The organism is Rhodococcus cerastii, from assembly GCF_033042195.1.
Classification (GTDB): Bacteria; Actinomycetota; Actinomycetes; order Mycobacteriales; family Mycobacteriaceae; genus Rhodococcoides.
Window position 1 is genome coordinate 115,344 of record NZ_JAWLKF010000003.1, and the last position, 410,621, is coordinate 525,964.

General features: G+C 65.3%; 368 protein-coding genes, 9 tRNA genes, 1 rRNA gene, 1 other RNA gene, 2 pseudogenes and 1 riboswitch (1 of these 382 only partly in view). Of the genes and pseudogenes, 155 read left to right on the forward strand and 226 right to left on the reverse strand.

All coding sequences use genetic code 11. The annotated features are described in order from the left end of the window. Positions 1-1,346, forward strand: the 3' portion of a protein-coding gene (treZ, locus tag R3P93_RS07405) for a malto-oligosyltrehalose trehalohydrolase (RefSeq protein ID WP_149406344.1). The gene continues 400 nt to the left of window position 1, outside the view; the window shows 1,346 of its 1,746 coding nt (coding positions 401-1,746); its start codon lies beyond the left edge, outside the window; its stop codon occupies positions 1,344-1,346. Here treZ and R3P93_RS07410 read toward each other — a convergent pair. Next, on the reverse strand, positions 1,319-2,875 hold the full coding sequence (locus R3P93_RS07410; RefSeq protein ID WP_394855263.1) for an MFS transporter: 1,557 nt from the start codon (positions 2,873-2,875) through the stop codon (positions 1,319-1,321). The genes treZ and R3P93_RS07410 overlap by 28 nt on opposite strands. A gap of 125 nt (positions 2,876-3,000) precedes the next feature. Here R3P93_RS07410 and R3P93_RS07415 point away from each other — a divergent pair, with 125 nt between their 5' ends. Further along, positions 3,001-3,525, forward strand: a complete 525-nt coding sequence (locus tag R3P93_RS07415) for a TetR/AcrR family transcriptional regulator (RefSeq protein ID WP_068051915.1) — start codon at positions 3,001-3,003, stop codon at positions 3,523-3,525. A gap of 27 nt (positions 3,526-3,552) precedes the next feature. Here the strand turns inward: R3P93_RS07415 and ilvA are convergent, their stop codons facing one another. Together ilvA and R3P93_RS07425 are read right to left on the reverse strand one after the other, a co-directional pair. After that, positions 3,553-4,908 (reverse strand): threonine ammonia-lyase IlvA, encoded by a 1,356-nt coding sequence (gene ilvA / locus R3P93_RS07420; protein ID WP_094688484.1) that lies wholly within the window; start codon positions 4,906-4,908, stop codon positions 3,553-3,555. Between the two features lie 70 nt (positions 4,909-4,978). Continuing rightward, positions 4,979-5,413 carry a nitroreductase family deazaflavin-dependent oxidoreductase gene (locus R3P93_RS07425; protein WP_068051906.1) on the reverse strand — a complete coding sequence of 145 codons (435 nt, stop codon included), beginning with the start codon at positions 5,411-5,413 and terminating at the stop codon, positions 4,979-4,981. Positions 5,414-5,570: 157 nt separating this feature from the next. Between R3P93_RS07425 and R3P93_RS07430 the strand changes: the two genes are divergently transcribed. Further along, positions 5,571-5,840 carry a hypothetical protein gene (locus tag R3P93_RS07430; RefSeq protein WP_094640117.1) on the forward strand — a complete coding sequence of 90 codons (270 nt, stop codon included), beginning with the start codon at positions 5,571-5,573 and terminating at the stop codon, positions 5,838-5,840. On the opposite strand, the gene dnaE is transcribed toward R3P93_RS07430, so the two are convergent. From dnaE to lspA, 4 genes are all read right to left on the reverse strand, one after another. After that, entirely contained in the window at positions 5,811-9,347 is a 3,537-nt protein-coding gene (gene dnaE, locus R3P93_RS07435; protein WP_094688482.1) for a DNA polymerase III subunit alpha, read from the reverse strand. The genes R3P93_RS07430 and dnaE overlap by 30 nt on opposite strands. Positions 9,348-9,493: 146 nt before the next feature. Next, positions 9,494-10,150 carry a hypothetical protein gene (locus R3P93_RS07440; protein ID WP_149406346.1) on the reverse strand — a complete coding sequence of 219 codons (657 nt, stop codon included), beginning with the start codon at positions 10,148-10,150 and terminating at the stop codon, positions 9,494-9,496. Next, the gene (locus tag R3P93_RS07445) at positions 10,150-11,076 is read right to left on the reverse strand and encodes an RluA family pseudouridine synthase (RefSeq protein WP_094640119.1); all 927 of its coding nucleotides are present in this window, start codon (positions 11,074-11,076) and stop codon (positions 10,150-10,152) included. Before R3P93_RS07445 ends, R3P93_RS07440 begins: the two co-directional genes overlap by 1 nt. After that, complete coding sequence (lspA, locus tag R3P93_RS07450) at positions 11,073-11,705, reverse strand: signal peptidase II (protein WP_068051928.1); 633 nt, start codon at positions 11,703-11,705, stop codon at positions 11,073-11,075. Before lspA ends, R3P93_RS07445 begins: the two co-directional genes overlap by 4 nt. 89 nt (positions 11,706-11,794) lie before the next feature. Here lspA and R3P93_RS07455 point away from each other — a divergent pair, with 89 nt between their 5' ends. Then, positions 11,795-12,772: a hypothetical protein gene (locus R3P93_RS07455; protein ID WP_262498364.1), complete on the forward strand. Its 978-nt coding sequence runs from the start codon at positions 11,795-11,797 to the stop codon at positions 12,770-12,772. Beyond that, positions 12,769-13,512, forward strand: coding sequence for a hypothetical protein (locus tag R3P93_RS07460; protein ID WP_068051932.1), 744 nt, complete (start codon positions 12,769-12,771; stop codon positions 13,510-13,512). Before R3P93_RS07455 ends, R3P93_RS07460 begins: the two co-directional genes overlap by 4 nt. 94 nt (positions 13,513-13,606) lie before the next feature. Here R3P93_RS07460 and R3P93_RS07465 read toward each other — a convergent pair whose 3' ends face one another. The 24 genes from R3P93_RS07465 to R3P93_RS07580 form a co-directional block, all read right to left on the reverse strand. Further along, on the reverse strand, positions 13,607-14,092 hold the full coding sequence (locus R3P93_RS07465; RefSeq protein WP_176460298.1) for a hypothetical protein: 486 nt from the start codon (positions 14,090-14,092) through the stop codon (positions 13,607-13,609). Positions 14,093-14,289: 197 nt separating this feature from the next. Beyond that, positions 14,290-15,648, reverse strand: a complete 1,359-nt coding sequence (locus tag R3P93_RS07470; RefSeq protein ID WP_068051935.1) for a DNA polymerase IV — start codon at positions 15,646-15,648, stop codon at positions 14,290-14,292. A 103-nt stretch (positions 15,649-15,751) separates the two neighbouring features. Next, entirely contained in the window at positions 15,752-18,889 is a 3,138-nt protein-coding gene (ileS, locus tag R3P93_RS07475) for an isoleucine--tRNA ligase (RefSeq protein WP_317532710.1), read from the reverse strand. A 284-nt stretch (positions 18,890-19,173) separates the two neighbouring features. Then, a complete protein-coding gene (locus R3P93_RS07480; protein ID WP_176460265.1) occupies positions 19,174-19,350 on the reverse strand; it encodes a hypothetical protein in 177 nt (58 codons plus the stop codon). Positions 19,351-19,429: 79 nt separating this feature from the next. Beyond that, positions 19,430-20,281 carry a DivIVA-like cell division protein Wag31 gene (gene wag31 / locus R3P93_RS07485; RefSeq protein WP_094640120.1) on the reverse strand — a complete coding sequence of 284 codons (852 nt, stop codon included), beginning with the start codon at positions 20,279-20,281 and terminating at the stop codon, positions 19,430-19,432. A 160-nt stretch (positions 20,282-20,441) separates the two neighbouring features. Then, a complete protein-coding gene (locus tag R3P93_RS07490; RefSeq protein WP_068051947.1) occupies positions 20,442-20,729 on the reverse strand; it encodes a YggT family protein in 288 nt (95 codons plus the stop codon). 82 nt (positions 20,730-20,811) lie between these two features. Beyond that, complete coding sequence (locus tag R3P93_RS07495) at positions 20,812-21,456, reverse strand: cell division protein SepF (RefSeq protein ID WP_068051950.1); 645 nt, start codon at positions 21,454-21,456, stop codon at positions 20,812-20,814. Between the two features lie 83 nt (positions 21,457-21,539). Next, positions 21,540-22,295, reverse strand: coding sequence for a YggS family pyridoxal phosphate-dependent enzyme (locus R3P93_RS07500; RefSeq protein ID WP_068051992.1), 756 nt, complete (start codon positions 22,293-22,295; stop codon positions 21,540-21,542). A 19-nt stretch (positions 22,296-22,314) separates the two neighbouring features. Continuing rightward, positions 22,315-23,082 (reverse strand): peptidoglycan editing factor PgeF, encoded by a 768-nt coding sequence (pgeF, locus tag R3P93_RS07505; RefSeq protein WP_068051953.1) that lies wholly within the window; start codon positions 23,080-23,082, stop codon positions 22,315-22,317. Beyond that, the gene (ftsZ, locus tag R3P93_RS07510) at positions 23,079-24,374 is read right to left on the reverse strand and encodes a cell division protein FtsZ (protein ID WP_068051956.1); all 1,296 of its coding nucleotides are present in this window, start codon (positions 24,372-24,374) and stop codon (positions 23,079-23,081) included. The genes pgeF and ftsZ overlap by 4 nt, the downstream gene beginning before the upstream one ends. Before the next feature lie 171 nt (positions 24,375-24,545). After that, positions 24,546-25,340: a cell division protein FtsQ/DivIB gene (locus tag R3P93_RS07515; RefSeq protein ID WP_317532711.1), complete on the reverse strand. Its 795-nt coding sequence runs from the start codon at positions 25,338-25,340 to the stop codon at positions 24,546-24,548. Beyond that, a complete protein-coding gene (gene murC / locus R3P93_RS07520; RefSeq protein WP_094669869.1) occupies positions 25,337-26,842 on the reverse strand; it encodes a UDP-N-acetylmuramate--L-alanine ligase in 1,506 nt (501 codons plus the stop codon). Before murC ends, R3P93_RS07515 begins: the two co-directional genes overlap by 4 nt. A gap of 63 nt (positions 26,843-26,905) precedes the next feature. Then, on the reverse strand, positions 26,906-28,048 hold the full coding sequence (murG, locus tag R3P93_RS07525; RefSeq protein WP_217901112.1) for an undecaprenyldiphospho-muramoylpentapeptide beta-N-acetylglucosaminyltransferase: 1,143 nt from the start codon (positions 28,046-28,048) through the stop codon (positions 26,906-26,908). After that, positions 28,045-29,643: a putative lipid II flippase FtsW gene (gene ftsW, locus R3P93_RS07530; RefSeq protein WP_068051961.1), complete on the reverse strand. Its 1,599-nt coding sequence runs from the start codon at positions 29,641-29,643 to the stop codon at positions 28,045-28,047. The genes murG and ftsW overlap by 4 nt, the downstream gene beginning before the upstream one ends. Continuing rightward, positions 29,640-31,112, reverse strand: a complete 1,473-nt coding sequence (murD, locus tag R3P93_RS07535; protein WP_149406119.1) for a UDP-N-acetylmuramoyl-L-alanine--D-glutamate ligase — start codon at positions 31,110-31,112, stop codon at positions 29,640-29,642. The genes ftsW and murD overlap by 4 nt, the downstream gene beginning before the upstream one ends. Positions 31,113-31,115: 3 nt before the next feature. Further along, positions 31,116-32,201, reverse strand: a complete 1,086-nt coding sequence (mraY, locus tag R3P93_RS07540; RefSeq protein ID WP_032394385.1) for a phospho-N-acetylmuramoyl-pentapeptide-transferase — start codon at positions 32,199-32,201, stop codon at positions 31,116-31,118. Beyond that, positions 32,198-33,706, reverse strand: a complete 1,509-nt coding sequence (locus R3P93_RS07545; protein ID WP_149406120.1) for a UDP-N-acetylmuramoyl-tripeptide--D-alanyl-D-alanine ligase — start codon at positions 33,704-33,706, stop codon at positions 32,198-32,200. Before R3P93_RS07545 ends, mraY begins: the two co-directional genes overlap by 4 nt. After that, on the reverse strand, positions 33,703-35,304 hold the full coding sequence (locus R3P93_RS07550) for a UDP-N-acetylmuramoyl-L-alanyl-D-glutamate--2,6-diaminopimelate ligase (RefSeq protein WP_094688474.1): 1,602 nt from the start codon (positions 35,302-35,304) through the stop codon (positions 33,703-33,705). The genes R3P93_RS07545 and R3P93_RS07550 overlap by 4 nt, the downstream gene beginning before the upstream one ends. A gap of 159 nt (positions 35,305-35,463) precedes the next feature. After that, positions 35,464-37,320 (reverse strand): peptidoglycan D,D-transpeptidase FtsI family protein, encoded by a 1,857-nt coding sequence (locus tag R3P93_RS07555; RefSeq protein WP_068051974.1) that lies wholly within the window; start codon positions 37,318-37,320, stop codon positions 35,464-35,466. After that, positions 37,317-38,144 (reverse strand): hypothetical protein, encoded by an 828-nt coding sequence (locus R3P93_RS07560; RefSeq protein WP_262498365.1) that lies wholly within the window; start codon positions 38,142-38,144, stop codon positions 37,317-37,319. The genes R3P93_RS07555 and R3P93_RS07560 overlap by 4 nt, the downstream gene beginning before the upstream one ends. Continuing rightward, complete coding sequence (rsmH, locus tag R3P93_RS07565) at positions 38,141-39,172, reverse strand: 16S rRNA (cytosine(1402)-N(4))-methyltransferase RsmH (RefSeq protein ID WP_262498366.1); 1,032 nt, start codon at positions 39,170-39,172, stop codon at positions 38,141-38,143. Before rsmH ends, R3P93_RS07560 begins: the two co-directional genes overlap by 4 nt. A 220-nt stretch (positions 39,173-39,392) precedes the next feature. Then, positions 39,393-39,824, reverse strand: a complete 432-nt coding sequence (gene mraZ, locus R3P93_RS07570) for a division/cell wall cluster transcriptional repressor MraZ (RefSeq protein ID WP_027497352.1) — start codon at positions 39,822-39,824, stop codon at positions 39,393-39,395. A 510-nt stretch (positions 39,825-40,334) separates the two neighbouring features. Next, entirely contained in the window at positions 40,335-40,772 is a 438-nt protein-coding gene (locus R3P93_RS07575) for a DUF3040 domain-containing protein (RefSeq protein WP_068051986.1), read from the reverse strand. Between the two features lie 227 nt (positions 40,773-40,999). Then, the gene (locus R3P93_RS07580) at positions 41,000-41,455 is read right to left on the reverse strand and encodes an SAV_6107 family HEPN domain-containing protein (protein ID WP_068051989.1); all 456 of its coding nucleotides are present in this window, start codon (positions 41,453-41,455) and stop codon (positions 41,000-41,002) included. A 196-nt stretch (positions 41,456-41,651) separates the two neighbouring features. Between R3P93_RS07580 and R3P93_RS07585 the strand changes: the two genes are divergently transcribed. The 5 genes from R3P93_RS07585 to R3P93_RS07605 are packed head-to-tail and all read left to right on the forward strand — an operon-like array spanning position 41,652 to position 46,669. Further along, positions 41,652-42,269, forward strand: a complete 618-nt coding sequence (locus tag R3P93_RS07585) for a GNAT family N-acetyltransferase (protein ID WP_149406121.1) — start codon at positions 41,652-41,654, stop codon at positions 42,267-42,269. Positions 42,270-42,273: 4 nt separating this feature from the next. Continuing rightward, positions 42,274-43,881 (forward strand): phytoene desaturase family protein, encoded by a 1,608-nt coding sequence (locus R3P93_RS07590; RefSeq protein ID WP_149406122.1) that lies wholly within the window; start codon positions 42,274-42,276, stop codon positions 43,879-43,881. Beyond that, positions 43,878-44,720, forward strand: a complete 843-nt coding sequence (locus tag R3P93_RS07595; protein ID WP_094640127.1) for a carotenoid biosynthesis protein — start codon at positions 43,878-43,880, stop codon at positions 44,718-44,720. Before R3P93_RS07590 ends, R3P93_RS07595 begins: the two co-directional genes overlap by 4 nt. 27 nt (positions 44,721-44,747) lie before the next feature. Further along, complete coding sequence (locus tag R3P93_RS07600; protein ID WP_188078656.1) at positions 44,748-45,503, forward strand: LppM family (lipo)protein; 756 nt, start codon at positions 44,748-44,750, stop codon at positions 45,501-45,503. Then, positions 45,500-46,669 (forward strand): glycosyltransferase, encoded by a 1,170-nt coding sequence (locus R3P93_RS07605; RefSeq protein ID WP_262498367.1) that lies wholly within the window; start codon positions 45,500-45,502, stop codon positions 46,667-46,669. The genes R3P93_RS07600 and R3P93_RS07605 overlap by 4 nt, the downstream gene beginning before the upstream one ends. Positions 46,670-46,675: 6 nt before the next feature. Here the strand turns inward: R3P93_RS07605 and metF are convergent, their stop codons facing one another. Beyond that, positions 46,676-47,602: a methylenetetrahydrofolate reductase [NAD(P)H] gene (gene metF, locus R3P93_RS07610; protein WP_068052013.1), complete on the reverse strand. Its 927-nt coding sequence runs from the start codon at positions 47,600-47,602 to the stop codon at positions 46,676-46,678. Between the two features lie 249 nt (positions 47,603-47,851). On the opposite strand from metF, the gene R3P93_RS07615 reads away from it, so the two are divergent. The 4 genes from R3P93_RS07615 to R3P93_RS07630 all read left to right on the forward strand — a co-directional run bounded on the left by R3P93_RS07615 (position 47,852) and on the right by R3P93_RS07630 (position 53,283). Then, positions 47,852-48,910 carry a polyprenyl synthetase family protein gene (locus tag R3P93_RS07615; RefSeq protein WP_068052016.1) on the forward strand — a complete coding sequence of 353 codons (1,059 nt, stop codon included), beginning with the start codon at positions 47,852-47,854 and terminating at the stop codon, positions 48,908-48,910. Positions 48,911-48,921: 11 nt separating this feature from the next. Then, complete coding sequence (gene crtI, locus R3P93_RS07620; protein ID WP_188078657.1) at positions 48,922-50,505, forward strand: phytoene desaturase family protein; 1,584 nt, start codon at positions 48,922-48,924, stop codon at positions 50,503-50,505. A 157-nt stretch (positions 50,506-50,662) separates the two neighbouring features. After that, positions 50,663-52,306, forward strand: coding sequence for an alpha-(1->6)-mannopyranosyltransferase A (locus R3P93_RS07625; RefSeq protein ID WP_094640129.1), 1,644 nt, complete (start codon positions 50,663-50,665; stop codon positions 52,304-52,306). 11 nt (positions 52,307-52,317) lie between these two features. Further along, positions 52,318-53,283, forward strand: coding sequence for a phytoene/squalene synthase family protein (locus R3P93_RS07630; protein WP_149406351.1), 966 nt, complete (start codon positions 52,318-52,320; stop codon positions 53,281-53,283). Here R3P93_RS07630 and R3P93_RS07635 read toward each other — a convergent pair. After that, a complete protein-coding gene (locus R3P93_RS07635; RefSeq protein WP_068052028.1) occupies positions 53,280-53,651 on the reverse strand; it encodes an Rv2175c family DNA-binding protein in 372 nt (123 codons plus the stop codon). The genes R3P93_RS07630 and R3P93_RS07635 overlap by 4 nt on opposite strands. A 185-nt stretch (positions 53,652-53,836) precedes the next feature. On the opposite strand from R3P93_RS07635, the gene pknB reads away from it, so the two are divergent. After that, positions 53,837-55,819: a Stk1 family PASTA domain-containing Ser/Thr kinase gene (gene pknB / locus R3P93_RS07640; RefSeq protein ID WP_149406352.1), complete on the forward strand. Its 1,983-nt coding sequence runs from the start codon at positions 53,837-53,839 to the stop codon at positions 55,817-55,819. On the opposite strand, the gene R3P93_RS07645 is transcribed toward pknB, so the two are convergent. Together R3P93_RS07645 and R3P93_RS07650 are read right to left on the reverse strand one after the other, a co-directional pair. After that, positions 55,820-57,205 (reverse strand): class II 3-deoxy-7-phosphoheptulonate synthase, encoded by a 1,386-nt coding sequence (locus R3P93_RS07645; protein WP_032394396.1) that lies wholly within the window; start codon positions 57,203-57,205, stop codon positions 55,820-55,822. Positions 57,206-57,250: 45 nt separating this feature from the next. Beyond that, on the reverse strand, positions 57,251-57,742 hold the full coding sequence (locus R3P93_RS07650) for a polyadenylate-specific 3'-exoribonuclease AS (RefSeq protein WP_094688468.1): 492 nt from the start codon (positions 57,740-57,742) through the stop codon (positions 57,251-57,253). An 80-nt stretch (positions 57,743-57,822) separates the two neighbouring features. Between R3P93_RS07650 and R3P93_RS07655 the strand changes: the two genes are divergently transcribed. Further along, positions 57,823-59,115 carry a glycosyltransferase 87 family protein gene (locus R3P93_RS07655; RefSeq protein WP_394855264.1) on the forward strand — a complete coding sequence of 431 codons (1,293 nt, stop codon included), beginning with the start codon at positions 57,823-57,825 and terminating at the stop codon, positions 59,113-59,115. Between the two features lie 22 nt (positions 59,116-59,137). On the opposite strand, the gene R3P93_RS07660 is transcribed toward R3P93_RS07655, so the two are convergent. The 6 genes from R3P93_RS07660 to R3P93_RS07685 form a co-directional block, all read right to left on the reverse strand. Continuing rightward, entirely contained in the window at positions 59,138-59,866 is a 729-nt protein-coding gene (locus tag R3P93_RS07660) for a lysophospholipid acyltransferase family protein (protein ID WP_149406353.1), read from the reverse strand. Between the two features lie 179 nt (positions 59,867-60,045). Next, on the reverse strand, positions 60,046-61,020 hold the full coding sequence (locus R3P93_RS07665) for an ROK family protein (protein ID WP_037192841.1): 975 nt from the start codon (positions 61,018-61,020) through the stop codon (positions 60,046-60,048). A 55-nt stretch (positions 61,021-61,075) separates the two neighbouring features. After that, entirely contained in the window at positions 61,076-61,549 is a 474-nt protein-coding gene (locus R3P93_RS07670; RefSeq protein WP_094669861.1) for a hypothetical protein, read from the reverse strand. A gap of 31 nt (positions 61,550-61,580) precedes the next feature. Next, on the reverse strand, positions 61,581-62,807 hold the full coding sequence (locus R3P93_RS07675) for an ArsA family ATPase (RefSeq protein WP_317532712.1): 1,227 nt from the start codon (positions 62,805-62,807) through the stop codon (positions 61,581-61,583). A 29-nt stretch (positions 62,808-62,836) separates the two neighbouring features. Continuing rightward, the gene (locus tag R3P93_RS07680; protein WP_068052039.1) at positions 62,837-63,271 is read right to left on the reverse strand and encodes an SRPBCC family protein; all 435 of its coding nucleotides are present in this window, start codon (positions 63,269-63,271) and stop codon (positions 62,837-62,839) included. Between the two features lie 133 nt (positions 63,272-63,404). After that, positions 63,405-63,797 carry a polyketide cyclase / dehydrase and lipid transport gene (locus R3P93_RS07685; protein WP_317532713.1) on the reverse strand — a complete coding sequence of 131 codons (393 nt, stop codon included), beginning with the start codon at positions 63,795-63,797 and terminating at the stop codon, positions 63,405-63,407. A gap of 136 nt (positions 63,798-63,933) precedes the next feature. On the opposite strand from R3P93_RS07685, the gene R3P93_RS07690 reads away from it, so the two are divergent. Next, a complete protein-coding gene (locus R3P93_RS07690) occupies positions 63,934-65,739 on the forward strand; it encodes an AMP-dependent synthetase/ligase (RefSeq protein WP_317532714.1) in 1,806 nt (601 codons plus the stop codon). Between the two features lie 10 nt (positions 65,740-65,749). On the opposite strand, the gene R3P93_RS07695 is transcribed toward R3P93_RS07690, so the two are convergent. From R3P93_RS07695 to R3P93_RS07715, 5 genes are all read right to left on the reverse strand, one after another. Beyond that, positions 65,750-66,874, reverse strand: coding sequence for a glycosyltransferase family 4 protein (locus tag R3P93_RS07695; protein ID WP_317532715.1), 1,125 nt, complete (start codon positions 66,872-66,874; stop codon positions 65,750-65,752). 23 nt (positions 66,875-66,897) lie between these two features. Further along, positions 66,898-68,250, reverse strand: a complete 1,353-nt coding sequence (locus tag R3P93_RS07700; RefSeq protein ID WP_317532716.1) for a hypothetical protein — start codon at positions 68,248-68,250, stop codon at positions 66,898-66,900. Between the two features lie 31 nt (positions 68,251-68,281). After that, positions 68,282-69,343: a C40 family peptidase gene (locus R3P93_RS07705; RefSeq protein ID WP_394855265.1), complete on the reverse strand. Its 1,062-nt coding sequence runs from the start codon at positions 69,341-69,343 to the stop codon at positions 68,282-68,284. 308 nt (positions 69,344-69,651) lie between these two features. Continuing rightward, entirely contained in the window at positions 69,652-70,206 is a 555-nt protein-coding gene (locus R3P93_RS07710) for a C40 family peptidase (protein ID WP_068052083.1), read from the reverse strand. Between the two features lie 16 nt (positions 70,207-70,222). Beyond that, a riboswitch (cyclic di-AMP (ydaO/yuaA leader) is annotated at positions 70,223-70,386 on the reverse strand. Positions 70,387-70,501: 115 nt separating this feature from the next. Then, positions 70,502-70,783, reverse strand: coding sequence for a hypothetical protein (locus R3P93_RS07715; protein ID WP_317532717.1), 282 nt, complete (start codon positions 70,781-70,783; stop codon positions 70,502-70,504). Positions 70,784-70,930: 147 nt separating this feature from the next. Between R3P93_RS07715 and R3P93_RS07720 the strand changes: the two genes are divergently transcribed. After that, positions 70,931-72,730 (forward strand): DEDD exonuclease domain-containing protein, encoded by a 1,800-nt coding sequence (locus R3P93_RS07720; protein WP_317532718.1) that lies wholly within the window; start codon positions 70,931-70,933, stop codon positions 72,728-72,730. Between the two features lie 54 nt (positions 72,731-72,784). After that, positions 72,785-73,060: an Lrp/AsnC family transcriptional regulator gene (locus tag R3P93_RS07725; protein WP_068052089.1), complete on the forward strand. Its 276-nt coding sequence runs from the start codon at positions 72,785-72,787 to the stop codon at positions 73,058-73,060. A gap of 12 nt (positions 73,061-73,072) precedes the next feature. Here R3P93_RS07725 and trpD read toward each other — a convergent pair whose 3' ends face one another. Together trpD and R3P93_RS07735 are read right to left on the reverse strand one after the other, a co-directional pair. Further along, positions 73,073-74,134, reverse strand: coding sequence for an anthranilate phosphoribosyltransferase (gene trpD, locus R3P93_RS07730; RefSeq protein ID WP_094640136.1), 1,062 nt, complete (start codon positions 74,132-74,134; stop codon positions 73,073-73,075). A 51-nt stretch (positions 74,135-74,185) separates the two neighbouring features. Then, positions 74,186-74,662, reverse strand: coding sequence for a hypothetical protein (locus R3P93_RS07735; protein ID WP_068052095.1), 477 nt, complete (start codon positions 74,660-74,662; stop codon positions 74,186-74,188). A gap of 151 nt (positions 74,663-74,813) precedes the next feature. Here R3P93_RS07735 and ctaE point away from each other — a divergent pair, with 151 nt between their 5' ends. The 5 genes from ctaE to R3P93_RS07760 all read left to right on the forward strand — a co-directional run bounded on the left by ctaE (position 74,814) and on the right by R3P93_RS07760 (position 79,876). Beyond that, the gene (gene ctaE / locus R3P93_RS07740) at positions 74,814-75,425 is read left to right on the forward strand and encodes an aa3-type cytochrome oxidase subunit III (protein WP_037192869.1); all 612 of its coding nucleotides are present in this window, start codon (positions 74,814-74,816) and stop codon (positions 75,423-75,425) included. A gap of 83 nt (positions 75,426-75,508) precedes the next feature. Next, positions 75,509-76,357 carry a cytochrome bc1 complex diheme cytochrome c subunit gene (gene qcrC / locus R3P93_RS07745; protein ID WP_094640137.1) on the forward strand — a complete coding sequence of 283 codons (849 nt, stop codon included), beginning with the start codon at positions 75,509-75,511 and terminating at the stop codon, positions 76,355-76,357. Continuing rightward, positions 76,354-77,565 carry a cytochrome bc1 complex Rieske iron-sulfur subunit gene (gene qcrA, locus R3P93_RS07750; RefSeq protein ID WP_256980917.1) on the forward strand — a complete coding sequence of 404 codons (1,212 nt, stop codon included), beginning with the start codon at positions 76,354-76,356 and terminating at the stop codon, positions 77,563-77,565. The genes qcrC and qcrA overlap by 4 nt, the downstream gene beginning before the upstream one ends. Further along, positions 77,562-79,358 (forward strand): cytochrome bc1 complex cytochrome b subunit, encoded by a 1,797-nt coding sequence (gene qcrB, locus R3P93_RS07755; protein WP_317532719.1) that lies wholly within the window; start codon positions 77,562-77,564, stop codon positions 79,356-79,358. The genes qcrA and qcrB overlap by 4 nt, the downstream gene beginning before the upstream one ends. 242 nt (positions 79,359-79,600) lie before the next feature. Further along, entirely contained in the window at positions 79,601-79,876 is a 276-nt protein-coding gene (locus R3P93_RS07760) for a helix-turn-helix domain-containing protein (RefSeq protein ID WP_068052101.1), read from the forward strand. Positions 79,877-80,051: 175 nt separating this feature from the next. On the opposite strand, the gene R3P93_RS07765 is transcribed toward R3P93_RS07760, so the two are convergent. Both R3P93_RS07765 and ctaC read right to left on the reverse strand, forming a co-directional pair. After that, positions 80,052-80,468 carry a cytochrome c oxidase subunit 4 gene (locus R3P93_RS07765; RefSeq protein WP_068052104.1) on the reverse strand — a complete coding sequence of 139 codons (417 nt, stop codon included), beginning with the start codon at positions 80,466-80,468 and terminating at the stop codon, positions 80,052-80,054. Between the two features lie 18 nt (positions 80,469-80,486). Further along, complete coding sequence (ctaC, locus tag R3P93_RS07770) at positions 80,487-81,566, reverse strand: aa3-type cytochrome oxidase subunit II (protein ID WP_068052110.1); 1,080 nt, start codon at positions 81,564-81,566, stop codon at positions 80,487-80,489. 222 nt (positions 81,567-81,788) lie between these two features. On the opposite strand from ctaC, the gene asnB reads away from it, so the two are divergent. Further along, positions 81,789-83,717 (forward strand): asparagine synthase (glutamine-hydrolyzing), encoded by a 1,929-nt coding sequence (gene asnB, locus R3P93_RS07775; RefSeq protein ID WP_094669854.1) that lies wholly within the window; start codon positions 81,789-81,791, stop codon positions 83,715-83,717. 90 nt (positions 83,718-83,807) lie between these two features. Here the strand turns inward: asnB and R3P93_RS07780 are convergent, their stop codons facing one another. The 3 genes from R3P93_RS07780 to R3P93_RS07790 form a co-directional block, all read right to left on the reverse strand. Then, complete coding sequence (locus R3P93_RS07780; protein WP_094688459.1) at positions 83,808-84,782, reverse strand: carbohydrate kinase family protein; 975 nt, start codon at positions 84,780-84,782, stop codon at positions 83,808-83,810. Positions 84,783-84,886: 104 nt separating this feature from the next. Next, entirely contained in the window at positions 84,887-85,252 is a 366-nt protein-coding gene (locus tag R3P93_RS07785; protein ID WP_068052114.1) for a HesB/IscA family protein, read from the reverse strand. Between the two features lie 64 nt (positions 85,253-85,316). Beyond that, entirely contained in the window at positions 85,317-86,390 is a 1,074-nt protein-coding gene (locus tag R3P93_RS07790; RefSeq protein ID WP_094640141.1) for a glycerate kinase family protein, read from the reverse strand. A 100-nt stretch (positions 86,391-86,490) separates the two neighbouring features. Between R3P93_RS07790 and R3P93_RS07795 the strand changes: the two genes are divergently transcribed. The 4 genes from R3P93_RS07795 to R3P93_RS07810 are packed head-to-tail and all read left to right on the forward strand — an operon-like array spanning position 86,491 to position 89,604. Continuing rightward, positions 86,491-87,150 (forward strand): DUF3043 domain-containing protein, encoded by a 660-nt coding sequence (locus tag R3P93_RS07795; protein WP_317532720.1) that lies wholly within the window; start codon positions 86,491-86,493, stop codon positions 87,148-87,150. A gap of 5 nt (positions 87,151-87,155) precedes the next feature. After that, positions 87,156-87,725 (forward strand): bifunctional adenosylcobinamide kinase/adenosylcobinamide-phosphate guanylyltransferase, encoded by a 570-nt coding sequence (gene cobU, locus R3P93_RS07800; protein ID WP_317532721.1) that lies wholly within the window; start codon positions 87,156-87,158, stop codon positions 87,723-87,725. Then, positions 87,722-88,840: a nicotinate-nucleotide--dimethylbenzimidazole phosphoribosyltransferase gene (cobT, locus tag R3P93_RS07805; protein ID WP_317532722.1), complete on the forward strand. Its 1,119-nt coding sequence runs from the start codon at positions 87,722-87,724 to the stop codon at positions 88,838-88,840. The genes cobU and cobT overlap by 4 nt, the downstream gene beginning before the upstream one ends. Before the next feature lie 2 nt (positions 88,841-88,842). Then, entirely contained in the window at positions 88,843-89,604 is a 762-nt protein-coding gene (locus R3P93_RS07810; protein WP_094669850.1) for an adenosylcobinamide-GDP ribazoletransferase, read from the forward strand. Here the strand turns inward: R3P93_RS07810 and R3P93_RS07815 are convergent. Both R3P93_RS07815 and gcvT read right to left on the reverse strand, forming a co-directional pair. Further along, positions 89,601-90,704 carry a branched-chain amino acid aminotransferase gene (locus tag R3P93_RS07815; protein WP_094669889.1) on the reverse strand — a complete coding sequence of 368 codons (1,104 nt, stop codon included), beginning with the start codon at positions 90,702-90,704 and terminating at the stop codon, positions 89,601-89,603. The genes R3P93_RS07810 and R3P93_RS07815 overlap by 4 nt on opposite strands. A 41-nt stretch (positions 90,705-90,745) precedes the next feature. Continuing rightward, entirely contained in the window at positions 90,746-91,846 is a 1,101-nt protein-coding gene (gene gcvT, locus R3P93_RS07820) for a glycine cleavage system aminomethyltransferase GcvT (protein ID WP_094640403.1), read from the reverse strand. 117 nt (positions 91,847-91,963) lie between these two features. Here gcvT and R3P93_RS07825 point away from each other — a divergent pair, with 117 nt between their 5' ends. Then, a complete protein-coding gene (locus R3P93_RS07825) occupies positions 91,964-93,487 on the forward strand; it encodes a leucyl aminopeptidase (RefSeq protein WP_317532723.1) in 1,524 nt (507 codons plus the stop codon). 48 nt (positions 93,488-93,535) lie between these two features. On the opposite strand, the gene R3P93_RS07830 is transcribed toward R3P93_RS07825, so the two are convergent. Next, positions 93,536-93,877, reverse strand: a complete 342-nt coding sequence (locus R3P93_RS07830) for an oxidoreductase (RefSeq protein ID WP_094688555.1) — start codon at positions 93,875-93,877, stop codon at positions 93,536-93,538. 377 nt (positions 93,878-94,254) lie between these two features. On the opposite strand from R3P93_RS07830, the gene sucB reads away from it, so the two are divergent. From sucB to R3P93_RS07855, 5 genes are all read left to right on the forward strand, one after another. Beyond that, complete coding sequence (gene sucB / locus R3P93_RS07835) at positions 94,255-96,042, forward strand: 2-oxoglutarate dehydrogenase, E2 component, dihydrolipoamide succinyltransferase (protein ID WP_094640146.1); 1,788 nt, start codon at positions 94,255-94,257, stop codon at positions 96,040-96,042. A 149-nt stretch (positions 96,043-96,191) separates the two neighbouring features. After that, complete coding sequence (locus R3P93_RS07840; protein WP_317532724.1) at positions 96,192-97,082, forward strand: TIGR01777 family oxidoreductase; 891 nt, start codon at positions 96,192-96,194, stop codon at positions 97,080-97,082. A gap of 21 nt (positions 97,083-97,103) precedes the next feature. Continuing rightward, entirely contained in the window at positions 97,104-97,883 is a 780-nt protein-coding gene (gene lipB, locus R3P93_RS07845; RefSeq protein ID WP_243595044.1) for a lipoyl(octanoyl) transferase LipB, read from the forward strand. A 10-nt stretch (positions 97,884-97,893) separates the two neighbouring features. Next, the gene (gene lipA, locus R3P93_RS07850) at positions 97,894-98,907 is read left to right on the forward strand and encodes a lipoyl synthase (protein WP_176459221.1); all 1,014 of its coding nucleotides are present in this window, start codon (positions 97,894-97,896) and stop codon (positions 98,905-98,907) included. A 62-nt stretch (positions 98,908-98,969) separates the two neighbouring features. Continuing rightward, on the forward strand, positions 98,970-99,725 hold the full coding sequence (locus R3P93_RS07855) for a DUF4191 domain-containing protein (RefSeq protein WP_243595045.1): 756 nt from the start codon (positions 98,970-98,972) through the stop codon (positions 99,723-99,725). 40 nt (positions 99,726-99,765) lie between these two features. On the opposite strand, the gene R3P93_RS07860 is transcribed toward R3P93_RS07855, so the two are convergent. Beyond that, positions 99,766-100,230: an RDD family protein gene (locus R3P93_RS07860; RefSeq protein WP_243595046.1), complete on the reverse strand. Its 465-nt coding sequence runs from the start codon at positions 100,228-100,230 to the stop codon at positions 99,766-99,768. 167 nt (positions 100,231-100,397) lie between these two features. Here R3P93_RS07860 and glnA (R3P93_RS07865) point away from each other — a divergent pair, with 167 nt between their 5' ends. The 6 genes from glnA (R3P93_RS07865) (at position 100,398) to R3P93_RS07890 (ending at position 106,696) form a co-directional block, all read left to right on the forward strand. After that, positions 100,398-101,834 carry a type I glutamate--ammonia ligase gene (glnA, locus tag R3P93_RS07865; protein WP_032368128.1) on the forward strand — a complete coding sequence of 479 codons (1,437 nt, stop codon included), beginning with the start codon at positions 100,398-100,400 and terminating at the stop codon, positions 101,832-101,834. A gap of 188 nt (positions 101,835-102,022) precedes the next feature. Continuing rightward, positions 102,023-102,673, forward strand: a complete 651-nt coding sequence (locus tag R3P93_RS07870; protein WP_243609935.1) for an ABC transporter permease — start codon at positions 102,023-102,025, stop codon at positions 102,671-102,673. After that, positions 102,666-103,889, forward strand: coding sequence for an ABC transporter ATP-binding protein (locus R3P93_RS07875; protein WP_317532725.1), 1,224 nt, complete (start codon positions 102,666-102,668; stop codon positions 103,887-103,889). Before R3P93_RS07870 ends, R3P93_RS07875 begins: the two co-directional genes overlap by 8 nt. Continuing rightward, positions 103,886-104,695 carry an ABC transporter permease gene (locus R3P93_RS07880; RefSeq protein WP_394855266.1) on the forward strand — a complete coding sequence of 270 codons (810 nt, stop codon included), beginning with the start codon at positions 103,886-103,888 and terminating at the stop codon, positions 104,693-104,695. The genes R3P93_RS07875 and R3P93_RS07880 overlap by 4 nt, the downstream gene beginning before the upstream one ends. Then, complete coding sequence (locus R3P93_RS07885) at positions 104,695-105,678, forward strand: glycine betaine ABC transporter substrate-binding protein (protein ID WP_243609933.1); 984 nt, start codon at positions 104,695-104,697, stop codon at positions 105,676-105,678. Before R3P93_RS07880 ends, R3P93_RS07885 begins: the two co-directional genes overlap by 1 nt. A gap of 79 nt (positions 105,679-105,757) precedes the next feature. Beyond that, the gene (locus R3P93_RS07890; protein ID WP_243609932.1) at positions 105,758-106,696 is read left to right on the forward strand and encodes a glycine betaine ABC transporter substrate-binding protein; all 939 of its coding nucleotides are present in this window, start codon (positions 105,758-105,760) and stop codon (positions 106,694-106,696) included. On the opposite strand, the gene R3P93_RS07895 is transcribed toward R3P93_RS07890, so the two are convergent. The 3 genes from R3P93_RS07895 to R3P93_RS07905 form a co-directional block, all read right to left on the reverse strand. Further along, complete coding sequence (locus R3P93_RS07895) at positions 106,693-109,740, reverse strand: bifunctional [glutamine synthetase] adenylyltransferase/[glutamine synthetase]-adenylyl-L-tyrosine phosphorylase (protein WP_317532726.1); 3,048 nt, start codon at positions 109,738-109,740, stop codon at positions 106,693-106,695. The genes R3P93_RS07890 and R3P93_RS07895 overlap by 4 nt on opposite strands. Before the next feature lie 129 nt (positions 109,741-109,869). Next, positions 109,870-111,210 (reverse strand): type I glutamate--ammonia ligase, encoded by a 1,341-nt coding sequence (glnA, locus tag R3P93_RS07900; protein ID WP_243595052.1) that lies wholly within the window; start codon positions 111,208-111,210, stop codon positions 109,870-109,872. 102 nt (positions 111,211-111,312) lie between these two features. Then, a complete protein-coding gene (locus R3P93_RS07905; protein ID WP_317532727.1) occupies positions 111,313-112,872 on the reverse strand; it encodes an alpha/beta hydrolase in 1,560 nt (519 codons plus the stop codon). An 82-nt stretch (positions 112,873-112,954) separates the two neighbouring features. Between R3P93_RS07905 and R3P93_RS07910 the strand changes: the two genes are divergently transcribed. From R3P93_RS07910 to pip, 4 genes are all read left to right on the forward strand, one after another. Further along, the gene (locus tag R3P93_RS07910; RefSeq protein ID WP_317532728.1) at positions 112,955-114,685 is read left to right on the forward strand and encodes an NAD+ synthase; all 1,731 of its coding nucleotides are present in this window, start codon (positions 112,955-112,957) and stop codon (positions 114,683-114,685) included. A 118-nt stretch (positions 114,686-114,803) separates the two neighbouring features. Next, the gene (gene panB / locus R3P93_RS07915; RefSeq protein WP_243595055.1) at positions 114,804-115,655 is read left to right on the forward strand and encodes a 3-methyl-2-oxobutanoate hydroxymethyltransferase; all 852 of its coding nucleotides are present in this window, start codon (positions 114,804-114,806) and stop codon (positions 115,653-115,655) included. 42 nt (positions 115,656-115,697) lie between these two features. Then, the gene (locus R3P93_RS07920; RefSeq protein WP_317532729.1) at positions 115,698-116,144 is read left to right on the forward strand and encodes a hypothetical protein; all 447 of its coding nucleotides are present in this window, start codon (positions 115,698-115,700) and stop codon (positions 116,142-116,144) included. Continuing rightward, positions 116,145-117,101, forward strand: coding sequence for a prolyl aminopeptidase (gene pip / locus R3P93_RS07925; protein WP_317532730.1), 957 nt, complete (start codon positions 116,145-116,147; stop codon positions 117,099-117,101). It abuts the gene before it with no gap. Here the strand turns inward: pip and R3P93_RS07930 are convergent. The 3 genes from R3P93_RS07930 to rnpB all read right to left on the reverse strand — a co-directional run bounded on the left by R3P93_RS07930 (position 117,091) and on the right by rnpB (position 119,207). Continuing rightward, positions 117,091-118,521, reverse strand: coding sequence for an RNB domain-containing ribonuclease (locus tag R3P93_RS07930; protein WP_317532731.1), 1,431 nt, complete (start codon positions 118,519-118,521; stop codon positions 117,091-117,093). The genes pip and R3P93_RS07930 overlap by 11 nt on opposite strands. A gap of 2 nt (positions 118,522-118,523) precedes the next feature. Beyond that, a complete protein-coding gene (locus R3P93_RS07935) occupies positions 118,524-118,706 on the reverse strand; it encodes a hypothetical protein (RefSeq protein ID WP_045194843.1) in 183 nt (60 codons plus the stop codon). A 60-nt stretch (positions 118,707-118,766) separates the two neighbouring features. Then, an RNA gene (gene rnpB / locus R3P93_RS07940) (RNase P RNA component class A) lies at positions 118,767-119,207 on the reverse strand. 63 nt (positions 119,208-119,270) lie between these two features. On the opposite strand from rnpB, the gene R3P93_RS07945 reads away from it, so the two are divergent. Beyond that, positions 119,271-119,795, forward strand: a complete 525-nt coding sequence (locus R3P93_RS07945; RefSeq protein WP_317532732.1) for a DUF1697 domain-containing protein — start codon at positions 119,271-119,273, stop codon at positions 119,793-119,795. After that, complete coding sequence (locus tag R3P93_RS07950) at positions 119,792-121,042, forward strand: SLC13 family permease (RefSeq protein ID WP_317532733.1); 1,251 nt, start codon at positions 119,792-119,794, stop codon at positions 121,040-121,042. The genes R3P93_RS07945 and R3P93_RS07950 overlap by 4 nt, the downstream gene beginning before the upstream one ends. Before the next feature lie 53 nt (positions 121,043-121,095). Here the strand turns inward: R3P93_RS07950 and R3P93_RS07955 are convergent, their stop codons facing one another. The 6 genes from R3P93_RS07955 to cobC form a co-directional block, all read right to left on the reverse strand. Further along, positions 121,096-121,632 carry a Uma2 family endonuclease gene (locus R3P93_RS07955; RefSeq protein ID WP_317532734.1) on the reverse strand — a complete coding sequence of 179 codons (537 nt, stop codon included), beginning with the start codon at positions 121,630-121,632 and terminating at the stop codon, positions 121,096-121,098. Between the two features lie 77 nt (positions 121,633-121,709). Continuing rightward, positions 121,710-122,309 carry a hypothetical protein gene (locus R3P93_RS07960; protein ID WP_317532735.1) on the reverse strand — a complete coding sequence of 200 codons (600 nt, stop codon included), beginning with the start codon at positions 122,307-122,309 and terminating at the stop codon, positions 121,710-121,712. 33 nt (positions 122,310-122,342) lie between these two features. Further along, complete coding sequence (locus tag R3P93_RS07965) at positions 122,343-123,461, reverse strand: bifunctional RNase H/acid phosphatase (protein WP_317532736.1); 1,119 nt, start codon at positions 123,459-123,461, stop codon at positions 122,343-122,345. After that, positions 123,458-124,195, reverse strand: coding sequence for a zinc ribbon domain-containing protein (locus R3P93_RS07970; RefSeq protein WP_317532737.1), 738 nt, complete (start codon positions 124,193-124,195; stop codon positions 123,458-123,460). Before R3P93_RS07970 ends, R3P93_RS07965 begins: the two co-directional genes overlap by 4 nt. A 106-nt stretch (positions 124,196-124,301) precedes the next feature. Beyond that, the gene (locus R3P93_RS07975; protein ID WP_317532738.1) at positions 124,302-125,423 is read right to left on the reverse strand and encodes a Nif3-like dinuclear metal center hexameric protein; all 1,122 of its coding nucleotides are present in this window, start codon (positions 125,421-125,423) and stop codon (positions 124,302-124,304) included. A 14-nt stretch (positions 125,424-125,437) separates the two neighbouring features. After that, positions 125,438-126,475: an Rv2231c family pyridoxal phosphate-dependent protein CobC gene (cobC, locus tag R3P93_RS07980; RefSeq protein WP_317532739.1), complete on the reverse strand. Its 1,038-nt coding sequence runs from the start codon at positions 126,473-126,475 to the stop codon at positions 125,438-125,440. Between the two features lie 55 nt (positions 126,476-126,530). Here cobC and R3P93_RS07985 point away from each other — a divergent pair, with 55 nt between their 5' ends. From R3P93_RS07985 to R3P93_RS07995, 3 genes are read left to right on the forward strand one after another with little or no spacing between them, the layout of a single operon-like run. Beyond that, positions 126,531-127,223, forward strand: coding sequence for an HAD-IA family hydrolase (locus tag R3P93_RS07985; RefSeq protein WP_068052192.1), 693 nt, complete (start codon positions 126,531-126,533; stop codon positions 127,221-127,223). Beyond that, positions 127,220-127,693 (forward strand): low molecular weight protein-tyrosine-phosphatase, encoded by a 474-nt coding sequence (locus R3P93_RS07990; RefSeq protein WP_317532740.1) that lies wholly within the window; start codon positions 127,220-127,222, stop codon positions 127,691-127,693. Before R3P93_RS07985 ends, R3P93_RS07990 begins: the two co-directional genes overlap by 4 nt. Before the next feature lie 18 nt (positions 127,694-127,711). Continuing rightward, positions 127,712-128,635, forward strand: coding sequence for an SURF1 family cytochrome oxidase biogenesis protein (locus R3P93_RS07995; RefSeq protein WP_068052193.1), 924 nt, complete (start codon positions 127,712-127,714; stop codon positions 128,633-128,635). Here R3P93_RS07995 and R3P93_RS08000 read toward each other — a convergent pair. Beyond that, positions 128,576-129,544, reverse strand: coding sequence for a cobalamin biosynthesis protein (locus tag R3P93_RS08000; protein ID WP_317532741.1), 969 nt, complete (start codon positions 129,542-129,544; stop codon positions 128,576-128,578). The two genes, R3P93_RS07995 and R3P93_RS08000, sit on opposite strands and share 60 nt — an antisense overlap. 364 nt (positions 129,545-129,908) lie before the next feature. Beyond that, positions 129,909-130,627 (reverse strand): annotated as a pseudogene (locus R3P93_RS08005) (LysR family transcriptional regulator). A gap of 112 nt (positions 130,628-130,739) precedes the next feature. Between R3P93_RS08005 and R3P93_RS08010 the strand changes: the two are divergent. Continuing rightward, on the forward strand, positions 130,740-132,233 hold the full coding sequence (locus R3P93_RS08010) for a CoA-acylating methylmalonate-semialdehyde dehydrogenase (RefSeq protein ID WP_068052203.1): 1,494 nt from the start codon (positions 130,740-130,742) through the stop codon (positions 132,231-132,233). 92 nt (positions 132,234-132,325) lie between these two features. Then, entirely contained in the window at positions 132,326-133,492 is a 1,167-nt protein-coding gene (locus R3P93_RS08015; protein ID WP_317532742.1) for an iron-containing alcohol dehydrogenase, read from the forward strand. Between the two features lie 6 nt (positions 133,493-133,498). On the opposite strand, the gene R3P93_RS08020 is transcribed toward R3P93_RS08015, so the two are convergent. Beyond that, positions 133,499-134,899, reverse strand: coding sequence for an amino acid permease (locus tag R3P93_RS08020; RefSeq protein ID WP_317532743.1), 1,401 nt, complete (start codon positions 134,897-134,899; stop codon positions 133,499-133,501). 104 nt (positions 134,900-135,003) lie between these two features. Here R3P93_RS08020 and R3P93_RS08025 point away from each other — a divergent pair, with 104 nt between their 5' ends. Beyond that, positions 135,004-135,945 (forward strand): NAD(P)/FAD-dependent oxidoreductase, encoded by a 942-nt coding sequence (locus R3P93_RS08025; RefSeq protein ID WP_317532744.1) that lies wholly within the window; start codon positions 135,004-135,006, stop codon positions 135,943-135,945. Positions 135,946-136,228: 283 nt separating this feature from the next. Next, positions 136,229-137,584 (forward strand): MFS transporter, encoded by a 1,356-nt coding sequence (locus R3P93_RS08030; RefSeq protein ID WP_094640410.1) that lies wholly within the window; start codon positions 136,229-136,231, stop codon positions 137,582-137,584. Here R3P93_RS08030 and R3P93_RS08035 read toward each other — a convergent pair. The 4 genes from R3P93_RS08035 to R3P93_RS08050 all read right to left on the reverse strand — a co-directional run bounded on the left by R3P93_RS08035 (position 137,565) and on the right by R3P93_RS08050 (position 139,467). Further along, positions 137,565-138,239 (reverse strand): nitroreductase, encoded by a 675-nt coding sequence (locus R3P93_RS08035; protein ID WP_317532745.1) that lies wholly within the window; start codon positions 138,237-138,239, stop codon positions 137,565-137,567. The genes R3P93_RS08030 and R3P93_RS08035 overlap by 20 nt on opposite strands. A gap of 152 nt (positions 138,240-138,391) precedes the next feature. Further along, a tRNA-Val gene (locus R3P93_RS08040) sits at positions 138,392-138,463 on the reverse strand. Between the two features lie 87 nt (positions 138,464-138,550). After that, positions 138,551-139,012, reverse strand: a complete 462-nt coding sequence (locus R3P93_RS08045; RefSeq protein WP_094640166.1) for a peroxiredoxin — start codon at positions 139,010-139,012, stop codon at positions 138,551-138,553. 32 nt (positions 139,013-139,044) lie between these two features. Beyond that, on the reverse strand, positions 139,045-139,467 hold the full coding sequence (locus R3P93_RS08050; RefSeq protein ID WP_032379129.1) for a DUF3052 domain-containing protein: 423 nt from the start codon (positions 139,465-139,467) through the stop codon (positions 139,045-139,047). A 258-nt stretch (positions 139,468-139,725) separates the two neighbouring features. Between R3P93_RS08050 and aceE the strand changes: the two genes are divergently transcribed. The 6 genes from aceE to R3P93_RS08080 all read left to right on the forward strand — a co-directional run bounded on the left by aceE (position 139,726) and on the right by R3P93_RS08080 (position 148,302). After that, positions 139,726-142,545 carry a pyruvate dehydrogenase (acetyl-transferring), homodimeric type gene (aceE, locus tag R3P93_RS08055; protein WP_094640411.1) on the forward strand — a complete coding sequence of 940 codons (2,820 nt, stop codon included), beginning with the start codon at positions 139,726-139,728 and terminating at the stop codon, positions 142,543-142,545. Positions 142,546-142,632: 87 nt separating this feature from the next. Then, the gene (locus tag R3P93_RS08060; protein WP_317532746.1) at positions 142,633-144,012 is read left to right on the forward strand and encodes a PucR family transcriptional regulator; all 1,380 of its coding nucleotides are present in this window, start codon (positions 142,633-142,635) and stop codon (positions 144,010-144,012) included. Positions 144,013-144,140: 128 nt separating this feature from the next. Then, positions 144,141-145,049, forward strand: coding sequence for an ACP S-malonyltransferase (locus R3P93_RS08065; protein ID WP_317532747.1), 909 nt, complete (start codon positions 144,141-144,143; stop codon positions 145,047-145,049). 88 nt (positions 145,050-145,137) lie between these two features. After that, positions 145,138-145,482 (forward strand): meromycolate extension acyl carrier protein AcpM, encoded by a 345-nt coding sequence (acpM, locus tag R3P93_RS08070; protein WP_045199610.1) that lies wholly within the window; start codon positions 145,138-145,140, stop codon positions 145,480-145,482. 8 nt (positions 145,483-145,490) lie between these two features. Beyond that, positions 145,491-146,741, forward strand: coding sequence for a KasA/KasB family beta-ketoacyl-ACP synthase (locus tag R3P93_RS08075; RefSeq protein ID WP_068052249.1), 1,251 nt, complete (start codon positions 145,491-145,493; stop codon positions 146,739-146,741). Positions 146,742-146,868: 127 nt separating this feature from the next. After that, a complete protein-coding gene (locus R3P93_RS08080; protein WP_094640168.1) occupies positions 146,869-148,302 on the forward strand; it encodes an acyl-CoA carboxylase subunit beta in 1,434 nt (477 codons plus the stop codon). 144 nt (positions 148,303-148,446) lie between these two features. On the opposite strand, the gene R3P93_RS08085 is transcribed toward R3P93_RS08080, so the two are convergent. The 3 genes from R3P93_RS08085 to R3P93_RS08095 form a co-directional block, all read right to left on the reverse strand. Then, a complete protein-coding gene (locus R3P93_RS08085; protein WP_317532869.1) occupies positions 148,447-148,893 on the reverse strand; it encodes a cold-shock protein in 447 nt (148 codons plus the stop codon). Between the two features lie 84 nt (positions 148,894-148,977). Beyond that, entirely contained in the window at positions 148,978-149,490 is a 513-nt protein-coding gene (locus R3P93_RS08090; protein WP_068052258.1) for a DUF3145 domain-containing protein, read from the reverse strand. A 144-nt stretch (positions 149,491-149,634) separates the two neighbouring features. Next, positions 149,635-150,438, reverse strand: coding sequence for a serine hydrolase domain-containing protein (locus tag R3P93_RS08095; protein ID WP_317532748.1), 804 nt, complete (start codon positions 150,436-150,438; stop codon positions 149,635-149,637). Between the two features lie 85 nt (positions 150,439-150,523). On the opposite strand from R3P93_RS08095, the gene R3P93_RS08100 reads away from it, so the two are divergent. The 4 genes from R3P93_RS08100 to R3P93_RS08115 all read left to right on the forward strand — a co-directional run bounded on the left by R3P93_RS08100 (position 150,524) and on the right by R3P93_RS08115 (position 154,850). Further along, on the forward strand, positions 150,524-152,659 hold the full coding sequence (locus R3P93_RS08100; RefSeq protein WP_317532749.1) for a molybdopterin-dependent oxidoreductase: 2,136 nt from the start codon (positions 150,524-150,526) through the stop codon (positions 152,657-152,659). Positions 152,660-152,728: 69 nt separating this feature from the next. Further along, positions 152,729-152,802 (forward strand) — tRNA-Ile (locus R3P93_RS08105). Between the two features lie 429 nt (positions 152,803-153,231). Beyond that, on the forward strand, positions 153,232-153,795 hold the full coding sequence (locus R3P93_RS08110) for a gamma carbonic anhydrase family protein (protein ID WP_217901114.1): 564 nt from the start codon (positions 153,232-153,234) through the stop codon (positions 153,793-153,795). 131 nt (positions 153,796-153,926) lie between these two features. Continuing rightward, the gene (locus R3P93_RS08115) at positions 153,927-154,850 is read left to right on the forward strand and encodes a sensor domain-containing diguanylate cyclase (protein WP_094640172.1); all 924 of its coding nucleotides are present in this window, start codon (positions 153,927-153,929) and stop codon (positions 154,848-154,850) included. 109 nt (positions 154,851-154,959) lie between these two features. On the opposite strand, the gene R3P93_RS08120 is transcribed toward R3P93_RS08115, so the two are convergent. The 4 genes from R3P93_RS08120 to R3P93_RS08135 all read right to left on the reverse strand — a co-directional run bounded on the left by R3P93_RS08120 (position 154,960) and on the right by R3P93_RS08135 (position 158,250). Further along, positions 154,960-155,529, reverse strand: a complete 570-nt coding sequence (locus tag R3P93_RS08120; RefSeq protein WP_317532750.1) for a hypothetical protein — start codon at positions 155,527-155,529, stop codon at positions 154,960-154,962. An 11-nt stretch (positions 155,530-155,540) separates the two neighbouring features. Next, on the reverse strand, positions 155,541-155,891 hold the full coding sequence (locus R3P93_RS08125; RefSeq protein WP_094670118.1) for a hypothetical protein: 351 nt from the start codon (positions 155,889-155,891) through the stop codon (positions 155,541-155,543). Beyond that, a complete protein-coding gene (locus tag R3P93_RS08130; protein WP_094640175.1) occupies positions 155,888-157,678 on the reverse strand; it encodes a TIGR03767 family metallophosphoesterase in 1,791 nt (596 codons plus the stop codon). The genes R3P93_RS08125 and R3P93_RS08130 overlap by 4 nt, the downstream gene beginning before the upstream one ends. 104 nt (positions 157,679-157,782) lie before the next feature. Further along, complete coding sequence (locus R3P93_RS08135) at positions 157,783-158,250, reverse strand: universal stress protein (protein WP_068052281.1); 468 nt, start codon at positions 158,248-158,250, stop codon at positions 157,783-157,785. 116 nt (positions 158,251-158,366) lie between these two features. Between R3P93_RS08135 and R3P93_RS08140 the strand changes: the two genes are divergently transcribed. Continuing rightward, positions 158,367-159,089: a GAF and ANTAR domain-containing protein gene (locus R3P93_RS08140; protein ID WP_068052282.1), complete on the forward strand. Its 723-nt coding sequence runs from the start codon at positions 158,367-158,369 to the stop codon at positions 159,087-159,089. A 10-nt stretch (positions 159,090-159,099) separates the two neighbouring features. On the opposite strand, the gene R3P93_RS08145 is transcribed toward R3P93_RS08140, so the two are convergent. The 3 genes from R3P93_RS08145 to R3P93_RS08155 form a co-directional block, all read right to left on the reverse strand. Continuing rightward, on the reverse strand, positions 159,100-160,566 hold the full coding sequence (locus tag R3P93_RS08145) for a DHA2 family efflux MFS transporter permease subunit (RefSeq protein WP_068052284.1): 1,467 nt from the start codon (positions 160,564-160,566) through the stop codon (positions 159,100-159,102). Between the two features lie 52 nt (positions 160,567-160,618). Continuing rightward, a complete protein-coding gene (locus tag R3P93_RS08150; RefSeq protein ID WP_156516304.1) occupies positions 160,619-160,771 on the reverse strand; it encodes a hypothetical protein in 153 nt (50 codons plus the stop codon). A 74-nt stretch (positions 160,772-160,845) separates the two neighbouring features. After that, positions 160,846-161,313 carry an NUDIX domain-containing protein gene (locus tag R3P93_RS08155; protein WP_094688420.1) on the reverse strand — a complete coding sequence of 156 codons (468 nt, stop codon included), beginning with the start codon at positions 161,311-161,313 and terminating at the stop codon, positions 160,846-160,848. 82 nt (positions 161,314-161,395) lie between these two features. On the opposite strand from R3P93_RS08155, the gene R3P93_RS08160 reads away from it, so the two are divergent. Beyond that, positions 161,396-162,037, forward strand: a complete 642-nt coding sequence (locus tag R3P93_RS08160; protein ID WP_068052291.1) for a ScbR family autoregulator-binding transcription factor — start codon at positions 161,396-161,398, stop codon at positions 162,035-162,037. On the opposite strand, the gene R3P93_RS08165 is transcribed toward R3P93_RS08160, so the two are convergent. Then, entirely contained in the window at positions 162,015-162,929 is a 915-nt protein-coding gene (locus tag R3P93_RS08165) for an AfsA-related hotdog domain-containing protein (protein WP_094640179.1), read from the reverse strand. The genes R3P93_RS08160 and R3P93_RS08165 overlap by 23 nt on opposite strands. Positions 162,930-163,200: 271 nt before the next feature. After that, positions 163,201-163,273: transfer RNA gene (locus R3P93_RS08170), tRNA-Asn, on the reverse strand. A gap of 138 nt (positions 163,274-163,411) precedes the next feature. Here R3P93_RS08170 and R3P93_RS08175 point away from each other — a divergent pair. Then, positions 163,412-163,657, forward strand: coding sequence for a hypothetical protein (locus tag R3P93_RS08175; RefSeq protein ID WP_068052299.1), 246 nt, complete (start codon positions 163,412-163,414; stop codon positions 163,655-163,657). On the opposite strand, the gene dnaG is transcribed toward R3P93_RS08175, so the two are convergent. Genes dnaG through R3P93_RS08210 form a run of 7 tightly spaced genes read right to left on the reverse strand, consistent with a single transcriptional unit; the run spans position 163,654 to position 171,154 of the window. Further along, positions 163,654-165,570, reverse strand: a complete 1,917-nt coding sequence (gene dnaG / locus R3P93_RS08180; RefSeq protein WP_317532751.1) for a DNA primase — start codon at positions 165,568-165,570, stop codon at positions 163,654-163,656. The genes R3P93_RS08175 and dnaG overlap by 4 nt on opposite strands. A gap of 53 nt (positions 165,571-165,623) precedes the next feature. Next, on the reverse strand, positions 165,624-166,898 hold the full coding sequence (locus R3P93_RS08185) for a deoxyguanosinetriphosphate triphosphohydrolase (RefSeq protein ID WP_068052304.1): 1,275 nt from the start codon (positions 166,896-166,898) through the stop codon (positions 165,624-165,626). Then, positions 166,899-167,615, reverse strand: a complete 717-nt coding sequence (locus R3P93_RS08190) for a YdcF family protein (protein ID WP_317532752.1) — start codon at positions 167,613-167,615, stop codon at positions 166,899-166,901. Between the two features lie 57 nt (positions 167,616-167,672). Beyond that, complete coding sequence (locus R3P93_RS08195; protein WP_317532753.1) at positions 167,673-168,281, reverse strand: response regulator transcription factor; 609 nt, start codon at positions 168,279-168,281, stop codon at positions 167,673-167,675. After that, positions 168,278-169,393 (reverse strand): sensor histidine kinase, encoded by a 1,116-nt coding sequence (locus tag R3P93_RS08200; RefSeq protein WP_317532754.1) that lies wholly within the window; start codon positions 169,391-169,393, stop codon positions 168,278-168,280. Before R3P93_RS08200 ends, R3P93_RS08195 begins: the two co-directional genes overlap by 4 nt. A 46-nt stretch (positions 169,394-169,439) precedes the next feature. Beyond that, entirely contained in the window at positions 169,440-170,243 is an 804-nt protein-coding gene (locus R3P93_RS08205; RefSeq protein WP_317532755.1) for an ABC transporter permease, read from the reverse strand. Then, entirely contained in the window at positions 170,240-171,154 is a 915-nt protein-coding gene (locus R3P93_RS08210; protein ID WP_317532756.1) for an ABC transporter ATP-binding protein, read from the reverse strand. Before R3P93_RS08210 ends, R3P93_RS08205 begins: the two co-directional genes overlap by 4 nt. Positions 171,155-171,282: 128 nt before the next feature. Here R3P93_RS08210 and R3P93_RS08215 point away from each other — a divergent pair, with 128 nt between their 5' ends. Continuing rightward, positions 171,283-173,316 (forward strand): TPM domain-containing protein, encoded by a 2,034-nt coding sequence (locus tag R3P93_RS08215; RefSeq protein ID WP_317532757.1) that lies wholly within the window; start codon positions 171,283-171,285, stop codon positions 173,314-173,316. A 69-nt stretch (positions 173,317-173,385) separates the two neighbouring features. Here the strand turns inward: R3P93_RS08215 and R3P93_RS08220 are convergent, their stop codons facing one another. Further along, positions 173,386-174,771, reverse strand: a complete 1,386-nt coding sequence (locus R3P93_RS08220) for a glycine--tRNA ligase (protein WP_121869514.1) — start codon at positions 174,769-174,771, stop codon at positions 173,386-173,388. Positions 174,772-175,037: 266 nt separating this feature from the next. Between R3P93_RS08220 and R3P93_RS08225 the strand changes: the two genes are divergently transcribed. Both R3P93_RS08225 and R3P93_RS08230 read left to right on the forward strand, forming a co-directional pair. Then, positions 175,038-175,418 carry an ArsR/SmtB family transcription factor gene (locus tag R3P93_RS08225; protein WP_394855270.1) on the forward strand — a complete coding sequence of 127 codons (381 nt, stop codon included), beginning with the start codon at positions 175,038-175,040 and terminating at the stop codon, positions 175,416-175,418. Then, positions 175,415-175,855, forward strand: a complete 441-nt coding sequence (locus tag R3P93_RS08230) for a Fur family transcriptional regulator (protein ID WP_243594009.1) — start codon at positions 175,415-175,417, stop codon at positions 175,853-175,855. The genes R3P93_RS08225 and R3P93_RS08230 overlap by 4 nt, the downstream gene beginning before the upstream one ends. A 6-nt stretch (positions 175,856-175,861) precedes the next feature. Here R3P93_RS08230 and R3P93_RS08235 read toward each other — a convergent pair whose 3' ends face one another. From R3P93_RS08235 to recO, 4 genes are read right to left on the reverse strand one after another with little or no spacing between them, the layout of a single operon-like run. Continuing rightward, a complete protein-coding gene (locus tag R3P93_RS08235) occupies positions 175,862-176,854 on the reverse strand; it encodes an iron-siderophore ABC transporter substrate-binding protein (protein ID WP_317532758.1) in 993 nt (330 codons plus the stop codon). Between the two features lie 49 nt (positions 176,855-176,903). After that, positions 176,904-177,323 (reverse strand): hypothetical protein, encoded by a 420-nt coding sequence (locus R3P93_RS08240; RefSeq protein WP_317532759.1) that lies wholly within the window; start codon positions 177,321-177,323, stop codon positions 176,904-176,906. Next, entirely contained in the window at positions 177,316-178,134 is an 819-nt protein-coding gene (locus R3P93_RS08245; protein ID WP_094635534.1) for an isoprenyl transferase, read from the reverse strand. The genes R3P93_RS08240 and R3P93_RS08245 overlap by 8 nt, the downstream gene beginning before the upstream one ends. Next, positions 178,091-178,924, reverse strand: coding sequence for a DNA repair protein RecO (gene recO / locus R3P93_RS08250; protein ID WP_243594012.1), 834 nt, complete (start codon positions 178,922-178,924; stop codon positions 178,091-178,093). The genes R3P93_RS08245 and recO overlap by 44 nt, the downstream gene beginning before the upstream one ends. A gap of 72 nt (positions 178,925-178,996) precedes the next feature. Here recO and R3P93_RS08255 point away from each other — a divergent pair, with 72 nt between their 5' ends. Next, on the forward strand, positions 178,997-180,418 hold the full coding sequence (locus tag R3P93_RS08255; protein WP_317532760.1) for an amidase: 1,422 nt from the start codon (positions 178,997-178,999) through the stop codon (positions 180,416-180,418). Between the two features lie 42 nt (positions 180,419-180,460). On the opposite strand, the gene era is transcribed toward R3P93_RS08255, so the two are convergent. The 8 genes from era to hrcA form a co-directional block, all read right to left on the reverse strand. Continuing rightward, complete coding sequence (gene era / locus R3P93_RS08260) at positions 180,461-181,375, reverse strand: GTPase Era (RefSeq protein ID WP_317532761.1); 915 nt, start codon at positions 181,373-181,375, stop codon at positions 180,461-180,463. 15 nt (positions 181,376-181,390) lie between these two features. Next, the gene (locus tag R3P93_RS08265; protein ID WP_243594015.1) at positions 181,391-182,713 is read right to left on the reverse strand and encodes a hemolysin family protein; all 1,323 of its coding nucleotides are present in this window, start codon (positions 182,711-182,713) and stop codon (positions 181,391-181,393) included. 40 nt (positions 182,714-182,753) lie between these two features. Next, complete coding sequence (ybeY, locus tag R3P93_RS08270) at positions 182,754-183,296, reverse strand: rRNA maturation RNase YbeY (RefSeq protein WP_243594016.1); 543 nt, start codon at positions 183,294-183,296, stop codon at positions 182,754-182,756. A 53-nt stretch (positions 183,297-183,349) separates the two neighbouring features. Then, the gene (locus tag R3P93_RS08275; RefSeq protein WP_317532762.1) at positions 183,350-184,393 is read right to left on the reverse strand and encodes a PhoH family protein; all 1,044 of its coding nucleotides are present in this window, start codon (positions 184,391-184,393) and stop codon (positions 183,350-183,352) included. Between the two features lie 93 nt (positions 184,394-184,486). After that, positions 184,487-185,242, reverse strand: coding sequence for an alpha/beta hydrolase family protein (locus tag R3P93_RS08280; protein WP_317532763.1), 756 nt, complete (start codon positions 185,240-185,242; stop codon positions 184,487-184,489). Further along, the gene (locus tag R3P93_RS08285; RefSeq protein WP_317532764.1) at positions 185,239-186,012 is read right to left on the reverse strand and encodes a 16S rRNA (uracil(1498)-N(3))-methyltransferase; all 774 of its coding nucleotides are present in this window, start codon (positions 186,010-186,012) and stop codon (positions 185,239-185,241) included. The genes R3P93_RS08280 and R3P93_RS08285 overlap by 4 nt, the downstream gene beginning before the upstream one ends. A gap of 3 nt (positions 186,013-186,015) precedes the next feature. Beyond that, entirely contained in the window at positions 186,016-187,173 is a 1,158-nt protein-coding gene (dnaJ, locus tag R3P93_RS08290; RefSeq protein ID WP_317532765.1) for a molecular chaperone DnaJ, read from the reverse strand. A gap of 97 nt (positions 187,174-187,270) precedes the next feature. Continuing rightward, positions 187,271-188,314: a heat-inducible transcriptional repressor HrcA gene (gene hrcA / locus R3P93_RS08295; RefSeq protein WP_243594020.1), complete on the reverse strand. Its 1,044-nt coding sequence runs from the start codon at positions 188,312-188,314 to the stop codon at positions 187,271-187,273. Between the two features lie 133 nt (positions 188,315-188,447). Here hrcA and R3P93_RS08300 point away from each other — a divergent pair, with 133 nt between their 5' ends. Then, entirely contained in the window at positions 188,448-188,753 is a 306-nt protein-coding gene (locus tag R3P93_RS08300; RefSeq protein WP_317532766.1) for a type II toxin-antitoxin system VapB family antitoxin, read from the forward strand. A 10-nt stretch (positions 188,754-188,763) separates the two neighbouring features. On the opposite strand, the gene hemW is transcribed toward R3P93_RS08300, so the two are convergent. Next, positions 188,764-189,975, reverse strand: coding sequence for a radical SAM family heme chaperone HemW (gene hemW / locus R3P93_RS08305; RefSeq protein WP_317532767.1), 1,212 nt, complete (start codon positions 189,973-189,975; stop codon positions 188,764-188,766). Between the two features lie 336 nt (positions 189,976-190,311). Here hemW and R3P93_RS08310 point away from each other — a divergent pair, with 336 nt between their 5' ends. The 5 genes from R3P93_RS08310 to R3P93_RS08330 are packed head-to-tail and all read left to right on the forward strand — an operon-like array spanning position 190,312 to position 195,815. After that, positions 190,312-192,030, forward strand: coding sequence for a nitrite/sulfite reductase (locus R3P93_RS08310; RefSeq protein ID WP_094640415.1), 1,719 nt, complete (start codon positions 190,312-190,314; stop codon positions 192,028-192,030). Then, entirely contained in the window at positions 192,027-192,737 is a 711-nt protein-coding gene (locus tag R3P93_RS08315; RefSeq protein ID WP_094640414.1) for a phosphoadenylyl-sulfate reductase, read from the forward strand. The genes R3P93_RS08310 and R3P93_RS08315 overlap by 4 nt, the downstream gene beginning before the upstream one ends. Next, positions 192,734-193,678, forward strand: a complete 945-nt coding sequence (gene cysD, locus R3P93_RS08320; RefSeq protein WP_068052360.1) for a sulfate adenylyltransferase subunit CysD — start codon at positions 192,734-192,736, stop codon at positions 193,676-193,678. The genes R3P93_RS08315 and cysD overlap by 4 nt, the downstream gene beginning before the upstream one ends. Continuing rightward, a complete protein-coding gene (locus R3P93_RS08325; RefSeq protein WP_317532768.1) occupies positions 193,678-194,982 on the forward strand; it encodes a sulfate adenylyltransferase subunit 1 in 1,305 nt (434 codons plus the stop codon). Before cysD ends, R3P93_RS08325 begins: the two co-directional genes overlap by 1 nt. Then, positions 194,979-195,815 (forward strand): sirohydrochlorin chelatase, encoded by an 837-nt coding sequence (locus R3P93_RS08330; RefSeq protein ID WP_317532769.1) that lies wholly within the window; start codon positions 194,979-194,981, stop codon positions 195,813-195,815. The genes R3P93_RS08325 and R3P93_RS08330 overlap by 4 nt, the downstream gene beginning before the upstream one ends. Here the strand turns inward: R3P93_RS08330 and R3P93_RS08335 are convergent. The 6 genes from R3P93_RS08335 to R3P93_RS08360 all read right to left on the reverse strand — a co-directional run bounded on the left by R3P93_RS08335 (position 195,775) and on the right by R3P93_RS08360 (position 200,193). Continuing rightward, positions 195,775-196,830 carry a sulfate/molybdate ABC transporter ATP-binding protein gene (locus tag R3P93_RS08335; protein ID WP_317532770.1) on the reverse strand — a complete coding sequence of 352 codons (1,056 nt, stop codon included), beginning with the start codon at positions 196,828-196,830 and terminating at the stop codon, positions 195,775-195,777. The two genes, R3P93_RS08330 and R3P93_RS08335, sit on opposite strands and share 41 nt — an antisense overlap. Continuing rightward, positions 196,830-197,630: a sulfate ABC transporter permease subunit CysW gene (cysW, locus tag R3P93_RS08340; protein ID WP_317532771.1), complete on the reverse strand. Its 801-nt coding sequence runs from the start codon at positions 197,628-197,630 to the stop codon at positions 196,830-196,832. Before cysW ends, R3P93_RS08335 begins: the two co-directional genes overlap by 1 nt. Further along, on the reverse strand, positions 197,627-198,520 hold the full coding sequence (cysT, locus tag R3P93_RS08345) for a sulfate ABC transporter permease subunit CysT (protein WP_373557644.1): 894 nt from the start codon (positions 198,518-198,520) through the stop codon (positions 197,627-197,629). Before cysT ends, cysW begins: the two co-directional genes overlap by 4 nt. A gap of 5 nt (positions 198,521-198,525) precedes the next feature. Beyond that, positions 198,526-199,548, reverse strand: coding sequence for a sulfate ABC transporter substrate-binding protein (locus R3P93_RS08350; RefSeq protein ID WP_094640416.1), 1,023 nt, complete (start codon positions 199,546-199,548; stop codon positions 198,526-198,528). A 203-nt stretch (positions 199,549-199,751) separates the two neighbouring features. Further along, positions 199,752-199,841 carry an Ms4533A family Cys-rich leader peptide gene (locus R3P93_RS08355; RefSeq protein WP_310180897.1) on the reverse strand — a complete coding sequence of 30 codons (90 nt, stop codon included), beginning with the start codon at positions 199,839-199,841 and terminating at the stop codon, positions 199,752-199,754. Between the two features lie 118 nt (positions 199,842-199,959). Next, entirely contained in the window at positions 199,960-200,193 is a 234-nt protein-coding gene (locus tag R3P93_RS08360; RefSeq protein ID WP_068052375.1) for a hypothetical protein, read from the reverse strand. Positions 200,194-200,340: 147 nt separating this feature from the next. On the opposite strand from R3P93_RS08360, the gene R3P93_RS08365 reads away from it, so the two are divergent. Further along, positions 200,341-202,332: a glycoside hydrolase family 15 protein gene (locus R3P93_RS08365; RefSeq protein WP_394855271.1), complete on the forward strand. Its 1,992-nt coding sequence runs from the start codon at positions 200,341-200,343 to the stop codon at positions 202,330-202,332. A 10-nt stretch (positions 202,333-202,342) separates the two neighbouring features. On the opposite strand, the gene R3P93_RS08370 is transcribed toward R3P93_RS08365, so the two are convergent. Both R3P93_RS08370 and lepA read right to left on the reverse strand, forming a co-directional pair. Continuing rightward, entirely contained in the window at positions 202,343-203,350 is a 1,008-nt protein-coding gene (locus R3P93_RS08370; protein ID WP_094640200.1) for a nitronate monooxygenase, read from the reverse strand. 126 nt (positions 203,351-203,476) lie between these two features. Beyond that, a complete protein-coding gene (lepA, locus tag R3P93_RS08375; RefSeq protein WP_045194648.1) occupies positions 203,477-205,324 on the reverse strand; it encodes a translation elongation factor 4 in 1,848 nt (615 codons plus the stop codon). 150 nt (positions 205,325-205,474) lie between these two features. On the opposite strand from lepA, the gene R3P93_RS08380 reads away from it, so the two are divergent. Next, positions 205,475-206,044: a type II toxin-antitoxin system PemK/MazF family toxin gene (locus R3P93_RS08380; RefSeq protein ID WP_094640417.1), complete on the forward strand. Its 570-nt coding sequence runs from the start codon at positions 205,475-205,477 to the stop codon at positions 206,042-206,044. A 48-nt stretch (positions 206,045-206,092) separates the two neighbouring features. Here the strand turns inward: R3P93_RS08380 and R3P93_RS08385 are convergent, their stop codons facing one another. From R3P93_RS08385 to R3P93_RS08395, 3 genes are read right to left on the reverse strand one after another with little or no spacing between them, the layout of a single operon-like run. Next, positions 206,093-206,923: a transglutaminase family protein gene (locus R3P93_RS08385; protein ID WP_094671346.1), complete on the reverse strand. Its 831-nt coding sequence runs from the start codon at positions 206,921-206,923 to the stop codon at positions 206,093-206,095. An 8-nt stretch (positions 206,924-206,931) separates the two neighbouring features. Continuing rightward, complete coding sequence (locus tag R3P93_RS08390; protein ID WP_032394562.1) at positions 206,932-207,906, reverse strand: alpha-E domain-containing protein; 975 nt, start codon at positions 207,904-207,906, stop codon at positions 206,932-206,934. Beyond that, entirely contained in the window at positions 207,907-209,466 is a 1,560-nt protein-coding gene (locus R3P93_RS08395) for a circularly permuted type 2 ATP-grasp protein (RefSeq protein ID WP_255183248.1), read from the reverse strand. Between the two features lie 355 nt (positions 209,467-209,821). On the opposite strand from R3P93_RS08395, the gene rpsT reads away from it, so the two are divergent. Beyond that, positions 209,822-210,082 carry a 30S ribosomal protein S20 gene (rpsT, locus tag R3P93_RS08400; protein ID WP_027497522.1) on the forward strand — a complete coding sequence of 87 codons (261 nt, stop codon included), beginning with the start codon at positions 209,822-209,824 and terminating at the stop codon, positions 210,080-210,082. 74 nt (positions 210,083-210,156) lie between these two features. Here rpsT and holA read toward each other — a convergent pair whose 3' ends face one another. From holA to R3P93_RS08455, 11 genes are all read right to left on the reverse strand, one after another. Then, the gene (gene holA, locus R3P93_RS08405; RefSeq protein ID WP_217901116.1) at positions 210,157-211,131 is read right to left on the reverse strand and encodes a DNA polymerase III subunit delta; all 975 of its coding nucleotides are present in this window, start codon (positions 211,129-211,131) and stop codon (positions 210,157-210,159) included. Between the two features lie 50 nt (positions 211,132-211,181). Beyond that, complete coding sequence (locus tag R3P93_RS08410; RefSeq protein WP_317532773.1) at positions 211,182-212,774, reverse strand: ComEC/Rec2 family competence protein; 1,593 nt, start codon at positions 212,772-212,774, stop codon at positions 211,182-211,184. Next, entirely contained in the window at positions 212,771-213,655 is an 885-nt protein-coding gene (locus tag R3P93_RS08415) for a helix-hairpin-helix domain-containing protein (protein ID WP_317532774.1), read from the reverse strand. Before R3P93_RS08415 ends, R3P93_RS08410 begins: the two co-directional genes overlap by 4 nt. 108 nt (positions 213,656-213,763) lie before the next feature. Then, positions 213,764-214,612: a DegV family protein gene (locus R3P93_RS08420; RefSeq protein WP_094640205.1), complete on the reverse strand. Its 849-nt coding sequence runs from the start codon at positions 214,610-214,612 to the stop codon at positions 213,764-213,766. Further along, complete coding sequence (gene octT, locus R3P93_RS08425; RefSeq protein WP_068052408.1) at positions 214,609-215,358, reverse strand: diglucosylglycerate octanoyltransferase; 750 nt, start codon at positions 215,356-215,358, stop codon at positions 214,609-214,611. The genes R3P93_RS08420 and octT overlap by 4 nt, the downstream gene beginning before the upstream one ends. Beyond that, entirely contained in the window at positions 215,345-215,998 is a 654-nt protein-coding gene (locus tag R3P93_RS08430) for a histidine phosphatase family protein (RefSeq protein WP_317532775.1), read from the reverse strand. The genes octT and R3P93_RS08430 overlap by 14 nt, the downstream gene beginning before the upstream one ends. Then, a complete protein-coding gene (rsfS, locus tag R3P93_RS08435; RefSeq protein ID WP_032394567.1) occupies positions 215,995-216,384 on the reverse strand; it encodes a ribosome silencing factor in 390 nt (129 codons plus the stop codon). Before rsfS ends, R3P93_RS08430 begins: the two co-directional genes overlap by 4 nt. Next, complete coding sequence (gene nadD, locus R3P93_RS08440; protein WP_394855272.1) at positions 216,381-217,094, reverse strand: nicotinate-nucleotide adenylyltransferase; 714 nt, start codon at positions 217,092-217,094, stop codon at positions 216,381-216,383. The genes rsfS and nadD overlap by 4 nt, the downstream gene beginning before the upstream one ends. A 107-nt stretch (positions 217,095-217,201) precedes the next feature. Beyond that, positions 217,202-218,617 (reverse strand): vWA domain-containing protein, encoded by a 1,416-nt coding sequence (locus tag R3P93_RS08445; RefSeq protein ID WP_317532776.1) that lies wholly within the window; start codon positions 218,615-218,617, stop codon positions 217,202-217,204. A gap of 1 nt (position 218,618) precedes the next feature. Next, positions 218,619-219,500, reverse strand: a complete 882-nt coding sequence (locus tag R3P93_RS08450) for an AAA family ATPase (protein ID WP_269593789.1) — start codon at positions 219,498-219,500, stop codon at positions 218,619-218,621. A 45-nt stretch (positions 219,501-219,545) separates the two neighbouring features. Further along, positions 219,546-220,823, reverse strand: coding sequence for a glutamate-5-semialdehyde dehydrogenase (locus tag R3P93_RS08455; protein WP_317532777.1), 1,278 nt, complete (start codon positions 220,821-220,823; stop codon positions 219,546-219,548). A 113-nt stretch (positions 220,824-220,936) separates the two neighbouring features. Between R3P93_RS08455 and R3P93_RS08460 the strand changes: the two genes are divergently transcribed. Further along, entirely contained in the window at positions 220,937-222,055 is a 1,119-nt protein-coding gene (locus R3P93_RS08460; protein ID WP_188078662.1) for an NADH:flavin oxidoreductase/NADH oxidase, read from the forward strand. A gap of 4 nt (positions 222,056-222,059) precedes the next feature. Here R3P93_RS08460 and R3P93_RS08465 read toward each other — a convergent pair whose 3' ends face one another. The 9 genes from R3P93_RS08465 to R3P93_RS08505 all read right to left on the reverse strand — a co-directional run bounded on the left by R3P93_RS08465 (position 222,060) and on the right by R3P93_RS08505 (position 234,889). Beyond that, positions 222,060-223,016 carry a D-2-hydroxyacid dehydrogenase gene (locus tag R3P93_RS08465; protein ID WP_394855267.1) on the reverse strand — a complete coding sequence of 319 codons (957 nt, stop codon included), beginning with the start codon at positions 223,014-223,016 and terminating at the stop codon, positions 222,060-222,062. Next, entirely contained in the window at positions 223,016-224,446 is a 1,431-nt protein-coding gene (locus R3P93_RS08470) for an MFS transporter (RefSeq protein WP_231911481.1), read from the reverse strand. The genes R3P93_RS08465 and R3P93_RS08470 overlap by 1 nt, the downstream gene beginning before the upstream one ends. A gap of 114 nt (positions 224,447-224,560) precedes the next feature. Next, positions 224,561-225,757 carry a M20 family metallopeptidase gene (locus R3P93_RS08475; RefSeq protein WP_317532778.1) on the reverse strand — a complete coding sequence of 399 codons (1,197 nt, stop codon included), beginning with the start codon at positions 225,755-225,757 and terminating at the stop codon, positions 224,561-224,563. Next, positions 225,754-227,112, reverse strand: a complete 1,359-nt coding sequence (locus R3P93_RS08480) for an aminotransferase-like domain-containing protein (RefSeq protein WP_317532779.1) — start codon at positions 227,110-227,112, stop codon at positions 225,754-225,756. Before R3P93_RS08480 ends, R3P93_RS08475 begins: the two co-directional genes overlap by 4 nt. Before the next feature lie 2 nt (positions 227,113-227,114). Continuing rightward, positions 227,115-228,293, reverse strand: a complete 1,179-nt coding sequence (locus tag R3P93_RS08485; RefSeq protein ID WP_188078679.1) for a M24 family metallopeptidase — start codon at positions 228,291-228,293, stop codon at positions 227,115-227,117. A gap of 223 nt (positions 228,294-228,516) precedes the next feature. After that, a complete protein-coding gene (locus R3P93_RS08490) occupies positions 228,517-229,230 on the reverse strand; it encodes a GntR family transcriptional regulator (protein WP_230596661.1) in 714 nt (237 codons plus the stop codon). Between the two features lie 15 nt (positions 229,231-229,245). Next, positions 229,246-230,718 (reverse strand): NAD-dependent succinate-semialdehyde dehydrogenase, encoded by a 1,473-nt coding sequence (locus R3P93_RS08495; protein ID WP_317532780.1) that lies wholly within the window; start codon positions 230,716-230,718, stop codon positions 229,246-229,248. Further along, positions 230,715-233,570 carry an FAD-binding and (Fe-S)-binding domain-containing protein gene (locus tag R3P93_RS08500; RefSeq protein WP_317532872.1) on the reverse strand — a complete coding sequence of 952 codons (2,856 nt, stop codon included), beginning with the start codon at positions 233,568-233,570 and terminating at the stop codon, positions 230,715-230,717. The genes R3P93_RS08495 and R3P93_RS08500 overlap by 4 nt, the downstream gene beginning before the upstream one ends. Before the next feature lie 53 nt (positions 233,571-233,623). Continuing rightward, positions 233,624-234,889: an aspartate aminotransferase family protein gene (locus R3P93_RS08505; RefSeq protein WP_317532781.1), complete on the reverse strand. Its 1,266-nt coding sequence runs from the start codon at positions 234,887-234,889 to the stop codon at positions 233,624-233,626. A gap of 94 nt (positions 234,890-234,983) precedes the next feature. Between R3P93_RS08505 and R3P93_RS08510 the strand changes: the two genes are divergently transcribed. Genes R3P93_RS08510 through R3P93_RS08520 form a run of 3 tightly spaced genes read left to right on the forward strand, consistent with a single transcriptional unit; the run spans position 234,984 to position 236,725 of the window. Then, complete coding sequence (locus R3P93_RS08510; protein WP_317532782.1) at positions 234,984-235,856, forward strand: ribokinase; 873 nt, start codon at positions 234,984-234,986, stop codon at positions 235,854-235,856. After that, positions 235,853-236,311: a helix-turn-helix transcriptional regulator gene (locus R3P93_RS08515; protein ID WP_317532783.1), complete on the forward strand. Its 459-nt coding sequence runs from the start codon at positions 235,853-235,855 to the stop codon at positions 236,309-236,311. Before R3P93_RS08510 ends, R3P93_RS08515 begins: the two co-directional genes overlap by 4 nt. A 9-nt stretch (positions 236,312-236,320) precedes the next feature. Then, complete coding sequence (locus R3P93_RS08520; protein ID WP_068052456.1) at positions 236,321-236,725, forward strand: VOC family protein; 405 nt, start codon at positions 236,321-236,323, stop codon at positions 236,723-236,725. A 22-nt stretch (positions 236,726-236,747) separates the two neighbouring features. Here the strand turns inward: R3P93_RS08520 and crcB (R3P93_RS08525) are convergent, their stop codons facing one another. Beyond that, complete coding sequence (gene crcB / locus R3P93_RS08525) at positions 236,748-237,122, reverse strand: fluoride efflux transporter CrcB (protein ID WP_317532784.1); 375 nt, start codon at positions 237,120-237,122, stop codon at positions 236,748-236,750. Next, entirely contained in the window at positions 237,119-237,538 is a 420-nt protein-coding gene (gene crcB, locus R3P93_RS08530; RefSeq protein WP_394855273.1) for a fluoride efflux transporter CrcB, read from the reverse strand. Before crcB (R3P93_RS08530) ends, crcB (R3P93_RS08525) begins: the two co-directional genes overlap by 4 nt. A 107-nt stretch (positions 237,539-237,645) precedes the next feature. Here crcB (R3P93_RS08530) and R3P93_RS08535 point away from each other — a divergent pair, with 107 nt between their 5' ends. From R3P93_RS08535 to R3P93_RS08555, 5 genes and pseudogenes are all read left to right on the forward strand, one after another. Beyond that, on the forward strand, positions 237,646-239,763 hold the full coding sequence (locus R3P93_RS08535; protein WP_317532786.1) for a RecQ family ATP-dependent DNA helicase: 2,118 nt from the start codon (positions 237,646-237,648) through the stop codon (positions 239,761-239,763). Positions 239,764-239,939: 176 nt separating this feature from the next. After that, positions 239,940-240,440 (forward strand): annotated as a pseudogene (ectA, locus tag R3P93_RS08540) (diaminobutyrate acetyltransferase); the annotation flags it as partial. A gap of 48 nt (positions 240,441-240,488) precedes the next feature. Continuing rightward, positions 240,489-241,766 (forward strand): diaminobutyrate--2-oxoglutarate transaminase, encoded by a 1,278-nt coding sequence (ectB, locus tag R3P93_RS08545; RefSeq protein WP_317532873.1) that lies wholly within the window; start codon positions 240,489-240,491, stop codon positions 241,764-241,766. Positions 241,767-241,806: 40 nt separating this feature from the next. Further along, positions 241,807-242,205: an ectoine synthase gene (locus R3P93_RS08550; RefSeq protein WP_317532787.1), complete on the forward strand. Its 399-nt coding sequence runs from the start codon at positions 241,807-241,809 to the stop codon at positions 242,203-242,205. A 118-nt stretch (positions 242,206-242,323) separates the two neighbouring features. Next, positions 242,324-243,175 (forward strand): Sir2 family NAD-dependent protein deacetylase, encoded by an 852-nt coding sequence (locus tag R3P93_RS08555; protein ID WP_094640217.1) that lies wholly within the window; start codon positions 242,324-242,326, stop codon positions 243,173-243,175. Here R3P93_RS08555 and proB read toward each other — a convergent pair. From proB to R3P93_RS08615, 12 genes are all read right to left on the reverse strand, one after another. Next, a complete protein-coding gene (proB, locus tag R3P93_RS08560; protein WP_188078663.1) occupies positions 243,148-244,287 on the reverse strand; it encodes a glutamate 5-kinase in 1,140 nt (379 codons plus the stop codon). The two genes, R3P93_RS08555 and proB, sit on opposite strands and share 28 nt — an antisense overlap. 2 nt (positions 244,288-244,289) lie before the next feature. Further along, on the reverse strand, positions 244,290-245,741 hold the full coding sequence (gene obgE / locus R3P93_RS08565) for a GTPase ObgE (protein WP_149406232.1): 1,452 nt from the start codon (positions 245,739-245,741) through the stop codon (positions 244,290-244,292). A 175-nt stretch (positions 245,742-245,916) separates the two neighbouring features. Further along, a complete protein-coding gene (gene rpmA / locus R3P93_RS08570; protein WP_317532788.1) occupies positions 245,917-246,180 on the reverse strand; it encodes a 50S ribosomal protein L27 in 264 nt (87 codons plus the stop codon). Between the two features lie 60 nt (positions 246,181-246,240). Beyond that, on the reverse strand, positions 246,241-246,552 hold the full coding sequence (gene rplU / locus R3P93_RS08575; protein WP_032394581.1) for a 50S ribosomal protein L21: 312 nt from the start codon (positions 246,550-246,552) through the stop codon (positions 246,241-246,243). Between the two features lie 235 nt (positions 246,553-246,787). After that, positions 246,788-250,216: a translation initiation factor IF-2 N-terminal domain-containing protein gene (locus R3P93_RS08580; RefSeq protein WP_317532789.1), complete on the reverse strand. Its 3,429-nt coding sequence runs from the start codon at positions 250,214-250,216 to the stop codon at positions 246,788-246,790. Between the two features lie 505 nt (positions 250,217-250,721). Then, on the reverse strand, positions 250,722-251,135 hold the full coding sequence (gene ndk, locus R3P93_RS08585) for a nucleoside-diphosphate kinase (protein WP_032394582.1): 414 nt from the start codon (positions 251,133-251,135) through the stop codon (positions 250,722-250,724). A 69-nt stretch (positions 251,136-251,204) separates the two neighbouring features. Beyond that, the gene (locus tag R3P93_RS08590) at positions 251,205-251,594 is read right to left on the reverse strand and encodes a DUF4233 domain-containing protein (RefSeq protein ID WP_094670662.1); all 390 of its coding nucleotides are present in this window, start codon (positions 251,592-251,594) and stop codon (positions 251,205-251,207) included. Next, positions 251,591-253,021: a bifunctional tetrahydrofolate synthase/dihydrofolate synthase gene (gene folC, locus R3P93_RS08595; protein WP_149406234.1), complete on the reverse strand. Its 1,431-nt coding sequence runs from the start codon at positions 253,019-253,021 to the stop codon at positions 251,591-251,593. Before folC ends, R3P93_RS08590 begins: the two co-directional genes overlap by 4 nt. Continuing rightward, positions 253,022-255,697 carry a valine--tRNA ligase gene (locus R3P93_RS08600; protein ID WP_317532790.1) on the reverse strand — a complete coding sequence of 892 codons (2,676 nt, stop codon included), beginning with the start codon at positions 255,695-255,697 and terminating at the stop codon, positions 253,022-253,024. A 9-nt stretch (positions 255,698-255,706) separates the two neighbouring features. After that, the gene (locus tag R3P93_RS08605; protein WP_317532791.1) at positions 255,707-257,698 is read right to left on the reverse strand and encodes a prolyl oligopeptidase family serine peptidase; all 1,992 of its coding nucleotides are present in this window, start codon (positions 257,696-257,698) and stop codon (positions 255,707-255,709) included. Between the two features lie 28 nt (positions 257,699-257,726). Beyond that, on the reverse strand, positions 257,727-258,512 hold the full coding sequence (locus R3P93_RS08610; protein ID WP_037193137.1) for a SigB/SigF/SigG family RNA polymerase sigma factor: 786 nt from the start codon (positions 258,510-258,512) through the stop codon (positions 257,727-257,729). Then, positions 258,512-258,943, reverse strand: coding sequence for an ATP-binding protein (locus R3P93_RS08615; RefSeq protein ID WP_149406237.1), 432 nt, complete (start codon positions 258,941-258,943; stop codon positions 258,512-258,514). Before R3P93_RS08615 ends, R3P93_RS08610 begins: the two co-directional genes overlap by 1 nt. A 149-nt stretch (positions 258,944-259,092) precedes the next feature. Here R3P93_RS08615 and malQ point away from each other — a divergent pair, with 149 nt between their 5' ends. Both malQ and fdhD read left to right on the forward strand, forming a co-directional pair. Continuing rightward, a complete protein-coding gene (gene malQ, locus R3P93_RS08620; protein ID WP_317532874.1) occupies positions 259,093-261,300 on the forward strand; it encodes a 4-alpha-glucanotransferase in 2,208 nt (735 codons plus the stop codon). Positions 261,301-261,334: 34 nt separating this feature from the next. Then, the gene (fdhD, locus tag R3P93_RS08625) at positions 261,335-262,174 is read left to right on the forward strand and encodes a formate dehydrogenase accessory sulfurtransferase FdhD (protein ID WP_149406238.1); all 840 of its coding nucleotides are present in this window, start codon (positions 261,335-261,337) and stop codon (positions 262,172-262,174) included. Here the strand turns inward: fdhD and R3P93_RS08630 are convergent. Both R3P93_RS08630 and R3P93_RS08635 read right to left on the reverse strand, forming a co-directional pair. Continuing rightward, a complete protein-coding gene (locus R3P93_RS08630) occupies positions 262,157-262,840 on the reverse strand; it encodes a CoA transferase subunit B (protein ID WP_317532792.1) in 684 nt (227 codons plus the stop codon). The two genes, fdhD and R3P93_RS08630, sit on opposite strands and share 18 nt — an antisense overlap. After that, positions 262,837-263,586: a CoA transferase subunit A gene (locus R3P93_RS08635; RefSeq protein ID WP_317532793.1), complete on the reverse strand. Its 750-nt coding sequence runs from the start codon at positions 263,584-263,586 to the stop codon at positions 262,837-262,839. The genes R3P93_RS08630 and R3P93_RS08635 overlap by 4 nt, the downstream gene beginning before the upstream one ends. A 109-nt stretch (positions 263,587-263,695) precedes the next feature. Here R3P93_RS08635 and pcaH point away from each other — a divergent pair, with 109 nt between their 5' ends. Genes pcaH through R3P93_RS08665 form a run of 6 tightly spaced genes read left to right on the forward strand, consistent with a single transcriptional unit; the run spans position 263,696 to position 269,604 of the window. Continuing rightward, complete coding sequence (pcaH, locus tag R3P93_RS08640) at positions 263,696-264,412, forward strand: protocatechuate 3,4-dioxygenase subunit beta (RefSeq protein ID WP_068052499.1); 717 nt, start codon at positions 263,696-263,698, stop codon at positions 264,410-264,412. After that, positions 264,405-265,043, forward strand: a complete 639-nt coding sequence (gene pcaG, locus R3P93_RS08645) for a protocatechuate 3,4-dioxygenase subunit alpha (protein WP_317532794.1) — start codon at positions 264,405-264,407, stop codon at positions 265,041-265,043. The genes pcaH and pcaG overlap by 8 nt, the downstream gene beginning before the upstream one ends. Before the next feature lie 23 nt (positions 265,044-265,066). Then, on the forward strand, positions 265,067-266,416 hold the full coding sequence (pcaB, locus tag R3P93_RS08650; protein WP_149406241.1) for a 3-carboxy-cis,cis-muconate cycloisomerase: 1,350 nt from the start codon (positions 265,067-265,069) through the stop codon (positions 266,414-266,416). Further along, on the forward strand, positions 266,413-267,582 hold the full coding sequence (gene pcaDC / locus R3P93_RS08655; RefSeq protein ID WP_317532795.1) for a bifunctional 3-oxoadipate enol-lactonase/4-carboxymuconolactone decarboxylase PcaDC: 1,170 nt from the start codon (positions 266,413-266,415) through the stop codon (positions 267,580-267,582). The genes pcaB and pcaDC overlap by 4 nt, the downstream gene beginning before the upstream one ends. Further along, positions 267,579-268,400 carry an IclR family transcriptional regulator gene (locus R3P93_RS08660; RefSeq protein WP_317532796.1) on the forward strand — a complete coding sequence of 274 codons (822 nt, stop codon included), beginning with the start codon at positions 267,579-267,581 and terminating at the stop codon, positions 268,398-268,400. The genes pcaDC and R3P93_RS08660 overlap by 4 nt, the downstream gene beginning before the upstream one ends. Beyond that, entirely contained in the window at positions 268,393-269,604 is a 1,212-nt protein-coding gene (locus R3P93_RS08665) for an acetyl-CoA C-acetyltransferase (RefSeq protein ID WP_317532797.1), read from the forward strand. The genes R3P93_RS08660 and R3P93_RS08665 overlap by 8 nt, the downstream gene beginning before the upstream one ends. Before the next feature lie 7 nt (positions 269,605-269,611). On the opposite strand, the gene R3P93_RS08670 is transcribed toward R3P93_RS08665, so the two are convergent. Together R3P93_RS08670 and R3P93_RS08675 are read right to left on the reverse strand one after the other, a co-directional pair. Then, on the reverse strand, positions 269,612-271,501 hold the full coding sequence (locus R3P93_RS08670; protein ID WP_317532798.1) for a sugar phosphate isomerase/epimerase and 4-hydroxyphenylpyruvate domain-containing protein: 1,890 nt from the start codon (positions 271,499-271,501) through the stop codon (positions 269,612-269,614). After that, positions 271,498-272,385, reverse strand: coding sequence for a shikimate dehydrogenase (locus R3P93_RS08675; RefSeq protein ID WP_317532799.1), 888 nt, complete (start codon positions 272,383-272,385; stop codon positions 271,498-271,500). Before R3P93_RS08675 ends, R3P93_RS08670 begins: the two co-directional genes overlap by 4 nt. Positions 272,386-272,494: 109 nt before the next feature. On the opposite strand from R3P93_RS08675, the gene R3P93_RS08680 reads away from it, so the two are divergent. The 3 genes from R3P93_RS08680 (at position 272,495) to R3P93_RS08690 (ending at position 275,530) form a co-directional block, all read left to right on the forward strand. Continuing rightward, positions 272,495-273,172: a TetR/AcrR family transcriptional regulator gene (locus R3P93_RS08680; RefSeq protein ID WP_068052526.1), complete on the forward strand. Its 678-nt coding sequence runs from the start codon at positions 272,495-272,497 to the stop codon at positions 273,170-273,172. A gap of 178 nt (positions 273,173-273,350) precedes the next feature. Further along, positions 273,351-274,709 (forward strand): MFS transporter, encoded by a 1,359-nt coding sequence (locus R3P93_RS08685; RefSeq protein WP_149406248.1) that lies wholly within the window; start codon positions 273,351-273,353, stop codon positions 274,707-274,709. Between the two features lie 8 nt (positions 274,710-274,717). Then, on the forward strand, positions 274,718-275,530 hold the full coding sequence (locus tag R3P93_RS08690) for an N-acyl homoserine lactonase family protein (RefSeq protein WP_317532800.1): 813 nt from the start codon (positions 274,718-274,720) through the stop codon (positions 275,528-275,530). Between the two features lie 79 nt (positions 275,531-275,609). Here the strand turns inward: R3P93_RS08690 and clpX are convergent, their stop codons facing one another. The 5 genes from clpX to R3P93_RS08715 form a co-directional block, all read right to left on the reverse strand. After that, positions 275,610-276,890, reverse strand: a complete 1,281-nt coding sequence (gene clpX, locus R3P93_RS08695; protein WP_032394600.1) for an ATP-dependent Clp protease ATP-binding subunit ClpX — start codon at positions 276,888-276,890, stop codon at positions 275,610-275,612. Positions 276,891-277,187: 297 nt separating this feature from the next. Then, the gene (locus R3P93_RS08700; protein ID WP_008715342.1) at positions 277,188-277,829 is read right to left on the reverse strand and encodes an ATP-dependent Clp protease proteolytic subunit; all 642 of its coding nucleotides are present in this window, start codon (positions 277,827-277,829) and stop codon (positions 277,188-277,190) included. A gap of 47 nt (positions 277,830-277,876) precedes the next feature. After that, positions 277,877-278,527 (reverse strand): ATP-dependent Clp protease proteolytic subunit, encoded by a 651-nt coding sequence (locus tag R3P93_RS08705; RefSeq protein ID WP_082898933.1) that lies wholly within the window; start codon positions 278,525-278,527, stop codon positions 277,877-277,879. Positions 278,528-278,610: 83 nt separating this feature from the next. Continuing rightward, positions 278,611-279,990, reverse strand: coding sequence for a trigger factor (gene tig, locus R3P93_RS08710; protein ID WP_149406249.1), 1,380 nt, complete (start codon positions 279,988-279,990; stop codon positions 278,611-278,613). A gap of 112 nt (positions 279,991-280,102) precedes the next feature. After that, a tRNA-Pro gene (locus R3P93_RS08715) sits at positions 280,103-280,176 on the reverse strand. Positions 280,177-280,346: 170 nt separating this feature from the next. Between R3P93_RS08715 and R3P93_RS08720 the strand changes: the two genes are divergently transcribed. Together R3P93_RS08720 and R3P93_RS08725 are read left to right on the forward strand one after the other, a co-directional pair. Next, a tRNA-Gly gene (locus R3P93_RS08720) sits at positions 280,347-280,420 on the forward strand. Positions 280,421-280,528: 108 nt separating this feature from the next. Continuing rightward, on the forward strand, positions 280,529-281,302 hold the full coding sequence (locus tag R3P93_RS08725) for a DUF1542 domain-containing protein (RefSeq protein ID WP_149406250.1): 774 nt from the start codon (positions 280,529-280,531) through the stop codon (positions 281,300-281,302). On the opposite strand, the gene R3P93_RS08730 is transcribed toward R3P93_RS08725, so the two are convergent. Together R3P93_RS08730 and R3P93_RS08735 are read right to left on the reverse strand one after the other, a co-directional pair. Beyond that, complete coding sequence (locus R3P93_RS08730; RefSeq protein ID WP_317532801.1) at positions 281,299-282,093, reverse strand: Fpg/Nei family DNA glycosylase; 795 nt, start codon at positions 282,091-282,093, stop codon at positions 281,299-281,301. The genes R3P93_RS08725 and R3P93_RS08730 overlap by 4 nt on opposite strands. Beyond that, positions 282,094-282,573, reverse strand: coding sequence for a ribose-5-phosphate isomerase (locus tag R3P93_RS08735; protein WP_068052539.1), 480 nt, complete (start codon positions 282,571-282,573; stop codon positions 282,094-282,096). Positions 282,574-282,589: 16 nt separating this feature from the next. Here R3P93_RS08735 and R3P93_RS08740 point away from each other — a divergent pair, with 16 nt between their 5' ends. Beyond that, on the forward strand, positions 282,590-283,252 hold the full coding sequence (locus tag R3P93_RS08740; RefSeq protein WP_149406252.1) for a DUF429 domain-containing protein: 663 nt from the start codon (positions 282,590-282,592) through the stop codon (positions 283,250-283,252). Between the two features lie 61 nt (positions 283,253-283,313). Here R3P93_RS08740 and R3P93_RS08745 read toward each other — a convergent pair whose 3' ends face one another. After that, positions 283,314-283,931, reverse strand: a complete 618-nt coding sequence (locus R3P93_RS08745; protein ID WP_068052542.1) for a mycothiol-dependent nitroreductase Rv2466c family protein — start codon at positions 283,929-283,931, stop codon at positions 283,314-283,316. 158 nt (positions 283,932-284,089) lie between these two features. Between R3P93_RS08745 and pepN the strand changes: the two genes are divergently transcribed. Further along, complete coding sequence (pepN, locus tag R3P93_RS08750; RefSeq protein ID WP_149406253.1) at positions 284,090-286,663, forward strand: aminopeptidase N; 2,574 nt, start codon at positions 284,090-284,092, stop codon at positions 286,661-286,663. 89 nt (positions 286,664-286,752) lie between these two features. Here pepN and R3P93_RS08755 read toward each other — a convergent pair whose 3' ends face one another. From R3P93_RS08755 to R3P93_RS08765, 3 genes are all read right to left on the reverse strand, one after another. After that, positions 286,753-287,229, reverse strand: coding sequence for a DUF5130 family protein (locus tag R3P93_RS08755; RefSeq protein ID WP_149406254.1), 477 nt, complete (start codon positions 287,227-287,229; stop codon positions 286,753-286,755). Continuing rightward, positions 287,216-287,467: an aa3-type cytochrome oxidase subunit CtaJ gene (ctaJ, locus tag R3P93_RS08760; RefSeq protein WP_068052560.1), complete on the reverse strand. Its 252-nt coding sequence runs from the start codon at positions 287,465-287,467 to the stop codon at positions 287,216-287,218. The genes R3P93_RS08755 and ctaJ overlap by 14 nt, the downstream gene beginning before the upstream one ends. Positions 287,468-287,548: 81 nt before the next feature. Further along, complete coding sequence (locus tag R3P93_RS08765) at positions 287,549-288,211, reverse strand: HNH endonuclease (RefSeq protein ID WP_176460278.1); 663 nt, start codon at positions 288,209-288,211, stop codon at positions 287,549-287,551. 231 nt (positions 288,212-288,442) lie between these two features. Here R3P93_RS08765 and R3P93_RS08770 point away from each other — a divergent pair, with 231 nt between their 5' ends. Next, positions 288,443-289,402 (forward strand): mechanosensitive ion channel family protein, encoded by a 960-nt coding sequence (locus R3P93_RS08770; RefSeq protein WP_317532875.1) that lies wholly within the window; start codon positions 288,443-288,445, stop codon positions 289,400-289,402. Between the two features lie 50 nt (positions 289,403-289,452). After that, entirely contained in the window at positions 289,453-289,848 is a 396-nt protein-coding gene (locus R3P93_RS08775; protein WP_317532802.1) for a globin, read from the forward strand. 21 nt (positions 289,849-289,869) lie between these two features. Here R3P93_RS08775 and R3P93_RS08780 read toward each other — a convergent pair whose 3' ends face one another. Further along, positions 289,870-290,337 carry a cupin domain-containing protein gene (locus tag R3P93_RS08780; RefSeq protein WP_149406255.1) on the reverse strand — a complete coding sequence of 156 codons (468 nt, stop codon included), beginning with the start codon at positions 290,335-290,337 and terminating at the stop codon, positions 289,870-289,872. A gap of 211 nt (positions 290,338-290,548) precedes the next feature. On the opposite strand from R3P93_RS08780, the gene R3P93_RS08785 reads away from it, so the two are divergent. After that, a complete protein-coding gene (locus R3P93_RS08785; protein ID WP_317532803.1) occupies positions 290,549-292,132 on the forward strand; it encodes a glycoside hydrolase family 13 protein in 1,584 nt (527 codons plus the stop codon). On the opposite strand, the gene R3P93_RS08790 is transcribed toward R3P93_RS08785, so the two are convergent. The 8 genes from R3P93_RS08790 to R3P93_RS08825 all read right to left on the reverse strand — a co-directional run bounded on the left by R3P93_RS08790 (position 292,129) and on the right by R3P93_RS08825 (position 303,544). Next, the gene (locus R3P93_RS08790) at positions 292,129-292,818 is read right to left on the reverse strand and encodes a hypothetical protein (protein WP_037193180.1); all 690 of its coding nucleotides are present in this window, start codon (positions 292,816-292,818) and stop codon (positions 292,129-292,131) included. The genes R3P93_RS08785 and R3P93_RS08790 overlap by 4 nt on opposite strands. Then, positions 292,811-293,275 (reverse strand): acyl-CoA thioesterase, encoded by a 465-nt coding sequence (locus R3P93_RS08795; protein ID WP_317532804.1) that lies wholly within the window; start codon positions 293,273-293,275, stop codon positions 292,811-292,813. The genes R3P93_RS08790 and R3P93_RS08795 overlap by 8 nt, the downstream gene beginning before the upstream one ends. 64 nt (positions 293,276-293,339) lie before the next feature. After that, the gene (locus tag R3P93_RS08800; RefSeq protein ID WP_317532805.1) at positions 293,340-298,178 is read right to left on the reverse strand and encodes an NAD-glutamate dehydrogenase; all 4,839 of its coding nucleotides are present in this window, start codon (positions 298,176-298,178) and stop codon (positions 293,340-293,342) included. A gap of 127 nt (positions 298,179-298,305) precedes the next feature. Further along, positions 298,306-298,716 (reverse strand): acyl-CoA thioesterase, encoded by a 411-nt coding sequence (locus R3P93_RS08805; protein ID WP_149406259.1) that lies wholly within the window; start codon positions 298,714-298,716, stop codon positions 298,306-298,308. Position 298,717: 1 nt separating this feature from the next. Further along, positions 298,718-300,397 carry an energy-dependent translational throttle protein EttA gene (ettA, locus tag R3P93_RS08810; RefSeq protein WP_032402531.1) on the reverse strand — a complete coding sequence of 560 codons (1,680 nt, stop codon included), beginning with the start codon at positions 300,395-300,397 and terminating at the stop codon, positions 298,718-298,720. A 115-nt stretch (positions 300,398-300,512) separates the two neighbouring features. After that, the gene (locus tag R3P93_RS08815) at positions 300,513-300,986 is read right to left on the reverse strand and encodes a single-stranded DNA-binding protein (RefSeq protein WP_269593755.1); all 474 of its coding nucleotides are present in this window, start codon (positions 300,984-300,986) and stop codon (positions 300,513-300,515) included. Between the two features lie 166 nt (positions 300,987-301,152). After that, on the reverse strand, positions 301,153-301,785 hold the full coding sequence (locus R3P93_RS08820) for an IMPACT family protein (protein ID WP_317532806.1): 633 nt from the start codon (positions 301,783-301,785) through the stop codon (positions 301,153-301,155). 10 nt (positions 301,786-301,795) lie between these two features. Then, complete coding sequence (locus R3P93_RS08825) at positions 301,796-303,544, reverse strand: ABC transporter ATP-binding protein (protein ID WP_317532807.1); 1,749 nt, start codon at positions 303,542-303,544, stop codon at positions 301,796-301,798. A gap of 130 nt (positions 303,545-303,674) precedes the next feature. On the opposite strand from R3P93_RS08825, the gene R3P93_RS08830 reads away from it, so the two are divergent. Then, positions 303,675-304,100 (forward strand): MarR family winged helix-turn-helix transcriptional regulator, encoded by a 426-nt coding sequence (locus tag R3P93_RS08830; RefSeq protein WP_317532808.1) that lies wholly within the window; start codon positions 303,675-303,677, stop codon positions 304,098-304,100. Positions 304,101-304,112: 12 nt separating this feature from the next. Here the strand turns inward: R3P93_RS08830 and R3P93_RS08835 are convergent, their stop codons facing one another. Both R3P93_RS08835 and R3P93_RS08840 read right to left on the reverse strand, forming a co-directional pair. Then, positions 304,113-306,026, reverse strand: a complete 1,914-nt coding sequence (locus R3P93_RS08835; protein WP_317532876.1) for a cytochrome c oxidase assembly protein — start codon at positions 306,024-306,026, stop codon at positions 304,113-304,115. Between the two features lie 209 nt (positions 306,027-306,235). Then, the gene (locus R3P93_RS08840; RefSeq protein WP_317532809.1) at positions 306,236-307,393 is read right to left on the reverse strand and encodes an XdhC family protein; all 1,158 of its coding nucleotides are present in this window, start codon (positions 307,391-307,393) and stop codon (positions 306,236-306,238) included. A gap of 146 nt (positions 307,394-307,539) precedes the next feature. Between R3P93_RS08840 and R3P93_RS08845 the strand changes: the two genes are divergently transcribed. The 3 genes from R3P93_RS08845 to R3P93_RS08855 all read left to right on the forward strand — a co-directional run bounded on the left by R3P93_RS08845 (position 307,540) and on the right by R3P93_RS08855 (position 309,269). After that, positions 307,540-307,615, forward strand: a tRNA-Arg gene (locus R3P93_RS08845). A gap of 354 nt (positions 307,616-307,969) precedes the next feature. After that, positions 307,970-308,302: a hypothetical protein gene (locus R3P93_RS08850; RefSeq protein WP_317532810.1), complete on the forward strand. Its 333-nt coding sequence runs from the start codon at positions 307,970-307,972 to the stop codon at positions 308,300-308,302. A gap of 532 nt (positions 308,303-308,834) precedes the next feature. Further along, positions 308,835-309,269, forward strand: a complete 435-nt coding sequence (locus R3P93_RS08855; RefSeq protein WP_317532811.1) for a hypothetical protein — start codon at positions 308,835-308,837, stop codon at positions 309,267-309,269. A 1-nt stretch (position 309,270) separates the two neighbouring features. On the opposite strand, the gene R3P93_RS08860 is transcribed toward R3P93_RS08855, so the two are convergent. The 9 genes from R3P93_RS08860 to R3P93_RS08900 form a co-directional block, all read right to left on the reverse strand. After that, a complete protein-coding gene (locus R3P93_RS08860) occupies positions 309,271-309,747 on the reverse strand; it encodes an HNH endonuclease (protein WP_317532812.1) in 477 nt (158 codons plus the stop codon). 582 nt (positions 309,748-310,329) lie between these two features. After that, positions 310,330-311,694, reverse strand: a complete 1,365-nt coding sequence (locus tag R3P93_RS08865) for a phage major capsid protein (protein ID WP_317532813.1) — start codon at positions 311,692-311,694, stop codon at positions 310,330-310,332. A gap of 82 nt (positions 311,695-311,776) precedes the next feature. Further along, complete coding sequence (locus R3P93_RS08870) at positions 311,777-312,436, reverse strand: HK97 family phage prohead protease (RefSeq protein ID WP_052061324.1); 660 nt, start codon at positions 312,434-312,436, stop codon at positions 311,777-311,779. Positions 312,437-312,629: 193 nt separating this feature from the next. After that, the gene (locus tag R3P93_RS08875) at positions 312,630-312,881 is read right to left on the reverse strand and encodes a hypothetical protein (RefSeq protein WP_155288589.1); all 252 of its coding nucleotides are present in this window, start codon (positions 312,879-312,881) and stop codon (positions 312,630-312,632) included. A 208-nt stretch (positions 312,882-313,089) separates the two neighbouring features. Then, positions 313,090-313,314, reverse strand: coding sequence for a hypothetical protein (locus R3P93_RS08880; RefSeq protein ID WP_155288588.1), 225 nt, complete (start codon positions 313,312-313,314; stop codon positions 313,090-313,092). Between the two features lie 174 nt (positions 313,315-313,488). Continuing rightward, entirely contained in the window at positions 313,489-315,492 is a 2,004-nt protein-coding gene (locus tag R3P93_RS08885) for a bifunctional DNA primase/polymerase (RefSeq protein WP_317532814.1), read from the reverse strand. Continuing rightward, positions 315,489-315,650 carry a hypothetical protein gene (locus tag R3P93_RS08890; protein ID WP_283348230.1) on the reverse strand — a complete coding sequence of 54 codons (162 nt, stop codon included), beginning with the start codon at positions 315,648-315,650 and terminating at the stop codon, positions 315,489-315,491. Before R3P93_RS08890 ends, R3P93_RS08885 begins: the two co-directional genes overlap by 4 nt. Further along, positions 315,647-315,829: a helix-turn-helix domain-containing protein gene (locus R3P93_RS08895; RefSeq protein WP_032399516.1), complete on the reverse strand. Its 183-nt coding sequence runs from the start codon at positions 315,827-315,829 to the stop codon at positions 315,647-315,649. The genes R3P93_RS08890 and R3P93_RS08895 overlap by 4 nt, the downstream gene beginning before the upstream one ends. Before the next feature lie 305 nt (positions 315,830-316,134). Beyond that, complete coding sequence (locus tag R3P93_RS08900; RefSeq protein ID WP_317532815.1) at positions 316,135-317,241, reverse strand: tyrosine-type recombinase/integrase; 1,107 nt, start codon at positions 317,239-317,241, stop codon at positions 316,135-316,137. 244 nt (positions 317,242-317,485) lie between these two features. Here R3P93_RS08900 and R3P93_RS08905 point away from each other — a divergent pair, with 244 nt between their 5' ends. Further along, complete coding sequence (locus R3P93_RS08905) at positions 317,486-318,628, forward strand: N(5)-(carboxyethyl)ornithine synthase (protein WP_317532816.1); 1,143 nt, start codon at positions 317,486-317,488, stop codon at positions 318,626-318,628. Positions 318,629-318,642: 14 nt separating this feature from the next. Beyond that, positions 318,643-319,752: a class I SAM-dependent methyltransferase gene (locus tag R3P93_RS08910; RefSeq protein ID WP_317532817.1), complete on the forward strand. Its 1,110-nt coding sequence runs from the start codon at positions 318,643-318,645 to the stop codon at positions 319,750-319,752. Between the two features lie 63 nt (positions 319,753-319,815). Here the strand turns inward: R3P93_RS08910 and R3P93_RS08915 are convergent, their stop codons facing one another. The 3 genes from R3P93_RS08915 to R3P93_RS08925 all read right to left on the reverse strand — a co-directional run bounded on the left by R3P93_RS08915 (position 319,816) and on the right by R3P93_RS08925 (position 322,433). Beyond that, on the reverse strand, positions 319,816-320,049 hold the full coding sequence (locus R3P93_RS08915; protein ID WP_032394788.1) for a hypothetical protein: 234 nt from the start codon (positions 320,047-320,049) through the stop codon (positions 319,816-319,818). Between the two features lie 23 nt (positions 320,050-320,072). Then, complete coding sequence (locus tag R3P93_RS08920; protein WP_317532818.1) at positions 320,073-321,257, reverse strand: fatty acid desaturase family protein; 1,185 nt, start codon at positions 321,255-321,257, stop codon at positions 320,073-320,075. Between the two features lie 63 nt (positions 321,258-321,320). Further along, complete coding sequence (locus tag R3P93_RS08925) at positions 321,321-322,433, reverse strand: ferredoxin reductase (protein WP_317532819.1); 1,113 nt, start codon at positions 322,431-322,433, stop codon at positions 321,321-321,323. A gap of 171 nt (positions 322,434-322,604) precedes the next feature. On the opposite strand from R3P93_RS08925, the gene R3P93_RS08930 reads away from it, so the two are divergent. Then, the gene (locus R3P93_RS08930) at positions 322,605-323,255 is read left to right on the forward strand and encodes a TetR family transcriptional regulator (protein ID WP_188078668.1); all 651 of its coding nucleotides are present in this window, start codon (positions 322,605-322,607) and stop codon (positions 323,253-323,255) included. A 29-nt stretch (positions 323,256-323,284) separates the two neighbouring features. Continuing rightward, entirely contained in the window at positions 323,285-324,109 is an 825-nt protein-coding gene (locus R3P93_RS08935; RefSeq protein ID WP_317532877.1) for an alpha/beta fold hydrolase, read from the forward strand. Here the strand turns inward: R3P93_RS08935 and R3P93_RS08940 are convergent. Next, positions 324,106-325,428, reverse strand: a complete 1,323-nt coding sequence (locus R3P93_RS08940) for an MFS transporter (protein ID WP_317532820.1) — start codon at positions 325,426-325,428, stop codon at positions 324,106-324,108. The two genes, R3P93_RS08935 and R3P93_RS08940, sit on opposite strands and share 4 nt — an antisense overlap. Before the next feature lie 83 nt (positions 325,429-325,511). Here R3P93_RS08940 and R3P93_RS08945 point away from each other — a divergent pair, with 83 nt between their 5' ends. The 3 genes from R3P93_RS08945 to cmrA are packed head-to-tail and all read left to right on the forward strand — an operon-like array spanning position 325,512 to position 328,908. Beyond that, positions 325,512-326,039 carry a PadR family transcriptional regulator gene (locus R3P93_RS08945; RefSeq protein ID WP_149406287.1) on the forward strand — a complete coding sequence of 176 codons (528 nt, stop codon included), beginning with the start codon at positions 325,512-325,514 and terminating at the stop codon, positions 326,037-326,039. Beyond that, positions 326,036-328,081, forward strand: a complete 2,046-nt coding sequence (locus tag R3P93_RS08950; protein WP_317532821.1) for an NADPH-dependent 2,4-dienoyl-CoA reductase — start codon at positions 326,036-326,038, stop codon at positions 328,079-328,081. Before R3P93_RS08945 ends, R3P93_RS08950 begins: the two co-directional genes overlap by 4 nt. A gap of 23 nt (positions 328,082-328,104) precedes the next feature. Next, positions 328,105-328,908 carry a mycolate reductase gene (gene cmrA / locus R3P93_RS08955; RefSeq protein ID WP_068050011.1) on the forward strand — a complete coding sequence of 268 codons (804 nt, stop codon included), beginning with the start codon at positions 328,105-328,107 and terminating at the stop codon, positions 328,906-328,908. A gap of 47 nt (positions 328,909-328,955) precedes the next feature. Here cmrA and R3P93_RS08960 read toward each other — a convergent pair whose 3' ends face one another. Next, positions 328,956-330,680, reverse strand: a complete 1,725-nt coding sequence (locus R3P93_RS08960; RefSeq protein WP_317532822.1) for a helicase HerA-like domain-containing protein — start codon at positions 330,678-330,680, stop codon at positions 328,956-328,958. 94 nt (positions 330,681-330,774) lie between these two features. Here R3P93_RS08960 and orn point away from each other — a divergent pair, with 94 nt between their 5' ends. From orn to R3P93_RS08975, 3 genes are all read left to right on the forward strand, one after another. Next, the gene (gene orn / locus R3P93_RS08965; protein ID WP_283347845.1) at positions 330,775-331,386 is read left to right on the forward strand and encodes an oligoribonuclease; all 612 of its coding nucleotides are present in this window, start codon (positions 330,775-330,777) and stop codon (positions 331,384-331,386) included. Positions 331,387-331,464: 78 nt separating this feature from the next. Then, positions 331,465-331,540: transfer RNA gene (locus R3P93_RS08970), tRNA-His, on the forward strand. Between the two features lie 324 nt (positions 331,541-331,864). Beyond that, positions 331,865-332,614 (forward strand): M23 family metallopeptidase, encoded by a 750-nt coding sequence (locus R3P93_RS08975; RefSeq protein ID WP_317532823.1) that lies wholly within the window; start codon positions 331,865-331,867, stop codon positions 332,612-332,614. Between the two features lie 20 nt (positions 332,615-332,634). Here R3P93_RS08975 and R3P93_RS08980 read toward each other — a convergent pair whose 3' ends face one another. Beyond that, complete coding sequence (locus R3P93_RS08980; RefSeq protein WP_149406292.1) at positions 332,635-333,828, reverse strand: L,D-transpeptidase; 1,194 nt, start codon at positions 333,826-333,828, stop codon at positions 332,635-332,637. A gap of 259 nt (positions 333,829-334,087) precedes the next feature. Here R3P93_RS08980 and R3P93_RS08985 point away from each other — a divergent pair, with 259 nt between their 5' ends. Next, positions 334,088-338,221 (forward strand): bifunctional nitrate reductase/sulfite reductase flavoprotein subunit alpha, encoded by a 4,134-nt coding sequence (locus tag R3P93_RS08985; RefSeq protein WP_317532824.1) that lies wholly within the window; start codon positions 334,088-334,090, stop codon positions 338,219-338,221. Here R3P93_RS08985 and R3P93_RS08990 read toward each other — a convergent pair. Both R3P93_RS08990 and R3P93_RS08995 read right to left on the reverse strand, forming a co-directional pair. Further along, positions 338,215-339,135 carry an alpha/beta hydrolase gene (locus R3P93_RS08990; protein WP_149406294.1) on the reverse strand — a complete coding sequence of 307 codons (921 nt, stop codon included), beginning with the start codon at positions 339,133-339,135 and terminating at the stop codon, positions 338,215-338,217. The genes R3P93_RS08985 and R3P93_RS08990 overlap by 7 nt on opposite strands. 43 nt (positions 339,136-339,178) lie before the next feature. Then, positions 339,179-340,297 (reverse strand): endo-1,4-beta-xylanase, encoded by a 1,119-nt coding sequence (locus R3P93_RS08995; RefSeq protein WP_317532825.1) that lies wholly within the window; start codon positions 340,295-340,297, stop codon positions 339,179-339,181. Positions 340,298-340,464: 167 nt separating this feature from the next. Between R3P93_RS08995 and R3P93_RS09000 the strand changes: the two genes are divergently transcribed. The 13 genes from R3P93_RS09000 (at position 340,465) to R3P93_RS09060 (ending at position 354,897) form a co-directional block, all read left to right on the forward strand. After that, positions 340,465-341,172, forward strand: coding sequence for a GAF domain-containing protein (locus R3P93_RS09000; protein WP_317532826.1), 708 nt, complete (start codon positions 340,465-340,467; stop codon positions 341,170-341,172). Positions 341,173-341,323: 151 nt separating this feature from the next. After that, the gene (locus tag R3P93_RS09005) at positions 341,324-342,802 is read left to right on the forward strand and encodes a sugar transferase (RefSeq protein WP_283347849.1); all 1,479 of its coding nucleotides are present in this window, start codon (positions 341,324-341,326) and stop codon (positions 342,800-342,802) included. 40 nt (positions 342,803-342,842) lie between these two features. Continuing rightward, entirely contained in the window at positions 342,843-344,216 is a 1,374-nt protein-coding gene (locus R3P93_RS09010; protein WP_317532827.1) for an O-antigen ligase family protein, read from the forward strand. Next, positions 344,126-345,178 carry a glycosyltransferase family 4 protein gene (locus R3P93_RS09015; RefSeq protein WP_317532828.1) on the forward strand — a complete coding sequence of 351 codons (1,053 nt, stop codon included), beginning with the start codon at positions 344,126-344,128 and terminating at the stop codon, positions 345,176-345,178. Before R3P93_RS09010 ends, R3P93_RS09015 begins: the two co-directional genes overlap by 91 nt. Next, complete coding sequence (locus R3P93_RS09020) at positions 345,178-346,704, forward strand: flippase (protein ID WP_317532829.1); 1,527 nt, start codon at positions 345,178-345,180, stop codon at positions 346,702-346,704. Before R3P93_RS09015 ends, R3P93_RS09020 begins: the two co-directional genes overlap by 1 nt. Positions 346,705-346,944: 240 nt before the next feature. Then, entirely contained in the window at positions 346,945-348,210 is a 1,266-nt protein-coding gene (locus R3P93_RS09025; RefSeq protein WP_317532830.1) for a YveK family protein, read from the forward strand. Next, entirely contained in the window at positions 348,200-349,309 is a 1,110-nt protein-coding gene (locus tag R3P93_RS09030; RefSeq protein WP_269595842.1) for a glycosyltransferase, read from the forward strand. The genes R3P93_RS09025 and R3P93_RS09030 overlap by 11 nt, the downstream gene beginning before the upstream one ends. Next, a complete protein-coding gene (locus R3P93_RS09035) occupies positions 349,296-350,558 on the forward strand; it encodes a hypothetical protein (RefSeq protein WP_317532831.1) in 1,263 nt (420 codons plus the stop codon). The genes R3P93_RS09030 and R3P93_RS09035 overlap by 14 nt, the downstream gene beginning before the upstream one ends. Before the next feature lie 20 nt (positions 350,559-350,578). Further along, the gene (locus R3P93_RS09040; protein ID WP_317532832.1) at positions 350,579-351,664 is read left to right on the forward strand and encodes a glycosyltransferase family 4 protein; all 1,086 of its coding nucleotides are present in this window, start codon (positions 350,579-350,581) and stop codon (positions 351,662-351,664) included. Positions 351,665-351,824: 160 nt separating this feature from the next. Beyond that, entirely contained in the window at positions 351,825-352,355 is a 531-nt protein-coding gene (locus R3P93_RS09045) for a giguanylate cyclase (protein ID WP_317532878.1), read from the forward strand. 5 nt (positions 352,356-352,360) lie between these two features. Next, positions 352,361-353,290, forward strand: coding sequence for an aldo/keto reductase (locus R3P93_RS09050; protein ID WP_317532833.1), 930 nt, complete (start codon positions 352,361-352,363; stop codon positions 353,288-353,290). A 193-nt stretch (positions 353,291-353,483) separates the two neighbouring features. Then, positions 353,484-353,846 (forward strand): STAS domain-containing protein, encoded by a 363-nt coding sequence (locus R3P93_RS09055; protein ID WP_317532834.1) that lies wholly within the window; start codon positions 353,484-353,486, stop codon positions 353,844-353,846. Between the two features lie 154 nt (positions 353,847-354,000). Then, complete coding sequence (locus R3P93_RS09060; RefSeq protein WP_317532835.1) at positions 354,001-354,897, forward strand: SDR family oxidoreductase; 897 nt, start codon at positions 354,001-354,003, stop codon at positions 354,895-354,897. On the opposite strand, the gene R3P93_RS09065 is transcribed toward R3P93_RS09060, so the two are convergent. Beyond that, on the reverse strand, positions 354,890-356,509 hold the full coding sequence (locus tag R3P93_RS09065; RefSeq protein ID WP_317532836.1) for an MFS transporter: 1,620 nt from the start codon (positions 356,507-356,509) through the stop codon (positions 354,890-354,892). The genes R3P93_RS09060 and R3P93_RS09065 overlap by 8 nt on opposite strands. Before the next feature lie 98 nt (positions 356,510-356,607). Next, on the reverse strand, positions 356,608-357,195 hold the full coding sequence (locus R3P93_RS09070; protein ID WP_283347862.1) for a TetR/AcrR family transcriptional regulator: 588 nt from the start codon (positions 357,193-357,195) through the stop codon (positions 356,608-356,610). A gap of 118 nt (positions 357,196-357,313) precedes the next feature. On the opposite strand from R3P93_RS09070, the gene R3P93_RS09075 reads away from it, so the two are divergent. Genes R3P93_RS09075 through R3P93_RS09085 form a run of 3 tightly spaced genes read left to right on the forward strand, consistent with a single transcriptional unit; the run spans position 357,314 to position 360,503 of the window. After that, the gene (locus R3P93_RS09075) at positions 357,314-359,002 is read left to right on the forward strand and encodes a nitroreductase family deazaflavin-dependent oxidoreductase (protein ID WP_317532837.1); all 1,689 of its coding nucleotides are present in this window, start codon (positions 357,314-357,316) and stop codon (positions 359,000-359,002) included. Positions 359,003-359,043: 41 nt separating this feature from the next. Further along, positions 359,044-359,994: an ABC transporter substrate-binding protein gene (locus R3P93_RS09080; RefSeq protein WP_317532838.1), complete on the forward strand. Its 951-nt coding sequence runs from the start codon at positions 359,044-359,046 to the stop codon at positions 359,992-359,994. A 20-nt stretch (positions 359,995-360,014) separates the two neighbouring features. Further along, positions 360,015-360,503, forward strand: coding sequence for an SRPBCC domain-containing protein (locus R3P93_RS09085; RefSeq protein WP_317532839.1), 489 nt, complete (start codon positions 360,015-360,017; stop codon positions 360,501-360,503). A gap of 1 nt (position 360,504) precedes the next feature. Here the strand turns inward: R3P93_RS09085 and R3P93_RS09090 are convergent, their stop codons facing one another. After that, positions 360,505-360,786, reverse strand: a complete 282-nt coding sequence (locus tag R3P93_RS09090) for a Rho termination factor N-terminal domain-containing protein (protein ID WP_149406310.1) — start codon at positions 360,784-360,786, stop codon at positions 360,505-360,507. A 116-nt stretch (positions 360,787-360,902) separates the two neighbouring features. Between R3P93_RS09090 and R3P93_RS09095 the strand changes: the two genes are divergently transcribed. Both R3P93_RS09095 and R3P93_RS09100 read left to right on the forward strand, forming a co-directional pair. Continuing rightward, positions 360,903-362,021, forward strand: a complete 1,119-nt coding sequence (locus R3P93_RS09095) for a hypothetical protein (RefSeq protein WP_317532840.1) — start codon at positions 360,903-360,905, stop codon at positions 362,019-362,021. Between the two features lie 59 nt (positions 362,022-362,080). Beyond that, the gene (locus R3P93_RS09100; protein ID WP_317532841.1) at positions 362,081-362,788 is read left to right on the forward strand and encodes an enoyl-CoA hydratase-related protein; all 708 of its coding nucleotides are present in this window, start codon (positions 362,081-362,083) and stop codon (positions 362,786-362,788) included. Between the two features lie 9 nt (positions 362,789-362,797). Here R3P93_RS09100 and R3P93_RS09105 read toward each other — a convergent pair whose 3' ends face one another. From R3P93_RS09105 to R3P93_RS09130, 6 genes are all read right to left on the reverse strand, one after another. Further along, a complete protein-coding gene (locus R3P93_RS09105; protein WP_317532842.1) occupies positions 362,798-363,694 on the reverse strand; it encodes a universal stress protein in 897 nt (298 codons plus the stop codon). A 114-nt stretch (positions 363,695-363,808) separates the two neighbouring features. Next, positions 363,809-364,837: an LLM class flavin-dependent oxidoreductase gene (locus tag R3P93_RS09110; protein WP_317532843.1), complete on the reverse strand. Its 1,029-nt coding sequence runs from the start codon at positions 364,835-364,837 to the stop codon at positions 363,809-363,811. An 82-nt stretch (positions 364,838-364,919) separates the two neighbouring features. After that, positions 364,920-365,090, reverse strand: a complete 171-nt coding sequence (locus R3P93_RS09115; RefSeq protein WP_156516187.1) for a KOW domain-containing RNA-binding protein — start codon at positions 365,088-365,090, stop codon at positions 364,920-364,922. Between the two features lie 340 nt (positions 365,091-365,430). Continuing rightward, positions 365,431-366,612, reverse strand: coding sequence for a lipase family protein (locus R3P93_RS09120; RefSeq protein ID WP_317532844.1), 1,182 nt, complete (start codon positions 366,610-366,612; stop codon positions 365,431-365,433). A 134-nt stretch (positions 366,613-366,746) separates the two neighbouring features. After that, positions 366,747-366,820, reverse strand: a tRNA-Lys gene (locus R3P93_RS09125). 92 nt (positions 366,821-366,912) lie between these two features. Continuing rightward, positions 366,913-367,134: a DUF3618 domain-containing protein gene (locus tag R3P93_RS09130; protein ID WP_032375974.1), complete on the reverse strand. Its 222-nt coding sequence runs from the start codon at positions 367,132-367,134 to the stop codon at positions 366,913-366,915. Between the two features lie 77 nt (positions 367,135-367,211). Here R3P93_RS09130 and bcp point away from each other — a divergent pair, with 77 nt between their 5' ends. Further along, complete coding sequence (bcp, locus tag R3P93_RS09135; RefSeq protein WP_317532845.1) at positions 367,212-367,685, forward strand: thioredoxin-dependent thiol peroxidase; 474 nt, start codon at positions 367,212-367,214, stop codon at positions 367,683-367,685. Here the strand turns inward: bcp and R3P93_RS09140 are convergent. Then, the gene (locus tag R3P93_RS09140; protein ID WP_317532846.1) at positions 367,674-369,038 is read right to left on the reverse strand and encodes a dipeptidase; all 1,365 of its coding nucleotides are present in this window, start codon (positions 369,036-369,038) and stop codon (positions 367,674-367,676) included. The genes bcp and R3P93_RS09140 overlap by 12 nt on opposite strands. 74 nt (positions 369,039-369,112) lie before the next feature. Next, positions 369,113-370,450, reverse strand: coding sequence for a hypothetical protein (locus R3P93_RS09145; RefSeq protein ID WP_317532847.1), 1,338 nt, complete (start codon positions 370,448-370,450; stop codon positions 369,113-369,115). Positions 370,451-370,866: 416 nt separating this feature from the next. Here R3P93_RS09145 and R3P93_RS09150 point away from each other — a divergent pair, with 416 nt between their 5' ends. Further along, entirely contained in the window at positions 370,867-371,508 is a 642-nt protein-coding gene (locus tag R3P93_RS09150) for a TetR/AcrR family transcriptional regulator (protein WP_149406378.1), read from the forward strand. Between the two features lie 77 nt (positions 371,509-371,585). On the opposite strand, the gene acpS is transcribed toward R3P93_RS09150, so the two are convergent. Both acpS and R3P93_RS09160 read right to left on the reverse strand, forming a co-directional pair. Continuing rightward, complete coding sequence (acpS, locus tag R3P93_RS09155) at positions 371,586-371,978, reverse strand: holo-ACP synthase AcpS (protein WP_008715184.1); 393 nt, start codon at positions 371,976-371,978, stop codon at positions 371,586-371,588. Further along, the gene (locus R3P93_RS09160) at positions 371,978-381,277 is read right to left on the reverse strand and encodes a polyketide synthase (protein WP_317532848.1); all 9,300 of its coding nucleotides are present in this window, start codon (positions 381,275-381,277) and stop codon (positions 371,978-371,980) included. The genes acpS and R3P93_RS09160 overlap by 1 nt, the downstream gene beginning before the upstream one ends. A gap of 436 nt (positions 381,278-381,713) precedes the next feature. Between R3P93_RS09160 and R3P93_RS09165 the strand changes: the two genes are divergently transcribed. Beyond that, entirely contained in the window at positions 381,714-382,445 is a 732-nt protein-coding gene (locus R3P93_RS09165) for a hypothetical protein (protein WP_317532849.1), read from the forward strand. Here the strand turns inward: R3P93_RS09165 and R3P93_RS09170 are convergent. Next, entirely contained in the window at positions 382,412-383,203 is a 792-nt protein-coding gene (locus R3P93_RS09170) for a TetR/AcrR family transcriptional regulator (RefSeq protein WP_317532850.1), read from the reverse strand. The two genes, R3P93_RS09165 and R3P93_RS09170, sit on opposite strands and share 34 nt — an antisense overlap. A 164-nt stretch (positions 383,204-383,367) precedes the next feature. Here R3P93_RS09170 and R3P93_RS09175 point away from each other — a divergent pair. The 4 genes from R3P93_RS09175 to R3P93_RS09190 all read left to right on the forward strand — a co-directional run bounded on the left by R3P93_RS09175 (position 383,368) and on the right by R3P93_RS09190 (position 385,012). Next, positions 383,368-383,452 (forward strand) — tRNA-Leu (locus R3P93_RS09175). A 62-nt stretch (positions 383,453-383,514) separates the two neighbouring features. After that, complete coding sequence (locus R3P93_RS09180; RefSeq protein WP_317532851.1) at positions 383,515-384,171, forward strand: maleylpyruvate isomerase family mycothiol-dependent enzyme; 657 nt, start codon at positions 383,515-383,517, stop codon at positions 384,169-384,171. Between the two features lie 89 nt (positions 384,172-384,260). Beyond that, on the forward strand, positions 384,261-384,662 hold the full coding sequence (locus R3P93_RS09185) for a transcriptional regulator (protein ID WP_317532852.1): 402 nt from the start codon (positions 384,261-384,263) through the stop codon (positions 384,660-384,662). Then, positions 384,659-385,012 (forward strand): DUF3817 domain-containing protein, encoded by a 354-nt coding sequence (locus R3P93_RS09190; RefSeq protein WP_068050412.1) that lies wholly within the window; start codon positions 384,659-384,661, stop codon positions 385,010-385,012. Before R3P93_RS09185 ends, R3P93_RS09190 begins: the two co-directional genes overlap by 4 nt. 2 nt (positions 385,013-385,014) lie before the next feature. On the opposite strand, the gene R3P93_RS09195 is transcribed toward R3P93_RS09190, so the two are convergent. From R3P93_RS09195 to clpS, 8 genes are all read right to left on the reverse strand, one after another. Further along, positions 385,015-385,818, reverse strand: coding sequence for an esterase/lipase family protein (locus tag R3P93_RS09195; protein WP_317532853.1), 804 nt, complete (start codon positions 385,816-385,818; stop codon positions 385,015-385,017). 9 nt (positions 385,819-385,827) lie between these two features. Next, positions 385,828-386,442, reverse strand: a complete 615-nt coding sequence (gene rdgB, locus R3P93_RS09200; RefSeq protein WP_317532854.1) for an RdgB/HAM1 family non-canonical purine NTP pyrophosphatase — start codon at positions 386,440-386,442, stop codon at positions 385,828-385,830. After that, positions 386,435-387,220, reverse strand: a complete 786-nt coding sequence (gene rph, locus R3P93_RS09205; protein WP_068050410.1) for a ribonuclease PH — start codon at positions 387,218-387,220, stop codon at positions 386,435-386,437. The genes rdgB and rph overlap by 8 nt, the downstream gene beginning before the upstream one ends. 21 nt (positions 387,221-387,241) lie before the next feature. After that, a complete protein-coding gene (locus R3P93_RS09210) occupies positions 387,242-388,000 on the reverse strand; it encodes a cyclic nucleotide-degrading phosphodiesterase (RefSeq protein WP_188078671.1) in 759 nt (252 codons plus the stop codon). Positions 388,001-388,112: 112 nt separating this feature from the next. Next, on the reverse strand, positions 388,113-388,742 hold the full coding sequence (locus R3P93_RS09215) for a rhomboid family intramembrane serine protease (protein WP_317532855.1): 630 nt from the start codon (positions 388,740-388,742) through the stop codon (positions 388,113-388,115). Between the two features lie 59 nt (positions 388,743-388,801). Further along, entirely contained in the window at positions 388,802-389,887 is a 1,086-nt protein-coding gene (locus tag R3P93_RS09220) for a P1 family peptidase (protein WP_269595869.1), read from the reverse strand. A gap of 9 nt (positions 389,888-389,896) precedes the next feature. After that, entirely contained in the window at positions 389,897-390,466 is a 570-nt protein-coding gene (aosR, locus tag R3P93_RS09225; protein WP_068050408.1) for an oxidative stress transcriptional regulator AosR, read from the reverse strand. 44 nt (positions 390,467-390,510) lie between these two features. After that, a complete protein-coding gene (gene clpS / locus R3P93_RS09230; protein WP_269595871.1) occupies positions 390,511-390,870 on the reverse strand; it encodes an ATP-dependent Clp protease adapter ClpS in 360 nt (119 codons plus the stop codon). Between the two features lie 58 nt (positions 390,871-390,928). On the opposite strand from clpS, the gene R3P93_RS09235 reads away from it, so the two are divergent. Together R3P93_RS09235 and R3P93_RS09240 are read left to right on the forward strand one after the other, a co-directional pair. Then, entirely contained in the window at positions 390,929-392,278 is a 1,350-nt protein-coding gene (locus tag R3P93_RS09235; protein WP_094688347.1) for a nicotinate phosphoribosyltransferase, read from the forward strand. A gap of 50 nt (positions 392,279-392,328) precedes the next feature. Further along, positions 392,329-394,377 carry an ATP-dependent DNA helicase gene (locus R3P93_RS09240; protein WP_317532856.1) on the forward strand — a complete coding sequence of 683 codons (2,049 nt, stop codon included), beginning with the start codon at positions 392,329-392,331 and terminating at the stop codon, positions 394,375-394,377. Between the two features lie 7 nt (positions 394,378-394,384). Here R3P93_RS09240 and glgP read toward each other — a convergent pair whose 3' ends face one another. Next, complete coding sequence (gene glgP / locus R3P93_RS09245; protein ID WP_317532857.1) at positions 394,385-396,907, reverse strand: alpha-glucan family phosphorylase; 2,523 nt, start codon at positions 396,905-396,907, stop codon at positions 394,385-394,387. 205 nt (positions 396,908-397,112) lie between these two features. Here glgP and R3P93_RS09250 point away from each other — a divergent pair, with 205 nt between their 5' ends. The 3 genes from R3P93_RS09250 to R3P93_RS09260 are packed head-to-tail and all read left to right on the forward strand — an operon-like array spanning position 397,113 to position 402,781. Further along, positions 397,113-399,119 carry an alpha-1,4-glucan--maltose-1-phosphate maltosyltransferase gene (locus R3P93_RS09250; RefSeq protein ID WP_149406329.1) on the forward strand — a complete coding sequence of 669 codons (2,007 nt, stop codon included), beginning with the start codon at positions 397,113-397,115 and terminating at the stop codon, positions 399,117-399,119. Positions 399,120-399,130: 11 nt separating this feature from the next. Then, a complete protein-coding gene (gene glgB, locus R3P93_RS09255) occupies positions 399,131-401,332 on the forward strand; it encodes a 1,4-alpha-glucan branching protein GlgB (RefSeq protein ID WP_317532858.1) in 2,202 nt (733 codons plus the stop codon). After that, positions 401,333-402,781 carry a neutral zinc metallopeptidase gene (locus R3P93_RS09260; protein ID WP_317532859.1) on the forward strand — a complete coding sequence of 483 codons (1,449 nt, stop codon included), beginning with the start codon at positions 401,333-401,335 and terminating at the stop codon, positions 402,779-402,781. A gap of 9 nt (positions 402,782-402,790) precedes the next feature. Here R3P93_RS09260 and R3P93_RS09265 read toward each other — a convergent pair whose 3' ends face one another. The 3 genes from R3P93_RS09265 to R3P93_RS09275 form a co-directional block, all read right to left on the reverse strand. Continuing rightward, positions 402,791-403,678, reverse strand: coding sequence for a tetratricopeptide repeat protein (locus R3P93_RS09265; protein ID WP_068050416.1), 888 nt, complete (start codon positions 403,676-403,678; stop codon positions 402,791-402,793). 114 nt (positions 403,679-403,792) lie between these two features. Beyond that, on the reverse strand, positions 403,793-404,164 hold the full coding sequence (locus R3P93_RS09270; RefSeq protein WP_176460304.1) for a DUF3817 domain-containing protein: 372 nt from the start codon (positions 404,162-404,164) through the stop codon (positions 403,793-403,795). A 69-nt stretch (positions 404,165-404,233) separates the two neighbouring features. Then, a complete protein-coding gene (locus R3P93_RS09275) occupies positions 404,234-405,424 on the reverse strand; it encodes an acetyl-CoA C-acetyltransferase (protein ID WP_317532860.1) in 1,191 nt (396 codons plus the stop codon). A gap of 105 nt (positions 405,425-405,529) precedes the next feature. Between R3P93_RS09275 and mce the strand changes: the two genes are divergently transcribed. Further along, positions 405,530-406,012 (forward strand): methylmalonyl-CoA epimerase, encoded by a 483-nt coding sequence (mce, locus tag R3P93_RS09280; protein WP_394855268.1) that lies wholly within the window; start codon positions 405,530-405,532, stop codon positions 406,010-406,012. A gap of 59 nt (positions 406,013-406,071) precedes the next feature. Beyond that, positions 406,072-407,022, forward strand: coding sequence for a coiled-coil domain-containing protein (locus R3P93_RS09285; RefSeq protein WP_317532862.1), 951 nt, complete (start codon positions 406,072-406,074; stop codon positions 407,020-407,022). Between the two features lie 30 nt (positions 407,023-407,052). Here R3P93_RS09285 and R3P93_RS09290 read toward each other — a convergent pair whose 3' ends face one another. Together R3P93_RS09290 and nucS are read right to left on the reverse strand one after the other, a co-directional pair. Continuing rightward, complete coding sequence (locus tag R3P93_RS09290; RefSeq protein ID WP_149406336.1) at positions 407,053-407,370, reverse strand: ATP/GTP-binding protein; 318 nt, start codon at positions 407,368-407,370, stop codon at positions 407,053-407,055. Between the two features lie 41 nt (positions 407,371-407,411). Next, on the reverse strand, positions 407,412-408,083 hold the full coding sequence (gene nucS / locus R3P93_RS09295; RefSeq protein WP_094640377.1) for an endonuclease NucS: 672 nt from the start codon (positions 408,081-408,083) through the stop codon (positions 407,412-407,414). Positions 408,084-408,125: 42 nt separating this feature from the next. Here nucS and R3P93_RS09300 point away from each other — a divergent pair, with 42 nt between their 5' ends. Next, positions 408,126-409,715: an adenylate/guanylate cyclase domain-containing protein gene (locus R3P93_RS09300; RefSeq protein WP_094640449.1), complete on the forward strand. Its 1,590-nt coding sequence runs from the start codon at positions 408,126-408,128 to the stop codon at positions 409,713-409,715. A gap of 621 nt (positions 409,716-410,336) precedes the next feature. On the opposite strand, the gene rrf is transcribed toward R3P93_RS09300, so the two are convergent. Then, positions 410,337-410,453: ribosomal RNA gene (gene rrf, locus R3P93_RS09305) — 5S ribosomal RNA — on the reverse strand. Positions 410,454-410,621: the final 168 nt, after the last annotated feature.

The window sequence follows — 410,621 nt, forward strand, 5'->3', positions numbered from 1 at the left end:
TCATCGAGATCATGCCGGTCAACGGGTTCAACGGCGTGCACAACTGGGGCTACGACGGTGTTCTCTGGTACACCGTGCACGAGGCGTACGGCGGCCCGGAAGGCTTGCAGCGGTTGGTCGATGCGTGCCACGGCCACGGCATCGGCGTCGTTCTGGACGTGGTCTACAACCACCTCGGCCCGTCCGGCAACTACCTCGACCGCTTCGGCCCGTACATGACCGAGGGTGCCAACAGTTGGGGCCAGGCGATCAACTACGCCGAGGCCGACTCGGGCGAGGTGCGGCGCTACGCCCTCGACAACGCGCTGCGATGGTTCTCCGAGTTCCACATCGACGCGCTGCGACTCGACGCGGTGCACGCGATCGTCGACCACACTGCGATGCACCTCCTCGAACAGCTCTCGATCGAAACCCGAAGCCTCTCGGCTCATCTGGGTCGGCCATTGACCCTGATCGCCGAGAGCGACCTCAACGATCCGATGCTGATCACTGCTCGATCGGGTGGCGGTTACGGACTCGACGCCCAGTGGGACGACGACATCCACCACGCGATCCATGCCGCGGTCTCCGGTGAGCGGCAGGGTTACTACGGTGATTTCGGTTCACTGCAGGGGCTTGCGAACACGCTGCGGCAGGGCTTCTTTCACGCCGGAACGTACTCGAGTTTCCGCGGTCGCGTCCACGGTCGCCCACTGGACACCCGGCGTATCCCGGCCAGTTCCCTGGTGACCTACACGACCACACACGATCAGGTGGGCAACCGTGCGATCGGCGACCGACCGGGCTTCTACCTCTCCCCCGGCCAGCTCGCGATCAAGGCCGCCCTGGTGCTGACCTCCCCCTACACTCCGATGCTGTTCATGGGCGAGGAATGGGGAGCGTCTACGCCGTTCCAGTTCTTCACCTCGCACCCCGAGCCCGAGCTGGGCAAGGCCACCGCAGAGGGGCGCAAGGCGGAGTTCGCCGAGCACGGTTGGGACAAGAGCGATATCCCCGATCCGCAGGATCCCGAGACGTTCACGCGGTCGAAGCTGAACTGGTCGGAGTTGGGCGACGGCGATCATGGGCGACTGTTGGCCGTCTACCGCGATCTGTTGCGGCTGCGTCGTGACCGGACCGAACTGACCGATCCGTGGCTCGACCACGTGAAGGTGGAGTACGACGAGGACGCGCAATGGATCGTCGTACGCCGAGGCCGCATCAGCGTGGTGTGCAACCTGTCCGAATCCGCAGTGACGGTGCCGGTCGGCGGCTCCGCACTGCTCGAGTGGGAGCCGACGACCTCGGACGAGACCGGCTCTGCCACCACGGTTCCCGGTCACTCCGTCGTCGTGTTGGAGTCCTGACGCTTACGTAGATTGACCAGGACGAACACGGCGGTGATCGCCAGCACCACCGCGGTGGCGACGGCCGCGACATGCATGCCCGACACGAACGCAGCATGCGCGGAATCGAGCAGAACCGTCGCCACCGAGTCCGGCAACTCACGAGCCACCGCATCCGCGCCGCCGAGTGTCTCCCCTGCCCTGGCTCCGAGCTCGGGGGTCAACTGGGTGACGTCGATTCCGCGACGGAAGATGGCCATGACCACGGTGCCGAGTACGGCGACACCCAACGCGATACCCAGCTCGTACGCGGTCTCCGACACCGCCGAGGCCGCTCCCGCTCGTTCGGGTTCGACGGAGCTGACGACCAACTCGGAGGTCAGCGTGAGCGCCACACCGACCCCGGCTCCCACCAGGACGAACCCTGCGATGAACAACGCCGGTCCGCTGTCGGTCGCGAGTCCGACCAGGATGCCTGCGCCCACGGCGGCGACGATCATCGCGACGCCGAGAACCGTTCCCGCGCTGAAGTATCGAACCAGGACCGCGACCAGCAGTGAGGTGACGATACTGGCGGCGGTGCCGGGCAGCAGCAACAATCCGGCTTCGAGTGGGCTGTTGCCGAGCACGAGCTGCAGGTACTGCGAGCCGAAGAACAACACCCCGGCGAGGGCGAACACCGACAGGAAGTTCGTGGCCACGCCCGTCGAGAACGCCCGGTTGGCGAACAGTCGTAGGTCGATCATCGGGGCGGCAAGCGTCCGCTGACGACGGACGAACACGTACCCGGCGATGACGCCGACCACCGCGGAGAGCAGGTAGACCACGTCGAATCCGTGTGCCGCAGTCTCTTTCACCGCGAACACCACGGGGACGATGGCAAGCATCGACAGTGCCGAGCTCGTCAGGTCGAAGCGCCCCGGGTTCGGATCCTTGGACTCGGGGATGACCAGGGGCCCGAGCGCGATCAGCACGATCATCACGGGGATGTTGATGAGGAACACCGATCCCCACCAGTAATGCTCGAGCAGCCAGCCGCCCACGAGCGGGCCTGCGGCGGCACCGCCGCCTGCCATCGCGCCCCACACGCCGATCGCGGCGACGCGTTGACGCGGGTTCAGGAAGATGGTCCTGATCAGGCCCAGAGTCGCGGGCATCAGAGTTGCGCCGGAGATGCCCTGCAGCACTCGGGCGGCGATGAGCATCTCGGCGCTGGTCGACACGGCGGCGACGAGCGAGGCGAGACCGAAGCCCGCTGCTCCGATCAGCAGCAGTCGACGACGACCGATTCGGTCACCGAGCGTGCCCATGGTGATGAGCAGGCCGGCCAGGACGAACGAGTAGACGTCGATGATCCACAGCAGCTGGTTGCTGGTGGGTGCCAGATCCGCGCTGACGAACGGCAGGGCCAGATCGAGGACGGTGCCGTCCACAGCGATGAGCAGCACCGCGAAGGCAAGCACCACCAACCCGAGCCAATCTCGGGGGCCGGCCCGATGCTCGGACGCTCCGTCGACCTCGTGCACCGAACCGGTGCGCACGTCACTCACCACGATCTCCTACGTTCTGCGCTCGGCCACCGGGTAGGTCGGCCGAAGCGACGACAGGTACCGACCGTCCAGCCGGTACAGTGATCGAGAGTACCGCGAACCGTCCAGCCGGTAAAGTGAGTTTCATGTCATCGGACACCCGCGACCGAATACTCGACGCACTCGAATCGATGCTGATCGAACACGGCATGACCAAGGTGACCCTCGACAGCGTCGCCGCCGCCGCAGGCGTTTCCAAGGGCGGCTTGCTCTATCACTTCAAGACCAAGGACGCCCTGGTTGCCGCCATGGTGAGGCGACTCGGTGCCCAGGCCGATCAGCAGCGCGCCGATGCTGCAGCAGGGGGCACCTCGGTGTCCGAGTGGTATCTGCAACCACCCGACTCCATCTCCGAGAAGGAGATCGCACTGTATCGATCGACCCTGGCCGCGTTACGGAGCGTCGACGGTAATTCCGGCGAGGTGCAGGACGCCGTCACGGAGATGATGCGGTTGTGGGACGAGGGGCTACGCGCCGAAATCGACGACCCCGTTCAGGCCGAGATCATCCGACTCGTCGGCGACGGCATCTACCTGGGCGCCCTCCTCGATCTCCCGGGCGTGGACCCCGAACTGCACCGACAGGTGGTCGATCGCCTCCTCGGCCGGTAACGCCGTAGGTAGGTGCGGTGGGCCGACTCAGGTCAGGTAGCGGTACACCGGAGAGCCCGGCTCCAGCTGCTCGACGTGCAGGTGCGAATTCCGCATACGTTCGAGCAGCGGGCTCAATCCGGTCGCCGACCCGAGTTCGACGCCCACCAGAGCCGCTCCGGTCTCGCGGTTGTTGCGCTTGACGTACTCGAACAACGTGATGTCGTCCTCGGGGCCGAGCACCTCGTCGAGGAATCGGCGCAGCGCCCCGGGTTCCTGCGGGAAATCGACCAGGAAGTAGTGCTTGAGCCCCAGGTGGACCAGAGAGCGCTCGAGAATTTCTCCGTAACGGGAGACGTCGTTGTTACCACCCGAGACCAGGCACACGACGGTACTGCCGGGGGCGATGTCGAGGTGCTCGAGCGCAGCCACCGCGAGTGCGCCCGCGGGCTCGGCGATGACGCCCTCGTTCTGATAGAGCGCCAGCATCGCCGTGCAGATCGCGCCCTCGTCGATCTGTGTGATCAGGAACGCGCCCGGGCCCGCACTTTCGAATACCGGCGCAGTGAGCAGCGGCAACGAGGCATGCGAGACCACACTCGCTCCCAGCGACCGCAGCGCGGCGTACGGCACGTCTCCGATCCGGCGGACGGCAGCTCCGTCGACGAACGGATCGATGTCGGCGAGTGTCACCGGACCACCGGCGATCAGTGCGGCGGTCATCGACGCGGCTCCGGACGGCTCGACGCCGACCAGTGAGGTCTGCGGTGCTCGCTCACGCAGGTAGCTCGAGATGCCCGCGATGCATCCGCCGCCGCCGACCGGCATCACGACGACATCCGGTGCGCCGCCGAGCTGGTCGACGATCTCGGCGGCGATGGTGCCCTGGCCGGCCACGGTTCGGGGGTCGTCGAACGGCGGCACCATCGTGGCACCGGTACGAGCGACATCCTCGGCAGCCGCGGCAGCCGCCGCGTCGAACGTGTCGCCGATGACGATGAGATCGACGAATTCCCCTCCGTGCACCCGGATGCGGTCACGCTTCTGCTTGGGGGTGTTGGCCGGGACGTAGATCCTCCCCCGCACCTGCATCGTGCGGCATGCGAATGCGACGCCCTGTGCGTGGTTCCCGGCGCTCGCCGTCACCACGCCCACGGCGCGCTCGGCATCCGTCAGCTGATCCATCAGGTTGTATGCGCCGCGAATCTTGTACGACCGCACGATCTGCAGGTCCTCGCGCTTGAGGTAGACCTTTGCGCCCGTCTCCGCAGACAGCCGCTCGCACAACTGCAGGGGTGTCGCGGCCACCACCGAAGAAATTCGCACCGCAGCGGCATCGATGTCGGCAGCGGTGACGGCTACCGACGATGAGTGCTGGGAGGCGAGTTCAGGGGATGAAGACACCAGGACATGCTGCCACCAGCGTGGAACGGTTGCCCATCCGGGACCGTTCCACGACCGGTGCAGACACTCCTCAGGCGCGCGAGAGAACCAGAACCGGTATCTCGCGGTCGGTCTTCTTCTGGTACTCGGCGTAGTCGGGGTACGCGGCAACCGAGCGTTCCCACCACACGGCCTTCTCGTCGCCGGTCACTTCACGTGCGATGTAGTCGTGCTTCTCGGGACCGTCCTGTAGCTCGACCAGTGGCTCGGCCTTGACGTTGTGGTACCAGACGGGGTGTTTCGGCGCGCCGCCGAGGGAGGCGACGATGGCGTACTCGCCGTCGTGTTCGACCCTCATCAACGGCGACTTGCGGAGCTTGCCGCTCTTGTTGCCCTTCGTGGTCAGCAGCACGACCGGCATACCGTTCATCATCGTGCCTTCGGTTCCGCCGGAGTTCTCGTAAAGCTCGGCCTGCTCGCGGGCCCAGTCGGATGAACTCGGTTCGTATTCTCCTGTCAATGGCATGGCTCTCAGTCAACACCCACCGACGTTGCGACGCCAGGAGATCGGCAACAATGCCAGGCCGGAGCCCAAGTTCGGTGGACCGAATCTTTTGTTGGGTATAGTCTGAACTTCCCGCAGCGGAGACCCGAATCTGCCGGTGGCACCAGAGGAGAACGCGATGACCTACACGAGCACCCAGGTGACCCGTCGACCCGCTCCTACCCTGCGCACCGCGGACGTGGCAGGCATCGCATGGCCGGTCTACAAGCTCGAAGCCCTCGCACTCGGACTTCTCGTGTTCGCCGCGACCCTCGTCATCGCCGGCTCGCTGCAGGCAGCCGTGCTGGCCGGCGCAGCGGTCGCCGTAGTCGCCTGGTGGACGCTGCGGCTGACCGAGTTGGGTTCGACCGGGCCGGCCTCAGCCCGTCAGGCAGCCCGGCCCCAGTAGCGCCTTCAGGTCGCCCATCAACGCCGAGGTCGGCGTCACCCTCAGGCTGTCGTCCAGCTTCATCGTGGTGATCTTGTCGCCGCTGACCAACCGCAGATGGACGTCCGAGGTCCCTGGGTGACTGATCAACACCCGCTTGAGCGCGCCGACCTTGTCGGCGGTGCACAGTCGCGTCGGTAGACTCACCGCGAGCGGCTTGTCGATACCGATGGCCGAAAGATCCGGCACCGCAAGGTCGTTCGCGATCAAGGAAACTCGGTCGTCACGCACCGAAACCCGACCCTTGACCAGCACCACCGAGTCCTCGGTGACATCGGCACCGAACACCGAGTACGCCTGTGGGAAGAACAGCACCTCGATACCACCGGCCAGATCCTCGAGCTGAGCCGACGCCCACGTCAGACCGTTCTTGTTGATCCGACGGTTCACCGAGGCCAGAATGCCGCCCACAGTCACCTGGGTGCCGTCCTTGATGTCACCCTCGAGGATGGTCGGGATGTTGCAGTCGGACTTCGCCGCCAACATGTGCTCGACGCCCAGGAGCGGGTGGCCCGAGACGTAGAGACCGAGCATCTCGCGCTCGAGGGCGAGCCGATGCTTGGATTCCCACTCCTCGTCCGGCACTCGGACGTTGAACACCGCGGAGATGGACTCGTCGGCATCCTCGCCGCCGAACAGATCGAACTGACCTATCGCCTCGGCCTTCTTGGTGCCCATCACCGCGTCGATCGCGTCGGCATGGATGAGCATCAGACCTTTGCGCGGATGGTCGAGCGAGTCGAAAGCACCTGCCTTGATGAGGGATTCGGTGACCTTCTTGCTGCAGGCAATTGCGTCGATCTTGCCGAGGTAGTCGGAGAAGTCGGTGTACTTCGACTTCTCCGATCGCGCCCTGATGATCGACGCGACCACATTGGTACCGACGTTGCGGACAGCGCCGAGACCGAACCGGATGTCCTTGCCCACCGACGCGAAGTTGAGTTCGGACTCGTTGACGTCCGGCGGCAACACCGTGATTCCGAGCTTGCGGCAATCGGCCAGATAGATCGCAGCCTTGTCCTTGTCGTCGCCGACACTGGTGAGCAGGCCGGCCATGTACTCGGCCGGGTAGTTGGCCTTGAGGTACGCCGTCCAGTACGACACCAGGCCGTAGCCCGCGGAGTGAGACTTGTTGAACGCGTAGCCCGCGAAGGGCAGCACGGTGTCCCACAGCGCCTTGATGGCCGCCTCGGAGAAGTCGTTGTCCAACATGCCCTGCCGGAACCCGGCGTACGCCTTCTCGAGCTCGGAGAGCTTCTTCTTACCCATGGCACGACGCAGCAGGTCGGCTTGGCCCAGGGTGTAGCCGGCCACCTTCTGCGCGAGCTGCATGATCTGCTCCTGGTAGACCACCAGGCCGTACGTCTCACCGAGAATCACCTTGAGCGGCTCTTCGAGCTCCGGGTGAATCGGCTTGACCTCTTGCCTACCGTTCTTTCGGTCGGCGTAATCGTTGTGCGAGTTCATGCCCATCGGACCGGGCCGGTACAGCGCCAGGACGGCGACGATGTCCTCGAAACCGGTGGGCTGCATGCGTCGGAGCAGATCGCGCATGGCACTGCCGTCGAGCTGGAAGACGCCGAGAGTGTCTCCGCGAGAGAGCAAGTCGAAGGTCGCCGGGTCGTCGAGCGGGAGAGCGTCGAGGTCGATGTCGATGCCGCGGTTGGCCTTGATGTTGTCGATGGCGTCACCGATGACGGTGAGGTTTCGCAGGCCCAGGAAGTCCATCTTGAGCAGGCCGATGGCCTCGCACGACGGGTAGTCCCAGCCGGTGATGATCGCGCCGTCCTGCGCGCGCTTCCACACCGGAATGGCGTCGGTCAGCGGCTCCGAGGACATGATCACCGCGCAGGCGTGCACGCCTGCGTTGCGAATCAGGCCCTCGAGTCCCTTGGCCGTCTTGTAGATGGTCGCGACATCGGGGTTGGAGTCGATCAGCGCTCGAACCTCGACGGCTTCCTTGTAGCGCTCGTGCGACGGATCGGTGATGCCCGCCACCGAGATGTCCTTGGCCATGATGGGCGGCGGCAGCGCCTTGGTGATCTGATCGGCGATCCCGAAACCGGGCTGGCCGAACTGCACTCGGGCCGAGTCCTTGATCGCGGCCTTGGTCTTGATGGTGCCGAACGTGATCACCTGGGCGACGCGATCGCTACCCCACTTCTCGGTGGCGTAGCGGACCATCTCACCGCGGCGGCGATCGTCGAAGTCGATATCGATATCGGGCATCGACACACGCTCGGGGTTGAGGAATCGCTCGAAGAGCAGACCGTGCGGCAGTGGGTCGATGTTGGTGATGCCCATGGCGTAGGCGACCAACGATCCGGCGGCGGAACCTCGGCCCGGCCCGACGCGGATGCCGACGGCTTTGGCGTGGTTGATCAGGTCGCCGACCACGAGGAAGTAGGCCGGAAAGCCCATCTCGAGGATGACCTTGATCTCGTACTCGGCGCGCGCCAGGTAGTCCTCGGCGGGGCCGTCGGGGAACCGTCGCTCGAGTCCGGTCATGACCTCGTGGCGCAACCAGGTGCCCTGGGTGTGGCCCTCGGGCACGGGGAAGATCGGCATGCGGTCGCGGTGCGCCCACACCTCGTCGTACGGCTGCACTCGCTCAGCGATGAGCAGGGTGCTGTCGCAGGCACCGGGCACCTGATCGTCCCAGAGCTCGCGCATCTCGGCGGCGGACTTGAGGTAGTAGCCGTCACCGTCGAACTTGAAGCGAGTGGGATCGCTGAGCGTCTTACCGGTCTGGATGCACAGCAGCGCCTCGTGGTTCTCGGCGGCATCCTTGGTGACGTAGTGGCAGTCGTTGGTGGCCAGCGGCGGAATCGAGAGCTTCTTGCCGATGTCGAGCAGGCCTTCGCGGACACGCCGCTCGATGGACAGGCCGTGATCCATCAGTTCGAGGAAGAAGTTCTCCGGACCCCAGATCTCGCGCCATTTGGCAGCGGCCTCCAGCGCCTCACGATCCTGGCCGAGTCGCAACCGAGTCTGCACCTCACCCGACGGGCAGCCGGTGGTGGCGATGATGCCCTCGGCGTGCTGGGCGATGATCTCCTCGTCCATCCGGGCCCACTTGCCCAGCTGACCCTCGATGGAGGCGAGCGAGGACAGCTTGAACAGGTTGCGGACTCCGGTCGCGTTCTCGGCGACCATCGTCATGTGCGTGTACGCACCGCTACCGGAGACGTCGTCGGACTTCTGGCTGCGGTCGCCCCACAGCACACGCTTCTTGTTGAATCGGGACTCGGGCGCGATGTAGGCCTCGATGCCGATGATCGGCTTGATCCCGGCCTTCTTTGCCTCGTTGTAGAACTCGCTGGCCCCGTACATGTTGCCGTGGTCGGTCATGCCGACTGCCGTCATCTCCAACCGTGCTGCCTCGGCGAACATCGCGCCGATCTTGGCGGCACCGTCGAGCATCGAATATTCGGTGTGGTTGTGCAGATGAACGAACGAATCGGCCACGAAGGTTCTCTCCTGAAGGTCGTGCGTCGGCGTGAATACGAGCCGCGAACGTACTCACTGTAAGCGGTCGAACCGACAGAATTTTCACGCTGCCGGTGTGTCCTGGGAGGACGTGACAGGTGTGACGGATGCGACGAGAAATCGCCTCATCGGGTCGGCACGGGACCGTCGTCCGGGAGCGGACCGACGACGTCGACGTGCTCCGGCAGGAGCGGCTCGACTGCGAACTTGCCGGACACCGCATCCGACGGAAGCGCCTGCACCGCTCGCACATCGGCGCGGCCGGCCAGCTCGCTCAACTCGGCTGGGGTCGCGCGCACCACCAACGTCACCACACACGCACACCCGTCGAGCAGACGTTGCTGCGAGACTGCGGCGATCTGCGCCTGCCGGTCTCCCGCCCCGAACGATTCGGTCGCCAGGCTCGCTGCCCGCGCGGTCGAATTCAGTACCGAGCGTTCGCTGCCCGGCACGCCGACGGTCAGGATCGGGGTTTGCACACGATCGAGCGGAACACGCACGAGCACCTGCGAGATACGAATCCCGTCGGCGACGGCATAGGCCTGTTGGGCGGTGAGTTCGCGATCGAACGACACCGATCCCCACCGAGGTTCGGTGTTGTCGCTGCGCAGGCTCGCCTCGGCGCGGGCCAGGTAGTCGACCACCTGCTCGCCGCTGTCCGGGCCGAGCCGGTCGGTGCCCACGCCCAGCTGTCGTACCGGGTTGAGGTGCCCGATCACCGCGAGCGCCACGAACACGAGTGCCGCGGCAACGACACCGCCCAGCACTCCCCTGGTGCGCATCACGCCTTCCGAAGCACCTCGAGTGCGTGCTCGAGGTCGGCCGGATACTTGCTCTCGATCTCCACCCAGCGGCCGTCGGACGGATGCGCGAAGCCGAGCGACCGCGCATGCAGCCACTGCCGCTCCAGGCCCAACCGTTCGGCCAGCCGCGGATCGGCACCGTAGGTCAGATCGCCGCAGCACGGATGACGCAGAGCCGAGAAGTGCACCCGAATCTGGTGCGTGCGACCGGTTTCCAAGTGCACGTCCAGCAGGCTCGCGGCCTGGAACGCCTCGACCGTGTCGTAGTGGGTGACGCTGGGCTTGCCGTCGGCACGGACGGCGAACTTCCAGTCGTTGCTGCCGTGTCGACCGATCGGGGCATCGATCGTTCCACTGCTCGGATCCGGATGCCCCTGCACCAGTGCGTGGTAGCGCTTGTCGATCGTGCGCGCCTTGAACGCCCGCTTGAGCACGGTGTACGCCCGCTCGGACGTGGCGACCACCATGACCCCGGACGTGCCGACGTCGAGGCGGTGCACGATGCCCTGACGCTCGTGCGCACCGGAGGTCGAAATTCGGAAACCGGCGGCCGCGAGACCGCCGATGACGGTGGGTCCGGTCCAGCCGACGCTGGCATGCGCGGCGACCCCGACGGGCTTGTCCACGGCCACGATGTCGTCGTCGGCGTAGAGGATGTCCATCCCCTCGACCGGCTCCGCCTCGATCGTCAACTCACGGGCCGGCTCGGGCAGCGTCACTTCGAGCCACGACCCAGCGGCCAGCCGGTCGGACTTGCCGACGGCACCGGCATCGACCAGAACCGAGCCCTCCTCGGCCAGCGCCGCGGCGACGGTACGCGAGAGCCCGAGCAACCGAGCGAGACCGGCGTCCACCCTCATTCCGTCCAGACCGTCGGGCACCGGCATCGAGCGCGATTCCCTCACTTGTCGGCCTCGGCTGCGGCATCGGAGTTCGCCTTGGTCACCCGTTCACCGTTCGGCTCGAACCCGAACAGGCTCAGGACGACGAGGAGGATCGCACCACAGACGATGGACGAATCGGCAACGTTGAACACCGGCCACCAGCCCACCGACACGAAGTCGACGACGTGTCCCTGGAACGGACCCGGGGCACGGAAGAATCGGTCGATCAGGTTGCCGAGCGCGCCGCCGAGAACCAGACCCAATCCCAGTGCCCACCACGGCGATCGCAGCGTCCGACCGATCTTGATCACTCCGATGACGACCGCGACTGCCACGACCGTGAGCAACCAGGTCATGCCGGTGGCCATCGAGAACGCCGCACCGGGATTACGCACCAGCCGCAACGTCACGACGTCTCCGACGATCGAAATCGGGTTGCCGGGCTTGACGTAGTGCACCACCACGATCTTGGTCACGAGGTCGAACAGCAGAATCACGGCCGCGATCGCGACCAGCAACCGCGTCTTGAGCGGCTTCGGAACTCGACTCGCGGCGCTGTCGGTATCGGTCACCTGCGAGTCCGCGGTCTCGTTCGGTGCCGGAACACTACTCGTCTCGGCTGGCGGATCGTCGGCGCGGTCTTCACTCACCTGTCCATCATGGCGTATGGACGGCGGCGGGTCCTCATCCGTGCCGCGCACCACCGGTCGCCACGGGCGGTGTCAGTAGCCTGGTGGCCGTGAAGTCGACCGATCGTTTCCGCACCGTCCGCTCCAGCACCGTCCGCTCCGGTTTCCTCGCTGCCTGCTGTGCACTGGTTCTCGTCGCCGGATGTTCGAGCGCCGACACCGACACCGATCCCGCTCCCGAGCAGGCGGCGTCCTCGAACGAGGTGACGATCGCCGTGACGCCGACGACCACCACCGTGGTCGACCCCGGCACCGAGCCGCGACGCGTACTGGCCTTCGAAACCTCCGACGCGAACGAGCAGAACGTGGACCTCACCACCACCTCCACCGTCTCGCAGCAGATCAGCGACGGGGCTCCACAGGACTTCTCCAGCCCCGAACTGACCGTGCCCCTGTCCGCATCGACGTCCGATACCGTCCCGGACGACGACGCCTCGACCGGCGCTACCCGGTCCGTCGAGCTGACCATCGGAGCTGCGACGTCGCCCGACGAGGGCCTGACCGACGCACTCTCCGCATCCGAGGGCTCGTCGGCACGGCTGGCGACCACCGACTCGGGAGCGATCACCGCACTGCACATCACCCCCGCCGACGCCGCGCTCGACACCGCCCGCGCGGCGATCGAACGCTCGTTGAACGCCGCGGTGTACCGCTCCGTCGACTTCCCCGAAGCAGAGGTGGGAGTGGGCGCGACATGGACCGTCGATCAACAGGTACTGAGCGGCATCACGTTGAACCAGCGCACCACGGTCACGCTGCGCGCACTCGACGGTGACCGAGCGACCCTGGACGTCGCGATCACCCAGACGCCCGAATCGACCACCTGGAACCTGCCCGACGACGCAGGGACGCTCAATATCGAGACGTACACGTTCACCGGCTCGGGAACGCTCGAGATCGATCTGACCCGACCACTTCCCGTCGGCGGATCGATCACCGCAGGTGGCGAGCAGATGTACACCGACCCCGAAAGCACAACCGTGCTGCGTCAGACCGTCGGAGATTCGATCACCTGGGCCGCCCGATGACCGGGCGGACCGCGACGCAGCTGCTGGCGGCGCTGTCTGTCCTCGGCGTCGCCGCGTCCGGGTGCAGCGCAGACGAGCCGGCCCCGACCCCTGCACCCGCGCCCAGCTCCGTCCCCGCACCCGATCCCTTGCTCGGTGCCCCCATCACCGACTCCGGCGTCCTCGCCGCAGCGATGTTGGGTCTCGGCGACCTCCCGGACGGCTTCTCCTCGATTCCCGACCCCGTTCAGGATCTCGGTCTCGATCCGGCTCCCGAGTACGACTCCCCCGACGAGTCCGGTACCGATCCTGCCGAGTGCGCTGCGGTACTGGCACCGATCTCGGAGCAGCGGGGCGGTGCGGCGTCGAACGCAGTCGTCCGCTTCTCGGGACCGAACTTCTCCTCGATCGACGAGGACGCGGCGAGTTACCCCGATACGGGCACGGCCGAGGCCTTCACGGCGATCCAGCAGGCGTGGGTGGGGTGCACGACGTTCAGCGGCACGGATGCGGACGGGGTGAGCGTCGACTACGCGTTGGCGGGCCGGGAGCAGTCGACGGTCGGTGACGCGTCGGCCTCGGTACGCCTGACCACCAGCAGTGAAGGGTTCACCTTGGTCTCCGATGTGGTGGTGGCCGTGGTCGACTCGACCGTCGTCCAGATCGTCGTCTCGGATCAGGCCGGCCTGGAACCGGAGACCGTCACCGCTGTCGCCGAGGCTGCCGTCGAACGCATTCGATCGGTGACACCGAGCATGTGAATCGAGCCGGGCCCACGAAAAACTGCCGGTGACACGTCCCCGAGGGGACATGTCACCGGCAGTGTTCTTGTCGGTCAGAGACGATCGGCAGGACTCAGGGTGCGGGGCACGCCGGGCTGGTCAGCTGCGCGAGCGAGACGATGCCGCACGCGTTGTCCTTGGAGAGCTTCCAGACGCCGTCCTCGGGGACGAACTGGAAGGTGCCGGGGTTGGCCTGGCCGTTGAGCGTGATCGTGATGCCCGCGTTGAGGACGCCGGTGCCGAGATCGTCGATGCTGGTGATCTCGATCTGCGCGTTGTTGGCGACGGCAGCGGCGGCGACCTGGTTGATCAGTTCGGGATCCTCGGATGCACCCTGGATCAGGGCGGCCTTCTCCTCGACCGGAACGTTGGGGTCGAGCCCGCGTACGAGCTGAGCGTTGAGGTCCTCCACGGTCGGCACCGGCGGGTACGCACCGGCGTCGGGAGCGGCAGCGGCAGAAGTTGTGACCGCCGTCGTCGTCGCGGTGGGCTCTTCGTCGCCTCCGGAGCTGCAGGCGGTCATGGTGAGCGCTCCGGCGATGGCGATGCCGGCAACCATTGCCCGTCGGGTGTTGCGAAGCTTCAAGTGCTTGTCCTTTTCACTCTGAGTCACGTCTCGATCGTTCTGTGACTCGTCGGTCGTCTGGAATGGGGTCGTCTCGGACCTGGTCCACTATGTCAGCTCGACACGCCCGAGTCACAACGCGATCGGCATACCTGTGAAACCTCACAGAGTTTCCTCAGCGACGCCACAGCTCACTTCAGGCTGTCGAGAACGTCGGCAACGACCAGGTTGTCGTCCGATTCGGCGAAGGTGCGCGCGATTCCCGGCCCGCTGGTTCGCGTCTCGAATCGCACGGTCACCACCGAGTGACCGGCCCCCTGCACCCAGCCGTGACCGAAGTCGGGATGCCGGACGTCCATGCCCGGTTGCCACCGCGGACCGTCCGGGACGACGACATCCGCGGCGGCCTCGATCGGTGCGGGCGACTCCTCGGTCGCATCCGCGGCAGGCTCGTACTCCAGCTCGGGAAACAGCGAACCCTGTCGCACGGCCGACAGCCCGGCCAGCCCGACGCCGACGAGCCTGATCGGACCGACGTCGACCGGATCGACGGCAAGTCGCTGTGCCGTGGCCACGATGGTCTGCTTGTCCACCGTCGCGTACGGCAACGTTGCCGATCGGGTGATGATGCTCATGTCGGACTTGCGCAGTTTCAGTACCACCGTCCTGGCACCCCGACCGTCCTTCAGCAACCGGCGATGCGTCGAATCGACGATGGACTCGATGGCCGGGCGGAGCTGAGCGAGAGAGATCAGGTCCTGTGCGAACGTCGTCTCGGCGCTGACCTGTTTGGCCTCGGCCCGCTCGGCCACGACGCGATTGTCGATTCCGCGTGCGAGCTGATGCAGGCTCGGCCCCATCGTGGCCCCGAGAATCGACGCCACCTCGGACTCCGGGGTGGCCACGAACTTGCCGATGGTGTCGATCCCCAAGCGTCGCAAGCGCTCTCCGGCCACCGGTCCGATCCCCCACAATTTCCGAACCGGCAGAGCCGCCATCAACTCGGCCTGGATTCCCGGAGCGACGACGGTGATGCCGTCGGGTTTGGCCAGTCCCGACGCGATCTTGGCAATCTGTTTTCCGGATCCGGCACCGATCGAGGCGACCAGTCCGGTCTCGGCGAGTATCAGTGCGCGCAGGCCCGCGCAGAACTGCTCGACCTCGTGAACCGTCGCACCGGCGAGTTCGAGCGGCTCACCGAACGCCTCGTCGATCGAGAGTTGTTCGAGAACGGGCATGGGTCCGCGTAGTGCCTCGAAAGCGCGTCGGCTGAGCTCGGAGTAGAGAACGAACCGCGGTGGCAACACCACGGCCCCGGCTCCGACGAGTCGGCGAGCCTGATGCATCGGCATGGCCGAACGCGCCCCGAAGGCACGCGCCTGGTAGCTGCAACCGGCCACCACTCCCCGCCCACCCGCCCCGCCGACGAGGACCGGGCGGCCCCGCAACGTGGGGCGAGTGAGCTGTTCGGCGGATGCGAAGAACGCGTCCATGTCCAGGTGCAGCACCCATCGGCGACTCCGCAGAGTGTCGTCGGCGATGTTCGACATGGTCAGCCGAGATCGACGGTGAAGCCGAGCGTCTGCGCCGCACGGTCGGGTGTCGTACCCGACCACTGCTCGGTGGGCACGACGACCGATCCGTCGACGTCGATCATGACGACTTGGTGATCGCTGCCCGCACTCCCTCACCGAGATCGCTGCCGTCGTCCCCGACGCGTCCGTCGACGAGCGAGAGTGCGAGCACCTCACCGGCGATGAGATCGCGGTGCGTGTCGAGCCACGCCTGCCGATGTTCGGGGACCTCGATGACGATGTCGATGCGGTCCGAGACCTCGAAGCCGTGATTGCGACGCGCGTCCTGCAGTTCGCGGATGCGGTCCTTGGCCCAGCCCTCGGCTTCGAGCTCCTCGGTGACGGCGGAATCGAGCACGACCAGTCCGGCGTTTCCGGGCAACGGCGCCGTCGATTCGGGCTCGGCGGCAACGAGCCTGCGAGTGAATTCCTCCGGCAGCAGCGCAATTCCTGCTGCGCTCACCACACCGTCCGCGTCCTCGGACCAATCGCCTGCCTTCACGGCCTTGATGACGGTCTGGACGTCCTTGCCGATCCGCGGGCCCGCAGCACGCGCGTTGACGACGAGCTCGAACTTTCCGTGTACCGCAACGTCTTCGGTCAGATCGACCTTCTTGACGTTGACCTCGTCGGCGATGATGTCGACGAACGGACGCAGCCGCTCCGCATCGGCGGCCGCGACGGTCACCTCGGGCAGCGGCAACCGCACGCGCAGGTTCTGTGCCTTGCGCAGACCCAGAACGGTCGAGCACACGGTGCGGACCTCGTCCATGCTCTCGACGAGTTCGGGATCCGACGGCAGTTCGTCGGCCTCGGGCCAGTCGGTCAGGTGCACCGAGCGGCCACCGGTCAAGCCCCGCCACACCACTTCGCTGATCAGGGGCAGCAGCGGGGCGGCGATGCGCGTGAGCACCTCGAGCACGGTGTGCAGGGTGTCGATCGCGTCGGCGTCCTCGCTCCAGAACCGCGAACGCGACCGTCGCACATACCAATTGGTCAACGCATCGCAGAACGTGCGCAGCTCGTCGCAGGCACCGGCGATGTCGTTGCCCTCGAGCGCATCGGTGATCGCGTCGCGGGTGGCCGACAGCTTGGCCAGAACGTAACGATCGAGCACGTGCGGCGAATCGGTTCGCCACTGCCCGGGCTTCGAGGCGTAGAGCTGAAGGAAGCTCCACGCATTCCAGATCGGCAGTAACGCCTGGCGGACGCCCTCGCGGATGCCCTGCTCGGTGACGATGAGGTTGCCGCCGCGCAGGATCGGTGAGGACATCAGGAACCACCGCATGGCGTCGGAGCCGTCGCGGTCGAAGACCTCCTTGACGTCCGGGTAGTTGCCCTTGGACTTGCTCATCTTCAGGCCGTCGTCACCGAGCACGATGCCGTGTGCAGCAACAGTTTTGAACGCCGGTCGATCGAAGAGGGCCGTGGCCAGCACATGCAACGTGTAGAACCAGCCGCGTGTCTGCCCGTTGTACTCGACGATGAAATCGCCCGGGTTGTGCGTGGAGAACCACTCCTCGTTCTCGAACGGGAAGTGCACCTGCGCATACGGCATCGAGCCGGACTCGAACCAGCAGTCCAACACCTCGGGAACGCGGCGCATCGTGGACTCACCCGTCGGGTCGTCCGGGTTGGGACGCGTCAGATCGTCGATGTAGGGCCGGTGCAGATCGGTCGGCCGCACACCGAAGTCACGCTCGAGCTCGTCCAGGCTGCCGTACACATCCAGCCGTGGGTACGCCGGGTCGTCGGAAGTCCACGCCGGAATCGGACTGCCCCAGTACCGGTTTCGGCTGATGTTCCAGTCGCGTGCACCTTCGAGCCACTTGCCGAACTGGCCGTCCTTGATGTGCTCGGGAACCCAGGTGATCTCCTGGTTCAGCTCGACCATCCGATCACGGAACTTGGTGACTGCGACGAACCACGACGGCACCGCCATGTAGATCAGTGGCTGACCACTGCGCCAGCTGTGTGGGTACGAGTGCTCGATGGTCTCGTGCCGCAGCAACCGACCCGACGCCTTGAGGTCCTTGATGATCACCGGATTGGCGTCGAACACCATCAGGCCCTCGTACGGCGGCACCAGCGAGGTGAACTTGCCGCCTGCGTCGAGCGGTTGCACCACCTCGATGCCGTTCGCGGTGGCGACGTCCATGTCCTCCTCGCCGAAAGCCGGTGCGAGGTGGACGATTCCGGTGCCCGAATCGGTGGTGACGTAGTCGGCTTGCAGCACGCGGTGCGAGTTCTCGTGGCCGAGGAAGAAATCGTACGGCGGTGCGTAAGCAAGTCCGACCAACTCGGTACCGGTGTGCTCCGAGAGCACCTCCGGCTCCTCCCCCAGTTCCTTCGCGTAGTGCGAAAGACGCGCAGCGGCAAGCACGTAACGCTCACCGTCGGTGCCTCGCACCTGCACGTACTGCACCTCGGGATGCACCGCGATCGCCAGGTTCGACGGCAGGGTCCACGGCGTGGTGGTCCAGATCAACGCGTTCGCGCCGTCCAGGGGCGAGCCGGGAGCCGTCAACGGCATCGTGACGGTGACCGCGGGATCCTGACGCATCTTGTACGCGTCGTCGAGGCGGGTCTCCTGATTGGACAGGGGCGTCTGCTCGTACCAGCTGTACGGCAGAACTCGGTAGCCCTGGTAGATCAGGCCCTTGTCGTGCAGCGTCTTGAACGCCCACATGACGGACTCCATGAAGTCGACGTCGAGGGTCTTGTAGTCGTTGTCGAAGTCGACCCACCTCGCCTGCCGAGTGACGTAGTCCCGCCACTCGTCGGTGTACTGGAGTACCGACTGCTTGCAGTAGGCGTTGAACTTCGCCAGACCCATCTCGTCGATCTCGGACTTGTCCTTGATACCGAGCTGCTTCTCCGCTTCCAACTCTGCGGGCAGACCGTGGCAGTCCCAGCCGAAGCGGCGCTCGACCTTCTTGCCCCGCATCGTCTGGAATCGCGGGACGAGGTCCTTGACGTAGCCGGTGAGGAGGTGGCCGTAGTGCGGCAGACCGTTCGCGAAGGGAGGGCCGTCGTAGAAGACGAATTCCTCGGCACCCGCTCGATTGTCGATGCTGGCTCGGAAGGTGCCGTCCTCGGCCCACTCGTGCAGCACGATGCGTTCGAGATCGGGGAACGGGACACTGCCCGATCGGCCCTCGGCCAGATCGACCAGCGGGTAGGACGCATTCTTCGGACGTGCGCTCGCATCTGCCATATCTGTCTCCTCCGTGCCGGACGCGTACTGGACGCGACACCTGTTGGCACGGGGACGACATTCGACGATCGGGACGTCGGATACCGCGGTACCACCCCGCTTGCTCGGCTCCGACGACACTGTCGCCGGAGCAAGCCTCTCCACGTGAGCTGTGACGGGCTCACCCGTTCGGTTCTACTGGACGTCGATTCGAGGTGGTTGCCCATCGAACCGAGTCGTTCTTCCGAAAGCTCCCCGGTGATAGCCGGATCGACGCCTGAAACAACTGGGGAAATCAGCACATATTACTTGTCGGGTTCCGGCGGTGGTCGTTTGCCCGTCAGTGCACCGACAAGTAGCAGAACTGCTCCCACGATACACACGACGATGCAGGCCCACGCCCACACGACCGACCCCGTCATCAACGCAAGAATTAGAAAGCCGAAGCCGATAGCCGCTGCGCCGAGAGTCAGGACCAGCACGTGATTCCTCGCTCACCGTTCGACGCGACGTCAGGGTGCGATGCTGCCGTGTTCGGCAGCATCGACACGAACTCCTGCGTCAGTTGCCCTTGGCGTACGACTGGCTGTACCCCGACGACTGGCTGTCCTGGTTGAAGTTGTCCTGCCCGTTGTCCACCGGCAGCGCCGAGGAACGGTTCTCGAGCTCTTCGAGCTGCGATTCCAGGTAGGACTTGAGCCGCACGCGGTACTCGCGCTCGAACGTCTTGAGCTGCTCGATGCGACCTTCGAGGACCGAACGCTGCTGGTTGATCGTCGCCATGATCTCGGTGTGCTTGCGCTCGGCATCGGCCTGCAGTGCGTCGGCCTTCTCCTTGGCCTGACGCAGCTGGGTCTCGGAGCGCGTCTGTGCGTCGGACAGCAGCGACTCGGACTTCTGCCGAGCCTCGGACATCATCGACTCCGAACGCGTGCGGGCATCCGAGACCAAACGCTCGGCGTTGGTGCGCGCGTTGCCGAGCAGCTGCTCGGACTCCGACTTGGCATCACCGGTGAGACGATCGGCCATCTCCTGAGCGAGGCCCAGAATCTTGGCGGCCTGCATGTTGGAGTCGCCGCTCTGCTGCGGGGCCGCCGCAACGGGTGCGACCGGAGCGGGCTGGGCCGCGACGGGCGGTGGCTTGGGGGGATCCACCGGGCGCTGTGGCTCGGCCTTCGGTGCCGCGACCTGAGCCGCCTGCGGGCTCTGCCGCGAAGCGTTCTTGGCGTCCGCAAGCTCCTGGTCGAGCTCACCGACCCGCTGGCGGAGGTCGGCGTTCTCTTCGATCAGTCGCGACAACTCTTGCTCGACGAGGTCGAGAAAAGCGTCGACCTCGTCTTCGTTGTAACCACGCTTACCGATGGGCGGCTTGCTGAACGCGACATTGTGCACATCAGCTGGAGTCAGCGGCATGGAAGGATCCCTTCACGCGTCTTGGGGCGGTAGAGCAAGCATTCAGTTATATGCCATTCCGCGCGAGTGCAGAACAATCAAACTGTAACTGGCGTCCATTCTGTCACACAGGACACGCAGCATGCGCTGGGTCCCGCGTTCTAACATTTCGTCTGCGATCTCAGGCCGCGAGACCGCTGGTCACATTCCACGCGATGAAGACGACGAACAGCAGGACCATGATGGACAGGTCCAGTCGCACTCCGCCGAGGTTGAGCGGCGGAATTATCCTGCGGAGGAACTTCACCGGCGGGTCGGTGACCGTGAAGATCGCCTCGAGCACGATGACGACCAACCCGGTCGGTTGCCAATCTCTCGCGAAAGTTCTGATGAACTCGACGATGATTCGACCGATGAGAAGGAGCCAAAAAAGAAACAATACGATGTTGATCACCGTGAACACGATCACGGCTATACTCTGCCTGAATTCGACGGGCTGAGCAAAGCGCGCTGGTCACAGCCCTGCACTACCGCCCCGAACAGCGAATCTCTCACTGCTGACTGTAGAAGCCGGTCTCGGCGATCCGCCTGCGCTCCTGCGGCGAGACGTCGACGTCGGCCGGCGAGAGCAGGAATACCTTGGTCGCCACCTTGTCGAAGGAACCGCGCAGCGCGAAGGCGAGCCCGGCCGCGAAATCGACCAGGCGCTTGGCGTCGGCGTTGCTCATCTCGACCAGGTCCATGATGACCGGAGTGCCGTCGCGGAAACGCTCACCGATGGTGCGCGCCTCGCTGTAGTCACGCGGTCGCAGCGTGGTGATCTTCGAGAGCGGGCCGCCGTCGTCCGCGATAGGGCTGCGTCGCGTCTCCGCACGCACGTCCATCCGAGTGTCCATGGCCAACGCTCCCCTGGTTGCTGCACCTCGCGTGGTCGGTGCCGCGCCACGTCCTCGTCCGCCGATCGGGGCCAGCGTCGCCGGACGCGGGGCCTCGTAGTCGTCGTAGTCGTCCTCGACCTGCGCGTGCCGAGATCCACCGAACGACGGCTTCACGAATTCACGCTCATCCATGTCGTCGTAGGTGTCACGACCACCACGGGAACTGCGTCGCGTGTCCGGATCGTCGAGGTAGTCGTCCTCGTAGTCGGCGAGCGGAACCATGCCGAAGTACGCCTTGAACTTGTGCAGGGTGCTCATCGTTCTGCCTTCCGTGGCGGTGTGTTTACTGTCCATCTCCAGGTTCGCAAGTGTCTGTTGTGACTGATGTGATCCATGGACTGTTATTGCGAGGTTATCGGCCGCGCGCCGAGTATTGCGGTACCGACACGCACGCACGTCGATCCGTGCCGCACAGCAGCTTCCAGGTCTCCGGTCATGCCTGCGGACAGCTCGAGCGCTTCGGGATGATCGGCCGTCAGCCGACGGTGCAGGCTCTCGAGATCGGCGAATGCGGCGTCCGGATCGGCACCGAGCGGTGGCACCGCCATCAACCCCGCCAAACGCAACCCGGACGCGTTCGACACCGCGTCGGCAAGCTCGTGGAGTTCGTCGCGTTCGACGCCGCCGCGGTGCACATCCCCGTCGAGACTGACCTGAACGATCACGTCGAGTTCGGTCCGACGCACACCCTCGTCCAATGCCGCCGTCGTCGCCTTGGACAGTGCGGCCACCAACCGCGCACTGTCGACGGAATGAATGGCGTGCGCCCACGCGGCAACCGACTTCGCCTTGTTTCGCTGCAGGTGTCCGATCATGTGCCAGCGAGGCGGATCGCCGACGAAATCTTCGGCCGTCTCGGCGACCTTGGGCGACGCGTCCTGCTCTCGGGACTCGCCGAAGTCGCGGCACCCCAGTTCGTAGAGAACCCGCACGTCCGAGGCGGGGAAGAACTTGGTCACCGGCAGCAGAGCCACGTCGGCGGGCGACCGGCCCGCATCGACACAGGCGCGGTGCAACCGCTCGCGCACCGACGTCAACGCCGTCTCGATCTCCTGCGCCCGGTCGGTGCCCGACGCGCTGCCGGTGGGTTCGCTCATGACAACCTCTTCTGCCGGTTCACCGGTCTGCCGTTTCGGCCCGATCACCTGGGGATGTGCTGTCCATCCAGACGACACTGGCGATTCGGCCGGTCGATCCTTCACGACGGTGACTGAACAAGGCCCGGTCCTCGATGGTGCACCGCGGATCCTGAGCGACACCGGACACTCCCGCGGCGAGCAGCTGAGCGCGGATACCGGCGGGAATGTCCAGCCCCGGCGTGTTGCGGACCGTGGTCGTCGCGCTGCCGGGGAGATGCTTGTCGACGTCCGCTCGCATGGAGGCGGGCACCTCGTACTGTCGGCCGCTCGCCGCCGGACCGAGAAATGCGCCGATCCGCGCCGGAACCGCCCCGAGCTCGACCATGGCGGCCAACACCCGGGGAACGATGCCGATGCGGGCACCGACCCGTCCTGCATGCACCGCTGCGATCACGCCTGCCTCCTCGTCGGAGAGCAGGACCGGCACGCAATCGGCAGTCAACACCACCAGACCGAGATCACGTTGCGTCGTCACCAACGCATCGGTCATCGGCACCGGCTCGGACACCGGACCGTCCACCACGGTGACGGTGCGTCCGTGGACCTGCTCCATGAACACGAGCCGTTCGAGTCCCATACCCAGTCGATCGCCGAGGCGTCGACGGTTGGCTTCCACCGAAGCGGGGTCGTCACCTACGTGATCGCCCAGATTGAACGTGTCGAACGGCGGTGCCGAGACGCCGCCCGCCCGCGTCGTCGAGACGCGTCGGACACGAAACGGACCGGCGGAAGCGGTGTCACTCACCGCCGCATGAAGGACGGCACATCGACTTCGTCTTCGCCCTCGTCCTCGGCGATCGGAACGCGACGGCCGGAACCGACGGACTCGCGGCCCTGTCCGGACGAGTCCCGGCCCTGGCCGGACGAGTCGCGACCGTAACCCGCTGCGGATTCGCGGCTCGACGATTCGCGGTTGGACGAGCTCGACGAGTTCAGCGGCGGCAGACTGCTACCACTCGGTGCGCCGACCGGGTCGCGGAACACAGCACCGTCGGAACTGTCGGTCGATTTGGAGGACACCTCGCCCGAGCGAGCCGATCCGATGGGGCCGCGGGTGGAGGTGGCAGCTTCGACCGGACGCCGCGTCGGGGTTCCGCCGTCGAAGCCTGCGGCGATGACGGTCACGCGGACCTCGTCGCCGAGCGAGTCGTCGATGACGGTGCCGAAGATGATGTTGGCGTCGATGTGTGCGGCTTCCTGCACCAGCGAGGCGGCCTCGTTGATCTCGAACAGACCGAGATCGGATCCACCGGCGATGGAGAGCAGCACTCCGCGTGCACCTTCCATCGAGGCTTCGAGCAGCGGCGAGTTGATCGCCGATTCGGCCGCCTTGATCGCGCGACCCTCACCGCGTGAGGATCCGATACCCATCAGTGCACTGCCTGCGCCGGACATGACGCCCTTGACGTCGGCGAAGTCGACATTGATCAGTCCGGGAGTGGTGATCAGGTCGGTGATGCCCTGGACACCGTTGAGCAGTACTTCGTCGGCGCTGCGGAACGCGTCCATGAGGCTGACGGCCGCGTCGCCGAGCTGGAGCAGTCGGTCGTTCGGGATGACGATGAGCGTGTCGCAGGACTCGCGGAGCTGCTGGATGCCGGTGTCGGCCTGTCCACCGCGCCGCTTGCCCTCGAAAGAGAACGGCCGGGTGACGACACCGACGGTCAGTGCGCCGAGCTTGCGAGCGATGTTGGCGACGACAGGAGCGCCACCGGTACCGGTGCCGCCGCCCTCGCCTGCGGTGACGAACACCATGTCGGCACCCTTGAGCACCTCTTCGATCTCGTCCTTGTGATCGTCTGCTGCGCGGCGGCCGACCTCGGGATCGGCACCTGCGCCGAGTCCGCGGGTCAGTTCGCGGCCGACGTCGAGCTTGACGTCTGCGTCACTCATCAGCAAGGCCTGAGCGTCGGTGTTGACCGCGATGAACTCGACTCCCTTGAGTCCCTGTTCGATCATGCGGTTGACCGCGTTCACGCCGCCGCCGCCGATGCCGACGACCTTGATTACGGCGAGGTAGTTGTGCGGGGGCGTCATGGGCTCTCGCCTTCCGTGGATTGTTGCCTGAAATGTGGAAAACCCTCAACCTAAACCACAGGCTTAGAGTTATGTCAAGTACTGAACTGGTCGAAACGCTATTCATCGCCGACGACTATCGCCATTAGGCGCGCCGACGCCACGCGAGAAATTCCGGTCCGCGCGTCGAAACTATTTGGTGGTGGGCAGATCCGGACTCGACACGTCGAAGATCTGACCGGGTTGGGACAGCAATGCGATCGCGACCGCGCCCTTGCGCTCGGAGTCGTCCTTGCTGCCCCACACGACGGTGCGCCCGTCGAGCAGCAGAATCGAGATGTCGGACAGCGTGCTCGTCCGCAGCTCGGCGGCCTGATCGCGCAGCAGCGGTGGCAACGTATCGAGAACCGCCAGTGCATCTTTCGTCACCGGATCACCGAACACCGGATTGTCGGTCACCAGACGTACTACCCCTGGCGGTGGCGGCGCGATCGCGAAATCGACGCCGGTGGAGTCCAGGAGATGGGTGCCGTCCGGAGAATCGAAGAACGCCACCGGAACTCGCTCCTCGACCGTCACCTGCACGGTGGACGGATACTGGCGTTGCACGCGGACCGTCGCCAGCGCCGGGATCGTCGCCACCCGCTGCGCAGCGGCCGCTGTGTCGACCCGAACCAGCGGAAGGCCGACGGGTACGTCCAGCCGATCGAGGATCTCCTGCTCGGACACCGACGATGCCCCCGCGACCGCGATGGTGCGAACGGACAACAGCGGCGTGAAGTACACCAGCGCAGCCGATCCCACCACGACGACCACCACGGCGAGCGCAATCAGCGCGGCTTTGCGACGCGACCGCTTCACTCGGGCGCGCTCTTCTTCCCGTGCCTGAGCACGAGCTTGCTTGTCGGTGACCGCGGACGGCGAATCACCCTCTCGTGCAGCTGTTCCCGACCTCGAAGAACGGACTCGATCGGAGCGGCGGGTCACGTCGACGGCCGATCCTTCGGTACTCCGCGGCCGGTCGCAGCACCGAAATCGGTCTTCGAGCGAAGCGCATCGAGAATCGGCCCGCCGAGCATCGTCACGTCGCCGGCTCCCATGGTGATGACGACATCGCCGGGCACACTCAGGTGGGCGACCTGCTTGGCCACCAACGACAGATCCGGCTGATAGTTCACCGGCTTGGTCACCGAAGCGGCAACCAGCGCCCCCGTCACACCGGGCAACGGCTCCTCGCGCGCGCCGTAGACGTCGAGCACGACGATCTCGTCGGCCAACGACAACGCGGCACCGAACTCCTCGGCGAACGTCGCGGTCCGCGAGTACAGGTGCGGCTGGAACACCACCACCACCCGTCCCTGCTCGCCACCCGAACGATCCTGGCCTGCTACGAGGGCCTGCGCGGCAGTCAGCACCGCACGCACCTCGGTCGGGTGGTGCGCGTAGTCGTCGAACACGCGGACGCCGTGCTCACGCCCGGTGAACTGAAAGCGTCGATGCACGCCGCCGAAACCGGTGAGTCCGGCCAGCAATTCCTCGACACCGGCACCGACCTGGCGCGCCGCGACGAACGCCGCCAGCGCGTTGAGTGCAGTGTGCCGGCCGGGGACGCCGAGCCGTACGGTGCGCGCCGCGTCCTCACCTGCGATCTGCAACTGCGCGACGCCACCGATGTCCTCGGGCTCCCACGCCAGCAACCGAACGGCCATGTCGACCGGCCCGGCGTCGACGTCCGAGGACCCGTATCCCAGCACTTTCACTCCGGGAAGGTTCCGCTCGACCACGCGTCGAGCCAGCGCCGCCGAACCCGGGTCGTCCATGCAGGCCACGAGCACACCGCCGGGACCGAGGAGCGCAGCGAAGTCGTCGAACACCTGAACGTAGGCGTCGGTGGTGCCGAAGTAGTCCAGATGATCGGCTTCGATGTTGGTCACGATGATGACGTTGGCCGTGTACTGCAGCAGCGAGCCGTCGCTCTCGTCCGCCTCGGCCACGAACACGTCGCCGCTGCCGTGATGGGCGTTGGTCCCGGCTTCGTTGAGCTCTCCTCCGACGGCGAACGACGGATCGAACCCGCAGTGCTGCAGGGCGACGACCAGCATCGAGGTCGTGGACGTCTTTCCGTGCGTACCCGAGACCAACAGCGTGCGGTATCCCTGCATGAGAGAAGACAGCACGGCCGGTCGCAGCACCACCGGGATTCCACGTTCGCGGGCTTCGACGAGTTCGGGATTGGTCTGAGGAATCGCGGCGTGGGTCGTCACCACCACGGTGGGTCCGCCGTCGATCATGTCCAGGGCGCTGGCGTCGTGACCGATGCGGACCTGGGCGCCGCGTGCGCGCAGTGCGAGCACGCCGCGCGATTCCTTGGCATCCGAACCCGACACCTGTCCCCCGCGAGCGAGCAGGATCCGCGCGATGCCGGACATTCCGGCACCACCGATGCCCACCATGTGTACTCGTTCGAGCTCTGCCGGCAGATCCGACATCGCACCCTCAGTTGTCACGCGGACGTCTCCCTCGTTCTCTTCTCATGCGCGACGCCGCCCAGCTCAGCGCCGCGCCGCGTGCGCGGTATCGAGCACGATCTGCGCGACGGCAGCTGCTGCGTCCTTGTGCCCGGCACCGGCGGCGGCACGAGACATGGTGGCGATTCGTTCGGTGTCGGCCAGCAGCGCGACCACTGTCTCGCTCACGTACTGCTCGGTCAGTGTCGCATCGGCTACCAGGATGCCACCTCCGGCGTCGACCACGGGACGGGCGTTGAGTTCCTGCTCGCCGTTGCCGTGCGGCAGGGGCACGTAGACGGCGGGCAGACCGGTCGCGGAAACCTCGGCGACCGTCATGGCACCGGAGCGACAGATCGCGAGGTCCGCGGCCGCGTACGCCAGATCCATCCGGTCGATGTAGGCGCGCGCGACGTACGGCGCGGCCGGATTGCGCTGCTCGACATCGAGCGAGTTCTTCGGACCGTGGGCGTGCAGAACCGAGATTCCCGCATCGGCGAGAGCCGCCGAGGCTCCGGACACCGCGTCGTTGAGCGATCGGGCCCCCTGTGAGCCGCCGAACACCAGCAGCACCGGGCCGTTCTCGGGCAGGCCGAAGTGCGCGCGAGCCTCCGCGCGGACGGCAGCCCGGTCGAGTCCGGTGATGGTGGGACGCACGGGAATTCCGATCACGTCGGCGTCGGCAGCACCGCGCGCGGCGATCCCCGAGCCCGCGACCGCGGCGAGTACCCGCTCGGCCGAGCGGGCACCGACCTTGTTGGCGATACCCGCTCGTGCGTTGGCCTCGTGGATGACCACGGGAATTCGGCCACCACGGCCGAACAGTCGACCGCGGGCCGCGAGATAGGCCGGTAACGCGACATAGCCGCCGAATCCGACGAGCACGTCCGCCTCGACGGCCGCGAAGATCTCTCGGGTGCGGCGCACCGATCGCACGACGCGCAGCGGCAACTTGAGCAGGTCGACGGTGGGCTTACGAGGCAGCGGAACGGGCGGAATGAGCTCGAGTGCGTACCCGCGAGCCGGGACGAGAGTCGTCTCGAGGCCCCGGCTGCTGCCGAGAGCGGTGACGGTGACGGTGGGGTCGAGGACACGCAAGGCGTCGGCCACAGCGAGCGCAGGCTCGATGTGCCCGGCCGTTCCGCCCCCGGCAACCACTACGGAAATCGGTCGAGATGTCTGCTTCACCGTCGATATCCTCGCTCACCCGAGCGGACGGGAGGGCGACCGGGTTGTGGTTCCGGCCGCGGACGGTATGCCGATCGCGATCCTGCGGCGGGCTCTCGCCGGACCGGATCGCTTCGACGGGGGTTGCCGCGGGCGTTACCGCGGGGAGCGTCGCTCCGGTACGCAGCCGATGTGGGCGACATCGCGTCGGTCCGGGAACTGGAGACGCGCGTGCGGGCACGGCCGGGCTCGGCAGCCCGCGCTGTCCGTGCGTCACTGCCCTTGCCCTTACGGGACTCTAGGCGTTTGCGATCCTGCGCCGCCAGTGTGGGGCGAGTGGACTTCGAGCGCGCCATCGCGGCTCGCTTGGGCGAGAACACGGCGGGCAGCGGCAGCTTCAGAGCTCGCGCGATTCGGCCCTCCTGCCCTGCGTGCAGGGCCGCGATCGCCTCGGGTTCGTGGCGGGCGGCGCTCGCGATGATGCCGAACATCAGCAGCGTGATCGCGGTCGAGGTGCCACCGTAGGACACCAGGGGCAGCTGCAGACCGGTCACCGGCAGCAACCCGACGACGTAGCCGATGTTGATCATGGCCTGGCCGAACACCCAGCACGTGGCACCTGCGGTCAACAGCCGCAGGAACGGATCGACCGAACGCATGGCGATGCGCAGGCCGGTGTAGACGAAGAGGCCGAACAATCCGATGACTGCGAGGCAGCCGATCATTCCGAGTTCCTCGCCGATGATGGCGAAGATGAAGTCGTTGTGCGCGTTGGGCAGGTAGCTCCACTTCGCGCGGCTCTGCCCGAGCCCGCGACCGAACATTCCGCCGTCGGCGAGAGAGTATTTCGCCTGGGTGGACTGATATGACAGGCCCTGGGTGTCCTCACCCGGGTTGAGCCAGGCCTTGACGCGATTGGATCGGTAACCGGCGGTGAACGCGAGCACGGTCGCCAACGCCAGACCGGTCATCAGCACCGCACCGAACAGCCGAGCGTTCAGGCCCGCGAACCACAGCAGCGCCACCAGGATGATGCCCAGGGCGATGGCGGTACTGAGGTTCGGCTGCAGCACGACGAGCAGACACATCAGCAGACCTGCAGGCAACAGCGGCACCAGCAGCGATTTGATGTTGCCGTGCTCGCTGCGCCGCGAGGCCAACAGGTGTGCGCCCCACAGAACCAGCGCGACCTTGGCCAGCTCGGACGGCTGGAAGGACACGACGCCGAAGTCGAACCAGCGGCGCGCACCTTGGCGTTCGGCACCGATTCCGGGAATGAGCACCAACATCAACATGGTGATCGAAACCAGGAACAGCGGAAACGACAGCTTCCTGAGGTAGCGAACCGGCAGCCGGAGAGCGACGTAGAACGCCACGACTCCCAGCGCGACACCGATCAGCTGCTGGGTGAAGAGCGCGTACCCGGACTCATCGGCTGCGAAGGACTCGGCGGACGACGCCGACAGCACCATCACCAGGCCCAACACCGTGAGCAGTACCGCGATCGTGACGACGAGGTGGAAGGACGCGAGCGGTCGGCCGAACCACAGGCCGATTCGGGTGCGTGGAGCGGCGGTGCGGCGAGGTGGACGCGGCGGATGACCGGCGGCAGTCACGATCGCGACGATCCGATGTCGGTGGCCTCGAGGCGCTGGACCGACTCGGCGAAGCTGCGGCCGCGGTGGCCGTAGTCGGCGAACATGTCCAGTGACGCGGCGGCCGGGGCCAGCAGGACCGTATCCCCCGGCGCGGCGAGTTCGGCCGCATGGGCCACGACCGCCCGCATCACCGCATCAGCATCTTCAGCACCATGAGTCACACCAGCATCGTCTCCCGAAGGGAGCCTGACGACCGGAACATCGGGCGCGTGTCGCGCCAAAGCCTCTGCGATCTGCATCCCATCGCGCCCGAGAACGACCGCAGCCACGAGACGATCGGCGATCTCGACCACCAGATCGTCGATCACCGCACCCTTCAGCAACCCACCCGCGATCCACACGACGCGATCGTGCGCCGAGATCGAGGAGCGAGCGGCGTGCGGGTTGGTCGCCTTCGAGTCGTCGATGAACGTCACCCCGCCGAGCTCGCGCACCACCGCCGCACGATGCGGACCCACCCGATAGGTCTGCAGCCCCACCCGAACAGCGTCGGCCTCCACCCCGATCGAACGAGCCAGCGCGCCTGCCGCGAGCGCATCGAGAATGCCGGACGGGCCGCTCGGCTCCACGTCCTCCGCAGCGAGAAACTCGACGTTCGCACCGAAGGCGTCGTCCACGAGCATCCCTGCCCGCACTCCCAGCTCACCCGAGGCCGGCTCACCCAACCGAAACCCGACGACGGTGGCTGCGGGCGATCCGGCAGCGAGACTCGCCGCCCTCGAGTCGTCGAGACCGACCACCGCGACATCGCCACTCAACGCACGAGCCTTGGCCTGGACATATCCGTCCATACCGCCGTGCCAGTCGAGATGGTCCTCGGCGATGTTGAGCACCACCCCCGCCGCCGGACGCACCGACGGAGCCCAGAACAACTGGAACGACGACAACTCCACGGCGAGCACACTCGGATGCGGGGTACCGCGCAACGCGTCGGCGATGGGGAGTCCGATGTTGCCGCAGGCCATCGATGCGATGCCTGCCGCGTCGAGTATCGACGCCAGCATCGAGGTAGTGGTCGTCTTTCCGTTGGTGCCGGTGACCACCAGCCAGCGAGTTCGGGGTCCGTACAACTCGGCCCGGTCCACGTGCCAGGACAACTCGACATCGCCCCACACCGGAATGCCCTGCTCGGTGGCCGCGGCCAGCACCGGAGAGTCGGGACGAAAGCCGGGACTGGTGACGACGAGCGAAAACGCAGCGAGCGCCGCCGGATCGTCGAGCAGGTCGTCCTGCAGCACCACGGCAGCCCCGGATTCCGACGCCTCGTCCAGCGCGGCACGATTCGAGTCGGTGACGGTGACGACGGCACCGAGATCGAGCAACGGTTGCACGACGGCCAGTCCCGAGATGCGGGCACCGGTCACCAGCACCGAACTGCCGCGCAACCAGGTCAGGTCGGTCCGAGCGTCGTGCGGAGATTCGTCCATGCCCTATCCGCCGACAGCAGCGAGATACTCGCTGTAGAACAGGGCGAGTCCGACGGCCGACGCGATGGCGGCCAACAACCAGAACCGGATGATCACCGTCGTCTCGGCCCATCCGGCCAACTCGAAGTGATGATGGAACGGTGCCATGCGGAACACGCGTCGGCGACTGGATCGGAACACCGCGACCTGGATGACGACCGATGCGGCCTCGGCGACGAACAGCGCACCGATGACCACCATGATCAGTTCGGTCTTGGTCACCACCGACAGGCCCGCGATCAGACCGCCGAGGGCCAGGGATCCGGTGTCGCCCATGAAGATCTTGGCAGGCGCGGCGTTCCACCACAGGAAGCCGATGCAGGCTCCCGCTGCGGAGGCGCAGACCAGTGCCAGGTCGAGGGGATCTCGAACGTCGTAGCAGCCGGGGGCGGGCCCGGCGGGCCCGGCGCACGCCTGGCGGTACTGCCAGAAGGTGATGACGGTGTAGGCACCGAGCACCAATGTCATCGACCCGGCTGCGAGGCCGTCCAGGCCGTCGGTGAGGTTGACCGAGTTGGACCATGCGATCACGAGCAGGCAGACGAAGAACACGAAGACCACCGCGGACATCGACCAGGTGGCGATGTCGCGTACGTACGACAGTTGGGTGCTGCCAGGAGTGAGCCCACTCTCGCTGCGGAACTGCAACACCAGGATCGCGAACAGCACGGCTGCCGTTATCTGACCGACGTACTTACCGGTGGCGTTCAGACCCAGGTTGCGCTGCTTGCGGATCTTGATGAAATCGTCGAGAAAGCCGACGAGACCGAGCACCGTGGTCAGACCGAGAACGAGCAGGGCCGAGGCCGAAGGGCCGTCTGCGTCGTAGCCGATACCGATCAGGTGCGAGCCCCAGTAGCCGGCCCAGATGCCGACCAGAATTGCGACGCCACCCATTGTCGGTGTGCCCCGCTTGGACTGGTGACTCGCCGGGCCCTCCACTCGAATCTCCTGGCCGAAGCCCTGTTTCGAGAAGGTCTTGATCAGCACCGGGGTCAGGAGGATCGCGACCGCGAGCGCGATGCCTCCGGCGAAGAGGATCTGCCTCACTGCTCACCCTCCGCGGTGGCGCTCGACGCATCGGCCAGCAGGGCGTCTGCGACGGTCCACATCGCCCCGGACTGCGAGGCTTTCACCAGCACGATGTCGCCGGGACGCACTTCCTCGTGCAGTACTGCGATCGCCGTTTCACGGTCGGGCACCAGCATCGATTCCTCGCCCCACGAACCCTCCATGACGGCACCCTGGTGCAACGCCCGGGTGGGACGGCCGGAGTCGACGATGATCAGACGGTCGACATCGAGGCGGACGGCGAGGCGGCCGATCGCGTCGTGCTCGACCACCGAGTCCGAACCCAGCTCGCCCATCTCTCCCAGCACCGCCCAGCTGCGGCGCTTCGGCCCGTCGTCGCGACGCGACATCGACACCAGTGCTTTGAGTGCGGCGCGCATCGAATCGGGGTTGGCGTTGTACGAGTCGTTGACGACGGTGACGCCGTCGGCGCGGGTGCGCACGTCCATCCGCCTGATCGACGTCGGTGCGGCGGCCCCGAGCGCCTGGGCAACCTGCGTCAGCGTTGCTCCGCACTCGAGGGCGACGGCCGCTGCCGCGAGGGCGTTGCCGACCTGATGCTCACCGTGCACCGCCAGGGTGATCGGTACCGAACCCGCTGCGCATTCGAGCGTGAACGATGCCCGGGCGTCGGTGTCGACCTGCACGTCGAGGGCTCTGATGTCGGCATCTGCGTTGCGCCCGACCGTGACGACGGCAGCCGTTGTACGCGTGACCATTTCGGCGACGAGGCGATCGTCGATGTTGAGGATCGCCACTCCCCCGTCGGCGGCACTCGGCAGCGCCTCGACCAGCTCGCCCTTCGCCAGTGCGATGGCCGCGCGCGAGCCGAACTCGCCCAGGTGCGCGGTTCCGACATTAAGGACCACCCCGATCCGGGGCGGTGCGAGCGTGGCGAGTTCGGCGATGTGGCCGATTCCTCGGGCGGACAACTCCAGACAGAGGAAATCGGTCTCGGCATCCGCTCGCAGCGCCGTCCACGGATGTCCCAACTCGTTGTTGAACGATCCGGGCGGTGCCACCACCGAGCCCAGAGGCTCGAGGACCGCAGAGATCAGGTCCTTGGTGGAGGTCTTCCCGGAGGATCCCGTCACACCGACGACGGTCAGGCCGTGCGCGGCCGTCAACTCGAGCACCGAGGCCCGGGCCAGAGCGCCGAGCGCGGACAGCACTGCCGAACCGGAGCCGTCCGGGTCGTTCTCGAGTGCCATCGCGCGGCTCTCGTGCGGGACCGGACTGACGACCACGGCCTGTACGCCCACCGGACGCGCGGCCAGTACCAGCGCCGCACCTGCGGCAACCGCGGCGGCGGCATGGTCGTGACCGTCCACCTTCGCACCGGGTAGGGCGAGGAAGATGCTGCCGGGGGTGACCTTGCGGGAGTCGAACTCCACCGGTCCTGGCACCACGACCGACGGATCCGGCACATCGTGCACCGTGCCTCCGACGATCTCGGCGATGCGGTCGATCGAGAGGGGGATCACCGTACGCCCGCGCTCGTGCCGACCCGACGCGCATCGATGGCCGAGGCGAGTATCACTCGATCGTCGAACGGATGCTTCACACCCGCTACCTCTTGTCCGGTCTCGTGCCCTTTACCTGCGATCAACACAACATCCCCTTCGCGTGCCCAGGCCACGGCCTGTTCGATCGCCGCCGCGCGGCCTGCCACGTTTCGTACTTCACCGCGGGCCTCGTCCGGCACCGACAATGCGCCGTCCTCGACGGCCTGCCGAATGATGGCCGGATCCTCGCTGCGCGGGTTGTCGTCGGTCACCACCAGGAGCTCTGCGCCGCGCGCTCCGGCGGCACCCATCAGGGGACGCTTCGCGGTGTCGCGGTCGCCACCTGCTCCGAGCACCACCGCGATTCGTCCACGCGAGGATTCGCGCAACGTCGCCAGCACGGCCTCGACGGCGGCAGGCTTGTGCGCGTAATCGACCACCGCCAGGAAGTTCTGTCCACGGTCGATCCGCTGTACGCGGCCCGGCACGTCGACCGTCGCGACCCCGGTCACGGCCTTGCGCACGTCGGCCCCGGCCGCCGCGCAGGTCGCCAACGCCAGCACGGTGTTCGCGACGTTGTAGCGACCCGGCAACCGAACCGAGACCGGCAGCGACGCACCCTGCGGATCGGCGACGGTGAACGACTGGGTGCCGTCGTCGTGCTTGGCCCAATCCGAGACCGTCCACTGCGAATCGGCACCGGTCGACGCCGTCACCACGGCCGACCCGGCCGATCGAGCGATGTCCGCCATCCGCACGCCCCACGCGTCGTCGACACAGACGACGGCGGTGTCGGCACGAACCGCCGAGTCGGCCGCGAACAACCGACTCTTGGCCGAGAAGTAGTCCTCGAGAGAGTCGTGAAAATCGAGGTGATCCTGGGAGAGATTGGTGAACGCACCGATCGCGAAGCAGGTGCCGTCGACCCGGCCGAGGGACAACGCGTGGGAGGACACCTCCATCACCACAGTGTCGACACCCTCTTCGAGCATGACGGCGAAGAGCGCGTGCAGTTGCGGGGCCTCGGGCGTGGTGAGCGCGCTCGGTACATGCCGGCCCAGAACACGTGTCTCGATGGTGCCGATCAGACCGCATCGACGACCTGCAGCAGTCAGGCCGGCTTCGAGCAGATACGACGTCGTCGTCTTCCCCGAGGTACCGGTGATACCGATGACGGTCATCTTCGACGACGGGTTGCCGTACACGAGAGCGGAGACAGCACCCAACACCTGGCGCGGACGCTCGTGCACCAGAACCGGAACCTGTCGACCCGTGCCTGCGAGCGCTCTCCGCACGATCTCGAGTCCGGCCGGATCGGTGAACACCGCCACGGCACCCCGCTCGACTGCGTCGGCGACGAACTCGGCACCGTGTCGAGACGATCCGGGCAGTGCGGCGAAGAGATCGCCGGAAAGAACGGACTGTGCACGCAGATCGATACCGGTCACGCTCACACCGGCGGGATCGGCCTCGCCGATCGTTGCACCGACCGCGGACGCCACCTCCCGTACTTCGGTGTGCGGTGGATGCGCCGGACGTGAACCCGGAGCCGGGTGTGAATCCGATGACACAGTCACTCCTGCTCCCTTCCTCTCTACTGCCGGCCACGCGCCTGCCGCGGCTCGATCACGCCGCGGCGGCAGACGAACGAAGACGCCCGAGCCGATGTGTCAGATTACCGGCGTCCGGGATCGTGATGTCGCCGCCCCGACTACGAGGACCGGCGGGTCGGGATCTCAGTCCGCCTGCAGAACCAGCTTGGGTCCGGGGTCCGCGGACATCGGCACGCTGTCGCGCTGCAGCATCCAGCTGGCGATGTTGTGGAACAGCGGTGCTGCCGACTGGCCGCCCGAACCGTCGGCGCTGCGGGTCGGGGCGTCGAGCATGATCCCGATCACGTAGCGGGGATCGTCGGCAGGCGCGATGCCGGCGAACGTGATCCAGTAGTTCGAGTTCGAGTAGCACTTGCACTCGGGATCGACCTGCTGAGCCGTACCTGTCTTGCCGCTGATCTGGTATCCCTCGACCCCCGCGGCCACGCCGGTACCGCGCTGGTTCCCGGTGTCGTCCTGGGTGACGGATCGGAACATGTTGCGGACGGTCTTCGCGGTGTCGGGACTGACCACGTACACCCCGTCGGGCTGCTGGGTCTCGGTTCGCTGACCGTTGGCGTCCACTGTCGCTTCGACGATCCGCGGCGGGATGCGAACCCCGTCGTTGGCGATGGCCTGATACATCCCGGTCATCTGCAACAACGTCATGGACAAGCCCTGACCGATGGGGAGGTTGGCGAACGTTCCACCCGACCACTGATCACGGCTCGGAACATTTCCCGCGCTCTCGCCGGGCAGACCGACGTCGCTGCGTTGGCCGAGACCGAACTTGGTGAGCATGTCCGCGTAGCGATCCTCACCGACGCGCTGCGCCAGCATGAGGGTGCCGACGTTGGAGGACTTACCGAACACCCCGGTCGTCGTGTACGGCACGACGCCGTGGTCCCATGCGTCCTTGACCGACACGCCGGACATGAAAATGCTGCCCGGTACCTGCAACACCTCGTCGGGTGTGGTGAGTCCGTACTCGATGGCTGCGGCCGCGGTGATGATCTTGTTCACCGAACCGGGCTCGAACGGCGTGGTGACGGGCAGATTGCCCATTTCCTTGGTGCGCTCGTTGTTGCCGACTCCGATACCGGGGTTGAAGGTGTTGTCGTTCGACATGGCGAGCACCTCGCCGGTGTGCGAATCCTGAACGTACGCCGAGGCGTTCTTCGCTCCCGACAGGTCCTTCGCCAACTGCACCTGCTGTTGCACGTAGTACTGCAGATCTGCGTCGATGGTCAGTTCGACACTCGAACCGTTGACCGCCGGCTGCTTGTCCCGCCAGCTTCCTGGAATGACGGCACCGTCGGATCCGCGGTCGTAGGTCTGCGAACCGTCGGTTCCGGCCAGAGTCGCGTCGAGCGAATCCTCCAGACCGAGCAGACCGTGTCCGTCCCATCCGGTGGCACCGACGATGTTCCCGGCCAGCGATCCGCCCGGGTACTCACGGATGTCCTGACGCTCGAGTCCGACCTGCTTGAAATCCTTGCTGATCTTCGACGCCACGGTGGCGTCCACTCCGCGGGCGAGGTAGGTGAATTCGTCGTTGCTCTTCAGCTTCGCGAGCAGGTCCTTCTCGCTGATCACATCGCCGAGATCGCTGTGGATGCGGGCCGCGATGTCCTCGAGGTACTGCTCGGTCTCCGGCTCGGTGGGGTCCTTCGCCCTCGCCTCGTCGAGTTCCTTGCGAACCCGAACCGGTTGGAACGTCAGCGCTTTGGCCTCCATCGTGAAGGCGATCGGATTGCCGTTGCGGTCCAGGATGGATCCACGCATCGCCGGATCGACGAGAGTTGTGGTGCGTTGCGACGCCGACTCGGCCGACAACCTCGGCGCATCGAATCCCTGAATCCACAGCAACTGTGCCGCCGCGACGGCGAGCGCCACATACATCAGAACGCGACCGGTGCCGTGACGGAACCGAAAGGTGGATGAGTCGAGACGCTTTCGGCTCGGGGGCCGACGGCGTGGAGCAGGCGACGGCCTGGTCACTGCCCGCCACCCGATGCTTCGCCGGTGGACTCGGGGGCTTCGACCGCAGGTGTTTCGAGCGAGGGGATGCTCATGGGAACCAATTGTTCAGCAAGCGCGGTGTTTCCAGCTCCATTGCTTGTACTCGGCGTGGCGGCGCGGGTGTCGATCGTGCCCGAGGTTCGGTTGGGCTGAGACGCGCTTCGCGGCGTCTGCTGCTGCGATGACTGCGTGCTCGGATTCGCGACGGTGCCCTCGCCTGCGGCCGCGGCCGGTACCGGATCGAGCGGCGCCACCGGCGCACCGTCGGCCGGAGCCGGAGTACCGACGACCTGGACACCGCCGTCCGGAGCGACGATCAGACGCGCGGAGTTCTTCGCCGGGACCATCCCGAGCTCGGCGGCCTTGCGCGCCAACTCCGGAGCCGATTCCGCCAACTCCACATCACGCTGCAACGACGCCCGCTGCTGAGCGAGTTCGGCGTTGACGGCCTTGGCGGCGCTGAGATCGTAGGAGTCTCCTGCGGACCGAGTGGTCAGGAGCAACGTCAGACCGAGACCGATGGCGAGCAGGCCGATGATCAAGGCGACGAACGGAATTCGCGCGGCGATAGCGCTTCCGTTGAGCGAAGGCCGTGCACCGGCCCCGGAACCACGCGCAGAATCCGAGGTGTGGATCGACGCACGCTGCTGCCTGCGCTCGTATGCGCGAAGTGCAGCGCCGGATCGTCCACCACCCTTGCTCGTACGCTCGGGTCGCGAGAGTGGAGCCTGCGGAGCGACCCTGTTCCTCGGTGCTGGAACCCGATTGCGTTGTGTTCCAACGGTTGTGCCTGGAACCGTCATTCCGCTCTCCTTGCAATCCGTTCGGCGGCGCGCAATCTCACCGGAGCCGAACGTGGGTTGTCGTCTATTTCTGAATCCGAGGCACGCTCGGCACCTCTGGTCAGGAGCCGGAACTCCGGACCCATTCCTGGAAGCTCGACCGGCAGCCCCTCGGGACTGCGGGACTTGATCCGAGGTGCCAACTCCTGCTTGACAACTCGGTCTTCGAGCGATTGATACGACATGAAGACGACCCGGCCGCCGACAGCCAATGCGTCGAGCCCGGCAGGTACCGCCGCCTTCAACGAATCCAGTTCACCGTTGACCTCGATGCGAAGTGCCTGGAAGGTGCGCTTGGCAGGGTGTCCGCCGGTGCGCCGGGTCGCGGCCGGAATTGCGGCATAGAGCAATTCGACCAACGGGCCACTCGTGGTGAACGGCGTGTGTTCTCGGCGTCGCAGTACAGCGGAAGCGATCTTGCCGGCGAACCGTTCCTCGCCGTACGTGCTGAGGACCCGTGCGATGTCGCCGTGCGAGTACGTGTTGAGGACGTCTGCGGCGGTGATTCCCACGGTCGGATTCATTCGCATGTCCAGCGGGGCGTCCACGGAGTAGGCGAATCCGCGATCGGACTCGTCCAACTGCATGGACGACACTCCGAGGTCGAACAGAATCGCGTGAACGGACCCGACAGCAGGCAGACCGGCCTCGTCGAGCGCTTCGGCGATGCCGTCGTAGGTCTTGTGCGCCAACGTGATTCGATCGGCAAAGGGAGCCAAACGGGCTCCGGCCAGCTCGAGCGCATCGGGATCCCGGTCGAGTCCGATGAGGTGCAGGTGCGGGTAGGTCCGCAGGAAATGCTCGGCGTGACCACCGAGGCCGAGTGTTGCGTCGATCATGACGCGAGTACCGCCGGTGGAGCCGAGTGCGGGTCCGAGCAGTTCGTCGGCTCGTTCGAGTCGAACCGGAACGTGGAGCGGGCCTGCGGATCGACGGTGGGGTCGGTCGGCGGACGACTCGATGTCGTCCGGTCCGGTGCCCTCCGTCATGGTTCCTCCCGGTCGCGCGTACGTACTTCTCGCCCGGGTCCGGGCCGTGCGGGTCGCCCACCGAAGCCGACGCGAATGCATCGAGGTCCCTGTCCGATAGGGAACCTGGCGTTGGGGAAGAACGTCAGGGTCCTGATCTGCGAAACCTGGCGTTGGGGAAGAACGTCAGGGTTCTGATCGGGCAGAGGCCTCGCTGCACTCGCAGGCGACCTGGTTCGGGCTACAAGATCCCTCCGAGGGACTCGTCGAAAGCGTCGGAGAAATCCTGTTCGTTCTCGGCGGAGTAGCGCGCCCACGCTTCGTCGTTCCAGATCTCGATGAAGTCCATCGAACCGATCACCACGCAGTTTCGTTCGAGCCCCGCGTACCGGCGATGCTCGGGACTGATGGTGATTCGACCCTGTCCGTCCGGCCGCTGTTCGTCGGTTCCCGAGAAGAACTGGCGAACGTAAGCACGGGCTTTGGGGTTGGCACGAGAAGCCGCCGTCAATTTCCGAGAGCGCTCCGCGAAGTCGGCCGCGGTGTAGACAGCGAGGCTGAAATCCTGCCCCTTGCTCACCATGACCCCTCCTGCAAGCGCGTCCCGAAACTTGGCCGGCAACGTGAGTCGACCCTTGTCGTCGAGCTTCGGCGTGTAGGTACCGAGAAACACTCGCCACCTCCAGCCTCGACTCTCCGCTGCGGACCACTTTACCCCACTCTCCCCCACTTCGAACCATCCGCCGCCGGAAAACTTTGGCCAAAGTGACATTCATGCAGCTCAGCGTGCACAAGATCGGCTGCTTCGGCAGCGATGCCGCGGGTGATATCGCCGGTTCGATTCGGGAGCGACGGCCCTTGGGTCCACCACTGCAGCCGTCTGAGCAGCACCTCGACGTCGGGTGTGGCGGTTGGACGCAGATCTCAGCCCTTCAGTGGGGCCTTGGTGGGGAGAAGTGGGGAATGTGGGTGAAAGTGGGGAGTGTCGGGGAGGGATCCCAGAACTCCCGTGCGCGGGAGTGTTCGAGCCGGCCCTCGACGCGGAGCGGAGGGCTGCAGGCAATTCTGCGGCGTCTGTTCGCGGGCAGAAAACGACAACAGCACCTCACCCGAGGGTGAGATGCTGTTCTACGTCGACGCGTGAAGTTGTCGAGACGAGCCGGTTCGATGTAACCCGGTCGATTCAGTCCTGCTCGAACCTCTTACGGAACCGATCTTCCATGCGAGAGGTGAAGCTGCCGCCCTTGCGACCACCCTTCGATTTCTGTCCGGTAGAACGCCCGGACGTCTCGGCAGCATCGTTGGCTGTGCTGCCTTCGTCCTGCGACGCTGCGGCTCCCTTGCTGGAACCGCCGAACAGGAACAGTGCCCCGGCACCGAACATCAACAAAAAGCCGATGAGACTGACGACGAGAAAAGCCAAACTGTTCGTCGACAATGCAACACCGGCGACGAGCAACACGAGTCCCACTACGAACAGCGCGGCAGCCTGAAAGCGCCTCCTGCTCGACGCCGCGCGTACGCGACCGCCCCTCACATGAGACGCGAATTTGGGATCCTCGGCGTAGAGAGCGCTCTCGATCTGATCGAGCATGCGCTGCTCGTGCTCGGAGAGTGGCACGGTACCTCCCCCTGCACAGATATTGAAGGTCATTTCGGTTACGAAACGACGGGAAGCTGACCTTGGCGGCTACCTGTTGTCGATGATACGAGCTGAATCGGCCGCTTACCACCTACTCGGTCGATGTGTTCCTGAGAAACACCGAAGTTTTCGAGACGCACGTCCCGAAAACTCCGTGCGAACACCGCATGACGTGGCGATTGTCGGCTGACGTCCAGCTGTGTGAGCTACGCCGACAAGGGTGCGGTCATCGGGTCGACGGACGCGAAACGCCCCTGCCCGCCGAGTCGATCCTCGACGGAGTTCAGAAAACGACCGACGTGCCGCTGGAAATCGTCGGCATCGAGATCGTCGATCGTGCTCGACGCACCGGCCTCGACTGCAGCCCGGGTGGCCGAGAAGGACGCGAAGTAGTCGGCCCAGACTGCGAGTTCCGGTGCCGCCTTCGCCATCAACACCCACGCGCTGCGTGAACGAGGACGCGCTCCGATCGAGTTCGGCAACGACGCGAGCACCGCTGCCGCGCCTTTCAGTGCGGCGGCGTAGCTGCCGAGAAATCGATCTCCGGCATTGCTCTCCCCGATGGACTCGGACAGCAGAGCATCCGCTCGACCCAACAGAACCTGAGCCTGACGCGACACCGGCGACCGCACTCCGGCATCGAATGCCTTCGTGATCGTCATACTCGAACACCTCCAGTTCGAATCTCCGGCGCGCACCTGGCGCGGCCGGAACCGTGGCGAAGCCTTACAGTCGAACTCCGGAGACTCCGACTCGAGGATCCGAGCCGGAACCACCGGCGCACTCGGCCCCGATTGTCGAACACCCGTTCGACACATTCAATATAGCTGTGCCCACCGACAAGTTTCCGAAGAAAGGTTGAGAACAGTCGTCACCGATGCGCAGACAACGCCGTACCTGGTCGATCTGACGCCCCCGGAATTCCGCCAGCGGCTGTTCGAGGCACTGTCCATCTACGTCGAGGCCATGGGCTATCCGCGTGGAACCGAACAGAGCAGAGCACCGATGTGGAGCGAACATCTGCACCGGCCGGGCTGGCGAGCAGTCGGTGCACTGCTCCCGAACACCGACCCGACACAACCTGATTCCCTGGTCGCCGTGGCATACGGCTACAACGGTGCCGCGCACCAGTGGTGGCATCAACAGGTTCGCGACGGTTTGCGACGCACGGGGCATTCCCCACAGAACGTCGAGGCCACGCTCGACGACTACTTCGAGCTCACCGAGTTGCACGTCCTGCCGAGCGCTCAGGGGCACGGCCTCGGCGGACGGCTGTGCAGCCGTCTGCTCGACGGCGTTTCCGCGCAGAACGTGATGTTGTCCACACCCGAGGTACCGGAGGAGGACAATCGAGCCTGGCGGCTGTACCGGCGGCTCGGCTTCGCGGACGTACTACGCGAATTCACGTTCGCCGGTGACCGACGCCCCTTCGCAGTCCTGGGCCGCCGGTTGCCTCTCGATGGGCCAGTAGCCTGAGGGTGTGATCGATGCTGTGGTGGTGGGCTCCGGCCACAATGCCCTGACCTCTGCCTGTTACCTGACCGACGCCGGCATGTCGGTCGAGGTTCTCGAGCGCGACTCCGTTGCCGGTGGCGCGGTGTCGACGGTGGAACGCTTTCCCGGCCACCGTGTGGACCGTGGTTCGTCGGCGCACATCATGATTCGTCACACCGGCATCATCGAGGAGCTCGGACTCGCCGACTTCGGTCTGCGCTACATCGACTGCGATCCCTGGGCGTTCGCGCCTGGGGCCGTCGGCACCGACGAACGCGGCATCGTCTTCCACCGCGATCTCGACCGAACCTGCGACTCCATCGCTGCTGCCTGCGGCACAGCCGACGCACGCGCCTACCGCACCTTCGTCTCCGTCTGGGGTCCCCGCAGCGAACGCACCATGCGTGCGTTCGGCGGACCACCAACCGGGGCGAAACTGCTCCGATCCTTCTGGGGCCTCGGCGCGCCCGACGGCGGCAGCATGCTCTCGCGGGAATTCCTGGCCACCGGCGATTCCCTGCTGGACGAGATGTTCTCGAGCGAACGACTCAAGGCCGCACTCGCGTGGTTCGGCGCACAGTCGGGTCCGCCGATGTCCGAGCCGGGTACCGCACCGATGGTCGGCTTCGCTGCCCTCATGCACACCCTTCCGCCGGGCCGCGCCGTCGGCGGTAGCGGCGCGCTGACCGAGGCGATGATCGCTCGGCTACAGCGCGACGGCGCCGAACTGACGCTCGGCGACGCCGTGACCTCGCTCGTACGCCGCCCACACGGCTGGACCACCAGGACCGCGTCGGGACGGGAGATCGACAGCGGCATCGTCGTGGCCGGTTGCCACATCGTGACCACCCTCGACCTGCTGGCAGCCGGCGGCCACGATTCGGCGCAGCTCGCGCGGTGGCGCAGCACCATTCGGGTGGGGCCCGGGATCGGTACCGCGGTCAGACTGGCCACCGACGCCCTTCCGGCGTTCCCGAGCGCGGACCGGATCGCGGACGGCACCCACGGTCTGGCGCTGCTGGTACGCGACCGCAGCCAACTGCGGTTGGCACACGGGCACGCGCTGGCAGGCGATCTGCCGCCCACCCCGGCTGTGCTGGGGATGTCCTTCAGCGCGCTCGATCCCACCATCGCACCGCCGGGACAGCACCAGATCTCTCTGTGGTCGCAGTGGCATCCCCACACCCTCGCCGACGGCAGACAGTGGCGATCGGATGTTCCCGGCGAGCGCTCGTTGGCCGAGTTCGAGGCGGATCGGATCGTGGCCGAACTGGACCGATACGCACCCGGTTTCGCAGGATCGGTGCTGGATCGGTTCGTTCAGTCGCCACCCGACATCGAGCGGGAGCTCGGTCTGGTCGGAGGCAACATCATGCATCTGGACATGTCGCTGGACCAGATGATGATGTGGCGACCGCATCCTCAACTGGCCGGACATCGGGTCCCCGGTGCAGACGGGCTCTATCTCACCGGCGCATCGACCCATCCCGGCGGAGGGGTGACAGCGGCCAGTGGTCGTTCGGCGGCGCGGATCGCGATCGCCGACGCCCGCGCCGCCCGCCGTCGCACGTTCTTCGGAAGGAAACGGGTATGAAGGTTGCGCCGATCGTCGTGGCTGCCGCTGCCGTGGGCTGCCAGATCCTCTACCCCTTGGTGTCGGGATCGACCAGAGACGTGGTGACGGTGGCGGTGGTGGCCCTGCTCGCGCTCGCGTCGATCCTGCACGCGGCACTCAATCGCGGCATCGTATGGGCCACCATTCTCGTCGTCGTGACCGCAGGTACCGGGTTCGCGTCCGAACTCGTCGGTACGGCCACCGGCATCCCGTTCGGCGAATACTTCTACGCGCAGAATCGCTTGGGCCCGAGCCTGTTCGAGGTGCCTGTCGTGGTTCCCCTGGCGTGGACGGCCGGGTTCTATCCGATCTGGTGTGCCGTGACCTTCGTCGTTCGCCGTCTCGATACGACGCAGGTACGCGCCACCGCACTCCGAATCGTGGCGGTCGCGGTGGGGATGGTCGGTTGGGACCTGTATCTCGATCCGCAGATGGTCACCGACGGACAGTGGACCTGGACTGCCGGTTCCGCCGGGCTGCCCGGGGTGCCGTCGATTCCGCTCACCAACTACCTCGGCTGGCTGGTGGTGGCCACCCTGATGGCCGCGGTGATGGAATCGCTCGACCGCGCCGTCGGTCGCCCACAGCCATCCGACGACGCGGTGCCCATCGGGTTGTTCCTGTGGACGTGGCTGGGGTCGGCGCTCGCGCACGCGGTGTTCCTCGACGGTCCGGAACTCCGATACTCGGCGGTGTACGGGTTCGTCGTCATGGGCCTCGTCGGCATCCCCCTGGTGTGGATTGCCCGTCGCGACCGACCACTCGGGGCCGGACCGCGTGCGGCCGTCGATCGCTCCGGTACCGACACGCCTCGCTGACAACCCCTGCCGACTGACATCACCTCGATGTCCTGGCACGATGTCGCTGTGCAGTCGACATCGCGAACATCTCATCGAACCCACCGCCGCCGCGTTCTCTCGGTGGTCGCGCTGGCGCTGCTGGTCGCGCCGATGCTGGCCGGTTGCCTGCGTGTGCAGGTCACGATGGGCGTGTCGGCGAACGACCGCGTCGCGGGTCAGATCGTGGCTGCCAGCGTGCCGACATCGGACTCCGACACCGGCCCGGAACTGGTGGTGCCCTCCTCGATCGAGGACAAGGTTCGCGTCGAGCCGTACAACCAGGACGGATACGTCGGGTCGCAGGCCATCTTCGACGATCTGTCGTTCGGCGACGTGCAGACCCTCTGCTCGATCTTCCAGAACGCGGCCGGATCGTTCCAGCTGACGCTGCAGCGCTCGGGTGACACCGTCACTCTGGCAGGCAACGCCGATCTTTCCTCCGTTCCGGTGCAGGGCTCGGACGTACAGTTCACCATCGCGTTCCCGGCCCGCATCGGCACCACCAACGGCACCCGCGAGAGCGACAACTCGATCTCGTGGAAGTTGCCTGCAGGCGAGGTCACCTCGCTGCGCGCCGAGGTCAACTATCCCGATCCCAACACCCGCAGCTTCGCCGGCTGGGCCGGCATCGTGGGCGGCGTGACCGTCGGCGTCGCGGCCATCGTCGGGGCCATGGCCTGGGTGTCGCGAAACCCACCGCTGCGGGGCCGCGGGTCGCCTAACACCGACTCCGGAAGCTCCGCCGACAGAACGTCTGTGTGAGAGCCCGCCTGCTCGCGCGCACGACGGCGACGGCAAGCGTCCTCGCCACAGCGTCGGCCGCATTGTCGGTGTTCAACTCTCGGTTCATGCCGAGCCTGCGCTCCCCGGACCACGACGTCACCGAGCGCGTCGTCGTCTGCATTCCCGCCCGCAACGAGGTTGCGACGCTGCCTGCGCTGATCGGCGACCTCACGCGGCAACGATCGTGCACAAACTTGCGCGTGATCGTCCTCGACGACGATTCGACCGACGGAACGGCGTCCGCTGCCCGTGCGGCTGCGGACGGTGACCCGAGGATTCGCGTCGTGACCTCCGGTGTCGCTCCCCCGGCCGGCTGGACCGGCAAGGCCGCAGCGTGCGCCGAGCTCGCCAGACTGGCCGACGAGGACGACCCGATGACGTCGCTGATCCTGTTCGTCGATGCCGATGTGCGACTCGAACCGGAGGCGGTGGCGGCAGCGGCCCGGGTACTGCGACGGCGCGGTGCCTCCCTGCTGTGCCCATGGCCGGAGCAACTTGCCGAGAGCACCGTCGAGCGACTCGTCCAGCCGCTGCTCGCCTGGTCGTGGATGTCCACGCTTCCGGTACCTCTGGGCAACGCCACTCTCGCACCGTCGATGGCGGTCGCCTGCGGGCAGTTCATGGCCTTCGACGCCGCCGCCTATCGCGCCATCGGGGGCCACAGCCGCGTGGCGGCGAGCGCAACCGAGGACCTGGATCTGGCACGCGCTCTGCGTCGACGAGGATTCTCGACGGCGGTGGCGTCGGGTGCGGGGTTCGTCCGATGCCGGATGTACCGATCGGCCGCGGAGTTGCGGTCCGGCTACAGCCGGTGGTTGTGGAGCGAGTTCGGTGGACCGGCCGGTTCGGCTGCGGCGGCCCTGGCACTGACGGCAGTGTACGTACTGCCCCCGATCACCGCGCTCACGTCCTCGGGTGTCACACGTCGCCTCGGCCTCGCCGGGTATCTCGCCGGAACGGTGTCTCGGATGTCCACCCGGCGGAGCGAGGTGGGATTGCGGTTCGGGGTGGTCGACGCAGTCGATGCTGCGCTGCACCCGGTGTCGATTCTCGCGTTCGTCGGCCTCGTCGCGGAATCCCACGTGCGCAGGCGTCGTGGCTCGCTGTCGTGGAAGTCGCGTCCGATGCCGCGCCGCGAGCCCTGACCGGTCTCACACTCGTGCGGCCGCGAGCCCCAGATTGCTCAACACCTCACGCGTCGCGCGCGCGAAGTTCAGGGTGATGAAGTGCAATCCGGGCGCGCCCTCGGAGATCAGGCGCTCACCGATGTTCGTGGCGAGTTCGATGCCCACCTCTCGGACGGCGGCGCGGTCCTCCTCCGGACCGGATCCTGCTGCGCGAGTGAACTTCTCGTCCAGGTGCGACGGAAGCGTTGTGCCCGAGAGCTCGAGCATCCGGCGAACCGAACGAAGTGAGGTGATGGGCATGATCTCGGGAATGATCGGCTTGGCACCCTGCTCGGCGTCGAACGCACTCACGCGGTCCCGCAGGCGCAGGTAGTCGTCCACATCGAAGAACATCTGAGTGATCGAGTACTCGGCACCCGCCCGCAACTTGCCGACCAGGCACCGGGTGTCCTGCTCGAGGTCGGCGGCGCGGTGGTGACCTTCGGGGAACGACGCCACGCCGACGTGGAAGTCGCCGAGATCACGTACCAACCGGACCAGCTCCTCGGCGTACTCGACTCCGTCCGGATGCTTCTCCCAGTCGCCGAGTGGATCTCCGGGGGGATCTCCTCGCAGTACGAGAATGTTGGTGATGCCGCGGTCCGCGTACGACCCGACCATCGATCGCAGCTCGTCCACACTGTGCGAGACGGCAGTGAGATGCGCCACAGGGAGGAGGGTGGTCTCCTCGGCGATCTGCCCGGTGACGCGCACCGTTCGATCGCGGGTCGAGCCGCCTGCGCCGTAGGTCATCGACACGAATGCGGGCTGAAGTTGTTCGAACTCACGAACCGCTCGCCACAGCCTGGCTTCGGCCGCCGCGTCTCGTGGAGGCGAGAACTCCACCGAGAACGGGATCCTGGCCTCGGGTTCTGTCCGTAGCCGGTCGACGATGGACGGTGTTCTCGTCACGAATCCTCGACTCGACCGCCCCCTGACGGATTCTTCGCTCACCCGAAGATCATAGGTTGCGCCCCACCGACGCCCGTGAGGCCTCCCGGACGAGAGATGTTCGCTGCACGTCGGCCCAGGGTGTGCGCGGCTATTACTGTGGGAACCGGAAATCCACGCAATTCACAGCAACCTTGGAGGATCGTCCTGTCCGGAGACTTTTCTTCACCCGTAGCCGACGCCCCCGTCGCCGCGAACGACCCGAAGGCGATGCGTTCGGCAGTCGACGCGACTCTCGCCGAGTTCTTCGCCTCGCGCCGAGGTGTCGTGGACACCGTCGGCGGCGGCTACCCCGATGCCGTGGCCGATCTCGAGGCGTTCGTGCTTCGCGGCGGCAAACGCATGCGCCCCGCGTTCGCCTGGACTGCGTGGCTCGGTGCAGGCGGAGAATCCACCGGTGCCCGCGCCGAGGCAGTGCTGCGGGCGTGTTCGGCGCTCGAACTGATCCAGGCCTGCGCTCTGATCCACGACGACATCATCGACTCGTCCAGCACGCGACGCGGTTTCCCGACCGTGCACGTCGGCTTCGCCCAACGGCACCGGGACGCGGGCTGGACCGGCTGTGCGGACCATTTCGGTGAATCGGCAGCGATACTCGTCGGCGATCTCGCTCTGTGCTGGGCCGACGATCTACTGCGCGAGTCGGGTATCGACGCCGATGCCGCGCGGCGAGTCCAGCCGGTGTGGTCGGCGATGCGCACGGAGGTTCTCGGCGGTCAGTTGCTCGACATCGAAGCCGAGGCAGGCACCGACGAGAGCGTTGCGGCGGCAATGCGCGTCAACCGCTACAAGACCGCCGCGTACACAGTCGAGCGGCCGCTTCATCTCGGGGCGGTCCTCGCCGATGCCGACGAGAACCTGATCTCGGCCTACCGCAACTTCGGTGCGGACATCGGAATCGCGTTCCAGCTGCGCGACGACCTCCTCGGAGTATTCGGCGATCCCGAGGTGACCGGCAAACCGTCCGGCGACGACATCACCGAGGGCAAACGCACCGTCCTGATCGCGCTGGCACTGCAGAAGGCGGACGAGACGAGGCCGGATCACGCAGCCACGATCAGGGCCAGCCTCGGGACCGAACTCGACGCCGACGAAGTGGCCGACATCCGGTCCATTCTCGTCGAACTCGGCGCAGTGGACGCGGTCGAGAAACAGATCGACGACCTCGGGACCCGGGCCGTCGCAGCCCTCGACAACAGTTCGATCGAACCGGTCGCTGCCGCGCACCTGCGCGCCATGGCAACCGCCGCCATCCAACGGCAGTACTGAAAGAGAGCGCCATGTCTTCGATCCGCACGGTCTCCGGCACCACCGACTCCGTCGTCGTCGTGGGAGCCGGATTGTCAGGCCTCGCCGCCGGTCTGCACCTACTGGGAGCGGGCAGAAAAGTCACGCTCGTCGAGCGTGACGAGACCGTGGGCGGCCGCGTCGGGGTGTACCCGGTGTCGGACACCGACGGATCGCACCTCTACGACATCGACAACGGTGCAAGCGTGTTGACGATGCCGAACCTGGTGCTCGAGGCACTCGCCGCCGTGGGCGCCGACTTCGAGTCGACCACGCCGCCGATTCGGCTGACGGCCCTGTCGCCGTCCTATCACACGCGCTACGCCGACGGCACGTCCATCGACGTCTACTCCGATCCCGAGGCCATGGCGGCCGAGGTGGAACGCACCTGCGGCCCCGCCGAGGCGCAGGGATACCGCGAACTGCGACGCTGGCTCGCCGACATCTTCGACGCCGAGTTCGACCGCTTCATCGACTCGAACTTCGATTCACCGCTCGACCTCGTGGGATCGAAAGCTGCGATCTCCGACACCGCGACACTCACGAAACTGGGCGGCTTCGGCCGCCTCGGGCCCCGCGTCGACAAGTTCCTGAAGGACACCCGCCTACGCCGCGTCTTCACGTTCCAGGCGCTCTACGCAGGCATGGCACCCCAGAAGGCCCTGGCGGTCTACGGAGCCATCGCGCACATGGACACCTCCCTCGGAGTGTTCTTCCCCGAGGGAGGGATGGCGGCCATCGCCAAGGCCATGGCCGACGCGTTCGTCACCGCAGGCGGCACGCTCGAACTCGGCACCGAGATCGTCGACATCACCGTCGACCGGGGTCGGGCCGACTCCGTGATCACCGCAGCCGGTGGTCGAATCGCCTGCGACGCACTCGTTCTCACCGCAGACCTGCCCGTCGTCGATCGACTCCTCGACAGGGCGTCGGTGTCGAAGAAGGGCCGACGGAACGGATACGGCGTGGTCTCACCGTCGGCGGTCGTCGCGCACGGAACCGTTCCCGTCGAGCTGACGGAGACGTGGCCCGCTCGCGCTCACCACACCATCGACTTCGGCGACGAATGGGCCGAGACCTTCCGCCGCATCACCGCGCGATCGGGCAAGGGATCGTTGATGGCCGATCCGTCCCTGCTGATCACCCGACCGTCGGTGAGCGATCCCGATCTCGAAGTGGTGCGCGGCGGAGTACGCAGCGAACCGGTGTCGATCCTCGCACCGTGCCCCAATCTCGACAGCGCTCCACTGCCGTGGGGCGAGCTGGCGCAGCCGTATCTGAACGAGATCCTGACGACTCTGGAGGCTCGCGGATACAAGGGTCTGCTCGACGGATTCACGCTCGACCACATCGACACACCCGAGACCTGGGCGCAGAAGGGCATGATCGAGGGTTCTCCGTTCTCGTCCGCCCACGTGTTCAGGCAGACCGGACCGTTCCGACGCAAGAACATGGTCGCCGGGCTCGACAACGTGGTTCTCGCCGGCTCGGGCACGACTCCTGGAGTGGGCGTCCCCACGGTTCTGGTGTCGGGAAAGCTCGCCGCGCAGCGGGTGACAGGGCGCACGGGCCGGTAGGTTCGTTCGATTCACTGCGTCGACCAACTAAGCTGAGCGCGATCGTTTGCCGGTCGCGCTCATTGCTGCGACCATGATCGTTCGGTGATCGGCGAGAACCATCGGCCGACGTACACATCTCGACCCACAACTCGTTGCAGAGGAGGAGCAGGCGGCAATGTCTTCGATCTCGTCGCACTCCACCTCCGAGGATCGATCGTCGGACGGCGGCACCCCACCCTCGGCTGCGCGACGACCGTCCAGACTGACCGCAACCGGCAATTTCCTGCGCAGTCCCGAGGGCAAGGCAGCGATACTCGGTGTGGTCGGTGCCGTCTGCATCGTGTTCGGCGGGTTCGGCGCGGGCAGTGTGCGCCGACGCGATCCGTTGCTCGAGGAGATGCACCTGTCGTGGCTGCGATTCGGTCACGGATTCGTACTCTCCACCATCATCGTCTGGGTCGGCGTACTGCTGATGATCACCGCGTGGGTTCGGCTCGGGCGCGCAACCCTGCACGGCCGCACCACGGTGGGCGAACTGCGCTGGATCGTCCCGGCATGGACCGCTCCGCTACTGCTGTCGGTGCCGATGTTCAGCCGCGATGCGTACTCCTACCTGGCCCAGGGCGCTCTGCTCCGCGACGGATTCGACCCGTATGCCGTTGGCCCCGTTGCCAATCCAGGAGTTCTGCTGGACAACGTCAGCAACGTCTGGACCACCACCACCGCCCCGTACGGCCCGCTGTTCCTGCTGCTCGGTCGCGGAATCACCAGCCTGACCGGCGACAACGTCATCGCCGGGACCATGCTGCTGCGCCTGACGATGCTGCCCGGCCTGGCACTGATGATGTGGGCGGTTCCGCGGCTGGCGAAACACCTCGGCGGCCGCGCGACCACCGCGGTGTGGCTCGCCGTCCTCAACCCTCTCGTCCTGATCCACCTGATCGGCGGAGTGCACAACGAGTTGCTCATGGTGGGCCTGATGACCGCAGGGATCGTGCTGACGCTCGAACACCGACACGTGGGCGGCATCGCACTGGTCGCGATCGCGGTGGCGATCAAGGCCACAGCAGGCCTGGCGCTGCCCTTCCTGGTGTGGATCTGGATGCTCCATCTGCGAGAGAAGGCGCGGGCCGAGGGGCGAACCCCGATGCCGCCCGCCCTGGCGTTCGTCAAGACCGCGGGCATCGGAGCCGCCGTCTTCGTTGCTGTGTTCGCCGTGGCGTCGGTGATCGCCGGAGTCGGAATCGGTTGGCTGACCGCGCTTTCCGGATCGGCCAAGATCATCAACTGGCTCTCGCTTCCCACGATCCTGGCTCACCTGGTGACCGTCAGCACGTCGTGGTTCCTCGATCTACGCCTCGGACCCGTTCTCGACGTCACCCGCCTGCTGTGCGCCATCGCGCTGGTCGTCGTGCTAGCGGTCGCCTGGTGGTTGGGCCGCAGATCCGAACGCGACGCGGTCAAGGGCATTCTGATCGCCCTGGTCGCCACCGTCGTCCTCTCCCCCGCGGCCCTGCCCTGGTACTACTCGTGGCCACTGGCTGTCGCCGCAGGCTTCGCACTCTCGCGCACCACCCTGATGATCCTGACGGGTCTGTCGACGTGGCTCATGCTCGTCTTCCAACCCGACGGATCGATCGGCCTCTACACCCTCGGACACGTCGCACTGGCGGTCTTCGCCGCGGTCGTCGCAGCTCTGTCTCTGACGCGCGTCGATCCGCTGCGTCTACGATCGGACCGATCCAGGCAACACCGTGCCGTGCCGAACGCACCCAAGACCCCAGCAACGGAACCGACCGGAGACGAATCCACGTCATGAAGGCTCGCGTGATGAAAGAACTGGACGGGATCGATCCGGAGCTGCACGAGGCATACCGCATCTGTCGCGAACTCAACGCCCAGCACGGCAAGACGTATTTCCTCGCCACTCGCCTGCTCCCCACCGACAAGCGCGCAGGCGTGCATGCGTTGTACGGGTTCGCCCGGATGGTCGACGACATCGTGGACCTCGAGGGCACCGACATCTCCGTGGGATCTGACGAACTCAATGCCAGACGCATCGTCGAACTGGACGTGATCGAGTCCCGGGTGCGCGACGCCTTGGCCGGAAAACCGTTGTCCGAGAGCGTGTCCGATCGAGTGTTGAGCGCGTTGTGCGACACCGTGGGGCGCTACGACATTCCGCACGACTATTTCTACGCGTTCATGCACTCGATGCGGATGGACATTCCGGGGAGTCCGATGTTCGTCTCGCGCTACCGGACGATGGAGCAGCTGCGCGAGTACATGTACGGCTCCGCTGCGGTCATCGGACTGCAGATGTTGCCGATCCTGGGAACCGTCGTCGAGCGGTCGGAGGCCGAGCCTCCCGCCGCAGCCCTCGGCGAGGCGTTCCAGCTCACCAACTTCATCCGAGACATGGGTGAGGACCTCGATCGCGACCGCATCTACCTGCCCACCGACGAACTCGCGGCGTTCGGTGTCGACGAAGAACTGCTCCGGTGGTGCCGCACCACGGGAAATGTCGACGCCAGGGTCTCCAGGGCCCTCGCGCACCTGATCGCCGTCACCCGCTCGATCTACCGCACGTCCGACGCGGGTATCGAGATGCTGGATCCGCGAGTGCGACCGTCGATGCGCACGGCATCGATCCTGTACGGCCGCATACTCGCAGAGGTCGAGTCACAGGGCTACCGCGTGCTCTCGCAACGGGCGACGGTGCCGCAGTGGACCCGAGCACGCATCGCGCTTCCGCAGTTCGCCGTCACCGGCTTCAAGCGCGCAACGATTCGCTAGAAGGCCATTGCCTGAGCTCGCCTGATCACTTCGCGCATCAGGTCGCCGTGCAGAGCAGCGACGGGTGCACCGGGCAAGCTCTCGTCCTCGGTGAACAGCCACCGCAGGATTTCCTCGTCCTCGTAGCCGCCGTCGTGCAGCACGGCCAGCAGACCCGGCAGCCCCTTGACGATGGTGCCCTTGTCGGTGTCGAGGAACTGCTCGGGAACACCGGGCACGCGCGAGCGCTTCAGCGCCAGCAGCTGCCGATCTCGAATCAGCTGCTCGACGCGGGTCTTGGGAACGTCGAGAATCTTCGCGACGTCGGCGAACTGCAGCACGGACACCGACGGATCGAGCACGTCGTCGGCATAGGGAATGGCACTCACGCAGGTAACGTTAACGGGTCCGGCATCCAGACATCAAAAGCGTGACAGTCGGCCCAGCAGGACGAACACACGAGCCACGATCGTCGGTCGGCATCTCCTGCACCGATACGATCGACTTCAGCATCCGGCGTCGAACGCCGGAAGACCAGTGGACGACGAGGGGAGGTTCGGTGATACCGGGTTCGATGCTCGATCGTCGATACCGAATAGACGCACCGATCGCGCGCGGCGGTATGTCGACGGTCTACCGCGGACTCGACACCAGGCTCGACCGCCCCGTGGCGGTGAAGATCATGGACCCGAAGTTCGCCGAGGACCCACAGTTCGTCCAGCGCTTCGAGTTCGAGGCACGGGCCGTGGCCAGGCTCAGTCACCCGGGCCTCGTCGCCGTCTACGACCACGGTCGAGACGGCGAACACGCCTTCCTCGTCATGGAACTCGTCGAGGGCGGAACTCTGCGTGAGCTGCTGCGCGAGCGTGGACCGATGCCTCCGCATGCTGCAGCGGCCGTCATCCGGCCGGTCCTCGACGCACTCGCCGTAGCCCACCGAGCCGGTCTGGTGCACCGCGACATCAAGCCCGAGAACATCCTGATCAGCGACGACGGTGACGTGAAGATCGCGGACTTCGGACTCGTCCGAGCCATAGCGGCCTCCACCGTGACGTCGAGCAGTGTGATTCTGGGCACCGCCGCGTACCTGTCTCCCGAGCAGGTCACCACCGGTTCCGCGTCCGCGAGCAGCGATGTCTACGGCGTCGGTGTCGTGTTGTTCGAGCTGCTGACCGGACGCACGCCGTTCACCGGCGACACCTCGCTGTCCATCGCCTACCAGCGCATCGACAACGACGTACCGCTCCCCTCCACCCTCATCGCAGGCGTCCCCCCGCAGTTCGACGAGGTGGTCCAGCGTGCCACCGTCCGCGCCCCGGAACACCGGTACCGCAATGCCGACGACATGGCCCGGGCCCTGCGCGCGGCCGCGTCGGCGCTGGCGCTGCCCGAGTACCGAGTGCCGGCACCCAAGCGCTCGGCCGAGCACCTGAGCTCGGCCGCAGCCGGAGCACCGACGACGGTCGCGGGCAACCGTCCGCCGTCCGCTCGCACCCAGGTCGTGGACACTTTGCCGCCGCCACCTCCGCAACACGGGGTGCAGCACACCAGGGTGGTCACCTCGCCCACAGCGCGGGGCATCGACCACGGCCAGGACATCGCCGAGGTGCCGCCCGCCGGACCACCCCCGACCGGCAGGCGGCACTACGAGTTCCCCGATTTCGACGCCGACCGCCAGCGCTCGCGCCGAGCGATCGTCATCTGGCTCCTCGTCGTCGCCCTGCTCGCGGTGTTGGTCGGCTTCGGCGGATGGTGGATGGGCTCGGGTCGCTACACCGCAGTCCCGATGGTGGACGGGCTCGACACCACCGGTGCCACCAGTGCCGTGGAAGCCGCCGGTCTCGAAGCCGCGGTGCGCGGAACCTACTCCGACTCGGTGGACACCGACCTTCTCATCGGCACCGACCCCACCGGCGGATCGCGAATCGCCAAGGGCGACACGGTGTCTCTGTTGGTGTCACTGGGACGCCCCACCGTTCCCTCGATCGACACGAGCGCATCCGTCGACGACATGGAGCAGCAACTGCGAGACCGAACGTTCACGCCCGTCGACGGCGGCGAGGCCTTCAGCACGTCCGCTCCGATCGGCGGCGTCGCAGCCCTGGACCCGCCGCCCGGCACCGTACTGACCACGGGAAGCTCGGTCACGGTGCTGCGCAGCAAGGGGGCACCGCCGGTCGAGGTACCCGACGTACGCGGGCAGAGCGTCGACCAGGCCAGGACAACGCTGGAATCGGTGGGCATCACCGTCGGCGAGGTTCGGGAGACCTTCGACGAGGACACCGACGGCGGCAGGGCGATAGGGACGACGCCGGAGGCCGGGCAGACGGTGCGATCCGGGACCACCGCTGCGCTCGAGGTGTCCAACGCCGTCACCGTGCCGTCGCTGCTGGGTCGCTCGGTCGGCTCGGCCCGGACCGCTGTCGAGACGTTGGGCCTGACGATCGACGTCCGTCAGGTGGTGGACACCGACGGGTCGCTGATCATCACCCAGAGCCCCGGAGCCGGTTCTCGGGTGGAACCGGGCTCCGAGGTCATGGTCGTCTCGCTACCCTGATCAGTCGCGGAGCATCTCGGCGACCAGGAATGCCAGTTCGATGCTCTGCTGCGTGTTCAGACGCGGGTCGCAGGCGGTCTCGTACCGGCCGGCGAGGTCCAGGTCCGAGATGTCCTGGGCACCGCCGAGGCACTCGGTGACGTTGTCGCCGGTCAGTTCGACGTGAATTCCGCCCGGATGCGTTCCGAGGCCGTTGTGCACCTCGAAGAATCCCTGGACCTCGTCGACGATGCGGTCGAAGTGGCGCGTCTTGTAGCCGGTCGAGGCCTCGTGAGTGTTGCCGTGCATCGGATCGCACTGCCAGATGACCTGGTGGCCGGTGGCCTGAACCTTCTCGATGATAGCGGGCAGGATGTCGCGAACCTTGCCGTTGCCCATGCGTGAGATCAGCGTCAGACGTCCCGGCTTGTTGGTCGGGTCGAGGCGCTCGACGTACTCGACGGCCATCTCGGGCGTGGTCGTGGGCCCGATCTTGAGACCGATCGGGTTGGAGATCAACTCGGCCAGCGCGATGTGCGCCCCGTCGAGCTGGCGGGTGCGGTCGCCGATCCACAGGAAGTGCGCGGACAGGTCGTACAGCTTGGGGTGATCGTCGGTGTTGTCCAGGCGCAGCATCGCACGCTCGTAGTCGAGAACGAGCGCTTCGTGGCTGGCGAAGATCTGCGCGGTGTGCAGGTTCGGGTCGGAGACGCCGCAGGCATCCATGAAGCGCAGGCCGCGATCGATCTCCCCCGCGAGCGCCTCGTAGCGCGCACCGGCGGGCGACTGGGCGACGAACTCGCGGTTCCAGTCGTGCACCTTGTGCAGATCCGCCATCCCTGCACCGGTGAGTGCGCGGACCAGGTTCATCGCCGCGCTGGCATTGGCGTACGCGCGCACCAGTCGTGACGGATCGTGGCCGCGGACGCTCTCGTCGGCGACGAGCGAGTTGATCATGTCGCCGCGGTAGGACTGCAGACCGAGCGCGTCGATGTTCGACGACCGCGGCTTGGCGTACTGACCGGCGATACGGGCGACCTTGACCACCGGCATGCTCGCGCCGTAGGTGAGCACCACAGCCATCTGCAGCAGCGTGCGGATGTTGCCCTTGATGTGCGGCTCGGTGTTGTCGACGAACGTCTCGGCGCAATCGCCACCCTGCAGCAGGAAGGCCTCGCCTCGGGCGACGGCCGCGAGCTTGTCCGACAACGCCTCCACCTCACCGGCGACGGTGATCGGTGGCACGCTCTCGAGCACCTTGCGCATGTCGGCAGCATGCTCGGGATCCCACTGCGGTTGCTGCGCAGCCGGCTTGGCCAACGCATCGTCCAATCGAGAGCGCAGCGTCGGCGACAACGGCGGCAGGTCGGGCAAGCGATCGATGGGTACGTCGACAGTCCAGTTCACGGCTACAGGATATTCGCACCGCCGAAGCCGCAGGACAACGGGTGTTCACCCGCGGTGCGAGTACTCCTCGATCGTCTGGAACTTCGCCAGATTGTGCCGCGCGTCGGCCAAGGCATCGTGAGCGTCGTCGGGCACCGACGGCAGCTCGGGACTGCCGCGATCCTCCCAGTGCTGGCGCAGCTCGCGGGTGAACCGCGGCAGCGAACGCGGCAACTCGGTCATCGAGCCCCACAGCTGGCAGAGCGCGACGTGGTCGTACGCCGCCACCCACGCCCACAGTTCGACCTCGGCACCGTAGTGCGGAACGAGAAATTCGAGCAGTTCGTCCCGGATTCGCGACCTGCTCATCCACAGCGGCGACGAGTACGGTGGCAGCTTGGGAAGCACGTTGCGTCGAACCCAGCGGCCGGCGCGCTCGGGGTCGAACTCGGAGGACACCGCATAGAACTCGCGACCGTCCTCCGACACCACACCGATCGACACCAACTCGATTGTGCGACCATCCTCGATGAACTCTGTGTCGTAGAAGTAGCGCACGCGGCTCACCCTAGCGCGTCCCCGACACGTCCCCCACGTGCCGGTAGCCCCGATCCGAACAGCCCTGAAAGGCAACGCCAGTGACTCCGCCCGACACCAACCGTCCGGTCGCCGAAGCATCGGAGCCGGCGGCGCCGACGCGACGCCGGTGGCCGAGTTGGGCGGTGGCGTCGAGCAGGGTTCTCGTCCTGATCGGTGCTCTCGTCGGCGTGCTGTTCCATCTCAACGGCTTTCCGGGGTTGCGTGAGCTCGGCGAGCACTACCGACTCGATCTGGACGTGTATCGACTCGGCGGTCAGGTGTTCGCCGAGGGCGGGGATCTCTACGGTCAACTGCCGCCGATCGCGACCGGTACGACGCTGCCGTTCACCTATCCCCCGATCGCCGCGGCGATCTTCAGCCCGCTGTCGTCGGTGTCGCTGTACGCCGCCTCGATCGCGGTCACCGTGCTGTCCATGCTCCTCCTGCTGGTGACCGTCGTGGTGACCCTCACCTCGCTCGGACTGCGTCCTCGCACGCTCGTGTGGTGGTCTGCCGGAGCAGTCTTCGCCGTGGCCGTGCTGCTTCTCGAGCCGGTCACCTCGACGCTGAACTACGGGCAGATCAACATCGTGCTGATGGCGTTCGTTGCACTGGACTGCCTGCCGAAGAAGACGCCGTGGCCCCGAGGTGTGCTGATCGGACTCGTGGCTGCCGTCAAGCTCACCCCCGCGGTGTTCGTACTGTTCTTCTTGTTGCGCAGGGACTTTCGAGCCGCTGTGGTTTCGGTCCTGAGCTTTGCGGTGTTCACCGCGGTCGGTTTCGCGCTGACGTGGTCGGACTCGGTGAAGTACTGGACCGAGACGATCGTCGATTCCGACCGAATCGGCGGTCCGGCCTACCCGCCCAACCAGTCGATCACCGGAGTGCTCGCGCGGCTCGGGCTGGACGAACTGCCTCGGTCGATCCTGTGGCTCGCGTTGTCGGTGGTGGTCCTTGCCATCGCGGCGATAGCGATGCGAAAGGCGTTCGCCGCGGGCGAGACTGCCCTCGCCCTGACGATCAACGCCATGTTCGGTCTGCTGGTGTCGCCGGTCTCCTGGTCACACCACTGGGTGTGGGCCATCCCGTTCACCGTGGTGCTCGCCGTCCTCGGCTACCGACGCCGCAGTGCGCTGTTGGCAACTCTGGTGGCCGTTGGGCTGGCGTTGATGGTCTACCCGCCGCACTGGAAGCTCGGCGAGGGCCGTTGGAGCGGACTCGGTTGGCCGCTCGTGGATCAGTTCGCGGCCTCGGGATACGTGTGGTGGGCGCTCGCGTCGATCATCGCGGTGGCCGCGATCGGCTGGACCGACCGGGCCGATACGACAGTCGATACCCGCTCCGCAGTCTGATCACGGAGCGGGCCGAGCAGATTCAGCTCGCCTTGGAATCCGGGATGCGCTGCGCGGTCGGAGCCGACTCCGCCTCGGGTGCAGCCTTCTTCAGCGATGCGGCGTACACGTCCACGTACTCCTGACCGGAGAGCAACATCAGGTCGTACATTACTTCGTCGGTCACCGCACGCTCGACGAAACGGTTGCCTGCCATGCCCTCGAAGCGCGAGAAGTCGATGGGCTTGCCGATCCGGATGGTGACCTTCGCCGGACGCCACACGCGCGAACCGATCGGGTTCATCTTCTCGGTACCGATCATCGCGACCGGAATCACCTGAACTCCGGTCTGCAGTGCCAGACGCGCCATCCCGGTCTTGCCCTTGTACAACCGCGCGTCGGGTGACCGAGTGCCCTCGGGGTAGATACCGAGAACCTTGCCTGCTTCGATCACACGCACGCCTGCGTTGAGTGCGTCCTGTGCCGCGTCGGCTCCGGTGCGATCGATCGGCACCTGCCCGACGGCGGTGAAGAACCATTTCTGGAACTTGCCCTTGAGTCCCGGTCCGGTGAAGTACTCGCTCTTGGCGAGGAAGGTGATGCGTCGAGGCGTCTTGAGCGGAAGGTAGAAGGAATCGAGAACGGCCTTGTGGTTGCTGGCCAGAATGACCGGCCCCTCCGTCGGGATGTTCTCCGCACCCTCGATCGTGGGCCGACCCAGGGCGATGAGAAGGGGGCCGACGAAAATGTACTTAACCAGCCAGTACCACATTGACATGCTCCCTGATGATGGTCGGGAAATCGTTTGGTGCCGCCTCGCCCGGAAGCGAATCGACTGCGGCCGTGCGTCCTCGAACCGTGCCGCGTAGTGAACTGTACCCACGGTTTATGACACCAGCCACATCATCGCCGACACCAGGACCGAGGTCACAGAAAGCAGTCGAAGAACCGTCAGCGAACGCCGGTGACGAACTGCGCCCGGGCCAACTCCGCGGCCCCGATCATGCCTGCTGCCTCACCGAGTTGAGTACTGCGAATACGCGCCAGGGGGCGATGCCCCGCACCGGTCACCAGCTCCGCGTACTTGTCGGTCGCGCGAGCGAGGAACTGACTCGACGACGTCGCCACTCCACCGGCCAGCACGATCAGATCGGGGTCGTACACGTCGCTGACCATCGAGAGCCCGACGCCGAGCCACTGCGCGAAGTCCTCCATCGTGCGGCGGGCGATCGAGTCACCCTCGTGCGCGGCACTGGCGATTCGGCGGCCGGTCAACGAACCCGGGTCGAGGAACACCTCACGTGCCAGCGTCGTCGAGGACGCCGGGTCCGCCGCCAGCAACTCGACTGCGGTGTCCACCAGAGCGGTGCCGCTGCAGTACCGCTCCCAACAACCGCGCTTGCCGCAGGGGCACGCACGGCCGTCCGGCACGACCTGGATGTGACCGAGTTCCGGAGCGACACCGTGGCTACCCCGATAGATCCTGCCGTCGATCAACAGGGCCGCGCCGATTCCGGTGCCGATGGCCACCATCACCACGTTGCGCCCCCCGGACGCCGCACCGAAGCGATACTCGGCCCACGCCGCAGAATTGGCGTCGTGCTCGAGCAACACCGGCAGACCGATGCGCATGCTCATCTCGGTCGCCACAGGGGTGTTCACCCACGGCAGATGTGGGGCGAAGAGAACCGTCGTGCGATCGGAGTCGATGAACCCGGCGACGGCGAGCCCGACGGCCGCGATGTCGTGTCGCCCGGCCAGCTCCTGCACGGCCCGATCGAGACCGCGTTCGAGCGCACGCGCAGTGTGCGGAGTGGGAGCGGCCGTCGAATCGAGGACTTGCCCGTCCTCGTCGACGACGGACGCGCGCAGGCTCGTCCCGCCCACGTCGATTCCTACCGTCAGTCGCTGGTGGTGGCGCTTCATTCGTTCATGCCTTCCTCGCCCGTCCCCCGCGCGGGCTGCACCCGAGTCGCTCCGATCACGGACGCTCCTGCTCGTCCGAACGCGAATTCTTCACTCGAACGGTAATCGGAACGAACGAAGCGGGACGATCGCCCTGAAGTTTCGTGTCGATCGACACGTCCGCGACCTCCGCGGGGTCCGAGGGGACACCGGCACTACCGGACCCGGGCTCGGGCGCAGTCCCCGGTGGCGGCGAGGTCGGCGGAGCCTGCGCTGCGGAGTGCGTCGCCCCGGAGGTCGTGTGATCGGCCAGCAACTGACGCAACAGCGCGATCACCACGGCGCTCTCGGAGGCCACGAGCTCGACGAGATCGTGGCGCTCCCCGCGCACCAGTGCCGCGAGAGCGCAAACCGGACACCAACTGCATCCCTGGCGGTCACGATCCTGCTGCGTCTCGGCGACGCGACGCAGGATCGGCTCGAGTCGCGTCAGCACGGTCTCGGCCAGGGCCAGCAGGTCCGCCCCAAGCTCGGAGTGGTCCGAGGTCATCGCGACACCCCGGCCGTCGGGGTTGGCGGAGTCACAGCGGCCACACGTCGGGGTTCGGACGAAAACGCACCACCAGGCACGGTCCGTCGAGTTCGGCGGAGTCGGCCACGCACCGACGCAGCACCGACGCCAATCTGATGCGCCGTCGCCTCCCGTCGGCACTCACTATCAAGTCGTCCTCCACTCGCCCCAGGCCCAAGGTCGTCGAATCCACCACCGGCAGCAGCATTCTCATCGCGTACACGGATTCGAGTCCGCCACCCGACTCGAGCACGACCGAAGGCTGCTCACCCCAGCCCGGCGCGCGCCGTTCGAGGGAGTCCGGTTCGAGGCGATCGGCAACATCTTGCAAGGGCCCCAACCCTACCGGTTCACCGGGAGCCTGCTCCACCTCCACGATCGGCACGGTACCGATGCGTCGGCGCAGCTCGGCGACCGCGTCGAGCTGCGCCGCCCGCCACCTCTCGAACCAGAACACGGCCGGATGAGCGCCCACCAGACCGACCGACGATGCGTTGAGCTTCGGCAGGATTCTGTTGACCAGCACACGATCGATTCTGATTCCGAGCAGAGCAGCTGCCGACAGAGTTCGTTCCGCGTCGACGATCGAGAGCTGTTCGGCGGTGACGACCACGGTCGCCCCGGTACGGTCGGCGTCGGTGATCAGGGACCGGACGGAGTCGATCTGCGCGAGGATTCGCTCGATCATCGCCACCACGAGAGTGAGCCGCACATCGGAACCGGTGCCGGCGACCATCCGAGCGTGCAGAGGCCAGATCCGCTCGACGTATGCGGCGACGGTGTCGGGCAACTGCAGGGTACGTAAGGCATCCGCCGATGCGGGAAGGTCGACTATCACTGTGTCCCAGCGATTCTCGTCGGCAAGACGGCTGATCTCGTGCATGCCGAGCAGCTCTTCTATTCCCGGGAGACCGAGCAGCTCCTCCGATTCGATCGCCCCGAAGCTCACCCCGTGCTCGTGTCCCGCGGACGCCACGGCCAACAGTGAGCCCAATCCCCGGTACCGGGCTTCGAGCAGCCTCAACGTATCGATCTCGAGGATGTCGAGGCCGGGTGCGATCGAACGAACACCGGACGCATCCTCGACCTCGGCGTCCCCCTTGAATGCATCGGCGAGCGAGTGAGCCTGGTCGACGGACGCGATCAGAACCCGTTCGCCGGCCTGGGCGAGTCGTAGCCCCGACGCAGCCGCCAGCGTCGTCTTACCCGCACCACCTTTGCCGAGGAACAGCAACACCGTGGTGCGGGCTTCGGTGCGAGCTTCGCTCAGCCTTCGACCCGCTTCTTCAATTCCTTGAGTGCAGTGTCGGTGATGACCTTTTCTGCCTTGCGCTTGAACAGACCGATCATCGGAATGTTCAGATCCACGGTGAGCTCGTACGTCACGTCGGTGCCGCTGCCGGTCTCCTTCAACGTGTACGAGCCGTTCTGCGATTTCTGCATTTCGCCCGATACGAGGTTCCAGGAGACCGAATTGCCGTCGGCTGCCCAGTCGTATTCGAGCTCGTAGGTGTCTTTCACCATCCCGGCGTCGAGCACGAACTTGACCCGCTTGCCGCGGCCGTCCGCACCGACCTCGAGGACCTCGACGGATTTCGCGGCCGACACCCACGTGGGGTACGCGTCGAAATCGGCGATGACGTCCATGACCCGGCTCGATGGAGCTTCGACGACGATCGACCTCTGGGTTTTCTCCGCCATGACTACTGGTCCGCTTCCTCTCGGGTACTTCGATCAGCTCGGTTCGCTTCGGTGCCGCAGAACTCGCGCAGGCCTATCTCACACGATCGATCCGCGGACGCACAATGCGAACCGGCCGACCGTACCGCGCGGTTCATTCGCGAGCTGAAGTCGACGCTACGTGGTGGGGTGCTTCACCTGCAGACCGACCGACCTCGAGCTCTCGCTTGAGCTCGAACGTCATCGCACGTCCGGCCACCCGCCGGGCATGCTGGTGCGCTGCCACGTCGGCGTCCGCGGCGGGTTCGGCGTGCAGGAAGTAATGGACGATCACCCCGTCCAGCGCGGGCTCGAGCCACAGCTCCATCGTTCCGACCACACCGCCGCGCACTGCCCAGCGGATCCCCTTCTCACCCCGGTCCTCGGTGATCGTCAGGTTCAGATCCGGCCACCATCGACGCCACCGCGCAGGCGACGCGAACGCCTGCGCCACCCGCACGCCGGGGGCGGCCACGAATGTCTGATCCGCAACTTGAATACTGCTCATCGACAGAGCTTCACACATCGGGTCGGGGGCCGTGCGCGTCGAGGCGTATTTCGACGCCGGGAGCACGGGTCTAGAGTATCTGTGAAGCCGAGCTATCGACTTTCGTTCTCCCCAAGTTCTATCCGGAGGTAATCCCGTGCGCGAGTTCACCGTCGCCGCCAAATACGCCATCGCGGACACCGACTCGGCTGTCGATACCGTCTTCGCTCGCGCCCGCACCTCGCCCGACGCGGTGGTGTTCCGACGCACAGTGGACGGACAATGGATCGACGTCACCGCCGCCGAGTTCGAGCGCCTGGTGGTGGGGGTGGCACGGGGTCTGATCGCCGCAGGCATCGAGCAGGGCGATCGGGTCGCACTGATGTCGTCGACGCGATTCGAGTGGTCGGTAGTGGACTACGCGATCTGGGCCGCGGGCGGTGTGACGGTGCCGATCTACGAGACGTCCTCGGCCGGTCAGGTCGAATGGATCCTCGAAGACGCCGAGCCGGTCCTGCTGATTCTCGAGAACGACGCGCATGTGCAGGAGACGAAGTCCGTTGTGGCAGCAGCCCCGTCGGTCCGACAGACGTTCGTCATCGCGAACTCGGCGGGCACCGACGCAGTGCAGGCACTGCTCGACGGTGGTGCCGAAGTCGCCGAAGACGAGGTGCACCTACGAGTTTCGAAACTCGTCTCGTCCGACCCGGCAACCCTGATCTACACCTCGGGAACCACCGGTCGGCCCAAGGGCGTCCAGCTGACCCACGCCAATCTGCTCGCCGAGTCACTCGGGATTCGTGAGACGTCGCTGAAATCGCTGATGACACAGGGCCGCAGCACGCTGATGTTCCTTCCGCTCGCGCACGTCCTGGCACGCGCAGTGTCCATCGCGTCGTTCGACGCCGGGGTCACCATCGGCCACACCAGCGACATCCCCAATCTCGTCGCGACGTTCGGCACGTTCCAACCGGACTTCATCCTGTCGGTTCCGCGAGTGTTCGAGAAGGTCTTCAACACCGCCAAGCAGAAGGCGCACGCCGACGGCAAGGGAAAGATCTTCGACCTCGCCACCGAATGCGCAGTGGCATGGAGTGAAGCGCAGGATACCGGAGGTCCGGGAATCGTGTTGCGCGCCAAGCACACCGTGTTCGACAAGTTGGTGTACGGCAAACTGCGAGCAGCGCTCGGCGGCAAGTGCGAACTCGCGATCTCCGGCGGAGCGCCCCTCGGTTCCCGGCTCGGCCACTTCTACCGGGGCATCGGTGTGACGATCTACGAGGGCTACGGACTGACCGAAACCACGGCGGCGTTCGCGGTCAACACCATCGGATTCCAACGCGTGGGCAGCGTCGGGCGTCCACTGCCCGGCAACACCGTGCGCATCGCCGAGGACGGAGAGATCCAACTCCGCGGACCGGTGGTGTTCGACGGCTACTGGCGCAACGAGACCGCCACCGCCGAGTCGCTGGACGAAGGCTGGTACCGCACCGGTGATCTCGGTTCCGTGGACGACGACGGCTACATCACGATCTCGGGACGCAAGAAAGAACTGATCGTCACCGCAGGCGGCAAGAACGTCTCACCCGCCGGGTTGGAAGACCACCTGCGGGCGGGTGCACTGATCAGCCAGGCCGTCGTCGTGGGCGATCAGAAGCCCTTCATCGGCGCGCTCATCACCCTCGATCCGGACGCGTTCGATCGCTGGAAGTCCGCACACGGCAAGGCCGCCGACGCCACCGCGGCGGATCTGCAGACGGACCCCGAACTCGTCGCGGAGATCGACGCCGCCGTCGCCGACGCGAACAAGTCCGTCTCGCATGCGGAGTCCATCAAGAAGTATCGACTTCTCCCCCACGACTTCTCGGAGGAGAACGGCGAGCTCACTCCCACGATGAAGCTCAAGCGCAACGTCATCACCAAGTCGTACGCCGACGAGATCGAGTCGATCTACTCCCGTTGAGCCGTACTGCCTAGATCAACGAACGCAGCTTCTCGGTCAGCACGTCCCAGCGCCATTCCGCGTCCACCCAGGCGCGGCCGGCGTTGCCCATCTGCGTCGCCAGCGTGCGATCGGACAGGATTCGCACGATCGCGTCGGTGGTGTCCGAGACGGACGTGCCGTCGACGACGAAGCCGGTCTTGTTGTGCTGCACCGCTTCCGGCGCACCCCCGGACATGCCGGCGACTACGGGTACACCGCAGGAAGACGCCTCGAGGTAGACGATGCCGAGACCTTCGACATCGAGACCGGCACCTCGGGTTCGGCTCGGCATCGCGAACACGTCGGCGATCGTGTGGTGGGCGGCGAGCTCCGCCGACGGGACGGTACCGGTGAACACCACGTGTTGCTCCATGCCGGTGGATCGGACGAGCTCGCGCAGAGTCTTCTCGTACGGCCCGCCGCCGACGATCACCAGAACCGCTCCGTCGACGACCCGGCGGATCCCCGGGAGCGCCCGGATCAGGACATCCTGACCCTTGCGCGGAACCAGCCGGGACAGGCACAGAACGGTGGGGCGATCACCGAGGCCGTAGCGGGCACGAAGTTCCGCTCGCGCTGCGTCGTCGGGCACGAAGCGATCGGTATCGACACCGGGCGGCAGATGTTCGAGGGCGGCGGTCCGCCCGAACGCCGAACTGAATCGCCCCCGGGTGTACTTGCTGACGTAGGTCACCACATCGGTGTTCTCGCCGATCGTGCGCAGGGCCGCCCGCCCGCCCGGCACCATCGACCATCCGACCTCGTGACCGTGTGTGCTCGCCACAATGCGATCGGCCCCCGCCTTGCGCAGGTACGACGACATCACTGCCAACGGAGCCGACGCACCGAACCACACCGAATCGCAGCCTCGGGACTTCAGGATTCGAGCCGCACGACGCGCGACGAGCGGAGTCGGCAACATCAGGGTCGTCGGATGCCGGATCACCTCGAAAGGCTGCCTGGCATCGAACTTCTCGTGCGAGTCGCCGCGCCAGCGGGGGGCGTAGACCACCAGCTCGTCGGCCGGCAGCTGCGAGGCGAAGCTGTGCAAGTAGGACTGAATACCACCCGGGCGAGGAGGAAAGTCGTTCGTCACGAGCAGGGTACGACGCATGGAGTCAACCGTAGCGCCCCGTGTCAGCCGGCCTGGCGAGCCACCCAGTCACCCCACGAGGACACGAACTGTGCCCGGCCGAGTCCCAGCACCGACTCGAATGCAGAATCGGTGGGGCTCTCGGACGCGAGCGCTTCGTACAGGGAACGCAGGGTCGACTCCCCGAACCGGTCGGCCACGAATGCGAACACCGACCAGGCCGATTCGTAGGCCACACTCGACCGGGCACCACCGGCACCGAAATCCTCGTTCTTCGGCAGCACCGTCGGCGGCCCACCCGCCGCCACGATCGCCGCGAGAGTGGGTGCCAGTTGCGCGAACTCGGCACCGGACCCTCGATACCCGGAATAGTCGGCGAACCCCTCCGACACCCACAACTCCGTACCGTCGGACGTCCGCGCCCTCGCCGCCACATGCGTCAACTCGTGCCGCAGAACCGAGCGCACGGTGAACGGCGTCAACCTCGACGCGGCGTCGGGACCGAACACCACCCGCTGACCCGTCGGACGGGAGCCGTCGGCCGCCACCGCGTCGGACACCGTCACCGCAGCCACGTCGGTGGACGGATCGGACCCCGTCAGTTCGGCGAACTCCTCCGCCGAGGATGCGACGAAAATCAGCCCGTCGCCCGCCCAGTCGTCTCCCCAGAAGTCGGTCACGGCCGCGATTGCCGACGGAAGTTCGGCCGTAAGGTTCTCCACGAACGCATCGCGGTCCGGATGACCCATGACCACAGATGTCCCGGCTGCAGTGGCCACCGAACGCACGGTGAGAGGGCCGAAGTCCCACGGCCCACGCCAGGTCTGGCGTCGATACTCGGTCAGATCCGCGTCGTCGACCAACCGCCATCGACCGTCCCGCTCGGCGACGACGAGTGAGACCGGCCGACGCGTCGGCGATGCGTCCGGGCCGGTGATCGCGTATCGCAGATACACCGCGGGTGCCCAGACATCGGTGGAATCGAGCGCCGCTGCGATCGACGGCGGCACCGGGGTCTCGGGCTCGTCGCCCAGGTCGTAGCCGAACTCCGCGAAGGGGACGCCGGGTACCACTGCTGCCCGGCGCAGCTGCGCTTCGACGAAGCCGGGGTCGGCCTGCGGATCCATCACATCGCGCAGTGCGTCGAGATCACCGGAACGAACCGCGCGCGCCCACTGGTCGAGGAGGACGGTCACATCGGCGCGGCGCTGCTGATCGTAGGTCGGCGGGTCCTGGCCGACGGTGACCTCGGCGGTCCCGGCCGTGGGCGGGCCGTCGAATCGGTGAATCAGGACGACCGAGACGGCGACCACCACGACGACCACGACGACAAGCCAGCGCCGCCATGACGATCGGAGGATGACGTGCAACCCGGATGGTCGGTTCGAGGTGCTCATGCCGCCACTCGTCGATCGTCGAGACACGACCTCAGTATCGACGCGCCCCGTAGTACGGGAACGATGCCATCGACTGCACCTTCACGGGCACACCGAATGTGGAGGCATGCAGCACGTTGCCGTTTCCGGCATAAATTCCGACGTGTGAGATGTCCGGATAGAACAGAACGACGTCACCGGGCTGCAGATCCTTCTGATCCACCGGAGTTCCGCCCGCCGCCTGCGCCTGACTCGATCGCGGCAGCGTCTTGCCCACCTGCTTGTACGCCCACACGACCAACCCGGAGCAGTCGAAGCCATCCGGACCGGTTGCGCCCCAGACGTACGGCTTGCCGATCTGCGTGAGGCCGGCCTGCAGCGCACTGGCTCCCGATCCCGGCGTCAGGTTCTGCAGAATCGAGGACGGGTCGAACCCGTCGGGCAGGGTCGAACCGGCCAGAGACAGTTGCTCCGAGGACGAGAGCGCACTGTAGGCGGCCATGACCTCGGCTATCTGTCCCTGCAGCTCACTCTGCTTGGCCTGGAGATCGTCGCTGACGGCCTTGGCCTGCTCTGCGGCGACGCGTGCCTGTTCGGCGGCCGTCGTCGCGGCCTGCTCGGCCGTCTCTGCATCCGAGCTGGCCTGCTTGAATCGGGCGACCTGGTCGGCGGTCTCCGCCGAGATCACGTCCAGCGCCGACATCTGGTCGAGCAACTGCTGTGGTGAGTCGCTGACCATGACGGCGAACAGTCGGTTGGTCCGCGCGCCCTGGTAGTTGACGTTGGCGACCTTGTCCATGGCCGGTTTGAGCTGCTCCAACTGCGCCTGCGCTGCGTCCACGGCGGCACGGCTCTGGTCGACGAGGGCCTGAGCGTCGATTTGCTGCTGGGTCTTGGCGTCGAGATCGATCTGAGCATCGTGCAGAGATTCGGTGGTCTGCTCGGACTGGCGAGAGAGCTCGGCGAGTTCGGTCTGCGCGTCGGATGCCGAACCGAATCCCGGCTGCGCGGTTGCCGTCGTCGTCGGCACCACGGCGATGCATGCGGTCAGCGCGAGCGCAACCACCGAGTTTCGGGCCGTACGCAACGCTCGGGTAGATCTCGATATCGCCACGGAAAGCGACTCTCCGTCCTCACAGATGTTGCCTCGACCGAGGCAACGGTTGGAAAAGTAGTCCGAAAACGAACCATACCCATGCTCTTACGGGCGCGGACGTGAACACGGTCCGAAATCGACGGGGGTTCGAGGTGACAGGTCACAAAATAAACATCGACCAGGTCTCGATCAGATTACGAACTGGATCCTTCCCTGTCCACCGAACCGGCGTGTCGCGCAGTCCGTGTCCGGATACGCCGACAGGGCCGAGCCGATGAACGGCTCGACCCTGTCGGTCGGTTCACAACGAACGTCGATCGCTCGAGTCAGTAACGGCGAGCACCGTCGAACGGCATCGAGTCGAGCGGGGCAACCTTGACCGGCACGCCGGACGTGGATGCGTGCACGACATTGCCGTTGCCGACGTAGATGCCCGAGTGCGAGCCGTCGTAGAACGAGACGACGTCGCCGGGGGCGAGGCTGTCGCGCGAGACCGGAGTGCCTGCGGCGGCCTGGTCGTAGCTCGTACGAGGCAAGCTGACGCCGGCCTGCTTGTACGCCCACTGGACGAGGCCCGAGCAGTCGAACGAATCCGGACCCGAAGCCCCGTACACGTACGGTGCTCCGATCTTGGATTCTGCGGCCTGAACGGCCTTCGCAGCCGGGGTGACCTGCGGTGCCAACGGCGCACCCGGCGCGGGCACACCCGGAAGGTTGAGGGGAGGAAGGCCCGGGATGTCAGGAATCTCGAAGGTTCCGACGCCGGGAATGGTGAGGGGGGCCGCCATTGCGGGTGCAGCGGGAAGAACGACCACGCCTGCCGTGAGCGCTCCGGCTACGAGGACTCGCCGCAATGTTCGGTTGGAAAGTTGTGACGCCACGAAAGATGGTGCTCCGTTTCTTCCTATCGTCCGCCGACCGAGTTAGCTGACGGGTTCGGGCTGGGAAGAGCAGCCCTACCCACCGGCCACCGTGTGGTGGCTCAGCGGGATTCACCCCAGTAGATATCGGGTTCCCGATACGAACACTCTCGCGAGTGAACGATTAGGCGGTGACTTGCGACGCCACTCCGGTTTGGACTGGCGAGACTCCGCAAGGTCTCAGGAAGATTACGAAATGGCATACCCCCGTGTCGACCCCAACTCGCCGAGGAGAGCGAATTCGGCTCGATTCTCGCTAGCCGGCGCGCTGATCCCCCGGTGTGTCACGAGTCGATAACAAAGGAACCTCGGCGATGTCGTCGTCGTTCACCACGAGCTTGAGAGTGGGCACGAGACCGACATCGGCGAGCACCCCCATGGCACCGAGTTCCTCCTGCTCGAGAGTGATACGAGACGGCGGACCGACCCGCCGTCCGTCCGACCCGGACGGCATCCCCGGAGGCCCCAGAAGCACCGTCACGACGCAGTCCGCGCAGGCGATGGCACGGACCAGGCAGTCACTGCAATCGATGATCATTGTGATCCTTGTCTCTTTACGGTTTCCGGCGGCCGAATAGGCCGACTCAGCGAAAGATAGCGACGGGCACCGACAGGTTCCGTGACACGACGACGTTCGACGGCGCGATGAGCGTTCTTGTCGGAGGTCGGCCCTAACGTCGTCCCGGTGAGCCTGCCCATCCAGCTGACGTTCGACGAACTCGACACCCCGCTGCACGAGACGACGTTCGTCGTCGTCGACCTCGAGACCACCGGCGGTAGCGCGGACACCGAGGCCATCACCGAAATCGGGGCAGTCAAGGTTCGAGGCGGCGAGATTCTCGGCGAGTTCGCCACGTTGATCGACCCGGGCAGGTCCATTCCGCCGTACATCGTGGAACTGACCGGCATCACATCGGCGATGCTCATCGGTGCGCCGCGCATCGAACGGGTTCTGCCCGGTTTCCTCGAGTTCGCACGAGGTTCGGTACTGGTGGCGCACAACGCCGGCTTCGACACCGGATTCCTCAAGGCCGCCGCGAGCCGTCTCGACATCGCGTGGCCACGGTTTCAGGTGCTGTGCACGGTCAAGCTGGCTCGCCGAGTTCTGACCCGCGACGAAGCTCCGTCGGTGAAGCTGTCCGCACTGTCGACTCTGTTCCGATCCGGCACCAGGCCTACCCACCGTGCGCTCGACGACGCCAGGGCCACGGTCGACGTTCTGCACGGCCTCATCGAACGCGTGGGCAATCAGGGAGTCCACAGCTACGCCGAGTTGGTCGACTACCTACCCGCGGTGTCGGCCGGCCAGCGCGCCAAACGCGGGCTGGCCGCCCATCTTCCCGGCACACCCGGCGTCTATCTGTTCCGCGGCCCGTCCGACGAGGTGCTGTACGTCGGTACGTCCAACAACCTCAAACGACGCGTGCGCAACTACTTCACCGGCTCGGAGACCCGAGGCCGGATGAAGGAGATGGTCGCACTGGCCACCCGCGTCGACCACGTCGAGTGTGCACACGCGCTCGAAGCCGGAGTCCGCGAGCTACGTCTGCTCTCGGCGCACATCCCGCCGTACAACCGCCGCTCGAAGTTCCCCAGGAAAGGGTGGTGGATCACCCTGACCGACGAGGCGTTCCCTCGCCTGTCGATCGTCCGCACCCCGGCACCGAACAGTCTCGGACCGTTCTCGGTTCGCGGTGACGCCGCAGAGGCCGCGGCGCTCGTCGCGGAGTTCTGCCGCCTGCGTACGTGCACTCGCCGTCTGGCCCGCTCGGTTCGACACGGTGACCAGTGCCCGGCGACCGACGTCGGAGGCTGCCCAGCGGCACTGTCCGGCCCGTTGACGGCCGACGAGTACTCCGATGCCCCGACGCAGTTTCTCGCGCTGGTGTGTGGCCAGGACGACGCCGTTCTCTACTCCATGCGCCGCCGCGTCGCCGAGCTCGCAGACAAGGAGCTGTACGAGACGGCTGCCCGTCTGCGCGACAGAATTGCGATCACCGTCGATGCACTGCGCCGGATGCACCGATCGGCAGCAGTGGCCGCCATTGCCGAACTGGTTGCGGCGAGGCGCACGGCCGACGGCGGGTGGGAGTTGATCGTGGTGCGCTTCGGCCGGCTGGCCGGCGCTGCCGTCGCGCCGCGGGGAGTGCATCCGATGCCCGTCGTCGATGCCATCACCGCGTCGGCCGAAACGGTGGTGCCCGATACGACCCCGCTGCGCGGCGCGCCCCCGGAGGAAGTCGGACTTATTGCGGCCTGGCTGCGCACGGACGGAGTCCGGATCGTGCGCACGAGCAGTGGGTACTGCAGCCCGGCACGATCGGCGGGTTCGTGGGAGTCGTGGTGTCGGACGGCGAGAGAAGCCGCGAGGGCAGGAGTGGAGCCTGCGGAACGACTGTTCAGCTCAGGAGTGGAGCCTGCGGAACGACTGTTCAGGTCAGGAGCGGAGCCTGCGGGACGACTGTCGGGGTACGGCAGCAACTAGGGTCTGGGGGTAGCTCGCGTCGGACACCGAGCTCGAGATGCTTGAGGAGCGCACATGATCAATGCCATCGTCTTGATCGACGCCGAGGCCGACTTGATTCCGGAAGCGGCGCAGGCCGTTGCGGATGTCGACGGGGTGTCGGAGGTCTATTCGTGTGCTGGTGATGTCGATCTGATCGCCATCGTGAAAGTTCGTGATCATGCGTCGATCGCAGAGGTCATCACCAAGCACATCAATCGTGTGCGGGGGGTGCGCAGCACCACCACTCACATTGCGTTCCAGTCCTATTCGAGTGCCGATGTCGAAGCCGGGTTCTCGATAGGCGAGTAGCCGCGCTCTTCGTCAGCCGGCGAGTTCGGTGGTGCATCGACCCCAGTCGGCGAGTAGCCGTGCTGCTGCACCGGAATCGATTGTTGTTGCGGCAGTGGCCAATCCGGCTTCGATTCGGGCGTGGAGGTCGTCGGACACGCCGTGGTGCGCTGCCATGGCTGCGGCGGCATTGAGCAGTACGGCGTCGCGGACGGGGCCCTGTTCTCCGGCGAACACTCGGTGCGCCACCGCTGCATTGAATTCGGCGTCTCCACCTCTGAGAGCTTCTATGGGCGCTCGGGCGATGCCGTAGTCGAGCGGGTCGATCGTCTCGACGGTCACCGAACCATCGGACACCACGTGCACTGTCGTGGTGGTGGACAGTGTGATCTCGTCCAGTCCGTCGTCACCGCGGACCACGAGCACCGAGCTGCCCCGGGCTGCGAACACGTCGGCGACGACGGGGACCAGGTTCTCGAACGCACAGCCGATCAGGCCTGCGCGCGGGCGCCCGGGGTTCGTCAGTGGCCCCAGCACGTTGAAGACCGTGGGGATTCCGATTTCCTTGCGCGGTGCGGCAGCGAAGCGCAGTGCGGGGTGGTGGATCGGTGCGAAGCAAAAGCCGATGCCGACCTGCTCGACGCTCGACGCGACTGCGTCGGCCCCGAGGGTCACTCGGACCCCCAATGCTTCGAGCACGTCGGTCGTGCCGCTCTTCGACGACGCTGCGCGGTTGCCGTGCTTGACGACTCGGATCCCGCTGGCAGCGACGACGACGGCTGCCATGGTGGAGATGTTGACGGTGTCCGCTCCGTCTCCTCCGGTCCCCACGACGTCGACGGCGTCGGTGTCGGTGTGCACCAGCACTGCGTGCGCCAACATCGATTCGGCGAGTCCGTTGACCTCCGCCGGCGTCGGACCTTTCATCTTCAGCGCTACTCCGAAGGCTGCGATCTGCGCGGCTGTCGCGTTGTCGGCCATGATCTCGTCCATGACCCAGCCGGTGTCGGCGCTGGACAGGTCGGTGTGGTTCGTCAACGCGCCGAGGATTCGACGCCAGGTTCGCGGCTGTTCGTCGCTGATCGCTGCGGTCATGGTGGTTCTGCCGTGCCCTTCTGCCGTCGATGCACTCGGTGCGGTGGAAGCTTAGCCAGACGCTGCGTCGGGCTGCGCGGGCTGCAGTGCGTCCCACCCCAGTACTGCTCCCCCTCGACGCTGAGCAAGGCCGGCCATGCGAGAACGCTCCTGCGAGCAGTGCAGAGCGTCGAGTACCTGAACACGTTGCAGAACCAGCGGCACGCCGCCTTCCACCCGAGGGCGGTAGCCGGTGCTCTCCGGTAGTTCGGCGGCCGGCCCCACTTCGTAGTCGTCCTGAGCCGCAACCGCTGCTGCGTCCTCCACTTGGTCGGAAGGCAACACGAGATGATGCCGTAGCACCACCTCCGCCGATTCCGTCCACAGCGGTCGGGTCCTCGCTGCTTCGTCGAGCACGGCCGAGCATGCCTGTGCATCGTCGAAGCAACTCGCCACTGTCACGAGGTCCTCGCGAGTGGGGTCCAGACGTTCGGCCGTCGATCGCGAGAACAGTCTCCGAAACCATCCACCTTCGGTGCGCTTTGCCATGAGGCCAGCCTTGCACGACTGGACCCTACCGGCCCGTACAGAGGCTCTGACCAGCACGGGAACAAGGACGTACGCGGATTCGTTCCGACACGACGCGCCAAGAGCGGACCCGGATATGCCTTCCGTACTACGACGGGTCATACTTCTCTTTGTGACGAGCGCTGTAGGGACTCAAGGATCGGCAATCACCCAACGCGTGCACTCGCTGAACCGTCCCAATATGGTCAGCGTCGGCACGATCGTGTGGCTGTCTAGTGAACTCATGTTCTTCGCCGGGCTGTTTGCGATGTACTTCGTCGCACGCGCCCAGGCGAATGGAATCTGGCCGCCGGAGCCGACGGAGCTGAACCTCGCGCTCGCTGTGCCGGTGACCGCGGTGCTGATCGCATCGTCGTTCACCTGCCAGCTGGGTGTGTTCGCCGCCGAGCGAGGTGACGTCTTCGGACTGCGCCGCTGGTACATCATCACTCTGGTGATGGGCGCGTTCTTCGTGGCCGGCCAGGCGTACGAGTACTACCACATGGTGCACGAGGGCACGACGCTCTCGAGCAGCGTGTACGGCTCGGTCTTCTACATCACGACCGGTTTCCACGGATTGCACGTCATCGGCGGACTCATCGCCTTCGTCTTCCTGATCACCAGAACGCTGGTCAGTAAGTTCACGCCCGCGCAGGCCACCGCGGCCATCGTCGTTTCGTACTACTGGCACTTCGTCGACATCGTCTGGATTGCCCTCTTCGCAACGATCTACTTCATCCGCTAGTGACAGTCAGCACACCAAAGATAACGAGCGAACGGAATCAGCCCCCGACGTTCGGTCCGTCCCGACACGACAAGGGATAGAAGATGAGTACATCTCCCCCAGCAGCATCCGACGACAACGCCGCCTCCAAGACGAGACGGCAGCGTAGGACGCGCCGACGCATCACCGGTGCTCTCGTTCTGATGATGGGCCTCCTGAGCGCAGGGTTCCTCGCCTCGGCCCTGACGCCGGCTCCTCAGGTCGCGACTGCCGATACCGATTCGGCAGCGCTCATCCGCGAGGGCAAGCAGCTCTACGACACGTCCTGCGTCACGTGCCACGGTGCCAACCTGCAGGGTGTTCAGGATCGCGGACCGAGCCTCATCGGCGTCGGCGAAGCAGCCGTGTACTTCCAGGTGTCGAGCGGTCGTATGCCCGCTGTTCGCAACGAGGCACAGGCGATGCGCAAGCCGCCGAAGTTCAACGACAAGCAGATCGACGCCCTCGGTGCCTTCATCAACGCCAACGGCGGCGGACCGACGGTCATCCGCGACGAGAACGGTGAGATCGCTCAGGAGTCCCTGCGCGGTGGCGACATCGGACGCGGCAGTGAACTGTTCCGACTCAACTGCGCTTCCTGCCACAACTTCACCGGTGAAGGCGGCGCTCTGTCCTCGGGCAAGTTCGCACCGTCCCTCGGCCCTGCCAACGAGCAGGAGATCTACACCGCGATGGTCACCGGCCCGCAGAACATGCCGAAGTTCTCCGATCGTCAGCTGACGATCGAGGAGAAGTCCGACATCATCGCGTACGTCAAGTCGGCCCAGGAAACCCTTCCCGCAGGCGGTTGGAGCATCGGAAGTTTCGGTCCCGGTACCGAGATGATCGCTATCTGGACGGTCGGCATCATCGCCGTCGTCGGAGCAACTTTGTGGATCGGAGCTAGATCATGACCGACGGCGATTCCGGCCGTAAGGACGCGGGCAACGACGACGAATCCGGACGCAAGGATGCGCCCGGTGCCGACGGCGTGAACGCGGACAAGAAGTACACCGACGAGGAACTCGCCGCGATGAGCCGCGACGAACTGGTCGAGCTCGGCACCAACCTCGACGGTGTCGATGTCGCTTTCCGCCGCAACCGTTGGGCTGTGGAAGGTACCCGCGCCGAGAAGCGTGCCGAGCGCAGCGTCGCGATCTGGTTCGCGATCGCCGGCCTCGCCGCTGTCGCATTCATCGGCATCTACCTGTTCTGGCCGTGGCAGTACTCCGGTATCGGCGAAGAGAACTACCTGGCCTACTCGCTGTACACCCCGCTCATCGGCGGCACGATGGGCCTGGCGATCCTCGCGGTCGGTATCGGCGCGGTGCAGTTCACCAAGAAGTTCATCCCCGAAGAAGTCTCCATCCAGGACCGTCACGACGGCGGCTCGTCCGAGCTGGACCGCAAGACTCTCGTGGCAGAGCTGGGCGATTCGCTCGACACGTCGACCATCGGTCGCCGCAAGGTGATCAAGCGTTCGCTCGTCTTCGGTGGTGGCGCGCTCGGCGTCATGGCGCTGCTCCCCCTCGGTGGACTGATCAAGAATCCCTGGGCCAAGGGCGAAGATTCGCCGTTGTGGGTATCCGGCTGGACTCCTCGCTACGATGGAGAGACCATCTACCTCCGACGAGACACCGGGCGACCGGAAGATGTCGTTCTCGTTCGGCCCGAGGACTTGGACGCTGGTGCCATGGAGACCGTCTTCCCGTTCCGCGAAGCGGACCGCGAGAGCGAGCACGATCTGCTCGTCTCGCTGCGTGGAGTTCGTAACTCGGTCATGCTCATTCGCCTTCGCCCGGATGCCGCCAGCACCGTCATCAAGCGCAAGGGTCAAGAAAGCTTCAACTACGGCGACTACTTCGCCTACTCGAAGATCTGTACGCACCTGGGTTGCCCGACATCGTTGTACGAGCAGCAGACCAACCGAATTCTGTGCCCTTGCCACCAGTCGCAGTTCAACGCGCTCGAGTACGGCAAGCCGATCTTCGGACCGGCTGCGCGTGCGCTGCCCCAACTTCCCATCACTGTCAACGAAGAGGGATTCCTCGTCGCTTCGGGAGATTTCACCGAAGCTCTGGGGCCCGCCTTCTGGGAACGTCGTCCGGAGCGTGACTCATGAGTACATTGCAAACCCTCGCCGCCAAGCAGGCCGACGGCGTAGACAGTCGTTACCACCTGGCGCCGGGATTGCGTCGCCAGATCAACAAGGTCTTCCCCACGCACTGGTCGTTCCTGCTCGGTGAGATCGCGCTGTACAGCTTCGTCATCCTGCTGATCTCGGGCGTGTTCCTCACCCTGTTCTTCGATCCGTCGCTCAGCGAGGTCGTGTACGACGGTGCGTACACCCCCCTCAACGGTGTGACGATGTCCAGGGCATACGCCACCGCTCTCGACATCACGTTCGAGGTTCGTGGCGGTCTGTTCATGCGGCAGATTCACCACTGGGCGGCCCTGATGTTCGCCGCCTCGATCATCGTGCACATGATGCGCATCTTCTTCACCGGTGCGTTCCGTCGCCCGCGCGAGGCCAACTGGGTCATCGGTTGTTTGCTGCTCATCCTGGCGATGTTCGAGGGCTTCTTCGGCTACTCGCTCCCCGACGATCTGCTTTCCGGCACCGGCCTCCGCGCCGCTCTCGGTGGCATCACGATGAGTATCCCGATCATCGGCACGTGGATGCATTGGCTCATCTTCGACGGCGACTTCCCCGGCACGATCATCATTCCGCGCCTGTACGTCGCTCACGTTCTTCTTCTACCGGCCATCATCCTGGCGCTGATCGCAGCCCACCTGGCCCTGGTCTGGTACCAGAAGCACACGCAGTTCCCCGGACCCGGCCGCACGGAGCAGAACGTCGTCGGCGTTCGTATTCTTCCGGTCTTCGCGGTCAAGTCCGGTGCTTTCTTCGCCGTCACCTTCGGTGTGCTGGCAGCAATGGGCGGACTCATCCAGATCAACCCGATCTGGAATCTCGGACCGTACAACCCGTCGCAAGTGTCGGCAGGCGTGCAGCCCGACTTCTACCTGATGTGGACCGACGGCATGGCACGACTGTGGCCTGCCTGGGAGATATACATCGCCGGGCGCTACACCATCCCGGCAGTGTTCTGGGTGGCAGTGATCATGGGTCTCGTCTTCACCGTGATGATCGCGTACCCGTGGATCGAGAAGCGTCTGACCGGAGACACTGCGCATCACAACCTGCTTCAGCGTCCCCGTGACGTTCCGGTGCGTACTGCGATCGGCGCGATGGCCCTCACGTTCTACGTGATCCTCACGCTCTCGTGCATCAACGACCTCATCGCCTACAAGTTCGACATCTCGCTCAACGCGATGACGTGGATCGGTCGTATCGGAATTCTCACCATGCCTCCGCTCGCGTACTTCATCGCGTACCGATTCTGCATCGGACTGCAGCGCAGCGATCGGGCAGTTCTCGAGCACGGCATCGAAACCGGAATCATCAAGCGACTCCCGCACGGCCAGTACGTGGAAATCCACCAGCCGCTCGGACCGGTCGACGATCACGGACACCCGATTCCCCTCGATTACCAGGGCGCAGCCGTTCCGAAGAAGATGAACAAGCTCGGCTCGGCCGGAAAGCCCGGCTCGGGATCGCTGTTCAGTCCGGATCCGGTGGCACAGAGCAAGGCTCTCGAAGATGCCCTTCACAAGGGTGAACACGAGCAGCTGACGATGCTCCGCAACTACCAGGCGGGCATCCACGGCAACGGCCACTCGAACGGCAACGGCCATGCCAATGGCAACGGGCACTCGAACGGCAATGGCCACTCCAATGGCAACGGCCACTCGAACGGCAACGGCCACTCGAACGGCAACGGCCATGGACTCCACTCGGATGAGGACACCGCTATCGCTTCGGGTCGAAGCGACAACGACAGAGAACACTGACATCTGACAGAGTCTCGAAAAGGGCGACACCGGCAACGGTGTCGCCCTTTTTGTTGTCTGCGAACACGATCCGGGCTGGAACACTTCGCATCACCCTCCGAGGCAGCACGGCCGGCTGCTCGTCGCCGGGAGATCCGATAGCCCTCCCCCCTCCCCCACCGTCGGATGACCCATCCATATCCCAGGTACATCGACCGGTCTCAGCTCCGGGGTTCGCGACGACCGGTATTACTATCGGTGTCATGGTCCGTGTTCCACTCACCCCCGGCGAACTCGCCCGCGGTGCCAGGCTCGGCTCCGCTCTGCGTCATGCCCGCGGTGGCCGAACCATGACCGACGTCGCCGATACAGCAGGCATCTCGGTCGAAACTCTGCGCAAGATCGAGACCGGCCGAATTCCGACGCCGGCGTTCTTCACCGTCGCCGCGTTGTGCGGCGCGCTGAACATCTCCCTCGATTCGCTTGCCGATCAGGTGCCCCGTGCCGTTCGGTCCCACTCGGAGGCCGACGTTTCCTGAGGGTGCGTGCCACCTCGTTCACCGCAGCGCGCTCGACCTCCACACGCTCGCTCTCCGTGTCACCTCACAGCGCCATGAGCGGACCATCCTGTTCGGCCGGTATGGCGGACAGCAGAAAAGGGCCCCGGTCGCTCGTGAGAACAACCGGGGCCCTTTTCGGGTGGAGCAGATGGAGTTAGTGGCGCTCGGCACCGACGTGGTACTCGAACACCAAACCTGCGGCCGCAGCGATGACGCTCACCACGCCGAGGGCGATGAGCCACGGCTGGAAGAAGGCGAATCCGATGGCGGTGATGGACGCGGCGCCTGCGAGCACGATCGGCCAGAAGCTACCGGGGCTGAAGAAGCCCAGGTCTCCTGCGCCGTCGCTGACCTCGGCGTCGTCGAAGTCCTCGGGTCGGGTGTCGAGGCGTCGTGCGACGAATCGGAAGTAGGTTCCGACGATCAACGTCAGACCGACCGACAAGAAGATCGCGGTGACTCCGGCCCACTCGACTCCTGTGCGGCTCAGGCCCGTGAACAACGCGTACACGATGCCGACCAGGAGAAAGAAGACAGTGAGGATTTCGAAGATCTTGGCTTCGATTTTCATATCAGCATGCTTCCTTGGTCAGTTGCCTTCAGCGACAGCGGCTGTGCGGAGGGTGCGGTCGGTCGAGAACGGAGCGGTGCTCGTTGCGAGAGGGCTTTCGCCGATGGCTTCGAGTGCCTGCGCGTTGGTCAGCGCATCTCCACCTTCGGACAGAGGCTTGCGAAGCTCGATGTACTGCTCGAACCGCTCGGGAGACACGGCACGAACCTCGAAGTTCATCATCGAGTGGAAGGTGCCGCACATTTCGGTGCACCGTCCGACAAAGGAGCCTTCGCGTTCGATTTCGCTGATCTGGAAGACGTTGTCGGAGTGGTTCTCCTCGGGGTTCGGGAGAACGTCACGCTTGAACAGGAATTCCGGAACCCAGAATCCGTGGATGACGTCCGAGGACGCGAGCACGAATTCGATGCGCTTACCGGTCGGCAGAACCAGGACCGGGATCTCTTCGCTCGAGCCGACCGTTTCGATCTTGTTGTAGTGCAGGTACGACAGATCCTGCGTGGATGCTCCGTTGATCGGTCCCGGAACGAACTCGCCGTCCTCGCTGCCCTCGGCACCTTCGCCCGGAGTGGCAGCGGCCTCGGCGGCAGCCTGCTCCTCCTCGTCGGTGCCCTCGTACTTGGCGGCACCGTCCTTGAGGTCGATGGTGCGGTAGCCGAACTTCCAGTTCCACTGGTAAGCCGTGACATCCACCTGGACGTCGGGATCGGCCTGCTTCTCGTCGACGTAGTTCTGCACCACGACGGTGAAGTAGAACAGGACGGCGATGATCACGAACGGGACCGCCGTGTAGAACAACTCGAGCGGAACGTTGTAGGCCGTCTGGCGAGGGAACTCCGGTGAGCTCTTCTTCTTACGGTGGAACAGCACCACCCAGAAGATCAGAACCCACACGATGATGCCCATGACCAGGGCGGCAATGACCGACCACGTCCACAGGTCGCCGATGCGTCGCCCCTGCGGGGTGACGCCCGAGGCGAAACCGAAATTGAGTACGTTGTCGCTGCTGATGGAACAGCCCGACAGCATCAACGCGGCTACACCGAGAAATGCTGTCAGCCCCGCTCGCCGAAGGATCCGACTATGCGCCACGTTCACGCCTTCCTGATTGCCCACCACTGAAGAATAAGGGCTTCCACATGGAGATGCCCGAGTACTACGCAGCGTAGACCAAAGCTGACGCGGAGCCACCCTTGGGTCGTTACCTAGGTTCGAGCGTGTCTGCGGCATACTCGGTTGCTGATCGACCGTCCCGCTGACGACACGCGGAGATCCGGCCCCCGGCATTGTCCCCAACTGCGAGAAGAGGTAGCAGACGCTGTGTGTGGACTGCTCGGAGTACTGACATCTCACGGAACGACCGCCGCCGGCGTCGAGCTGGTGAGCTCGGCGACTCACTGCATGCGCCATCGTGGCCCGGACGAGCCCGGTGGCACCTGGCACGACGACGACGTCGTATACGGCTTCAATCGACTCTCGTTCATCGACATCGAACACTCGCACCAGCCGATGCGGTGGGGTCCGCCCGAGTCGCCGAACCGGTACGCACTGGTGTTCAACGGTGAGATCTACAACTACCTCGAGTTGCGTGCCGAGCTCGCGCGCGATCACGGGGCAGAATTCGCCACCGAAGGTGACAGCGAGTCGATCGTTGCGGCGTTCCACTACTGGGGCGCTGCCGCCGTGCAGCGTCTGCGAGGAATGTTCGCCTTCGCCATCTGGGACACCGAGACGCGCGAGATGTTCGTTGCACGCGATCCCTTCGGCATCAAGCCACTGTTCCTGGCCACCGGTCCCGGAGGCACCGCGTTCGGTAGCGAGAAGAAGAGCGTGCTCGAGCTGATGGATCTGCTCGGCGTCGGCACCGATCTCGATCCGCGTGCCATCGAGCACTACACGGTGCTGCAGTACGTCCCCGAGCCCGAAACCCTGCACGCAGGCGTTCGGCGGCTCGAATCCGGTTGCTACGCCACGCTGTCACCGGGCACGCCGCCGAAGGTCACTCGCTACTTCACCCCGAAGTTCCCGGTTCAGCCATTCGCACCCGGCAGCGAGAAGGCGCGGTACCAGGAAATCGCCGAGGCACTCGAAGACTCGGTTGCCAAACATATGCGCGCCGACGTCACGGTCGGCTCCTTTCTCTCGGGCGGAATCGATTCGACGGCCATCGCAGCTCTGGCGATCCGTCACAACCCCGACCTGATCACGTTCACCACCGGATTCGAGCGCGAGGGCTACTCCGAGGTGGACGTGGCAGCGGAGTCGGCCGCGGCAATCGGTGCTCGGCACATCGTGAAGGTCGTCGGACCCGAGGAGTTCGCGGCGTCCATCCCCGAGATCGTCTGGTATCTGGACGATCCAGTGGCCGACCCCGCGTTGGTGCCGCTGTACTTCGTCGCCAAGGAAGCCCGCAAGCACGTGAAGGTCGTGCTCTCCGGCGAAGGTGCGGACGAGTTGTTCGGCGGTTACACCATCTACCGCGAACCGCTGTCGTTGAAGCCGTTCGAGTCGCTTCCCGCATTCCTTCGACGTGCGGCCGGCTCGTTGAGCGAGCGAATCCCCGAGGGCACTCGCGGCAAGAGCCTGCTCAACCGCGGATCCATGACTCTCGAAGAGCGGTACTACGGCAACGCACGCAGTTTCAACGACGCGCAGTTGCGGTCGGTGCTGCGCGAGTTCCGATCCGAGTGGACCCATCAGGACGTCACCGCGCCGATATACGCGCAGTCGCAGGGATGGGATCCGGTGGCTCGCATGCAGCATCTGGATCTGTTCACTTGGTTGCGCGGCGACATTCTGGTGAAGGCCGACAAGATCACCATGGCCAACTCACTCGAGTTGCGCGTTCCGTTCCTCGACTCCGAGGTCTACAAGGTCGCCGAGAAGCTCCCGCTCGACCAGAAGATCACCAAGAGCACCACCAAGTACGCTCTGCGTCAGGCGCTGGAGGGAATCGTTCCCGGTCATGTACTGCATCGCGCCAAGCTGGGATTCCCTGTGCCACTGCGCCATTGGCTGCGCGGACCGGAACTCTTCGATTGGGCCCACCAGCAGATCGCCGACTCGCAGACCGATCACCTGCTCAACAAGGCCGCCGTCGTGGCGATGCTCGACGATCACCGCGCCGGCAAGTCCGATCACAGCCGTCGACTGTGGACGCTGCTGATCTTCATGGTGTGGCACGGCATCTTCGTCGAGAAGCGCATCGTGCCGCAGATCGCCGAACCGGAGTATCCGGTCAACATCTGACCTGTACGCCCGTTTCCCCCGGGATCAATGTGGATTCCAGTCGCTCGGAGTGCAACAAAGCCACATTGATCCCGATACGGGAGACCAAGCTCAGGCGGGGAGCAATGCCCCGATTTCCTCGCCCGCTTCTTCACCGTAGGCAGAGGTCAGACGCTTGATCGCGTCGTCGCGGTTGAGATCCCACTCCTGCGTGCCGGTGGTCTCGAGCACCAGCACGGCCACGAGCGAACCCAGTTGCGCTGCACGTTCGATACTGGCTCCGGCCATGTGGGCGGTGAGGAAACCTGCTCGGAAGCCGTCGCCGACACCGGTCGGATCGACCTTGCTCGTCTCTGGCACGACACCGACATGGGTGTGCACACCACCCTTTTCGACGATGTCCACGCCACGCTTGCCCAGGGTGGTGACGCGCAGATCCACCTTGTCGGCGATGTCAGCGTCGGACATGCCGGTCTTCTGCTTGAGGAGCGCCCATTCGTACTCGTTGGTGAACAGGTACGCGGCACCGTCGATCAAGTCGGTTGCCTGCGCGGCGTCGAGCCGAGCGAGCTGCTGCGACGGGTCGGCCGCGAACGGGATGCCTGCAGCGCGGCACTGCGCCGTGTGCGCCGTCATCGCGTCGGGGTCGTTGGCACCGATCAGAACCAGGTCCATCGCGTGCTGCGCCGCGAGTGCCTCGATGGAGATGTCCCGGGCCTCGCTCATCGCTCCGGGGTAGAACGACGCGATCTGCGCCATGTCCTCGTCCGTGGTGCAGACGAAGCGAGCAGTGTGTGCGGTAGCGGACACGCTCACACCACTGCAGTCGACGCCGTGCTCTTCGAGCCAGGTCCGGTACTCGGCGAAGTCCGGTCCCACGGCCCCGACGAGCAGAGGCGCGCCGCCGAGAACTCCGAGTGCGTACGCGATGTTTCCGCCGACGCCTCCCTTGCGAATGACCAGATCGTCCACCAGAAAGCTCAACGAGATGTTCGAGAGCTGATCGGCGACGATCTGCTCGGCGAACCGTCCGGAGAATCGCATCAGATGGTCGGTCGCTATCGAGCCGGATACCGCGAGTGTCACGAAGGAAGGCCTTTCGGTTCGTAGATGCTGTGGAGTCGACGGCTAAACACGACTGTGACCGGTACACGCATGCGTGTACCGGTCACAGTCGAGTACGAGTCAGCTCAGTTGAACGAGTCGCCGCACGCGCACGATCCCGTGGCGTTCGGGTTGTCGATCGTGAAGCCCTGCTTCTCGATCGTGTCCACGAAGTCGATGGATGCACCCTCCACGTAGGGAGCGCTCATCCGGTCCACTGCGAGGGTGACGCCGTTGAAGTCGACCGCGAGGTCGCCGTCGAGGCTTCGGTCGTCGAAGAAGAGCTGGTAGCGCAGTCCTGCGCAACCACCCGGCTGCACGGCGATGCGCAGCGCGAGGTCGTCACGGCCTTCTTGATCCAGCAGCGCCTTGGCCTTGGTCGACGCGGTCTCCGTCATGGTGACCTTGTGTGCCGTGGTTTCGGTCGTTGCGGTCTCATTCGAAACGGTCATGGGTTCTCCCTATCAGTCGTACAACCCGTGAATGACTCAACCGTACTCCCGGTAGCTCTATTCCTCACGCTCGCCGCCTCCCTTGCACACCGGTGTCGACCACGTCGGCCGCGACGCGCGCGGCCAACTGTTCGAGCTGATTCGCCGCATCCGACATCGCCAGCTCGACCGAACCCGCGAACTCACTGATCGAGTGCGCAGCCGAGATGCCCGCCGACTCCAGTTCGTCCTTCGACAACGTGACCTGCCCCGCGAGCACGATCGTGTCGATGCCCGTCGCGCCGCCCGCGGCAGCGATTCTGGTCACCAGCTTGCCGCGCAGCGATTGCGAGTCGAATTTGCCCTCACCGGTCAGCACCAGGTCGACGGAGTCGAGCAGTTCCTGCTGGCCGGTTCGTTCGGCCACCACGACGGCACCGGGTAGCTGCCTGCCGCCGAGTGCGAACAGTGCCGCCCCCAGACCTCCTGCGGCTCCGGCTCCCGGTCGGTCTGCCACGTCGTAGCCGGCGGCAGAGAGCACTGCAGCCCAATCGGTGTTCGACTCCTCCAGCCGAGCGACGGTGTCTGCGTCGGCACCTTTCTGTGGACCGAACACGCGGGCCGCACCGGCGTCGCCCAGCAGCGGGTTCTCCACGTCCGACGCGGCGACGAGGTCGATGCCCGACAATCGCGCGACCGCCGATCCGAGTCCGCCCAGCGCACGAATCATCGCGCGCCCGCCGTCGCTGCAGCTGCTTCCGCCGAGCCCGACGAACACCGTTCGCGCCCCGGCGTCGAGAGCGGCGTCGAGCAGCTGACCGACGCCGTAGCTGCTCGCCTTCAGTGCTGACAGTGGAGTGGGCGGGCCGTCGAGAAGATGCAGTCCGCAGGCCTGAGCCGATTCGATGTACGCCGCCGTACCGTCGAGCAGCCAGTGGGCTCGGACCGGGTTGCCGAGGGGCCCGTCCACGTCTGCGGTCTGCACGGTGCCGATGCGCGAGGCCAGGACCTCGACGAACCCTGGGCCGCCGTCGGATTGGGGCGCGAGTTCGAGTTCGTCGGTCTCACGAACCGAGGCCCATCCCCTGGCGATGGCGTCGGCCGCGGCCGCGGCAGTCAAGGTGTCTCCGAACGAATCCGGCGCAATCATCACTCGCATCGTCGGAAGTCTAGGGCTGCAGCGCCGGAACGGCATCCGCTGTTTCGCCGCTGACCTGGCCGGTGTTCGTCGGCAACGGGCCATCCCATACTCTGAGTGCGTGAAGCTGCTACGCCGTGGAAACTCTGACAATTCGGACGGAAACGACTCGAACGAATCCGAGTCGACGACGGCCGGGAGCGACGCAACCCCTTCGGTGTCTCTCGGCAAGGGCCGACCGACCCCCAAGCGCCGTGATGCCGAAGCTCGGCGTCGCGGACCGGTTGCTCCTGCTCCTCTGACGAGCAAAGAGGCACGCGAGCGCCGCAAGGCGAACAAGGGCAGCAAGGAAGACCGCAAGGCCGCCTCCAACGAGCGACGTGCCGCCGCAGCCGAACGACGCGCACGGATGCTGGCGGGCGAAGACAAGTATCTGCTCCCCCGCGACAAGGGTCCGGTGCGTGCATACGTACGCGACATCGTCGATGCACGACGCAACCTCGTCGGCCTGTTCATGCCGCTGGCCTTGATCCTGATCTTTGCTCTGTTCCTGCAGCCGCAGGTGCAGCAGTACGTCACCCTCGGCATGTTCGTGATGATGCTCTTCATGGTCGGCGAGGGCATCTACCTCGGCAAGACGATCAACAACAAGATCCGGGTGCGGTTCCCCGAGACCACCGACGGCGGTTTCAGGATCGGGTGGTACGCCTTCGTGCGTGCGTCCCAGATCCGCAAGATGCGCGCGCCCAAGCCACGAGTCAGCGCCGGCGAGGCCGTCTGACGTCGGTGGGTGAACCGAGACGAACCCTCGTGCTCGGTGGAGCCAGATCCGGCAAGTCCGGGCACGCGGAATCGCTTGCCGTTCTCGAGCCGGTTCGCTACCTCGCGACCGGTCGGCGGGACGCCACCGACGAGGACTGGCAGCTTCGTATCGAGCGTCACCGTGCGTCGAGACCGACACACTGGTCCACCGTCGAAACCGTCACGTCTCTGTCCGGTGTCGTGACGCAGCCGTGGGACGGCACCACCGTCGTCGACGATCTGGGAACGTGGCTGACGGGAATGCTCGACGATGCACAGGCCTGGGAGCTCCCCCGCGGCACGATCGCACCGGCTGTCGACGATCTGGTTCGGGCAGTCGCGGACTGCCCGTCCCACCTTCTGCTCGTCAGCCCCGAAGTCGGCTTGTCCGTGGTGCCCGAATCCCGTTCCGGTCGCCTCTTCCGAGACGAGCTGGGATTGCTCAATTCTCGGCTCGCGGCAGTATGTGACAGGGTTCTGCTGGTCGTCGCAGGACTCGCGCTGACCCTCAAGGACCCTCCGGCGGACTTCATCACCGCGAAAGGCACAGTGTGACAATTCTTTCGGAAGAGGCTTCGGCGTCGTCGCCGTTTCGTCCGGTGACAGCTCCGTCGGACTCGGCTCGATCGGCCGCCGCCGACCGGCAACAGGAATTGACCAAGCCTGCCGGAAGCCTCGGTCGCCTCGAGGCGCTCGGTGAGTGGATCGCCGCCTGCCAGGACGCCTGCCCGCCGCGGTCTCTCGAACGAGTGCGTGTCGTCGTCTTCGCCGGCGATCACGGCGTGGCCGCACACGGGGTCTCTGCCTACCCTCCCGAGGTGACGGCTCAGATGGTCGCGAACATCCGCGCCGGCGGCGCAGCGGTCAACGTACTCGCGGCCATCGCCGGTGCCGCGGTTCGGGTTGTCGACATCGCGGTCGACACCGATACGGATTCTTCGGTGTCCGCGTTCAAGATTCGACGGTCCAGTGGATCGATCGACCGCGAGGATGCACTCACCGAGGACGAGGTTCAGGCCGCGATCGCTGCCGGAGCCGCCATCGCCGACGAAGAGGTCGACGGCGGCGCGGATCTTCTCATCGCAGGCGATATGGGTATCGGAAACACCACTCCTGCAACGGTATTGATCGCCACCCTGACCGACACCGAGCCGGTCGCCGCTGTCGGTCGCGGCACCGGAATCGACGATGCGGGATGGATCAGGAAGACCGCAGCGATCCGGGACGCGATGCGTCGAGCCCGGCCGGTCGCGAAGAACCCCACCGATCTGCTGCGAGTCGCGGGCGGTGCCGACATCGCGGCCCTCGCCGGCTTTCTGGCACAGGCAGCGCATCGGCGAACCCCGGTGATTCTGGACGGCCTGGTGGTGACCGCGGCCGCATTGGTGGCCGAGGACGCGGCGGCCGGGGCACGCAACTGGTGGGTTGCCGGGCATCGCTCGGCAGAGCCTGCCCATTCACTTGCGTTGCGGCACTTGCGTCTCGAACCGATCGTGGAGCTCGGGATGCGACTGGGCGAAGGTTCGGGAGCGCTGGCGGCGTTGCCTCTGGTTCGTGCGGGTGTCGGCACCCTCAATTCGATGGCAACCTTCGCCGACTCCGGTGTCAGTACCGGCGACAGCGAAGCCCGCAGCACTGCCGAAGACCGCAGCACCGCCGAAGACCACTGACTGTGCGCAGCCCAGCCGACTCACTGGTGCTCGCGTTCTCCTGGCTGACGGTGCTTCCCGTGCGCGGCCCCGACGAGGTCGACAGGGACTCCGCCGGGCGCGCGATAGCGCTCGCTCCAGTCGTCGGTATCGCCCTCGGCAGCATCAGCGCGATCGTTCTGTGGGTGTCGATCACGGCAGGCCTGACGCCTCTCCTCGGCGGACTGCTCGCCGTCGCGGCCTCGGCATTGCTCACTCGGGGTATGCATCTGGACGGCTTGGCCGACACTGCGGACGGACTGGGCTGCTACGGACCTCCCGAGCGCGCGCGAGAAGTCATGAAGTCCGGCAGTGCGGGGCCGTTCGGAGTTGCGACCATCGCACTCGTTCTGGCAGTACAGGCCGCGAGCCTGGGCCAGCTCGCGCACCAACAGCTGTGGTGGGCCATTGCAGTTCTGCCGGTGATCAGCCGGGTGTCGGTGGTCCTGGCCTGCCGCCGGGGTACGGACGCGTCGTCGCCGAACGGTTTCGGCGCTCTCGTCGCGGGCACGCAGTCGAACATGGCACCAGCGCTGTGGGTGGTTGTCGCAGTGGCGATCTCGGTGTTCGCACATCCCGACCGCCCGTGGCAGGGCCCCCTGGTGGTCATCGCCGTACTCGCCCTCGCGATGGTTCTCACTCGCCACTGCGTGCGACGCTTCGGCGGGCTCTCCGGCGACGTGCTCGGAGCCGGAATCGAGACCACCACCGCGCTGGCCGCGGTCGGCCTGCTTCTGGGAAGCTAGCGGAGCTTGGTCATCCAGCCGTGCGTATCGGCGAAGGTGCCGCGCTGAATGCCGGTGAGCGTGTCGCGCAGTGCGAGCGTGATCTCGCCGGGCTCGCCGCCTGCGATCTCGAACGCCCCCTCGGTGGACTTGACGCTACCCACCGGTGTGATGACCGCTGCTGTGCCGCAAGCGAACACCTCGGTGATCTCGCCGGAGTCGGCCCCCTTTCGCCACTCCTCGGTGGAGATCCGACGCTCTTCGACGGGGATGCCTGCGTCGGTCGCCAGGGCCAGCAGCGAGTCACGAGTGATGCCGGGGAGCAGTGACCCGGACAGCGACGGCGTCACCAGTCGTGCGTCGGAGCCCGAGCCGAAGACGAAGAACAGGTTCATCCCGCCCATCTCCTCGACGTACCGGCGCTCGATGGCATCGAGCCAGACCACCTGATCGCATCCTTCGTCGCTGGCCTGTGCCTGCGCCAGCAGAGATGCGGCGTAGTTGCCCGCGAACTTCGCGTCTCCGGTGCCGCCCGGTGCCGCCCGGACGTATTCGGTCGACAGCCAGACGCTCACCGGCTTGACGCCTCTGGGGAAGTACGCACCTGCGGGAGAGGCGATCAACATGTAGCGGTACGAATCGGCCGGGCGGACACCGAGTCCGGCTTCGGTGGAGAACATGTACGGCCGGACGTAGAGCGCGTCCTCGCCGCCTGCCGCGGGGACCCAGTCGTGGTCGAGTTCGAGCAGCTTCTCGATCGATCCGATGAACAGCTCGTCAGGCAACTCCGGCATCGCCAGACGGCGAGCCGAGGAGCGGAAGCGCTCGGCGTTGGAGTGCACCCGGAAGGTCGAGAGGTCGCCGTTCGGCTGACGGTAGATCTTGAGTCCCTCGAAGATGGCCTGGCCGTAGTGCAGGACCATCGCGGCGGGGTCGAGCTCGATCGGACCGTACGGCGCGATCGTGGCATCGTGCCATCCGCCGTCACGGGTGTAGTCGATGTACACCATGTGATCGGTGAAATGTTTTCCGAAACCGGGTGCAGCGAGCACCGCGTCGCGCACGGCGGGCGTAGCGGGCGAGGGATGCTGCACGTACGTGAATTCGGAGACACCTGTCATGCCCGAGATCCTATCGTCACGGCCACCGAGCTCTCGCGCGGTCACCTGGTCTTCACTGCGACGAAGGGCGGCGCGACCACTTCGCAGCGCAACGCTCGCCCACGAACGTCGACTTCGACCTCCGAGCCCACCGCAGGAGCGGCCTCCGCGTCGAGCAGGGCGAGGGCGATTCCGATCTTCAGCGACGGCGAGAACGTGCCGGACGTCGTCGTTCCGATCTGCTGTCCCGATGCCTTGACGGCAAGGCCCGGGCGCAGGACACCGCGATCGAGAGCCCTCAGTCCACGCAGCACGCGCGCCGGTCCGCTCTCCTTCTCCGAGGACAAGGCTTCCTTGCCCCAGAACGCATCCTTCTTCCACCCGATAGCCCAGCCGCAGCGCGCCTCGAGAGGCGAGATGTCCAGTGCCAGTTCGTGTCCGTGCAACGGGTAACCCATCTCGGTGCGCAGTGTGTCGCGCGCTCCGAGCCCGCACACCTGTCCCCCACGAGACCGCACTGCTGCCATCAGCGCCCGGAAGAGCGGTTCCACGTCGCCCGCGGGTGGAACCAGTTCGTAGCCGTGCTCGCCGGTGTATCCGGTTCGGCAGACTCGCACCGCAACCGAATTCCAGGTGGCGTCCTCGAACGCCATGTAGTCCATGTCGGTCGGCAGGCCCAGTTCCTGAAGAACCTCGGTCGATTTCGGTCCCTGCACGGCCAGGACTCCGAACTCACGGTGCTGGTTCACCACCGAAATCCCGTCGGGTGCCTGCTCGGCCATCGCCGCGACGACGGCCGCCGTGTTCGCCGCGTTCGGCACCAGAAAGACATCCTCGTCCGAGACGTAGTATGCGATCAGGTCGTCGACGACGCCGCCGGATTCGGTGCAGCACAGCGTGTACTGCGCCTTGCCCGGTTCTATTCGGTTCAGATCGTTGGTGAGAACGGAGTTCACGAACGCAGCGGCTCCGGGTCCGGTCACCGACGCCTTGCCGAGATGCCCGACATCGAACAGACCCACGGCCTCTCGCACTGCCGTGTGTTCGACGACGACCCCGGCGTACGACACCGGCATGGTCCAGCCGCCGAAAGGTGCGAATGTCGCACCCAATTCGGTGTGCACGGCGTGAAGTGGTCCCTCGATCAGCTCGGTGTCGGTCATGGCGGTCACGCTAGCTCACATCGCGGCCGTCGCGGGCCCGGCAGACCGACTGCGTCCCTCGACGAGTCGTCATTAGGATCGAGGTACGTACACGTCAACCCCTACAGGAGCAGCCACGTGCCTTCACCCTCGACGCCTTCCCGCACTCTCGGACCCGACCTGGTCCTCGCGGGCAAGCTCGGTAAGAAAGTCGACGTTCTCGTCGTCGCGCTGAGTACCAGCGACGACGGCCTCGAGCTCGCCATCACCGACGACATCTCCGACGACGCCGTCGCTGCTGCGCTGCTCGATTCCTTCGAGTCCGTCGGTGCCACCGGCAAGGCCGATGAACTGGTGCGCATTCCGGCACCGTCGGGCCTGTCCGTGGACAGCGTGTTGGCCGTCGGCCTCGGCAGCGCAGCCGACATCGACAGCGAGCGCATCCGCCAGTCGGCCGGTACCGCAGCTCGCGCGTTGAAGGGTGTGGATACGGCCGCGACGACGTTGTCGGCACTCGATCTCGGCGCTGCCGCGGAGGGGTTCTTCCTCGGCGCCTATCAGTTCACCGAGTTCAAGTCCGCGCTGTCGGCACCGAAGGCCGACGGTCTTCCCCTCGCCCGCGTCGAGTTGCTCGTTCCCGACACTCGGTCCAAGGAAGCCAAGAACGAGCTGGCACGCTCGATCGCCATTGCCGAATCCGTTGCTGTAGCACGTGATTTCGTCAATACTCCGCCGAGTCACCTCTACCCTGAGGAGTTCGCGGCGCAGGCGAAGGCGCTGGGTACGGCTGCAGGCCTGAAGGTCGAGATCCTCGACGACAAGACACTGGAGAAGGACGGCTACGGCGGCATTCACGGCGTCGGCAAGGGCTCTTCACGCCTGCCCCGACTGGTTCGCCTGACTCACTCGGGCGGCAAGCGGGGCGCGAAGAAGGTCGCCCTGGTGGGCAAGGGCATCACGTTCGACACCGGCGGCATCTCCATCAAACCCGCTGCGGGCATGGAGAACATGACCTCGGACATGGGCGGTGCGGCTGCGGTCATCGCGACGGTGATTCTGGCCGCGAAGGTCGATCTGCCGCTCGACGTCGTCGCGACGGTGCCGATGGCCGAGAACATGCCGTCGGGCACAGCGCAGCGTCCGGGCGACGTACTGACCCAGTACGGCGGCATCACCGTGGAGGTCATCAACACCGACGCCGAAGGCCGCTTGGTGTTGGCCGACGCGATCGTGCGTGCCTGCGAGGACGATCCGGATTACCTCATCGACACCGCGACACTGACCGGGGCCCAGGTGGTCGCGCTCGGCAATCGGACGCCAGGAGTCATGGGCACCGAGGACTTCCGCGACCGCGTCGCCGATATCTCTCAGGCCATCGGCGAGAACGCGTGGCCGATGCCGTTGCCGAAGGAGATCCGACGTGAACTCGATTCCAAGGTGGCCGATCTGGCGAACGTCACCAACGGTCGGGCCGGTGGAATGCTGGCCGCTGCGCTGTTCTTGAAGGAGTTCGTCCCCGAGGGCGTCGAATGGGCTCACATCGACGTCGCGGGACCGGCGTACAACACCGGCGGGCCCTTCGGGTACACCGGCAAGGGCGGCACCGGCGTTCCCGTACGGACGATGTTCGCGGTCCTCGAGGACATCGTCGAGAACGGCTGATGGCACAGTCCGTGCGTGCGGATCCGAATCTGCACGCACGGATTTCGGTCAGAGATCGCGCTGCTGCTGTTCGCGCTTCTTGATGATCTTCTGGCGAGCGTCGTGATCGCGCATGCGCTGGGGGTAGCCGGTCTTGCGCACGTCGTAGACCGGCATCTTCAGGTCGCGTCCGATCTTTCGTGCATATTTTTCATCCAGCGGCCGACGGGTCCACTCGCCGTCGTTCGCGACGAGCACCACCGTCAGCGGGGTCACCGTCGTCTTCGGCTCGACGTAGGCCTCGACACCGATTCGAGCGGCCGTCCAATCGGCCAGGTACTGGGCAACCGACCCCTCGGGGCCACGTTTCGCGGACCCGCCGCTTCGTTTGAGTCGATCGAACAATCCCACGAGAACATCCTTTTCGTACGGCCGATGGATCACCGGTTCGGGTGCCGGAATGTTGTTACCCGCCAGTTTGCCAGGCGTGTTGAACGCCCTAGGGGAACGGCGAGGCGATAACAATGGAAGGATGACATTAGAGGGTTCAGCTCTCTTGATAGTGAACCAAGGCTCGTGAAGTGAGTAAGTGAATTGCCGAGAGGGAGTGTCTACGTGGGCGCTGTGTCGAGCCGAACACGCTCGATCGGTGTTCTGTGCACCGGCGCCTCCGTCGAACCGAATCACGCAACTCTCGTCCATGAACCCTGTTCCGCCAGCACAATGGTCTGCGACCACGAGTCGTCGAACCACATCACCCGCACACAACTGTCGAGGAGTCAACAGACATGGCCTTCTCCGTCCAGATGCCAGCTCTTGGTGAGAGCGTCACCGAGGGAACTGTCACGAGGTGGCTCAAACAAGAAGGCGACACCGTCGAAGTCGACGAGCCATTGCTCGAAGTCTCCACGGACAAGGTCGATACCGAGATCCCGTCGCCTGCAGCCGGTGTTCTGACCAAGATCGTCGCTCAGGAAGACGACACCGTCGAGATCGGTGGCGAGCTCGCCCAGATCGGTGACGCAGGCGAGGCTCCCTCGTCCGACGCGCCGGCCGAGGAAGCTGCGCCCGCCGAGGAGTCGGCACCCGAGGAGGCTGCCGAGGAGCCCACTCCCGCAGCCGAGCCCGAGCCACAGGCCGAGGAGGAGGCACCCGCAGCGAGTGCATCGTCCGACTCGTCCGGATCAGGCACCCCGGTGACGATGCCCGAGTTGGGCGAGTCCGTCACCGAGGGCACCGTGACCCGTTGGCTCAAGGCCGTCGGCGACGAGGTTGCTGTCGACGAACCACTGCTCGAGGTCTCCACCGACAAGGTCGACACCGAGATCCCGTCTCCGGTCGCCGGAACTCTGCTCGAGATCTCCGCCGAGGAAGACGACACGGTCGCCGTCGGTGGCCAGCTCGCCGTCATCGGATCGGGATCGCCGGCCGAGAAGGCCCCCGAGCCCGAGGCCACCCCGGAGCCCGAAGCCCCCAAGGCCGAAGAGCCGAAGAAGGAAGAGCCCAAGAAGGAGGCTCCCAAGCAGGAAGCCCCGAAGGCCGAACCGAAGCCCGAACCCAAGGCCGAGCCCAAGCAGGAGGCTCCGAAGGCTGCTCCCGCCAAGGAGTCGGCACCGTCGGGTGATTCCAGCCCGTACGTCACGCCGTTGGTTCGGAAGCTGGCGTCGGACAACGATGTCGACCTCTCGACGGTCAAGGGCACCGGTGTCGGTGGACGCATCCGCAAGCAGGATGTGCTCGCTGCTGCCGAGGCCAAGAAGGCTCCGGCTGCTCCGGCCGCCGAGGCTGCGCCCGCCGCGGCCGCCAAGCCCGCTGCGCCGGCCACGGCCGGTGTTCGTCCCGAGCTCGCGCATCTTCGTGGCACCACGCAGAAGATCAACCGGATCCGGCAGATCACCGCGAAGAAGACGCGTGAGTCGCTGCAGACCTCTGCACAGCTCACCCAGACCTTCGAGGTGGACGTCACCAAGATCGCCGGTCTGCGGACGAAGGCGAAGGCGAAGTTCGCCGAGAACGAGGGCGTCAACCTGACGTACCTGCCGTTCTTCGCGAAGGCCGTCGTCGAAGCTCTGAAGGCGCACCCCAACGTCAACGCGAGCATCAACGAGGAAGCCAAGGAGATCACGTACCACGCCGATGTCCACCTCGGTATCGCCGTGGACACCGAGCAGGGTCTGCTCTCCCCCGTCATCCACAATGCGGGCGACCTGTCGCTCGCCGGGCTGGCTCGGGCGATCAACGACATCGCCACCCGTGCACGCTCGGGTGGGCTCAAGCCCGACGAGCTGTCCGGTGGCACGTTCACGATCACCAACATCGGCAGCCAAGGTGCATTGTTCGACACCCCGATCCTGGTTCCGCCGCAGGCCGCCATGCTGGGCACGGGCGCAATCGTCAAGCGTCCGGTCGTCGTCAAGGACGACTCGGGCAACGAGTCGATCGGTGTTCGCTCGATGTGCTACCTGCCGCTCACCTACGACCACCGCCTGGTGGACGGAGCCGATGCGGGACGCTTCCTCACGACGATCAAGCAGCGTCTCGAAGTAGCGTCGTTCGAGGCCGATCTCGGCCTGTAGGCAACCGGCGAATCACGACTCTCACGTATTCTGGTGAGAGCGCGAAACATTCGCATCGGAGTCTCGAAAAGAGGGGCACGAACCGTGCATCCGGGGCATCATTCGTTCGCGAATGATGCCCCGTTTGCGTCAAGGAGGCTTTCGTTCACATGCGCGTAGTCATTGCAGGTTCATCAGGTTTGATCGGCACGGCCCTGGTCGCAGCGCTGCGGGGCCGTAGCCACGACGTCACCCGCCTGGTTAGGAGATCACCGGCCGGACCCGACGAGTCGCAGTGGGATCCATCGCGCGGAAGCGTCGATGCGGCCGCGCTCGACGGAGCCGACGCGATCGTCAACCTCTGTGGTGTCGGAATCGGTGACAAGAGATGGTCCGGTGCGTACAAGCAGTTGGTGCGGGACAGCCGCATCGCTCCCACCGAAGTACTCGCCGGGGCTGCCGCCGACGCGGGTGTGCCCACTCTGATCAACGCGAGTGGCGTCAACTTCTACGGCGACACGGGCGATCGGGTGGTCGACGAGAGCGCCCCCGTCGGTGAGGGATTTCTCGCCGAGGTCTGTCGAGACTGGGAGAACGCCACCTCGAGGGCGTCGGAAGCCGGTGTCCGAACGATACTTCTGCGCAGCGGTGTGGTGCTGTCGCAACGCGGCGGCATGCTGGGCAAGCTCCGTCCGCTGTACCTGTTCGCACTCGGCGGACGGTTGGGCAGCGGCCGTCAGTACTTCCCGTGGATCTCTCTGGAGGACGAGATCGGTGCCATCGTGCACGGCATCGAGAACGACTCACTGCGAGGGCCGGTGAACATGGTGGGCCCGACTCCCGTGACCAATGCGCAGTTCAACAGTGCGATGTCACGGGCGGTACATCGGCCTGCGCCGTGGGTGGTGCCCGGCTTCGCATTGAAAGCCGTGATCGGCGAGTTCGCCGAGGAGGCCATCCTGACCGGGCCCCGGGCAATTCCGAAGGCTCTCGAAGACGCGGGCTACACCTTCGAGCACAACACGATCGGGGAAGCACTGCGGGTGGCCGTCGGCTCATGACGCGGCGTACCGTTCCGACTCATGAGTGATGCGAACTCTCCGTCGGTCGCAGTGTCGGCACGAGCGAGCTCCGAGCCGGTCGTGGTGCGAGAGTTGGGCACCGTCGAGTACACCGAGGCCTGGGCACTACAGCGCGAGCTGGCCGGTGCCCGGGCGGACGGCGTCGGCTCCGACACGCTGCTGCTGCTCGAGCATCCGTCCGTCTACACCGCGGGGCGGCGTACCTCCGAGGAGGACATGCCGCGGGACGGTACCCCCGTCGTCGAGGTCGATCGTGGCGGCAAGATCACCTGGCACGGTCCAGGCCAATTGGTGGGCTACCCCATCGTCGAACTCGCGCACCCCATCGATGTCGTCAGGTACGTGCGCCGTATCGAAGAAGCGCTGATCTCGGTCGTGTCCGCCTACGGCATCGGCTGCGGGCGCGTCGACGGTAGATCCGGGGTGTGGCTCGCGGCGCAGATGCGAGACGGCGTGTGGCTGCCCGAACGCAAGATCGCTGCGATCGGGGTCCGTGTTCAGCGCGGAGTGACGCTGCACGGTTTCTCTCTGAACTGCAATGCGGCCATGACGGGGTTCGACGCCATCGTGCCGTGTGGCATCGCTGATGCCGGCGTGACGTCGCTGTCGCTGGAGCTGGGCCGAGACGTCTCGATCGGCGACGTCACCCCGGCGGTCACCCGCGCTGTGCTGGCCGCCTTGGACGGGTCGATGCCCGTGCAGGACCACGAGATCGAGCATCCGCCGGTCACGGAGGCGTCGATCAACCCGCAGTTCACGACGGTCCGCTTCGGCGCGTAGCATCGATCCTGTGACTGTGGCCCCAGAAGGACGCAAGCTGCTCCGCCTCGAGATCCGAAACGCGGAGACCCCCATCGAACGCAAACCCAACTGGATCAAGACCAAAGCCAAGATGGGCCCGGAGTACACCGAGCTCAAAGGTCTTGTGAAGCGCGAAGGTCTGCACACGGTGTGCGAGGAAGCCGGCTGCCCCAATATCTACGAATGCTGGGAAGATCGCGAAGCGACCTTCCTCATCGGCGGTGAGCAATGCACCCGCCGTTGCGATTTCTGCCAGATCGACACCGGCAAGCCGGAGGATCTCGATCGAGACGAGCCGCGCCGGGTGGCGGAGTCCGTGCAGGCCATGGGTCTGCGCTACTCCACGATCACCGGCGTCGCTCGGGACGATCTGGAGGACGGCGGCGCGTGGCTGTACGCCGAGACGGTTCGGTACATCAAGAAGCTGAATCCGAACACCGGCGTCGAGCTGCTCATCCCCGACTTCAACGCCAAGCCCGACCAATTGGCCGAGGTCTTCTCGTCGCGCCCCGAGGTGCTGGCTCATAACGTCGAGACGGTGCCGCGGATCTTCAAGCGCATCCGCCCGGCCTTCCGGTACCAGCGGTCGATGGACGTCATCACCGCGGCCCGCGACGACGGCCTGGTCACCAAGTCCAATCTGATCCTCGGCATGGGTGAAACCCCCGAAGAAGTTCAGGAAGCCATTCGCGACCTGCACGAGGCCGGGTGCGACATTCTGACCATCACCCAGTACCTGCGTCCGTCACCGCGCCACCACCCGGTGGAGCGTTGGGTCAAGCCGGAGGAGTTCGTCGAGCACTCCGATTACGCCACCGAGATCGGGTTCGCCGGTGTGCTGGCCGGACCGTTGGTCCGCTCCTCGTACCGCGCGGGTCGCCTGTACGCACAGGCGATGGCCCATCACGGACGAGAACTGCCCGAGAGCATGAGTCACCTCACCGACGGTGGCGAAGCTTCTCAGGAGGCCAGTTCGCTGATGGCACGTCTGGCGGCTCGCTGATCGTCGTCGGCCAACCCGGCGCGGTGCACGTGAGCGCCGGCACAGGACGTATCCTGTGAAGCATGGCGAACGGCAGTAAGGCTGGCAAAGCAGCGAAGCCCAGCAAGGAAGTAAAAGCAGCTGCCAAGGCGGCGCGCAAGCAGGCATCGAGGGAACGACGCAAGCAGCTCTGGCAGGCGTTTCAGATGCAGCGCAAGGACGACAAGGTTCTCCTTCCGCTGATGATCGGGGCGGTCGTCGGGCTGGGACTCGTCGGATTTCTGATCGGTCTCGCGTTCGGATTCCAGTGGTTCCTGCTCCCCATCGGCTTGCTTCTCGGCGTGCTCGTCGCTTTCATCATCTTCGGCCGCCGGGTACAGAAATCTGTGTACAAGAAGGCCGACGGCCAGGCCGGCGCGGCCGCTTGGGCGCTCGACAATCTGCAGGGCTCGTGGCGGGTGACCAATGCGATCGCCGGAACCACCCATCTCGACGCCGTGCATCGCGTCATCGGTAAGCCGGGTGTCATTCTCGTGGCCGAGGGTGCACCTCATCGCGTGAAGTCACTGCTGGCCCAGGAGAAGAAGAAGACCGCCCGCCTGGTGGGCGACACCCCGATCTACGACATCATCGTCGGAAACGAAGAGAACCAGATCCCGCTCTCGGGTCTGCAGAAATATCTTGCGAAGTTGCCGAAGAACATCGACGGCAAGCGCATGGACACCATCGAATCGCGGCTCTCCGCTCTGGGCACCAAGGGCGGCCCGGCCATGCCGAAGGGCCCCGTTCCCGGCGGAGCCAAGATGAAGGGCGTCCAGCGAACCATGAAGCGCCGCTAGCCACTCACGACCACTCCGACAGCCCTGGTGCGAAGACCCCTCAGCGGGTCCGCAGCAGGGCTGTTCCCGTTGCCCGGTCGTGCATGCCGCGGCCATCCATGTCGGTGATCACGGCCGGAACGACGAACAGCAGGATCAACTGCCGAACCAGTGCACGGACGAAGCCGACTCGTGCGTGTGCGTCGATGCGGCCCACCTGAATACCGACGATGAACTGCCCCGGGGTGAACGAGAACAGCGAGACGGTCACCAGACCCACGCCGAACCACACGGCCAACACGATCGTCGAGATCAGTCCGCTCGTGGTGTAGCCACCGAGAATCAACGACGCAACGCCGGTTGCCATCGTCCAGTCGAGCACCAGCGCGAGAACTCGGCGCCCGGTACCGGCCAGAGAGCCGACCCCCTGCTTCGGTAGGCCCAACTCCTCACCACGGAAGTTCTGGGGTTCTCGCGGGTTCGCAGCCGCCGGTCCGGACAACCAGGACCCTGTCATTCGTGCCATGATTTCCAGGATAGGCGCGGTCGGGTACACGGGAAAACACACGGACGTACTGTTGTTCGTGCCACTCGTGAACCAGGACGCGTAACACGGGCGAAACACGAGCTTGACGGGCGGGCAACACCATGTCCATAACGTCAGGTTGACGGACTCAACAAAGGAGCAAAAGCGTGGCGTTTTCCACGGCCCAAGAGGTCATCAAGTTCATCGCGGATGAAGGAATCGAATACGTCGACATCCGGTTCACGGATCTGCCGGGCGCACAGCAGCACTTCTCTATCGCCGCGAAGGCGTTCACGGCGGACACACTGGAAGACGGCCTCGCGTTCGACGGTTCGTCCGTCCGCGGATTCCAGTCCATCCACGAGTCCGACATGATTCTGCTTCCGGACTACGCCACCGCTCAGGTCGATCCCTTCCGCAACGCGAAGACGCTGAACATCGACTTCTTCGTCCACGATCCGTTCACGCGTGAGGCCTACAGCCGCGACCCGCGCAACGTCGCACGCAAGGCCGAGGAGTACTTGGCCAGCACCGGCATCGCCGACACCGCGTACTTCGGTGCCGAGGCCGAGTTCTACATCTTCGATTCCGTGCGCTTCGATTCGCAGGCGAACGGCGCTTTCTACGAGGTCGATTCGTCCTCGGGTTGGTGGAACACCGGGGCCGAGACCGAGGCCGACGGCAGCCCGAACCTCGGTTACAAGGTTCGCTTCAAGGGTGGCTACTTCCCCGTCGCTCCGTACGACCACTACGTGGACCTGCGCGATCAGATCTCGACGAACCTGCAGAACGCAGGCTTCGAGCTCGAGCGTGCGCACCACGAGGTCGGCACCGGTGGACAGCAGGAGATCAACTACAAGTTCAACACGCTGCTCCGCGCGGCAGACGATCTGCAGCTGTTCAAGTACATCGTCAAGAACACCGCATGGCAGAACGGCAAGTCGGCGACATTCATGCCGAAGCCGCTGTTCGGAGACAACGGCTCGGGCATGCACGTGCACCAGTCGCTGTGGAAGGACGGCAAGCCCCTCTTCCACGACGAGGCCGGATACGCCGGGCTGTCGGATCTCGCCCGTCACTACATCGGCGGCATCCTGCACCATGCGCCGTCGCTGTTGGCATTCACCAACCCCACGATCAACTCGTACCACCGTCTGGTGCCGGGCTACGAAGCCCCCATCAACCTGGTCTACAGCCAGCGCAACCGCTCCGCTGCGGTCCGTATCCCGATCACCGGCAACAACCCGAAGGCAAAGCGCCTCGAGTTCCGTGCGCCGGACTCCTCGGGCAACCCTTACCTGAACTTCGCTGCTCAGATGATGGCCGGTCTGGACGGAATCAAGAACAAGATCGAGCCGATGGCTCCGGTCGACAAGGATCTCTACGAGTTGCCGCCCGAGGAGGCCAAGAACATTCCTCAGGCACCGACCTCGCTGAACGCGGTCATCGACCGGCTCGAGGCCGACCACGACTACCTCACCGAGGGTGGCGTGTTCACGACCGACCTGATCGAGACCTGGATCTCGCTCAAGCGTGAGCAGGAAATCGCTCCCGTCAACCTGCGTCCGCACCCGTACGAGTTCTCCCTGTACTACGACGTGTGATCGACCTGACTTCACACTGAGAACGCCCGGCCGATTCTTTCGGCCGGGCGTTTTCGTGTTCTGGATTGTTTCTGTTCCGTGCCGATTCCGGCAAATTGCAACAGAATTCGACCCGGTCGGCGTTTGATAGTCGGTACGTGGGGTAAAGACCTGTATCTGCTGAGGGCGAACAGAGGACAACGAACTTCATGGACGCACTGTGGGAATTCATCGTCGGACGACGAAGGCAGTTGGCGATCGACTCTTATCTACATGTCTCGGCCGTCGTGCAATGCGTGATCATCGCGACCGTTATCGGCGTCGCCATCGGAATCCTCGTCTACCGCAGTCCCGCCGGATCTGCCGTCGCGACAGCCCTGGCGAGTACCGTGCTGACGATTCCGTCGTTCGCTCTGTTGGGTCTGCTCATTCCCATACTGGGACTGGGCGTTCGACCGACGGTGACCGCCCTGGTCCTGTACTCACTGCTTCCGATCATCCGAAACACGGTGGTCGGCCTCGATTCCGTGAATCCGGCGGTCACCGATGCCGCCCGCGGAATCGGGATGAGCCGCATTCTTGTGTTGCGGCGCATCGAGATTCCTCTCGCATGGCCCTCGATTCTGACCGGGATGCGCGTCAGCACGCAGTTGGCCATGGGCATCCTGGCCATCGCTGCGTACGCCAAAGGCCCTGGCCTGGGCAACCTGCTGTTCTCCGGGCTGGCCCGAGTGGGCAGCCCGACCGCCGTCCCACAGGCACTGACCGGCACCATCCTCATCGTCCTGCTGGCGTTGATCCTCGATGGGATCTACGTCGTGATCGGCAAACTGACCACCTCGAGGGGTATCCGTGAGTGAGAAAACCACCGTATCCGGCGTAGAAATCGTCTTGGAGAACGTGACCAAGAGCTACCCGGGCCAAAAGGACGCCGCCGTGGACAACGTGTCCATGACCATCCCCGCGGGCGAAGTCGTCGTGCTGGTCGGGCCTTCGGGCTGCGGCAAAACGACAACCATGCGCATGATCAACCGGCTGATAGAGCCGACGTCGGGCCGCATCACCATCGGCGGTGAAGATGCACTGTCGATCAACCCGAACGAGCTGCGCCGCACCATCGGCTACTCGATCCAGCAGGCAGGTCTGTTCCCACACATGACGATTGCCGAGAACGTCGGCATGGTTCCGGGTCTGATCGGCTGGAAGAAGCCGAGGATATCGGATCGCACCGACGAAATGCTGGACCTCGTCGGTCTCGATCCATCGTTGTACCGCGAGCGCTATCCGCGCCAGCTGTCCGGTGGCCAGCAGCAGCGCGTCGGTGTCGCACGCGCGCTCGCTGCCGACCCCCCGGTACTGCTCATGGACGAGCCTTTCGGTGCCGTCGATCCGATCACCCGCGGTTTGCTCCAGGACGAATTGATGCGCCTACAAGCCGAATTGGGCAAGACGATCGTATTCGTCACGCACGACTTCGACGAGGCCGTCAAGCTCGGTGATCGGATTGCCGTGCTGGGCAACCAATCTCGGATTCTGCAATTCGATACACCCGAAGCAGTTCTGGCAAATCCGGCCGACGAGACCGTCGCTGGATTCGTCGGCTCAGGTGCAGCGTTGAAGCAGTTGACGCTGATGCGTGTACGAGACATCGAATTGTCCGATGTACCGGTCATGGGCGAGGACGAGTCGGTCGAGTCGATGAACACGGCGCTCGGAAGAGACCCCGAAGCGTGGGGAATCATTCTCGACGCTCGTCGGCGACCGATTAGGTGGACCGATCGTCGCCACCTCACCGACGCGAAGAGCTTGCGCGACGTCGGCGTGCCGATGGGCGAAATGGTCTCCACTCAGTCGACTCTGCAAGATGCTCTGGAAGCGCTGCTCGCGGAGGGCAACGCGACCGCCACGGTCACCGGTAAACGTGGCGAGTACGCCGGAACCATCACCATCGAGCAACTGATCGACACCATCAAAACCATTCGTTCGCAGCATGCTCACGACCATGACGACGACAGTGCTGAAGGTCATGACTCGAACGTTGTTCGCGACGACGTGGCCACGGGAAGCGCGTCGTGACTTCCGCCGCGGAGACCTCCGCCGTCGACGCGTCAGCGGACGACGGTACGGCGCGGACGGCACAGCAGGCGGCCAAGCGCGCGGAGCGTATTCGCTTGCTGGTGCAACCCGCGATCATCGTGTTGGTCGTTGTGGTTCTTCTTGCCTACACGTTCACCCGCGACTTGAGTGCGACGCAGAAGGAGACGCTGAACGCGAGCACTCTGTTCCAGCGGCTGTCCGAGCACGTCGTCATCACGATCGTCGTCACCGCGCTCGTGCTCGTGATCGCTGTTCCTCTGGGAATACTGTTGACCCGTAACGGCTACCGGAGATTGGCACCGGTATTCATCGGTATCGCCAACATCGGTCAAGCTGCCCCGGCGGTCGGCCTGTTGGTGTTGCTCTTCCTCGCAACGGGCAAAACCGGTTTCTGGATCGGCGTACTGCCCATTGCGTTCTACTCACTCCTTCCCGTTCTCCGAAACACGATGCTCGGTTTCCAACAGGTCGATCCGAGTTACATCGATGCTGCACGTGGACAGGGCATGTCCAGCAGCGGCATTCTGTGGCGCATCGAGTTTCCGCTGGCGGTGCCGTACATGTTGGCCGGTCTGCGCACGTCGCTGGTGCTCGCCGTCGGTACGGCCACACTGAGCTTTCTCGTGGGAGCGGGCGGCCTCGGGGTTCTGATCGACACCGGCTACAAGCTCTACCAGCCACTGATTCTCGTCGTGGGAGGCGTCCTCGCCGTCGCTCTCGCGTTGTTCGTCGACTGGCTCGGAGCACTCGCCGAGGCCTATCTCGGACCGAAAGGACTCCGCTGATGCGGCGCTCGACAAGACAACTCGTGGCACTCTGCGCGATCACCACGATCGCGTTGACGGGGTGCGGTCTGCAGTCGGGTGGTGCCGTGCCACTGTCCGTCGAACCCGGGAGCATCGAAGTAATGCCGGGTCTTGAGGGTGCCGAACTGACCGTCGGATCCAAAGACTTCACCGAGCAGATCGTGTTGGGTTACATCCTCGAGTTCGCGCTCTCCGCTGCCGGTGCCGACGTTCGCGACCTGACGAATATCTCGGGTTCGAACAGCACCCGCCAAGCCATGGTCGCCGGGCAGGTCGACGTCACCTACGAGTACACCGGAACCGGCTGGATCAACTATCTGGGTAACGAAAGTCCCATCACGGACGCAGCCGAGCAGTTCGACGCGGTACGCGACGCGGACGTCGCCAACGGATTGACGTGGGTCAATCCTGCGCCGATGGACAACACGTACGCTCTCGCGATGAACCAGACGACTGCCGAACAGACCGGGGTGAAAACACTCTCGGATTACGCAGCACTCGTCGCGCGTGATCCGGCCGCGTCGGCGTTGTGCGTCGAGACGGAATTCAACTCCCGACAGGACGGATTTCCCGGCCTGGCCGCAACGTACGGTTTCGATCCCGATGCCGTACCCCGTCAGATTCTGCAGACCGGAATCATCTACCAGGCAACTGCCGACGGTTCGCAGTGCAAGTTCGGTGAAGTGTTCACCACCGACGGCCGCATCAAGGGCTTGAATCTTGTTGTCCTCGAAGACGACAAGAGCTTCTTCCCGCGGTACAACGCCACCGTCGTCATTCGTTCGTCGATCGCCGAGCAGTACCCGCAGATCGCCGAGATCACCGCTCCGATCTCCGCCGCACTGACCAATGCCGAGATAACCGAGCTGAACAAGCAGGTAGACGTCGACGGCCGTGAACCGGCCGATGTCGCGCGGGATTGGATGGTCGACAAAGGTTTCGTCACCGCCGGCGCGGACTAGCCGTTACGTGCACCGACCCGTGAGGAATCCTCTGACGCGGCAATCGACACGCGGCTCGCTAGCCCTGTGCAGCGTTGTGATGACGGTACTCACGAGTTGCGGTCTGCAGTCGGGTAGTGCAGTGCCGCTGCCCGTCGAACCCGGCAGTATCCAACCCGTGCCGGGGCTCGACGGCGCAAAATTGATAGTCGGCTCGAAGGAATTCACCGAGCAGGTGATCCTGGGTTACATACTCGAATTCGGGCTGGTGGCGGCCGGAGCCGACGTCCGAGACCTCACCAACATTTCGGGGTCCAACAGCACCCGCCAAGCCATGGTCTCCGGGCAGGTGGACGTCACCTACGAATACACGGGTACAGCGTGGATCAACTTCTTGGGCAACGAGACCGCTATCCCGGATGCCACCGGGCAGTTCGAGGCCTTGCGCGACCAGGACGCAGGCAACGGCCTCACGTGGGTCAACCCTGCACCTATGGACAACACGTACGCGCTCGCCATGAATCGGGCAACAGCGGACGCGACGGGCATCGAGACGCTCTCGGATTACGCCGCGCTCGCCGAGACCGATCCCGCCGCGGCACAGACCTGCGTGGAGACGGAGTTCAATTCACGACAGGACGGGTTTCCGGGCATGGCCGCGGCCTACGGCTTCGACCCCGATGTCGTTCCGCGGCAGGTGTTGCAGGGCGGCATCATCTATCAAGCGACCGCCGACGGCTCGCAGTGCACATTCGGCGAGGTGTTCACCACCGACGGCCGGATCAAAGGTCTCGATCTGGTAGTGATCGAAGACGACAAGAGCTTCTTTCCCCGCTACAACGCCACGGTCGTGCTGCGCACGCCGATTGCCGAGCAGTACCCGGAGATCGCCGAGGTCACCGCTCCGATCTCCGCGGCGTTGACCAACGCCGAGATCACCGAGCTCAACCGGCAGGTGGACATCGATGGCCGCGAGCCGGCAGACGTCGCACGAGACTGGATGGTCCAGCAGGGATTCGTCACCGTCGGGAGCGACTAGTTCCCGCCGAAGGTCCTCTCCACCACTGCCTTTGCCCGACGCGTCACACGCAGGTAGTTGTCGAGGAACGCTCCGGCGTCGCCGTCCTCCCAGCCCGCCACCTGCGCGACTGCGGAGAGCACAGCTCCCGGCCGCGGCAGCTGATCGGTGGGCTTGCCGCGCACCAGCACCAGCGCGTTGCGTGCCTTCGTCGCCAGAATCCATGCTTCCCTGAGCAATTCGACGTCGGTTTCGCTCATGAGCTCGGCTGCGCCGATGGCGTCGAGTGACTGCAGGGTCGAGGTGTTGTGCAGCGTCAGAACCTTGTGTGCGTACCTGAGCTGGATGAGCTGAACGGTCCACTCGATATCGGCCAGTCCTCCGCGTCCCAGCTTGGTGTGGGTGGCGGGATCGGCCCCCTTGGGCAGGCGTTCGGAATCGATGCGCGCCTTGATGCGTCGAATCTCGCGAACCGCGTCGGAAGACACTCCGCCTTCGGGGTATCGCACCTTGTCGGCCATCAGCAAGAACCGGATGCCGAGATCCTGATCGCCGGCCACCTGGTGTGCCCGCAGTAGAGCCTGGACTTCCCAGGCCTGCGCCCACTGCGCGTAGTACGCGGCGTACGACGCGAGGGTGCGCACCACCGGCCCGTTGCGGCCTTCGGGCCGAAGGCCGGTGTCGACCTCGAGGGGTGGGTCGGTGCTGGGCGCGCCGAGCAACTTCCGGATGCGGTCGGCAATGGTGTTGGCCCACTTGACCGCAACGGTCTCGTCGACGCCGTCCACCGGTTCGCAGACGAACAGCACGTCCGCGTCGCTGCCGTAGCCGAGCTCCCCGCCGCCGAGGCGACCCATGCCGATGACGGCGAGAGTTGCGGGAGCAGGTTCACCGCGCTCCTTCTCGCTGGCGCGGACGGCAGCCGCAAGCGCGGCGTTGATGACCGCTGCCCATACCGAGGACAACGCACGGCACACCTGAGGTACATCGAGCATTCCCAGGATGTCTGCCGAGGCCACCCGTGCCAGTTCGTGACGCCGCAGCGCCCTGGCAGCATTGATCGCTCGTACCGGATCCTCGTAGCGAGCCGAGGACGACAGGATGGCGCGGTAGGTCTCTTCCGGCTCGACGTCGAGCAGACGCGGGCCGGTGGGGCCGTCGGCGAACAACCGAATGACCTCGGGGGCCTTGATCAGCAGGTCCGGTACGTAGGCCGAGGAGCCGAGCACGATCATCAGTCGCTGGGCCACAGCTCCTTCGTCGCGCAGCACTCGCAGGAACCACGTCTGCTCCCCCGCCGATTCCGACAATCGGCGGTAGTTGAGCAGCCCGGCGTCGGGATCGGGTGTGTCGGCGAGCCATTCCAGCAGCGTCGGAAGCAACACGGCTTGAATCTGACCGCGACGGGTGCCCGAGCCGACGAGCGCACGAAGGTGGCCCAACGCGTTCTGCGGGGTCGCGTAGCCGAGCGCGGCGAGCTGACGCGTCGCGGCATCCGGAGTCAATCGCACTGTCTCCGAATCGAACTTGACCACCGAATCCAGCAGAGGCCGGTAGAAGAGCTTCGCGTGCAACCGTCTGATGCGTTGCGCGTTCCGCTTGATCTCGGCGTTCAGCACACCGAGCGCATCGCGGTTGCCGTCCGGTCGCATGTGCGCCGAACGAGCCAGCCACCGCAGCGCTTCCTCGTCGTCCTGCGGAGGCAGGGTGTGTGTGCGACGCATCCGCTGCATCTGCAGCCGGTGCTCGATCAGCCGAAGAAACTCGTAGGACGCCGTCAGATTCGCAGCGTCGTCGCGGCCGATGTAACCACCGTCGGTCAGTGCCGACAACGCGTCGACGGTGCCGAGAACGCGCAGCGACTCGTCGGTTCGACCGTGCACCAATTGCAGGAGCTGAACGGCGAATTCCACGTCCCGCAGGCTGCCGCGTCCGAGTTTGATCTCGCGCTCGCGGAGTTCGGGCGGCACCATCTCCTCGACGCGACGCCGCATCGCTCGCACTTCGGGCACGAAGTCCTCGCGCTGGCTGGCCAACCACACCATCGGGTTGACCGCAGCGACGTAGTCGTCGCCCAGCGCGATGTCGCCCGTCATGGGACGGGCCTTGAGCAATGCCTGGAACTCCCAGGTCTTGGCCCAGCGCTTGTAGTACGCGACGTGCGAATCCAGGGTGCGGACCAGTTCGCCGCGCTTGCCCTCGGGACGCAGTGCCGCGTCCACTTCGAAGAATGCCGAGGATCCGATGCGCATCATCTCACCGGCGATGCGGCTGGCCTGCGCGTCGGCGGGCTCGGCGACGAACACGACATCGACGTCGGAGACGTAATTGAGTTCGCGCGCACCGCATTTGCCCATCGCGACAACGGCCAGACGCGTCGGACACGGGGCGTCCGGGCACACGGTGGCCACGGCGACTGCCAGTGCTGCGGTGAGCGCGGCGTCGGCCATATCGGACAGCTGCGACCCGACCACCGTGTACGGCAGGACGGGCTCGTTCTCTACCGTCGCGGCGAGGTCGTAGGCGGCCAACACCATGATCTGGTCGCGGTACTTCTTGCGCAACGCGATCACGGCGGGCGGTCCGGTGAGCGACGCGCGGTACAGGTCCGGTGCGGCATTGGGCCCGGTCTCGGGCTCGGCCCCCACTGCCTCGAGCAGTTCCGCGACCAGGGTGGCCTTGGTGGGGAGCTCGATCTTCGCCGACACCCCGCTGCTCTGACCTTCCTTGGTCAACAGCAGACGCCAGGTGCTGTCGTCGGCCACGAGATGATCGGCGAGCGCACTCGAAGCGCCGACGAGACCGAGGATGCGGCCACGGAATCCCTTGTCGGTGCGCAGTGCAGTATCGAATTCCGTCCACGCGGCACCGAGCAACTCGTACATCCGCACCAGGGTGCGTAGAGCGAGGTCCGCGTTCGGCGCGCGCGAGAGCGACCACAGCAGCTCGAGGCTTTCTTCCCCCGTCCAGCCGAGGGTGCGCAGGTCGGACGGCGCAGTTTCTTCGACGAGGCCGAGACGGCCCGGTCCGGGAACGACGGATCTGGAGGTCGGAGGACGCACCATCAGAATCCACCTCGGGGTGCCACAGGTTTACCTCGTCGTCAGTGCACAGCGACGCGAAGGCGCTCGCGTCGGCATCGGAACTACCATTGAAGGATCGACTAGAACGTAGCCCATGACGACGCCGTGCCGTTAAAGACCCAGGTAGGCCTTCAGCTCGTACGGCGTGACGTGGCTGCGGTATTCCTCCCACTCGCGACGCTTGTTGCGGAGGAAGAAGTCGAAGACGTGCTCGCCCAATGCTTCGGCGACCAGTTCGGAGCCTTCCATCGCGTTCAGTGCCTGATCGAGGTTGCCCGGCAGCTCCTTGTAGCCCATGGCGCGACGCTCGGCGGAGGTCAACGCCCAGACGTCTTCCTCGGCCTCGGGCGGAAGGGTGTAGCCCTTCTCGATTCCGCGAAGGCCGGCCGCGAGCAGCACCGCGAACGCCAGGTACGGGTTGCAGGCGGAGTCGGGGCTCCGGATCTCGACGCGACGCGAGGATGCCTTGTTCGGGGTGTACATCGGCACGCGGATCAGGGCCGAGCGATTCGCCGGTCCCCACGACGCGGCGGTCGGTGCCTCGCCGCCACGCACCAGCCGCTTGTAGGAGTTGACCCACTGGTTGGTCACGGCGCTGATCTCGTTGGCGTGCTCGAGGATGCCGGCGATGAAGGACTTGCCGGTCTCGGACAGCTGCATCGGATCGTCCGGGTTGTGGAAGGCGTTGGCGTCGCCCTCGAACAAGCTCATGTGGGTGTGCATCGCCGAGCCGGCCTGGTCGCTGAACGGCTTGGGCATGAACGTCGCGCGCACACCCTCCTCGATGGCAACTTCCTTGACCACGTAGCGGAAGGTCATGATGTTGTCGGCCATCGACAGTGCATCGGCGTAGCGGAGATCGATCTCCTGCTGGCCCGGTGCGGCCTCGTGGTGGCTGAACTCGACCGAGATTCCCATCGACTCCAGCGCGTCGATGGCGTGCCTGCGGAAGTTCGGGGCCGAGTCGTGCACGGCCTGATCGAAGTAGCCGCCGTTGTCTGCGGGGGTCGGCGGTGAGCCGTCCTGCGGGACGTCCTTGAGCAGGAAGAATTCGATCTCGGGGTGCACGTAGCAGCTGAACCCGAGGTCTGCGGCCTTACTCAACTGGCGCCGCAGCACGTGGCGCGAGTCGGCCCAGGACGGCGAGCCGTCGGGCATGGCGATGTCGCAGAACATCCGCGCGGAGTGCTGGTGACCCTTGCTGGTGGACCAGGGCAGAATCTGGAACGTCGACGGATCGGGCTTGGCCACGGTGTCGGCCTCGGAGACACGGGCGAATCCTTCGATGGCGCTACCGTCGAAACCGATTCCCTCGTCGAATGCCCCTTCGAGCTCGGCGGGGGCGATGGCCACCGACTTGAGGTACCCGAGAACGTCGGTGAACCAGAGGCGGACGAAACGAATGTCGCGCTCTTCGAGGGTCCGGAGCACGAATTCCTTTTGACGATCCATGAACGCGAGAGTAAGCAAACGGAGTTAAATCTGTGTTACATCGTGAATTCGGTCTCACTTCGTGAAACTCTCTGCCTACTTTTCAGGGCGTGAGGTAGCACGTCAGCACCGTAATCCGTCCTCCGGCGGAACCAGATCGACGAAATAGTTCACCAACGGATCGTCGACGCACTCGACGCCCGAGAAGGCGACCGTGTGCTGGGTGCCCTCGTAGGTCACCAGATCTGCGCGCAGCTGCGCAGCCAACTCCACCCCCGCCTGATAGGGCGTGGCCGGATCGTTGGTCGTCGAGACGACCACCAGCGTCGGCAGTCCCTCCACGTCGACGATATGCGGATCACTCGTGTTCGGCACCGGCCAGAAGGCACACAGGTCGAGCGGCGCGTTGCCCGTCGCCCGGCCGTCGTCGAGATACGGCGCGGCCGCACGGAACCTGGCGTCCGCCTCGTCGGCCTCTGCGCGATCGGTGGTCGGCGGGCCGTCGACGCATCGAACGGCGTTGAACGCGTCGTCGATGTTGGTGTAGCTGCCGTCCTCCAGCCGTCCGGAGTAGGTGTCGGCGAGTCGGAGCAGGGTGTCGCCCCGACCGTCGCCCAATTCGTTCAAGCCGGCCCGCAGCAGACGCCACAGCTGCTGCGAGTACAGCGCCTGCTGAGCACCGGTGATCGCATCGTCGTAGCTGAGCCCGCGGGGGTCGGTCGTCTCGGCCGGCCGGTCGATCAGGGGGTCGACCAGCGATCGGAACTGCTCGACTGCCTGCGCCGGGTCGGTGCCGAGCGGGCAGGTCTCGGTCTGTGCGCAGTCCGTGGCGAACTCGTCGAACGCGGTCTGGAACGCCGCACCCTGGGCGACGGCCTCGTCGACGGGTGACTGGTCGGGATCGAGCGCGCCGTCGAGCACCATCGCGCGCACGTTCGACGGGAACTCCTCCGCGTACGCGGTCCCGATCCGGGTCCCGTAGGAGTAGCCGATGTAGGTCAGCTTCTCGTCGCCCAGAACCGCTCGAATGACGTCCATGTCGCGCACCACTTCCCGGGTACCGACGTGCTCGAGCACATCCGTCCCCGTCCGCTCGACGCAGTTCTCGGCGTAGTCACGGTGTTCGGCCTCGGTCGCTGCGATGCCTTCGGGGCTGACGTCCACATCCGGTTCGCGACGTTCCTGGTCGACCTCCTCGGACGTCAGGCACCGCACTTCCGGCTCGGATGCGCCGATTCCGCGTGGGTCGAAGCCGATCCGGTCGAAGCGATCGGTCACGGTGGTGCCCGCGGCCTGCTCGGCCAGGTAGAGCCCCGAGGAGCCGGGCCCGCCTGGATTCATCAATATCGAGCCGATCTTCTCGCCGGTCGCCTTCGTCCGCGAGATGGCGACCTCGATGGTCGTGCCGGTGGGATCGGCGTAGTCGAGCGGCACGGTCACCATCGCGCACTCGACGGAGCCGCCCAGTTCGCTGCCGTCGGTGTTGTACCGGTCGCAGGATTCCCACTGCAGGGTCTGGGTGTAGAAATTCTCGAGCCCCGCAGGGATGGGACCGGCGACGGATGCCGGCGACGACGCCTCGGAGTTCTCCGGTGTGGCTGTGGGCTCGGGGCCGGAGCAGCCCGCGAGGACCACGGCGACCGCGGACAGCGCCACGACCGTGCTCCTGGTGCGCGTTCTCATGCCACGATCGTGCCAGGTCCTGCGAGCGCGCCTCGTTCTCGCTGCCCGGCGAGGACGCCGTCGGAGCACTAGCGTGGACGCCGTGCAGGCACTCCGACTCGCCCTCGCCCAGATCAATTCCGTCGTCGGTGATCTCGCCGCGAACTCCGCGGCGATCGTCGAGTGGACGGTCCGCGCGGCCCACGACGGGGCCAACGTGGTGGTGTTTCCCGAAATGGCGCTCACGGGATACCCCGTCGAGGATCTGGCACTGCGACCGTCGTTCGCCGCCGCATCGGTTCGTGCCCTCACCGAGTTGGCGACAGCCCTGGACAAGGCCGGATGCGGCGACCGCATCGTGGTGGTCGGCTACCTCGATCGCGACGCCGAGGGCTCGCGGAACAGCGCGGCGGTGATCGTCGACGGGCGGGTGACGACTCGATACGACAAGCATTCGCTCCCCACCTACCGAGTGTTCGACGAGGCCCGCTACTTCGCTCCCGGATCGTGCTTGAGCATCGTCGCGGTCAACGGAGTGAGACTGGGTGTCGTTGTCTGCGAAGACATCTGGCAACCGGGCGGCTCCGTGCCTGCCTATGCCGCGGCCGGGGTGGACATGCTGCTCTGCCTCAATGCCAGCCCCTTCGAACAGGGCAAGGACGAGGTGCGGCGCTCCATCGCCCGGCGCCGAGCAACAGAGACCGGAGCGCCGATCGCCTACGTCAACGTCGTCGGCGGACAGGACGAGCTGGTGTTCGACGGGGCGAGCTTCGTCGTCGGGCCGGACGGTTCCACCTGGGGCCGCTCCCCCCAATTCGTCGAGCATCTCCTGATCGTCGACGTCGACGCCCCGGCTGCACCACATCCCGACGCGGCCGAGGTACCCGGCTGGACCATCGACCGGGTGACGCTCCCCGACGCGGCCGTCACCGGCTGGCAGCGAGCCGAACCGTATCTCGCAGAGATCGCGAGCACCGAGGAACAGGTATGGGGTGCGCTGGTCACCGGTCTACGAGACTACTTGCACAAGAACGGCTTTCGGTCGGTCGCCCTCGGATTGTCCGGCGGCATCGACTCGGCGGTGGTCGCGGCCATCGCCGTCGACGCACTCGGTAGCGATGCGGTACACGCAGTATCGATGCCCTCTACCTACTCGTCGGATCACTCCCGCACCGACGCAGAGGAATTCGCGTCGCGCACCGGCATCCATTTCAGCGTCGAGCCGATTGCAGACATGGTCGCCTGCTACGTCGACCAGCTGCACCTGACCGGCCTGGCCGAGGAGAACATTCAGGCACGGTGCCGGGGCATGGTGTTGATGGCACTGTCGAACACCTCCGGCCATCTGGTGCTGGCGACCGGAAACAAATCCGAACTGGCCGTTGGCTATTCGACGATCTACGGTGATGCCGTCGGCGGCTTCGCACCGATCAAGGATGTACCGAAGTCGCTCGTATGGGATCTGGCGCGCTGGCGGAACAAGTCCGCTGCCGACCGTGGGGACATCCCACCGATTCCCGAGTCGAGCATCGACAAACCACCGTCCGCCGAACTCCGTCCCGGACAACTCGACACCGACTCGTTGCCCGATTACGACGAACTCGACGCCATACTGTTCCGGTACGTGGACCACGACCAAGGCTTTGCGGACATCGTGGCGGCCGGTTTCGACGCGGCGGTGGTCGCGGACATCCTGCGCAAGGTCGACGCGTCCGAGTACAAGCGGCGTCAGTATCCGATCGGTACCAAGGTCACCTCTCGTGCGTTCGGGCGCGACCGCCGCATGCCGATCACCAACGGTTGGCGCGACTACGCGGCCCTCGACGAGGTGTGACGAATTGCACTGCCGGTAGCGCTCCGGCAGGTCGCGTGCAGTGGCAGACTCGAGCACGTCATCACACCCCATCCCGGGGACCCGCCGAGCGGGCCTCGAGGACCAGAAAGGGACAAAGATGTCCGACACTGCTGTGTACGGCGGATCTGCTCAGGAAGCACCCTCCACCGCACTGACCCGTAAGACCCGCACGCACCACCTTCTCCAGATGAAGGCGGACGGCGAGCGCTGGGGAATGCTCACCGCATACGACTACTCCAGCGCCCGCATCTTCGAGGAGGCCGGAGTTCCTGTTCTCCTCGTCGGCGACTCGGCGGCAAACGTCGTCTACGGCTACGACACCACCGTGCCGATCACCGTCGACGAACTTCTTCCGCTGGTCCGTGGAGTCGTCCGCGGCGCACCGCATGCTCTCGTCGTCGCAGATCTGCCCTTCGGCACCTACGAGGCCTCGCCGCAGCAGGCTCTCGAAACCGCAGTCCGGTTCATGAAGGAAGGGCTCGCGGGCGCGGTCAAGCTCGAGGGCGGCGAGCGCGTGGCCGCTCAGATCGCCGCGATCACTGCCGCGGGCATCCCCGTGATGGCCCACGTCGGCTTCACCCCGCAGAGCGTCAACACCTTGGGCGGATTCCGCGTCCAAGGACGTGGTGACGCGTCCGAGCAGCTTGTCGCCGACGCCATCGCAGTCCAGGAGGCCGGTGCGTTCGCCGTCGTCATGGAGATGGTTCCCGCCGACATCGCCGGCCAGGTCACCCGCAAGCTGACCATTCCGACGGTCGGTATCGGCGCGGGCAACGAATGCGACGCGCAGGTTCTGGTGTGGCAGGACATGGCCGGCTACACCAACGGCAAGACCGCGAAGTTCGTGAAGAAGTTCGCCGACGTCGGCGATTCACTGCGCACCGCTGCCACCACGTACCTGTCCGAGGTGCGATCGGGAGTCTTCCCCGGGCCCGAACACAGCTACTGATCGTCCTCGCCTCGTCCATGTTCGGGTGGCACACTCGGTGCCATGAAACTCAGACGGGGTACGACGTCCATCGCAGGAAGAGGCGCAGTCGCAGTGGCAGGCGCGGCTGCGCTTCTCGTCGTAGCGACTGCATGCAGCACCGACACCACCAACACCGGTTCCTCGTCGACCACGACGGTCGCACCGACCACCACGGTCACGGCACCGCCTGCGGACGCAGTGATCACCGATGCGCAGAAGCAACAGCTGTGCACCGATCTCGAGGCGCAGCTGTCCAATTGGCGTGTCCAGGGGCCCACCCTGGGCCGCGGCGGGCTGAACATCCTGGTGCAGACCTGGGCGGCGCAGAGCGGCGTCATCAACCTGCAGGTGGTGCAGAACCGAACGATCGTCGACGAGATCACGACGGAGACGTGCTCGGAGGTGCGGGACGAGGCCATCCGATCCCTCGACATTCCGGACCTCGCATCCGGTTTGGTGGGCTTCTAGATGCGCACCCTCTACCCCGAGATCGCGCCTCTCGAGACCGGACACCTCGATGTGGGTGACGGCCAACAGATCTACTGGGAAGTCTCGGGCAACCCCGACGGTGCGCCGGTGGTGTTCGTGCACGGCGGTCCGGGCGGTGCCACCAATCCGTTGCAGCGCCGGTACTTCGACCCGGAGGCCTATCGAATCGTGTTGTTCGATCAGCGTGGTTGCGGGCAGTCGACACCCCACATCGCCGACGGTGCCGATCTGTCGGTCAACACCACCGACCGGTTGATCTCGGACATGGAGAAGATCCGGGAGCACTTGAACATCGACACGTGGTTGGTGTTCGGCGGATCATGGGGATCGACGTTGTCGCTGGCCTACGCGCAGTCGCACCGAGATCGCGTGCGAGGGCTGGTACTGCGAGGGATATTTCTGGTGCGGCCGTCCGAAATCGACTGGTACTACGGCGGCGGGGCAGGCCACCTCTTCCCCGATCTGTGGGAGAAATTCCTCGAACCGATTCCGCAGGACGAACGCGACGGCGATCTCGTCGAGGCGTATCACCGGCAGTTGATGTCCGAGGACCGCGAGGCCGCAACTCGCGCTGCGGTGGCGTGGTCCACCTGGGAGGCGGCGACGAGTTACCTCCTGCCGAAATCGGATGCAGTGCAGGACAACTCGGATCCACGGTTCGCCCTGGCATTCTCCGGTATCGAGAACCACTACTTCCGCAACAACTGCTTTCTCGAAGAGAACCAACTGCTCCGCGACGCCCACCTGCTCGACGGCATTCCCGGAGTCATCGTGCAGGGCCGTTACGACGTCGTGTGTCCGGCAACGAGTGCCTGGGCACTGCACAAGGTTTGGCCCTCAGCGAATCTCGTCATCGTCGACGACGCAGGGCACTCTGCCGCCGAACCGGGCATCGTGCATCACCTCGTGGAGGCCACAGACCGTCTCAGGCCGTGACGGGTACGTAATCGAAGGCAACTGTGCGTGAGTCGGTGTCGGCCCGGGCCAACCGGACCGTCACCGACTCCCCCGCAGGTGGTTCGCCGTCGCACTTTCCGAGGACGATGGGTTCCGACACCAACACCTCGGCGTCACGTTTGCCCTCGGCACCGCGCAGAACGACAGCCGAGAAACTGTCGCCCACTCGATTCTTCAGCACGTGTGCTTCGGTGAGATCGATGCAGGCGCGGTCCACTTTCGATGCCGCAGAATCCGATCCGCGCATGATCGCGGGCAGCTCCGGTAGAGCCTGCGCCGCCCAGTCCGGCACCGATGCGCCGGCGACCACGGCCAGGCACACCTCGGTGGCGAAGCGGTCGGACAGCCTCCGCAGCGGTGCCGTCACATGGGCATAGGGTGCGCCGATCCCCGAATGTTCCACCGACGCATCGCCGTCGACGGGGTCGGTCGTACGGTCGAACGCGAGATAGTCCGCACCTCGCAGCAATCCCGTCGCCCGAGTCATCATCGCCAGCGTCGACGGCTCGTCGGTGGGCAGGCCTGCCAGTACGGCACCGGCGGATGCGCCTGCAGGCCAGTCGATTCCGAGCGCTTCGGCGGTATTCTTCAGTGCGTCCACCGACTCGGACGAGGCGGGCGGCAGGGTTCGCACGATGCCGATTCCGGCGTCGAGCATGATTCTGGCGGCGCACATTCCCGTCAGCAGCGACACCTCGGCGTTCCACCCGTCCACTGCAGTGCGTGGCTGCAGGACGGTGCGCCAACCCCGCCCGTCGGGAACCACTTCCTGTTCGGGAAGCGTGATGTCGACGGCTCCGCGCCGTCTGGCTGCAGCTGCGCGCTGGGCCCCGAACTCGGCCAGCGCTGCGATGGACGGATGCGGTGTCCCCGCGTCGACATCGGCTTGCACTGCGGCGTAGTCGAGCCGGGCGGTCGACCGAACGAGCGCGCGGGTGACCGTCCACGCGGCCGCCTCGCCGACGTCGTCGAGTTCGATGGTCCACAGCGCGGCACACCGAGTCTGCCCCTCCAGCAAACTGCCCGAACCCTCCGACAGCTCTCGCGGATGCAGCGGCACGGACCCGTCGGGAAGGTAGAACGTCTGGCCGCGTCGACGGGTCTCGGTGTCGAGCGCTCCCCCGGGCGTCACCAGTGCGCCCACGTCGGCGATCGCATAGTGCACCACCAAACCGTTGGACGTCTTCTCGATGTGTACGGCTTGGTCGAGGTCCTTCGAGCCGGGTGGGTCGATGGTCACGAACGGGATGTCGGTGCGGTCGATTCTGCTGTCGGCGTGCAGGTCTCGGGCTTCGACCGCCTCGCGCATCGCGTCTGCGTCGAATGCTTCGGTGAGTGCGAACTCGGATCTGATGGCCTCGAAGTCGAAGCCCGGGGCCCTCAGCCGGGTGAGCAGCACCGTCAGTTGTTCCAGTCGTCGTCGGAATCGGCAGCCTTGTTGCGCGCCGCGGCGATCTTCAGCGCCTGTTCAGCGGTGGCCTTGTCCGGATACGGGCCCATGCGGTCGAGGGCGTTGGTCTGCTTGCCCTGCACGACCTGCTTGGTGCTGATGTCGTAGTACCAGGAGGTGTCGTCGTCGGTCATGACTTCCAGTGTGCCCCATGCAGCGACGCCGCAGGAGAACTGCGGGAGAAATAGTGGGTGCGAACGAGTCGGCCTGTAAGCCGGATCCTGTCTGCCGTTCCTGCTTTCGCAGGTTCGGCTGGACGACCATCCATCTGGGCACACCGTTGCCGGGTACCTCGAGCAGTCCACCCGCAGGCTCGGGCGAGCAGCCCTCGAGCACCTGCGCAGCTGCACCACTTTCGGGGTGCAGCCTTCGACCTTGCTCCGGGCGGGGTTTACCTAGCCATCCCAGTCACCTGGGATGCTGGTGCGCTCTTACCGCACCGTTTCACCCTGACCTGCAGTTCGATTCCGAAGAACCGTCCCGCAGGCGGTCTGTTTTCTGTGGCACTGTCCCGCGAGTCACCTCGGGTTGCCGTTAACAACCGCCCTGCTCTGTGGAGTCCGGACTTTCCTCGGCTCGAAGCGCGACGACACTCGGTCGCCGGTCCTCCGAGCCGCAGCCGTCCGGCCAACTCGTTCGCAGTTGCGTACTCTACTCGGCTCGCCGCGACCGCCTGGAACCGAACTACAGTTCCTCCCATGAGTGAATGGGTCGTGTTGCTGCGCGGCATCAACGTCGGCGGCATCAACATCAAGATGGCCGATCTCCGTACCGCACTTACATCGGCCGGCTTCACGAATGTCCGCACCGTTCTGGCGACCGGCAATGTCCTGCTCGGCTCCCCGCTGACCACCGCCGAGGTGAAGGCACAGGTGGAGAGCGCGCTGGCCCAGACGTTCGGCTACCAGGCCTGGGTTGTCGTGCTGGACGTGCCGACACTTCGGGCAATAGTGGCGTCCTACCCGTTCGACGCCGAACGGGATGGCTGGCATCCTTATGTCGTGTTCGGTAGCGATGATAGCCATGTGACCGAATTGTCCGCTCTTGCAGACGAACTCGACCCCGAGCTCGAAAGGATCGCCGGGGGGAACAGCGTGCTCTACTGGGAGGTGCGCAAGGGCAACACCACCGACAGCACGTTCGGGAAAGCCACGGCCAAAGCGAAGTACAAGGCCACGACGACGACGCGAAACGTTCGCACGCTCGTGAAGATTCTCGCGTGACCGTTCTCGCCGCGGCATTGGTCGCTGCTGTGCTCGCCTTCGCCATCGTTCGCCCCCGCGGTCTCCCCGAGATCGTCGCCGCACTGCCCGCCGCGGCGGTCGTTCTGCTCGTCGGGCTCGTCAGCCTCGACGCTGCGCGCGAGCAAGTACTCGAACTCGCTCCCACCGTCGTGTTCCTGGCGTTCATCCTGATCCTGGCGCATCTCTCGGACGCGCTCGGCGTATTCACCTGGATCGCGGCGAAGCTACGACGAGGCGCGAAGGGCAGCCCACGCAGACTGCTGACCCTGGTGTTTGCAGCAGCCGCATCGACCACGGCAGTCCTCAGTCTCGACGCCACCGTGGTTCTGCTGACGCCGGCCATCATCGGCGCTGCTCGATTACTCGGAATGTCTGCTCGCCCCCACAGTTACGCCACTGCGCACCTGTCCAATTCGGCGTCGACGCTGCTGCCCGTGTCGAACTTGACCAACCTGCTCGCCTTCGCAGCGACCGGACTGACCTTCCTGCACTTCACCGCTCTGATGGCCCTGCCCTGGATATTCGCGGTGGTCATCGAGTTGGCTGTGTTCCTGATCTTCTTCCGCAAGGATCTGAGCCGCACCGCCACACCGCCGGAGAACTTGACCCAGCAGAGCGCCGACGACGTCCCCGCACCGCGGACCACTCTGGTCATCCTCGCCGCGACGCTCATCGGCTTCGCAGTGGCAGGCCTGTTCGACATCGAGCCGTTCTGGGTGGCGGCGGTGGGGTCGGTTGCACTCGCGATCCCGGCACTGCGAGGTCAGCGCACCACGCCTCGCGCCATTCTGCGCGGTGCCGATCTGCCGTTCTGCGGCTTCGTCTTCTTGCTCGGCATCGTCGTGCTCGGCGTCACCACAGGCCCGATCGGTGACTGGCTCGCGCGAATCCTGCCGTCCGACACCACTTTCATGTCGCTCTTGGCCGCGGCGGCCATCGCGGCGGTGGCGTCGAACATCGTCAACAACCTGCCCGCGACGCTGCTGCTACTGGCCGCCTTCGGGGCCGACGCTCCCCCGGCGCTGTTGTTGGCCATGGTGATCGGGGTGAACCTCGGCCCCAACCTCACCTACGTCGGGTCGCTGGCAATCATGCTGTGGCGACGCGTCGCATCGGCCAACGACGAGCCGGCAGATCTGCGAACTTTCACCGTCCTGGGCGTCATCACGACGCCGCTGACCATCGTCGGTGCCGTGGCGGGATTGTGGCTCGCGCTGCAGATCTGAGCCTTGCCAGTCGGGCAGCGATTCGAGCGGGATATGTCGCGAAAAAAGCAGAATCAGCTCAGCGCAGCGTCGAGATCGATTGTCAGTGGTACCGGAGCCTCGATGACGCACCGCCCTCGACGAACGTGCTCGAAGTATCCGTGAGGACTCAGATCCAGCGTTGTGAGCGTGGCAGCATCCGGATCGACGATCCAGTAATGGGGAATCCCCGCGTCGGCGTACTCGCTGCGTTTGGTCACCACATCGGTACGACGAGACCCAGGCGAAATTACCTCGACGACCAGCACGACGTCTTCGGCGTGCAGCGCCTCGGGTGAGTCGGTTGCGCACACCACAACGTCGGGTACCCGCACCGTCGCTGGCGTCACCGAATCGACGACAACCTCGACCTCCGGTAACGCCTCCAAACCAGCCGGCAACTGGCCATCGAGCTGTGCACACAGTCGAAACAGAATTCGGGCGTGGGCTTTCGACGGCCGCGGTGAAACGACAGGCACGCCCTCCTGCATTTCGGCGTGAAAATCGTCTTCACCCAGCGCACGCCACTCCTCGACAGACAGCAGTGTGGGATGCGCTCTGGCGGCGGTCACTCGTGGAGTCTATCCGTGGTCACCGCTGGCACCACCGACAATGGCCGTGGTGCGGTCCGACGCGATCGGTGCGGGTCTCATTCACGCCGTGCGTGGAGCGTCGAGACAGCCAGGCCCACACAGAACACCGCGGCACCGATCACCGCTCCCATCACCGGCAACAGCAGGCCCGCATGCACGGTGTCGAACAACGGCGGACCGCCGTAGATGTCCAGACGCGCAGCGCCGGTCGGCCCGAGGTCGTCGAAATAGGGGTCCGCGACCATCCTGACGCGGATTTCGGGAGGTTGGCTTCGTGCCCACCATGCTGCCCCCGCGCCGACGATGCTTCCCGCCACCAGTGGGGCCACCACAAGCGTCAGCCGACCAGTTCTTCGCCCGAGACGGAGCCGTCCGAGAGTGACCGACAAAACGGTGCCGACCACAAGAGCGGCAACCGGAGCGACCCACGTGACCGGCCACCATGGCGGCCCCGAGACGTACTGCACGTAGTCGTACACGCGAAAGTACCCGGTGTCACTCGGATTCACAGGCGGTGGCGCATCCGCATCGAGCCAACTCCGCGTCACCCCGTACCGCCACCCGAACGCGACTGCCAGACCGGCAACGGCGGATGCGAACGCCGCCAAGACAATCCAGCGGGCCGCCGCAGGCTCGCGGGCACCGTTCTCGGACATGCGAACCGAGTCCTCCTTCGATGCCCGAAAGGATCAGGCCAGGCGCGCCAAGTGCGAGGTGTCGTTCACCAATCGCACCGAAGCCCCGCCGTCGGGGTAGAACTCGGCGATGCTCAGCGACGCGAGGTCGAGGTGCAGTCGATACAACAGCGACGGGCCGACGTCGAGTGCAAGTTGCAGCAGCATCTTGATCGGGGTGACATGGGTGACCACCAGAACTGTCTTTCCGACGTACTCGGTCAGCAACTGATCGCGGGTTGCTTCGATGCGCACGCGCACCGCGTCGAAGCTCTCCCCGTTCGGCGGTGCGACGGAGGTATCACCTCGCCACGCCTTGTGGCCCTCGGGGTGGCGTTCCATGGCCTCGGTGAACGTGAGCCCTTCCCAGTCGCCGAAGTCGGTCTCGATGAGACCGTCGACGGTGGTGACGGGCAATCCCAGGCGGTCGGCCGTCGCTGCGGCGGTCTGCTGGGCGCGTGCGAGCGGCGAGGCAACGATGGCGTCGATATCGGTACGTGAACCGAGAACCGTTGCCGCAGAATCGGCTTGACGTCGACCCAGCTCGGTCAGATCCGGATTTCCGCGACCGGAGTATCGCCGGTCGACCGACATGGGGGTCTGGCCGTGACGCAGCAACAGCAGGCGAGTCGGCTCCCCCATCGCGCCGGTCCACCCGGGCGACTCGGTCTTCTTCGCAACCGGCTCGGCGTCGGGCAATTCCGACAGGTCCACACCTTCGGCAGCTGCGTCCATCGCCTCGTTGGCCAGCGCATCGGCGTGTGAATTCTGCGAGCGCGGAATCCATTCGTAGGTGACGGAGTCGAAGTGGCGAGCCAGTTCGGCAGCTGCGCGCTGAAGCGGAATCATGTCCGGGTGCTTCACTTTCCAGCGCCCGCACATCTGTTCGACGACGAGCTTGGAGTCCATACGGACGGCAACCTCGCGAGCTCCGACATCACGAGCCGCAGTCAATGCCGCGATCAGTCCGTTGTACTCGGCGACGTTGTTGGTGGCCACGCCGAGCGATGCCCGACGCTCGGCGAGCACCTGCGAGCGATCGGCGCTGAACACCACAGCGCCGTACCCGGCCGGGCCGGGGTTACCGCGCGACCCTCCGTCGGCCTCGGCGACGACCCTCGATACCGGGCTCAAATTCCGGATTCCTTGGTGCGCACCAGAATTGCGTTGCACTCGGAGCAACGAATCAAAGCATCCGCGGGCTTGTTGGCGATGCTCGCGATCTCGTTGCGATCGAGTTCGATTCGGCACGCTCCACAGCGGCGAGCCTGCAGCAGCGCCGCACCACGGCCGGCGAGCGCTCGCTGCTTCTCGTAGAGCGCAAGCAGATCCGCGGGCAATCCCGAGGCCAACGACTCGCGGCGCTCGGCGCTACGCTTCTCCGCGACATCGAGGTCCGCGACGGCGTCGTCGCGGCGACGGCCCGCGTCGACCAATTCGTCTTCGATCTGCGTCAGCTGCGCACCGGCGTGCTCGTAGTCCCGCTCACTGGCCTCACGCTGTTCCATGACCTCGAGCAGTTCTTCTTCGAGGATCCCCTGGCGCCGTTCGAGGCTGCCGAGTTCGTGCTGGAGTTCGGTCATCTGCTTCGGGGCGATGGTGCCACTCTCGAGCATCTTCTTGTCGCGGGCCTCGCGCTGGCGAACGGCGTCGACCTCGCCCTCGAGTTTGCGAATGTCCCGATCGAGGTCGTCCATCGAGATCTGCACCGTCACCGCGGCATCCTTGCGGGTAATGCGCTCGGTCTCGAGCTTGTCCACCTCCTGCTGCTCGGGGAGGCTCTTACGGCGGTGGGCGATCTGCGAGAGTTCGGTATCCACACCGGCCAATTCGAGCAGCGAGGCCTGGACTTTGGGATCGACGTTCACGCTTGATGACTCCTGCGACTATGGAAGTTGATAAGAGATCACCCTACCGGCTACCCGAAACTCAGACAGCCGGATCCACCTCACCGCCGGTCGCTGGGCTCGATGGTCACAGCGTCCACGGGTCGGTCCGCACGTCGGTGACGCGGCTGCTCCACCCATCGGTGTCGCCGAACGCGGCGTCGACGACGCCTCTCGCCTGTTCGCACCACGGAAACTCCGAGGCCCAGTGCGCGGTGTCGATCACGGCGGGGCCGCCGGCGCGCAGATGCTCGTCGACGGGGTGGTGCCGCAGATCCGAGGTGACGTACACATCGGCGTCGGTGCGCGCCACCGCGGACAGGAACGAGTCACCCGCTCCCCCACACATCGCAACCACCGAGACCGTGGCCTCAGGATTCCCTGCCGCACGTACTCCCCACGTCGTGGCAGGCAACGCCTCGCGGACGACCTCGGTGAACTCGGCGAGGGTCATCGGATTCGGTAGCTTTCCGATGCGCCCCAAACCGGTGCACGACGGTAGAGCCGCGGACTCGAAGACGTCGAACGCGGGCTCCTCGTACGGGTGTGCCCGACGCATCGCCGAAAGCACTTCTGCACGTAGCCCTTTCGGGGCAACGACTTCGATGCGATCCTCCGCCTCGGTGTGCACCTCTCCGGCAACACCGAGCGTCGGGTGTGCGTTCGGACCAGGACGGAATTGGCCGAGTCCTGCGCTCTGCCAGCTGGCTTCGCTGTACTCGCCGATCTGTCCGGCTCCGGCGTCGAACATGGCCTGTCGCACCGCGACCGAGTCGGAGGTCGGCACGAAGACCACCCACTTGTCGTGTGCGGGAGCAGGAATGGGGTCGAGCGGTCTGGTGTCGACCACCCCGAGGGCGGACGCGAGTGCGTCGGAGACACCGGGATCGGCGGAGTCGGCGTTGGTGTGGGCGGTGAACAGCGCGCAGTCGGCCTTGATCAGGCGATGGATCACCGAGCCCTTCGCGGTATCGGCCGCGACGGTGTCGACACCTTTGAGCAGCAAGGGATGGTGGGCGACGATGAGATCGGCACCCCCAGCGATGGCGTCGTCGACCACGGCGTCGGTGACGTCGACGGTGTACACGACCTGCTGCACAACAGCTTCGGGATCCCCGCACACCAGGCCCACCGAGTCCCAGCTCTCGGCCAAGCGCGGTGGGTATGCGTCGTCGAGTACCTCGATGACGTCCGCCAGTGTCACTGCCATGTTCGCTGCTCTCCTCACAGAACGGTGTTCAACGCGTCCACCAGTATGTCGACCTGTTGCGAGTTCCGTACCGCGACGCGTAGGTAGTGACGGTCGAGCCCCGGGAACGTGTCCGCGCGCCGCACCGCGATACCCATGGTGCGCAGGCGTTCTCGAACCACATCGGCATCCTGGACGCGCACCAACAGAAACGGCCCCCCGGCCGGGCCTGCGACAGAGAGGCCAAGAGCCTCCAGTCGCGGGATCATCGCTGTTCGTTCGCGGTGGATTCGCTCGGACTCGGCGCGTGCCTGCTGCGTCGCGAACGGTTCGGTACAGGCGCGGATCGCTTCGAGCTGCAGGCTCCCCAGCGGCCAGTGCGCGCGGCCGTGTTGCAGCCTCGCGAGGACGTCGGGGTGGCCCAGCGCATATCCGCATCGCAATCCCGCCAGCGCCCACGTCTTCGTCAGGCTGCGCAGCACCAGCACGTCGTCCAGGCTCTGTGAGGCGACAGATTCCCCAGCCCCCAGCACTGCGTCGGCGAAGGCCTCGTCGATCACCAGCGTGCGCCTGGGTCCGCGCAGACTCAGGACCGCCTCGCTCGGGTGCAGAACCGATGTCGGGTTGGTCGGGTTGCCGATGATCACCATGTCGGCGGCGTCGGGCACGAGCGTCGGATCGAGCTCGAAGGGCGGCGGCAGGATTACTCGGTGCACCGGAATGCCCGCCTGCTCCAGTACCCAGTCGGGCTCGGTGAACGACGGGTGGATCGTCGCTACGAGCTGAGGCTCCAGCCGCGGCAGCATCGAGAAACCCTCGGCCCCGCCGCTGAGCAGCAGCACCTCGTCCGGTGATCGGCCGTGGTGTTCGGCCACCTGTTCTCGTGCGGCCTTGTCGGCGGCCTTGCTCGGGTATGAACCCAGCGAATTCAGTGCCGCAGCCAGCCGATCGCGAAGCCATGCCGGCGGTCCGTCGCCCCGCACGTTGACGGCGAAGTCGACGAATCCGGAATCGACCTCGACGTCGCCGTGGTGACGGAGTAGCGCATCGGGATCGGCAGCTGTGTCGGACATCGCGACGAGCGTAGCCGCGCCTTCGTCGAACAGCCCGCACCGATAGGCTCGGGCCATGTCTGTCGATGCTCTCGCGTCCGTTGTCCTGTTCGATCTCGATGGGACGTTGACCGATTCCGCACCGGGAATTCATGCCGGTTTTCGTCATGCATTGGCGTCGGTCGAGGCTCCCGAACCGACCGAGGAACAACTGTCGATGGTCGTCGGACCACCCCTGATCGACACGCTGCGCGGGCTCGGCCTGGACGAGGATGCGGCGCAGCGCGCCCTGGCAGCGTACTTCCAGCGCTACGACGAGCGTGGCTGGGCCGAGAACACCGCGTTCGACGGCATCGAGACGGTGTTGACGCGGTTGCAGGATCGCGGCGTACGGCTCGGTGTGGCGACATCGAAGTCGGAGCGATTCGCCGTCCGAATTCTGGACCACTTCGGCTTGTCGCGGTACTTCGAGTTCATCGGCGGTGCCAGCAACGACGGCACCCGACGGGCGAAGTCCGATGTGATCGCGCATTCGCTGACCAACCTCGGCATCGAGCCGGTGGAATCCGCGGACGGCGGCACGTCCGGGGTGATCATGATCGGTGATCGGGATCACGACGTGCACGGTGCCGCTCGATTCGGCATTCCCACGGTGTTCGTGGAGTGGGGCTACGGCGTCGACGGCGAGAGTGCCGACGCCGCGTTCACCGCGTCGAGCATGGACGAACTGGCCACCGTGCTGGAGCAGAACACGGCGGCCGTGCAGTGAACGAGCCACTGCATGTGACCTTCGTGTGCACCGGCAACATCTGCCGGTCGCCGATGGCCGAGAAGGTTTTCGCCGGGCATCTGCGCGACGCCCGTCTGGGCGACGCGGTGCGCGTCTCGAGTGCCGGGACCGGCGGTTGGCACGTGGGCGACGGCGCAGATCCACGCACCGTCGCCGAGCTCGATGCCCACGGATACGACAGCGAACACGAGGCAGCGCAGGTAGGACCGGATCACCTGGCGGCAGATCTGATCGTCGCCCTCGACTCCGGCCACGCCCGCGCCCTGCTGCAGCTCGGCGCTCCGGCAGATCGCGTCGCCTTGCTGCGGTCGTTCGATCCCGATGCCGACGACTCCTCGGTGGCCGATCCGTACTACTCCTCCGATTCGGCGTTCACCGAGGTGCGCGAGCAGATCGAAAGTGCCGTTCCCGGCATGCTGGACTGGGCACGGTCTCGACTCTCTCGCTGACCCGGCTACCGTGGTGGAGTGCGAAAGTTAGCGTTCTTGCTGCGACCCAAATGGTTGGTGCTGGCTGCGGTGGTGCTGGCCTTCGCGTTCCTGTGCTTCAGCGTGCTCGCTCCGTGGCAGTTGGGGAAGAACACCTCGACGTCCGCGCGCAACGATCTGATCACCCGATCCGTCGACGCGGATCCGGTGCCGATCTCCGACGTTCTCACCGCAAACGGGTTTCCGGCCGAGGACGAGTGGCGTCGGGTCATCGCCTCCGGGGCCTATGTCACCGATTCCGACGTGCTGGTGCGACTGCGCAGCATCCGCGATCAGCCCGCATACGAGGTCATCACCCCGTTCGTGATCGACGGCGGGCCCACTGTGCTCGTCAATCGCGGGTACGTGTTGCCGGTGGAGGGAACCAGAGCGCCCGAGTTCGAGGCGGCACCCGCCGGTGAAGTGACGCTGAACGCACGGGTACGCCAAGCCGAGGGCACCTCGCGCGAGCCCGTCGAGGACGACGGCCGGCTGCAGGTCTACAACATCAATCCGGAACAGATCGGCGCGGCGGTCGGAGTCGACGCCATCGACGGATACCTACAGCTCGACGACGCTCAGCCGGGCGGTCTCGGCTTGATCGAGCTACCGCAGACCGACGCGGGCCCCTATCTGTCCTACGGTCTGCAATGGCTGGCGTTCGGCATCATGGCACCGCTGGGTCTGGCGTATTTCGCTCGGGCGGAGATACGCGAACGCCGCAATTCGCGTGCCGAGCTCGCGAATGCGATGTCCGGCGAGCCGGAGACCGAGCCCGAGCCGGAGGACAAGGCCGGACCGGACGAGGAAGAAGAATTCACGCTGCCCACCCGCCGCGAGAAGCGGGCAAAGGCGCGCGCGGCGTCACGCCCGACGACGCCGTCGGACCCTCGCTTGGCCGATCGCTACGGCAAGAATCGCTGACGCGACCGCGGACAGTTCCTGCACTCGGCTCGACAGTGCCACCGATCGACGAAGATCGCGTGCGGTCGGCGAGTGGCCGTCACCGAGTGTCGGCCTGATCTCGATGCCGTGACGGTACTGCGTTCTGCCGCCGAGCTGCAGCCCCAGTGCCCCGGCAGCCGACGCCTCCGCAACACCGGCGTTGGGGCTGGGGTGCTGCGCGGCGTCGCGTCGCCACATCTTCAGGGCTCGGGCGGGCGATCCCTGCACCGAGGGCGCTGCGACAACCGTCGCCACACCGGTGACGCGAGCCGGTAGCAGGTTCAGAACGTCGTCGATTCGCGCTGCGGCCCAACCGAAACGCAGATACTTCGGAGACCGGTAGCCGACCATCGCGTCGAGCGTGTTGCTCGCTCGGTAGGCCAGAATTCCCGGGACCCCGGCCAGTGCTCCCCACACCAGCACTCCGACGGTCGCGTCGGAGGTGTTCTCCGCGATGGACTCCAGTGCGGCGCGCGCGAGGCCGTCGGAGTCGAGTGGTTCCGGATCCCGACCGCACAGTGACGGCAGCAGTGCGCGTGCGCTCGCGAGGTCGTCGTTGTCGAGCTGGTCCGCCATCTGCCGACCCACCTTCGACAGGGACGTGCCACCGAGGGCGGCCCAGGTAGCGGCCGCGACCAGAGCGACCTCGGCGGGTGCACCCACACGAACGGCCACGCGGTTCGACCCGACGCCGAGTGCGGTCACCGAGCCGATCAGCGCGACTGCGTGGACGACGCCCAGCGTCCGACTATCGCGATAGAGGACGTGTTCGACGCGCAGCGCCGTGGTGCCGAATCCTGCCACCGGGTGCCAGCGTTGTGGGTCTGCGAACACTCGATCGAGGCCGTAGCCGACCAGTAAGCCGATCGCTCGGGGGTGTGTCCACATCCCACGAATCTTGCCAACTGTGCACCCGGCGCAGGAATTCGGTATGCCGGACTCAGCGCTGGCGGTACGCGCCCGCCAACTGGCGGCCACGGAAATTCATGTCGCTTCCGTCGTTGAGCAGTGCGATTGCCATACCGACGAAGCCGACCGTTGCCATTACGAACAGTGTCATGATTCCCCCAGAATCTCGAGTGGATCCGCGTCCGCGGATGTGTCTGTAACAGATTGTTACCCCTATCTTCACTGTTTCCCACTTCTTTGAGGTCGGCGTCACGTGTGTCCGTCATCACGAGACGCGCGTCTCATCGAAACGTCCAAATATCAACGGCCACCGGCACTCTCGGACTGTGCACTTCTCGCGTCGTTACTGCGACACAGGAAAGAGATGTTGTTCGTCGGTCACGACCGACCGCAGGAATTCGTCGACGGCCTTCACCCGCGCCAGACCGGTCAGCTCTCGCGGCACCACCGTCCAATACGTCCGCTCGACCGAGACGACGCCGGGCAACACCGACGCGAGGGCCTCGTCGGGCTCACCGATGTAGCTGGGCAAGGGCGCAATTCCCACCCCGGATCGGCGGCAGCGTAGAGCCCGAGGGAGTACGTGGCCAACCTGCGAGTCACCACGAATCGCGGCGACGGCCGCTCCAACGTGATTGCGATGTCGAATTCCCTGGTGGCCAACGAGTTGTGCTCGGTGGCGGTGACCAATTCGATGTCGAGGTCGGGGTGCTTGTCTCTGAGCAGCCCCAGTTTCGGTGTCAGAACGAACGCTCCGAACCCGTCCGGGGCTGCGATGCGAACGGTCCCTCGCAGTGTGCCGGTGTCGGAGGTCTGATCCTCGAAGGCGGCGATGAGTGTCGATTCGACGGTCTCGGCATATCCGACGAGGCGTCGACCCGCCTCGGTGAGTCGCCAACCCGTCGGCGTTCTGTCGAACAGGCGTTGACCGGCCGATTTCTCGAGCGCGGTGATGCGCCGACCGACGGTGGTGTGGTCCACACCGAGAGTGTGCGCGGCGTCGGTCAAACGCCCGGTCCTCGACACTTCGAGGAAGTAGCGGAGGTGGTCTGCGTTGAACACCCACCGAGACTATCGCCGGTGTGCATTTCTGCACAGCGATCTGCGGTTTTGGCCTTTGACATGTGCATCCTTACAAGTGAGACTCGGAACACACCGATGGAAGGATCGAACGTTGACCGACGTCATTGCGCACTGGCTCGATGGAAAGACCTATTCCGGCACCTCCGACCGAACCGCGCCCGTCACGAATCCCGCGACCGGTGAGGTCACCGGCGCGCTCACCCTGGCCGATCAGGGCGACGCCCGGGCGGTCATCGACGCCGCTGCAGCCGCATTCCCGGCGTGGCGTGACACCTCCCTCGCCAAGCGCACATCGATCTTGTTCTCGTTTCGAGAATTGTTGAACGCGAGGAAGAACGAGCTTGCCGAGATCATCACCTCCGAGCACGGAAAGGTGCTCTCCGACGCCCTCGGTGAGATCTCTCGTGGCCAGGAAGTCGTCGAATTTGCCTGCGGCATGGCGCATCTGCTCAAGGGCGGATACACCGAGAATGCCTCGACCGGCGTGGATGTCTACTCCATCCGCCAGCCGCTCGGACCGGTCGGCATCATTTCCCCCTTCAACTTTCCGGCCATGGTCCCGATGTGGTTCTTCCCCATCGCCATCGCGGCCGGCAACACCGTGGTACTCAAGCCCTCGGAGAAAGACCCGAGCGCGAGTATCTGGCTCGCCCGGCTCTGGGCCGAGGCCGGTCTGCCCGACGGGGTGTTCAACGTCCTCCAAGGCGACAAGGTTGCCGTCGACGAACTCCTCGAGAACAAGAAGATCAAGTCGATCTCCTTCGTCGGCTCCACCCCCATCGCCCAGTACGTCTACTCCACCGGCACCGCACACGGAAAGCGCGTCCAAGCCCTCGGCGGTGCCAAGAACCACGCCGTCGTACTCCCCGATGCAGATCTCGACCTCGCCGCCGACGCCATGGTCAACGCAGGCTTCGGCTCCGCAGGCGAACGCTGTATGGCCATCTCCGCACTCGTGGCCGTCGGGAACGTCGCCGACGAACTGGTCGCGAAGATCGCCGAACGCACCACCCCGCTGGTCACCGGCGACGGCACCCGAGGGGCAGACATGGGTCCACTCGTCACCAAGGCCCACCGTGACAAGGTCGCCTCGTACGTCGATGCAGGCGAAGCAGCCGGAGCCACCCTCGTCGTCGACGGACGCACCGTCCAGCCCGACGGTGGCACCGACGGTTTCTGGCTCGGCCCCACCCTCATCGACAACGTGACTCCCGACATGAGCGTCTACACCGACGAGATCTTCGGACCGGTCCTCTCGGTCGTCCGCGTCGAGACCTACGACGACGCGCTTCGACTGATCAACGAGAACCCGTACGGCAACGGCACCGCCATCTTCACCAACGACGGTGGGGCTGCCCGCCGCTTCCAGAACGAGGTGGAGGTCGGCATGGTCGGCATCAACGTGCCCATCCCGGTTCCCATGGCGTACTACAGCTTCGGTGGCTGGAAGAACTCCCTCTTCGGCGACAGCCACGCCCACGGCACCGAGGGTGTCCACTTCTTCACCCGCGGCAAAGCTGTCACCAGTCGCTGGCTCGACCCCAGCCACGGCGGCATCAACCTCGGCTTCCCCGAAAACAGCTGAGCCCAGAAACAGAGCTGACGCATGTGCGCGGAACTTCGTAGCAGGTTACGAATTTCCGCGCACATGGGTCCACAGCGCTAAGGAGCACACCCATGGTTGCCAATATTTCGTTTCCTCGGTTCCTCAAGCTCGGCGGCGGTGCCGTCGAGGATCTGGGGACGGTTCTGACCGACCTCGACGTGTCACGGCCGTTGCTCGTCACCGATGCGTTCATGGCCGGCAACGGCTCGGCGGATCGTTTGATGAAGATCATGACCGAGGCCGGTAAGACGCCTGCATTGTTCTCGGGCACCGTTCCGGATCCGACGACCGATTCGTTGGTCGCCGGTCTCGACGCAGTGCAGCAGCATTCGGCCGATTCGATCATCGGGTTCGGCGGTGGCAGTCCGATGGACACGGCCAAGGCGTTGGCCATCCTCGCGGTGCAGGGCGGCACGATGCGGGACTTCAAAGCTCCCGTGCTGTCGACCGGCCCGGCACTTCCGATCATCGCAATCCCCACCACGGCCGGAAGTGGTTCGGAGGCAACTCAGTTCACCATCATCACCGACGTCGCCTCGGACGAAAAGATGTTGTGCCCCGGGCTGTCGTTTCTGCCGATCGCCTCGATCATCGACTTCGAGTTGACGATGTCGATGCCAGCGCGCCTGACGGCCGACACCGGTGTCGATGCTCTCACCCACGCCATCGAGGCGTACGTCAGCAAGAAGGCCAACCCCATCTCCGACGGTTTGGCGCTCAGTGCGATTCGCACGATCGGGACGTCATTGCTGCGGGCGTATCGGGACGGCGGCGACCGGCAGGCGCGCGAGGCGATGATGCATGCCTCGACGCAGGCGGGAATGGCCTTCTCCAATGCGAGCGTCTGCCTGGTGCACGGGATGAGTCGTCCCATCGGGGCGCATTTCCATGTTGCACATGGGCTTTCCAATGCGATGCTGTTGCCTGCCGTCACCGCATTCTCGATCGACGGGGCACAGGCGCGCTACGCCGACTGCGCACGCGCTCTGGGCGCGGCGTCGGAAAGCGATTCCGATCAGGTTGCCGGTGGCAAGTTGCAGGATGCGATCGTCACACTGTGCCGTGAGGTGGAGGTGCCGACGCCGGAGACCTTCGGTATCGACAAGGCGAAATGGGACGACCTGTTGCCGCTCATGGCCGAGCAGGCACTCGCGTCCGGCAGCCCGGGCAACAATCCGGTCGTGCCGACCGCCGAACAGATCGTCGATCTGTACCGGCAGGTGTACGCGGGAATCTAGTCGCACTCACTCCGATGCGCGGGCGGCAACAGTGTCGCGCCGCGTATTTCGGCGTTGCACCAGAATTCCGCCGGTCACGGTCACTGCGGCGAGGACGGCCGAGAGCAGGATCGACGACCGCTGCTCCGGCCGCACCACCATCATCACCAGGACGAACACGATGAACCCGATGGCCAGGTAGGTCAACCACGGGTACAGCCACATCCGAACGGCAGGGCGTTCGTCGTCGCGGTCGAGTTGACGCCGTAGCACCAGCTGGCTGCTGGCGATGGCGAGGTAGACGAACAGGGCGACGGCCCCGGTGGTCGCCAGCAGGTAGGTGAAGAGTTTCTCGGGCAGGATGTAGTTTCCGATCACGGCGAGGAACCCGAGCACCATCGAGGCGATCACCGCGATCCACGGCACCCCGTTCGTGGTGATTCTCTTGACCGCCCTGGGTGCGTCGCCTCGATCGCCGAGCGAATACAGCATGCGCGACGCGGTGTAGAGCGCCGAGTTCAGGCAGGACGCGACGGCAGTCAGGATGACGATGTCCATGATGGTCTCGGCGTGCGGAATTCCCATCTTGGACAGCACGAATTGGTACGAGCCCGTATTGGGATCCAGCTCGTTCCAGGGCACCAGCGCGACGATGACGAAGATGGAACCGAAGTAGAAGATCGAGATTCGCCAGATCACCGAGTTGGTGGCGCGGGTGAATCCCTTCGCCGGGTCCTTGGATTCAGCAGCGGCGATGGTGACGATTTCCGACCCCATGAACGAGAACATCGTGGTGAGCATGGCCGCGATCACCGCGCCGAACCCGAGGGGCATGAATCCGCCCGAGGCCCAGAGTTGGTCCACACCACTGACTTCCGAATCGGGTAGCCATCCCAGAATGGCCGCGATTCCGAGGCCGATGAACGCGATGATCGCCACCACCTTCACCAGCGCGAACCAGAACTCGAATTCGCCGTAGTTGCCGACGCTGATCAGGTTGGTCGCGGTGAGGGCAATGACGATGAGCAGTGCCCACATCCACTGGGCTCCGCCGAGCCAGTTGGTGAGAATCGACGCTGCCGCGGTGGCTTCGACCGGGATCACCAACACCCAGAACCACCAGTAGAGCCATCCGACCGAGAACCCGGCCCAATGTCCGAGTGCACGTGTGGCATACGTGGAGAACGAGCCGGTGTCGGGATTGGCCGTTGCCATCTCCCCCAGCATGCGCATCACCAGAATCACGAGTGTTCCCGCGAACAGGTACGCCAGCAGCACCGCCGGGCCTGCCGTCGCGATCGCGTTGGCCGAACCCACGAACAATCCCGCGCCGATGACTCCGGCTATCGAAATCATCGTCACGTGCCGTGGTTTCAGGCTGGTACCGAGTCCGTTCTCGCCGGTGTCCGGCTTCTCCGTAATGGCCATCCCTGTAGTCGAACACAATGTGAACGCCGACGCAGCGGGTGACCGTTATGTCCAGACAGGCGGTGGTACAGAGATATTCGCGCGAATCCGGGCATACTGGACGCATGAACTCCCAAGCGGACAGCATCACCGATCCGGTCACCATCGTCGGTGCCGGCATAGCCGGTGCGGCCTGCGCGCGGGTTCTTCGCGACGCAGACGTGCCGTTCCGCATCGTCGACCGAGGCCGAGCTCCGGGTGGGCGGATGTCATCGCCGGAGTTGCACGGTCGTCGCGTCGACCTGGGCGCCGGTTACTTCACCGTTCGTGATCAGGAATTCTCGACCGTGGTTGCCGATTGGGAGTCGGCTGGGTTGGCGCGCCAGTGGGCCAACACGTTCGGCATCCTCAAGCCCGCAACAGCCCCGTGCACAACGACCGGACCCGTTCGCTGGGCTACCCCGAACGGGCTGCGATCGCTGGTACGAAACATGCTCGAGGGCTTCGACATCGAGCATTCCACCAAGCTGACCGAATTGCCCGACGGCCATGTCGTAGTCGCGATGCCGGATCCGCATGCGGCGCGACTGATCGCCGTCCCCGATGCCGTCGATTACGTTCCTGTCATCGCGGTGGCGTGTGGGTTCGACGGGCTCGACATCCCCTTCCGCGATGCGGCGTTCGTCAACGATCATCCTGATATCGATTTTGTCGTCGACGACGGTGCACGCCGCGGCGACGGCGCGCCGGTTCTGGTTGCGCACACCACGTCGGAACGAGCTCAGCAGCATCTCGACGATCCCGATGGTGCGATCGCCCCGGTTCTCGACGCCCTGCGCGAATTGTCCGTCGTCTCGGCGGCACCCGCGTGGAGTCACGCTCATCGATGGACATTCGCCAAGCCTGCGACGCAGCACGATTCGAACTTCGCGTTGCAGCAACAGGACGGACGCTTCGTCGGTTTGGCGGGCGATCAATGGTGCGAAGCCGGAGTGCCCAGGGTGGAGAGCGCCTGGCGTTCGGGGACGGATGTGGCGCGTGCGCTGATCGACGCGCTCCGGCACTGAACCTCGCGGCGCGACTGCTCCACTCCCTTGTGCGCTCGGGTTCCCTCGTGGCGGTAGCGCAATCGGCGTGGACCGTTGCCGTGTTCATGCCCGCTGATGCCACCGAAAACAGTGCGCGCGAACATCTCTCAACCGGATCGCCGGCAGCCACGTCGTCCGCGCGATAGTTACTTTAATTCTTGTTCACTATTTCGAAGTATGTACACATTTAACCGATTAAGGTGTGACGACACGCGCAGATCTCGCCCCCTCGTCGCCGTCGCACACAGAATCGGAGCAGTCCGTGGCCACCATTCGCACCCCTGAGCAGACCAGACGCCGTGGCGTACTCGCTGCCACGGTCGGCACCATCGTCGAGTACTACGACCTCACCGTCTACGCCTACCTCGCGGTCGTCGTCAGCCCATTGTTCTTCCCCGGCGACGACCCGACTGCGTCGTTGCTCGCGAGTCTGGCCGTCTTCGCATCTGCCTACCTGATGCGTCCGATCGGCGGAATCTTCTTCGGCCGCCTCGGTGACAGACACGGCCGCAAGCGCGCCTTGTTGTTCTCTGTTCTGCTCATGGGCGTCGGCAGTGCACTGATGGCCTTCCTCCCCACCTACGAGAACGCGGGGGTTCTCGCGCCGATCCTGTTGGTCATCGCCCGTCTGGTCCAGGGCTTCTCGGCCGGTGGCGAACTCGGAGGCGCGCTCACATACGTCTACGAGACGGTCGGCGAAAAACGCAAGGGGCTCGGCGCATCTTTCGTCGCATTGGGTAGCAACAGCGGTTTCGCACTCGCGGCCATCGCTGTGGCCGTCACCTCCACTCTCACCACCGATGCACAAATGACCAGCTGGGGCTGGCGAATTCCGTTCCTGCTCGGCATCCCACTGGTGCTGTTCTGCCTCTGGACCCGAACTCGAATCGAAGACACCCCGCAGTTCGTCAACGCAGTCGCGGAAAACGAAGTCGCGAAGGCACCGTTGACCGAACTGCTTCGCACTCACCCCAAGCAGGTTTTGCAGGTCTTCGGACTGGGTGTGGCTCAGAACGCGACCGGATACATGGTGCTCACCTACATCGGCATCCATTTGGTGCGCGAAGGTGGATTCAGTCAGAGTTCGGTCACCTGGACTGCGGCCGGTGTGATCGTGCTCGTCGCGGCGTCCATGCCGCTCGCCGGGTTGCTGGTAGATCGGTTCGGCAGCGTGCGTGTGCTGGCCAGCGGATTGCTCGCCTCGGCACTGCTCGCGTACCCGGCAATGTCGATGATGAGTGGTCACGGGTTGTTCGTTGCTGCAATTGCTTTCATGTTCTTCGCGGTAGGCACACCCTTGATCCAGACGGCAACCGCTCCCCTGTTCCCGTCGTTGTTCGACTCGCGAGTTCGATTGACCGGCGTCGCTCTCGGCTTCAACATTGCGACGATCGCGACCGGTGGGACCGCTGCCTACATTGCGACGTGGCTGATCGACCGCACCGGAAGCTCGGTTTCACCCGCCTACTTCGTCATAGGCTCGGCCGTGATCGGCATGATCACCCTCGCGACCATCCGGCAGAAGACCTACGGCGGATTGCGGACCGGCAGCCGAGTCGCCGACGGACTGCCGTCGCAGTCGGGAGCGCTCGACGATGTCAGCTCCCGACGAACGTGACCGTCTCGTCCAAAGGGGCTCGGCTGGTACGGAATCCGTTGATCGAGTGCGTCTCGTCCGGGTAGCCGAAGGAGATGCCGGCCACCACTTTTCGAGTGTCCGGGATGTCGAACCACTCGTGCAGAAACGGTGAGTACGCGGCGAGGGCTGCTTGTGCGATCGCTCCGAGACCGAGACTCTGCGCGGCCAGCAGGAAAGTCTGCAGATACAAACCGCAGTCGACCGCGCCGTACACACCCAGATCGGCGTCGGTGGTGATGATGGCCGCGTGCGGGGCGTCGAACAGCTCGTAATTGCGAATGAATTGCCGGGTCGTCGCCTCGGTGTCGGACTTGACCACGCCGATGCTCTCGTACAGCGCGCCACCGCATTCACGTCGCCGTGCACGGTGCAGAGCGTTGTAGTTCGCCGGGAACGGGAAGTCCGGTTGCGGCACACCGGACGCCACGTGCTCGACCAGCGCGTCGGAGAACTTCCGGGTGGCATCGCCTTCGGTCACGATGATCTGCCACGACTGGGTGTTGGACCACGACGGTGTGCGCCGGGCGGCAGACAGTAGCTGTTCGAGTACCTCACGCGAGACCTGCTTCGGCAGGAACTGCCGGCACGAATACCTCTCGTCGAGAAGTTCTGTCAGTGCGTCGTACCGGGTCACATCGTCCGCCTCGTGTCGGTGTCGTCGGGTGCGGGTCGAACGTAACACCACGGCTGAACCCAGCCACACACTCTTCGGCGCGGATGAACGGCTGCCAGAGGAGCATCGGGCGCGTTGTGCGGGGTCCCGGCGAGCCGCGTGTTGGAAGACGGTGGGCGCAGAGGGGTTCGAACCCCCGACCGCTGGTGTGTAAAACCAGAGCTCTACCGCTGAGCTATACGCCCGAGTACCGGTGGCCTGGGGACAACCCCGGGCCACCGGAACGCTTGGAGAAATTTATCGTGTCTGATGTCTAACTACAATTCCGCAGGTCAGCTCACTTGTGCGAGAGCCTCGGCCCACGAAGAACTGTCGCGAGCCTCGCCGGGTCCGTTCATTTCGGCGAACCTGATGATTCCGGATTTGTCGACGACGAACGTTCCACGATTGGCGAATCCGGCGCTGTCGTTGAACACGCCGTACGCCTGAGCAACCTCGCCGTGCGGCCAGAAGTCCGACAGCAGCGGAAAGGTGTAACCCTGTTCTGCAGCCCAGATCTTGTGGGTCGGAGGCGGACCCACGGAGATTGCCAGGATCGCAGTCTCGTCGTTCTCGAAGGTCGGCAGCTCGTCGCGCACTCTGCACAGCTCGCCCTGGCACGTGCCGGTGAAGGCCAGTGGATAGAACACGAGCAGAACGTTTTTCACGTTCCTGTACGACGACAACGTGACCAGTTGGTTGTTCTGGTCTTTGAGGGTGAAGTCGGGCGCAACTGCGCCAACCTCGATCGGCATCTAGAACCGTCTTCCTGTATCGAGCATCTCCCCTACCGCTTGGTGGCAGGGGTCTTGGGCTGAACCAATCGACTTCCGATCCAGTCACCGAGGTTTGCCGCAGAGGTCTGCGTCAATCCTGCGGTCGGGGCGGACTCGGCAATCTCACTGGGTTCGACATGACCGGACATGCCGGTCTTGGGGCTGAGGACCCACACGATGCCATCGTCCGAGAGCGGACCGATCGCATCCATGAGTGCATCGACCAGGTCACCGTCTCCGTCGCGCCACCACAGCAGTACAACGTCGATCACCTCGTCGGAATCCTCGTCGAGGGTCTCGCCACCGATCGCATCTTCTACGTCGGCGCGCAGATCATCGTCGGTGTCCTCGTCCCAGCCCAGCTCCTGTACGACCATGTCGCGAGTGATGCCAAGTTTCTGAGCGTAGTTCTGAGCGTCCGCCGCGGCGACCACGGTGGTGACCTCCTTGAATTGTGGGTGCAGTAGTCAAAGCGAACAGTGTCGAAGCCGTTCGCGCAAGCTGACCGCGCCGAAATTGCGTACATAAATTTCTACTGGTGGGTATCGGACCTCTGTACTACCAGAACCGACGAGATGCGGCAGGATTGGGGAGGAATCACGAGAACGAGGAAAGTAGACCGCCGTCACAGGGGCGGGTCTACCGGGACCGGGCGCCACACCGAGCGTCCGCCACATTGAGGAGTGCACACGTTGTCCGAAGTGAACAGCGGCGAACGGCAGAACACATCGTCTGCAGGCAAGAAGGGCTCGGACGGACGGGTCCGCGTCATCCGTGAGGGTGTCGCGTCGTACCTGCCCGATATCGACAACGACGAGACCAACGAATGGATCGAATCGTTCGACGGCTTGTTGGAGAGGTCCGGCCCCAACCGCGCTCGCTACCTGATGCTCAGGTTGCTCGAGCGCGCCGGCGAGCGCCGCGTCGCTTTGCCGTCGCTGACGTCGACGGATTACGTCAACACCATTCCCACCGAGAACGAGCCGTGGTTCCCCGGCGACGAGTCCATGGAACGCCGCTACCGCGCCTGGATCCGCTGGAACGCCGCGATCATGGTGCACCGCGCGCAGCGTCCCGGCGTCGGCGTCGGTGGCCACATCTCCACGTATGCCTCGTCGGCAGCGCTCTACGAGGTCGGCTTCAACCACTTCTTCCGCGGCAAGGACCACCCGGGCGGCGGCGACCACATCTTCATCCAGGGGCACGCCTCCCCCGGCATCTACGCCCGCGCCTTCCTCGAAGGTCGTATCCCGGCCGAGCGCATGGACGGCTTCCGCCAAGAGGCCAGCCATGTGAACGAGGGCGGCGGACTGCCGTCGTACCCGCACCCGCGTCTGATGCAGGACTTCTGGGAGTTCCCGACGGTATCGATGGGTCTCGGCCCGATGAACGCCATCTACCAGGCCCGCTTCAATCACTACCTCAACGACCGCGGCATCAAGGACACCACCGATCAGCACGTGTGGGCGTACCTCGGTGACGGCGAGATGGACGAGCCGGAGTCGCGTGGACTCGCGCACGTGGCCGCTACCGAGGGCCTCGACAACCTGACGTTCGTCGTCAACTGCAACCTGCAGCGCCTCGACGGCCCGGTCCGCGGCAACGGCAAGATCATCCAGGAATTGGAGTCGTTCTTCCGCGGTGCCGGCTGGAACGTCATCAAGGTCGTCTGGGGCCGCGAGTGGGACTCGCTGCTGCACAAGGACCGCGACGGCGCACTGGTGAACCTCATGAACACCACGCCCGACGGCGACTTTCAGACCTACAAGGCCAACGACGGCGGCTACGTTCGCGATCACTTCTTCGGCCGCGATCCGCGCACCAAGGAGCTCGTGAAGGATCTCTCGGACGACGAGATCTGGAACCTCAAGCGCGGCGGCCACGACTACCGCAAGGTGCACGCTGCCTACGCAGCCGCGATGTCGCACAAGGGCCAGCCGACGGTCATCCTGGCGCACACCATCAAGGGCTACACCCTCGGCAAGCACTTCGAGGGCCGTAACGCCACGCACCAGATGAAGAAGCTGACGCTCGACGATCTCAAGACGTTCCGCGATCTCCAGCACATCCCGATCTCCGACGAGGAGCTCGAGAAGGATCCGTACATGCCGCCGTACTACCACCCCGGTGCGGACGCTCCCGAGATCCAGTACATGCTCGATCGCCGCAACAAGCTCGGTGGATTCGTCCCCGAGCGGCGAGTGGACGTCAAGCCGCTGCCGCAGCCGGGCGACGACACGTACAAGACGCTGCGCAAGGGCTCGGGCAAGCAGGAAGTCGCCACCACCATGGCGCTCGTGCGCGTCATGAAGGAGCTGTTGCGAGACAAGGAGATCGGCCACCGAATCGTGCCGATCATCCCCGACGAGGCACGCACGTTCGGTATGGACTCGTGGTTCCCGTCGCTCAAGATCTACAACCGCAACGGCCAGCTGTACACCTCGGTGGACTCGGAGCTGATGCTCGCCTACAAGGAGAGCTCGGTCGGCCAGATCCTGCACGAGGGCATCAACGAGGCCGGTTCGACGTCGTCGTTCACCGCGGTCGGCACCTCGTACGCGACGCACGGCGAGGTCATGATCCCGCTGTACATCTTCTACTCGATGTTCGGATTCCAGCGCACCGGCGACGGTCTCTGGGCAGCGGCAGACCAGATGGCTCGCGGATTCGTCCTCGGTGCCACAGCGGGTCGCACCACGCTCACCGGTGAGGGTCTGCAGCACGCCGACGGTCACTCGCTGCTCCTGGCGTCGACCAACCCGGCGGCCGTGGCCTACGACCCGGCGTTCTCGTACGAAATCGCACACATCGTCAAGGACGGTCTGCGACGGATGTACGGCGGCACCGAGGGCGTGGAAGGCTTCGGCGGCGAGAACATCTTCTACTACATCACCCTGTACAACGAGCCGTACGTACAGCCGGCCGAGCCGGAGAACCTCGACGTCGAGGGTCTGCTCAAGGGCATCTACCGGTTCGCAGCTCCGCAGGAGGGCGACGGACCCGAGGCGCAGCTGTTGGCGTCGGGTGTCGGCATGGTCTCGGCTCGCAAGGCCCGTGAGCTGCTGTTCGAGGAGTGGGGCGTGCGCTCGGCCGTGTGGTCGGTGACGTCCTGGGGCGAGCTGCGCCGCGACGGCGTCGACGCCGAGAAGGAGTCGCTGCGCAACCCCGGTGCCGACAAGCGGGTTCCGTTCGTCACCTCGGCGCTGGCCGACGCCAACGGCCCGGTCATCGCATCCTCGGATTGGATGCGCGCTGTTCCGGACCAGATTCGCCAGTGGGTTCCGGGCGATTACGTCACCCTCGGCACCGACGGCTTCGGATTCTCCGATACCCGTCCGGCCGCCCGACGGGTGTTCAACGTCGATGCCGAGTCGATCGTCGTCGCCACGTTGTCCGCTCTGGCGGCGTCCGGTGAGATCGACAAGTCCAAGGCCGTCGAGGCCGCGGAGAAGTACAAGATCGACGACGTCACCGCAGCACCGACGTCGTACGCCGACACCGGTTCGGCGTAGGTTCCACGCCTGTTCGGCCGACCCCCGTCCCATGTCGCGAAGCATGTCCGTCGCGATAGGGGCGGGGGTCGGGCGTAGGTTCTCCTTATGTCCGATGCGAAACCCGACTCACCGGGCAGCGCGTCATCACGCGACGTGTCCCGACGCGACGCCTACCGTGAGGCGTTGCGCGAATCGTTGACCTCGGACAACGAAGTGCACCTTCCGGTCGCCTCACTGGCACCCTCCCGCCAGAAACGCGATCCCCTGCCCGATGCGCTGCTGCGTCGCGTCAAACAGTTCTCCGGCCGACTCTCGACCGAGGCCGTCACCACGATGCAGGGGCAGTTGCCGTTCTTCGGTGATCTCGACGCGGCCCAACGTGCCAGCGTCCAACTGTTGATTCAGACAGCCGTCGACAACTTCCTCGAATGGCTGAAGAACCCCAACAGCGATATTCGCTTCAGCCTCGATGCCTTCCAGGTCATTCCCCAGGACCTTGCCCGACGCCTCACTCTGCGCCAGACAGTGGACATGGTGCGGGTGGCGATGGAGTTCTTCGAGCAGTGGCTCCCGGCGCTGGCACGCAACGATCAGCAGCTGGTGGCCCTGACCGAGGCCGTGTTGCGCTACGGGCGAGAGCTGGGTTTCGCGGCCGCGTCGGTCTACGCCAGCGCAGCCGAATCACGCGGAGCCTGGGACACCCGCCTCGAAGCCCTCGTGGTCGACGCCGTCGTACGCGGAGATACCGGCTCGGACATGCTCTCGCGTGCCGCCACGTTGAACTGGGACGCCACCGCGCCCGCAACGGTGCTGGTGGGCACTCCTCCCGACGATCGAGGCGTCTCGGTCGTCGGAACCGTCCACGCCGTGGCGCAGAAGCACGGCCGCGCCGCACTGGCGGTGGTGCAGGGAACGCGGCTGGTGATGGTGGTCAGCGGTCAGCTCGACGACACTTCCACCCATCGCGCCTTCATCGACGACATGCTGCAGAACTTCTCGGACGGACCCGTCGTCATCGGCCCCACCACCCGCACCCTCGGTGCGGCGCACTCGAGCGCGGTGGAGGCATTCGCGGGGATGCAGGCCGTGGCGGGGTGGCGGGGTGCGCCGCGTCCGGTGCATGCGGGCGAGCTACTGCCCGAGCGCGCACTGCTCAACGACGGTGCGGCGATATCGGCGTTGAACGATCACGTGGTCGTTCCGTTGGCCGCGGCAGGTTCGGGACTGGCCGACACCCTCGATGCGTATCTGGACTGTGGCGGAGCGGTGGAAACCTGCGCACGGCAGCTGTTTGTTCATCCAAATACCGTCCGGTATCGGCTCAAGCGCATCGCCGAGGTCACCGGTCGAGACCCGACGCATCCGCGCGACGCGTACGTACTCAGGGTTGCGGCAACGGTAGGTAGGTTGGCTCGAACGCATCACGAACCGCCCCATCCTGCCCCATATGTCACACAGGTCACATTCGGAGAAGTAGTCACGTAACGCCGGACCACCCTTCGGCGATAGCGGATCCCCACGAGGCAATTTGTAGGGTTCCCACAAATTGCTTGTCGAGAGTTCATCGAGCGCGACATCACTCATTCGGCACCCGACGGTGTTCTCTTAACCCTGTGATTGCGTTGCTTGCGCCCGGTCAGGGCTCCCAGACTCCCGGCATGCTGCTGCCTTGGCTCGAATTGCCGGGTGCGGCAGACCGACTCGCGTTGTGGTCGAAGGCCTCCGGTCTCGACCTCGTCCGCCTCGGCACCGCAGCCACCGCCGAGGAAATCACCGACACCGCAGTGACCCAGCCTCTGGTCGTCGCGTCGGCATTGCTCGCGTTCGAGGAGATCGCATCGCGCGGCCTGTTCCCCGAGGACGCCGTCGTCGCCGGACACTCGGTGGGCGAACTCGCCGCCGCTGCTATCGCCGGCGTCATCTCCTCCGATGACGCCGTATCGCTCGCCGCCGTCCGTGGCGCAGCAATGGCCAAGGCCTGCGCGCTCGAACCGACCGGCATGTCCGCCGTGCTCGGCGGCGACGAAGCTGCCGTCCTGGCCCGCCTCGAAGAGCTGGACCTCGCTCCGGCCAACGTCAACGCTGCAGGTCAGATCGTTGCAGCCGGGCTGCTCACCAAGCTCGCCGAGTTGGCCGAGAGCGCGCCCGAGAAGGCTCGGGTTCGCGCACTACCGGTCGCAGGCGCATTCCACACCAAGTACATGGCGTCCGCAGGCGACACCGTTGCCGCAGCCGCTGCCGCCATCACCCCGTCGGAGCCGACGCGGACGTTGCTGTCCAACTCGGACGGTCAGCCGGTCTCCTCGGGTGCCGACGCCCTGAACAAGCTCGCTGCCCAGGTCACTCGCCCCGTGCGATGGGATCTGTGCAACGCCTACCTGCGTACCGCGCAGGTCACCGGACTCGTCGAACTGCCCCCGGCAGGCGCACTTGTCGGTATCGCCAAACGCGAACTGCGCGGCGTCGCCAACCTCGGCCTGAAGACACCGGCGGACATTTCCGCAATGGCCGAGCTCGGTTAGCTCGACCCACACACTTCGCAGTCACAGCACTGCGGCTCGCACTTCCACTCCCCGAGTGGCAGAAATGCACGATCGCGTCTCGAAGCACATGACTTCGGCGTTCTACACAGAAGAGAAGGGAGCCACAACAGTGGCCAGCCAGGAAGACCTCATCGCCGGACTTGCAGAGATCATCGAGGAGGTCACGGGCATCGAACCGTCCGAGGTGACCATCGAGAAGTCCTTCGTGGACGACCTCGACATCGACTCACTCTCCATGGTCGAGATCGCAGTGCAGACCGAGGACAAGTACGGCGTGAAGATCCCCGACGAGGACCTCGCAGGTCTGCGCACCGTCGGCGACGCCGTGAACTACATCCAGAAGCTCGAAGCGGAGAACCCCGAAGCCGCAGAAGCTATCAAGGCCAAGCTCGACGACTCCGCGAGCGAGTGACACGGCCCATGACCAACCCATCCACCGCCAACGGACGCTTCCCCAGTGTCGTCGTCACCAGCCTCGCTGCGACCACGTCACTCGCGGGTGACGTCGATGCCACGTGGAAGGGTCTGCTGAACGGCGACAGCGGAATCGCAACGCTGGAAGACGATTTCGTCGCCGAGTACGACCTGCCCGTGCGGATCGGCGGCCACCTCGCGGTGAACCCGCAGAGCCTGCTCTCGCGGGTCGAGATTCGTCGCCTGAGCTATGTGGAGCAGCTAGCCACCGTTCTCGGTCGTGAGGTCTGGAAGAACGCCGGGACTCCCGACGTCGATCCCCTCCGCCTCGGCGTGTCTATCGGTACCGGCCTCGGTGGCGGCGATTCTCTGATCGACGCCAACGACAAGATGAAGGCCGGCGGCTACCGCAAGGTGTCTCCGCTCGCCGTTCAGATGGTCATGCCGAACGGCCCTGCAGCGGTCGTCGGACTCGAGCTCAAAGCACAGGCCGGTGTCATCACTCCCGTCTCCGCCTGCTCCTCGGGATCGGAAGCCATCGCACACGCGTGGCGGATGATCGTGATGGGTGACGCGGACATGGTCGTCACCGGCGGCGTCGAGGGTTACATCGACGCGGTTCCGATCGCCAGCTTCTCCATGATGCGGGCGATGAGCACCAACAACGACAACCCGAAGGGTGCGTCACGTCCGTTCGACAAGGATCGTGACGGCTTCGTCTTCGGTGAAGCGGGTGCGCTCATGGTCATCGAGACCGAGGAGCACGCCAAGGCACGCGGCGCAACGATCCACGCCCGCTTGCTCGGTGCCGGAATCACTTCCGACGGGTTCCACCTCGTGGCTCCCGACCCGGAGGGCACGGGTGCCGCGCGCGCCATGAAGCGTGCGATCGAGACCGCAGGACTGCAGAAGTCCGACATCACCCACGTGAACGCCCACGCAACGGCAACTCCCATCGGAGACACCGCCGAAGCGCTCGCGATCAACAAGGCCGTCGGAAATCACGCAGCCGTGTACGCACCGAAATCCGCTCTGGGCCACTCGATCGGTGCCGTCGGCGCTCTCGAATCGGTTCTGACGGTGCTGGCAGTGCGTGAGGGAATCATCCCTCCCACACTGAATTTGGAGAATCAAGATCCCCAGATCGATCTCGACGTCGTCAAGGGCGAGCCCCGCGTCGGACAGATCGATTACGCGATCAACAACTCGTTCGGATTCGGTGGGCACAACGTAGCGCTCGCCTTCGGAAAGGCGTGATGCACTGAGTCGTTCATTCGACTCAGCGAATCCCGCTCTCGCAGTGCATGATCCGGGCTGGGGCCGTTCCCAGTGAACGGCCCCGGTTCGGGCCTCGCCCCCCAGGGGCCCTGAAGAAGGACAAGCGATGACCATTCTGGCCCCCGTCACACGATCCGGTACCTCCACCGATCCCCGCGATCCACTCGCCCGCCTCGAGAATCTGTTCGACGCCGGAACTACTGTGCCCCTGCACGATCGGGACAAGTCCGGCATCCTCGCAGCATCCGGCGAGATCGACGGCGTCCACACCATCGCTTACTGCTCCGATGCCACCGTCATGGGCGGTGCCATGGGCGTCGACGGCTGCAAGCACATCGTCGCCGCCATCGACACGGCCATCGAGCAGCGCGCTCCGATCGTCGGCGTCTGGCACTCCGGCGGTGCACGCCTCGCCGAGGGCGTCGAAGCTCTCCATGCCGTCGGGCTCGTCTTCGAGGCCATGGTCCGAGCGTCCGGCCTCGTCCCCCAAGTTTCCGTCGTCCTCGGCTTCGCAGCCGGCGGCGCCGCCTACGGTCCTGCGTTGACCGACGTCGTCATCATGGCTCCCGAGGGACGCGTGTTCGTCACCGGTCCCGACGTCGTCCGGAGCGTCACCGGTGAGCAGGTCGACATGGCCTCGCTCGGCGGCCCCGACACCCACCACAAGAAGTCCGGCGTGTGCCACATCGTCGCCGACAGCGAGATGGACGCGTTCACCCGCGCCCGCCGCCTGGTGTCCATGTTCTGCGAGCAGGGCGAATTCGACATCGCCGCCGCCGAGCACGGCGACACCGACCTTCGGGCGCTGATGCCCGAATCCAACCGTCGCGCATACGATGTCCACCCGATCGTCCACGAGCTGCTGGACAACGTCGAAGGGGAATCGACCTTCGAGGAGTTCCAGGGCGGCTGGGCCCGCAGCATTGTCATCGGCCTCGGACGTATCAGCGGCCGCACCGTCGGCGTCATCGCCAACAACCCCATTCGTCTCGGCGGTTGCCTCAACTCCGAAAGTGCCGAGAAGGCAGCCCGTTTCGTGCGACTGTGCGACGCATTCGGAATCCCGCTGATCGTGGTCGTCGACGTTCCCGGGTACCTCCCCGGCGTCAGCATGGAATGGGAGGGCGTCGTCCGTCGCGGAGCAAAACTGTTGCACGCCTTCGCCGAAGCCACGGTCCCCCGCGTCACCCTGGTGACCCGCAAGATCTACGGCGGCGCGTACATCGCGATGAACGCCCGTGCACTCGGTGCCACCGCGGTCTACGCCTGGCCCGGCTCCGAGGTCGCCGTGATGGGCGCGAAGGCCGCCGTCGGCATCCTGCACAAGAAGGCACTCGCAGCCGCTCCCGAGGAGGAGCGTGAGGCATTGCACGATCGCCTCACCGTCGAGCACGAAAGCATCGCCGGTGGCGTCGAGCGCGCCGTGGCCATCGGTGTCGTCGACGAGGTCATCGAGCCGTGCAAGACCCGCAGCACGGTCGCCAGGGCGCTCGCGGCCGCCCCTGCGGCACGCGGCAACCACAAGAACATTCCGCTCTGATCGTCACGGGGTGCCCCGCCGCCTCGGGTGGTGTCACCCCCGGCCCCGGTTGGGATCAATGCGGCTCCGAGGCGCTCCGAGTGCAACAAAGCCACATTCATCCTGAACCGAACGGGCGTCACAACGGACGGGCGAACTACAGCGTCAGCTTTCGATCCATTTGTGGTCGTGAGCCAGTCGCAGCATCGCCGATCGGATGTCGAGGATCTGCGCTGCGGAGACAGTTCCGTTGGCTTTGAGGAGTGCCTCGGTCACTTCGGCGGTGAAGTCCACCTCGGAGAGCACGTCGCAGATGACGTCTTCAAGCTGCTCGTGTTCGCTGACCGGAACGTCGTGGAACGGCACGTCGGGCTTGCGCCGGGTGACAAGCGCGGTCGACGCGGGAGTGTCGATGATCTGCACCTGGGTGGCCTTGAGGCCTCGATCGCCCTCGACGGCAACGTATTCGACGCGAACCCCCGGTGCCAACAGTCGTTTGTCGAAGTCCAGATCGTTGACGTGAATGAACACGTCCTCGCCGCCCTCGTCCGGCGCTACGAATCCGTACCCCTTGAACTCGTCGAATCGAATCACTTTTCCGGTCGACAACATCGAACTCACCACTCCACGGTCGTTCCCACATGCCTACCCCAGGCACGGACGCAAACTACCGCGAGCCAGAACCCCCAGCAACCCCTAGCCGACGTTGCGACTCAGCCACGTCACTTCGGCTCCGGCCCCGCCGGTTCGGTACGGCTCCAGGGCTGCGTCCCAGTCGGATCCGAGAGCCTGCTCGACGGCCGCGGTGAAGTTGCCCTGATTGTTCTCCATCAGGGCGCGCAGCCGCATCTCGCCGAGCATCACGTCACCGTTCGCGCTCGTCGTTCCGCGCCACAGCCCCAAACCGGGCACGTGGGAGAACCGTTCGCCGTCCACGCCTTCGCTGGCGTCCTCGGTCACCTCGAACCGCAGCATCTGCCACGAGCGCAGGATGCCGGCCAGCTTTGCTCCGGTGCCGACGGGGCCGACCCAGTCGGTGGTGGCGCGCAGCTGCCCATCGGAGGCGGGCTGCGCAGACCACTTCAAGTTCGCACGGCAATCGAGGGCGTCGGTCAACGCCCATTCGACATGCGGGCACAACGCAGCGGGCGACGAGTGGATGTACACAACACCCGACGTCGCTTCTGCGAATTGATTCGATCCACGCATTGCACTACCTCCAGCTTCGACGAGGGACGTCTTCCCCAACGACCTCGACATGCTTCGGCTGGCTGCAGTGAATCAATGCGTCTGTGTACTAGTGTGCCCCGAGTTGCCCCTGTTGCGCCAGTGCAATCTGTGAACGACGGAGTTTCACCCGGCCAGCACTGCGTCGGAGAGCTCCGGCCACAGCGGTTTCGCCCAGTCTCCGAAGGCTCGATCGGTCAACACCACACACGCGGTCCGTACTGCCGGATCCACCCACAAGAACGTTCCGGCCTGCCCGAAGTGGCCGAACGTGGCCGACGAGTTGGTGCTTCCGGTCCAGTGCGGGCTCTTGCCGTCGCGCAGCTCGAACCCGAGTCCCCAATCGCAGGGCTTGTGCGATCCGTATCCGGGCACGATCCCGTTCAGGCCGGGAAACTGCACTTCGGTCGCCGACGCGAGTGTCTGCGACGCCAGCAGCGTCGGTGCCAACAGTTCGGCGGCGAACCTCGTCAGATCACCGAGGGTAGAGCTGGCACCGTGGCCCGCCGATCCCGGCAACGACGTGTTCGTCATCTGCAGCGGCCGACACACGGCCTCGTCCAAGTAGTCGGGGAAGGCAATGCCTGCCTCGGTTTCGATCAGCTCGGCCAGCACCTCGAACCCGGCGCTCGAATAGATCCGCTTGGTACCGGCCGGTGCCTGCACTGTGCGGTCACCGAACGCCAGTCCCGACGCGTGTGCGAGGAGGTGTCGAACCGTCGACCCTTCCGGTCCTGCGGGCTGATCGAGCTCCACCGCACCTTCCTCGACGGCGACGAGAACTGCGTACGCACTGAGCAGCTTGGTGACCGAGGCCAGCTCGTAGACGCGATCGGTGTCCCCGACCTCCTCACGAACTCCGGAGTCGGTGACGACTGCTGCACTGACATGGTCGACGGGCCAGGAGGCCGTGAGATCGAGGGTGGTCACGACTCACGAGCCTAATTGTCGGTCGACGACGGTGCCCCGGTCCCCCGCCGGGCTACGCTCGCAGCACATGAGTGGGAGGAATGCGATGTCGGTTGTGTATGGATCGTGCAATCTGTGCGAGGCGATCTGTGGGCTCGAGTTCACGGTGGAGAACGACGCGGTGGTCTCGATCCGCGGTGACGAGAAGGACCCGCTCTCACGCGGCCACATCTGCCCCAAGGCGCTGTCGCTGATCGATCTGCACGCCGATACCGATCGGCTCACCACACCGGTCAAACGTGTGGGCGAGAAATGGGAGAAGATCGGCTGGGACGAGGCATACGACCTCGTGATCGACGGTTTGGTCTCGACGCGTGAGAAGTACGGCCGCAACGCGGTCGGGATCTATCAGGGAAATCCCAACGTCCACTCGATGGGCGCGATGACCCACGGCATTCCGTTCACCTCGCTGCTGCGTACGCGCAACCGATACTCCGCCACCTCCCTGGATCAGTTGCCGCACCAACTCGTCGACCATCTTCTCTACGGGCATCAGTTGCTACTGCCGATCCCGGACATCGATCGAACCGACTTCTTCCTCGTCCTCGGCGGCAATCCGATGGCCTCGAACGGCAGCATGATGACCGTGCCCGATTTCGCAAAGAGGGCGCGGGCACTGCGCAAACGGGGCGGCCGCCTCGTCGTGGTCGATCCGCGCAAGACCGAGACCGCCGACATCGCAGACACCCACTTCTTCGTTCGGCCCGGCAGCGACGCACTGCTGCTGCTCGCGATGATTCACACGATCGTGGCCGACGGCACGGTGACCGTGGCCGACTACGTCGACGGTGCCGACCGACTCGCGGATCTCGTCGCGGAATTCGCACCGGAATCCGTCGCTCCGGTCGTCGGGATTGCTGCGGAAGAGATCTCGGCCCTGGCACGTGATTTCGCCTCGGCGAGGTCCGCGGTGGCATACGGCCGAATGGGGGTCTCGACTCAGCAGTTCGGCACCGTGTGCCAGTGGGCGATTCAGGTACTGAACATCATCACGGGCAATCTCGACCGCCCCGGCGGTGCCATGGTGACCGATCCCGCGATCGATCTGATCAAGCAGGGCATCGTCGGCCGCGGCCATTTCGACAAGTGGCGCAGTCGCGTTCGCGACCTGCCCGAGTTCGCAGGCGAATACCCCTGTTCGACGCTCGTCGACGAGATCACCACCGAGGGCAAGGACCAGATCCGTGCGATGGCGGTCCTGTCCGGCAATCCGGTGTTGTCGATGCCCGGCGGCACCACCCTGAACGACGCGTTCGCGGGTCTCGATTTCATGGTGTCGTTCGACTTCTACATCAACGAGACATCGCGTCACGCACACGTGATTCTGCCGCCGACGATGTCGCTCGAACGCGACCACTACGACCTGATCTTCAACTCCTTCGCCGTTCACAACACGGCGAAGTACATGCCTGCAGTGCTGCCCAAGCAAGCCGACGCCAAGCACGATTGGGAGATCTTCCGTGATCTGTCGCTGCGCTACAAGAGCCGTATGGCCGGTTCGACGGTCGGTCGGTTGAAGTCACGAGTGACTCCGAAGAACGTCATCGGCGAAGCCCGGCTGCGCCTGTCCCCCGCCCGCACACTGGACATCCTGCTCCGGAGTCAACGAAAAGGACTGTCGCTGAAGAAACTTCGAGCCAACCCACACGGTGTCGATCTCGGACCATTGCGTCCCGGCTTCCCACTGAAGTTGAAGACGCGGGACAAGCGGGTACAACTGATTCAGGACATCGTTGTTGCCGAGCTCCCCGCGTTGGTGGATCTGATGCATTCCAGCGCAGTTCCATCCGGCGATGAACTGCTGATGATCGGTCGGCGACACCTGCGCAGCAACAACTCGTGGATGCACAACACCGCCCGGCTCACCAAAGGCAAAGCGCGACATCAGCTTCTGGCGCATCCTGAGGATCTCGCGAACCGCGGTATCGAGGACGGTTCGATGGTGTCGGTCACCTCCGCCGCCGGAACCGTCGACATCGAGGTAGCGGCGTCGGAGAAGATGATGCCGGGCGTGGTGAGCATGCCGCACGGATTCGGACATCAGCGCCCCGGCGTGCAGTTGTCCGTTGCCACGACGGTGCAGGGGCCGAGCGTCAACGACATCACCGACCCCAATCGCGTCGACGCCGTCTCGGCCAATGCGATCCTCAACGGTGTCCCGGTGCAGGTCCGAGCGAAATAGCTGCCCCGATGCACCGTCGAGGCGACGCGATTCTGTACGATTCTGCAGGCTCGTACCTGGTACGGGCATGGGGCGGTAGCTCAGTCGGTTAGAGCCGTGGACTCATAATCCATTGGTCGCGGGTTCGAGCCCCGCCCGCCCCACACCCGATCGGCCTCCCTGTCAGGTCGGTGAGCCCTGGCGATTGCGTACACACCCAGCCTGACCCTGCCCGAAGATACAGCGACACAGGGCGACTCGGACCCATCAGCAATTCTGGCGTGCACGCCGCGGCATCGAGGCTTTTGCACTGCATTGCCATTCCCAGTGGTTCGGATCACTGAATCGATGACGCCATACGAATCACAGCTGCGTCGGTTCCGTGGCCAGCGATTTCGGTGCTGATCTCTGCTGACGATGCGACCGATGAAGGCTCGAAGGTGCAGACTTTCGACGGCCGATACGCCTCGATGACCATCGACACCCGTTCCCAACATCCATCGAATTCAAAATTTCGCTCGACCAGACCAGTTCGCCGAGCAACTACCGAGGAGAAGACACCATGCGGTACCAACACCGAGGTTCGTCCGTCCGTGTCCGAGCATGCGTGGGTTGCGCCGACGGCAGTGTTGGTGGGCAACGTTGTCGTCGGCGCAGGGTCGCGGATTCTGCACGGTGCGATCCTGACGGCCGAGGATGGTCAGGTAAGTATCGGTGAGAATGTGGTCGTGATGGAGAACGCCGTCGTCAAGGGACGCGCGAAGTACCCCACGATCGTCGGTGACAGTGTGTTGATCGGCCCGCACGCGCACGTCAATGGCACCGTCATCGGTCGGGAGTCGTTCATCGCCACCGGTGCGTCGACGTTTCCCGGGTCGATCGTCGAGGCAGGGTCGGAGGTCCGAATCAACGCAGTGCTCCAGGTCGATTCGAGGCTTGCCGCCGGGTCGGTCCTCCCCATCGGGTGGGTTGCCGTGGGAGATCCGGCCAGCATGTTTCCGGCAAACAGCCACGACGAAATCTGGGCCATCCAGCAAACTCTGGACTTTCCGGGAACGGTGTACGACGCGTCGCACGGCGACGGTATGCAGGACATCATGCAGTCGCAGTCGTCCTTCTACGGTGAGCACGCCTCGGACTCCGTTGTTCCGGAGTGACGTTGTAGACCTGACTTCGGTGTACCCGACGCGCCCGCGTCCCGCGAGTCGTGTTCTTGTCGTGTGTGGCGTTGCTTACTGACCAGTAATTTTTTGCTCTCGGCAATTCCCGTCGGTTTACCCTTGGCCAGGTGGACGCACGTGGAAGCGAGGGTGTGCCACGGATCGTTACTGCGCAGCAGATCGTCGCCGCTATCCCGCTTCCTGCGCTCGTTCACGACACCAGTTTTCACATCCTGGCCGTCAATACCGCGTGCCGAAAGTCGGCGAATCTATCCCGCACGTACAGCGATACCCGTGATGTCTTCGCCTTCGTGCACCCAACGGAGCATGCGGAGATCCGGGCCGTATCAGAGAATCTACTGACCGACTTCGCTCGAACAGGGGAATCGTCGCAGACACCGGTCGCCGCGATGCGACGGCTCCACCAAGACGACGACGTGTCGGTGTCGTGCTGGACGCACACCGGACTCGCGGTGTTCGACGGCGTGCCTCTCATCGTCGTTGCCCTGGATCTTGCGAATCCTATTGTCAGTGAGGCACGAACGTGGCGTGAGCGCGCAGAACGCGACGACTTGACCGGGCTGTACCGTCGCAACGTTGCGGTCTCGGTCATCGACGATTGGCTTGCAGCCGGCGACGAAGTAATGGTGATGTTCGCCGATGTCGATCACTTCAAGCAGGTCAACGACGGCTACGGCCACGCGGCCGGAGACGCAGTCCTGTCCGCGATCGCAGACCGACTTCACGCCCTGTCGCATGACGACAGAATCGTCTGCCGGTATGCGGGTGATGAGTTCCTGATCGCGTCCCGCCCATCCGTGTGGGCTCACGGAGGCTTCGTCTGGCAGTTCGACGAACAGCGTTATCTAGCCGACTACATCGCCGCGGCGGCGGGGGCAGCAACGCACCTCCTTGGAATCGATGGGCATGAGCGTGTATCGATCAGCACAGGTGCAGCAAGGCGACGACCCGCCGATTCGGCCGCGACGCTGATTCATCGGGCCGATACCGCGATGTATCGGAACAAGGCACATCGCGTGCGGGAGCGATGAGTTCGGCGATCGGGCAGCTCAGATGATGCGCGAACCGAAGTGGGTGCCGACGCAGTAGCGCAACGTTGCGGCTACCGACACGCCGCCTTCGAGTGTCCGGTCGCACGAGTCATCGGCTTCCCACCCGACGGTACAACCGTGACGAATACACCAGCAGCACAGCAGCATTCGCGCCGAACCACACCCACGTGAGAAACGCCGCCACCACGCCGGTGACGAAGAAGCCCAGTACCAGTGCCACGACCCAGGCGAGGACGAAGGCAACAATCGTGACGACTGCCGCGACTGCGCACCGCCCCGGGGACTGCCGGACAGTCGCCGTCGCAGCGCAGAACGGATGTCGTTGCCCGTCGGCCACGGCCGGAAGCACCAGCAGCGCAACCAGAATCACGACAATCGGAAGCAGCGGGAACAGAATCGCCAGCGCGACGGCCACCAGAGTCGAGACCACACACCACACCAGGACGCGCGGCCGCCGCCATGCCCGAGCCAGCGCACCGCGGATGTTGCCGTCCACCACATCGAGTGCCGTCGATGCGGTGATCCACAGGGCGACCACCAGTGCCGCGGCAGACGCCGCAACCAACCTACCGAATCCCACGGAGGATTCTGGAACGGGATCGCCCAGGACTGTCACCGCCTGAATCAGCGCAGACACGAGCACAACGGCAGCGAGCACCGCACTCCCCCTCACGGCGCACCGACCGTCGAATTGCGGTCGAGCACGTCCTGCACAGACCCCGAGTAGAGAACCTCCGTGCCGACCTTCACCTCGACGGTGCTCGCGTCGTCCGACGTGGCCGAGCCGGTGATCGCCTCGTTGTCGGTTGTCTCCCCGACACATTCGATGTCCGCTCCGGTACCGGAGCAGACCGGCGCAACCAGTATCTCGATTCCCTTCTCGAACAGAACGTCGTTCACTGCGTAGCGGAGGTCCCCGAGTTCGGCACCGCCGACCGGCGCGAGCGCAGCGGTCTGCGAACATCCCGCGCACGCCACCACGGCGGCGACCAGGAGAATCTTCCTGCACACTCCGTTCATCGACCCTGCCTCGTCTCGTAGGCGATCAGTCTCGCGTGCTCGTCCAGATGTTGCTGCTCGAGCGCGGCGTCGGTGATGGCACTCAGATCGAACGGTGCAGGCAACAGCAATTCGGTGTTGCGATCCAGGCGCGACCCTCGACGCATCAGCGGATTCTCGGCCCAGTCGTTGGCCGCCAATTCGCGGCTGCGCGACGCCAGATCCAGGTAGCTTCCGCTGTTTCCGGGTGTGATCGGCGACGCGTGATCGAGCACCGTGGTGAACAGCGACAGAGTTCCGTCGCGGTTGTCGACGATCTCGACCACCTGCTGCTGCTGTGGGAAATCGATGCACGACGCGGTGGTGATCTCCCAGAATCCGCGTCCGCCGCTCGAATGCGCCAGAATCTGGTTCTGGTGGGTGTGGCCGTTGAGCCAGCCGATCACCACGGGATACTTCAACAGCAGATCGATGAATTCGTCTGCGCCGTAGAGCTTCCCCGATTCTCCTGGACGCTGCGCCCGGTTCTCCAGCGTGAGACTGTTGTGATGGGTGTAGATCAGCACGAGCTTGCGCTCGGCCTGCGCTTTCTCCAATTGCTCGGTGAGCCAGTCGAATTGGTTCTCGGGCACCGCACCGTCGGGGCCGGCGACGGCGTTGCAGGTGTCGAGTCCGAACGTTCGGATGTTCGGGGTGGGGTCTGCCGCCCACCACGTCTCACCGGAGTCGAGATTGTGCTGGGTGAAGCCGTGTCCGATCGGTCCCGGTGTCGGGGTGGTCTCGAAGTGCTCCTGCATGAACTCGCGTTGCTCGAACAGGTACCGTGCCGGGTCGGCCGACACTGCGCGAAACCCCGGTCGCGCACCGGATCCGACGCCCAGCGCATCGACCATTCTCTGCAGCGGACTGGCCGTCGACGCGTAGCCGGCCAGGGCGGAGGTGGCCGTCGCCTCGAGGGTGTACGCCTTGCGGCCCCCGACGGCGAGCGCGTGCAGCTGCGAGGACAGGTCGAAGGTGCCGAGCAACAAAGTGTCGTGGTTGCCGTAGACCGAGTACCACGGCACGGGCAGACCCACCGATTCGACGGTTCCCGACATCGCTTGGGTGAGAAGGTCGGGAAGCGTCGGGAATCCGTAATCGCCGAACGACCCTCCCGAAGGATCACCGGGTCGGTAGGCCCACTGCGCCTCCGGCCAGGCCTGAACACCCTCGAAGATGTCCGCGGCCCCACTCGTCGGCCGAACCGGTACGCCGTCGAGAACGTCGATGTACCAGCGCAATTCGAGGTGCGAATGCATGTCGGCACTGTCCCCGGTGACCACGGCAGCCCCCATCGGTGCGCCGGTGACCGGGCTGATCCGCGCGTCCGCGAACGCTTTCACCATCGCCGCGGTGACGTGCACGGTCAGCGGGTCCTGCGGATGGAACGCCGAACCCCATGCGGCGTGGTCGGAGACGATCATGGGCTCGATGCGGCCGGGAGATTGGGCGTCGATGACGTGCATGTCCGAGAGGTGCCCGAGGTAGAGCAGCGACCGTCGCGACTGCGCCCTCGACGGGTTCGGCGCTCGTCCGAGAACGTCGAGGCGTGCAACGTACGGCTCCCCCGGACCGGCATCGAGCACGCGGTACTTCCCCGGCCCTGTCGAGGATCGCAGGATCGTCTGCGCGAGTGTTCCGGTCGCGCCCACGTTCACGGGCTGGGCGTTCGCCGCAAGAGCCTGACCCAGCACGTGGGGTGCGATACCCCACACCGCCGCGAGTGTCCCCACTCTCGCCACGAATTGTCTACGCGACAGCCCGGTCATGGAACTCCTCGGATCCGAAAACGGCACCACGTGCGCCTCGCATCCGACGAGGTGACTGCCTATTTTTACAGGGCAGACGGCAGATCGGCTCGATTTCGCTCCGTTCAGGGCACGACGGTCACCGGCCACCGTCCCGCTTTGACCAATCGCACCGCCACCGAGCCGGCGATTCGATGTCCGGCAGTCTCGGACGCCCCCACCACGACGGCGTCGGTACGCAATTGCTCTGCCACGGCGATCAGCCCGTTGTACGGGTCACCCTGTGCGGTTCGGAACTCCCACCGCACGTGCTCCCGATCCCCGAACCGGGCGGCCGACGTTCTGATGTAGTCGAGCAGTTCGTCGGCTATCTGTTGACCGGTTTCGACGAGTGAGATGCCTGCCTGGCCCCACGAGGCCGTCGCAATGGGTTGCACGTACACCAATACCAGCAGCGACCGCTGCCTACGGGCGAGCCCTGCCGCATAGGCCGCGGCGCGCCAGGACGAATCGGACCCGTCGACGCCCACCACGATCGATTTCGGTCCGTCGTGGCCGTACTCGAACCCGGTGGACTCCTGCGCATCGCTCACGACCTGAGGCTACTGCCGAGACCCGACTGTTCGTACCCCCAGCCGCCTGGCGGTACGGTAAGTAGCGCCTACGCCCGGTTATCGGGGAGACGGTTCCATACGCGACGGGAGAAGCAATGAACGACGACCGACAGTTCGACGCCCCGTCCACCGACCCGGCTACTGTGTTCGCGGCCTTGGCCGACATCGTGTACCGAGGTACAACCGCCGAAGAGGTCTACACCGCACTGTGCAATGCGGCCACGCTGTTGGTTCCGCATTGTGACCACGCCAGCTTGATGTTGATGCGCCACGGGAAGGCTGTCACGGTCGCAGCCTCGGACGACATAGCGCGTGTCGTCGACGATATCGAGCGCGCTACCGGCGAAGGACCGTGCCTGGACGCGATCACCAGCGAGGCAGCCCAGCTCGAAGCCGACTTCCGCACTCCCACCCAGTGGCCGGCGATGGCTCGCGGTGTGTTGAACCGGACGCCGGTACGAGGCGCGATGGGATTTCGGCTCAAGGTCGACGATCAGAAGGTGGGCGCGCTCAATCTGTTCACCGATCGTCCCGGCGTCTTCGGCTCGGACAGTGTGGACAAGGCAGTCATTCTGACGGCCTTCACCTCGATCACCGTCGCCGCCGTCATGAACGGCGAAGAAGCGTCGACGCTGCGCGCCGGCCTCGAGAGCAACCGTGAGATCGGCAAGGCGATCGGCTTGATCATGGCCCTGCACGACGTGAACGGCGACGAGGCGTTCGCGTTGTTGCGCAAGTCTTCCCAGGATCTGAACGTCAAGATCGCCGATCTCGCGTCCACCGTGGTCGCGCGACACAGCAAAGGTCTGAAGGGCTGATCGGCAGCGCTCAGTGTGCGCCCTGCACCTTCTTGGGAAGCGCGAAGACCAACGCCAGCGCAATCACACTGAACGCCGCGCTGACAGCCATTGCCATGGCTGCTCCGTGTAGAAAGCCCGACCCGACGGTGTCCGGCCCAGTGATCTCGAGCGACCCGAACAGCACGCTGCCGATCACTGCGATGCCGATCGCCGAGCCGACGCGCTGCATCGTGGAAATGACGCCGCTCGCGGCTCCCGCATCGTCGCGATCGACGGTCGCGACGATGAACTGCGCGTTGGGTGCGATGAACGCACCGTTGCCGAGACCCGCGATGAACAGTGGCACCGTCAGCGTCCAGTGCGAGATCGTGTCGGCGGAGCTGGTCGCGAGAATGATCCACAACCAGATGAGCCCGATCGAGACGAGGGACGCGCCGAGTATCAGAACGGTACGCCCGAGTTTGATCGTCAGCCTGTTGCTCTGCGAGGCGGCGATGATGCTGCCGATCGCGAAGGGTATGGACACCAGGCCCGATGCCAGTGCCGTGTTGCCGAGTCCGGTCTGCCACAGCAGCGAGATGGTGAAGAAGATGCTCGTGAAGGCAGCGAAGTAGACGAGCGCGAGGATCACGCCTCCGGTGAACGCCGGACGGGTGAACAATCGAGGTGGTACCAACGGATTCTGTCCGCGGCCCGTCCGAATCACTTCCCACCAGCCGAACAACGCGATCAGACCGAGTCCCGCTGCGATCGTCAGGTAGGTCCACAGGGGCCAGCCCAGTTCCTGGCCCTCGATCAGCGGAACGAGCAGCGCGATGAGACCTGCGGAGATGAGCACCAGTCCGAGCCAGTCGATTCCGGGGCGCGCAGCCGGTTCGGTATCGGTCTTGCCCGGAAGTAGCACCGCAGCAGCGACGAGACCGACGATTCCGATCGGCAGGTTGACCCAGAAGACGAGCCGCCAGCCGTTCTCGTCGCCGAAAGCCTGGATGATCAGGCCGCCGGCGATGGGACCGAGCGCGGTCGACACGCCGATGACGGCACCCATGATGGCGAATGCCTTGCCTCGCACCGGCCCTGGGAACAACAGCTGGATGAACGCGGTGACAGCGGGAACGAACATGCCGCCCGCCAAGCCCTGAACGACTCGCGCGACGACCAGTTGCAGATCGTCCTGAGCCAGCCCGCACGCGAAGCTCGCGAGAGTGAACAGTGCCAGACCGGTGAAGAAGACCCACTTGTGACCGATGCGGTCGCCCACCTTGCCCGCCGGGATGAGAGCCAACCCGAAGGCAAGTGCGTACCCCGAGATGATCCACGACAGAACCGATTCCGACGCTTCCAAGGTGGTGCTGATCGTCGGCAACGCCACGTTGACGATGGTGGTGTCCAGCAACGCCATGAACATCCCCAGCAGCAGAACCACGAGCGCTTTCCAGGCGCGTGCGGGCACCTCCGTCGAGGGTGGTGTTGCTGAGGCAATGCTGTCGGTCACAGTGCTGTCCTTCGTCGTTGTCGCCGAGCAGTTTCGGCCGACCGATCCTCGGTCACTGTCCGATCATTGCCGACGCGACGAAGACCCACGACAGTCCTGTGGCCAGAACCACGAACCCCGATGCCACTATCCGGCCGCCCCATACTGTCTCCACGAGAGCAGTCTCCGCGTGAGCGGTCACGCCTGCCGTACCCGTAGGTGTCATGATCTGTTTCCCACTCTGCATCCGCGACCCTCGCCATTTCCGGCCGGTGGATACCCCGGGAACCCGCGCCGAAACTACGGTGCTGCGACAACCGCCTCCACCGCGTCCAGAAAGGGGTGCTGGGAGGCGAGCAGCTTCGTCCTCGCCTGCGCCAGCGGAAACCATTCGACGCGATCGACCTCGGGAAACGACTTCATGAGACCGGATTTCGGCGGCCATTCGATCTCGAATGTGTTGCTCACCGCATTCGAGACATCCAGATCGGCCTCGACGCCGAACGCGATGACGATCTTCCCGCCGCGTTGCCTGACGGTGCCGAGTTCGATGTGTTCTCCGGCCGGCACATCGACACCGACTTCCTCTCGGAATTCCCGTCGGGCCGCCGTCCAGGGGTCTTCACCATCGGTGATCAGCCCCTTGACGATGGACCAGGCCCCGTCGTCCTTGCGCGTCCAGAACGGTCCTCCGGGGTGAGCGATCAGGACTTGCGGACCGTCGACACCGACGCGATACAACAGAATTCCTGCACTGGTGTGGACCATCGCCTCAGCCTGCCATCGATTCGCAGGGAGAAGTCCTTCGCGCCGTCGTGCCGCGAACCCGGGTAACAGTTATTGTCTACCGATGCAGGAGCGTGCAGCGTCCACCAGGCAGGCCGTACTCCAAGGGGCCGCCGCCAGTTTCGAGAAGTTCGGTTACGGCACAGCAAGTTTGAGCACCATCATCGCCCATGCCGGGGTCAGCAAAGGCGCGATGTACTTTCATTTCTCGTCCAAGGAAGATTTGGCGCAGGCAGTTATCGACGCGCAACTGTCCATGGCGGCGAGCGCGAGTGCCCTCATCATGGAGCGGACGCCGAAGGCCTTGGATGCCTTGATCCTGGTGAGCAAGGAATTGGGACGCCAACTGCAGACCGAATCCATCGCCCGCGGGGGTATGCGGTTGACGCTGGAGTCGGCCATCGCGGACAGCCCCAATGCGCGCGCATTCGAGGACTGGATCGGCAAGATGGGTGATCTCGCCGCACGTGCTCAGGCCGAGGGCGACATCGTCGACGGTATCGACGCGCACACGCTCGGTCGATACATCGTCGCCTCGTTCACCGGCGTACAGACGGTGTCGGAGATGTTGACCGGACGCGCCGATCTACAGCAGCGGCTGACCGAGATGTGGCAGATGTTGCTGCCCGCGGTGGTGCCGCGCCGACGCCTCGCGCGCGTGATGGCAGTCGCCGAAGACGCCCTTATCGACTGGAGCGATCGGTAGGGGCCAACCACGGTTCGGACGTCACCGTGACGGACATCGCAGACAGCACCTCGCCGTCGTGCTCGAACTGAATGCGAAAGACGCCGTCGGTGGAGTCCGTGTCGACGATCACCGTGCACGGGTTGGTCCATTCGGCGAATCCCATGAATCTCACCTCGCAGGAGGTGAAATCCAACGTCGGTGTTTCGGTCGCCAGACGCAGAGCCTGACGGGCCGCTTCGAGCATCGTCACTCCCGGCAGATACTCGACCGAATGGTCGAACATCGCCAGGTTTCGCGGATCCGGCGCGACGACGATGGTGCCGTCGGATGTGTGCCGTGCCAGCACTACGTCGGAGGGATCGAGACGGCCGACGGAGGACGCCGGGACCACCTCGGTTCCGGCCGGCAGGAAACGGAAGTGGGGGTCGGCAACGGTCGACTTGCGGAACTGCGAATACACCTCGGGTCCGATGGTCCGCACCGACGCCGTCCCCGACGCGACGAGGTGGGTGCCGTTCAGGAGTCGGGCGGACAGCTTCATGTTGTCGAGCGACTCGTTCTCGAACGTCACGTCGGTCGTGATCGACTCTGCGACAAGCGAATCGTCGATGTCGTCGACCGAGAGCGGGTCCAGGATCTCGAAGCGGGAGTGCTCGATGAACACCACGTGATCGAGTGGCACCCCGTGGTTGACGTGGCAGAAGAGGCTGATCGCTTGGCGCAGAGCCTCGGCCACCATCAACGAGTCGTGGGTTCGGCGCACCGGCGCGAACATGCGATGCGACGTGGGGAACTGAACGGCCGCCCGATGGGTGCCCTCGACGGTCTCGTAATCGGTCAACAGAACGTCGCCCGGCGACCTCCGATGCACGAGGTGCCGTGGAACTGTTGCTGCGTAACTCAAACTCATGAAGCCCCTTAAAACCGACCGACCCGGCTTTTTATAGCACTGTTGAGCCACCGGGATCGCTCGTTCAGTATGTCGCGAGAGACCGACAAAACTGGCATCGGTCGAAGGGATTCATTCAATCGATATACAGAAATAACCGTCACGATCTGTTAACTGACTCGAACTCTCGGTACCACTTGTTTCGGTACGTTCACGGGCAGTGCCGGACGGCTCGTGCGGCTCACTCCGGACAGCAAAAATCCCCGCCCGGGCGAACCGAACGGGGACTGCGCTCCCCCACCTGGACTCGAACCAGGAACCCTTCGATTAACAGTCGAATGCTCTGCCAATTGAGCTATGGGGGATTACCTCGCGGCGTCACACTCTCGTGCGAGCCGTTGGAAACAATAGCGCACACCCCCTGCCGAGTACCAAATCGCCCTGCTCGAGGTTCGTCGGGCAAGATGGAAGAACAGCCGCACGCTCTATGGAAGGACCTACTGATGATTCGTTTGGTACTGGCGGCTGGAGCTGCTTATGTGCTCGGTGCCAAGGCAGGACGGGGCCGGTACGAGCAGATTCGCAAGACTGCGAACGCCGTTGCGTCGAGCCCCGCCACCAAGAAGGCGATCGAGGTCGGCCGTCAGAAGCTGTCCGATTCCCTGAACACGCAACCGCGGCTCGAGCCGATGCAGCCGATCGACGACGAGACCCAGGTCTTCGTTCCCCGCGATCAGCTGCGGCGCTAACCGACCTCGGCCACACTTCCGACGGCGAGCTCGAGCAGACTGCGGCGGTACTGCTCGAGGGCGATGAGGTCGCCGAACAGCGCGTTGTAGTCGTCGGGCTTCTCCACCGGTGACATGCGCTGCAGTTTCGATTTCAGTTCGGCCACCTGTTGGCCGACCCACACCTCCTGCAGCCGTGCGAGTACGCCCGAGATGTAGCGGGTGAGAGCGTCGTCGGCCACGCGCATCGGGTCGACGGCCAACTCGGTGACCAACGACACGACAACGGCGTCCTTGGCCTGTTTGGCGACGGCGTCGACCCACTCCCCTCCGCCCAGGCCTGCTGCGGTGCCGCCGGCAGCGGCCACCGCGTCGCGCACGGCCGAATACGCCGGGTGGTGGAAGCTCTCCGGCGGGAGCGAATCGAAGACCGTGCCCGCCACGGCAGGCATCTGCAGCACCGCCTTGAGTGCTTCTCGCTGCGGCCACAGCGTCGGATCGGTGGGGTTGGGACGCGGAGGACCCGTGGGGGCCGGTGCCGGAGCGGCCTGACGCTTCTCGAACGGGACACGTTTGCCGCTCGTGTCGCCCCTGGCACCCTTCTTCGCCTCGTCGCGCACTCGGGCGAGCACCATCGCGGTGTCGTCCCAGCCGGTCCACCCGGCCAACTGCCGGGCGTACTCGTCCCGCAACGACGCGTCCTTGATGCGGGCGACCACCGGGACGGTTCGCTTCATCGCCTCGACGCGTCCCTCGGGCGTATCCAGATCATGTTCTCGCAGAAGTGATTTGACCACGAAGGCGAACATCGGGGTACGCCTGGCGACCAGATCGCGAACGGCGTTGTCGCCGGACTTCAGCCGTAGGTCGCACGGGTCCATTCCGTCCGGGGCGACGGCGACGAACGTCTGACCGGCGATCTTCTGATCACCCTCGAACGCCTTCATCGCGGCGGCCTGGCCGGCTTCGTCGCCGTCGAAGGTGTAGATCACTTCCCCGCGAAAGTAGCTGTCGTCCATCATCAGTCGGCGCAGCATCGCCAGGTGGTCCTCGCCGAACGCGGTTCCGCAGGACGCCACCGCAGTCTTGACGCCTGCCAGATGCATCGCCATCACGTCGGTGTAGCCCTCGACGATGACGGCCTGATGGGACTTCGCGATTTCCTTGCGCGCCAGATCGAGGCCGAACAACACCTGAGACTTCTTGTACAGCATGGTTTCCGGGGTGTTGATGTACTTACCCGGCATCGTGTCGTCGTCGAACAACTTGCGCGCACCGAAGCCGATGACGTCGCCGCTCTGGCTGCGAATTGGCCACACCAGCCGGCGCCGGAAGCGGTCGATGGGCGTTCCGCGCTTGCCGGGTGTCGCCAGCCCTGCGTCGACGATCTCCTTGGCCTCGAACCCCTTGCCCAGCAGGTGTTTGGTGAGGGTGTCCCAGCCGTCGGGTGCATACCCACAGCCGTAGGCCAACGCCGCATGGCCGTCGAAATTGCGTTCGGTCAGGTAGTCCCGCGCGGCCTGGGCGTCGGGACCGCTGAGCCTGCCTGCGTAGAACTCCTGCGCTGCTGCGTTGGCGGCGATCAGTCGCGCACGGGTGCCGCGGTCGCGCTGAACCGACGGGCCTCCGCCCTCGTAGGAGATCGAATAGTTCAGCCGGTCGGCCAGTTGCTCGACGGCCTCGACGAACGAGATGTGCTCTATCTTCTGCAGGAAGGAGTAGGCGTCACCGCCCTCGCCGCAGCCGAAGCAGTGATAGTGACCGTGATTGGGGCGAACGTGGAACGACGGGGATTTCTCGTCGTGGAAGGGGCACAGCCCCTTCATGGAGTCGCCGCCCGCGCGCTTGAGCGAGACGTAGTCGCCGACTATGTCCTCGATCCGTGTGCGTTCGCGAATGGCGGCGATGTCGCGTTCAGGAATTCGGCCGGCCACGAAGGGCAGTCTAGTCCCGATCCGGACCTACCCACATTCGGTCGGCGGAGCGATCAGCCCCAGCTGGCCTGAGCCCCGAGTGACCGCTTGTCGATCAATTCGAGGCGACTTTCGGTGTACGAGGCGATCTGGTCGACGACCACACGAGTGCGTTCCGCATCGCTGTCGGCCCGCTGCCACGCGGGCACCAGAATGGGGTCCAGTTCGCCAGGAGCAGAGCGCATCAACCACTCGGCGACGCGGTGGATACGGTCGCGTTGGCGCTCCTGGCGGATCTTGTGTCCGGCATCGGACATCACGTACCGCAACGCCATCGTCTTGAGCAGTGCAACTTCCGAGCCGACGATCGACGGCACCACCAGGTCGGCGTCGTATCGGCTCAGCGGCGCAGTGCCGTACTTCTCGTGGGTGCCCTCGATCGCGGCGGTGGCGAAGCGGCCTACCAGTTCACTGGTCATGTGCTTGAGCGCAACGGATGCGGCGAGAGTGCCGTCGTAGCGTCCGACCGCGACCACGACGGGCATCCTGGACAGTCGATCTGCGGCCTCGATCAGTTCCTCCACATCGAGTCCGCGAAATTCCGAGACGCCGAGCTCGGCGAGGGCGCGTCGCTCGATCGGATCAGACAGCGCCCGTAGATCGATTCGGGCGTCGATCACACCGTCCTCGACATCGTGGACCGAATACGCGACGTCGTCGGACCAGTCCATACTCTGCGCTTCGAGGCACTTGTGCTTGTCCGGAGCGCCGTCACGTACCCAGCCCAAGATGGCGGAGTCGTCGTCGTAGGCACCGAACTTCGCTCCGGGGGCGGGCCTGATCCATGGGTACTTGGTTGCGGCATCGAGCGACGCCCGGGTCAGGTTGAGTCCTGCGCTGCGGCCGTCGGAGTCGAGGATCTTCGGCTCGAGCCCGGTCAGGATGCGCAGGTTCTGCGCGTTGCCCTCGAACCCACCGCAATCCTGAGCCACTTCGTCGAGGGCGCGTTCGCCGTTGTGTCCGTACGGCGGGTGGCCGATGTCGTGCGCCAGCCCGGCGAGGTCCACCAGATCCGGATCGCTGCCGAGCCCCTCGGCGATGCTGCGGCCGATCTGCGCAACTTCGAGCGAGTGCGTCAATCGTGTGCGCGGGGTGTCTCCGTCTCGAGGACCGGTGACCTGAGTCTTGTCGGCGAGCCTGCGCAACGCGGCGCAATGCAACACGCGCGCTCGATCGCGTGCGAACGCGCTTCGATGCGAGGCGTTGTCCGCCCCGGCCCGCAGTCCTGCGGTCTTCGGGGGTTCGGTGACGAATCGTTCGACGTCGTGCGCCGAGTACGTGCCGCTCATCTACTGGCCCGCCGTGTAGGAGAAGTCCGCGGTGAAGTGGGTCAGCTGATACCACAGCAGAGCGCCTGTCTCCCTGGCGATTCCGTGCGCCTGGGATTCTCTGGTGTAGACCGCGGGCCCGGTGCGCGTGGGCGAAGTCCAGGCATCGAGGCCGGCGTCGCGCGCCATGGTTCGGGTGCGCAGTGAATGCCACGGATCGCTGACCAACACCACCGACGACCTGCCCTGCTCACGCAGTGTGTTGCTCACCGCCTCGATGCTCTCGAGGGTGTCCGAGCCGGTCTCGACGGCGATGATGGCGTCGGCAGGAACTCCCTGATCGATCAGATAGTTGCGGCCCGACGCGGCCTCGGTGAACAGGTCGCCCTCCTGCTTGCCACCGACGGTGACGATCTCGGGGGCGATTCCCTGCTCGTACAGCGACGCGGCCTGGGACAGTCGTGCCTCGAACACCGTCGAGGGTGTGCCGCTGTACTGAGCAGCGCCGAGTACGACGATGGCGTCGGCCTTGGAGTAGTCGTCGATGCGCGCCACCTGCCATACCCGCACCGCTGTTCCTGCGACCAGTACCAACGCCATCAGCACCACTCCCGCGACCAGCCGACCGGTCCAGCGTCCGAGCGTTCCGAAGAAGCCGAGGCGCTCGGGACCGGGGTCCGGGGCATACCGATCGTCGTACGGATCGCCGTACGAATCTCGGTCGAGAGTTGAGTTCACCCCCCCGAGTTTGCCAGGCCCGCGCTTCTTCGGCGGTCACGGCGCGCCTCGAACGAGCTACAGCCACCCTCGATCCTCGGCCACGCGGACCGCCTCGGCCCGGGTGCTGGTACCGGTCTTTCCGATCGCCGACGACAGATGATTGCGCACCGTCCCCTCCGACAGGTGCACCGTGGCAGCGATGGAGCCGGCCGTCCCTCCCTGCGCTGCGGCGCGGAGAACTTCCTGCTCACGAGCCGTGAGCGGAGAAATGCCGTCCGTCAGAGTCTCGGTCGCCAACGTCGGATCGACGACCCGGAGCCCCATGTGCACCCGCCGAACAGCGTCGGCCAGCTGCTTGGCTGGAGTGTCCTTGACCACGAAACCCGACGCACCCGCATCGATCGCGCGGCGCAGGTAACCCGGTCTGCCGAACGTGGTGACAATCAGCACCCTCGACTCGGGGGCGACCAAAGCCAGTTCGGCGGCGACGTCGATACCGTTCTTGCCGGGCATCTCGACGTCGAGCAGCACGACGTCGGGTCGATGTTCCAGCACGGCAGCGACCACTTCGTCCCCGCGTCCCACCTCGGCGACAACGTCCAGATCGTGCTCGAGACCCAGCAGTGCTGCGAGCGCGCCCCGCACCAGCGCCTGATCGTCGGCCAACAGCAGTCTGATGCTCATTCCGCCGAAACCTCCACTCCGAACCCACCGGTCGACACCCGAGCGATCGTCAGTGAACCACCCGATGCCTTCACTCGTTCACCGAGACCGCGAAGGCCGTTGCCACCGTTGTCGCTGCCGCCCTCGGCAGGTCCGACTCCGTCGTCGACGATCGAGATGCTCGACGCCGTCAGCGTCACCCGGCAGTGCCGTGCGCTCGAGTGTCGAACCACGTTGGTCACCGCTTCCCTGATCACCCACCCGAACAGTTCTCGGTGTCGCAGCGGCACCACGTCGGCATCGCCGGGAAGGTCGGCATCGATTCCCGCAGCGTTCAAAGCCGTACGTACACTGGCCAGTTCGGAACCGATGTCGACCTGCCGCATACCCCCGACGGTGCTGCGCACATCGGCAAGCGCCTGCCGCGCAAGGGTTTCCAGTTCGGCGATCTCCACGGCCGCGCGGGCGGGGTCGATCTCGATGAGCCTGCCGGCCAGTTCGCTCTTGACGGTGATGACGGTCAGGGAATGACCGAGGATATCGTGCACGTCCCGGCTCATGCGCTCGCGCTCGGCCACGATGGCCAGGTCTGCCAATTGCTGCCTGGCCACGGCCAATTCGTGATTGCGTTGGAACACCTGGGTGATGCCCCAGGCCGCGGCCGCGCTGATCAGCAGCTGAAACGCGAAGAAGGTGTCGGGCTCCCAGGACGAGACCAAGCGCGGCACCGCCTCGACGAGTGCGACCATCACCACCACCAACGCCCACGCTTGCCTGACCGGCAGGGTCATCATGGCCAGCACTGCGATATAGACGGTGGCACCGAAGGCAGTGGTGTCGATCGACAGGCTCATGAACACGGTCAGGGTGATCATGACCCCGAGCGCGATCCACGCCTGCGAGGTAGGCAGTGGCTTTCCTCGGCGGAGTCCGGTGCGGAAGCGCCAGAAGGTGGACGTGAACACCACTCCGAAGGCAACGATCGTCATGACCCCGGCAACCTTCGCCGGCGTGTGTTCCAGAGCGAGGATGTCGTTCAACGGGTAGATCAGGTACACCAGCCAGATGGCTCCGAACATCCAGCCGAACCGCCAGATCCGTCCCTCGGGAAGGTCGGCGGTGAGCGTGGTCATGCCGCCCACGGTATCTCTGTGGGCGACATGATCAGTGGTTTCGGTCTCAGGCACGCGTGGTGTCTCTTCGGAACAGCAACGCAGCTCCCGAGACGAACACCGTCGCCCACACCACCAGATTGATCACGGCGATCAGCAACGTTCCGGTTTCGGTCCCGGCGAACGCGGCCCTGGACACGGTGGCCAGCCCGTAGAGCGGGGTGAACTGGGCCAGCATCGGGAACCAGCCGCTGTCACCGAGGGGAACGAAGAGTCCGCCCGCCAACGCCAGGAAAGCCAGCACGGGTCCGAGAATCTGCATCACGTTCTCCGACGGCAGCAGGTAGCCCATGAACAATCCGAACGCGGCGAACACCGCCGAGCCGATCCAGCCGATCAGACCGCTGACGATCCACACCCAGATCGGCATGTCCGCCCCGAGGAACTTCGCGACGACGAACACCACGACGATCGAGGCTGCACCCATCGTCATGGCCACGAGGACCTTGGTGACGATGTAAGCGACCGGCTTCAGCGGGGTCAACCGCAACTGTCGGCTCCACCCTTGCGCCCGCTCGACCGAGACCATCGCTCCCCCACTGGTGGTGGCGAGCATCGCTCCGTAGACGGCCATGCTGATGGCGATGTAGCCGGTGACGTTGCCGTGCGCGAAAGGGTAGTCGGTTCTGTAGTCGGACTGTGTGCCGAAGATGACGAAGAACACCGGCGGCATCACCAAGGTGAAGATCAGAGTTCGCTTGTTTCGGAAGAGCCTGCGAATCTCGAGTCCGAGAAAGGTCGGCGAGAAGCCGCCCCAGGCAACAGCTCTGGCAGAGGTACGGGTGGTCGTGGACGGCGTGGTCGTGGTCATCGGATGCTCCCGGCGAGGTCGTTTTGTGAGTCGGTGGTCAGGGCGAGGAAGGCGTCCTCGAGGTTGCGCGAGACGATTTCCAGATCGGTCGCGTGCGCTTCGTTGAGCAGATAGCGGGCAACGCAGTCGGAGTCGCGGCCGTGCACGATCACCCGATCGCCGCGAGTCTCGACGCGGTCCACCCCCGGCAGAGCCAGCAACACCGACTGGTCGACGCCGGGCAGCGTGGCGGTGACGGTGCGTCCTGCAGCCAGGTTCTTCACCTCGGCGGCGCTGCCGTCGGCGACGATCTTGCCGTGTCGCACCAGCACGATGCGGTCCGCATAGGCGTCGGCTTCGTCGAGATAGTGCGTAGCGAACAGCACAGTTCGGCCGGTACTGGCGTCCTGGCGAATGGCGTTCCAGAAGTCGCGACGCCCTTCCACGTCCATGCCGGTGGTCGGCTCGTCCAGCACCAGCAGATCCGGGTCGGGCAGCAATGCGAGCGCGAACCGCAATCGCTGCTGCTGCCCGCCGGAGCATTTGGCCACTCGGCGATCTCTGATCTCGGCGATACCGGCCCGGGTGAGAACCTCCTGCACCGACCGGGTTCGGGCGAACAGCACCGAGGTCAGCTCGACGGTTTCGCGGACGGTCAGGTCGCGAAGCAGACCGCCGGTCTGCATGACGGCCGAGATGCGGCCCTGGGCGATGGCGTCGGCGGGCGTGCCCCCGAACACCGATACCGACCCGGTGGTAGGTGTTGCCAGCCCGAGCATCATGTCGATGGTGGTCGTCTTTCCCGCTCCGTTGGGTCCGAGAAATGCGACGACCTCGCCCGGTTCGATGGACAGGCTGAGCCCGTCGACCGCCCGGACCGAGCCGTAGGTCTTGGTGACGTCTCGTAGTTCGACTGCCGTTGTTGTGGTCATGGGACTCACTCTGCTGCGGCCGGGCGGCTTCGACCTCGTTCGAGCGTCACGATTGCGAGGTGACAACTGTCATGCATCCACATCGACCTGCTCGATCTCTGCACCGCCCAGCCGGTAGATTTCAGGCCATGGCAGTCCAGCACCGGCGGCACAGCAGCGCCACAGTCCCCAGGTCGGTCCATCGATTTCGTCGTCTCGCCGCTACGGGTGCTCTGACCCTGTTCGCGGCGGTTCTGCTCGCGCCGGGGGTTGCATCCGCCGAGGCTCCCTCGCGGCTGGCCACCCAGATCACCGACAACGTCCAGGCTCTGGACCCTGATTCGCTGGCCGAGGTGCAGACCTCGGTCGACGACCTCTACGGCAGCAGCCAGCTTCGATTGTGGGTCACCTACGTTGCGGATTTCGACAACCTGTCGGCCGCCGACTGGGCCGAGCAGACCGCGTCGAGAAGCGACCTCGGGCAGCGTGACGTCCTCCTCGCGGTGGCGACCGTGGACCGTTCGTACTACCTGGGCGTGAATACCGGACTGTCTCAGATCACCTCGTCCGAACAGGACGACATCCGTGTCAACGACGTGGAACCCGCACTGCGCGAAGAGGATTGGTCCGGTGCCGCTATTGCGGCAGCCGGTGCACTCGGCGACGCGTATGCCTCGAGCGGCAGCGGCGGATCGTCGGCACCGTTGCTGATCGGTGTCGGCGTGCTGGCGGTGGCGGGCGGCGGAGCTGTCGTCTACTCCTCGCGTCGCAAGAAGGCCCGCGTCGCCGCCGAGGTCGAGGCCGTGGCGAACATCGACCCGAGCGACCCGGCCGCGCTGGCCGCCTTCCCGATCGACGTCCTCGATACCCGCGCCAAGGAAATTCTGATCGAGACCGACAATGCCGTGCGCGCCAGCGAAGAGGAATTGAACCTCGCGCGAGGCGAATTCGGCGATTCCGCGGCGGCACCGTTCATCGCCGCCCACGACAACGCCAAGAAAGCGTTGGCCTCTGCCTTCGAAATACGTCAACGCCTCGACGACGCCATTCCCGAAACTCCCGACCAACGACGCGCGATGCTCGTCGAGATCATCTCCTCGTGCGGGCAAGCCGATCGCGAACTCGATTCGCGGGTGGAGGAATTCGACGGATTTCGCGACCTGGTGATGAATGCCGAGTCGCATCTCGACGAGCTCACCCAGGCGATCATCGGGTTGACGGTGCGGATTCCGCAATCCGAAACCCTGCTCGCTCAACTGCATTCGGAATTCTCCGAGACCGCACTGAAATCGATAGCGGACAACGTCACGATGGCCAAGGACCGCCTCGCGCTGGCCGAGGACAACATCGAGGCCGGCCGCAAGGCGGCTGCGCTCCCGCCCGGTAAGCAGGGTCCGGCCGTCACTGCGATTCGGACGGCCGAACGAGCCGTCGATCAGGCCAAGACACTGCTCGACGGCGTCGACCACGCACGTGACGACATCAGGCACGCCATCGCCACCCTGCCCGACGCCATCGCGGACGTCCGCCGCGACATCGAGCAGGCCGGCACATTGACCGAACACGGTGGTGCCGAGTTGCACTCGGCGGTGACTGCGGCGCAGACGGCGTTGCAGAACGCGGAGAAGGCCCAATCCTCGGATCCTCTGGGTAGCTATACCGCCCTCGCCGAAGCCGATGCCGAACTCGAGAAGATCGTGGACGAGGCATCGGCCGAGAAGGCTGCCGAAGACCAGCTGCGGGCTCGCCTCGAGCGCGATATCGCGGCCGCTCAGGCACAGATCACCGCAGCCGCGGACTACATCTCGACCCGTCGTGGCGGCGTCGGGGCCGATGCCAGAACACGCCTGTCCGAGGCCGAACGCCACCTCGGCGCGGCCCGGCAGCTCGAACGGGAGAACCCCGACGAAGCCCTCAAGCATGCGCATGCCGCCAGCCAATTGGCCTCGCGCGCATCGCAGATCGCCCAGTCCGATGTACAGAACTGGGAGAACCGTCACGGTCCGCGCGGTGGCAGCAGCGGCGGCAACATCGCCGGCGCAGTGCTCGGCGGCATCCTGATCAACAGCGTCCTTCGCGGCGGCGGTGGCGGCGGTGGATTCGGCGGTGGCTTCGGTGGTGGCGGGGGCTTCGGTGGAGGTGGTGGGGGCGGCGGATTCGGCGGTGGCGGCGGCCGCTTCTAGTTTCTCGACATACGTACGACAGGGCCCGATCTCACGAAGAGATCGGGCCCTGTCGGTTACGTGAGGCTCTTACGCACCGATCAGTCGAGAGGCGATGTAGCCCTCGACCTGGTCGAGAGCAACGCGCTCCTGTGCCATCGTGTCGCGTTCACGGATGGTGACGGCATGATCGTCGAGGGTGTCGAAGTCGACGGTGATGCAGAACGGGGTGCCGATCTCGTCCTGACGACGGTAGCGGCGACCGATGGCTCCGGCGTCGTCGAATTCGACGTTCCAGTACTGACGCAGTTGCTGCGCAAGATCTTTCGCCTTGGGCGTCAGGTCGGCGTTACGCGAGAGCGGAAGCACTGCAACCTTCACCGGGGCGAGACGACGGTCCAGCTTGAGCACGACACGCTTGTCGACGCCGCCCTTGGCGTTGGGAGCTTCGTCCTCGGTGTACGCGTCGACGAGGAACGCCATCAGCGAACGCGTCAGGCCTGCGGCCGGCTCGATGACGTACGGGGTGTACCGGGTGTCGGTGGCCTGCTCGTAGTAGCTCAGGTCCTGGCCCGACGCCTTCGAGTGCACCGAGAGGTCGTAGTCGGTGCGGTTCGCGACGCCCTCGAGCTCACCCCACGCACTGCCCTGGAAACCGAACTTGTACTCGATGTCCACGGTGCGCTTGGAGTAGTGCGACAGCTTCTCTTTGGCATGCTCGTAGAGCCGAAGGTTCTCCGGATCGATACCGAGATCGGTGTACCACTTCATGCGGTAATCGATCCAGTACTGATGCCACTCGTCGTCCTCGCCCGGCTTGACGAAGAACTCCATCTCCATCTGCTCGAACTCGCGGGTACGGAAGATGAAGTTTCCGGGAGTGATCTCGTTGCGGAAGCTCTTGCCGATCTGGCCGATGCCGAACGGCGGCTTCTTGCGTGAGGTGGTCAGCACGTTGGCGAAGTTGACGAAGATGCCCTGCGCGGTCTCGGGACGCAGGTAGTGCAGGCCCTCTTCGTTGTCGACCGGGCCGAGGAAAGTCTTGAGCAGGCCCGAGAACGCACGCGGCTCGGTCCACGAACCCGGCTCACCGGTCTCGGGATCGCGGATGTCGGCCAGGCCGTTCTCCGGCGGGTGGCCGTGCTTTTCCTCGTAGGCTTCGATGAGGTGATCGGCGCGATAGCGCTTGTGCGTGTGCAGCGACTCGACCAGCGGGTCGGAGAACGTCTCGACGTGGCCCGACGCCTCCCACACCTCGCGAGGCAGAATCACCGAGGAATCCAGCCCGACGGTGTCGTCGCGGCTGGTGATCATGTTGCGCCACCACTGCTTCTTGATGTTCTCCTTGAGCTCGACGCCCAACGGACCGTAATCCCAGGCCGACCTGGTACCGCCGTAGATCTCGCCGCACGGGTAGACGAGGCCTCTGCGCTTGGCGAGGTTGGCGACGGTTTCGACTTTGGACTTGGGTGCCACTGGCGGAGCTCTCCATCTTCGGTTACATCGTGTAAGAGGTGACGTGGGCGGTTTTCGCCCTGATCAGACTATCTGGCTCGGCGGGCGAAACCGAACAGCGGTCGAGTGCGGAAGTTGACATGCGCACCTGTGCATATCACAATGAATACGATTTGCAATAACAACAACTGCACTAACCTGAAGTCATGACGTCGATCGTGCAGGGAGAGTCCGCCGGCAACGAACCGGCTACCGAAGGAGCCGCAACCGTGTCCACGGACTCGACAGTGGAAGAAAGTTCGAGCCACAGGCAGGATCCCGAGCATCCGTTGCATTCGGGCGATCCGTTCGCCGTCGCTCCCCCGGCTCACATCCCGCCGAAGGAGACTCTGACTGCGGCGGGAGACATCCTGCGGGCACTCGCAGCGCCGGTACGCATCGCCATCGTGCTGCAGTTGCGCGAGTCCGAGCGCTGCGTTCACGAACTCGTCGTCGCCCTCGGTGTCACGCAACCGTTGATCAGCCAGCACCTGCGGGTACTCAAGGCAGCGGGTGTCGTGCGCGGAGAACGCAACGGACGCGAGGTCCTGTACCGATTGGTCGACGATCACCTCTCCCACATCGTCGTCGACGCCGTGGCCCACGCCGAGGAAGGCCGACACCCGTGACCGACAAGTCCACCGATACCGCCACACCCAGACGACCCGTCGTCGTCGGTGTGCGGGCCACCAAGCAGCGCAGTGCCATCTCGGATCTGCTCGACACCATCGAGGAGTTCAAGTCCGCACAGGATCTGCACGACGAATTGCGCAAGCGCGGTGAGGGCATCGGCCTCACCACCGTGTATCGCACTCTCCAGACCCTCGCCGATGCCGGCACTGTCGACGTGCTCCGCACCGACAACGGGGAGTCCGTCTACCGACGCTGCTCCTCCGGTCATCACCATCACCTGGTGTGCCGTTCGTGTGGTTTCACCGTCGAGGTCGAAGGCCCCACCGTCGAGAAGTGGTCGCAGAGTGTCGCAGAGTCCAACGGCTTCAGCGACGTGAGCCACACGATCGAGATCTTCGGCACCTGCAGTCAGTGCAGTGCTGCCGTTCGGTGAATCCGCTCAGGCGACGGCCTCTGCCACGCGAGGTACCACCGCGTCGATGGCGAACGGAATCGACAGCACCGAGTTGTACGTGATCGCGCCACGCTGATCGGTGGACAACGGAACGATCGCGTCGCCCCGTGCGGCATCGAGCGTTCCGAAGATCGGGTTCTCCGCCACCACGTCGATGTCCTCACCGGTACCGAGATAGAGCACCAGATCCGCGTCGAGCATCGAGATGTTCTCGGTCGAGACCGGAACGAAGAAGTTGGTGCCGTCGTCCTGGGCGCGGATCGATTCCGGGACCTCGAAGCCCAGCGAGGTGACGAACGTCCCCCGCGCATCACCGGGCAGATAAGCGCCGAACTGGCCGTCGTACGGAAGCACCACTGCTGCTGTCTTACCCGCGAACTCGGGATGTTCGTTTCGAACCTGCTCGAGCGCCGCGGTGGTCTGCGTGTTCAACTCCTCGCCGCGGTCGCGTTCTCCCATGGCACGAGCGATGGTGTCGGTGGCCACCTCACGATCGACGGCATACGCGGCCGATCCTGCAGGTCGGGCCACCGTCGGCGCGATGTCACTGAGTTGTGTGTACGTCGCCTCGTCGAAACCCGCATTGAGTCCGGTGATGAGATCCGGCGCCAGAGAGGCGATCAGCTCGAAGTTCGGCTCGGACTCCGAGCCCAGCAGCGTCAACGGCGCGTCACCGACCAACTCGTCGGTCCATGGACCCAGTCCGGTCTCGTAGAACGTGTACCCGGTGTTGCCGACGGGAACGGTGCCGAGCGCGATGACGGCATCGGCGTCGGACACCCCGAGCGTGACGATTCGGGTCGGCTTCTCCGGGATGGTCGTGCTGCCGTAGATGTGATCGATGACGACCGGGAATGCACCGTCGGAAGATGGTGCCGCCGAGTCCTCCGAGCTCTCTGTCGAACAGGCCGTCAGAGACACACCGAGGACGATCACCGCCACCGTTGCCGTCAGTATCCGGGTCCACCGCACAGTCATCGCATCCGCCTTTACTGGAAGTTAGTACAGGCAAACCTTATCGGACAGCTCAGGGCAGTAGACCCTCGCGGGCTTTCTCGACTCCGGCGAGCACCAGGATCAGCATCGTCAGCATGGCCTCGTCGTCCAGCCCGTTCGCCGGAAAGGTGTAGCGCAGCAACACATCTGCGAGCTTGTCATGGGTGTTGACCGAGATCGCGCCGAACTGCGAGTCGGCATTGCGGTCGGCGACCTTCTTGTGCAGAGCTGCCTTGAGCGGACGATCCCAGGCCAACACCGCAGTGAGCGAGAGCACCTCGAGTTCGGGTGAGAGTCGAACGGCGCGCAACGAGCAGAGTGCACCGGCGTAGTCGAAACCGAGCGACCCCTCGTCGCCGAGTGTGACCGTCGCGAACTGCGAGAGCGCCAACTGGGCCCGGGCCTGCAACGAAAGCCCCTCGTCAGGAGTCCCGTTCGCGTTCTCACTCATACTTGACTCCACCGAATCGTCGGTCTCGCGAGGCGTATTCGATACACGCCTCCCACAGATCCCGACGGTCGAAGTCCGGGAAGAGCTTCTTCTGGAACACGAACTCCGCGTAGGCGGATTGCCAGAGCAGGAAGTTCGACGTTCGCTGCTCCCCCGACGGACGCAGAAACAGATCCACGTCGGGCATGTCCGATTCGTCGAGGTACTTGGCGACGGTCGCCTCGGTGATCTTCTCGGGGTTCAGCTTGCCCGCGGCCACCTGTCGAGCGATTTCCCTTGTAGCATCGGCAATCTCGGCACGGCCACCGTAGTTGACGCACATCGTCAGCGTCATCACGGTGTTGTGCTTCGTCAGCTCCTCGGCCACTTCCAGTTCTTTGATGACACTGCCCCACAACCTCGGTCGACGGCCGGCCCAGCGAACCCGGACGCCCATCTCGTTCATTTCGTCGCGTCGACGACGGATGACGTCGCGATTGAAGCCCATCAGAAACTTGACCTCGTCGGGACTGCGCTTCCAGTTCTCCGTCGAGAAGGCGTACGCCGACAACCACTGAACCCCGATCTCGATGCATCCGCACACGGTGTCCATGAGCACCGCTTCACCCTGCTCGTGCCCAGCGGTCCGCGGCAATCCTCGATCCTGGGCCCACCGACCGTTGCCGTCCATCACCAGCGCGACGTGGCGAGGAATCAATTCGGGCTGCAGGATCGGCGGCCGAGCGCCCGACGGATGCGGATCGGGAGGGCGCACTGCCGACTGTTCGTCAGGCCGGGGTTGCGGCTCTCGTCGTCGAATCACGGTCCCCATCCTGCCCGACGGTGTCGGCGAACACGGAGTCAGGTTGCGCCAGCGGCACCTGATGCGGGTGCGAGCGTTCGATGAGCGGAAGCGTGCGCAGCTGTCGTTCCAGATGCCATTGCAGATGCGCCGCCACCAGTCCACTGGCCTGCTTGCGGACGGCATCGGAGGTGGTGACGGTGTAGTCCCACTCTCCCCGCTCGAGCGCAACCATCAGATCGAGAACACCGGTCGACGGCGTCGCCGATCCCGGCGGCCGGCAATGCACACACACGGCCCCACCGGCCGCGACGTGAAACGCACGGTGCGGCCCTACCGCTGCGCACCGCGCGCAGTCGGTGAGTGCGGGAGCCCATCCGGCAAAACCCATCGCGCGCAGCAGGTACGCGTCGAGCACCAGTTCGGGAGGCCGGATGTGCTGTGCGAGGGCGCGCAGGGCACCGACGGTCAACTGATGCAGCCGCTGCGCGGGTGCATGTTCCTCGCCTGCCAGCCGTTCGGCAGTTTCGAGAACCGCGCAACCGGTGGTGTAGCGACCGTAATCGGCGACGATGTCTCCGCCGAACGCGTCGACTGTGTGCACCTGGGTGACGATGTCGAGGTTGCGCCCCGGATAGAGCAGCACGTCGATGTGCGCAAACGGCTCGAGTCGCGCGCCGAACTTGGACTTGGTGCGACGCACCCCTTTGGCGACGGCCCGGACGATCCCGTTCTCCCTGGTCAACAACGTGACGATACGGTCGGCCTCACCCAGCTTGTGCTGGCGCAGGACGACTGCGTTGTCACGGTATGGCCTCACGGTCTCCAGTGTCCCACGGGTGCCGCGCAGCCGGCCGTTTCCCGCGCTGAGGAGAGTCGATACTGTGCACGCGTGGATTTTCATCGGTCGACTCTCGTTGCCCAGGCCGCCGAACTCGCGTCGGGTCGCAGCACCTCGGTAGAGGCGGTCACCGCGTCACTCGATCGCATCGAGCAGAGCCAACCCACGCTCAACGCGTTCCGCATCGTCCGCCGCGACGCCGCACTCGCCGAGGCCGCCGAGGCAGATCGCCTGCGCGCCGCCGGCCATACCGCTCCCCTGCTCGGCGTTCCGATCGCCGTCAAGGACGACGTCGACATCACCGGAGAGCCGACCGCCTTCGGCTGCGCGGGTGACTTTCCGCCGGCCACCGCGGACTCGGAGGTGGTGCGCAGACTGCGCGCTGCCGGAGCCGTCATCGTGGGAAAGACCAACAGTCCCGAACTCGGCCAATGGCCGTTCACCGGTGGCACTTTCGGGCACACCCGCAATCCGTGGGACCGCGAGCGCACACCCGGCGGCTCCTCGGGCGGTAGCTCTGCCGCAGTGGCGGCCGAATTGGTCTCTGCTGCATTGGGTTCCGACGGTGCAGGCTCGGTACGCATTCCGGCATCGTGGACGAACCTCGTGGGGATCAAGCCACAGCGCGGAAGGATCTCCACCTGGCCGGACGCCGAAGCGTTCAACGGCATCACCGTCATCGGTCCGCTCGCACGCACGGTGGCCGACGCCGCCCTTCTCCTCGACGTGGTCTCCGGTGGCCACGACGGCGATCTGCATCGTCCGGCACCGGTGACCGTCTCCAATGCTGTCGGACGCAACCCCGGCTCCCTGCGCATCGCGCTCAGCCTTCGTAAGCCCTTCATCCCGACGCCGGCACCGCTGGATCCGGAGATCGCAGCGGCGGCGTACGAGATGGCCGCGGTGCTGCGATTGCTCGGGCACCGAGTGGTCGTCGACGACCCCGCCTACGGAATGCTGTTGGGGCTCAATTTCCTACCTCGCTCACTGGCAGGTGTGGCGGCTTGGCTGGACCGCCTGCCCGATCCGTCTCTCGCCGACCCGAGGACCAGAGCCAATGCCAGGAGCGGCCGGGCACTCGCCGGAGCACCTCTGCGCGCAGCACGCGCCGCCGAACCGCGCATCGGGCGTCGAATCGGCCGGTTCTTCGACGAGTACGACATCGTGCTCGCGCCCACGACGGCTACCCCACCGCCGCGGATCGAGGCCATCGACGGCATCTCCAACGCAGACACCGATCGGGTCATCACCGAGCACTGCCCGTACACCTGGCCGTGGAACGTTCTGGGCTGGCCGAGCGTCAACGTGCCCGCGGGATTCACCACCGGCGGCCTACCCATCGGTCTGCAATTGATGGGGCACGAATCCTCGGAGCCACTGCTGGTCTCGGTCGCCGCCCAACTCGAGAACGTCTTGCAGTGGCACCGCAAGCGCCCCGATCCCTGGTGGACCGACGTGAGCGAAACTTCGTAGTCTGCTACGAATTGCCGTGCACGTGCGGCGAAGCCGCTCCGGTCAGAAGCCGAGCTTGCCCATCTGCTTGGGGTCGGTCTGCCAGTCCTTCGCGATCTTGACGTGCAGGTCCAGGTAGATCCTGGTGCCGAGCAGCTTCTCGATCTGCAGTCGCGAGGCCGTGCCGACCTCCTTGAGCCGCGAGCCGCCCTTGCCGATGATGATCGCCTTCTGGCTCGATCGCTCGACGTAGAGGATCGCGTGCACGTCGAGCATGTTGTCGTGGCCCTCGCGGGGCACGACCTCCTCGATGACGACGGCCAACGAGTGGGGCAGCTCGTCCCGGACGCCTTCGAGCGCGGCTTCACGGATGAGCTCGGCCATGAGGATCTCCTCGGGCTCGTCCGTCAGCTCACCGTCGGGGTAGAACGCCGGACCCGGTGGGAGTTCGGAGGCCAGCAGGTCGACGAGCTTCTCGATCTGCTCGCCCGATTCGGCCGACACCGGAATGACGTGCGAATTCTCACCGAGCAGCTTCGACAGCGACATCAGCTGCTGTACGACGCGTTCCTTCTTGACCTTGTCGATCTTGGTCACGATCCCGATGAGCGTGGTCTTGGGCGCGATGTGCCGCACCTGTTCGAGAATCCACCGGTCGCCGGGCCCGATCTTCTCGTCCGCGGGGATGCAGAGTCCGATGACGTCGACCTCGGAGTAGGTGTCCTGCACCAGATCGTTGAGGCGTTGCCCCAGCAGCGTTCTCGGTCGGTGCAGGCCCGGGGTGTCGACCAGGATCAGCTGGGCGTGCTCGCGGTGCACGATGCCGCGAATGGTGTGCCGCGTCGTCTGAGGACGCGAGGACGTGATGGCGATCTTCGATCCCACCAGTGCATTGGTCAGTGTGGACTTGCCGGTGTTGGGTCGGCCTACGAAACAGACGAATCCGGATCGGAACTCACCGTTGTTCTGCTCGGACAAGAGCACCTCCAGATTTCAGTGTTGGCGAGTGGCGTCGGACGAGTCGTCGTCCTCGGTGGATTCTTCGTCGGGTTCGATCTTTTCGACCAGCACCGTGGTGATGCGGACGCGCCCCTTGGGGTCGGCTCCGCCTTCGCCGCGCAGCAGCAGTCCGTGGGTGATCACCTGCGATCCGGGCAACGGTACTCGGCCGAGTTCGTAGCCGAGGAGTCCGCCGACGGTGTCGACTTCCTCGGATTCGATCTCGATGTCGAAGATCTCGCCGAGGTCCTCGAGTGGCACCCGGGAGGACAATCGATAGCGCCCGTCGTCGAGTTCCTCGATGGGGGCAACCTCGTCGGAGTCGTATTCGTCCGCGATCTCGCCGACGATTTCCTCGATGACGTCCTCGATGGTCACCAGGCCCGCAATGCCTCCGTACTCGTCGACGAGCAGAGCCATGTGGTTGCGATCGCGCTGCATCTCGGCGAGCAGACTGTCCAGCGCCTTGGAATCGGGAACGAAGACGGCCGGACGCATCAACTCGGACACCTGCACTCCGCGGCCACCGTCGGTGGAGTAGTACGTCTGCTGCACAAGGTCTTTGAGGTACACGACGCCAACGACATCGTCCACGTTCTCCCCGATCACCGGGATGCGGGAGTGTCCGCTGCGCACGGCCAACGACGTGGCCTGGCCCGCCGACTTGTCCGACTCGATCCACACCATCTCGGGGCGCGGGACCATGACCTCACGGGCGGAGGTGTCACCGAGCTCGAACACCGACTGGATCATCCGCCGTTCGTCGTCGGCCACGACGCCGCGTTCGCGAGCCATGTCCACCAGTTCTCGGAGTTCGATCTCGGAGGCGAAGGGGCCGTTGCGAAATCCCTTACCTGGGGTGATCGCGTTACCGATGAGGATGAGCAGTCTGCTGATCGGGCCGAGGAGCCACCCGAGCGCGCGTAGCGGCAACGCGGCCGCCAACGCGATCGAGTACGCGTTCTGCCGCCCGAGGGTTCGCGGACCGACACCGATCACGACGTAACTGACCAGCACCATGGCCACCGCACTGATCAGCAAGGCCGTGGTGGAGTCGATCAGCTGTGTCAGACCACCCGCGAGCAACACGGTGCCGCCGATCTCGCACAGGATGCGCAGCAGCACCATCAGATTGACGTAGCGCGGGCGGTCGCCGACCACGACGACGAGGCCGGTGGCACCGGGCCGCTCGTCCTTGACCATGTCGTCGATGCGCGCCCGCGAGACCGTGTTCAGCGCAGAATCGACCGCAGCGAACAGGCCTCCGAGTGGGACGAGAAGGACGGCGAAGACGATGAGCGCAACAGCACTGCTCACGCGCTACGACCCCGTACTTCCAGCTGCTCGACGACGCAGATCATCGATCGTGTCCGTCGACGAAACCGGCCTTGCCGAGGAGCCGGGCATCGCGTGCGGCCTGTTCGGCGGCCTGCTCCGCTCGCCTGGCATCCTCGTACCACTCGGCGAGCAGACGGTTCTGCAGCTCGAACATCTCCTTCTCTTCGTCCGGCTCGGCATGGTCGTAACCCAGCAGGTGCAGTACACCGTGCACGGTCAACAACGCCAGTTCGTGCTCGAGCGAATGTCCTGCCGCAGCAGCCTGATCCGCGGCGAACGACGGGCACAGCACGATGTCGCCGAGCATCGCCGGTCCGGGCTCGGGGGCGTCGGGACGACCGCCCGGCTCCAGCTCGTCCATCGGGAACGACATCACGTCGGTGGGGCCGGGCAGATCCATCCACCGCATGTGCAGATCGGCCATCGTGGCGGAATCCACCAGCACCATCGACAGTTCCGCGGCGGGATGCACGTCCATGCCGGCGATCGCGAACCGTGCGACCGAGACCAGCTCGGGTTCGGAGATGTCCATCCCCGACTCGTTGGACACTTCGATACTCATCTAGCCACTACCCACGCTCTCGTTGCCTGCATCTGCCGGTCCGTCTGCCTGAATCATCTTCTCGCCGAACGCGGTCCACCGGTTCGGCGTTGCGCACGGTTGGGAATGACGCCTTCCGATGTCGACTCGAACCGCTCGTACGCGTCGACGATCTCCGAGACCAAGCGGTGCCGCACCACGTCGCTGCTGGTGAGCTGCGCGAAGTGGATGTCGTCGACGTCGGTCAGGATCTCGGACGCCGCACGCAGTCCGGATCGCGCACCTCCCGGAAGGTCGACCTGGGTCACGTCACCCGTGACGACGATCTTCGATCCGAATCCGAGTCGAGTCAGGAACATCTTCATCTGCTCGGCGGTGGTGTTCTGCGCTTCGTCGAGGATGATGAACGCGTCGTTGAGTGTGCGACCACGCATGTACGCAAGGGGCGCGACCTCGATGACCCCGGCCTGCATCAGCTTCGGGATCGCTTCGTCGTCCATCATGTCGTGCAGCGCATCGTGCAGTGGGCGCAGGTAGGGGTCGATCTTCTCGTGCAGGGTTCCGGGAAGGAAGCCGAGCCGCTCCCCCGCTTCCACGGCCGGACGCGTCAGGATGATGCGACTGACCTGTTTGGTCTGCAATGCCTGGACGGCCTTCGCCATCGCCAGGTACGTCTTTCCGGTACCCGCGGGCCCGATACCGAACACGATGGTGTTGGCGTCGATCGCATCCACGTATCGCTTCTGATTCAGAGTCTTCGGCCGAATCGTCTTACCGCGGCGCGAGAGGATGTCCAGGCTCAGCACCTCGGCCGGAGAATCGGCCACGCCCTCGGTGAGCATGGCTATCGATCGGCGCACCGCATCGGGAGTCAGTGGCTGAGCGCGCTTGGCCAGCGCGGCCAACTCGGAGATCACCCGTTCGGCCAGCGCCACATCCGCCACTTTTCCGGTGAGCGTCACGGCGTTTCCTCGTACGTGGATATCTGCCGTCAGCATCTGCTCGAGCGCCCGCAGGTTCTCGTCGGACTGTCCCAGCAGTGGCATCACTGCTTCGGGGGCGAGTTCCAAAGTGGACCGAACGTCACGCTCGGCGGGAAAATCGCTGTGTTCACTCACGTGGTGGCTATGGCCTGCTCTCTGGTGTCGGCTTCTCGGACGTGCACTCGCTACGGATCGAGTTTAACGCCGCAGGGACGATGTGCATTCCCATTACTTGCTGGTGGCACCGAGCACGGCGTCGAGCGAGAGCGCCCAACACCGGGAATCGGGATCGAGGAAGGCGAAGTGGTCCTCGCCCGGAACGATCGCCAGCTCCGCGTCGTCCCCGGCGGCGCGCGCCAGCGCAACGTACCGTTCGCTCTGCGCCGCCGGAACCTGGATGTCCTCGGATCCGTGCAGGGCGATCGTCCGGATGCCGATGGGTACACGCGCGGCCGGCGAGGCCGATCGGTACAGGTCGGGATGGTCCTCGTATCGGGCCTGCAACAGCGCCTCGACCGCCGGGTTGGTGCGTCCCGACGCACCGCGCGGTTCGAGATCGAGAACGCCGGCCTGCGAGACGATGCGCGACGGGCGGACCTTCGTGCCGGTCTCACCGCCGAGCCACACTGCCAGGTGGCCTCCAGCGGAGTGCCCGATGACGCGCACGTCGTCGACACCGACCGGGGCGTGCTGCTGCAGTTCCTCGGCGACCACGTCGAGTGCCGCGGTCACATCGGACTGCATTTCCGGCCAGTGCCCGCCTGCGCCGACGCGTCGATACTCGATGTTCCACGCCACCGCGCCGGCTCCGGCGACGGCCCGGCCGAACTGGGTGCCCAGATTGGATCCGTACTGACCGCTCCAGAACCCACCGTGCACCACCACGACCACCGGCGTCGTGTCCTCCATCGGCTCGGCCGGCAGGTAGAGGTGCCCGAACTGCTCCGGGTGATCGCCGTAGGCGATCTTGATTCGCGCGCTCATGCGTTCTCGAAGTCCGGCGGAAGTTGCGTCCACCGCGAGGTCAGGACGCCCAGCGCGCCGAGGGCCACGGCTCCCGCCGTCGAGGTCCGCAGCACCGTCGGACCGAGAACCACCGGGGTTGCACCCGCCTCGGTCAGAGCGGTGACCTCTCTGTCGTCGAGCCCGCCTTCGGGTCCGACGATGATCGCGACCTCGGGCACCGAGGCGAACGCCAGGTCCCGAAACGACGTGGTGGCCGCCTCGTGCAGCACGGCGACGATTCCGCCGCGCTCCACGACGCCGCGCACGAGGGCGTAGATCTGTCGCGAATCCTGCAGCTCGGAGACCTCGGGGATGTAGGCCCGACGCGATTGCTTGGCCGCCTCCGACGCGGTACTGCGCCACTTCGCGACGCCCTTGGCTGCCTTCGGGCCTTCCCACCGTGCGACGCAGCGAGCCGACTGCCAGGGCACGACGGCATCGACGCCCGCCTCGGTGGCCAGCTCGACCGCCAACTCCGACCGATCCGCCTTCGGCAATGCCTGCACGAGGGTCACGGCCGGAGTGGGACGCGGCATCTCGCTGCGCGAGTGCACGGTCAGTTCCAGTCGATTCTTCTCCGCGGCGACGACGACCGCGTCGGCCAAGCCACCTGCTCCGTCACCGAGCAACACCCGCTCACCGACGCGGATGCGTCGCACGGTCGCGGCATGGTGCCCTTCCTTGCCGTCGAGCACCGCCAACTCGCCGACGTTCGGCAGGGGCGAGAGGTAGAAGACCGTGGGGGCCATCGATCAGCGACCGCTGAATGCTTCCCGCAACCGCGAGAACAGGCCGCCGCTGTGCGCGGAACCGGTGGTGACGACCTCCGCCGAGTCGCGGTCGCGCATCGACCTGAGCTGTTCGAGCAGATGGGTCTGCTTGCTGTCGAGCTTGGTCGGCACGATGACCTCGAGGTGCGCGTGCAGATCGCCGCGAATGCCCGACCGCAGCTTGGGCATTCCGTGACCACGCAGTACCGTCGTCGAATTCGGTTGCGTGCCTTGTTCGACCGAGATCTCGGTGGGTCCGTCGATGATCGCATCGATGTTGACCGAGGTGCCGAGGGCGGCGTCGACCATCGGGACGCGGACGGTGCAGTGCAGATCGTCACCGTCGCGTACGAACACCTCGTGCTGCTGTTCGACGATCTCCACGTACAGGTCTCCCGCGGGTCCGCCGCCGGGACCGACTTCGCCCTGCGAGGCCAGTCGGATCCGCATGCCGTTGCTCACGCCGACCGGCACCTTGACCGAGATGTCGCGACGCGACCGGACGCGACCGTCGCCGCCGCACTTGCGGCAGGGGTCGGGGATGGTCTCGCCTGCACCGCGGCAGGTGGGGCAAGGCCGGCTGGTCATGACCTGGCCGAGGAACGAGCGCTGCACCGACTGCACTTCTCCGGCACCGCCGCAGGTGTCGCAGCGAACCGGCTTGGAGTCGCCGTTGGTACCCGAGCCGGTGCACAGGTCGCACAGGATCGCGGTGTCGACGGTGATGTGCTTGGTCACGCCGGTGGCGCACTCGTCGAGGGTGAGCTTGGTCCGCAGCAGTGAATCCGCTCCCGGCTGTACTCGGCCCTTCGGCCCTCGCTGGGAGCCGCCCGCGCCGCCGCCGAAGAACGCCTCGAACACATCTCCCAGGCCGCCGCCGAATCCGGCTCCACCGAATCCACCGCCGCCGCCTCCGCCGCCCTGCTGCAGCGGGTCGCCGCCCAGGTCGACGATACGACGCTTCTCCGGATCGGACAGCACCTCGTACGCGGTGGAGATCTCCTTGAACCGGGCCTGCGCGGCCTCGTCCGGGTTGACGTCCGGGTGCAGTTCTCGCGCCAGTTTGCGGTAGGCGCGCTTGATCTCCTGGTCCGTCGCCTGCTGGCCGACGCCCAAACTCCCGTAATAATCCCGTGCCACGTCGTCTCTTTCGTCCTAGAAGATGAATCTCGTTCGTTGCTGCTGTGTGCGGCCGCCCATGCCCCGCGGCCGTCGATCGATTCGGTTCCCGCTCGTCTCAGCGTTCGGCCAGGACCTCGCCGATGTACCTGGCAACCGCAGCGACCGACGCAATTGTTCCTGGGTAGTCCATTCGGGTCGGCCCGAGAACACCCATTCCTCCGAGGACCATGCCAGCCGACCCGTATCCGGTGGAAATCACCGACGTCCCACGCATTTCCTCGACCTGCGTTTCCTCGCCGATCCGCACTGTCACGGTGCGGGTGTCCTGCGTCACGGCGAGCAGTTTGAGCACGACCACTTGCTCTTCCAGCGCCTCGAGTACCGCCCTGAGCGATCCGGGAAACCCCGCGTCGCCGGCGAAGTCCGCCGCGTTGCGCGTCAAGTTCGCCGTACCGCCGAGAACCAGACGTTCTTCGGGGTGCTCGACGAGCGATTCCACCAGCACCGTTGCCGAGCGAATCATGGCGTCTCGTAGCGCGGGTGGCGCGTTCTCGGCGAGTTCGGCCACTGCGGCCGATGCTGCCGCCAGCCGCTTGCCCTCGAGCGCGCCGCCGAGCAGACGCCGCAGCTGCGCCAGATTCTCGTCGTCGATCACATCACCGAGTTCGACGATGCGCTGATCGACGCGACCCGAGTCGGTGATCAGCACCAGCAGCAGCCGAGCCGGGGTGAGCGCCACCACTTCCAGGTGACGAACCGATGACGCCGACAGCGTGGGGTACTGGACCACGGCGACCTGACGGGTCAACTGAGCCAGCAACCGGACGCCGCGTCGCAACACGTCGTCCAGGTCGACGCCGTTCTCGAGAAACTCCAGGATGGCGCGACGCTCGGCCGCGGAGAGCGGCTTGACGTCGGCGATCCGATCGACGAACTGCCGGTAGCCCTTGTCGGTCGGCACCCGGCCGGAACTGGTGTGCGGCTGGGCGATGTACCCCTCGGCCTCGAGTACGGCCATGTCGTTGCGCACCGTGGCACTGGACACTCCGAGGCTGTGGCGCTCGACCAGGGCACGTGAACCGACCGGTTCCTGGGTGGACACGTAGTCCGCCACGATCGCTCGTAGAACCTCGAACCGCCTGTCGTCGGTGCTCGACATCGGTGCCCACCTCCGTTCTCGTTTCCAATCGTCGCTCGAGTCTAGTAGCCGGCGAACGCATGCTCGTGCAAGGCCTTACTGTGGTCCGAGTGGAAACTGTCTTTCGATTCGACCCAGCGGCCACGGGCTTGCGATGATCTTCAAAGGTGTGCGTGACGGAAAGCCCTACCCCGAGCACGGTCTGTCCATCAGAGACTGGTCGAGAATCCCGCCACGGCAGCTGCGTCTGGACGAGATCGTCACCACCACCAAGGTGCTCGAGCTCGACAGGTTGCTGTCCGAGGACTCCACCTTCTACGGCGATCTGTTCCCTCACGCGGTGCAGTTCCGTGGTGTCGTCTATCTCGAGGACGGCTTGCACCGCGCAGTGCGTGCGGCACTGCGCAATCGAACGGTGTTGCACGCCAGGGTGTTCGACTACGACGCACTGAGCGCCTGAAACAGACTGTTCAGGCGGCAGCGATGGTGCGCACCACCGCGTCGGCCAGCAATCGGCCCCGGTCGGTGAGCACGAGTCGTTCTCCGCGGCGCACCATCAACCCGTCTGCGACGGTCTGTTCGGCAGCGGCGCGCTCGGCCGGCCCGAGCAACCTCATCGGCACTCCCGAGCGGAGTCGGACGGTCAACATCAGCTCTTCCAGGTGTCGATCCTCGGCGCTGAGCAATTCGCTGCCGTGCACCGGTAGGTGTCCTGTGGCAAGGCGATCGGCGTACGCGGCCGGGTGTTTGACGTTCCAGAACCGGGTGCCGCCGATGTGGCTGTGTGCGCCGGGCCCAGCGCCCCACCAGTCGCCGCCGTCCCAGTAGCCGATGTTGTGGCGGCACTGCGCGTCGGCGTCGGTGGCCCAGTTCGACACCTCGTACCAGGACAGCCCTGCGGCGTTCATCGCCGTGTCGATGCGCTCGTACCGGCTCGCCAGCACGTCGTCATCGGGTGCAGGCAACTCACCGCGGCGAACCTTGCGGGCCATGGCGGTGCCGTCCTCGACGATCAGCGCGTAGGCCGAGACGTGGTCGACGCCGGCCTCGAGGACTGCCGCGAGGGACTGGTCCAGATCGCTGTCTCGCTCGCCGGGAGTGCCGTAGATGAGGTCGAGATTGACGTGCTCGAAACCGGCCGCGCGCGCTTCCTTTGCCGCGGCGACCGCTCGACCGGGCGTGTGGGTGCGATCGAGGACGGCAAGCACATGTGGTGCAGCGGACTGCATTCCGAGCGAGATGCGGGTGAAGCCGGCGTCACGAAGCCGGTCGAAGAATTCCGGTGACGTCGATTCCGGGTTGGATTCCGTGGTCACCTCGCCGCCGTCGGTCAATCCGAAACTCGACCGAACCGCACCCAGGACGTCGGCCAGACCGTCGCCCCCGAGCAGTGACGGGGTGCCACCGCCGACGAAGACGGTGTCTGCCGTCGGAACGCGACCCGTGCGGGCCTGCATCAGCCCCGCGGCGGTGTCCAACTCACGTCGCAGACCCTCCAACCAGGACTGCGGCGACGCCGATGTGCCCAGCTCACCCGCCGTGTAGGTGTTGAAGTCGCAGTACCCGCACCGCGTGGCGCAGAACGGAACGTGCACGTAGATCCCGAACGCGCGGTCCCCCACTCCGTCGAACGCCTCGGTCGGCAACTCGAAGGTGGACGGGACGGGTACGACGGTATTCACGCCTTCCAGTGTCCCAGAGTTCAGGCACACCCGATCCCACACGCCCTGCCAGCCTATTTACCTCGAAATCGGGGTAAATAGCCGCCGCGGTCGTCCATCGCCCCGATGACGTGGCACAATGACTCCCGTGACCGACTCAGGAATTCGACTCGTGGCGCGCCGCCATGTCGATCTCGGCCGTGTCTGCAGCGCGTCGTGTCGATACACGACCGGCTGCTGACCAGCCCTCCTTCGAGCACGTCCATTCGATCCACCGGTTTCCCACTGTCGTCGAGCGAGCACTGATCTGCGCTCCCGTACCGGGTACCGGCCAGCACAAAGATGCAGGAGCAATGCATGCCGTCGACCAGCGACGCGACCACCGACGCTGCCTCCGTCACACCACGGGAGCGCACACCGCGTCCGACCAAACGCCGAGCCGAGGGACAGTGGGCACTGGGGTACCGGGAGCCACTGAACGCCAACGAGCAGTCCAAGAAGGACGACAACCCGCTCAACGTGCGAGCCCGCATCGAGAACATCTACTCCAAGCAGGGTTTCGACAGCATCGACAAGGGCGATCTTCGCGGCCGCTTCCGCTGGTGGGGCCTCTACACCCAGCGTGAGCAGGGCTACGACGGCACGTTCACCGGTGACGACAACATCGACCTGCTCGAGGCCAAGTACTTCATGATGCGTATCCGCTGCGACGCGGGCGCACTGAACCTCGAGCAGCTGCGTGTCCTCGCCGGCATCTCGCAGGAGTTCGGTCGCGACACCGCAGACCTGTCCGACCGTGAGAACGTGCAGTTCCACTGGGTCGAGGTGGAGAACGTCCCCGAGATCTGGCGTCGAATCGAAGCGGTCGGCTTGAAGACCACCGAGGCGTGCGGCGACTGCCCCCGCGTGGTACTCGGTTCCCCGCTCGCGGGCGAGGCCGTCGACGAGATCCTCGACCCCACTTCCGCCATCGACGAGATCGTCGAGCGTTACATCGGCAAGCCCGAGTACTCCAATCTGCCGCGCAAGTTCAAGACGGCGATCTCGGGCCTGCAGGACGTGGTGCACGAGATCAACGACTGCGCGTTCGTCGGCGTCGTGCATCCCGAGCACGGGCCCGGACTCGACCTGTGGGTCGGCGGCGGCCTGTCCACCAACCCCATGCTCGCGCAGCGAGTCGGCGTCTGGGTTCCGCTCGAGGACGTTCCCGACGTATGGGAAGGCGTCGTCTCGATCTTCCGTGACTACGGCTACCGCAGGCTTCGTACCAAGGCGCGCCTGAAGTTTCTCATCAAGGACTGGGGCATCGAGAAGTTCCGCCAGGTCCTCGAGGACGAATACCTGCACCGCAAGCTCATCGACGGCCCGGCTCCCGAGAAGCCCGCTCGGCCACGCGATCACGTCGGGATCCAGAAGCTCAAGAACGGCCTCAACGCCGTCGGGGTGGCACCCATCGCGGGCCGCGTCTCCGGCACCATCCTCGCCGCCGTCGCCGACGCCGCCGAGAAGGCCGGGTCGGATCGCGTGCGATTCACGCCGTACCAGAAGCTGATCGTCCTCGACGTTCCCGACGAAACGCTCGAACAGCTGATCTCCGACCTCGATGCGTTGGGCCTACCTGCCCGGCCCTCGCACTGGCGCAAGAATCTGATGGCGTGCAGCGGCATCGAGTTCTGCAAGCTCTCGTTCGCCGAAACCCGCAAGCGCTCACAGGTTCTCGTCCCCGAGCTCGAAGAGCGCCTGTCCGACATCAACAGCAAACTCGACGTGCCGATCACCATCAATATCAACGGCTGCCCCAATTCGTGCGCACGGTCGCAGATCGCCGACATCGGCTTCAAGGGCCTGTTGGTCGACGACGGGGACGGGAATCAGATCGAGGGTTTCCAGGTTCATCTCGGAGGCAGCCTCGGACTGGACAGTGCGTTCGGCCGAAAGTTGCGCCAGCACAAGGTCAACAGCTCCGAGCTGGGAGATTACATCGACAGAGTGGTGCGCAATTTCGACAAGCACCGCGAGGACGGCGAACGGTTCGCTCAGTGGGCCGTGCGAGCAGACGAGGCGGATTTGCGATGAGTACCAGGTTGAATTTGACGGTGGAGGAATTGAAGGACATCGCCGAGCGCGGTGCCCGCGAACTCGACGGGGCGAGTCCGCTGGAGTTGTTGCAGTGGACCGAGGACAACTTCGGTGACGACTTCATCGTTGCCTCCAACATGCAGGACGGGGTGCTCGTTCACCTCGCTGCACAGGTTCATCCCGGTGTGGACGTGCTGTTCCTCGACACCGGCTACCACTTCGCCGAGACCATTGGGACGCGCGACGCCGTCGAGTCCGTCTACGGCGTCCGGGTCGTCAACGCCCGAGCCGAGAAGACCGTCGCAGAACAGGATGCGATCGACGGCAAGGACCTGTTCGCCCGCGAGCCCAATCGCTGCTGTGCGATGCGCAAGGTCGCCCCGCTGAAGAAGGAACTGGCGAACTACAGCGCCTGGGTCACCGGTATCCGCCGGGTCGAGGCCCCCACCCGCGCCAACGCCCCGCTCATCTCGTTCGACGACGCCTTCGGCCTGGTCAAGATCAACCCGATCGCGCCGTGGTCCGACGAGCAGATGCAGGCCTACATCGACGAACACTCGATTCTGGTCAATCCCCTCGTCGACGAAGGCTATCCGTCCATCGGGTGCGCACCGTGCACCGTCAAACCTGCCCCCGGAGCCGACCCGCGTAGCGGTCGTTGGGCCGGTAAGGCCAAGACCGAATGTGGGTTGCACGCCTCATGACACTCGATCTCACCTCGGCCACCGTCGGTCGGACCCATCTCGACGCAGATCGGTTCGACACCCTCGACGCACTCGAATCCGAGGCCATCCACATCTTCCGTGAGGTGGCGGGCGAGTTCGAGCGCCCCGTCATCCTGTTCTCCGGCGGCAAGGACTCGACCGTTCTGCTGCACCTGGCGATCAAGGCGTTCTGGCCCGCTCCCCTGCCGTTCGCACTGCTGCACGTCGACACCGGACACAACCTGCAGGAGGTGCTGGACTTCCGCGATCACGTGGTCGCCAAATACAACCTGCGTCTGCACGTGGCCAGCGTCGAGGAGTATCTCGCCGACGGACGCCTCACCGAGCGCCCCGACGGCATCCGCAACCCGCTGCAGACCGTGCCCCTCCTCGACGCGATCTCCGAAAATCGGTTCGACGCCGTCTTCGGCGGTGCCCGACGCGACGAGGAACGCGCCCGTGCGAAAGAGCGGATCTTCTCGCTGCGCAACGCATTCGGCCAGTGGGAGCCCAAGAAGCAGCGACCCGAACTGTGGAACCTGTACAACGGCAAGCATTCCCCCGGCGAGCAGGTGCGCGTGTTCCCGCTCAGCAACTTCACCGAACTCGACATCTGGCGCTACATCGCCCGTGACGACGTGGAACTGGCGAGCATCTACTACGCCCATCAGCGACCCGTCTACCAGCGTGACGGCATGTGGATGACGCCCGGCGTCTGGGGCGGACCGGCCGAGAACGAGGAGCTGCAGACCCTGTCGGTGCGCTACCGCACCGTCGGCGACGGATCAACCACCGGCGCAGTGCTGTCCGAGGCCGCCGACAACGAGGCAATCCTCGCCGAGGTAGCCGCGTCCAGGCTGACCGAACGCGGAGCCACCCGCGGCGACGACCGCGTCTCCGAGGCTGCCATGGAAGATCGCAAACGAGAAGGATACTTCTGATGAGCAGCACAGGAACGCAGCTTCTTCGCCTCGCCACCGCGGGGAGCGTCGACGACGGTAAGTCGACGCTCGTCGGACGGCTCCTCTACGACACCAAATCCGTTCTGGCCGACCAGATCGACGCCGTCACTCGGGCCTCGGTGGACAAGGGGCTGGCCACTCCGGACCTGTCCCTCCTGGTCGACGGCCTGCGCGCCGAGCGTGAACAGGGCATCACCATCGATGTCGCCTATCGCTACTTCGCGACGCCGCACCGCTCGTTCGTACTGGCCGATACCCCCGGCCACGTTCAGTACACCCGCAATACCGTCTCCGGTGCCTCGACGGCTCAGCTCGTCATCCTGCTGGTCGACGCCCGCAAGGGTGTCATCACGCAGACCCGCAGGCACGCAGCGGTTCTCGCCCTGCTCGGCGTTCCACGCCTGGTGCTCGCGGTCAACAAGATCGATCTGGTCGAGGACCCCGCAACGGTGTTCGCCGAGATCTCGGCCGAGTTCAACTCGCTGACCACCTCACTCGGCTGGTCCAGCGAGGACGTCATCGAAATCCCGGTGTCCGCACTGCACGGCGACAACGTCGCGGTGAAGTCCGACAAGACTCCGTACTACGACGGCCCCACCCTCATCGAGCACCTCGAGTCGGTCCCGGTCGACGCCGAACCGCACCGGGTCGGTCTGCGATTCCCCGTGCAGTACGTGATCCGGCCTCGCACAGCGGAGTTCCCGGACTACCGCGGATATGCCGGCCAGGTCGCGGCGGGCTCCGTCGACGTCGGCGACGAGGTCGTCATCCTGCCCTCCGGCACCCGAACGACAGTCGAGCGCATCGATACCGCGGACGGGGAATTGCGTTCCGCTCATGCCGGACGCAGTGTCACCCTCGTACTCGCCGACGATGTCGACGTCTCGCGCGGCGACACCATCGCCTCCCCGCAGGACGCACCGGAGCCGATCGGCGACTTCGAGGCCACGGTGTGCTGGCTCGCCGAGAAGCCGCTCCGCCCGGGCGCTCGCCTGCTGCTCAAGCACGGCACTCGCACCACCCAGGCCATCGTCGGGACCCTGATCGAGCGATTCGACGAGCAGGAGCTCACCGCACACGAAGGTCCGGAGTCGTTGGAGCTCAACGAGATCGGCCGAATCTCGGTGCGCGTCGCCGAACCCATCGTGGCAGACGACTACGCCGTCAACCGGCACACGGGCAGCTTCCTGCTGATCGATCCGACCGGCGGCAACACGTTGGCTGCCGGGCTCGTGGGCAACGCTCTGGCTGCCGTCGAGCTGGGGTCGGCAGTTCCGGCGTGAGCGCACTGATCGCGGTTGCACACGGCAGCCGTGACCCGCGCTCGAGCGCGACGATCCACCGCGCCGTCGACGCCCTGCGTCGGCGGCGACCGGATCTGGACGTGCGCGTGGCGTTTCTCGATCTCTCCGAGCCCGGCGTCGATCAGGTGGTCGACGACCTGGCCGTTGCCGGACACGCACGCATCGTCGCAGTTCCGATGTTGCTGGGCAAAGCTTTTCACGCAAAAGTCGATCTGCCCGAATTACTGCAGGCCGCGAGAACGCGACACCCGCACGTCTCGATAACGCAAGCCGACGTTCTGGGAGACGACCGACTCCTCATCGACGCAGTCCGCGACCGCATCACCGACACCCGTGTCGCAGTAACCGATTCGACGGTCGGAATCGCTCTTGCCGCGGTCGGCTCCTCGGTGGCACCGGCGAATCAGCGCACCCGAGTGATCGCGCAGAAACTGCTCGCCGGAACAAACTGGGCCGGAGCTGTGACCTGCTTTGCGACCTCGGTCTCCCCGTCCCCCACCGATGCGATCGCACAGCTGCGCGCACTGGGAGCCGACCGCATCGTCGTGGCACCCTGGTTCCTGGCCCCCGGACTGCTCACCGACAGGATCGAAGCCTCGGTCGCAGGCCTACCGAACGTGGTGCACGCCGAGGTCATCGGAGCACATCCAGCGCTGGCAGATCTGGTGTCGCGGCGCTACGACTCCGCAGTCTCGATGGGTCGTTCCGCAGGCTCCACTCCTGCGGCACGAGCTGGTGCAGCACCGGAGCCGAACGCTCTACCGCACCGGTTCAACGAACCCGTGCACCAGCAATCGCGTCGGCATCGCTAGCGTCTGCGATTTTCGGCACCCGAGTCGCTCGCACGTACACCGTCTCGCCCTCGCGCAGACCGAGAGCCTCACTGTCGCCGCGGGTGATCTGCGCCGCGAACAGTTCACCGGTGGCCGCGTTCTTCAATTCGACCTTCACCTCGAAGCCGAGGTGCACCACCCGCTCGACGACGGCACGCGTGACACCGGCCGATTCGGCCGTCCCGCTGGCCTGGGCCTGCGCCAACGACGGGTCGCGTCCGACGCGAATGTCGTGCGGTCGCACGAGCAGTCCGTTCAGCTTGGCGACCTGACCGAGGAACGACATCACGAAGTTGTTGGCCGGGCGATCGTAGAGATCTTCCGGGCTGCCCACCTGCTCGATGCGACCCTTGTTGAGCACCGCGATCCGATCGGCGACGTCGAGCGCCTCCTCCTGATCGTGGGTCACCAGCACGGTGGTGACGTGCACCTCGTCGTGCAGTCGACGCAGCCACGTACGGAGATCGGCGCGCACCTTGGCGTCGAGCGCGCCGAAGGGCTCGTCGAGCAGCAGCACCTGCGGGTCGACGGCGAGAGCGCGAGCCAACGCCATGCGCTGGCGCTGTCCACCGGACAGCTGCGCCGGGTAGCGGCTCTGGAAACCGGCCAGCCCGACGATCTCGAGCAACTCGTCGACCTTCTTGGCGATCTCGGCCTTGGGCCGCTTGCGAATCTGCAGGCCGAACGCGACGTTGTCTCGCACCGTGAGGTGTTTGAACGCCGCGTAGTGCTGGAAGACGAATCCGATCTCGCGGCGCTGCGGGCTCACCCACGTCACATCCTGGCCTGCGAGCACCACCCGACCGGAGTCGAGTTGTTCGAGCCCGGCGATGGAGCGCAGCAGCGTCGACTTGCCCGAGCCACTGGGGCCGAGCAGTGCCGTCAGCGACCCCTTGGGAATGTCGATGCTGACATTGTCGAGCGCGGCGAAGTCGCCGTAGTGCTTGTTGGCACCGACGACGGAGATCTCGATCTCGGGGGATGTCTCGGTCATTACTTCGTCCTCTTCTTGTCGAGGGCCGTCATCAACAGCAGCACGACGACGGCTATCGCCATGAGCAGTGTGGACGCGGCGTATGCGCCCTGTTGATTGAAGTCCTCGTACCGTGAATTGACCAGCAGCGTGAGTGTCTGGGAAATGCCGGGCAAATTGGTCGAGACCATGATCACCGCACCGAACTCGCCGAGCGACCGTGCGACGGTGAGTACGACGCCGTACGTCAACCCCCACCGGATCGCCGGAAGAGTGATGCGCCAGAACGTCTGCCACGACGACGCACCGAGCGTCGAGGCGGCCTCCTCTTGCTCCTCACCGATCTCGTACAGCACCGGTTCGACCTCGCGCACCACGAACGGCAGGGTGACGAAGATCGTGGCGATGACCATGCCGGGGAGAGCGAAAATGACCGTGAAGCCCAGGCTTTCGACTCCGCCGAACCATCCGTTGGCTCCCCACAGCAGAATCAACGCAACGCCGGTGATGATCGGTGACACCGCGAACGGTAGATCGACAACGGCTTCGAGTACGCCCTTCCCGCGGAACCGTCCCCGCACCAGCGCCAGTGCAGTGATGACGCCGAACACCACATTGATCGGCACCACGATCGCGACGATCAGCAGAGACAACTGCAAGGCCGATTGGGCTGCAGGAGTGGTGATCTGCTCGAAGAACGTGGTCACACCATCCTCGAAGGTGCGGTACAGAATCGCCCCGAGCGGGAACAGCACCAGAACGGCGAGATACATGAGCGCAACGGTGCGCAGCGTCAGCTTGATCGGCAGACCGATTTTCACGAGATCTGCTCCTCACGTCGGGCCAAGCGATTGCCGACCACGCGCAGTACGAACAGCACCGCGAACGCGATCGCCAGCAGCACTACCGAGATCGCCGCCGCGTCGGTGGGACGGTCGTACTCGATGAGCTCACGAATGTATTGGGACGCCACCTGTGTGTCGTTGGGGATGTTGCCGCCGATGAGCACCACCGACCCGAATTCACCGATGGCGCGCGCGAAGGCGAGCCCCCCACCGCTGAGGATCGCCGGCAGCAGGACCGGCAGGACGATGCGACGGAAGATGGTCCAGTTGTTCGCGCCGAGCGAGGCCGCGGCCTCCTCGACGTCCTTGTCGAGCTCGATCAGCACCGGCTGAACCGCTCGCACCACGAACGGCAACGTGACGAACAGCAGCGCGACGATCACCGCGGGCTTGGTTGCGTTGAACACCAACCCGACCGGACTCGCCGGACCGTACAGCGACAGCAGAACCAGGCTCGCCACGATGGTCGGCAGTGCGAACGGCAGATCGATCAGGGCGTTGACGAAACGCTTGCCCGGGAACTCGTCACGAACCAGGACCCACGCGATCAGCGTGCCGAGAAACAGGTTGACCACGGCCGCGGCCACCGACACCTGCAACGTCACCTTGAACGTGGCCAGCGCGCGTTGCTCGGTGACTGCGTTCCAGAAGCCGGTGAGACCGTCGTCGAACGACTGAACCGTCAACGCCGCCAACGGAAGCAGCACGATGACGCTGAGCCACAACACCGCGACGCCGAGGCCGAGCGGACCGACCGATCCCGGGCCACGGAACTTTCGGCCTTCCCGCCCGGCACGAAACCGTGGTGTCGCGCTGGGCGGGACGGTCGAATCCGACGGCGCGGGTTCGCTGCTCGATAGGGACATGATCGCTACCTGGTGCTGTCTTGGTAGATCGTGGCGATGGCACCGTTGTCTCCGAACAGGTCCGCGTCGACCTGCGTCCAGCCACCGAGATCGTCGATGGTGTAGAGCTTTTCGGGGGTGAAGAACTTGTCGGAGTACTCCGACGCGATGTCCGGGTTCGTCGGGCGAAAGCCGGCCTCTGCCCAGATCTTCTGCCCCTCGTCGGTGTAGACGAAATCGTTCAGCGCATTGGCGCGATCGAGATTGGCGCTGTCGTTGATCACTGCCACGGGATTGTCTATGCGGAACGTGACGGGAACGTCGACGTGCTCCACGCTCTGCCCCTGTTCCTCGATCAGGAGTGCTTCGTTCTCGTAGCTGAGCAACGCATCACCCTGGCCCTGCAGAAAGGCTTCGGTTGCGGCGCGGCCGGATTCGGGCTGAACCGGGAAGTGATCGGCAACGAGGGTGCGAACGAAGTCGAGACCGGCCTGCTTGTCCTGTCCGCCGTTGCTCTTCGCCGCGTAGGGGGCGAGCAGGTTCCACTTGGCCGAACCCGAACTGAGCGGGCTGGGGCTGATGACCTGAACGTCGGGCTTGACCAAATCGTCCCAGGTACGGATGTTCTTGGGGTTGCCTTCGCGCACGACGATCGTCACCACGGAGCCGAACGGCACTCCGGCATAGGCATTCTGGTTCCAGTCCTCGTCGACCTTGCCAGCCTGCACCAGACGGGTGATGTCGGGCTCGACCGAGAAGTTGACGATATCGGCGGGTGCGCCGTCGGCCACCTTGCGTGACTGGTTGCCCGATGCGCCGTAGTCCGCGTTGATCGCCGTTCCGTCACCGTCCTCGGTTGCAGCGAAGGCGGGACCGATTGCGTCCCAACCATTCTTGGGGACGGCGTAACCCACGAGGGTCAGTGCGGGGCCGCTCGCGGTGTCCGGCTCACCGCCGACGACGTCACTGGATCCGCCGTTGCATGCGGTGAGCAGAAGGGTTCCCACAGCCGCGAACGTGGTCAGCAGGTAGCGAGAGCTGTGCCTCATCGAGAAAAGGCCTTTCGTGACAGTGTGCAATGAGTACGAACTGGGCATGGTCGACATTCCCGAAGTCGAACCGGTGCACCACCGTGGCCGCGAGTCATCGCGAGATCACCGAGGGCGGCAGAAAGTACGTCGTGAACCGCCCGGCCCCGAGAAGTAGGCGCGTGGGCAACGGATCGACGGAACCGATTCGACGAAGGAAGGAATCAACAACAGTCGATATCGGCGACTGCCAGCATGCCGACAGCGATCAACGCCAACTGATGGCGGACGCGATACTCGGCGGCAGAAGACACGGTCAGAAATCTAGCAGAGGTTCCGGACCGACTCTAATCGGCTATCTAGTGAGCAACCAGGCGATGACAACCAGCACCAGCAGCGCGATGAGCGCCAACGTGACCCGAGACCGTGGCATTACTGTCCATCCTTCGTCGTAGTGGTGGCCGCACCCGTCGGCTCCGCATCGCGAGCCGCCCGTGCATCACGCCCGAGCACGTGCAGAACCACCGCGAGCACACGATCGAACACTCGTGCCAGCAGGAACGCGGTAGGCACGATGACCAGCAGCACGACAACCGACTGCGGCACGAACGGCAAACCCGTCACCCACAGTTCGACGCCGTCCCACCAGCGTGCGATCGATTCCACCCTCGCAGCTTAAACCAGCTCGTTCCGCTCTCACGCCACGCCGATCGACGACCAGCAGTGGACGCATGCCATCGATCGGTCGATGATTACGCCATGACGGCATACGAAGATCTTTCGCCAGTGCCCCCGGTGGCCGACGAGCCCGCCATGGGGTCGGGGCATCCAGGTTTGGGCGGGGTCGAGGTCCAGGGAGCGTTGGGCAGCACCGACGCACCGGTGTCCACCCTGACGTCCTACCGGAGCGCCTTTCCGCCGATCGACGACTATGCGTTCCTCTCGGACTGCGAGACGACCTGCTTGATCGCTCGAAACGGATCGGTCGAGTGGATGTGCGTGCCTCGGCCGGACTCCCCCAGCATCTTCGGCGCGGTTCTCGATCGCAGCGCAGGCCATTTCCGTGTCGGGCCGTACGGTCAATCGGTCCCCGCGGCACGGCGGTATCTGCCCGGTGGCCTGATCGTCGAGACGACGTGGCAGACCGAGACCGGTTGGCTCATCGTCCGCGACGCACTCGTCATGGGACCGTGGCACAACACCGATCAACGCTCTCGCACTCACAAGCGCGCACCGAGCGACTGGGACGCCGAACACATCCTGCTGCGCACCATCAAGTGCGTCAGCGGCACAGTCGAACTCGAGATGAGCTGCGAGCCCGCCTTCGACTACCACCGCGCGCCGGCGAAGTGGGAGTACACCGGCAAGGTGTACGAGGAGACCACCGCCACCTGCGAAGCCAGTGCGGGCGGCGATCAGCCGACGTTGAAGCTGACCACCAATCTCCGCATCGGCATCGAAGGACGTGAAGCCCGCGCCCGCACTCGAATGACGGAGGGCGACAACGTGTTCGTCGCTCTGTCGTGGTCGGATCTGCCTGCGCCGCAGACGTTCGAGGAGGCCGCGGACAAGATGTGGCGCACGTCCGAATGCTGGCGGCAGTGGATCACGATCGGCCGATTCCCCGATCACCCCTGGCGGGGCTACCTGCAGCGCAGTGCCCTGACGCTCAAGGGACTGACCTACGCCCCCACCGGCGCGCTGCTGGCGGCGTCGACCACCTCGCTTCCGGAAACGCCGGGTGGAGAACGGAATTGGGACTACCGCTACACGTGGGTACGCGACTCGACGTTCGCACTGTGGGGCCTCTACACACTCGGACTCGACCGTGAGGCCAACGACTTCTTCGCGTTCATGTCCGATGTGGCGACAACGGCGAACGGCGAGGTCAATCCGCTCCAGGTCATGTACGGCATCGGCGGCGAGAAGACACTCGACGAGAGCGAGCTGCCGCACCTGTCCGGATACGACGGCGCACGTCCGGTCCGTATCGGCAACGGAGCCTACGATCAAGAGCAGCACGACATCTGGGGCACGATGCTCGACTCGGTGTATCTGCACGTCAAGTCGCGCGAGCACGTCCCCGAATTCCTGTGGCCCCTGCTCAAACGACAGGTGGAGGAGGCGATCACCAACTGGCGCAAGCCCGATCGCGGCATCTGGGAGGTGCGCGGTGAACCGCAGCACTTCACCTCCTCGAAGCTCATGTGTTGGGTCGCACTCGACCGCGGGGCCAAGCTCGCCGACATCCACGGCGAGAAGGAGTATTCGGCCAAGTGGAACGAGATCGCCGACGAGATCAAGGCGGACATTCTCGAGAACGGCACCGATTCTCGGGGTGTCCTCACTCAGCGCTACGGTGACCCGTCGCTGGATGCGTCACTGCTGCTCGCACCGCTGCTTCGATTCCTGCCTGCCGAGGACGAACGCATCCGCGCGACAGTGCTCGCCATTGCCGACGAGCTGACCGAGGACGGCCTGGTCCTGCGCTACCGAACCGACACCACCGACGACGGTCTGGCGGGTGAGGAAGGTACGTTCACGATCTGCTCCTTCTGGCTCGTGTCGGCGCTGGTCGAGATCGGTGAGCTCCCTCGCGCCAAGCACCTCTGCGAGCGTCTGTTGGGGTACGCGAGCCCACTCAAGCTCTACGCCGAGGAGATCGACCACCGCACCGGCCGTCACCTCGGTAACTTCCCGCAGGCATTCACCCACCTCGCACTCATCAACGCGGTGGTGCACGTCATCCGCGCCGAGGAAGCTCAGGTGGCAGGGCACTTCCAGCCCGCCCACTCCAACCCCTGAGAGGGAGGGCTCAGCGGCCGAGTTGCCTCGCCCATTCGGCGATCAGCTCGGCCGCGGGCTTCGCCTGTGCCCGGCGATGACCGGTGCCTGCCCACATCGACAGTCCCGACGGGTCTCCCGCCGCTGCGGCCTTCGCGCGCATCGGCGCCGTCAAGTAGTGCAGATCGGGGTACGCCAGCGGTGCGACATCGGAATTCTCGCGCATGAACTCGTTCACCAGACCCCGCGCAGGGCGGCCGGAGAATGCCCTGGTCACCGCAGTGTCGGGAGCAAGCGTCAGTTGCTCACGGTGTACGGGTTTGGTGCCGGCCTCGGGTGTGTTCAGCAACGCCGTACCGAGCTGAGCCGCGTGCGCAAGACCCGAATCGAGCAGTGGCGCAATGTCGTTGCCGTCCATCAATCCACCTGCAGCGATTCGCGGTAGGTCGGATGTCTCGCGCACTGCGATCAGCAGTTCGGTCAGTGGTTCGTCCGGGGCCGACCCGTCGAACGTGCCTCGGTGCCCGCCCGCTTCGGGTCCCTGCACCACGAGCGCATCCACCCCGTTCGCGGTGGCCACCGATGCGTCCGACGCGGTGGCGACGGTGGCCCACACCTCGGTTCCCACGGCGTGCAACTGGGCGACCTCGTCCGCGTCGAACGTCGCGAACGTACTCGATACCAGCGGTACCGGGTGTGCCAGCAGCCAGGCGAACTTCTCGGCGTAGAAGTCGTCCCGGCGCACCAACTCTCCCGGCTCCGCATCGAAACGCTCGAACCAGGACGTCAGGTGCTCGGCATAGGACGCCACATCCGCACCCGATGGCTCCTCCGGCAGAAAGAGATTGACACCGAACAGCAGATCGCGCACCGAATCGATCTGCGCCGCAAAGGCTTCGGGTGTCAACAGCGCACCGGCGATCATGCCCAGCCCACCTGCCTCCGACACCGCACGGGCGAGTTCGGGAGTACTCGGGCCGCCCGCCATCGGCGCACCGACAACGGGAACACGCAGCTGCTTCAGAATCGGCGTCGTCACAGGTTCGAAATGTACTCGCCCGCCATGCGCGGCTGGATGTGGTGGGGACCGCGCGCCCTCACTGACAACTGCGCGCCCCGGCTCCGATGTGAGCAGGGGCGTGCAGTCGACAGAAAGGGTGTGAGGTTACTTCTTGGGCTTGTCCGACGAGGATTCCGAGGACAGTGCGGCGACAAAGGCTTCCTGCGGCACCTCGACGCGGCCGATCGTCTTCATCCGCTTCTTGCCCTCTTTCTGCTTCTCGAGCAGCTTGCGCTTACGGCTGATGTCGCCGCCGTAGCACTTGGCCAGCACGTCCTTGCGGATCGCGCGGATGTTCTCGCGGGCGATGATGCGAGATCCGATGGCGGCCTGGATCGGCACCTCGAACTGCTGGCGCGGGATCAGTTCCTTGAGCTTGGTCGTCATCTTGTTGCCGTAGGCCGCAGCAGCGTCCTTGTGCACGATCGCCGAGAACGCATCGACGGCCTCACCCTGCAGCAGGATGTCGACCTTGACCAGCGCACCGCTCTGCTCGCCGATCTCCTCGTAGTCGAGGCTGGCGTATCCGCGTGTTCGGGACTTCAGGATGTCGAAGAAGTCGAAGATGATCTCGGCCATGGGAATGGTGTACCGCAGCTCGACGCGGGTCTCGGACAGATAGTCCATGCCCCCGAGTTCGCCACGTCGTCCCTGGCACAGTTCCATGATGGAACCGATGAACTCGCTGGGCGAGATGATGGTGCACTTGACCATCGGCTCGAACACTTCCCGCGCTTTGCCCTCGGGCCAGTACGACGGGTTGGTCACGATGTGCTCGGCACCGTCTTCCATCTCGACGCGATAGACCACGTTGGGCGAGGTCGAGATCAGGTCCAGGTTGAACTCTCGCTCGAGCCGCTCGCGGGTGATCTCCATGTGCAGCAGCCCGAGGAAGCCGCAGCGGAAGCCGAATCCGAGCGCCACCGAAGTCTCGGGCTCGTACGTCAGTGCAGCATCGTTGAGCTGCAGCTTCTCCAGAGCGTCGCGCAGGTCGGGGTAATCCGAACCGTCGAGCGGGTAGAGGCCCGAGTACACCATGGGACGGGGTTCGCGGTAGCCGGTCAGCGGCTCCGTCGCGCCCTTGCGGAAGGTGGTGACGGTATCGCCGACCTTGGACTGACGGACGTCCTTCACTCCGGTGATCAGGTATCCCACTTCGCCGACGCCCAGGCCCTTGGTGGCTTTCGGGTCGGGTGAGACGATGCCGACCTCGAGCAGCTCGTGGGTCGAGCCGGTCGACATCATCGTGACCTTCTCGCGCGGGTTGAGCGCGCCGTCGACGACGCGGACGTAGGTGACGACGCCGCGGTAGGTGTCGTAGACCGAGTCGAAGATCATCGCGCGGGCGGGCCCGTCCGGATTGCCGACCGGGGCCGGAACCAGCTTGACGACCTCGTTGAGCAATTCCTCGACGCCTACACCGGTCTTGCCGGACACGCGCAGAACGTCGTCGGCCTCGCACCCGATGATGTGGGCGATCTCGGCGGCGTAGCGGTCCGGGTCGGCGGCGGGGAGATCGATCTTGTTGAGCACCGGGATGATGGTGAGCTCTTTGTCGAGAGCCAGGTACAGGTTGGCCAGCGTCTGCGCCTCGATGCCCTGCGCGGCGTCGACGAGCAGCACTGCACCTTCGCAGGCCTCGAGGGCGCGCGATACCTCGTAGGTGAAGTCGACGTGGCCGGGCGTGTCGATGAGGTGCAGCACGAATTCCTCGCCGTCGACGACCCACGGGAGCCGGACGTTCTGCGCCTTGATGGTGATGCCGCGCTCGCGCTCGATATCCATCCGGTCCAGGTACTGAGCGCGCATCGACCGGTCGTCGACGACGCCCGTGAGCTGCAACATCCGGTCGGCCAGCGTCGACTTGCCGTGGTCGATGTGGGCGATGATGCAGAAGTTCCTGATCCTGGACGGATCGGTGAACGTCGTGTCGGCGAAGCTGGGCACTCGTATCCTTCGGCTGGCGTGTTCGAAATGAGCGAACGGGTTTCCCTATCGTCCCACGCCGAGAACGGTGCGCCGTCCCCGGCTGTCCGACTCGGGTGTTCTCGTCGCCGCGGTTCGGGCGATGAGCAGCAGAGTCTGCATCGCTACACTCGCCGCATGGCTGGCAACTGGAGCAGATTCGGCAAGGAACTGAGCAAGATCGCGATGCGCGAGGGTCCCCGACTGCTGCGTCAATTACAGAAGTCCGGAGCCCTGCAGAAGGGCAAGGACGCGATCAGCGGGACGGCCACACGCACGTCTGCTCCGACTCCTCGTCCGGGGCGACCGGTGGCGTCGCAGACCAGGCCCACGGCGCAACGCGCCCGCACCATCGAGTACTCCCCCGACCTGGACGGCAAGGCCGACCCCGGCGAAATCGTCTGGACCTGGGTCACCTACGAGGAGGACGCCAGCCAGGGCAAGGACCGCCCGGTGTTGGTCATCGGCCGCGAGGGCAACGATCTGCTCGGCCTGATGTTGTCGAGTCAGAGCAGCCGCGACGGAGACCGTGACTGGCAGTCGATCGGGTCCGGTCCGTGGGACGCCGAAGGCCGACCGAGCTGGATTCGTCTGGATCGAGTGCTCGACGTGCCCGAGGACGGCATCCGACGCGAGGGTGCGATTCTGAGCAAGCCCCAATTCGATTCCGTGGCAAACAGATTGCGCCGCGACTTCGGCTGGAACTGATGGGTGCGCGTTGTGCGCCCATGAAAGGGCGCACAACGCGCATCTGGCTCACGCCAACCGGGTGATCTCCACGACCACGTCGAGGGCCGTCGAACCGCCGCCGGAGAAGATGCCCTTGAGCGGCGGCACGTCGGCGTAGTCGCGGCCGAGTCCGACCGACACGTGCTGCTCGTTGACGGCGATGGCGTTGGTCGGGTCGTAGCCCCACCACGCACCGGTCCAGGCCTCGATCCACGCGTGGCTCTGGCCCTCCACCGTCGCACCGATCGCGGCCTGCTTCTTGGGATGCAGGTAACCCGAGACGTACCGGCTGGGGATGCCGATGCTGCGCAGCATCAGCAGCGTCAGGTGGGCGTAGTCCTGGCAGACGCCCTTCTTCTCCGACCACGCTTCCACGGCCGAGGTGTGCACGCCGGTGGTTCCCGGCACATAGGACATCTCCTGGTTGACCCAGTTGGAGATCTCCACCACCGATTCCTGCGGCGGTAGGCCCTTCGACAGCTTCTTCGCCACCGATGCGAGTTGCCTGTTCTTCGGCACGTATTCGGTGTTGTCGAGGACCTCGTTGAAGCGGTCGATGACCGGCTCGCTCGCGAGTTCCTCCCAGGAAGCGTTCTCGTCCGGGTAGACGAAGGGATCGGTCTCGACCACCGACGATCCGGTGACCTCCAGCTCGGTGTGCGGAGCGTGCAGATCGAACGCCGTCACCGCTGTGCCCCAGTAGTCGGTGTAGCGGTAGGAACGCGTCACCGGGTTGGTCTCGACTCGGTTCAGAATCACGTTCTGCCGATTGTCACTTCGCGGCGTCAACCGAGCCTCGTTGTACGACGACGTCACCGGTGCGTCGTACTGATAGCCCGTGGTGTGCACGACACGCATACGCCAGCTCACAGTTCACCTTCCAATTGATCTTCGAATGTTCCGGAGCCGGCATCGGTCCACGCGACCCACGGAGCGGCGTGGAAATACTGCTTGGAGATCGCGTCACCGAGTTCACGGCAGGTTTCCTGCAGCGAGAGCAAGCGCTCCTGCAGATCGTCGAGAATTTCACCGGGACGGAGGAATTCGAGTTCGCTACGAGCACGGCCGAGTAGGCGCTGAGCCTCGGCGCGCGCACCGACTCGACTGTTGGGCTGATGGTCGAGCTGATCGAGCGAACGTTCCGCCTCGTTGAGTGCGTAGAACACCGATCGCGGAAAGAGTCTGTCCAACAACATGAATTCGAGAACTCGCTGCGCGTCGAGTGCGCCGCGGTAGGTGCGCAGGTAGGTGTCGTGTGCACCGGCGGAGCGAAGCACGGTGACCCACGCCGGCGACGACGGCCGGTCACCGGCTCGCGAGAGCAACAACCGAACGATCATGTCGATGCGCTCGACCGAGCGACCGAGCAGGAGGAAGCGATAGCCGTCGTCGTGACTGAGGGTGGAGTCCGCGAGACCGGCGAACATCGCGGCACGCTCCTCGATGTAGCTGAAGAACTCGGCCGGGCCGGTACGCTTGGACGCCCTGATGCGCTCGTTCAGCCCGTTGTACGTGGTGTTCAAGCATTCCCACATCTCACTGGACGTCACTTCACGAGCACCACGGGCGTTCTCACGGGCACTCGACAGCGAGTCCACGATCGAACCCAATCCATCTCGGCTGAAGGCGACGACCTCGGTCAGAGACCACACGTCGAGCGAGACATCGGGCTCGTGCTTGAACCCGAGTACTCGCAACAACACTCTCGAAGTGTGGTCGGGATCGACCGTGGCGTCTTCGAGTAGCTGGTGGACGGTGACATCGAGAATGCGGGCAGTGTCGTCCGCTCTCTCCACGTACCGTCCGATCCAGTAGAGCGACTCTGCGTTGCGCGCGAGCATTTACTGTCCACCGCCGTTCGAGTCCGAGTTCGTTGCCTGCTGTTGTTGCTGCTGTTGCTGTTGCTGCTGATTCATCTGCTGGTCCATCGTCAGCTCCGGACCCTGTTCGGCCATCGGTGACTCCGGCGGAACGCTGACGATCTCCTCGCCGGCAAGTTCCTGCTCCTCCTGAGAGGTTCGGGTGGCGAGCACCCAGGTGTCCTTGCTGCCACCGCCCTGGCTGGAGTTGACCACCAGGGATCCCTCCGGCAGCGCGACCCGGGTCAGGCCGCCCGGCAACACCCAGACGTCGTCGCCGTCGTTGACGGCGAACGGCCGCAGGTCGACGTGGCGGGGTACCAATCGATCACCGATCTTGGTCGGCACCGTCGAGAGCTGCACGACGGGTTGGGCGATCCAACCACGCGGATCTGCGCGAACCTTCTTGCTGATGGTGGCGAGTTCCTTCGGCGAGGCGTCGGGTCCGAAGACGATGCCGTAGCCGCCCGAACCTTCCACCGGCTTGATGACCAGTTCGTCGATGCGGTCGAGGACTTCCTCGCACTCGTCGTCGAGCCAGCACCGGAACGTGTCGACGTTGGCCAGCAACGGCTTCTCGCCCATGTAGTAGTCGATGATCGTCGGAACATAGGTGTAGACGAGCTTGTCGTCGCCGACGCCGTTTCCGACGGCACTCGAGATGACGACGTTGCCTGCGCGGGCGGCGTTGACCAGACCTGCCACTCCGAGCACCGAGTCGGGCCGGAACTGCATGGGGTCGAGGTAGTCGTCGTCGATACGCCGGTAGATGACGTCGACCTGACGCTCGCCCTCGGTGGTGCGCATGTAGACGATGTTGTCTCGGCAGAACAGGTCCCGTCCTTCGACTAGCTCGACGCCCATCAGTCGCGCGAGCAGCGAGTGCTCGAAGTACGCCGAGTTGGCCACGCCGGGAGTGAGAACCACCACGGTCGGATCGGCCTCGTTGAGGGCGGCCGATGCGCGCAGTGCTCGGAGCAGGTGCGAGGCGTAATCGCCGACGGCGCGGACGCGGTGGCTGGCGAACAGGTCGGGGAACACCCGGGCCATCGTGCGCCGGTTCTCCATGACGTAGGACACGCCCGACGGCGACCGCAGGTTGTCCTCGAGCACTCGGAAGGTGCCCTGGGCGTCACGAACCAGGTCGATGCCGGCGACGTGGATGCGCACACCGTTGGGCGGTGTGATGCCGACCGCTTCGCGGTGGAAGTGCTCGCAGGAGGTCACCAGCCGCTTCGGTACCACGCCGTCGCGCAGGATTTCCTGGTCGCCGTAGATGTCGGCCAGGAACATCTCGAGGGCTTTGACGCGCTGCTTGATGCCGCGCTCGAGTCGTGACCATTCACCTGCGGCGATGACGCGGGGAACCTGGTCGAGCGGGAACGGGCGTTCCTGGCCCGACAGGGAGAACGTGATGCCCTGGTCGATGAAGGCGCGTCCCAGCGCGTCGGATCTCGCGTCCAGGTCCACTGCGTTCGCCGGGGCGAGTGCAGTATGGATGCCCTTGTACGGAGTTCGGGTGCGCCCGTCCGCGTCGAACATCTCGTCGAAGGCGAGACTGTACTTACCGACGTCGGAGTATCCCCCGAACACCCCGTCGAGCTCGGGTTCGACGCGATCCGCTGTCTTGGTTCTGGTCGCTTTGGCCTTGGTGGCGGCATGCGTTGCCGATCGCGGACTCATTCTGGCCATGTTGCTACAGAGACAGGAGTTAGGCGCGGTAGAAGCGTTAATTTCTTGAAACGCATCGTCACCCCACTCCGGATTGGGTTCTGGCCGACCGTACTGGTATTCTCGATCTTCGGCGCAGGGCTCCAAAGCTCAGCAGCAGACTTCGGGCATTCCATCATGGATCGCCCTGACCGGAATACCGACGAAGACGACAAGGATTTTACGCGTGGCCAATATCAAGTCCCAGAAGAAGCGGATTCTCACCAACGAGCGTGCACGCCTGCGCAACCAGTCGGTGAAGTCCTCGCTTCGTACCGTCATCCGCTCGTTCCGCGAGGCACAGGCTGCGGGCGACAAGGACAAGGCTTCCGAGATTCTTCTCGATGCAGGCCGCAAGCTCGACAAGGCCGCCAGCAAGGGCGTCATCCACAAGAACCAGGCCGCCAACAAGAAGTCGGCACTGGCTCTCGCAGTCAACAAGCTCTGATCCATCACTGAGCTCGATCGAGCCCGCCGCATCCGACCAGGATGCAGCGGGCTTTTTCGTGCTCTCTGCCGACGCTACCCACCCAGTGATGCGACCTCGGCGACCGCTTTCTCCACCGCGTAGTCCGCGTCCGCTGCTTGACCTTTGACGTCTGCATTGAGCTGCGCCACCACGCGCAGCGCCTGGGCGATGGATCGACCGTTCCAGCCGCGCGCCTGACCCTGCGCCTTCTTGATCTTCCACGGCGGCATCCCCAGCTCCCCTGCCATTCGGAACGGGTCGCCGCGACCCGCCGAACCCACCAGCGCAATGGTGCGGACGGCATCGGCCAACGCGTCGGCGAGCAGCACGTGCGCCACGCCCCGGTGCATCGCCCAGCGCAGAGCCTCCAGAGCGCCGGCTCGGTCACCGATCACCGCTTTGTCCGCGACGTCGAATCCGGAGACCTCGGCCTTGCCGGAGTAGTACCGACGCACCGCGGCGAGGTCGACCTTGCCCCCGGTATCGGAGACCAACTGCGAACAGGCCGAAGCCAATTCGCGAAGTTCGTTGCCGACGGACTCGACCACCGCCTCGATCACGTCGCCGCTCACCCGGACATCGGCGGTACGGAACTCTCCGCGCACGAAGTCGATGCGTTCGGCGGGCTTGGTGAGCTTGGCGCACTCGTGCACCTGTGCGCCGCATTTCTGCAGCGCTCCGACCATCGCCTTGGCCCGGCCGCCGCCGGAGTGCATGACCACCACCACAGCACCCTCGGGCGGATCGGTAGCCGCGTCGAGCACCAGCGCGGCGGCGTCCTTGCCTGCCTCGGCGGCGGCCTCGAGCACGAGAACACGGTCCTCGGCGAACAGCGAGGGACTGAGCAGTTCGGCGAGCTCCGGAGCGCTGGCATCGCCGGTGCGCAACCGCGTGACCGGCAGGTCCTCCCCCGGTATCGCAGCACTCGCACGCACCTGAGCCACGATCGCGGCTACCGCGCGATCCATCAGAAGTTCCTCGTCGCCGAGAACCAGATGCAGAGGAGCCACACTCGAAGTCACGACCATGATCGTGCCATGCGCGGCCGACACACTCGGCATCCGCTTCGTCCGAGCGATCACCACAGAACGTGTGCCGTCCACATCGCCAAGGCCGTTATCGCCACCGCCGCGGCCAGCCAACGAAACACGGTCAAACGCAACGCCGTCAGCACCGCGACCGTCGAGAACGCCGCCAGTGCTGCACCCTCGACGCCGTCGGGGACGACGATGCCCGCGCCCGGCACCGACGCGGCCCGCTCCGCCACCGTGATCAACCACCACAGCGGAGCGGACGCCAGCTGCGCGACCAGTTCCGCCAGCGAGCCGCTGACGGCAGCGATCACCGCTGTGACGATCCCCACCACCGTGATCGGAGCGACGACAGGTGCCACCAACACATTCGCCGCCACTCCCACCACGCTGAACGTTCCGGCCATGGCCGCGACCACCGGTGCCGTCACCGCGTGCGCCGCCGCGGCTACGGCCACCACCTCCGCTGCCGCTCTGGGCCAGCCGCGCGCTCTAAGCCAGTCGACCCAGATCGGCGCGACGAGCACGAGCCCTGCGGTGGCGAACACCGACAGCACGAATCCGACGTCCACCGCCAACCTCGGCCACCACGCGAGCAAACCCAACACCGCTCCGCACAGCGCCGGTACCGCCTGCCGTCGTCTGCCGGTGACGAGGGCGAGCAGGCCGATCGACCCCATGATTGCGGCACGCAACACACTCGGCGACGGCCTGGCCACGATCACGAACGCAACGAGCACGACGAACGCCACCGCGACCGTCGCACGGGGCCCGATTCCGATACCCCGCAACACCAACAGAACCGCGCCGATCACGATGGAAAAATTTGCGCCGGACACAGCCGTCAAATGCGTCAGGCCTGCCGCCCGGAAGTTCTCGGCCACCGTCTCGTCCAGCCGCGAGACGTCTCCGACCACGAGCCCGGGTAACAGACCTGCACGATCCGGTGGCATCGAATTCTGCGCTACCGCTGCCAGATTCGACCGGAACGTGCCCGCGGTAGCGGAGATCGCCCCGGGCTCGGTCACTGTGACGGGCGCACCCGACGTGCGGATGACGGCCACACTCATGTCCGGTCTGATCGGCACGCCGAGCCGGCCCCGCACGGTGACCTCCTGGCCCGGCAGCAGTGCCGACCAACTCGACTCCGGGGCGATGATCGACACCCGCCCACCGACGTACAGAGCCTCACCGCCGACGTCCACGCGAGTCATCTCGGCGTTCACCATCACCATCGAGGGCCCCGCCGACAACAGCCGGCGTGGGTCCTCCTCCAACCGCACCGACGCGGTGACCCACGCTCGGTTCTCCGCCGCCGCAGCGACAGGATGTTCGGCCAACGAACTCATCTGAAGCCAGATCGCTCCCCCGAAGCACAGCGCCAGCCCGATCACCGCGGCCGCACCGAACCGACTCGAACCAGGCAAGGCGCGCCGAATCGACAACCGGTGCAGGGATACTGCGACGAGCAGCACCACCGCAACCGCCGACGCGGTAGCAGCGAGAGCAGCACCCGGGCCTTCGAGAATTCCGATCGCGGTGATCGACCAGCACACCGCAGCGGCCGGGACCAGTCGCACATCGAATGGCTGACGATCCTCGGTCTGCTCCGCACCGGTCGACGCGGTATCGGTGTTCATCCGACGTGCACCAGGTCTCGGATCTTCGCCAGTCGGCCGGGCCCGATCCCGTCCACCTCGGACAGCTGATCCACGGTTGCGAAGCGGCCGTTGGTCTCTCGCCAACCGACGATCGAAGTCGCGGTGACCGGCCCGACCCCGGGCAACGCGTCCAGCTCTGCGACGGTCGCGGCGTTGAGGTCCACCGTCCCGCCGGGCGTGGAACCTCCGCCACCGACCGGTGCGCCGCTACTACCGTCTGCCGGTGTGCCGATCCCGGAAGTCGTACTGCTGACCGGTGGAGGGGCATCCGGCGGCACTGCTCCGACGACGATCTGATCACCGTCGGCGACTCGCGCGGCCATGTTCAGCGCCAGCAGGTCGGCACCCTCCACTGAGCCGCCTGCCGCAGCCAGCGCGTCGGCGACTCGCGAACCCGGTTGCAGCCGAACCAATCCGGGGCTCGTCACGAGCCCGACGACGCTCACCACGAGTTCGGCGTCGGCGCTCGGCACTGGATCGACCACGTCGTCGGCATCCACCGTGCCGTCGGCATCAGCCGTGCCGGTCGCGACCACGGCGAGCGGCGGCGCAGGTGCCGGAGTCGGCGTGTCTCGAAGCACCGCGAATCCCGCCACCAGCACGACGAAGACTCCGGCCGCCGCCATCGCCACCGCCCCCGGTTTCCCGGGGTCGACGCGGGCGGATCGCCATCGCGACGGCAGCAAGGCCGACCACGGGGTGCCTGATCGTTCCGCTTGCGGCAGCAGCCAATCCGGGTCGGTGGATCCGGCGTCAGCTCGCGGCTCCTCGGGCGCGACGCGATCGCGGTCGGAATCGTGTTGTCTGCGCACGGAGTTCAATCGCGCCACCGTGTGTGCCCGATCGTCGTTGCCGCCCATGCTCGAGGACGCTAGTGCCCGCGATCGGTTCACTCCCCGGTGATTACAGGTCGCCGATTGCCCTGTGTACAACCCGGAGGCTGTGGATGAACCGAGGGCCGGGCCCGGTTATCGGCGTCCCGGAGCCACGACGACACCGACCGCGCCGGGGCCGACGTGAGCACCGAGAACGGCACCGAAGGGGTAGACGTCGATGCTGGTCGAGTGCGGAATTCGGGAGGCCAGCATCGCGGCTACGTCCTCGGCTCGCTCCGGGCACTGCATGTGGTGCACCGCGAGCGCAACCCCCGATTCGTCACCGACCTCGGTCGCGGCAGCGACGGCGGCGTCGACCAGCTTGTTCAAAGCCTTGGACGAGGTGCGCGCCTTCTCCTTCAACACGAGTTTGCCGTCGCTGATGTGCAGTACCGGCTTCATGGCCAGCGCAGTGCCGAGCAACGCCGCGGCGGCACCGATTCTGCCTCCACGTCGCAGGTGGTCCAGTCGATCGACGACGATGAAGCATCGCGAGGTCGTCGACGCGGCGACGGCGTCGCGGTACACCTCGTCCAGTTCTGCTCCCCCGGCGGCAGTGGCTGCCGCAGCAAGCACCGCGAAGCCCAGTCCCATGCCCGCCGAGGCGGAATCGACGACTCGGACGGCCGAGCCCACGTGATCTGCGGCCTGGCGTGCTGCCTCCCACGTGCTCGACAGTCCCCGGGAGATGTGCAGGGCCACCACACCGGCACCTCGACTGCGTTCGAGAGCCGCGGCATAGATCTCGGTCAGCTCGCCCGGGGAAGCCCCCGCTGTAGTCACGGGCTTGCCCGAGGTGGACTGCTCGGGAATGTCGTCGACGCCTTCGCGATGGTCGATTCCGTCGACCAGCACGTGCAGTGGCACCAACGCGATGCCGCGTTCGGCGGCGAGTGTGGCCGGCAGACAGGACGAGGAGTCGGTGACGACGGCGACGGTCATGGCGATCCGGTCACCGATCCGGCGGCGACGGGTCGCAGCACCTCCAGCATCGCCTCGGCGACCGCGACATGAGCGTCCCACCCCCAGTGGATGCCGTCGGGGTTCGCGTTCTCGGACTCGATGTTCGGTCGGACGGCGTCGGCGAGGTCGACCATGGGGACGTTGTTGTCCACGCTCCATGCGCGCAGTGCGCGTACGGCGGGTTCGCGACCCGAGTGCACCTTGCCGTAAGCATCGCAGCGGTGCACCGACGGATAGGTACCGATGACCGGAAGTTCGGGGCGCACGTACGCCAGTGCCGCGCGGGTCTGTTCCAGATACTCGACGCTGAGCCGCGGCGGCAGCGCCACGGGCCAACCGAGATGCGACAGAACAGGTTGCACCGCTTGGTATCCCGCGCGAACCACGCGCCGAAGGGCAGGCGGTCGGACGTATCTGATCTGTTCCCGGAGCGCAGTCGGCAACGGCGACGGGAGTGAATCCATGCCGCCGATTCCGAGTACGACGGCACCGGCACGGGGAATGGCTGCCCACACCCGCGGATCCTGGGTCAGAGCCCACCACGCGTCCCGACTCGTCCAGCCGATGCGCGCAACCAACTCGACCGTCCAACCGAGTTCCGCTGCAACGAGATTGGGCCAGAGCCGCGGATCGTCGACGGGCAGTCCGCCCTCGGGTCCGTAGTAGCTCAGCGAGTCCGCGAGCACGAGCAGCGCGGGCTGCGCCGCCGTGTCAGAGGACGTCACTGGCCACTCGCGCCGAGGCGTTCCACACGTCCAGTCGCCAGGACGGATTCTCCCCGGGCCCGTGCGCACCGAGTTGCACCCAGCTGGTGTTCGCGAGGCCACCGAGCACCGGCCAGCGATCGGTCGGCAGATCGAGCAACGCGGCGGTCAGTGCCGCGATCAGACCTCCGTGCGCGACGAGGACGAGCGGTCGCTCGCTGCCGTCGGCACCCCACTCGGGCACGCCTGCTGTGAGTTCACGAACCAGCGGCACGCTGCGTCGCGCGACGTCGATGCGGCTCTCCCCACCGGGCGGGGCGATGGTGGCGTCGGCGCGCCAGGCCGGTCGTGCACCGGGGGCGATGTCGTCGACCTCGGTGTGGGTGAGTCCCTGCCACTGACCGAGGTGGGTTTCGCGCAGACGCTCGTCCACCGAGACCGCCACCCCGGCTGCATCTCCGAGCGCGTTCGCGGTGTCGAGAGCTCGCCGCAGATCCGAGGAGACGATCTTGATCGGCTCACGCGTCGCGAGCTCGGCGGCGGCCGTCTTCGCCTGGCTGCGGCCGAGTTCGGACAGATCGGTGTCGAGCTGACCCTGCATGCGGTCGGTGGCGTTGTATTCCGTCTGACCGTGCCGAAGCAGGATGAGCCGTCTGATCATTGCTCCGATTCCGGAGCCGGATGCTGTCCGAGACCGGGAACCTCGATGGTCGGGCAGTCCTTCCACAACCGCTCGAGCGCGTAGAAGTTGCGCTCTTCGTTGTGCTGGACGTGCACGACGATGTCGGAGTAGTCCAGCAGTGCCCAACGGCCTTCCCTGGTGCCCTCGCGACGAACCGGCTTGTGTCCGGCCTCACGCAGCTGATCCTCGATGTTCTCCACGATCGCGTTGACCTGACGCTCGTTCGGTGCCGAGGCGATGACGAAGCAATCGGTGATGTAGAGCTGATCGGAGACGTCGAGAATCACCACGTCGCCGGCCAGTTTGTCGTCGGCTGCGAGCGCGGCGATACGCGCCATCTCGGCGGCTTCGGCTGTTGCAGTCACTTCGGTGTACTCCCACTCGTATGGCTCGGGTTCGCGGTCATTGCGCTGGTGACCGACCCTGCCGGTTGCTTCTTCTGGGGCGCTGGTTCCGACATGGTGACGGATCCGTCGAGACGCTGAGCGCCTCGTGGTCTGTAGAGATTCCTCTTCGAGATGTATTGCACGACGCCGTCCGGTACCAGGTACCAGACCGGCCGATTCTCACCGGCTCGGAGTCGACAGTCCGTCGACGATATCGCGAGTGCGGGGATTTCCATCAATGTGAGAGTGTCCGCGGGCAACGACCGAAGGTGGTTGGCGAGATGTTCGACGCCGAGCTCGAACCCGGGACGCGAGACACCGACGAACTTGGCGAGCTCGAACAACTCCTCCCAGTTCTGCCACGTGAGGATCGACTCGAGCGCATCCGCCCCGGTGATGAAGTACAGCTCGGCGTTGGGATGCTGGGTCCGCAGATCGCGCAGGGTGTCGACGGTGTAGGTCGACTTCTCCCGGTCGACGTCCACCCGACTGACCGAGAAACGCGGATTGGACGCGGTCGCGATGACCGTCATCAGGTAGCGATCCTCTGCCGGGCTGACCGTCTTGCCTTCCTTCTGCCACGGGTTTCCGGTGGGGACGAAGATGACCTCGTCCAGGCGGAACTTGTTCGCCACTTCGCTGGCCGCGACGAGGTGCCCGTGGTGAATCGGGTCGAAGGTGCCGCCCATCACGCCCAAACGGCGGACGGACTGCCTACCGGTGTCGTCGCCGGGGTCGGATTCGCGCTGCACAACCGCCGATTCTACGGCCGGCGTGCCGCCGGCCGTCACACGCCTCACACCGGCAGCAAACGCGAGACCACGGTGGCGAGCTGCTGAGCCGATCGGCACTCGTGCATCGCGATCACGTCGGAGTACACCTTGGCAGCCGAATCGCCGGAACCCCACTGCGATTTCGCTTCGGGATTGAGCCAGTACGCATGTTTGGCCACCGACACGATGTGCGCCAACGCCGGCAGCTTCGGCTCGCGGTAGTTGGTGCGGGCGTCCCCGAGAATCAGCACCGAGCTGCGACTGGTGACCGCGTGCGCGTACTTCTCGTCGAACGTCGTCAGTGCATGGCCGTAGTCCGAGTGGCCGTCGTACGTCACCAGATCGGACTCGCGAACGATGCGACTCATCGCCGCTCCGAGGTCGGAACCGGAATCGAAGAATCGCGTCACCTCGTCGGTGGAGTCGATGAACGCGAAGATGCGCACGCGCGAGAACTGCTCTCGCAGCGCATGCACCAACAGCAGCGTGAAATTACTGAATCCTGCCACCGAGCCCGAGACATCGCACAGCACAACCAGTTCGGGGCGCGCTCGCCGCGGCTTGCGCTCGACCAGGTCGATCGGAATACCGCCGGTGGACATCGACTTGCGCAGCGTCCGCCGCAGATCGATCGAGCCGTGCCTGCTTCGGCTGCGCCGCACCGCAAGTCGCGATGCCAACAACCGGGCGAGAGGGGTGACGTTGCGTCGCAGCGCCGCCATCTCCGTGTCCGAGGCCCGCAGGAAATCGACTTCCTCCGCGAGCTTGGGCACCCCGTAGCTCGCCACTCGCTCACGGCCCAGCTTTTCTGCCGACCGACGCCTCGTCTCGCTCTCGATCATCTTGCGGAGGTCTGCGATGCGTTGCGCTGCAGTGCGTTTGGCAACCTCGGACTCGTAGTCGTCGGTGGGGCGATCAGGTGCGTCGTCGCTGCGCCCGAGCAATCCGTCGAGAATCTTGCGCAGCAACGTTTCGGGCGCTACGTCGCGCAGCGCCTGATATGCCGAGAACGACGGCCCGTTCGAGGACTTGTACTGTCCGAGTTCCTCGACCATCTGCGCCGCCAGCATCTGGGTCAACTCGGCGGCCTCGGCCGAATCGTCCGAGAGCAGATCGACCAACAGCTCGCGCAGAGCATCGATGTCGACGTCGCCGGCATCGGTGCGGGGCAGGGCGGTATCGATCTGCCCCGAGTCCCTGGTACCCGATGCCACCGGAAACCACAGGTCGAACAGGGCGTCGAACACTCCGCGGTGCGTCGGACGGCGCAGCAGTGCACAGGCCAGACCCTCGCGCACGGCCTCCCGATCGAGCAGATCGAGAACCGACAGGACGCGTCCGGCATCGACCGTCTCCGACGGCCCGACCGAAATTCCACGCCGACGCAGTGCGTCGACGAAACCGACGAGGTGACCGGGAATTCCGTGTGGGGCCTGCATGTCAGTTGAGCCGGAGTTCGGCTGCCGCACGAACCTGGTCCGACTGATGCTTGAGCACCACACCGAGTGTGGAGCGAACCGCTTCGTCGTCGAGGGTATCCATACCGAGCGCCAACAGAGTGCGTCCCCAGTCGATGGTCTCGGCCACCGAGGGCAACTTCTTGAGCTGCATCGCGCGCAGTACCCGCACGGTCTTGATCATCTGCTCGGCGATCGCCTCGGGTAGGTCGGGAACCCTGCTGGCCAGAATCCGACGCTCGAGGTCGGCGTCCGGAAAGTCCAGGTGCAGGAACAGGCACCGACGCTTGAGGGCCTCGGACAGTTCACGGGTGGCGTTCGAGGTGAGCACCACGAACGGCGTCCGCTCGGCCACGATCGTGCCGAGTTCGGGAATGGTGATCGCGAAGTCGCTCAGTACCTCGAGCAGCAGTCCTTCGATCTCGACGTCGGCCTTGTCGGTCTCGTCGATGAGCAGAACCGTGGGATCGGTCCGGCGAATGGCTTGCAGAAGCGGGCGCGCAAGCAGGAACTCCTCGGAGAACACGTCCAGCTTGGTCGAGTCCCAGTCGGCAGCGGTACCGGACTGGATGCGCAGAATCTGCTTGGCGTGGTTCCACTCGTACAGCGCGCGAGCCTCGTCGACACCCTCGTAGCACTGCAGCCGCACCAGTTCGGCCCCGGTCGTCTGCGCGACGGCACGGGCCAGCTCGGTCTTGCCGACTCCCGCCGGACCTTCGATCAGCAGCGGTTTGCCGAGGCGATCGGCGAGAAACACCGAGGTGGCAGTGGCCTTGTCGGCCAGATAGCCCGTCTCGGCCAGGCGCCTCTGGACGTCGTCCACGCTGGCGAACAGCGGGGGCGTCGTCGGTAGGGCACGATCCATGTCACAGCTCCTGATGATCGGGTCTGGCCGGTACTTCGAGGATTGTCAGTCTCGGACGTGTCCGTCACCCCACACGGTCCACTTGGTCGAGGTCAATTCGGGCAATCCCATGGGTCCACGCGCGTGTAGCTTCTGCGTCGAGATGCCGATCTCGGCCCCGAAGCCGAACTGCTCACCGTCGGTGAACGCCGTGGAGGCGTTGACCATCACTGCCGCCGCGTCGACCCGCTGGGTGAACTCGCGCGCGGCACCGATGTCGGCAGCGACGATCGCCTCGGTGTGGCCGGTGCCGTATCGGTCGATGTGGTCGATCGCCTCGTCGATACCGCCCACCACCTTCAGCGCGATGTCGAGTGAGAGGTACTCCTGCGACCAGTCCTCGTCGTGCGCAGGCACGAGCCCGGGCAGATCCCCGTGCACCGTGACGCTGTGCATCTGGAAGGCCTGGAGCAAGCGCGGAACCATGGTCTCGGCGATCGCGGCATCGACCAACACGGTCTCGGCGGCGTTGCAGACACTGACTCTGCGGGTCTTGGCGTTGAGCACGATCTTCTCGGCGGTCTCCGGATCGGCAGAGGCATGGATGTACACGTGGCAGTTTCCGACGCCGGTCTCGATGGTCGGAACCGTCGCATCGCGCACGACCGCAGCGATCAGACCGGCTCCACCACGCGGAATCACCACGTCGACCAAACCGCGAGCCTGAATGAGGTGCGTGACCGTGGCACGATCGGCACTTCCCAGAAGTTGCACCGCGGCCTCGGGCAGACCGTGACCGCGCAACGCTCCCTGCAGTGCCTCGACCAACGCCGCATTGGACTGCGCCGCCGACGACGAACCGCGGAGCAGCACAGCGTTGCCGGATTTGAACGCGAGGCCGAACGCGTCGACGGTGACGTTGGGCCGGGCCTCGTAGACCATCCCCACCACACCGAGCGGAACTCTCAGCTGACGAATCTCCAGCCCGTTGGGCAGCGTCGAACCGCGGATGACCTCGCCGATCGGATCGGGCAACCCGGCCACCTGACGCAGTCCCGCCGCGATGCCGTCGATGCGCGACGCGGTCAGCCGCAGCCGGTCGAGCAGACCCTCGTCGGTACCGGCCGCTCGCGCGTTCTCGATGTCGACTGCGTTCGCGGCGAGTACCGACTCCGAGGCAGCGACGACGGCATCTGCCGCAGCGTGCAGCACCGCGTCCTTCTCTGCGGTCGTCAGCAGCGCGAGCGCCCGCGATGCGGAGCGCGCTCGGCGTGCTGAGGCGTGCACGTTCTCTCGCTCGTCGGCAGTGCTGGTCACCGGTTCGGCCGAGACGGAAGCTGTCATGAACTACACACTAATAGGGGCCGGGAATGAAGCTGCATCGCCGCGTCGTTGCAGCACAGCGTGAAGATCGTCGACCGAACGTCGGCGCTGCCCGAAGACCGGAGGAACCCCTCGTGAGTGTGCTGTTCGAGCCCCTGACCCTGCGCAACGTCACCTTCCCGAACCGGGTGTGGATGGCACCGATGTGCCAGTACTCGGCCGACGAGGCGGGTGACAACGTCGGCGTCGCGGGCGACTGGCACCGCACCCACCTGGTGAGCCGGGCGATCGGCGGTGCCGGTCTGATCATCACCGAAGCCGCCGCCGTGAGCCCCGAGGGGCGCATCAGCCCGTCGGACCTGGGCATCTGGAACGACACCCAGGCCGATGCATTGGCAAAAATCGTCACCGAGATCTCGTCCTTCGGAACCGTCCCGGGCATTCAGCTGGCACACGCGGGGCGCAAGGCGTCGACCGCTGCTCCCTGGGTGGGTGGCAAGTCCTTGCCGGCCGAGGACCCCCGAAGTTGGGAGACCGTCGGCCCCAGCCAGGTTGCGTTCGGTGACTACGCGAGCCCGCGGGAGGCGACGACCGAGGACATCGCGAAGATCGTCGACGACTTTCGGACCGCCGCCCAGCGTGCGCTGAGAGCAGGATTCCAGGTGGCCGAAGTGCACGGCGCGCACGGATACCTGCTGCACCAGTTCCTCTCTCCTGCCAGCAACACCCGTACCGACTCGTACGGCGGAGATTTCGCGGGCCGCACGCGTCTGCTGATCGAGGTCGTCGACGCCGTGCGTGAGGTGTGGCCGGAAGAGCTGCCGCTGTTCGTCCGGCTGTCGGCGACGGACTGGCTCGACGAGCCCGAGAACAGTGAGCATTCAGCCGAATTGGAGGCCGCGAGCTGGACGTCGGATCAGACTGTCGCGTTGTCGCAGATACTCACCGAGCACGGGGTGGATCTGGTCGACACCTCCACTGGAGGCAACGTGCACGCCAAGATCCCGGTCGGTCCCGGTTACCAGGTTCCGTTCGCCCGGCGAATCCAGAACGAGACCACGATGCCGGCCGCTGCGGTCGGCATGATCACCGAACCCAAGCAGGCCGAGGACATCGTCTCGCTGGGCGAGGCAACGGCTGTACTGCTGGCACGCGAACTGCTGCGTGATCCGTACTGGCCGCGGCGCGCAGCTCGCGAACTCGGCGTCGAGATGCTCCCGGCCGTGGCACCGCAGTACGAGCGGGCCTACTGAGGGCTCACACCACGAACCCGAGCTTCTTGTCCACCACGTTGCGCAGCGGTTCGCCTCGAAAATGCCGAAGTGCGTTGTCCACGAACAACTCTGCGAGCCGCTGCTTCCACCCCGAGGCATCACCGCTCATGTGCGGGGTGACGATGACGTTCTCGGCCGTCCACAACGGGTGGTCGGCCGAGAGCGGCTCGGTGACGAACACATCGAGTGCGGCCCCAGCGATATGCCCGGTGGCAAGGTGTGCCAGCAGTGCATCGGTATCGAGCAACTCTCCGCGGCCTACGTTGATCACCCGGGATCCGGGCGTCATCGCGGCCAACACCGCGTCGTCGACAAGTCCCCTCGTCTGTTCGGTGAGTGGCGCGACGAGCACCAGATAGTCGGCTCGTGCTGCCACGGCACCCAAGTCGTCGCTGGCGTACACGGTTCCGAAGTCGCGATCACCCTCTCTCGCTGTTCGCCCCACGCCCGAGACCGACATCCCCACTGCAGTGAGCAGGGTGGCGATGGCCCGACCGATCGCTCCTGTTCCCACGATCATCGCGTGGGCACCGTCGATTCGTTCGGTCTCGCGGTGCTGCCAGACCTTCGATTGCTGTAGTGCGCGCGAGCGTTCGGAGTCCTTGGCGAACGCGAGGATCTGGGCCAGCACGAACTCCGCGATCGGTCGATCGAACACGCCCCGCGAATTGGTCACGGTCACATTGGAATCGACCAACTCGTCGAACATCAACGAGTCGACGCCTGCCGCGGCGATGTGTATCCATGTCAGCGAGCCGCAGCGGGGCCACGCGGATCGGACTGCGGGCGAGAAGAAGTCCCACAGCAGCAGCGTGTCGGCCCCGTCGACCGCATCACCGAGGGTGTCGGCGGTGGCGTACCGGACGTCGGCGACCTCCTCGACGGAGTCGAGACCGTCGGGAAGGTCGCCGGCGTGCAGAACGACGAGAACAGGTGCCACTACTTCTTCTTGTATCCGACGAGTTCGACGCCGGACGCGGCCACCTCGTCGTCGTTGTCACCGGGGCACTGGGTTCCGCGCAACGAGCGGCCGGCGGTTTCCGGCATCAGCAGAATCGGCACGAAGGCGATGGCAGCCGCGATCATCATGTACCAACCCGGGACCAGGTTCGATCCGGTTCGGTCGATCAGGAACGTCAGGATCAGCGGAGCCGTACCGCCGAAGAGCGCCGTCGAGACGTTGTACCCGATGGCGAACGCCCCGTAACGCACCTGAGTCGGGAACAGTGCTGGCAGGGTCGACGACACACAGGAGCACATGATCACCAGCAACACTCCGAGACCGAGCAGGCCGACGCTCTGGCCGATCAGTCCGGTGTTGATGATCAGCAGGAACAGCGGAACGCTGAACACGAAGTACCCGATGCAGGCCGCCAGCAGCAACGGCTTTCGGCCCACTCGGTCGGACAGCGCACCGATGGGGTTGATGATCGCCATCATGATGATCATGATCGCCACGAGGGTGAAGTTGGACTGAGTCGTGCTGTGCCCCAACGTGTCACTGAGATACGAGGGCAAGAACGTCAGCACCGTGTAGTAGGCGATGTTGAGCAGCAGCACGAATCCCATCAGGATCAGGATCCGCTGCCAGTACGTCATCGTGGTCTTGAGCGAGGCCATGGCCCCACCTGCGCCTTCCTCGACCGTACCGCCGTCTTCCTTGGCCTCGGCGAACACGGGAGAATCCTCGAGCCGGGTACGCAACCACAGTGCGACGATGCCGAGCGGCAGAGTCACCAGGAACGGGATTCGCCAGCCCCACGCCTCCATCGTCTCGTCGCCGAGCGCGACGTTGAGCAGGGTGCACAGGGTGGCACCGCCCACGGTTCCTGCGAGGGTGCCGAATTCGAGGAACGATCCGAAGAATCCGCGGCGCTTGTCCGGCGCGTATTCGGCCATGAACACAGCTGCGCCGCCGTATTCACCACCGGTGGAGAAGCCCTGCACCAATCGGCAGACGAGCAGCAGCAGAGGTGCGGCGATGCCGATGGTGTCGAACGTCGGCAGCACGCCGATGGTCGCCGTGGCCAACGTCATCATCGAGACGGTCAGAACCAAGACCTTCTGGCGTCCGATGCGGTCTCCGAGTGGGCCGAGCACGATGCCGCCGATGGGGCGGATGATGAACGACGCGGCCAGCACGGCGAACGTGGAGAGCAGACTCGCTCCCCCGTCCTCGGACGGGAAGAAGTTGGCGGCGATGTACACGGCCAGATAGCCGTACACCGCGTAGTCGAACCACTCGACGGCGTTACCGAGCGCGGATCCGCCGATGGCGCGATGCAGAACCTTGGTCTCGTCCGGGCTCAGAGTGTCGGTGCTCGGGGGATATCCGGTCGGCGATGCTGCCGACCCTGATTTTTCGGTCACGGTCGAAATACCTCTCGCTTTTGTGGTCAAAGTGGAGCGTCGGTGTGGTACTTCGCAGCGTTCGACATTACGACGATGCGGAACATACGGTTCGGCCCACCCCCTCGTGCAACGCTAAAGCGCTGGTAGCGCAGCAATTCTGGTGGCGATCAACGCGTACGCCCTTGCGCTGTCGGTCAATTGCTGCACGGCGACGGACTCGTCCGGCCGATGTGCTTGGCTTTCGATCTCCCCCGGACCGAGCACGACGGTCTTGATACCCATCTGTTGTGCCACGAAACCACCATCGCACGATGCGGTCCAGATGCCAGTCGAACGTCCAGATCCGGTGTCGAGGACCGATTGCACTGCGGTGGTGACCAATCCGTCGCTCACGCTGGTCAGAAAACCCGGCATCTCCATCGCGATTCCGATGCGAACGTCGATGTCGCGGCCGGTCACCCCGGCCGATTCGATGCGCGATCGCAGGTCGCCGACGACACCGGCAGCGCTCTCTCCCGGTACCAGACGGCGGTCGACGGTGAGCACGCAGCGATCGGCGACCATCGAGGTGCCGGTGCCTCCGGTTATCGTCCCCACATTCCACGTGGCCGGACCCAGATCGCGGTCGGGATTGGCATCCAGCTCGGCCTGGGAGCCCTCGATGATCCCGATGATGCGCGCTGCCGCGGAAATCGCGTTGGCCCCGTTACGTGGCTGCCCAGCATGCGCGGAACGGCCACGCACCTCGATCTCCAGATTTGCCGCCCCTCGGCATCCGACGATGGTGACCAGGTCCGTCGGCTCTGCCACCACGCAGCAGCTGTACTTCCGGTGCGGAAGCGCGGCGACGAATGCTCGGATACCGAGACCGGTGTCCTCCTCGTCGACCAGACACGCCAAGGTCATCGGATACTCGTCCGCGAGACCGGCACGGTGCACTGCCGTCATCGCCGCGACCACTGCGGCCAGGCCGCCTTTCATGTCGCAGGCCCCGCGGCCGAAGATTCGGCCGTCTCGAACGACTGCGGAGAACGGATCGGTGGTCCAGCCCGTACCCGCGGGAACCACGTCCGAGTGGCCGACGAACAGGACTCCCGGCCGCTCGTCGGATCCGATGGACACGATGACGTTGGGTCGCCCCGGAGCCACCTCGACGGTCCGAACGTCGAATCCCAGTGCGCGACAGTGCTCGGCGAGCACCTTCGCAGTCTTCTCCTCGGTGTCGCCGGGGTTCTCGCCGCCGGCGTCGATCAATGCCGTAGTCAGAGAGACGATCTCGTGCTCGTCGATCGAACGGAGAAGAGCGCCCTCGGAAGTCGAAACGGTCATCGGGTGGGATCGGAGGCGAGCAGGTGCTTCGACTTGTCCACCGCTGCCGCCAGCCGTCTGATTCCCTCGTCGATGCGTTCGGGCGTGGACGAGGCGAAGCACAGCCGCAGCGAATCGTGGAATTTCCCACCCACCGACAACGCCGGCCCGGGTATGTAGGCCACACCCTCTGCCAGTGCCGTCTCGAACAGGTCCTGCGTCGAGAAGTCGACATCGTTGCCGCGCAACGTCGCCCAGAGAAAGAACCCTCCCTCGGGGTCCGTCGTGGACATCGACTCGCCGAAGTACTTGTCGATGCTGTTCTGCATCGCGACCTTGCGGGGCAGGTACACCGAGGCCAACGATCGAAGATGCTCGTCGAGCAGGCCGCGCCGGATGTACTCGGCCACCATCCGCTGACCGGGCAGGTTGGTGCACGTGTCCATGGCCTGCTTGGCGTTGACGATCAACTGCCGTGCCTCCGGGGCGGCGTCCACCCACCCCACGCGCAGGCCTGGGGCGATCATCTTGGAGAAGGTCCGCACAGAGAAGATCAACGGGTCGTTGGGACTGAGCGTGCCGAAACTGGGAATCGGATCACCCGAGAAGCGGAGCAGGCCGTACGGATCGTCGTCGAGAATCACCGATCCCCACCGGTGCGCCAGCTCGATCAGCAGCTGTCGGCGCTCGAGCGACAGGGTGACCCCGGACGGGTTCTGGAAGTTGGGGATCACGTAGATCATCTTCGGCACTCGACCAGCACGCTCGACGAGCTCCGGCAATGCCTCGACGATGAGGCCGTCACTGTCCATCGGGGCCTCGAGGATGTCGCCTCCGTAGCTGAGCACGGTGGCGGTTCCGTTGGTGTACGTGGGACTTTCGACGATCACCAGGTCGCCCGGATCGACGAACAGCTTGCACGCGATGTCGAGCCCCTGCATTCCGCCGGAAGTGATCACCACTCGCTCCTCGGACGTGGGCTCGCCGACCGAATCGAGGTACGAGAGCAACGCGTCGAGCAAGCCGGGATCGCCCTCGGTGGCACCGTAGTCGAACGCGTCGGCAGTCAGTACGCTGCCGGCGATCTCGGTGAACGCAGCGGCCGGAACGGTCTCGGCTGCAGGAGATCCCATGGCGAATCTGACGATGTCGTGCTTCTGTGCAGCGAGGAGCGATGTCGAGGAATCGATCACCGATCCCACCAGTTTGTCGGTCCGCAGGGCCCAGGGAATGGCAGGAGTGGAGCCTGCGGAACGACTTTGGGTGGCAGGAGTGGAGCCTGCGGAACGACTTTGGGTGGCAGGAGTGGAGCCTGCGGAACGACCCTTCGTGGCAGGAGAGGAGCCTGCGGAACGACCCTTCGTTGATGCGGTCATGCTCACTCCTTCGTCAGTAGTTCTCGGGGGTACGCGGTGAAGGTTTCGAGGCCGGTTTCGGTGACGCGAACGGCCTCGGATACCTCGTATCCGTAGTCGTCCATCCACATTCCGCCGATGATGTGGAAGGTCATGTTCTCGGCGAGCACCGTGTCGTCGTCGGTGCGTAGGCTCACGGTGCGCTCACCCCAGTCGGGTGCGTAGGCGATGCCGATCGAGTAGCCGATGCGCGACGGTTTGTGCAGTCCGTGCTTGGCCAGGCTCGTGTTCCATACCTGGGCCAGTTCGGTCGCGGTGACGCCTGCCTGCACGGTCGCGAGCACGTCGTTCAGTGCTTCTCCGGTGGACTTGGCGAGGTAATCCATACGCGGACTCGGCTTTCCGAGCACGATCGTGCGGGCCATCGGGATGTGGTAGCGCCGAAACACTCCGGCCAGTTCGACGACGGTGGTCTCGCCGCGCAGGAAGGGTTGATGCGACCAGGTCAGATGTGGGGTGTCGGCTCCGGCACCGGTGGGCAGCATCGGGACGATGGCCGGATGGTCGCCGCCGAACTCCTCGGTGCCGCGTACCTGTGCGTTCATGATGGCCGCGGCCGCGTCGCACTGCCGTTCACCGACCGAGATCGATTGGTATGCAGCCGACATCGCCGATTCGCAGACTTTCGCGGCGCCGCGCATCAGGGCGATCTCCGCGGGCGATTTGACCACGCGCACCCAGTTGATGAGCTCGTAGGAGTCGGTGAAGCGATATTCGGGCAGCGACTTCACCAGTGCCTCGAAAGCCTTGGGACTGAAGTAGTACGAGTCCATCTCCAGCCCCACCTGGCCGTGCTCGAAGTTGTTCACCAACCCCAGTTCGCGCAGTTTCGCGGCGACCCAGACGAACGGGTGCGTGTCCTTGCGCTGCACGAACGTTTCGGGATAGCCGAACGTCCGATCCTGCGGCAGCCACGACGTGCGGAACGCGCCGTTGGCGTCCATCTCGCGGGCGAAGAAGTACATCTCTCCCTCGAGGGGCACGTACAGCATCTGCGGGGTGTAGAACGAGAGCGCGTTGTATCCGAGCAGGTAGTAGAGGTTCGCGGGATCGGTGACGATGAGCGCGGTGAGGTTCTGCGCTGCCATCCGCTCGCGGACGGCAGCGAGCCGGAAGGCGTACTCCTCGTCGGTGAACGTGATCGGCGTGCTGTTCGGAACATCGGGGTACCGAGCGAGGCCGGGAGCGGCCCGTCCTGTGGTCTCGTCGGGTCCGAGTGCGGTGACGTAGGCGGCGTCGGGTGAGTCGTTCACGGGCACCCCCTTCAATGAGATCGGTTTAGTAGATTGTTGACAATCAGGCTAGGCGCTGGCGTGAGAGGTTCGCAAGACTTCGGATGTAAATGCTGTGTTGCCGGACCGGCGACTATCCAGGAGTGGCCAGTGCCGAGTGTTCGGCCTGCTCTTCGACCATGGCACGGGTCAGGTCGTGGATGGCGGTGTCCATGTGCTCGTGCACGCCCTTTTCCAGTGCGTCCCAATCCGATCCGAGCAACAGGTCGACGATCAGCTGGTGTTCCTCCACCAACGCCTCGGGCCGGTAGTACGCAGTTTCCAGGTTGGCCATGCAGATACGTGCCTCAGCAGCGAGCGTGGCGTACATGCGCGACATTCGGCTGTTGCGCGTCGCCGCGACCAGTGCGGTGTGAAACGCCAGATCACGTTCGGCAAGACCTCGCCAATCCGCCCGATCGATGAACGGCTGCATCTGCATCACGATGGCCGAGAGCTCGTCGGCAGCCGACACCAGGCGCGCACGATCCCCGTGCACCAGAGTCCACGCGGCACCGACCTCGATGGCCGCCCGGGATTCGTAGATCTCGGTGACATCCTCACTGCTCAGCTCGACGACGAACACGCCGCGATTTCGGTAGCTGACGAGCAGCCCCTCCTGATTGAGGCGCTGCAGCGCCTCCCGCACCGGTCCCCGCGAGATCTCGAGTTCCGCGGCGACGTTGGCCTCGTTGATCTGCTCCCCGGGGGCGTAGGACCCGTCGATGATGCGGTCGCGAATCTGGTCGGCAATGACCATCGACGTGTTGCGTGCGTCGATGGGCGTCAATCGTCTCGAACTGGGCATGATCGAAAGCCTCTCTCAGCCTCGGGGAATGGCGAAGTATTTGTACTCCAGAAACTCGTCTATTCCGACTTTTCCGCCCTCGCGGCCGAGTCCGGACTGTTTGACGCCACCGAACGGCGCAGCCGGATTGGACACCAGACCCGTGTTGAGGCCGACCATTCCCACCTCGAGGCGCTCCCCCATTCGCAGAGCCCGGTCGATGTCCTGGGTGAAGACGTACCCGACGAGTCCCCATTCGGTGTCGTTCGCGAGGGCGATCACTTCGTCCTCGGTGTCGAACGGGACGATTGCAGCCACCGGTCCGAAGATTTCCTGGGACATCAGATCCGACGCCGCATCGACGTCGGTGAGGACCGTCGGCGGGTAGAAGTAGCCGGGTCCGTCCGGGGCCACTCCCCCGACGATCGCACGGGCGCCACGCCGAAGTGCGTCGTCGACGAGTGTCTGTACCTTGGCGCGGCCCGCCTCGTCGATCAGCGGGCCCACCTCGGTTCCGTGCGCACTACCGGCCCCCACCGACAGCGCACCCATGCGCTCGGCGAGCTTGTCCGCGAACTGCGCTGTGACACTGCGATGTACGAAGAACCGGTTGGCGGCGGTGCACGCCTCACCCATGTTGCGCATCTTGGCGACCATGGCACCGTCCACGGCGCGTGCGAGGTCAGCGTCGTCCATGACGATGAAGGGTGCGTTGCCGCCGAGCTCCATCGAGGTGCGCATCACCGTCGACGCAGCTTGCTCGAGCAGAATCTTGCCCACCGCAGTCGATCCGGTGAAGCTGATCTTGCGGGCCGCACCGCTGCTCATCCACGAGCCCACCACGCCCGACGCGTCGGTGGTGGTCACGACGTTGACCACTCCCGCCGGAACACCCGCGTCGTGCAGAATTTCCGCCAGAGCCAATGCGGTCAGCGGCGTCTGCTCGGCCGGCTTGAACACCACGGTGCATCCCGCAGCCAACGCCGGTCCGATCTTGCGAGTTCCCATTGCCAACGGGAAGTTCCACGGAGTGACGAGAATGCACGGACCCACCGGTGCCCGGGTGACCACGATGCGGTTCTTGCCGTCTCCGGTGAGGGTGTGATCGCCCGAGATGCGCACCGCTTCCTCGGAGAACCAGCGGAAGAACTCGGCACCGTACGCCACCTCACCGCGAGCGTCGGCCAGTGGCTTTCCCATTTCCGCGGTGATGATCTCAGCGAGCTCCTCCTGCCGCGCCATGATCAATTCGTATGCTGTGCGCAGGATTTCGCTGCGTGCCCGCGGCGCAGTCGCGGCCCAGTCGGCGGCGGCATCGACCGCTGCGGCCATGGCGTTCTCGGCATCGACTATGCCGCCGTCGGCGACCCTGGCGATGACCTCGCCGCTGGCGGGATCGACGACATCGAATCGGACATCGGATGCTGCGGCAGTCCACGCGCCCCCGACGAACAGTTCGGTCGGAGCAGTGATCGTGGGACGCGTGAGGCTGGTCGAACTGGCGGTCATGGCCGCGGTCCTTTCGTCGAACGTGGATCGAGTACTTGCGCCAGGTGTACGGACGCATCGCTGGTCAGGTCACCGGTGAGTTGTCGCACCTGCATGTGGCAGGAGAATCCGTCGGTCAGAATCGGGGTGTCGGGCTCGGCGGCGCGAACCGCCGGGGCGAGGGCCTGCTCGGCCACGGCCATGCTGAGCTCGTAGTGGCGAGACTCGAAGCCGAAGTTTCCTGCGACCCCGCAGCATCCGGTGGCCTCGCGCACCGCCTCGATACCGACGGCAGCCAACGCCGTGCGCTGGGTGGCGTTTCCGAACACCGCGTATTCGTGGCAATGGGTCTGCACCGTCACCGATTCGGGAACCTCGGCCGAGGGCACCCACCCGGCGGCGGCCTGGTCGATCACCGCGCCGGCGAAACTCTGCACCCGCGCCGCGACCCGTCTCGCGGCCGCGGTGGGAACCAGCTCCGGCATGTCCTTGCGGAACGCCGCAGCGCAGCTCGGTTCGGTGACGACGATGGGTCGGTCGGTGCCGTCGTCCAGTACAGCAACGGCTTTCGTGAGGTGCTTGCGGGCGGCCTTCAGCTGGCCCGTCGAAATCCAGGTCAGGCCACAGCACACGTCGGTCCGGCATTCGGTGCTGCGGCCGGAATCCTCGAGCACGCGCTGCGCCGCGCCCGCGACCTCGGGCCGAAAACCCTGGGTGAACGTGTCGACGACCAACACCACGTCGGCGGCGCGGCCTCCGCCGATCCGTATCTCGTCAGCAAGTTCCTTCGCCGACGCGAAGCGCGGCAACGGCCGCTCGGTGGTCAGCCCACCGAGTCGAGCCGCCAGCGCGGCGATGCGCGGAGTGAGCAGACGGTTGAGCAGCGGTGCCGTTCGCTGTGTCACCTTCAGCCAGCGAGGCAACCAGCCCAGCGAATAGTGCGAGAGCGGCCGCAGTCGTCCCGCATAGTGATGATCGAGGAACTCGGACTTGTACGTCGCCATGTCCACGCCGACCGGACAATCCGACGAACAGGCCTTGCAGGACAGGCACAGGTCGAGCGATTCGGCTACGTCCTTCGATGCCCATCCGTCGGCAACGGTCGGCGAACTGCGCACCATCTCCTGCAGCACTCGGGCCCGGCCGCGCGTCGAGTCCTTTTCGTCGCCGGTCGCCCGGAAACTGGGGCACATGACGCCTCCCGACGTCGTACGACACTTGCCGACGCCGACACACGACTGAGTGGCGTGCACGAACGGATCCAGATCTGCCCGCGTTCCGATCTGGTGCAGATCGAAGGTCGTCTTCCATTCCCGCTGCGGGATGCCCTGCAGCATGAGGTTGTCCATCATCGGTTCCGGATCGGTGATCGAACCCGGGTTCAGAATCCCGCGGGGATCCCAGATGCGCTTGAACCGCGCGAAGGCGTCGAGCATGCGCGGTGAGTACATCACCGGGAGCAGTTCCGACCGGGCCCTGCCGTCACCGTGCTCGCCCGAGAGGCTGCCCCCGTGCTTGACCACCACCCGCGCGGCGGCGCGCAGGAAGTCGTACATCACCCGTCGCCCGGCGTCGGTGCGCTGATCGAACGTGATGCGTACGTGCATGCAGCCGGCACCGAAGTGTCCGTACATCACGCCGGTCAGATCGTGTTCGGCCAGAAGCGAGTTCAGGTCGGCGAGGTAGGCGGACAGGTTCTCGGGTGCGACGGCGGCGTCCTCCCAGCCACCCCAGGACTCGACTCCGCTGGCGAGTCGAGTCGCCAGACCTGCGCCGTCCTCACGTACTCGCCACAGCGCTGTTCGATCGGCCGGGTCGGTGACGATGCGACCTTCCTTGACGCGGCCGAGACGACCGAGCGCCTCGAGCAGACGGGCCGCTTTGTCCTCGACCTCGGCCGCATCGGCCCCGTCGAGATCGACGTAGAGCCACGCGTTTCCCGCAGGCAGACCGCGGATGGAATCCGGTCCGCGCCGGTACTCCATCGTCTGGGCGATGTTGTCGTCGATACCCTCCACAGCGGCAGGCGAGAACTCGAGAATGGCCGTCACGTCGGCGGCAGCAGCCACCACGTTCTCGTATCCGAGGCAGAGCAACAACGCCGCCGGAGGCACGGGAACGACGGCGACGGTGACCGAAACGATCACCGCGCACGTGCCCTCGCTCCCGACGAGTGCACGAGCAACGTCGAATCCGTTCTCGGGCAGTAGATGCGAGAGGTGAAATCCGGACACCTGTCGCGGTATGCGGCCCAACTCGACTCTGAAGAGCGCGAGGTTGTCGGCCGCGAGCGACTGCAACTCGCGCGAGATACGTTCGGCTGCATCGGTCGCCGCCGCATCCTCCGAATGCACTGCCTCCACACCACTACGGGTCACCCGGAGTAGGTGCCCGTCGGCGGTGACCACATCCATGGCCACCGTGTGGTCGGCTGTTCGTCCGTAGCGCACCGAGTGATTGCCGCACGCGTCGTTGCCGACTGCCCCGCCCACCGTCGCGCGTGTCTTGCTGGACGGGTCGGGTGCGAAGGTGAACGTCCCCGAGGTGCGCGCCACCAGTTCACGCTGCAACTCCGAGATCACGATTCCCGGCTCCACCACCGCGGTCCGCGCGTCGGTGTCGACGGAGATCACGCGGTTCATGTGGCGGGAGAAGTCGATCACGATTCCGCGGCCGATCGCGTTGCCAGCCATGGACGTTCCGCCGCCGCGGCCGATCACTGCGACTCCCGCGGCCCCGCACAGCACCATCACGGAGGCAACCTCCTCGGCGCTCCGGGGGAAGACCACAGCCGCAGGCGGAATTCGGTAGTTCGAGGCGTCGTAGGAGTACTCGGCGAGCCGTCGAGACGAATCGTCGATCTCGATACCCATCTCCAGCACTCGCTGCACGAGTGCCGGCACCGGGGACCGCACCGGAGCAGACGTCACAGCACGTTCTTCAGCGTGCGCGACAACGCGTCCAGGCCCTGCCGCATCTCGTCGTCGCTCACGATCAGCGCCGGGATGATCCGGACCACGTTGCCGAGCGCGCCGCAGGTCAGCAGCAACAACCCCTCGTCGATCGCACCCTGTTGCACGCGCAGGGCGGCCGCAGCATCGGGATTGCCTGCGCTGTCGACGAATTCGAGTGCCTGCATCAGGCCGAGTCCACGTGCATCACCGATGGCGGAGTGCTCGGACTTCAGTGCCAGCAGGCCGTCGAGCAGAACTCGGCCCTGCGCGGCAGCGTTGTCGACCAGACCTTCCTCACACACGACGTCGAGCGTGGCGACACCCGCGGCAGCGGCGACGGCATTGCCGCCGTACGTGCCGCCCTGCGATCCGGGCCACGCCTTGCCCATCAACTCCGTCGATGCCGCGATGGCCGAGATCGGGAATCCGCTGGCCAGACCTTTCGCGGTGATGACGATGTCGGGTGTGATGGTCGAATGCTGGTGGCCCCAGAACTTTCCGGTGCGCCCGACTCCTGCTTGGACCTCGTCGACGATGAGGACGATCCCGTGGGTGTCCGCCCGTTCGCGAAGTCCCTCGAGAAACTCGGGAGGCGTGGGCAGGTAACCGCCGTCACCGAGTACCGGTTCGATGATGAACGCAGCGGTGTCCGCGGGGCTGGACATCGTCATCAGCAGGTAGTCGAGTTCCTTGAGCGCGAAGGCGACCGCGGTGTCCATGTCCCAGCCGTACCGGAAGGCGTAGGGGAACGGTGCGATGTGCACTCCGCCCATGATCGGCGAGAATCCGGAACGGAACTTGGTGCCCGCGGTGGTCAACGACGCGGCCGCCACCGTGCGTCCGTGGAACCCCCCGTGAAAGGCGATGATGTTGGGCCGTCCGGTTGCCATGCGCGCCAACCGAATCGATGCCTCGACGGCCTCGGACCCGGAGTTCGCGTAGAACACGCTGTCCAGCCCCGCGGGCAACACCTCGCCGAGCTTGTCGGTCAGCGCCAGAAGCGGCTGATGCATGACGGTCGTGTACTGCGCGTGGATTATCTTGCCCACCTGCTCGCGCGCGGCCTCGACCACGCGGGGATGGCAGTGCCCGGTACTGGTGACGCCGATACCGGTGGTGAAGTCGAGGTACTTGCGCCCGTCCGTGCCGATGATCCAGCTGCCCTTTCCGTGATCGACGACGATCGGGGTCGCCTGCTTGAGTGCCGGGCTGAGGTGGGTGCGAGTCGACGCTGTCATGCGTGCCATCGTCACTCACCGAATTCAGATTGTCAACAATCTGCAATTGGCAGTTCGGAGTCAGGGCCGGCTGCCGGAGCGATACAGTTCGTCGGTGTCCGCTTCGAACCCCCGCATCGTCGTTCTCGGCAGCATCAACATGGATCTGATCACCCGGACCCCCTCCCTGCCCGACCCCGGCGAAACAGTGCTGGGCACATCGTTCACCACCTCACCGGGCGGCAAAGGCTCGAACCAGGCCATCGCCGCCGCCAAGGCCGGCGTTCCGGTGTCGTTCATCGGAGCGGTCGGAGACGACGAATTCGGTGAGACACTGCGCCGAACACTGTCCAGCGCGGGCGTGGACGACCGAGCGCTGCGTACGGCACCGGGTTCGAGCGGAATTGCCGCCATTTCCGTCGATGATCACGCCGAGAACAGCATCGTCGTCGTCCCCGGGGCGAACGAACACGTTCGGGGCCTCACCGACGACGACCTCGCCGTCATCTCCGACGCCGCTATCCTGTTGTGTCAGTTGGAAATTCCGCTCGATACCGTGGTGACCGCATTCGAGTACGCCCGATCTCGCGGCGTGGTGACGATGCTGAACCCGTCACCGGTTCAGGATTTGCCCGACGCACTGGTGGCGGCCACCGACGTGCTCGTGGTAAACGAAGCCGAGGAAGCCCGTCTCGGAAACCGAGTGAGCGAAGTGGCGCACGTGATCACCACCCTCGGTGCCAGAGGCGCTCGATACCGCGGCTCGGAATCGTTCGAGGTCGCCGCTCCGCGCGTCGACGCCGTCGACACCACCGGTGCCGGCGATGCATTTGCCGGAGCATTGGCCGCGTCCTGGTTCGACGGACCGCGCACAGCAGTCGAATGGGCCTGCGCTGCCGGGTCTTTCGCCGCGACGAGGCCTGGTGCGAGTACGTCCTCGGGTACTCGCGCAGACATCGACGCACTGCGAGATGCGGCCGCAGGATGAATGGCCCCGACCTCGACGAGCTTCGACTTCTACGTCGCGCGCGAGACCGGATGGATCGCGAATTCGCCGAGCCACTCGACGTCCCCATGCTGGCCCGCACGGCACTGATGTCCACCGCGCACTTCGGTCGCCGCTTCCGCGAGGCCTACGGCGAGACGCCCTACGCGCATCTGATGACTCGACGGATCGAACGCGCCAAGGCCTTGCTGCGCCGCGGCGATGTGACCGTCACCGAGGCGTGCTTCGCGGTGGGCTGTACCAGTCTCGGATCGTTCAGTTCGCGGTTCACCGAGATCGTCGGCGAGACGCCGAGCGCATACCGCGCCCGCGACCATCGTGACAGCCGGGCGGTGCCGACGTGCACGGCCATGATTCTGGGTCGGCCGATGCGCCGCACTGTGGCTGCCACCGAACCGAGCAGAATCGAAGAAGCATCGACGGCCGGAGCGTCCTAGCCTTTCCCCATGTCACTTTCGCTGAGCCACGTACACGTCTACACCGACGACCCCGATGCCTCGTTGGCGTTCTATCGCGACGCTCTGGGACTCGAGGTCAAGAGCGAGGTTGCCAACGACGGCTACCGCTGGATCACTCTGTCCACCGACGACCAACCCGAGATCGAGATCGTCCTGTCGCAGCCCCACGCGGGCCGGTCGCAGGAACTCGGCGATCAGATCGCGGCCCTGCTCGCCAAGGGCGAGCTTCCGGGCCTGCTGTTTCGTGCCGACGACCTCGACGCGGCCTTCGAGCGAATTCGCGCGGCGGGCACCGCGGAGATTCTGCAGGAGCCGACGAGTCAGCCGTGGGGTGCGCGCGACGCGGCATTCCGTGACCCCGCCGGCAACATGGTGCGCGTCAGCCAGGCGTGAATTCGTCCTCGCGTCGACCGTCCTACATCGACGACGCGAGCGCCAGGCCGCCTGCGCACGCGACTACGGACGCGAGCACGGTGACTGTCACGTTGACGGCGGCATCGCGTCGACGCCCCTGCTGGAGCAACCGCACGGTCTCGACACTCGCCGTGCTGAACGTGGTGTACCCGCCGCAGAACCCGGTACCGATGACGGCTTGAACGTCGGTGGAGCCGGCTCGGAACATCACCCATCCGGCCAGCACACCCAGCAGAAACGATCCGGACACGTTGATGCCGACCGTCGCCCAGGGAAATCTCGTCCGCGCCGCGAGACGTGATTTCACTTCAGCGTCGACGACGAAGCGAAAGACTGCCCCCAAACCGCCGGCCGCCGCGATCCACAGCGCGATCATCGAACCACCCTGCCTGCCAACGCGATTCCAGCCCAGGCCGCAAGTATTCCGAGAATCACGCTGACCACTGCATATGCCATTGCCAGACCGGTGAACCCGCCCCGAATACCTTCGACCGTCTCGAGGGCGAAGGTGCTGTACGTGGTGAACGCGCCGCAGAAACCGGTACCGAGCAGCAGCCGTAACCTGCGCCGAACTCCTGCATCGGGCCCGCCGCGAACCAGCGACTCGAGCAGAAGCCCGAGCACGAACGCACCGGCGATGTTGATCCCGAAGGTGGCCGTCGGCCATTGCGACGCCGAGTGCGGAAGCTGCTCCTCGATTGCATAGCGGACTGCCGTACCGGCCGCTCCGCCGACGAACACCACGGCCAGTGCCCAGAGGTGACGGTGCACGGGACCCTGGTCGGCCGGCATCGAATCGGAATCGGGATCGAACACCGCTGGTCCTCTCGGGCTGCACGGTCCGACCGTTTCCGACCGGCCCGCGTTGGATGTCGGATGCTTGCTGCACGATGGAGCCTATGACAACGACCACGGAGCCCACGACCGGGAACTTGCGCGCGAGCGCCGAAGAGTTGTTGCGCGAACTCGCCGGCCCGGCTGCGGTGCTGCGGGAAGACCAGTGGACGGCCATCGAGGCCCTCGTCGTGCACCGGCGGCGGGCGTTGGTGGTGCAGCGGACCGGTTGGGGCAAGTCGGCGGTCTACTTCATCGCGGCGAAACTGCTTCGCGCACAGGGCCTCGGTCCGACGGTGATCGTCTCTCCACTGTTGGCGTTGATGCGCAACCAGGTTGCCTCCGCCGAGCGGGCGGGCGTCCGTGCTGCCACCATCAACTCGGGCAACATGACCGAGTGGGACGACATCCATCAGCAGGTCGCCTCGGGCGAGCTCGACGTGCTGCTGGTCAGTCCGGAGCGATTGAACAATCCGGATTTCCGCGATCAGGTGCTGCCGTCCCTGGCAGGCGATGCGGGCCTGGTCGTGGTCGACGAAGCACATTGCGTCTCCGACTGGGGCCACGATTTCCGGCCCGACTATCGACGTATCAGAACCCTGATCGCCGAGTTGCGCGACGGTATCCCCGTGCTCGCGACCACAGCGACGGCGAATGACCGCGTGGTGGACGACGTCGCCGCACAGCTGGGTGTCGGCGGCGGCGACACGCTCGTACTGCGCGGCGGGCTCGCACGCGACTCTCTGCGCATGGCGGTGGTGAAGATCGACAACGCCACCGAAAGGGCGGCGTGGCTCGCCGATCACCTGAAGACGCTGCCGGGTTCGGGAATCATCTACACGCTGACGGTCTCGGCCGCGAAGGACCTCGCAGCGCTGCTCACCGATCAGGGCCACGTGGTGGCGTCGTACACCGGTCAGACGGATCCGACCGAGCGCGAATCGCTCGAAGGTGACCTGCTGGCCAACCGAGTCAAGGCCCTCGTCGCCACGTCCGCACTGGGCATGGGCTTCGACAAGCCCGATCTCGGCTTCGTCGTGCACATGGGGGCACCGTCGTCCCCGATCTCGTACTACCAGCAGGTCGGCCGAGCCGGTCGCGCCACCGAGCGCGCCGATGTGGTGCTGCTACCCGGTCACGAGGATCGCCAGATCTGGAGCTACTTCGCCTCCGTCGCGTTCCCCCGCGAGCATCTGGTGCGGCAGGTCATCGATGCCTTGAACACCGACAAGGCCCAGTCGACGCAGGCGCTGGAGCCTCTGGTGGAACTCAATCGCAGCAGGCTGGAGATGGTGCTGAAGGTCCTCGACGTCGACGGCGCGGTCAGACGCGTTCGTGGCGGCTGGATGGCCACCGGGGAGCAGTGGACGTACGACGCGGGACGTTACGAGCGTCTCGAACAGGCCAGGGACCGCGAACAGCAGGCCATGATCGACTACCAGGGCACCGACGGCTGCCGGATGGAGTTCCTGCGGAGGCAGCTCGACGACCCGGATCTGGGCGCACCCGGTAGCGAGTCCGACAGGTGCGGACGGTGCGACAACTGCACCGGTGAGCACCTGTCGGCATCGGTGGATGCGGCCGCAGTCGACTCGGCACGGGCACGATTGGACCGACCGGGCATCGACCTGCAGCCGAGAAAGCAGTGGCCCAGCGGCATGAAGAAGCTGGGGGTGTCGCTCTCGGGCAAGATCGCCGACCCACACGAACCCGGGCGCGTGCTGGGTCGACTCACCGACCTCGGCTGGGGCAGCCGGCTGCGTGCCCTGCTCGATGCACCCGATGCTCCGGCCACCGACGCATTGGAGAAGGCGTGCATCACCGTGCTCGCCAACTGGGACTGGAAGCAGCGACCGACTGCCGTTCTGGCTCTCGACTCCCCCACCCACCCGGTGTTGGTGCGATCGATCGCCGAGCGGTTGGCCGCCGTCGGAAAATTGGACGATCTCGGTGTCATGCAGGTCAGGGCCGGTCATCCGCCGGTCTCGGCGGCCAATTCGGCGTTCAGGGTCGCCGGGCTGGTGGACTCTTGGGACGTTCCGGACGTATCGTCCGTGACAGGGCCGATTCTGTTGATCGATCTGCTGACCGACACTGGGTGGACGTTCACCTGCGCCACGTCGGCTCTGCGATCTGCGGGTGCCGAAGCGGTACTTCCGTTCGCTCTGGCGACACCGAAGTAGCGGTCCGTCGGAAGCGGGTGGTTTGAATTCCGTCGTCACGGGTACAGCCAGCCGGGCGCCGATGAAGTGACCAGCATCACATTGACGGGTTAACCTGGGAAAGCATGTCCGATTCCGGGGTCGATTTCCCGGCGCACTCGATATGCCTCGGCGACCTTGTTACGTTTGTATTTCCTATGAAGCCCGCATTGCTGAGAGGTACCCCGCTCACTGCGCCGGACGCAGTGAAGTTTCGTAAGCCACAGATCTCCGACGGAGTCCGGCTCTGGGAGATCGCAAGAGATTCGCGAGTTCTGGATCTCAATTCCAGCTACTCGTACGTGTTGTGGTGTCGTGATTTCGCGGCCACCACCGTCGTATCCGACATCGACGGCCGCGCAGTCGGTTTCGTCACCGGATACATCCGCCAGGACGCCCCGCGCACACTGTTCGTGTGGCAGGTCGCCGTGGATGCGGACCAGCGTGGCAAGGGACTTGCCGGTCGCATGCTGATGGAGCTGCTCGACCGCCTCGAGCCACAGGGCATCACGCATCTGGAAACGACGATCAGCCCGGACAACGAAGCGTCGATCGCAACCTTCACGAGCCTCGCACGCAAGCGAGGCACCGATATCGTCAGGTCGGATTTGTTCGCGCCCAACGATTTCCCTGATAGCCACGAAGCCGAGGAGCTCTACACAGTAGGCCCCGACGCGTCGCGGAATTACGAAAGGAACAAGCAGAACATGACCGAAAAGAACACCGTGACAACAGAGAAGCCCGATGTATTCGAGACCGTCGAGTCCGGCGTGCGCAGCTACAGCCGCCAGTGGCCCGCCGTGTTCACCACCGCGAAGAACTCGGTCATCACCGACGAGAACGGCAACGACTACCTCGACTTCTTCGGTGGCGCAGGCGCTCTCAACTACGGCCACAACAACGACATGATCAAGAGCGCGTTGGTCGACTACATCACCAGCGATGGCATCACCCACGGACTCGACATGTCCACCGTCGCCAAGCGCGAGTTCCTCGAGTCGTTCAAGAAGAACATCCTCGATCCCCGCGGCCTGGACTACAAGGTTCAGTTCCCCGGGCCGACGGGCACCAACACCGTCGAGGCCGCACTCAAGCTTGCTCGCAAGGTCACCGGCCGCGAGGCGATCATCAACTTCACCAACGCATTCCACGGCATGACCCTCGGCGCGCTGTCGGTCACCGGCAACTCGATGAAGCGAGCGGGAGCCGGAATTCCGTTGGTGCACACCACTCCGATGCCGTACGACAACTACTTCGGCGGCGTCACCGAGGACTTCCAGTGGTTCGAGCGCGTGCTCGACGACTCCGGCAGCGGTTTCAACCGCCCGGCCGCAGTGATCGTGGAGACCATCCAGGGTGAGGGCGGCATCAACGTCGCGCGCCCCGAGTGGCTGCGCGCCCTGGCCGAGCTGTGCTCGCGCCGTGAGATCCTGCTGATCGTCGACGACGTGCAGATGGGCTGCGGACGCACCGGCCAGTTCTTCTCGTTCGAGGAAGCCGGCATCACCCCGGACATCGTCACGCTGTCCAAGTCCATCGGCGGCTACGGCATGCCGCTGGCACTGACTCTGTTCAAGCCCGAGCTGGACGTCTGGGCACCGGGCGAGCACAACGGCACCTTCCGCGGGTTCAACCCGTCGTTCGTCACGGCGAAGGCCGCCATCGATCACTACTGGTCCGACGACAAGTTCGAGAAGGAAACCCTCGTCAAGGGCGAGCACATCCAGGACCGGTTCATGAAGCTGTGCGCCAAGTTCGACGGCATCTCCACCCGCGGCCGTGGCATGGTTCAGGCCCTGGTGTTCGACGACGCAGAACTCGCCGGCAAGGTGTCTCAGCTGTGCTACGACGAGCGTCTGCTCGTCGAGACCGCCGGCCCCAAGGACGAGGTCGTCAAGCTGCTTCCCCCGCTGACCACGACGATCGACGAGCTCGATCGCGGCCTGGACATCATCGAAAGTGCCGTCGCGAAGGTCCTCTCCTAGAACCCGTTCGCACTCACCGATATCGAAGGAGGACATCGAAATGATCGTTCGCACCACGCAGGAGATCACCGGTACCGACCGCGACATCTCGAGCGAAGACGGCAACTGGCGCAGCAAGAGAATCATTCTCGGCGGCGACAAGGTCGGATTCTCGTTCCACGAGACGACGATCCAGGCCGGCACGGTGAACAACTTCCACTACGCCAATCACGTCGAGGCCGTCTGGCTCATCGAGGGCGAGGGAACGCTCACGAACCGCGAGACCGGCGAGACCTACGAGCTCGGTGCGGGATCGATGTACCTGCTCAACGGACACGAGCGCCATACTGTCGAGCCGCGCACCCAGATGCGCATGCTCTGCGTGTTCAACCCTCCCGTCGTCGGCAACGAGACGCACGACGAGAACGGTGTGTACCCCCTCGTCGAGGTACCCGCGTAACACTGGCACATCCTCACGGCCCGCACCGACGCTATCCAGGTCGGTGCGGGCCATTGGCGTATCTACGGTGCCCATCCGGCGAGGGATCGCTATCCTGGACGAAGTGAATGCAACCCCTGTGTCCGCGGCACCGTACGAGCAGCTGACTTCCCTGCTCGATGGGAAGACCGTCACCGTCGTCAGCGGTGCGGGCATGTCCACCGACTCCGGGATTCCCGATTACCGCGGTCCGCAGTCACCGCCTCGAAACCCGATGACGTTCCAGCAGTTCATCGGTGACGCCGAATTCCGTCGGCACTACTGGGCCCGCAACCATGTCGGGTGGCGACACATGGACGCCGCCGTGCCCAACGACGGCCACCGAGCTCTCGCCCGACTCGAACGGGCAGGCGTCGTCACCGGGATCATCACCCAGAACGTCGACATGTTGCACACCAAGGCGGGCAGCCGACGCGTCATCGACCTGCACGGCGTCTACGCCCGAGTTCGCTGCCTGAACTGCGAGCGGTTGATCTCGCGTTTCGAGTTGGCCCGCCGACTCGATCGCGCCAATCCCGGTTTTCTCGAGTCCGTTGCGCCCGCGGATGGCGTCGAGATCGCCCCCGATGCCGACGCCATCATTTCCTCGACCGCGCACTTCCGCATGGTCGACTGCGAATCATGTTCGGGCATACTCAAACCCGACATCGTCTACTTCGGTGAGAGCGTGCCCAAGCCGCGCGTGGCCGAGGCATACGATCTCGTCGACCGAAGCGACGCGCTGCTGGTGCTCGGATCCTCACTGACCGTGATGTCGGGCCTGCGGTTCGTCAGACACGCGTCCAAGACGTCGAAGCCCATCGTCATCGTCAACCGCGGCACCACTCGGGGCGACGAATTCGCTTCTCTCACACTGCACGCCGGGTGTTCCGAGGTAGCGACCGCGTTGGCCGACGACGTCGATCAGGCAGGAACCAGATCGTCGGCATGAACCACCGGGCGCTGTAGCTCTGCGGCCAACTCCCCTGTCGACCGCCCGAGCATCCCGGCGAGTTCCCCCGAGTCGTACGCGACGACCCCGCGAGCCACCAGTACGCCAGCGTGATCGACCAACGACACCACGTCTCCGCCGTGGAAAGAACCCGTCACCGACGTGATACCAGCGGACAACAACGATCGTCGCCGCTCCACCACGGCACGCACGGCCCCGGCGTCGAGGTGCAGTTCTCCCGCAGCATCGGCAGCATGACGGACCCAGAACTTGCGCGCCGACAACCGCGTCGGCCGGGCAGCGAAAGCGGTACCCACCGCGGACGTCGTCAGCGCATGAGCAGCATCGGATGCCGCGGCCAGCAACACCGGAACGCCGGCGTCGGCCGCGAGACGCGCAGCGGACAGCTTGGAGGCCATTCCGCCGGTGCCGAGCGCTCCCCCCGAACCGGCGACGACACCGTCGAGATCCTCGGGGCTGGTCACTTCCGGGATCAGTGTCGCTTTGCCTTTGCGGGGATCACCGTCGTACAACCCGTCCACGTCCGAGAGCAGGAACAGTGCGTCCGCACCGACGAGGTGGGCGACCAGAGCAGCCAGGCGATCGTTGTCGCCGAACCGGATCTCTGCGGTGGCGACCGTGTCGTTCTCGTTGACGATGGCCACGGCACCGAGTGAGCGCAACCGATCCAGGGTGCGCTGAGCGTTGCGGTGGTTGGTTCGCCGCGCGATGTCCTCGGCGGTCAGCAGAACCTGTCCGACCGTGCGCCCGTACCGGTGGAACGACGAGCTCCACGCATGAACCAGAGCGAGTTGACCGACGCTCGCAGCAGCCTGCTTGGTGGCCAGGTCCCGTGGTCGCTTGGTCAGGCCCAACGGTGCCATCCCTGCGCCGATCGCACCGGAGGACACGACCACCACATCGGTGCCGCTGCGCATCCGAGACTCGATGGCGTCGGCGAGCAGATCGAGTCGAGTCAGATCCAGACCGGTGTCGAGGCTGGTGAGCGCCGAGGAACCGATCTTGACCACGATGCGCTTGGCATCGGCGATCGTGCGACGGGTATCGGTGAGAGCCTCTGCGAGCGAATCGGATTCACGCACCGCCGCCACGTCTACTCCTGTTCGGTATCGAGCCCGCGACGTACCTGGCGGGCATGCTTGCGTTCGGATGCGCCGATGCGCTCGACCTGATCGAGACGGGCATCGGTGCCTCGGCCTGTCATCGTGATCTCGACACCGGCCGGAGTCTGCGGCTCCCAGTCGAACGACACGTCGCCGATGGTGACCGAAGCACCGGGCTGAGCGCCGGCCTTGATGAGTGCGTCCTCGACTCCGAGCCGCGCGAGGCGGTCGGCGAGGTAGCCGACGGCCTCGTCGTTTGTGAACTGCGTCTGACGCACCCAACGCTCGGGTCGGGTACCGCGAACGATGAAGCCGTCCGGGATGTCCGGATCCTTGACGACCTTGAAGCTGTCGTCGTTCCGAGCGACCGGGCGTAGCACCTGACGCCGCGGCTCGGGAGCCGGATGCGCGGTGCGGTACTCCTCGACGAGCTTGGCCAATGCGAACGTCAGCGGCTTGAGACCGGCACGCGTCACCGCGGAGATGGTGTACACGGGCCAGTCACGGGACTCGAACTCGGCGGTGACCATCTCGGCCAGCTCGGCACCCTCGGGAATGTCGGCCTTGTTCAACACCACGATGCGGGGCCGATCGGCCAGATCGCCGAGGCTGGCGTCTCCGGACAGCGCCGGCTTGTACGCGGCCAACTCGGCTTCGAGGGCATCGACGTCGGAGATCGGATCGCGGCCGGGATCCAGTGTGGCGCAGTCGACGACGTGCGCGAGAACGGCACACCGTTCGAGGTGACGCAGGAAGTCGAGACCGAGACCTCGGCCCTGACTCGCGCCGGGGATCAGCCCGGGAACGTCTGCGACGGTGAAGGTGGTGTCTCCGCTGGAGACCACGCCGAGGTTGGGCACCAGTGTGGTGAAGGGGTAATCGGCGATCTTCGGCTTCGCTGCGGACAGCACCGAGACCAGCGACGACTTACCGGCCGACGGAAAACCGACGAGGCCCACGTCTGCGACGGACTTGAGTTCGAGGACGAGCTCGCGTTCGATGCCCTCTTCGCCGAGGAGCGCGAATCCGGGTGCCCGCCGAGCCTTCGAAGCCAGAGCTGCATTGCCGAGGCCGCCGCGGCCGCCGGGAGCGGCGTCGAAACGTGTTCCCTCCCCGATCATGTCGGCGAGCACGTTTCCCTTCTTGTCGAGCACGACGGTGCCGTCGGGAACCTTGAGAATCAGGTCCTCGCCGTTGGCACCCTCACGGTTGCCACCCATGCCCTGAGTTCCGTTGCCTGCCTTGGCATGGCTGGAGAAGTGGAAGTCGAGCAGAGTATGGACGTTGCTGTCGACGACGAACACGACTCCGCCGCCCTGCCCTCCGTTACCGCCGTCCGGGCCGCCGAGAGGCTTGAACTTCTCGCGGTGAACCGAAGAGCAGCCGTTGCCACCTTTGCCGGCGCTGACGTGCAGCACCACGCGGTCGATGAATCGTGACATAGCTGTCTTCGATCCTTTCGTAAAAGAGAAAGCGGGAGAAAAAAGCGATAGGGGCGGACCGGTCTCATGACCCTGGTCCGCCCCTATCGGGAGCTGTGAACGTACGCCGTGGATGGTCGACACGAGCAGTTGCCCGGTCGCGTCGGCCATCGTGAGCGCCAGCGCTGCAGAAGGACTAGGCCCCTACAGCAACCGGAACGATGTTCACGGTCTTGCGACCGCGCTTGGCACCGAACTCGACTGCGCCGGGGGCGAGTGCGAACAGGGTGTCGTCGCCGCCACGGCCGACGTTGACGCCGGGGTGGAAGTGCGTGCCGCGCTGACGAACCAGGATCTCGCCTGCGCCTACGGTCTGGCCGCCGAAACGCTTGACGCCGAGGCGCTGAGCATTCGAGTCGCGACCGTTACGGGAGCTTGATGCGCCCTTCTTATGTGCCATGTTGCATACCCTCCTCGGGGTGAATCAGCTTGGAAGAACTCAAGTCCTGCGGGGACCTGGTTACTTGATGCCGGTGACCTTGAGGACAGTGAGCTTCTGCCTGTGTCCCTGACGCTTGTGGTATCCGGTCTTGTTCTTGAACTTGTGGATGCGGATCTTCGGGCCCTTGGTGTGCTCGACGATCTCACCGGCGACCGAGATCTTCGCCAGCTTGTCTGCATCTGTGGTCAGGTCGGATCCGTCTACGACGAGGACCGGAGCAAGCGAGACAGCAGTGCCGGGCGCTCCCTCGATCTTCTCGACCTTGACGAGGTCACCAACAGCGACCTTGTACTGCTTTCCGCCGGTCTTGACGATCGCGTACGTTGCCATCGGAGGGCTACCCCTTGCTTCTTCGAACTTGCTCGCGTTGCGCATGGCAACACGACTGGTCTGGTAAAACGTGTTTGCTTGCTCCCTATCGGCCGGCCACGGCGATGTTCACCTAGGCCCGCTCGAGAACCGTTGTTTCCTGCAAGGCCACTACGGCACAGCAGAACGGTGTCACCGGGAGCGACTTATCAAGGTTACGGCAGAGAGACGGCCAGGGTCAAACTGCCCCGCGCTGCTAGGCATCGATGTCCACCGGAGGCCCTGCAGGCCGCGCTGCTGCACGCCGTCTGCGAGGACGTGCCGCCGGCACCTCCACCGGCTCCACGGACTGCTCGGCCGCCGCCGTGAGCGGAGCCGCCACCTCGTCGGGTGCCGTCCCCGCCTGGTCGGAGGTCGTGGCGTCCGCGGAGTCGTCCGCGGCAGGAACGACGATCACCATGCCCGCGTCTGGCGCTGTGCCGGTCGGCGCGGCTGCCTTGCGCGCCACCCGCCGTCCGCGTCGAGCCTTCGGTGCCACCGGCTCGACGGAAGGCTGTTCGGCCTCGGTCTCGGTGGCCGAATCGACTGCCGTGACGTTCGTCTCCGCGTCGGCGACCGCAGCGGCCGCAACCTCCACATCGTCGGCGGAGACCACGGTCACCTCGGCGTCGCCGCCGGGAGCTTCGGGGGCCGGTGTCTCGACATCGGCGGGGCTGACGTCGGCCACCACGTCGTCGTGGTGCGCCGCCATGGCCAGTGCCACCGGATGCGCCCGCTTGATCGACGGATCGACCACGGGGTGTTCCTGACCGTCTGCCGCACCGGCACGATCGTTCGAGGAGGCCCGCTCGTTGCCGTCGGACCGATCGTTGCCCTCGGCCTTGTTGTCCTTGCCACGACGACGCCTGCCGCTGGTTCCCGAGTTGCCCGATTCCGAACGCGACGAGTTCGACCGACCGCCGTCGTTGTCCGGCTTGGCGTCGATGGGGAACGGGTGCACGACGATGCCACGACCCTGGCAGTGCTCACACGTGGTGGAGAACGCCTCGACGAGCCCCGTGCCGAGCTTCTTGCGAGTCATCTGCACCAGACCGAGCGAGGTCACCTCGGAGACCTGGTGGCGAGTCCGGTCGCGTCCGAGGGACTCGGTGAGTCGTCGGAGTACGAGATCGCGGTTGGACTCGAGCACCATGTCGATGAAGTCGACGACGATCATGCCGCCGATGTCTCGCAGCCGCATCTGGCGCACGACTTCCTCGGCGGCCTCGATGTTGTTGCGAGTGACCGTTTCTTCGAGATTGCCGCCCGACCCGGTGAACTTGCCGGTGTTGACGTCGACGACGGTCATCGCCTCAGTGCGATCGATCACCAGGGTGCCGCCGGACGGCAGCCAGACCTTGCGATCGAGGGCCTTGGCCAGCTGCTCGTCGATGCGGTGCGCGGCGAAGACGTCGACGGAACTGCCGTCGGCCTCGTATCGGTGCAACCGCTCCATCATGTCCGGGGCCACGGTCTCGACGTAGTTCGACGTCGTCGTCCACGCCTTGTCGCCCTCGATGACGAGCTTGGAGAAGTCCTCGTTGAACAGGTCACGAATAACCTTGACGAGCATGTCGGGCTCTTCGTACAGCGTCTGTGGTTGCACGCCCTTGCCGGTTTCGGCGTTGGCCGAGCGTTCTTCGATGCTGGCCCACTGCGCCTGCAGGCGAGTCACGTCCCGTGCGAGCTCTTCTTCGCTGACGCCCTCCGCTGCGGTGCGGATGATGACGCCGGCCTCGGGAGGCACGATGTCGCGGAGGATTTCCTTGAGCCGCTTGCGCTCGGTGTCGGGCAGCTTGCGGCTGATGCCGGTGGAACTTCCACCGGGCACGTAGACGAGGAATCGACCCGCGAGCGACAGCTGCGTGGTCAGGCGAGCACCCTTGTGCCCCACCGGGTCCTTGCTGACCTGGACGAGAACCTGATCGCCGGGCTTGAGAGCCTGCTCGATCTTCCGTGAGTTTCCGCCCAACCCCGCAGCGTCCCAGTTGACCTCGCCCGCGTACAGCACGCCGTTGCGGCCACGCCCGATGTCGATGAAGGCTGCTTCCATGCTGGGCAGCACGTTCTGAACGCGGCCCAGGTAGACGTTGCCGACCATCGACGCAGTGGCACTGCTGGTGACGAAGTGCTCGACGAGCACACCGTCTTCGAGCACGGCAACCTGAGTGGTCAGCGGGTGATCCGGAGTTGCCTTCTCACGCACGACCATGACGCGGTCGACGGATTCGCGGCGAGCCAGGAACTCGGACTCGGTGAGGATCGGCGGCCGACGACGACCGGCATCGCGCCCGTCGCGGCGGCGCTGGCGCTTGGCCTCGAGACGCGTCGAGCCCGTGATTCCCTGGACCTCGTCCCGGGGTGCCCGGCTCTTGTTGCGCGGCTCGCGCTCGTGCACGACGGTGTTGGGCGGATCGTCCTCGGACGAGGCACCCTCGGCAGCGGCCTCTGCTCCGGTCTTGCGCCGGCGACGGCGTCGACGACGACGGCTGGAGCCGTCTCCGTCCGAACCGCCGTTGTCGGAGTCGTCGTAATTGTCCTGGGCACCCGAATCAGACTCGTCGTCGCCGTCCTCGGCCGAGGAGTCCGCGGTGCGAGTCTCGTCGGAGGAATCGGTCGAATCGGAGTTCTGCCGGTCCGAGGTACGGCTGCGAGTGCGCGATCGACGCGAGCGTCGTCCCGAGTTCGACTGCTGCTCGTCACTCGACAAGGACTCGTCCGAGTCGGAATCGGTCGATTCTGTGTCGGCCGAATCGGTGGTCTCCGAGTCGCCGTCGGAATCGTCTTCGGAATTGTCGTCGTTCGACTCGTCCGAGGACTGCTCGCCGCGACCACGGCCGCGACCACGGCGTCCACGGCGGCGGCGTCGAGGCTGAGATTGATCGTCGTCCCCGTCACCGTCGGTCGATACCTCGGCGGCGCTCGACTCGTCGGCCTCGGAAGAGGACCGGTCGGTCGAGACTGCAGAGGTCTCCGGTACAGAGGTCTCGGGTGCAGCGGTCTCCGGCGTCACCGTGGACTCACTGCCGTCGGTGTCCGCGCTGGTGTCGGTGCCGGCGACCTCGTCCTTGGGCGCTGCCTTGCGGCTGCGGCGACGGCGCGCCGGGGGCTCCGCCGATTCCGTCGCTGGGGCGTCCACGGCTGCGGGCTGCAGAAACAGCGGGGTGGCGAACGTCGTCGCGGTGGGCTGGTCGGTCGTTGCCGCGGAACGATCGGTCTCCGGCTCCGGAGCGGGCGCGCTGGTGAACAGCTGCGGCTCGGACCATGAGGCCTCGACGGCGGGTGCCTCGGCAGGTTCCTCCGCAACCGGCTCCGGCTGCGCGGCAGTCGACGACTCGACTGTCTGCCCGGTGGGCGCTGTGGGCGCGTTGACCGAGTCACGAACGGACTCCGCGACGTCACGGCTCAGGCTCGACTGTGCACTGCGCGCTTCGATGCCGAGCTCACCGAGGGTGACGAGCAACTGCTTGCTGGTGACGCCCAGAATCTTTGCCAGAGCGTGCACGCGCAGCCTGGTCGGCAGCTCGATCGTGTCGGGTTGCGCCGACGACGCCGCGTCGGTTTCCACAGACGACACCGCGCCGGGAGGCTCCATACGACCTGCGTTTGCGTTCTGTACATCTTCGGGCGGGCTTTGATCGGCCACGTAGTCTCCTCGGGCCCCCGGGCGCGTCCATCCGACTTCGGGTGTGACGCGGCCACGCGAGGGCAATCCTTGTGTACTCACGTCGGGTTGGACGTCAGCTGTTCGGTCTCGCTCCGCACCCGAGCCGATGACCACTTCGTAGTTCTCGGTGGTCGACGACAGCGTGTGCGGTGCCTGGCTGGATGGTGGTGTACCGGCGATCCGAGCGCCTGATCATCAAGCAAGAACGCGAACGAGCCTGTCTCTCGTTCGAGCATCTGCGATGACGGGCAGCGGATAGACGACAGTCATCCGATCGAATACACCACACCGGACTAGCGAACTTCGGTGAAGCCTGGGCTTCGGGTGGAGCGTGAAACCTGTACGTACTGGTGCAGTGAAGTCGATCTGTCGTCGAGTATCCCACACGCTGTGATGCGTACTCGCCACGCCGCACCGTTCGGGTTCCGAGCGGATGCGGCGTGGCCGGAAGTAAGTGCTGCTTTTCGTGTCGAAGGCGGAACGGTCAGGCGAGGCCGGGGAACCAGAGTGCGATCTCGCGCTCGGCCGATTCCACGGAATCCGATCCGTGCACCAGATTCTGCTGACCGTCGAGGGCGAGGTCACCACGGATGGTGCCGGGAACCGCCTTGGCCACGGGGTCGGTGCCGCCTGCGATCTGGCGGAACGCAGCGATGGCGCGGGGGCCTTCGAGAACTGCGGCCACCACCGGTCCGGACGTGATGAACTCGAGCAGCTCGGGGAAGAACGGCTTGCTCTCGTGCTCCGCATAGTGAGCCGAGGCCAGTTCGCGGGAGACGGTCTTGAGCTCGAGTGCGACGATGCTCAGACCCTTCTTCTCCACGCGGCCGAGGATCTCTCCTACGTAACGCCGGGCAACTCCGTCGGGCTTGATCAGTACAAGGGTGCGGTCGGTCACGTCGAGAACAGTAATGGAACACAGCGATGCGGCGCGCGCCGCATCGCCGAAACCGACAGGTTTCCCCTGTCAGTCGCGCTGCCCCGGCAGCATCCCACGTCGGATTCGCTCGGTGATGTCACGGCGCAGGTACAGCAGATACAGCCACACGGCGATGAAGATCAGGCCGACGATGCCGATGGACAGATGGAACACCGTTCCGAACAGAACGAACACCTGCAGAATCAGATTGAACTTCATCGCCCAGGGCTCACCCTGCTTGCCGGCGCCTGCGATCATCGCGACCGCGAGGAGAACGATGTACGTGGTCGAAAACCACGTTGCACCGCCGCCCACGACGGCCACCACAGGCAGCGAGAGCAGAACGACGATGGCTTCGAGTACCAACGTTCCTGCACAGACACCGCGGAACCCCTTCCACGGATCGTTCGTGGGTGGTCTGAACTCTGTCTCGCTCACGCGGGGTCCTTTCCGAACAGAGTGCGGGCTGCACCGACGGTCACCACGGATCCGGTCACCACGACTCCGGCACCGGACACGGCCTCACCCGGCTCGGCAACTTCCTCGGCCAACCCGATCGCCGTTTCCAGCGCATCGGGCAGGGTCGACGCCACCACGACGCGTTCGTCGCCGAATTTGGCCACCGCGATGTCGGCCAACGCGTCCACGTCCATCGCCCGCGCTGACCCGTTGTGGGTGACGACGATGTCGTCGAACACCGGCTCCAGCGCGTCGAGGATTGCACCGACATCCTTGTCCGCCATGACACTGACGACGCCGACGAGTTTGCGGAAATCGAATTCGTCGGTGAGGGCAGCGGCGAGCGCTGCTGCCCCGTGCGGGTTGTGCGCGGCATCGAGAAACACCGTCGGGGCGTTGCGCACCCGCTCGAGTCGACCCGGATTGACCATCGTTGCGAACGCGCCGCGCACGGTGTCCTGATCGAGTTGACGATCCGGACCCGCACCGAAGAAGGCCTCCACCGCCGCGAGTGCGAGTGAGGCATTGTGCGCCTGATGCTCGCCGTGCAGGGGAAGGAAGACGTCGGTGTACACCCCGCCGAGCCCCTGCAGTTCCAGTTGCTGGCCTCCCACGGCGATCTGCCTGCCGAGGACGGTGAATTCCGATCCGGCTCGGGCCACCGCAGCGTCCGCCTGTACCGCCGCCCTCAGCAGGACCTCGGACACCTCGGGCTGCTGCTTCGCCAGAATCGCGACGGTATCGCGCGGCACCAGCGATTCCGGTGCCTTCTTGATGATCCCCGCCTTCTCTCCCGCGATCGTCGCGAGATCGTCGCCGAGGAACTCGACGTGATCGAGGCCGATCGGGGTGATGACGGCAACCTCGCCGTCGACGACGTTGGTGGCGTCCCAACGCCCGCCGAGTCCGACCTCGATGACGGCAACCTCGACCGGGGCCTCGGCGAACGCCGCGAACGCCATGGCCGTGACCACCTCGAACTTGCTCATGCGGGGTCCGCCCGCAGCCTCGGACTGCGCGTCGATCATGTCCACGAACGGAGCGATCTCGTTGTAGGTGTCGACGTAGAGCCGCGGCGAGATGGGCCGGCCGTCGATGCTGATCCGCTCGGTCGCCATCTGCAGGTGCGGACTTGTGGTGCGGCCTGTGCGCCGATGGAACGCGGTGAGGAGCGCATCGATCATGCGGGTCACCGAGGTCTTGCCGTTCGTGCCCGCGACGTGAATCGACGGGTACGCCCTCTGCGGCGAGCCGAGCAGGTCCATCAGCGCCGAGATCCGAGCCGTCGACGGCTCGATCTTCGTTTCGGGCCAACGCTTGTCGAGCTCGGCCTCCACGAGTGCGAGCTCGGCCAGATCGACCGGGCTCGGCGGAGGCAGGGGCAGGGCCTCGTCGGATTCGGTCACTTAGGTTCCCATCGATTCGAGCCGCGCCGTGATGCGGGCGATCTCTTCGCCTGCGATCGTCTGGCGTGTTCTGATCTTGTCCACCACCGCATCCGGTGCCTTCGCGAGAAACGCTTCGTTGCCGAGCTTGCCGGTGGTCTGCGCAAGTTCCTTCTCCGCAGCCGCGAGATCCTTCACCAGTCGGGCCCGCTCGGCGACCAGGTCGACGGTGCCCGAGGTGTCGAGTTCGACGACCACGGTGGCCTTGCTCAGACGCACCTCGACCGACGCCGTCGCCGCGAAGTCCTCGGCCGGCTCGGTCAGTCGAGCCAGTGCGGTGACCGCCGAAATCTGCCCGTCCAGATCCGATTCGGAGACTCCGACGATGCGGGCTGCCACCTTCTGGGACGGCTTGAGTCCCTGATCACTGCGGAACCGGCGAATTTCGGTGATGAGTCGTTGCATGTCTTCGATGCGCTGTGCGGCAACAGAATCCAGCGAATCGGTGGAGGCAGTGGGCCACGCGGCGATCACCAGCGACTCGCCGCCGGTGAGCACCTTCCACAGCGTTTCGGTGACGAACGGAATCACCGGATGCAGCAATCGCAACAAGGCGTCGAGAACGTTGCCGAGTACCCCGCGCGTGGTGACGGCGATGGCGTCGTCGGCGAACTGCACCTTGGCGATCTCGAGGTACCAGTCGCAGACCTCGTCCCAGGCGAAGTGATAGAGCGCCTCGCAGGCCTTGCTGAACTCGTAACGGTCGAACGCCGAATCCACCTCTGCCCGAACCTGTTCGAGTCGGTCGAGGATCCAACGGTCGGCGTCGGTCAGCTCGGACCGCGACGGGAGATCTGCCGGTGCCGCGCCGTTCATCAACGCGAACTTCGTTGCGTTGAACAGCTTGTTGGCGAAGTTGCGCGAGGACTGCGCGTGATCCTCGCCGACCGACATGTCGGCACCGGGGTTCGCGCCGCGAGCGAGCGTGAAGCGCAGCGCGTCGGCACCGAAACGATCGACCCAGTCGAGAGGATCGATGCCGTTACCTCGCGACTTCGACATCTTCTTGCCGAACTGGTCCCGAATCAGGCCGTGCAGAAACACATCTCGGAACGGAACCTGCGGCCCCTGCTTGCCTGCGGTGATCGCGTCGTCCGCTCCGACGTAGGTGCCGAACATCATCATGCGGGCGACCCAGAAGAACAGGATGTCGTATCCGGTCACGAGAACACCGGTGGGATAGAACTTCTCGAGATCGGCCGTGGCGTCGGGCCACCCCATCGTCGAGAAGGGCCACAGCCCGGACGAGAACCAGGTGTCGAGGACGTCGGGATCCTGCTCCCAGCCCTCGGGTGGCGTCTCCCCCGGTCCGAGGCAGACGGTCTCGCCGTCGGGTCCGTACCAGATCGGAATCCGATGACCCCACCACAGCTGACGCGAGATGCACCAGTCGTGCATGTTGTCGACCCAGGCGAACCAGCGCGGTTCCTGACTCTTGGGATGAATGACGGTGTCGCCGTTACGCACTGCGTCACCGGCCGCCTTCGCCAGGGTGTCGACCTTGACCCACCACTGCAGCGACAGACGTGGCTCGATCGGCTCGCCGCTGCGCTCGGAGTGGCCGACGCTGTGCAGGTAGGGGCGCTTCTCGGCGACGACGCGGCCCTGCTCGGCGAGTGCTTCACGCACCTTCACCCGCGCCTCGAAGCGATCCATACCGTCGAATTGCGTTCCGGTATCGGTGATCCGGCCTGCCTTGTCCATGATCGAGGGCATCGGCAACGAGTGCCGCACGCCCATCTCGAAGTCGTTGGGATCGTGTGCCGGGGTGATCTTCACTGCGCCGGTGCCGAACTCGGGGTCCACGTAGTCGTCGGCGATGATCGGGATCTGCCGTCCGGTGAACGGGTGCTCGAGGGTGGTGCCGACGAGAGCCTTGTACCGTTCGTCGTCGGGGTGGACCGCGACTGCGGTGTCGCCGAGCATCGTTTCGACTCGGGTGGTCGCGACGATGACGTGTGGCTCGGCATCGTCGAGCGAGCCGTATCGCAGCGACACCAGTTCGCCGTCGACGTCCTCGAACTTGACCTCGATGTCGGAGATGGCGGTCTGCAGCACCGGCGACCAGTTGACCAGTCGCTCGGCGCGGTAGATCAAACCGTCGTCGAACATCCGCTTGAACATGGTCTGGACGGCCTCGGACAGGCCGTCGTCCATGGTGAAACGCTCTCGACTCCAGTCGACACCGTCGCCGATGCGTCGCATCTGCCCACCGATGGTTCCGCCGGATTCACGCTTCCAGTCCCAGACCTTGTCGATGAACGCCTCGCGTCCGAACTCTTCCTTGGTCTTTCCGTCGGCGGCGAGTTGTTTCTCCACGACGGTCTGCGTGGCGATACCCGCGTGGTCCATGCCCGGCAACCACAGCACCTCGTACCCGAGCATCCGCTTGCGACGACTGAGCGCGTCCATCAGCGTGTGGTCGAGAGCGTGGCCCATGTGCAGGCTGCCGGTGACGTTGGGCGGGGGCAGCACTATGGAATAGGGCGGCTTGCCGCTGGTCGCGTCGGCTTCGAAGTACCCGGCGTCGACCCAGGACCGGTACAGCTCCGCCTCGACCGCACTGGGATCCCAGCTCTTGGGCAGGTCGATCGAATCGGCGGGGTTCTCTGAGTGCTCTGGCGCTGAACTGGTCACCGGTCGATTCTAGTGGCCGAGGATTCGGGGCATCGACACCCTCTCGCCCAGCACGTGCTGGGCCAGGAATGCCAGCACCACCTCGTACCAGACCTTGGCGTGCTGAGGACTCAGAATCCAATGGTTTTCGGCCGGGAAGTAGAGAAAACGATGCTCGGTGTTGCCCTCGTCGTCGGCGGGCAGGCCGGATTCGCTGAGCAGTTCGTACCACAGCCGTAGGCCCTCGCCGATGGGCACGCGATAGTCCTTGTCGCCGTGGATCACCAGCATCGGCGTCGCGATGTCCGCGACGAACAGGTGTGGGGAGTTCTCGACCGCCATCTCCGGAGACATTTCCCGCGCCCAGTACCACGGCGCATCGGTCGTCGGGCCGAATTGATCGAGCGCCCAGAGGCTCGCATGGGTGACGATGGCGTCGAACCGATCGGTGTGTCCGGCGATCCAGTTGGCCATGTAGCCGCCGAAAGATCCGCCCATCGCCGCGGTGCGGGTCTCGTCGATCTCGGGTAGCGCGACCGCGACGTCGGTCAACGCCATCAGATCGGTGAACGGAGCTTTGCCCCACGCTCCCCAGCCGCGCTGTACGAACTCTTGGCCGTACCCGGTGGACAGCGCCGGGTCCGGCAGCAGCACGGCGTACCCGCGCGCGACCATCAGCCACGGATTCCACCGCCACGACCAGGTGTTCCACGAGCCGAGCGGGCCACCGTGCACCCACAGCAGCAGAGGTGCGGGTGCCGCGTCCGAGGCACCCTCGGGCAGTGCAAGCCAGCCGCGCACCCGAGCACCGTCGTCGACGACGGTGTCGATCTCGGTGAGAGTTCCGGGCACCGGACAGCGGTCGACGGAGGTGTCGAGGTCGTCGACGGTGCCGTCGGACAGGTCGATCGAGACCGGATGCGGGGCGGCCAGATACGACGCGGCGAGGGCCAGCACCCTGGTTCCGTCCGAGGACACGTGGACGTGGGTGTACGCGTCGTTCGTGTTCGTCAGCCGACGCGGCTCCGCGCCCTCACGCACGACGAAGATCGGGGACCGGCCGTCGTCGTCCGCGGTGACCAGTACCCCCGACCCGTCCGGCAGCCACACCGGGTCGATCGGCCACCGATCCCAGCCGGGAGCGAGATCGACGACCGAAGCAGACTCGAAATCGTAGCGCTGCAGCGTCATTCGAGGCGCGTCCTCGGGAGTGGAGAGCGATTCACGCACGAACACCACGGACGCTCCGTCCGGCGAGATCGCAGGTGCGCCCAGGTCGGCATCGACGTCGTCGACGATCGTCGTACGCTCCCCCGTCGCGGTGTCGATACGCACCAGCACCGTCCGCACGGTCGCCAGAGCGCCGGGGACGGACCAGGTGGACACGACGAACGAACCGTCGGCACCGACATCGAAGGCCGCTTCGTGCAACGCTCCGGCCGCATCCGACGTCAGATCGCGCAGTCCGGTCGAACCGTCCGACGATCCCGCGAACAGGTGCGGCGTCGCAGGCCCCAGATCGTGATCCCAGAAACGCACCGGAACTCCGGTGTGCAGAATTGCATCCACCTTGTTCGCCTTGCGCTCGGTGCGCAGGGCGTCGTCGTCCTCATCGGTGCTCGACGATCCGAACACCGGCGAGAGCCCGACGAGCCCGAATCCGGAACGGGCGGTCACGACCTCGCTCAGACCGGCGGACCTGGTCTCGAGAACGCGCGCCTCACCGCCCGAGGCAGGCAGAATCCACAGCCGAGCCGGATCGTCCTTGCTCGATGTGCGAGAGAACAACAGATCGCCCGCTGAGGTGAACACCGGAGCACTTTCACCCCACTCGCCGTGGGTGATCCGCCGGGCGGGCGAACCGCCGTCGACATCGATCTCCCACAACGACGTTCGGTACTCGGTCCGCGAATCGTCCAGTGCGGCAACCACGACCACCGCCCGCGAGAAATCGTGCGATGCCGCCAGGCCCGTGACCCTACGGGCTCCGATGTACTCGTCGACGTCGTCGTACACACTCATCCATCGAGCCTAGCTTTACTGGTCGCCCTCAGTCCTCGCCGAGGTCCTCACGCAGCTGAGCGAGCGTGCGAGCCAGGATTCGCGAGACGTGCATCTGCGAAATCCCCACCTTCTCCGCGATCTGAGTCTGGGTCATCGACCCGAAGAATCGGAGCACGACGATTCGACGCTCACGCTCGGGCAACTTCTCGAGTGCAGGCCGCACCGCGAGGTAGCTCTCCATCTTCTCGAGTTCGGGATCATCGGCACCGAGGGTGTCCATCAGCGGCAACCGATCCTCGCTGACCACCGAGTCGACCGAAACGGTCTGATACGCGCTGCGCGCAAGCAAAGCCTGCGAGGCTTCCTTGACGTCGATCCCCAGCTCGGCCGCGATCTCGCTGGCGGTCGGAGCTCGGCCGAGCTTCTGCGACAGCGATCCCACAGCCTGGGAGATCATCGAGTTCAGTTCCTTCATGCGCCGCGGCACTCGAACCGACCATCCGGCGTCGCGGAAGTAGCGGCGAGCTTCGCCCATGATCGTGGGCACCGCGAACGACACGAAATCCGAACCGCGTTCTATGTCGAATCGGTCGACCGCGTTCACCAGACCGAGACGTGAGACCTGCAGCAGGTCCTCGTGTGCTTCGCCGCGGCCGCCGAAGCGGCGTGCGATGTGTTCTGCGAGAGGCAGGCAGCGGGTGATGATGCGATCGCGCAGCACTCGGCGCTGCGGTGAATTCTCGTCGAGCGCCTGCATCTGCTGGATCAGTGCGACAACGTCGCTGTAATCGTCGGACTCTCGCCGTGTGCTTCGTTCGTGCGGCACAGGCACTAGACCTTGCTCCTCCGCTTGACCACGTCGATCGCGACCGTGTGACCGGCCTCGCCCTCGACGGCGTCGTCGGCGCGCAACTCGATGGCGTCGGTCAGCGTCTGCAACACGTGCCAGCCGAAACTGTCCTTCTTCGGCACGGATGTGGAGGTCAACGTGGAGGTGACGACGATCCGGATTCCGGAGTCGCTCACCGCGAAGGTGCACGAGAGCTCTGCATCGGTGACCGAGCCCTTGATCAACTGCGAACACACCTCGTCCACGACCAACTTGACGTCGGCGATGTCGTCGAGCGTGAAGTCGCTGAGCACTGCGAGTGTTTCGGCGACTGCACGGACCACCGGAAGCTGGTCGGCCTCGGCGCGCACCCTCAGCTCGACCGGTGCACCGGAACCTCGCTCCAGTTCTTCGATCTTGCTGACCCCAGCCATCCGCACTTCCTATCGTCGCCGAGCAGTCGTTTTACCGTTCGCCGACCCAGACTACCCAGCGCGGCGTGTTTCAATCCTGGCAGTCGAGCAACCGGACCCGCCCGTCGTTCGGATCGGAGCGGTGGCCGGTGAACGAAGGCCCGGCCGGCATGACGCGGGCGCGGCGAACTGGCACGATCATCGGTGTGGACTACTCGCAGGCACTTCGCTCTCTCGCCCGACGTCTCGGCACATCGACCTCGTACCGAGGCTGGGACGACACCGAACACGAAGTGAGCGACGACACCCTGCGTCAGGTGCTCGCCGCGCGCGGCTACGCGACCGAATCGACCGAGGACGTCGACCGAGCTCTGGCCGACATCGAGAACGCGCCGTGGCGGCGCCTGCTTCCGCCGGTGGTGGTGGCCACACAGGGCACCGACGCCGTGGTGTGGGTCCATGTGCCACACGGCAATCCGGTCGAGGTCTCGATGGTCTCCGAGGACGGCGAGACCATCGAGGTGACCCAGGCCGACATCTGGGTCGATCCCCGTGAGGTCGACGGCCGCCTCATCGGTCGTGCCACGTTCGTCGTTCCGAGCAGTGCACCGCTCGGTTGGCACAGCCTGACCGCGACGACGATCAGCGAGGACAACACGGTCCGGACGTCGGACACGGTCGTGGTCGTCACTCCGAAGTCGTTGTCACCCAACGCAGAACTGGCAGATCGGCAGCGGACGGGCTTGCTCACCCAGCTGTATTCGGTGCGATCGAGACTATCATGGGGAATCGGTGATCTCGGTGATCTCGAGGACATGGCCGACATCGTCGGCCGCGAGCACGGCTTCGACTATCTCCTCGTCAATCCGCTGCACGCCGACCGACCCACCACACCGGTCGAGGCGTCGCCCTATCTGCCGACCACCCGCCGGTTCTTCAACTCGCTCTACATCCGAGTGGAGAACATTCGTGAAACCGCGCTGCTGTCACCGGAACAGTTCGGCAAGGTCCGGAAAGCGGCGAAGCGGTTCGACAAGGCCAACAAGCGAACCGGAAAGCTGAACAGAGACTCGACCTTCACGGCGAAACTGCGTGCCCTGGAACGTGTTCACAAGGTGGAACGGAGCCCGGCGCGCGAATCCGCATTCCGCGCGTTCGTCGAACGCGAGGGTTCCGGACTGCGCGATTTCGCGGTGTGGAGCGCCCTGGCGGAGAAGTTCGGACCCGAGAATTCGGCCTGGACCGACAAGGCAGCACACCCGCGGACCGACTTCGTGCTCGAACAGCGCACCAAGCTCGCCGAGCGCATCGACTTCCACATGTGGCTGCAGTGGATCTGCGACGAGCAGTTGGCCGCCGCGCAACGCTCGGCACTCGATGCTGGGATGGACATCGGGATCATGCACGACCTCGCCGTGGGCGTGGCGCGCGGCGGAGCCGACGCCTGGGCGCTCGGTGACGTATTGGCGTCGGGAGTCACGGTGGGCGCGCCGCCGGACAACTTCAACCAGCAGGGCCAGAACTGGAACCAACCCCCGTGGGATCCGGACCGACTACGCGAACTGGCGTACGTCCCCTATCGAGACATGCTGCGCACGATCCTTCGTCATGCCGGCGGTATCCGCGTCGACCACATCCTGGGTCTGTTCCGCCTGTGGTGGATTCCGCAGGAGGCCGAGAATGCCGGCGGCGGAACGTATGTCGAGTACGACCACGAGGCGCTGATCGGTATCCTGGCCCTCGAGGCCGAGCGGGCAGGCGCGGTGGTGGTCGGCGAGGATCTGGGTGTCTTCGAGCCGATGGTGCAGGAGTACCTCACCGAGCGCGGCATCTTCGGCACCTCGATCCTGTGGTTCGAAGCGGACGAATCCGGGCCCATTGCACCCGAGGACTACCGCACCCTGTGCCTGACGTCGGTGACCACACACGATCTGCCCCCGACGGCCGGATACCTCGAGGGTGAACACATAGACCTGCGGTCCCGTCTCGGCCTGCTCGAACGAGACATCGAGGCCGAGAAGGACATCGACGCAGCCAAGCGCGAGGCAGTTCTCGACCTGGCGCGCGAGCGCGGATTGCTCGGTGCCGACGCCGACAACCACGAGACGGTGGAAGCTCTGCATCGCCTCGTCCAGCGCAGCCCGTCCCTGCTGATCGGTGTCGCTCTCGTCGACGCCGTCGGCGAACACCGAATTCAGAACCAGCCCGGTACCGACGAAACCCAGTACGAGAACTGGAAGATCCCGTTGGCCGACGCGAAAGGCAAGCGTGTGCTCGTCGACGACCTCGTCGATCACCCGCGCCTGGTCTCGTTGGTGAGCGCAATGGCCGACCGAGTCGACGGCCGAACAACACCGGGGTCCACAATCGAAGAATGAGTCACCCACGTCACCGCGAATCCGGCCGATACTGATGGGCCGCATCACCACCCGCAGGCCCGTTGTCCGACTCCGAGGTGAGCACCGCGTCGAACGTCCGGACACTCTCGTGGTGGAGGAGCCGCTCGAGTTGCGGGTGAACGGCGCAGCGCTGGCCGTCACCATGCGCACTCCCGGCCACGACGTCGAGCTCGTTCACGGCTTCCTGCTGACCGAGGGTGTGATCGCCTCGGGAGCCGACATCGCAGCGGCTCGCTACTGCGACGGAGTCGACGACGAGGGCGCGAACACCTACAACGTCCTCGATGTCACCCTGGCCGCGGGAGTCGCTCCGCCCGAGACCGGCGTCGAACGCAACTTCTACACGACGTCCTCGTGTGGGGTGTGCGGCAAGGGATCGTTGGACGCGATTCGCTTGCGCACCAAGCATTCCCCCGTGGCCGATTCCGTCGTCGTGACGTCGGACACGCTCACCGGGTTACCCGACACGTTGCGGGCTGCGCAGAAGGTCTTCGATGCGACCGGCGGCCTGCACGCCGCCGCCCTGTTCACTGCGGACGGCGAGATGCTCGTCCTACGTGAGGATGTCGGACGCCACAATGCCGTCGACAAGGTCGTCGGCTGGGCGGTGACCAACGATCGAATTCCCCTGCAGGGCACGGTGCTGATGGTCAGCGGCCGCGCCTCGTTCGAGTTGGCCCAGAAGGCGGTGATGTCCGGAATACCGATTCTCGCGGCGGTTTCGGCTCCGTCCTCGCTGGCGGTCGACCTCGCGACCGAATCCGGTCTGACGGTCATCGGCTTCCTCCGCGGCCGGTCGATGAACATCTACTCCCACGCCGACCGCGTTCTCGTCTCAGACGGTAGTGCCTGAGTCGTTCCGCAGGCTCCACTCCTGACCGACGTCGACCAGTAGTTCGGCCGCGGTCGCGTTTCTGACCTCGTCCACGGACACACCCGGTGCGGTCTCGACGAGACGGAGACCGTTCTCGGTGACGTCGAGAACGGCCATGTCCGAGATGATCCTGTGTACGCAGCCCTTACCGGTCAGCGGCAGGGTGCACTGCTCCAGAATCTTCGGCTCGCCCTTGCGGGAGACGTGCTCCATCATCACGATGACGCGTCGCGCTCCGTGCACCAGATCCATCGCGCCACCCATGCCCTTGACCATGTGCCCGGGAATCATCCAGTTCGCCAGATCGCCGGTGGCACTGACCTGCATCGCCCCCAGAACGGCGACGTCGACCTGGCCGCCGCGGATCATTCCGAACGACTGCGCGGAATCGAAGTAGGACGCACCGGGAAGGACCGTGATGGTCTCCTTGCCCGCGTTGATGATCTCGGCGTCGAGTTCGTCCTCGGTGGGATACGGTCCGACGCCGAGCACTCCGTTCTCCGAATGCAGGATCACCGAGACGTCGTTGGGGATGTAGTTGGGCACGAGGGTCGGCATACCGATGCCGAGATTGACGTACTGACCGTCGCCGAGTTCCTGTGCCACCCGTGCCGCCATCTGTTCGCGGGTCATCTTCTCGCTCATGCTCGTACCGTCCTCTGCTCGATGCCGACCTCGACCGGTCCGACGTGGACCACCCGCTGTACGTGAATACCCGAGGTGTGCACCTCGTCGGGTCCGATCTCACCCGGCTCGACGAGATGCTCGACCTGCGCGATGGTGATGCGCCCCGACTCCGCCGCGGGCGGATTGAAGTTTCGCGCACTGGCGTGGAACACCAGGTTCCCGTGACGGTCCCCCTTCCACGCGTGCACGAGCGCATAATCTGCGACGATCCCGCGCTCCATCACGTAGGTGACGCCGTCGAACTCGCGTGTCTCCTTCGGCGGACTTGCCAGTGCGATTCCGCCGCTACCGTCGTAGCGCAGCGGCAATCCCCCGTCGGCGACCTGGGTGCCGACGCCTGCGGGGGTGAAGAACGCGGGGATCCCGGCGCCGCCTGCGCGCAGCCGCTCGGCGAGCGTGCCCTGCGGAGTGAGCTCGACTTCGAGTTCTCCGGACAGGTACTGCCGTGCGAATTCCTTGTTCGAGCCCACGTAGGAGCTGATGGTTCTCCGAATGCGGTGCTGCAGCAACAGAACGCCGAGACCGAAGCCATCGGTTCCGCAGTTGTTGCTGATGGTCTCCAGATCTGTCGCACCCTGCGCGAGCACAGCGTCGATCAGTATTTCCGGCACTCCGACCAATCCGAATCCCCCGACGGCGATCGAGGACCCATCAGGGATGTCCGCTACGGCTTCGGTGGCGCTGGCCACGACTTTGTCCAACATGAGATGCACGCTACAGCATTCTGTGCGGAATATGAACAGTTTGCCACAATGCGAACACTTCGCTATTCTGGCTGTTGCGTAGATCACCCACGATCGTGAGGAACCGTCGATGCTTCATCTCCCGCCCGAGTACCGGGACCAATCGGGTGTCCATGCCCCACGCGACTTCCCCGAGTACCGGACCACCGCCCTTCGGCATCCGGCACAGCCATTGACCCTGCTCCCCCAGCGACTGACCGAGATCACCGGACCGGTGCTGGGCGAGGGACGAGTCACCGCCGCCGACGCAGACCTCACCCTGGCGAACGACGGTGAGGCGCAGGGGCAGCGGATCATCGTGCACGGCCGGGTGCTCGACAGCGACGGCAAGGCGATTCCGAACACCCTCGTCGAGGTGTGGCAGGCCAATGCAGGCGGTCGATACCGACACACCGGTGACCGGTGGCCCGCACCACTGGACCCGCACTTCAACGGCACCGGTCGCGTTCTCACCGATGCCCAGGGCAGGTATCGCTTCACCACGATCAAGCCGGGCGCGTATCCGTGGGGCAATCACCACAACGCATGGCGGCCCGCTCACATTCACTTCTCCCTGTTCGGTCAGGCGTTCACCCAGCGCCTCGTGACACAGATGTACTTCCCGGACGACCCCATGTTCTTCCAGGATCCGATCTTCAACGCCGCCCCCGAGGACTCGCGGGCCCGAATGATCGGCGCGTTCGATTACGAGGCGACACAGGACAACTGGGCCCTCGGATTTCGATTCGATATCGTGCTCCGCGGCCGAAACGCCACCCCCTTCGAGGAAGACGACCACGATGACTGATCCCGAGTTCGCCCCGCGCTACCCCGTGGTCGCCGGAGCCGATTTCACCACCGCCTCCTTCGGGCAGACCCCCTCGCAGACCGTGGGCCCGTACGTGCACATCGGATTGTTGTGGCCCGACGGCGAAAACGTGGTGCCGCCGGGCACCGAAGGCGAGATCACCGTGTCGTTCACACTGATCGACGGAGCCCGAAACCCCATGTCCGACGCCATGATCGAGACCTGGCAGGCCGACGGCGACGGCCGGTTCGATCACCCCGACGATCCGCGTGGCGCGGTGCCGTCTCGCATCACGGGCTTTCGTGGCTTCGGGCGAGCGTTCGCCGACGAGACCGGAACGATGACGATCACGACGATCAAGCCGGGACCGCTTCCCGCCGAGAACGGTGCTGTGGAGGCACCGCACATCGACGTCGGGATCTTCGCCCGCGGGATGCTCGAGCGGGTCGTGACGCGGGTGTACTTTCCCGACGAGGCCGAGGCCAACGAGCTCGATCCGGTGTTGTCCGCCGTGCCGGAGCACAAGCGTGCCAGACTCGTCGCAGCACCGGTGCACGGTGGGTACCACCTCGACATCGTGCTGCAGAACACCGATCCGGACGGCGACGAGACTCCGTTCTTCGCGCTGTGACACACCGATGGCGAGAGGGGACGATGGAATCCGAGCGAGGGGCACTGTTCGATCCGACGTTCGGTAGCGACGCGCTCGCACCGCTCGTGGGCGACCGGGCTTGGGTGACAGCGATGTTCGCCGTCGAGGCGGCGCTCTCGAGGGCCGCAGCAACGGTCGGTCTCGTGGAGACCGGTCACGCCGAGATCGTCACCACCACTGCGACCGAACTCGGGGCGAACCTGGACATCGCGCGGCTCGGAGCAGATGCCGCGGCCGGGGGTAATCCGGTGATCCCGCTGGTGAAGATTCTTCGGAACGAGGTGGCCGAGGCCGAGGTTCCTGCCACGGCAGTGCATCCCGGGGCCACCAGCCAGGACATCATGGACACCGCGCTGATGCTCCTCTCCCGCGACGCGCTCGGTGTGATCGAGGCCTCGCTCGACGCTGCAAGTGCGGCCGCGAGAAGTCTCGCCCTGACCCATCGCACCACCCCGATGGCGGCCCGCACTCTCGGCCAGCAGGCCTTGCCCACCACCTTCGGCCTGGTGGCTGCGAACTGGTTCTCGGGGCTGCGCCGCGCGCGGACAGGAGTCGCAGCCGTTCGACGCGCATGCACCGTCCAGTATGGCGGCGCTGCAGGCACTCTCGCCGCCGTGCATCCACATGGACCGGCCATCGCCGCCGCGCTCGCCGTCGAACTGGGGTTGGCTCGACAGACCGCGCCCTGGCACACCGACCGCACCGCCATTGCCGATATTGCGTGCTCGTTGGGTGTCGCAGCAGGAACGATCGGCAAGATCGCCGGGGACATCGTGTCGATGTCCGCCACCGAGCTGGGCGAGGTGTCGGAGGACGCGCCGGGCGGATCGTCGGCGATGCCGCACAAGCGCAATCCCGTTGCCGCCGTCACGGCTCGCGCTGCGGCCCGGCGGGTCCCGGGTGCAGTGGCCACCGTGCTCTCCAACATGGACCACGAACACCAGCGCGCCGCTGGAGCGTGGCATGCCGAGTGGGAGACGATCACCGATCTGCTCCGCCTCACCGGTGGTGCCGCCCACCGAATCACGCAGAGCCTGAGCGGGTTGCACGTTCATCCCGAGGAAATGGCCCGTAATCTCGACGCGACGGGCGGAGCGCTGCTCGCCGAACGTGTCACCGCGGCATTGGCAGCGCACACCGAGCAGGCCCGCGAAATCGTCACTGCGCGATGCGCGACGGGAGCGCCGCTGGACAGCGACCCTGCCATCACAGCATTCCTTCCACCGTCGACGGTGCGCGAACTACTCGACCCGGCCGCGTATCTCGGCCACGCACCCGAGCTAGTCGACGCGATCCTCGCCGAGCACGACCTCGACACCGAACACACCACAGATTCGAAGGATTCACGATGATTGTCGCACTTGCTCACGAACGCATCGAAGGACCGAGCGCCGACGCGGAGACCGTCGTGCTGATCGGTTCGCTCGGCTCCGACCGATCGATGTGGAACCCGCAGATCGCAGCGTTGTCCGCCGCCGTTCACGTTCTCGCCGTCGACCTTCGCGGGCACGGACGATCACCGGTGCCACCCGGTCCCTACTCGGTGGCCGAACTCGCCGAGGACGTGGTGGCGCTGCTGGATTCACTCGAGGTGAACCGTGTGCACCTCGTCGGTCTGTCCCTCGGCGGTGCGGTCTCGCAGTGGCTCGCCATCCATCGCCCGGAGCGAGTACGGACTCTGACGCTGCTGTGCACCTCGGCTAAGTTCGGTGAGCCGGCGCAGTGGCTCGACCGTGCCGCGGCGGTCCGAGCGGCGGGCACGGCGTCGCTGGCCGATGCCGTACTCGAGCGTTGGTTCACCCCCGAACTGGCCGCTCGCGACGCCGATCTCGTCGAGCGTCATCGCCGGATGATCGCCGACACGTCCGACGAGGGCTACGCAGCATGCTGTGAGGCGTTGTCCGAGTGGGATTCTCGATCGGATCTGAACCGGATCACCGCCCCGACCCTGGTGATCGCGGGCCGGCAGGATCCCTCGACCACCCCCGAGGACCTGAAGATCATCGCCGACGGCGTCACCGGATCGACGTTCCGGGTTCTCGACCCGGCCGCTCATCTGGCCAACGTGGAGCAAGCCGGTCCCGTCACCGCGGCGGTTGCCGCACACATCGGGTCGGACGCGTATACCGTCGGACGCGCAGCGGCCCACGATGCCGGTATGACGGTGCGGCGCAGCGTCCTCGGCGATGCGCATGTCGACCGCAGCATCGCCGGCCGCACCGAGTTCACCGCACCGTTCCAGGATTTCATCACCCGCACCGCATGGGGTGACATCTGGAACCGACCGGGTCTCGATCACCACACCCGCAGACTGCTGACCCTGGCGATCCTGACGGCGGTGGGCAATCAGCACGAACTCGACATGCACATTCGCGCAGCGCTGCGCGCCGGACTGGCACCGGACGAACTGGCCGAAGTCTTCTTGCACACCGCGGTGTACGCGGGAGTTCCGAACAGCAACAGCGCATTCGCTCTGGCGAACGCGGCCATCGCCGAGACCGAATCGGGTACCTCGTGAACCCCGCGGAATCACCGCCGCCGTCCTCGGACTACGTCCAGTCGCTCGGCCGGGGCCTCGCGGTGATCCGAGCCTTCGACGCCGAGCATCCACGTCGGACACTCTCCGATGTCGCCCGAGCAACCGACCTCACCCGCGCCACCGCCCGACGGTTCCTGCTCACACTCGTCGAACTCGGCTACGTCCGTACCGACGGATCCATGTTCTGGCTCACCCCGCGGGTGCTCGAACTGGGCTACAGCTACCTGTCGAGCCTGTCCCTCCCGGAAGTGTCGGGGCCGCATCTGGAAGCTCTCGCCGAACGGGTCCGAGAATCGTCCTCGGTCTCGATTCTCGACGGCGACGACGTCGTGTACGTCGCCCGAGTTCCGGTCAGCCGCATCATGACCGTCGGCATCAACATCGGCACCCGATTCCCTGCATTCGCCACATCGATGGGACGAGTGCTGCTCGCCGGCTTACCGGCCGACGAACTCGCTGCCTACCTCGATCGAGTCCGGCTGACTCCGCTCACCGGGAAGACGCTCACCACTGCCGACGCACTCGGACGCGAACTCGAACGCGTACGGACCGACGGTTTCTGTCTCGTGGATCAGGAACTCGAAGAGGGCCTGAGATCGATCGCGGCTCCCATCCACGACAGCAACGGGACGGTCGTCGCTGCGGCGAACGTCTCCACCCAGGCTGCGCGTCATACCGCCGACGCAGTCCGCACCGAACTACTCCCGGCCTTGCTCGACGCCACCCGCGCCATCGAGACCGACCTGCTCCGGGTGAGTACCGGACCCAACGACAGACGAGGAACCACCCATGCCTGACGCCGTCATCTGCGAACCCCTTCGGACCCCGGTCGGCCGCTTCGGCGGTCAGTTCCGCGATATCTCCGCCCAGGCCCTGGCCGCCACCGTCATCGCCGAACTCGTTGCCCGAACCGGCATCTCCGGTGCCGACATCGACGACGTCATCCTGGGTCAGGCATCCCCCAACGGCGACGCACCCGCGATCGGACGCATCGCCGCGCTCGATGCAGATCTGGGTATCGACGTCCCCGGAATGCAGGTCGACCGACGCTGCGGCTCCGGTCTGCAGGCAGTACTGCAGGCGTGCATGCAGGTCCAGTCCGGAGGCAACGATCTGGTTCTGGCGGGCGGCGTCGAGAGCATGAGTCAGACGGAGTTCTACGCCACCGGCATGCGCTGGGGCGTCAAGGCCGAGGCCGTGGCCCTGTCCGATCGACTCGCCCGAGCGCGAGTGACCGCGGGCGGCAAGAACTTTCCGGTTCCCGGTGGCATGATCGAAACCGCGGAGAATCTGCGCGCGGAATTCTCGATCGGCCGCGCCGATCAGGACGCACTCGCAGTGCAGTCCCACCAGCGCGCAGTCGCTGCGCAGAACAGCGGCGTGTTCGCCGAGGAGATCGTGGGAGTGTCGGTCCCCCAACGCAAATCGGATCCGGTACTCGTCACCACCGACGAGCATCCGCGTGCCGACACCACCGTCGAGTCGTTGGCGAAGTTGAAGGCGATTCGTGCGTCGATCGACCCCGAGTCGACGGTCACGGCCGGAAATGCCAGCGGACAGAACGACGGTGCCGCCATCGCGATCGTCACCACCCCGGAAAAGGCTGCAGCACTGGGTCTTCGGCCACTGGCCAGACTGGCCGGCTGGGGTGTCGCCGGCGTCGCTCCGCGCACCATGGGTATCGGACCGGTACCGGCCAGCGAGAAAGCGCTCGGACGCCTCGGATTGAGCCTGGACGACATGGGCATCATCGAACTCAACGAAGCGTTCGCCGCTCAGGCTCTCGCCGTCACTCGATCGTGGGGCATCGAGTCCGACGATCCTCGGCTGAACCCACACGGTTCCGGCATCTCGCTCGGCCATCCCGTCGGTGCCACCGGAGCCCGCATCCTGGCTACGCTGTTGCGCGAGATGGACCGACGGGAAGTCCGCTACGGACTCGAGACCATGTGCATCGGCGGCGGACAGGGACTTGCGGCGGTGTTCGAGCGAATCGGCTGATCACCGATCAGTACTGCAGTTGCGCCGCCAGTCGCACAGCCGAATTGGTCTCCCCGTAGCCCTCGTAGCCACCCACTCGCTGGACCACCTCGAAGAACAGGTCGTCACCCACGGTTTCGGTGAAGAAGTGGAAGAACTCACCGCCGGTCCCGTCCGCGTCGTACAGGATCCCGAGGCGCTGCATCGCGTCCAACGTCTCGGAGCCGAGTCCGAATCGCGCGTCGAGATCGCGATAGTAGTTGGGCGAGATCCGCAGCGGGGTGAGGCCGCGTTCGGTCATTGCACTCGCAGCGGCGTAGATGTCCTCGCACCCGAACGCCACATGTCCGACGCCTCCGCGCCGGGCCGCGGGCAGAGGGTCCGAGTCCGACGGGCGGCCGGGAACCATGTTGAGCGAGAGTCGAATCGTGCCGCTGGCCGTGGCGAGGGTGAGTGCTCGGCTACGAACCAGGCCGATCGCGTCGACGACGTCCTGGCCCTCGTGCGGCACCATGCCGAACACCGAGCGCAGCAGCAGCATCACGCCGTCCCAGCTCTCGGCAGGCACGGCGAGGGCGATGTGATCCACGTGCGAGACGCACGCCCGGTTCTCCTGCACCACCTTGGGTGCCAGGTCGAATGCCGATTGCCAGGCACCCGCGCTGTGGCGGGTACGGAGGTCCAGCGACGTCGCACCGGTCACGGCCAGACGTACCACTGCGTCGGTGGCGTCGGCCACGCCGGGCATGGAGACGGTGGACGCGGTGACTCCCAGCGCACGAGCTCGGGTCAGCCACAGATCCGGCCGCTCGCTGCGAATCCCGATCTGGGCCAGCGCCGGTAGGTGAGCCGGAACGCCGGGCGCGGTCCACAGCGTGTCCACCGTGGTGTCGACGGCGACCGCCAGCGGCCCCTGGGTGAACAGGCTGAGTCCGTGTTCGCTGTGTGCTGCGGTCAGATCGAAGCCCAGGTGTCGCAGTGTCGTACCCAGTTGCGCTGCCTTCGCAGGCCCTGCCGCAATTCGCAGGGAGACGACGTTCTCGATCGGACCGGGCGGTGGCGGCGCGAAGAGATCGTTACCGGCAGAGGGTGTTTCGACGTCGCGCACCTGCTCCTGGAGGTACAGCAGCGACCGATGCGCGTCGGATGCCGTGCGGCCGGTGTCGGAGTGACGGAAGACGTCGTTGAAAATTTCGAGCGACCACGGGCCGGAGTACCCGGAGGCAGCGACATCGGCACCGAACCGCGCCAGATCGAAGCTGCCCTGCCCGGGAAAGCACCGGTGATGCCTGCTCCACTGCAGTACGTCCATCACCAGGTGCGGCGCGTCGGCCAACTGGAGGAAGAAGATCTTCTCGCCGGGGATCTCACGGATGCCTGCGGAATCGTCTCCGCGGGACAGGATGTGGAAGCTGTCGAGGCACGTTCCCAGTGCAGGATGATCGACCTGCCGGACGATGTCCCAGGCATGGCGGTAGGTGTTCACGTGGGCACCCCACGCCAACGCCTCGTACGCCAGTCGCATTCCGCGCCGATGCGCACGCTCGGCGAGGATTGCCATCTGTTCGACCAGCAAGGCGTCGTCACGGACGGCACCGGCCAGCGGCGAGGAACAGACCAACAGCAGATCGCACCCCAACTGTTCCATGACGTCGAATTTGTGCTCGGCGCGAACGAGGTTGCGGGCGAACTGTTCCGGATCGGCCGAGTCGGCGTCGCGAAAGGGCTGATACAGATCGAGGGTCAGACCGAGGTCGGCTGCCTTCTTCGCGATGTCCGCGGGAAGATCCGGAGAGCTGATCAAGTCCGGCTCGAACACCTCGAAGCCGTCGAACCCCGCATCGGCGATGGCACGCATTTTCTCGTCCAGCGAACCACTGAGCGATACCGTTGCCACCGATGTGGCGATGTGCGTCATGCGAGAACACCTGCGGCGGCGCGATCCTCCAGCGCGATCAACGCGCTCATGTGCGCGATCATTCGATCGGCGTCGGCGATGCGTCCGGTGAATATCTCGAATGCGTCGGCGGCCTGGAACACTGCCATTCCGGTTCCGCTGAGCGTTCGGCACCCGACTCGGGATGCGGCAGCGAGCAACTCGGTCTCGGCCGGTCGATACACGACCTCGGCCACCCACATCCGCGGATGCAGGAGTGCCTCGGGCACAGCAGATCCGGGGTGTTCGACCATTCCGATCGGGGTGGCGTGCACCAGGCCGGTTGCGGTGTCGAGGACGGCGGCGAGCCGGTCGAGGCCTGCCGAGACAATGTCGACGTCCGGGAACATCACCGACAGGGAATCTCGGAGTTGTTGCGCCCGAAGCGGATCGGCATCGACGAGAGTGAGCCTGCCTGCGCCGCGTCGGGCCATCGCGTAGGCAACGGCCGCCCCTGCTCCCCCGGCACCGAGTTGCACCACCTCACCGATGTCGGCGCCGGGTAATCCGCGACCGAAGTTGCGGTCGAATCCGGACCAGTCGGTGTTGTGGCCGACGGCACGGCCGTCGGCGAACAAGACGGTATTGACGGCTCCGAGTCGGGCGGCGTCCTCGGAGAGCCCGTCGAGAGTGGAGATGACGCGCTGCTTGCACGGGTGCGTGATGTTGAGTCCTCGAAATCCGAGGTCCGCGGCGGTCGAGACGAGACGGGGCAGATCTTCGACGGTCAGTCCACGGCTGTCCAGATCGATGATCCGGTACTGGTAGGTCAGCCCGTGCTCGGCACCCTCCCGTTCGTGCATCGCGGGAGTGAGCGACTTGCCGATGCCCGTCCCGATCAGTCCGCAGAGCAGGGATTCCGGCATGTCGATCTCCTCGGGCCTAATGTACGAATTGGTGAATTAGCTCGACGGTACTACGCCTCCGCCTCGCGCCCAACCCTTTTGCCGCAATCGGTGCCGATAGAGTTGATCCATGGCTCCGCGCGCAACCGACACGTCCGACGACAGCAGTGGACCCACCGTCAAGCGTCGACGCAACAGCGACCTGACCCGGCACAACATCCTCGAGGTGGCCACCGAGGAGTTCGCGGACAAGGGCTTCGCCGGGGCGCGCATCGACGAGATCGCCGAGCGCACGCATACGACGAAGCGGATGCTGTACTACTACTTCACCGACAAGGAAGGCCTGTACAAGGCCGTGCTCGAACGGTCGTACCTGCGCATTCGCGAGCGTGAACGAGACGTCGACGTCGAGGGCCTGGGACCGGTCGAAGCCATTCGGGCCATCGCCTCCCTGACGTTCGACCATCACGAGGAGAATCCCGACTTCATCCGCCTGGTCTCCACCGAGAACATCCTCCGCGGCGAACACATCTCCAGATCCGAGGCATTGAGCAACCTCGGCAATCCCGCCGCGGAACTGCTGTCGAGCATCCTCGAGCGTGGACAGGCCGACGGGGTCTTCCGCACGGACGTCGATGCCCTCGACGTGCACATGACGATCAGCAGCTTCTGCGTGTTCCGGCTGTCGAACCGGTACACCTTCGAGGCCCTCTTCGGCCGCGACCTCACCGATCCCCGGCATCGCGAGCGCCTGCGCGCAATGCTCGGCGACATGATCATCGCGTTCCTGACCTCGCCTTCTCGCTGATTTTCGCGTTTGCGCGGTAGGTCTCGTCACTTCGGGGGTTGACACGTGGCATGGATCACGTTCAGTATTCAGGGGCACCCGGTGTTAACCATTTAGTACATTAGCGGTCCGATCGCCGAGAAAGCGTCGTCGACCAGCGCCCGAGCTCCCCCGCCTCACGAAGAGAGACACGAGAACGATGGATTCGCACACCCCTGGCTCCCACCCGACGCCGCTTCGCCCCGGGGCGAACCCGCGCAAAGCGGCGACCGCCGCATGGGTCGGCAGCGCCCTCGAGTACTACGACTTCTTCATCTACGGCACCGCAGCCGCACTCGTCTTCGGCCGCGTGTTCTTCCCGGGCTCCAACCCGGCGACCGGAACCCTGCTGGCCCTGGCCACCTTCGGCGTCGGATACCTCGCACGGCCGCTCGGCGCACTGGTCCTCGGCCACATCGGTGATCGCTACGGACGCAAGAAGGTCATGGTCGCCACCGTCCTGCTGATGGGTATCGCCACCCTCGGCGTCGGTGTCCTGCCCTCGTACGAATCCATCGGCATCGCCGCGCCCATCATCCTGGTGCTGCTTCGCCTGTGCCAGGGATTCTCGGCCGGCGGTGAGCAAGCCGGGGCCAACTCGATGACGCTCGAACACGCCCCGGACGACAGGCGCGCGTTCTTCACCAGCTTCACCCTCAGCGGCACCCAGGGCGGGCAGATTCTCGCCACCGCAGTGTTCCTGCCCGTCGCCATGCTCCCCGAGGAAGCACTGCTCAGCTGGGGTTGGCGAATCCCGTTCTTCCTCAGCGCTTTCGTCGTCGTCGCCGCCTTCGTCATCCGCCGCTCGCTCGACGAGACCCCGGTCTTCGAGGAAGAAGTGGCGTCCACCGAACCGCAGCGCCTGCCCGTGACCGAACTGCTCAGCGAGCATCGACCGGCCGTGGTTCGCGTCATGCTGGCCGCCATGATCGCCTCGGTCAGCACCATCTTCACCGTCTACGCGCTGTCCTACGCCGTCAACACCGTCGGCCTCGAGCGCACCCCGATGCTGTGGGTGGGCGTTCTCGCCAACGTCGTCGCCCTCTTCGCATTGCCCTTCTTCGGTGCCCTGTCGGATCGCATCGGCCGCAAGCCGGTGTTCTTGTTCGGCTCCATCGGCTGCGCGATCCTGATGTTCGGCTACCTGTGGTCGATCTCGAGCGGCAACTACGTCCTGATCTTCGTCTTCGGCATCGTGATGTTCGGCTTCGTGCACAGCGCCACCGGCGGCGTCTGGCCCTCGTTCTACGGTGAGATGTTCCCGGCCCGGGTTCGCCTGACCGGAACCGCACTGGGAACCCAGATCGGCTTCGCCATCGCAGGATTCGCGCCGACCATCGCAGGAGCGATCGCCGGAGCCGAGGTCGGCGCGTGGCTGCCCGTCGCGATCGTCACCGCGGTCTTCTGCACCATCAACGTCGTCATCGTCGCCACGTCGAAGGAGACCTTCCGTACCCCCACCGACGAGCTCGGTCTTCGGACTCGCACCACCGACAGCGCACGGGCCGCGTCGGTCTGACCGAGATCGTGATCGACGCACTTCGACCTGCAGCGGCGGGCACCTGGACGGTGCTCGCCCTGCAGTATGCCAGTCGAACGGCATTGCGCAGCAATCTCTTTCACCAACGCGACGAGCGCAGCACCGAAAGCCAGACGGTCGCCTACTACGTGTGGCTCGCTGTCTCGAAGACCAGCACGGTGCTGATCGACGCCGGAATGTCCCGGTCCACAGCCGAATCGATGGACGGGCTCGACTATCACGGGTCACCCATCGAACTGCTCGGCGAACTGGGACTGACACCGGATCACGTCGACACGTGCATCCTGACCCACCTGCACTACGACCACACCGGGGTCGTCGCGGATCTCCCGTCTGCGCGATACGTGGTGCAGCGCCGAGAACTCGAATACTGGACCGGGCCGTGGGCCGCCCGCATCACCCGAGAACAGTGGTTGCACTCGCAGGCCGACACCGAGCACATCCGAACCGCCGATCTCGGCACTCGGCTCGATCTCGTCGACGGCGACCTCGACCTGTTCCCAGGGCTGTCGGTCCACGCCGTCGGCGGACACACCGCAGGCATGCAGGTGGTCAGAGTGCACACCGACCGTGGCCCGGTGGTGTTGGCCTCGGACGCCAGTCATTTCTACGAGAACATCGAGGACGACAGCCCCTTCGCGATCCTGCACGCGCTGCCGGACATGTACGGAGCCTTCGATCGAATCCGTGAGCTCGCCGCCGACCCCGGCATCTTCGTACCCGGCCACGACCCGCTGGTATCGAGCCGATTTCCCGCCATGACCGACGCCCCCGGTGCGCATGCCGTGATCATCGGCTGACTACGACGAGAACGAAAAATCCCCGACCTCGCGGATGAGGTCGGGGATTCGTCGTTGTCCAGCAGGTCGATCGGCCGTATCAGGCAGACTTGTCGCGGCGCTCCGGACGCTCGGGCTTGCGCGGCACGATGGTCGGCAGCACGTTGTCGTTCACCGTCTCGGCAGTCACGACGACCTTCTCGACGTCGTCGCGGCTCGGGATGTCGTACATCACCGGCAGCAGAACTTCCTCCATGATGGCGCGCAGTCCACGGGCACCGGTTCCGCGGAGAATCGCCTGGTCGGCGATTGCTTCGAGAGCCTCGGTGGTGAACTCGAGCTCGACGCCGTCCATGTCGAACAAGCGGCGGTACTGCTTGACCAGCGCATTCTTCGGCTCCGACAGAATCGTCACGAGCGATTCCTTGTCGAGATTCGTCACCGACGCGATCATCGGCAGTCGACCGATGAACTCCGGGATCAGACCGAACTTGATCAGATCCTCGGGCATGACCTCGGCGAAGTGATCCTGGGTGTCGATCTCGGCCTTGGAACGAACTTCGGCTCCGAATCCGAGCCCGCGCTTGCCGACCCGATCGGACACGATCTTCTCCAGTCCGGCGAACGCACCGGCCACGATGAAGAGCACGTTGGTGGTGTCGATCTGGATGAACTCCTGGTGCGGATGCTTACGACCGCCCTGCGGCGGCACGCTGGCCTGCGTTCCTTCCAGGATCTTGAGCAGCGCCTGCTGCACGCCTTCGCCGGACACGTCGCGCGTGATCGACGGGTTCTCGCTCTTGCGAGCGATCTTGTCGACCTCGTCGATGTAGATGATGCCGGTCTCGGCGCGCTTGACGTCGTAGTCCGCGGCCTGGATCAGTTTGAGCAGGATGTTCTCGACATCCTCGCCCACGTATCCGGCCTCGGTGAGGGCGGTGGCGTCGGCGATGGCGAACGGCACGTTGAGCATCTTCGCCAGGGTCTGCGCGAGGTACGTCTTCCCGCACCCCGTCGGTCCGAGCATCAGGATGTTCGACTTCGCCAGTTCGACCGATTCACCGCGCACGTCGCGCGCCTTGTCACCGGCCTGGATGCGCTTGTAGTGGTTGTAGACCGCAACGGCCAACGTGCGCTTGGCAGCGTCCTGACCGATCACGTAGTTCTCGAGAAAGTCCTTGATCTCGGAGGGCTTGGGGAGGTCGTCGAGCTTGACTTCGCTCGATTCGGCCAATTCCTCTTCGATGATCTCGTTGCACAGGTCGATGCACTCGTCGCAGATGTACACCCCTGGTCCAGCAATGAGCTTCTTGACCTGCTTCTGGCTCTTGCCGCAGAAGGAGCACTTCAGCAGATCGCCACCGTCACCGATGCGTGCCATTCGGAGGTTCCTACTTCCTTGTCCGCGTACGACCCACGCCGACCGGGTGTGGCCGAAACCTTCGTGGGCTACTTCTCGGTCTGTCGTCATGCCGACTTCGGTCGACCGAGTTCTTGGATGCGACGGTACCCGTGTTCGCCGAACATGGGCGGGTTGTTTCCGGTGATTCGCCACCCGATTTCACCGATCGCGCCATTCGGGTCGCCGATCGCGACCGCCGGGTGGAGTTCTGCACTCACACCCGGCGTCGGATAGTTCTGCCGGACCTACACGGTCCGACCGGTGGTGGTCGCTCTGCTACTTCTGGGCAGAGAGCTTGCGGTACTCGAACACGGTGTCGATGATCCCGTAGTCCTTGGCCTGTTCCGCGGTGAGGATCTTGTCGCGATCGGTGTCCTTGCGGATGACGTCGGGATCCTTGCCGGTGTGGCGGCCGAGGGTGGTCTCCATGAGTCGACGCATGCGCTCGATCTCGGCGGCCTGGATCTCCAGGTCGGACACCTGGCCCTGGATTCCACCGCTCGACGGCTGATGAATCAGCACGCGTGCGTTGGGCAGTGCTGCACGCTTACCGGGAGTGCCGGCGGCGAGCAGGACGGCCGCGGCAGACGCAGCCTGGCCGAGGCAGACGGTCGCGACATCGGCACGGACGTACTGCATCGTGTCGTAGATCGCCATCAGCGAGGTGAACGATCCACCGGGCGAGTTGATGTACATCGTGATGTCTCGATCGGGATCGAGGCCCTCGAGCACCAGCAGCTGCGCCATGACGTCGTTGGCGGACGCGTCGTCGACCTGGACGCCGAGGAAGATGATGCGCTCCTCGAACAGCTTGTTGTACGGGTTCGATTCCTTCACGCCGTAGCTGGAGTGCTCGACGAAGGAGGGCAGGATGTATCGGGAGGACGGCAGCTGATTGGGGTCGAACAGGTTTGTCATCGTTTCTCCAAGATGTAAGTGATCGAGGGTCGCCGGGAGCGGCCGAATTACTCGCCGATTCCGCCGGCCTGCCGCGCACGGCTGACGACGTGATCCACGAACCCGTATTCCTTGGCGGCCTGCGCCGTGAACCAGCGGTCACGATCGGAGTCTTCGGTGATCTGCTCGACGGTCTGACCCGTGTGCAGGGCGATCAGCTCTGCCATCTCGCGCTTGGTGTGCGCGAACTGCTCGGCCATGATGGCGATGTCGGAGGCGCTGCCGCCGATACCGGCCGAGGGCTGGTGCATCATGATGCGCGCGTGCGGCAGGGCGTAACGCTTGCCCTTGGCACCGGCCGAGAGCAGGAACTGACCCATCGAGGCCGCCAGACCCATTCCGTAGGTCGCGATGTCGCACTCGGCGAATTCCATCGTGTCGAAAATGGCCATACCCGCGGTGACCGAGCCACCGGGCGAGTTGATGTACAGCGCGATGTCGCGAGTGGGGTCCTCGGCCGAAAGCAGCAGGATCTGAGCGCACAACTTGTTGGCGATGTCGTCGTCGACCTGGGTACCGAGGAAAATGATGCGGTTTTGAAGCAGACGCTCGTACACGGAGTCGCTGAGATTCAGCCCTGCTGCAGCCGAAGTCATGACGGGACTCTGCTGGTGCGAAGCCGCCGGATTCTGAACAGTCACGGTACCTGCCTTTTCCATAACAAATCGTTGGTTCCTGACACAGACACTAACGAAAGACGGCGGCTCCGGAGTCCCGGAACCGCCGTCGTTCGCTGTGAGCGTTACTTCTCTTGTTCGCCCTCGGAAGAATCTGCTGCTTCGACCTCGTCGGGAGCATCGGCGGGGCTGCCGAACAGCTCTGCGGTGTCGACGGTCGCGCCGGTGGTGTCGGTCACGTTGACGCGCTCGACGACCGAAGCCAGCGCCTTACCGCGCTTGACATCGGCGAACACGGCACCGAGCTGGTTGGCCTGCTGCACCTGCTGAATGAACTGCTCGGGCGGCATGCCGTAGCGCTGCGCCTGGAAGATGATCCGCTCGGTGAGCTCTTCCTGCCCGACCTGCGTGTTCTCGGCCTCGGCGATCGCATCGAGAAGGAGCTGGGTACGCACCGACTTCTCGGCACCTTCCTTGACGTCCTTGTCGAATTCCTCGCGGCTCGAACCCTGCGACTCGAGCAGCTCGGCCAATGCTTCCTCGTTGTGGTCGAGGCCGTGGATGGCCTCGTGCACCTGGGAATCGACCTCGGCCTTGACGACGGCCTCGGGAGCCGGAATCTCGATCGTGTCGAGCAGGGTCTCGAGCACCTTGTCGCGGATCTGACCGGCCTGCTCGACCTTCGCGACTCGCTCGACGCGCGTCTTCAGGTCGGCGAGCAGTTCGTCGAACGTGTCGAACTCGCTGGCCAGCTGGGCGAACTCGTCGTCGGCCTCGGGCAGCTCGCGCTCCTTGACGGACACGACCTTGACCGTGACGACGGCTTCCTTGCCTGCGTACTCACCGGCGACCAGGGTCGAGGTGAACTCCTTCGACTCGTCCGCCGAGACGCCGATGATCGCGTCGTCGAGTCCGTCGATGAGCTGGCCGGAGCCGACCTCGTGGGACAGTCCGCTCGCGGTTGCCTCTTCGACGTTCTCGCCGTCGACGGTGGCCGAGAGATCGATCGAGACGAAGTCGCCCGACTGGACGGGACGATCGACACCGGTCAGGGTGCCGAAACGCTGGCGCAGCGACTGCAGCTGCTCGTCGACGGCCTCGTCCTTGATCTCGAGCGGATCGACGACGACGCTGATGGTCGAGTAGTCGGGCAGATCGATCTCGGGACGAACGTCGACCTCGGCGGTGAACGTGAGCTCGGTGCCGTCCTCGATCTTGGTGATCTCGATCTCGGGCTGGCCGATGACCTTGACCTTCTCGTTGGTCACGGCCTCGGAGTAACGGGCGGGAAGAGCGTCGTTGACGACCTGCTCGAGAACTGCCCCGCGGCCGACGCGCGCTTCGAGCAACTTGGCCGGAGCCTTGCCGGGACGGAAGCCGGGGAGGCGGATCTGCTGAGCCAAAGCCTTGTACGCGCGGTCGAAATCAGGCTTGAGCTCCTCGAAGGGCACCTCAACGTTGATACGGACTCGCGTCGGGCTCAGCTGCTCGACGGTGCTCTTCACGGAACATGCTCCTTTGGGTAATTCTTGCTTGCTGGTGGTGCTTACGGTGCTGGCTTGCGGTCTTACCTCGCTCGCCGCGAACACGGCGAACCGTGCCTGCGGCCCTCATTTGTCGGGGTGACAGGAATTGAACCTGCGACCCTCCGCTCCCAAAGCGGATGCGCTACCAAGCTGCGCCACACCCCGTCGTACCCACACCATTGAACAGCAACCGATAGTAGCCCCCCATGGGCGCCCCACCGATGACGTTCGGCGGAACCGGTCGCGGCGGGCCGGTTTGGAATCCTGCGTCGGCGTTGGGTACAGTCTTGAAACGCAGGCGACGGAACTGGCGATCCCACGACTGTTGTTTGCACGCCGATGTAGCTCAATGGTAGAGCCCCTGTCTTCCAAACAGGCTACGCGAGTTCGATTCTCGTCATCGGCTCCATCGAGAAGCCCCGCACTGTCAGTGCGGGGCTTTTTCGTGTCCGCGTACTCTGGACGGTGTCCGAATTGTCCGTACAACCGGGCATGCACCGTCGGCGGAAGGCCCGCAGTGGAAATAATCCTGATCGTCATCGTCGTCGCCGCAGTGGCCCTGTTGGTCCTGCGAAGCAAGAAGAACTCGGCTGCGGCGGCCGAAACCGCGCTGGCCGACGCCAAGGCCGATGCTCGCCAGTCGATCGAACGCCTGGGCGGTCAGGTCTACCACCTGATCGGCACCGACACACCGTCCAAGCAGGCCCTGGCCGATGCGTCCGAACGCAACATCGCTGCCGGTTCGCAGATCGACCAGGCCACCACCCCCGAACAAGCCAGACTGGCCAAACAGACCGCGCTCGAGGGCCTCTATTACATCCGCGCCGCACGACTGGCCATGGGCATGGATCCCGGCCCGGAGGTGCAGGGCATCGACGGCCAGCAACAGGCCGGACGCGTCACCGAAGAACGCAAGGTCGACTTCGAGGGCCGTGAGATCGCGGCATCACCGGATCCGTCCGATCGCACCCCCAACTACTACCCGGGTGGCCGTGTCGCGGGCCGTCCGGTGCCCGCGGGCTGGTACTCCGAGCCGTGGTGGCGTCCCGCCCTCGTCGCCGGTGCATGGGGAATGGGATCGATGTTCCTGTTCTCGGCGATGTTCTCCGGCATGGCCGGCGTTCCGGCCGAGTCCGCGGCCGGCGGCGAGACGGGAGCCGACGGTTCGGACGGCGGTAGCGGCGACGACCTCGGCGGCGATACGGAATACGGTGCCATGGACGACGGGGGCGGCGGCATGTTCGACGGCGGAGGCGATTTCGGCGGGGGCGGCGACTTCGGCGGCTTCTAGGTCGCCTGACAGACCGGGCACCAGAACAGATTTCGCGCCTGCATCACCGAGTGCAGGATGTCGGCACCGCACACCCGGCAGGGATATCCCTGCCTGCGGTAGACGTACGAGCGCGGTCGCCGCGCACCGTAGGTGTCGCCGTGATCGTCCTCGGGCCGGATGGTGATGATGCGACCGCGTCGAACACCGATCTTCATCAGTTCCACGAGGTCGAGCCAGATCGCGTCCCATTCTGCTCGATCGAGGTCCTTGCCCGGTCGCATCGGGTTGATCTCGTGCCGGAACAGAATTTCGGCGCGGTAGACGTTTCCGACTCCGGCGAGCACCTTCTGATCCATCAGCAAGGTTCCGATTGCCGTGCGCGACTTGGAGATTCGCCCCCACGCTCCGTCCGGGTCCGCGTCCTTGCGCAGGGGGTCCGGTCCCAGGCGCGCCGCCAGGGCGTCGACCTGCTCCTCGGTGTAGATCTCGCAGGCCGTGGGTCCGCGCAGGTCGGTTCCGTACTTCTCCCCCACCATGCGCAACCGCACGGCACCCACCGGATCGTTCAGCGGCACAGATTGTTCGGTGAACTTCCCGTACAGGCCGAGGTGGATGTGCACGATCAGATCCGACTCGTATCGGTGCAGCAGATGCTTGCCCCAGGCCTCGGCCTTCTCCAGTACGAGACCGTCGATCAGCGCGGCACCGGAGGTGAAGCGCCCCTGCGGACTACTCGCCTCGACCGGTGCCCCGCCGAACCGACGTTGATGCAACCGAGCCAGTCGGTGCAGAGTGTGCCCCTCGGGCACCTACTCGGGCTTTCCCGGCACGACGGGTGCCTCGCCGCTGCGTTCGTACTCGGACAGAATGTCGACGCGGCGCTGGTGGCGCTCCTCGCCCGAGAACGGGGTGCCGAGGAAGGCGTCGACGATGGCGAGGGCCTCGGGGAGGGTGTGCATGCGGCCACCGATGCCGATGAGCTGAGCATCGTTGTGCTCGCGGGCCAGCTTGGCGGTCTCTACGCTCCACGCCAGCGCGCAGCGAGCGCCCGGCACCTTGTTGGCAGCGATCTGCTCGCCGTTGCCGGAACCGCCGAGCACCAGGCCACGGCTACCCGGGTCGGCGACGACGCGACGTGCTGCGTCGATGCAGAATGCCGGGTAGTCGTCGACGGGGTCGTAGTCGAAAGCACCGCAGTCGACGGGCTCGTGCCCGGTCGCCGTCAGGTGTTCGATGATCTGATTCTTGAACTCGAGGCCGGCGTGGTCGGCACCCAGGTATACGCGCATGCCTAGAGTCTGACAGGTGAACTCCGAAGCCGAGAAATTCGCCGGTGTGGACGGCGCGAAAGGCGCGTGGGTGGTCGCGGTTCTGGCCGAGACCACGTTGACGTGGACCGCGTGCGCGTCGGTGACGAAGGTGCTCGAGGTGACAGGGGACTGCGCTCGGGTGGGCGTCGACATGCCACTGTCGTTGCCCGAGCACGGCTATCGCGTCAGCGAACTGGAGGCGAAGACGTTTCTCGGTACGGCGCGCAGCTCCATCTTCCACACGCCGGTCGCAGGCGTGCTCGACGCCGAGTCGTATCCCGAAGCGTGTGCCGTTTCTCGGCAGCTCACCGGCAAAGCGATCAGCAAGCAGACGTGGCACATCCTGCCGTCGGTGAAGGCGTGGCGGGATGCGGACGTCGATCGGGACAGGTACATCGAGGTACATCCCGAATGCTCGTTCCGGGCCATGTCCCCGGCGACGGTCTTCTCTTCGAAGAAGACCGGCCGCGGTGTCGGACAACGACTGGCCTCGATGATGCGATGGAGCGAACACGTCGATCTGGCGGATCTGCCGCCCGGACCCGCCGTCGACGACTTCCTCGACGCGGCCGCAGCGGCGTGGTCGGCGCGACGCTTCCACCTCGGCGAGCATCTGACGTTCGGTACCGCGGACGGCAAGGATCGAATCGTGGTCTAGCGCCCCCGTGCGTGAAATCTCTACTCCTGCTACGAGTTTCCACGCACGAGGGGAAGCGCGATCAGTCGAACTGCGGGTCCTCGTTGCGGCTGCGCTTGAGCTCGAAGAAGTGCGGGTACGACGCGAAGATCACCGATGCGTCCCACAGTTTGCCTGCCTCTTCGCCACGTGGGATTCGGGAGAGCACAGGGCCGAAGAAGGCCACGCCGTTGACGTGGATGGTCGGGGTGCCGACATCGGGTCCGACCTTGTCCATGCCTGCGTGATGGCTGGTCCGCAGGTCCTCGTCGTGGTCGGTGCTCTCGGCTGCCTTCGCCAGGTCACCGGGCAGGTCCAGTTCCGCCAACGACTCCGCGATGACGACGTCGAAATCCTTGTTGCCCTCGTTGTGAATTCGCGTTCCCATGGCCGCGTACAGCGGGTCGAGGATCTCGTCACCCTTCAGCTTCGCTGCGGCGATCGCAACGCGGACCGGACCCCAGGCCTTCTTCATCATCGCGGCGTACTCCTCGGGCAGATCGCGGCCCTCGTTGAGTACTGCCAGGCTCATGACGTGGAAGTTCACATCGATGTCTCGCACCTGCTGCACTTCGAGAATCCACCGCGAGGTGATCCAACACCACGGGCACAGTGGGTCGAACCAAAAATCCGCAGTGTCTTTCTGTCCTGAACCGGCCACTGTCCTACTCCTTGGAAGTCGAGGTCAACGTGTCTTCATTGCGTAACAACCGCACACCGCGCAGACATTCCGCACGGCCCGTCGGCCAGCGCGGGGTACGCGTGTCGTGATGGGATGGACGGCACTATCCATAACTACACGAAGAGGTGTCGACTGAAGTGGTTGCTCCCAACCTGACGCGTGACCAAGCCTCCGAGCGTTCGGCGATCATCGGGGAAACGAAGTACGCGATCGTTCTCGATCTCACCGACGGCGAGGGCAATCCGGGCGAGAAGACTTTCCGCTCGCTCACCACCATCACGTTCGCGGCCACCGCCGGGGCGTCGACTTTCGTGGACATCATCGCGAGCACGATCCGCTCCGCGACGCTCAACGGCACCGGTCTCGATACCGCGAACTACGACGAGTCGACGGGCCTGGCGCTCGAGAATCTGGCCGAGCACAACGAGCTCGTCATCGACGCCGACTGCCTGTACTCGCACACCGGAGAAGGTCTGCACCGCTTCGTCGACCCGTCCGACGATTCGGTCTACCTGTACTCGCAGTTCGAGACCGCCGATGCCAAGCGCATGTTCGCCTGCTTCGATCAGCCCGATCTCAAGGCCACCTTCGATGTGAAGGTCACCGCGCCGGAGAGCTGGGCCGTCATCTCCAATGCTGCGCACGCCGCCGAGCCTGCAGCGGGCGAGCACGTGTTCGACACGACCCCGTCGATGAGCACCTACCTCGTCGCGCTGATCGCCGGGCCGTACGCGGAGTGGACCGACTCGTACACCGACGACCACGGCACCATTCCCCTCGGAATCTATTGCCGCGCATCGCTTGCCGAGCACATGGACGCGGAACGCCTGTTCACCGAGACCAAGCAGGGCTTCGGTTTCTACCACGAGAACTTCGGCACTCCCTATGCCTTCGGAAAGTACGACCAGCTGTTCGTGCCCGAGTTCAATGCCGGCGCGATGGAGAATGCCGGTGCCGTCACGTACCTCGAGGACTACGTCTTCCGGTCCAAGGTGACACGCGCCTCGTACGAGCGTCGCGCCGAGACCGTGCTGCACGAGATGGCACACATGTGGTTCGGCGACCTGGTGACCATGACGTGGTGGGACGACCTGTGGCTCAACGAGTCGTTCGCGACGTTCGCTTCGGTGCTGTGCCAATCCGAGGCAACCGAGTACACCAACGCGTGGACCACCTTCGCCAACGTCGAGAAGGCCTGGGCGTACCGCCAGGACCAGCTGCCGTCGACGCATCCCATCGCCGCCGATATTCCCGATCTCGCGGCCGTGGAGGTCAACTTCGACGGCATCACCTACGCCAAGGGCGCCAGTGTGCTCAAGCAGCTGGTGGCGTACGTCGGTAAGGAGGACTTCCTCGCCGGCTTGCGGGCGTACTTCGTCGATCACGCCTTCGGCAACGCCACGTTCTCGGATCTCCTTGCTGCACTGGAGAAGTCGTCGGGACGCGATCTGTCCGATTGGGGTGCCCAGTGGCTGCGCACCACCGGCCTGAACACCCTGAGTCCGGATTTCGACGTCGACGCCGACGGCAAGTTCACCCGCTTCTCGGTGCTGCAGACCGGTGCGGCCCCGGGCGCGGGCGAGCATCGCGTACACCGCATCGCGGTCGGCATCTACGACGACGTCGACGGCAAGCTGGTGCGCACCGACCGCGTCGAACTCGACCTCGATGCCGCCGAATCGACGAATGTCGACGCGCTGGTGGGTGTCTCGCGCGGCAAGCTCGTTCTGGTCAACGACGACGACCTGACGTACTGCGCGGTGCGTCTCGACCCGGATTCACTCGAGGTCCTGCTTTCCCGAATCGGCGACATCGCCGAACCACTCCCCCGCACCCTTGCGTGGTCGGCGGCCTGGGAAATGACTCGATCCGCCGAGATGAAGGCGCGAGACTTCGTTGCCCTCGTCCAGCGCGGAATCGGCGGTGAGACGGAAGTGGGTGTGGTGCAACGTCTTCTGCTTCAAGCGCAGACCGCCATCACCAGCTACGCCGATCCGGCGTGGGCAGCCGAACACGGTACCCCCGAGTTCGCCGACGCTCTGCTCGAGCTGGCCCGCGGGGCCGAGGCAGGCTCGGATCACCAGTTGGCCTTCGTCAACGCCCTCACCGGCATCGAACTCGGCGATCGCCACATCGAGGTGCTGCGCGCATTGCTCGACGGTGACGTCGACGGTCAGTCCCTGTCCGGTCTGGGAGTCGACACCGATCTGCGGTGGCGCATCGTCACGGCCCTGGCCGGTGCCGGTGCCATCGACGCGGATGGACTTCAATCGCCGGTCATCGACGCCGAGGCGGGCAAGGACAACACCGCTGCCGGGGCTCGATCGGCTGCGGCGGCACGTGCTGCACGCCCGAGCGCGGAGGTCAAGGAACAGGCGTGGACCACAGTGGTCGACGACGACGCGGTGCCGAACATCACCGCTCGCTCGATCATCGGCGGCTTCGCCGGCCCAGGTCAGGGCGAGCTGCTCGAACCGTATGTCGCTCGCTACTTCGACGCCATCGAGGGTGTGTGGTCTCGTCGATCCAGCGAGGTCGCGCAGACCGTGGTGATCGGGCTGTATCCGTCCTGGTCGATCAGTGAGCAGTCACTGGCGGCCGCGGACGGATTCCTGGACGGCGATCTGCCGCCCGCCCTTCGGCGATTGGTGATCGAGGGACGGGCCGGCGTCGTCCGCGCTCTCGCTGCGCGGGAGTTCGACGCGAGCTGATCTCGACGGCACAGACGACGAGGGCCGGTTGCCCACCGCGAGGTGGACAACCGGCCCTCGTCGTGGAAGCGCGGTAGGGAGGTGAAGAGTTACGGGCTGAGGATGGATGCGGTCATCACCCGGACGGCCGTGACCAGACCGTCGATGAGATTGCCGTCGCGGAACGGACCGAGCGCGGCGGTGACACCCAACTGTGCAACCCGGTCGGTCGCACGGTTGGACACTCGCCTGCCGGTGCGGATCTCGAGAGCATGCCGATTGGGGTCGACGGCGATCAGGACCGAACGGATGGCATCGGGTGTGCCGGGGAACACCGAATCCGCACCCGCAGCGGGATCGACGCCGAGATCACCGATGTAGACGTTGAACCGGATCTTGGTCTGTCGAATCGCCTGCGTGAGTGCATCGTCGAGTGCAACCAGGTCCTGCGTCGCGAACGGCAGGTGCTCTGGGTTGGTCGTCCCGAATTCGTGAGCAGCCGAGATGCGGCCGCTCGCGGTGAGGGCAGCACCCACGGGCAGGTCTTCTTCTCTGACGTCACTGCGGACGAGTTCACCACTTGCCACTTGCGGAACCTCCGATCGAGTCGGCTGTGTCGGCACCGTGCGAACCGTGACCTCCGAAAGGAGTCACCTCGTCCGTAGCAGTCCACAGCAATGGCTCGCGCGTCCACTCGTCCGTCAGTCGGTAGGGCGGAACGTCCATACCGGGCTGCTTGTCGGTCAAGTAGGACAACGCGCCGAGGAGTCCGATCACCGCAACCGGAATCACCCCGAATATCAGCGTGGTCTCAAAAATGCTCACAGGGTGTGACGTTAGTCGACAATTGCGCGTCGGACCACGTCGGGGCCGGTGTTGTGACCGAAAAGTGCAGGCGTGCCCGAGTCAGGCAGCGCCCTCACCGAGGTACGCGAGCCAACTGGGATCCAGCTCCTTCGTCGTCGCCAACAGTCGCCAGTGCGGACCCTTCGGCGGCACCAACTGGGCGCGCAACGTCCAGCCGATCTCGCTGAGCAGTTTGTCCGCTTTACGATGGTTGCACGAGGCGCAGCAGGCGACACAGTTCTCCCACGAGTGGCCACCTCCGCGGCTACGCGGAACCACGTGGTCGACGGTCTCGGCCTTGCTTCCGCAGTATGCGCACCGGAACCGATCGCGGTGCATCAGCGCCTGTCGTGTCATGGGTACCCGGGCTCGATACGGAACACGGACGAACGTCCGCAGTCTGATCACCGACGGCACCTGCACCGAGCGGTCGGCCGACCGGATGAACGGCCCCTCCGGATCGTCGTGCACCACATCGGCCTTCCCACAAACGAGAAGAACCACCGCCCGGCGCATCGGAAGCGCGGTCAGTGGTTCGAATGTGGCATTGAGGAGCAGCACACGGCGCTTGACCCACGCCGGTACGGCGTCGTCGCCCGTGGCACTGTGGGCCGTCGGCACCACACGCAGCGGAGAAGCCCCCGAGGCCGTCTCACGCTGGTCGTGCGTGGTGCGGCCCTCAGTGGGCGGGAGTTGTCGATGGCGGTGTTGCGAGTTCTTCATGCGTTGCTCCAGAAACAGTCGGCGCCCGCGCATGGCTTGCGTGGAACACGAGTCACAGTGGAACACGAATGCACCCTCCTCGCACAGCCTTTTTCCCGGCATTTTCTGTTGCCGATCGGTGAACATCTCGCATCCTCGCGTTCACGAACGACGAACGACGGCTTCATGCGCTGCGTGACTGGCAAGATTTCTGCGTCTCCGTAGACTTTTCGGGTGTCTGTATCAACCTTCCTGTCCGCATCGTCCCTCTCCGAACCGTCGCTGTTGCGAGATCTCGACACCCGAGCGTTCGAGCTGACGGAGACCGGACGCGACTGGTTGGTCGATCGTCCGCTGCAGGCCCTTGGCTATCTGGCCCTCGCCATCGTGCTGCGCCTCGTCCTGCACAAACTGATCGATCGATTCACCCGCAACAACGTCGGGAAGTCTCCGACGCTGCTGCGTCCGCTGCGCGAGCGTTCGTCGAGCACCGTCAAGGGCGCGATTCTCAACGAGCGACGCAAACAGCGTGCCAACACGATCGGCTCGGTGCTCAAGTCCGCCGTCTCGGTCATGATTCTCACGTGGTTCGTGCTGTCGGTGCTCGACGTCGTGGGGGTCAACGTCGCTCCGTTCATCGCCTCGGCCGGAATCGTCGGCGTCGCCCTCGGCTTCGGTGCGCAGAATCTGGTCCGAGATTTTCTGTCGGGCATCTTCATGCTCCTCGAGGACCAGTACGGGGTGGGCGACGTCGTCGACCTCGGTGAAGCGACCGGCACGGTCGAGAGCGTCGGGCTACGCGTCACGACGATCAGGGATGTCAACGGCACCGTGTGGTACTGCCGCAACGGCGAGGTGCTGCGCGTGGGCAACATGAGCCAGGGCTTCGCGGTCGCCGTGCTGGATCTGCCCGTCTCCCACACGGCCAACATCGACGAGGCCCGCGCAGTCGCCGAACGCACCACGCTGACGGTGGTGGAATCGAAGGACTTCGCCGATGACATTCTCGAACCGCCCGAGATGCTCGGTGTCAACGCGGTCAGCGCCGACACCGTCACCATCCGCATCACGATCAAGACCCGCCCCGGACGCCAGTGGGCCGTACAGCGCAGACTGCACCAGGAGATCCTCCAGGCGTTCGACGATGCCGACATCAAGGCACCGTACGCACTGGGTCGCCCGGGTGGGGTCGTGGCCGAGCGAGGCAGCTGAGGGACAATGAACGTGACCGACGCCGACCAGGAACGAACAGAGAGAGTGTGATGACCGAACAGCAGCAGACGTTCTACGACGCGGTAGGCGGTGCCGAGACGTTCCGGTCACTCACGGCGAAGTTCTACGAGGAAGTCGCCAAGGACGAGATAGTGCGGCCGTTGTACCCCGAGGAGGATCTGGCACCGGCCGAACGGCGGATGCGGATGTTTCTCGAGCAGTACTGGGGCGGTCCCCGAACCTACTCCGACGAGCGCGGCCATCCTCGACTTCGCATGCGCCACAACCCGTTTCGGATCGGACCGATGGAGCGAGACGCGTGGCTGCGCTGCATGCACATCGCGATCGCGTCGATCGCCCCCGAGGTCATGGACTCCGCGCACCGAGCCCAGTTGATCGACTACATGGAGATGGCCGCCAATTCGATGATGAACTCGGCGATCTGACGGCCCCGAAAGCGCAGCGGGCTACAGCGATCCGACGCGCTGCGGGCTCTTGCCACCGACGGCGACCTTGAGCTTGCCCACCCGCGCGCGAACGGAGCCGGCCACCTTGAGCGCGAAGCTCATGGGAGCGGGTAGGTGCTGGCGCAGGATGGCGTGCTTGCGTACGTAGTTCTCCACGTGCCACTCCGACCAGGTGCCCGCACGGAACAGTGCGGCATCGCCGGGAAGCAGGGTGCGCGGTGCGTGATCCTCACTCGACACGGTCACCGAACCGTCCATGATGTGCACGATCTCGTCGACGGCGAAGTACCACCGGAAACGTCCTGCCGTGCAGTCCCACACGTTGGTGGTGGTGGTGCCGTCGATGCTCTTCGACCACTCGGCGAGGCGAGCCTGCGGGTTTCCTTCGAGAATCCAGGTCGGCTCGATGGGGCTGTCGTTCAGCGCGATATCGCCGAGTCGTACGGCTTCGATGGTCGAAGTGATCATGGTTTCCGTCGCGTCCTCACCGTCGGGCGCGGCTTCCGCCGCTACTGGTTCCAGGAGCAGAACATACAACACTTTCCCAACGAACCGGCAGGAGTCGGTCATGTGAATGAGCACAAAGCTTTACTGTTCGTTGACCTACGAGGCTGCCTCCTGTCGTGCCCGAACGCCCCTGAATCGTTCTGCGGCCGATCGTTTGGCACTATTGCCCCTTGTGACCGATCCGATCGAAAGCTCCGAGCTGTTGTGGTGGCAGGACGCCGTCTTCTACCAGATCTATCCCCGCTCGTTCGCGGACTCCAACGGTGACGGCATCGGTGACCTCGACGGAATTCGCGACAAGCTCGGCTACCTGGAGCTGCTGGGAATCGACGCAGTCTGGATCGGACCCATCACCCGGTCGCCCATGGCCGATCACGGGTACGACGTGTCGGATCCGCGTGACATCGACCCCCTGTTCGGCAACCTGGAGATCTTCGACGCGTTGGTCGACGAAGCTCATGCGCGCGACATCAAGGTCACGATGGATCTGGTGCCCAATCACACCAGCAGCGAGCACTCGTGGTTCCGATCGGCCCTGGCGGCGGCCCGCGGTAGCGCCGAGCGAGCCCGCTACATCTTTCGAGACGGACGAGGTGACGACGGCGCGCAGCCGCCGAACAACTGGCCGAGCATCTTCGGTGGCCCGGCCTGGACCCGGATCACCGAGCCCGACGGATCCCCCGGCCAGTGGTACCTGCACATCTTCGCGCCCGAGCAACCGGATCTGAACTGGAACAACCCGGAGGTGTTCGACGACTTCGCGCGCACCCTGAGATTCTGGCTTTCCCGCGGCGTCGACGGCTTCCGGCTCGATGTGGCACACGGTATGGCCAAACCCGTCGACCTGGCCGACATGAGTCTCGAACTCAACGCGTTGATGAAGAACGACGACGACGATCCCCGGTTCAACAATCCTCGGGTCCACGACCTGCATCGACGCATCAGAGCCGTCATGGACGAATACCCCGAAGCGGTGACCGTGGGCGAGATCTGGGTGCAGGACAACGTGCGCTTCTCCGAGTACATCAGGCCCGACGAGCTGCACCTGGGTTTCAACTTCCGGCTGGCCAGTGTCGATTTCGACGCCGCAACCATCCGCGATGCCATCTCCAATTCCCTTGCCGCAGTGGAACTGGTCGACGGAACTCCGACGTGGACGCTGTCGAATCACGACGTCGAGCGTGAGGTCACCCGGTACGGCGGTGGGGACCTCGGTCGGGCGCGCTCGCGCGCCATGATCCTCGTCGAATTAGCCCTTCCCGGAACGATTTTCGTGTACAACGGTGCCGAACTGGGGCTGCCGAACGTACAACTGCCCGACAGTGCGTTGCAGGACCCGGTGTGGGAGCGATCCGGGCACGCCGAGCGTGGCCGCGACGGCTGCCGAGTGCCGATGCCGTGGGAGGGGCACACACCACCGTTCGGGTTCTCCTCCACCGATCGAACCTGGTTGCCGATGCCGCCCGAATGGGACGGGTACACCGCCGAGGCGCAACTCGAAGACGTCGATTCGATGCTGAGCCTCTATCGGACGGCGTTCGAGCTGCGGGCTCTACGTCCGGAATTCACCGGTAGCGGAGTCGACTGGTACGGATCTCCTCCCGGCTGCCTGGCATTTCGTCGACGCGGTGGCCTGATCTGCGCCTTGAACGCGTCGGACGAGTCGATCCCGCTGCCTCCCGGCGAGTTGTTGCTGGCCAGTGCTCCGCTGGTGGACGGCAGGCTTCCGGCGAACGCTGCTGCGTGGCTCGTCTAACGCTCGACGGTGAGCGACAACTGCTGTCCCGCGCGACGAGCGAAGACCGAGCCGTAGCGGGCATCGAGGCGTAGCCAGACCTTCGACACCCGCACACGAACCACCTCGTCGGGCGCGATCCGATCCGGGTCCACGTCGACTGTCATCGGATCGGTGCCACTGTGTGGAACGAAACCCATTGCGGTGAGCGCGAATACCGTTCGCATGGAAATCGAGACGTCGTCGCTGTCGCCCGCGACGTGCAGAACTTCCTGTTCGAGCAACGAACTCGGCGGTCCGTGACTGCTGCCGTGTTCCTTGGCCAGCGCGACGCCCCGTTGCGCGAGCTCCACGAGCACCCTGGCGGGCACATCGTCGACGTGGCCGAATCCGCCGTCCGGCGGCAGGGCACCGCGCCAGGCGGAATCCATCGAGAATCCCGGGTCGATCACACCGTCGACCGCCTGCTGGACTGCCGCGACCAACACGTCGGCACCGGCGCTGGTGTCGTCGGGCACCACGGTTCCGGTGATCACCCGAGCCGCGAGCGCATCGAAACCCGTTGCGGCCCAGCAGGACACACCGCCGCCCGCACGGGTCCGCATACGGATCACCGCAGCTTCGTCCAGACGCAGCGCCCTGGTGCAGAACGTCGCGAGGTTCTCCCGCTCGACCGCATCGGGCACGGTCAGTACGCGCTCATACACGCTGCCAGCTCAGGAGAAACTCACGCTCGGTCGGGGTGAGCCGACGCAACCGCTGCGCATCGATATCGAACGCCGCGATCTGCGTCGAGGCCACCACGGCCGCGGGAGTGTCCAACGACGCTCCCCGGGCTCGTACCTCGTATCCGACGACGAAGTCCACCGCCCGCACCGCGTCGATCCACATGAACACATCGAGGGGGCCGTCCTCGTGCCGGAGCTGGCCTCGATACTTCACGTGCAGATCCGCGATCACCGCGCCGTGGCGCAGGTTCGCCGTCGGCCTCCCGTCCACCAACAGCCAGGGAATGCGTGCCTCTTCGAGAAGAGTGACCATCCGGGCATGGTTGATGTGTTGATACACATCCATGTCCGACCACCGCACGTCCACGGTGGCATGAAAGCCCACTCGCTCGGTTTCAGGTCGCTTGTCGGACAGATGGGCGTCGGGCACACTCACGTGGTCGTTTCCTCTTCTCGGTCGAGTATCGGCGGTATCGCCCGTGGCGATGTGGTGCTGAAGGTCAGGGCACCATGTTGCGGACCTGTCGGGCAGCGACCGACAGGGTGGCCAGGTCGAGGGTTCCCGACTCGGCGATTTCGGTCAACGCCGCACGAGACCTCGCCAGACGAGACGAGTTGGTCGACTCCCATTCGGCGATCTTCTCCGCGACCGACTCGTCCGGCTCGCCGCCCGCAAGCACCGCCTGGGTGATTCCCCGCAACGAGGAATACAGATCGTCGCGAAGAGCCAAGCGCGCCAAGGAATGCCAACGGTCTCCGCGGGCCAGCTTGGACACCGCGGTGAGCAACCAGTCGATACCGATGTGCGCATCGAGGGCGAAGTAGAGCTCGGCGACCTCGGCTCCGTCCCGGTCGACGATGTCGGCGATATCGATGATGTCGAGTAGGCAGTACACATCGAGCAAGCCGTAGATCCGGCGCGCCAGCTCGGCCGGCGCGCCGCGTTCGATCGCCGCAGCCGATCGAGAGTCCAGGTCGCTGGCTTGATGCCCGGAGATCCACCTGGACACCGACGGTTGCAGTGCCCGCACCTGACCGGCGTACCGACTGATCTCGGCGCCGACGGCCAGCGGCTGCGGACGGTTGGCGAGCAGCCAGCGCGAGACACGGTCGAGCATGCGACGCGACTCGAGCAACAGTTCGGCCGAGACCGCAGTCGGCACGTCCGCGGCCCTGATCGAGTTCCACACCTCGTCGAGTCCGAATATCTCGGTGGCGGCGGCGAAGGCACGGATGGCGTCGGTGCCTGCTGCACCCGAATCCTCGGTCAATCGGTAGGGGAACGTGATGCCGCCGCAGTCGATGGCCTCGTTGGCCAGCGTCGTGGCCACCAGCTGCCGCCGGAGAGGATGCGTGGTGATCGCGGCGGCATACGGCTCTCGCAGCGGCTCGGGGAAATACTTGGGCAGCCGCGGAGCGAAGACGTCACTGTCGGGCAGTTCGCTGTCGAGCAGTTCCGCCTCCAACGCCAGCTTCACGTGAGCCATCAACGTCGCGAGTTCCGGCGAGGTCAGCCCGCGGCCGTCCTGCTTGCGACGCCGTAGATCCGCCTCGGTCGGTAGCGCCTCCAGCTCGCGGTCGAGACCTCGGCGCACTTCCAGATCCTCGATCACCCGACTGTGCACGGTGACCAGGCTCGGTGCGTCGAACCTGGAGGTGCCGAGCAGTTCGTTCTGCATGATGTTGTCCCACAACACCAGCCGGCCCACCTCGTCGGTCATGGACGCGAGCAGCTCGTCCCGATCCTCGCGCGCGAGGTTGCCGTTGGTGATGGCCGTCTCCAACAGGATCTTGATGTTGACCTCGTGATCGGAGCAGTCGACACCCGCGGAGTTGTCGACGGCATCGGTGTTGATCTTGCCTCCGGCAGCGGCGTATTCGATGCGGCCCAGTGCGGTGGCTCCGAGGTTGCCACCCTCCCCCACCACGGCGGCGCGCACGTCGATTCCGTCGACCCTCACCGTGTCGTTGGCCTTGTCACCGACCTCGGCATTGGTTTCGGTGGACGCCTTGATGTACGTACCGATTCCGCCGTTCCACAGCAGATCGGCCGGGGCCCGAAGGATCGCGTTCACCAGCTCCGGTGGTGACAGCGCGACCACGGAATCCCCCAGCCCGAGGGCAGCGCGCGCCGCCGCACTGATCGGGACCGACTTGCGCGTCCGCTCCCACACGCCGCCGCCCGCACTGATGAGCGAGGTGTCGTAGTCCGCCCACGACGACCGCGGCAGTGCGAACAACCGCTCCCGTTCGGCGAACGAGGACTCACGCTCGGGGTCGGGATCGAGAAAGATGTGCCGGTGATCGAACGCGGCGAGCAGGCGAATGTGCCGGCTGAGCAACATGCCGTTGCCGAACACGTCCCCGCTCATGTCGCCGACGCCGACGACTGTGAAACCCTGGCTCTGCGTGTCGATTCCGAGCTCACGGAAGTGGCGTTTGACGCTCTCCCACGCACCCTTGGCGGTGATGCCCATGGCTTTGTGGTCGTAGCCCGCCGAACCACCGGACGCGAAGGCGTCGCCGAGCCAGAAACCGTATTTCGCGGCAACGTCGTTGGCCATGTCCGAGAAGGTCGCGGTGCCCTTGTCCGCGGCAACGACGAGATAGGTGTCGTCTCCGTCGCGGCGCACGACTCCGGTGGGAACCGTCACCGTTCCGGTAGCGCGGTCGAGATTGTCGGTGATGTCGAGCAGCCCGGCGATGAACAGGCGGTAGCAGGCCTTGCCTTCCTCGGCGTGGGCCTGGCGATCTCGATCGGCGTCACCGGTCACGGCAGGGGGCCTCTTGACGACGAATCCGCCCTTGGCTCCGACCGGCACGATGACGGCGTTCTTGACCATCTGGGCTTTGGCGAGTCCGAGGATTTCGGTCCGGAAGTCCTCACGTCGATCCGACCAGCGCAGTCCGCCGCGGGCAACGGCTCCGAATCGCAGGTGCACACCTTCGACGCGGGGCGAGTACACGAAGATCTCGAACTTCGGCTTCGGCTTGGGCAATTCGGCGATCGATTGCGGATCGAACTTGAGCGAGAGGTACTCGCGATGTTCGCCGTCGACCCCCACCACGAAGTAGTTGGTGCGCAGGGTCGCGCGGATCAACTCGAACATGCTGCGCAGAATTCGGTCGGCGTCGAGACTGACGACCTGGTCGATCAGTTCACCCAGCTGGGTGCCGATCGACTGCGCGTTCTCCTCCGAACTCGCCTCGGGATCGAACTGCGCCTCGAACAACCCGACGAGCAGCCGCGCAGTGCGCGGGTGTGTCAGCAGCACACCCTCGATGTTGAACTGGCTGTAGGGAAAACCGGCCTGGCGCAAGTACTTCGCGTACGCGCGTAACACCACTGCCTGCCGCCAGTGCAGGCCGGCGCGCATGACCAGCTCGTTGAACCGGTCGGCCTCGGCCTCGCCGCTCCACACCGCCGCGAACGCATCGGTGAATCGGTGCTGCACTCGACTCTCGCGATCGGCGGTGCCCGCCTCGGACAACTCCGCGTCGATGTCACCGTCGATTGCCGAACGCAGCATCTCGCGCGAGGCAGAGAGCCCGAAATCGTAGATCCAGCACGACATTCCGTCCGGCCGCACCACAGGGTACGGCCGTTCGTCGTCGACCTCGACGCCGAGACTCTGCAGGATGGGCAACACCTGCGACAGCGAGACACCCGCGCCGCCGATGTACAGCGAGAACCGCCAGCTACCCACGGCCGACTGCTCGTGGCGGTAGAGCTGCATGTCGATCGACTCGTCGCCGAGCCCTTCGAGGCGAGCGATGTCGGTCACGGCCCGAGCCGGACTGAAGTCCTGCTTGTAGGCCTCGGGGAAAGCCTCTGTGTAGCGCTGAATCCGCAGCGGGTCCACGGTGCGGTCCAGCGAGACCGCGTCGCCGAGGGCGTCCTCCCAGGTTCTGGTGGTGTCGGTGAGAGCCGCCTCGATCCGGGTGATGTCCTCGGCGGCCAGCTCCGTCGATGCCGTTCCCGGCGTGCGGCGGACGGTCACGTGCAGCAGCGCCAGGTCCGATTCCGTCACGCGCGCCGTGTAGTCGAGAGAAGTGCCGCCGAGCTCACGGAGCAGCCGATCCTGAATGGCCAGCCGAACACGGGTGGTGTAGCGATCTCGCGGCAGGTACACCAGGGCGGAGACGAAGGATCCGCCGGCATCGGGCCGCACGAACAGCTTGACCTTGCGCCGACGGCCCAGTGCCAGAACAGCACTCGCGGTCTCGAACAGCCAGGACGCCGAGGTGGCGAACAGTTCCGAGCGCGGCATCGACTGCAGCACTTCGAGCATCGCCTGACCCGAGAACGACCCGAGATCATGGCCGGCCCGGGCGATCACCGAGCGCACCCGACGCTCGATCACCGGAATGTCGAGCACGTTCTCGTGCAGCGCCGTCACGGTGAAGACGCCGACGAAACGGTGTTCGGCGGAGTTCTCGGCGTCGAGAACACTGACGAAGTAGGGGTAGACGGCGCGGTGCACCGTCGCCGGACTCGCTCCCTGCGTCAGGGCGACCAGGTCGCGCTGACCGAGCGGCTCCGAACCGTGCACGTCGTGGGCCGCGTCGCGCAACACCCCGAGGCTGCTCGACTCCTCGCCGGTGGCCGTCCGTGCACCGTCGACGCCGCCGAGCCGGTACCGGCGGTAGCCGAGGAGCGTGTAGTGACCGTCGCCGAGCCAGCGCAGCAACGCGGCTGCGTCGCGATGTTCGACGGCGGTGTCGGACTCCGCATCACCGGCCCGCTCGGCCGCGCCGTCGAGCAGATCGGCGACCTCGGCCTGTACCCGACGCATGCGCTCGGTGTCGCCGACGACCTGACGCACGTCGGCCAACACCCGGCTCGCCTCCGACTCCACGCGGTCGAGGGCCTCCGCGGACGTGGACGGATGCAGCTGGACGTGAATCCAGGATTCGCGTCGACCGTCGGCGATCGGACCCGTCAGCTCGCCGTCCGCGTCGCGGGCGACCGACAGAATGGGATGGACCACGTCGGTGTACTCGATGCCGAGTCGGGACAGCAGCGAGATGACCGACTCGACGAGGAGCGGCATGTCGTCGGTGACGATCTGCAGATAGCTGCCCGCGGCCTGATGGGCGGCCGAACTCGACTCGCTGGGTCGGTGCACCGCTACGTTCGCGGTCTCGGGCAGCCGCTGAGCGGCCAACCGGACGTGCCGGTGAAAGGACGTGGTGTCGGGAGTGTGTGCGGACGCTCCGACGGCCGTCGTGTCCACGTGCTCGAAATACTCGGCTTGCAGTGTCGCCAGCTCGGCCAGGAGTCGGTCGTCGAGGCCGTCGGCCCAGTCGTTGTCGGGCAGGTCCAGCGAGCGTGGCATGGTGTTCGAGTACTCCCTCGTGAGGATTTTCCCGACGCCCGCCGATCGCCGGTCGTCGATGACTCCTCGACCTTAGTGTCGAACACCCTTTTACCGCAGTGACCTCGCTGAGCCGGCGCGTGGCGAACTACTTCGCGACGAGATACTCCGCGAGAAGGTTCCTCTCGTCCTCCGACAAAGGACGAGAGGAAGACGTCGCGAGATCGAAGGCAACCATCAGTGCTTCGGCATCCGCGCAGACTTTTCCGTCCCGGTCGGTCACCACGTGCCGGACGCCGTACGAGGTGGTCCCGATGCGGGTGATCCACAGCTCGATCGTCAGCGGACCCGAGTCGTCGAGAATCGGATGCAGAAAATCGGTGGTGAGTTTCCGCACCACCGCTGCGCCGCGCACACCCGGACCCCCGAAGACCGCGTTCAGGAACTGAACGCGGCCCTCCTGGAGGTATTCGACGAACCGGGTGTTGTTGACGTGGCCGAGACGGTCGGAATCACCCCACCGCACCTGAAGTGTGCAGGTGAAGGTTTTCGCCGGCATGTCAGTCTCTGGTCAGCTTTCGGTGCGTGACGCGATGCGGGCGAGCCGCGTCGGGTCCGAGGCGTTCGACCTTGTTGGCCTCGTAGCCCTCGAAGTTGCCCTCGTACCAGTACCAGGCAGCTTCGTTGTCGCCGAAGCCACCTTCCCACGCCAGGATGTGCGTGCAGGTGCGGTCCAGGAACCACCGGTCGTGGGAGATGACCACGGCGCAGCCCGGGAATTCCTCGAGAGCGTTCTCGAGAGATCCGAGCGTTTCGACGTCGAGGTCGTTGGTCGGTTCGTCGAGCAGGATCAGGTTGCCGCCCTGCTTGAGCGTCATCGCCAGGTTCAGACGGTTCCGCTCACCACCGGAGAGCACTCCGGCAGGCTTCTGCTGATCGTGGCCCTTGAACCCGAACGAGCTGATGTACGCACGCGACGGGAACTCGGAGCTGCCGACGGTGATGAAGTCCAGACCGTCGGAGACCGTCTCCCACACCGTCTTCTTCGAGTCGATGCCCGAGCGGTTCTGGTCGACGTAGCTCAGCTTGACGGTCTGACCGATCTTGACCTCGCCGCCGTCCGGCTCCTCGAGCCCGACGATGGTCTTGAACAGCGTCGTCTTACCGACGCCGTTGGGGCCGATGACGCCGACGATGCCGTTGCGGGGCAACGTGAACGAGAGATCCTTGATCAGCACGCGGCCGTCGAAGCCCTTGTCCAGGCTCTTGACCTCCACCACGACGTCGCCGAGGCGCGGCGGGTTGGGGATCTGGATCTCGTCGAAGTCGAGCTTCCTGGTCTTCTCGGCCTCGGCCACCATCTCGTCGTAGCGAGCCAGACGAGACTTGCTCTTGGCCTGACGTGCCTTGGCACCGGAACGAACCCAGGCGAGCTCGTCCTTGAGGCGCTTCTGCAGCTTCTGGTCCTTCTTGCCCGAGACCTCGAGACGCTCGGCCTTCTTTTCCAGGTACGTGGAGTAGTTGCCCTCGTACGGGTACAGGTGTCCGCGGTCGACCTCGGCGATCCACTGCGCGACGTGGTCGAGGAAGTACCGGTCGTGAGTGACGGCGAGAATGGCGCCTGCGTATGCGGCCAGGTGCTGTTCGAGCCACAGCACACTCTCGGCGTCGAGGTGGTTGGTGGGCTCGTCGAGCAGCAGCAGGTCGGGCTTGCTCAGCAGCAGCTTGCACAGCGCCACGCGGCGCTTCTCACCACCGGAGAGGTTGGTGACCGGCGACTCGGGCGGCGGGCAGCGCAGTGCGTCCATGGCCTGTTCGAGCTGGGAGTCGATCTCCCAGGCATCGGCGTGGTCGAGCTTTTCCTGCAGCTCGCCCATCTCTTCCATCAGCTCGTCGGAGTAGTCGGTTGCCATCAACTCGGCGATCTCGTTGTACCGCTTGAGCTGGACCATCGTCTCGCCGAGACCGTCCTCGACGTTCTCGCGAACGGTCTTGGTGTCGTCGAGGACCGGTTCCTGCATGAGGATGCCGACCGAGGCACCGGGAGCGAGGAACGCCTCACCGTTTCCGGGCTGATCGATTCCCGCCATGATCTTGAGGATGCTGGACTTACCGGCGCCGTTGGGGCCGACGACGCCGATCTTCGCTCCCGGATAGAAGCTCATCGTCACGTCGTCGAGGATGACTTTGTCGCCGTGCGCCTTGCGCACCTTCTTCATGGTGTAAATGAATTCAGCCATGACGCCCAGCTTATCGGTGCGAGTGGGTCTCCGGCACCACCGCCCGAGCGCGCAGCCGCCGCCCGCACTCGATCGAGGTTCCGATGCAGCGCGGACGGCGGATGCCGGGAGACCGTCAAGCCGGAACGGACTCGCGCACGTCGTCCTCGATGCGATCGTGGTCCCGATCCTCGTCCACAGGTTCGGTAGCTCCCGGATCGCCGTCCGTCGCAGCCTCGGGTGCCACCGCTTTCGTCCGATGGATCGAGACGTTGCAGCGCGCGAGATCCGGTCCGACGGCGCTGGCCCGCATCTCGAGATCCGCGCGTTCGACCCCGTCACGGTTGGTGTACTCGTTGGTCCGCAGCTGCCCGTAGGCGATGATCGGGTCGCCCTTCATCAGCGATGCTCCGACGCCGCGCACGAGGCGACGCCAGCACGTGACCGTCAGGTAGAGGGTTCCGCCGTCGGTCCACTCGCCGGTGTTGCGATCCTGACGTCGGGCGTTACTGGCCATCCGGAAGCTGAGGACCTCGTCGCCGGTGGGTGTGGAGCGCTTGACGGGATTGGTGATGACCGTTCCGACAACTGCGCACTGTGCTTCGTACATGGTGTGTTCCCCCTCGATCGATGTCGCGTGGTTGCGATCGAGATCGACACTGCTACGCGGAAGACGTCCGTGGTGAACGAGTCGGCGAAATGTGGACAACCGGCCGGCCTGTGGATGAAGCACCCGAATCGGGGCCCGCGCAACCCGAGAATGTCGGGACCGTGTGCTAGTCGGGAATTTCGGCGTACATGTGGCCGTCGAGCTCGGGGATCACTCGCCCCGCAGTGAGCAAAGCAACCAGGGCCGCAGTCGAATCGGCGTCCGGAACCGCGACGGTAAGTACCGCGGACGCGCCGTAGGAGGTGCCGACGACGAAAACCCCGTGCCCGCGTAATTCCGATTCCACGCGACCGACCTCGGCATGGTCGAGTTCGAGAGTCATGATCTCGCGTCGTTCCCGGGTCAGGAACATCGCACCGGCCAACGCCTCGGCCACCGCTCCGCCGTAGGCACGGGCAAGTCCGCCGGTGCCCAGCTTGGTTCCTCCGAAATATCTGCTGACGACCGCGACGACGTTGGTCAGGTGATGCCCGCGCAGCACGTCGAGCATCGGTGTACCTGCCGTCCCGCTCGGTTCACCGTCGTCGTTGGACCGCTCGATGCGCGGATCCGGCGGCGACACATCGACGATGAACGCCGAACAGTGATGTCCGGCAGCAGGATCGGCCTTGCGGGCCGCCTCGATCACAGCTCGCGCCTCGGCTTCCGTGGCCGCGCGATCGACGACCGCGAGAAACCTCGACTTCTTGACCTCGATCTCGCACTCGACACGACCGGCGATGGTACGCAGTGGGATCACCCGGTCTCACTCATGCGGCAACACTGTCCACCACATCGTCTGCGGCTCGGACCAATTGGGCGTACATGCCGTCGTTCTCCAACAGGGATTCGTGGCTTCCGACCTCGCGAACGACGCCGTGATCGAGTACTGCGATGCTGTCCGCGGAGCGCACCGTGGACAGTCGATGCGCGATGAGGATGGTCGTTCGCCCGTTCATCAGGCCGTCGAGCGCGGTTTGCACTGCGCGTTCGGTGCGATTGTCGAGGGCGCTGGTCGCTTCGTCGAGCACCAGGATCGGTGGATTGCGCAACACCGTTCGGGCAATGGCGATGCGCTGCTTCTCACCGCCCGAGAACCGGTATCCGCGTTCGCCGACCATGGTCTCGTACCCGTCGTCGAGGCCGTCGATGAAGTCGTGGATCTGTGCCGTTCGGGCCGCCGCGAAAATCTCCTCGTCGGTGGCGTCGGGTTTGGCGAATCGCAAGTTCTCTCGAATGGTGGCGTGGAACAGGTACGTCTCCTGAGAGACGACGCCGACCAGGTCGGCGATGTTCTCCGACGCCATCTCCCGCAGGTCGATGCCGTCGATCGTCACCGATCCGGCCGTCGGATCATGCAGCCGCGCAACGAGATAGCCCAGAGTCGTCTTGCCGGACCCGGTTGCGCCGACGAGAGCGAGCGTGCTGCCTGCCGGGACCTCGAGGTCGATGCCGCTCAATGTCGGAACCGTTGCCGAGGTGTAGGTGAAGTCCACCGCACGGAAGGCGACGTCTCCGCGGACGGACTCGCGAGGCAACGCCACCGGATGGGCGGGCTCGGCCACGTCGATCGGCAGATCGAGGTACTCGAACACTCGCCCGAACAGGGCGAGCGAGGCCTGCACCTCGACGCCGGTGTTGAGCAATTGCATGGTGGGTCGGAACAATTGGGTCTGCAGAGCGGTGAACGCGACCAGAGTTCCGATCGTCAGTGCGCTCCCCTGCCCGATGGTGATGCCGGCGAACCAGTACACCAGGGCAGGCATGACGGCGAAGCTGATCTGGATCGTGGCCATGCGCCACTTCCCTGCCATCATCGCCGCGAGTTCGACGCCGGCGACCTCGTGGGATCGGTCGGCGAACTTCTCGGTCAACACCTGTGCGGAACCGGTGGTCTTGCCCAGCAGAATGCCGCTGACCGAGAGTGATTCCTCGATCTGCACCGACAGGTCGCTGAGCAGCTTCTGCCGTTTGGTGGAGATCTTGCGCCGCTCGTCGCCGATGCGGCGGGCGACACGGACGAAGACCGGCAGGATGATCAACGAGAACGTGGCGAGCTTCCAGTCGAGCAGGAAGAGTGCGACCACCGTCGCGGCAACGGTCGTCGCGTTCTGCGCGATGGACGTTGCGGTATTGGTGACCACCGATTGCATGCCGCCGATGTCGTTGGCGATGCGTGATTGCACCTCGCCGGTACGAGTGCGTGCGAAGAATCCGAGGGATTGGCGTTGCAGGTGTGAGTAGACCTGGACGCGTAGATCGTGCATGAGTCGCTGACCGACGCCGTTGGACATCCAGGTCTGCACGACGCCGAGAGTGTTGGTGGCGACTGCAACTGCGATCATGCCGAGTGCGATCAGGCTGACGAGCGTGACGTCGCGGTCGGGTATCGCATGATCGAGGAGTTCGCGGAGAAGCAAGGGGGACGCGAGCGCGATGATCGCGCTGACGACGATGATCGCGCTGACGACGGCGATCTTGCGGCGGTAGGGCGTGAACAGAGCCAGGACTCGGCGCACGGGTGCTGGATCGGACGCGAGGAGAGAACGTTCGGGTCGGCTTTCCAAGTAGACCTCCGTGGTAGCTGAAGTAATATGCAGAGGTTACCTCACTATGAGGTAGTGAGCAACCGTCGCTATGATCCCGTACATGGAAACCGGACACTCGCCCAACCTGAGCGAGCAGTTCATGGCCGTCGCGCGGCAGATCCGGCGCAGCCACATGACTGCGTTGGAACCGTTCGGCCTCAATCCCTCACAGAGTCGGGCTCTGCACGTGTTGGCGCGCGAGCCGGAGTCCATGCGACTACGCGATCTCGCCGAGCACCTGCGCATCGTCGCGCGATCGGCCACCGACATCGTCGACTCCCTCGAGACGGCACACCTGGTGATCCGGCAACAGGATCCGAGCGATCGGCGAGCCGTCCTGGTCGAGCTGACCGACACCGGCCGCGCGCTGTTGGACAGAATCGACGACGCGCGCCGTCAGGTGTCGTCGGAAATGTTCGACGGCCTCGAGCCCGCGGAACGCGACGAGCTGAACCGACTGTTGAGCAAGATCGCCGAGACCGGCTGAACCGACCGAGTACTACTGCTCGCCGGTCCGTTCGCGTCGGGCGAGCTCGGCGAACATCGCGTTGTGCGCGGCCAGGTCGGCATCGTGATCGCGCTCGGCGGCGCGGTCACTGCGCCTGGCATCTCGATCGTCGCTACGGGTCCATTGGATCAGCAACGCCAGCATGACGAGCACCAGCGGAACCTCGCCCGTGGCCCAGGCGATTCCGCCGCCGAGCTTCTGATCTCCGAGCAGGTCGGAGTTCCAATCCAGCCCGAGCGTCCGGTAGAACCAGCCACCCATCACGGTGTTCATGCTCATCAGAGCCACTCCGAAGAAGGCATGGAACGGCAGCGATCCGAACACGACGGCGAGTTTGGTGACCGGAGCGATCTTGCGCGGAGACGGATCGACTCCGATGACGGTCCAGTAGAACAGGTAACCGCTGAGCACGAAGTGCAGGTTCATCAGCAGGTGCGCGCCGTGACTGTCGAGAACGGCCCCGAAGATTCCGCCGAGGTAGAGCACGTAGAAGCCGCCCACGAAGATCAGCGCCGCGACGAGCGGGTGGGTGACGAACTGCGAAAGTCGACTGTGCAGGCCCATCAGCAACCACTCGCGCATCCCCGGGACGCCGTCCTTGCCTGCCGCGGGCAGGACACGCAACGCCAACGTCAGTGCACCGCCGAGCGCGAGCAGAACCGGCGCGAGCATCGACAGCATCATGTGCCCGGTCATGTGCACGCTGAACACGGCCGTGGAATACCGTCCGATACCCGATGACGTACTGATCAGCAGCGTGAGGCAGCCCAGGACCCAGGCGACGGTACGGCCGACGGGCCATGCGTCTCCGCGCAGCCGCAGACGGCGGACGCCGATCAGGTACACCACGGCCATGACGATTGCCGCGGTGCCGAAGATCAGATCGAAGCGCCAGTCCAGCGCCATGCGCGCGAACGTCGGCGGGCCACTGAGGTTGTACCCGAGTGCCGCTTCCGTGGTCGTGAGATTGGGGTCGATCTCGGCCGGCGGAGGTGTGCGGCCGAGCCCGACGGCCAGCCCGATGGTCGCAGCGAGGACCAGCACCTCGGCACCGGCGAACCGGAGCAGCGGCCCGCGGGCCGTGGGATCGGCGATCAGTGCCGGTAGGGCACGGCGGCGCTGCATCCAGCCGAAGCCGCCCAGCACGATCAGGGCGACGATCTTGCCCACGATCAGCAGGCCGTAGGTGGTGGTGAACAGGTCGGCGAGCGAAACCCGGACCAGGGCGTTGATGACGCCGCTGATGCCCATGACCACGAAACAGACTCCGGCGATCGTGGAGAATCGGCGAGCCGCGACATCGGCGTGTGCACCACGCCTGCGAACGTGCGCCAGCAGCGCGAACAGTCCGCCCGCCCACAGCGACGCGGCCCCGAGATGCAGGATCAAACTGTTGGTGGCGATGTCGTGCGAGCCGCCTGCCGAGGAGTGTCCGCTCAGCGCGATCGGCAGCAGCGTCGCGAGGGAGAACCCGAGCAGTGCGGGCGTCCAGGCCCACCGCAACACCGTGCGCGACGCGATGGCGAGCACAACGGCCATGATGGCGGTCCAGCGCCAGGCACTGGCGATCTCCACCTGGTCGAGCGCAATCCACAGGTTCGCCGGTTTGATGGCCTCGGCGAACGGCTGCCCCGAGGTGTCGGACAACGTCAAGGGCACCAGAAGCAGGGCGCAGACGGCCCAGATGATCGACGCCACCGAACCGGTCCGGACCGCGCGGTACCCGTCGACGTCGAGAATCCCGTTCTGCTGCGGCGGTACGAGGAACGCGGCCAGCAGAAAGGATCCGATGGCGATGACGGCGGCGATCTCGCCGATGGCCCTCAGCGCAGGCAGACCGTACGTGGTGGCCGGGCCCGGATCCGGGATTCCGAGCAATACCAGTGCATCGGAGGCGGAGAGCATCACGATGAGTGCGGCGACCACACCGGCGATGACGCCTGCGGTGGCGAACACCGTCGTCGTGGTCGACCGTGGATCGTCGTTCGTCGAACCGTCGTTCGCCCGGACATCGTCCGCCGGGAGTTCAGCGGTCGAGGGTTCGGGCTTCTCGAGATCCGGTGTTGCCATACCACCAGAGTAAGAGGTGATCGGGAGTACTCGAAACGCGAGTCCTACACAGCGTCGTACTTGTCCGTACTCACGGCCTCGGTCGCGTCGTGATGGATGCGACCGTCTCGGGCGCGCAGCGGTTCACCGGTACCGCCCCAGCGGTGGGCGATGATCTCCGCTGCGATCGACACGGCCGTCTCCTGCGGGGTGCGCGCGCCGAGATCGAGACCGATCGGGCTGGCCAGACGAGTGAGTTCCGTCTCCGTCAGACCGGAAGCCCGCAACCGAGCCATGCGGTCGTCATGGGTTCGGCGCGATCCCATCGCGCCGACGAACGCCAGCGATGGAATGCGTAACGCCACCTCGAGCAGTGGCACGTCGAATTTGGGGTCGTGAGTCAACACACAGACGACCGTCCGCTCGTCCACCTCCCCCGCCGCGAACTGCGCGGACAGATAGTCGTGCGGCCACGCGACCACGACCTGCTCGGCTGCGGGGAACCGCTGCGGAGTCGCGAAGACTGCCCGTGCGTCGCAGACCGTGACGCGGTACCCGAGGAATGCGCCCTGCTGCGCCACCGCGGCAGCGAAATCGATGGCTCCGAACACCAGCATCCGCGGCGGCGGAGCGTGGCTCGAGACGAACACATCCATCCCCTCGCCCCGTCGCTGGCCGTCGGGCCCGTAGGTCAGGACAGCCGAACGGCCCGCGGCGAGAAGCCCTTTCGCATCGTCGGCCACGGCAGCGTCGGCACGCTCACTGCCGAGCGAGCCTCGGGTGCCCGATTCTCCGACGACGATCCTGCGGCCGAGCCGTTCCGGATCGGCATGCGCGACGACTGTCGCCATCGCCACGGGCACATTGGCGCGAACGTCCGCGACGAGGGCCTCGAATTCGGGAAACGTCTGTCGGGTGAGCACTTCGACGAACACGTCGAGCGTTCCGCCGCAGGTGAGCCCGACGGCGAACGCATCGTCGTCCGATACCCCGTATCGGGTGAGCACCGGAGCCCCGGTGCGCATGACGTCCTGCGCGAGTTCGTAGACCGCGCCTTCGACGCAGCCGCCGGAGACCGAACCGGCCACCGCACCGTCGGAACCGACGAGCATGGACGCTCCGACCGGACGCGGCGCGGAATCGAAGGTGCGGACCACGGTCGCGACCGCTGCCACGTCGCCGGACTGCCAGGTGCGCAGCGCGTCGTCGAGGATGTCGTGCACAGCACCTCCTTCGACCTGGGGTCGGAACGCTTCCGAAACCACCGCTTTCCCGCTGCGACCATCGCCCAACCCATGCCGGCGCGATCGGCGTATACGGAAAGGTACACTCGTCAACCGTGCTCGAGCGGGTCCGCCCGCACGTGCCAGCCTCCGTAGCTCAGGGGATAGAGCAAGGGCCTTCTAATCCCTTGGTCGCAGGTTCGAATCCTGCCGGGGGCACCACGTTTTTGCAGCTCAGAGGCCATATTGGCCAGGATCGTTCCTCCCTCGTTCCCTAGAGGGTTGCTGTACGCAGATCGGATCATCCGTTCCCGTGCACCTGCTCCATTCAGTTCGGTAGGTTGCATCGATGGAGACATATAGCAAAAGCGACATACTTGCAGGCTCGGTTGCTGGCGGCGAAAAGGTCCACGGCGTGAGACCCGCCGAGATGACGACTCTGTGCGGTACCACAGGTGATGTCGAGGGCGCGGACCCTCAAGTGATCGAAGACTCGACACACAATCCGATCCGGTTCAAGGACAGCACCGGCAACAACTGCGCCAGGTGCCTGGCATCCCTACAGAAACTTGCGGAATGACCCCTGCAGACGACGATGCGATCCTGCTCGACTTCCCGGTCCGGCCACGGGCAGACGAGACGCGTACGCGCAAGAATGTCGAGCAGGCTCTGGCCGGGGGGTACGCAATCCACATTGCCTCGGTAGTCACCATCGCGTCATGGTTTGCAGAGGACCACCCGGCCCTGCAGCCACTGGTGGATCACACGCCTGGCAGTAAGTCGGCCATGATCGCCGCCATCCTAGAAATACTGGACACGTGCGACGACAAGGACGACGAACCTCTATGGGCACTCAAGCATTTCATCGAACAATGGCACCCTGGGTTCCTCGGTCGAATACTTGAGTAGGAACACATACGAAAAGGCCCTCGGCATTACCGGATGCACGGTAAAGATCGAAGGCCTTTTTCGTTGTGCGTGGGAGCGAACCAGCGCACTGTCAATAGAGAGGAGAGCGTGTCTCCAATTCACAGTGTAGCCGAATTGAACGACGAATTCATCCGACTAGAAATCGGCCGGCCAATGAGAAAAATGCAGGTCGATAAACGGTCATTTTCCAAGCCGAAATAAGCCCGGTACACTGGGTCAAATCAGCACTTTTTCGAAAAAATGAAAATGGACCTGTTTTTGGACCCTCCATAAGCCTCTGACCAGGCGTTTTGCGTGACATTTTCACTCAGAGAGAGAACCAGCTCGACTGCAGGGTCTAGGTGTACCCCGAATTCAACGTCGACTAATACCCCCCCTACCCCACGCCCGGCCGACGCCATTCCTATTCATTGATGGGGTGCGGCTCCAGCCATGCGTGCAATTGCTTTATTCATGTGTCATAGTCGAGATGGGAGCGAACCCAATTCGACTGACAAATGAGGAATTCAATATGCATGCAATTGCAGCGCCTGCAGGCGCGCCGACACTCGGCACCGGCACCACCGACACAACCACCACGACGACGACCAAGCGCGATCGACTCGTATCACTGACACGAAAAGCATTTCATTCAAACGTAATTGAACAATCATTGAAGCAATCATCAAGAGCAACAGTGCAAGTGCTTGCAGTCAGTACTGTGCTTGCTGCGATCGTTGGGTACGTGCTGCTGCGACTGGTGCTCGTGCTGGCACTGCACACACTGGCAACGGTGTACAACGTGCATGTGCTTGTCTTCAGCAACGACATCATCAGGGTCAGAGTCAAGGTGTTGGGTAGCAACAACTTCGGCTGCGTCAAGGGTGTGTGGCGTGGCACAGGTGCAGCATCGGACACAGTGGTCGGTGCCAGCTACCGGCTCGCTCGATGGGCCCTGCCTGCCTGACCTACCTCGCTGCCAGAGTTCGACGATGCGCCTTGAGTGCAACGATGCGCGGGCAGGTGTTGCCGTACCCGGTGGTGACGCTGACACGCCCGGTGTTGCGATGCTCCCGCAATGACGTATCGAGGGCCCCTCGGCATTCTGGGCAGCCGGTCCAGCAGCGTGACGTACGAGGCGTGTCGTCATCGAACAGGGCCGCGATCGCAGGCCTCGGAGCTTCTGGGGCATCGTGCTCGAATCTGTTGCCGCGGCGGCCATTACAGCCACGATGTGCCGGGGCGCAGTTGGTCAGCTCGAACGGATCGCCGCCACGAGACAGCGGCACGAGATGGTCCAGGGTGAATTGCCCTTTGGAGTTGCGGGCGGCGCTGGGGTCGATCACCAGCTTGCAGATATGGCACGTCGGAGCTGGCCCGCACATCTTCTTGAACTCCTGCGCCCACTTGATGTACTGGTACGACTTCGGGGTGTACTGGCTCATGGCGTCGTTCCTCGGGGTAGATGTGAGACAGCCCGGCCGGACCCTCGGAGCGCTGAGCGTGGAACGGAGACGCGCGCACTGCAACGATGAGCCTGGCCGGGCTGTCTTTCCCATCGGTGGACTCCCGCTAAAAAGAACCGATGGGAAGTGTCGACACTCAGGTGATTCGGACGCCACCACAGCGCCATCCTCACTCGACCCGGCCAGGTGATGCCGAACCGAACGGACGGAGTGTCTACCGAGCGCCACGCGGGCTACTCGGCCCCCGAGTCCTGCAATTGAACTCGGGGAAGATTGGGAACCTGCACCACCGAATCGACTCGATGCCGCCACCTCGAACCAGACGGAATCCTCAGTGCGCCGGTCTGACTCGGTGATGCAGGTAGTTCTCAGAACGAGGCGTACACCGGAGCGTGCCCCGTAGTCGGTGGTGCAGGCGGTGGCAGCGGCTCCCAACGATCAGGATGCGCCAGCGCCCACTCCGAACCGACTTCGGTCCTCGCCCCCGCGGGCACCACAACCTCGTCACCGGAATGCGGATCGGTGGCTGTGAATGCCGCGGGAGCGATCAGGATCGAACTACTAGGCAGTGGTTGCAATGTTCAGCGCCCGTAGCCCATTTATGTTTACCACGTCGCCGCCAATCCTCGTGTATAAAACGATACCGCGTTGACCGGTTGGTCGCCCATTCGGCCCGGTCAAGTTCTGAATGAATTCCACGGATGCTCCAACGCGATTCACGCAAACGTAATTGGACCAGTCACCGTAGATCAAAGCCAGGTTCGAAGCATCAGTCACCGCGGCATTGAATCCGTCGAGATTACTGACCTCGTTGACCTTCCGAGACAATAGACGACCGTCGGCCAATTCTGGAAATACCCTCGACCCGTTCGCCGTTTCCAGCTGCCGAGCGAGATTGATCGTTCCGAGGTTGCCGGCCCATTGTGCGTTCGGCTGGAACCGCGGAGGCAGTGCACTCTGCAACTTGAAGATGTCTGCAGCACTGAGTGTTTCGACGGTGCCGGGTGTCAACACGTACGGCGCGCCGGCCGACGCAAGGGCGGTAACTACGCCTCGTGGCTGATTGACGCCGGTTCCGGTAGTGAAGGCGGTATTGGTCAATTGCTCCAATCCGTCTGCCATCAATGTCTGCAACTGTGACAGCAGGTCGACCCCATCCTGCTCGACTTCCCAGCTATAAGGGATAAATGTGGTGGCCTTGAATACGGGAATTACCGGAGCGGCCAGCGTCGGGCTCGAATCGGGCAATTCCTGTGCTTCCGGTACCCAGCTTGCAGTCACTCCTGCGGAGGTAATTCCGCGCCATGCTTGACCGGTGATTGTGACATTCCGTGCAATCTGCCGAATGGGATTGTTGCTACCGTCGGAGGTAATTCCGATATTGGGATCGAGGCTCAATGGAACAAGCGAACCACCCTGCGAATTGACGCCCTCGTTCATTGCGCGCTGGACTGCCTGAGCGCTGCGGTAGGCGTCGGACTCTGCTGCGGTCCACTCCAGGTGCCCGCGGGAAGGATCGGCCAGCATCTTGGCGAATGCACTGCGGTATGCGGGATCGCCTGCAGCTCGTGCCCAGCGGGTGGCCGTAGTCGAGTCCTCACCGCGCAGCAGTGCTTCGACTCCGGTAGCAGCATCGGCGCTGAGGTGCTTCGCCTTCACGTCGGACTCGAGGTTGCGGAGCACGACATCGCGGTCGGTGGTGCCTCGGCTTGTGCGGGTCGGTGCATCGTCGTGTGCCCCGCGGTCCAGCAAACCGATCATCTTCGAGCGCTTCTCGTGCTGTGCGTCCAGGTACTCGATGCCCTCGGTGAGTTCGGTGAAGCGGGCCTCGGCGTCCGGCTCCAGCTCGTTCCGGTCCTCGTTCTCGGCGACCAGTTCTGCCAGTTCTTCGCGCAGTTCTTCGCGTCGGTCGTCGGCCTCGGCCACGGTCAGGCCGCGGAGATCGAGGGTGTCGATTGCGGTGCCGGAGTCGCCCGCGGTGGTGTTCTTACGTCGTCGTGTCATGTTCCTAAGTCCTTCTCGTATTGATGAGTGCTAGTTGCCTTTTGGCGGCGTTGATGGTGAGGGTGCGCGGTTCGGTACTGCGGACACCGACCGATGTCGTTGTGTATGCCGGTCGGCCAACAGGTCCGGCTTCACCGAGCCGGAGTTCCTTGATGGTGCGCCGGAGCGGTAGCAGTCCGCGGTAGGCCGGGTCGTCGGGATCGGCCCAGAGCAGTCGTCTGAGTTCGTTGCTCCCGACCGGCCTGCCCTTGGCGTCTCGCCACTCGTCCCGGATGACCTGCATGCTGATCGACATACCGCGCACTGCGCCTGCTTCGATCGCCTGACGTACCGGCTCAACGACCGGATTGTCGAACAGCTCACCGGACACGAAAAGCCCCTCGGGGTCCTCGCGCAGAGTGTCGTACGCGCCGATCGGTGTAGTTCCGACACGACTGTCTCGACCGTGGTCCCACTGCATCAGCGGGTGTGGATTGTCTCTGATCGACTTCGCGAACGCGCCGCGCGTGATTCTCTCCAGGAAGTCGCCCTCGTAGGATCGAATGTGCGTGTCGGTGTTGAACACTGCCGCAATGCCTTCCAGACGCCTACCTGTGCCGGTAGACCCGTCCGATGTGCTGCGTAGCTCGAAACCGAACTCGGCGGTGCGGGAACTCGATGGCATACGTTTCGCCATGATTGTTCTCTCGCTTGGGAATTGGAGTGCACACAGGTCGGAATCGACTCGGCACCGCGTGAGCCTGCCAGCCTCGTTACTGCCGCTCGGCGCTCATCCTTGCGGGACGGCCGAACCAGTCGAGGCGAGTTCTCTTCGCAGTGCCGAGTCTACCCGATTGTGTCAGTGATTGCACCACATGCTATTCGGTGGTGCTGTGCCGATCGAGGTCCGGTAACAGTTGGTCCTCATCGTCATCGAGCCACCAGCGAGGAATGGCGACCACCACGGTCTGCTCGGCACGGACTTCCACGAACTCGGGCGTGATGAAGGGTTGCAGCATCGGCAGAGCCGCACGGGCGGCAGGGTCCATGTGCGAGAGGACGTGATCGAGGGCAGCACCGAGCTTGATGGCCACCAGCTCCTCATGCAGTAGAGACTCGGGCGCGGTCACTGTGACACCTCGGCCGACGGCAGCGACTGCCCACACGAGGTGCAGAAGTGGGTCGGCGTGTTCCCTGACTGGCATTGCCCGGTGCCACACACGAGCTGTCGGCCGGTCGGAGTGTCGAGGTACTTCACGAGCATGTCCTTTTCGATCGGGCGACTGCAACGTCCGCACTGGCCGGATGAGAACCTGGCCTTGAAGATGCGTGCGGCCGTCACGCCAATGCCTCGATGCCCTTGGCCGTCAGACTGTGCGTTCGGTCGGTGGTCTGAGTGGCCTCCTCGTGGCTCTGCAGGACGTTGAGGATCCCGCGGACAGCTCGTGGTGAGTAGCCGAGTACGGCCGCGATGTTGTCGAGGTGGATGCCCGGCGTCGAGGCGATGACGCGAAGGACAGCGATCTCTCGCGGCGTGCGGTGACGTTGTTCGATGGTGGTCATGCTGTGCTCTCCTGGTGGTTGATTCGGTGCTAGTTGGTCCAGTTCGTCCGAGTTCGTCCCGGTTGTCCCGGACAAGGTCCAGTCAGTTTGTCCGTCGTCCCCTCCCTAGGGACGGACTCACTAGACGAACTCAAATGAGTGAATGAGCGCATCCAGTTCGTCCGAGCCCCTGACCTATTCGGGGTCGTCGCCGTACGGGTGGACTTGGAAGAACTTCCGTCCGTTGTGCGGTGCTCGCTCCTCGCGCAGGTAGCCCTCCTCGGTCAGCCAGTCGAGTTCGGTGCGAGTCTTCGGTGCCGACTTCTTGATCCGGCCCGCGATCGTGGACGACAGCACACCTTGGGGCTTGTTCGCGAGAAGGTTCGAGACCAGTCGCCGGATCACCTCGGACTCGGGCAGGTTTCTCGTCGTCGTCCCGTCGGCCACATCACCGGGCGGGTTGACTATGACCACCGGAGACGTTCCCGTGCTGTCGACAATGACGCGTGCGGCCTCTTGGGTCCGGTCGGTGGAAGTCCACTTGCCACAGTGCGGCCGTACCTGGCCCTCGCGGTCCTTTCCGATGCGGATGGACAGCTCGCCGCGCTTACCGGGCATGATCGGAGATATCGGTTCGACGGTGTACGACGCTCCCGACAGGCCTGCCAACTTGTGTTGCCCACCGATCGCACCTCGGCCGCGTCCGTCCTTGGACTTGACGACGTGATCAATCATCGCGACAGCAGCGCCGGTAGCTCTGGCGATCGCATCGGGTAGCTCGCGAAGAAAGTGCGCCACACTGCCGTTGTCGATCAGTTCCCGGCCGGACAGGCTCATCGCTTCCGTGACGCCGTCGAGGACTGCCAGGGTGTACCGGGTGCCCAGTAAAGCTGTCCAGTGCGGAGATTGAGCGTTGAATGGCTCGAACGGCCGAACGTAGGTGAGGTTCGCGAGGATCGCCGCATCCGACGCCCCGAACTCGCGAAGCCTGTTGATCACTTGATCCTGGGAGGACTCGAAGTCGAGATACAGCACCCTCTCCCCCGCCATGATCCGAGTGACTGTCTCGGACTGTAGAACCAGCGACTTGCCGGACTCGGGCTCACCATGGAACGAGTGAGTCAGGCCGGGATAGATCAACGAGACGCCGTCCGACCGGGTGAGCATCGTCGGGACAACCGGGACGAACTCGCCGTCGAGCACACTGGCCAGGTCCACTGGTGCCCACGAGGAACCAACGAGCGCAACAGGTTCGGGCTCGACACTCTGGCTGCGCAATGCTCCGATCATCTCGTCCACGGCGGTACGACCTTGGACCGTGTTGTGCTCTGCCGACGGTGTCTGTCCGACCTTGACCCGTGCACCGTGGACCATTCGGTCGAACTCGGCGGCAGCATCGGAACGATCCGAACCGATCGCCAGGACGTACGCAGCTTTCAGCGATGCCACCGCGTCCGCGGTGCCGGAGTGCCCACGTTCTGCCAACCGAACGATCCGGTTGATGTGCTCGAGTGCCGTGTCGTGCCGTTGGCCTGATTCGCCCTGTGCGGCCTCGATGGCGTCGGCCAATGCTCTTGCTACCTCGGTGTCGGCAGAACCGTCCGTGAGCCGTACGGGCTCGGCATCGGGTGCCGTGATCGCCGCGGGCGCAGTGCCCAGACCGTCGAGGTGACTCACCCACGATTCGGGCAGGGTCGGCAGTGAGTCGACCGTCAGGAAGTCGACCTCGGTGTCCTCGGTGTCGAGCCAGCGGTACGGGTGGCCCTCGGGGTGCAGAGACGGTGGTGCCAGGGCGTACCGATGCCCGCGACGAACGATGTCGATGCCCTTGCCCAGACCACTCGGCAGCAACGTCGAATTCGGTACCCGGTAGAACGAGATTCCCGACCCGTCGGCGCGCGCGGTGGTCCTCGGGGTAGCCGGTAGCGGTCCTAGGTCCTGCACTAGCGCAGCAAGAGTGGTGAGTCCATCGTGGTAGGCGTCGATGTCGATTCCGACGACGTTCTCGGGCATGCGAAGTCCGATGTTGTCGCCCTCGTGGCCCCCGTCGATCCACGCCTGCAGGTCCGCGCCCGAAGCGTCGATGCCGTCGTGGCCCGTGAAGCCTGTGACCGTGATGCGCTTGCTGGCGTGCGGGACCGGGACGACATTCCACCCTGCAGCCTTGTACTGGTGGGCGTAGTCGCCGAATCCACTCATGCCGAACCGCCTTGGATGCAGTGCGGGCAGGTGAGCTTGCCATCGAGGTGGGTCCAGCCGGACAACGGTTCGTGCCGTGGCTGCCGGTGGCACAGATTGCAGTGCGCGGTGGGAACGTTGGCCCAGCGTCGTCCGTCGACCTGTCCTGCGGACTTCACAGTGCACCTGCATCGACGAATGCTTCGAGGTCGAGTCTTTTGACTCGGATCGGTGATGTCTTACCGCCCCCGAGCTTGGATGCTTTCAGTTGTCCTGCAGCGATATACGCGCGAACGGTGGTGGTGCCGAGACCTAGTTCATCGGCCACCTGCGAGATAGAGAGATACGAATTGGACATGGGATTGCCTTCCGACACACGATGATTCGGTGTGTGGTTGGCATCCGACTCTAGCGACGGTCAGCCCCGTCGAGGTCGCGTCCACAGTTCATGCCCGGCAGTCCTGGGTTCGGTACGTCGGAGCGGTGCGAGCTGACTTCGCTTCTCCGATACACCCACTCTGCATCAGCTTGTATCGGATTGCTAGACCTGCAGCCTCAATGCCCCCTGACCAGGTACAATTGCGGTCACGGGTTGCCTTCCCGGTTCTGTTTCGTTCGACGATGCCCTCGGTGTGCTGACACTTGCCGAGGGCATCGTCGTGTCTACCGCCCTGTCGACAACCGTTGAGCCAGTTCGGCGTCTCGGGCATCGGCCGCGTGCTGGTACCTCAAAGCCATAGACGGCGTCGAGTGACCGATCCGGCGCATGAGTTCGGCCGTGGTTGCCCCGTGCTGCGCTGCCAACGTCGCGCCGGTATGCCGAAGGTCGTGGATACGTAAGTCCTTGTGGCCCAGCCTCTCCGCTGCATCCTTGAACGGCCGACGCAGCTCCCAATCACCCAGGAAATCACCACCGATCAGCGACGGGAACACGAGGGCGTCAGCACCTATCGGCAGACCGGCAGCAAGCGCAGGACGGATATGCGGCGGAACGGCAACGGTCCTGATGCCGGCCTTGGTCTTCGGTGCGCCACAATGCCATTCACCGGACCGGTAGGACGCGGCCTTGTTCACGCGAATCACGGAACCGTCATCGGCAACGTCGGAGCGCAGCACGGCCCGCATCTCGCCCACACGCAAACCGCACCAACCCATCACGAGCACCGGCACCCGCAAATGTTCAGGCATCTCGGCAGCCAGGGCGTCGAGTTCGTCGGCGGTCAGCGGCTCGACAGTGCGTTCGGTGCTCGATGACATCGCACCGCGAATCTTCGCAGGATTGGACTCGATCACATCGTCGGCGGCAGCACTGGCCAGGATCGCATGCAGCAACGAGTAGGTGTGCGCCTTGCGCGTTGTGCCGGTGGTGAGCCCTTGATGCCAGGACCGGATCACAGCCGACGAGATGGCCGAAACTTCGAGGTCACCCAGCACCGGGTTGATATGCAAGCGCAGCAGGTCACGGTAGAGCTGTGCCGTCCTCGGCCGCAATGGCTGGCCGGACTTGTTGCGACGTTCATCGACCCACCGATCGGCATAGTCGGCCAGCTTCTCCCCTGCCTCGGCGACAGCACCGGGCGGTCTCCACTTCGGCCCCTCGGTCTCGATCCTCACCCGCTCACGAGCCAACCAGGCGAGAGCGTCGACCTTGGCCGTGTAGGTCTTGGGCGCGGCATATCGAACCTTGTCAGGACCGACGAACGAGGCCCGCCACTTACCCGACGGCAGCTTCTTTGCCGTGCCCCATGAGTTCCGTCGCCGTACAGCCATTGTGCCGTTCCCTTCGTTCCCCCTGCGTTCCCTAAGAACTCTAGATTGCTCTACATAGATCTCGGCAATCCGACACAGCAAAGCGTCTATACCAGCAGCTCAAGCGCTTCTTTCGATGCCCTGGCCTGCAGGTTCACACTACCGGGAAATGAGGTTCGAATCCTGCCGGGGGCACCCTCTGACCAGCAGAAACGTAAGTCCGTTCGGCTCACTGTGGTTGACTTCGGATAACGAAGGGTCACACGTGCATCAGCTCACTCTCGGAGTCCTCTCACGTTCGCGCAAGCCCGATGAGCGGCGACTACCGATTCACCCACTGCATTTCGATCGAATAGATGCCGATATCCGCGCCCGAATGTTCCTCGAATCCGGCTACGGCGAGCCGTTCGGAATTTCGGACGAGCACCTGGCCACCCAGGTGGCGGGCATTCGAACGCGCGAGCAACTCATCGCCGAGTGCGATGTGATCCTGTTGCCCAAGCCCCAGGCCGAGGATCTCGCATCCTTGCGCCCAGGGCAGACACTGTGGGGCTGGCCGCACTGCGTACAGGACGAAGAACTCACCCAGATCGCCGTCGACCGCAAGCTGACGCTGATCGCCTTCGAGGCGATGAATCACTGGACCCACGAGGGCTCGTTCAATCTGCATGTGTTCCACAAGAACAACGAGTTGGCCGGCTACTGCTCGGTGCTGCACGCACTGCAGTTGATCGGGTCCACCGGTGATTACGGTCGCCGGTTGCGGGCTGCGGTCATCGGTTTCGGTGCCACCGCTCGCGGTGCGGTCACTGCACTCAATGCCCATGGCATTCACGATGTGGACGTTCTCACCCAGCGCGGCGTCACTGCGGTGAGTTCGCCGATCCACTCGGCCAACATCGTCAACTTCGATCTCGACGACGCCGATCCACGCCAGAGTCGGGCCCTCACCCCCGACGGCCGCGTACCACTGTCGAGCTTCCTCGCCGACCACGACGTCATCGTCAATTGCGTTCTGCAGGATACCAATTCACCACTGACATTCTTGACGAACCAGGACCTGCCGACTCTCGCGCCTGGCACCCTCGTGGTGGACGTCTCGTGCGACGAGGGCATGGGGTTCGAGTGGGCCAAGCCCACGTCGTTCGCCGATCCCATGTTCACCGTGGGCGACAACGTGCGCTACTACGCCGTCGACCACAGCCCCTCGTACCTGTGGAACTCTGCTACCTGGGAAATCAGCGAATCTCTGCTGCCGTACCTTCGGATCGTGCTCGACGGCCCCTCGGCGTGGAGTACCGATTCCACCATCGAGCGTTCGATCGAGATCAGGGGCGGCATGATCGTGAACCCGAATATCCTTGCCTTCCAACATCGCAGTGCGGAGTACCCGCACACCGCAGCGTGAACGAAGCGCACGGCATGAGCATCACGTGGATCGAGGACGGTAGCGAGCGGACGTGTCGCTGGCAGTCGGAGAACGGCGCTCCCGCACCCCGCACGGTACGCGTCGTCGACGATTCGACGACGGCAGACGTGGCATACAAGCTGGCCACGATCGGCGAGGCTCTGTTGTGGCGCGGCGATTACAACAATGCTCGGCAGCTGCTGTCGGCGATGACCCGGCGGGTACCAGCGGCCAAACAGACTTCCGACGCGTCACCTGCGGAGCAGTTTCATCTGCATCGTCAACATCAAGCCAGACGTGCCCGCGTGCTGGGAATGCTTCTGGTGGAACTCGATTCGAGCTTTGGACTCGACCTGGGCCGAGCTCCGGACGTCCGTGCAGCCGTAACAGAAGCGCTCGGCCCCGACGCCGCGCCGTGTGTGCTGTCGTTGCGCGAGCTACTCGGCATGGTCGGCGCACACGAATGGCGTCGCAAGGGTGTCTTCGTGCCGGCGCTGGATGCCTCGATCCACCCGCACTACGGCGTCTTCTCCCCCGTCCGCGGCGAGTACATCCAACTCGTCGCCGACGCACCGCTGCCGGACACGGACCGAGCGTTCGACATCGGCACCGGCTCGGGCGTTCTGGCGGCAGTGCTCGCCCGCCGCGGCGTGACCGCGGTGGTCGCGACCGACAAGGATCCGCGGTCGATCGCGTGCGCACGAGCCAACGTCGATGCTCTCGGATTCGCCGATCGGGTCGAGGTGGTGCAGGCCGACATCTTCCCGTCCGGGCGTGCGGGACTGATCGTGTGCAATCCGCCGTGGATTCCCACGAAACCCACGTCGGGCATCGAACATGCGGTGTACGACCCCGGGTCGCGAATGCTCAAGTCTTTCCTCAGTCGACTCCGCGGGCACCTGACGCCGAACGGTGAGGCGTGGCTGATCGTGTCCGACCTCGCCGAGCTGCTCGGATTGGTCACGCGCGCAGAATTTCTCGCCGCCATCGACGCGGCAGGCCTGGCCATCGTCGGCCGAACCGACACCACCCCCACGCACTCGCGCGTCACCGACAGCTCCGACGTGCTGCACGCGGCACGCTCACGCGAAACCACGTCACTGTGGCGGCTCCGCGCACGCTGACAGTGGGCACACGACAGCGCCGCCCGAGCAGTGCTCGGGCGGCGCTGATGGATCCGGTACTTCTTACCGTTCGCGGGTCTCGAACTCGCCGTTGATCACGGTGCCCAGCGGCGCGTCACGCTCCGCCTTCTTCGCCGCCTCACGCATTTCGATTCCGTCGGTGATCAGATCACCGATTTCACGAGTGACGTCGCGGACGGCTCCGGCGATGATCACCACGATCCGGCCGACGTGAGTCGCGGCCGATTCGGTGAACTCCTGCACGGTGTCCTTGTTGCGCTCGAACTTTCCTACCAACAGGACCGCCCCCTTCGAAGTCGTCACGCTGCGCTGGTCTTCTTACGCTCGACGATAACACCGGCCGGAGCCGCCGATCCCGTGAGCGAGTTGGGCAAGGCGAGCTTGAAGATCTTGCCCCACACGGTGCCGATCTGGTGGAAGAAGCCGCCGGTGTTGTACGGCAGGTCGTACTTCTCGCACAGAGCCTTGACCTCCGGCGCGATCTGCGGGTAGCGGTGCGCGGGCAGATCGGGGAACAGGTGGTGCTCGATCTGGTGCGAGAGGTTGCCCGACATGATGTGGAACAGCGGAGTTCCTTCGATGTTGGCCGATCCCAGCATCTGCCGCACGTACCATTCGCCGCGGCTCTCCTCAGCGGTCTCTTCCTTGCTGAAGGTCTGGACTCCGGTCGGGAAGTGGCCGCAGAAGATGATCGAGTAGGTCCACACGTTGCGGATGAGGTTGGCTGCGACGTTGCCGACCACGGTGGTCGCGAAGAACGGGCCGGTCAGCGCGGGGAAGATCACGTAGTCCTTGAGCGCCTGCTTGCCCGCCTTGCGCCACATGCCCTGCAGCAGCGGCTTGACGTCGTGCCACTTGCGCTTGCCCGCGACGATGTTCTCCGTCTCGAGGTCGTGCAGCATGACGCCCCACTCGAAGAACGTCATCAGCAGGAACGCGTACACCGGGTTGCCGAGGTAGTACGGGTTCCACTTCTGGTCCTGATCCATACGCAGGATGCCGTAACCGATGTCGCGGTCCATGCCGACGATGTTGGTGAACGTGTGGTGCATGTAGTTGTGCGAGTGCTTCCACTGGTCTGCCGGGCAGACGGTGTCCCACTCGAACACCTCGGAGTTGAGGCCGGGCTCACGCATCCAGTCGTACTGGCCGTGCATGACATTGTGGCCGATCTCCATGTTGTCGAGAATCTTCGCCACTCCGAGGGCACCGACGCCTGCGAGCCATGCAGGCGGAAGGAAGGGCAGGTACATCAACGCGCGTCCGGCGACCTCGAGGCCGCGCTGCGCCTTGATGATCTTGTAGATGTATTCGCGGTCCTCGTCACCGAGCTTGGCGACGGTGCGGGCGCGCAGGTCGTCGAGTTCGCGGCCCAGTTCCTCGACCTGTTCGTAGGTCAGCACGGTCGGCTGATCCGGCAGGGTCTCGTCACGTCGGAAGGGCAGGACGGTGGTGGGCAGGATCGAGAGAATCGTTCCGAGCATCTGATGATCTCCAATTCGATCGGGTCGAGATGGGTCTTGGGGTTGTCGCTGTTCGAGGTGGATCTAGATGTCGATGTCGACGTCGCCCACGGCAACGGACACGCACAGCTGGATCTTCTTGTCCGATTCGGTGTCGGTCTCACCGGTCTTGATGTTCTTGGTGCAGCCGGACTTCTTCACCGAGGTGCAGGTGAAGCAGATACCCATCCGGCAGCCGTTGGCCGGTGAGAGTCCCGCTGCTTCGGCCTGTTCGAGCAGCGTCTCGCCGTCGTTCTCCGAGGACACGTCGCTGCCGGAGAACGTGGTGGTGCCGGTGACGTCGTCGCTGACGGAAGCGAACGAGGGTGTGAACTCCTCGAGGTGCAGCCGCTCGCCGAGACCTGCGTCGTCGAAGTACGACGTCACGCTCTTCATCAGTCCGGGAGGTCCACACAGGAAGGTGTCGGCCTCGGCGAACCACGGGGCCACCGCATCGAGATGTTCCTGGCCGAAGAACCCGTGCAGGTCGCCGCCCGTCTTCTGCTCGGTGTACGCGAAGACGATGTTCACGTTCTCGTGCTCGGCGGCGATCTTCTCGAGGTCCTTCTTGTACGCGACGTCGTTTTCGGTGAACGCGTAGTGCAGGAAGGTCAGGTCGCTGCTGTACCCCTCGTCCAGCAGCGACCTGAGCATGGACAGCACCGGCGTGATACCGCTGCCACCGCTGATCAGCAACGTCTTTGCCGGGCGTGGTTGGGGAAGCTCGAACGTGCCGTCCGCCTGCGACAGGCTGACCACCAGGCCGACGTACGCGTTCTTGTGCAGGTACTGCGACACCAGACCCTCGGGATGCGCCTTGATCGTCAGTTCGATCCGGCCGTCCTTGCGGTACTGCGAGCACGCGGGCGAGTAGCAGCGGGTGTGGCGTACTCCGTCGATGACGACTCCGACCTGAACGAACTGGCCGGCCTTGAAACCCTTCCACTGACGCGTGGGACGGATGGTGAGCGTCAACGAGTCTTCGGTGGACCGGTGTATCTCGGTCACTTCGCCGCGAAGGTCACGAACGGTCGTCATCGGGTCGACGAGTTCGAGGTAACGATCGAGCGCGTGGGGTGTGGCCATGGCCTCGAACAGGGAAAGAAGCGAGAACTTGCGCGAACGCGAGGCCCGCGACGGACGTTCTTGAAGCGTCATTCCATCCTCCCTTACCGGATCGAAACCTACGACCCATTCAGTGAACGATTGTGCACTAACATGAGTGTGGCAGAGCGACACCGGTACCTGTCAACGTTTATGTGACCGCCGTTACAGAGCGAATCGACAGTTCTGTGGGTGCCGGGGAGGAACCGGAAGGGAGATCACAGAATGCGCGCCCATAAACTGGACGTTGTGACAGAACCGGGGACCCGCGCCGAGCGCAAGGAGCGCACGCGGCAAGCACTGATCGAGGGCACCCTGGACCTGCTCCGCGAGCGTTCTTTCGCCAGCGTCAGCCTCCGTGAGGTCGCTCGATCCGCCGGCATCGTCCCCACCGCGTTCTATCGACACTTCGCCTCCATGGAGGACCTCGGCGTCGCTCTCGTCGAGGACAGCATGCGGATGCTGCGACAGATGCTGCGCGACGCCCGGCGCAACCCCAGCACCAAGACGGCCACCGAGTCCTTCGGCATCCTGGTTCGCCAGGTTCGCTCCCACGAGGATCAATTCCGTTTTCTCAGTCGCGAACGGTACGGCGGCGTGACCGGAGTGCGCCGCGCCTTCGCCACCGAACTACGACTGTTCGTCAGCGAGCTGACCATCGACCTGTCCCGCATGCCCGGTCTGGAGCAGTGGGACGTCGCCGATCTGGAGATGACCGCAGACCTGCTCGTCTCTACGATGCTCACCGCGGTGGTCGGCCTGTTGGAAATCGACAGACCGGGTAGTCAGAACGAGAAGGACCTGATCGAGCGGACCGAGAAGCAGATCCGCATGATCATGCTCGGGATGAGCCGATGGGAACCACGACGGGCTTGACCGTTCGAGAACGAGACGGCCGCGAAGGGATGTTCATGACCGAGTCAAGTGTCGGCGAGTACGTGTTCGAGGTCGAGATGTCGGGACCACCGGACGGTGTTCCGGTGGTTGCGCTGCACGGCTTTCCGCAGACCAACGCGTCGTGGACCGCGGTGACGCCCGGCTTGGTCGGCGCAGGTTGTCGCGTGATCGCCCCGAACCAGCGGGGCTACTCCCCCGGTGCCCGTCCGGTCGGCGTCGAGCACTACCGCATCGAACATCTCACCGGCGACATCCTCGGATTGCTCGATACGCTCGAGCTGCCGTCGGCGCATCTGGTCGGACACGACTGGGGTGCGGTGGTCGCCTGGCATCTCGCAGCCGAGCATCCGGATCGCGTACGTACTCTCACGGCGGCGTCGGTCCCGCATTCGGCCGCGTTCAACTGGGCCATCCGCGAGGATCCGGATCAGCAGGAGCGGTCGACGTACTTCGGTCTGCTCCGAGAACCGGAGAAGGCCGAGCGAGTTCTGGTCGAGAACGACGCCCAGCGGCTGCGCGCGATGTTCGGTGCGGACAGCCTCGACGACGAATACGTTCGGCATCTCACCGTCCCCGGGGCGCTGACGGCCGCATCGAGCTGGTACGCCGCGATGACCAAGGAGTTCGCAAACCTTCCTCCGGTGACCGTGCCCACCACGTACGTCTGGAGCAACGGCGACACCGCCATCGGTCGAGCGGGAGCGGAGCGCTGCGGCGAATTCGTCGATGCGCCGTACAGATTCGTCGAATTGGACGGCATCTCGCACTGGATCCCGGAAGAAGCGCCCGAGGAACTGACGGCCGAGATCCTGGCCCGTATCGACTCCGTCTAGACCCGTTCGGGAGCCCGCACCTTCAGCAGCGCCAGCAGGCCGGCAGCGAGGACGATGATCAGCCCGGCGATACCCGCGCGGTCGGCGTCGAACATCCACACGAACAGACCGAACAGGGACGGTGCGAGGAACGAGGCGGCGCGTCCCGTCGTGGCGAACAGTCCGAAGAACTGACCTTCGCGTCCCGGTGGAGCCAGCCGGGCCAGGAAGGTGCGGGCGGACGACTGCGCCGGCCCGACGAACAGACACAGGATGAGCCCGAAGATCCAGAACATCGTCGGTCCCGAGACGAACAGCAGAATCGTCCCGGCCGCGATCATGCAGGTGAGGGAGAAGACGATCACCTTCTTCGGGCCGATTCTGTCGTCGAAACGCCCGGCCACGATCGCTCCGAGTCCGGCGATGACGTTGGCGGCGACACCGAACAGCAGGACGTCACCGGCACCGATGCCGTAGACGCTGACGGCCAGTACGGCTCCGAAGGTGAAGACCCCCGCCAATCCGTCCCGGAACAGTGCACTGGCTATCAGGTAGTAGACCGCGCGACGGTCTGCACTCCACAGCTCCCGGACATCGCGAACCAGCACACGGTACGAGGCCGCGAACCCGGCTTCAGCGGCCTTGGGATCGGCGACGGCGCGGGGTACCTCGGGAACGGCGAACAGCACCGGGATGGCCGAGACGGCGAACCACACGGCAGCGAGCAGAGCGACGAGTCGGATGTTCAGTCCGCCGTCGGTGCTCAGCCCCAGAACTCCGCGGGTGTCGCCGTCGCCGGCAATGAAACCGACGTAGCACAGGAGAAGCAGTACGATTCCGCCGAAATAGCCCATCGACCAACCGAACCCGGATACTCGGCCGATGTTCGCCGGAGTGGAGACCTGCCGCAGCATCGAGTTGTACGGGATGCTCGCCAGCTCGAACATGATGGATCCGAGACCGAGCAGCAACAGGCCGAGCCACAGATAGTGGTAGTCGTCTCGGACGAAGAACAGGCCGGCCATGGCGACGACCGTCAGCGCGGTCAACACCCCCAGCAGCCACTTACGTTTGCCGCGCGCGTCGAAGTACTGCCCGCAGACCGGCGCGAGTAGTGCGATGACAACGCTGGACACGGCAATCGACCAGCTGAACCAGGTGGTGGCCGAGATGGAACCGGGCAGATCGTCGCCGACGGCGTCGGTGAGATACACCGAGAACACGAACGTGAGAATCACCGCGTTGAACGCGGCCGAGCCCCAGTCCCAGAACCCCCAGGCGGTGACCTGCTTACGCGTTGTGGCGACTCCGACGACAGCGGCCTCCGGCTGGGTTCCCATGATTGCCAACACTAGACCGCGGCATCCGAATTCATCGGTGCACCTAGTTGCATAGTCACCGTGTTGCATACATACTCTCGGGTGTGGCTTTGGAACACGCGATTCTGGTATCCCTCACCGAGCTCAGCGGCTCGGGGTACGAGCTCGCCCGCCGCTTCGACAAGTCGATCGGATTCTTCTGGAGCGCAACGCATCAGCAGATCTACCGGACGCTGACGCGGATGGACGGGGCTGGGTGGATCACCGGAGAGGCAGTCGCGCAGGACGGCCGGCCGGACAAGAAGGTCTACTCCGTCAGCGCTGCGGGTCGCGCGGAGCTCGATCGCTGGATCGCCGCTCCGACCGATCCTTCGCAGCTACGCGAGGAGCTCGCGGTCAAGATCCGCGGGGCCGCCAACGGTGACATCGATGCTCTCAAGATCGAAGTCGCCCGCCATCGCGATGTTCATGCCACCCGCCTCGACGTCTATCGACTGATCGAGAAGCAGGACTTTCCGGCCCCCGCTGCCCTCACCGGCACCGCATTGCATCAATACCTGGTGCTGCGCGGCGGAATTCGCGTCGAAGAAGGATTCACCGAGTGGTGCACCGAGGTATTGGAGAAGCTGTGAAGACCGAGCAGACCGCTGGCCCGTATCCGATTCTGTTGTCTCCGTTGGATGTCGGCGCAACCACGCTGAAGAACCGCGTGATCATGGGATCGATTCACACCGGCCTCGAAGATCGCGCCCGCGACACCGGCCGCCTGGCGGCCTATTTCGCCGAGCGTGCCCGCGGCGGAGTTGCGCTGATCATCACCGGGGGCTATGCCCCCAATCGCACCGGTTGGCTGTTGCCGTTCGGAGCCAAGCTGACCAACCGCATCGAAGCCCGTCGGCATCGCCGGATCACTACTGCCGTCCATGACGAAGGCGGCAAGATCGCACTGCAGATCCTGCATGCCGGGCGCTACTCCTACCAGCCGCTGAGCGTGTCGGCGTCGTCGATCAAGGCTCCCATCAATCCTTTTCGGCCGCGGCGACTGACATCGAGGGGCGTCCGCTGGCAGATCCGCAACTACGTACGGTGCGCCCGGCTCGCGCAGAGCGCCGGCTACGACGGCGTCGAGATCATGGGCGGAGAGGGTTACTTCATCAACCAGTTCCTCTCCGAGCGCACCAACAAGCGACGCGACGAGTGGGGCGGTTCGGCGAAGAACCGTCGGCGGATGGCCGTGGAGATCGTGCGGCAGACGCGAGCGGCCGTGGGCCCCGACTTCATCGTCGTGTTCCGGCTGTCGATGGCCGATCTGGTCGAACAAGGCCAGAGCTGGGACGACATCGTCGCGCTGGCCGAGGACGTCGAAGCTGCGGGTGCGAACATCATCAACACCGATATCGGCTGGCACGAGTCGCGGGTGCCGACCATTGTCACCTCGGTTCCCCGCGCCGCATTCGCGGACATCACCGGCAAGCTCGAGAAGCACGTGTCCATCCCGGTCGCCGCGTCCAATCGCATCAACATGCCCGAGATCGCCGAGAACATTCTGGCTCGCGGCGACGCGCAGTTGATCGCGATGGCCAGGCCGATGCTGGCCGATCCGTTCTGGGTCGAGAAGGCCGCCACCGACTCCGCCGACCGGATCAACACGTGCATCGCCTGCAATCAGGCCTGCCTGGACCACGCCTTCGTGCACAAGAAGGTCTCGTGCCTGGTCAACCCGCGTGCCGGACGCGAGATCGACCTGCAACTGCTGCCGACGAAGATGACCAAGAAGGTGGCGGTCGTCGGAGCCGGACCCGCAGGCCTGGCCGCCGCGCTCAATCTCGCGCAACGCGGACACACCGTCAGCCTCTTCGAGGCCAGGGAAGAGATCGGCGGACAGTTCGGAATCGCGCGACTCATACCCGGCAAGGAGGAGTTCGCCGAAACGATCCGGTACTTCTCCAGTGCACTTCGCAGCGCAGACGTCGCCGTTCACCTCGACACCCGAGTCACCGCCGCCGAACTCGTCGCAGGCGAGTTCGACGAGGTGGTGCTGGCCACCGGCGTCACTCCCCGAATGCCGAGTATCCCCGGCATCGAGCACCACTCGGTCCTGTCGTACGCAGAACTGGTGCGCGACGGCAGGCCCGTCGGCGATCGGGTCGCGGTCATCGGTGCAGGCGGTATCGGTATCGACATCTCCGAGTTCCTCACCACCGACGCCTCCCCCACCTTGGATCTGAAGGAATGGAAGCAGGAGTGGGGCGTCACCGAGCCCGAGGCCGCGCCGGGGGCGTTGACGACTCCGGTACCCGCACCCTCTCCGCGTGAGGTGTATCTGCTGCAACGCAAGCCGGGACGCATCGGCGCAGGGCTGGCGAAGACGACCGGCTGGGTTCATCGAGCTGCACTGAAAGCCAAAGGCGTGCATCAGCTTTCGGGTGTCAACTACGAGAAGATCGACGATGCGGGGCTGCACATCTCCTTCGGTGACAAGCACGAGCGTCCCCGCGTTCTCGAGGTGGACACCATCGTGATCTGCGCCGGCCAGGAATCGGTACGCGACTTGGTCGACGACCTGAAGGCCGCGGGCACCACGACGCACATCATCGGCGGTGCGGACGTCGCTGCGGAGCTCGACGCCAAGCGGGCCATCGAGCAAGGCACCCGGCTCGCGGCCACGATCTGATCTGTCCGCTAGCCTGTCTCACCGTGAGCCTTCCCAAGCCCAGCCCAGATGCCCGCGCCGTCGTCACCGGAGCCTCTTCCGGAATCGGTGAAGCCCTGGCCACCGAACTCGCCGCCCGTGGTCATTCACTGATCGTGGTGGCTCGACGCGGCGAGTTGCTCGAGGCGTTGGCCGCAAAGCTCACGGCCGAGTACGGCGTCACCGTCGAGGTGCGTCAGTCGGATCTGTCGAACCGTGAGCAGCGACAGGAACTGGTGACCGAGCTGTCCGAGCGCGAGATCTCGATCCTGTGCAACAACGCAGGGATAGCAACGTTCGGGCCGTTGTCCGGTCTCGATCCTGCGTACGAGCGCGACCAGGTCGAGCTCAATGCCGTTGCGGTGCACGACCTCACACTGGCGGTCATGCCCGGCATGATCGGTCGCGGAGCGGGCGGCATCCTGATCACCGGTTCGGCGGCAGGCAACATGGCCATCCCCAACAACGCGACCTATGCCGCGACCAAGGCCTTCGTGAACACGTTCTCGGAGTCACTGCGCGGTGAGCTGGCGGGTACCGGAGTGAACGTCACCCTCCTCGCTCCCGGCCCGGTCCGCACCGAGACACCGGACCCGGCCGAGGCCTCGATCGTCGACAAGATGGTTCCCGATTTCCTGTGGATCGACAGCGCCTACACCGCGAAGGTGTCTCTCGAGGGCCTCGAGAAGAACAAGATGCGCGTCGTACCGGGTCTGCTGAGCAAGGGCATGTCGGCGGCCGGCCAGTACAGCCCGCGCAGCATCTCCGCACCGATCATCGGCAGCTTCTACAAGAAGCTCGGCAACTGATACCCGAATTTGGGTCTTCCGCGGGCTCCACTCCCGACTGAGCAAGCTCAGCGTCGGCGGCGACGTCCGGTTCCGAAGATGCTGCGCGAGATCTCCCGTCCGGCAGCCGAGGCGGCCGATCGAAGAAAGCTCTTGACGGCAGGGTTGCCCATGATCCGCTCTGCGGCCGACGGCCCATCCGGCTCGCTCGGCGGTAGATCCGGCAGATCCGCAGGCAGGGGCGGGATGTCGAACTTCTCGGCCGGGGCCGGTACGTTCGCCACACGCGCGTTCATCCGCTCGTAGGCCGACTCGCGATCGATCGTTTCTCGGTATTTCGAGGACAGAGTGCTCGACGACGCGGCCGCCGAGATGGCGTCGTTGCCGATGGTGTCCATCAGAGAGCGGGGCGGCCGAATCTTGGTCCACGCCACAGGAGTCGGTGCACCCTTCTCCGAGAGCACCGTCACGATCGCTTCGCCGGTACCCAACGAGGTCAGCGCCTTCTCCAGGTCGTAGGCGTCGGTCTTGGGGTACGTGCGGACCGTCTTGTTCAAGGCCTTCTGATCGTCGGGTGTGAAGGCGCGCAGGGCGTGCTGAATCCGCGCCCCCAGTTGCGAGAGAACATCGTTGGGGACGTCGGTGGGCAGCTGAGTGCAGAAGAAGACACCGACACCCTTGGAGCGGATGAGCTTGACGGTCTGCTCCACCTGCTGCAGAAACGCCTTCGAGGCGTCGGCGAACAGCAGGTGTGCCTCGTCGAAGATGAAGACCAGCTTGGGCTTGTCCACGTCACCCACCTCGGGCAGCGTCTGGAACAGGTCGGCCAGCACCCACATCAGGAACGTGGAGAACATCACCGGCCGCGAAGCCTGCGCCCCGAGCTCGAACAAGGTGACGACGCCTCTGCCGTCCGGCCCGACGCGCAGCAGGTCCTCGGTCTCGAGCTCGGGTTCACCGAAGAAGGTGTCGCCGCCGTCTGCTTCGAGGTTGACCAGCGCGCGCAGAATCACTCCTGCGGTGGCCGAGGAGACGCCGCCGATGCCCTTCAGATCGGCTTTGCCCTCGTCGCTGGTCAGGTGCATGATCACCGACCGCAGGTCCTTCAGATCGAGCAGGGCGAGCCCCTGCGAATCGGCCCAGTGGAAGATCAAGCCGAGAGTGGATTCCTGAGTGTTGTTCAGCCCCAACACCTTACTGAGCAGAATCGGTCCGAACGCAGTGATGGTGGCGCGCACCGGGACGCCGATTCCGTCGGTACCCAGGGAGAGGAACTCCACCGGATGGCCGGTGGGAGCCCAGTCCGGAATTCCGGTGTCCGCCGCTCGGCTGCGGATCTTCTCGTTGTCTGCCCCAGGCTGCGACAGGCCGGACAAGTCACCTTTGACGTCGGCCATCACCACGGGAACGCCTGCGGCGCAGAGCTGTTCGGCAATGCCCTGCAGCGTCTTCGTCTTTCCGGTTCCGGTGGCCCCGGCCACCAGACCGTGCCTGTTCAACGTGGCCAACGGAATTCGGATACGAGCGGACGGATCGGTGACGCCGTCGAGCACCACGGTTCCCAATTCCAACGCGGCACCCTCCGACGCGTATCCGGCGGCGATCTCGGCGGCCTTGCCCGTCGATGCCTGCGGCTGCCCCTGTTCCGCGGCCAACGCCTCGGCTTCGGCGGCGTCCGCTGCAGCCAGAGCTTCGGCGGCAACCCGTGCCGCTTCGACGGCGGCGGCCTTGGCAGCCTTCGCCTTCTCTGCCGGGCTGAGCGTGGGTGCCGGCTGCGTCGGGTCGACTGTCATGTCCGCGTCCTCCATGAACGTGTGCTGATGCTGAACTGGCTCGATCGCCACCGCAAACCCTAGTGGCACAGCAGCTCGCACTAGTGTGGTGCGAGTGCAGGACAAACTTGTGTGGATCGATTGTGAAATGACCGGCTTGGACCTGAGCAAGGACAAGCTGATCGAAATTGCGGCGCTGGTGACCGACAGCGAGCTCAACATCCTCGGGGAGGGTGTCGACATCGTCATCCATGCCGACGACGACGCGTTGGCGAACATGCCTGCCGTCGTCACCGACATGCATGCCAAATCGGGCTTGACCGACGAGGTGCGCGCGTCGACGGTGACGCTGGAGGAAGCCGAGCAGCGCGTCCTGGCGTACATCAAGGAGCATGTCCCGGTGGCCGGGACCGTTCCCCTCGCGGGAAACTCCATCGGCACCGATCGCGGCTTCATCTCTCGCGACATGACCGCGCTCGACACCTACCTCCACTACCGCATGATCGACGTCAGCTCGATCAAGGAACTCGCCCGCCGGTGGTACCCGCGGATCTACTACGGACAGCCACCCAAGGGCCTTGCGCACCGCGCCCTGGCGGACATCAAGGAGTCGATCAAGGAGCTGCAGTACTACCGCCGGACTGCCTTCGTAGCGCAGCCGGGGCCCTCCACCAGCGATATTGCAGCTGTCGTTCAAGATCTCGACACGCAGTCAGGGGCGGATTAGCAACCCGGGATTCAACCCGCTAGTATTGTCGACGCTGCTGATGGAGAGCCCGAAAAGGTTCTGCGGATGCGTGCAATGGTGGGCGTAGTTCAGCTGGTAGAGCACCAGGTTGTGATCCTGGATGTCGCGGGTTCGAGTCCCGTCGCTCACCCCATACGAACAAGGCCGGTCTCCTCGTGAGGCCGGCCTTTTTCGTGTCTCCATTCCCCGAGCGACGAGCCCTCCGGTGCCGCCGCGACCACGCTGACCTCGAATTACGTTGTTGTAATTCAACTTTCAGGTTTCTTGTGGGGTTAATGTGACGTACGGTTACCAATGGCACTTTTGGGGAAGAAAAGTACCAATGTGATTCATGTGTTTTTTGCTACGTGAGTTCAGCGTGCCCCGAAGCGTCACCGAACATGTTCTTACGGCCTGCGCGCACCCATCCGACGGTGCGCGGAGGACGCAGACGAGGAGGCTTTTCGTGGGTCGCAGAATGCACAGAGTCATAGCGGGTTCGATCTTGTCGGCAGCACTGTGCATCGGCACAACCGGCTTGCTCAGCCCAGCGGTGGCCACCGCTCAACCCACCATCGAACTCCCCCAGATCCCGATACCGCAGCCCGACGCGCAGCAACGGGCCGCGATTCTCGCGGCCGTTCTGGACGCCACCGGCGTCCTCATCAACCAGGTAGCAGCGATCGTTCTCGACAGCGACGTGCTCTCCGCACCGGACTCACCGGACGCTCCGAGCGCCGCGGAAGTACCCGAGATCGAACTCCCGACCGCTCCGCCGACCGTCGGGCTCGGTGGAGCAGTGCTGCCCATCGATGCAGGCGACTACCGCATCACCTCCGGCTACGGCGGGCGCAACAACCCGACCGGCAACGGCGCGCAGTTCCACCAGGGTGTCGATTTCGCTGCGGACAGCGGAACTCCGATCCACGCGGTCACCGGCGGAACCGTCGTTCAGGCCGGAGACGCAGGCGACGGCTACGGCAAGCTCGTGCGGGTCAAGAGTGGCAACACCGAGACCTACTACGGCCACCAGTCCAGCATCGCGGTCTCGGTCGGCGACGAAGTGGCACCGGGCGATGTACTCGGCGCAGTCGGCAGCACTGGAAACTCGACCGGACCGCATCTGCACTTCGAGGTGCGCAACAACGGTTCGAGCGTCGAACCGGTGGCCTACCTGAAGACGCTGGGTATCGATCCCTCGCTGTACCAGACTCGCGACCGAAGCTGATCGGCCGAACCACGGTCCGATCAGACCGTGGTGGCGTTCCCGGCCTTCCACTCGTCCCACGGGACGTTCCAGTCACCGAGGCCGTCGGTACCCGACAGCGTCCCCCCGACGGTGTTCTTCACGACGACGATGTCGCCGCGCTTGGTGTTGTCGTAGACCCACTTCGCATTGGTGGGACTCAGGTTCAGGCACCCGTGCGAGGCGTTGGAGTAACCCTGCTGTCCCACCGACCACGGTGCGGAGTGGAAGAAGATGCCGCTGTAGGACATCCGCGTCGCCCAGTCGACCGGGGTGCGGTATCCGCTGGACGAATTCACCGGCACACCGTAGGTCGAGGAATCCATCACGAGATGCTCGAAGCGATCGCCGATGATGTAGACGCCGTTGTCGGTGGGCGTGCTGTCCTTGCCCATGGATGTCGGCATGGTGATGACGTCCTGGCCGTTGACGTTGAACGTCACCTGCTTGGTGTTGTCGTCGGCGGTGGCGATGACCGCATCACCGATCGTGAACGACGTCGTGGCGTTCTCCTGACCGAAGATGTCGTCACCGAGATCGCGTCCGTACACGTTCACCGCCACGTCGACCTTGGTGCCCGGTGCCCAGTAGTTCTGCGGACGCCAGCGAACTTCCTTGTTGTTGACCCAATAGAACGCGCCCTCGACGGCAGGCGTGGTGGTGACGGTGATGGCGTTCTGTGCGGCCACTTTGTCGGTGATCGGTTCGTCGAACTGAACCGCGACCGGCTGACCGATTCCGACGACGTCGCCGGGGTTCGGCAGAACGTAGGGCTTGGTGAAGTTGCCGGGTTGGCTGGTGGTGAAGCTCGATACCGTGCTCGACGCTCCCCCGAGTCCGTACGCGTCGGCCTGGACGCGGTATTCACGGTCGTAGCCGAGCGGTTCGGTGTTGGTCCACGACAATCCGTCGGGCGAGATCGCGCCCGAGACCGGTACGCCTTCCGGGTTGAGCATCGTCACCGAGGACAACTTGCCGTCGGCGACCGAGACGGTCACCGGGTCCGCAGGCGAGAATCCGACGGCTCCGTCGAGGACGCTCGAGGTCAGCTTCGGCTTCATGAGCTCGGTCATCGGGTTGGAATCGATCGGCACCGACGGTTCGGAGACGTCCGATGCAGAACTACATCCCGACAGGACTGCCACCGAAGCAACCACTCCCACCGCGGCGAGTACGAATCCGCGATACACCCTCATGAATCACACCACTTCCCACTTCGAGCCCGACCCGGACGATTGTGCCAGCGGAAAATCGGACACTCCACTCGACAGCCCGTTCGATGAGTAACGTTCGAGTACCAATCGCAGACCAGGAAGTTCGTGTTACCTCCCATCCGCCTCTCACCAGCTCCCGGGCGGACATCACCGCTCCTGGCGGGGCACGGTGAGGACAACGTCATATCCGGCTAACTGACGTGTAATGGCGGCGCACCCTGGGCCGGGCACTGTGGAATCCATGGTCACCACGGTGAAGACACTCTGCGCGTACTGCGGCGTGGGATGCGGCATGGTGCTCGAGATCGGCGGCCCGACCACATCGTCCGATGCCACCCCGACCAGGCCTGTCGTGACCAAATCCGTCGGCGACAAGTCCCACCCCGCCAACTTCGGCCGACTGTGCACCAAGGGGACCACCACCGCGGACATGCTCGCGGCACCCGGGCGGCTCGAGAAGGCCCAGATCCGGCATCGCCGCGGCGAGCAACCGGAGAGCACGGACACCGCGGTGGCGATCAACGACACCGCTCGGCGACTGCGCACCATCATCGACGAACACGGGCCCGATGCGCTCGCGTTGTACGTGTCGGGGCAGATGTCGATCGAGGCCCAATACCTGTCCAACAAACTGGCCAAGGGGTTCATCGGCACCAACCAGATCGAATCCAATTCCCGACTCTGCATGGCGAGCGCAGGAACCGGATACAAGCAATCACTGGGAGCCGACGGCCCGCCCGGGTCGTACCACGACTTCGACCACGCCGACGTGTTCTTCGTCATCGGCTCCAACATGGCCGACTGTCACCCCATCCTGTTCCTGCGGATGATGGACCGCGTCAAGGCAGGGGCGAAGCTGATCGTCGTCGATCCCCGTCGCACCGCCACAGCGGACAAGGCCCACCTGCATCTGCAACTCGAGCCGGGGTCGGACCTGGCGCTGCTCAACGGTCTGCTGGCGCTCATTGCTGAGAACGGCGACCTCGACACCGAGTTCATCGCGGAGTTCACCGACGGCTGGGACGCGATGCCGGAGTTCCTCGGCGACTACACCCCGGAGAAGGTCTGCGCCGCAACCGGTCTCGACGAGAAGGACCTACGAGCCGCGGCCGCGATGATCGGCGGTGCAGAGAACTGGATGAGCTGCTGGACGATGGGTCTGAACCAGTCGACGCACGGAACCTGGAACACCAATGCGCTGTGCAACCTCCATCTGGCGACCGGTGCCATCTGCAAGACCGGCAGCGGCCCGTTCTCCCTGACCGGGCAACCGAACGCCATGGGCGGTCGGGAAATGGGATACATGGGCCCCGGGCTGCCGGGCCAACGAGCGGTGGTCAGCGACGCCGACCGCGCATTCGTCGAGGATCGATGGGGCGTTCCGCGCGGAACGCTGCGCACCGACGTCGGCGGCGGAACCATCGAGATGTTCTCCAAGCTCGCTGCCGGGGAAATCAAGGCCTGCTGGATCATCTGCACCAATCCGGTTGCCTCGGTGGCCAACAGAACGACGGTGATCGACGGTCTCGAGCGCGCCGAGTTGGTCATCACTCAGGATGCGTTCGCCGATACCGAAACCAACGACTACGCCGATGTGATGCTGCCCGCCGCGTTGTGGACGGAAGCGCACGGAGTGATGGTCAATTCCGAACGCAATCTCACGCTGTTCCAACCGGCGCTCGAGGCACCGGGCGGTGCACTACCGGACTGGAAGATCATCGCCGACATGGCGTGCGCGCTCGGATATGCAGATGCCTTCACCTATGCGAGCGCCGAGGAGGTGTTCGAGGAGATCAAGCAGTTCTGGAATCCGAACACCGGCTACGACATTCGCGGAGTCACCTACGAACGGTTGCGCGAGAGTCCCATCCAGTGGCCGTGCCCGCCCGACGCGACCACCACCCGGCATCCGATCCGCTACCTCAACGACGGAGTCAGCCAACGACAACGAGTGTCCGACGACGGTTCGATCCCCGCACTGTCCTTCCCCACTCCGAGCGGTCGGGCTCAGTTCTTCGCCAGGCCTGCGATGGCACCCGCGGAGATGCCCGACGACGACTACCCGTTCGTGCTCAACACCGGACGCCTGCCACACCAGTGGCACACCATGACCAAGACCGGCAAGGTCGCCAAGCTGAACAAACTCGATTCCGGCCCGTTCGTCGAGCTGCACCCACTCGACGCCGACCGGCTCGGCGTGATCGACGGCGACAGTGTCGAGGTCGCGTCCCGCCGAGGCCGAGCCGTCCTTCCTGCCGTCGTCACCGATCGAGTGCTCCCGGGCAGCTGCTTCGCGCCCTTCCACTGGAACGAAAAATTCGGTGAGTACCTCGCCATCAATGCCGTCACCAACGACGCCATCGATCCGTATTCTCAGCAGCCGGAGTTCAAGGCGTGCGCGGTCACTCTCACCAGAGTTGCTGCAGCCCAATCGCCCTCACCCGTGGGCGACGAACGTTCCCACGATCCCGTCGAGGCGCTCGCCACGATCGTCGGTCTCCCTGCGCGTCCTTCTCAGCCGCTGACGACAGTCGAACAGCGTTACGTCGCAGGACTTCTCGAAGGCCTGGGCAGTGAGGCCGGCCGCAGCGCCGCCGGAACGCCCACTCTGCCGTCGCGCACTCCCCTGTCCCCCGAGAACCACGCATGGCTCGACGGCGTTCTCGCGGGCCTGTTCTCGCGTGGACCCGATACCGGCGGCGCTGTTGCCGGTGTTTCCGTCGAGACAGCTGATTCGGGGCGACGGCCGGTGCTGTTGCTCTGGGCTTCGCAAACCGGCACCGCCGAGGAGTACGCCCAGGCCTGCCTGTCCCACCTGCGGGGAGCCGGCCTGTCGATCGCCGAGCACTCGATGGATACGTTCACCGTCGATTCCCTGCCCGCCGAGGCCGATGTGCTGATCGTCAGCAGCACCACCGGTGACGGCGAAGCGCCGGACAACGGAACGACGTTCTGGGACAGTCTCGCCGCCGAGACCACGGCGAAGCTCCCGGAAATCCGTTATGCCGTGCTCGCTTTCGGTGACTCCAGCTACGCGGACTTCTGCGGCCACGGACGCAGGATCGACGAGCGCCTCACCGAGCTGGGTGCCCGGCGACTTCTCGAGCGGGTCGACTGCGAGCCCGACTACGAGAACGAGGCGGCAGCGTGGCTCGATGCGGTGATCGAGCGGCTTCGACGCGATGACGACACCACCACCGAAGCAGCGGTGGAGTCCACCGCTCGCACCGTTCCGCAAACCCGAGCGGAGCCGGAACAGTACAGCAAGAAGTCACCGCTGGTGACGACTCTCGTACGCAATCGGGTACTGACCGCACGCGGATCCGTCAAGGACGTCCGCCAATTCGGATTCTATGTACCCGACGGGACTCTCGAGTACGAGGTCGGTGACGCACTCGGAGTGTGGCCGCGCAACAGCGATGCCTACGTCGACGAGTGGCTCGAGGCCACCGGGCTGGACCGGGACACCGCTGTCGATCTCGCTGGACACGGTTCGATGTCGTTGCGCGCGGCGCTGAGCCGCCACCTCGAAATCGCCCGTGCAACACCGGATCTCCTGAAGTTCGTCCACCGACGGACTGCGGACGACGATCTCGAGGCGATGCTGCACCCCGACAACAAGCATGCGCTGTCCGACTGGATGTGGGGTCGTCAGTCGATCGACGTGCTTGCTGCCCATCCGGTTCGTGCTTCGGTGGACGACTGGTTGGCAGTTCTCAAACCGTTGCAGCCACGGCTGTACTCGATTTCGTCGAGTCCGAAGGAGAACCCCAACGAAGTACAGGTGACCGTCTCGGCGGTGCGGTACAACGTGCACGGAGTTCCCCGGCGCGGTGTGTGCTCGACCTACCTGGCCGACCATGCGTCGAACCACGACGTGGGGATCTTCGTGCAGAAGTCCTCGCATTTCAAGCCGCCGGAGGACCCGACAACCCCGATGATCATGGTCGGCCCGGGTACCGGTGTCGCCCCCTTCCGCGCCTTCCTGCACGAGCGTCGCGCGCTCGGGCACACCGGCCACAACTGGCTGTTCTTCGGTGAACAGCACGCCGACACGGACTTCTACTATCGCGACGAACTGACGGCGATGCTCGGCGACGGTTCGCTGAACCGCCTGGACGTCGCATTCTCACGCGATCAGAAGGACAAGGTCTACGTCCAGGATCGGATGCGTGAACACGGGGCCGAGCTGTGGAACTGGATTCACCGCGGTGCCCACTTCTACGTGTGCGGCGATGCGTCCCGAATGGCCAAGGACGTCGACGCCGCGCTGAAGGGCGTGGTGGCGCAACACGGCAAACTCGCGCCGAGCAGTGCCGAGGCCTACGTCAAAGCTCTTGCCGCAGAGAAGCGATACGTCCGCGACGTCTACTGAGTCGGTGGAACCGTGCGGGTGAGGAACTCGATCTGGTCTGCCACCACCCGCTCGAACGCCCCGCCCAGGTAGATCTCGAAATGGCCGACGTCGTAGGTCTTGATCTCGCCTTGTGGTGCCGTCCGTGCGTAGCGCAGAGTGGCCTTCGCCGGCGCGACCGAATCCGTCTCGCAGACTACGAACAGGATGGGACAGCGCACGTCCTTTGCCCTTCGCCCGGGCCGGTGCCGCACGATCTGCAGCGCGACTCTGGCTGCGACTCGGTTGTGGAACGTTTCGTCGGCGTCCGGCGCAAGTGCCAGGTAACCGTCGTAGCTGTCGGGCGACGTCATCAATGCGGTCGTCCCCGGCCGTCCGGCTGTGTTCACCATCAGCGGCGCTCGTCCGATCACCGATCCCGCCAGATCAAAGAGAGCCCGGCCGGACAGCTTCATCGATGTCCAGCTGTTCGACGCGAGTCCCGACGCAATCCCGTCGGTGAACGGGCACTGCGAGATCACCGCCGCGACCTCCTGGTCTCGGGCGGCTGCGACGATGACGTGACCGCCGCCGAAAGACGAGCCCCACAACATGATTCGGGAGTTGTCCACGTCCGCGCGCGAGCGGGCATGGGCAATGGCCGAAGCCCAGTCCCGCAGCTGCGATTCGATGTCGAGCAGCTGCCGGGGCTCGCCGCCGCTGGCCCCGAAACAGCGATAGTCGAACACCAGGCAGGCATACCCCGCAGCGCGGAAGCGCTCCGCGTAGGCGTCGAGCCGCATTTCCCTGGTTCCGCCGAGTCCATGCGCCATGACGATCACCGGAGCGGGGCCGGATTCGGTCGGAAGATAGAGCCAGGCCGCGCAGGCCACGCCGTCAGAATCGAACGTCACATCGATGCGATCTGGGATCGAGCCCCCCGGCTGCGAATTCATGCGCAGACAGTAGCCCATTCCGGTCGACGGTGAAACAGGTCGATCAACGGCCGGAATGCTCCGCGGCGTAGGCGTCGACGCGTCCGTAGGCGATCTTGGGTGTCCAGTCTCTGTGCACCAGTCCGAAGTTCTGTTCGGTGTCGGCTGTGTCGGAGCCGGCGTCACGGAGGCTGTAGACATAGGCCGGCCCCAGCCAGTCGTTACCGAGAACCGCGTCGAGGACGATCCCGATGCTGTCCGATTGCACCTGCTCGCTGACACTGTTGGGGTTCGTACCCGTGGGCGCTCCGAACTCGGTGATCCAGATCTGTTTGCCGCTGTCACCGCCGGCGACCATGGTGTCTCGCATGGACCACATCTTCATGGCGGTGTTCCACGACGCTGTGCTCGGATCGTTGGGTAGGTACGGCCACGTGTAGGGATGCACGTTGAAGGCGTCGAAGTACTTGTTCGATCCCTGCGCGTACATCTTGGACAGGAACGTCGTACCCGCGATGTTGCCGTTCGTGTCCTCGGCGGGTGCCATCCCGCCCGCGAGCACGGTGGAATCGGCTTGCACCTGCTTGATCGCCGTGTAAGTCGCTTTGATCAGCGCCGAGTACGCCGTCACGTCGGGGGCAGGCTTGAAGAACGTCACGATGTTCGGCTCGTTCCACACTTCCCAGATCTTGATCCGGCTCTGGTAGCGCTGAACCACAGTCTTGGCGAACGCTGCGAAGGTGGCGGGGTTCGCCGGACGGGAGTGCGAATCGTTGACGGCGGCGGCTACTCGCGCCCACCTCGGGGTGTACGCGATGATGCCGTGCACGCACATCCCGTGGGCCACAACAGCATCGATCACCCGGTCTGTTCGGCTCCAATCGAATCTGCCCCGGGTCGACTCGATGGCAGACCAATCGATGTCGAGACGAACCGAGAAAGCTCCGGCGTCACGGGCGAGCGTGAGTTCCCGATCGAGATCCGCAGGAGACAGCCCACCTATGGTCGCTCCGGGTGATACTCCGATCCGGACCGCATCCGATTGCCGCGCACATCCTGGATCTCCTGCGGGTGCTTGCTGCGTTCGCAGAGCAGATGCAGCTGCGGGTACCGCCCCGGCCGCGAACGACAACAGCACGACCAACAGTGCTGCACTCGCTCGTCGCGTCGAATTCCTTCTCATCGGCAGATGCTAGCAATGACCGGGAACGCGATATCGCGTTATCGGCGTTGCCCCGTTGTTTCCTGCTTTGTCTCACCGAACCCGAATAACTCACGCCGGGCGCGAGAATAAGGAATGCACCTCCCGAGCGTCGGTGCAAGAACTCGGCCTGTACTACCATCTGGACAATGACGACAGGATTTTCCGGTTTCGACGACCGTCTGAACGAGCTGCTCGCCCGGCAGGCGGAGAAGTCCGGTCTTTCCACCGATGAATTCATTCGCGGTGCGGTGGTAGACCGGCTCGTGCGGGAACTGTCGGAAGATCAGGACTCCGATGTCGGCGCTTTGCTTCGTGCGCTGCAGGAGGGCTCGGAGAAGGGCGTCGGCCCAGCCGAGGTCACGCGAGTGTTCGGCACCCCGATCGACGATCCCGACAGACTGGCCGCTGTAGCTCGGACTGGGCTGATGGACACCGGATCCGACGCGGGATACGACAGGGTCGTCAGAATGGTCGCAGACGCCCTGAGCGCCCCTTCTGCTGCATTCTCCCTTCTCGACGACAAGCGTCAGTACTTCAAGAGTGCACTCGGACTCCCTGCGGAACTCGGTGGCGCGCAGGAGGTCCCCATGGACGGGTCCATCTGCCGCTATGCGATCGATCTCGGGCAACCACTGGTTGTCGAGGACGCTCGACTCAACGACATCCTCAAGGATCACCCCTCCGTGCAAGGCAACCTTCTCGTGTCCTACCTCGGAATTCCGCTCACCGACGACGCAGGCCACTCCGTGGGCACCCTCTGCGTATGGGATCAGCGACCGCGTCAGTGGACGACCGGTCACGTCCAGATACTCCAGGATCTGGCGTGGATAATTCGCGAGCGAGTTTTCGAATAAAGGGGCTGTTCCCCGACAAATATAAGCATTTTCGACTTACAACCGACTTCAGGTTTTTTTCGATAAGTCGACCGGGTGGCCGCTTTCGCGCCGGTATACATTTATGGGATATATGGGACCGACCGATCCGAACTAGCCACCGGAAGTAGCTGTGCCGAAAACACTGGAATCACCGCGCACTCGCCCGCGGGCCGCCGAGGCCGACACCGTTGCAACCGGTCGCCCCCTTGTGGATCGGCTTCGAGTCGATCCCCTCAACACCGCGATCAGCGTCGCGGTGGATGTGCTCGCTGCAGCCGTCGCTCTGATCGGAGCCTTGCTCTGGCACTCGGGCAGTCTCACCGACACCGGTTGGCTCCCATGGCTGTTCCTGCCACTGCTGATCGGAATCCTCGCCGGAAAGTCGATGTACCGACGCAGTCTCCGGCGCAACTTCCTCGACGAGATCGGTCCTGCCGAAACCGCTGTCGCCTTCGCGTCGCTCGCTCTGCTGGTCGTGATGTTCCTGGCAGACACCGACTACCGTCCCAGTGAGGTCGTGCTGCGACTGTGGTTGCTGAGCGCCTTGACGATCGCGATCGCTCGATTGACACGAGTCGTTCTCCAGCGCACGCTGCGCACCAGGTTCGGATCCGCAGCGCCGACCATCGTGCTGGGAAACGACCCGATCGCGCACCAACTCGTCTCGCGCACAAAGCAGTTCCCGGAGTACGGTCTCGAACCCATCGGTTATGTGGGCGAGGCTCCGGTTGCCGACGTCTCCTCGAACGGCGAGGTGCCCCACCTGCCGCACCTCGGACTCCCCAGCAATTTCGAAACGGTTGCCCGCAAGACCGGTGCCGAGGAGTTGATCGTCACGTTCGCACCGACCGAGGATCGGGAGTTGATCGCCGCCATCAGGATTGCGCATCGGCTCGGTATGCGGGTGTGGGTGGTACCCAGGTTGTACGACGCAGTCGGGGTCAACACGCGCGTCGAGCACATCGGCGGCCTGCCGTTGATGGTGCTCCCGCATGTGAACCCCAAGGGATGGCAGTTCGCTCTCAAAGGACTTCTCGATCGGGTTCTCACCGCGTTCGGGCTTCTGTTGCTCTCCCCCGTCTTTCTGACGCTGATGCTGCTCGTGCGCCTGAGCTCACCTGGCCCGATCTTCTTCAAGCAGGAGAGAATCGGCCGCGACGGATTGCCGTTCGATTGTCTGAAGTTTCGCTCCATGCGGCCTCCACGTGCGTCCGACGCCGAGTTCGAGCGAAAGGCCGGGGACGCACCCGGCGGTGTCGAAGGTGTCGACCGACGAACGCGCATCGGAAAGATCATGCGGCAGACCTCGATGGACGAACTTCCGCAGCTGCTCAACGTACTTCGCGGCGATATGAGTCTGGTCGGTCCGCGCCCGGAACGACCCGAATACGTCGACCTGTTCGAGATGCAGATCCGTAGGTACGGGGAGCGGCACCGCGTCAAGGCAGGCGTGACGGGATGGGCTCAGGTGCACGGCCTCCGCGGCCAGACGTCCATTGCGGACCGCGCCGAGTGGGACAACTACTACATCGAGAACTGGTCGGTGTGGCTCGATGTCAAGATCCTGTTCCTCACCGTCCTGGCCGTGCTGAAGCGCGCCGAGGACTGATCGTGGTCTCCGCCGAACACGGCCACGTTCTGGTCACCCCGTGATCACTTACGTTGCGCTCGCTTTCGGCGCAGCGGTCGTCCTCGCGCTCGGCTGCGCGGTGGCATCGGCGATCTACCGCCGCCCGCAGCGCGGCGTGCTGTTGCTCGCAGCATTCGTGCCGCTGCACGGCCTTCTGGTTCTGGTGCCCCTGCCAGGGGTGGTGTCCGGCTGGAAGGAAGGCCTGGTCGTCTTCACGGTTCTGTGCGCGTGGTTACGCCGACCGCGACACGTCCGTGGCTCGATGCCTCGGGTCTTCATGCCGTGGTGGCCCGCCGCTGCTGTCTTCGTCGTGTTCGGCAGCGTGTCTGCGTTCGCCACCTTCGGAATTGTCGGCGTGTTCGGCATCAAGGTGACCTTCTTCTACATTCTGCTGGTGGTCGTCATGTGGCTCGCGCCGTTCGACGCCACGGACCGAGACCACCTCGTCTCCGTTCTCATGGGCATGGGCGTGTTCACGTCGGCGGTCGGCATCGCGCAACTTCTGGCCGGGCCGGCCGCACTGGTGTCGCTGGGTTACGAATACGGCACTCAGGTCCGCACATCGGGCGGGCTACTGCGCACGTTCAGTACGTTCAACCTGCCGTTCCCGTTCGGGTTGTACGTGATGTTGGCGTTGCTGGTCGGCGGTGCGGTGGCGCTGGCCGATCCGCGTCGACGGCGAAACATGTTGTTTCTGTGGGCGACTCCGATGATGGTGGTCGCCATGTCGAGTTCGATCGTGCGCGGAGCCATTCTGGGGCTCGGAGTGGGGGCGATCTACCTGATCGCGGTCCGCTTCCGCTATCTCGCCGCCCCCCTGGCGGTGGCCGCGGTCGCGGTGGCCGCGGCTGTTCCGTTCGTCCCCAACATCACATCGGTGTTCTTCTCGTCGAGCAGCCTCGGTCAGCGCGGTGACGGATGGGCCAACATCATCGCCAGCATCCTGATTCACCCGTTCGGGACGGGGCTGGGATCGAGTGGGTCTGCGGCAGACCGCATTTCCACCGCCGAGGGTGTCGCGTTCACGCAATCGGGGCTCTCGACCAACTACCAGCCCGACAACTACTACGTGAAGGCACTGCTCGAACTCGGACCGATCGGCCTGTGGGCAGTGGTCGCCTTGCTCGTGACGTCGCTGCTGTGGTGCACCCGCCTGTCCCGGGCGCTACCGGGCAACGACGGTGCGCTCGCCCTTGGCGTCGGCGCTTCCATCGTCGCAGCGATGTTCGCCAGCCTCGTCTCGACGTATTTCGAGATCTTTCCGATCGATGTCTATTTCTGGCTCTTGTTAGGAGTGGTGGGATGCGCAGCAGCGCAACACGAATCGTCTTCGGGGCGCTCGCCCTCAGGCCGGGAGGAAGCGGAGTACAGACCTACATTCGCGAGCTCCTGAACGAGCTCCCCCAGTGCCTACCCGATGCCGATCTCGCCGCGTCCGTGCAACGCGACGCCGTGGGTGAGCTCCCGCCCTCGGTCACGGCGTTGGAACGGCCTGTCACCAGCGGTGCGGCTCGTGCAGTGCTCGGTGCCCTCCCCGTCGGTCGTTGCGATGTGGTGCACGGCCTGGACGTCGACCTACCGTTTCTGACCAAGGCCTTCACGGTTGCCACGGTGCACGACCTGTCGGTCATCGACATGCCGTCGGCCTCCAGTCGGTTTCGCGCGTTGGGCGAACAGAGACTGGTACGGCGCGCACTGCGCCGCGCAGATCTGCTCATTGCGGTCTCACAGTTCACCGCCGATCGAATCAAGGCGGTCAGCGGCCGCGACGCCACGGTGGTCGGTCTGGCACCCGCAGCGTGGGCCGCTGTCCCCACCGACAGCCGGATAGATCTGGTTCGGCGCAAGTACGACTTGCCGGACCGTTTCGTGATGCAGGTCGGAACGGTGGAGCCCCGCAAGAACGTTCAGCTCGTGGCCGACGCAGCGGAGAGTCTCGGAATACCGTGTCTGCTGGCCGGGGCCGGCTCCACCGGTCCCCACGCACCTCGCAATTCCCGGGGGCTCGGGTACGTCGATGTCGAGGATCTGCCCGGCCTCTACGCTGCCGCGACAGTCACTGCGTACGCCTCTCGGTACGAGGGCTACGGGCTTCCGCCTGTGGAGGCGATGGCGTCGGGCGGCGCGGTCGTCGCCAGTGCCGTCGGTGCCCTCCCAGACGTCGTCGGCGACGGCGCCGTTCTCGTCGAGTCCGAGAACGTGGACGACTGGGTACAGGCGATGAAACCACTCGCTTTCGACGGGGACGCGCGCGCAGCTCTTCTCGACGCGGCAGCCGTAGCCACCCGCGAGGTCAGCTGGCGTAGAACGGCGGAGCTCACCGCCGACGCGTATCGAGCCGCGGGCATCGTCTGATGGCCGAGGAGCTCGCGCTCGACGGCACCGAGCAGCCACCGGACTATCGCGCGATCGCAGCGGATCCGAAAGCCGCGGCCAGAGCGACGATTGCCGTTCTGATCAGCAGAGTGATCATCGCGACGCTGGGATGGGTGGGCAGCGTCGTCGTCGCGAGGTCCCTCGGACCGGACGAATGGGGCCAGTTCAGCTTCGTCTTCGCGCTGCTCGGCTTGATGTCCGTCGTGACCGATCTGGGGGTCGGACGCGTCGTGCTGGCGAAATTGATGGACGACGATTCCGAGGAAATCGGTCGAACGGCGTCGGCGTTCCTGGCGCTCCGAACCGTGCTCGGTTTGGTGGGGTACGTACTGGCCGTCGCATACGTTCTGCTGCTGCAATATCCGAGCGAGGTGGTCCTCGCGACGGTGGTCGGCGGACTGGTGGTCGTGTTCGCAACCCCGGGTCACGCCCTGAGCGTGCTCTTTCAGAGCCGTCACCGCCTGGTACTCGTGGCCGTTGCCGAAAGCGCCGGGCAAGCAATCCAATTGGCGTTGACCGTGCTGGCCGCCGTGCTGGCCCCCACCCTGCTGATCTTCGTTCTCCCGGCCGTGGCCAACGAAGTGTTCAAGTTGGTGACCAAGGGTTTCGGCATCGGCAACCGTTCCATGGGCCTGCGACCGTCGCGGCACATCGACATTCGTCGCTGGGGGCCCTACCTGAAAGAGGCCGTGCCACTCGCGATCGGCTTCGCCCTCACCATCGCCATGCTCAAGATCGACATGCTGATGCTCAGCCTGCTCGACACGTTCGAAGCCGTGGGACTGTATTCCATCGGCTACAAATTCTCGGACATGATCGACACCTTCGTGTTGGCGGCAGTCGCACCGATCAGCACCTTGCTCGTCGCGTCGTGGCCCCACGACACCACCGCATTTCGCGCACGCTCGCGTTCGGCCGCACTGCTGTTCGCACTCTTCGGCGCAATGGCTGTCGCGGCGTTCGTACCGTCGGCCGAGCCGTTGATCGGGCTGCTGTACGGCGAACGGTTCGTCGACGGAGCTCACGCAGCCCGATTACTCGTCATAGGCGCGGCGCTGATGTCGTTGGTGATGCTGGGAATCTTCCTGCTCGCGTCGGCCGGAATGCAGCGACACTACCCCGTGGTGGCACTGGTCGGTCTGGCCCTGAACGTCGGGTTGAATCTGTTCCTGATCCCGCGGATGTCGTACGACGGAGCCGCTGTTTCCACCGTCGTGACGATCGGCACCACTCTCGTTCTGCTGTGGATCGTGATCGCGCGAAGCATGCCCATATCCGGACTGCTTCCCGTGCAATCCATTTCGGTGATACTGGTGGTCACCGCAGCCACTACGGTCGGCGGCTGGTTCCTGGTGCAGCACTATCCGGGCCTGTGGCTGCTCGTCTCGGTTGCGGCAGCCTTGCTGGTCGCACTCTTGCTGTACGTGTTCGTCGCCATCGGACTCGTCGAGTCACCGCTTCCGGGACCGGCCGAGAAAGGACGTCACCGTGCGCGTTCCGAATGACCATCGACACAACGGACACATCGCCCGATTCGGACCCCGCGCTGCGGAGTCGAAGTCGGGTTTCACGAAGGTAGAAGACCGTTGTGCCCGTTCTTCGAATGTTGTTGATGTGCAGTTTCATTCACGAGCGGCACGGCTACGCGAACGGCATACGAGCCCGGCTATCATCGAGCCTGTCGGCTCCACGAATCTCCGAAGCGGTACGTCCGCTCGCATCGACGACGGAAGGGTACACGGTTGATGTCCGTCCACGATGCCGTACACCGGGGCGACGTGCCCCCACCTATCGACCTCGCGGGACACATGCGAGAACTCGGCCGGGCACTGCTGCCCGCAGTGATCGTTGCTGTGCTGGTGGGTGCGGGCGTGTTCTACCTCAGGAGCGAACTCACCGACAAGCAGTACGCCGCGTCGGTCATTGCCGAGATCGAACCGGCCCAAAGCCTCGTTCCCGGTGACGCGTTCATCGAGCAGATGCGCGCACCGTTCGTGGAATTGGCGACCGATCGCAGCGTGCTCGATCAGGTCCTCACACAGGTCGACTCCGGACTGAACGCTGCCGAGCTGGCGTCGAGCGTAGAACTCTCCCCCGGTACTTCACCTGCACTGCTGACCGTCACGGTGACGACCCGTTCTCCTGAGCTCGCCGCAGATCTGGCTCGCGCGATGGTGTCGACGATGGCAAGTACCAGCACTGCCAACGCGATTCGTGACTCGCGAGAGCGAACCGACGAAGCGCAGTCCGCGATCGACGCGCAACAGGCGCGAGTGGACGCTCTGCCCGCCGACGACCCGAGCCGGCCCGCATCCGTGTCGGAACTGGCCGAACTGCGCACCCGCCTGAGCGAGTTGGAGGCCACTGCGGGCGGAGACCGACTGGTCGTGCTGTCGAACCCCGACCAGAGCACCACACCGGTGTCACCCAAACCGGTCTCGGAGGCACTCGTCGCCGGGCTCGCCGCACTGATCGTTGCAGCCGAACTGATCGTGTTGCTGCGAGGACGTCTCGGACGCAAGCCCTCTCGGTCCTGGGCTCGTCGGGTGTCTCGCAAATACGGAGCGAAATTCGACCCGACGGCGAGCGACACCATGCCGCCCGCCGTGGCCGCGCGGATCGCAGCACTCGAACGCGGCGATAGACCTGTCTCCAGGGGTGCTCGGCACGCTGCGCCCAAGGGCGACAACGTGATCGTCCTGTTGGTCGGCGAGGGCGCTGTGACGGCCTCGACTCACGATCCGGATCGGACAGGCGAACGTCCTCGGGTCACCGAAGAATTCGGGTTGTCGGAGCAGTGGTGGCAGCACACCGACGTGGGCGACGTCGAGACCGTCGTGGTGTTGGTGTCGACACGTGGGCGCGACAAGAAGGCGGCAACTGCCGCGCTGCGGCAGCTCGACGAGTTCGACATTCCCGTGCATCTGGTCCTGCAGAGCAAGAACTCGACCCGACGGGTGGAACAGACCGCGCAGACGATCGCACCGGAAGGCCAACGCCATGCCAGCTGACAGAATTGCCGTCGTACACGAAAGATTCACCGAGATCGCCGGATCCGAGCACGTCATCGAACAGCTCGCGCTGCACTGGCCTGCGGCCGAGGTGTTCGCGCCCATCTCTCGGCCCGCCGGGGTTCCGTCGGGAATCGGCCGGGAGCCGCACACGACCGCCCTCAATCGTGTGTACAACGCGTTGGGCCAACGGTCGTACGCACCCGTTCTGCCGATGATGCCGCTCGCCTTTCGGCGCATGCCGCTCGACGGTTTCGATGCAGTCGTGGTGAGTCACCACGCATTCGCCACTCAAGCCGTGTTCGCCACCGACTCCCCGGTGATCGCCTACGTACACAGCCCGGCACGATGGGCCTGGGACCCCGAACTACGCGCAGGCGAAGGTGGCGGACGAGCAGGAGCAGCGATACTGACGGCACTGTCGGCCGTTGCCCGTCGATGCGAGATCGCTGCCGCCCCGAAACTGAACACCGTGGTGGCCAATTCGACTGCAGTCGCACGTCGCATCGAGGATTGGTGGGGCCGTGACGACGCAGTGGTGGTCCATCCGCCCGTCGACACCGAGGGCTTCGTTCCCGATCCGTCCGTCGAGCGAGAGAACTTCTTCCTCCTCGCCGGACGCCTCGTTCCCTACAAGCGGCCCGATATCGCAGTCCGGGCCGCTGCCGAGGCCGACGTTCCGCTCGTGGTGGCCGGAGACGGACGAGCAATGGACGCCTGCCGTGCACTCGCCGGTCCGAAAACGACCTTCCTGGGCCGAGTTTCACACGAGAAACTCCTCGAACTGCACCGAACGACGCGGGCCCTGTTGATGCCGGGAGTGGAGGACTTCGGCATCGTCCCCGTCGAGTCCATGGCCTGCGGGACTCCCGTGATTGCGCTGGGCGACGGCGGTGCCATGGACTCGGTCGTACCGGGAAAGACCGGAGTGCATGTGCCACCGGGGTCGGACGAGGAAGTCGTCGCCGGATTCGCCGACGCCATGCGCTCGTTCGCTCCCGGAGACTTCGACCGCAGAGAGATTCGCACGTGGGCAGAGGGTTTCTCGAGGGCCCAGTTCCGCAGTCGTATGCAGGAGGTAGTCGATGCGGTCCGCTGAACGCCGATATCGTTCGACCGCACTGGACCGAGTCTTCGCCGACACCCGGATAGTGACTGCCGTCGGCCCCGTTCGTGGCCTGGACATCGAGCGCACACGCGCAACGCTGCGCGCCGCCGAACGTGTCGCCCGGACACCCCACGTTGCGCTCGAACCGCGGTCGGATACACGACAATGGCGCTACCGCAGCGACATCGCCGGAGACAATGTCACGGCCGGCACCGGAGCCACCGACGATCTGGGCCGTATGCTCACCGACATTCGACGGCGAGACGGTGCGAGAGGACCGCTCGAGGTGATCGTGTTCGAGGACCATCTCGCTGTCGACTACTCGCACGGAATCGGCGACGGCCAGATCGGCGTCATGATGCTGGCGGCTTTCTCCGACGACGCCGATGGGACCCTGGTTCCCGCGCTCGCGACAGGATTACCGGCCAGCGCAACGTGGAAAGCGCTGTGGCGTCACTATTCTCGACATCCGAAGACATTGGCGGACTTCTGGAAGTTGCGCGGTCGCCACCGAGCCGAGGCCGACGGCGATTCTGCTCCACGTCGCAGAATCGAGAACTGGGAGTCCGCGAAAGTCAGCCGCGCCGGGTACATGAACCGAACCCGAGTGGACGAACTCAAGCACTGGACGGCCGAGTACATGCCGGGAGCGACCGCCGCGTCGATCTCGACGGCGCTGTGGAGCGCAGCGCTGCGGGCCGAGGGCGTCGACATCGATGATCACATCATGGTGTTGTTCAACAGCAGGCGTTATCTCGATCCGGCGCAGCAGAGTTCGCACGGGAACTTTGTCGTCGGCATTCCGCTTCACCTCCCGTCGGGCACGACACCCGTCGGTATCACTGCGGCAATGCGCGAGGTGATCGAATCGGGATGGCCGATAGCGGTGTTGGGAATGTCGCTACTGCGCGATGCTGCGACGCGATTTCGGTCTTCCGCTCGCGCGCAGACCGATTCGGTCGTCGAGGTTCCCGAGACCTTGAGGTTGGCCGTCAGCGACCTCGGGCGACTGCGCGTCTTCGACCACCTCGATTGGGCCGACGACGGCAGGCCGCCGCAGATGGCGGCATCACTCGAGCCCGACGGCCCGGATGGCTGCACCATGCTCATTGCCGAGATTGCGGGTGGGCGGACCTACACGGCATCGTTCTGCAGCAAGATGATCGACGTCGGTGTGGTGGACGCAGCACTGCGGCGCATGTGCGATGACCCCGTCTTGTTACTCCGAGATGCTTTCTGACACAGGAACGGGGCTCGATCATGACCGCTGGATCGACGGTGTTGTTCCTGGCCCACACCGGGCAGGTCTCCGGTGCCGAAAAGGTGCTTCTGGATCTGATCGACGAGGCCGAGCGCCGCGGCTACGACACTGTGATCGCCTGTCCCTCCGGCCCCCTGACCGACCGAGTGCCCACGGCGACGCGACACATCCCCATCGGCGAGCTGGGGCTCGGTGGTGAACGAGGAGCCGCCCGAGGCGTCGCAGCGGCACGCATGTCGGCGCGGTGGGTCACCGCAGCCCGCGCGGTGCGTACGGTTGCCCGGGCGCCGGGCACCGTCACCGTCGTGAACTCACTCTTCGCGCTCCCGGTCGCGCGGTTGGCCCGTCCTCCTCGCGGTGCGTCGTGGCTCGTCCACGACACCATGACCTCTGCCAAACAGCGCGTGGTGGTGCGGTTCGCACGGTCGGCCGTTCGCGTCGCAGTCTCGGTATCGGAAGCCACCGCTGTACCCCTGCGCGCGGCCGGACTCCCGGTCGTGGTGTCACACAACGGAGTTCCATGGCCGGTTCCGCGTTTCGGCGGTGAGCTGCACGCCCCGCCGGTCGTCGGCATACTTGCCCTCCTCACGCCGTGGAAGGGCCATCGAGTTCTGCTCGACGCCGTGGCCACACTCCCCGAGATCCGTGTCGAACTCGCCGGCGGCAGCTTCCCCGGTGATCGTGACTACGTCGCAGAACTTCACGAGCGAGCGTCTCGATCGGACCTCGCGGGTCGTGTCGAGTTCCTCGGGCACACGGACGCGAAATCGGCGCTACAGAGATGGGACGTGGTCGTTTCCTCGAGCACGTCGCCGGAGGCGGGTCCGTTGTCGGTGCTCGAAGCGATGTCATACGGGCTGCCGGTGATCGGAACCGACCACGGCGGCACCCACGAGTTCCTCGCCGACGGTGCAGGAATTCTCGTCGAACCCGGCAACGTAGCAGCCCTTGCCGCAGCCATTTCCACGGTCATCGGCGATTCGAACCGACGACGCGCACTCGGGGACACTGCGAGACACCGTGTTGCCAGCCGCCACGACATCGGCCGGACACTGCCCGAACTTCTGGACCGTCTCACCGACTGACAGACCGCCCGACCGCGCGTATTCGGTTAGGAAATCGAACGAAGCCGACCCCCGGCCCCGACGGCTGTGTTTGAATCGGGGCCCGATGGGAACGATGGGGGCTGATATGACTCGCGCCGTGACGAGATCCAACGAGCATTATCAATGGTGTATCGGCGTGATGACCAGCCTCGCGTTGACCACCGCCGTCAAACGCATCGTCTCCGCTGCAGCCCTGGCCATGGCTGTGGTCGTGACCCTCGAGCTCGCATTCGGCTACGGAGCCACGACGTCGATCCCCTCGATCGTGCAGTGGACGTGCATGATCGCCGCGTACATCATGGGCGCGTTCTGGTGGTTCGGTCCATGGCCGACGCTCGGGCAGGCGTTCGCCTTCGTCGTCATCGCCAACTTCGCAATTTTCGGTGCCACCATCACGGCAGATTTCGCACCCGAGGTCACGCTCGGCAAATGCGCGTTCCTCATCCCGATCGGCATGCTGGTCGGCTTCTTCTTCGACAAGTGGCGGCTGGCCACCCACATTGCTCTCTGCCTGCTCGGCACCACTGTTGTCGCGGTCTACATCGTCGTCGAGCGCGGTGTGGATACGTTCGTGGCAGTGGTTCTGTGGGCTCCGATCGTCATCTCCTTCACCGGCTTCGCCCTGCTGCTGCAGGCAACCACCCAATCCATGCGTCTGGAGTTCGAGTAACCGACATGCGAACCTTCTCCCTCCCCCACACCGGGACCGAAGTCTCGAGCATCGTGCTGGGGTTCATGCGCATCACCGATCTGGACGACGACCGGATCAGGAGATTGGTGGCCACCGCGCTCGACGTGGGCGTGACGGTGTTCGACCACGCCGACATCTACGGCGGGTCACCGCACACGTGCGAGAAACGATTCGGCGATGCGGTGACGTTGACCCCGTCGCAGCGCGAGCGCATCAGCATCCAGAGCAAGGTGGGCATTCGCGAGGGCTGGTTCGACTTCTCCAAGGACCACATCGTCACCACGGTCGAGGCGTCACTCGGAGCCCTCGGCGTCGATCACCTGGACACCCTTCTGTTGCATCGGCCGGACACCCTCGTCGAGCCGGAGGAGGTCGCAGCAGCGTTCGACGACCTGCACGCGTCGGGCAAGGTCTTGGGCTTCGGCGTCTCCAATCACACACCCGGACAGATCGAGTTGCTGAAAACGGCTGTCGATCAACCGATTCTGTTCGATCAAGTTCAGCTGAGCATCGTGCACTCGCCGTTGATCGCGGCGGGCCTGACCGCCAACATGGGCACCGAGGACCAGTCGATCGACCGCGACAACGGTCTACTTGACTACGCACGAACGCGCGGCATCACCTTGCAGGCGTGGTCACCGTTCCAGAGCGGGACGCCGTCCGGCGTGTTCGTGGGCGACCGCGAGAACTACCCGGATCTGAACGTGGCACTGGACGAGATCGCCGACGTCTACGGGTCGACGCCGTCGGCGGTGGCAACGGCCTGGATCACCAGGCACCCGGCCGATATCCAGGTCGTGCTCGGTACCACCAGTCCTGATCGAGTCGTCGAAGCCGCCGGGGGTTCGGACCTACGGCTGACCAGGCAGGAGTGGTACCGCCTGTTCCGGACGGCGGGCCACACACTGCCCTGAACGACGCTCAGCTGCGTCACATCCGCCGTTACCTCATCGTTACCGACTAGCTATCGGTCCGTGATGATCAGGCCTCGATTCGGTGACGTTGCGCTGTCAGGATTGCCGCACGGCATGCACTGGAACCTGTAGCCCTCGGGTTCCACCCCGTGCACGTCGGTCGTTAGGCCATCCGAACTGAGAGGTTCGCACCGTGACTGTCACCGACCGCTTCGATTCTCGCCTCGCACATGTCGGGCGCGGCAACGCTCATTACTTCATCGGCACCGAGCTTTACTCCCCTCGTCTGACTGTCGTCCGCGCGACGGGCGATCTCGACCATGGGTCTCGTGCCGATCTGGCGCAGGCGATCGATGAGGCCCTGCGCGGCGAATCGGTTGTGCTGCTCGACTTGTCGGCAGTGACGTTCATGTACACGGGGTCTGCGTCCGTGGTCCTCGACGCTGTAGCCCGCAGCGCTGGCCGCCTCGAGGTCTTCGCTCCGACGCGGCCCGCGCGCATCGTTCTCGACGCACTGGGCGCGGCGACAATCGGGGCGGATCCGCGCGCTGCCTGACCGGTGGAGGTTTGCGGTCCGGCCGATTCGGCAAACCCGAGGAGGACAGCGACTCCGGACGGCACATGTGCCGCGAGTCGTCTCCACGGAATCGAAGCGGCTCGTTCGACTTGCCGCGTGGAGCATTTCACGCACACCGAGGCAAGGATCGACAATGTCCGACCAGTTCAGCAAATCCGACCCCACCAGCGCGTTTCCGATGCCCGATCGGGCCGAACAGGGTCGTCTCGAGCACCCCGGACTGACCCGCGACATGGTCACCGCTCCCGATCACGGCGAGGATTCCTACCGTGGATCGGATCGCCTGCACGGCCGTAAAGCATTGATCACCGGCGGCGACTCGGGTATCGGCCGTGCCGTTGCGCTGGCATTCGCGCGCGAGGGTGCCGATGTCGTCATCGCACACCTCGAATCCGAAGGTCCGGACGCGCAGACCACTGTCGACCTCATCGAGGGATCAGGCCGCGCAGGTAGAGCCATCGCCTGTGATCTCACCGACGAGTCGCAGTGCGTGCAATTGGTCGACACCGCGTCCGAGGTTCTCGGCGGGCTCGACATCGTCGTCAACAACGCCGCGTTTCAGATGGCGCAGATGGGCGGCATCGCAGACATCACCACCGAGCAGTTCGATCGCGTACTCAAGACCAACTTGTACGCCCTGTTCTGGATCTCGAAACGCGCTGCCGAAATCATGGACGCGGGTTCCACCATCATCAACACCACCTCGATCCAGGCATCGAATCCCTCTCCCGAGTTGATGGACTACGCCACCACCAAGGCCGGAATCGTGGCGTTCACCAAGGGTCTCGCCGGCGATCTCGCCGAACGCGGAATTCGCGTCAATGCCGTTGCACCCGGGCCTATTTGGACGCCGCTGATCCCGGCCACGATGCCGGCGGAGAAGTACGAGAAGTTCGGCGAGACCGTCCCGCTGGGACGACCGGGTCAACCCGCCGAGCTGGCACCGGCTTATGTCTTCCTGGCATCGAACGAATCGAGCTACATCACCGGCGAGACCATCGCGGTCACCGGCGGCACGCCGTTCAACTGATCTTGTCGCCCTCTGCGGTGTCGCGCCACGCAAGTAGCACACCGTTTCCCTCGGGTCGTCGCCACGGTAGGAACAATGCGACGGCAAGCGCACATGCCACAGCGGCACCGACGGTCACGAACGACGCGAGCTGAAAGCCCTCCAGCGAGGCCGCTTTCATCGCGTGGATCAGGTCAGCCTTCTGCGTCGCGAAGATCGGGTCGGTGGGCGCTTTCACGATTTCGATGACGCTGACGACCGTTTCGCGAGCGAACGCCTTTTGGTAAGGCTCCATTATCGCGTCGGGTATCGCGTCGATCTTCGGACTCACCTGTGAGGTGTAGATCGACGCGACGATCGATCCGAGCACGGCAACTCCGAGCGTTCCGCCGACCTCTCGGGTGGTGTCGTTCACCGCGGAGCCCGCACCTGCTTCGTCGAGCGTCACCGAGGACATGATCGACTCGGTGGCAGGGCCCTGCACGATCGCCAAGCCGAGGCCCATCAGCACCATCGAGACGAGAACCGGCCCCAGATAGGGCGTTTCGACCTCCACCTGACCTGCGATGAACATCCCGATGCTCATCACCATCAGCCCGAAAACGATCACCGCCGTGGTTCCGATGCGTTGCGCAATGATCGTCGCCAGCGGCGCACCGATGGCGATGGATACGGCGAAGGGCAGTGAGTGAACGCCGAACTGCAGTGGGGTCAACTCCATCACACCCTGGAAGTACTGGGTGATCATGAACAGGAAGCCGAACATACCGAAGTACGCCACGGCAATGGCCAAGGCGGGCAGTGAGAATCGCCGGTTCCGAAACAGGTTCAGGTCCAGTACCGGAGACGGTGTCCGCAGCTCCCACCAGACGAACGCGACGATGGCTGCCGATCCTGCCAGGTAGGCTCCGATGCTCGTTGCAGACAGCCAACCGTTGTGTGGCGCTTCGATGATCGCCCAGACCAGCACGGTGATGCCGGCCAACGACAGCGCGATACCCAGGGGGTCGTACTTGCCGACGTGCTCTGCTCTGGACTCCGGTACGCACGCCAGCGCGGCCACCAGAACGAGCAGTGCCACAGGAACATTGATCCAGAACACCGAGTGCCACGAGAAGTGCTCGAGCAGAAACCCACCGGCAGTCGGGCCGATTGCGATGGCAAAGCCCGCCATGGCAGTCCAGGCCGCAATGGCCAGCGCTCGCTCCTTGGCATCGGTGAAGATGTTGATGATCAGGGCGAGTGTCGCCGGAAACACTGCGGCCGCACACACTCCCATGGCCGCTCGCGCCGCGATCACCTGTCCCAGATCGGCGGCGACAGCGCCGCCGATCGACATCACAGCGATGCCCGCCAGTCCGAAAATCATGACCTTCTTGCGGCCGTAGCGATCGCCGAGGTGACCGAACGCCAACAGCAGTCCGGCGAACGTCAGTGTGTATGCGTCGACGACCCACTGCAGGCCGCTCATATCGGCACGTAGCTGCAGTCCCATCGAGGGCAGCGCGACGTTGACGACGGTGTTGTCCAAGACGACGAGCAGCTCGGCTGCGCAGATCACGATCAGCGCGAGGTATCGCCGACGGAACTGCGGCAACTTCACTGGCTGACTGGAGGTGGTGGGTGACGACATCGGAATCCCTTCGACTATGACGGTCGGCATAGTTCCTGAAGGGAAGTTAGCTGTAACTAGTAGTTATAGCAACATCGCCCGGCTCCTCCCGGTCGACGTCAGCGGCCCGCCGAGGCCTCCAGAACCGCCTCGAGCAGCGCCGACAACTCCCCCTCGGTCCGATCCAGAGCCGTGGTCGAGCGCTGCGCCTTGGCCATGATCAGCGCACCTTCGATGGCCGCGATCGCAAAGGTCGCCAACGCGTACGACCGCTCGCGAGTCAAGCCGCGCTGCCACAGGGACGCCGCGATCACGTCCTCCCAGGACGAGAAGGACTCACCCGCCGCGGCAACGGCCTGCGGCGCATGCAGCCCCTCGAGCGCGGCCGGCGCGACGGGACACCCCGCCTCGAAATCCGTGGCCAGCAGTTCGCTGCGGAATCCCTCGAGAATGGCCCGTACGGTCGCCGACGGACCGGCCGACGCCAGGCCGGCCGAGATCATCGCGCTCATCTCGGCTCCCGCAGTACGCGTCGCCTCTTCCACCAGCTGAGGCTTGCCGCGGGGAAAGTGGTGATAGATCGAGCCACGGGGAGCGCCCGCGTGATCGATGACGTCGGCCAGCGAGGTGGCGTCGACGCCGCGTCGACGAAACAGCTGGGCAGCGCTGCGCAGCATGTCGTCCCGAGCACTGCTTCGATTCGTCATCCGAACCCCTCCCACGGACGCCACAATGATTGACGTGACGTCTCGTTACACCTACAGTCGTTCTGTAGCTATGTTGTCCATCATAGCTGGAGCCGCAGTCCCGGAACCGGAGCAACGCATGTCCCCTGACACCGACGTGATCGACCTGAGCAGCCCGCTCACCCTCGCCTGCGGGCAGATCCTGCCGAATCGTGTGATGAAGGCAGCGCTCAGCGAAGGACTGTCCACCGCCGAGCACGGCCCGGACTCCCGCCTCGAAACGCTGTACCGCCAGTGGGGCGCCGGCGGCTACGGCCTGGTGGTGACCGGCAACGTGATGGTCGATCGGTCCCATCTCGGCGAACCGGGCAATGTCGTCATCGAGGACGACCGAGACCGTGATGCGCTGGCCCGTTGGGCGAAAGCGACGTCCGACGGCGGTGCCCCCATCTGGATGCAGCTCAATCACCCCGGCCGGCAGGCCAATCCGATCGTCACTCGCACCAAGCCCGTTGCACCGTCCGCCATCGCCCCCAACATTCCGGGCATCCCGGCACCTCGCGCGTTGAGCGAGAACGAGATTCACGACATCATCGGCCGATTCGCCACTGCGGCGGCCGTGGCCGAGACGGCCGGTTTCGACGGCGTCCAGATCCACGGCGCGCACGGCTACCTGGTTTCGCAGTTCCTCTCCCCTCTGTCGAACAGGCGCGACGACGCCTGGGGCGGCGACCTCGACGGACGCATGCGGTTCGTGATCGAAGTCGTCCGCGCAATCAGAGCGGCGGTGTCGCCGAGTTTCGCGGTGGGAATCAAGCTGAACTCGGCGGACTTCCAACGCGGCGGGTTCAGCGAGGAAGAATCACGCATCACCGTCGAGCATCTCGTTCGGGAATCGATAGATCTGATCGAAATCAGCGGTGGCAGTTACGAATCACCCGCGATGATGGGCACCGCGAGCACCCGCGATCGGGAGGCGTACTTCCTGGAGTACGCGCGGACCGTGCGCGACGCGGCCGGAACAGTGCCATTGGCGGTCACCGGCGGCTTCCGTACCCGCTCGGTCATGAGCACGGCAGTGCAATCGGGTGAGTGCGACATGGTCGGTCTCGGCCGTCCGACCGCCCTCGCCCCGGCCGTCGCGACATCACTGGTCGACGGCACAGTCGATCGAGTCGAATCGCCGCGCGTGGCTCTGCGCGTCCCGTCGAAGTCCAGCGCGTTCAAGCAGATCAACGGCGCTCTCGATCTGCAGTGGCACACCGACCAGTTGCAGCTCATCGGCGCTGGGCGGCAGCCGAATTCGAGCCGCCCGGCATGGAAGACTGCGGCCACGATGCTGCAGCGCAACGGCTGGGACGCGTTCCGTAATCGTCGAGGCTCCGCTCGGGTGGACACCTCTGCTGCCGTGACGAAGTTTCGCCGCGAGCGCTTGATCGGAAAGTATGTCGCCAATCCCATCGTGAACGGATTGACGTCGCTGGGAGTGACGACCTCCCTGGTGACCGACCTCGAGACCATAGGACGCAAGACCGGGCTCGCCCGTCGCGTGCCGGTGTCGGCGGCATTCGACGATTCCGGTGCGTGGCTGGTGTCGCAGCACGGCACCAGGTCCGGTTGGGGCGCAAACATCACAGACGAGCCCAGAATCCGAATTCGCGTGGGCAACCGATGGCGCACCGGCACAGCCACATTCGTTCCCGATGACGATGTCGTCGTCAGAGCGCGGTCGTTCTCCGGCAATCCCGTCCTCGGACGCATCATCGGAGCCGGCTTCCGAGCGCTCCAGACCGATCCGATCTCGGTCCGCATCGAGTTCGACGACTGACCGGTTCTTCACTTCCGACTTAGGTTTGCTTTACTTAACTAGTGAAGACTCTCCCCCTCGCGCCCGTAACCGTTGCCGCATTTGTTGCCGTATCCCTGATCACGTCGTGCAGTTCCGCTGCCGAACCGGCGGACGACGCGGCAGGCCGACCGGTCACCACACAGTTCGGGACGATCGTGGTGCCGGAACGGATCGACTCGGTGGTTGTGATCGACGGCCGACGCGATCTCGACATCGCGCTGGCCTTCGACCTACCCATAGTCGGGATGCCGGTGGAAACCGAGGCTCCGCCGGAGATGGCCGGGCCGCTGACCGAACCGACTCGGATGTTGCTCGCCGACGGCGTGCCGGAGCTGTATCCCCGCAACACGGTCGACCTCGAGGCGGTCGCGCGAGTCGCGCCGGATCTGATCATCGGGCGCGACGAAGTGGTCGAGGAGATATACGGCCGGCTCAGCGACATCGCACCGGTGCTGCCGGTGGGGTCCACCGGCAGCGGTGTCAGCTGGCAACAGGACGTGACCACGGTAGGTGATGCAGTGAACCTGCAGGACCGAGCGGCAACGATCGTGGCCGAGTACGACTCTCGCGTCGACGAGCTCATCGTGCGGCATGCCGACGCGATCGCGAACACCGCGGTCCTGCCGATCAGTACGTCCGAGGACGGTGGAATTTCGGTGGGCAGGCAACGAGTGCCGTCCATCGTGCTCGGAGACGTGGGAGCCCGGTTCGCCTCCGCTTGGAACGACGCCGATCCCGAAATCGAGTACGGCCCCGAGAATGTCACTGCCGCATCCGACGCGGTGGCCATGATTGCCGCCATCACGTCCGAGCAGGATCTGCAGGCGATGAACGCCAACCCGCTCTGGACCGGATTGCCGGCGGTGCGCACCGACCGCATCGTCCGGACCGACAAGTTCACCAACGACGGCGGCCCGCTGACCGCGCTGTGGACCCTCGGCCTGGTGGAGAAGCTCTACGCCCCGAGTTGACCGAGATGCATAATCGGTCGATGGCACCTACCCCCACAGGAACGTTGCGCAGCACCGACACAGGCGTCGCTCTCGAGCTGACCAGAACCATCTCGGCTCCGCGTGAGGACGTGTGGGCACGCCTCACCGAATCGTCCTGGACGGCACAGTGGTTCGGTCCGTGGGAGCGGATCTCGCACAACACCATTCGCGTCACGATGGCATTCGAGGAGGATGCGCCGGCGTCGAACATGATCATCGACGCGTGTGAGCCGCCGGGCCTCCTGGCGGTGCGGATGACCAGCGAAGTCGAATGGCCACTCGAGGTCCGTCTGACCGAGACAGGCCCTGCGACCGTTCTCGTGCTTGTGCACAGCTGCACGAGCACGGACGGTCTGGGCGGCATCGGACCGGGGTGGGAGTACTACCTCGACATGTTCGTCGCCGCCGGAAACGGCGACCCGCACCCGAGTTTCGACGATTACTACCCATCACAGCAGGAGTACTACTCATCTCTTCGCCCGCGGTGAATCAGTGCTTGCGTAACGCGTCGATCAGCTCTTCCTTGTTCAGCTTGGAATAGCCCTCGAGACCCAATTCCTTGGCTCGCTCGGTCAATTCGTCGACCGTCCAGTCCTCGTAGGATCCGGATTCTCCACCCTTCCTACCGATCTGATCTCGCCCTTTCTTCGCGGCGGCGTTCGAGATGCGGGCGGCCTTCTCCTTCGAGTTGCCTTCCTCGCGGAGCCTGTCGTACAGGCCCTGGTCCTTCAGCTGTGGCTGGTCTTCGGTTTCGCTCTTCTTCGCCGGCATCGGAACTTCCTTTCATTGGTTAGTGTCGAAGCGCTACCCGGTCTGCACGGCGACAAACCTCGCTCGACGTCGCGGATCGGGTGTGTGTTTCGAGTTCCATCGGGTAAGCGATGGGGATGCATTCGGATCGACCGCAATCGGTAAGCCGAGACACCACCGGCAACGACGAAACCACCGACGCAGACGACGCGCCGCTCTCGGTGGGGGTGGTCAGTGACGACGGCTTCGCGGCGACGGTGGCGTCTGCCATTGTCGCCAAGTTGCCCGATCACGCGAAAATCGACGGGCAGCGGCGAGAGATCCGCGTGTCCCGAGCATCGGTGCCACTCCCGCCCACCGCAACCGGTGCGGCCCCGCTGGGACAGTGGCTCGCGTCGGTGAAGGCGGACGCCGACTACGACATCGTGTTGTGTGTGTCGGAGGTTCCTCGCCGTCTCGGGTCGCGTCCGGTGATCGCCGAGACCCGTGACGGTACGACCGGCGCGCTGTACGTGCCCTCCTTCGGAACGCTGGCAGTTCGACGACGTGCCGTCTCGGCTGCACTGGCCGTGTTGCACGAGTTGATCGAAGCCGACGATTCGTCGCGACCACCGCGGAGGTACTTCGAGTCTCGCTGGGCTTCCAGTGATTCCGAGGAGGGCGACGAGGTGCTGCTGACGTCGAGCATCTTCGGTCGAATCAGGTTGGTGTCGGGGATGATTCGATGCAATCGTCCGTGGCGATTGGTTCCGACGTTGTCGGGCGCACTCGCTGCCGCGAGCGCGGCGTCCGCCTTCGGCGTGTTCTATGCCAGCATCTGGCAGATGGCAGCGTCGATGAGCCTCGGCCGACTGGCCATGATCGGGCTCACCGCAGTGATCGCCATGACCGTCTGGGTCATCTTTCCCAACGGCCTGTGGGAGAGGCGATCGTTCCGAAGTTCCACGATCGACCGCTGGATGTACAACGCAGCCACCGTGGGAACCGTTCTGACCGGCGCTCTCTGTATGTACGCGCTGTTGTTCGCCGTGGTGCTGGGCTCGGCGGCGGTCGTGATCTCACCGGAATTCCTGGCAATGCAGATCGGTCGTACCGCGACTCTGGGCGACTACTTCTCCCTCGCGTGGCTCGCTGCGTCGCTGGGAACGGTGGCCGGTGCAGTCGGGTCGTCGGTTGCAGATCGCGAGGACATTCTCGGTGCCACCTACGGTCATCGCGAGTTGATTCGTCGTCGGTCGGCCACCTCCTCGTCCTGAAAATCGCCACGTGGTTCGCGTTGTGAGCTAGAACAAGAAAAACTGGGTACGTTCGGGATATGCCATACCTTGATCGCGTTGCGGACGTGTTCGTGCTGAACCTCGGAACTCGGGGCGTCGAAGACAGCGAAAATCGCATGAGCCCCGACTGGGTTGCCGAGATCAATGCACTGCTCGACGAGGTGGAGTCCTCCTCCGGCCCGGCTGCCCTGGTCACGACGGCAACCGGCAAGTTCTTCTCCACCGGCGTGGATCTGTCGTGGGGTGCCGACAACCTCGATCAGATCAATCGGTTCATCGGCACCGTGCAGGAGATGCTGGTGCGCTTCCTGACGTTCCCGATGCAGACCGTCGCCGCCATGCAGGGTCACACCTACGGCGGTGCCGCGTTCTTCGTGATGGCACACGACCACCGCATCATGCGTTCCGATCGCGGCTTCCTGTGCTTTCCCGGCGTCAACATCGGTGCGACCTACAGCCCCGGAACCGTCGACATGGTGCGAGCGAGGTTGGCCCCGCACGCCTTTCACGAGGCGCTCACCACCGGACGTCGCTACGGCGGTGGCGACGCCATGGCGCTCGGTCTGGTCGACGCCGTCTCGACGCAGGAGCGTGTGCGCGACGACGCCATCGCCCGCGCAGCCGCGTTGGCCGGTAACCGCGGTGAGGTACTGGGCGAGATCAAACGCACCATGTACGCCGGTGAGGTCCGTTCCCTGCTGACCACTGTCGCAGGCGTCGACGAAATGGAATGGGCCTCGAACTAGGTGACGCCGTCAATGCACCACCAGGACGGGACATTCGGCGTGATGCACCAAGTTCTGGCTCACTGATCCCAGTATCGCTGCTGTGAAGCGATTTCGACCGCGACTGCCCACTACCAATACCTGGGAAGTAGCGGAGATCGATCGAAGTTCGTGTGCCGCCGATGCACCGACGGACACTGCTCGAACCGGCACCGACGGATACTTGTCTCGGTAGGTGTCGACGTTGGCCTGCAACCACTTTCGTTCCGCCTCGCGAAGGTGCTTCCAGTCGACCGAGGTGCCGTAGTCGAGTTGGTCGGTTTCGTGCACGGCACCCACATGAACGGCGAGAAGCTCTGCACCCAGGATGCTCGCCAGCTCGAATGCTGCCGACAGTGCACGCTTGGACGGCTCTGATCCATCGACCCCCACCGCGACAGGGGCGGGCTCGGCCCCGGAGTCGTCGCGACGCTCGTGCCATACCAGCACCGGGCAGGTCGCGGCGTTGACGATTGCCGTCGTCGAGTACCCGAAGACGATGTCGCGCAACGGCCCCGACTCGCACGCGCCCACGACGAGCATCGCCGCGTCCGCGGAGAGTGCCTTCGCCATACCTGCAGCCGACAGCTCGGACACCTCCGATTCGACCGTCACATGGGGATCGACTCCGTGCACTACGTCGACGGCGCGGGCGAGTACGCCTTCACCCTCTTGCCGCAGCCGCGTCGGGAAGTCGGTGGTGTTCAGCTCGGCGGCGACGGCCGCACTCCACTCGTCTTTCGGTGCACCGTGTACGAGGTGCACCGATGTCGATGCCGCCCGAGCGAAATGCGCCGCCCATTCGGCCACCCCCTTGTCCGTGGGCGAGCCGTCGACCACGACCGCGAGCGGTCCGTCGAATGTGGTTGCCGCGATCGTGTGGTCCATCGTTCCTCCGTTGGCCGAAGACGGTTTCTACGTCGTCTCCCACGATCGCTGTCGCAGCGACGCGCCACTAGGGCCTTTGGCCACAGGTTTCTCGGGTATTTCGGGTCGAGGCCGCTACGCCCCGGCAACCAGGGGCGCCACTTCGGTGCCGAGCAGCTCGATGCCGCGCAGCAGGTCGCTGTGGGCCAGCCGCGGATTGGTCATCTGCAACGACAGTCGGTCCACGCCGCCCAGTTGTTCGCTCACTCGCAGAATCTTGTCGGCCACCGTCTTCGGATCTCCCATGAAGAACGCACCGTTGGGACCGGCGGTGGCGTCGAACTGCTGCCGGCTGGGCCGAGCGAATCCACGCTCCCGAGAGATCTTGGTGAACATCTCGTTCCAGCCGGGGTAGATGGTGTCTGCTGCGGCCGTCGTGGTCTCGGCAACGAATCCGAACACGTGCAGGCCCACCTTCAGCTGCTCCGGCGGATGGCCCGCCTGCGCTCCGGCGCGACGGTAGAGGTCGACGAGCGGGGCGAACTGTCGTGGTTCTCCGCCGATGATGGCGATCATCAGTGGGAGCCCCAGAAGCCCTGCGCGAGCGAAGGACTCGGGCGTCCCACCGACCCCGATCCAGATCGGCAGCGGATCCTGCAGCGGACGTGGGTAGATGCCCTGACGGTTCAGCGCCGGGCGGTGCCGACCGGACCAGGTCACCTCGACGTTGTCACGGATCTGCAGCAGGAGGTCGAGCTTCTCGGCGAACAGCGAGTCGTAATCGGCCAGGTCGAGACCGAACAGCGGGAACGACTCGGTGAAGGATCCGCGTCCCACGACGAGATCGATCCGGCCCTTGGAGATCAGATCGAGGGTGGCGAACTCCTGGAAGACCCGGACCGGATCGTCGGCGCTGAGCACTTTGACTGCGCTGCCGAGCCGAATGTTCTCGGTCCGCGCGGCTGCTGCAGCGAGAATGATCGACGGAGCCGAGTCGTAGTACTCGCTGCGGTGGTGCTCGCCGATACCGAACGAGTAGAGCCCGACCTGATCTGCGAGGGCGATCTCTTCCAGTAGGTGACCCATTCGCTCCTCGGGAGCGATCACCCGACCGTCGGTCGGGTCGGTCACGGAAGAGACGAAACTGTCTACGCCCAGATGCATGGTGGGACCTTTCGATTCGGGATGGTCGACTCCAACAGCATCGGTGAAGATTCAATTATTCCGATGGGTGTCGAGTTGGCAGCTACTCGCCCCATCGTTTGAGCTCGTCCGCCGCGTAGTACATCTGCTGTGATGCGCCGAAACGAACGAGCAACTGCTGCTTGTCCTCGTAGAACCAGACCACGGTTCCGTACATACCTGCCATGGGCCCACTCAGCGGTGTGACTCCGTCGCCCACCTCGAATCCATACATACGTGCACCGTACCGATCGAGGGTGCCGAAATCGGACACCCAGCGTTCGGCTTATCGGCGTCCGCGTTTGCGTGCGCGACGCTCGTCGAGCTTCCGCTTGCCGTAGCCCCACGTGACGCGGCCCAGACCCTCGAAGAGTCGGCTGGAGAGACTTCTGCGGCCACTCATACGGCGGCCCCGTTTCCGATGACGGTCATTCTCGGTCCCTTTCTCTGAGGCAGTAGAACCTTGCGACTGGCCGGTGAAGTGATCCGGCACGATCGATAAGTCGAATCGGAACGGAGCAACCACACATCGGACCCGCGTGATCTACATCACGTACGACGTCTCGATCGTCGAGCTACGCCCGTGTGACAAGTCGATCCATCCACCCGATCAGCTCGGGGTAGGCAGCGACGTTCGCGGCCGTGTGGTCGACTGCGGACACCCAACCGGTTCCGAAGTCGAACTCCCGGACGGTGATGTCGGTGGCGCCTGCGGCGCGCCAACGCTGCACCAGGATTCGGCTCTGCTCGATCTCGACGGAGGTGTCGTGGACGCCGTGCACGATCATCACGGGTGCGACGGGCGCGGTGAACCCGATGGTGTTCTCGCGCGTCATCGGACCCAGCACGGGCCCGGTCATGAGCGTTCCCAGGGAAGAGCCGTCAGCAGTGAGGTCCTCGGATCGCAACGGTCCGTAGGTGAGAGCGTCGACCGTGCAGAAATCCTGTGCCGCATCGAGAGCTGCCCGTCCTCGATCGTTGAAGAGACCCCGAATCTGTTCGGCCCGGTCGGGGTGAGCGCCGATCAGGCCGCCGATCGTGTACAGCATCGTCGCGGCGGACTCGGAGCCGTCCTGGCCCTCGACGCGCAGCACAGGATCGGTCGGTGCGGCACCGACGAAAGCACCGACCACGGACACATCGGGCGCGTAAATGGACGCGAGCTCCGCGGCCGCGGCCGACGCGACGCCGCCCGCCGAATATCCATAGAGCACAACAGGCGCGTCGGTCTCCCCTGCCGCAGCGCGTGCCGAGTCCAGCACGGCGCGGGCACTGGCGACCCGACCCAGAAACTCGTATTCGCCGGGGGTTCCCAGCCCTTGATAGTCCGTCGTGACCACCTGGTACCCCTGCGCCAGTAGTGGCAGCAGTGCCGGCATCGTGGTTGTCAGCCCCAGCTCCGACGAGCCCGAGCAACGATCGGCAACCCCGTAACTGCCTGGCGCATAAGCGATCACGGGCCGGGGCCCGGGACCGGACCACGCACGCGTCGGCGTGACCAGCAGCCCCGACACAGCCACCGCACGATCGCGGGGATCGGCCGACCGGTACAGAATGCGCTCGGTGTGCGATCCCAGAACGTCCAGCTGTGGCACGGATTCTCGGCGCAGGATGAACCCGGGTGCGTATGCCTCCAGGCCTACGACGGGCTCACTGTAGAAATCGGCACCGCCGGGAGCCGCCGAGGCGGGTGCGGTCGAGAGAGCGAGGCACCCGACAAGAACGGACAGGGCGAGGGTGACGAAAGGCAGTCTCATGTCGCGAGCCAGTATGCGGTCCGAAGTGCGGGTCCGCATTCTGTATTCGCGGATTTGCGACACCCACGTCTTGGTCGGTGATGCACCACAAAAAATGCCCTTGCCAGCGTTTCCACTGGCAAGGGCATTCGTTGTGCGCCATCAGGGATTCGAACCCCGGACCCGCTGATTAAGAGTCAGCTGCTCTAACCAACTGAGCTAATGGCGCCGATCCGCACCGCGCGTTCTCTGCGGTGCGGGAGAAACATTAACAGCAGATGCCGCCAGATGTGAAATCGGCTGGTCGGAGCACCTGTTGCGTCAGTTGAAGATCCTGCGAACCACGAGAACTGCCACCACTGCGCCCACTCCGAGGAGGGTGAACTTCACTGCCGGCTCGTTGAGCTTGGCCACCACGGACTGCTTGGTGTTGGCGACGATGTTCTTGGGGCTGGCACGGACGCTCAGCTCGTCCAGGGTGCTGGCGAGCTGATTGCGAGCGGCCTCGATCTCGCGCTCGATTCGGTCGGTGTCCTTGGCCACGTGTCCTCCAACTTGTTGCAAATAGTCTCGGTCGCAGTCGAGCCTAGAGCACGGCGATATTTCGATACTCTCGTGCAGTGACCGAATACAGCAAGCTCGAGCCGGGCGACCCCGCTCCGGCGTTCACCCTGCCCGATGCCGACGGCAACGACGTCTCCCTCGCCGACTACGCAGGCAAGAAGGTGATTGTGTACTTCTACCCCGCCGCGAGCACCCCGGGCTGCACCAAGCAGGCCTGCGACTTCCGCGACAGTCTCGCCGAGCTCAACGGTGAAGGCCTCGAAGTCATCGGCATCTCCCCCGACAAGCCGGCCAAGCTCGCCAAGTTCCGCGACAAGGAAGAGCTGACGTTCCCGCTGCTCTCCGACGAGGAGAAGACGACCCTGCAGGCGTGGGGCGCATTCGGGGAGAAGAAGAACTACGGCAAGGTCTACGAGGGCGTCATTCGCTCCACGTTCCTCGTCGACGAGGAAGGCAAGATCGAGGTGGCGCAGTACAACGTCCGCGCCACCGGCCACGTCGCCAAGCTCCGCCGCGATCTAGCTGTCTGACCCTGCGAGCCGCTGCAGGAACAACGCCTCGGCGACGGCCATCTTCTCGATTTCCGTCGGATCCACGCTCTCGTTGGGAGCGTGGATCCGGCACCGAGGCTCCTCGACGCCCATCAGCACGATCTCGGCGTCCGGCAGCACCTGAGCCAAAGCGTTGCACAGCGGAATCGACCCGCCCTGGCCCGCCGTCCCCATGGGATGCCCGAAGGCCTCCTCCAACGCTTCGGACAGCGCCGCGTAACCCGGCCCATCGGTTCCGGCCCGAAACGGCGACCCGATGGCCTCACGCTCGACGGTGACCCGCGCATTCCAGGGCGTACGCGCCTCCAGATGAGCCACCAACGCATCCTGAGCCCGCTGCGGATCCATCCCGGGCGGCACCCGCAAATTGAGCCGTGCCGACGCACGAGGCGAGATCGCCGCAGCCGACCCCACGACCGGCGGGCAGTCGATCCCCAGGATCGTCAGAGCGGGCCGCGCCCACACCGCCTCGGCCACCGAACCCGAACCCGCCAGCCCGACGCCATCGAGCACGCCGGCATCGGCACGGAACTGCTCGGCGTCGTACTCGACCCCGTCCCAGGTCTGCGTTCCGTCGAGTCCGTCGACCACGGTGTCGCCGTGCTCGTTGCGCAACGTCGAGAGCACCTGCACCAGTGCGGCGAGCGCATCGGGTGCTGGCCCGCCGTACATGCCCGAGTGCACCTCTCCGGCAAGGGTTTCCACATGCACCACCACGTTGGCGATACCGCGGAGCGTGGTGGTGACCGTCGGCCAGCCCACCTGTGCGTTGCCGGTATCGGCGATGACCACCATGTCTGCCGAGAACAGTTCGGGGCGCTGCTCCACGAGCGCTTCCAACCCGCCGGTGCCCATCTCTTCCGAACCCTCGCAGACGATCCGCACGCCGACCTCGAGCGACTCCCCCAGCGCCCGTAGCGCCAGCAGATGCATGATCACGTTGCCCTTGCAGTCGGCCGAACCCCGTCCGTACCAACGACCGTCCCGCTCGGTCAGCTCGAAAGGCTTACTGTCCCAGAGTTTTCCGTCACCCGGAGGTTGAACGTCGTAGTGCGAGTACAGCAGAACGGTCGGTGCTCCTGCCCGAGCCGGCCGTGAACCGACGACGGCCAGTGAGCCGTCGACCGTCTCGATCAGCTGGACGTCGGGAATGCCTGCGTCGACGAAGGCCCGTTGCACCCACTGCGCCGCACCGGTGCATTCCTCGACCGGAAACTGCCCTGGATCGTGCACCGAGGTGAAGCGGACCAACTGTGCCAACTCGGATTTCGCTCGGGGCATCTGCGATGCGATCGCAGATCGAACGTCGACGGGGCGCGCATCGGCGGGCATGAATCCTCCAAACGAGAAAATGACAGACGGGCCGTAGCCAGTCTGTCATCACTCGCCACAGGAACGATTCAGCGTCAGCGGCCGGAGAACTCCTGATGAATCCACTCACCGGTCTGCTGCCAGTGCCGATCCCACGCTTCCTGCTCGAGCTGTTCGGGCGACTTGCCCGGCTCCGGAACGGGAACAGGGACGGTGAACTGCGGAGGGGCCACCTCGGTCGGCGACGGCAGAGGTCCCGGCTGCGGGGCCGCCACAGCCTGACGTGGCGGATCCTGCGTCGCCCACGTCTGAGATGTCGGTGCAGGCTCGACAACTGTCGATGGGTCCGCCGTCGGGGGAATCGTCTCGGGCGGCGGCGCAATCGCCGGCACCGGCGCAACCACGACCGCACCCGGATCGGACGTCATCGGATCCACCTGCCTGGTTGCCCCCGCCAGATCCGCACCGGCATCGCGTCGATCGACTACCTGCTCGGCGGTCGTCTCGGATTCACCCGGCAACGTCGCAGCGACCGCGACACCAGCGGAGAGCACACCGGCCAGCAGCACTGCGGCGAACACGAGTTTGCGCCCTGAGCCTCCCGACCGGGCCGGCTTCGCGTCGACAACCGACAGCACTGCGGGTGCAGGCAGCGGCGCTGCCGCCCTGTCGTTCACCACCGCAGGGGACGCCTCGGACCCGGAGTCGGCAACCTCGGCGTCGGCCTGGTCGGCTTCGACGACATCGGTTTCTGCGACATTGACATCTGCGGCCGCGACCGGCTCCGAGTTCTCGGTCGCCGCCTGCGCAGCGGCAACCACAGCCGGCTCGTCCTGATATGCCAGCAGCGCAGCTCCTCGGGCTGCGACCTGATCCGCGTCACCGACGCGCACCACGGGGACACCGAGTCCGAGCGACAGGATGTCGACCAGGTCTCGATTACTCGAAGAATCACCGAAGAGGGCCACGAACTCGGGCTTCTTGCCGGCCTGATCCACCACTTCCCACGCCAGTGGGATGGTGCTGCCGATGCGCTCGGGCGACATCGAGTCCAGCGTCGCAGTCTTCACCGGGGTGATCGAGGCATCTGCGGCATCGGCGAGCGAGATGGAGACACCCGCGTCGCCCATGTAGTACAGCAGGACAGTCTTCGCGTCGGCGAAGTCCTTCGACGTGGCGAGCCAGCCGAGGAACGATTCGGATGCGGACGACAGGACTGCGGGATCGTCGCCGAGAGCGGCTGCGAACTCGGCGCGCTCGTCCTCGGTTCGGTACACCACGCCCACTGCGTCCACGCTTGCATGAAGCTCTGCCGCCTCGGCGAGCATCGTCTCGATCGCTGTTGTCAGAACCGAGGCCGCATCGGGATCGAGCGGGGTAGTCCGATCGGCGAGTATCTCGCCGGACGTCGGCTCGACAAGAATTGTCTGCATCGAGCCAGATTCGATCGCTATACCGATAGTTGCCATGGCAGTCTCCCTGTGCTCAGGGTGGAGGCGCCCGACCATGAACGTCATCCAGCGGATCCGAACGACGATCACCCTGCACGGAATTTGATTCTGTTACCTGAACCATACCTGTTGACGGTTACATTGGTCCGAATCGGTCTTGGAGTTTGTCACAGTATGGGGAACCAGCAGTTGTCGTCGACCCCAGGTTTCTTCGATACCTCCAGCTGAAACACGCGTGTCCGACCCGGAACCGAAACCGGTGGGAGTGACCTACCGGACCGTTGTGGATAACGAGCACCCGCGCCGGATAGCCTGACCGGGTGGAATCCTCTGCTCGTGCCCAGTCCTCGCGCCGTCTCGACGCCGCGCTCGAGTCGACGGCACAGACACAGGAACTGATGCCACGACGACGACCCACCCAGGAACGCAGCCAACGGAAGTTCGACGCACTGCTGCAGGCCTCACGCGAGTTGCTCAGCGATGTGGGATTCGAGTCGTTCACCTGCGAGGAAGTCGCGTCGCGCGCCGAACTCCCGATCGGCACGCTGTACCAGTTCTTCGCCAACAAGTACGTCATCGTCTGCGAGCTCAACCGCCAGGACCTCGTGGGGGTCCAACAGGAACTCGCCGAGTTCGACGGCGAAGTCCCGTCCCTGGACTGGGTGCGGTTCCTGAACAACTTCGTCGACCACATGGCCGGCATGTGGATGACCGATCCGTCGCGACGCGAAGTGTGGCTCGCCATGCAATCGACACCGTCGACGCGCGCAACCGGGGTGATTCACGAGCGGGAGTTCGCCGAGCAGGTCTCGCGCATGCTCGGACCGCTCACTCCGCGCACGCCTCGGCATCGCCGCAACCTCATGGCTCAGGTGTTGGTGCACATCGTCTACTCGATGCTCAACTTCTCCGTCCAGGACGGCCAGAGCCACGAGGACGCCGTCGCCGAGCTCAAACGCATCATGATGGCGTATCTGCTCGTCGCCGAGAAGGAGAGCAGGCGTTCCGGCGGCTCGACGAACGAGAGCGAACCAGCCTGAGCAACCCGAGCCCGCGCAGACGAAAGGCCCGCCCGATCACGTGGATCGGACGGGCCTGACTCGTTCTCGGAGCGAATTCACTCCTCCAGAATCGCCACCGCGGCGGCGATGTCGCCGTCATGTGTCAGCGACAGATGAATCTTCACCGTCGGCAGGAACTCCTGTGCCATCCCGTGCAACTTGATGGACGGCCGACCCCACGCATCGTTGACGACCTCGATCAACGGATACGGGTTGTCACCGATCTGCGGCGGGCGCGCGAATCGCGATGTCGCCCAGGCCTTCAGCACCGCTTCCTTGGCGGCCCACCGAGCCGCGTAGTGGCGGGTCGGGTCGGAACTCTTCGTTGCGGCATGACGCCGCTCGCCCGCGGTGAAGCTGTCGCGGATCATCGTCGTGCCGACCTTCTCCATCTGCTCGGCGAAGTCGGACACCGTCACCAGGTCGAAACCCACTCCCAGGATCGCCATCAGATGGCACCCGGCAGACCGGAGGAGTAGACATCGTCCGCGCCGAGGCGAGCGGACTCGTTGAGCAACACGTTTGCCTCCAGTTCGCGTGACGCCTTGGCCGGCGTCCCGTCATGTCCGAGCCGTCGATCGTCCGGCCGCTCGTAGAGGGAGTCTCCTCCCACCATCGCGGAGATCAGCCTGCGCTGACCGGCGATGCGGCGCTCGTTCGCCTTCGCGATGTACTGCGCACGTCGGTCCGCCGGAACGGCCTCGAGGAACGCCTGCGGGTGCACCAGAGCGATGAGTCCGGACACGTGGCCGAATCCGAGCGAGGTGAGCAGACCTGCCTTGAGCGGCACCGAGTCACCGAAGCGCAACGGCTCCCGTGCCCACACCAGATGCTCGAACGCGGTCATCTTGTCGTCGACGCAGTCGAGGCTGCGGTTCGGCGGGATGACGCCGTTGGCCAGCACCTGGCACAGGCCGATCAGCTGCCAGGCAGCCGCTCCACCCTTCGAGTGTCCGGTGAGGCTCTTCTGCGAGACGACGAACAGCGGAGCGCCGTCCGAACGGCCGATGGCCTTGGCGAGGCGGGTGTGCAGTTCCGCCTCGTTCGGGTCGTTCGCTGCGGTGGAGGTGTCGTGCTTGGAGATCACGGCCACGTCGTCTGCACTGACGCCCAGGGCGTTCAGCGAGAGCGCGAGCGCCGAATCCTTGCCGCCGCGACCGGCACTGAGCGCGCCGAGTCCCGGAGCCGGGATGGACGTGTGCACTCCGTCGCCGTACGACTGTGCGTAGGCCACCACTCCGAGGACCGGCAGGCCCATCTCGAGTGCCAGGTCTCCGCGAGCGAGCAGAATCGTTCCGCCGCCGTGGGATTCGACGAATCCACCGCGCCTGCGGTCGTTGGCCCGCGAGAACCGTCGATCGCTGATGCCCTTGGCGGTCATCGCTGCCGAGTCCGCGGTGGCCGACATGTCACCGAAGCCGATGATGCCCTCGGTGCTCAGGTCGTCGAAGCCGCCGGCGACCACGAGTTGCGCCTTGCCCAGCTTGATCTTGTCGACGCCTTCTTCGACGGAAACAGCCGCGGTGGCACAGGCGGCGACGGGGTGAACCATCGCGCCGTAGCTACCGATGTACGACTGAACCACGTGCGCAGCAACGACGTTCGGCAGAGCCTCCTGCAGGATGTCGTTCGCACGAGCATCACCGAGCAGGGTGTCGATGTACAGCGAGCGCATCGACTCCATGCCGCCCATGCCGGTGCCCTGAGTGTTGGCCACCAGCGTGGGGTGCACCCAGCGCATCAGTTCCGACGGGTTGAAGCCCGAGGAGATGAACGCGTCGACCGTGGTGACGATGTTCCACAGTGCGACTCGGTCGACCGAGCTGGCCATGTCGGGCGAGATGCCCCACTTGGTGGGATCGAATCCGGTCGGAATCTGTCCACCCACGGTGCGAGTGAGCTTCATCTTGCGCGGAACGCGAATCTCGGTGCCCGCCTTGCGGGTGACCTGCCAGTCGCTCGAATCCGGAACCGGTGTGATCAGCGTGTGCTCGGGGTCCGCTGCTGCGAACGACCGGGCGTCGATCTCGGTTCCGACCACGAACGTGAGGTCGTTGTCGAGGAAGATCGAGGTCATCAGCGGGGCGGTGTTGCCGACCATCGCGCCGTCGTCGCCGTAGGTGCGGATACCGCACTTCTCGACCACGATGTCGTGGTACTTGTCGGCGATGTCCTCCTCCGGCACCAGGTCACCGGACTCGATGTCGTACCAACCCGGCTTGGGATCGTTCTCCCAGGCGATCAGGCCGGTGTTCCATGCGAGTTCGAGAACGCCTGCGGCAGAGAGCTGCTCGTCGACCTCCATCTCGAAGCGGGTACGTGCCGAACCGTACGGTCCGAGCTCGCCTGCACCGACGATGACGACCAGATCCTTCGGGTCGACGTCCAGTGTCGGCCAGGCCGGAGCCGTGGTCGACGTCGACAGCCGTGGCGGTGCGGGCAGCGCCGCGATGACCGAGTTGTCCTCTGCCTCTTCGGTCTTCTCGGCAGCGGCCGCAGCTGCATCCCGAGCGAGCTCGACGAGGTTGAGCTTGGTGTTGGCCAAGCCGCCCGTGAGATCGACGACGATCGGCTCCTGCGCAGCCTGACGGCGAGCGGTAGGTGTGCACAGTTCGAGCAGTTCGGTCGCCATCTCGTCGGTGGACCAGGTGCGAACGCCTTCGGCCTCGACGGCCTCGACGATCGGATCGTTGCCACCCATCAGGCCGGTGCCGCGCACCCACCCGATGTGAGCGTGGGCGATGGACACCCGCTCGGCCCAGTTCTTCTCCGAGCCCCACTTGGCGACGACTGCGTCGAGTGCGGCCTTCGATTCGCCGTAGGCACCGTCGCCACCGAACATTCCGCGGTTCGGCGATCCCGGCAGCACCACGTGCAGGTGAGTGTCGATGTCGGTGTCGTAACCGACCTTCGACAGTCCGGTGATCAGACGCTCGACCGACCAGAGCAGCACGCGCATTTCCATCTCGGCGCGAGCTCCGGCGTCGGACATCTCGCCCATGACCCGAGGCGCTGCGAACGGGAACAGCATCGTCGGTGTCGTTGCGGCCTTGACCAGAGTCTTTGCGCCACCGGCAGTGTCGATGTAGTCGCTGCCGATCCACTCGATGAGAGCGTCGACGTCGGTGTACGACGCGATGTTGGCCGGAACCACCCAGAGCGACGCTCCGCTGCGTGCGTTGTCGCGGTAGAGGCTGCGGTAGAAGCCGAGTCGCTCGTCGTCGAGCCTGGAGGTGGTGACGAAGACCGTCGCTCCCCCGGCCAGCAGCTTGGCCGTCACCGCAGCTGCGATGGAGCCCTTGCTGCCGCCGGTGACCACTGCGACCTCGTCGGCCCATGGGCCCTTGTCCTCGGATGCGACCGCGATGTCCGCGATGCGTCCGAAGGTTTCGGCCAGCACTGTCTTGTTCTCGTAGTCGGCCTTGGCCTTCCACCACTGTGCTTGCGATGCAACGGCATTGCCTGCGCCGGCGAAGGACTCGACCGCGACATCGCCTGCGGTACCGAGCCACAACCGGGCCAGGTCCTCACGGGCGGTGGCCCACCGGTCGTCGATCAGGACGGCGCGCTTGGCGTCGAACGACGGGGCCACGAGGCGGGGCCAGTCGGATCCCAGCTCGGCCGAGACCAGCTCGACCAGAGCGGCATCGGGGTCCTCTGCCAGCAGCGCGTTGGGCGCATCGGCCAGTCCGAGCTGTTCGAGCACCAGCCGGGCAGCGGAGGCGAGGACGCCGTCGCGGCCGGTGATGTGCTCGGTGAACTCACCGAGAGCAGCAGCGTCGACGGTTCCGCCGGCTCCGCCGCCTGCCTGCGGCATCGAGACTGCGACGCCGCGGCGTGCGGCCACCGCGGCCACGGCCGCGTCGATGACGTTGTCGACTGCGTTGCCGTCGGCGAGAGCGCCGTCGGCCAGGCCACCGAGTGCGCCACCGCGAACCGAGGCACCGTCACGGGTACCGAGGGCGACCTCGGCGGTGACGTGGTGCGCCCAGCCGTCGCCCAGTTCCCAGGTCTTCTTGACGCGATCGGCGATCGAGGCCGGGCGTCGACCCGAGGGGCCGAAGACCTTGCGGAGATGGTCGTTGATGGAATCGCTGAGCACCGGACCGAACGGCTTGTACGTACGAGCCAGCTTGTTCACCGTGCCGGAGAGCGCGCCCATGTCGGCATCGGCAGCACCGTCGATGGCACCGAGCGAGAGCTCGGAACCGAGGTCGACGAGCAGCTGATTACGGCGTGAGGACACACCGTCGCACAGCGCCTCGATGGTGTCGGCGGGCCCGATCTGATCGAGCTGCAACTTGGTCCACAGGCCGATGAGGATCTTGGTCGCATCGGCCGCGACGAATGCGATGTCGTCCGGACGAGGTCCGCCGGACGGTGCTGCTGCCGGCGCGGGAGCCGAAGCCGGAGCTGCAGCTGCCGCCGGAGCAGCGGTTTCCACGGGTGTCGACTCTTCCTCGTCGGCCGGAGCCGGGTCGGTGTCGGTGCCGTAGATGATCGCAGCCTCGCGCTCGAGGTTGAGTACCTCGACCGGGTGGCCGAAGCGGCCCGGCAGCTTGAGCGTCTGCGACGCGAGGTTCGCCACGGTCGGGGTTGCCCCCAGGCCGATCTCGACGAAGCGCTCGACGCCCATGCCGCCGTCGGACTCGTCTGCGAACAGCAGGTCCTGGGTTTCGATCCAGCGCACCGGGCTGGCGAACTGCCATGCCAGCAGCTCGGTCAGGATCACCCGGCACAGAGCACTCGGCCGTGCGGCCCACGAATCGAACTCTGCGAGAACGGTGTTCAGCGGCTCGGACGGAACCAGATCGGCGATCTCCTGAACGAACTCGCGATTCAGCGAGAACGGCTTGGGCACCAGGTTCGGGATGTAGCGCCCCACCAGGATCGCCGGATCGATCTGCTCGGGGAGCAGCGTCTCGAGGCGGTTGCGGAAGTCGTCGACTCCGCCGCGCAGCACCGTGGAGTGGAACGGCACGTCGATGCCGGGAACCATGATGTAGGCGGCCTTGCCACCGAACTCCGCTCGGCGGATCGCGATCTTCTTCTCCAGCTCGCCGAGGCCGGCAACCGTGCCTGCGATGGCGTACTGCGAACCGCGCAGGTTGAGGTTGACGATCTCGAGGAACTCACCGGATTCTTCTGCGACACCGGCGACGAAGCCCTGCACGTCCTGATCGGCCAAGCCGATCTGCGACGGGCGGATCGCTGCCATGCGGTAGTCACTGCGGCCGCTGGCATCACGCGGAACCAGCGCGTGCATGGCCGAACCACGCTGGAAGACGACCTCGAGGACGGCTTCGAGCGGGAGCACACCGGCAACGGCTGCGAGTGCGTTGTACTCACCGACCGAGTGGCCCGCGAGAATCGAGTTCTCCACGAACGCACCGGATTCACGCAGTTCAGCAACCTGCGCGACGCCGAGAACGGCCATCGCAACCTGGGTGAACTGCGTCAGGTGCAGCACACCGTCGGGGTGCTTGTGGGTGACGCCGCGCGCCTTGAGCGACGTCGGGTTGTCACGCACGACAGCGAGAATGGAGAAGCCCAGCGCGCTGCGGGTGTGCTTGTCGGCACGCTCCCACACCTCACGTGCGGCCTTCGAGCGAGACCGAGCGTCCAGGCCCATGCCCGCGCGCTGGATGCCCTGGCCGGGGAACGCGTAGACGGTCTTCGGCGGTGCGGTGCGAGCGGTGGCGACCATGACCAGTTCGCCTGCGACACGGCAGGAGACCTCGATCAGTTCGGCACCCTGGTCGAATCCGGTGCGGTCGACGCGAACATCGATCTCCGCTCCGGGTCGAACCATGCCGAGGAAGCGCGCGGTCCATGCGGTGAGGCGACGCGGCGGAGTCTTGGTGTCCGAGTGGTCGACTGCGGTCACCGTCTGCTGTGCAGCGGCCGAGAGCCACATGCCGTGCACGATCGGGCTGCCGAGACCGGCGAGCAGCGCCGCGGCGTCCGAGGTGTGGATGGGGTTGTGATCGCCCGAGACCTGAGCGAACGCGGCCATGTTGCGCGGGGCCACGATGGTTGCCTGACGGCGGCGACGACGCGGGGTGTCCTTGGCGTCGGCGCTCACCGAGCCGCCGGCGCGGGCCGGATCGGTCAGCTCACCCTTGCCGGTGCGTCCGCGAATGGCGAAGCGCTCCACGAGAGTTGCGACGGCGGGAGCGTCGAGCCCCTCGCCGAGCATGGCACCGATCTCGACGGTGACCTCGACGACGCGGCCGAGGTCGGTGTCGAGCACCTCTCCGGCCGCAGCCTTGACCACGAGAATCGAGGTGTCGGTGGGCAATTCGCCGACCAGGTTGACGCTGTGGTCGAGGTGCACCAGGTCGAGCATGCCTTCGATGACGTCGATGCCCTCGGCGTTGCGGGTGGCACCCAGGACGGCGAAGACGGCGGGCCAGCAGGCACCGACCAGAACGTCGGGAACGGCCTTGCCGCTGACGGTCAGCGAGTCCGGCAGGCCGGAGCCGGTGACGCCTGCGTGATCGGCGATCAGATCGGGGATCCACGCGATGTTCAGCCGGGCGACGCCGCCCTTGACGGCCGGAAGGTCCTGGCCTGCAGCAACTCCGAGCAGAGCCGACATGGCCTGCTGTGCGTCCTGCGCGGTGACGACGGGAGCGCCGCCGTCGATCGTGGAGGCCGGAACCGTCAGGCGGATACGTACTTCCTTGCCCGGGGCGAGCGGAACCAGCAGCTCCACGTGCTCGGAATCGAGCACGGTCAGCGTCGAGCCGGTCTGCGGGTGCGCCGCGACCGTCTCGGACTCCACGGTCCAGTCGGCCGGATCACCCAGGCGTGCAACGGGATTCTGCGTCATCCGCGAGGCCCAGGTGACGTCGGGAGCAGCCAGCACGATGCCGAGCAGTCCGGGTGCGATCTCGGCGTGGCGACGGCTCGCGATGGCCGTGGGCTCGACGCCCTCGGCGAGAAGCTGATCCGCGGTGGCCTTCTCGAAGCGATCGAGCAGCTCGCCCACGGGCTCGTCGACGCGAGTGATGCCCGCGACGGCGACGGTACCGGGGATGATGCAGACCTGATCGGCCGAGTAGCGAGCGTCGTGTGCCTGCCACAGCGAGTCACTGCGCCACCAGCGGCGCACGTCGCCGTCGACGACGGGGACGAAGTTGACCGGCTTGCCGGGCATGCGGCACAGCGAGGTGAAGAAGGTGATGTCGGCCGGGTGCAGAACCACGTCGGCGGCGTCCGGGAACTGTGCGAGCAGCGACTTCAGAGCTGCACGCGGGCGTTCGAGAACCTCGGCATCGGCGAACAAGGTGGGGATGGGTCCGCGATCGACGGGGTGCAGCCGAGCCTCGGCGCGCTGCAGCATCTCCAGGAAGCGGGTGCGCCACGTGACATCGAGCCACACCGATTCGCGTGCCTCGGACACGGCATCGGTGAACTCGCCGCCGCAATCGAAGTCGCTGCGCGAGTCGGTTCCGATGGCCAGATCGAGGTAGCGAACGAGCCACTGCTGGTACGTCATCTCGGCGACGTCACCGAAGAAGGGCTTGGCGGTGCCGTCGAGTGCGGCGATGATCTCGTCGCGACGCTCGGCCACGGCGTCGGCGTTGCCTGCGACCTCGTCGAGCAGTCGGCCGCACCGCGACGCCGCATTGTCGATCTCGTGGATGTCGGCACCGAGCTGGCTACGGCCCGAAGCCATTCCGCCGTTCGCGGTACCGGCACCGACCCAGTCGGGGGTTCCGGGTGTGTCGACCAGAAGCTGCTTGACCTCGGGAGCCGTCGTGGCCTCCAGGGTTGCCATCGCTGCAGTGCCGACGAGGATGCCGTCGAGCGGCATCTTCGGGTAGCCGTGCACAGCCGACCAGGTTCCGGTGAGGTACTCCGCTGCCCGCTCGGGTGTGCCGATGCCGCCGCCGACACAGACGACGAGGTTGGGCCGTGACCGCAGCTCCGCGTAGGTGGTCAGCAGCAGGTCGTCGAGGTCCTCCCACGAGTGGTGTCCGCCTGCGCGGCCACCCTCGATGTGGACGTTGACCTGGTAGGAGGGAACCTCGTTGGCGATACGAATGACGGCGCGAATCTGCGCGACGGTGCCGGGCTTGAACGAGACGTAGCTGATGCCGGCCTCGGACAGCTCTTCGATGAGGGCCACTGCCTCTTCGAGTTCCGGGATGCCTGCGGTGACGACGACGCCGTCGATGGCCGCACCCGCTGCGCGAGCGCGCTGCACGATGCGGCGTCCGCCGAGCTGCAGCTTCCACAGGTACGGATCGAGGAAGAGCGAGTTGAACTGGATCGCGCGGCCGGGCTCGAGAAGTGTGGAGAGCTCGGCGACACGATCGGTGAAGATGTCCTCGGTGACCTGACCGCCACCGGCGAGCTCGGCCCAGTGGCCTGCGTTGGCAGCTGCGGCAACGATTTTGGCGTCGACCGTCGTCGGCGTCATGCCGGCGAGCAGGATCGGCGAACGTCCGGTCATCTTGGTGAACGAGGTCTCGACGACGACGCGGCCGTCGGGCAACGTGACCGGAGTGGGAGCGTAGGCGGACCATGCGGGCTGGACCTCGGGAGCAGCTCCCGGAGTGAGCAGGTTGCGGTGTCCACCGCGCGAGGACGCGGCGATGATGCCAACGCCCTGTCCACGCAACGCCGGAGTGGTCATGCGGGTGAGCAGGTCGCCCGGACCGAGATCGAGAATCCAGTCGGCACCGGCGTCGACGACACCGTCGATGGCGTCGACCCAATCCACGGAGTCGACGAGGATCTTCTGTGCGAGCTCACGTGCGAGGTCGACGTCGAGCCCTGACCGCTGTGCCCAGGCGCTGACGAGTTCGACGGCATCTGCCAGGGCGGGGTGATGGAAGCCGATCTCGACGGGAAGCTGCTCGAAGACCGGGGCGAACACGGCACCGCCACGCTTCTTGGCGTCGCGGTCACGCTCTTCCTCGGCAGCGATCTGCTCGCACTTCTCCTGCACGCGAGCCAGCTGGGCCGGGGGTCCGGAGAGTACGACGCGACGACGGCCGTTGCGGATGGCGAGAGCTGCGGATCGCTCCGGTGCTCCGTCGATCGCGAGTTCGGCGATGATCGCCTGTAGTCGTGCGGGTTCGACGTTGGCAACCGAGACCATCGGCGCGCGGTCTCCGGCACCGATGATGCCGCGGCGGCGCCCGACGAGACCTGCGGCTGCACCCACGAGCTGGGCGATAGCCAGGAAGTTCGCATCCTGTGCGCCATCGGCTGCGACGGACTCGGCGGCGATGAGACCCTGCGAGTGTCCGACGACCTTGACGGGCGGGGTCTGGGCCGGATCGAGCCCCTGCAACTTCAACGCACGCAGTGCTGCGACCTGGGTGAGAAACACTCCGGGAAGCGAGACGGCAGCGGAGGTCAGTGCCGCCTCGGACGGTCCGTACGAGCCGACGGTGTCGTCGTCGGCGAGGTCCTGTTCGAGCATCCAGCCGATCGGGTCGAAGCCGACCGAGCGCACGACCAGCAGCTCGTCTGCCACGGGCGCGAGAGTGACTGCTGCCTCGTTGACGAGATCGGTCAGTTCGGGTTCGAGCGCGGAGTCGCGAGCCAATTCCTCGAGGGAGCTGAGCCACGGTGCGCCCTGGCCGCCGAAGGCCAACGCGTACGGCTCGCCCGCGGCGAAACGATCTGCCAGAGTCCGAGAGCCGCCATTGCTTCTAGGGGATTTGTCTGCGTTGCCGGTGCTTCGCGAGCCTCGTCCGTGTGATGGTGTGCTCTCGTTGATCGTCAAGGCTGAAGATTCCTCTCGTGGACGCCTCGGGGGGTCGGGGCGTTCGCTGTGATGACTGCCCCATGGCGTCGTGGGCTACAGGGTCGAAGCGGTGAGCCGGTCTTCGTCGACAGGTCTCCTCCGCGCTGCTCAAGGTTGACACAAAATCATGAGGAAATCCTCAGGTTTGCTCGGACGTCCGAGTGCTACCAGCGAGTACGTCACTCGAAGCGGCTTTACCTTTTGTTTACCCGACTCGTCGGTAACCCGCATCCACGCTGGCGAGAGCGTCGAGCGGGACGCCAGAACATGAGGAAAGCCTCGCATTTTTCGTTATCGTTTCGTGATGTGATCTCGAGCACAGATGAGCAGCTCCCAACCTTGTCGGTGCGGTCCTCTACCTTGTGCGAACGAGCCGCTCGCCGGGAGAGCGGTCGACGAAATCCGGGGGGAATTCATGTATTCATCGGTAACGGATATCTGCACCGAGGACGAGCTCGACGCGATGCTTCTGCACATCGAATCGCATGCGCCGCAATCCCGTTCGCCACACTGGACACCGGGGTGGCGGGGCGAGAGCGAGGTGGCGTTGCTGGATGCGATCTTCTCGGCGCGCGCTCCCTACGGCGGCCCTTCGAGCGGGGTCCGTGCGGTGGTCCAGCGATGGCGATCGCATCGCGGCGATAACCGACTCGACGACTTGACAACCCTCGCCGAACTGACCAACAGTCCGGATCTACTCGTCGAGATTCTTTCCAACCGTCAACTGGTTCCGGGAAACAGTCGAACCAAGGGTGCTGCCGCTGCCGTGGCTGCTCGGACGTTGATCTCGGTGGGCCTGAGTCGTTCGAGCGACTTCGAGCAGCACACCGAGCACCAATTCGAGGCGTTCTGCGCGATTCCCGGGCTCGGCGAGACCACCTGGGAGTGCATGCTCATGCATCTGGGAGTGCGCACCGACAAGGCGACCGAACATCTGAACTCGTTCGTCGCCGACGCGCTCGAACCGCTCCACCAGAACCTGTCCGTCGGCATTACCGAGGACCGCGCGTCCGTGATCCTTGCAACGACGGCGGACGCACTGAGCACCGAACTCGCCTCACTCGAGCACGCAATCTGGCGATATCAACACAAGTTACGTAGACCGAAGAAGCGTCACTCCGAGGCGGCACTTCGACCGACGGGCTGACTTCGCGAGATCATCGCCTCCACACCGTCGAGAATGCACTCCAACCCGAACCGGTAGGCGTGCACGGGGTCGCTGGCGGCGTCGTACGACGTCGCCGCGGCCGTCCCGACCCGAGACGACACCGGAAAGCGCTCGCGGTCCATCACCCGTTCGAGGATCGGCGCGGTAGCCGCCCACCACTGGGCGTCGGATATGCCCGACTGCTCCTTGACACGGGTCACGCCGGCAAGGGCTCGCGCGGTACCGGAGACGTGAGTGAGAACCAGAGTGAGAACGGAGTCGATCTCGACGTCGCCCAGGCCGATGCCTTCGAGAGGGCGCAACTCGGCCTCGTACTTGTCGTTGGTGTGCGGACCGAGCACGGGCCGTGCCCCCTCCGCCTCGAGAAGCCACGAATGTTGTTGATACAGAGACCAATTGCGCTCGGCAACGAAGCGCATCGCGGGACGCCATCCGCCGGCGACGGAGGCCGGCTCGTCGACGTGCGAGTAGAGACCTGCAAGCGCTCGATCGATCATCAGATCGGCCAGCTCCTCCCGGCCCGGCACATGTGTGTACAGCGACATCGCGCCGACACCGAGATGCTGTGCCACGTTCCGCATCGACACCGACTCCAGACCGGTCGCATCGGCCAGTTCGATGGCGGCATCGACGATCGCATCTACGCTCAGTCCGGTCCGACTCGGCTTGGCACCGACTCGCCACAAAAGCCCGAGTGTCCGGGCCGGGTCGAAGGGGATGTCCTTTTTCGATGCCACTCGGCGAGTGTAGCGACACCGTACGGTGTACACCGCATGACGTGTGCCCACCGATTGTCCAGATGCCTACCTGTACAGGTGAGCATCCGAACAATTCGTGGGCACACAGTCGAGCAGACCGCGCCACTGACAACAACCATCCAGGTTGTAGACTTCACCGGCACGCGCGAGTGGCGGAATTGGCAGACGCGCTGGATTTAGGTTCCAGTGTCTCAGGACGTGGGGGTTCAAGTCCCCCCTCGCGCACCACGGTCGTTCGGCCCGGCTTTTCTCGAGACTTCTGCAAGTTCCGACGTGTGAAGGCGGTTCGAATGCCCGAGGAATCGAACGACACGATCTTCGCCGAGATCGCAGACGAGAGACGTTCTCTCGCAAGAACTCTCGAGACTCTCACCCCCGAACAATGGGACGCCCAATCGCTGTGCGAGGTCTGGACCGTCCGAGACGTCGCCGCCCATCTGGTGGTGCCACTGATCGTCCCGCTCTGGCAGTTCGGACTCGTCATGGTGCGCACCCGAGGCAACTTCGACCGAGCCAATCAACTGATGACCACGCGCGTTCGTCGCGAGCACGAAGACGAATTGCCCGCCTTGCTCACCGCCCACGCCGACAAGAAATTCACCCCGCCGGGCCACGGTCCGCTGGCCCCCTTGTCCGACGTCATCGTGCACGGATTGGACCTGTGCACGCCGCTGGGAATCGAACACCACGTCCCCGACCACCGCATGATCACGATGCTCGACTTCCTGGTGCCCGCGAGCGGTGCCGCACCGTTCAAAGGCCCCGAGCTTCGACTGCAGTGGCGCGCGACCGATCTCGACTGGAGCCGCGGCGAGGGCCCGGTCATCGAAGGATCGGCCGGCACCCTGGCACTGGTTCTGACCGGACGCAGCAGCGCCCTGGCGGACGTGACCGGGCCCGGTGCCGAGCAACTCGCCCAGGCACGGGCCAACCGTCGTCGGGCGTGAGCCGAACTCGAACCGTCCATGGTGAGAATCACCACCGGGCCGCAGCACGCGACTACCTGCAGTAGTAGTACCTCCGGTACCGTCGAGGGGTGACTTCACCCCGCCCGAACCGTCGGCCAGCACTGATCGCGCTGGTCATCGTGTCTGCGGCGGTATGCCTGGGCCTCGGCTGGTGGCAGTGGGAGCGCTTCGAGGCAGTGGGCGGTAACGGCCAGAACCTCGGATATGCCTTTCAATGGCCTCTGTTCGCAGTGTTCGTGGTCTATGCCTACCGCAAGTTCGTCCGCCTCGAAGACGAGGACCCGGACGAGGCGGCAGCAGCGCGACCCGACGGACCCACAGAGGTGCCCCTCGACCTGCTCCCCCAGCGCAGCGCGCCTGCGGCAGACGCCCGCGACCTCGACGATCCCGAGGCGCGGCAACTACTCGAATACAACAGCTACCTCGCGGAGCTGAACGAATCCCGCGGGACCGACAGGAGCACCACGTGAGTTCGGCACCGGAGAAGACGCAGGCGTCTGCGAACAAGACTCAGAAGATCGCGTCCGCGCTGCTGCGCTACCGCGTTCTTGCGTACGCCACGGGAATCTGGCTGCTCGTTCTCGTGACCGAGATGGTCGCCAAGTACATTTTCAAGGTCGAGAACGTGCCCAATTGGATTGCCGTCGTACACGGTTGGGTCTATCTCGTGTATCTCGTGCTCACCGTCGATCTGGCGATCAAGGTTCGGTGGCCTGCCGCCCGCACCATCGGCACACTGTTGGCCGGGACTATCCCGTTCCTGTCGTTCTACGTCGAGCACAAGCGCACCAAGCAGGTCAAAGCCGACTTCGGCGTCTGACATCAGCAGTTGATCGGCTCTGCGTTCTCCGGATCCAATGCGTTCTGCACCATCCGCTGAGCAAGCGGATCGTACGAGATTCCGGTGTGCTCGACGGTGTTGGCCGGGCACACGTCCTGCAACACCACATTCGTGTTTCCTGCGCCGCTGAGCAGCGAGGCAGTGTACGGAACGACGATCTGGTCGTAACGGGTGACGATCGTCGTGTATTCGATGCCCGAGACGGTGTCGCTGCCCTCGTTCAGTCGCTCGAGCACGTCGTCCTGCACCGGCGGTCCCGCCGTCGGGTAGTTCGGCGGAGACAACGCCACGATGCGTGCCACCGTTCGGTCTCCACCGAGGAAGCGGGCGTAGTACCGCGGCACCGTGCCACCCTTCGAGTGGCCGACGATCGACACCTTCTGCGCACCTGTTGCCTCGAGTACGGAATCGACGAACGTCGACAGTTCCGCGGCACTCTCCGGGATGGGCTCGAGCGCACCGAACGCCCGAACCGGCCCGGTGTTGCCGTAGTCGATCGCGAACACGCAGTATCCGGCCTCGGCCAGCTTCGGCGACAGCGATGCCCAGTTGTCGTACGAGTTCTCCAGGAAGCCGTGCACCAGCACCACCGGCTCCGGGTGTTGCGCGCTCGGAACACACGAGAAGTCGTTCGAGCCCGAAGGAGTCACGCCCGGGTGCGCGATCGAGTACGCGAACGCCTCGGCGAAGGAGCCCGCGGCCGGTGCCGCGGAGGCCGGGGCACCTGCCAGGCACAGCGCAGCGGCGGCGAACACAACCGACGTCCGCGTCAGAACGGTTCGCATCGCCACGAGCTACCGCCCCGTCAGTTCTTCGAGCGCCGGCACGAGCTTGCGCAGTGCATGACCGCGATGTGAGGCGGCGTCCTTCTCGTCCGGGCTCAGTTGCGCGGCACTGCGGCCGTCGCCCTCGGGCACGAAAATGGGGTCGTAGCCGAAGCCGTTCTCCCCCAACGGCTCTCGGCCCACTACTCCGCGCCATTCACCGCGGACCACCGTCTCGGTGCCGCCGGGAATCACCAGCGCACACGCCGAGACGAATGCGGCTCCGCGACGCTCGTCGGGGGTGTCCGTCAACTGCGCCAGCACCAGTGCGGTGTTGGCCTCGTCCTGCCCGTGCGCACCGGACCAGCGAGCCGAGAGCACCCCTGGCATGGCGTTCAGGGCATCGATTTCGATTCCGGAATCGTCTGCCACACATGGCAATCCGGTGGCCGCCGCTCCGTCACGCGCCTTGGCGAGTGCATTCTCCTCGAAGGTCGCTCCGGTCTCGGGGGCCTCCGGGAACGGCGGGACCTCGTCGAGGCCGACCAGTTCGATTCCGGCCACTCCGGCGGCGTCGAGCACCCGCCGGAGTTCGCGCAACTTCTTCGCGTTTCGGCTCGCTACCAGCAGCTTGGTGTCAGCCACCGAACTTCTTCTTCGATTCCGCGGCCGCAGGCTCGGGCAGATCGCCCGGGTACGGCAACGCCAATGCTTCCTTCTGCACCTCGAACAACTTCTCGATGCCGACGAATGCGGAGTCGAGCAGCTTGTCGAGTGTGGTTCGGGGGAAGGTCGCGCCCTCTCCGGTTCCCTGGATCTCCACCAGCGTGCCGGTGTCGGTGGCGACGACGTTCATGTCGACCTCGGCGCGCGAATCTTCCTCGTAGGGCAGATCGAGGCGCACTCGGCCGTCGACGACGCCGACACTGACCGCGGCGATCATGCACGAGATGGGCTGCGGATCGGCGAGGCGTCCCGCTGCTCGCAGGTAGGTGACGGCGTCGTTGAGAGCCACGAACGCTCCGGTGACAGCTGCAGTTCTGGTGCCGCCGTCGGCCTGCAGTACGTCGCAGTCGAGGGCGATGGTGTTCTCGCCGATGGCGGCCAAATCGATGCAGGCACGCAGTGAACGCCCGACCAAGCGGGAAATTTCTTGGGTACGCCCGCCGACCTTGCCCTTGACGGACTCACGGCCGTTGCGAGTGTGCGTCGCGGCCGGGAGCATCGCGTACTCGGCGGTGAGCCAACCGAGGCCGGATCCCTTCCGCCAGCGCGGCACGCCCTCCTCGACGCTGGCCGTGCACATCACCCTGGTGTTGCCGAACTCGACCAGCACCGACCCTGCCGGGTGGCTGGTGAAGCCGCGGGTGATCTTGATGTTGCGGAGCTCGTCGTCCGCCCTGCCGTCTTCTCGTCTGGACACGACTCGAAGCCTAGCGCGTCCTCAGACGGTGAAGACGTCCCCTGGGAGAACGGCGTGCACCGGTCCACTGAACTCCGCTTTGGCCTCGGCGATGACGTCCTCACGGGACGTCCACGGCGGAATATGGGTGAGCAGCAGCTCCCCCACCCCGGCCTCACGAGCGATGCGGCCGGCCTCGGTTCCGGACAGGTGCACTCCCTCGGGCCGCTCCGGACTGTCGGTCCACGACGCCTCGCACAGGAACATGTCGGCCCCGTGCGCCAGGTCCCGGACGGCCTGACACATTCCGGTGTCTCCGCTGTAGGCGAAGGTGCGGCCTTGCGCCGTGGTGACGCGCATGCCGTACGACTCGGGGGGATGGAACACCTGCCGAGCGAGAATCGACAACTTGCCGAACTCCACGGTGCGTCCGTCCACCCAGCGACGCAGGTCGATGGTGTCGGACATGTCGTCGATCTGCCCGCCGCACTCGGCCGAGGCGACTCCGAGCCGGAACGCCGTGTCCTTGGGTCCGTAGACGATCGCTCGTCCCTCCGGCGGGCTGGGATGGTAGCGACGCCACACCAGCAGTCCGGGAACGTCGAGGCAGTGATCGGCGTGCAGATGCGAGAGCAGAACGCTCACATCTCCGGGATCGGCGTAGCGCTGCAACGCCCCGAGGATGCCGGGACCGAAGTCGAGGACGACCGGCGCGGTCTCCTCTTCTTCCAACAAGTAGCCCGACGCGGGTGAATCGGGTCCGGACACACTGCCCGAACATCCCAGGACGGTAATTCGCATGAAAGCCATGCTGCCACGCCGAGCGCATCACTCGAAACGTTCGGGCAGTATTCACAGCGCGAGTCGGCGAAATTCACCACCGACCACGGGTGTGTCTGCAGTTACCTCGAACCTACGAAGTGGGCCGATCGAGCGATTTCGCGCGTGCCCTCTCGGCTCGCGCGTCGGCGGACAGCAGTCGAGCGGCAACCACTCCGCCGACCGCGCCGAACAGATGCCCCTGCCAGGAGACGTTGGGCTCGCTCGGCAGCACGCCCCACAGTGCGCTGCCGTACAGCACGAACACCACGACTCCGATCGCGAGTTGACCGAGATTGCGGGTGAAGAAGCCACGCACCAACAGATATGCGATGAAACCGAAGATCAGGATCGACGCGCCGATCGTGTTCGTGTAGGAACCGGCAGTCAGCCAGGTACCGAACCCGCCGACCACCCAGATGATCCCGGTGGCAGCCAGACCACGCGTCAAACCGGAGAGCAACACCAGAAATCCGAGTACGACTATCGGCACGGTGTTCGCGATCAGATGCTGCCAGTCGTCGTGCAGCACGGGCGCGAACAGAATGCCCCACAAACCCTCGACCGAGCGGGCCTGTATCCCGTTGCGTTCGAGCCTCGACCCGCTGGCCACATCGATGAACTCGATGACCCACAGCAACACGGTGAATGCTCCCACCAGAATGGCGGCCTGCATCCAGACCGGCCGCGCACGCTCGGCGGGACGGTTACTGATATCGCTCATGATCGCCTCCGGAACAGTTCCCTCCACGGTACCGGGCAGAGGTATCGCGCGAGCTGAGCTCAGGCTCCCGATCCACCGAACGCGGACGTGAAGATCTGGCGATATGTGGGGATGCCGGCCACCGAGGTGGCGTCGAGCAGGGCCGCGACGATGGCTCGCTCGACGACGATCGCCGCGGCCTCGGTGACCGCGGCCAGCACCGGGAGTTCCGCGGAGAACGCGGCGGGCACCGAGGACTCCGCGGTGACGGGTCTGGTGCCGGTCGACACGGCGAAGATCGTGTCGCCGTCGAGCGGCGAGTGTGCCGGTCGCACGGCCCTCGCCAACCCGTCGTGACCGGCGACGGCAATCCGCTTGCACGACGCGGACGACAACGCAGCATCGGTGGCGACGACACCGATCGTGGTGTTGAGCGCAGTGCCCTTCGGTTCGAGGGCGAGCGCGGACCACAGCTGGTTCACGTCGGGCTTGCGCATCCCGAACGCCGCGGGCCCGAGCGTGCCGACGCCCCACAGCAGGCCGGTGCGCGGGTCGAATACCGCGCCCACCGGATTGGCGACCATCAGCGCCGCGACGGTGACCCCGTCCGCCGGACCGCCCGCGATCACCGTGCTCGCGGTACCGACACCGCCCTTGAGAACTCCGGCGCGGGCACCGACACCGGCCCCGACCGATCCCGTCGCGAAATCGGTTGCCGCTGCGGCCGCGGCGAGATAGCCGAATTCCGCCGTCGGCCGTGAAGCCCAGTCGCCGACCGGAAGATCGAAGATGACCGCGGCGGGGACGATCGGTACGACGTGATCGGGACTGCCCATCGGGATGCCCTGACCGTGCTCTTCGAGCCACCGCATGACACCGTCGGCCGCGGCGAGCCCGTAGGCACTGCCCGCGGTCAACAGGATCGCGTTGACGTGCTGCACGGAGTGGCTCGGATCGAGCAGATCGGTCTCGCGAGTCCCCGGCCCGCCGCCGCGAACATCGACGGCCGCCGTCGCACCACCCAGCGCACGCACCACGGTGCAGCCGGTGGCCGAACCGGAGCCCATCGCGGCGTCGTCGTCGAGTTCGTGATGATGACCGACCAGCAGACCGGCCACGTCGGTCAGGGAGTCCCGCGGTCCGGGAGTCTGGAATGCAGCGGTCACGCGTGCGTCCTAGGGGATGAGGACCTGTACGAGTGAATCCTGCATCCAGGTCAGCCAGTGGTAGACGTCGAGATGTGGAGCGCGAGGATCACCCTCGTCGAGAACGTCGGGTGTGTCCGCGCTGATCCCCAGCGTCGTGCCGAGCGCCAGCCTCACGTCGTTGAGGCCGGTCAGCCAAGCATCCGCTTGCTCCTGGGTCAGCACGATCTTGCCACCGGACTCGGGAAGCGTGGCCAGGATCATCGATCCGGCAGCCAACTTCTCGTCGATGATCTCGGGCTCGTGCAGTCCGCGCAGGGCACCGTTGAGGTCGGTCGGATCCTCCTCGTCGCGGCCGGGGTCGGCGCGGTGGAAGTCCGGCAACAGCCGCGCCAGTGCGGCATCCTCGGGCGGGCTGTTGTGCCCGGTGCGCAGACCGGTCAGCGCTGCGAGTTCGTCGGTGGGCGCAGCGGCGGAACGGTCGCGCAGCAAACCGAGAACCGAGCCGACAAGCGAACGGAGTACGGCGGCCTCACGAGCATCGATCTCGGACTTGATCTTGACCCCGGACAGCGAATTCCGTCTCGTCCACGTGCGCACTGTTGCTGATGTCCTTCTCTGATGAAGAGGTGATGAGCGGTTGACTACTTGTCCTGCTGCATGGTGGCCCACAGACCCGCCGCGTGCAGCCGTCGAACATCGTTCTCCATCGCGTCGCGCTCGCCGCTCGACACCACGGCCTTGCCTTCGGAGTGCACCTGCATCATCAGCTCGGTCGCCTTGGCCTTGCTGTAGCCGAAGAGCTTCTGGAAGACGTAGGTGACGTAGTGCATCAGGTTGACCGGGTCGTCCCACACGATGGTGACCCAGGGGGTGTCGTGAGACTCGTCGGCCGCAACGGCCTCGGTCTGGGCCGGGACCGCTTGCGGTGACGCAGCAACGACCTCACGTGCCGAGAAGCCGTCCACGGGCAGAAGCGAGCCGTCCACCGTCAACCAAGGCATGCCCAACAGGGTACGGCGTGTCGGGCCAGCGTCCCACGCTCGCCCCTTCGCTCGTAGTGTGGGCGAGGTGAGCAACGACGCGACCACAGATCACGCGAATCACAGCGACGGTGCCAGCACCGCGCTGCTGACCGATCAGTACGAATACACGATGCTCTCGGCCGCCCTGGCCAGCGGCTACGCCGATCGCATCTGCAGCTTCGAGGTCTTCGCGCGCAGGTTGCCCGGTGGCCGTCGATACGGAGTTCTCGCCGGCACCGGACGCATTCTCGACGCGATCGCGCGCTTCCGATTCGGGCCGGACGAGTTGCGGATCGTCGCCGAATTCCTCGACGCCGACACCGTTGAGTGGTTACGCAACTACCGGTTCACCGGCGACATCGACGGCTATCGCGAGGGTGAGCTGTACTTCCCCGGCTCACCTGTTCTGACCGTCCGCGGCACCTTCGCCGAGTGCGTGGTCCTCGAGACCGTGGTCCTCTCGATCCTCAATCACGACAGCGCCATCGCGTCCGCTGCAGCGCGGATGGTGGCGGCCGCGAAGTCCCGTCCGATCATCGAGATGGGGTCGCGTCGAACCCACGAGGAAGCCGCTGTCGCCGCATCACGCGCGGCATATCTCGCCGGATTCACCGCGACGTCCAATCTCGAAGCCGTCCGACGCCACGGCGTCCCCGGTGCGGGCACATCGGCGCACGCGTTCACTCTGCTGCACACCACTGCCGACGGCCCGGACGAACGGTCCGCATTCGCGGCGCAGGTGCGCGCGCTCGGCGTGGGCACCACACTGCTCGTCGACACCTACGACATCACCCAGGGCGTTGCCAACGCCATCGAGGTGGCCGGGCCCGAACTCGGCGGTGTGCGCATCGACTCCGGCGACCTCGGTGTGCTCGCGCGGCAGGTGCGCGACCAACTCGACGCCCTGGGTGCGCCGAAGACCAAGATCGTCGTCTCGGGTGACCTCGACGAATACGCCATCGCGGCATTGCGAGCCGAGCCGGTCGACTCCTACGGCGTCGGCACGTCGCTGGTCACCGGCTCCGGCGCCCCGACGGCCGGCATGGTCTACAAACTCGTCACCGTCGACGGCATTCCCGTCGCCAAGCGCAGCAGTCACAAGGAGTCGCGCGGTGGCACCAAGGCGGCGCTGCGTACCGCGCGCCGGACCGGCACCGCAGTCGAGGAGATCGTGTACCCGTTCGACGCTCCCCCGACCGTCGACGACGATCTGACGGCGGAGACGTTGACCACGCCGTTGGTTCGCGGCGGCGAACGAGTCGCCGACCTACCGACGCTCGCCGACGGCCGCGACCTGCTGGCCAGGCGCCTCGTCAGCCTGCCGTGGGAGGGCCTGAAACTGTCTCAGGGCGAGCCGGCGATACCCACCCGCTTCGTCGAGGGGTGACAGCGGTGTCGGTACCGAACCGGGTGGGCGATCGGCAGTAGTCTGCTTCGGTGCCGTCGAAGACCGAGTTGCCAACCGTTCCCGCTCTCCTGCAGGTCGCGGTGCACTCGCTCGGCGGCAAGGAACGCAGCAATCAGCTGACGATGGCCTCGGCGGTGGCGCACTCCATCGACACCGGCGAACATCTCGCGGTGCAGGCGGGCACCGGAACCGGTAAGTCCCTCGCCTACCTCGTCCCCAGCATCAGGCACGCGGTGGAATCGGGCAAGACCGTCGTCGTCTCCACGGCCACCATCGCGCTGCAGCGGCAGCTGGTCGACCGCGATCTCCCCCGCCTGTCCGACGCCCTGACCGAGGCCGTCGGCCGTCGCCCCAAGTTCGCAATCCTGAAGGGCCGCAACAACTATCTGTGCATGAACAAGATCCACACCGGTGCCGCGCAAGAGGCACCGGATGCGGAACTGTTCGACCCGTTCGCGGTCTCACGCATGGGCCGCGAGGTGGTACGGCTGACCAAGTGGTCGTCCGAGACCGAAACCGGCGACCGCGACGACGTCGTGCCCGGAGTCAGCGATCAGGCCTGGCGTCAGGTCAGCGTCACCGCGCGTGAATGCCTGGGCAAATCCCGCTGCCCCGTCGGCGAGGACTGCTTCGCCGAGCGCGCCCGTACCGAGGCCGCCCAGGTCGACGTCGTCGTGACCAACCACGCCCTGCTCGCGATCGACGCGATCACCGGAATCCAGATCCTGCCCGAACACGACGTCGTGGTCGTCGACGAGGCCCACGAACTGGTCGACCGAGTGACCGGCGTCGCCACCGAGGAACTGTCGGCCGCCACCGTCACCGCAGCAGCGCGTCGTAGCGCGAAGCTCATCGAGGAGGAGACGGTCGACCAGCTCGAGGGAGCTGCCGAGAACTGGGCCGCGATTCTGGACGAGCTGCCCCCGAGCCGGTGGCAGTCCCTACCCGACGGCGTCGGCCCCGCGCTCGCGTCCATTCGCGACGCGGCCTGGGCGGTACGCACCGCGATCGGCCCCAACAAGCAGGGCATGGCCACCAGTGACCCCGAGGCCGCCGCGGCTCGCAGCGCCGCACTCGTCGCGGTCGACGAGGTCCACGACAGCGCGGTCCGTGTTCTCACGGCATTCGACGAACCCGATCCGGCCAAACGCAAGGACGTCGTCTGGCATGCCGTCGACGATTTCCGCGGCAACGTCAAACGCACCGTCCGCATCGCCCCGCTGTCGGTGGGCGGGCTGCTGCGAGCGCGCCTGTTCGCCGAGTCCACCGTGGTCCTCACCTCCGCGACCTTGACCGTCGGCGGATCGTTCGACGGGTTGGCTGTCAACTGGGGCCTGCCTGCGGAGAAACCGTCGCGCAGTGACACCGCGATGGCGTCGGGTGTGGAACCGCCGTCCGACACCGGGTCGATCAGGTGGAATTCGCTCGACGTCGGGTCGCCGTTCGACCACGCTCGGGCAGGGATCATGTACATCGCCAAGCATCTGTCGCCGCCCGGACGCGACGGCCTCTCCAAGTCCTACCTCGACGAGATCGAGTCGCTGGTCAGCGCCGCCGGTGGCCGCACACTCGGACTCTTCTCGTCCATGCGCGCCGCCAAGGCCGCCGCCGAGGAGATGCGGGAGCGCCTCGACACGCCGATCCTGTGCCAGGGCGACGACTCCACCGGTGCCCTCGTGCAGAAGTTCGCCGACGACGAGGCCACCTCCCTGTTCGGGACACTGTCACTGTGGCAGGGCGTCGACGTCCCGGGCCCGTCGCTGAGCCTGGTGATCCTGGACCGCATTCCGTTCCCGCGGCCCGACGATCCGCTGCTGGTGGCCAGGCAGCAGGCCGTCGAATCACGTGGCGGCAACGGCTTTCTCGCGGTCGCTGCCAACCATGCAGCCCTGCTGCTGGCGCAGGGCGTCGGTCGACTGCTCCGTAGCGTCGACGACAAAGGTGTTGTCGCCGTTCTCGATTCGCGCCTCGCGACCGCCCGCTACGGCGGCTACCTACGTGCCTCGCTGCCGCCGTTCTGGGAGACCTCGGACCCGGAGGTGGTCCGCAAGGCCCTCACCCGCCTGGCCGGAAAGTAGCTGCCCCTCAAGCAGTCGCCACCAAACCGAGCTCGGCATCCGAGGCCAGACCGCGGTGATGAGGAAGCACCCGCACCGTGTATCCCACCGTGCCGCTGTGCGGTAGCCGCGTCTCGCCCGCGTACACGTGCTCGCCGCCGTCGGTTCCCACGTGCGTCATGGCCGTCGTGCGAATGTCGGTGAGGTTCTCGTCCTCGTCGACGCGTCCCACGACCGCCTGCACCACGACGTCCGACGCGTCCAGTCCACCGAGATCGACGTTCGCGCGCAGTGAGAGCTCCGCACCGATCACCGGCGTGTCGGGCAGACCCTCACTGTCGACGCGGGTGACTTTCACTGCGCCCCATGCCTGTTCGACGCGGCGGCGGTACGACGCGACGTCCGTGGCACCGCGGTGCTTCTCCGCCGAGGCCGCGCGGGCGGATTCGGCTGCGGGCGCGTAGTAGCCGAGTGTGTAGTCCTGAACCATTCTCGACGCCAGCACTTTCGGGCCCAGCTGCTCGAGGGTGTGCCGCACCATTTCGATCCAGCGGCTCGGCACGCCGTCGTCCCCGCGGTCGTAGAACTTCGGCAGTACTGCCTGTTCGAGGAGTTCGTAGAGCGCAGCGGCCTCCAGATCGTCACGGCGATTGTCGTCGGTGACGCCGTCGGCCGTCGGGATGGCCCAGCCGTTCTCCCCGTCGTACATCTCGTCCCACCACCCGTCGCGAATCGACAGGTTCAAGCCGCCGTTGAGCGCGGACTTCATGCCCGAGGTACCGCACGCTTCGAGCGGGCGCAGCGGATTGTTCAGCCACACATCGCATCCCCAGTACAGGAATCGCGCCATGGACATGTCGTAGTCGGGCAGGAACACGATGCGGTGCCGTACGTCGGCCTGATCGGCGAACCTGACGATCTGCTGGATGAGCGCCTTTCCTCCGTCGTCGGCGGGGTGCGATTTGCCCGCGACCACCAGCTGGACCGGACGAACCGGGTCCAGCAACATGGCGCGCAGTCGCTCGGGTTCGCGCAGCATGAGCGTCAGTCGCTTGTACGTCGGTACCCGTCGAGCAAACCCGACGGTGAGTACGTTGGGATCGAAAACGTTTGCTGTCCAACTGATCTCGGCCTCGGTGGAGCCACGTTCGAGCGCCGAGCGCCGCACCCGACGCCGCACCTCGTCCACCAGTTGCGCGCGAAGGGTGTTGCGCGTGGACCACACGCGCTCCGAGGACAGCTCCCCCTCCAGCGCCCATTCGCGGGCAGACCACGTCGGAGCGTGCACCCCGTTGGTGACCGACCCGATCGGCACCTCGGAGGCGTCGAATCCCCGCCACAGGTCGTTGAACATCTCGCGGCTGACGATTCCGTGCAGCTTCGACACCCCGTTGGCGCGTTGTCCCAGACGCAGCCCCATGTGCGCCATGTTGAACACCGAGGCGTCGCTCTCGCCGCCGAGGGCGAGGATTCGGTCCATCGGCAGACCCGGCAGCAGCGCCGACTCCGCGCCCCCGTCCGCACTTCCGAAGTAGTGCCGCACCAGATCGGCCGGAAACCGGTCGATTCCGGCGGGGACAGGAGTGTGAGTGGTGAAGACGGTGCCGGCTCGCACCGCAGCCAGTGCCGCGTCGAAGTCCAGGGTTCCCGAGGTGACGAGTTCGCGGATGCGTTCGACGCCGAGGAAGCCGGCGTGGCCCTCGTTCATGTGGAACACCTCGGGATCGGGCAGTCCGTGTGCACGGGTGTAGGCCCGGATCGCTCGAACTCCGCCGATACCGGCGAGTATCTCCTGCTTGATGCGGTGATCCTGGTCGCCGCCGTACAACCGGTCGGTGACTCCTCTGAGCTCGGGGTCGTTGTCGGCGATGTCGGAATCGAGCAGCAGCAGCGGGACACGTCCCACCTGGGCGATCCACACCCGTGCCCGCAGAACCCGAGATCCGGGCATGGACACGTGGATCAGCACCGGAGAGTCGCCGTCGTCGGTGAGCAACCGCAGCGGCAGACCGTGCGGGTCGAGGGACGGATATCGTTCGGCCTGCCAACCGTCGGCCGTCAGCGACTGGCGAAAGTATCCCGAGCGGTAGAGCAACCCGACACCGATCAACGGCAACCCCAGGTCGGAGGCCGCCTTGAGGTGGTCACCGGCCAGGATGCCGAGCCCGCCCGAGTAGTTCGGCAGCACCTCGGTGACGCCGAACTCCATCGAGAAATACCCGATGCCCGACGGCAGAGCACGTCCCTCGGCCAGTTCGTTCTGGTACCAGAGCGGACGGGCGAGGTAGTCGTGCAGATCCGCTTCGGCGGCGTCCAGCTCGGTCAGAAAGCGCTCGTCGGCCGCGAGTTCCTCCAGACGCGCCGGTGCGACGGCTCCCAGTACGGCCACGGGATCGCGCTCGAGTTCGGTCCACAACAGTGGATCGATGTGCTCGAACAGATCCTGCGTCAACGAGTGCCACGACCACCTGAGGTTTGTCGAGAGCTCGGCGAGGGCATTCAAGCGGGCGGGAAGATGGGCTCGGACGGTGAATCGGCGCAAAGCTTTCACAGGATCGAACCCTACCCACGGACACCTGTGTCGATGGGCGGCTTGCACGAAATCTGCTCCACGGTGTCCGTCGCGGGCAGTATGCGTCGGCGCACGCGCCATCTGCATTGCTGCACTACGGTTGACGAGTAGAAGCACACCGAGATCGGTTCGATCAGAGGTTGCGCCCGCGCAGCCATACCTCTAGCGAAGAATGGAGTGTGAAGTGACAGGTCGACTTGGTATCGACAATGTCCTTCCAGATACGACGACCGGGAAGTACCCCGCGAAAGCGGTGGTGGGCGAGACGTTTCCAGTCTCCGCCGACGTCTGGCGCGAGGGTCACGACGCGGTGGCCGCGACACTGTCGGTGCGCGGACCGGGAGGCAAACTCGAACGCATCCCGATGACACCGGGCCGCGAACCCGACACGTTCGACGCGGTGTTCGTCCCCTCTCGGCCGGGTTACTGGATCTGCCGCATCGAAGCGTGGAGCGATCCGATCAGCACCTGGCGCCATGCCGTCGAAGCCAAGCTCGGAGTGGGCCAGAGTGCCCACGAACTCGCGAACGATCTCGAGATCGGCGCACGGCTGTTCCTGCGGGCTGCCACCGGTGTTCCTGCCGAGAGCAGGCAGATGCTGGCCGATGTCGCCGCCGCGCTGCGCGACACCGACCGCCCGCTGCCTGCCCGGGTCTCCTCCGCGTTCGCATCGTCGGTCGCCGAGTTGCTGTTCGTACACCCACTGCGCGAACTGGTGACTCGATCGCGCGCGGTGAACGTGTGGGTCGATCGCAATCTCGCACTCAACGGTGCCTGGTACGAATTCTTCCCGCGGTCGACCGGCGGATGGAACGAGGACGGCACTCCGCGGCACGGCACGTTCGCGACGTCGATCGAGCAGTTGCCCCGCATCGAGCGGATGGGATTCGACATCGTCTACCTGCCGCCGATCCACCCCATCGGCACCATCAACCGCAAGGGCCCGAACAACACGTTGACCCCGGGACCGGAGGACGTCGGGTCGCCGTGGGCCATCGGATCGAAGGACGGCGGACACGACGCCATCCACCCCGAACTGGGCACCGAGGACGACTTCCGCGCGTTCGTCGCCGCTGCACACGAACACAACCTCGAAGTGGCACTCGATCTCGCCCTTCAGGCTGCTCCCGACCATCCCTGGGCTGCAACACATTCCGAGTGGTTCACGGTGCTGCCGGACGGCACGATCGCCTACGCCGAGAACCCTCCGAAGAAGTACCAAGACATCTACCCGGTCAACTTCGACAACGACCGACGCGGCATCTACGAAGAGGTGCTGCGCGTGGTCCGATACTGGATCTCGCTGGGAGTCAAGGTCTTCCGAGTCGACAACCCACACACCAAGCCGCCGGACTTCTGGGAATGGCTCATCGCCGAGGTCAAGAAGACCGACCCGGACGTGCTGTTCCTCGCCGAGGCGTTCACCCGCCCGGTGCGCATGTACGGACTGGCGCAGCGCGGCTTCACGCAGTCGTACACGTACTTCACCTGGCGTACCGCGAAGTGGGAGCTGACCGAGTTCGCCGAGGAACATGCCCGACGCGCCGACGACGCGCGTCCGAACCTGTTCGTCAACACTCCGGACATCCTGCACGAGAGTCTGCAGCACGGCGGGCCCGGAATGTTCGCTCTCCGAGCAGCTCTCGCGGCGACGATGGCCCCCACCTGGGGCGTCTACTCCGGCTACGAGCTGTTCGAGCACCAGGCCGTGCGAGAAGGCAGCGAGGAGTACCTGGACTCGGAGAAGTACCAGTTGCGTCCACGCGACTTCGAGGGTGCGCTGGCCCGCGGCGAGTCGCTCGAGCCCTGGATCACCACGCTGAACGCAATCCGGCGGGCGCATCCGGCGCTGCAGCAGCTCCGCAACATCCACTTCCACACCATCGACAACGAGGCGCTGATCGGGTACTCCAAGTTCGACCCGCAGACCGGTGATTCGATCCTGGTGGTGATCAACCTCAATCCCTTCGGAGCCGAAGAAGGCACGATCCACCTGGACATGCCTGCCCTCGGCCACGACTGGCAGGACACCCTCACGATCAAGGACGAAGTGAGCGGAGTCCATTACGACTGGGGCCACACCAATTTCGTCCGGCTCGAGCCCTGGACGTCGGTGGCGCACATCTTCACGCTCCCCCACATCCCGTACCCGGCTCGTATCGAACTGGCCTACCGCGGCAACCGAAAGTGAGTGGATTCAACGTGACCGAGAATCCGACGACGCCCGAAGACACCGTCGCAGCCCCGTCCGACAACGATCTCGAACTCATCGCTGCAGGGCGGCACTACAACCCGCATTCCGTTCTCGGAGCCCATCCGGTGGCCGGTGGAACCGCGATCCGCGCCCTCAAGCCCGATGCCGAGAAGGTCGTCGCCCGCGTCGGTGGTGTCGACCACGAACTGACCCATGTCGCCCACGGACTCTTCTCGGCTCTGATTCCGTTCGAGGACCTGATCGACTACCGCCTCGTGGTGACCTGGCCCGGTGGACACGTCTCCGAATCCGCCGACGGATACCGGTTCCTGCCCACTCTCGGCGAGCTCGATCTGCACCTGTTCGGCGAGGGCAGGCACGAGCGTCTGTGGGACATTCTGGGCGCGCACCAACAGTCGTACGCGACACCCGACGGCCCCGTCACCGGTACCTCGTTCGCGGTCTGGGCTCCTGCAGCCCAGGGTGTCACCCTCGTCGGCGATTTCGACGGCTGGACCGGTCGAAGCTGGCCGATGCGCGTACTGGGCTCGACCGGCGTGTGGGAGATCTTCGTACCCGACATCGCTCCGGGCGCGCTGTACAAGTTCCGCGTCCACGGTGCCGACGGTTCGGTCAAGGACAAGGCCGATCCGATGGCCTTCGCCACCGAGATCCCACCGTCGACGGCCTCGGTCGTCACCGCGTCCTCGTACACCTGGAACGACGAGTCCTGGCTCGACACCAGGGCCGGCATCGAGCCGACGCAGGCACCGATGAGCGTGTACGAGATCCACCTGGCGTCCTGGCGGCCGGGCCTGGGGTACCGCGAGTTGGCCGAGCAGTTGGCCGAATACATCACCGAGACCGGCTTCACGCACGTGGAGTTGCTCCCGGTCGCCGAGCATCCGTTCGGTGGATCCTGGGGCTACCAGGTGACGTCGTACTACGCACCGACATCGCGCTTCGGCAGCCCCGACGATTTCCGCTACTTCGTCGATCACCTGCACGGTGCCGGCATCGGCGTGATCGTCGACTGGGTGCCCGCCCACTTCCCCAAGGACGAATGGGCTTTGGCTCGGTTCGACGGCGGCCCGCTCTACGAGCACGGCGACCCGCAGCGCGGCGAGCAACTCGACTGGGGCACTTTGGTATTCGACTTCGGGCGGCGCGAGGTGCGTAACTTCCTGGTCGCGAATGCGCTGTACTGGATCGACGAGTTCCACATCGACGGACTGCGCGTCGACGCCGTCGCATCGATGCTGTACCTGGACTACTCCCGCCCCGATGGCGGCTGGTCGCCGAACATCTACGGTGGCCGCGAGAACCTCGAGGCCGTGACCTTCCTGCAGGAGATGAACGCGACGGTGCACAAGAAGCACCGCGGTGTCGTCACCGTGGCCGAGGAATCGACGGCGTGGCCCGGCGTCACCCGGCCGACGAACGTCGGCGGACTCGGGTTCAACATGAAGTGGAACATGGGCTGGATGCACGACACGCTTGGCTTCCTCGGGCGTGATCCCATCCATCGCAGCTACCACCACCACGAGATCACCTTCTCTCTGGTCTATGCGTGGAGCGAGAACTACCTGCTCCCCATCAGCCACGACGAGGTGGTGCACGGCAAGGGCACGCTGTGGACTCGGATGCCCGGCGACGATTACGCCAAGGCAGCCGGCCTGCGCGGCATGCTCGCCTACATGTGGGCGCACCCCGGCAAGCAACTGCTGTTCATGGGACAGGAGTTCGGGCAGACCCGTGAGTGGTCCGAGGAACGCGGACTCGACTGGTATCAGATCGACGAAGAACCTCTGCACAACGGCGTCAAAACCCTTGTGTCCGATCTGAACTCGACGTACAAGTCCCACCCCGCACTGTGGACGCTCGACACCTCGCCGAGTGGATACTCGTGGATCGACGCCAACGACACCGAGAACAACGTGCTGAGCTTTCTGCGGTACGGATCCGACGGTTCGGTCATCGCGTGTATTTTCAACTTCTCCGGTACCGAGCACGGCAGCTATCGTGTGGGACTACCGGAACCCGGCCGTTGGACAGAGATCCTCAACACCGACGCAACGGAGTACGGCGGCTCCGGTGTGGGCAACCTGGGTGAAGTGACGGCAACATCGCACTCGTGGCACGGTCGACCGGCATCAGGCCAGGTCGCCCTACCCGCCAACGGGGCGATCTGGATAAAACTGGAGCGATAGATGAGTGGCGGCCGCACACCCCGACTATTGGCCGCGGCCGCCACTGCAGGGCTGATCCTGTTGACCTCGTGCGCGCAGACCGTCAGCGGAAACGCCGTATCGATCTACGAGAACCCGTTCACCGTTGCCGGACTCCCGGTGACGAGCGGGCCCAGCGGACCCCGTCCCGATGCCCCCGATTCGACCATCACCGTGGAGAACGCCGAGGGCACCGACTCGGACATCCTCGCCACGAACGCAATCGACGACATCCAGCAGTTCTGGGCCGAGCAGTACTCCAGCTTGTTCAAGGGCACGTTCACCCCGGTCTCGAAGGTCGTCTCGTGGGACGCGTCCGAGGACGAGGGATCGGGCATCAGATTCTGCGGAGACCGAACCGGCGGTATTCCCAACGCTGCCTACTGCACCCGTGACGACTCGATCGGCTGGGACCGGACCATCCTGCTCCCGGCTCTGGTCGACGCGTTCGGACCGATGTCGGTGGTGATGGTCATCGCCCACGAATACGGCCATGCCATTCAGCACCAGTCGGGGCTCGTCGGCGACGACACCCCGACCATCGTTGCCGAGCAACAGGCCGACTGTTTCGCCGGTGCCTTCATCCGCCACGTCGCCGAGGGCGATGCGCCGCACTTCACCATCAACACCTCGGACGGACTGAACGGCGTCCTCGCCGCAACGGTCGCCGTCCGCGACGTCGATCCCAATGATCCGGAATCGGTGCACGGCTCTGCCTTCGAGCGCGTCACCGCAGTGCAGATCGGTTTCACCGACGGTGCCGGGGCCTGCACGAGCATCGACGAGGCCGAGATCGACTCGCGTCGAGCATCGTTGCCGCAGAAATTCGACGATCCCGACGACTCGGGTGAACTACCGGTCACCGAGGACTCCCTCGACGCCTTCACTCGATCCTTCGAGCAGGTCCTGCCCGTCGCAGATCCCCCGTCCGTCGACTACACCGGATCGGACGTCGGATGCGCCGACGCCGAAGCCACTGCGCCGGTGTCGTACTGCCCCTCGACCAACACCATCGGCGTCGACGTCGAGGCCCTGGCCGAAGTCGGCCAGCCCGAGACCCCGCAGCGCGGAGACATATTGCCGCTCAACGTCTCCGGTGACTACAGCGCCTACGTGCTGTTCGCCTCGCGCTACACCCTCGCGGTGCAGAAGGAAGCCGGCCAGACCCTCGACGACCCGCAGACCGCTCTGCGTTCGGCATGCCTGTCCGGGGTCATCACCTCGGCGATGAGCGCCGAGAACGGTGACACCGGCCTCGAAGTCTTTCTTTCCCCAGGCGATCTCGACGAAGCCGTGTCCGGACTGCTCAGCGACGGCCTCGCGGCCAGCGACGTCAACGGTACGACGCTGCCGTCGGGGTTCTCCCGAGTCGACGCGTTCCGTTCGGGAGTTCTCGGCGGAAGGGAACTGTGCGACGCGCGCTACAGCTGAGTCCCGCTGTCAGTACAGAGCGGACGCGAGCTTGCGCCGCGCGGAGACCACCAGCGGATCGGCCGAGTCGAACAGCTCGAACAGCTCGAGCAGTCGAGTGCGCAGTGCAGTGCGGTCGTCGCCTGCACTGATCTTGATTCCGTCGATCAGACGAGCGAAGGCCTGCTCCGGTTGCTGACCGGCCATTTCGGCGTCCGCTGCGTCGATCCGAGCCTGGACGTTTCCGGCGTCGGCGTCGGCGAGTGCAATCGCGTCCGGTGCCAGGTTCTGCACCCGTGCGAGGAACTTGACCTGACGCAGTGCGGCAACCGCCTCGGTGTTCTTCGGTTCGGCGTCGATGATCGCCTGGTAGGCGGCTTCTGCCTTGTCGAAATCGCCCTCGTCGATGGCCTCTTCGGCTGCAACGATCCGCGGATCCTCGATCTCGGGTTCCGGTTCGGCAGCAGCCGCCCCGGGAGGCCCGGTGAGCTTTCCTGCAGTCGCCTGCTCGACGGCTTGTAGCCACTGACGCAACTGCTCGTCCGACTGGGTGCCCTGGAAATCGGCGAGGGGCTGGCCCGCTGCGACGGCAACCACCGTCGGAATGGCCTGTACGCCGAAGGCCTGGGCGATCTGCGGATTGGAGTCCACGTCGACCCGCGCGAGCACCCACGTACCCGCGGCTTCCACGGCCAGCTGCCCGAGCTGACGCGTCAACGCCTGGGACTGCGGCGAACGCGCCGAACCCAGGTCGACTATCACCGGTACCTGCGTGGACCGCTGGAGAACCTCGGCCTCGAACGTCGCCGCGGTCACGTCCACGATCGGTGCCAGTCCTCCCGCGTCGCCTGCGGGTTCGGCTGCAGGTGCAGGTGCCGGACGGTCCTTGAGAACGGACAGGTCGACGGCACCGGCAATGGATGCGGGAACGACGGCTGACGGGCGGACGGGAGGACGGGAACCGGGTCGAGTCACGCCATACAGTTTGTCACTAACGCGATGCGTCATCCACTGGCGGGCGGTGCCGGTCGGTCAGGAGAGAACCTTGGCATCGGCGGCGGATCGGCCGGTGCTCAGCTCGGCGAGACGGCCGGTGCGCGCGGCCCAGATCTCGAAGATCACGGTGCCGAACGGGGGGAACGCCGCGACGAGAGCGAGCAAGGTCGCCTTGACGTCCCACTTGAGCTTGATCGCCGTCAACACGGCAACGGCCAGGTACACCACGAACACGCCGCCGTGGATCGGTCCGAAGATCTTCACACCGATTTCGTTGCCGTCGGCGGGGATGTACTTGAACGCCATTCCGATCAGCAGTCCGAGCCAGGTGAACGCTTCGAGCACAGCGATGAAACGAAAACGTTTGGCCGTGCTGCTCAGGTCGAAGAAGTTGGTCATGCCAGCTATTGTGCCCGGTCTGCTACGACGGAGCGTAGTGGCTCTGGTCTCAGTTCTTCTCCAGAGCCACTACGAGTCCTACTGCTTCGGCACTCGAACGATGAGGGCGTCGCCCTGTCCACCGCCGCCGCACAGTGCGGCAGCGCCCACTCCGCCGCCGCGACGCTGCAGCTCGAGAGCCAGATGCAAGGCGATGCGAGCTCCCGACATGCCCAGGGGATGCCCGATCGAGATCGCTCCCCCGTTGACGTTGACGATCTCGGGATCGATGCCGAGTTCGCGCGTCGACGCGATTCCGACCGCTGCGAACGCCTCGTTGATCTCCACGACGTCGAGGTCCTTCGGGTCGATGCCGTCCTTTTCGCACGCCTTGGCGATAGCGCGCGCGGGCTGCGACTGCAAGGTGGAGTCGGGACCGGCCACCACTCCGTGTGCACCGATCTCGGCAAGCCAGGTCAGACCGAGCGACTCGGCCTTCTCCTTGCTCATCACCACGACGGCGGCGGCACCGTCGGAAATCTGCGACGCGGATCCCGCAGTGACGGTGCCGGCCTGGTCGAAGGCAGGGCGAAGCTTGCCGAGGGAATCGACTGTGGTGTCGGCGCGAATGCCTTCGTCTGCGGTGAACTGAATCGGCTCACCCTTGCGCTGCGGGATCGAGACCGGGACGACCTCGTTGTCGAATACCCCGTTCTTCCACGCCGTGGCGGCCTTCTGGTGCGACGCGGCAGCGAAGGTGTCCTGCTCCTCGCGGCTGATGGCTTCGGAGCTCTGGTTCCGCTGCTCGGTCAACGCACCCATGGCCTGATCGGTGAAGATGTCGTACAGACCGTCGTAGGCGAGGTGATCACGCATGGTGACATCGCCGTACTTGAATCCGGCCCGCGACTTCTCGAGCATGTGCGGCGCCTGGGTCATCGACTCCTGACCGCCTGCGACGACGATCTCGAACTCACCGGCGCGGATCAGCTGGTCGGCCAGTGCGATGGCGTCGACCCCGGACAGGCAGACCTTGTTGATCGTCAGTGCGGGCACGGTCATCGGAATACCAGCGGCAACTGCAGCCTGCCGCGCAGGGATCTGACCGGCACCAGCGGTGAGAACCTGGCCCATGATGACGTAGTCGACCTGATCCGGCGCAACACCGGCCTTGTCGAGTGCACCCTTGATGGCGATTCCGCCGAGATCCGATCCCGAGAAGTCCTTGAGGGCACCCGAAAAACGTCCCACGGGTGTGCGAGCGCCGGCGACGATGACTGTTGTGGTCACGATTTCCTCCGAAAGTATGAAGACGGCCTTGTCGAGATCAACGCTCCGACGCCCCCTACCGATACCGGCCGGGCGGAGCACCGAAACGCAGCTGGCGCTAACGTCATGGCCATGACCTCCAGCACGCAGTCTTACACGGGAGCCCCGCTGCGCTCCGATCTGGTGACGGCTATCGATCATGTGGGTGTCGCGGTGCCCGATCTCGACGCTGCCATCACCTGGTACACCGACCACCTCGGCATGGTTGCAGTGCACGAGGAGATCAACGAGGAGCAGGGCGTTCGCGAGGCGATGCTCTCCTTCCCCGGAGCCACCGAGAAGTCCGCTGCACTGCAGTTGCTCGCGCCGATCGACGAATCGTCCACCATCGCCAAGTTCATCGGCCGCAACGGCCCGGGACTGCAGCAGTTGGCCTACCGAGTCACCGACATCGAAGTGATCTCGACCGAGCTGCGCGCTCGCGGCGTTCGGTTGCTGTACGACGCCCCGCGCCGCGGCACCGCCGATTCTCGGATCAACTTCGTCCACCCCAAGGACGCCGGTGGCGTACTGATCGAATTGGTCGAACCCAACCCCGCCGCGCACTGATCGAACTCTGTGAACGAGCCGTATGGCTCTCTACTTGACTCACCGGTAAATTGACGGCCATGGCCATCGATCATGAGCGCACTTCCACGGTGCAACTTCCCTTTTCCATCGTTCGGAAGGGGTTCGATCGCGACGAAGTCACCAACTACTTCGAGCGGTTCGACGCCGAACTACGTTTGACGACCGCAGATCGTGATGCGGCCGCCGCGCAGGCTCGTGATCTGGCCAAGCAACTCGACGATGCTCGTGACGAGATCGACGAACTCCGCAAGGACATCGATCGTCTGTCGGTTCCGCCCACCACGGCGGAGGGGATGAGCGATCGCATCTCACGCATGCTGCGACTGGCCTCGGACGAGGCATCCGAGGTCCGCGCGAAGGCGCACTCGGAGTCCGAGGAGATGATTTCCGTTGCGCAGCAAGAGAGTGCCCGACTCCGCGGACGGCACGAGTCACTGGTGGCCGAACTCGAAGAGCGCCGAACGGCACTCGAAGCCGAACACCAGCAGACCATGGCTCAGGCGCGCACCGAGGCAGCTCGAGTAGTCGAGGCCGCGCAGGCCGAGCGCGACAAGTTGGCTGCCGAGTCCGAGGCAAAGCGCGCCAAGGTTCAGGAAGACTTCGAGATCACGATGGCCGAGCGCCGCACCAAGGTTCTCACTGCTCTCGAGGAACTCGAAGCGTCGAGCAAGGCCGACGCTGCCCGCCGCATCGAGGAGGCGACCACCGAGGCTGCCCGACGGCTTCAGTCCGCGAGTGAGCAGGCCGAGCGTCGCATCGCGCACTCCAAGGAACTGGCCGAGGAGCTGCGTGTGCTCCGCAGTCGCGTGCTGGCACAGCTGCTCGGAATTCGCGGCCAACTCGATTCGGTTCCGGCGATGCTCGCCTCGGTCAATCGTGAGAGCGAACTGCTCGACAATCCCGACCCGACGGCCATCCCGAAGAAAGAAGAAGAGAAGGCTGCCGCGAAGGCCGAGGACGAGAAGGAATCGGCCGACTCGGAGTCCTGATTCAGCCGGACCTGCGCCTGACCTCCCCCGCTACGACCACCTGCGGGTGAGGCCTCGCGTGTTTCGGCCGGACCAACACCCGGTGTGCCAGTGTCTGCGATTGTCGGCACCGCCGAAATCGTCCGACGGCCACGCAACGATATGTGCGACGCCCGGCCGCACCTCGTGATCGCAGCCGGGGCATCGATAGGTCTTCACGGCCTTCGCACCCGGGACCATTCGTGTCGTGTACGTGTCACCGTCCGGACCGACCTCGATCCGGTTGCCGCCCAGCACGGAATCGGTAGCCGGAGCGAGATCACTCGGGCCGCTCCGATTCGGTCGGCGGGGTTGGTTACGACGAGGCACCCGTCCAGTGTAGAGAACGGGCCGATTCGTGCCGACCGTCGTCAGAAAAGACGGAACTCGGTACTGTCGGTTCCCCGCAGGACGTCGTAGTCGAGTGTGAGACAACGAATGCCGCGATCGGTGGCCAGCGTCTTCGCCTGAGGCTTGATGACCTGCGCAGCGAACACTCCACTGACCGGAGCCAGCAGCGGATCACGGTTGAGCAGCTCCAGATACCGAGTCAGCTGTTCGACGCCGTCGATCTCACCACGTCGCTTGATCTCCACTGCCACCGTTCCGCCATCGGCGTTGCGGCACAGGAGATCCACCGGTCCGATGGCCGTCATGTATTCGCGTCGCACCAACGTGTAACCGTCACCCAAGGTGCTGACGTGCTCGGCCAACAACTCCTGAAGGTGAGCCTCCACACCGTCTTTCACCAAACCGGGATCGATACCCAACTCGTGACTCGAGTCGAGTTCGACGTCGTCGATGGTGATGCGAAGTTCCTCACCGGCCTTGTTGGTGACGATCCACTTGGTCGTCTCGTCCTCGGTGGTCTCGACCATCCAGCAGGGCGGAGACATCCAGTTGAGGGGCTTGTACGCCCGGTCGTCCGCGTGCACGCTGACCGATCCGTCGGACTTGACGAGGAGCAGGCGACGAGCGGACGGGAGGTGTGCGGTGAGGCGGCCGACGTAGTCGACTTGGCAACGAGCAATAACTAGACGCACTCGACCACCTTAAAGCAGGAGCCCCGATAGTCTGTGACGACCATGCCGCAATTGAGACGATCTGCCGCTCCGCTGGGCTCCCGACTGCTCGGCGACACCTCCGAATCACCTCGCCGACGGCGGGTCCGAATCCAGATCCTGCTGACCGTCTTCCTGATCCTGTCGAATCTTATCGGCGCGGTCATCGTCGGTGTGTTGATCAGCGTCGTGGTGCCCGGCCCGGACGTCCTCGATCCCGACAAGTACTGGTGGGTGAACTACATCGTCGTCCCGGTCTACGTGTTCGTGGCATTCGTCGTCGGTGCGGTCTGGGGCACCACGCACGCTCTGCGAAGTTTGCGGTGGGCAATCGAGGACCGGCAACCCAGCCGCGAAGAACAGGTCGCGACACTCGCGATGCCATGGCGATTGACGCGAATCCAGATTCTGCTCTGGATCGGAGCCTTGCTGCTGCTCACCACGATCGACGGCATCATCGACTCGGCGTCGATCCCCAAGGTGGCCTTCACTATCGCCGCCGGTGGCACAGTCGTCTGTGCGTTCAGCTACCTGCTCAGTGAATTCGCCCTTCGTCCCGCTGCAGCTCGGGCACTCGAAGCCGGCGATCCTCGACGGATTCGTATTGCCGGAGTCATGGGCCGCTCGATTCTCTCGTGGCTGCTGGGCACCGGTGTGCCGGTCAGCGGTTTGATGATCATCGCGATCTTCCGCTTCATCAATCCCGAAACGACAGCGACTCAGCTCGCGGTCTCCATCCTCTCCCTCGGTGGGATCACGATCGTGTTCGGCCTTGCGCTGACCGTGCTCGGCGGCTTCGCGACGACATCACCCATCAACAATGTGCGCGCGGGGATGGCCGAGGTGGAGAAGGGCAACATGGATGTCCGTCTCGCGGTGTACGACGGCACCGAGCTCGGCGAGCTGCAGAGCGGGTTCAACCGGATGGCCGACGGTGTGCGCGATCGGGAGAAAATTCGCGACCTGTTCGGCCGACACGTGGGTCACGAGGTCGCCGAGAAAGCACTGCAATCCGACAGCGAACTCGGGGGCCAGGAACGCGATATCGCAGTGTTCTTCATCGACCTCGTGGGATCGACGGAGCTGGCGGCGTCTCGACCACCCACCGAAGTCGTTGATCTGCTCAATCGATTCTTCGCCGTGGTCGTCGACGAGGTCGACGAGCATGGCGGATTCATCAACAAGTTCGAAGGCGACGCCGCGCTCGCCATCTTCGGAGCTCCCAACGAAATTGCCGACCACTGCGGCTCGGCGTTGGCCGCAGCACGAGCAATTGCCCGACGGCTGCTGGTCGAAGTGCCCGAATGCAGTGCCGCTGTGGGTGTCGCAGCGGGACGCGCAGTCGCCGGCAATGTCGGTGCGAAGTCCCGATTCGAATACACCGTGATCGGAGACCCGGTGAACGAGGCTGCTCGCCTCTCCGAGCTGGCGAAGAACGCTCCAGGGGCAATCCTGGCCTCCAAAACGGCAGTCGACGGTGCCGCAGACGAGGAATCCGGTCGCTGGGAATTCGGTGACTCGGTGACTCTTCGCGGACGCTCCGTCGAAACAGTCCTCGCGAATCCGAAAGATGTAAAAGTCACCGCCGACGAGCCCGTTGCCGTGCACGCCTGACCTGTATTGCAGGTCATGGCAGTTGCTCCCGCCTCGGCATCGTCCGCGAATGCGCGCGCGTTCGTCGGGTGCGCGGGAATTGGTGAGTGGTCGGGGTGCGATTGTGCGCGCGGATGGCGAACGCGCGCGCGTCTGCGTCGGGACCACCGTCGCGGGCAACTCGGGGGCGACAGTGTGGAGCCGGCACCCGGGTCCACACCCTGATCGTCGCGAATGCGCGCGCGTTCGTCAGGTGCGCGGGATTTGGTGACCGGTCGGGGCGCGATTCTGCGCGCCGATAGCGAACGCGCGCGTCTGCGCTCGTAAGAGCGATCCGCGGTCGCGTCGTCTGCCCGCATCCAGGTCCAGGCCCGGTTCGTCGCGAGTGCGCGCGCGTTCGTCGGGTGCGCGGGAATTGGTGTCTGGTCGGGGCGCGATTGTGCGCGCGGATAGCGAATGCGCGCGCGTCTGCATTCGTAACAGCGATCCGCGGTCGCGTGGTCAGTCTGCCCGCCGAGGTCAGGCCCGGATCGTGGCGGGCGCGCGCGCGTTCGTCGGATGCTCGTGGGTGGGTGTGGTGTGGGTGGTTTCGAAATGCAGAATGGCCCGCGACCGTGGTCGGGGGCCATTCTGGCAAATTGTGTTCGGCGGTGTCCTACTCTCCCACACCCTGTCGAGTGCAGTACCATCGGCGCTGGAGGGCTTAGCTTCCGGGTTCGGAATGGGACCGGGCGTTTCCCCTCCGCTATGGCCGCCGTAACTCTGCGAAACAAAGTCACACGGAACATCAGCGGTGCCACCTGATCGAGATCGGTGACGTACTGGTTCATTCAATTGTGTTGTGCTGAAACGTGTGTTGTTTCAGATATTGCACAGTGGACGCGTAGCTTCTTTGTGGTAAGTCCTCGGCCTATTAGTACCAGTCAC

Excerpts from the sequence above, each read along its gene's own strand:
- R3P93_RS07415 (WP_068051915.1), top strand. The coding sequence starts at position 3,001 with ATGTCATCGGACACCCGCGACCGAATACTCGACGCACTCGAATCGATG.
- R3P93_RS07895 (WP_317532726.1), bottom strand. The coding sequence starts at position 109,740 with ATGGTGCGTCCTCCGACCTCCAGATCCGTCGTTCCCGGACCGGGCCGT.
- R3P93_RS09065 (WP_317532836.1), bottom strand. The coding sequence starts at position 356,509 with ATGTCGTCACCCACCACCTCCAGTCAGCCAGTGAAGTTGCCGCAGTTC.
- R3P93_RS08160 (WP_068052291.1), top strand. The coding sequence starts at position 161,396 with ATGCAGGAGCGTGCAGCGTCCACCAGGCAGGCCGTACTCCAAGGGGCC.
- R3P93_RS08680 (WP_068052526.1), top strand. The coding sequence starts at position 272,495 with ATGGCTCCGCGCGCAACCGACACGTCCGACGACAGCAGTGGACCCACC.
- R3P93_RS07975 (WP_317532738.1), bottom strand. The coding sequence starts at position 125,423 with ATGGCAGTGACACTGGCGGACGTCATCGAGGTACTCGACGACGCATAC.
- R3P93_RS07885 (WP_243609933.1), top strand. The coding sequence starts at position 104,695 with ATGCGGCGCTCGACAAGACAACTCGTGGCACTCTGCGCGATCACCACG.
- R3P93_RS08090 (WP_068052258.1), bottom strand. The coding sequence starts at position 149,490 with ATGCGTGGATCGAATCAATTCGCAGAAGCGACGTCGGGTGTTGTGTAC.
- R3P93_RS08855 (WP_317532811.1), top strand. The coding sequence starts at position 308,835 with ATGCATGCAATTGCAGCGCCTGCAGGCGCGCCGACACTCGGCACCGGC.
- ftsZ (WP_068051956.1), bottom strand. The coding sequence starts at position 24,374 with ATGACGCCCCCGCACAACTACCTCGCCGTAATCAAGGTCGTCGGCATC.
- sucB (WP_094640146.1), top strand. The coding sequence starts at position 94,255 with ATGGCCTTCTCCGTCCAGATGCCAGCTCTTGGTGAGAGCGTCACCGAG.
- R3P93_RS09110 (WP_317532843.1), bottom strand. The coding sequence starts at position 364,837 with ATGCATCTGGGCGTAGACAGTTTCGTCTCTTCCGTGACCGACCCGACC.
- nadD (WP_394855272.1), bottom strand. The coding sequence starts at position 217,094 with ATGGGCGGCACCTTCGACCCGATTCACCACGGGCACCTCGTCGCGGCC.
- hrcA (WP_243594020.1), bottom strand. The coding sequence starts at position 188,314 with ATGTCGAGCACCGACGACAGGCGGTTCGAGGTTCTACGAGCGATCGTG.
- R3P93_RS08175 (WP_068052299.1), top strand. The coding sequence starts at position 163,412 with ATGATTCGTTTGGTACTGGCGGCTGGAGCTGCTTATGTGCTCGGTGCC.
- R3P93_RS09045 (WP_317532878.1), top strand. The coding sequence starts at position 351,825 with ATGACCAGCCTCGCGTTGACCACCGCCGTCAAACGCATCGTCTCCGCT.
- R3P93_RS09145 (WP_317532847.1), bottom strand. The coding sequence starts at position 370,450 with ATGCAGACAATTCTTGTCGAGCCGACGTCCGGCGAGATACTCGCCGAT.
- R3P93_RS08800 (WP_317532805.1), bottom strand. The coding sequence starts at position 298,178 with ATGCCACGCTCGCTGGACCTGCCCGACAACGACTGGGCCGACGGCCTC.
- R3P93_RS08390 (WP_032394562.1), bottom strand. The coding sequence starts at position 207,906 with ATGCTCGCGCGCAACGCAGAGTCGCTCTACTGGATCGGACGGTACGTG.
- R3P93_RS09060 (WP_317532835.1), top strand. The coding sequence starts at position 354,001 with ATGTCCGACCAGTTCAGCAAATCCGACCCCACCAGCGCGTTTCCGATG.
- R3P93_RS08775 (WP_317532802.1), top strand. The coding sequence starts at position 289,453 with ATGACCGAACAGCAGCAGACGTTCTACGACGCGGTAGGCGGTGCCGAG.
- R3P93_RS07870 (WP_243609935.1), top strand. The coding sequence starts at position 102,023 with ATGGACGCACTGTGGGAATTCATCGTCGGACGACGAAGGCAGTTGGCG.
- cysD (WP_068052360.1), top strand. The coding sequence starts at position 192,734 with ATGACACTCGATCTCACCTCGGCCACCGTCGGTCGGACCCATCTCGAC.
- R3P93_RS09090 (WP_149406310.1), bottom strand. The coding sequence starts at position 360,786 with ATGCCGGCGAAGAAGAGCGAAACCGAAGACCAGCCACAGCTGAAGGAC.
- R3P93_RS08020 (WP_317532743.1), bottom strand. The coding sequence starts at position 134,899 with ATGGCCATTACGGAGAAGCCGGACACCGGCGAGAACGGACTCGGTACC.
- R3P93_RS08995 (WP_317532825.1), bottom strand. The coding sequence starts at position 340,297 with ATGAGAAGGAATTCGACGCGACGAGCGAGTGCAGCACTGTTGGTCGTG.
- R3P93_RS08205 (WP_317532755.1), bottom strand. The coding sequence starts at position 170,243 with ATGACCACGACCACGCCGTCCACGACCACCCGTACCTCTGCCAGAGCT.
- R3P93_RS08920 (WP_317532818.1), bottom strand. The coding sequence starts at position 321,257 with ATGCTCGGAACGATTCTCTCGATCCTGCCCACCACCGTCCTGCCCTTC.
- R3P93_RS08635 (WP_317532793.1), bottom strand. The coding sequence starts at position 263,586 with ATGTTGGACAAAGTCGTGGCCAGCGCCACCGAAGCCGTAGCGGACATC.
- qcrB (WP_317532719.1), top strand. The coding sequence starts at position 77,562 with ATGAGTACATTGCAAACCCTCGCCGCCAAGCAGGCCGACGGCGTAGAC.
- R3P93_RS07500 (WP_068051992.1), bottom strand. The coding sequence starts at position 22,295 with ATGAGCGAACCCACCGGCAGCGCGTCGGGCACCGACCGGGCGCAGGAG.
- R3P93_RS09165 (WP_317532849.1), top strand. The coding sequence starts at position 381,714 with ATGTATTCATCGGTAACGGATATCTGCACCGAGGACGAGCTCGACGCG.
- R3P93_RS08395 (WP_255183248.1), bottom strand. The coding sequence starts at position 209,466 with ATGTTCGACGCGGACGGGCGCACCCGAACTCCGTACAAGGGCATCCAT.
- R3P93_RS07695 (WP_317532715.1), bottom strand. The coding sequence starts at position 66,874 with ATGCGTCGTACCCTGCTCGTGACGAACGACTTTCCTCCTCGCCCGGGT.
- R3P93_RS09030 (WP_269595842.1), top strand. The coding sequence starts at position 348,200 with ATGCCAGCTGACAGAATTGCCGTCGTACACGAAAGATTCACCGAGATC.
- R3P93_RS07715 (WP_317532717.1), bottom strand. The coding sequence starts at position 70,783 with ATGATCATCGATTGCAGTGACTGCCTGGTCCGTGCCATCGCCTGCGCG.
- R3P93_RS08780 (WP_149406255.1), bottom strand. The coding sequence starts at position 290,337 with ATGATCACTTCGACCATCGAAGCCGTACGACTCGGCGATATCGCGCTG.
- R3P93_RS07725 (WP_068052089.1), top strand. The coding sequence starts at position 72,785 with ATGATCAATGCCATCGTCTTGATCGACGCCGAGGCCGACTTGATTCCG.
- R3P93_RS08985 (WP_317532824.1), top strand. The coding sequence starts at position 334,088 with ATGGTCACCACGGTGAAGACACTCTGCGCGTACTGCGGCGTGGGATGC.
- R3P93_RS09025 (WP_317532830.1), top strand. The coding sequence starts at position 346,945 with ATGTCCGTCCACGATGCCGTACACCGGGGCGACGTGCCCCCACCTATC.
- R3P93_RS07765 (WP_068052104.1), bottom strand. The coding sequence starts at position 80,468 with ATGAAAATCGAAGCCAAGATCTTCGAAATCCTCACTGTCTTCTTTCTC.
- R3P93_RS08940 (WP_317532820.1), bottom strand. The coding sequence starts at position 325,428 with ATGGGAACCCAGCCGGAGGCCGCTGTCGTCGGAGTCGCCACAACGCGT.
- glnA (WP_243595052.1), bottom strand. The coding sequence starts at position 111,210 with ATGGATCGTCAAAAGGAATTCGTGCTCCGGACCCTCGAAGAGCGCGAC.
- wag31 (WP_094640120.1), bottom strand. The coding sequence starts at position 20,281 with ATGCCGCTGACTCCAGCTGATGTGCACAATGTCGCGTTCAGCAAGCCG.
- pcaH (WP_068052499.1), top strand. The coding sequence starts at position 263,696 with ATGCTTCATCTCCCGCCCGAGTACCGGGACCAATCGGGTGTCCATGCC.
- R3P93_RS07625 (WP_094640129.1), top strand. The coding sequence starts at position 50,663 with ATGTCTTCGATCTCGTCGCACTCCACCTCCGAGGATCGATCGTCGGAC.
- crtI (WP_188078657.1), top strand. The coding sequence starts at position 48,922 with ATGTCTTCGATCCGCACGGTCTCCGGCACCACCGACTCCGTCGTCGTC.
- R3P93_RS08935 (WP_317532877.1), top strand. The coding sequence starts at position 323,285 with ATGTTCATGACCGAGTCAAGTGTCGGCGAGTACGTGTTCGAGGTCGAG.
- R3P93_RS09015 (WP_317532828.1), top strand. The coding sequence starts at position 344,126 with ATGCGCAGCAGCGCAACACGAATCGTCTTCGGGGCGCTCGCCCTCAGG.
- lipB (WP_243595044.1), top strand. The coding sequence starts at position 97,104 with ATGAGTGATGCGAACTCTCCGTCGGTCGCAGTGTCGGCACGAGCGAGC.
- ybeY (WP_243594016.1), bottom strand. The coding sequence starts at position 183,296 with ATGAGTATCGAAGTGTCCAACGAGTCGGGGATGGACATCTCCGAACCC.
- R3P93_RS08125 (WP_094670118.1), bottom strand. The coding sequence starts at position 155,891 with ATGAACGGAGTGTGCAGGAAGATTCTCCTGGTCGCCGCCGTGGTGGCG.
- R3P93_RS08685 (WP_149406248.1), top strand. The coding sequence starts at position 273,351 with ATGGATTCGCACACCCCTGGCTCCCACCCGACGCCGCTTCGCCCCGGG.
- R3P93_RS08735 (WP_068052539.1), bottom strand. The coding sequence starts at position 282,573 with ATGCGCGTATACCTGGGTGCCGACCACGCCGGCCTCGAGTTCAAGAAT.
- R3P93_RS07680 (WP_068052039.1), bottom strand. The coding sequence starts at position 63,271 with ATGGCGGAGAAAACCCAGAGGTCGATCGTCGTCGAAGCTCCATCGAGC.
- ettA (WP_032402531.1), bottom strand. The coding sequence starts at position 300,397 with ATGGCTGAATTCATTTACACCATGAAGAAGGTGCGCAAGGCGCACGGC.
- R3P93_RS08605 (WP_317532791.1), bottom strand. The coding sequence starts at position 257,698 with ATGAGTGTGTACGACGACGTCGACGAGTACATCGGAGCCCGTAGGGTC.
- R3P93_RS09120 (WP_317532844.1), bottom strand. The coding sequence starts at position 366,612 with ATGAGACTGCCTTTCGTCACCCTCGCCCTGTCCGTTCTTGTCGGGTGC.
- R3P93_RS08675 (WP_317532799.1), bottom strand. The coding sequence starts at position 272,385 with ATGCCGGAATCCCTGCTCTGCGGACTGATCGGGACGGGCATCGGCAAG.
- rsmH (WP_262498366.1), bottom strand. The coding sequence starts at position 39,172 with ATGACGGAGGGCACCGGACCGGACGACATCGAGTCGTCCGCCGACCGA.
- R3P93_RS07760 (WP_068052101.1), top strand. The coding sequence starts at position 79,601 with ATGGTCCGTGTTCCACTCACCCCCGGCGAACTCGCCCGCGGTGCCAGG.
- R3P93_RS08960 (WP_317532822.1), bottom strand. The coding sequence starts at position 330,680 with ATGACAGTCGACCCGACGCAGCCGGCACCCACGCTCAGCCCGGCAGAG.
- R3P93_RS08310 (WP_094640415.1), top strand. The coding sequence starts at position 190,312 with ATGCCGTCGACCAGCGACGCGACCACCGACGCTGCCTCCGTCACACCA.
- R3P93_RS08450 (WP_269593789.1), bottom strand. The coding sequence starts at position 219,500 with ATGGATCGTGCCCTACCGACGACGCCCCCGCTGTTCGCCAGCGTGGAC.
- R3P93_RS08430 (WP_317532775.1), bottom strand. The coding sequence starts at position 215,998 with ATGATCAGACGGCTCATCCTGCTTCGGCACGGTCAGACGGAATACAAC.
- panB (WP_243595055.1), top strand. The coding sequence starts at position 114,804 with ATGTCCGACACTGCTGTGTACGGCGGATCTGCTCAGGAAGCACCCTCC.
- clpS (WP_269595871.1), bottom strand. The coding sequence starts at position 390,870 with ATGCCTTGGTTGACGGTGGACGGCTCGCTTCTGCCCGTGGACGGCTTC.
- R3P93_RS07905 (WP_317532727.1), bottom strand. The coding sequence starts at position 112,872 with ATGAGAACGCGCACCAGGAGCACGGTCGTGGCGCTGTCCGCGGTCGCC.
- R3P93_RS07460 (WP_068051932.1), top strand. The coding sequence starts at position 12,769 with ATGACCGGGCGGACCGCGACGCAGCTGCTGGCGGCGCTGTCTGTCCTC.
- R3P93_RS08215 (WP_317532757.1), top strand. The coding sequence starts at position 171,283 with ATGGCAGTCCAGCACCGGCGGCACAGCAGCGCCACAGTCCCCAGGTCG.
- R3P93_RS09085 (WP_317532839.1), top strand. The coding sequence starts at position 360,015 with ATGGCACCTACCCCCACAGGAACGTTGCGCAGCACCGACACAGGCGTC.
- R3P93_RS08455 (WP_317532777.1), bottom strand. The coding sequence starts at position 220,823 with ATGACAGCTTCCGTCTCGGCCGAACCGGTGACCAGCACTGCCGACGAG.
- R3P93_RS09180 (WP_317532851.1), top strand. The coding sequence starts at position 383,515 with ATGCCCGAGGAATCGAACGACACGATCTTCGCCGAGATCGCAGACGAG.
- R3P93_RS09210 (WP_188078671.1), bottom strand. The coding sequence starts at position 388,000 with ATGCGAATTACCGTCCTGGGATGTTCGGGCAGTGTGTCCGGACCCGAT.
- R3P93_RS08505 (WP_317532781.1), bottom strand. The coding sequence starts at position 234,889 with ATGACAGCGTCGACTCGCACCCACCTCAGCCCGGCACTCAAGCAGGCG.
- R3P93_RS08480 (WP_317532779.1), bottom strand. The coding sequence starts at position 227,112 with ATGACCGCATCAACGAAGGGTCGTTCCGCAGGCTCCTCTCCTGCCACG.
- holA (WP_217901116.1), bottom strand. The coding sequence starts at position 211,131 with ATGGTCGTGACTTCGAGTGTGGCTCCTCTGCATCTGGTTCTCGGCGAC.
- R3P93_RS07560 (WP_262498365.1), bottom strand. The coding sequence starts at position 38,144 with ATGACGGTTCCAGGCACAACCGTTGGAACACAACGCAATCGGGTTCCA.
- R3P93_RS07840 (WP_317532724.1), top strand. The coding sequence starts at position 96,192 with ATGCGCGTAGTCATTGCAGGTTCATCAGGTTTGATCGGCACGGCCCTG.
- R3P93_RS09100 (WP_317532841.1), top strand. The coding sequence starts at position 362,081 with ATGCCATACCTTGATCGCGTTGCGGACGTGTTCGTGCTGAACCTCGGA.
- R3P93_RS07935 (WP_045194843.1), bottom strand. The coding sequence starts at position 118,706 with ATGACCGACGACGACACCTCCTGGTACTACGACATCAGCACCAAGCAG.
- R3P93_RS08420 (WP_094640205.1), bottom strand. The coding sequence starts at position 214,612 with ATGACCGTCGCCGTCGTCACCGACTCCTCGTCCTGTCTGCCGGCCACA.
- R3P93_RS07815 (WP_094669889.1), bottom strand. The coding sequence starts at position 90,704 with ATGACAGGTGTCTCCGAATTCACGTACGTGCAGCATCCCTCGCCCGCT.
- R3P93_RS09075 (WP_317532837.1), top strand. The coding sequence starts at position 357,314 with ATGTCCCCTGACACCGACGTGATCGACCTGAGCAGCCCGCTCACCCTC.
- R3P93_RS07785 (WP_068052114.1), bottom strand. The coding sequence starts at position 85,252 with ATGACCGTTTCGAATGAGACCGCAACGACCGAAACCACGGCACACAAG.
- R3P93_RS08315 (WP_094640414.1), top strand. The coding sequence starts at position 192,027 with ATGAGTACCAGGTTGAATTTGACGGTGGAGGAATTGAAGGACATCGCC.
- R3P93_RS09260 (WP_317532859.1), top strand. The coding sequence starts at position 401,333 with ATGAGTGGCGGCCGCACACCCCGACTATTGGCCGCGGCCGCCACTGCA.
- pcaB (WP_149406241.1), top strand. The coding sequence starts at position 265,067 with ATGGAATCCGAGCGAGGGGCACTGTTCGATCCGACGTTCGGTAGCGAC.
- R3P93_RS09040 (WP_317532832.1), top strand. The coding sequence starts at position 350,579 with ATGACCGCTGGATCGACGGTGTTGTTCCTGGCCCACACCGGGCAGGTC.
- R3P93_RS08350 (WP_094640416.1), bottom strand. The coding sequence starts at position 199,548 with ATGAGGCACAGCTCTCGCTACCTGCTGACCACGTTCGCGGCTGTGGGA.
- R3P93_RS09140 (WP_317532846.1), bottom strand. The coding sequence starts at position 369,038 with ATGCCCGCCGATGCGCGCCCCGTCGACGTTCGATCTGCGATCGCATCG.
- mce (WP_394855268.1), top strand. The coding sequence starts at position 405,530 with ATGGCCATGACCTCCAGCACGCAGTCTTACACGGGAGCCCCGCTGCGC.
- R3P93_RS08100 (WP_317532749.1), top strand. The coding sequence starts at position 150,524 with ATGTCGGTTGTGTATGGATCGTGCAATCTGTGCGAGGCGATCTGTGGG.
- R3P93_RS08900 (WP_317532815.1), bottom strand. The coding sequence starts at position 317,241 with ATGGCTGTACGGCGACGGAACTCATGGGGCACGGCAAAGAAGCTGCCG.
- R3P93_RS08670 (WP_317532798.1), bottom strand. The coding sequence starts at position 271,501 with ATGACGCACATCGCCACATCGGTGGCAACGGTATCGCTCAGTGGTTCG.
- R3P93_RS08495 (WP_317532780.1), bottom strand. The coding sequence starts at position 230,718 with ATGACCGCCAGTTCGACCAGCCTCACGCGTCCCACGATCACTGCTCCG.
- R3P93_RS08130 (WP_094640175.1), bottom strand. The coding sequence starts at position 157,678 with ATGACCGGGCTGTCGCGTAGACAATTCGTGGCGAGAGTGGGGACACTC.
- acpM (WP_045199610.1), top strand. The coding sequence starts at position 145,138 with ATGACTTCGGCGTTCTACACAGAAGAGAAGGGAGCCACAACAGTGGCC.
- R3P93_RS08300 (WP_317532766.1), top strand. The coding sequence starts at position 188,448 with ATGATCTTCAAAGGTGTGCGTGACGGAAAGCCCTACCCCGAGCACGGT.
- pknB (WP_149406352.1), top strand. The coding sequence starts at position 53,837 with ATGCTCGATCGTCGATACCGAATAGACGCACCGATCGCGCGCGGCGGT.
- R3P93_RS08990 (WP_149406294.1), bottom strand. The coding sequence starts at position 339,135 with ATGAATTCGCAGCCGGGGGGCTCGATCCCAGATCGCATCGATGTGACG.
- pcaDC (WP_317532795.1), top strand. The coding sequence starts at position 266,413 with ATGATTGTCGCACTTGCTCACGAACGCATCGAAGGACCGAGCGCCGAC.
- R3P93_RS08245 (WP_094635534.1), bottom strand. The coding sequence starts at position 178,134 with ATGGGGACCGTGATTCGACGACGAGAGCCGCAACCCCGGCCTGACGAA.
- R3P93_RS09035 (WP_317532831.1), top strand. The coding sequence starts at position 349,296 with ATGCGGTCCGCTGAACGCCGATATCGTTCGACCGCACTGGACCGAGTC.
- R3P93_RS08490 (WP_230596661.1), bottom strand. The coding sequence starts at position 229,230 with ATGCCCAGTTCGAGACGATTGACGCCCATCGACGCACGCAACACGTCG.
- R3P93_RS08165 (WP_094640179.1), bottom strand. The coding sequence starts at position 162,929 with ATGAGTTTGAGTTACGCAGCAACAGTTCCACGGCACCTCGTGCATCGG.
- rpmA (WP_317532788.1), bottom strand. The coding sequence starts at position 246,180 with ATGGCACATAAGAAGGGCGCATCAAGCTCCCGTAACGGTCGCGACTCG.
- R3P93_RS07855 (WP_243595045.1), top strand. The coding sequence starts at position 98,970 with ATGGCGAACGGCAGTAAGGCTGGCAAAGCAGCGAAGCCCAGCAAGGAA.
- murC (WP_094669869.1), bottom strand. The coding sequence starts at position 26,842 with ATGTCGGATCTGCCGGCAGAGCTCGAACGAGTACACATGGTGGGCATC.
- rplU (WP_032394581.1), bottom strand. The coding sequence starts at position 246,552 with ATGGCAACGTACGCGATCGTCAAGACCGGCGGAAAGCAGTACAAGGTC.
- R3P93_RS08500 (WP_317532872.1), bottom strand. The coding sequence starts at position 233,570 with ATGGGTATCGAGATCGACGATTCGTCTCGACGGCTCGCCGAGTACTCC.
- R3P93_RS08060 (WP_317532746.1), top strand. The coding sequence starts at position 142,633 with ATGTCCGATGCGAAACCCGACTCACCGGGCAGCGCGTCATCACGCGAC.
- R3P93_RS08895 (WP_032399516.1), bottom strand. The coding sequence starts at position 315,829 with ATGTCCAATTCGTATCTCTCTATCTCGCAGGTGGCCGATGAACTAGGT.
- R3P93_RS08535 (WP_317532786.1), top strand. The coding sequence starts at position 237,646 with ATGACAACGACCACGGAGCCCACGACCGGGAACTTGCGCGCGAGCGCC.
- R3P93_RS07430 (WP_094640117.1), top strand. The coding sequence starts at position 5,571 with ATGACCTACACGAGCACCCAGGTGACCCGTCGACCCGCTCCTACCCTG.
- R3P93_RS08335 (WP_317532770.1), bottom strand. The coding sequence starts at position 196,830 with ATGACCGAGACATCCCCCGAGATCGAGATCTCCGTCGTCGGTGCCAAC.
- R3P93_RS08140 (WP_068052282.1), top strand. The coding sequence starts at position 158,367 with ATGAACGACGACCGACAGTTCGACGCCCCGTCCACCGACCCGGCTACT.
- R3P93_RS09215 (WP_317532855.1), bottom strand. The coding sequence starts at position 388,742 with ATGAGCGATATCAGTAACCGTCCCGCCGAGCGTGCGCGGCCGGTCTGG.
- R3P93_RS07615 (WP_068052016.1), top strand. The coding sequence starts at position 47,852 with ATGCGTTCGGCAGTCGACGCGACTCTCGCCGAGTTCTTCGCCTCGCGC.
- R3P93_RS09195 (WP_317532853.1), bottom strand. The coding sequence starts at position 385,818 with ATGCGAACCGTTCTGACGCGGACGTCGGTTGTGTTCGCCGCCGCTGCG.
- R3P93_RS08150 (WP_156516304.1), bottom strand. The coding sequence starts at position 160,771 with ATGACACCTACGGGTACGGCAGGCGTGACCGCTCACGCGGAGACTGCT.
- R3P93_RS08210 (WP_317532756.1), bottom strand. The coding sequence starts at position 171,154 with ATGACCACAACAACGGCAGTCGAACTACGAGACGTCACCAAGACCTAC.
- R3P93_RS08815 (WP_269593755.1), bottom strand. The coding sequence starts at position 300,986 with ATGTACGAAGCACAGTGCGCAGTTGTCGGAACGGTCATCACCAATCCC.
- R3P93_RS08665 (WP_317532797.1), top strand. The coding sequence starts at position 268,393 with ATGCCTGACGCCGTCATCTGCGAACCCCTTCGGACCCCGGTCGGCCGC.
- R3P93_RS08235 (WP_317532758.1), bottom strand. The coding sequence starts at position 176,854 with ATGACTGTGCGGTGGACCCGGATACTGACGGCAACGGTGGCGGTGATC.
- R3P93_RS07920 (WP_317532729.1), top strand. The coding sequence starts at position 115,698 with ATGAAACTCAGACGGGGTACGACGTCCATCGCAGGAAGAGGCGCAGTC.
- R3P93_RS07580 (WP_068051989.1), bottom strand. The coding sequence starts at position 41,455 with ATGACGATCACGAAGGCATTCGATGCCGGAGTGCGGTCGCCGGTGTCG.
- R3P93_RS07440 (WP_149406346.1), bottom strand. The coding sequence starts at position 10,150 with ATGCGCACCAGGGGAGTGCTGGGCGGTGTCGTTGCCGCGGCACTCGTG.
- R3P93_RS07700 (WP_317532716.1), bottom strand. The coding sequence starts at position 68,250 with ATGAGCACCTCGAACCGACCATCCGGGTTGCACGTCATCCTCCGATCG.
- R3P93_RS08630 (WP_317532792.1), bottom strand. The coding sequence starts at position 262,840 with ATGAGCGAGAAGATGACCCGCGAACAGATGGCGGCACGGGTGGCACAG.
- R3P93_RS09285 (WP_317532862.1), top strand. The coding sequence starts at position 406,072 with ATGGCCATCGATCATGAGCGCACTTCCACGGTGCAACTTCCCTTTTCC.
- R3P93_RS08805 (WP_149406259.1), bottom strand. The coding sequence starts at position 298,716 with ATGCCGGCGAAAACCTTCACCTGCACACTTCAGGTGCGGTGGGGTGAT.
- R3P93_RS08240 (WP_317532759.1), bottom strand. The coding sequence starts at position 177,323 with ATGAGTGAGAACGCGAACGGGACTCCTGACGAGGGGCTTTCGTTGCAG.
- R3P93_RS07790 (WP_094640141.1), bottom strand. The coding sequence starts at position 86,390 with ATGCGAGTGATGATTGCGCCGGATTCGTTCGGAGACACCTTGACTGCC.
- cysT (WP_373557644.1), bottom strand. The coding sequence starts at position 198,520 with ATGTCCCTATCGAGCAGCGAACCCGCGCCGTCGGATTCGACCGTCCCG.
- R3P93_RS08385 (WP_094671346.1), bottom strand. The coding sequence starts at position 206,923 with ATGCGTGTCGTGCACACCACGGGCTATCAGTACGACGCACCGGTGACG.
- R3P93_RS08325 (WP_317532768.1), top strand. The coding sequence starts at position 193,678 with ATGAGCAGCACAGGAACGCAGCTTCTTCGCCTCGCCACCGCGGGGAGC.
- R3P93_RS07630 (WP_149406351.1), top strand. The coding sequence starts at position 52,318 with ATGAAAGAACTGGACGGGATCGATCCGGAGCTGCACGAGGCATACCGC.
- R3P93_RS08700 (WP_008715342.1), bottom strand. The coding sequence starts at position 277,829 with ATGACAAACCTGTTCGACCCCAATCAGCTGCCGTCCTCCCGATACATC.
- R3P93_RS07665 (WP_037192841.1), bottom strand. The coding sequence starts at position 61,020 with ATGAAGCGCCACCACCAGCGACTGACGGTAGGAATCGACGTGGGCGGG.
- R3P93_RS08085 (WP_317532869.1), bottom strand. The coding sequence starts at position 148,893 with ATGTTGTCGACCGGAAAAGTGATTCGATTCGACGAGTTCAAGGGGTAC.
- R3P93_RS07470 (WP_068051935.1), bottom strand. The coding sequence starts at position 15,648 with ATGTCGAACATCGCCGACGACACTCTGCGGAGTCGCCGATGGGTGCTG.
- clpX (WP_032394600.1), bottom strand. The coding sequence starts at position 276,890 with ATGGCACGCATCGGTGACGGTGGCGATCTGCTGAAGTGCTCCTTCTGC.
- R3P93_RS08835 (WP_317532876.1), bottom strand. The coding sequence starts at position 306,026 with ATGCTCTCCGCCTCCGATGCACTGGTATTGCTCGGAATCCCGGATCCG.
- fdhD (WP_149406238.1), top strand. The coding sequence starts at position 261,335 with ATGGGCCGCATCACCACCCGCAGGCCCGTTGTCCGACTCCGAGGTGAG.
- R3P93_RS09095 (WP_317532840.1), top strand. The coding sequence starts at position 360,903 with ATGCATTCGGATCGACCGCAATCGGTAAGCCGAGACACCACCGGCAAC.
- R3P93_RS08000 (WP_317532741.1), bottom strand. The coding sequence starts at position 129,544 with ATGTGGACACACCCCCGAGCGATCGGCTTACTGGTCGGCTACGGCCTC.
- R3P93_RS08980 (WP_149406292.1), bottom strand. The coding sequence starts at position 333,828 with ATGAGGGTGTATCGCGGATTCGTACTCGCCGCGGTGGGAGTGGTTGCT.
- R3P93_RS08195 (WP_317532753.1), bottom strand. The coding sequence starts at position 168,281 with ATGAGCATCAGACTGCTGTTGGCCGACGATCAGGCGCTGGTGCGGGGC.
- R3P93_RS09115 (WP_156516187.1), bottom strand. The coding sequence starts at position 365,090 with ATGTATGGATTCGAGGTGGGCGACGGAGTCACACCGCTGAGTGGGCCC.
- R3P93_RS07670 (WP_094669861.1), bottom strand. The coding sequence starts at position 61,549 with ATGACCTCGGACCACTCCGAGCTTGGGGCGGACCTGCTGGCCCTGGCC.
- R3P93_RS09150 (WP_149406378.1), top strand. The coding sequence starts at position 370,867 with ATGCCACGACGACGACCCACCCAGGAACGCAGCCAACGGAAGTTCGAC.
- R3P93_RS08445 (WP_317532776.1), bottom strand. The coding sequence starts at position 218,617 with ATGCAGGCCCCACACGGAATTCCCGGTCACCTCGTCGGTTTCGTCGAC.
- obgE (WP_149406232.1), bottom strand. The coding sequence starts at position 245,741 with ATGTCACGATTCATCGACCGCGTGGTGCTGCACGTCAGCGCCGGCAAA.
- R3P93_RS08515 (WP_317532783.1), top strand. The coding sequence starts at position 235,853 with ATGAATGGCCCCGACCTCGACGAGCTTCGACTTCTACGTCGCGCGCGA.
- R3P93_RS09050 (WP_317532833.1), top strand. The coding sequence starts at position 352,361 with ATGCGAACCTTCTCCCTCCCCCACACCGGGACCGAAGTCTCGAGCATC.
- malQ (WP_317532874.1), top strand. The coding sequence starts at position 259,093 with ATGACGCGGGCGCGGCGAACTGGCACGATCATCGGTGTGGACTACTCG.
- crcB (WP_394855273.1), bottom strand. The coding sequence starts at position 237,538 with ATGCCGGCCGACCAGGGTCCCGTGCACCGTCACCTCTGGGCACTGGCC.
- R3P93_RS08080 (WP_094640168.1), top strand. The coding sequence starts at position 146,869 with ATGACCATTCTGGCCCCCGTCACACGATCCGGTACCTCCACCGATCCC.
- R3P93_RS08365 (WP_394855271.1), top strand. The coding sequence starts at position 200,341 with ATGGGGTCGGGGCATCCAGGTTTGGGCGGGGTCGAGGTCCAGGGAGCG.
- R3P93_RS08550 (WP_317532787.1), top strand. The coding sequence starts at position 241,807 with ATGATCGTTCGCACCACGCAGGAGATCACCGGTACCGACCGCGACATC.
- R3P93_RS08185 (WP_068052304.1), bottom strand. The coding sequence starts at position 166,898 with ATGAGCGGCACGTACTCGGCGCACGACGTCGAACGATTCGTCACCGAA.
- R3P93_RS08200 (WP_317532754.1), bottom strand. The coding sequence starts at position 169,393 with ATGACCACGCTCACCGCCGACCTTCCCGAGGGACGGATCTGGCGGTTC.
- R3P93_RS08870 (WP_052061324.1), bottom strand. The coding sequence starts at position 312,436 with ATGCCATCGAGTTCCCGCACCGCCGAGTTCGGTTTCGAGCTACGCAGC.
- R3P93_RS07495 (WP_068051950.1), bottom strand. The coding sequence starts at position 21,456 with ATGAGCACCCTGCACAAGTTCAAGGCGTACTTCGGCATGGTTCCGCTC.
- R3P93_RS07685 (WP_317532713.1), bottom strand. The coding sequence starts at position 63,797 with ATGAGCAGTATTCAAGTTGCGGATCAGACATTCGTGGCCGCCCCCGGC.
- R3P93_RS08880 (WP_155288588.1), bottom strand. The coding sequence starts at position 313,314 with ATGACCACCATCGAACAACGTCACCGCACGCCGCGAGAGATCGCTGTC.
- R3P93_RS08705 (WP_082898933.1), bottom strand. The coding sequence starts at position 278,527 with ATGGAAAAGGCAGGTACCGTGACTGTTCAGAATCCGGCGGCTTCGCAC.
- R3P93_RS08410 (WP_317532773.1), bottom strand. The coding sequence starts at position 212,774 with ATGAACACCGATACCGCGTCGACCGGTGCGGAGCAGACCGAGGATCGT.
- pcaG (WP_317532794.1), top strand. The coding sequence starts at position 264,405 with ATGACTGATCCCGAGTTCGCCCCGCGCTACCCCGTGGTCGCCGGAGCC.
- R3P93_RS08045 (WP_094640166.1), bottom strand. The coding sequence starts at position 139,012 with ATGCCGATCGAGGTTGGCGCAGTTGCGCCCGACTTCACCCTCAAAGAC.
- R3P93_RS08885 (WP_317532814.1), bottom strand. The coding sequence starts at position 315,492 with ATGAGTGGATTCGGCGACTACGCCCACCAGTACAAGGCTGCAGGGTGG.
- R3P93_RS08925 (WP_317532819.1), bottom strand. The coding sequence starts at position 322,433 with ATGACGCTTCAAGAACGTCCGTCGCGGGCCTCGCGTTCGCGCAAGTTC.
- R3P93_RS09105 (WP_317532842.1), bottom strand. The coding sequence starts at position 363,694 with ATGGACCACACGATCGCGGCAACCACATTCGACGGACCGCTCGCGGTC.
- qcrA (WP_256980917.1), top strand. The coding sequence starts at position 76,354 with ATGACCGACGGCGATTCCGGCCGTAAGGACGCGGGCAACGACGACGAA.
- R3P93_RS07945 (WP_317532732.1), top strand. The coding sequence starts at position 119,271 with ATGAGTGAATGGGTCGTGTTGCTGCGCGGCATCAACGTCGGCGGCATC.
- R3P93_RS07600 (WP_188078656.1), top strand. The coding sequence starts at position 44,748 with ATGTCCTGGCACGATGTCGCTGTGCAGTCGACATCGCGAACATCTCAT.
- R3P93_RS08415 (WP_317532774.1), bottom strand. The coding sequence starts at position 213,655 with ATGGGCGGCAACGACGATCGGGCACACACGGTGGCGCGATTGAACTCC.
- R3P93_RS09000 (WP_317532826.1), top strand. The coding sequence starts at position 340,465 with ATGACGACAGGATTTTCCGGTTTCGACGACCGTCTGAACGAGCTGCTC.
- R3P93_RS08765 (WP_176460278.1), bottom strand. The coding sequence starts at position 288,211 with ATGAAGAACTCGCAACACCGCCATCGACAACTCCCGCCCACTGAGGGC.
- R3P93_RS08155 (WP_094688420.1), bottom strand. The coding sequence starts at position 161,313 with ATGGTCCACACCAGTGCAGGAATTCTGTTGTATCGCGTCGGTGTCGAC.
- R3P93_RS07960 (WP_317532735.1), bottom strand. The coding sequence starts at position 122,309 with ATGTCCGAGAACGGTGCCCGCGAGCCTGCGGCGGCCCGCTGGATTGTC.
- R3P93_RS08380 (WP_094640417.1), top strand. The coding sequence starts at position 205,475 with ATGGCTGGCAACTGGAGCAGATTCGGCAAGGAACTGAGCAAGATCGCG.
- R3P93_RS07890 (WP_243609932.1), top strand. The coding sequence starts at position 105,758 with ATGACGGTACTCACGAGTTGCGGTCTGCAGTCGGGTAGTGCAGTGCCG.
- R3P93_RS07735 (WP_068052095.1), bottom strand. The coding sequence starts at position 74,662 with ATGGCAAAGCGCACCGAAGGTGGATGGTTTCGGAGACTGTTCTCGCGA.
- R3P93_RS07985 (WP_068052192.1), top strand. The coding sequence starts at position 126,531 with ATGTCTGTCGATGCTCTCGCGTCCGTTGTCCTGTTCGATCTCGATGGG.
- R3P93_RS08285 (WP_317532764.1), bottom strand. The coding sequence starts at position 186,012 with ATGGCCCCCACGGTCTTCTACCTCTCGCCCCTGCCGAACGTCGGCGAG.
- murD (WP_149406119.1), bottom strand. The coding sequence starts at position 31,112 with ATGGACGAATCTCCGCACGACGCTCGGACCGACCTGACCTGGTTGCGC.
- R3P93_RS07465 (WP_176460298.1), bottom strand. The coding sequence starts at position 14,092 with ATGGTTGCCGGCATCGCCATCGCCGGAGCGCTCACCATGACCGCCTGC.
- cobC (WP_317532739.1), bottom strand. The coding sequence starts at position 126,475 with ATGTCCGACACAGCTGCCGATCCCGATGCGCTACTCCGTCACCACGGC.
- R3P93_RS08975 (WP_317532823.1), top strand. The coding sequence starts at position 331,865 with ATGCACAGAGTCATAGCGGGTTCGATCTTGTCGGCAGCACTGTGCATC.
- R3P93_RS08280 (WP_317532763.1), bottom strand. The coding sequence starts at position 185,242 with ATGAGCGCGCGAATCAAGATCGCCTACGGCGATCACCCGGAGCAGTTC.
- gcvT (WP_094640403.1), bottom strand. The coding sequence starts at position 91,846 with ATGACCGACACCGAGCTGATCGAGGGACCACTTCACGCCGTGCACACC.
- R3P93_RS08830 (WP_317532808.1), top strand. The coding sequence starts at position 303,675 with ATGGAAACCGGACACTCGCCCAACCTGAGCGAGCAGTTCATGGCCGTC.
- R3P93_RS08520 (WP_068052456.1), top strand. The coding sequence starts at position 236,321 with ATGTCACTTTCGCTGAGCCACGTACACGTCTACACCGACGACCCCGAT.
- R3P93_RS08615 (WP_149406237.1), bottom strand. The coding sequence starts at position 258,943 with ATGGCTGGGGTCAGCAAGATCGAAGAACTGGAGCGAGGTTCCGGTGCA.
- R3P93_RS08910 (WP_317532817.1), top strand. The coding sequence starts at position 318,643 with ATGAGCATCACGTGGATCGAGGACGGTAGCGAGCGGACGTGTCGCTGG.
- R3P93_RS08075 (WP_068052249.1), top strand. The coding sequence starts at position 145,491 with ATGACCAACCCATCCACCGCCAACGGACGCTTCCCCAGTGTCGTCGTC.
- R3P93_RS09070 (WP_283347862.1), bottom strand. The coding sequence starts at position 357,195 with ATGACGAATCGAAGCAGTGCTCGGGACGACATGCTGCGCAGCGCTGCC.
- ileS (WP_317532710.1), bottom strand. The coding sequence starts at position 18,889 with ATGGCAGATGCGAGCGCACGTCCGAAGAATGCGTCCTACCCGCTGGTC.
- R3P93_RS08860 (WP_317532812.1), bottom strand. The coding sequence starts at position 309,747 with ATGAGCCAGTACACCCCGAAGTCGTACCAGTACATCAAGTGGGCGCAG.
- R3P93_RS07660 (WP_149406353.1), bottom strand. The coding sequence starts at position 59,866 with ATGTGGTACTGGCTGGTTAAGTACATTTTCGTCGGCCCCCTTCTCATC.
- R3P93_RS08025 (WP_317532744.1), top strand. The coding sequence starts at position 135,004 with ATGAACTCCCAAGCGGACAGCATCACCGATCCGGTCACCATCGTCGGT.
- R3P93_RS08015 (WP_317532742.1), top strand. The coding sequence starts at position 132,326 with ATGGTTGCCAATATTTCGTTTCCTCGGTTCCTCAAGCTCGGCGGCGGT.
- R3P93_RS08930 (WP_188078668.1), top strand. The coding sequence starts at position 322,605 with ATGCGCGCCCATAAACTGGACGTTGTGACAGAACCGGGGACCCGCGCC.
- ectB (WP_317532873.1), top strand. The coding sequence starts at position 240,489 with ATGACCGAAAAGAACACCGTGACAACAGAGAAGCCCGATGTATTCGAG.
- trpD (WP_094640136.1), bottom strand. The coding sequence starts at position 74,134 with ATGACCGCAGCGATCAGCGACGAACAGCCGCGAACCTGGCGTCGAATC.
- R3P93_RS07425 (WP_068051906.1), bottom strand. The coding sequence starts at position 5,413 with ATGCCATTGACAGGAGAATACGAACCGAGTTCATCCGACTGGGCCCGC.
- R3P93_RS07595 (WP_094640127.1), top strand. The coding sequence starts at position 43,878 with ATGAAGGTTGCGCCGATCGTCGTGGCTGCCGCTGCCGTGGGCTGCCAG.
- pip (WP_317532730.1), top strand. The coding sequence starts at position 116,145 with ATGCGCACCCTCTACCCCGAGATCGCGCCTCTCGAGACCGGACACCTC.
- acpS (WP_008715184.1), bottom strand. The coding sequence starts at position 371,978 with ATGGCGATCCTGGGAGTGGGTTTCGACCTGGTGACGGTGTCCGACTTC.
- R3P93_RS08850 (WP_317532810.1), top strand. The coding sequence starts at position 307,970 with ATGACCCCTGCAGACGACGATGCGATCCTGCTCGACTTCCCGGTCCGG.
- R3P93_RS08475 (WP_317532778.1), bottom strand. The coding sequence starts at position 225,757 with ATGACCGTTTCGACTTCCGAGGGCGCTCTTCTCCGTTCGATCGACGAG.
- R3P93_RS07860 (WP_243595046.1), bottom strand. The coding sequence starts at position 100,230 with ATGGCACGAATGACAGGGTCCTGGTTGTCCGGACCGGCGGCTGCGAAC.
- crcB (WP_317532784.1), bottom strand. The coding sequence starts at position 237,122 with ATGATCGCGCTGTGGATCGCGGCGGCCGGCGGTTTGGGGGCAGTCTTT.
- qcrC (WP_094640137.1), top strand. The coding sequence starts at position 75,509 with ATGAGTACATCTCCCCCAGCAGCATCCGACGACAACGCCGCCTCCAAG.
- R3P93_RS09020 (WP_317532829.1), top strand. The coding sequence starts at position 345,178 with ATGGCCGAGGAGCTCGCGCTCGACGGCACCGAGCAGCCACCGGACTAT.
- R3P93_RS09300 (WP_094640449.1), top strand. The coding sequence starts at position 408,126 with ATGCCGCAATTGAGACGATCTGCCGCTCCGCTGGGCTCCCGACTGCTC.